This window comes from Roseateles sp. DAIF2, from assembly GCF_015624425.1.
Taxonomy (GTDB): domain Bacteria; phylum Pseudomonadota; class Gammaproteobacteria; order Burkholderiales; family Burkholderiaceae_C; genus Kinneretia.
In genome coordinates this window covers 1562153-2016309 of record NZ_CP049919.1, presented here as the reverse complement: position 1 = coordinate 2016309, position 454157 = coordinate 1562153, and the positions used below count along the sequence as shown (strand labels likewise).

General features: G+C 69.3%; 386 protein-coding genes, 10 tRNA genes, 9 rRNA genes and 2 pseudogenes (2 of these 407 running past the window's edge). 166 read left to right on the top strand and 241 right to left on the bottom strand.

The genetic code is table 11. From position 1 onward, the window contains the following. The 6 genes from G8A07_RS09305 to G8A07_RS09280 form a co-directional block, all read right to left on the bottom strand. Nucleotides 1–422, bottom strand: partial view of an FtsX-like permease family protein gene (locus G8A07_RS09305; protein WP_195796736.1) — the 5' end (the start) only. The gene continues 898 nt to the left of window position 1, outside the view; 422 of the gene's 1320 nt are visible here — the first part of the coding sequence; the start codon lies at nucleotides 420–422; its stop codon lies off the left edge, out of view. Between the two features lie 2 nt (nucleotides 423–424). Further along, the gene (locus tag G8A07_RS09300; protein ID WP_195796735.1) at nucleotides 425–1594 is read right to left on the bottom strand and encodes an ABC transporter permease; all 1170 of its coding nucleotides are present in this window, start codon (nucleotides 1592–1594) and stop codon (nucleotides 425–427) included. Between the two features lie 13 nt (nucleotides 1595–1607). Next, complete coding sequence (locus G8A07_RS09295; RefSeq protein WP_195796734.1) at nucleotides 1608–2297, bottom strand: ABC transporter ATP-binding protein; 690 nt, start codon at nucleotides 2295–2297, stop codon at nucleotides 1608–1610. A gap of 42 nt (nucleotides 2298–2339) precedes the next feature. Further along, complete coding sequence (locus tag G8A07_RS09290) at nucleotides 2340–3560, bottom strand: efflux RND transporter periplasmic adaptor subunit (RefSeq protein ID WP_213086258.1); 1221 nt, start codon at nucleotides 3558–3560, stop codon at nucleotides 2340–2342. Nucleotides 3561–3712: 152 nt separating this feature from the next. Then, the gene (locus G8A07_RS09285; protein ID WP_195796732.1) at nucleotides 3713–4354 is read right to left on the bottom strand and encodes a response regulator transcription factor; all 642 of its coding nucleotides are present in this window, start codon (nucleotides 4352–4354) and stop codon (nucleotides 3713–3715) included. Further along, nucleotides 4351–5490 (bottom strand): histidine kinase, encoded by a 1140-nt coding sequence (locus G8A07_RS09280; protein WP_195796731.1) that lies wholly within the window; start codon nucleotides 5488–5490, stop codon nucleotides 4351–4353. Before G8A07_RS09280 ends, G8A07_RS09285 begins: the two co-directional genes overlap by 4 nt. A 293-nt stretch (nucleotides 5491–5783) precedes the next feature. Between G8A07_RS09280 and G8A07_RS09275 the strand changes: the two genes are divergently transcribed. The 7 genes from G8A07_RS09275 (at nucleotide 5784) to G8A07_RS28155 (ending at nucleotide 15607) form a co-directional block, all read left to right on the top strand. Continuing rightward, nucleotides 5784–6239 (top strand): hypothetical protein, encoded by a 456-nt coding sequence (locus tag G8A07_RS09275; RefSeq protein ID WP_195796730.1) that lies wholly within the window; start codon nucleotides 5784–5786, stop codon nucleotides 6237–6239. 49 nt (nucleotides 6240–6288) lie between these two features. After that, on the top strand, nucleotides 6289–6651 hold the full coding sequence (locus tag G8A07_RS09270) for a response regulator (RefSeq protein WP_195796729.1): 363 nt from the start codon (nucleotides 6289–6291) through the stop codon (nucleotides 6649–6651). A 28-nt stretch (nucleotides 6652–6679) separates the two neighbouring features. Further along, entirely contained in the window at nucleotides 6680–8797 is a 2118-nt protein-coding gene (locus tag G8A07_RS09265; protein WP_195797685.1) for a chemotaxis protein CheA, read from the top strand. Nucleotides 8798–8820: 23 nt separating this feature from the next. Then, on the top strand, nucleotides 8821–10629 hold the full coding sequence (locus G8A07_RS09260) for a methyl-accepting chemotaxis protein (RefSeq protein ID WP_195796728.1): 1809 nt from the start codon (nucleotides 8821–8823) through the stop codon (nucleotides 10627–10629). 53 nt (nucleotides 10630–10682) lie between these two features. After that, a complete protein-coding gene (locus tag G8A07_RS09255; protein WP_195796727.1) occupies nucleotides 10683–11219 on the top strand; it encodes a chemotaxis protein CheW in 537 nt (178 codons plus the stop codon). A gap of 75 nt (nucleotides 11220–11294) precedes the next feature. Next, complete coding sequence (locus G8A07_RS09250; RefSeq protein WP_195796726.1) at nucleotides 11295–13400, top strand: methyl-accepting chemotaxis protein; 2106 nt, start codon at nucleotides 11295–11297, stop codon at nucleotides 13398–13400. A 194-nt stretch (nucleotides 13401–13594) separates the two neighbouring features. After that, on the top strand, nucleotides 13595–15607 hold the full coding sequence (locus G8A07_RS28155) for a methyl-accepting chemotaxis protein (protein WP_195796725.1): 2013 nt from the start codon (nucleotides 13595–13597) through the stop codon (nucleotides 15605–15607). A 116-nt stretch (nucleotides 15608–15723) separates the two neighbouring features. On the opposite strand, the gene G8A07_RS09240 is transcribed toward G8A07_RS28155, so the two are convergent. Next, nucleotides 15724–18273, bottom strand: coding sequence for an ABC transporter permease (locus G8A07_RS09240; RefSeq protein ID WP_195796724.1), 2550 nt, complete (start codon nucleotides 18271–18273; stop codon nucleotides 15724–15726). A 56-nt stretch (nucleotides 18274–18329) separates the two neighbouring features. Here G8A07_RS09240 and G8A07_RS09235 point away from each other — a divergent pair, with 56 nt between their 5' ends. The 5 genes from G8A07_RS09235 (at nucleotide 18330) to G8A07_RS09215 (ending at nucleotide 23249) form a co-directional block, all read left to right on the top strand. Continuing rightward, complete coding sequence (locus tag G8A07_RS09235) at nucleotides 18330–20513, top strand: bifunctional diguanylate cyclase/phosphodiesterase (RefSeq protein WP_195796723.1); 2184 nt, start codon at nucleotides 18330–18332, stop codon at nucleotides 20511–20513. A 40-nt stretch (nucleotides 20514–20553) separates the two neighbouring features. Next, the gene (locus G8A07_RS09230; RefSeq protein WP_195796722.1) at nucleotides 20554–21675 is read left to right on the top strand and encodes a patatin-like phospholipase family protein; all 1122 of its coding nucleotides are present in this window, start codon (nucleotides 20554–20556) and stop codon (nucleotides 21673–21675) included. 22 nt (nucleotides 21676–21697) lie between these two features. Next, nucleotides 21698–21771 (top strand) — tRNA-Gly (locus G8A07_RS09225). 81 nt (nucleotides 21772–21852) lie between these two features. Beyond that, nucleotides 21853–22923, top strand: a complete 1071-nt coding sequence (locus tag G8A07_RS09220) for a DMT family transporter (RefSeq protein ID WP_195796721.1) — start codon at nucleotides 21853–21855, stop codon at nucleotides 22921–22923. Then, nucleotides 22920–23249: a hypothetical protein gene (locus G8A07_RS09215; protein ID WP_195796720.1), complete on the top strand. Its 330-nt coding sequence runs from the start codon at nucleotides 22920–22922 to the stop codon at nucleotides 23247–23249. Before G8A07_RS09220 ends, G8A07_RS09215 begins: the two co-directional genes overlap by 4 nt. Nucleotides 23250–23270: 21 nt before the next feature. Here G8A07_RS09215 and G8A07_RS09210 read toward each other — a convergent pair whose 3' ends face one another. From G8A07_RS09210 to G8A07_RS09200, 3 genes are all read right to left on the bottom strand, one after another. Further along, entirely contained in the window at nucleotides 23271–23960 is a 690-nt protein-coding gene (locus G8A07_RS09210) for a PEP-CTERM sorting domain-containing protein (protein WP_195796719.1), read from the bottom strand. Nucleotides 23961–24035: 75 nt separating this feature from the next. Then, nucleotides 24036–26210 carry a PhoX family phosphatase gene (locus G8A07_RS09205; protein WP_195796718.1) on the bottom strand — a complete coding sequence of 725 codons (2175 nt, stop codon included), beginning with the start codon at nucleotides 26208–26210 and terminating at the stop codon, nucleotides 24036–24038. Nucleotides 26211–26356: 146 nt separating this feature from the next. After that, complete coding sequence (locus G8A07_RS09200) at nucleotides 26357–28156, bottom strand: S8 family serine peptidase (protein WP_195796717.1); 1800 nt, start codon at nucleotides 28154–28156, stop codon at nucleotides 26357–26359. 318 nt (nucleotides 28157–28474) lie between these two features. Here G8A07_RS09200 and G8A07_RS09195 point away from each other — a divergent pair, with 318 nt between their 5' ends. From G8A07_RS09195 to G8A07_RS09130, 14 genes are all read left to right on the top strand, one after another. Then, nucleotides 28475–30112 carry a type II secretion system protein GspD gene (locus tag G8A07_RS09195; RefSeq protein WP_195796716.1) on the top strand — a complete coding sequence of 546 codons (1638 nt, stop codon included), beginning with the start codon at nucleotides 28475–28477 and terminating at the stop codon, nucleotides 30110–30112. Nucleotides 30113–30313: 201 nt separating this feature from the next. Then, a complete protein-coding gene (gene epsA, locus G8A07_RS09190; protein WP_195796715.1) occupies nucleotides 30314–31135 on the top strand; it encodes an XrtB/PEP-CTERM-associated transcriptional regulator EpsA in 822 nt (273 codons plus the stop codon). Nucleotides 31136–31696: 561 nt separating this feature from the next. Then, nucleotides 31697–32434: a PEP-CTERM sorting domain-containing protein gene (locus G8A07_RS09185; RefSeq protein WP_195796714.1), complete on the top strand. Its 738-nt coding sequence runs from the start codon at nucleotides 31697–31699 to the stop codon at nucleotides 32432–32434. A 117-nt stretch (nucleotides 32435–32551) separates the two neighbouring features. Next, complete coding sequence (locus G8A07_RS09180) at nucleotides 32552–33970, top strand: hypothetical protein (RefSeq protein ID WP_195796713.1); 1419 nt, start codon at nucleotides 32552–32554, stop codon at nucleotides 33968–33970. Between the two features lie 160 nt (nucleotides 33971–34130). After that, nucleotides 34131–35333, top strand: coding sequence for a PEP-CTERM sorting domain-containing protein (locus G8A07_RS27820; protein ID WP_249937276.1), 1203 nt, complete (start codon nucleotides 34131–34133; stop codon nucleotides 35331–35333). 243 nt (nucleotides 35334–35576) lie between these two features. Continuing rightward, entirely contained in the window at nucleotides 35577–37091 is a 1515-nt protein-coding gene (locus tag G8A07_RS09170; RefSeq protein ID WP_195796712.1) for a hypothetical protein, read from the top strand. A gap of 107 nt (nucleotides 37092–37198) precedes the next feature. Next, nucleotides 37199–38935, top strand: coding sequence for a ShlB/FhaC/HecB family hemolysin secretion/activation protein (locus G8A07_RS09165; protein ID WP_195796711.1), 1737 nt, complete (start codon nucleotides 37199–37201; stop codon nucleotides 38933–38935). A gap of 49 nt (nucleotides 38936–38984) precedes the next feature. Continuing rightward, nucleotides 38985–49910, top strand: a complete 10926-nt coding sequence (locus tag G8A07_RS09160; RefSeq protein ID WP_195796710.1) for a filamentous hemagglutinin family protein — start codon at nucleotides 38985–38987, stop codon at nucleotides 49908–49910. 43 nt (nucleotides 49911–49953) lie between these two features. Continuing rightward, the gene (locus G8A07_RS09155; protein WP_195796709.1) at nucleotides 49954–51645 is read left to right on the top strand and encodes a DUF2341 domain-containing protein; all 1692 of its coding nucleotides are present in this window, start codon (nucleotides 49954–49956) and stop codon (nucleotides 51643–51645) included. A 2-nt stretch (nucleotides 51646–51647) separates the two neighbouring features. Then, complete coding sequence (locus G8A07_RS09150; RefSeq protein WP_195796708.1) at nucleotides 51648–52058, top strand: biopolymer transporter ExbD; 411 nt, start codon at nucleotides 51648–51650, stop codon at nucleotides 52056–52058. 9 nt (nucleotides 52059–52067) lie between these two features. Next, nucleotides 52068–52469, top strand: a complete 402-nt coding sequence (locus G8A07_RS09145) for a biopolymer transporter ExbD (RefSeq protein ID WP_195796707.1) — start codon at nucleotides 52068–52070, stop codon at nucleotides 52467–52469. An 11-nt stretch (nucleotides 52470–52480) separates the two neighbouring features. Then, nucleotides 52481–53194, top strand: a complete 714-nt coding sequence (locus G8A07_RS09140; protein ID WP_195796706.1) for a TonB C-terminal domain-containing protein — start codon at nucleotides 52481–52483, stop codon at nucleotides 53192–53194. A 32-nt stretch (nucleotides 53195–53226) separates the two neighbouring features. Next, complete coding sequence (locus G8A07_RS09135) at nucleotides 53227–54897, top strand: putative porin (protein ID WP_195796705.1); 1671 nt, start codon at nucleotides 53227–53229, stop codon at nucleotides 54895–54897. A gap of 11 nt (nucleotides 54898–54908) precedes the next feature. Continuing rightward, nucleotides 54909–55541: a hypothetical protein gene (locus G8A07_RS09130; protein WP_195796704.1), complete on the top strand. Its 633-nt coding sequence runs from the start codon at nucleotides 54909–54911 to the stop codon at nucleotides 55539–55541. Nucleotides 55542–55546: 5 nt separating this feature from the next. Here G8A07_RS09130 and G8A07_RS09125 read toward each other — a convergent pair whose 3' ends face one another. The 5 genes and pseudogenes from G8A07_RS09125 to G8A07_RS09105 all read right to left on the bottom strand — a co-directional run bounded on the left by G8A07_RS09125 (nucleotide 55547) and on the right by G8A07_RS09105 (nucleotide 59816). Further along, nucleotides 55547–55759, bottom strand: a complete 213-nt coding sequence (locus G8A07_RS09125; RefSeq protein ID WP_195796703.1) for a hypothetical protein — start codon at nucleotides 55757–55759, stop codon at nucleotides 55547–55549. Beyond that, nucleotides 55756–56244, bottom strand: a complete 489-nt coding sequence (locus G8A07_RS09120) for a hypothetical protein (RefSeq protein ID WP_195796702.1) — start codon at nucleotides 56242–56244, stop codon at nucleotides 55756–55758. Before G8A07_RS09120 ends, G8A07_RS09125 begins: the two co-directional genes overlap by 4 nt. A gap of 88 nt (nucleotides 56245–56332) precedes the next feature. Beyond that, nucleotides 56333–57241: pseudogene (locus G8A07_RS28265) on the bottom strand (methyl-accepting chemotaxis protein); the annotation flags it as partial. Between the two features lie 1281 nt (nucleotides 57242–58522). Next, nucleotides 58523–58771 (bottom strand): hypothetical protein, encoded by a 249-nt coding sequence (locus G8A07_RS09110; RefSeq protein ID WP_195796700.1) that lies wholly within the window; start codon nucleotides 58769–58771, stop codon nucleotides 58523–58525. A gap of 139 nt (nucleotides 58772–58910) precedes the next feature. Beyond that, nucleotides 58911–59816 (bottom strand): LysR family transcriptional regulator, encoded by a 906-nt coding sequence (locus tag G8A07_RS09105; protein ID WP_195796699.1) that lies wholly within the window; start codon nucleotides 59814–59816, stop codon nucleotides 58911–58913. Nucleotides 59817–59938: 122 nt separating this feature from the next. Between G8A07_RS09105 and G8A07_RS09100 the strand changes: the two genes are divergently transcribed. Both G8A07_RS09100 and G8A07_RS09095 read left to right on the top strand, forming a co-directional pair. Beyond that, nucleotides 59939–61192 (top strand): SGNH/GDSL hydrolase family protein, encoded by a 1254-nt coding sequence (locus G8A07_RS09100; protein ID WP_195796698.1) that lies wholly within the window; start codon nucleotides 59939–59941, stop codon nucleotides 61190–61192. Nucleotides 61193–61261: 69 nt separating this feature from the next. After that, nucleotides 61262–63034, top strand: coding sequence for a diguanylate cyclase domain-containing protein (locus G8A07_RS09095; RefSeq protein WP_195796697.1), 1773 nt, complete (start codon nucleotides 61262–61264; stop codon nucleotides 63032–63034). A gap of 9 nt (nucleotides 63035–63043) precedes the next feature. On the opposite strand, the gene G8A07_RS09090 is transcribed toward G8A07_RS09095, so the two are convergent. Further along, complete coding sequence (locus tag G8A07_RS09090) at nucleotides 63044–63991, bottom strand: diguanylate cyclase domain-containing protein (protein WP_195796696.1); 948 nt, start codon at nucleotides 63989–63991, stop codon at nucleotides 63044–63046. Further along, nucleotides 63988–69255: a PAS-domain containing protein gene (locus G8A07_RS09085; RefSeq protein WP_195796695.1), complete on the bottom strand. Its 5268-nt coding sequence runs from the start codon at nucleotides 69253–69255 to the stop codon at nucleotides 63988–63990. Before G8A07_RS09085 ends, G8A07_RS09090 begins: the two co-directional genes overlap by 4 nt. A gap of 167 nt (nucleotides 69256–69422) precedes the next feature. Between G8A07_RS09085 and G8A07_RS09080 the strand changes: the two genes are divergently transcribed. Beyond that, nucleotides 69423–70310, top strand: a complete 888-nt coding sequence (locus G8A07_RS09080) for a GGDEF domain-containing protein (RefSeq protein ID WP_195796694.1) — start codon at nucleotides 69423–69425, stop codon at nucleotides 70308–70310. A 6-nt stretch (nucleotides 70311–70316) separates the two neighbouring features. Here the strand turns inward: G8A07_RS09080 and G8A07_RS09075 are convergent, their stop codons facing one another. Beyond that, nucleotides 70317–71804: an NAD-dependent succinate-semialdehyde dehydrogenase gene (locus tag G8A07_RS09075; protein WP_195796693.1), complete on the bottom strand. Its 1488-nt coding sequence runs from the start codon at nucleotides 71802–71804 to the stop codon at nucleotides 70317–70319. Nucleotides 71805–71921: 117 nt separating this feature from the next. On the opposite strand from G8A07_RS09075, the gene alaS reads away from it, so the two are divergent. Beyond that, nucleotides 71922–74549 carry an alanine--tRNA ligase gene (gene alaS / locus G8A07_RS09070; RefSeq protein ID WP_195796692.1) on the top strand — a complete coding sequence of 876 codons (2628 nt, stop codon included), beginning with the start codon at nucleotides 71922–71924 and terminating at the stop codon, nucleotides 74547–74549. A 64-nt stretch (nucleotides 74550–74613) separates the two neighbouring features. Next, nucleotides 74614–75357, top strand: a complete 744-nt coding sequence (locus tag G8A07_RS09065) for a UPF0149 family protein (RefSeq protein WP_195796691.1) — start codon at nucleotides 74614–74616, stop codon at nucleotides 75355–75357. Here the strand turns inward: G8A07_RS09065 and G8A07_RS09060 are convergent. Further along, on the bottom strand, nucleotides 75354–75842 hold the full coding sequence (locus G8A07_RS09060; RefSeq protein WP_195796690.1) for an SET domain-containing protein: 489 nt from the start codon (nucleotides 75840–75842) through the stop codon (nucleotides 75354–75356). The genes G8A07_RS09065 and G8A07_RS09060 overlap by 4 nt on opposite strands. A gap of 281 nt (nucleotides 75843–76123) precedes the next feature. Here G8A07_RS09060 and G8A07_RS09055 point away from each other — a divergent pair, with 281 nt between their 5' ends. After that, nucleotides 76124–76681, top strand: a complete 558-nt coding sequence (locus tag G8A07_RS09055) for a GNAT family N-acetyltransferase (protein ID WP_195796689.1) — start codon at nucleotides 76124–76126, stop codon at nucleotides 76679–76681. Nucleotides 76682–76694: 13 nt separating this feature from the next. Here G8A07_RS09055 and G8A07_RS09050 read toward each other — a convergent pair whose 3' ends face one another. The 4 genes from G8A07_RS09050 to G8A07_RS09035 all read right to left on the bottom strand — a co-directional run bounded on the left by G8A07_RS09050 (nucleotide 76695) and on the right by G8A07_RS09035 (nucleotide 80071). Further along, nucleotides 76695–76994 (bottom strand): hypothetical protein, encoded by a 300-nt coding sequence (locus tag G8A07_RS09050; protein ID WP_195796688.1) that lies wholly within the window; start codon nucleotides 76992–76994, stop codon nucleotides 76695–76697. A gap of 151 nt (nucleotides 76995–77145) precedes the next feature. After that, entirely contained in the window at nucleotides 77146–78141 is a 996-nt protein-coding gene (locus tag G8A07_RS09045) for a cytochrome d ubiquinol oxidase subunit II (protein ID WP_195796687.1), read from the bottom strand. Then, nucleotides 78138–79493 carry a cytochrome ubiquinol oxidase subunit I gene (locus G8A07_RS09040; RefSeq protein WP_195796686.1) on the bottom strand — a complete coding sequence of 452 codons (1356 nt, stop codon included), beginning with the start codon at nucleotides 79491–79493 and terminating at the stop codon, nucleotides 78138–78140. The genes G8A07_RS09045 and G8A07_RS09040 overlap by 4 nt, the downstream gene beginning before the upstream one ends. Before the next feature lie 5 nt (nucleotides 79494–79498). Further along, nucleotides 79499–80071 (bottom strand): GbsR/MarR family transcriptional regulator, encoded by a 573-nt coding sequence (locus tag G8A07_RS09035; RefSeq protein ID WP_195797683.1) that lies wholly within the window; start codon nucleotides 80069–80071, stop codon nucleotides 79499–79501. Nucleotides 80072–80257: 186 nt separating this feature from the next. On the opposite strand from G8A07_RS09035, the gene G8A07_RS09030 reads away from it, so the two are divergent. The 3 genes from G8A07_RS09030 to G8A07_RS09020 all read left to right on the top strand — a co-directional run bounded on the left by G8A07_RS09030 (nucleotide 80258) and on the right by G8A07_RS09020 (nucleotide 83299). Beyond that, nucleotides 80258–80722 carry a carboxymuconolactone decarboxylase family protein gene (locus G8A07_RS09030; protein ID WP_195796685.1) on the top strand — a complete coding sequence of 155 codons (465 nt, stop codon included), beginning with the start codon at nucleotides 80258–80260 and terminating at the stop codon, nucleotides 80720–80722. A gap of 8 nt (nucleotides 80723–80730) precedes the next feature. Continuing rightward, nucleotides 80731–81309: a GNAT family N-acetyltransferase gene (locus G8A07_RS09025; protein WP_195796684.1), complete on the top strand. Its 579-nt coding sequence runs from the start codon at nucleotides 80731–80733 to the stop codon at nucleotides 81307–81309. Between the two features lie 358 nt (nucleotides 81310–81667). Continuing rightward, nucleotides 81668–83299 (top strand): 2-isopropylmalate synthase, encoded by a 1632-nt coding sequence (locus G8A07_RS09020; RefSeq protein WP_195797682.1) that lies wholly within the window; start codon nucleotides 81668–81670, stop codon nucleotides 83297–83299. Nucleotides 83300–83607: 308 nt separating this feature from the next. Here G8A07_RS09020 and G8A07_RS09015 read toward each other — a convergent pair whose 3' ends face one another. From G8A07_RS09015 to G8A07_RS08980, 8 genes are all read right to left on the bottom strand, one after another. Beyond that, nucleotides 83608–84558: a D-glycerate dehydrogenase gene (locus G8A07_RS09015; RefSeq protein ID WP_195796683.1), complete on the bottom strand. Its 951-nt coding sequence runs from the start codon at nucleotides 84556–84558 to the stop codon at nucleotides 83608–83610. Then, nucleotides 84558–85526: a sugar kinase gene (locus tag G8A07_RS09010; RefSeq protein ID WP_195796682.1), complete on the bottom strand. Its 969-nt coding sequence runs from the start codon at nucleotides 85524–85526 to the stop codon at nucleotides 84558–84560. Before G8A07_RS09010 ends, G8A07_RS09015 begins: the two co-directional genes overlap by 1 nt. After that, nucleotides 85523–86293, bottom strand: coding sequence for a sugar phosphate isomerase/epimerase (locus G8A07_RS09005; RefSeq protein ID WP_249937275.1), 771 nt, complete (start codon nucleotides 86291–86293; stop codon nucleotides 85523–85525). The genes G8A07_RS09010 and G8A07_RS09005 overlap by 4 nt, the downstream gene beginning before the upstream one ends. Further along, the gene (locus tag G8A07_RS09000; protein WP_195796680.1) at nucleotides 86286–87050 is read right to left on the bottom strand and encodes an amino acid ABC transporter ATP-binding protein; all 765 of its coding nucleotides are present in this window, start codon (nucleotides 87048–87050) and stop codon (nucleotides 86286–86288) included. The genes G8A07_RS09005 and G8A07_RS09000 overlap by 8 nt, the downstream gene beginning before the upstream one ends. Before the next feature lie 31 nt (nucleotides 87051–87081). After that, entirely contained in the window at nucleotides 87082–87879 is a 798-nt protein-coding gene (locus tag G8A07_RS08995; RefSeq protein ID WP_195796679.1) for a transporter substrate-binding domain-containing protein, read from the bottom strand. Between the two features lie 44 nt (nucleotides 87880–87923). Continuing rightward, on the bottom strand, nucleotides 87924–88577 hold the full coding sequence (locus G8A07_RS08990) for an amino acid ABC transporter permease (RefSeq protein WP_195796678.1): 654 nt from the start codon (nucleotides 88575–88577) through the stop codon (nucleotides 87924–87926). A 13-nt stretch (nucleotides 88578–88590) separates the two neighbouring features. Continuing rightward, nucleotides 88591–89262 (bottom strand): amino acid ABC transporter permease, encoded by a 672-nt coding sequence (locus G8A07_RS08985; RefSeq protein WP_195796677.1) that lies wholly within the window; start codon nucleotides 89260–89262, stop codon nucleotides 88591–88593. Between the two features lie 123 nt (nucleotides 89263–89385). Continuing rightward, nucleotides 89386–90477, bottom strand: a complete 1092-nt coding sequence (locus G8A07_RS08980) for a LacI family DNA-binding transcriptional regulator (RefSeq protein ID WP_371816439.1) — start codon at nucleotides 90475–90477, stop codon at nucleotides 89386–89388. Between the two features lie 78 nt (nucleotides 90478–90555). On the opposite strand from G8A07_RS08980, the gene G8A07_RS08975 reads away from it, so the two are divergent. Further along, complete coding sequence (locus G8A07_RS08975; protein WP_195796676.1) at nucleotides 90556–91212, top strand: HAD family phosphatase; 657 nt, start codon at nucleotides 90556–90558, stop codon at nucleotides 91210–91212. A 324-nt stretch (nucleotides 91213–91536) separates the two neighbouring features. Here the strand turns inward: G8A07_RS08975 and G8A07_RS08970 are convergent, their stop codons facing one another. After that, nucleotides 91537–92226: a protein-L-isoaspartate(D-aspartate) O-methyltransferase gene (locus tag G8A07_RS08970; RefSeq protein WP_195796675.1), complete on the bottom strand. Its 690-nt coding sequence runs from the start codon at nucleotides 92224–92226 to the stop codon at nucleotides 91537–91539. An 86-nt stretch (nucleotides 92227–92312) separates the two neighbouring features. Here G8A07_RS08970 and G8A07_RS08965 point away from each other — a divergent pair, with 86 nt between their 5' ends. Next, nucleotides 92313–92774 carry a CYTH domain-containing protein gene (locus tag G8A07_RS08965; protein ID WP_195796674.1) on the top strand — a complete coding sequence of 154 codons (462 nt, stop codon included), beginning with the start codon at nucleotides 92313–92315 and terminating at the stop codon, nucleotides 92772–92774. 24 nt (nucleotides 92775–92798) lie between these two features. On the opposite strand, the gene G8A07_RS08960 is transcribed toward G8A07_RS08965, so the two are convergent. From G8A07_RS08960 to pobA, 7 genes are all read right to left on the bottom strand, one after another. Continuing rightward, complete coding sequence (locus tag G8A07_RS08960) at nucleotides 92799–94391, bottom strand: ABC transporter substrate-binding protein (protein ID WP_195796673.1); 1593 nt, start codon at nucleotides 94389–94391, stop codon at nucleotides 92799–92801. A 49-nt stretch (nucleotides 94392–94440) separates the two neighbouring features. Beyond that, complete coding sequence (pbpC, locus tag G8A07_RS08955) at nucleotides 94441–96537, bottom strand: penicillin-binding protein 1C (protein ID WP_249937274.1); 2097 nt, start codon at nucleotides 96535–96537, stop codon at nucleotides 94441–94443. A gap of 259 nt (nucleotides 96538–96796) precedes the next feature. Beyond that, nucleotides 96797–102697 (bottom strand): alpha-2-macroglobulin, encoded by a 5901-nt coding sequence (locus G8A07_RS08950; RefSeq protein WP_195796671.1) that lies wholly within the window; start codon nucleotides 102695–102697, stop codon nucleotides 96797–96799. Between the two features lie 56 nt (nucleotides 102698–102753). After that, nucleotides 102754–103866 (bottom strand): BMP family ABC transporter substrate-binding protein, encoded by a 1113-nt coding sequence (locus G8A07_RS08945; protein ID WP_195796670.1) that lies wholly within the window; start codon nucleotides 103864–103866, stop codon nucleotides 102754–102756. A 99-nt stretch (nucleotides 103867–103965) separates the two neighbouring features. Beyond that, on the bottom strand, nucleotides 103966–104496 hold the full coding sequence (locus G8A07_RS08940; RefSeq protein ID WP_195796669.1) for a protocatechuate 3,4-dioxygenase: 531 nt from the start codon (nucleotides 104494–104496) through the stop codon (nucleotides 103966–103968). Nucleotides 104497–104505: 9 nt separating this feature from the next. After that, entirely contained in the window at nucleotides 104506–105198 is a 693-nt protein-coding gene (pcaH, locus tag G8A07_RS08935; RefSeq protein ID WP_195797680.1) for a protocatechuate 3,4-dioxygenase subunit beta, read from the bottom strand. 25 nt (nucleotides 105199–105223) lie between these two features. Then, complete coding sequence (gene pobA / locus G8A07_RS08930) at nucleotides 105224–106414, bottom strand: 4-hydroxybenzoate 3-monooxygenase (RefSeq protein WP_195796668.1); 1191 nt, start codon at nucleotides 106412–106414, stop codon at nucleotides 105224–105226. A 111-nt stretch (nucleotides 106415–106525) separates the two neighbouring features. Here pobA and G8A07_RS08925 point away from each other — a divergent pair, with 111 nt between their 5' ends. After that, nucleotides 106526–107434 carry a helix-turn-helix domain-containing protein gene (locus tag G8A07_RS08925; RefSeq protein WP_195796667.1) on the top strand — a complete coding sequence of 303 codons (909 nt, stop codon included), beginning with the start codon at nucleotides 106526–106528 and terminating at the stop codon, nucleotides 107432–107434. A 74-nt stretch (nucleotides 107435–107508) separates the two neighbouring features. Here the strand turns inward: G8A07_RS08925 and rrf (G8A07_RS08920) are convergent. From rrf (G8A07_RS08920) to G8A07_RS08765, 32 genes are all read right to left on the bottom strand, one after another. Then, nucleotides 107509–107621: ribosomal RNA gene (gene rrf, locus G8A07_RS08920) — 5S ribosomal RNA — on the bottom strand. 179 nt (nucleotides 107622–107800) lie between these two features. After that, nucleotides 107801–110680, bottom strand: a 23S ribosomal RNA gene (locus tag G8A07_RS08915). Nucleotides 110681–111004: 324 nt separating this feature from the next. Further along, a tRNA-Ala gene (locus G8A07_RS08910) sits at nucleotides 111005–111080 on the bottom strand. A gap of 18 nt (nucleotides 111081–111098) precedes the next feature. Next, a tRNA-Ile gene (locus G8A07_RS08905) sits at nucleotides 111099–111175 on the bottom strand. A 181-nt stretch (nucleotides 111176–111356) separates the two neighbouring features. Continuing rightward, a 16S ribosomal RNA gene (locus G8A07_RS08900) occupies nucleotides 111357–112885 on the bottom strand. Between the two features lie 401 nt (nucleotides 112886–113286). After that, a 5S ribosomal RNA gene (gene rrf, locus G8A07_RS08895) occupies nucleotides 113287–113399 on the bottom strand. A gap of 179 nt (nucleotides 113400–113578) precedes the next feature. Beyond that, nucleotides 113579–116458, bottom strand: a 23S ribosomal RNA gene (locus G8A07_RS08890). Between the two features lie 324 nt (nucleotides 116459–116782). Next, nucleotides 116783–116858, bottom strand: a tRNA-Ala gene (locus G8A07_RS08885). An 18-nt stretch (nucleotides 116859–116876) separates the two neighbouring features. Next, nucleotides 116877–116953, bottom strand: a tRNA-Ile gene (locus tag G8A07_RS08880). Nucleotides 116954–117134: 181 nt separating this feature from the next. Beyond that, nucleotides 117135–118663 (bottom strand): 16S ribosomal RNA (locus G8A07_RS08875). Nucleotides 118664–119064: 401 nt separating this feature from the next. Next, nucleotides 119065–119177 (bottom strand): 5S ribosomal RNA (rrf, locus tag G8A07_RS08870). Between the two features lie 179 nt (nucleotides 119178–119356). Beyond that, nucleotides 119357–122236 (bottom strand): 23S ribosomal RNA (locus tag G8A07_RS08865). 324 nt (nucleotides 122237–122560) lie between these two features. Continuing rightward, a tRNA-Ala gene (locus G8A07_RS08860) sits at nucleotides 122561–122636 on the bottom strand. Nucleotides 122637–122654: 18 nt separating this feature from the next. Then, nucleotides 122655–122731 (bottom strand) — tRNA-Ile (locus tag G8A07_RS08855). Nucleotides 122732–122912: 181 nt separating this feature from the next. After that, nucleotides 122913–124441: ribosomal RNA gene (locus G8A07_RS08850) — 16S ribosomal RNA — on the bottom strand. The 16S, 23S and 5S rRNA genes sit together here with 6 tRNA genes alongside, the layout of an rRNA operon. A gap of 439 nt (nucleotides 124442–124880) precedes the next feature. Beyond that, on the bottom strand, nucleotides 124881–126038 hold the full coding sequence (locus tag G8A07_RS08845; protein ID WP_195796666.1) for an ABC transporter substrate-binding protein: 1158 nt from the start codon (nucleotides 126036–126038) through the stop codon (nucleotides 124881–124883). 23 nt (nucleotides 126039–126061) lie between these two features. Next, complete coding sequence (locus tag G8A07_RS08840) at nucleotides 126062–127942, bottom strand: long-chain fatty acid--CoA ligase (protein WP_195796665.1); 1881 nt, start codon at nucleotides 127940–127942, stop codon at nucleotides 126062–126064. Beyond that, nucleotides 127939–128724, bottom strand: coding sequence for an ABC transporter ATP-binding protein (locus G8A07_RS08835; protein WP_195796664.1), 786 nt, complete (start codon nucleotides 128722–128724; stop codon nucleotides 127939–127941). Before G8A07_RS08835 ends, G8A07_RS08840 begins: the two co-directional genes overlap by 4 nt. Beyond that, nucleotides 128721–129524, bottom strand: a complete 804-nt coding sequence (locus tag G8A07_RS08830) for an ABC transporter ATP-binding protein (RefSeq protein ID WP_195796663.1) — start codon at nucleotides 129522–129524, stop codon at nucleotides 128721–128723. The genes G8A07_RS08835 and G8A07_RS08830 overlap by 4 nt, the downstream gene beginning before the upstream one ends. Continuing rightward, on the bottom strand, nucleotides 129521–130597 hold the full coding sequence (locus G8A07_RS08825) for a branched-chain amino acid ABC transporter permease (RefSeq protein WP_195796662.1): 1077 nt from the start codon (nucleotides 130595–130597) through the stop codon (nucleotides 129521–129523). The genes G8A07_RS08830 and G8A07_RS08825 overlap by 4 nt, the downstream gene beginning before the upstream one ends. A 16-nt stretch (nucleotides 130598–130613) precedes the next feature. After that, nucleotides 130614–131489, bottom strand: a complete 876-nt coding sequence (locus tag G8A07_RS08820; protein WP_195796661.1) for a branched-chain amino acid ABC transporter permease — start codon at nucleotides 131487–131489, stop codon at nucleotides 130614–130616. 144 nt (nucleotides 131490–131633) lie between these two features. After that, nucleotides 131634–132251: an SH3 domain-containing protein gene (locus tag G8A07_RS08815; protein WP_195796660.1), complete on the bottom strand. Its 618-nt coding sequence runs from the start codon at nucleotides 132249–132251 to the stop codon at nucleotides 131634–131636. A gap of 97 nt (nucleotides 132252–132348) precedes the next feature. After that, nucleotides 132349–133296: a hypothetical protein gene (locus G8A07_RS08810; protein WP_195796659.1), complete on the bottom strand. Its 948-nt coding sequence runs from the start codon at nucleotides 133294–133296 to the stop codon at nucleotides 132349–132351. Between the two features lie 300 nt (nucleotides 133297–133596). Further along, a complete protein-coding gene (locus tag G8A07_RS08805; RefSeq protein WP_195796658.1) occupies nucleotides 133597–135105 on the bottom strand; it encodes a tripartite tricarboxylate transporter permease in 1509 nt (502 codons plus the stop codon). 14 nt (nucleotides 135106–135119) lie between these two features. Beyond that, entirely contained in the window at nucleotides 135120–135584 is a 465-nt protein-coding gene (locus G8A07_RS08800) for a tripartite tricarboxylate transporter TctB family protein (RefSeq protein WP_195796657.1), read from the bottom strand. 173 nt (nucleotides 135585–135757) lie between these two features. Next, nucleotides 135758–137569, bottom strand: coding sequence for a GspE/PulE family protein (locus G8A07_RS08795; RefSeq protein ID WP_195796656.1), 1812 nt, complete (start codon nucleotides 137567–137569; stop codon nucleotides 135758–135760). Beyond that, the gene (locus tag G8A07_RS08790) at nucleotides 137566–138369 is read right to left on the bottom strand and encodes a spermidine synthase (protein ID WP_195796655.1); all 804 of its coding nucleotides are present in this window, start codon (nucleotides 138367–138369) and stop codon (nucleotides 137566–137568) included. Before G8A07_RS08790 ends, G8A07_RS08795 begins: the two co-directional genes overlap by 4 nt. Then, nucleotides 138366–138890: a DNA-deoxyinosine glycosylase gene (locus G8A07_RS08785; protein WP_195796654.1), complete on the bottom strand. Its 525-nt coding sequence runs from the start codon at nucleotides 138888–138890 to the stop codon at nucleotides 138366–138368. The genes G8A07_RS08790 and G8A07_RS08785 overlap by 4 nt, the downstream gene beginning before the upstream one ends. Then, entirely contained in the window at nucleotides 138883–139695 is an 813-nt protein-coding gene (locus G8A07_RS08780) for a TatD family hydrolase (RefSeq protein ID WP_195796653.1), read from the bottom strand. The genes G8A07_RS08785 and G8A07_RS08780 overlap by 8 nt, the downstream gene beginning before the upstream one ends. Before the next feature lie 6 nt (nucleotides 139696–139701). After that, entirely contained in the window at nucleotides 139702–140565 is an 864-nt protein-coding gene (purU, locus tag G8A07_RS08775) for a formyltetrahydrofolate deformylase (RefSeq protein WP_195796652.1), read from the bottom strand. A 29-nt stretch (nucleotides 140566–140594) separates the two neighbouring features. Then, nucleotides 140595–141332 carry an ABC transporter ATP-binding protein gene (locus G8A07_RS08770; protein ID WP_195796651.1) on the bottom strand — a complete coding sequence of 246 codons (738 nt, stop codon included), beginning with the start codon at nucleotides 141330–141332 and terminating at the stop codon, nucleotides 140595–140597. A 52-nt stretch (nucleotides 141333–141384) separates the two neighbouring features. Beyond that, nucleotides 141385–142644 (bottom strand): lipoprotein-releasing ABC transporter permease subunit, encoded by a 1260-nt coding sequence (locus G8A07_RS08765; RefSeq protein ID WP_195796650.1) that lies wholly within the window; start codon nucleotides 142642–142644, stop codon nucleotides 141385–141387. Nucleotides 142645–142823: 179 nt separating this feature from the next. On the opposite strand from G8A07_RS08765, the gene gbpA reads away from it, so the two are divergent. Continuing rightward, complete coding sequence (gene gbpA, locus G8A07_RS08760) at nucleotides 142824–144278, top strand: N-acetylglucosamine-binding protein GbpA (RefSeq protein ID WP_195796649.1); 1455 nt, start codon at nucleotides 142824–142826, stop codon at nucleotides 144276–144278. Between the two features lie 491 nt (nucleotides 144279–144769). After that, entirely contained in the window at nucleotides 144770–145537 is a 768-nt protein-coding gene (locus tag G8A07_RS08755; protein WP_195796648.1) for an ABC transporter substrate-binding protein, read from the top strand. A 24-nt stretch (nucleotides 145538–145561) separates the two neighbouring features. Here G8A07_RS08755 and polA read toward each other — a convergent pair whose 3' ends face one another. Beyond that, nucleotides 145562–148324 carry a DNA polymerase I gene (polA, locus tag G8A07_RS08750; RefSeq protein ID WP_195796647.1) on the bottom strand — a complete coding sequence of 921 codons (2763 nt, stop codon included), beginning with the start codon at nucleotides 148322–148324 and terminating at the stop codon, nucleotides 145562–145564. A gap of 55 nt (nucleotides 148325–148379) precedes the next feature. Here polA and G8A07_RS08745 point away from each other — a divergent pair, with 55 nt between their 5' ends. From G8A07_RS08745 to G8A07_RS08735, 3 genes are read left to right on the top strand one after another with little or no spacing between them, the layout of a single operon-like run. Beyond that, nucleotides 148380–148688, top strand: coding sequence for a hypothetical protein (locus G8A07_RS08745; RefSeq protein WP_195796646.1), 309 nt, complete (start codon nucleotides 148380–148382; stop codon nucleotides 148686–148688). A gap of 40 nt (nucleotides 148689–148728) precedes the next feature. Further along, on the top strand, nucleotides 148729–149709 hold the full coding sequence (locus G8A07_RS08740; RefSeq protein ID WP_195796645.1) for a homoserine kinase: 981 nt from the start codon (nucleotides 148729–148731) through the stop codon (nucleotides 149707–149709). 37 nt (nucleotides 149710–149746) lie between these two features. Continuing rightward, a complete protein-coding gene (locus tag G8A07_RS08735; RefSeq protein WP_195796644.1) occupies nucleotides 149747–150586 on the top strand; it encodes a BPSS1780 family membrane protein in 840 nt (279 codons plus the stop codon). A gap of 65 nt (nucleotides 150587–150651) precedes the next feature. On the opposite strand, the gene G8A07_RS08730 is transcribed toward G8A07_RS08735, so the two are convergent. After that, nucleotides 150652–152868 (bottom strand): PhoX family phosphatase, encoded by a 2217-nt coding sequence (locus G8A07_RS08730; RefSeq protein WP_195796643.1) that lies wholly within the window; start codon nucleotides 152866–152868, stop codon nucleotides 150652–150654. A 113-nt stretch (nucleotides 152869–152981) separates the two neighbouring features. Continuing rightward, a complete protein-coding gene (locus G8A07_RS08725) occupies nucleotides 152982–153959 on the bottom strand; it encodes a threo-3-hydroxy-L-aspartate ammonia-lyase (protein ID WP_195796642.1) in 978 nt (325 codons plus the stop codon). A gap of 136 nt (nucleotides 153960–154095) precedes the next feature. Here G8A07_RS08725 and G8A07_RS08720 point away from each other — a divergent pair, with 136 nt between their 5' ends. Next, the gene (locus G8A07_RS08720) at nucleotides 154096–156192 is read left to right on the top strand and encodes a S8 family serine peptidase (protein WP_195796641.1); all 2097 of its coding nucleotides are present in this window, start codon (nucleotides 154096–154098) and stop codon (nucleotides 156190–156192) included. Nucleotides 156193–156346: 154 nt separating this feature from the next. Here the strand turns inward: G8A07_RS08720 and G8A07_RS08715 are convergent, their stop codons facing one another. Beyond that, nucleotides 156347–158779 (bottom strand): UvrD-helicase domain-containing protein, encoded by a 2433-nt coding sequence (locus G8A07_RS08715; RefSeq protein WP_371816438.1) that lies wholly within the window; start codon nucleotides 158777–158779, stop codon nucleotides 156347–156349. 71 nt (nucleotides 158780–158850) lie between these two features. Here G8A07_RS08715 and G8A07_RS08710 point away from each other — a divergent pair, with 71 nt between their 5' ends. Both G8A07_RS08710 and G8A07_RS08705 read left to right on the top strand, forming a co-directional pair. Next, nucleotides 158851–159849, top strand: coding sequence for a bifunctional helix-turn-helix transcriptional regulator/GNAT family N-acetyltransferase (locus tag G8A07_RS08710; protein ID WP_195796640.1), 999 nt, complete (start codon nucleotides 158851–158853; stop codon nucleotides 159847–159849). Beyond that, nucleotides 159809–160201 carry a YchJ family protein gene (locus tag G8A07_RS08705; protein ID WP_195796639.1) on the top strand — a complete coding sequence of 131 codons (393 nt, stop codon included), beginning with the start codon at nucleotides 159809–159811 and terminating at the stop codon, nucleotides 160199–160201. The genes G8A07_RS08710 and G8A07_RS08705 overlap by 41 nt, the downstream gene beginning before the upstream one ends. A gap of 8 nt (nucleotides 160202–160209) precedes the next feature. On the opposite strand, the gene G8A07_RS28075 is transcribed toward G8A07_RS08705, so the two are convergent. Beyond that, a complete protein-coding gene (locus tag G8A07_RS28075; protein WP_256441103.1) occupies nucleotides 160210–160332 on the bottom strand; it encodes a hypothetical protein in 123 nt (40 codons plus the stop codon). Between the two features lie 210 nt (nucleotides 160333–160542). Here G8A07_RS28075 and G8A07_RS08700 point away from each other — a divergent pair, with 210 nt between their 5' ends. Beyond that, nucleotides 160543–161256, top strand: a complete 714-nt coding sequence (locus G8A07_RS08700) for a pseudouridine synthase (protein WP_195796638.1) — start codon at nucleotides 160543–160545, stop codon at nucleotides 161254–161256. Here G8A07_RS08700 and G8A07_RS08695 read toward each other — a convergent pair. Continuing rightward, a complete protein-coding gene (locus G8A07_RS08695) occupies nucleotides 161225–162784 on the bottom strand; it encodes an MFS transporter (protein ID WP_213086256.1) in 1560 nt (519 codons plus the stop codon). The genes G8A07_RS08700 and G8A07_RS08695 overlap by 32 nt on opposite strands. Before the next feature lie 116 nt (nucleotides 162785–162900). Here G8A07_RS08695 and G8A07_RS08690 point away from each other — a divergent pair, with 116 nt between their 5' ends. Next, complete coding sequence (locus tag G8A07_RS08690) at nucleotides 162901–163782, top strand: LysR family transcriptional regulator (RefSeq protein ID WP_195796637.1); 882 nt, start codon at nucleotides 162901–162903, stop codon at nucleotides 163780–163782. A gap of 11 nt (nucleotides 163783–163793) precedes the next feature. Here G8A07_RS08690 and G8A07_RS08685 read toward each other — a convergent pair whose 3' ends face one another. Genes G8A07_RS08685 through G8A07_RS08675 form a run of 3 tightly spaced genes read right to left on the bottom strand, consistent with a single transcriptional unit; the run spans nucleotide 163794 to nucleotide 165720 of the window. Beyond that, nucleotides 163794–164369 (bottom strand): GNAT family N-acetyltransferase, encoded by a 576-nt coding sequence (locus G8A07_RS08685; RefSeq protein WP_195796636.1) that lies wholly within the window; start codon nucleotides 164367–164369, stop codon nucleotides 163794–163796. Beyond that, nucleotides 164366–165445, bottom strand: coding sequence for a sialidase family protein (locus tag G8A07_RS08680; protein ID WP_195796635.1), 1080 nt, complete (start codon nucleotides 165443–165445; stop codon nucleotides 164366–164368). The genes G8A07_RS08685 and G8A07_RS08680 overlap by 4 nt, the downstream gene beginning before the upstream one ends. 5 nt (nucleotides 165446–165450) lie before the next feature. Then, on the bottom strand, nucleotides 165451–165720 hold the full coding sequence (locus tag G8A07_RS08675) for a MoaD/ThiS family protein (protein ID WP_195796634.1): 270 nt from the start codon (nucleotides 165718–165720) through the stop codon (nucleotides 165451–165453). Nucleotides 165721–165899: 179 nt separating this feature from the next. Here G8A07_RS08675 and rarD point away from each other — a divergent pair, with 179 nt between their 5' ends. Beyond that, on the top strand, nucleotides 165900–166796 hold the full coding sequence (gene rarD, locus G8A07_RS08670) for an EamA family transporter RarD (protein ID WP_195796633.1): 897 nt from the start codon (nucleotides 165900–165902) through the stop codon (nucleotides 166794–166796). A 131-nt stretch (nucleotides 166797–166927) separates the two neighbouring features. On the opposite strand, the gene G8A07_RS08665 is transcribed toward rarD, so the two are convergent. Further along, on the bottom strand, nucleotides 166928–167515 hold the full coding sequence (locus G8A07_RS08665; RefSeq protein WP_195796632.1) for a TetR/AcrR family transcriptional regulator: 588 nt from the start codon (nucleotides 167513–167515) through the stop codon (nucleotides 166928–166930). A 103-nt stretch (nucleotides 167516–167618) separates the two neighbouring features. On the opposite strand from G8A07_RS08665, the gene G8A07_RS08660 reads away from it, so the two are divergent. Further along, nucleotides 167619–168827, top strand: a complete 1209-nt coding sequence (locus tag G8A07_RS08660) for an MFS transporter (protein ID WP_195796631.1) — start codon at nucleotides 167619–167621, stop codon at nucleotides 168825–168827. Nucleotides 168828–168874: 47 nt separating this feature from the next. Then, nucleotides 168875–170095: an MFS transporter gene (locus tag G8A07_RS08655; protein ID WP_195796630.1), complete on the top strand. Its 1221-nt coding sequence runs from the start codon at nucleotides 168875–168877 to the stop codon at nucleotides 170093–170095. Between the two features lie 140 nt (nucleotides 170096–170235). Here G8A07_RS08655 and ahpF read toward each other — a convergent pair whose 3' ends face one another. The 3 genes from ahpF to lysA form a co-directional block, all read right to left on the bottom strand. Then, nucleotides 170236–171789, bottom strand: coding sequence for an alkyl hydroperoxide reductase subunit F (gene ahpF, locus G8A07_RS08650; RefSeq protein ID WP_195796629.1), 1554 nt, complete (start codon nucleotides 171787–171789; stop codon nucleotides 170236–170238). A 168-nt stretch (nucleotides 171790–171957) separates the two neighbouring features. Next, complete coding sequence (gene ahpC, locus G8A07_RS08645) at nucleotides 171958–172521, bottom strand: alkyl hydroperoxide reductase subunit C (RefSeq protein ID WP_195796628.1); 564 nt, start codon at nucleotides 172519–172521, stop codon at nucleotides 171958–171960. Between the two features lie 141 nt (nucleotides 172522–172662). Next, the gene (gene lysA, locus G8A07_RS08640) at nucleotides 172663–173907 is read right to left on the bottom strand and encodes a diaminopimelate decarboxylase (RefSeq protein WP_195796627.1); all 1245 of its coding nucleotides are present in this window, start codon (nucleotides 173905–173907) and stop codon (nucleotides 172663–172665) included. A gap of 109 nt (nucleotides 173908–174016) precedes the next feature. Between lysA and G8A07_RS08635 the strand changes: the two genes are divergently transcribed. Then, nucleotides 174017–174934 carry a LysR family transcriptional regulator gene (locus G8A07_RS08635; RefSeq protein ID WP_195796626.1) on the top strand — a complete coding sequence of 306 codons (918 nt, stop codon included), beginning with the start codon at nucleotides 174017–174019 and terminating at the stop codon, nucleotides 174932–174934. Nucleotides 174935–174937: 3 nt separating this feature from the next. Here G8A07_RS08635 and dxs read toward each other — a convergent pair whose 3' ends face one another. From dxs to G8A07_RS08620, 3 genes are read right to left on the bottom strand one after another with little or no spacing between them, the layout of a single operon-like run. Continuing rightward, complete coding sequence (gene dxs, locus G8A07_RS08630; protein WP_195796625.1) at nucleotides 174938–176836, bottom strand: 1-deoxy-D-xylulose-5-phosphate synthase; 1899 nt, start codon at nucleotides 176834–176836, stop codon at nucleotides 174938–174940. 26 nt (nucleotides 176837–176862) lie between these two features. Further along, nucleotides 176863–177750, bottom strand: a complete 888-nt coding sequence (locus tag G8A07_RS08625; protein ID WP_371816437.1) for a polyprenyl synthetase family protein — start codon at nucleotides 177748–177750, stop codon at nucleotides 176863–176865. Between the two features lie 2 nt (nucleotides 177751–177752). Beyond that, a complete protein-coding gene (locus G8A07_RS08620) occupies nucleotides 177753–178001 on the bottom strand; it encodes an exodeoxyribonuclease VII small subunit (protein ID WP_195796624.1) in 249 nt (82 codons plus the stop codon). Nucleotides 178002–178287: 286 nt separating this feature from the next. On the opposite strand from G8A07_RS08620, the gene G8A07_RS08615 reads away from it, so the two are divergent. From G8A07_RS08615 to G8A07_RS08600, 4 genes are all read left to right on the top strand, one after another. Then, nucleotides 178288–179403, top strand: coding sequence for an aromatic ring-hydroxylating dioxygenase subunit alpha (locus tag G8A07_RS08615; RefSeq protein ID WP_195796623.1), 1116 nt, complete (start codon nucleotides 178288–178290; stop codon nucleotides 179401–179403). 181 nt (nucleotides 179404–179584) lie between these two features. Continuing rightward, nucleotides 179585–180481, top strand: coding sequence for a DMT family transporter (locus tag G8A07_RS08610; protein ID WP_213086255.1), 897 nt, complete (start codon nucleotides 179585–179587; stop codon nucleotides 180479–180481). Continuing rightward, nucleotides 180481–181335 (top strand): sulfurtransferase, encoded by an 855-nt coding sequence (locus tag G8A07_RS08605; protein ID WP_195797675.1) that lies wholly within the window; start codon nucleotides 180481–180483, stop codon nucleotides 181333–181335. The genes G8A07_RS08610 and G8A07_RS08605 overlap by 1 nt, the downstream gene beginning before the upstream one ends. 85 nt (nucleotides 181336–181420) lie before the next feature. Next, nucleotides 181421–181855 (top strand): universal stress protein, encoded by a 435-nt coding sequence (locus G8A07_RS08600; RefSeq protein WP_195796622.1) that lies wholly within the window; start codon nucleotides 181421–181423, stop codon nucleotides 181853–181855. Nucleotides 181856–181872: 17 nt separating this feature from the next. Here the strand turns inward: G8A07_RS08600 and G8A07_RS08595 are convergent, their stop codons facing one another. Beyond that, nucleotides 181873–182655, bottom strand: a complete 783-nt coding sequence (locus G8A07_RS08595) for a ZIP family metal transporter (protein ID WP_249937272.1) — start codon at nucleotides 182653–182655, stop codon at nucleotides 181873–181875. A gap of 72 nt (nucleotides 182656–182727) precedes the next feature. Next, nucleotides 182728–183603, bottom strand: a complete 876-nt coding sequence (locus G8A07_RS08590; RefSeq protein ID WP_195796621.1) for a dienelactone hydrolase family protein — start codon at nucleotides 183601–183603, stop codon at nucleotides 182728–182730. A 112-nt stretch (nucleotides 183604–183715) separates the two neighbouring features. On the opposite strand from G8A07_RS08590, the gene G8A07_RS08585 reads away from it, so the two are divergent. Further along, on the top strand, nucleotides 183716–185224 hold the full coding sequence (locus G8A07_RS08585; RefSeq protein ID WP_195796620.1) for a Ppx/GppA phosphatase family protein: 1509 nt from the start codon (nucleotides 183716–183718) through the stop codon (nucleotides 185222–185224). A 57-nt stretch (nucleotides 185225–185281) separates the two neighbouring features. On the opposite strand, the gene ppk1 is transcribed toward G8A07_RS08585, so the two are convergent. Further along, nucleotides 185282–187354, bottom strand: coding sequence for a polyphosphate kinase 1 (ppk1, locus tag G8A07_RS08580; protein WP_195796619.1), 2073 nt, complete (start codon nucleotides 187352–187354; stop codon nucleotides 185282–185284). Further along, nucleotides 187351–188226 carry a UDP-2,3-diacylglucosamine diphosphatase gene (locus G8A07_RS08575; RefSeq protein ID WP_195796618.1) on the bottom strand — a complete coding sequence of 292 codons (876 nt, stop codon included), beginning with the start codon at nucleotides 188224–188226 and terminating at the stop codon, nucleotides 187351–187353. The genes ppk1 and G8A07_RS08575 overlap by 4 nt, the downstream gene beginning before the upstream one ends. Before the next feature lie 107 nt (nucleotides 188227–188333). Between G8A07_RS08575 and G8A07_RS08570 the strand changes: the two genes are divergently transcribed. Both G8A07_RS08570 and recJ read left to right on the top strand, forming a co-directional pair. Beyond that, complete coding sequence (locus G8A07_RS08570) at nucleotides 188334–189266, top strand: hypothetical protein (RefSeq protein WP_195796617.1); 933 nt, start codon at nucleotides 188334–188336, stop codon at nucleotides 189264–189266. 5 nt (nucleotides 189267–189271) lie between these two features. Continuing rightward, the gene (recJ, locus tag G8A07_RS08565; protein ID WP_195797673.1) at nucleotides 189272–191080 is read left to right on the top strand and encodes a single-stranded-DNA-specific exonuclease RecJ; all 1809 of its coding nucleotides are present in this window, start codon (nucleotides 189272–189274) and stop codon (nucleotides 191078–191080) included. On the opposite strand, the gene G8A07_RS08560 is transcribed toward recJ, so the two are convergent. Together G8A07_RS08560 and G8A07_RS08555 are read right to left on the bottom strand one after the other, a co-directional pair. Continuing rightward, complete coding sequence (locus tag G8A07_RS08560) at nucleotides 191077–191712, bottom strand: nitroreductase family protein (protein WP_195796616.1); 636 nt, start codon at nucleotides 191710–191712, stop codon at nucleotides 191077–191079. The genes recJ and G8A07_RS08560 overlap by 4 nt on opposite strands. Nucleotides 191713–191757: 45 nt before the next feature. Beyond that, nucleotides 191758–192636 carry an EamA family transporter gene (locus tag G8A07_RS08555; protein ID WP_195796615.1) on the bottom strand — a complete coding sequence of 293 codons (879 nt, stop codon included), beginning with the start codon at nucleotides 192634–192636 and terminating at the stop codon, nucleotides 191758–191760. Nucleotides 192637–192713: 77 nt separating this feature from the next. On the opposite strand from G8A07_RS08555, the gene G8A07_RS08550 reads away from it, so the two are divergent. Beyond that, on the top strand, nucleotides 192714–193232 hold the full coding sequence (locus G8A07_RS08550) for a MarR family winged helix-turn-helix transcriptional regulator (protein WP_195796614.1): 519 nt from the start codon (nucleotides 192714–192716) through the stop codon (nucleotides 193230–193232). A gap of 20 nt (nucleotides 193233–193252) precedes the next feature. Here the strand turns inward: G8A07_RS08550 and G8A07_RS08545 are convergent, their stop codons facing one another. After that, nucleotides 193253–193453 (bottom strand): hypothetical protein, encoded by a 201-nt coding sequence (locus G8A07_RS08545; RefSeq protein ID WP_195796613.1) that lies wholly within the window; start codon nucleotides 193451–193453, stop codon nucleotides 193253–193255. 205 nt (nucleotides 193454–193658) lie between these two features. Between G8A07_RS08545 and G8A07_RS08540 the strand changes: the two genes are divergently transcribed. After that, nucleotides 193659–194552, top strand: coding sequence for a 3',5'-nucleoside bisphosphate phosphatase (locus G8A07_RS08540; RefSeq protein ID WP_249937271.1), 894 nt, complete (start codon nucleotides 193659–193661; stop codon nucleotides 194550–194552). Between the two features lie 14 nt (nucleotides 194553–194566). Further along, entirely contained in the window at nucleotides 194567–195478 is a 912-nt protein-coding gene (locus G8A07_RS08535; protein ID WP_195796612.1) for a DMT family transporter, read from the top strand. A 16-nt stretch (nucleotides 195479–195494) separates the two neighbouring features. Here G8A07_RS08535 and G8A07_RS08530 read toward each other — a convergent pair whose 3' ends face one another. After that, complete coding sequence (locus G8A07_RS08530; protein WP_195796611.1) at nucleotides 195495–196523, bottom strand: NAD(P)-dependent oxidoreductase; 1029 nt, start codon at nucleotides 196521–196523, stop codon at nucleotides 195495–195497. A gap of 145 nt (nucleotides 196524–196668) precedes the next feature. Between G8A07_RS08530 and G8A07_RS08525 the strand changes: the two genes are divergently transcribed. Together G8A07_RS08525 and G8A07_RS08520 are read left to right on the top strand one after the other, a co-directional pair. Then, nucleotides 196669–197322 (top strand): TetR/AcrR family transcriptional regulator, encoded by a 654-nt coding sequence (locus G8A07_RS08525; protein WP_213086253.1) that lies wholly within the window; start codon nucleotides 196669–196671, stop codon nucleotides 197320–197322. A gap of 22 nt (nucleotides 197323–197344) precedes the next feature. Further along, nucleotides 197345–197977, top strand: coding sequence for an L-threonylcarbamoyladenylate synthase (locus G8A07_RS08520; protein WP_195796610.1), 633 nt, complete (start codon nucleotides 197345–197347; stop codon nucleotides 197975–197977). Nucleotides 197978–197988: 11 nt separating this feature from the next. Here the strand turns inward: G8A07_RS08520 and G8A07_RS08515 are convergent, their stop codons facing one another. The 7 genes from G8A07_RS08515 to G8A07_RS08485 all read right to left on the bottom strand — a co-directional run bounded on the left by G8A07_RS08515 (nucleotide 197989) and on the right by G8A07_RS08485 (nucleotide 204475). Next, a complete protein-coding gene (locus G8A07_RS08515; protein WP_195796609.1) occupies nucleotides 197989–198474 on the bottom strand; it encodes a metal-dependent hydrolase in 486 nt (161 codons plus the stop codon). Between the two features lie 61 nt (nucleotides 198475–198535). Further along, nucleotides 198536–199591: a DUF1513 domain-containing protein gene (locus G8A07_RS08510; RefSeq protein ID WP_195796608.1), complete on the bottom strand. Its 1056-nt coding sequence runs from the start codon at nucleotides 199589–199591 to the stop codon at nucleotides 198536–198538. A gap of 1 nt (nucleotide 199592) precedes the next feature. Then, entirely contained in the window at nucleotides 199593–200597 is a 1005-nt protein-coding gene (locus tag G8A07_RS08505; RefSeq protein WP_249937270.1) for an imelysin family protein, read from the bottom strand. Next, entirely contained in the window at nucleotides 200594–202054 is a 1461-nt protein-coding gene (locus G8A07_RS08500; RefSeq protein WP_249937346.1) for a di-heme oxidoredictase family protein, read from the bottom strand. The genes G8A07_RS08505 and G8A07_RS08500 overlap by 4 nt, the downstream gene beginning before the upstream one ends. Before the next feature lie 26 nt (nucleotides 202055–202080). Next, nucleotides 202081–203262: an imelysin family protein gene (locus G8A07_RS08495; protein ID WP_195796606.1), complete on the bottom strand. Its 1182-nt coding sequence runs from the start codon at nucleotides 203260–203262 to the stop codon at nucleotides 202081–202083. A 61-nt stretch (nucleotides 203263–203323) separates the two neighbouring features. Beyond that, on the bottom strand, nucleotides 203324–203689 hold the full coding sequence (locus G8A07_RS08490; RefSeq protein ID WP_195796605.1) for a glutaredoxin family protein: 366 nt from the start codon (nucleotides 203687–203689) through the stop codon (nucleotides 203324–203326). 9 nt (nucleotides 203690–203698) lie between these two features. Then, entirely contained in the window at nucleotides 203699–204475 is a 777-nt protein-coding gene (locus tag G8A07_RS08485; RefSeq protein ID WP_195796604.1) for an MBL fold metallo-hydrolase, read from the bottom strand. Between the two features lie 148 nt (nucleotides 204476–204623). Between G8A07_RS08485 and G8A07_RS08480 the strand changes: the two genes are divergently transcribed. Then, nucleotides 204624–205106: a hypothetical protein gene (locus G8A07_RS08480; protein ID WP_195796603.1), complete on the top strand. Its 483-nt coding sequence runs from the start codon at nucleotides 204624–204626 to the stop codon at nucleotides 205104–205106. Nucleotides 205107–205120: 14 nt separating this feature from the next. Here G8A07_RS08480 and G8A07_RS08475 read toward each other — a convergent pair whose 3' ends face one another. The 9 genes from G8A07_RS08475 to G8A07_RS08435 form a co-directional block, all read right to left on the bottom strand. Beyond that, complete coding sequence (locus tag G8A07_RS08475; protein WP_195796602.1) at nucleotides 205121–205468, bottom strand: RidA family protein; 348 nt, start codon at nucleotides 205466–205468, stop codon at nucleotides 205121–205123. Then, nucleotides 205465–206199, bottom strand: coding sequence for a glycerol-3-phosphate 1-O-acyltransferase PlsY (plsY, locus tag G8A07_RS08470; RefSeq protein WP_195796601.1), 735 nt, complete (start codon nucleotides 206197–206199; stop codon nucleotides 205465–205467). The genes G8A07_RS08475 and plsY overlap by 4 nt, the downstream gene beginning before the upstream one ends. A 60-nt stretch (nucleotides 206200–206259) precedes the next feature. Further along, a complete protein-coding gene (gene ybaK / locus G8A07_RS08465) occupies nucleotides 206260–206766 on the bottom strand; it encodes a Cys-tRNA(Pro) deacylase (RefSeq protein WP_195796600.1) in 507 nt (168 codons plus the stop codon). A gap of 56 nt (nucleotides 206767–206822) precedes the next feature. Then, nucleotides 206823–207311, bottom strand: a complete 489-nt coding sequence (locus tag G8A07_RS08460; RefSeq protein WP_195796599.1) for a GNAT family N-acetyltransferase — start codon at nucleotides 207309–207311, stop codon at nucleotides 206823–206825. Next, complete coding sequence (gene trxC, locus G8A07_RS08455; protein WP_195796598.1) at nucleotides 207311–207742, bottom strand: thioredoxin TrxC; 432 nt, start codon at nucleotides 207740–207742, stop codon at nucleotides 207311–207313. Before trxC ends, G8A07_RS08460 begins: the two co-directional genes overlap by 1 nt. Before the next feature lie 93 nt (nucleotides 207743–207835). Further along, complete coding sequence (locus tag G8A07_RS08450; RefSeq protein WP_195796597.1) at nucleotides 207836–208447, bottom strand: DUF1003 domain-containing protein; 612 nt, start codon at nucleotides 208445–208447, stop codon at nucleotides 207836–207838. Nucleotides 208448–208457: 10 nt separating this feature from the next. After that, nucleotides 208458–209012, bottom strand: a complete 555-nt coding sequence (locus G8A07_RS08445; RefSeq protein WP_195796596.1) for a hypothetical protein — start codon at nucleotides 209010–209012, stop codon at nucleotides 208458–208460. Nucleotides 209013–209065: 53 nt separating this feature from the next. Beyond that, nucleotides 209066–209224 carry a DUF3309 family protein gene (locus G8A07_RS08440; RefSeq protein ID WP_195796595.1) on the bottom strand — a complete coding sequence of 53 codons (159 nt, stop codon included), beginning with the start codon at nucleotides 209222–209224 and terminating at the stop codon, nucleotides 209066–209068. A 309-nt stretch (nucleotides 209225–209533) separates the two neighbouring features. Then, entirely contained in the window at nucleotides 209534–210592 is a 1059-nt protein-coding gene (locus tag G8A07_RS08435; protein WP_195797669.1) for an aldo/keto reductase, read from the bottom strand. Between the two features lie 126 nt (nucleotides 210593–210718). Between G8A07_RS08435 and G8A07_RS08430 the strand changes: the two genes are divergently transcribed. Genes G8A07_RS08430 through G8A07_RS08415 form a run of 4 tightly spaced genes read left to right on the top strand, consistent with a single transcriptional unit; the run spans nucleotide 210719 to nucleotide 212932 of the window. Beyond that, nucleotides 210719–211273 carry a DUF2975 domain-containing protein gene (locus G8A07_RS08430; protein ID WP_195796594.1) on the top strand — a complete coding sequence of 185 codons (555 nt, stop codon included), beginning with the start codon at nucleotides 210719–210721 and terminating at the stop codon, nucleotides 211271–211273. Nucleotides 211274–211329: 56 nt separating this feature from the next. Beyond that, complete coding sequence (locus G8A07_RS08425) at nucleotides 211330–211569, top strand: helix-turn-helix transcriptional regulator (protein WP_195796593.1); 240 nt, start codon at nucleotides 211330–211332, stop codon at nucleotides 211567–211569. Next, a complete protein-coding gene (locus G8A07_RS08420) occupies nucleotides 211566–212138 on the top strand; it encodes a hypothetical protein (RefSeq protein WP_195796592.1) in 573 nt (190 codons plus the stop codon). The genes G8A07_RS08425 and G8A07_RS08420 overlap by 4 nt, the downstream gene beginning before the upstream one ends. A gap of 41 nt (nucleotides 212139–212179) precedes the next feature. Beyond that, entirely contained in the window at nucleotides 212180–212932 is a 753-nt protein-coding gene (locus G8A07_RS08415; protein WP_195796591.1) for a hypothetical protein, read from the top strand. Here the strand turns inward: G8A07_RS08415 and G8A07_RS08410 are convergent. Then, a complete protein-coding gene (locus tag G8A07_RS08410) occupies nucleotides 212929–214641 on the bottom strand; it encodes an acyl-CoA synthetase (RefSeq protein WP_195796590.1) in 1713 nt (570 codons plus the stop codon). The two genes, G8A07_RS08415 and G8A07_RS08410, sit on opposite strands and share 4 nt — an antisense overlap. Before the next feature lie 95 nt (nucleotides 214642–214736). Between G8A07_RS08410 and arsC the strand changes: the two genes are divergently transcribed. Then, complete coding sequence (gene arsC, locus G8A07_RS08405) at nucleotides 214737–215093, top strand: arsenate reductase (glutaredoxin) (protein WP_195796589.1); 357 nt, start codon at nucleotides 214737–214739, stop codon at nucleotides 215091–215093. A gap of 442 nt (nucleotides 215094–215535) precedes the next feature. After that, a pseudogene (locus tag G8A07_RS08400) lies at nucleotides 215536–216287 on the top strand (sulfite exporter TauE/SafE family protein). A gap of 18 nt (nucleotides 216288–216305) precedes the next feature. Here the strand turns inward: G8A07_RS08400 and G8A07_RS08395 are convergent. After that, a complete protein-coding gene (locus G8A07_RS08395) occupies nucleotides 216306–216623 on the bottom strand; it encodes an antibiotic biosynthesis monooxygenase (RefSeq protein WP_195797668.1) in 318 nt (105 codons plus the stop codon). 147 nt (nucleotides 216624–216770) lie between these two features. Between G8A07_RS08395 and G8A07_RS08390 the strand changes: the two genes are divergently transcribed. The 10 genes from G8A07_RS08390 (at nucleotide 216771) to G8A07_RS08350 (ending at nucleotide 226757) form a co-directional block, all read left to right on the top strand. After that, nucleotides 216771–217613, top strand: coding sequence for a hypothetical protein (locus tag G8A07_RS08390; RefSeq protein ID WP_195796588.1), 843 nt, complete (start codon nucleotides 216771–216773; stop codon nucleotides 217611–217613). Between the two features lie 7 nt (nucleotides 217614–217620). After that, nucleotides 217621–219927, top strand: coding sequence for an ATP-dependent DNA helicase (locus tag G8A07_RS08385; RefSeq protein ID WP_195796587.1), 2307 nt, complete (start codon nucleotides 217621–217623; stop codon nucleotides 219925–219927). A gap of 70 nt (nucleotides 219928–219997) precedes the next feature. Continuing rightward, nucleotides 219998–220336 carry a hypothetical protein gene (locus G8A07_RS08380; protein ID WP_195796586.1) on the top strand — a complete coding sequence of 113 codons (339 nt, stop codon included), beginning with the start codon at nucleotides 219998–220000 and terminating at the stop codon, nucleotides 220334–220336. Between the two features lie 157 nt (nucleotides 220337–220493). Continuing rightward, nucleotides 220494–221225 carry a DUF6683 family protein gene (locus G8A07_RS08375; RefSeq protein ID WP_195796585.1) on the top strand — a complete coding sequence of 244 codons (732 nt, stop codon included), beginning with the start codon at nucleotides 220494–220496 and terminating at the stop codon, nucleotides 221223–221225. Nucleotides 221226–221321: 96 nt separating this feature from the next. Continuing rightward, nucleotides 221322–223118 carry a gamma-glutamyltransferase gene (ggt, locus tag G8A07_RS08370; RefSeq protein ID WP_195796584.1) on the top strand — a complete coding sequence of 599 codons (1797 nt, stop codon included), beginning with the start codon at nucleotides 221322–221324 and terminating at the stop codon, nucleotides 223116–223118. A gap of 17 nt (nucleotides 223119–223135) precedes the next feature. Then, on the top strand, nucleotides 223136–224368 hold the full coding sequence (locus G8A07_RS08365; RefSeq protein WP_195796583.1) for a helix-turn-helix domain-containing protein: 1233 nt from the start codon (nucleotides 223136–223138) through the stop codon (nucleotides 224366–224368). Between the two features lie 45 nt (nucleotides 224369–224413). Then, complete coding sequence (locus G8A07_RS08360) at nucleotides 224414–225085, top strand: glutaminyl-peptide cyclotransferase (RefSeq protein WP_195796582.1); 672 nt, start codon at nucleotides 224414–224416, stop codon at nucleotides 225083–225085. Between the two features lie 71 nt (nucleotides 225086–225156). Beyond that, the gene (locus G8A07_RS27815; protein ID WP_249937269.1) at nucleotides 225157–225258 is read left to right on the top strand and encodes a DUF899 domain-containing protein; all 102 of its coding nucleotides are present in this window, start codon (nucleotides 225157–225159) and stop codon (nucleotides 225256–225258) included. Between the two features lie 153 nt (nucleotides 225259–225411). Further along, entirely contained in the window at nucleotides 225412–226194 is a 783-nt protein-coding gene (locus tag G8A07_RS08355) for a thioredoxin family protein (RefSeq protein WP_195796581.1), read from the top strand. A 14-nt stretch (nucleotides 226195–226208) separates the two neighbouring features. Further along, a complete protein-coding gene (locus G8A07_RS08350) occupies nucleotides 226209–226757 on the top strand; it encodes a hypothetical protein (RefSeq protein ID WP_195796580.1) in 549 nt (182 codons plus the stop codon). On the opposite strand, the gene G8A07_RS08345 is transcribed toward G8A07_RS08350, so the two are convergent. Continuing rightward, on the bottom strand, nucleotides 226749–228167 hold the full coding sequence (locus G8A07_RS08345) for a PLP-dependent aminotransferase family protein (RefSeq protein WP_195796579.1): 1419 nt from the start codon (nucleotides 228165–228167) through the stop codon (nucleotides 226749–226751). The two genes, G8A07_RS08350 and G8A07_RS08345, sit on opposite strands and share 9 nt — an antisense overlap. A 216-nt stretch (nucleotides 228168–228383) precedes the next feature. Here G8A07_RS08345 and G8A07_RS08340 point away from each other — a divergent pair, with 216 nt between their 5' ends. Both G8A07_RS08340 and G8A07_RS08335 read left to right on the top strand, forming a co-directional pair. Then, nucleotides 228384–229790, top strand: a complete 1407-nt coding sequence (locus G8A07_RS08340; RefSeq protein ID WP_195796578.1) for an MFS transporter — start codon at nucleotides 228384–228386, stop codon at nucleotides 229788–229790. Between the two features lie 99 nt (nucleotides 229791–229889). After that, nucleotides 229890–231830: a hypothetical protein gene (locus tag G8A07_RS08335; RefSeq protein WP_195796577.1), complete on the top strand. Its 1941-nt coding sequence runs from the start codon at nucleotides 229890–229892 to the stop codon at nucleotides 231828–231830. A 32-nt stretch (nucleotides 231831–231862) separates the two neighbouring features. Here the strand turns inward: G8A07_RS08335 and G8A07_RS08330 are convergent, their stop codons facing one another. Beyond that, nucleotides 231863–232360: a GNAT family N-acetyltransferase gene (locus tag G8A07_RS08330; RefSeq protein WP_195796576.1), complete on the bottom strand. Its 498-nt coding sequence runs from the start codon at nucleotides 232358–232360 to the stop codon at nucleotides 231863–231865. Between the two features lie 76 nt (nucleotides 232361–232436). On the opposite strand from G8A07_RS08330, the gene G8A07_RS08325 reads away from it, so the two are divergent. The 4 genes from G8A07_RS08325 (at nucleotide 232437) to G8A07_RS08310 (ending at nucleotide 235541) form a co-directional block, all read left to right on the top strand. Next, a complete protein-coding gene (locus G8A07_RS08325) occupies nucleotides 232437–233378 on the top strand; it encodes an alpha/beta fold hydrolase (protein WP_195796575.1) in 942 nt (313 codons plus the stop codon). 92 nt (nucleotides 233379–233470) lie between these two features. After that, the gene (locus tag G8A07_RS08320; RefSeq protein ID WP_195796574.1) at nucleotides 233471–233965 is read left to right on the top strand and encodes a hypothetical protein; all 495 of its coding nucleotides are present in this window, start codon (nucleotides 233471–233473) and stop codon (nucleotides 233963–233965) included. Beyond that, nucleotides 233962–234594 carry a CopG family transcriptional regulator gene (locus tag G8A07_RS08315; protein ID WP_195796573.1) on the top strand — a complete coding sequence of 211 codons (633 nt, stop codon included), beginning with the start codon at nucleotides 233962–233964 and terminating at the stop codon, nucleotides 234592–234594. Before G8A07_RS08320 ends, G8A07_RS08315 begins: the two co-directional genes overlap by 4 nt. A gap of 95 nt (nucleotides 234595–234689) precedes the next feature. After that, nucleotides 234690–235541 (top strand): plasmid replication/partition related protein, encoded by an 852-nt coding sequence (locus G8A07_RS08310; RefSeq protein ID WP_195796572.1) that lies wholly within the window; start codon nucleotides 234690–234692, stop codon nucleotides 235539–235541. Nucleotides 235542–235557: 16 nt separating this feature from the next. Here the strand turns inward: G8A07_RS08310 and G8A07_RS08305 are convergent, their stop codons facing one another. Together G8A07_RS08305 and G8A07_RS08300 are read right to left on the bottom strand one after the other, a co-directional pair. Further along, on the bottom strand, nucleotides 235558–235812 hold the full coding sequence (locus tag G8A07_RS08305) for a DUF4212 domain-containing protein (protein ID WP_195796571.1): 255 nt from the start codon (nucleotides 235810–235812) through the stop codon (nucleotides 235558–235560). Beyond that, on the bottom strand, nucleotides 235803–236099 hold the full coding sequence (locus G8A07_RS08300; RefSeq protein ID WP_195796570.1) for a YggT family protein: 297 nt from the start codon (nucleotides 236097–236099) through the stop codon (nucleotides 235803–235805). The genes G8A07_RS08305 and G8A07_RS08300 overlap by 10 nt, the downstream gene beginning before the upstream one ends. A gap of 92 nt (nucleotides 236100–236191) precedes the next feature. Here G8A07_RS08300 and prfB point away from each other — a divergent pair. The 3 genes from prfB to G8A07_RS08285 all read left to right on the top strand — a co-directional run bounded on the left by prfB (nucleotide 236192) and on the right by G8A07_RS08285 (nucleotide 241114). Beyond that, nucleotides 236192–237296 (top strand): peptide chain release factor 2 gene (prfB, locus tag G8A07_RS08295; RefSeq protein WP_195796569.1). Its coding sequence is split into 2 segments (ribosomal slippage): nucleotides 236192–236272 and nucleotides 236274–237296, totalling 1104 coding nucleotides; the frame shifts between segments, so codons are not numbered across the junction. A gap of 68 nt (nucleotides 237297–237364) precedes the next feature. Next, complete coding sequence (pepN, locus tag G8A07_RS08290) at nucleotides 237365–240055, top strand: aminopeptidase N (RefSeq protein WP_195797667.1); 2691 nt, start codon at nucleotides 237365–237367, stop codon at nucleotides 240053–240055. Nucleotides 240056–240100: 45 nt separating this feature from the next. Next, a complete protein-coding gene (locus tag G8A07_RS08285; protein WP_195796568.1) occupies nucleotides 240101–241114 on the top strand; it encodes a class 1 fructose-bisphosphatase in 1014 nt (337 codons plus the stop codon). A gap of 89 nt (nucleotides 241115–241203) precedes the next feature. Here the strand turns inward: G8A07_RS08285 and G8A07_RS08280 are convergent, their stop codons facing one another. After that, complete coding sequence (locus tag G8A07_RS08280; protein ID WP_195796567.1) at nucleotides 241204–242220, bottom strand: porin; 1017 nt, start codon at nucleotides 242218–242220, stop codon at nucleotides 241204–241206. A 496-nt stretch (nucleotides 242221–242716) separates the two neighbouring features. Between G8A07_RS08280 and G8A07_RS08275 the strand changes: the two genes are divergently transcribed. Further along, nucleotides 242717–242792 (top strand) — tRNA-Thr (locus G8A07_RS08275). Nucleotides 242793–242858: 66 nt separating this feature from the next. On the opposite strand, the gene G8A07_RS08270 is transcribed toward G8A07_RS08275, so the two are convergent. Together G8A07_RS08270 and G8A07_RS08265 are read right to left on the bottom strand one after the other, a co-directional pair. Continuing rightward, a complete protein-coding gene (locus G8A07_RS08270; protein WP_195796566.1) occupies nucleotides 242859–243935 on the bottom strand; it encodes a dipeptidase in 1077 nt (358 codons plus the stop codon). A gap of 52 nt (nucleotides 243936–243987) precedes the next feature. Beyond that, a complete protein-coding gene (locus G8A07_RS08265) occupies nucleotides 243988–244311 on the bottom strand; it encodes a DUF2917 domain-containing protein (protein ID WP_195796565.1) in 324 nt (107 codons plus the stop codon). Between the two features lie 181 nt (nucleotides 244312–244492). Here G8A07_RS08265 and G8A07_RS08260 point away from each other — a divergent pair, with 181 nt between their 5' ends. The 3 genes from G8A07_RS08260 to G8A07_RS08250 all read left to right on the top strand — a co-directional run bounded on the left by G8A07_RS08260 (nucleotide 244493) and on the right by G8A07_RS08250 (nucleotide 248925). Then, on the top strand, nucleotides 244493–245986 hold the full coding sequence (locus tag G8A07_RS08260) for a PLP-dependent aminotransferase family protein (RefSeq protein ID WP_195796564.1): 1494 nt from the start codon (nucleotides 244493–244495) through the stop codon (nucleotides 245984–245986). A 298-nt stretch (nucleotides 245987–246284) separates the two neighbouring features. Then, on the top strand, nucleotides 246285–248486 hold the full coding sequence (locus G8A07_RS08255) for a TonB-dependent receptor (RefSeq protein WP_249937267.1): 2202 nt from the start codon (nucleotides 246285–246287) through the stop codon (nucleotides 248484–248486). A gap of 43 nt (nucleotides 248487–248529) precedes the next feature. Continuing rightward, complete coding sequence (locus tag G8A07_RS08250; protein ID WP_195796563.1) at nucleotides 248530–248925, top strand: VanZ family protein; 396 nt, start codon at nucleotides 248530–248532, stop codon at nucleotides 248923–248925. Here the strand turns inward: G8A07_RS08250 and G8A07_RS08245 are convergent. From G8A07_RS08245 to G8A07_RS08225, 5 genes are all read right to left on the bottom strand, one after another. Further along, nucleotides 248912–249820, bottom strand: coding sequence for a TIGR02285 family protein (locus tag G8A07_RS08245; RefSeq protein ID WP_195796562.1), 909 nt, complete (start codon nucleotides 249818–249820; stop codon nucleotides 248912–248914). The genes G8A07_RS08250 and G8A07_RS08245 overlap by 14 nt on opposite strands. Before the next feature lie 152 nt (nucleotides 249821–249972). Next, nucleotides 249973–250767, bottom strand: coding sequence for a helix-turn-helix transcriptional regulator (locus G8A07_RS08240; RefSeq protein ID WP_195796561.1), 795 nt, complete (start codon nucleotides 250765–250767; stop codon nucleotides 249973–249975). A gap of 31 nt (nucleotides 250768–250798) precedes the next feature. Then, complete coding sequence (locus G8A07_RS08235; RefSeq protein ID WP_195796560.1) at nucleotides 250799–252121, bottom strand: TRAP transporter large permease; 1323 nt, start codon at nucleotides 252119–252121, stop codon at nucleotides 250799–250801. Further along, the gene (locus G8A07_RS08230) at nucleotides 252118–252597 is read right to left on the bottom strand and encodes a TRAP transporter small permease (protein ID WP_195796559.1); all 480 of its coding nucleotides are present in this window, start codon (nucleotides 252595–252597) and stop codon (nucleotides 252118–252120) included. The genes G8A07_RS08235 and G8A07_RS08230 overlap by 4 nt, the downstream gene beginning before the upstream one ends. Beyond that, nucleotides 252594–253598 (bottom strand): TRAP transporter substrate-binding protein, encoded by a 1005-nt coding sequence (locus tag G8A07_RS08225; protein ID WP_195797665.1) that lies wholly within the window; start codon nucleotides 253596–253598, stop codon nucleotides 252594–252596. The genes G8A07_RS08230 and G8A07_RS08225 overlap by 4 nt, the downstream gene beginning before the upstream one ends. A 286-nt stretch (nucleotides 253599–253884) precedes the next feature. On the opposite strand from G8A07_RS08225, the gene egtB reads away from it, so the two are divergent. Genes egtB through G8A07_RS08210 form a run of 3 tightly spaced genes read left to right on the top strand, consistent with a single transcriptional unit; the run spans nucleotide 253885 to nucleotide 256425 of the window. Then, entirely contained in the window at nucleotides 253885–255132 is a 1248-nt protein-coding gene (gene egtB, locus G8A07_RS08220) for an ergothioneine biosynthesis protein EgtB (RefSeq protein WP_195796558.1), read from the top strand. Continuing rightward, the gene (egtD, locus tag G8A07_RS08215) at nucleotides 255129–256112 is read left to right on the top strand and encodes an L-histidine N(alpha)-methyltransferase (protein WP_195796557.1); all 984 of its coding nucleotides are present in this window, start codon (nucleotides 255129–255131) and stop codon (nucleotides 256110–256112) included. Before egtB ends, egtD begins: the two co-directional genes overlap by 4 nt. Before the next feature lie 31 nt (nucleotides 256113–256143). Further along, nucleotides 256144–256425 carry a DUF427 domain-containing protein gene (locus G8A07_RS08210; RefSeq protein ID WP_195796556.1) on the top strand — a complete coding sequence of 94 codons (282 nt, stop codon included), beginning with the start codon at nucleotides 256144–256146 and terminating at the stop codon, nucleotides 256423–256425. Nucleotides 256426–256427: 2 nt separating this feature from the next. On the opposite strand, the gene G8A07_RS08205 is transcribed toward G8A07_RS08210, so the two are convergent. From G8A07_RS08205 to G8A07_RS08160, 10 genes are all read right to left on the bottom strand, one after another. After that, the gene (locus tag G8A07_RS08205) at nucleotides 256428–257387 is read right to left on the bottom strand and encodes a succinylglutamate desuccinylase/aspartoacylase family protein (RefSeq protein ID WP_195796555.1); all 960 of its coding nucleotides are present in this window, start codon (nucleotides 257385–257387) and stop codon (nucleotides 256428–256430) included. Between the two features lie 128 nt (nucleotides 257388–257515). Then, entirely contained in the window at nucleotides 257516–258496 is a 981-nt protein-coding gene (locus tag G8A07_RS08200; RefSeq protein ID WP_371816455.1) for a Bug family tripartite tricarboxylate transporter substrate binding protein, read from the bottom strand. Between the two features lie 113 nt (nucleotides 258497–258609). Then, the gene (locus G8A07_RS08195; protein ID WP_195796553.1) at nucleotides 258610–259485 is read right to left on the bottom strand and encodes a LysR family transcriptional regulator; all 876 of its coding nucleotides are present in this window, start codon (nucleotides 259483–259485) and stop codon (nucleotides 258610–258612) included. A gap of 8 nt (nucleotides 259486–259493) precedes the next feature. Continuing rightward, nucleotides 259494–260819 carry a fumarylacetoacetase gene (gene fahA, locus G8A07_RS08190; RefSeq protein WP_195796552.1) on the bottom strand — a complete coding sequence of 442 codons (1326 nt, stop codon included), beginning with the start codon at nucleotides 260817–260819 and terminating at the stop codon, nucleotides 259494–259496. Next, nucleotides 260816–262117, bottom strand: coding sequence for a homogentisate 1,2-dioxygenase (hmgA, locus tag G8A07_RS08185; RefSeq protein ID WP_195796551.1), 1302 nt, complete (start codon nucleotides 262115–262117; stop codon nucleotides 260816–260818). Before hmgA ends, fahA begins: the two co-directional genes overlap by 4 nt. A gap of 7 nt (nucleotides 262118–262124) precedes the next feature. Continuing rightward, complete coding sequence (locus G8A07_RS08180) at nucleotides 262125–263099, bottom strand: tripartite tricarboxylate transporter substrate binding protein (RefSeq protein WP_195796550.1); 975 nt, start codon at nucleotides 263097–263099, stop codon at nucleotides 262125–262127. A gap of 15 nt (nucleotides 263100–263114) precedes the next feature. Continuing rightward, nucleotides 263115–263357 carry a DUF2783 domain-containing protein gene (locus tag G8A07_RS08175; protein ID WP_195796549.1) on the bottom strand — a complete coding sequence of 81 codons (243 nt, stop codon included), beginning with the start codon at nucleotides 263355–263357 and terminating at the stop codon, nucleotides 263115–263117. Between the two features lie 5 nt (nucleotides 263358–263362). Next, on the bottom strand, nucleotides 263363–264964 hold the full coding sequence (locus G8A07_RS08170) for an FAD-dependent oxidoreductase (RefSeq protein WP_195796548.1): 1602 nt from the start codon (nucleotides 264962–264964) through the stop codon (nucleotides 263363–263365). Between the two features lie 9 nt (nucleotides 264965–264973). After that, entirely contained in the window at nucleotides 264974–265519 is a 546-nt protein-coding gene (locus G8A07_RS08165) for a VOC family protein (protein WP_195796547.1), read from the bottom strand. Between the two features lie 22 nt (nucleotides 265520–265541). Beyond that, on the bottom strand, nucleotides 265542–266519 hold the full coding sequence (locus G8A07_RS08160; RefSeq protein ID WP_195796546.1) for an MBL fold metallo-hydrolase: 978 nt from the start codon (nucleotides 266517–266519) through the stop codon (nucleotides 265542–265544). A 129-nt stretch (nucleotides 266520–266648) separates the two neighbouring features. On the opposite strand from G8A07_RS08160, the gene G8A07_RS08155 reads away from it, so the two are divergent. Together G8A07_RS08155 and G8A07_RS08150 are read left to right on the top strand one after the other, a co-directional pair. Then, a complete protein-coding gene (locus tag G8A07_RS08155) occupies nucleotides 266649–267443 on the top strand; it encodes an IclR family transcriptional regulator (protein ID WP_195796545.1) in 795 nt (264 codons plus the stop codon). After that, nucleotides 267440–268033, top strand: a complete 594-nt coding sequence (locus G8A07_RS08150; protein ID WP_195796544.1) for a nucleotidyltransferase family protein — start codon at nucleotides 267440–267442, stop codon at nucleotides 268031–268033. Before G8A07_RS08155 ends, G8A07_RS08150 begins: the two co-directional genes overlap by 4 nt. Nucleotides 268034–268048: 15 nt before the next feature. On the opposite strand, the gene G8A07_RS08145 is transcribed toward G8A07_RS08150, so the two are convergent. The 7 genes from G8A07_RS08145 to G8A07_RS08115 all read right to left on the bottom strand — a co-directional run bounded on the left by G8A07_RS08145 (nucleotide 268049) and on the right by G8A07_RS08115 (nucleotide 275370). Then, the gene (locus G8A07_RS08145; RefSeq protein ID WP_195796543.1) at nucleotides 268049–268807 is read right to left on the bottom strand and encodes a long-chain N-acyl amino acid synthase; all 759 of its coding nucleotides are present in this window, start codon (nucleotides 268805–268807) and stop codon (nucleotides 268049–268051) included. Nucleotides 268808–269159: 352 nt separating this feature from the next. Then, a complete protein-coding gene (locus G8A07_RS08140) occupies nucleotides 269160–269936 on the bottom strand; it encodes an ABC transporter ATP-binding protein (RefSeq protein ID WP_195796542.1) in 777 nt (258 codons plus the stop codon). An 18-nt stretch (nucleotides 269937–269954) separates the two neighbouring features. Beyond that, nucleotides 269955–270992, bottom strand: coding sequence for an iron chelate uptake ABC transporter family permease subunit (locus tag G8A07_RS08135; protein WP_195796541.1), 1038 nt, complete (start codon nucleotides 270990–270992; stop codon nucleotides 269955–269957). Then, nucleotides 270989–272008, bottom strand: a complete 1020-nt coding sequence (locus G8A07_RS08130) for an iron ABC transporter permease (RefSeq protein ID WP_195796540.1) — start codon at nucleotides 272006–272008, stop codon at nucleotides 270989–270991. The genes G8A07_RS08135 and G8A07_RS08130 overlap by 4 nt, the downstream gene beginning before the upstream one ends. A 1-nt stretch (nucleotide 272009) precedes the next feature. Then, nucleotides 272010–272957 (bottom strand): iron-siderophore ABC transporter substrate-binding protein, encoded by a 948-nt coding sequence (locus G8A07_RS08125; RefSeq protein WP_195796539.1) that lies wholly within the window; start codon nucleotides 272955–272957, stop codon nucleotides 272010–272012. A gap of 25 nt (nucleotides 272958–272982) precedes the next feature. Beyond that, entirely contained in the window at nucleotides 272983–273285 is a 303-nt protein-coding gene (locus G8A07_RS08120; protein ID WP_195796538.1) for a DUF2218 domain-containing protein, read from the bottom strand. Nucleotides 273286–273312: 27 nt separating this feature from the next. Beyond that, nucleotides 273313–275370, bottom strand: coding sequence for a TonB-dependent receptor domain-containing protein (locus G8A07_RS08115; protein WP_195796537.1), 2058 nt, complete (start codon nucleotides 275368–275370; stop codon nucleotides 273313–273315). A 139-nt stretch (nucleotides 275371–275509) separates the two neighbouring features. On the opposite strand from G8A07_RS08115, the gene G8A07_RS08110 reads away from it, so the two are divergent. Together G8A07_RS08110 and G8A07_RS08105 are read left to right on the top strand one after the other, a co-directional pair. After that, nucleotides 275510–276349: an AraC family transcriptional regulator gene (locus G8A07_RS08110; RefSeq protein ID WP_195796536.1), complete on the top strand. Its 840-nt coding sequence runs from the start codon at nucleotides 275510–275512 to the stop codon at nucleotides 276347–276349. A 157-nt stretch (nucleotides 276350–276506) separates the two neighbouring features. After that, the gene (locus tag G8A07_RS08105) at nucleotides 276507–276755 is read left to right on the top strand and encodes a heavy-metal-associated domain-containing protein (RefSeq protein WP_249937266.1); all 249 of its coding nucleotides are present in this window, start codon (nucleotides 276507–276509) and stop codon (nucleotides 276753–276755) included. Here G8A07_RS08105 and G8A07_RS08100 read toward each other — a convergent pair. After that, entirely contained in the window at nucleotides 276735–277673 is a 939-nt protein-coding gene (locus G8A07_RS08100; protein WP_195796535.1) for a LysR substrate-binding domain-containing protein, read from the bottom strand. The genes G8A07_RS08105 and G8A07_RS08100 overlap by 21 nt on opposite strands. 147 nt (nucleotides 277674–277820) lie before the next feature. On the opposite strand from G8A07_RS08100, the gene G8A07_RS08095 reads away from it, so the two are divergent. Together G8A07_RS08095 and G8A07_RS08090 are read left to right on the top strand one after the other, a co-directional pair. After that, a complete protein-coding gene (locus G8A07_RS08095) occupies nucleotides 277821–278657 on the top strand; it encodes an MBL fold metallo-hydrolase (RefSeq protein ID WP_195796534.1) in 837 nt (278 codons plus the stop codon). Then, nucleotides 278654–279526 carry an MBL fold metallo-hydrolase gene (locus G8A07_RS08090; RefSeq protein ID WP_195796533.1) on the top strand — a complete coding sequence of 291 codons (873 nt, stop codon included), beginning with the start codon at nucleotides 278654–278656 and terminating at the stop codon, nucleotides 279524–279526. The genes G8A07_RS08095 and G8A07_RS08090 overlap by 4 nt, the downstream gene beginning before the upstream one ends. On the opposite strand, the gene G8A07_RS08085 is transcribed toward G8A07_RS08090, so the two are convergent. From G8A07_RS08085 to G8A07_RS08060, 6 genes are all read right to left on the bottom strand, one after another. Then, nucleotides 279523–280218, bottom strand: coding sequence for an ABC transporter ATP-binding protein (locus tag G8A07_RS08085; RefSeq protein WP_195797663.1), 696 nt, complete (start codon nucleotides 280216–280218; stop codon nucleotides 279523–279525). The genes G8A07_RS08090 and G8A07_RS08085 overlap by 4 nt on opposite strands. A gap of 20 nt (nucleotides 280219–280238) precedes the next feature. After that, nucleotides 280239–281009, bottom strand: coding sequence for an ABC transporter ATP-binding protein (locus G8A07_RS08080; RefSeq protein ID WP_195796532.1), 771 nt, complete (start codon nucleotides 281007–281009; stop codon nucleotides 280239–280241). Further along, a complete protein-coding gene (locus G8A07_RS08075) occupies nucleotides 281006–282319 on the bottom strand; it encodes a branched-chain amino acid ABC transporter permease (RefSeq protein ID WP_195796531.1) in 1314 nt (437 codons plus the stop codon). The genes G8A07_RS08080 and G8A07_RS08075 overlap by 4 nt, the downstream gene beginning before the upstream one ends. After that, on the bottom strand, nucleotides 282312–283256 hold the full coding sequence (locus G8A07_RS08070; protein WP_249937345.1) for a branched-chain amino acid ABC transporter permease: 945 nt from the start codon (nucleotides 283254–283256) through the stop codon (nucleotides 282312–282314). The genes G8A07_RS08075 and G8A07_RS08070 overlap by 8 nt, the downstream gene beginning before the upstream one ends. 160 nt (nucleotides 283257–283416) lie before the next feature. Continuing rightward, complete coding sequence (locus tag G8A07_RS08065; protein ID WP_195796529.1) at nucleotides 283417–284637, bottom strand: branched-chain amino acid ABC transporter substrate-binding protein; 1221 nt, start codon at nucleotides 284635–284637, stop codon at nucleotides 283417–283419. Between the two features lie 118 nt (nucleotides 284638–284755). Beyond that, a complete protein-coding gene (locus tag G8A07_RS08060) occupies nucleotides 284756–286402 on the bottom strand; it encodes a 3-(methylthio)propionyl-CoA ligase (RefSeq protein ID WP_195796528.1) in 1647 nt (548 codons plus the stop codon). Between the two features lie 212 nt (nucleotides 286403–286614). Between G8A07_RS08060 and G8A07_RS08055 the strand changes: the two genes are divergently transcribed. From G8A07_RS08055 to G8A07_RS08030, 6 genes are all read left to right on the top strand, one after another. Continuing rightward, on the top strand, nucleotides 286615–288123 hold the full coding sequence (locus G8A07_RS08055; RefSeq protein WP_195796527.1) for a YdiU family protein: 1509 nt from the start codon (nucleotides 286615–286617) through the stop codon (nucleotides 288121–288123). Beyond that, nucleotides 288120–288533, top strand: coding sequence for a peptide-methionine (R)-S-oxide reductase MsrB (gene msrB, locus G8A07_RS08050; RefSeq protein ID WP_195796526.1), 414 nt, complete (start codon nucleotides 288120–288122; stop codon nucleotides 288531–288533). Before G8A07_RS08055 ends, msrB begins: the two co-directional genes overlap by 4 nt. 96 nt (nucleotides 288534–288629) lie before the next feature. Next, nucleotides 288630–289265: a septation protein A gene (locus G8A07_RS08045; RefSeq protein WP_195796525.1), complete on the top strand. Its 636-nt coding sequence runs from the start codon at nucleotides 288630–288632 to the stop codon at nucleotides 289263–289265. Then, nucleotides 289262–289525 (top strand): BolA family transcriptional regulator, encoded by a 264-nt coding sequence (locus G8A07_RS08040; protein WP_195796524.1) that lies wholly within the window; start codon nucleotides 289262–289264, stop codon nucleotides 289523–289525. Before G8A07_RS08045 ends, G8A07_RS08040 begins: the two co-directional genes overlap by 4 nt. A gap of 56 nt (nucleotides 289526–289581) precedes the next feature. After that, nucleotides 289582–290385, top strand: a complete 804-nt coding sequence (locus G8A07_RS08035; protein ID WP_195796523.1) for a peptidylprolyl isomerase — start codon at nucleotides 289582–289584, stop codon at nucleotides 290383–290385. Between the two features lie 85 nt (nucleotides 290386–290470). Beyond that, the gene (locus G8A07_RS08030; RefSeq protein ID WP_195796522.1) at nucleotides 290471–291046 is read left to right on the top strand and encodes a DUF2062 domain-containing protein; all 576 of its coding nucleotides are present in this window, start codon (nucleotides 290471–290473) and stop codon (nucleotides 291044–291046) included. On the opposite strand, the gene G8A07_RS08025 is transcribed toward G8A07_RS08030, so the two are convergent. Then, nucleotides 291037–291714 (bottom strand): ABC transporter ATP-binding protein, encoded by a 678-nt coding sequence (locus G8A07_RS08025; protein WP_195796521.1) that lies wholly within the window; start codon nucleotides 291712–291714, stop codon nucleotides 291037–291039. The two genes, G8A07_RS08030 and G8A07_RS08025, sit on opposite strands and share 10 nt — an antisense overlap. A gap of 49 nt (nucleotides 291715–291763) precedes the next feature. On the opposite strand from G8A07_RS08025, the gene G8A07_RS08020 reads away from it, so the two are divergent. Then, nucleotides 291764–292396, top strand: coding sequence for an arylesterase (locus G8A07_RS08020; protein WP_249937265.1), 633 nt, complete (start codon nucleotides 291764–291766; stop codon nucleotides 292394–292396). A gap of 13 nt (nucleotides 292397–292409) precedes the next feature. Here the strand turns inward: G8A07_RS08020 and G8A07_RS08015 are convergent, their stop codons facing one another. Together G8A07_RS08015 and def are read right to left on the bottom strand one after the other, a co-directional pair. Beyond that, nucleotides 292410–294287, bottom strand: a complete 1878-nt coding sequence (locus G8A07_RS08015; RefSeq protein ID WP_195796519.1) for a DUF6600 domain-containing protein — start codon at nucleotides 294285–294287, stop codon at nucleotides 292410–292412. 96 nt (nucleotides 294288–294383) lie between these two features. Continuing rightward, complete coding sequence (gene def / locus G8A07_RS08010; protein WP_195796518.1) at nucleotides 294384–294920, bottom strand: peptide deformylase; 537 nt, start codon at nucleotides 294918–294920, stop codon at nucleotides 294384–294386. Between the two features lie 50 nt (nucleotides 294921–294970). Between def and G8A07_RS08005 the strand changes: the two genes are divergently transcribed. After that, nucleotides 294971–295930: an MBL fold metallo-hydrolase gene (locus G8A07_RS08005; RefSeq protein ID WP_195796517.1), complete on the top strand. Its 960-nt coding sequence runs from the start codon at nucleotides 294971–294973 to the stop codon at nucleotides 295928–295930. A 100-nt stretch (nucleotides 295931–296030) separates the two neighbouring features. Further along, nucleotides 296031–296939: a M48 family metalloprotease gene (locus G8A07_RS08000; protein WP_213086252.1), complete on the top strand. Its 909-nt coding sequence runs from the start codon at nucleotides 296031–296033 to the stop codon at nucleotides 296937–296939. Nucleotides 296940–296952: 13 nt separating this feature from the next. Here the strand turns inward: G8A07_RS08000 and ntrC are convergent, their stop codons facing one another. The 10 genes from ntrC to G8A07_RS07950 form a co-directional block, all read right to left on the bottom strand. Continuing rightward, nucleotides 296953–298428 carry a nitrogen regulation protein NR(I) gene (ntrC, locus tag G8A07_RS07995; protein WP_195796516.1) on the bottom strand — a complete coding sequence of 492 codons (1476 nt, stop codon included), beginning with the start codon at nucleotides 298426–298428 and terminating at the stop codon, nucleotides 296953–296955. 36 nt (nucleotides 298429–298464) lie between these two features. Then, entirely contained in the window at nucleotides 298465–299550 is a 1086-nt protein-coding gene (glnL, locus tag G8A07_RS07990) for a nitrogen regulation protein NR(II) (RefSeq protein ID WP_195796515.1), read from the bottom strand. Nucleotides 299551–299610: 60 nt separating this feature from the next. Next, a complete protein-coding gene (locus tag G8A07_RS07985) occupies nucleotides 299611–300108 on the bottom strand; it encodes a hypothetical protein (RefSeq protein WP_195796514.1) in 498 nt (165 codons plus the stop codon). A 114-nt stretch (nucleotides 300109–300222) separates the two neighbouring features. Next, a complete protein-coding gene (gene glnA / locus G8A07_RS07980) occupies nucleotides 300223–301638 on the bottom strand; it encodes a type I glutamate--ammonia ligase (RefSeq protein ID WP_195796513.1) in 1416 nt (471 codons plus the stop codon). Nucleotides 301639–301876: 238 nt separating this feature from the next. Then, nucleotides 301877–302692: a molybdopterin-binding protein gene (locus tag G8A07_RS07975; RefSeq protein WP_195796512.1), complete on the bottom strand. Its 816-nt coding sequence runs from the start codon at nucleotides 302690–302692 to the stop codon at nucleotides 301877–301879. Nucleotides 302693–302701: 9 nt separating this feature from the next. Continuing rightward, on the bottom strand, nucleotides 302702–303589 hold the full coding sequence (locus G8A07_RS07970) for an EI24 domain-containing protein (RefSeq protein ID WP_249937264.1): 888 nt from the start codon (nucleotides 303587–303589) through the stop codon (nucleotides 302702–302704). 49 nt (nucleotides 303590–303638) lie between these two features. Beyond that, nucleotides 303639–304616: a sterol desaturase family protein gene (locus G8A07_RS07965; RefSeq protein ID WP_195796511.1), complete on the bottom strand. Its 978-nt coding sequence runs from the start codon at nucleotides 304614–304616 to the stop codon at nucleotides 303639–303641. 4 nt (nucleotides 304617–304620) lie between these two features. Next, nucleotides 304621–305424: a polysaccharide deacetylase family protein gene (locus tag G8A07_RS07960; RefSeq protein ID WP_195796510.1), complete on the bottom strand. Its 804-nt coding sequence runs from the start codon at nucleotides 305422–305424 to the stop codon at nucleotides 304621–304623. Continuing rightward, entirely contained in the window at nucleotides 305421–306416 is a 996-nt protein-coding gene (locus tag G8A07_RS07955) for a YncE family protein (RefSeq protein ID WP_371816454.1), read from the bottom strand. The genes G8A07_RS07960 and G8A07_RS07955 overlap by 4 nt, the downstream gene beginning before the upstream one ends. Before the next feature lie 158 nt (nucleotides 306417–306574). Continuing rightward, the gene (locus tag G8A07_RS07950) at nucleotides 306575–307390 is read right to left on the bottom strand and encodes a TIGR00266 family protein (protein ID WP_195797659.1); all 816 of its coding nucleotides are present in this window, start codon (nucleotides 307388–307390) and stop codon (nucleotides 306575–306577) included. Nucleotides 307391–307469: 79 nt separating this feature from the next. On the opposite strand from G8A07_RS07950, the gene G8A07_RS07945 reads away from it, so the two are divergent. Then, the gene (locus G8A07_RS07945; protein WP_195796509.1) at nucleotides 307470–308285 is read left to right on the top strand and encodes an IclR family transcriptional regulator C-terminal domain-containing protein; all 816 of its coding nucleotides are present in this window, start codon (nucleotides 307470–307472) and stop codon (nucleotides 308283–308285) included. A gap of 136 nt (nucleotides 308286–308421) precedes the next feature. On the opposite strand, the gene phbB is transcribed toward G8A07_RS07945, so the two are convergent. The 3 genes from phbB to phaC all read right to left on the bottom strand — a co-directional run bounded on the left by phbB (nucleotide 308422) and on the right by phaC (nucleotide 312160). Continuing rightward, complete coding sequence (gene phbB, locus G8A07_RS07940) at nucleotides 308422–309162, bottom strand: acetoacetyl-CoA reductase (protein WP_195796508.1); 741 nt, start codon at nucleotides 309160–309162, stop codon at nucleotides 308422–308424. 189 nt (nucleotides 309163–309351) lie between these two features. Beyond that, a complete protein-coding gene (locus G8A07_RS07935) occupies nucleotides 309352–310533 on the bottom strand; it encodes an acetyl-CoA C-acetyltransferase (RefSeq protein WP_195796507.1) in 1182 nt (393 codons plus the stop codon). Nucleotides 310534–310555: 22 nt separating this feature from the next. After that, complete coding sequence (phaC, locus tag G8A07_RS07930) at nucleotides 310556–312160, bottom strand: class I poly(R)-hydroxyalkanoic acid synthase (protein ID WP_249937344.1); 1605 nt, start codon at nucleotides 312158–312160, stop codon at nucleotides 310556–310558. 218 nt (nucleotides 312161–312378) lie between these two features. On the opposite strand from phaC, the gene G8A07_RS07925 reads away from it, so the two are divergent. Next, nucleotides 312379–312678 (top strand): hypothetical protein, encoded by a 300-nt coding sequence (locus G8A07_RS07925; protein ID WP_195796505.1) that lies wholly within the window; start codon nucleotides 312379–312381, stop codon nucleotides 312676–312678. On the opposite strand, the gene pgeF is transcribed toward G8A07_RS07925, so the two are convergent. After that, nucleotides 312598–313365: a peptidoglycan editing factor PgeF gene (gene pgeF / locus G8A07_RS07920; protein WP_195796504.1), complete on the bottom strand. Its 768-nt coding sequence runs from the start codon at nucleotides 313363–313365 to the stop codon at nucleotides 312598–312600. The two genes, G8A07_RS07925 and pgeF, sit on opposite strands and share 81 nt — an antisense overlap. Next, entirely contained in the window at nucleotides 313362–313997 is a 636-nt protein-coding gene (maiA, locus tag G8A07_RS07915; protein ID WP_195796503.1) for a maleylacetoacetate isomerase, read from the bottom strand. The genes pgeF and maiA overlap by 4 nt, the downstream gene beginning before the upstream one ends. A gap of 91 nt (nucleotides 313998–314088) precedes the next feature. On the opposite strand from maiA, the gene G8A07_RS07910 reads away from it, so the two are divergent. Continuing rightward, the gene (locus G8A07_RS07910) at nucleotides 314089–314649 is read left to right on the top strand and encodes an NUDIX hydrolase (RefSeq protein WP_195796502.1); all 561 of its coding nucleotides are present in this window, start codon (nucleotides 314089–314091) and stop codon (nucleotides 314647–314649) included. A 6-nt stretch (nucleotides 314650–314655) separates the two neighbouring features. On the opposite strand, the gene G8A07_RS07905 is transcribed toward G8A07_RS07910, so the two are convergent. Then, entirely contained in the window at nucleotides 314656–316575 is a 1920-nt protein-coding gene (locus G8A07_RS07905; protein WP_195796501.1) for a LapD/MoxY N-terminal periplasmic domain-containing protein, read from the bottom strand. Between the two features lie 25 nt (nucleotides 316576–316600). Continuing rightward, nucleotides 316601–317254 (bottom strand): transglutaminase-like cysteine peptidase, encoded by a 654-nt coding sequence (locus G8A07_RS07900; protein WP_249937263.1) that lies wholly within the window; start codon nucleotides 317252–317254, stop codon nucleotides 316601–316603. Nucleotides 317255–317430: 176 nt separating this feature from the next. On the opposite strand from G8A07_RS07900, the gene G8A07_RS07895 reads away from it, so the two are divergent. After that, nucleotides 317431–318336: an HDOD domain-containing protein gene (locus G8A07_RS07895; protein WP_195796499.1), complete on the top strand. Its 906-nt coding sequence runs from the start codon at nucleotides 317431–317433 to the stop codon at nucleotides 318334–318336. Here the strand turns inward: G8A07_RS07895 and G8A07_RS07890 are convergent. Further along, the gene (locus G8A07_RS07890) at nucleotides 318311–319492 is read right to left on the bottom strand and encodes an MFS transporter (protein ID WP_195796498.1); all 1182 of its coding nucleotides are present in this window, start codon (nucleotides 319490–319492) and stop codon (nucleotides 318311–318313) included. The genes G8A07_RS07895 and G8A07_RS07890 overlap by 26 nt on opposite strands. Further along, complete coding sequence (gene wrbA, locus G8A07_RS07885; RefSeq protein ID WP_195796497.1) at nucleotides 319489–320118, bottom strand: NAD(P)H:quinone oxidoreductase; 630 nt, start codon at nucleotides 320116–320118, stop codon at nucleotides 319489–319491. The genes G8A07_RS07890 and wrbA overlap by 4 nt, the downstream gene beginning before the upstream one ends. A 106-nt stretch (nucleotides 320119–320224) precedes the next feature. Between wrbA and G8A07_RS07880 the strand changes: the two genes are divergently transcribed. Then, complete coding sequence (locus G8A07_RS07880; RefSeq protein ID WP_195796496.1) at nucleotides 320225–321175, top strand: LysR family transcriptional regulator; 951 nt, start codon at nucleotides 320225–320227, stop codon at nucleotides 321173–321175. Here G8A07_RS07880 and G8A07_RS07875 read toward each other — a convergent pair. Genes G8A07_RS07875 through G8A07_RS07860 form a run of 4 tightly spaced genes read right to left on the bottom strand, consistent with a single transcriptional unit; the run spans nucleotide 321156 to nucleotide 323841 of the window. Then, a complete protein-coding gene (locus tag G8A07_RS07875; protein ID WP_195796495.1) occupies nucleotides 321156–321623 on the bottom strand; it encodes a DUF6152 family protein in 468 nt (155 codons plus the stop codon). The genes G8A07_RS07880 and G8A07_RS07875 overlap by 20 nt on opposite strands. Before the next feature lie 30 nt (nucleotides 321624–321653). Next, nucleotides 321654–322073, bottom strand: a complete 420-nt coding sequence (locus G8A07_RS07870) for a hypothetical protein (protein WP_195796494.1) — start codon at nucleotides 322071–322073, stop codon at nucleotides 321654–321656. Further along, nucleotides 322070–322954, bottom strand: a complete 885-nt coding sequence (locus tag G8A07_RS07865; protein ID WP_195796493.1) for a delta(1)-pyrroline-2-carboxylate reductase family protein — start codon at nucleotides 322952–322954, stop codon at nucleotides 322070–322072. The genes G8A07_RS07870 and G8A07_RS07865 overlap by 4 nt, the downstream gene beginning before the upstream one ends. A 23-nt stretch (nucleotides 322955–322977) precedes the next feature. Beyond that, complete coding sequence (locus G8A07_RS07860) at nucleotides 322978–323841, bottom strand: DUF3667 domain-containing protein (RefSeq protein WP_213086251.1); 864 nt, start codon at nucleotides 323839–323841, stop codon at nucleotides 322978–322980. Between the two features lie 89 nt (nucleotides 323842–323930). Here G8A07_RS07860 and G8A07_RS07855 point away from each other — a divergent pair, with 89 nt between their 5' ends. Further along, on the top strand, nucleotides 323931–324470 hold the full coding sequence (locus G8A07_RS07855; protein ID WP_195796491.1) for a hypothetical protein: 540 nt from the start codon (nucleotides 323931–323933) through the stop codon (nucleotides 324468–324470). Nucleotides 324471–324857: 387 nt separating this feature from the next. On the opposite strand, the gene G8A07_RS07850 is transcribed toward G8A07_RS07855, so the two are convergent. Then, a complete protein-coding gene (locus G8A07_RS07850; protein ID WP_195796490.1) occupies nucleotides 324858–325766 on the bottom strand; it encodes a LysR family transcriptional regulator in 909 nt (302 codons plus the stop codon). A 94-nt stretch (nucleotides 325767–325860) separates the two neighbouring features. Between G8A07_RS07850 and G8A07_RS07845 the strand changes: the two genes are divergently transcribed. After that, nucleotides 325861–326499 carry an FMN-binding negative transcriptional regulator gene (locus G8A07_RS07845; RefSeq protein ID WP_195796489.1) on the top strand — a complete coding sequence of 213 codons (639 nt, stop codon included), beginning with the start codon at nucleotides 325861–325863 and terminating at the stop codon, nucleotides 326497–326499. A 458-nt stretch (nucleotides 326500–326957) separates the two neighbouring features. Here G8A07_RS07845 and G8A07_RS07840 read toward each other — a convergent pair whose 3' ends face one another. The 4 genes from G8A07_RS07840 to aceE all read right to left on the bottom strand — a co-directional run bounded on the left by G8A07_RS07840 (nucleotide 326958) and on the right by aceE (nucleotide 334291). Further along, a complete protein-coding gene (locus G8A07_RS07840; protein ID WP_195796488.1) occupies nucleotides 326958–327917 on the bottom strand; it encodes an IS1595 family transposase in 960 nt (319 codons plus the stop codon). Between the two features lie 160 nt (nucleotides 327918–328077). Further along, nucleotides 328078–329880 (bottom strand): dihydrolipoyl dehydrogenase, encoded by a 1803-nt coding sequence (gene lpdA, locus G8A07_RS07835; protein ID WP_195796487.1) that lies wholly within the window; start codon nucleotides 329878–329880, stop codon nucleotides 328078–328080. Between the two features lie 18 nt (nucleotides 329881–329898). Then, entirely contained in the window at nucleotides 329899–331554 is a 1656-nt protein-coding gene (gene aceF / locus G8A07_RS07830; protein ID WP_195796486.1) for a dihydrolipoyllysine-residue acetyltransferase, read from the bottom strand. Nucleotides 331555–331579: 25 nt separating this feature from the next. Beyond that, nucleotides 331580–334291, bottom strand: a complete 2712-nt coding sequence (aceE, locus tag G8A07_RS07825) for a pyruvate dehydrogenase (acetyl-transferring), homodimeric type (protein ID WP_195796485.1) — start codon at nucleotides 334289–334291, stop codon at nucleotides 331580–331582. A 218-nt stretch (nucleotides 334292–334509) separates the two neighbouring features. On the opposite strand from aceE, the gene G8A07_RS07820 reads away from it, so the two are divergent. From G8A07_RS07820 to G8A07_RS07780, 9 genes are all read left to right on the top strand, one after another. Continuing rightward, nucleotides 334510–337074 carry a PAS domain-containing sensor histidine kinase gene (locus G8A07_RS07820; RefSeq protein WP_195796484.1) on the top strand — a complete coding sequence of 855 codons (2565 nt, stop codon included), beginning with the start codon at nucleotides 334510–334512 and terminating at the stop codon, nucleotides 337072–337074. Further along, entirely contained in the window at nucleotides 337071–337694 is a 624-nt protein-coding gene (locus tag G8A07_RS07815; protein ID WP_195796483.1) for a response regulator transcription factor, read from the top strand. Before G8A07_RS07820 ends, G8A07_RS07815 begins: the two co-directional genes overlap by 4 nt. Nucleotides 337695–337811: 117 nt before the next feature. Then, the gene (gene folD / locus G8A07_RS07810; RefSeq protein WP_195796482.1) at nucleotides 337812–338672 is read left to right on the top strand and encodes a bifunctional methylenetetrahydrofolate dehydrogenase/methenyltetrahydrofolate cyclohydrolase FolD; all 861 of its coding nucleotides are present in this window, start codon (nucleotides 337812–337814) and stop codon (nucleotides 338670–338672) included. Further along, entirely contained in the window at nucleotides 338672–339721 is a 1050-nt protein-coding gene (locus G8A07_RS07805) for a S66 peptidase family protein (protein WP_195796481.1), read from the top strand. The genes folD and G8A07_RS07805 overlap by 1 nt, the downstream gene beginning before the upstream one ends. A gap of 34 nt (nucleotides 339722–339755) precedes the next feature. After that, a complete protein-coding gene (locus tag G8A07_RS07800) occupies nucleotides 339756–341786 on the top strand; it encodes a M3 family metallopeptidase (protein WP_195796480.1) in 2031 nt (676 codons plus the stop codon). Between the two features lie 57 nt (nucleotides 341787–341843). Further along, on the top strand, nucleotides 341844–342890 hold the full coding sequence (locus G8A07_RS07795; protein ID WP_213086250.1) for a type 1 glutamine amidotransferase domain-containing protein: 1047 nt from the start codon (nucleotides 341844–341846) through the stop codon (nucleotides 342888–342890). An 8-nt stretch (nucleotides 342891–342898) separates the two neighbouring features. Beyond that, complete coding sequence (locus tag G8A07_RS07790; protein ID WP_195796479.1) at nucleotides 342899–343597, top strand: response regulator transcription factor; 699 nt, start codon at nucleotides 342899–342901, stop codon at nucleotides 343595–343597. Next, nucleotides 343594–344889, top strand: coding sequence for a HAMP domain-containing sensor histidine kinase (locus G8A07_RS07785; RefSeq protein WP_195796478.1), 1296 nt, complete (start codon nucleotides 343594–343596; stop codon nucleotides 344887–344889). Before G8A07_RS07790 ends, G8A07_RS07785 begins: the two co-directional genes overlap by 4 nt. A gap of 88 nt (nucleotides 344890–344977) precedes the next feature. Beyond that, nucleotides 344978–345883, top strand: coding sequence for a dienelactone hydrolase family protein (locus G8A07_RS07780; protein ID WP_213086249.1), 906 nt, complete (start codon nucleotides 344978–344980; stop codon nucleotides 345881–345883). Between the two features lie 47 nt (nucleotides 345884–345930). Here the strand turns inward: G8A07_RS07780 and G8A07_RS07775 are convergent, their stop codons facing one another. Both G8A07_RS07775 and G8A07_RS07770 read right to left on the bottom strand, forming a co-directional pair. Beyond that, on the bottom strand, nucleotides 345931–347106 hold the full coding sequence (locus tag G8A07_RS07775; protein ID WP_195796476.1) for an MFS transporter: 1176 nt from the start codon (nucleotides 347104–347106) through the stop codon (nucleotides 345931–345933). Beyond that, nucleotides 347106–348521, bottom strand: coding sequence for a DNA recombination protein RmuC (locus G8A07_RS07770; protein ID WP_195796475.1), 1416 nt, complete (start codon nucleotides 348519–348521; stop codon nucleotides 347106–347108). The genes G8A07_RS07775 and G8A07_RS07770 overlap by 1 nt, the downstream gene beginning before the upstream one ends. 38 nt (nucleotides 348522–348559) lie before the next feature. Between G8A07_RS07770 and G8A07_RS07765 the strand changes: the two genes are divergently transcribed. Continuing rightward, a complete protein-coding gene (locus G8A07_RS07765) occupies nucleotides 348560–348991 on the top strand; it encodes a GNAT family N-acetyltransferase (RefSeq protein ID WP_195796474.1) in 432 nt (143 codons plus the stop codon). 12 nt (nucleotides 348992–349003) lie between these two features. On the opposite strand, the gene G8A07_RS07760 is transcribed toward G8A07_RS07765, so the two are convergent. From G8A07_RS07760 to G8A07_RS07740, 5 genes are read right to left on the bottom strand one after another with little or no spacing between them, the layout of a single operon-like run. Beyond that, entirely contained in the window at nucleotides 349004–349999 is a 996-nt protein-coding gene (locus tag G8A07_RS07760; protein WP_195796473.1) for a D-glycerate dehydrogenase, read from the bottom strand. A 13-nt stretch (nucleotides 350000–350012) separates the two neighbouring features. Further along, nucleotides 350013–351413 (bottom strand): sodium:proton antiporter, encoded by a 1401-nt coding sequence (locus tag G8A07_RS07755; RefSeq protein ID WP_195796472.1) that lies wholly within the window; start codon nucleotides 351411–351413, stop codon nucleotides 350013–350015. Continuing rightward, entirely contained in the window at nucleotides 351410–352129 is a 720-nt protein-coding gene (locus tag G8A07_RS07750; RefSeq protein ID WP_256441101.1) for a nitroreductase, read from the bottom strand. Before G8A07_RS07750 ends, G8A07_RS07755 begins: the two co-directional genes overlap by 4 nt. Further along, nucleotides 352126–352572, bottom strand: a complete 447-nt coding sequence (locus tag G8A07_RS07745; protein WP_249937262.1) for a thioesterase family protein — start codon at nucleotides 352570–352572, stop codon at nucleotides 352126–352128. The genes G8A07_RS07750 and G8A07_RS07745 overlap by 4 nt, the downstream gene beginning before the upstream one ends. 14 nt (nucleotides 352573–352586) lie before the next feature. Continuing rightward, nucleotides 352587–353519, bottom strand: a complete 933-nt coding sequence (locus G8A07_RS07740) for a histone deacetylase (RefSeq protein ID WP_195796470.1) — start codon at nucleotides 353517–353519, stop codon at nucleotides 352587–352589. A 235-nt stretch (nucleotides 353520–353754) separates the two neighbouring features. On the opposite strand from G8A07_RS07740, the gene G8A07_RS07735 reads away from it, so the two are divergent. Beyond that, nucleotides 353755–354309, top strand: coding sequence for a phasin family protein (locus G8A07_RS07735; RefSeq protein WP_195796469.1), 555 nt, complete (start codon nucleotides 353755–353757; stop codon nucleotides 354307–354309). 449 nt (nucleotides 354310–354758) lie between these two features. Here the strand turns inward: G8A07_RS07735 and G8A07_RS07730 are convergent, their stop codons facing one another. Next, nucleotides 354759–355436 (bottom strand): TetR/AcrR family transcriptional regulator, encoded by a 678-nt coding sequence (locus G8A07_RS07730; protein WP_195796468.1) that lies wholly within the window; start codon nucleotides 355434–355436, stop codon nucleotides 354759–354761. A gap of 189 nt (nucleotides 355437–355625) precedes the next feature. Here G8A07_RS07730 and G8A07_RS07725 point away from each other — a divergent pair, with 189 nt between their 5' ends. Further along, nucleotides 355626–357170 carry a methyl-accepting chemotaxis protein gene (locus G8A07_RS07725; protein ID WP_195796467.1) on the top strand — a complete coding sequence of 515 codons (1545 nt, stop codon included), beginning with the start codon at nucleotides 355626–355628 and terminating at the stop codon, nucleotides 357168–357170. A 13-nt stretch (nucleotides 357171–357183) separates the two neighbouring features. On the opposite strand, the gene G8A07_RS07720 is transcribed toward G8A07_RS07725, so the two are convergent. After that, entirely contained in the window at nucleotides 357184–357804 is a 621-nt protein-coding gene (locus tag G8A07_RS07720) for an LON peptidase substrate-binding domain-containing protein (protein WP_195796466.1), read from the bottom strand. 123 nt (nucleotides 357805–357927) lie between these two features. On the opposite strand from G8A07_RS07720, the gene G8A07_RS07715 reads away from it, so the two are divergent. Next, nucleotides 357928–358716: an ABC transporter substrate-binding protein gene (locus tag G8A07_RS07715; protein WP_195796465.1), complete on the top strand. Its 789-nt coding sequence runs from the start codon at nucleotides 357928–357930 to the stop codon at nucleotides 358714–358716. 17 nt (nucleotides 358717–358733) lie between these two features. Here G8A07_RS07715 and G8A07_RS07710 read toward each other — a convergent pair whose 3' ends face one another. Then, nucleotides 358734–359645 (bottom strand): patatin-like phospholipase family protein, encoded by a 912-nt coding sequence (locus G8A07_RS07710; RefSeq protein ID WP_195796464.1) that lies wholly within the window; start codon nucleotides 359643–359645, stop codon nucleotides 358734–358736. A gap of 80 nt (nucleotides 359646–359725) precedes the next feature. Here G8A07_RS07710 and G8A07_RS07705 point away from each other — a divergent pair, with 80 nt between their 5' ends. After that, nucleotides 359726–360055: a cupin gene (locus G8A07_RS07705; RefSeq protein WP_195796463.1), complete on the top strand. Its 330-nt coding sequence runs from the start codon at nucleotides 359726–359728 to the stop codon at nucleotides 360053–360055. Between the two features lie 86 nt (nucleotides 360056–360141). Further along, nucleotides 360142–361026 (top strand): DUF4399 domain-containing protein, encoded by an 885-nt coding sequence (locus G8A07_RS07700; protein WP_195796462.1) that lies wholly within the window; start codon nucleotides 360142–360144, stop codon nucleotides 361024–361026. Here the strand turns inward: G8A07_RS07700 and G8A07_RS07695 are convergent. Continuing rightward, the gene (locus tag G8A07_RS07695; RefSeq protein WP_195796461.1) at nucleotides 361014–363956 is read right to left on the bottom strand and encodes an HD domain-containing phosphohydrolase; all 2943 of its coding nucleotides are present in this window, start codon (nucleotides 363954–363956) and stop codon (nucleotides 361014–361016) included. The genes G8A07_RS07700 and G8A07_RS07695 overlap by 13 nt on opposite strands. Before the next feature lie 104 nt (nucleotides 363957–364060). Here G8A07_RS07695 and ybiB point away from each other — a divergent pair, with 104 nt between their 5' ends. The 14 genes from ybiB (at nucleotide 364061) to G8A07_RS07625 (ending at nucleotide 376710) form a co-directional block, all read left to right on the top strand. After that, a complete protein-coding gene (gene ybiB, locus G8A07_RS07690) occupies nucleotides 364061–364987 on the top strand; it encodes a DNA-binding protein YbiB (RefSeq protein WP_195796460.1) in 927 nt (308 codons plus the stop codon). 162 nt (nucleotides 364988–365149) lie between these two features. Further along, on the top strand, nucleotides 365150–365917 hold the full coding sequence (locus G8A07_RS07685; RefSeq protein WP_195797656.1) for a sulfite exporter TauE/SafE family protein: 768 nt from the start codon (nucleotides 365150–365152) through the stop codon (nucleotides 365915–365917). Nucleotides 365918–365929: 12 nt separating this feature from the next. Beyond that, nucleotides 365930–367621, top strand: coding sequence for a nitrite/sulfite reductase (locus tag G8A07_RS07680; RefSeq protein WP_195796459.1), 1692 nt, complete (start codon nucleotides 365930–365932; stop codon nucleotides 367619–367621). Nucleotides 367622–367634: 13 nt separating this feature from the next. Further along, a complete protein-coding gene (locus G8A07_RS07675; RefSeq protein WP_195796458.1) occupies nucleotides 367635–368126 on the top strand; it encodes a DUF934 domain-containing protein in 492 nt (163 codons plus the stop codon). 15 nt (nucleotides 368127–368141) lie between these two features. After that, nucleotides 368142–368942: a phosphoadenylyl-sulfate reductase gene (locus G8A07_RS07670; RefSeq protein WP_195796457.1), complete on the top strand. Its 801-nt coding sequence runs from the start codon at nucleotides 368142–368144 to the stop codon at nucleotides 368940–368942. Next, nucleotides 368939–369910, top strand: a complete 972-nt coding sequence (cysD, locus tag G8A07_RS07665; RefSeq protein WP_195796456.1) for a sulfate adenylyltransferase subunit CysD — start codon at nucleotides 368939–368941, stop codon at nucleotides 369908–369910. Before G8A07_RS07670 ends, cysD begins: the two co-directional genes overlap by 4 nt. A 2-nt stretch (nucleotides 369911–369912) precedes the next feature. After that, nucleotides 369913–371220, top strand: a complete 1308-nt coding sequence (locus tag G8A07_RS07660) for a sulfate adenylyltransferase subunit 1 (RefSeq protein ID WP_195796455.1) — start codon at nucleotides 369913–369915, stop codon at nucleotides 371218–371220. 22 nt (nucleotides 371221–371242) lie between these two features. Beyond that, nucleotides 371243–372022 (top strand): uroporphyrinogen-III C-methyltransferase, encoded by a 780-nt coding sequence (cobA, locus tag G8A07_RS07655; RefSeq protein WP_195796454.1) that lies wholly within the window; start codon nucleotides 371243–371245, stop codon nucleotides 372020–372022. A 71-nt stretch (nucleotides 372023–372093) separates the two neighbouring features. Beyond that, nucleotides 372094–372417, top strand: coding sequence for a ferredoxin FdxA (gene fdxA, locus G8A07_RS07650; protein WP_195796453.1), 324 nt, complete (start codon nucleotides 372094–372096; stop codon nucleotides 372415–372417). A gap of 16 nt (nucleotides 372418–372433) precedes the next feature. Continuing rightward, the gene (locus tag G8A07_RS07645) at nucleotides 372434–373531 is read left to right on the top strand and encodes an NAD(P)/FAD-dependent oxidoreductase (protein ID WP_195796452.1); all 1098 of its coding nucleotides are present in this window, start codon (nucleotides 372434–372436) and stop codon (nucleotides 373529–373531) included. Between the two features lie 349 nt (nucleotides 373532–373880). Then, nucleotides 373881–376043: a TonB-dependent siderophore receptor gene (locus tag G8A07_RS07640; protein WP_195796451.1), complete on the top strand. Its 2163-nt coding sequence runs from the start codon at nucleotides 373881–373883 to the stop codon at nucleotides 376041–376043. Nucleotides 376044–376079: 36 nt separating this feature from the next. Then, a tRNA-Asn gene (locus G8A07_RS07635) sits at nucleotides 376080–376155 on the top strand. Nucleotides 376156–376218: 63 nt separating this feature from the next. Next, nucleotides 376219–376294, top strand: a tRNA-Asn gene (locus G8A07_RS07630). 62 nt (nucleotides 376295–376356) lie between these two features. Continuing rightward, nucleotides 376357–376710 (top strand): zinc ribbon domain-containing protein YjdM, encoded by a 354-nt coding sequence (locus tag G8A07_RS07625; protein ID WP_195796450.1) that lies wholly within the window; start codon nucleotides 376357–376359, stop codon nucleotides 376708–376710. 312 nt (nucleotides 376711–377022) lie between these two features. Here G8A07_RS07625 and G8A07_RS07620 read toward each other — a convergent pair whose 3' ends face one another. Beyond that, nucleotides 377023–378507, bottom strand: a complete 1485-nt coding sequence (locus G8A07_RS07620) for an amidase family protein (RefSeq protein WP_213086248.1) — start codon at nucleotides 378505–378507, stop codon at nucleotides 377023–377025. A 76-nt stretch (nucleotides 378508–378583) separates the two neighbouring features. Here G8A07_RS07620 and G8A07_RS27715 point away from each other — a divergent pair, with 76 nt between their 5' ends. After that, nucleotides 378584–379471: a helix-turn-helix domain-containing protein gene (locus tag G8A07_RS27715; protein ID WP_213086247.1), complete on the top strand. Its 888-nt coding sequence runs from the start codon at nucleotides 378584–378586 to the stop codon at nucleotides 379469–379471. A gap of 11 nt (nucleotides 379472–379482) precedes the next feature. Here G8A07_RS27715 and G8A07_RS07610 read toward each other — a convergent pair whose 3' ends face one another. Genes G8A07_RS07610 through G8A07_RS07600 form a run of 3 tightly spaced genes read right to left on the bottom strand, consistent with a single transcriptional unit; the run spans nucleotide 379483 to nucleotide 384081 of the window. Beyond that, nucleotides 379483–381432 carry a MacB family efflux pump subunit gene (locus G8A07_RS07610; protein WP_195796449.1) on the bottom strand — a complete coding sequence of 650 codons (1950 nt, stop codon included), beginning with the start codon at nucleotides 381430–381432 and terminating at the stop codon, nucleotides 379483–379485. Nucleotides 381433–381434: 2 nt separating this feature from the next. Next, nucleotides 381435–382700 carry an efflux RND transporter periplasmic adaptor subunit gene (locus tag G8A07_RS07605; RefSeq protein ID WP_249937261.1) on the bottom strand — a complete coding sequence of 422 codons (1266 nt, stop codon included), beginning with the start codon at nucleotides 382698–382700 and terminating at the stop codon, nucleotides 381435–381437. Nucleotides 382701–382713: 13 nt separating this feature from the next. After that, nucleotides 382714–384081 carry an efflux transporter outer membrane subunit gene (locus tag G8A07_RS07600; RefSeq protein WP_195796448.1) on the bottom strand — a complete coding sequence of 456 codons (1368 nt, stop codon included), beginning with the start codon at nucleotides 384079–384081 and terminating at the stop codon, nucleotides 382714–382716. A gap of 330 nt (nucleotides 384082–384411) precedes the next feature. On the opposite strand from G8A07_RS07600, the gene G8A07_RS28260 reads away from it, so the two are divergent. The 5 genes from G8A07_RS28260 to G8A07_RS07575 all read left to right on the top strand — a co-directional run bounded on the left by G8A07_RS28260 (nucleotide 384412) and on the right by G8A07_RS07575 (nucleotide 393106). After that, nucleotides 384412–385776, top strand: a complete 1365-nt coding sequence (locus G8A07_RS28260; protein WP_213086246.1) for an EAL domain-containing protein — start codon at nucleotides 384412–384414, stop codon at nucleotides 385774–385776. A 500-nt stretch (nucleotides 385777–386276) separates the two neighbouring features. Then, nucleotides 386277–387374, top strand: a complete 1098-nt coding sequence (gene rsgA, locus G8A07_RS07590; RefSeq protein WP_195796447.1) for a ribosome small subunit-dependent GTPase A — start codon at nucleotides 386277–386279, stop codon at nucleotides 387372–387374. Nucleotides 387375–387472: 98 nt separating this feature from the next. Continuing rightward, on the top strand, nucleotides 387473–389056 hold the full coding sequence (locus G8A07_RS07585) for a serine hydrolase (RefSeq protein ID WP_195796446.1): 1584 nt from the start codon (nucleotides 387473–387475) through the stop codon (nucleotides 389054–389056). 203 nt (nucleotides 389057–389259) lie between these two features. Further along, nucleotides 389260–391632 carry a TonB-dependent siderophore receptor gene (locus tag G8A07_RS07580; RefSeq protein WP_195796445.1) on the top strand — a complete coding sequence of 791 codons (2373 nt, stop codon included), beginning with the start codon at nucleotides 389260–389262 and terminating at the stop codon, nucleotides 391630–391632. A 133-nt stretch (nucleotides 391633–391765) separates the two neighbouring features. Beyond that, nucleotides 391766–393106: a S9 family peptidase gene (locus G8A07_RS07575; RefSeq protein ID WP_213086245.1), complete on the top strand. Its 1341-nt coding sequence runs from the start codon at nucleotides 391766–391768 to the stop codon at nucleotides 393104–393106. Nucleotides 393107–393112: 6 nt separating this feature from the next. Here the strand turns inward: G8A07_RS07575 and G8A07_RS07570 are convergent, their stop codons facing one another. From G8A07_RS07570 to G8A07_RS07530, 9 genes are all read right to left on the bottom strand, one after another. Continuing rightward, nucleotides 393113–394090, bottom strand: a complete 978-nt coding sequence (locus tag G8A07_RS07570; protein ID WP_195796444.1) for a GyrI-like domain-containing protein — start codon at nucleotides 394088–394090, stop codon at nucleotides 393113–393115. Further along, on the bottom strand, nucleotides 394090–396039 hold the full coding sequence (locus G8A07_RS07565) for a S9 family peptidase (RefSeq protein ID WP_195796443.1): 1950 nt from the start codon (nucleotides 396037–396039) through the stop codon (nucleotides 394090–394092). The genes G8A07_RS07570 and G8A07_RS07565 overlap by 1 nt, the downstream gene beginning before the upstream one ends. A gap of 201 nt (nucleotides 396040–396240) precedes the next feature. Then, nucleotides 396241–397035 carry an MYXO-CTERM sorting domain-containing protein gene (locus tag G8A07_RS07560; RefSeq protein WP_195796442.1) on the bottom strand — a complete coding sequence of 265 codons (795 nt, stop codon included), beginning with the start codon at nucleotides 397033–397035 and terminating at the stop codon, nucleotides 396241–396243. 281 nt (nucleotides 397036–397316) lie between these two features. Next, on the bottom strand, nucleotides 397317–398480 hold the full coding sequence (locus G8A07_RS07555; protein WP_195796441.1) for a BMP family ABC transporter substrate-binding protein: 1164 nt from the start codon (nucleotides 398478–398480) through the stop codon (nucleotides 397317–397319). Nucleotides 398481–398524: 44 nt separating this feature from the next. After that, entirely contained in the window at nucleotides 398525–399445 is a 921-nt protein-coding gene (locus tag G8A07_RS07550; protein WP_195796440.1) for an ABC transporter permease, read from the bottom strand. A gap of 4 nt (nucleotides 399446–399449) precedes the next feature. Further along, nucleotides 399450–400523 carry an ABC transporter permease gene (locus G8A07_RS07545; RefSeq protein ID WP_195797650.1) on the bottom strand — a complete coding sequence of 358 codons (1074 nt, stop codon included), beginning with the start codon at nucleotides 400521–400523 and terminating at the stop codon, nucleotides 399450–399452. Next, on the bottom strand, nucleotides 400510–402054 hold the full coding sequence (locus G8A07_RS07540; protein ID WP_195796439.1) for an ABC transporter ATP-binding protein: 1545 nt from the start codon (nucleotides 402052–402054) through the stop codon (nucleotides 400510–400512). The genes G8A07_RS07545 and G8A07_RS07540 overlap by 14 nt, the downstream gene beginning before the upstream one ends. Further along, on the bottom strand, nucleotides 402051–403364 hold the full coding sequence (gene guaD / locus G8A07_RS07535) for a guanine deaminase (protein WP_195796438.1): 1314 nt from the start codon (nucleotides 403362–403364) through the stop codon (nucleotides 402051–402053). Before guaD ends, G8A07_RS07540 begins: the two co-directional genes overlap by 4 nt. A gap of 28 nt (nucleotides 403365–403392) precedes the next feature. Beyond that, nucleotides 403393–404376 (bottom strand): LysR family transcriptional regulator, encoded by a 984-nt coding sequence (locus G8A07_RS07530; protein ID WP_195796437.1) that lies wholly within the window; start codon nucleotides 404374–404376, stop codon nucleotides 403393–403395. A gap of 89 nt (nucleotides 404377–404465) precedes the next feature. On the opposite strand from G8A07_RS07530, the gene xdhA reads away from it, so the two are divergent. Continuing rightward, nucleotides 404466–406010 carry a xanthine dehydrogenase small subunit gene (gene xdhA, locus G8A07_RS07525; protein WP_195796436.1) on the top strand — a complete coding sequence of 515 codons (1545 nt, stop codon included), beginning with the start codon at nucleotides 404466–404468 and terminating at the stop codon, nucleotides 406008–406010. Further along, on the top strand, nucleotides 406007–408343 hold the full coding sequence (gene xdhB / locus G8A07_RS07520) for a xanthine dehydrogenase molybdopterin binding subunit (RefSeq protein ID WP_195796435.1): 2337 nt from the start codon (nucleotides 406007–406009) through the stop codon (nucleotides 408341–408343). The genes xdhA and xdhB overlap by 4 nt, the downstream gene beginning before the upstream one ends. Before the next feature lie 53 nt (nucleotides 408344–408396). Here the strand turns inward: xdhB and G8A07_RS07515 are convergent, their stop codons facing one another. Beyond that, the gene (locus tag G8A07_RS07515; RefSeq protein ID WP_195796434.1) at nucleotides 408397–409497 is read right to left on the bottom strand and encodes a serine protease; all 1101 of its coding nucleotides are present in this window, start codon (nucleotides 409495–409497) and stop codon (nucleotides 408397–408399) included. Between the two features lie 137 nt (nucleotides 409498–409634). Then, the gene (locus G8A07_RS07510) at nucleotides 409635–410090 is read right to left on the bottom strand and encodes a helix-turn-helix domain-containing protein (protein WP_195796433.1); all 456 of its coding nucleotides are present in this window, start codon (nucleotides 410088–410090) and stop codon (nucleotides 409635–409637) included. A 60-nt stretch (nucleotides 410091–410150) separates the two neighbouring features. Between G8A07_RS07510 and G8A07_RS07505 the strand changes: the two genes are divergently transcribed. Then, on the top strand, nucleotides 410151–411017 hold the full coding sequence (locus G8A07_RS07505; protein ID WP_195796432.1) for a class I SAM-dependent methyltransferase: 867 nt from the start codon (nucleotides 410151–410153) through the stop codon (nucleotides 411015–411017). Continuing rightward, complete coding sequence (locus tag G8A07_RS07500) at nucleotides 411010–411510, top strand: DUF2938 domain-containing protein (protein WP_195796431.1); 501 nt, start codon at nucleotides 411010–411012, stop codon at nucleotides 411508–411510. The genes G8A07_RS07505 and G8A07_RS07500 overlap by 8 nt, the downstream gene beginning before the upstream one ends. A gap of 3 nt (nucleotides 411511–411513) precedes the next feature. Here G8A07_RS07500 and G8A07_RS07495 read toward each other — a convergent pair whose 3' ends face one another. Next, the gene (locus G8A07_RS07495) at nucleotides 411514–413391 is read right to left on the bottom strand and encodes a M48 family metallopeptidase (RefSeq protein WP_195796430.1); all 1878 of its coding nucleotides are present in this window, start codon (nucleotides 413389–413391) and stop codon (nucleotides 411514–411516) included. A gap of 59 nt (nucleotides 413392–413450) precedes the next feature. On the opposite strand from G8A07_RS07495, the gene G8A07_RS07490 reads away from it, so the two are divergent. Next, entirely contained in the window at nucleotides 413451–414095 is a 645-nt protein-coding gene (locus G8A07_RS07490) for a peptidoglycan recognition family protein (RefSeq protein ID WP_195796429.1), read from the top strand. Between the two features lie 13 nt (nucleotides 414096–414108). Here the strand turns inward: G8A07_RS07490 and G8A07_RS07485 are convergent, their stop codons facing one another. Both G8A07_RS07485 and G8A07_RS07480 read right to left on the bottom strand, forming a co-directional pair. Beyond that, complete coding sequence (locus G8A07_RS07485) at nucleotides 414109–414939, bottom strand: HDOD domain-containing protein (RefSeq protein WP_195796428.1); 831 nt, start codon at nucleotides 414937–414939, stop codon at nucleotides 414109–414111. A 98-nt stretch (nucleotides 414940–415037) separates the two neighbouring features. Further along, nucleotides 415038–415793: a Crp/Fnr family transcriptional regulator gene (locus G8A07_RS07480; RefSeq protein WP_195796427.1), complete on the bottom strand. Its 756-nt coding sequence runs from the start codon at nucleotides 415791–415793 to the stop codon at nucleotides 415038–415040. Nucleotides 415794–415935: 142 nt separating this feature from the next. Here G8A07_RS07480 and G8A07_RS07475 point away from each other — a divergent pair, with 142 nt between their 5' ends. Beyond that, a complete protein-coding gene (locus tag G8A07_RS07475; RefSeq protein ID WP_195796426.1) occupies nucleotides 415936–416508 on the top strand; it encodes a hemerythrin domain-containing protein in 573 nt (190 codons plus the stop codon). Here G8A07_RS07475 and G8A07_RS07470 read toward each other — a convergent pair. From G8A07_RS07470 to G8A07_RS07445, 6 genes are all read right to left on the bottom strand, one after another. Further along, entirely contained in the window at nucleotides 416477–417757 is a 1281-nt protein-coding gene (locus tag G8A07_RS07470) for a glycerate kinase (RefSeq protein ID WP_195796425.1), read from the bottom strand. The two genes, G8A07_RS07475 and G8A07_RS07470, sit on opposite strands and share 32 nt — an antisense overlap. Before the next feature lie 7 nt (nucleotides 417758–417764). Beyond that, on the bottom strand, nucleotides 417765–418673 hold the full coding sequence (locus tag G8A07_RS07465) for a 2-hydroxy-3-oxopropionate reductase (protein ID WP_195796424.1): 909 nt from the start codon (nucleotides 418671–418673) through the stop codon (nucleotides 417765–417767). Between the two features lie 18 nt (nucleotides 418674–418691). Beyond that, on the bottom strand, nucleotides 418692–419474 hold the full coding sequence (gene garL, locus G8A07_RS07460; RefSeq protein ID WP_195796423.1) for a 2-dehydro-3-deoxyglucarate aldolase: 783 nt from the start codon (nucleotides 419472–419474) through the stop codon (nucleotides 418692–418694). Between the two features lie 34 nt (nucleotides 419475–419508). Then, the gene (locus G8A07_RS07455) at nucleotides 419509–420417 is read right to left on the bottom strand and encodes a tripartite tricarboxylate transporter substrate binding protein (RefSeq protein ID WP_195797649.1); all 909 of its coding nucleotides are present in this window, start codon (nucleotides 420415–420417) and stop codon (nucleotides 419509–419511) included. Between the two features lie 77 nt (nucleotides 420418–420494). Next, on the bottom strand, nucleotides 420495–421823 hold the full coding sequence (locus G8A07_RS07450) for an enolase C-terminal domain-like protein (RefSeq protein WP_195796422.1): 1329 nt from the start codon (nucleotides 421821–421823) through the stop codon (nucleotides 420495–420497). Nucleotides 421824–421832: 9 nt separating this feature from the next. Then, nucleotides 421833–422825, bottom strand: a complete 993-nt coding sequence (locus G8A07_RS07445) for a tripartite tricarboxylate transporter substrate binding protein (protein WP_195796421.1) — start codon at nucleotides 422823–422825, stop codon at nucleotides 421833–421835. Between the two features lie 182 nt (nucleotides 422826–423007). Here G8A07_RS07445 and G8A07_RS07440 point away from each other — a divergent pair, with 182 nt between their 5' ends. After that, nucleotides 423008–423667: a DUF4124 domain-containing protein gene (locus tag G8A07_RS07440; protein ID WP_195796420.1), complete on the top strand. Its 660-nt coding sequence runs from the start codon at nucleotides 423008–423010 to the stop codon at nucleotides 423665–423667. Nucleotides 423668–423674: 7 nt separating this feature from the next. Here G8A07_RS07440 and G8A07_RS07435 read toward each other — a convergent pair whose 3' ends face one another. Further along, nucleotides 423675–424604 carry a LysR family transcriptional regulator gene (locus tag G8A07_RS07435; RefSeq protein ID WP_195796419.1) on the bottom strand — a complete coding sequence of 310 codons (930 nt, stop codon included), beginning with the start codon at nucleotides 424602–424604 and terminating at the stop codon, nucleotides 423675–423677. A gap of 92 nt (nucleotides 424605–424696) precedes the next feature. Here G8A07_RS07435 and G8A07_RS07430 point away from each other — a divergent pair, with 92 nt between their 5' ends. The 3 genes from G8A07_RS07430 to G8A07_RS07420 all read left to right on the top strand — a co-directional run bounded on the left by G8A07_RS07430 (nucleotide 424697) and on the right by G8A07_RS07420 (nucleotide 427963). Continuing rightward, nucleotides 424697–425782: a 4-oxalomesaconate tautomerase gene (locus G8A07_RS07430; protein WP_195796418.1), complete on the top strand. Its 1086-nt coding sequence runs from the start codon at nucleotides 424697–424699 to the stop codon at nucleotides 425780–425782. 76 nt (nucleotides 425783–425858) lie between these two features. Then, complete coding sequence (locus G8A07_RS07425) at nucleotides 425859–426836, top strand: tripartite tricarboxylate transporter substrate binding protein (protein ID WP_195796417.1); 978 nt, start codon at nucleotides 425859–425861, stop codon at nucleotides 426834–426836. A 26-nt stretch (nucleotides 426837–426862) separates the two neighbouring features. Further along, complete coding sequence (locus G8A07_RS07420) at nucleotides 426863–427963, top strand: porin (RefSeq protein ID WP_195796416.1); 1101 nt, start codon at nucleotides 426863–426865, stop codon at nucleotides 427961–427963. Nucleotides 427964–427978: 15 nt separating this feature from the next. Here G8A07_RS07420 and G8A07_RS07415 read toward each other — a convergent pair whose 3' ends face one another. Continuing rightward, nucleotides 427979–428884: a LysR family transcriptional regulator gene (locus tag G8A07_RS07415; RefSeq protein ID WP_249937260.1), complete on the bottom strand. Its 906-nt coding sequence runs from the start codon at nucleotides 428882–428884 to the stop codon at nucleotides 427979–427981. Nucleotides 428885–429044: 160 nt separating this feature from the next. Here G8A07_RS07415 and G8A07_RS07410 point away from each other — a divergent pair, with 160 nt between their 5' ends. Further along, complete coding sequence (locus G8A07_RS07410; protein ID WP_195796415.1) at nucleotides 429045–429797, top strand: glutathione S-transferase family protein; 753 nt, start codon at nucleotides 429045–429047, stop codon at nucleotides 429795–429797. Here the strand turns inward: G8A07_RS07410 and G8A07_RS07405 are convergent, their stop codons facing one another. From G8A07_RS07405 to G8A07_RS27805, 6 genes are all read right to left on the bottom strand, one after another. Next, complete coding sequence (locus tag G8A07_RS07405; RefSeq protein ID WP_249937259.1) at nucleotides 429798–430544, bottom strand: FadR/GntR family transcriptional regulator; 747 nt, start codon at nucleotides 430542–430544, stop codon at nucleotides 429798–429800. A gap of 4 nt (nucleotides 430545–430548) precedes the next feature. Continuing rightward, nucleotides 430549–431397 (bottom strand): DNA-binding transcriptional regulator KdgR, encoded by an 849-nt coding sequence (kdgR, locus tag G8A07_RS07400; protein ID WP_195796414.1) that lies wholly within the window; start codon nucleotides 431395–431397, stop codon nucleotides 430549–430551. A gap of 146 nt (nucleotides 431398–431543) precedes the next feature. After that, on the bottom strand, nucleotides 431544–432539 hold the full coding sequence (locus G8A07_RS07395; RefSeq protein WP_195796413.1) for a S49 family peptidase: 996 nt from the start codon (nucleotides 432537–432539) through the stop codon (nucleotides 431544–431546). A 35-nt stretch (nucleotides 432540–432574) separates the two neighbouring features. Further along, nucleotides 432575–432961, bottom strand: coding sequence for a Rieske 2Fe-2S domain-containing protein (locus tag G8A07_RS07390; protein ID WP_195796412.1), 387 nt, complete (start codon nucleotides 432959–432961; stop codon nucleotides 432575–432577). Beyond that, nucleotides 432961–433629, bottom strand: coding sequence for an HAD family hydrolase (locus tag G8A07_RS07385; RefSeq protein WP_195796411.1), 669 nt, complete (start codon nucleotides 433627–433629; stop codon nucleotides 432961–432963). Before G8A07_RS07385 ends, G8A07_RS07390 begins: the two co-directional genes overlap by 1 nt. Then, nucleotides 433626–434564 carry an RluA family pseudouridine synthase gene (locus G8A07_RS27805; protein WP_249937258.1) on the bottom strand — a complete coding sequence of 313 codons (939 nt, stop codon included), beginning with the start codon at nucleotides 434562–434564 and terminating at the stop codon, nucleotides 433626–433628. Before G8A07_RS27805 ends, G8A07_RS07385 begins: the two co-directional genes overlap by 4 nt. 867 nt (nucleotides 434565–435431) lie before the next feature. Here G8A07_RS27805 and G8A07_RS07375 point away from each other — a divergent pair. Then, nucleotides 435432–438353: an Rne/Rng family ribonuclease gene (locus tag G8A07_RS07375; RefSeq protein WP_195796409.1), complete on the top strand. Its 2922-nt coding sequence runs from the start codon at nucleotides 435432–435434 to the stop codon at nucleotides 438351–438353. A 119-nt stretch (nucleotides 438354–438472) separates the two neighbouring features. Here G8A07_RS07375 and nagZ read toward each other — a convergent pair whose 3' ends face one another. The 18 genes from nagZ to G8A07_RS07285 all read right to left on the bottom strand — a co-directional run. Then, nucleotides 438473–439540, bottom strand: coding sequence for a beta-N-acetylhexosaminidase (gene nagZ, locus G8A07_RS07370; protein WP_195796408.1), 1068 nt, complete (start codon nucleotides 439538–439540; stop codon nucleotides 438473–438475). A gap of 14 nt (nucleotides 439541–439554) precedes the next feature. Further along, on the bottom strand, nucleotides 439555–439953 hold the full coding sequence (gene acpS, locus G8A07_RS07365; protein ID WP_195796407.1) for a holo-ACP synthase: 399 nt from the start codon (nucleotides 439951–439953) through the stop codon (nucleotides 439555–439557). Next, nucleotides 439950–440738, bottom strand: coding sequence for a pyridoxine 5'-phosphate synthase (locus G8A07_RS07360; protein ID WP_195796406.1), 789 nt, complete (start codon nucleotides 440736–440738; stop codon nucleotides 439950–439952). Before G8A07_RS07360 ends, acpS begins: the two co-directional genes overlap by 4 nt. 1 nt (nucleotide 440739) lies before the next feature. Beyond that, on the bottom strand, nucleotides 440740–441501 hold the full coding sequence (recO, locus tag G8A07_RS07355) for a DNA repair protein RecO (RefSeq protein ID WP_371816453.1): 762 nt from the start codon (nucleotides 441499–441501) through the stop codon (nucleotides 440740–440742). 99 nt (nucleotides 441502–441600) lie between these two features. Continuing rightward, entirely contained in the window at nucleotides 441601–442521 is a 921-nt protein-coding gene (gene era / locus G8A07_RS07350) for a GTPase Era (protein ID WP_195796404.1), read from the bottom strand. A gap of 120 nt (nucleotides 442522–442641) precedes the next feature. Beyond that, the gene (gene rnc / locus G8A07_RS07345) at nucleotides 442642–443346 is read right to left on the bottom strand and encodes a ribonuclease III (RefSeq protein ID WP_195796403.1); all 705 of its coding nucleotides are present in this window, start codon (nucleotides 443344–443346) and stop codon (nucleotides 442642–442644) included. A gap of 37 nt (nucleotides 443347–443383) precedes the next feature. Beyond that, nucleotides 443384–443758, bottom strand: a complete 375-nt coding sequence (locus tag G8A07_RS07340; RefSeq protein ID WP_195796402.1) for a DUF4845 domain-containing protein — start codon at nucleotides 443756–443758, stop codon at nucleotides 443384–443386. 36 nt (nucleotides 443759–443794) lie between these two features. Continuing rightward, nucleotides 443795–444769, bottom strand: coding sequence for a signal peptidase I (gene lepB / locus G8A07_RS07335; protein WP_195796401.1), 975 nt, complete (start codon nucleotides 444767–444769; stop codon nucleotides 443795–443797). Between the two features lie 16 nt (nucleotides 444770–444785). Further along, nucleotides 444786–446594, bottom strand: coding sequence for a translation elongation factor 4 (gene lepA / locus G8A07_RS07330; RefSeq protein WP_195796400.1), 1809 nt, complete (start codon nucleotides 446592–446594; stop codon nucleotides 444786–444788). A 502-nt stretch (nucleotides 446595–447096) separates the two neighbouring features. Continuing rightward, nucleotides 447097–448557, bottom strand: a complete 1461-nt coding sequence (locus tag G8A07_RS07325; protein WP_195796399.1) for a DegQ family serine endoprotease — start codon at nucleotides 448555–448557, stop codon at nucleotides 447097–447099. Nucleotides 448558–448654: 97 nt separating this feature from the next. After that, the gene (locus G8A07_RS07320) at nucleotides 448655–449200 is read right to left on the bottom strand and encodes a sigma-E factor negative regulatory protein (protein ID WP_195796398.1); all 546 of its coding nucleotides are present in this window, start codon (nucleotides 449198–449200) and stop codon (nucleotides 448655–448657) included. Nucleotides 449201–449228: 28 nt separating this feature from the next. Beyond that, nucleotides 449229–449837, bottom strand: coding sequence for an RNA polymerase sigma factor RpoE (rpoE, locus tag G8A07_RS07315; protein WP_195797646.1), 609 nt, complete (start codon nucleotides 449835–449837; stop codon nucleotides 449229–449231). Further along, complete coding sequence (locus G8A07_RS07310; protein ID WP_195796397.1) at nucleotides 449830–450324, bottom strand: hypothetical protein; 495 nt, start codon at nucleotides 450322–450324, stop codon at nucleotides 449830–449832. Before G8A07_RS07310 ends, rpoE begins: the two co-directional genes overlap by 8 nt. Nucleotides 450325–450334: 10 nt before the next feature. Then, nucleotides 450335–451579 carry a beta-ketoacyl-ACP synthase II gene (fabF, locus tag G8A07_RS07305; RefSeq protein WP_195796396.1) on the bottom strand — a complete coding sequence of 415 codons (1245 nt, stop codon included), beginning with the start codon at nucleotides 451577–451579 and terminating at the stop codon, nucleotides 450335–450337. 52 nt (nucleotides 451580–451631) lie between these two features. After that, complete coding sequence (gene acpP / locus G8A07_RS07300; RefSeq protein ID WP_195796395.1) at nucleotides 451632–451871, bottom strand: acyl carrier protein; 240 nt, start codon at nucleotides 451869–451871, stop codon at nucleotides 451632–451634. A gap of 146 nt (nucleotides 451872–452017) precedes the next feature. Then, nucleotides 452018–452755 carry a 3-oxoacyl-ACP reductase FabG gene (fabG, locus tag G8A07_RS07295; RefSeq protein ID WP_195796394.1) on the bottom strand — a complete coding sequence of 246 codons (738 nt, stop codon included), beginning with the start codon at nucleotides 452753–452755 and terminating at the stop codon, nucleotides 452018–452020. A gap of 8 nt (nucleotides 452756–452763) precedes the next feature. After that, the gene (gene fabD, locus G8A07_RS07290) at nucleotides 452764–453705 is read right to left on the bottom strand and encodes an ACP S-malonyltransferase (protein WP_195796393.1); all 942 of its coding nucleotides are present in this window, start codon (nucleotides 453703–453705) and stop codon (nucleotides 452764–452766) included. A 22-nt stretch (nucleotides 453706–453727) separates the two neighbouring features. After that, nucleotides 453728–454157, bottom strand: partial view of a beta-ketoacyl-ACP synthase III gene (locus G8A07_RS07285; protein ID WP_195796392.1) — the end only. 563 nt of this gene lie beyond the right edge of the window; only the last 430 of its 993 coding nucleotides appear in the window; its start codon lies beyond the right edge, outside the window; the stop codon is at nucleotides 453728–453730.

Genomic DNA, 454157 nt, shown 5'->3' with positions numbered 1-454157 from the left:
GGCTCGCCCTTGGCATTGCGGGCCACGCCCACGGCCTGGGCGATCTGGGTGATGTCCTCGCGGCTCATCACCGAGGCCACCTCGGCCGCCGAGGCGCCGCGCAGCACGATCGCGGTGTCCTCGCTGCCGGACTTGCGCAGGGTCTCGGCATAGCCCTCGGCCATCGCCAGCAGCGCCACCAGCACGCCGACCACGCCGGCGATGCCGACCACGATCACCGCCGAGGACCCCAGCCGCTGCGGCAGGGTGCTGATGCCGACGCCGGCCACCGAGCGGGCCTGCCCGCCGCGCCGGCTCAGCAGCAGCCACAGCGCCAGCAGCGCAGCCAGCGCCAGCGCGCCGACCCAGGGCAGCATCACCCAGGCCACCAGCACGAGGACCAGGAACAGGAACAGGCCGATCTTCTTCAGTGCGTTCTTCATGCTCAGGCCCTCCCGGCCAAGGCATCGGTGATGTTGAGCCGCATCGCGTTCAGCGCCGGCAGCGCGCCGACGATCAGGCCGAACAGCAGCATCAGCCCCAGGCCGCTGGCCCAGCTGGCCAGGCCCGCGGCGGGCAGGTTCAGCGCCCCACCGCTGCCGGCACCGACGGCCGGCCCGATCACGCTGGCCAGGCCCAGGCCGATCACGCCGCCCAGCACCAAGAGCAGCACCGATTCGGCCAGCACCATCGCCAGCACGCTGCGGCCGGAGAAGCCGATGGTCTTCAGCACCGCGATCTCGCCGGTGCGCTCGCGCACCGCCTGCATCATCGTGTTGCCGGTCAGCAGCAGCAGGGTGAAGAACACCGCGCCCATGATGGAGCCGACGATCAGGCCGATGTCCGCCACCTGCTTCATCCAGGAGGCCATCGCCGCCTGCTCGGTCTGGGTGCGGGTCTCATGGTCGGAGTTGCCCGACAGCGCATCGATCGCCTTGGCCACGCGGTCCGCCTGGTTGGCGTCGGTGACGCGGGTCACGTACCAGCCGACCTGGCCTTGGTTGTAGGGCGTGGTGTCGTCGAAGTACTTCCAGTTCAGCAGGAACATCTGGTCGTAGAAGCCGCCGGACTTCTTGTCCTTCGCATGGATCAGGCCGACGATCTCGAACTGCCAGTTCTTGCTGCCGCTGCGGTCCGGGAAGATGGTGGACTGCAGCGGCACCTTGTCGCCGACCTTCCAGTTGAAGCGCTTGGCCAGGCCCTCGCCGACCAGCGCGCCGATGCGGGTGGCGGCGAAGGCCTGGCGGGCCTGGGCGCTGACCTCCATCTCCGGATAGATGTCCAGGTAGTTGGGCGCGACCGCGAAGCTGAAGACCTGGTTGTGCGGGTCCTGGTAGGCGCCACCGAACCAGTTCGCATAGGTGACCGACTTGACGCCGTCCACCTGCGCGATGCGGTTCGTCAGCGCCATCGGCAGGGTCTGGATGAAGGACAGGCGCGAGCCGGTCTGCAGCCGCGAGGCGCCGTTGGCGCTCTGGCCGGCCTGGTCGAAGGAGGTGCGCACCGCGTCCAGCAGGCCGAACAGCAGGAAGGCGGTGATGATGGACACCAGGGTCAGCAGGGTGCGCCCCTTGCGCCGGAACAGCGCCGCCCAGATCAGATGCAGGTATTTCATGCCGGCCTCCCGCTCAGGCGCTGACCAGCTGCTCGACCAGGCTGCCCTTGTCCAGGTGCAGGGTCTGGCGCGCGCGCTCGGCGGCCTTGGGGTCGTGGGTGACCATCACGATGGTCTTGCCATGCTCGCGGTTCAGCGCCTGCAGCAGGGCCAGCACATCCTCGGCCGACTGGCGGTCCAGGTCGCCGGTGGGTTCGTCGCAGACCAGCAGGGTCGGGTCGGAGACGATGGCGCGGGCGATCGAGACGCGCTGCTGCTGGCCACCCGAGAGCTCGGTGGGCTTGTGGCTGGCGCGGTCCGCCAGGCCGACCAGCTGCAGCGCGATCGCGGCGCGCTTCTTGCGCTCGGCGGCCGAGAGCTTGGTCAGCAGCAGCGGCAGCTCGACATTGCGCTGCGCCGACAGCATCGGCATCAGGTTGTAGAACTGGAACACGAAGCCGACCTTGGCGGCGCGCCACTTGGCCAGCTCGGAGGCGCCGAGCTGGTCGATGCGCTGGCCGTCGATCGTGATGCTGCCGCCGCTGGGCAGGTCCAGCCCGCCGATCAGGTTCAGCAGGGTGGTCTTGCCCGAACCGGAGGGGCCCATCAGCGCCAGGAAGTCGCCGGCGGCGACGTCCAGGTCGATGTGGTGCAGCACCTCCACCTTCTGCTTGCCGCGCGTGTAGACCTTGGAGAGGTCGCGGATCTGGATCAGCTGGCTCATGTCGTCTCCTCCGGAAGTCGGACTTTGGGATGCGGTTCGGGATCAGGGGGTGGCGAGGCGCACCGCGGCGCCGTCGCGCAAGGATTCGGGCGGCGCGAGCACCAGCTTCTCGCCGGCCTTCACGCCCTCCAGGATCACGGCCTGCTCGCCCAGCGGCGTGCCGGTCCTGATCTCGCGCTGGGCCACGCGCTCGCCGTCCAGCACGAACACCACGCTGGCGCCGCCGCGCTGGGCCAGCGCCGCCTTCGGTACCAGCACGCCGGGCGCCGGGGCCGCGGCCTGGCTCGCGTCCGGCTTGCCGGACAGGAAGGACACGCGCACGCCCATGTCGGGCACGACACGGCCGTCCTTCTGCTGCAGCGCGACCCGCACCTTGACCGTGGCCTTGCCGCGATCGGCCGAGGGCACGACCGCGATCACATGGGCCGGGATCTTCCAGTCCGGGTAGGCATCCAGCACGGCCTCGGCCGGCATCTCGGCGCGGACCTGGCCGATATAGGCCTCGTTGACGTCGACGCCGACCTCCAGCGAGTCCATGTCGACGATGGTGCCGACGCCGGTACGGGTGAAACCGCCACCGGCCGACAGCGGCGAGACGATCTCGCCGACCTGGGCCGCCTTGGCCGTGACCACGCCGGCAAAGGGCGCGCGCACCACCGTGTAGTCGAAGTTCACTTGCGCCTGGGCCACCTGGGACTGCGCGGCCTCGGCCTCGCGGCGGCGCGCCTCCAGCTGGGCGGCCAGGCTGCTGACCGCGGTGCGGGCCTGCTCCTGCAGCTGGCGCGGGCTCATGCCGCTGGCGGCCAGCTCGTCCTGGCGCCGCAGGTCGGACTGGGCCTGGGCCAGCTGGGCCTGGGCCGCGACGACCTGGGCCTGGGCACTCTTGGCGCTGGCCTGGGCGGTGCCCAGCGCCGCGCGCAGCGCCTTGTCCTCCAGGCGCGCCAGCACCTGGCCCTTGGCGATGCGGTCGCCCTCCTCGAACAGCACCTCGGTCAGGGTGCCGGTGATCTGGGTCGAGACGGTGGCGGAGCGCCGCGCCGTCACATAACCGGTGGCCTGCAGCACCGCGGCGCTGGCGCCGCCGCTGCCGCGCGCCTGGGCCGCGGCCACCTGCACCTCGGGCGTGGCGCTGCGCTGCCACCACCACCAGCCGGCGCCGGCCAGCAGGGACAGGGCGAGCAGGCTCGCCAGCAGGCCCCAGACCCAGCGCGGCATGCCGCCATGGTCCTCGCGCTGCTGGCCGTCGATACGCAACTCTTTCAACAGGGCGGTGTCGATGACAGACCTCTCTCTTTCACTATGGTGGGTGACGCGGGGCCGCATTGTGGGCGGCGCCCGGTTTCACGCCAGCCACCGTGCGATGAACGGCGGCTGGCGATCGTGAGTGGCAGGCAGCGGGGGACGGATAGCGGGGGTCAGCTCTCCACCAGGCCGTTGCGGATGGCGTAGACCGTCAGCTCGGAATTGTTGGACAGGCTCAGCTTCTCCAGCACGCGGGCGCGATAGACGCTGACGGTCTTGGGGCTCAGGGTCAGTTCCTCGGCGATGTCGGACAGACGCTTGCCGGAGGCGATCATCACCAGGGTCTGCAGCTCACGGTCCGAGAGCTTCTGGTGCGCCTGCTCGGTGGCCGGCGCGGTCAGGCTCTCGACCAGCATCTGCGCGATCTCGGGCGTCACATATTTGCGGCCCTGGGCCACCGTGCGCACCGCGGTGACCAGCAGCTGCGGGTCGCCGCCCTTGTTGACATAGCCGAAGGCGCCCGCCTTCAGCGCGCGGATCGCGTACTGGTCCTCCGGGTACATCGAGACGATCAGCACCTTGGTGGCCGCGCCCTCGTCCTTCAGCACATGCAGCACGTCCAGGCCGCTGCGGCCGGGCATGTTGATGTCCAGCACCAGCACGTCGCAGTCCTTGCCCGGCTGGCGCATCAGGCTGCGCAGCTCGCCATAGTCGCCGGCCTCGCCGATCACCTCGATGTCGGGCGCATCCGACAGCGTGTCGCGGATGCCACGCCGTATCAGCGCGTGGTCGTCGCAGAGAATCACTTTAATCATGCACTGCCCCAGGCAGAAGGATCATGGGTCGCGGGTCCGTCCTCACCGTCGTCGGGCGCGCCGCCGGCCTCCAGCGGGACCGACAGGATCAGGCTGGTGCCGCGGCTGCTGCTGGACAGGTCCACCCATCCGCCCACGGTGGCGGCCCGCTCGTGCAGGCCGCGGATGCCGAAGGAGCGCGCCTTGGCCAGATCGCCCGGCGACAGCCCGCCGCCATTGTCGCTGACCTCCAGGGTCAGCACGCCCGAGTCCACGCTCAGTTCGATATCAACCTTGCTGGCATTCGCGTGCTTGGAAACATTGGTAAGCGCCTCCTGCGCAGTGCGGTACGCGACCAGCGGCACGCCGGGCGGCAGCTGGATCTGCTCATGGCTGGTGCGCATGCTGGTGGCGATGCCGGTGCGGCGCTCGAAGCGCATGCTCATCCATTGCACCGCGGCCACCAGGCCCTGCTCCAGGATGGCCGGGCGCAGGTTGTGCATGATGCGCTGGCTGGCCTCGATCGCCTGGCTGACCGTCTCCAGCGCCGACTGCACGCGCTGGCGCACCGCATCGTCCTGCGCATGGCGGGCGATCCAGGCCAGGTCGAACTTGATCGCGGTCAAGGAACCGCCGACATCGTCGTGGATCTCGCGCGCGATCGCCGCCCGCTCCATCTCGACGCTGGTCTGCAGATGGCCGGCCAGCTCATGCAGGCGCTGCTTGGACTTCAGCAGCTCGCGATCCGCCTCCGCGCGCGCGCGCTGGGTCTCGCTGGCCTCGATCGCATGCAGCAGCGCCGGCGCCAGCCGCGCCAGGTTGTTCTTCAGCAGATAGTCGGAGGCGCCGGTGCGCATCGCCGCCACCGCGGTGTCCTCGCCGATCTCGCCGGAGACCAGCACGAAGGGAATCACCCGCCGGCTGTCCTTCAGCATGTCCAGCACCACCAGCCCGGAAAACCCCGGCAGGTTGTAGTCGGAAATGATGGCGTCCCAGGGTTCGGTCAGCGCGCGCGCCACCTCGGCCAGGGTATCGACCCGCTCGACCTCGAGCTCCAGGCCGGCGCGCCGCAATTGGGCCAGTATCAGCTGGTGGTCGAGTTCCGAATCCTCGACATGCAATACGCGCAATCGGCGATCAGCGCTTGAAATCGTCATGGGGCCGGAGTATGCCAAGAATGTGCAACAACTCACGGCACCCCGTCCGCCACGGATTGCCGGTCGGGCGGGAAACCCCACAATGAGGGGTTAACCCCTTATGAATGCGCTGGATTCGGGTCCGCGCCGCCAAATACCCGAGAAAAAGGCCTGCTTCGGGCCGTTTGTCCAGTCGACATGCTTGCAAGAAATGCCGAAGATTCCACCCACGCATGGTTATGTCCCGGCCGACAGGCCGGCCCGCGCCATGCGCGCCAGGTGAGGACATAAAAAAGCATGGAGCGACGATCGCAATGAACGAAGACCCCACCTCCCCTGCCGAGCCGGGCATGCTCCCCCTGCTGGCCGCCGCCGAGCTGCAGGATCACCTGATGACGGTGACCAACGACCTGGAGCGTCTGCAGCGCCTGCTGGACGATGCCGGCGAGGCGCTCTCGGCCCATTTCTACAGCGCCTCGACGCAGATCCAGACCCTGCTGCGCCAGGCCGCCGAAAGCGGCGGCGACAGCACCATCCTGCACGCGGTGATGGAGAACATCGCCGGGGCGATCACCGCGCTGCAGTTCCAGGACATGGCCACGCAGCTGATCGCCCATACCAGCCAGCGCCTGCGCAACTGCTCGGACCAGCTGGCGCGCGACACCTTCGGCGACGACGAGGACGGCGAGGCCGTCGTCGAGATCGCGCCGCTGCGACCCAATCCCGTGACGCAGGACGAGATGGACGCAGGGTCCATCGAACTGTTCTAAAGAAAACTCAAGATCAACCGATATCAGCTTGTTATCCGGAGAGAGAGCGATGCATTCAATTCTTGCTGTGGACGATTCGGCCTCGATGCGCCAGATGGTCTCCTTCACCCTCAAGAACGCCGGGTTCAATGTGGTGGAGGCCGTGGACGGGCAGGACGCCTGGGAGAAGGCCGGCACACGCGATTTCGACCTGGTGCTGACGGATCAGAACATGCCGCGCATGGACGGCATCAGCCTGACCAAGAAGCTGCGCGACAACCCCAAATTCAAGACCACCCCGATCCTGATCCTGACCACCGAGTCCAGCGATCAGATGAAGCAGGCAGGCCGTGCCGCAGGCGCCACCGGCTGGCTGGTCAAACCCTTCGATCCGGCCAAGCTGATCGAGGTCATCGGCAAAGTGATCCGCTAAGTCCCGCGCCGCAACGAGGAGTGAAATGATGGGAGAAATGACCTCCGAAGGCGCCAGCCTCAGTGCCGGCATCGACCTGAGCCAGTTTTACCAAGTCTTCTTCGAGGAGGCGAACGAGAACCTCGACAACATGGAGCAGCTGCTGCTGAACGTGAATGTCGAGGCCGCCGACGACGAGGAGCTGAACGCGATCTTCCGCTGCGCCCACTCGATCAAGGGCGGCGCCGCCACCTTCGGCTTCTCCGACGTGGCCGAGCTGACGCACCAGATGGAGACGCTGCTGGACAAGCTGCGCCGCCACGAGCTGCAGCCGACCTCGGCGATGGTGGACGTGCTGCTGCAGTCCGGCGACGCGCTGCGCGCCCAGTTGGGCCGCCACCAGGGCTCGGGCGCCGATCCCATCGACACCAGCGACCTGCTGAACAGCATCCGCGGCCTGGTCGAGGGCAAGGAAGTCGTGGCCGCCGCGCCGGCCGCGCCCAAGCCGGCCCCGGCCGCACCGGCCCCCGTGCTGAAGACCGGCGCGCGCCTGCTGGAGCTGCAGGTCGGCCCGCTGACCGACCTGAGCCTGGCCGACAACCTGGTCGAGCTGTTCAAGGAAATCACCGACCTCGGCACCATCGAGCCGCTGGACGCCGGCCAATCGGCCGACGGCATGCGCCGCTTCAAGGTGCTGACCAGCAGCACCGACAACGATCTGCTGGACCTGTTCACCTTCCACGTCGCGCGCGAGCAGGTCAAGCTGCTGCCGCTGGGCCCGGGCTTCGGCTTCCACGAGGGCGCGCCCGGCGCGCCGCCGGCCGAGCCCGAGGACAAGGATCCCGGCTACGGCTTCTTCGACGACGCCCCCGGCATCCCGAGCGCCACCAGCACCGAGCTGAAGGCCCAGGCCGCCGAGGCGCCGAAGCCCGGCGCGGTCGCGACCACGGCCGCCAAGCCGGTCGCCGCCAAGGCCGATGCCAAGCCGGCCGCCGCCGGCATGGACCAGTCCACCCTGCGCGTCTCGGTCGAGAAGGTCGATCAGCTGATCAACCTGGTCGGCGAACTCGTGATCACCCAGGCGATGCTGGCGCAAAACAGCCGCAACCTGGATCCGGGCCTGTATCAGCAGCTGGCCTCCGGCCTGGCCGATCTGGAGCGCAACACGCGGGACCTGCAGGAATCGGTGATGTCGATCCGCATGATCCCGATGTCGGTGGTGTTCAACCGCTTCCCGCGCATGCTGCGCGACCTGGCCGCCAAGCTGGGCAAGAAGGTCGAGCTGGTCACCCAGGGCGAGGCCACCGAGCTGGACAAGGGCCTGGTCGAGAAGATCACCGACCCGCTGACCCACCTGGTGCGCAACAGCTGCGACCATGGCATCGAGCTGCCCGCCGACCGCGTCGCCCGCGGCAAGCCCGAGCAGGGCACGATCACCCTGGTGGCCAGCCACCAGGGCGGCTCGATCGTGATCGAGGTGCGCGACGATGGCCGCGGCCTGAACCGCGAGAAGCTGATCAAGAAGGCGCGCGAGAAAGGTATCGACGCGCCCGACAGCATGACCGACCAGGAGGTCTGGGGCCTGATCTTCGCGCCCGGCTTCTCCACCGCCGACCAGGTGACCGACGTGTCGGGCCGCGGCGTCGGCATGGACGTGGTGAAGAAGAACATCACCTCGCTGGGCGGCACGGTGGAGATCGACTCCGCCGAGGGCTACGGCATGAAGGTCTCGGTGCGTCTGCCACTGACCCTGGCCATCATGGACGGCATGAGCGTGGGCGTCGGCGAGGAGGTCTACATCCTGCCGCTGAGCTCGGTGGTCGAGTCCTTCCAGGTCCAGGCCGGCACCATCAAGACCGTCGCCGGCACCGGCCGGGTGGTCGAGGTGCGCGACGAATACATGCCGGTCGTGGAATTGGAGCAGGTTTTCAATGTTCCGCGTTTCGATTTCGAGCATGTCAGCTCCATCATGGTGGTGGTGGAAGCCGAGGGCGGCCGCGTCGCGATGCTGGTGGACGAATTGCTCGGCCAGCAGCAGGTGGTGGTGAAGAACCTGGAGGCCAACTACCGCAAGGTGACCGATGTGTCGGGCGCCACCATCATGGGCGACGGCCGCGTCGCCCTGATCCTCGACGTGGGCAGCCTGGTACGCCGCTCGCGTCACTGAAGAAGTACGAAGAGGGAATCACAATGAATATGAGCGCCTTGCTCCGCCGCTTCAGCATCCGCACGCGCATGATCGGCGCGATCGCGATGGTGCTGACGCTGCTGCTGGCCGTGGGCAGCGTCGGTCTGCTGGGCATGAACTCGATGCGCGACCAGACCAAGCAGTTCGCCGAAGGTTCGGTCGTCGAAGCCAACCAGGTCACCCGCCTGGTGCACGCCATGGGCGAGATGCGGCGCTTCGAGAAGGACATGATCATCAACTACGAGAAGCCCGAGGTGGTCAAGGAAGTGCATGCCAAGTGGGACGGCACGCGCAAGACCATCGCCGACATCGCGAAGAAGATGCGCGGTGGCGAGAGCGAGGGCGACAAGAACCTGATGACCAAGGCCCTGGCCCTGCTGGACGGCTATGCCGCCAAGGCCCAGCCGGTGCTGGCCCAGCTGGAGGCCGGCGGCTATGACAACGCCGCGGTGGCCGACAAGCTGCTGACGCGCGCCAAGGACGATGTCGCCGGCGCCGAGAAGCTGATCGAGGAGCTGCGCGCCGCGCTGGAAGCCGAGGGCGGCGCCGCGCAGCAGCGTGCAGAGGCCACCCAGGGCCGCGTGCTGAGCGCCTTCATCGTCGTGCTGGTGCTGGCCGCGGCCGTCGTGGTGCCGCTGACCCTGCTGAACATGCACAGCATCTGCGCCCCGCTGGCCGATGCCGAGGTGCTGGCCGAGGCCATCGCCAAGGGCGACCTGACCCTGCCGGCCAAGGTGGTCGAAGGCCAGGACGAGGCCTCGCACCTGATGCGCTCGCTGCAGAACATGCAGAGCTCGCTGCAGAGCCTGGTCGGCCAGCTGCGCACCTCGGCCGACAGCATCCGCACCGCCTCGGTCGAGATCGCCACCGGCAACCAGGACCTGTCCAGCCGCACCGAGCAGACCGCTGGCAATCTGCAGCAGACCGCCTCCTCGATGGTGCAGCTGACCGGTACGGTCAAGCAGACCGCCGACTCGGCCCGCACCGCCAACCAGCTGGCCTCCAGCGCCTTCTCGGCCGCGGCCAAGGGCGGTGAGGTGGTCAGCCAGGTGGTCTCGACCATGGACGAGATCAACACCAGCTCGAAGAAGATCAGCGACATCATCGGCACCATCGACGGCATCGCCTTCCAGACCAACATCCTGGCGCTGAACGCGGCGGTCGAGGCCGCGCGCGCCGGCGAGCAGGGCCGCGGCTTCGCGGTGGTGGCCGGCGAGGTGCGCTCGCTGGCCCAGCGCTCGGCCGAGGCCGCGCGCGAGATCAAGACCCTGATCGGCGCCAGCGTCGAGCGTGTCGAGACCGGCGCCCGTCTGGTGCAGGAGGCCGGCACCTCGATGACCGACATCGTCGCCAGCGTGCAGCGCGTGACCGACATCATCGGCGAGATCACCGCTGCCGCCAGCGAGCAGAGCGACGGCATCGGCCAGGTCAACCAGTCGGTCACCCAGCTCGACCAGATGACCCAGCAGAACGCCGCGCTGGTGGAGGAATCCGCCGCCGCCGCCGAAAGCCTGAAGGACCAGGCCGAGCGCCTGGCCCTGGCGGTCGACAAGTTCCGCATCAGCAGCCATCGCGGCGACACCCTGCCCGCGGTGGCCGCGGCTCCGGCCCCGCGGCCGGCCGCGCTCGCCGCCTCGGCCTCCGCCGCCGCGGCCAAGAAGTCCACGACCGCCGCCCCCCGCCCGGTCGCCAGCAAGTCCGCGGGCCTCACCACGAAGCCGGCCGCCAAGCCGGTCAGCCCGCCCGCCCTCGCGAAACCATCGCCCGTGCTGGCCAGTACCGCCAACGACGGCGACTGGGAGACCTTCTGAGGTCCACCCCAACCGATCGATCACATAGTTCCACCCCAAGAACGAGGTAAGCCATGGAAACCATCAGCGAAGCGACCCAGTTGGTGCGCCGTGACCCCAGCGCCGGCGCATTGGCCGTGCAGAGCCAAGGGCCTGCCAGCGGCGAGTACCTGACCTTCCGTCTCGGCAGCGAGGAATACGGCATCGACATCCTGAAGGTGCAGGAGATCCGTTCCTACGAGCCGCCCACCCGCATCGCCAACGCGCCCGAGTTCATCAAGGGCGTCGTCAACCTGCGCGGCGTGATCGTGCCGATCGTAGACCTGCGCCTGAAGCTGGGCTGCCCCAGCGCCGAGTACAACGGCTTCACCGTCGTGATCGTGCTGAACGTGCGCAACCGCGTCGTCGGCGCGGTGGTCGACTCGGTGTCCGACGTGCTGGAGCTGAACCGCGACGTGATCCGTCCCGCACCGGAGCTGAACGCCAGCGCGGTGGACACCAGCTTCATCACCGGCATCGGTGCCGTCGGCGAACGCATGCTGATCCTGATGGACATCGAAGGCCTGATGAGCAGCGCCGACATGGGCCTGATGGATTCCGTGATCGGCTGACAGACCTCCCCGAAGCCCGCCCTGGTCCGGCGGGCTTTTTTTTACCCATTTGCCAAAAAATCCACAGATCGCACGATGGCAACAGGTAACGCACAATCGATCGCCCGCCGTGTCTCCCTGATCGGCGTGCTCTCCCTCTCCCTCGCGCTGCTGTTCATCAGCGGCGCCGTCAGCGTGCTGCTGACCCGCGTCGCGCATGAACGTGTGCTCAGCTGGGTCGGCGACAAAACGCAAGCCCTCGTCGACGCGATGAACGCGATGGACGACACCTCGCGCACCCTGGTGCAGCGCAGCTTCGGCAGCTTCCGCCAGGAGTTCGGCCCGTCCTTCACCCTGGACGAGACGAGCGGCGAGCTGCGCGACTGGGGCCCCAAGCTGAACGACAACTTCACCCAGGTGGACAAGTTCGCCGGCACCACCGGCGGCGTGGCCACGGTGTTCGCCGCCAAGGGCGACGACTTCCTGCGCATCACCACCTCGCTGAAGAACGACAAGGGCGAGCGCGCGATGGGCACCCTGCTGGGCAAGCAGCATCCGGCCTACGCCTCGGTCTCCGCCGGCCAGTCCTACGCGGGCCGCGCGGTGCTGTTCGGCCGCGCCTACATGACCTATTACGAGCCGATCAAGAACGATGCCGGCAAGCTGGTCGGCCTGCTCTTCATCGGCTTCGACCTCGACGCCTTCGAGGGCGCGATCGGCAAGATGGCGGCCGAGTCCAAGTTCTTCGACAGCGGCGGCATCTACCTGCTCAATGTCGGCAAGGACCTGAGCCAGGCCCGTTTCGCCGCCCATCCCAGCGCCAAGGGCAAGCTGCTCAGCGAGGTCTCGCCGGAGTTCGCCAAGCAGCTGGCCGAGCTCGGCGAGGACGGCTACCTCGGCAGCGCGCCCGACCTGCTGGGCAATGGCCGCGGCGACAACTTCGCGGTGGTGCGCAAGAACCCCAAGACCGGCCATTGGGTCGTGGCCCAGGTCTCGCGCGGCGAGGCGATGGCCTCGCATTGGGCCACCCTGGTGCCCTTCTGGCTGCTGCTGGGCGGCGCCACCGTCGCGCTCGGCTTCGGCCTGGCCTGGCTGCTGCGCAACTGGGTCGCGAAACCGCTGGCCACCTTGAGCGATGGCGTGCGCGCCATCGCCCAGGGCGACCTCAGCACCGCGATGCACAGCAGCCGCAACGACGAGATCGGCGCCCTGACCCGCGATGCCGAGGCGATGCGCACCCGGCTGGCCGACATGATCGGCACCGTGCGCCACTCGGTCGATTCGATCGGCACCGCCAGCACCGAGATCGCCACCGGCAACCAGGACCTGAGCCAGCGCACCGAGCAGACCGCGTCCAACCTGCAGATCGCCGCCTCCTCGATGGAACAGCTGACCAGCACGGTCAAGCAGACCGCCGACTCGGCCCGCACCGCCAACCAGCTGGTCTCCAGCGCCTCCAGCGCCGCCGCCAAGGGCGGCACCGTGGTCGGCCAGGTGGTCGCGACGATGGACGAGATCAACACCAGCTCGAAGAAGATCAACGACATCATCGGCGTGATCGACGGCATCGCCTTCCAAACCAACATCCTGGCGCTGAATGCCGCGGTGGAAGCCGCGCGCGCCGGCGAGCAGGGCCGCGGCTTCGCGGTCGTGGCCTCCGAGGTGCGCAGCCTGGCGCAGCGCAGCGCCGAGGCGGCCAAGGAGATCAAGACCCTGATCGGTGCCAGTGTCGACAAGGTCGAGACCGGCTCGCGCCTGGTGCAGGAGGCCGGCAGCTCGATGGACGAGATCGTCTCCAGCGTGCAGCGGGTCTCGGACATCATCGGCGAGATCACCGCCGCCGCCGCCGAGCAGAGCGACGGCATCGGCCAGGTCAACCAGTCGGTGCTGCAGCTGGACCAGATGACGCAGCAGAACGCCGCGCTGGTGGAGGAATCCGCCGCCGCGGCCGAGAGCCTGCGCGACCAGGCCCAGCGCCTGGTCGAGGCGGTGGCGGTGTTCCGCCTGGCCGCCGGCCAGAACGCGGCGCCGGCCCCGCGCGCCGCCGCGCCGCTGGCCAAAGCCCCGACACCCGCGTCCAAACCCGCACCGGCCGCCGCGCGGCCGCCCGCCGCCAAGAACAGCCCGCCGGTCGCCCGCAAGGCGCCAGCAGCAGCACCGCCGCCGCCCGCGCAGGACGACGGAGCCTGGGAGACCTTCTGACGAACGAGTGATTTCAAGCTGACAACAGCGGCCGACGCCACCAGAGCCGGGACCACCCGGCCGGCGCGGCCCAGGACAAGGGCCGGATGCGGCCCGATCAACAAGGAGCGCCGCAGCCGCGGCGCCGGACGAGACGAGGGGGATGGGTCGACAAGGGCCCTGCCCCCTTTTTTGCTTTTCTTCAGGAGCGGACCATGTTCGATTCGATCAAGACGCGTTTGATTGCCTTCTGCGTCGGGGCGGTGGTGGTGGCCCTGGCCGTGGTCACGGTGGCCGACTACATGATCGTGCGCAAGCACACCCAGGCCCAAGTGCAGTCCAGCCTGGACGCCCTGGCCTCCGCCCATGCCGGCGCGATCGCCCAATGGGTGCGCGGCCAGCGCGACATCGTCGGCGCGCTGACCCCGGTGGCCAAGGTCGCCGAGGCGGCCCCGATGCTGCTGCAGGCGGCCAAGTCCGGCCGCCTCGACACCGCCTATGTCGCCCATGCCGACAAGCGCATCACCTTCTCGACGCCGCAGAACCTGCCGCCGGGCTATGACCCGACTTCCCGCCCCTGGTACCAGCAGGCCGCCGGAGCCAGCAACGCGATCATCACCGAGCCCTATGCCGACGCGGCCACCAAGCGCCTGGTCGTGACCTTCGCGCTGGGCGTCAAAGAGGGCGGCAGCAATGTCGCGGTGGTCGCCACCGACGTGTTCCTGGACGGCGTGGTCGAGACGGTCAAGGCCATCAAGCCGACCCCGGCCGGCTGGGCCTTCCTGGTCACCAAGCAGGGCAAGATCCTGGCGCACCCGAACGCCGCGCTGGCGATGAAGCCCAGCACCGAGCTCAGCGCGCAGTTCGACGCCAAGGCGCTGGAGGAAAGCATGAAGGCCGGCGGCAGCTGGGTCGAGGCCAAGGTCGGCGAGCAGGCCGTGCTGATGCGCGCCGCCGCGATCGCCGACACCGACTGGGTGCTGGTCACCGCGGCCGACAAGGGCGAGGCCCTGGCCTCGCTGACCAGCCTGGTCAACACCTCGCTGGTGGCCCTGGTCATCGTCGCGGCACTGGCCGGCCTGCTGGTCGCCGGCCTGGTGACCGCGATGCTGCGCGGCCTGGACAAGGTGCGCGCCGCGCTGGACGAGATCAGCGCCGGCGGCGGCGACCTGACGCAGCGCCTGCCGGTCGCCGGCCAGGACGAGATTTCGCGCATCGCCCGCTCCTTCAACACCTTCGCCGAGAAGATCCAGCACATCATGCTGGACGTGCGCAGCGCCACCGGCTCGATCACCACCGCCTCCAGCGAGATCGCGATCGGCGCGCAGGACCTCTCGCAGCGCACCGAGCAGACGGCATCCAATCTGCAGCAGGCCGCCTCCTCGATGGAGCAGCTGACCGGCACCGTGCGCCAGACCGCCGACGCCGCGCAGACCGCCAACCAGCTGGCCTCCAGCGCCTCCAGCGCCGCCGCCAAGGGTGGTACCGTGGTCGGCCAGGTGGTGGCGACGATGGACGAGATCAACGCCAGCTCGAAGAAGATCAGCGACATCATCGGCACCATCGACGGCATCGCCTTCCAGACCAACATCCTGGCGCTGAACGCCGCGGTGGAAGCCGCGCGCGCCGGCGAACAGGGCCGCGGTTTCGCGGTCGTCGCCTCCGAGGTGCGCAGCCTGGCGCAGCGCAGCGCCGAGGCGGCCAAGGAGATCAAGACCCTGATCGGTGCCAGCGTCGACAAGGTCGAGACCGGCTCGCGTCTGGTGCAGGAGGCCGGCACCTCGATGGACGAGATCGTCTCCAGCGTGCAGCGCGTGACCGACATCATCGGCGAGATCACCGCCGCCGCCGCCGAGCAGAGCGACGGCATCGGCCAGGTCAACGGCGCCGTGGTGCAGCTGGACCAGATGACGCAGCAGAACGCCGCGCTGGTCGAGGAGTCGGCCGCCGCCGCCGAAAGCCTAAAGGACCAGGCCCACAAGCTCAACGAGGTCGTCTCGGTGTTCCGCCTGGGCCAGGAGACGCCGCGCGCCTCCGCACCGGCCCTGGCACCGCGGCCCGCCGGCACGGCGGCGCACAAGCCCGCGGCGGCATCGGCGCCCAAGGCCGCAGCGGCCGCCCCGCGCCCGGCCGCGGCACCGAAGCCCGCCGCCGCGGCACCGGCACCGCGCGCTCCGGCACCCGCCCCGCGCGCGGCGGCCGCCGAGGGCGACTGGGAGACCTTCTAACACCCCCTACCGGCTTCGCCGGCCCCTCAAGGGGGCGAGCCCGAGCGACCGGCCAAGCCGGATCGCCGGGCTCCGCTGGAGGTGTCGCGCCGCCGGCGCTCCCGGTCTTGCAGGACTCAGTTGTTGTCGGCTTCTCTCAGCGTAGCCACGACGGGGCGCTGCAGCACCCCGCGCAGGCTCCACCAGCCCGCGGCCTGCGCCAGCAGCGCGCCGGCCACGGCGCTGGCCAGCGGCACCCAGGGGCTGCCGCCCCATTCGAAGTCGAACACCTGCTTGGCCAACACACTGGAGATCACCAGCGCCACGCCGCCGGCCAGCAGGCCGGCCAGCGCGCCGACGCCCAGCAGCTCGGCGCGCTGCACCTGGGCCAGCAGACCACGGCCGGCGCCCAGCGCGCGCATCAGGCCGAACTCGCGCGTGCGCGCCTCGCGGGTGCTGCTGACCGCGCTGAGCAGCACCACCAGGCCGGTCGCCAGGGTGAAGGCGAACAGGAACTGCACCGCCTGGATGACCTGGTCCAGCACCTTCTGCACCTGTTCGATCTGCGCCGACACATCGACATTGGTGATGTTCGGATACTCATGGCTCAGGCGCTTGTCCAGCGCGGCCGCGCCGGCCGCCGGCGCGCGGAAGGCCGAGATATAGGTGGCCGGCAACTCGGGCATCGCGGCCTGCGGGAACAGCACGAAGAAGTTGACCCGCATCGAGCTCCAGTCCACCTTGCGCAGGCTGGTGATGCGCGCCTCCACCGGCGTGCCGGCGATGTCGAAGCGCAGCCGATCGCCCAGCTTCAGGCCCAGCTGCTTGGCCAGGCCCTCCTCGACGCTCATGCCCTCGCGCTCGTTGGCGACCCAGTTGCCGCCGACCAGCTGGTTGTGGCCGGGCAGCTCGGCGCTGTGGCTCAGGTTGAACTCGCGCTCCACCAGGCGCTGCGAGCGCTCCTCGGCGAACTGCTTGGGCGAGACCGCCTGGCCATTGATCGCCAGCAGGCGGCCGCGGATCATCGGGTACCAGTCATAGCGCTGCACGCCGGCCTGGTCCAGCTCGCGGCGGAAGCCCTCGCCCTGCTCGGGCTGGATGTTGATCACGAAGCGGTTCGGCGCATCGGCCGGGCTGGCCGCGCGCCAGCTGGCGATCAGGTCGGTGCGCAGCAGCACCAAGAGGGTCAGCGCCAGCAGGCCCACCGCCAGCGAGGCCACCTGCACCACCGCGAACACCGGCCGCGCCGCCACCTGGCGCGTCGCCAGCAAGAGCCAGCGCGGCGCGGCGACCGTGCCGTTGACGGACAGCGGCACCAGCCGGCGCAGCAGCAGCACCGCGCCATAGGCCAGCAGCGCGAACAGCGCCAGCGCCGCGCCGAAGCCGCCGGCCGCGATCAGGCCCAGCTTGGGGTCGCTGGACAGCGCCACCAGGATCGCCGCGAAGCCCAGCACGCCGGCCGCCAGCACCGAGATCGAGCCGGCCTTCAGGGTGCCCAGATCGCGCCGGATCACGCGCAGCGCCGGCACGCTGGCCAGCTGCAGCACCGGCGGCAGACCGAAGCCCAGCAGCAGACACATGCCCAGACCCACGCCCAGGCCCAGCGGCCACAGGCTGGGCGCCGGCAGCGCCACCTCGATCAGCCCGGCCAGCAGCGCGACGAAGCCGTAATGCAGCGCATAGCCGATCGCCACGCCGGCCAGGCTGGCCAGCAGGCCGACAAAGCCGAACTCCAGACCATAGGCCCAGGCGATGCGGCGCTGCGGCTGGCCCAGCACGCGCAGCATCGCGCAGTCGTCCAGATGGCGCGCCGCGAAATCGCGCGCCGCCAGCGCCACCGCCACCGCGGCCAGCAGGGCCGACAGCATCGCCACCAGGTTCAGGAACTTGCCGGCTCGGTCCAGGGTCTGGCGCATCTCCGGCCGGCCGCCCTCCAGCGACTCCAGCCGCACGCCGCGAAACGCCCCGCCGTCGATCTGCGCCTGCGCCTGCTCGGTGAACTCGCGCAGCGCGCGGCCCTGCTGGGCCGCGCCGGCCACCGCCAGCCGGTAATTGAGCCGGCTGGCCGGCTGCACCAGGCCGGTGGCGGCCAGGTCGGCCTCGGCCAGCATCACGCGCGGCGCGAAGGCCAGGAAGCCGGCGCCGCGGTCCGGCTCGTTGCGGATCACGCCGGCGATCTTCAGTCGGCTGTCGCCCAAGAGCAGCGCGTCGCCCGGCACCAGGTTCAACGCGTCCAGCACGCCCGGATCCAGCCAGACCTCGCCGCGCGCCGGCGCGCCGACCTGGCGGCCGTCGCTCAGCTCGACCCGGCCGCGCAGCGGATAGGCCGCGCCGACCGCCTTCACCGCCACCAGCCGGCTCGCGCCGCCCTTCTCGTCCGGCGCGCGCGCCATGCTGGGGAAGCTGACCGTGGTGACGCTGGCCAGGCCCTGCTTGCGCACCAGCGCCACCAGCGGCGCCGGCGTGGCCTGGTCGCTGGCGATCACCGCGTCCCCGCCCAGCAGCTGGGCCGCGTCGCGCCTCAGGCCCTGCTCCAGCCGGTCCGACAGGAAACCCACCGCGCACAGCGCCGCCACCGCCAGCGCCACCGCCAGCACCAAGAGGCGCAGCTCGCCGGCACGCCAGTCGCGCCACAGCTGGCGCCAGGCCAACAACAGCACCGAGGGAGGGTTTTCTTGCTTGCTCATGGGCCGACTGTAAGACACTCGCTCAAGAACCCCAGCCCCGCGCCGATACAAACCGAATGCCCTACCTGAACCCCAGCTACGACCTCTGGATCGTGGCCGCCTCCGTGCTGATCGCCGGCTTCGCGTCCTATGTGACCCTCGATCTCACGAAACGGGTGCGCAGCCACGAACGCTCGGCCGCGCGCGCCTGGTGGATCGGCGGCTCGCTGGCGATGGGCTCGGGCATCTGGTCGATGCATTTCGTCGGCATGCTGGCCTACAGCCTGCCGACCCTGGCCCTGGGCTATACCGCCGGGCTGACCCTGCTGTCCTGGGTCGCCGCGGTGGCCGTCTCGGCCCTGGCCCTGCATATCGCGGCCGGCGGCACCCTGGGCCCGGCCCGGCTGGCCGGCGGCGCGCTGGCGATGGGCGCGGGCATCTGCGCGATGCACTACATCGGCATGGCGGCGATCGAGCTGCAGCCGGGCATCGTCTGGAACTGGACCTGGGTCGCGCTCTCGGCGCTGATCGCGGTCGGCGCCTCGGCCGCGGCGCTGCTGATCTTCTTCTGGCTGCGCCGCGTCGACGCGCGCCGCGCCATCCCCTGCCAGGCCGTGGCGGCGCTGGTGATGGGGCTGGCGATCAGCGGCATGCATTACGCCGGCATGGCCGCGGCCAACGTGCCGGGCGGCAGCCTGTGCCTCAGCGCCGATCAGCTGGGCGGCGCGCAGCTGGGCCAGTTCGTGATGCTGGCCACCTTCGCGCTGCTGGGCATGACCCTGCTGACCTCGATCCTGGACGCGCGGCTGCAGACCCGCACCGCGCTGCTGGCCGCCTCGCTGCAGAACGCCAACCAGGAGCTGCAGCGCCGCGCCTTCCTGGACCCGCTGACCGAGCTGCCGAACCGCCTGCTGCTGGAGGACCGGCTCGAGCATGCGCTGGCGCGCGCCGGCCGCGTCGAGGAGAACTTCCCCTCGCGCAGCGAACGCGGCAGCGAGGGCAAGGGCCGGCGGGTCGCACTGCTGTTCGTCGACCTGGACGGCTTCAAGCCGGTCAACGATTCGCTGGGCCATGCGGCCGGCGACCTGGTGCTGAAGGAGGTGGCCCGGCGCCTGCTGGCCCTGGTGCGCGACAGCGACACGGTGGCGCGCCTGGGCGGCGACGAGTTCGTGCTGCTGCTGGAGGATGTGGTCGACGTGGCCGCCTGCGCCGCGCTGGCGCACCGCCTGGTGCTGGCGCTGGCCCAGCCGATCCTCATCGACGACAAGCCCCAGCATGTCAGCGCCTCGGTCGGTATCGCGGTCTATCCCGAGCATGGCCCGGCCGAGCGCCTGATGGGCAACGCCGACGCGGCGATGTATGCGGCCAAGCGCACCGGCGGCAACACCTATGTGGTGTTCCAGAGCCATATGGACGCCGGCGCCGGCGAGCAGCTGAGCCTGCAGAACGATCTGCGCCAGGCGCTGCAGCTCGGCCAGCTGGCGCTGCATTACCAGCCCAAGTTCGACAGCCGGCGCGGCCAGCTGCGCGGCGTCGAGGCGCTGCTGCGCTGGCAGCATCCGCGCCTGGGCGAGGTGGCGCCGGCCGTGTTCATCCCGGTGGCCGAGCGCTTCGGCCTGATCAACGCGCTGGGCGGCTGGGTCATCGAGGAGGCCTGCCGCCAGATGCGTGCCTGGTTCGACCAGGGCCTGCGCATGCGCGTCGCGATCAATCTCTCGGTGCACCAGCTGCGCCAGCCCGACCTGGCCCAGCGGGTCGAATCGGCGCTGAACCGCAACCGCATCGACGCCTCGATGCTGCTGTGCGAGATCACCGAATCGGTGGCGATGGAGGACATCGGCGCCACCCAGCGCGCCTTCGACGAGCTCTCGCGCATCGGCGTCTATCTGTCGATCGACGACTTCGGCACCGGCTACTCGAGCCTCGCCTATCTGCGCCAGCTGCCGGCACGCCAGCTGAAGATCGACCGCAGCTTCATCCAGGACCTGGAGAGCAACCAGGACGCCCGCGCGGTGGTCGACGCGGTGATCAAGCTGGCCCATGCGCTGGACCTGTCGGTGGTGGCCGAGGGCGTCGAGACCGCCGGCCAGCGCGACATCCTGCAGGCGCTGGACTGCGACGAGCTGCAGGGCTTCCTGTTCGCCAAGGCGATGCCGGCGCAGCAGCTGCAGGCCTGGGCCGATGGCCAGAAGCCGGCCGGCGTGCCGGCCGACGCGCCCGAATTCTCGGCCTCGATGTTCATCGACGGCCCGCCGCCCTGAAGGGATTGAAGCGGCCGGCCAGCGGGTAAGCTCCGCCCCCATGGCCACCACCGCATCGAACCACCCCTCATCCACCCCGCCCGGGCAGCGCGTGCTGGTGCTGCAGGGCGGCGGCGCGCTGGGCGCCTACCAGCTGGGCGTCTATGAGGCGCTGCACGAGGCCGGCCTGGAGCCGGACTGGGTGGTCGGCACCTCGATCGGCGCGATCAACGGCGCGCTGATCGCCGGCAATGCGCCGGAACACCGGCTCGAGCGCCTGTGCGCCTTCTGGGACCTGATCGCCCAGGACGGCCCGGCCAACCCCTGGGGTCAGGTCTTGAGCAACTGGGGCACCCTGACGCGCGGCATCGCCGGCTTCTTCGAGCCCGGCCCGGCCAGCCTGCTCGGCCCCTATGCGCCGCTGGGCCCGGAGCGCGCCGCCTGGTACGACACCGCGCCGCTGCGCGCCAGCCTGGAGCGCCTGCTCGACTTCGAGCGCCTGGCCGGCGGTGACAACACCACGCCGCGCCTGACGGTCGGCTGCGTCAGCGCCAGCCGCGGCGAGATGGTCTATTTCGACAGCCGCGACGGCGCCCTGCTGCCCGAGCACATCCTGGCCTCCGGCGCGCTGCCGCCGGCCTTCCCAGCGGTGCGCATCGACGGCGAGCCCTATTGGGACGGCGGCATCTACTCGAACACGCCGCTGGAATGCGTGCTGGACGACCAGCCGCGGCGCGACTCGACCATCTTCTCGGTGCACCTGTGGAACCCGGTCGGCCCCGAGCCGCAAAGCGTCTGGGAGGTCGGCAACCGGCAGAAGGACATCCAGTACGCCAGCCGCGTCGACAGCCATCTAGCGCGCCAGCAGCAGATCCACCAGTTGCGCCACATCATCCGCGAGCTCGGCCGCCGCCTCGGCCCCGAGCAGCGCCGCAGCCCCGAGGTGCGCGCGCTGACCGCCTGGGGCTGCGGCACCCAGATGCATGTGCTGCGCCTGATGGCGCCGCGCCTGGCGGGCGAGGACCAGACCAAGGACATGGACTTCCGCCGCGCCAGCATCGAGCAGCGCCGCCAGGCCGGACTGGCCGACACCCGCGCCGCCCTCGCCGCCCAACCCTGGACCGCGCCGCAGGACCCGACCGAGGGCATCCATGTGCATGACTGCGAGCGGCACGCGGGGTGATAAGGCTAGAATGCGCCGCGATGCGGGTGTAGTTCAATGGTAGAACTTCAGCTTCCCAAGCTGACTACGTGGGTTCGATTCCCATCACCCGCTCCATCTCCCCTGTGAAGCGATCGCCGCGCCCCGGAACGCATCCGGCCCCTGCTCGCGGCGCGCCACTCGTCTGCCGAGGCATCGATGGCTAGCAGCAGCGACCAACACAACGCCTCCCACTTTCCCGCGCTCAAGGGCGGCCTGCTGGCCCTGCTGGCGGCCGCGTTGTTCGGCATCAGCACGCCGCTGGTCCAGCGGCTGGGCGTGGCGCTGGGCCCGTTCAGCACCGCCGCCCTGCTGTATGCCGGCGCCGCGCTGGTCGGCGGCCTGCTGCGCCGGCCGGCGGAGCGGGAGGCGCGGCTGCTGCGCTCGGACCTGCCGCGGCTGCTGGCCGTGGCCGGCTTCGGCGCGGTCATCGCCCCGGTCGCGATGGCCTGGGGCCTGCAGCGCAGCAGCGCCACCGGCGCCTCGCTGATGCTGACCCTGGAGGCGCTGTTCACCGCGCTGCTGGCCTGGAAGCTCTACGGCGAGACCATGGACCGCCGGGTCTGGGGCGCGGTGCTCTTGCTGCTGGCCGGCGGCATCACCCTGCTGCTGGATCTGGGCCAGGCCGGCGGCGGCCAGCTCTGGGGCCTGCTGGCGGTGATGCTGGCCACCGCCGCCTGGGGCATGGACAACACCCTGTCGCGGGCGCTGGCCGAGCGCGACCCGGCCCAGGTCGTGCTGGCCAAAGCCCTGCTGGGCGTGTCGGCGACGGCCGGCCTGGCCCTGCTGAGCGGCGAGCCGCTGCCGGGAGCGGGTGCCGCGCTCGGCCTCGTGGCGGTCGGCGCCACCGGCTACGGCCTGAGCCTGCGCTTTTATCTGCTGGCCCAGCGCGCCTTCGGTGCGGCCCGCACCGGCTCGGTGTTCGCGTTCGCGCCCTTCATCGGCGCGGCGCTGGCCTTCGCGCTGGGGGACCGTTCCGGCGGTTGGGGATTGGTCGTGGGCGGCGCGCTGATGTTGGTCGGCGTGCTGGTCCATCTGGCCGAGTCGCACGAGCATGAACATGAGCACCATGAGCTGATGCATGAGCATGCCCATTCCCACGACGACGGGCACCACGACCATGTGCATGACCCGATGCCGGCCGGCCCGCACAGCCATCCGCATCGGCACCGGGCGATCCGGCATTCGCATGCGCATGTGCCGGACGCGCACCATACGCACGAGCATTGATGCGCCGCAAGCACCACCACAACGTCTACGTCGTACTGCTGTCCGACCAGGTGTGGAACGAGCCCGCGTTCCGCAAGGCCAATCCCGGGCATGACATCACGCGGCCCTGCGTCTATGTGGGCATGACCGGGCTCGATCCCGATCTGCGCTTCGACCGGCACAAGGCCGGCATCCAGGCGAACCGCTTCGTGCAGCGCTACGGCCTGCGCCTGCTGCCGGAGCTTTACGAGGTCTACAACCCCATGCCCTACGACGGCGCGCGGGACATGGAGGTCGAGCTGGCGATCGGCCTGCGCGAACAGGGCTGGGGCGTCTGGCAGGCCTGAAACCCCAGCCCTATCAAGGCCTCAGGCCTTCTGCTGCAGACGGCGGCGGCTCAGCAGGCCCAGCACGCCCAGACCGGCCAGCAGCAGCGCATAGCTCTCGGGCTCCGGCACGGCCAGGGTCAGGTTGTCCAGCACGATGTTGTTGCCGGCCACGCCGAAGCCGTAGATGTCGGCGCTGGCGCGGCTGAAGCCCAGGAACTTGCCCTCGTCGTAGCCGTCCCAGCCGGTCTTGATCGAGTAGCTGAAGCTCTCCAGCGTGTTGCCGTACTGGTCGTAGGCCAGCAGGGTCAGGCTGTTGTTGACGCCGGCGATGCGGAACTGGTTCAGGTAGGCGCCGACGCTGCTGACGCCGGTCGTGAAGCTGAAGCCCAGCTCGCCGCGCTTGGCCGTGAAGCTGCTGGCCAGGAAATGGCCTTCCACCGCCGGGCCGCTGCCGAAGCCGGTCCAGGCGCCGTTCTCGCCCAGGTCGCGGTTGTTGGCGCCGATCTCGGCATAGGGACCAGCGGTGAGCTTCACCTCGACGCCGATCTCGGCCGTGCCCACGTCCACCTCGCCGGTGGTCAGCAGGCCGTCGTAGCCGTTGAAGGTGATCACCTTGCTGGGGCCGAAGCCGCTGTTGTCATGCACCGCGGCGGCCTGCGCGGCGGTAGCGGCGCCCAGCGCCAGCAGGGCCGCGGCCCCCAGGGTCTTGCTGATCATGCTGCGATTCATCGATTCACTCCTAGAAAAAGCGGGCCGCGGCGCGGCCCGGTCTTGCGATTGCGTTGCGGCGACCGGCGTGCTGCCTCAGCTGCCGATCACGCCGCCGTCGTTCTTCGTGACCACCACGACGGCGGAGCGCGGGCGGCCGAAGGGCAGCGCGGTGACGCCATCCGAGGCGGTGCCCCATTGCGAGGCCGGCCAGCGCGAGAACTGCTCGGGGTTGTGCGGCGGTGCACCCTCGCCCGGATGCTGGATGCCGACGAACAGCGCGCGGCCGTCCGGGCTCATCGTGATGCCGGTCACCTCGGCGTTCGGCGGTGCGGTCAGGAAGCGGCGCGTCGTGCCGCTGTTCGGGTCGACGCAGACCATGCTGTTGGCGCCGATGTTCTTCCAGTCGCCGCTGGCATCGCCGGCCTGGTCGGTCTGCACCCAGAGGCGGCCGAAGGGATCGAACCACAGGCCGTCCGGCGCGCCGTAGTCGGCCTCGCCATCGGGCGCGTCGACGATGTTGCCCTTGTAGTCGTTGCTGGGCTTGGGCGCCTTCGCGGTGCGGGTGTCGCCGGCCTGCACGAACAGATCCCAGCCGAAGCCGGTGGCGCGTACCGAGTCGCCGTCCTCGCGCCAGCGGATGATGTGGCCGTAGATGTTGTCGGCGCGCGGGTTCGCGGCGTCGACCGCGGGGCGGGCGCTGGCGGCGGTGGTGCTGCCGTCGGCCTTGTTGGCGCTGGCCGGGGTGGCGCTGCCGCGGCGGTTGTTGTTGGTCAGCGTGCAGTAGATCTCGATCTTCTTGAAGCCGCCGATGCGCGGGCGCGCGCCGGTCCACTCCGGGCGGTCCATCATCGTCGCGCCGACCGCATCGCCCGCCATGCGGGCCTTGATCAGGATCTTGGCCAGCACCTCGGCATCGTTCGCACCGGCGAAGTTCGGGTTGTCGCGCAGCGCGACACCATCGACGCCCAGGGTGCCGGGCAGCAGCGCGATCCAGCGGCCGCGCAGGTCGGCGCCGAACTGCGCAACATACAGCGTGCCGCTGTCCAGCAGCTCGCGGTTGGCGGCGCGGTTGCCGGGGTTGAACTTGGCGGCGCTGACGAATTTGTAGATGTATTCGTTGCGCTCGTCGTCGCCCATGTAGACGGCCAGATAGCCCTCGTCGTCGACCACGTACTGGGCGCTCTCATGCTTGAAGCGGCCCAGCGCGGTGCGCTTGACCGGCACGCTCTTCGGATCGAAGGGATCGATCTCGACCACCCAGCCGAACAGGTTGGCTTCGTTCGGGTTGGTGGCCAGGTCGAAGCGCGGATCCACCTCGTGCCAGCGGTAGCCGAAGCCGGCGGCCACGACGCCGTAGCGGTTGTAGAGCTTGCCGGCCTCGTTGGCGCCGGTCGCGGGCAACGCGGCGCTGGCGCCGAAGTTACCGTTCCAGTTCTCCTCGCAGGTCAGATAGGTGCCCCAGGGCGTGATGCCGTTGGCGCAGTTGTTGACGGTGCCATAGGCGGTGAAGCCGTCGCTGCTGCGGCCGGTCGCGAAGCTGCCCTGCTCGCCGATCTGGAACTCGACCGTCTTCAGCAGCGCATGGCCGGCGGCCGGGCCGGAGACGCGCATGCGGGTGTTGGCGGTGATGCGGCGGCCGTAGGGCGAGTTGCGCACCACGCTCCACTTGCCGTCGCGGCGGCGCGCTTCCAGCACCGACACGCCATGGGCGGCCTGCGACTTGCGGGCCTTGGCGATGCTGAAGTTGGCCTGGCCGTCGGCGTGCAGGATTTCCTCGTGGGTGTACTCGTTGTTGGCGCACAGCAGGCCGCGTTCGGCGCTGGGCTTGCCATCGGTGCCGGTGAAGGGGATGAAGGCCATGCCGTCGGTATGCGCGCCGTACTGGCGGGCCTGCTCGGCGGCGCTGTTGCTGGCGTCGGGCGCGAAGGCCGTGCCGCCGGCCACGATCGGGTCGCCCCAGGCGACGAACAGCTCGGCGGTATAGCCGGCCGGCACGCGCACGCGGTCGGCCACCGGCGCCAGCGAGGCCGGCACGTTCTCGAAGCCGATGCCCGGGAAACCCAGCGACGCCGGCACCGGCGCGGCCTCGACGGTGGCGCTCAGGCCGGACAGGGTCAGGCCGCCGGCGGCGGCGAGCGCGGAGGCGCTGGCCGAGCCCTTGACGAACAGGCGGCGGCTGTCGTCGACGGCATCGATGACCGTATGGATGGATACATTGCCCGACGGATTGAGCGTCTGGTCATTGCGCGGATGTTTGATGCCCTTCATGCAAAGCTCCTGCCTGGTGATGGTGGGGATGTCGGGCCGCCCAACACGGCCTGAAGCAGCTCACTATGCGAGGCACGGGCGACGCGGCCATGACGCGGCAGAGCCATTCGGCTCATGCGCCGCACCCCGACTTGAAGGGCATCGGCTCAGGACTTCGACACGGCGTCTTCTTCCTTGCGCCGCAGGCCCGCCATGCTCAGGGCCAGCGCCAGCAGCCACAGCGGCGAACCGGCTCCGCCCCCACCACCGCCACCACCGGTTTCGGGGGTGGGTGTCGGCGTCGGAGTCGGGGTTGGCGTCGGCGTGGGGGTTGGAGTCGGGGTCGGTGTGGGCGTCGGCGTTGGCAGCGGCTTGCTGCCCTGCAACGATCCGCAGCTGTCCAGCGCGCTGCCGCTCAGGCTGGCCGGGCTGCGGGTCGGTGCGGTGTAGCTGGTCGGCGCCTGGGCATAGCGCAGGGCCTGCTCAGCATCGAGCAGGCCGGCTCCGCAGCTGCTGGTGCTGCAGCTGCAGCGGCTGGGGTTGGCGGCGCTGCAAGCGCCCAACGCCGCGGCCACCGCATGTGGGCGCGCGCTGATCTGCAGCCCCGCCTCGACCTGGGCCAGGGTCAGCGCCGGATTGGCCGCCCACATCAGCGCGGCCGTACCGGCCACCTGCGGCGCGGCGAAGCTGCTGCCGCTGACGGCGCCATAGCCCCAGCCGCTGGCCTGCGGCGCGGCCGCCCCCTTGTTGGTGGTCGAGACGACACCGCCATCGGCCAGCAGGCTGTCGCAGGTCTTGCCACTATCGGCATCGCCGCCGGTGGCGGCCAGTTTCACCTCGCTGCCGAAATTCGAATAGAAGGCCTTGAAGCCCTGGCGGTTGACCGCAGCCACGCCGAACACGCCGGCACAGCTGGCCGGCCGACCGACCGCGCTGCGCAGATTGCCGGCCGCCGCGACGATCATCACACCGCGGCCACGCAGCTCGGTGATGGTGTCGCCATAGAGCCGGGCCGCCGCAGCCACATCGGCATTGGCGTCGTTGACATTGCAGGAGTAGAGCCCGGCGAAGCCGATCACGAGAATCTTGGCCGGGTTCGGGTTGGCCGGCACGCCTGCCACCGGCAGGCCTGCGGCCCAACGCATGCCGTCCACCATGTCGGCGACCGCCGCACCGCATTTGCCCGACACCCGCACCGGCAGGACACGGGCATTCCAGTTGATGCCGGACACGCCCGCGGCGTTGTTGGTGACCGCGCCGAGCTGGCCGGCCACCAGGGTGCCGTGCCAGCTGCTCTTCGCGTTGACGACGCAGCCATCCCATAGCGCCGGGTTGGCATCGAACTCGGCCTGGGTCAACGCGTCACCCGGATCGTCGGCGCTATTGCTGCGGCCCACGCCGTTATTGGCGTACTCGGGTTTGCTGACGAAGTTGTAGCCCGGCAGCATGTTGGCCTGCAGGTCCGGATGGGCGGTCAGGCCCGAGTCCAGCACCGCGATCACCGGGTTGGTGCTGCCCTTGCTCAGGTCCCAGGCCTTGGTGAAGCCGGCCAGACCGGCACTGCCGGTCGCAGCCGGATCGCCCAGCCACCATTGCTCGCTGGCGAACAGCGTGTCGTTGGGCACCGCCGCGCGCTGCTCGCGTGCCTGGCCCAGCACGGCCTCGACCCCGGGCGCTGCGCGCAGCGCAGCCGACAAACGCTCCAGCTGCGACGCATCGAGCGCGTCCCGACTGGCCAGTACCCACCAGCCCGAGCCCAGCGGCCGCACCTCGCGCAGGCCCTGCTCGCGCAGCAAGGCCGCAGTCGGCTGTGGCGTGCCCAGCTTGACGACCAGCTCCCGCACCAAGGCCGCCGACGCCGCAGGCGCCTGCGTTGCGCGCGGCGGCGCGGAGGAGGCTCCGCAGAGCAGCGCCGCGCTGGCCGCGGCGATCAGGGTGGGAGCGAGTCGGGGGGCGATGGAGCGCATGGCAGTTGGAAGGTGTCGGGTCAGCATGGGCGACACCCTATTGCGCCGTCGTGAACAGCGCATGACAGCCGGCGGTCAGGGGACCAAAAGCCCCGCTCGCGTCATCGCGTGGTCACCGACCGCCTCCAAGATGGCCCGTTTCGGCGAAGCGCTCCTCCTCTCTCGACCTATCCATCCCTCAGCCCGCCCGTGCCCTCCAGACTTCTCGTGCTGCCCCGCGGCATCCGCCGGGCTCTACAGCTTCTCGCGGTCTCGTCGGCGCTGCTGCTGATGTCCGGCTCTATCGGGGCCACTTCCAGCCAGCCAGCATCCAGGGGCTTGGCGCTGGACTTCCGCGACACCCGGCTGAGCACCGCGTTCGAAACCCTGTCCCGTCACAGTGGCCTGAACTTCGCCTTCGATCGCGACGTCCGCACCGACAGCCGGCTGACCCTGTCGCTGCGCCACGCCAATGTCGACGAGGCACTGCGACTGCTGCTGGAGCTGCAGCAGCTCGAGCGCAAATGGCTGACACCCAACACCCTGTTGATCTACCCGGCCACCCCGGCCAAGAAACGCGAACACCAGGACCTGCAGACCCGCAGCTTCTATCTGAACAGCGCCGACCCGAAGCAGGTCCAGACCCTGCTGCGCGACATGCTCAAGACCCGCGACCTGGCGATCGATGAGCGCCTCAACCTGGTGGTGATGCGCGACACGCCCGAGGCCGTGGACCTGGCCGAACGCCTGGTCGCCGGGGTGGACCGCCCCGATGCCGAGCTGACGGTCGAGCTGGAGCTGATCGAGGTGTCGAGCGACTTCGGCAGCGAACTGGGCATCGACTGGCCGGCCTCGATCCAGCGCGGCCTGCCCGGCGGCGCCACCCAGATGCCCTGGGGATCGGGGCGCGAACTGATCAGCAGCGTCGCGAACCCGGCGCTGGCGGCCCATCTGCGCAGCGATCGCCGGTACGCGACCCTGCTCGCGAATCCGCGCCTGCGCCTGCGCAACCGCGACAAGTCCAGCCTTGTGCTGGGCAGCAAGCTGCCGGTGTTCAGCAGCATCGCCGGCCCCAACATCGGCCTGACAACCAGCATCAGCTACCAGGATGTCGGCTTGAAACTGGCGTTGCAGGCGCAGGTCCTGCCCGATGGCGAGATCGTGATCTCGCTCGACATGGATCTCAAGCATCTGCTGGGCGAGGTTCGCTCCGCCGGCGATCCACCGGCCACGGCCTACCGCATCGGCCAGCGCAGCACCAGCACCGTGGTGCGTCTGCGCGATGGCGAGACCCAGTTGCTGGTCGGCATGATCGGCGAGGACGAGCGCGCACAGGCGCGCGGCCTGCCCGGCCTGTCCCGCCTGCCGCTGCTGGGGCGCCTGTTCGGCGTCGCAGAGGACACACGCAACCGCGGCGACATCGTGCTGCTGCTCACCCCCCGGCTGCAGCGGGCCGCGCCCTTGCCCGATGCCGCGCTGCTGACGCTGCACAGCGGGCGCGACGCCGATCCGGCGGCGACCAGCCTGCGCCTACGGCGCGGCGTTGTCGCGGCCTCGACCGCAGCAGCGGCAGCGGAGGCGGCCGATCCGGCGGCGCCAGCGCCCGAAGCGGCCGACGGCGAGTACGGCGCCGACGCGGAGCCGAGCGTCGAGATCCAGACCGGCGGCAGCGCCAAGATCGGTGAAGCCCTGTCGGTGTCGTTGCACAACAAGTCCAAGCATCTGCTGCGCGGCGAACTGCGCTACGACCTGAGCCTGTTCGCGCCGGACGAGGCTGGCAACGCACCGAATACCGGCAGCCTCCCCTTCGAGCTGCCGCCGCTGGGCCAGGTCTCGCTGCCGCTGCGCGTACGCTCGGGCGCGGCCGGTGTGGTCTCGATGCTCGAGGTCGTCAATCTACAGGGCAAGAACGCCGCCGGCGAGGCGCTGTCGGTGCAGCTGGAAGGCAGCGGCGAGGTCACGATCCGCGCCGAATGAGGCATCCGGCGCAGGCGGGCCGCGCCCCATGAGCCGAACGGTCCATGACCCGCAAATTCCTTCAACGCAGGGTCATCCACGCGCTTTACATTGCGCAACGTTCGCAGCGGCGGCCGGCAACATGGCTTGGTTGCCGGCCCGCTCTGCCCTGTTCTCAACCGCATCCATGTTTTCATGAGCAATCCTGACCCGAGCGGCATCTTGACGACAAAAGGAAGTCTGGAGGCCGAGGCCCTGATGCGGGCGGCGGACTCGGCGCTGGAGGTGCGGCGGCGCTACCAGTTCTTCGTCTGGATGCAGAGCCATCTGCAGCCGCTGCTGCCGCATCAGCTGGCCATCTGCGGCGCCTACAAGCGCGCGGCGCGCGAGCTGGTGTTCGATGTCTTCAACACCGTACCGCTGCCCGATGCCTTGCTGTCGGCGCTGAGCCGCAACACCAGCCCCCTGATGCAGCGGCTGCAGCTGGTCTGGCTGCAGGCGCGCTGCCGGCCGGTCAGCACCGGCATCATGGCGCCCGACGACGGCGTCTCGCCGGACACCCAGGTGCTCATCGACGCCGGTGTCGGCGACATGCTGGTGCACGGCTTGTCGCGGCCCCAGCGCCCCAGCGAGATCGAGGGCTTCTACGTGTTCGCGCGCGTCGGCGCTCAAGCCACGCCGGCGCAATGCCGCCATCTGGAGCTGTTGCTGCCGCATATCCATGCGACCTGGCAGCGCGTGCAGAACTTCGAGCATGAGCTCAGCCCCATGCCGTCGATGCAGCCGCAGCGGGGCGCGCATCCCACCGGCATCACCGAACGCGAACGCCAGATCCTGGCCTGGCTGCGCGAAGGCAAGAGCAACCAGCAGATCGGCGAGGGTCTGGGCATCAGCGCGCTGACGGTGAAGAACCATGTGCAGAAGATCCTGCGCAAGCTCCGGGCCAGCAACCGCGCCCAGGCCGTGGCCTGCGCGATGACGCTCAACTTGCTGGACCACCACCAGTTGCCGGGCCTGGCGCTGTTCGAGGCGCCTAAACGCTGAGGGTCACCCTAGATCCGGCAGTTGGGCGAGCCCGAGGGGCTGGCGAGGCGGGTCGCGGGCTAGGCGCGACGACGAAGTGGGCTCCTGCCCACGAGGAGAAGCAACACCGCCAGCGGCCCGAAGCGCCAGACCAGCGGGTTCGCAGTGTTCATTCATCACCGAAGTGGTGAACAACATATCCAAAGACACCAAGACACTGACTTGCCAAGACCGTCGAGGAGGGGCAAACGGTCAACTGCTGGACCTAGGGTCATAGTCCGAAAGGGCTGCAAAGCCCTTCACGGCGCCTCCAACGCCTGTCACCGTCGACTGCGAAAGTCCTCCTGTCGAAATGACAACAGTCGTTCTTTAGAGCCGGGGGCGCTGCCCAGCACTCGCCCCCGACGCCCAAGCCCGCCTCCAGTCGCAGCATTCACCGCTGCGCCCTGGCAGCGGCCGCCCAGGCGGTGAAGCGAGGGATAGATGAGGGAGGGAGTTCGCTGCGGGCTTCGTTCGACTATCTATCAATCAAGCAACAAGCAATTAGTCATCCCAGCCAAGTTCATAGATCGGAGATCACATATGCAATTCAAGACCATCGCCCTGGCCGCCCTGCTGGCCACCACCGGCTCGGCCTTCGCCGAGATCAAGACCGGCCAGAACGGCGTGTTCGGCGAGTCCGAGCTGGTGTTCATCGCCAGCAACGCCAAGGGCTCCTTCATCAAGGACCTGGGCATCACCGCTTCCGCCTTCCAGGCCAACGGCAACTTCAACATCTCGGTGCAAGGCGCCGAGTGGAACAAGTTCCTGGCCTTCGGTGGCAGCGACACCAAGTGGAGCGTGATCGCCGCCAACCCGATCGGCTTCGGCTTCGAACCCGGTGAGATCAACGCCTTCACCACCGTGGCCGCCAACCAACCCGTCAACGGCGTCACCAACCAGGCATTCAACGACGCCGTCGGCAACTTCGCCAACATCTTCGCCGTCAGCGACATCGCCGCCGGCACCGGCGCTGCCAACATCGAGCTGGCCCAGGCCGCCGGCACCGAGGGTTATCTGGGCAGCTATGTCGACTTCGCCGGCTACTACAAGCAGCAAGGCTCGATCGGCAGCAGCCTGAAGATGGCCTACCTGACCTCGTCCAGCGCCGACATCAACGAGCTGGTCCTGGCCTCCTCCTTCGCCAACGCCAGCACCACGGTCACCTTCGACAGCAACAACATCATCGCTGCCAGCACCGTGCCCGAGCCCAGCACCTATGCGCTGCTGCTGGCCGGCCTGTGCGCCGTCGGCTTCATGGCGCGCCGCCGCCAGGCCTGATCAAGACGACCGACTGATCCCAAGGTCCCTCTCCCCGGCGCCCTCTTGACGAGCGCCGCGGGCGGAGCCTTGTCCGGAATCAACCTCTGCATCATCTTTCTTGAAAGCACCATCATCATGAAGATCCGCAACACCGTCATCGCCCTGGCCTCGCTGGCCGCCCTGGGCTCGGCGCAAGCCCTGACCCCCGCCGAAGTCGTCGCCGAGCGCAATGCCGGCAACCTGAAGGAAGTTCGCATCGCCGGCGCCTCGGCCCTGCGCCTGGCTCTGGGTGGCTATCTGCAGGAAGTCGCCAACCCGACCACCCTGGACGTGTACTTCAACGACGCCGCCGGCGCCAACCACCGCGCCTACGCCTTCCGCCTGGCCGTGCAGGTCGGCAACTGGCCCGCCGGCACCGCCGTGCTGGTGACCAAGCGCGACGCCGGCGGCTCCGGCCAGGGCGTCGGCCCGATCATCACCGCCGATGCGACCCAGGCCCATATGGTGGTTGACGCTTCCTGCGTCGCGACCGCCAACGCCTCGCCGGCCACCGACATCCAGAAGCCCACCTTCACCTGCGCCGGCACCGCCGGTGCCTTGGCCGACGCCGGCCTGTCCGACGTCGAGCCGGCCCTGCTGGAAGCCCCGATCAACGCCGGTGCCAACCGCGCGGTCGACAACCTCGACGCCGCCGGTTTCGTGCAGAACGTGTTCGGCGTGGCCGTCAACAAGAAGCTCTACCTGGCCCTGCAGAAGGCCCAGGGCCTGGTCAGCGGCAACGACATCGACGAGGACGCAGCCAAGCAGCCCAGCATCCCCGCCACCTTCGTGCGCGGCGCGCTGACCGGCCAGCTGCTGGGCAGCAACGCCCAGAAGAAGGGTTGGAACCTGCTGATCCCGACCTCGGTCGACGCCGCCGTCAACAGCAAGAAGGTCAACGTCTGCCGCCGCACCGCAGGCTCGGGCACCCAGGCCGCCTCCAACGCCTACTTCGCCAACAACCCCTGCGGCGGCGCTAGCGCCTACATCCCGTCGAACGCCGGCGGTGGCGCGATCTCCGCAACCGGCGCGTTGACCATCGTGGCCGGCGCCAGCACCGGCAACGTCGAGGACTGCCTGGGCAAGACGGCGCAGGATGCTGCCGGCGATGCCTACGCCCTGGGCGTGATCGGCCGCGAGAACAACCCGCGCGCCAACGGTGGCGACAAGGGCTATCGCTTCGTCAAGCTCAGCGGCGTCGCCCCGGAACGCGCAAACGTGATCAACGGCAGCTACGAGTTCGTCACCGAGTCGACGATGCAATGGGCCAAGAGCGGCGCCAACGCCCCGACCGGCGACAAGCTGGAGTTCCTGAAGACCCTGCGCGCCAATATCGGCAAGGCCTCCGTGCTGGCCCAGCTGGACCCGGACCTGCAGGCCGGCCTGGTCGCCACGCCCGCCACCATCCCGGCCGGCACCGCCTGGGACGACCTGGCGCCCGAGGTCAAGGCCTTCACCTCGCACACCGCCCGCGCCGCCGCGAAGAGCTGCACCCCGGTGCGCATGGCCAAGTAAGTAAACAGCAGGTCATTCAGCGCGGCTGTTAAGGATTAGAGCCGCAGCCGGCCCAGGGGTCATCGCACCCCTGGGCTCTTTTTACCTGCTCTTGCAAGAAGGCGATCCGCGGCCGCCGAAACTTGAACCGAACCGATTTGATTTGAGGATCGAACCCACCATGAAGCCCTTGTCGCCTGTCCCCCGTCTCACGCCGAGGCTCCTGCGCCGAAGAACCGCCGTGGCCGCCGCGGCCCTGCTCATCGGTGGCACGGCCGGGGCCGCGATTCGCTCCGGCTCCAGCGCGGTCAATCCCGAAGCCGCATCGTTCCCCGAGCTGTTCCTCGTCATCTACGATCCGGTCGCCAAGGTCCAGTACACCAAGGACCTGGGCCTGACGGCCAAGCCCTATATCGAGGGCGAGGATCAGAAGGACAATTTCTTTACCTATGCCCAGCAGGACGCGGGCTACCAGAAGTTCTTCGACCCGCTGAATAGCGACCCCAATTTCCAGACTTTTTCGTCGGTCTCGACCGAGAAGGCCAACCAGCGCTGGGGGATCTACGGAGTGGGCGGAATCGGCTTCGGGTTCGAGCCCCATGAGAAATTTGCGTTCACCACCTTGCGGCATGAGACGGCTGCAGGCACCGTCAATCCCAACTGGGCCCTGCTCAAGGGAGGCGGGACCTTCAAGAACCAAGAGTTCAACGACGCCGTGGACAATTTCGCAGGCGTCACCGGCCTACGTGGAATAAATTGGGCGGTCGGCCCCGGGGGCTCTAATGGCACCAATCCAAACAACAGCCACTACAGGCCGGGTGTTACCGACTTTACGAACCTGACCGAAGCCGACTTCCAGGTCAATGGCTCCAGCGTCGAGTTCGAGAACTTCCCAGGCTTCTTCGGCGGCGACTCCGTTCTCAAGGATGGCACGTGGAAGGGAGGTGGCCCCGACTCGATGAACCGCATCGGCAACTCGTCCTGGTTCTACTACGCGACATCGAGCAATGGGGACATGTACGGACCGCTCCTCGTCGACGAGTTCGACAACGCCGGCCATGACGGCTATTGGGGCCTGGCCGTCAATGCCAAGGGCGAGTACATCCTGAGCTACACGCAGGAAACGGCCGTCACCAAGGTCAGTACGGCATTGGGCCTGCAGCGCCGCGCTCGCACCGACTTCGCCGCCGGTGTCATCGGCAACAACAGCACCCGCTTCATCGCCGCCCCGGCCGGCGAGTTCGCCGGCTGGACGCCCAATGGCGGCGCCACGGTCTCGGCTGTGCCCGAGCCATCGAGCTGGCTGATGCTGGGCCTGGGCCTGGCCGGCCTGGCCGCGCTGCAGGCGCGCCGGCGCCATCTTCACCGCGAAGACCTGGTCTAGAGAACAAGGCGGCGCTTGCCCGCCGAGCTGCCCCGCTGCCGCTGCCGCTGCAGATCAGCCGCAAAAATGAGAAAGAAGTGAATGAGCGAAGCCACCACCGGTCAAGGCCGGTGGTGGCGGCTGTGGCGCGGGCGGACGGGCAAGTAGATGGATGGATTGATGGGTGGATGAACAGGCAAAGACCTGTAGCCACCAGACCCAGTTTCGTCACCACCAACCACACATCCAGGGAGGATGTCATTCATGAGCACGTCAGCACCCACGGTCATCGTCAAACCGTCCGCGACTCACAGGCCGCCCCGCTTCCTCAAGACCACGCTCACCCTGGCCGCAGTGGCGGCCGCCTTGTTCGCCGCCCCGGCCGCCCGAGCCCTGAGCCCGGCCGAGGTGAGCGCCGAGCGTGCCGCCGGGCGCCTGCAGGAGATCCGCCTGAGCGGCGCCTCCTCGCTGCGCCTGCTGATCGGTGGGCATCTGCAGCAACTGGCCCAGCCGGGCAGTTTTTCCGTCTACTTCTTCAACGACGCCCGGGGCCATCAGCACCGTGCCTATGCGCTGCGCCTGAACACCACGATGGGCGACTGGGGCCCGGGCACGCCGCTGCTGCTCAGCAAGCGCGACCTCGGCGACGCCCAGCAGGGCGTGGCGCCGCTGCTCACCGCCGATGCGAACCAGCAGCACCTCAGGGTCGATGCCGCCGGCTGCCGGCCTAGCGGCCTGGCGCCGCAGCCGGGAGGCCAACAGCAGGATGTGCGCCGGCCCGACTACCTCTGCACGACGACCCAGCCGGCCCTCGCCGATGCGGGCTTCTCCGACGTGGAGCCATCGCTGATGGAAGCGTCGATCAACTATGGCGCGGGTCGCAACACCGAGAACCTGGAAACCCACGAACTGGTGCAGACCCTCTATGGCGTCGCGGTCAACAAGCGCCTGTACCTGGCGCTGCAGAAGGCCCAGGGCTTGGTCGACACCGCGGCCGCCGAGATTGACGAGACGCCCGAGGCCATGCCCAGCCTGCCCGAGGGTTTCATGCGCGGCGCGCTGACCGCCCAGCTGCTGGGCAGCCTCGCCCAGAAGAAGGGCTGGAACCTGCTGATACCACCCAGCGTCGATGCGGCCATCCACAGCAAGAAGCTCAATATCTGCCGCTACAAGGCCGGCAACGGCACCCAGGCGGTCAGCAATGTGCATTTTGCGAGCAATCCCTGCAATGGCACATCGGCCTACATCCCATCCAACCAGGGCGGCGGAGCCTTCGGCGCCACCGGCATGCTGAGCATCCGCGCGGTCGACAGCGCGGGCGAGCTGGAAAGCTGCCTGGGCGAGGGCGTCGAGGGGCTGGAAGGGGCCTATGGCCTGGGCATCCTGGCGCGCGAGAACGCGCCGCGCTCCTGGGTCAACGGCCAATGGCTGGATCAGGGCTACCGCTTCGTCAAGCTCAGCCAGGCCGCGCCACGCCGCCAGGCGGCGGCCGAGGGCGAATACCCGCTGTTCTACGCGACCACCATGCTGTGGGCCAAGACCGGCGCCAATGCGCCGACGGGCGCCAAGCTAGCCTTCTTGCGGGACCTGCGCGCCAGCCTGGGCGCGCCGGCCACCCTGGCCGCGCGGCATCCGGAGCTGCAGGAGGGGCATCTGGCGCACCCCTCTTTCAGTTCAGGCATGGCCTGGGAAGACCTGGACCCGGTGACGCGCAGCTTTGTCTCGGCCACCGCACGTGGCGCGCTCAAGAGCTGCACGCCACTGCGGCGTTACAAGTAAGTGAAGTGAAGCCAAACGGCGCGGCCGCGTCGCGCCACCCACCGCCATGAGCCATTCGACCCATGGCGGTTCACCGCCGTTTCACCGGCGGCCGCCACACTGAAACCATGGAAAAATTCACGTTCCGCGCCCGCGGCGAGCGGGTGCGGCCCCTGCTTTTTTTGTCGCCGCCGCCTGCGCGTCCCGCCGCAGCCGCCCTGCTGCTGCTGTCGGCCGCGTTGAGCCTGCCCGCGCTGGCCCAGCCGGGTGCGCCACAGGCCGCGGCCGCCACCGATGCAGCCGCCGCAGCCCCGCGCTTTGACATCCTCGAGTTCCAGATCGAGGGCAACACCCGGCTCTCCGAGCTGCAGATCGAGGCGGCGGTGCTGCCCTTCCTGGGCGAGGGCCGCAGCATCGCCGACGTCGACGCGGCGCGTGCCGCGCTCGAGAAGGCCTACCAGGGCGCAGGCTACCTGACCGTGTTCGTCGACGTGCCCGAGCAACGCGTCGAAGGTGGCGTGGTGCGGCTGGCGGTGCTGGAGGGGCGGGTCGAGCGCCTGGCGGTGACCGGTTCGCGCTACTACGCCCAGGGCCGCATCCGCGCGGCGGTCGGCGAACTGGCGGCCGGCCAGGTGCCCAACTTCAATCTCGTCCAGCAGCAGCTGGCGGCGCTCAGCCGCGGCGAGGAGCGGCGCGTGCAGCCGGTGCTGCGGCCGGGCCGCCAGCCCGGCACGGTGGAGGCCGAGCTGAAGGTGGAGGACAAGCTGCCGCTGTCCGGCAGCATCGAGTTCAGCAATGCCGCCTCGGCCGACACCGATCCGCTGCGCGCCGCGCTGCATCTGCGCTACGACAACCTGCTGCAGCGCGACCATGCGATCGCGCTGACCCTGATGGGCGCGCCGATGCACAGCCGCGAGTCGCGCATCGTGGTGCTGAACTACACCGTGCCGCTGACCGATGGCGACGCCCTGACCTTCACCGCGGTCAATTCCAGCAGTGATGTCGACAGCCTGGGCGGCGTCAATGTGCTGGGCAAGGGCGTGACCCTGGGCCTGCGCTACAGCCTGTCGCGCGCGCTGGCGGAATCGGTGCACAGCCTCAGCCTGGGGCTGGACTTCAAGGACCTGAAGGAGAACGTCAGCCTGGGTCGCGGCGCGGGCGCCGCCGCGCTGAGCGCCAACCCGCTGCGCTACATGCCGCTGCAGGCGGCCTATAACGGCACCTGGTTCGGCCCGACCTCGCAGCACAACCTCGGCCTCACCGCGACGATAGGCCTGCGCCGCCTGCTCTACCGCGAGATCGACTGCCAGCTGGCCGACGGCACGGTGGTGCGCGACGACCAGTTCGCCTGCAAGAACCGCGGCGCCGATGGCGGCTTCTCGACCCTGAAGCTGGACTGGCGCGGCCAGCAGCGCCTGGGGCCGGTGGAGCTCGCCGCGCGCTTCGGCGCGCAGCTGGCCACCCAGTCGCTGCCCAGTTCGGAGCGCTTCTCGCTGGGTGGCGCCGACACGGTGCGCGGCTACTACGAGGGCGTGGCGGCCGGCGACTTCGGCTGGCTGGGCTCGCTGGAGCTGCGCAGCCGCAACTACGCACCGGCCCTGCTGCGCGCCTTCGAGGGCGCGAACCTGCCGCCCTTCAGCGAGCTGGGCCTGCATCTGTTCGCCGATGCCGCTTCCGCCAGCCTGTTCGACCCCGAACCGGGCCAGCAACGCCGCGTGCCGCTGCTGTCCGGCGGCGTCGGCCTGCGGCTGGCGCTGAGCACCGGCCTGTCCCTCAACCTCGACTGGGGCCGCCGCCACCGCGACCTGCCGAATCGCCGCGCGCCGCAGGACCACCTGCATCTGCGCGCCGCGCTGCGCTTCTGAGCCGCAGCCCTTTCGCCCGAACGATCGCCCGACCGAAGAAGTCCACGCCATGTCATCGCTCCACAGCCTCGCCGCCGCCCGCCGCCCGAACGCCCACCACAGCCGCCGCTGGCTGCTGCATCCGCTGGTGGCGGCCCTGGCCATGGCGATGCCGCTGAGCTCGCCGGCGCAGACGCGGGTGTCGGTGCCGCCCGCCGTGAACGCCGTGCCCAAGCCGGCGGCAGGCTGGCGGGTCTATGGGCAGGGGCCGCGCAATGCGCCGCAAACCACGGCGAACGCGCGCGGCGGCCAGGACATGCGCATCCAGCAGGACAGCGCGCGCGCCATCTACAACTGGGCCAGCTTCGACATCGGCGCCGAGAGTTCGGTGACCTTCGACATGGCTCAGGCCGGCGCCAGCGCGCTGAACCGGGTCGACGGCACGGCCCCCAGCCAGATCTTCGGCAAGCTCAGCGCCACCAAGGGCGGCGAGGTGCTGATCTACAACCGCAACGGCATCCTGTTCGGCCGCGGCGCCAGCGTCGATGTCGGCAACCTGGTCGCCACCGCGCTCAAGCCCAGGGAAGAGGACTACCGAAACGGCTTCGTCGCCAACATCACCGGCGCCGCTCCGGCCTTCCGCTTCGATGGTGCCGCCGGCGATTTCATCAATAGCAAGAATTTCGTTCACGTCGACGCGGGCGCCGAGATCAAGACCGCCGAGGGCGGCCGCATCTTCCTGTTCGCGCGCGATGTCCAGAACGCCGGCACGCTCAGCGCGCCGGGCGGCCAGGTGGTGCTGGGTGCCGGCGCCGAGGTCTACTACAAGCTGCCCACCGCCGAGCCGCTCTACGCCGCCGAGAGCAACCCGGCGGTGCCGGCGCTGCGCGGCCTACTGGTCGAGGTGGGCCGCGACAAGCTGGGCAGCGCGGGCGACGGCCGGGTCGCCAACGAGGCCGGCGGCCTGATCCACACCCCGCGCGGCAACACCACACTGGTGGGCATGGCGGTCAACCAGTCGGGCCGCATCAGCGCCAGCACCAGCGTCGCGCAGAACGGCTCGGTGCTGCTGCTGGCCCAGGGGGGAGTGGTCGAGGCCTTCGAGACCAAAGACATTTTCTACAAGCGCGCGCGAGTCAGCGGCGAGTTGCGGCTGGGCGCCGGCAGCAGCATCAGGATCGACGCGGCCGACCAGGGCGCAGACGGCAAGGCCCTGAGCACGGACGACAACGCCGGCTTCATCAGCTCGCGCCTGGACCTGGCCGGCAGCAACATCATCCTGGAGCGCGGAGCCAGCATCGTTGCACCGGCCGCCCAGGCCAGCCTGCGCGCCCTGAGCAAGCCCGACTACCGCGCCGGCCTGTTGGAGAAGGAGGCGCTCGCCCCCGGGGGTGGCCGCATCCTGATCGATGCCGGCGCCAGCATCGACCTGTCGGGCACCCGCAATGCCGAACTCAGCGTGGCGCGCCATTTCGTCACGACCGAGCTGCTGGGCAGCAACGACCTGAAGGATGCGCCGCTGCAGAAGGAAGGCCTGCTCTACCGCAACAAGGTAACCCTGGACACGCGCCAGGACTCGCTGATCCTGGGCAGCCTGGACAACTACCGCCGCGCCCAGCAGCGCAGCGCCAGCGAGCGCATGGCCCAGGGCGGCAGCCTGAAGCTGCTGGCCGGCGAGGCGGTGCTGTCCCATGCCGAATCGCGCCTCGCGGTCGACGGTGGCCTGCTGCGCTACCTGGATGCCGAGGTGCGCCCGACCCAGCTGTTCAGCACCAGCGGCAAGAGCTACAACCTGAACAACGCGCCCAGCGACCTGCTCTACACCGCGATCAGCAACGCCGGCACCAACAAGGCCAGATTCGACCGCTGGGGCCCGATCGTCAGCTACGGCACGGTGATGCCGGCACGCCAGGAGGCCGGCTATACCGAAGGCGCGCGCGGCGGCAGCCTGGCCGTGGTGGCGCCGCTGGTGCGGCTTGACGGCGCGCTGTCGGGCCAGAGCACCCTGGGCCGGCGCCAGCGCATCGGCCTGGATGCGCTGCCGGCCGGGGCCAGCCTGAACCTCGGCGCCAGCCGCCACCACGCGGATTTCGGCGCGAACGCCTATGCCGGCGCCGTGCTGCGGAACTTCCGCATCGGCGGCAGCGAGCTCGCGCCGCTGGACGCGGCGCAATGGCAGCAGTTGCTACGGGGCGACGAGCCCCAGGCCGCGTTGCCGGGCGATTCGGGCCTGGCCGCCACCAGGCTGCTGAGCGCCGGCTTCCAGAACATCACGATCGCCGCCGAAGGCAACATCGCCAGCCAGGCGGCGCTGAACCTGCCGGCACGCGGCAGCCTGCAGCTGCTGTCCGAGCGGGGCCGCATCGGCGTCGATGCCGATATCCGCGGCGCCTCCGGCAGCCTGGTGCTGAACAGCCTGCAGGGCAAGGTCGAGCTCAAGTCCGGCGCCAAGCTGGATGTGGCCGGCCAATGGAGCAATGCCGCGCTGGACCCGGAGGCTGGCGCGCTGACGTTGAAGGGCGGCACGCTGTTGATCTCCGGTGGCACCGGCGTGAGCCTGGGCGCGGCCAGCCGGCTCGATGTCTCGGGCGGCGCATTGCTGGCCGGCGCCAACGGCCTGGCCGGCTGCGCGGCCGGACAGATCTGCGGCGGCGCCGCCGGATCGATCACGCTGAGCACCGGCAGCAGCACCTTCACCGACGATGCCGCGGCGCGCCGGCTCGAGCTGGGCGGCGAGCTGCGCGGCTTCTCGATGACCCAGGGCGGCCACCTGAGCCTGACGGCGCCCGGCCTGCGCATCGGCGGCAGCGCAGCGGCGCCGGCCGCCCCGGGCATCCTGGTACTGGGCACCGAATTCTTCAGCCAGGGCGGCTTCGGCCGCTTCACGCTGGATGGCCGCCGGGCGCTGGAGCTGACGGCCGGCACCCGGCTGGCGCCAACCCAGCAGCTGTGGCATGCCGAGGCGGTGGCACGCAGCCGTCCCAGCGGCAGCCCGATCGACGAGCTGATGACCCTGGCCGCACCACGCCAGGGCCTGCCCAAGGCGATCGAGCTGAGCCTGGCCTCCAGCGGCCTGGGCGGCAGCCGGCCCGAGGGCCGGCTGAGCGTGGCCGAGGGGGCCGGCATCGCGCTGGAGCCGGGTGCCAAACTCTCGCTGTCGGCCGCCACCGCGCTGGCGATGGATGGCGAGCTGCTGGCGCCCGGCGGCCAGATCAGCCTGGCCGTCAAGGCCGCCGACGCCGACAAGATTCCGCATTACCTGTGGCTGGGTGCCAAGAGCCGCATCGATGTGGCCGGCCGGCGCCAGCTGCAGCCGGGCACCGAGGGTCAGCCCCTGGGCCGGGTGCTGGGGGGGGGCTCCGTCAGCCTGAGCGCCAGCGGCGACAACACCCATGGCACCAGCCTGGTCTGGCAGCGCGGCGCGGTGATCGACATCAGCGGCGCCAGCGGCGCGTTGCTGGTCAAGGAGCAGGGCCCGGGCGGCTCGACGCAGCGGCTGCGCCAGTTGGCCAGCAGCGCCGGCACGCTCAGCATCAGTGCCAACCAGGATTTGGTGCTGGAAGGCAGCTTGCGGGCCCATGCAGGCGGTGCGGGCCAGGGCGGCGGCACGCTGTCGGTCCGCCTGGTGCCTGGCTTCGTGACCAAGAACGTCGAAGGGCTGCCGGCGCTGCGCCAGCTGGAGCTGGTCGGCACCGAGGAGCACCGCAGCGATACGCTGCGCGCCGATCTGCTGCCGGCACCGACCGGCCTGAGCGGCCGCGCCTCGCTGTCGACCGCGCTGCTGCGAGGCAGCGGCGTGGCCGAGCTGAGCCTGGCCGCCCAGGAGGGCATCGCGATCGCCGATGGCGTGAATCTCGATCTGGCCCGCGGCCTCAAGCTCGACACGCCGGTCTTGCAGCTGCAGGGCCAGGCCCAGGCGCGGCTGGCGGCGCCGCTGCTGGAGTGGCAGAACGGCTGGACGCCCGTCACCCCGGCCAGCGGTGGCGGCGCGGCACGCCCCCTGCCCCAGGCCCAGGCGGGCCGTGCCGCGCTGACGCTGGACGCCGGCGAGTTCATGGTGCTGGGCGGCCCCCTGGTGACCCAGGGTCTGCAAGACCTGACCCTGAGAAGCGGCGGCGACCTGCGCCTGCAGGGCGTGGCCACGGCCAGCGGCTACCAGGGCGGCCTGGCGAGCGCGGCCGACACCCGGCTGACGGCACGCCAGATCTTCCCCGCCAGCGACACGGTCTTCGGCATCGACGCCGGCGAACGCCGGCTCGATATCGCCGCGGCGGACGGCGCGGCACCGGCCCTGCCCTGGAGCGCCGGCGGCAGCCTGAAGCTGAAGGCCGCCAGCATCGTGCAGGGCGGGCGGCTGCGCGCGCCGGCCGGCAGCATCGAGTTCCAGGCCAGCGGCACGCTGAGCCTGCTGGCGGGCAGCGAGACCTCGGTCAGCGCGGCCGGCCGCGAATTCCTGTTCGGCACCTGGGCGGGCGAACGCTGGGTCACACCCGGCACCAACGCCGGTGCGGTGCTGGACGCGGCGCCGACCAAGGCGATCGCGCTCAATGCGGCGGCGGTCGATGTGGCGCCGGGCGCGCTGCTGGACCTGCGCGGCGGCGGCAAGCTCAGCGCCTGGCAGTTCGTGCCGGGCCCGGGCGGCTCGCGCGATGTGTTCACCGGCCTGGACGGCGCCTATGCCATCGTGCCGGGCGTGCAGAGCTCGGGCACGCAGGCCCGGGCCGACGAGGGCGCACCGGCATTGGGGCGCCAGATCACGATCGGCGAGGGCGCACCGGTTCCCGCCGGCACCTACACCCTGCTGCCGGCCCGCTATGCGATGCTGGACGGTGCCTGGCTGCTGCGGCCGGCCGGCCCCGGCGCGATGCCGTTGGCCCTGGGCACCAGCTTCCGGCGCGACGACGGCAGCCTGCTGCTGGGCGCCCGACTGGGCCTGATCGGCAGCGGCGAACAAGAGGCCCTGACCAGCACCTGGCAGCTGCTCAGCGCCGCCCAGGCGCGCAAGTCCAGCGAGATCCGGCTGGCCGACGCCGACCAATTCTTCCCGGCCCTGGCGGCCGGCCGGGACCTCACCCGGCCGGCGCTGCTGCGCGATGCCGGCAGCCTGGTGGTCGCCACCCAGCAGGCTCAGATTCGCGGCCTGGCCCGTTTCGACGCGGGCCAGGGTGCCAAGGGCGAGCAGGGCCAGGCCGGCAGCGCCTACTTCGGTGCGGAACATATCCAGATCGGCGGCCCGGCCCGCGCCGGCACCCTGCATCTGGACCCGGGCCAGCTGTCGGCGCTGGGCGCCCAGCATCTGGTGATCGGAGCGACGCCGAAGAAACTGGCCACACCCGAGCTGCTGGAACTGCGTGCCAGCACCGTGGAGCTGGCGCCCGAGACCGCGGCATTGCAGGCCCAGACCCTGCTGCTGGCGGCTCGGGACCGGCTCACCCTGGGCCAGGGAAGCAAGCTCGAGGCGCTGGCGACCGACACCAAGACCGCCGGCCGCAACTGGCAGCTGGAGGGCGATGGCGCGGCCCTGCTGGTCTCAGGCCATCGCGAGACCGGACTGACGCGCAGCGGCGCCGAGCGCAAGCGCGGCGATCTGCAAATCGGCGCGGGCAGCACGCTGAGCGCGGCCGGCGGCAGCCTGCTGCTGGACGCCACCGGCCGCAGCACGCTGGCCGGCGACGCACGGCTGCAGGCGGCCAATGTCGGCCTGGGCGTGGCACGGCTGCAGATCGGCGGCAATGCGCCGCTGCAGGACGACAGCACCCTGCTGGGGGCCGGCCTGCTGGCCCAGCTGGGCGGGGCCGAGCGCCTGCTGCTGCGCAGCTATGCGGGCTTCGATTTCCTGGCCGGTGCCAGCCTGGGGGGACCGGGCCTGGCGTGGCTGAGCCTGGATGCACCGGGCCTGCGGGTGCTGGGCGATGGCCTGGCGACGGTGCATGCGAGCCGCATCGATCTCGGCAACAGCACCGGAGCGGGCACCACCGCCGGCGCGGCCAACACCGCCGGAGGCCGGCTGCTGCTGGCCGCCAGCGGCCAGGGTGCCCGCCAGGGTGAGCTGCATCTGCTGGACGGCAGCCAGCACTGGCAATTGAGCAGCGCCGAGCTTCGCGCCGAGCAAGCCCTGCTGTTCAGTGGCCGCAGCGAGCTGACCCTGGAGCGAGCCGATCTGCAGGTCTACACGCCGGTGCTGAAGGCCGCACGCCCCGAAGGCGTCGGCCCGGTGCGGGCCGCCGAGCTGGACTGGCGCATCGGCGGGACATTGAACCTGCAGACCCCGGCCGCGCAGCCGGCGGCGACGGGTGCGGCCGATGCGGTCGCGGCGGCGCGCCTGTCGCTGCGCACGCAGCGCCTGAACCTCGACACCACCCTGGACCTGCCGGCCGCCCAGCTGGAGCTGCGCGCCAGCGGCGCCAACGCCGATCTGGTGTTCGGCAGTCGGGCCCGCGTCAGCGTGGCCGGCCGCAGCGAAAGCATCGGCGACACGCTGCGCGCCGACATCGCCGCCGGCAGCCTGCGCGCCATCAGCGAGCATGGCGATCTGCGCCTGCTGGCCGGCAGCCGGCTCGATGTCTCGGCCGCCGGCGACGGCGATGCCGGCCGCCTCAACCTGGCCGCGCCCGAAGGGGCGCTGCGCCTGGACGGCCAGCTGCTGGCCGCGGCGGCCTCGTTCGAGCGCGGCGCCAGCCTGCAGCTGGACAGCCGCGCCGCACTGGATCTGGCCCACGTTGCGGCCCTGGTCGCACAGGCCGGCCCGCAGGCCTTCACGCAAGCCATCGAGGTACGCAACCGCCAGGGCGATCAGCATCTGGCGGCCGGCACGACCTTGCGCGCCGCCTCGCTGACCCTGAGCAGCGATGCCGGTCGCCTCAGTGTGGCCGGGCGACTCGACGCGTCGACCGCCCAGGGCGGCCAGATCCGCCTGAACGCCCGCGATGATCTGCTGCTGGCAGATGGTGCCCAGTTGCTGGCACGCCACCAGCAGCAGGCCGACGGGGCCGGCAGTGTCTGGCTCAACAGCGAACAGGGCCAACTGGCACTGCAGGCGGGCAGCCTGATCGACCTGTCCGGCCCCGGTGCGACACCGGCCGCCGGCCTGGTGCAGCTACGCGCCGCACGCACCGCGGGCCAGGATGTGCGCATCGCGCCGATCGCCGGCGAGCTGCGCGGCGTAGCCCGCCTCGATGTCGAAGCGGTGCGGGTCTACACCGGCGTCAATGACCTGGTCGATGGCATGACGCCGGTACCGACGCCGCCCACACCGACACCGCCGCCGGCAGGCAAGCCCCTGGGCCTGGAGCGCGTGCTGGCCGACAACGCCGAATTCATGGGCGAACGCCAGCAGACGGCCGAAGCCATCGCGGCCCGCCTGGCGTCCGGTGGCCAAGCCGGCCTGCAGGCCCTGCTGCGCGTGCGCGCCGGAGTCGAGGTGCGCGCCGATGGCGACCTGAGCCTGAGCAAGAGCTGGCAACTGCCGGTGCTGAGCAAGGCGCAGGCCGGACGCGCCCCGCATGCGGCCGAGACCGCGCTGACCCTGCGCGCGGCCGGCAATCTGCTGCTCAAGAGCAGCCTCGCCACCGGTTTCCGACCCTCGCCGAACGACCCGGAACGGCTGATCGGCACCTCCGCATTGGCCGGCGACATCCGCCTGGTGGCCGGCGCCGACCTGGCCGGCGCCGACCCGCGCGCCTTGCTGGGGCTGGAGCGCCTGGCCGAGGACAAGGGCTCGGTGCTGATCGGCGCGGCCGCCCGGCCCGGCCAACCGGCGCCCGAGGTCGCGGTGCGCAGCACCGTCGGGCAGATCGAGGTGATGGCCGGCCGCGACATCCGCCTGCTCAACAGCAGCGCCAAGCTCTACACGACCGGCACGCCGGTGGGCCAGGTGGCCGATCCCGAACCGCCGAGCGATGGTGGTGCTGGAGATGTTTCGACCGAGGCCTGGAGCCTCTCAAACGTGCGGCGGCAGGCCTTGCTGGTGCAGGCAACCGCCAGCGCCGAACGGCCCTCGCCCGGCAACGGCGACAACAGCACCGGCACCACGCCGCCACCGGGCTCGCCAACCAAGCCCGGCGAGAAACCGCCGACGCCGACACCTCCTCCGACTCCGACGCCCACCCCGACACCGACCCCGGAGCCGGAAGAACCCGGAGACCCCGATCCGGTACCGACCACCATCCACGCGCCGGTGCTGGAGTCGCTGGCGACCGAGCTGGACGGCAGCGGCATGAGCCCCTTCACCACCGGCGGCGGCCGCATCACCTTGAAGGCCGGCCGCGATGTGGCGGGCGTGGCCAACGGCACGGAGCAGCGCTCGGTCAGCGACTGGCTGTGGCGCGCTTCCTCGAACGAGGTGGCCATCGCCTGGTTCGCCCGCAGCGACCTCTTTGCGCAGGGCATCGCCAGCTTCGGCGGCGGCGACATCACGGTGCAGGCCGGCCGGGACCTGCATCAGCTGCATGCGGCCGCGGCCGGCAGCGGGTTGGCGATGGCGCCAAGCACGCAGGCGGTGGCGGCCACCGCCACGGCGAACAACGGCACGGGACTCGCTCGCTTCGGTGGCGGCGCGCTGCGTGCCAGCGCCGGACGCAACCTGGTCAGCGGCCAGCTGCTGGCCACCCGAGGCCTGCTCGATGTGCGCGCCGGCGGCGCGATCCGCAACGATGCCGGCGTCGACGCCACCCTCGAACCGGGCTTGCAATTGGTGTTCCAGGATGCGGCCGTGCGGGTACAGGCCGGCCAGGATTTGCGCCTGGCCAGTGTGCGCAACATGGCTCATGCCTATGCGGCTACGGCCAACAGCATGGGTAAAAACCTCTCATTGCCTGGCCTGGATACGCGCGCCAGCCTGCTGCTGCAGAGCGCGGCCGGCAGCATCGCCTACGCGGGAGCCCAGCAGTCCTTGCGTTCGGGTGAAGAAATCAATGGCGACCCGATGGGCGCCGTGCTGCCCATCGATCTGCGCCTGCTCGCGCCGCAGGGCTCGATCCAGGCCAACAACATCCGGCAATGGAGCGACAGCGCCGATCCGGCCGGTGCACGCACCTGGCTGGGCGCCGGCGAATCGCTGACCCTGTCCAACATCGACCTGCCGGCGCTGGGCAATGCGCCGCTGCCCTTCGGCTTCCGTCCCGATGAGGCTTTCATGAAGGCTCAGCGCCTGGGCGTGCTGGATGCGGCCGGCCAGTTGCGGCCGGACCAGAGCACGCGCGAGCCGGCCCGCTTCGTGGCCCAGCGTGGCGACCTGCTGATCGAAAGCACATCGCTGTATTCCGCACGGCCGCTGGAGCTGCGCGCCGGCCGCGACCTGCGCGTGAGCGACAGTCTGACGGTCCAGCACCAGAGCCCTGCCGAAGGTCGGCCGCAGGAACAGACCCTGCTGCGCGCCGGCCGCGACATCCGCTTCGGCGGCCTCGCCTCTGGCGTTGACCTGGCCGGTCCTGGCCAACTGCTGCTGCTGGCCGGCCGTGACGTGGACCTGGGCCCCGGCAAGGGGCTGGTGGCGCGAGGCAATCTGTCCAACAGCGTGCTGCTGCCCGAACAGGGCGCCGGCATCACCGTGGTGGCCGGCCTGGCCGATGGCGGCGAGGACTATGCGCAAGCGGTACGCCAGGGCTTCCATGTGCTGGGCGTGTCCGGCTGGCAAGGCCAGTTGGGCCGTGCCTTCGGCCTGCTCGGTGGCGTCCGGCCGGGCTTCGAGCGCCTGACACCGGTGGCGCAGATCGAGGCGCTGCGCGAACTGTTCGGTGGCGCGCGGGTCGACGGCTGGCTGGCCGCCCATCTGCGCGGACTGCCGGCGCGCCCCGAGGCGGCCGAGCAGCGGCTGCGCGTGGCCGCCCTGCTGGGCAAGCCGCCCGGCGACGCAGCGGTGGACGCGGCGCTGAAGAGCTATGCGGACCTGCGACAGCCGGCCTGGTCGGCGCTGACGCCCGAGCAGGCCCTGCCGCTGCTGGCGCAACTGGGCGCCGAGCAACAGGGCCTGGCGGTGCTGCGGATGATGCTGGCGGGCCTGGCGACACAGCCCGCGGCGACGCGCGCAGTCAGCCTGGCAGCGCTGTCCGATGCCAAGCAGCTGGAGGCGCTGGCCGCCTATGTGCAGAGCGCCGGTGGCACGCCGGTGCGCCCCGAGCAGGCGGCCGCGGCCTTCGAGGCGTTGAGCATCGAGCGCCAGATTCCCTGGCTGAACCGCCAGCTGGTCGGCGAGCTGCGCAAGAGCGGCCGCGCGGCCTCGCAGCTGGATGGCGCCGAGCGCTGGGCCGGCTACGGCAGCGGTTATCTGGCGATCGACCTGCTGTTCCCCGGCGAGCGCCCGGCCGGCCAGCTGCGCATGCCGAACAGCCAGATCAAGACCCTGCAGGCGGCCGACATCACAGTGCTGGTCCCCGGCGGTGGCGCCAATGCCGGCGACATCGTCGGCAGCACGGCCAAGAGCCCGTCGGATCTGGGCATCGTCACCGTCAGCGGCGGTCATGTCAGTACCGTCGTGCGCGATGACTTCGAGGTCAACGCCTCGCGCGTCTTCACGCTCGGCCGTGGCGATCTGCTGATGTGGTCCTCGCGAGGCAATATCGATGCCGGCCGCGGCGCCAAGACCGTCACCGGGGCCCCGCCGCCGGTGCTGCGCCTGCTCGACAACGGCGGCCTGGTGCTGGATGCCTCGGGCTCCTTCAGCGGCAGCGGCATTGCGGTGCTGGGCAGCGGCAGCGACCTGGACCTGTATGCGCCGACCGGCGAGATCAATGCCGGCGAGGCCGGCATCCGCGCCAAGGGCAATGCCTTCCTCGGGGCCGAACGCCTGGTCAACGCCAACGACATCAACGTCGCCGGCAACCGCAGCGGCACGGTGGCCGAGACGCCGGTGAACACGCCGATCGCGGTACCGACCAATGACGCGCTGACCCAGGCCACGGCCAGCGGCACCGAGTCCGCCCGCGACGACGACGAACGCAAACGCCGCCGCACGCGCCGCAATCTGTTGCTCGAGTTCCTCGGCTTCGGCAACAGCTGACCCTTTCCCAAAAACCTTAGACCGTTTCCGGACCAAGATCATCATGCGCAACGCACTCATCGCCCTTGCCTTCGCCGCCGCCTCGCTGCCCGGCGCCGCCCATGCCTGGTGGAGCGAGGATTGGAGCCAACGCACCCGGGTCACGCTCGACACCAGCGCCAAGGGCCTGGAGACCCAGCAGGCCGCCAGCGCTGTCAGCGTCGCGCTGCGCCTGCATTCGGGCAACTTCGACTTCGTCGCGGCCAAGGAGGATGGCTCCGACCTGCGCGTGCTGGCCGGCGACGACAAGACGCCGCTGAAGTTCAGCGTCGAGCGCTTCGACAGCGTCAATGAGCTGGCCCTGCTGTGGGTGCAGCTGCCCAGCGTGATGCCGGGCAGCGACAAGAACGTCTTCCATGTCTACGCCGGCAATGCCAAGGCCACGGTGGAGTCCAGCCGCGCGGCGGGTTTCGACGCCTCGACCCTGGCGGCCCTGCATTTCGACAATGCCGATGGCAGCGACCATCTGGGCCGCATCAAGGCCGAGGCCCCGCTGACGCTGGAGGCCAACGGCCTGCTGGGCAGCAGCGTGCGACTGGACGGTCGGCCCCTGCGCTGGGCGCTGGACGACGGCCTGGTCAAGGGTATCGCCGGCGGCGCGCTGACCCTGTCGCTGTGGGTCAAGCTCGACGATGTCGCCGGCGCGCGCCTGCTGCAATGGGGAGGCTTGAGCCTGGGCTTGCAGGACGGCAAGCTGCAGGCCCGCCTGGGCCCGACCGAGCTGGCCGGCGGCGCCGTGGCGGCCGGCCGCTGGACCCATCTGGCGTTGCGTCTGGACCAGGGCCAGGCCGCGCTGTTCGTCGGCGGTGCCGAGGTGGCCAAGGGCCAGGCGGCGGCGCCGACGCTCGGTGGCGCGCTGCAACTGGGCGAAGGCGCACGCGGCCTGGCCGACGAGCTGCAGATCGCGACCACGGCGCGCAGCGATGCCTGGCTGGCGCTGGCGGTCGCGGCCCAGGGTGGCGAAGGCAAGCTGCTGAGCAGCCAGCGCGAGAGCGCCGGCGATGCGGCCGGCGGAGGCGAGGAGCATGGCTACATCGGCGTGCTGGTCAAGAACCTGACGGTCGACGCCTGGGTGGTCATCATCATCCTGGGCGTGATGTTCGTCGTCGCGGCCTGGGTGATGGTCGACAAGAGCCTGCTGGTGGGTCGCGCCGACAAGGACAACCGCCAGTTCCTGCAGCGTTTCCGCGCCGCCAACGAGGATCTGCTGAAGCTGGATACCGGGGCTATCCATCCGAACTCGCCGCTGTACCGCCTCTACCAGGCCGGCGTGCGCGAACTGGCCAAGCGCCGCGTCGGCCAGGCCGATGCGCCGCCGCTGAGCGGTGCCTCGCTGGATGCGGTGAAGGCCGCAGTGGACGCCGATTTCGTGCGCGAGAGCCACAAGCTCAATGCCAAGATGGTGCTGCTGACGATCGCGATCTCGGGCGGCCCCTTCCTGGGCCTGCTGGGTACGGTGGTGGGCGTGATGATCACCTTCGCGGCGATCGCCGCGGCCGGCGATGTCAACGTCAACGCGATCGCCCCCGGCATCGCCGCGGCCCTGCTCGCCACGGTGGCCGGCCTGGGCGTCGCGATCCCGGCGCTGTTCGGCTACAACTACCTGGCCGCGCGCATCAAGAACCTGTCCTCGGACATGCAGATCTTCGTGGACGAGTTCATCACCCGCGTGGCTGAACTCTACGGCGCGCGCTGAGCATGTCGGCCGATATCAAGGCTGACAACCAGCCCTACGACGACATCAACATCACGCCGATGTTGGACCTGGCCTATGTGCTGCTGGTGACCTTCATCATCCTGACCACCGCTTCGGTGCAGGGCGTCAAGGTCAACAGCCCGCAGACCCTGGCGGCCAACAACCTGGCCAAGCCGCAGACCCGGGCGGTGACCATCACCGCCGACGGCGCGGTCTATCTCGATGCCTATCCGGTCGGCATGGATCAGTTGCGTGACACATTGGCCCAGTACAAATCCGCCAATCCGGCGCTGCCGGTGGTGCTGAAGGCCGATGCGGCCGCCCAGTACGAGAAGGTGATGCAGGTGCTGGAAGTCGCCAAGCAGCTGGACATCACCGAGATCGGCCTGGTCACCAAGCGCGCCGCGCCCTGAGGAGCTGCGATGCAAGTCAATACCGATGCCAAACCCTACGACACGATCAATGTCACGCCGATGCTGGACCTGGCCTATGTGCTGCTGGTGGTCTTCATCCTGATGACCACCGCCTCGGTGCAGGGCCTGTCGATCAGCATGCCCAAGCCCTCCAACAAGCCCAGCACCGAGAAGCATGAACTGCTGATCGTGCAGGTCATGCCCGATGGCGCGGTGCTGCTGAACGGCGCAGGGCTGAGCCTGACGGAGCTGGAAGGCCGGCTTGACCAGGCCAAGGCGCGCGACCCGCAGATGTCCGTCGCGATCAAGGGAGATGCCCGCACCCAGTACGCCAACGTGGTGGCCATCGTGGACCTGTGCAACAAGCTGCAGGTCAATATGGGGCTGATCACGGCCCGCATCGGCAGTTGAGGACGGCCAGCATGAGTGGATTGGCCGAAGACCATCTGAACGACAAGCCGGGCCGTACCTGGGCACTGCGCGCCGCCGCGGCCCTGGGCCTGCTGCTGGTGGCGGCCGGCGTTTACTGGCTGGCGAACAACCTGCAGGGCGGCCCGGAGAAGCCGCGCCGCCAGGTCGCCAAGATCTCGATCCTGCCCGACACGCCGCCGCCTCCGCCGCCCCCGCCCAAGGAGGAGAAGAAGCCCGATCCGCCCAAGGAGGAGCCCAAGCAGGCCATGCGCGAGGAAACGCCCAAGCCGCAGGACGCCCCCAAGCCGGCCGACGCGCCGCTGAAGATGGAGGGCGCGGCCGGCGATGGTCCCAGCGCCTTCGCCGCCGGCAATGTCAGCCGCGAGTACCAGGGCGGCCCGACCGGTGGCGGGCCTGCCGGCGGTGGCACGGTGGCCGACCGCGCCCAGGAGCGCTTCTACGCCAATGCCGCGCGGCAGTTGCTGCGTGACGAGATCGAGCGCCATCTGCGCAGCGAGGCCGATCAGCTCCACGCCAGCTTCGCGATCTGGCTCAAGCCCGATGGCGTGATCGAGCGCTTCGAGCTGCAGCCCAGTGGCGACGCCGGCGCCGATGCGGCCCTGCAGGCCGCGCTGACCGAGACCTCGCGCGCCATCAAGTTGCCGCCGCCGCCGGCCTTGCGTCAGCCGATGCGCTTCCGGCTCAGCGTCAAACCCCAGGCCTGAGGGCCTGGTCAAGATTCACTTTCCTTCCAGTCATGAAGCTCAATATCCTCACCACCGCCCTGGCCGCAGCCGCCCTGATCGCGCAGCCCGCCCAGGCCCAGTCGGCCGTCGACGAAAAGCAGGAGTTGGCCCAGCTGCGCGCCACCACGCTGGCCCTGATCGAGGCCCTGGTTGGCCAGGGCCTGCTGTCGCGCGAGCGCGCCGACACCATCGTGCGCCAGGCCCAGCAGGCCGGCGCCCAGGCCGCGGCACCCGCTGTGGCCGGCGGCACACCGGCGCCCAAGGTCGTGCGCGTCCCCTATGTGCCGGAGACCGTGCGCCAGCAGCTGCGCGAGGAGATCAAGACCGAGGTGCTGGCCCAGGCGCGCAGCGAGCGTTGGGGCGAGCCCGGCGCGCTGCCCGAATGGCTCGGCCGGATCAGCATCGAGGGCGATGTGCGGGTGCGCAGCCAGACCGAGATGCTCGACGATGGCAATGTGCCGGCCCATGTGTTCCGCAGCCAGACCGAGTCGCCGGCCTGGGCGCCCGACCTGAGCAACACCACGCAGAACCGCGACCGTCTGACCCTGCGCGCCCGGCTGGGCGTCAACGCGCTGCTGACGGAACAGGTCAGCGCCGGCCTGCGCCTGTCGACCGGCACCACCAGCGGGCCAACCTCCAGCTCGCAGACCCTGGGCACCAGTTTCAACAAGGCCAGCCTGGTGCTGGACCGCGCGTGGCTGCGCTGGAATGCGGCACTGGGCTGGCGGCCGCTGAGCCTGGAGGCCGGCCGCATGGCCAACCCCTTCTACAGCACCGATCTGGCCTGGGCCGACGACCTGTCCTTCGACGGCGCGGCGCTGAAGCTGAACCACGAGACCGCCGGCCGCCAGCGTTACTTCGCGACCGCCGGCGCATTCCCCCTGGAGGAGCTGAGCCAGAGCGGCCGCGACAAATGGCTGCTGGGCGCCCAGCTCGGCGCCGAGCTGCCGCTGGCCGAGGGCGTCAGCGCCAAGCTGGGCCTGGCCGCCTACGAGTTCCGCCATGTGGCCGGCGTGCGCGAGAACGAGCCGCCTCCGACCGGCCCGCTGGCCGGCACCAAGCCCTATCAGAGCAGCCAGTACCCCAGCTCGTTGCGCCTCAAGGGCAACACCCTGATCAACCTGAACGACCCCACCAGCGCCGCCGCGCCGACCTGGGGCCTGGCCTCGCGCTTCCGGCCGGTGAACCTCACCGGGTCGGTCAGCTTCAGCCAGCTGGCGCCGGTGCTGGTGGACCTGAGCCTGGACTGGATCAAGAACACCGGCTTCGACCTGGCCGACATCCGCGCCCGCGCCCAGGCGGGCACAGCCCTGGACAATCTACGCGAAATGACCACCGCCTGGCAGGGCCGCATCGGCCTGGGCCGCCGCGCGCTGGAACGGCGCGGTGACTGGCAGGCCTATATGGCCTACCGCAAGGTCGAGCGCGACGCCTGGATCGATGGCTTCACCGACACCACCTGGCATCTGGGCGGCACCAACTACAAGGGCTGGTCGCTGGGCGGCAGCTATGCGCTGGACAAGCGCTTCGCCCTGGGTCTGCGCTGGACCAGCACGCGCAATCTCGACGACGGCCTGCGCTTCCTCGCGGTCCCCGGCGATCCGAGTTCGCTCAGTGGCACGCTCAGCAGCGCGCCGATGCGCATCGATGTGTTCCAGCTCGACCTGAGCGGACGTTTCTGAGGAGTTTCATCATGAGACAGACGACCGTCATCACCGGCCTGCTGCTGAGCCTGCTGGCCTCCTCCGGCTGGGCCCAGGAGACCGGTTCACGCGAACGCGAAGCCTTGCGCCGCGCCCAGAACGCCTTGCGCGATGCGCAGCGCCAGCAAGGTGCGCTGCAGGCGGAGAAGGAGGCGCTGGAGCGCGAGCGCGCCCAGCTGGCAACGGCAGCCGAAGCTGCGGCGGCCAAGCAGCGCGGCAGCGCCGGTCGGTTGGCGGCCAGCGAGCAGGAGCTCGGCGCGCTGCGCGGCGAACTGGCCGCGTTGCGCCAGCGCCTGCAGCAGGCCGAGCAAGCGGCCCAGACGCGCGAGCAGGGCCTGCAGCAGGAGCTGCTGGAGCAGCGCCGGCAACTGGCCGAGCGCGGCCAGACCGTGCAGGCGCTGAGCCAGCTGCTGGAACGCAGCACCTCGGCCCTGGTCGACTCCGAGGCCAAGAATCGCCGGTTGCATGCGATCGGCGAGGATCTGGTGCAGCGCTATCTGAGCCGCTCCCCCACCGACGTGGCGACGCTTGACGACCCCATCCTCGGCCTCACGGCGATCCGCTTCGAGAACGTGGCCGAGGAGTTGCGGGCCCAGATGGCCCAGCATCGCGTCGTGCGCTGACGCGGCTACCGCGCGAACATCCAGTTCACCCCCGCCGTCCACCACCCCTGCCCCGCCCCCTGCGGGCGGGCATGGCTGAAGTCCAGCGACCAGGCCTCGCTGGCGATGAAGCGCAGACCGAGGCGGCGGTGGCCGCGTTCGCCATCGTCGAACCATTCGGCCACGCCCTGCCATTGCGGCGCGACGAGCCATTCCAGCGCGGCGCCGCGGCGCGTCACATCGGGGCCTGGCGGCGGAAGTCGCGGCCCAGATTCAGGTGCAGAGCCAGGCTCGGCGTGGCCTGCCAGCTCAGGGGCAGCAGCAGGGACTGCGCGCCCAGGCGCGGCCGCTGATGGGGGCGCAGGGTGGCGCCCCAGACCAGGCCGATGCTCAGGTCGGGATGCAGGAAGCCGCTCGTCGCCCATTTCGCCTGCGGGCCCCAGCTGCGCTCGGTGTCGCCGCCTTCGCCACCGCCTGCACTGCGGCTGCGGTCCAGGTTCAGGCTCCATTCCAGCGCGCCGAGCCGGCATGTCGGCCCCAGGTGCTGCAGGCGATGGCCGTTGCCGCGGCCACGCTCCTGCCAGAGTTCCAGCTGGCATTGACCCGGCTCCAGCAGTGCCGCATCGTCGACGCCATGGTGGCCCCCGGCCGCGCGCGGTGCCGCGCTGGCGACCATCAGGCCGAGGAACAGGGTGAGTTTGGTGAGGAGGCTGGCGGAGCGCATGCGAAGGACTGCTGCAGCGGGGCTGGCGGAACAACAAGCCCCACATCATCCGCCAAAGCGCGGCCCGCGGCGCGGCGCCGGCCGTGGCTTATTGCTCGGCCTGCAGCCGGAATTCGCCGGCCAGGTCCGACATCTGGCGCGCCTGTCGGTTCATCGACAGCGCCGCGGCGGCCGACTGCTCGACCAGCGCCGCGTTCTGCTGGGTCATCTGGTCGATCTGCGCGATCGCCTCGCTGAGCGCATGCATGCGCGTCGACTCCTGCTTGGCATCGTCGGCGATGCGGCGGATCATCTGGTCGACCTGGCCGACGCCCTGGGCGATGCCCAGCATCGCCTGGTGCGCCTCGCCGATCTGGCGCGAGCCCTGCTCGATGCGCTCCACCGAGCCGCCGATCAGGCCCTTGATCTCGCGCGCGGCGGCGGCGCTGCGCTGGGCCAGCGCCCGCACCTCGGCCGCCACCACCGCGAAGCCGCGGCCCTGTTCGCCGGCGCGCGCGGCCTCGACAGCCGCGTTCAGCGCCAGGATATTGGTCTGGAAGGCGATGCCGTCGATCACGCCGGTGATCTCGGCGATGCGCTGCGAGCCGTCGCTGATCGCGTTCATCGTGCCGAGGAACTGGCCCACCACCGTGCGGCCATGGTCGGCCGCGGCGGCGGCCGAGCCCGCCAGACGACTGGCCTCGTCGGCGGCGTCCGCGGTCTGCGCCACGGTGCGGCTGAGCAGCTCGACATTGCCGGCCGCCTGCTGCATGCGCGCGGCGGACTGCTCGCTGCGCTGGTTCAGGTCCTGGTTGCCGGCCGCGATCTCGTCGGCCGCGCGATGGATGCGGCCCGAGGCCTCCTGCAGCTGCTGCACCAGGCCGCGCAGGCGGCGCTGCATGGCGTCGATCGCCTGCAGCACCCGGCCCATCTCGTCGCGCCGCGAGCTCGTCGGCGCCACCGCGCCGCTGAGGTCGCCGCCGGCGATGCGCTCGGTCAGCGCGATGGTCTGCAGCACCGGCCGCAGGGTGCCGACGATGCAGCGCCACAGCAGCCAGCCGATCGCCAGCAGGCCCGCCAGCACCGCCGTGAGGGTCAGGCCGGTGCCATGCCTCAGCGCCCGGGCGCGCTCGGCCAGGCGCTGATCCACCGTGCGCAGCACCTGCTGCGCCAGGGCCTGCTGCAGGCTGGCCGCCTGCGCGAAGGATTCGCTCATGCGCTCCAGCGGATAGGCCGGATCGCGCGCCGAGGCGGCCAGGGTCTCGTTGACCATGGCCTGCTGGCGCGCCGCCGCCTCGCCGGCCTGCTCGTAATCGGCGGCGCGCTGCGGGTCGCGCTCGCGCGCCTGCGCCAGGTTCAGCTGCAGGCGGTGGCTGGCCTCGTTGTAGCGCGCGGCCGCGGCGGCCACGCTGGCCACATCGTCCACCGCCGCCGCCGCCGCGATCGCGCTCAGCTCGGACAGCGCATCGCCGATCTGCGGTGCCAGCTGCAGCCCGGCAATGATCGAGAAATGCGCGGCCGCCTCGGGCTCCAGCAGCAGGCCGTTGTCGGCATTGAGCCGGTCCAGCGCGTCGAACATCTGCCGGCTCAGCCGGCGATGCCGCTCCAGCGAGGCCGCGGCATCCAGCTCGCGCCGCTGCAGCGCGCCATCGAGAGCGGTGGCCTGCTCGGCCAGGGCCCTCAGCTCGCCGCGCCGCGCCTCGCCGGCCGGGGCCAGCGCGTCCTGCAGCGCGGCCAGGCTCTGCGCCAGCGCGGCCGCGGCCTGGCGGCGCTGCGCCTCATGCTCGGGCTGCGGCGGCTTCGCGGCCGCGAGACGGTGCGCGCCGAGCGCGCGCAGGCTCAGCTGCCAGGCCTCGTTCATCGGCAGGCCGGCGCGCTCGGTCGCGAGCTGGTCCAGCTCGGTCAGCATGCGCCGCGCCAGCTGGCCGGTCGGCAGCAGGCTCAGGGCCAGGCACAACAGCGCGACCAGGCCGAGACGCTGGCGCAGGCTCAGGCGCTCGAGCCAGCCGGCGCTGACGCCTTGTTGATAGGGAGAAGGAGAAGATGGAGATTCGGAACGGCTCATGGACGGGTGGGACAACATCAGGCGCGGGCAGTCTGCGCAAACCTGATGTCGCGACGACGACGTTCGTCAACACCCTTGGCGCGGGGCCGGTTGAGCCGCATGTTTCATAGCCCCGTCATGCGGCCATGCTGGTGATTGCTGTCGGCCAGCCGATGCGCCGCAGCAGGAGTTTCCCCCTGCGGCCGCGCATCGGCTGGCTGGTTGGCTCGGACATTTTTTAGCATCGGCCGGCCCTCAGAGGCTGCGGGTCGCGGGCTTGATAGCGGCGGCGGCGTTCTGCGCCAGGCGGGTCGTGGCGGCGATGCTGCGGCCCTCGATCACGACGCGCGGCAGCTGCTGCACGACGGCCATCTGCTGCGTGGCCTTGCCGGTGATCACGACTCGCGGCAGCTGTTCGATCTTCTGCGGGGCGGCCTGGGCCAGCAGCGGGGTGGCGGCGGCGCAGATCAGGGCGGCGGCGGCTTGGATCAGGGTCAGGTTCATGGCGGGCTCCTTGTGTGTCAGTGGCTGTTCGATGGAGTCAGTATCGGAGCCGCCCCATCGCCTCACCAGCGCGCCGCGACGAACTGCAGCCCGGCCGGAATGAACTGTTTTTTCGCGCGCCAGGCCGGAAGGGCCCAGCTCAGCCCTCCGCGCCGGGCAGCGCGGCCAGGCGCTCGGCCAGGAAGTCCACCAGCACCCGCACGCGCAGCGGCAGCTGGCGGCGCGGCGCATACAGCAGATGCCCCAGCTGCGCCGGCCCGGTATGGCGCGGCAACACGCGCCGCAGCGCGCCGCTGCCCAGCGCCTGGGCCACCATCCAGCTCGGCTGCAGCGCGATGCCGGCGCCGGCCAGCACGGCGTCGCGCAGCGCCACCGCGCTGTTGACCCGGTAGCGGCTGCGCACCGGCACCGCCACCGCGGCGCCGCCCGGCCCCTGCAGCGGCAGCCCGTCCTCGCCGGCCGCATAGCGCAGATAGTCGTGCTGCAGCAGGTCCTGCGGCCGCTTGGGCGCGCCGCGCGCGGCCAGATAGGCCGGCGCCGCGACCAGGAGGCGCGGCCAGCGCCCGACCGCCCGCGCCACCAGATCCGCCGGCAGCCGCGCGCCGTCGCTCAGGCGCAGCGCCAGGTCGATGCGCTCCTCCAGCGGATCGACGAAGCGGTCGTCCAGCAGCAGGTCCAGCTCGATCTCCGGATAGCGGGCCAGGAACTCCAGCATCAGGCCGTTCAGCACCGTCTGGCCCAGCGCCAGCGGCGCGCTCAGGCGCAGCCGGCCGCGCGGCCGCTCCACGCCGGCCTGCAGCTCTCCGACGGCCTCCTCATAGTCCTCCAGCAGGCGCTTGGCCCGCTCGTAGAAGCGCTGCCCCTCCTCGGTCGGACTCAGGTGGGCGCTGCCGCGGCGCAGCAGGCGCGCACCCAGCGAGCGCTCCAGCGCCGCCACCCCCTTGCTGATGCTGGGCTGGGTGGTCTGCAGCGCCCGCGCGGCGCCGGACAGGCTGCCCAGCTCCACGCTGAGCACCAGGGCCTTGAGGGCGCGAAGCTGGTCCATTGATCTATTCGAATCTGGAATGGTGGTCATGGCATTTTGCAGCCTTCTCAAGCTTCAAGGCATGGACGACATTGCCCCTCGTCGTCGTCTTCTTTCTTCACCGCCTTTGAGGTTTTCGCACCATGTCCCTGTTTAGACACCACGCCCGCATCGCCCTGGCCGCCCTGGCCCTGCTCACCACCGCCCTGCCCGGCCTGGCCGAGGGCCATTGGAGCCCGAGCTGGGCCGCCAGCCCGCAGCCGCTCTGGGGGCCCGACTTCGTGCTGCCGACCGGCCTGCCGGAGCGCTTCGAGCCCGAGATCACCCTGCGCCAGGCCGCGCGCTTGAGCATCGGCGGGCGCCGGCTGCGGGTCGTGATCAGCAATGAATATGGCCGCGAGCCGCTCATGATCGGCGCGGCCAGCCTGGGTCTCGATGCCGGCGGCTCGGCGGTGGCGCCGCAGAGCCTGCGGCCGCTGAGCTTCGGCGGCCGCCGCGAGCTGCGGCTGGCGCCGGGTGAGCGCATCGCCAGCGATCCGGTCGCGCTGGCCTTGCCGGCGCTGGCGCGGGTCAGCGTGTCGCTGTACCTGCCGCGGGCCAGCCGGCCGGCGGGCTTTCACTTCGACGCCCGCGAGACCGTCTACCTGGCCGCCGGCGACCACAGCGCCGCGCCGGCCCTGCCGGCCCAGGCGCAACGCCTGAGCGCGCGCGCCTATCTCAGCGAGCTGCAGGTCGAAACCGAGGCGCCGGCGCGCAGCGTGATCACCCTGGGCGACTCGCTGACCGACGGCAACGGCGCGACGCCGGGCGCCGACACGCGCTGGCCCGACGCGCTGGCCGAGCGCCTGGCCGGCCGCGGCGTCGCGGTGCTGAATGCCGGCATCTCCGGCAACCGCCTGCTGCGCGACGGCATGGGCGACAGCGGCCTCACCCGCGCGGCGCGCGAGGTGTTCGCGCGGCCGGGGCGGCGCAGCCTGGTCGTGCTGCTGGGCGTCAACGACCTGGGCTGGCCGGGCGGCGCCTTCGCGCCCGCCGAGCCGCAAGTCGAAGCCGAGACCCTGATCGACGGCTACCGCCGCCTGATCGCCGCGGCGCGCGCCCAGGGCGTGCACATCGTCGGCGCCACCATCCCGCCGCTGGAACGGGCGCTGGCCGGCACGCCGCTGGAGGGCCACCATTCACCCGACAAGGAGCGCCGCCGCCAGCAGGTCAACGCCTGGATCCGCAGCGCCGGCGCCTTCGACGCGGTGCTGGACTTCGACGCCGCGCTGCGCGACCCGGCGCGCCCGCAGCGCCTGCTGCCGGCCTATGACTCCGGCGACCATCTGCACCCGGGCGATGCCGGCTACCGCGCGATGGCGGCGGCGGTCGACCTGGACACCCTGTTGCCGGATTGAGCCCCCGCGGCCCGGCGCGATGCCCTACCATCGACCGCATCGCAGGACCCAGCCCGGAGGCGCGCGCCGATGAACCATCCCCTGCCACCGCATGAGGCCGCCCGGCTGCAGGAGCTGCACGCACTGGGCCTGCTGGACACGCCGCGCGAGGCCGCCTTCGACGAGCTGACCCGGCTGGCGGCCGAGCTCTGCGAGGTGCCGATCGCGGCGGTCAGCCTGGTCGATGCGCAGCGCCAATGGTTCAAGGCCCAATGCGGGCTCGGCGACACCCGCCAGACGCCGCGCGACCAGTCCTTCTGCGCCCATGCGATCCTGCGGCCCGACGAGCTGCTGGAGGTGCCGGACGCGCAGCAGGATCCGCGCTTCGTCGCCAACCCGCTGGTCACCGGCGATCCCTTCATCCGCTTCTATGCCGGTGCGCCGCTGCTCAGCACGCGCGGCCAGGCGCTCGGCGCGCTGTGCGTGATCGACCGCCGCCCGCGCGCGCTCAGCGAGGCACAGCGCCGCGCGCTGCAGGTGCTGGCGCGCCAGGTCGGCCAGCTGATCGAACTGCGCCGCAAGCGCCTGCAGCTGGAGCAGCAGGAGGGCTTTCTGCTGGCGGTAATCGAGTCGCTGCACGAGGGCGTGGTGATACGCGACGGTGCGCGCCGCCTGATGCTGGCCAATGCCAGCGCCGCCGCGTTGCTGGGCCAGCCGCTGCAGGACGATATCGGCCGGGTGCCGGGGCCGGACCCCAACAGCTGGCGCGGCGAGGACGGCCGGCCGCTGCGGCCCGAGGAGCATCCGGCCGAGCGCTGCCTGCGCAGCGGCCGCGAGCTCGACGGCGTGATCACCCGGCTGCAGCGCCGCGACGGCCGCGAGCTGCTGCTGGAGCACAACGCGCGGCCGCTGCGCCGCAATGGCCAGGTCGACGGCGTGGTGCTGTCCTTTCGCGATGTCAGCGAGCAGCGCGCGACCCTGCAGCGCCTGCGCGACAACGAGAAGCGCCTGCGCGGCATCACCGACAACGTGCCGGCCCTGATCGCCTATGTCGACCGGGGTCAGCTCTTGCGCTTCGCCAACCGCACTCTGCTGGACTGGGCCGGCCAGGAAGAGGCCCAGGTGCTGGACCGGCCGGTGGCGGAGCTGCTAGGGCCGGACGAGCATGCGGTGCACCGCGACCATATCCTGGCCGCGCTGGCCGGCGAGCGGCGCGAATTCGGGCTCTGGACCGCGATGCCGGGCGCGCCGCGCTTCATCCAGTTCAGCTATGTGCCGGAGCGCTGCGACAACGGTCAGGTGCAGGGCTTCTTCGTGCTGGCGAGCGACCTGACGGCGATGAAGAACCTGGAGATCCAGCTCGCCACCGAGGCGCGCTTCGATGCGCTGACCGGCCTGCCCAACCGCAAGCATTTCCATGAGCTGCTGGACCAGGGCCTGCGTCGCATGCAGCGCCATGCGGGCCGGCTGGCGCTGGGCTTCCTGGACCTGGACGGCTTCAAGCAGATCAACGACCGGCATGGCCATGCGGTCGGCGATCTGGTGCTGCAGGAGGTGGGTCGGCGCCTGCAGGCTGCGCTGCGCCGCACCGATGCGGTGGCACGCCTGGCCGGCGACGAGTTCACCCTGCTGCTGGAGGACCTGCAGCAGGCCCATGAGCTGGAACCGCTGGCGCGCAAGCTGCTCGCCGCCCTGCACGAGACCCCGTTCGAGCTGCCGGGCCTGCGCCTGCCGGTGCGCGCCAGCCTGGGCCTGGCGCTGGCCGAGAGCGCCGAATCGGCCGAGGAGCTGCTCAAGCGCGCGGATGGCGCGATGTACCGCGCCAAGCAGGCCGCCGAAACGCGCTTCGCGATCGCTGAATAGAGAGCCGGATCAGGCAGGCACGATCACCGCCCGCGCCCGCCCCTGGGCCTTGGCCACGTAGAGCTGGCGGTCGGCCGCATCGAGCAGGGCCGTGCCGCTGTGCTGCGCGCCGGGCAGGCAAGCCACGCCGCCCTGGCTGATGCTCAGCAGACCATCGTCGCAGCCCAGCTCATGCGGGATCTGCAACAGGCCCACGGCGTCCTGCAGCGCCAGCGCGACGCGCTGCGCGCCCTCCAGGTCGGTATCGGGCAGCAGCACGACGAACTCCTCGCCGCCGAAGCGCGCCAGCAGGTCGCCCGGGCGCTTCAGCGCGCTGCGCATCGCCAGCGCGACGCCGCGCAGCGCATCGTCGCCGGCCAGATGGCCGTAATGGTCGTTGTAGCGCTTGAAAAAATCGACATCGGCCAGCAGCAGGGCCAGCGGGCTGCCGGCACGGCGCGCGCGCTGCAGCTCGGCGTCGAAGCGCTCGTCAAAATGGCGCCGGTTGTACAGGCCGGTCAGGCCGTCGATGAAGGCCAGCTGGCGCAGCAGGTCGGACTGCAGCTTCAGGGTCAGGTGGGTGCGCACCCGCGCGCGCACCACCGCCGGGTTGAAGGGCTTGCTGAGGAAGTCGACCGCGCCACCGGCCAGCGCGCGGGTCTCGGACTCGGTGTCCTGACGCGCGGTGACAAAGATCACCGGGATATGGGCCAGCTGGGCCTCGGCCTTCATGCGGCGGCAGACCTCGAAGCCGTCGATCCCCGGCATCTGCACATCCAGCAGCATCAGGTCGGGCTGCTGCTCGCGCGCCAGCGCCAGCGCGGTCTCGCCAGCGGTGGCCATCAGCACCTGGCAATCGGCAGCGAACACCTGATGCAAGGCCTGGATGTTCAGCGGCTGATCGTCCACCACCAGGAGGCGGGGTGGGCGGCCCAGCAGGCCATCCAGGCCGAAGGCGTTGTGGTTCTCGTCGCTCATCGAGACAGCTCTCCCAGCAGTTGTTCGCAGTATTGCAGAGCCGCGGGAAAATCGAGCCGCGCCATCGCCTCGTCCAGGCCCTGCAGCGGCGCCTCGGCCAGCGCCACGCCCTGGCCGGCGCGCAGGCTCTCCAGCGCGTCCAGCGCCGCCATGTCGGACCCACGCAGCAGGGCCATCAGGCGCTCCAGCCCAACACGCGCGGCCGCGCCGTCGACGACGGCCGCCTGCGGTGACGGCGCGGGCGCATCCGCATCCAGCGCCGCGGCCAGTTCGACCAGGGTAGCCGAGCCCTGCGCGATCGCGCCGGCCAGGCCCTCGATCCAGATCGGATCGAGCGGCCGGCCCTCCTCCTTCAGCTGCCGCTCGCCCTGGCTTGCCAGCTCTGCCAGGCGGTCGGCGCCCAGGGTCGCGGCCAGGCCCTTGAAGGCATGCAGCTCGTCGGCCGCGCCGCGCAGCTCACCCACCGCCTGGCGCTCGCGCAGCGCCGCCGGCAGGCCCGCGGCCTGGGCCGCGAAGGAGCGGCTCATGCGCGCGAACAGCGCGGTCTTGCCCATCAATCGATGCAGCGCGCCGCGCAGGTCCAGGCCCGCGCCGGCGGCGCGGCGCTGCAGCGGCTCGGGCAACGCCGCCTCGGCCGGCGGTGCGATGGCCGCCACCGCGTCGACAGGGCGCCCGACCAGGCCGGCGATCACCGCGACCAGATGGTCGAGCTCGAAGGGCTTGCCCACATGTTCGTTCATGCCGGCAGCGCGGCAGGCCTCCAGGTCGGCGGCCATCGCATTGGCGGTCATCGCGATCACCGGCAGGCCGGCCCAGTCCGGCCGCGCGCGGATCGCGCGGGTCGCGGTATAGCCATCCATCACCGGCATCTGCACGTCCATCAGCACCGCATCGAAACGCTCGCCGGCCTCCAGCCGGTCCAGCGCCTGCTGGCCGTCGCCGGCCAGCTCGACCTCGGCGCCCTCGTCCTGCAGCAGCTCCTGCGCCACCTGCTGGTTGTTCGGGTTGTCCTCGACCACCAGCAGGCGCAGCCCGGCCAGGCGCTGGCGCCCCGTGCCGCCGCGCTGCGCGACCGGTTCGGCCGGCGGATCGGCCAGCGGCAGCTCCAGCGCGAAGAAGAAGCGGCTGCCCTGCCCCGGTGCGCTGTCCAGCCGTAGCTCGCCGCCCATCATCCGCACCAGGCGCTGGCTGATCGCCAGGCCCAGGCCGGTGCCGCCGTAGCGGCGAGTGGTCGAGGCCTCGGCCTGGGTGAAGCCCGCGAAGATCTTCGCCTGGTGCTCGGGCGCGATGCCGATGCCGGTATCGCTGATGCGGAACTCGAGCCGCGCCCGCTCATCCGCCACCGGCGCCAGCAGGTGCAGGCCCAGCGTGACCGCGCCCTCGTCGGTGAACTTCAGCGCGTTGCCGCCCAGGTTGATCAGCACCTGCTGCAAGCGCGGCGCATCGCCCAGCAGGCCCGCGGGCAGGGCCGGGTCGAGCTCGAAGCGCAGCGCCAGCGGGCGTGCGCCCAGGTTCGCCTGCAGGATCACCTGCACCGCTTCCAGCAGCCGCGCCGGCGCGAAGGGCTGCGGATCCAGTTCCATCTTACCGGCCTCGATCTTGGAGAAGTCCAGGATGTCGTTGAGCAGCAGCAGCAGCGAGCGCGCCGCGCCCTTGGTCTTGCGCACATAGTCCTGCTGGCGAGAGTCCAGCGGCGTGCGCGACAGCAGCTGCAGCATGCCGAGAATCGCGTTCATCGGCGTGCGGATCTCGTGGCTCATATTGGCCAGGAACTGGCTCTTGGCCGCGCTGGCCTGCTCTGCCACCGCCTTGGCCTCGCGCAGCGAGGCCTCGGACTCCTTCTGCCGCGTGATGTCGTAGGCCACACCCAGATAGCCATAGAGGCCGCCGTCGGCATCGCGCATCTCGGTGACGACACGCAGCGCCGGGAACAGGCTGCCGTCGCGCCGCACATAGTGGCATTCGCGCTCGCGGTCCAGCTGACTCGCATGCACCATCGCGGCGAAGCCGCCGATCGGCCGCCCCAGTTCGGCCGAGACCTCGCGGCCCAGCGCCTCCAGCTCGCCGGGCGCGTGCAGCATCTCGGTGCTGCGCCGGCCGACCACCTCCTCGGCGCGGTAGCCCAGCATCAGCTCGGCGCCGCGGTTGAACACGCTGATCAGACGCTGACGATCGGTCGCGATGATCGCGACCTTGCTGGCCGCGTCTAGCACCGCCTTCAGCACCGACAGGGTCTGGGCCAGCTCGGCCGCGGCGCGGCGCTGCTCGCTGACATCGGTATAGGTGGTGACGAAGCCACCGCCCGGCAGCGGCGCGCTGCGCATCTCCAGCACCAGGCCGCCGGGGCGGATGCGCTCCCAGAAATGCGGCGCGCGCATCGCGTCGCGGGCGCGGGTGAAGGCCGCCGCCAACGCCTCGCGCGTATCGATCTCGCCATACTCGCGCCGGCGCTGCATCAGCAGCGCCACCTTCTCGACCGTCACCGGCGCGTCGGCGAAGAACTCCTCGTCCAGCTCGTACATGCGCGCATAGCGGCTGTTGTGCAGCATCAGCCGCATCTGCGCGTCGAACATCGTCAGGCCGCAGGGCAGGTTCTCCAGCATCACCTGCATCAGCTCGGCATTGCGCTGGCGCTCGGCCTCCATCCGCTTGCGCTCGCTGATGTCGATGTAGGTGGTGACGAAACCGCCGCCGGGCATCGGCGCGCCGCGCACCTCCAGCGCCGCGCCGTTCGGCCGCACCCGCTCGAACTGGTGCAGGCTCGGATGGCGCGCGCGTTCGATGATCAGCTCCACCATCGCCTCGACATCCTCGGCCTCGCCATATTCGCCGCGCCGCGCGTTGTAGCGGATGATCTCCTCGAACAGCACCGGCTCGCCGCGCGACTCGGGTTCGAACAGCGCGTCGGGAAAGTCCAGCAGGCTGCGGAACTGCTGGTTGTGCGCGACCAGGCGCAGCTCGGCATCGAACACGCTGAGCGCGCAGGGCAGGTTGTCCAGCACGCTGCGCAGCACCTCGTTGGAGCGCCGCATCGAGTCCTCCAGCAGGCGGCGTTCGGTGATGTCCTGCAGGGTGCCGTTGATGCGCACGACCCGGCCGCCGTCGAACTCGGGCTCGGCCACCGCGCGCACCCAGATTTCGCGGCCCAGCGCGGTGGTCAGGCGCAGCTCCAGGTCGGCGCCCTCCTTGTCGCGGAAGGCGCGCCGCACCGCGGCCTTGATCGCAAGCCGGCCCGGCAGGTCGAAGTACTCCAGCGCCTCCTCCAGATTGGGCTGGCGCAGCGGCGCCAGCTCGTGGATGCGAAAGGTCTGGGCGGTCCAGTGCAGCTCCATGCTGGGCAGCTCGATCTGCCAGCCGCCGATGCCAGCGATGCGGCCGGCGCGCTCCAGCACCGCCTCGCTGTCGCGCAGTTCCTCCTCCATGCGCTTGCGCTCGGTGATGTCCAGATGGGTGCCGGCCACCCACAGGGGCTCGCCGGTCGGCGTGTAGGCATACAGGCGCCCGCGCGACAGCACCCAGACCCAATGGCCCTCCTTGTGGCGCACCCGCACCTCGGCCTCGTAGCCGGGCGTTTCGCCGCGCAGATGGCGCTGCAGCGCGCGCTCCGAGGCCGCCAGATCCTCCGGATGGGCCAGCCCGGTCCAGGAGTGGTACCCGAGCGGCGCCAGCTCCTCCAGCGTGTAGCCCAGCATGCCGGCCCAGCGCTCGTTGAAGCGCACCTCGCCGCTTTGCACATTCCATTCCCAGGTGCCGGCACCGGTGCCTTCGATGATATTGGCCAGGCGTTCGCGCTCCTGCCACAGCTGCTCGGCCGCGGCCTTGCGCTCGGTGATGTCCAGCGCGATCTCGATGAAGCCGGCCAGGCGGCCGCGTTCGTCGTGCAGCGGCTGCAACTCGGTCTCGACCCAGTTCAGCTGGCCATCCTTGCGCCGGTTCAGGATCTCGACGCGGCAGACCTGCCCGCTCGCCGCCGCGGCCTCCAGGGTCTGCAGCGTCTCCGGGCTGGCCTGCTTGCTGCCCAGCAGTTCGCCGGGCGTGCGGCCCAGCGCCTCGGCCGCGCTGTAGCCGGTGACGCGGGTGAAGCCCTCATTCACCCAGTTGATGCGCAGCGCGGCATCGGTGCTGAACACCGCATTGGTCGTGCCCTGCGCGACCCTCGCCAGGCGCTGCAGGTCCGCGGTCATCGCACGCGCCAGCGCCTCGGCGCGCGCCCGCCCCGAGGCCAGCAGCCAGACCGCGAAGGCCAGCGACAGGCTCAGCAGCGCGCCGGCGGTGCCCAGCCAGCGCGTGCCCTGGCCGAGCAGGCGCTGCTCGAAGGCCGGCAGGCTGGCGGTACGCAGCAGCAGCGTGGTGCCGCCGAAGCGAAAGGCATGGTCGCTCGTCAGCAGCGGCCTCGCCTTGGCCTGGTCCGGATGCGAGACGAACATTGCGCCCTGCGGGTCGTCCGGCCCCATGTGCAGCTCCAGCTCCAGCATGCCCTCGGCCACATCGGCCAGCCCGTGCAGCACCTCGCGCGCAATCATCGGCGTATAGACCAGCCCCACCAGAGCCTGCCAGCGCTGGGCCGGGGTCTGCGGATCGCTGCCCGGCCGGTAGATCGGCACGAACAGCAACAGTCCCGGCGAACGCTGCTGATCCTGCCGCAACACCACGCGCCCGCTGAGCGTCGCCTGGCCGCTCAGCACCGCGCGCGTCACCGCCTCGCGCCGCACCGGTTCGCTGCCCATGTCCACGCCCCAGGCGGGCAGGTTCGCGGCCAGCGGCTCGATGTACTTGATGATCAGCAAATCCTCCGCCGGCGCGGCATCGGTCAGCGGCGGCTGCAGCTGAAAATCGGCCGAATGATCGTCGCGCATGCCGGCCAGGAAGCGCGGCAGCTCCGGCCGCAGCACGCGCTCGACGAAACCGAAGCCGCGGATGCCGGGGAACTCCCGCTCCAGGTCGCGCGAATCGACATAGGCGCGGAACTCGTGGCGCCGCACCTCGCGGCTGGCCGCATACAGGCCGCGCGCGCCGTTCAGGCCGTAGACCGGCAGCTGCAGCCGGCGCAGCAGCTCGCGCTCGATGCGCTCGGACAGGCGCTGGAACTGCTCCTCGGCCTCCTGCCGCTCGCGCTGGCTCAACCACAGGCAGGCCGCCAGGGTCAGGGCCAGGCCCAGCACCAGCACCAGCCCCGCCGCGGCCAGCGGCGGCCAGGCGCGCCGACGCCGCACCTGCCTCGCTGGCGGCCGCTGCGCCGCCGCCATGTCCTCGATGCCCTGCATGCCCTCTCCCTGAGCCGACCGCCGAAGGCCCGGCCAAGGTCAGTCTACGGCAAGCCCGCGCGCCGGCAACAGCAGCGCTTCCCGTGAAATCCCCAGCAGCCGCCCCGCAGCCCTTGGCGTGTAATGGTCGCAAACATGTGGCGGCCGCAAGGCCGGGGAGACGGCCCTTGAACCAGCCCCTGCAGGTGCTGTGGGTGGACGAATTCAGTCCGCCCATCTTGCCGGCGGAATTGATGTCGCCCGAATGGGGACGCTTCACCCTGGAGCGCTGCGCAAGCCTGGACGGTGCCGCACGCCGGCTCGGCGAACGCGGCTACGACGCGCTGCTGGCCGCCCTGCCCAGCGAGCGCGCGGCCGGCCTGTCGGCCTGGGGCGCCCTGAGCCATGCGGTGATGGAATCGGCGGTGCTGGTGCTGACCCCGGCCTGCCCGCAGGCCGCCGCGCTGGAGCTGCTGCAGCGCGGCGTGCAGGACGTGGTGCAGCAGACCCAATGGGCCCAGCATGGCCTGGCGCGCAGCCTGCGCTGGGCGATCGAGCGGCACCGGCTGGACCGCGCCACGCGCCGCGCCCATGCGCTGGACCTGGATACCGGCCTGCCGCACCGCGGCCAGCTGCTGGAGCACATCAACCACCTGATCGCGCTGCGCCAGCGCGAACCCTCGCCGATGGCGCTGCTGGTGCTGCGCCTGCCGGGCCTGGCCCTGCTGCGCGAACGCCTGGGCCGCGAGATGCTGGCCGGGCTGCGACGCCGGCTGGCGCAACGCCTGCGCGCCGGGGTGCGCGCCAGCGATGTGGTGGCGGCCCTGGATTTCGATGCCTTCGGCGTGCTGCTGGCCTCGACCGAGCAGCCGGAGGATGCCGGCGCGGTCGCGCGCAAGCTGCAGCTCGCGCTGCAGAAGCCGCTGGCCGCCTCCGGCCAGGAGCTGAGCCTGCATGCGCGCAGCGGCCTGGCCCTGTACCCGACCGCGGCGCAGGAGGGCGCCACCCTGCTGCGCCTGGCGATCGCTGCGGCGCATGGCGAGGCCCCGAGTTCGCGATCCGAGGCGAACGACTGAGGGTCTTTACTTCAGGATGTCGCCCAGGCAGAGGTATTTGATCTCGACATAGTCGTCGATGCCATGGTGCGAGCCCTCGCGGCCCTGGCCGCTCTGCTTGACGCCGCCGAAGGGCACCTCGGCCACCGAGATCAGGCCGGTGTTGATGCCCACCATGCCGTACTCCAACGCCTCGCCGACGCGGAAGATGCGGCCGATGTCGCGGCTGTAGAAATAGCTGGCCAGGCCGAACTCGGTGTTGTTGGCAAGCTGGATCGCCTCGGCCTCGGTCTTGAAGCGGAACACCGGCGCCACCGGGCCAAAGGTCTCCTCGCGCGAGCACAGCATCTCCTGCGTCGCATCGGCCAGCAGGGTCGGCTCGAAGAAGCGCTCGCCCAGCTCGGGTCGACGCTTACCTCCCACCAGCAGGCGCGCGCCCAGCGCCAGCGCATCGGCCACATGGGTCTCGACCTTGGCCAGGGCCGCGTCGTCGATCAGCGGCCCTTGGGTCACGCCGGGCTCGAAGCCATTGCCGAGCTTGATCGCGCCGACCTTGGCGGCCAACTTCTCGACGAAGGCGTCGTAGACGCTCTCCTGCACATAGAGGCGGTTCGCGCAGACGCAGGTCTGGCCGGCGTTGCGGTACTTGCTGGCCAGCGCGCCCTCGACGGCGCTGTCCAGGTCGGCGTCCTCGAAGACGATGAAGGGGGCATTGCCGCCCAGCTCCAGCGAGAGCTTCTTCACCGTCGGTGCGCATTGTTTCATCAGGATACGACCGACCTCGGTGGAGCCGGTGAAGGACAGATGCCGCACGATGTCGCTGTCGCATAGCAGCTGGCCGATCGCGATCGAGGCCTCGCCGTCGCCGGTCAGCACGTTCAGCACGCCGGCCGGCATGCCGGCGCGCTGCGCCAGCTCGGCCACCGCCAGGGCCGACAGCGGCGTCGCCTCGGCCGGCTTGATCAGCACGGTGCAGCCAGCGGCCAGGGCCGGCGCGACCTTGCGGGTGATCATCGCGATCGGGAAATTCCAGGGCGTGATCGCCGCGCAGACGCCGATCGGCTGCTTCAGCACCAGGTAGCGCTTGTTGTTGTCGGTGGTCGGGATCGTCTCGCCATAGATGCGCTTGCCCTCCTCGGCGAACCAGTCCAGGAAGCTGGCGCCGTAGATCACCTCGCCGCGCGCCTCGGCCAGCGGCTTGCCCTGCTCGGCGGTCATGATGCGGGCCAGGTCGTCCGCATGCCTGACCAGCAACTGCTGCCAGCGCATCAGCACCGCGGCGCGCTCCTTGGCGGTCTTGTTGCGCCAGACGGCAAAGGCGTTGTTGGCGGCGGCGATCGCGGCCTCGACCTCGGCCTGGCCCAGATTGGCCACCTCGGCCAGCTTCGCGCCGGTGGCGGGGTCGTGGACGGCGAAGCCGCCCTTGCCGCTCACCCATTCGCCATTGATCAGGGCCTGGGTCTTCAGCAGGCTGGCGTCTTCCAGGGCGGCCAGCGGGCCGGATTTGTCGTCCATCTCGTGATCTCCACTCGGTCTTGGCTTGCCACTCTAACCCGGCCCCGCAAGGGCCTCGCCTCTATAATGCAACGCCCTGAAAAATCAAGCATTTAGCGCGCCAGCGGAAAGCCAGGAATGAAAGCAGCAGAGATTCGCCAGACTTTTTTGAAGTTCTTCGAGTCCAAGGGACACCAGATCGTGGCGTCCAGCCCGGTCGTGCCCGGCGATGATCCGACCCTGCTGTTCACCAACGCGGGCATGAACCAGTTCAAGGACGTGTTCCTGGGCTTCGACAAGCGCGCCTACAGCCGCGCCACGACCAGCCAGAAATGCATCCGCGCCGGCGGCAAGCACAACGACCTGGACAACGTCGGCTACACCGCGCGCCACCACACCTTCTTCGAGATGCTGGGCAACTTCAGCTTCGGGGACTATTTCAAGCATGACGCGATCCAGTACGCCTGGGAGCTGCTGACCACCCAGTTCATGCTGCCGGCCGAGAAGCTGTGGGTCACGGTCTATGCCGAGGACGACGAGGCTTACGAGATCTGGAACAAGGTGGTGGGCGTGCCCGCCGAGCGCATCGTGCGCATCGGCGACAACAAGGGCGGCCGCTACATGTCCGACAACTTCTGGATGATGGGCGACACCGGCCCCTGCGGCCCCTGCACCGAGATCTTCTACGACCATGGCCCGGACGTGGCCGGCGGCCCCCCGGGCAGCGCCAACGAGGACGGCGACCGCTACATCGAGATCTGGAACAACGTCTTCATGCAGTTCAACCGGACCGAAGACGGCGTGATGCATCGCCTTCCGAAGCCCAGCGTCGACACCGGCATGGGCCTGGAGCGCCTGGCGGCGGTGCTGCAGCATGTGCATTCGAACTACGAGATCGACACCTTCGTCGGCCTGCTGGCCGCGGCCAAGACGGCCGTCGACGCGGCCGGCGCCGGTGACTGCGACAAGGACAGCGCCTCGCTGAAGGTGATCGCCGACCATATCCGCGCCTGCTCGTTCACGATCGTCGACGGCGTGATCCCCGGCAACGAGGGCCGTGGCTATGTGCTGCGCCGCATCGCCCGCCGCGCGATCCGCCATGGCTACAAGCTGGGCGCGCGCACCCCCTTCTTCCACAGAATCGTCGCCGAGCTGGTGAACCAGATGGGCGATGCCTACCCCGAGCTGCGCCAGGCACAAGCCCGCGTCACCGAGGTGCTGAAGCAGGAAGAAGAGCGCTTCTTCCAGACCATTGCCAACGGCATGGAGATCCTGGAAGCCGCACTCGCCAAGGGCGAAACCGTGTTCGACGGCGAGACCGCCTTCAAGCTGCACGACACCTACGGCTTCCCGGTCGACCTGACCGCCGACGTCTGCCGCGAGCGCGGCGTCACGGTGGATCAGGCCGGCTTCGAGGCCGCGATGAACCGCCAGCGCGAGCAGGCCCGCGCGGCCGGCAAGTTCAAGATGGCCGCCGGCCTGGAATACAAGGGCGCGGCCACCGCCTTCCACGGCTATGAGCATCTGGTCACCGAGGGCGCCAAGGTCACGGCCGTCTATGTGGACGGCGCCCTGGTCGCCGAGGCCAAGGCCGGCGACGATGCCGTCGTCGTGCTGGACAACACGCCCTTCTACGCCGAGAGCGGCGGCCAGGTCGGCGACGCCGGCGAGCTGCGCAACAACACCAGCCGCTTCGTCGTCGAAGACACGCTGAAGATCCAGGCCGATGTGTTCGGCCACCATGGCCGCGTGCTGGAAGGCTCGATCAAGGCCGGCGATGTGTTCGCCGCCAAGGTCAACGCCGAGGCCCGCGCCAAGACCGTGCGCAACCACAGCGCCACCCACCTGATGCACAAGGCCCTGCGCGAGGTGCTGGGCGCCCATGTGCAGCAGAAGGGTTCGCTGGTCAATGCCGAGCGCACCCGCTTCGACTTCGCGCACAACGCGCCGATGTCGGCCGAGCAGATCAAGAAGGTGGAGGCCATCGTCAATGCCGAGATCCTGGCCAATGCCGGGGCCAAGGCCGAGGTGATGGCGCTGGACGATGCGCAGAAGAGCGGCGCGATGATGCTGTTCGGCGAGAAGTACGGCGAGACGGTGCGCGTGCTGTCGATCGGCTCCTCCAAGGAACTCTGCGGCGGCACCCATGTCAAGGCGACCGGCGACATCGGCCTGTTCAAGATCGTGGCCGAGGGCGGCGTGGCCGCCGGCGTGCGCCGCGTCGAGGCGGTCACCGGCGACAACGCCCTGGCCTATCTGCAGCAGCTGGAAGACACGGTGCAGGCCGTGGCCGACACGCTGAAGGCCGCGCCGACCGAGCTGGAGCCGCGCGTGCATGCGGTGCTGGACCAGGTCAAGGCGCTGGAGAAGGAACTGGCCGCCGCCAAGAGCAAGCTGGCCTCGGCCCAGGGCGACGAGCTGCTGTCGCAGGCCGTCGACGTCAAGGGCATCAAGGTGCTGGCCGCGACCCTGGTCGGCGCCGATGCCAAGACCCTGCGCGAGACCATGGACAAGCTGAAGGACAAGCTGAAGACCGCCGCCATCGTGCTGGCCGCGGTGGACGGCGACAAGGTCCAGATCGCCGCCGGCGTCACGGCAGACAGCGTGGGCAAGCTCAAGGCCGGCGAGCTGGTCAACTTCGTCGCCCAACAGGTCGGCGGCAAGGGCGGCGGCAAGCCCGACATGGCGATGGCCGGCGGCACCGATGCCAAGGCCCTGCCCGCGGCCCTGCACAGCGTGCAGGCCTGGGTCGGCGAGCGCCTCTGAGCTTTTTCATACCGACACACAGCGAGGGCCCACGCGGGCCCTTGTTTTTTGGAGCAAGACCATCATGACGAACGAGAGCAACGACACCCCGCAGCACGAGCTGGACCATGAGAACGCCGAGCGCCTGGCCGCCCTGCTGCATGTGCTGGCCGCCGCGGCCGAGGAGGACGCGCCCGCAGTGACGATCGACACCCTGGACGGCTATCTGCACGCGCTGCTGGCCGGCCCCGCCGAGGCCGCGCCGGCCGATGCGATGGACGCGCTGTTCGGCGAGGACTGGCCCGCGCCGCTGGCCGAGCAGGAGCAGCTGGACGCCTTCATGGACGCGCTGCACCTGCGCTGGAACGAGATCGGTGACAGCCTGGCCCCCGAGGCCCTGCTGCAGGATCCCGAGGCGATGCAGCTGGTGCCGCTGATCACCGAGTTCGACGAGACGATGAAGGCCGAACTGCTGTCGCAAGGCGTGCTGAAGCCCGAACTGCTGGAGCGCCTGCCGGCCGCCGGCCAGATGTGGGTTGAGGGCTTCATGCAGGCGGTGCAGGACCATCAGGCCGACTGGTATGCCTTCGAGGCCGAGAGCGAGGCCGGCCAGATGCTGGACGCGATGCTGATGTCGGTCGCCGCGGTCGCCCTGCCCGAGGGCGAGCAGCGCCAAGCCTATATCGCCGAGGCCTATGACGCGGACGTGACGGTCGACCAGCATGTGCTGATCGACGACGCGCTGTTCTCGGTGCAGGACCTGCGCCTGTTCTGGCTGCAGCAGGCGGCCGCCAACGACGACGACGGCGCTGACGAAGCCTCTTCTTAAAGCTTCCCTGAGCAGTTCGGCGCGCCGCAGCGGCAGCGCAGCCGCCCCTCGTGGTGGCTGTCGCCGTAATGGCAGGTGATCTCCTCGCCGGTCTCGATGTCGCGCAGCGCGTAGAACTCCACCCGCCCCTGGCGGATGCGCAGCACCGCATTGGGCGCGCAGCTGTGGTTGATGTTGCGCATCGGCTCGGGAGAGTCGGTCGCATCGACCGCGCGGGTCTCCGAGACCTCGACGATATGCACCCGCGCCCGCCCCTTGGCGCGCCGGCGCGCCTCACGCACCGAGATCGAGACGCCGCGCATCTCGCCGATCTTGCGCCGCGCGGGAATCGCCTCCTCGGCGAACACGCCCAGCCCGTCGATCGCGCTGGGGCCGGCGCGCAGCGCGTAGCGCATCGCCGGCTGCGGCGTGCCGCGCGGGCGTGCGGGCTCGGCGACCTCGGGGGCGGGTGAAGATGGGGACGGCAGGGAACTCAGGCGTGGCATGCCCCGATTGTCGCGCCGCTTGACACTCGTCGTCGGCCCCGCCCATACTGGGGTCATGTCTTGCATGCGTCCCGCCACCCCGATTGCAGCCGCCACCTGCCTGCTAGCGATGCAGGCCTGCGTTTTTGCGCAGATGCATCAGGGGATGTTCGGCAAGGGGCGATGCGGCGGCAGCCCCTGAGGACCGCAGACAGTTCCGACACCCCGACACCCGAAGCCCGCTGCCCCCAGCGGGCTTTTTTTATGTTTTTCCGCCACCCCAGCCACCAGGAGAGACGACGATGGAGAAGAACGACGATAAGCGCCCCCGCCCGACTATCGAGCTGCGCCGCAGCGAGCTCGGCGACGCCGCCGCGCTGGCTCGCATCCTGAGCCACCCCGAGGTGCTGCCGGGCCTGCTGCAGATGCCCTATACCGGCGAGGAGCAGTGGAAGCAGCGTCTGACGGACAACCTGGGGCCGGGGCGCGCGAACGACCTGCATCTGGTGGCCCTGATCGGCGGCGAGCTGGTCGGCTCCGCCGGCCTGCATGGCAGCGGCCCCTCGCCGCGGCGGCGCCATGTGATGAACATCGGCATGGCGGTCGCGCCCGAGGCGCAGGGCCGCGGCGTCGGCCGGGCGCTGATGGCGGCGCTGGTCGACTATGCCGACAACTGGGGTCAGGTCTTGCGGCTGGAGCTGGGGGTCTTCGTCGACAACGAGCGCGCGATCCGGCTCTACAAGAGCTTCGGCTTCGAGGTCGAGGGACATCAGCGCGGCTATGCGCTGCGCGATGGCCGGTATGTGGATTGCTACGCGATGGCGCGGCTGCACCCGAATCCGCCGCGCTGGGGCGGATGAGCGCGAGGAAGGATCAGAGCGCCTTCGGGAACTGACGGCGCTGGAAGGCGTATTGCACGCCGTCCTCGCTGCGCCGGCCCTCGATCAGCACCGGGGGCAGGCGTTCGATCTTGACCCCGGCCTTCTGGCCGGCCTCGGCCAGATGCCGGTCCGGCGCCGCGGCGGGGTCGCTGCGCTGGCCGGTGATCACCAGGCGCGCCAGCTTGACCACCTCGCTGGCCTGGGCCGGCAGGGCCGGGGCCAGCAGGGCCAGGCCTAGCAGGGCGGCGGGGATCAGCGTCGGGCGGTGGCGGTAACGGCTGTTGTTCTGCATCTCGTACTCCCTCTGGATCGATTGACGGCGTCGATTCGATGGCAGGAGTATCGAAAGTCAGGGCCCGGCCGGCCAGATGCGCGCGACGAACTGCGGCCTGGCCGGCATGACTTGCGCCTGCCGCGGATGAATCCGACCGGCGCCGGCCGACTCAGCCGTAGTGCAGCTCGGCCGCCTTGCCCCAGAACACCCGGTAGGCGAACACGGTATAGGCCAGGATCACCGGCACCGTGATCGCGCAGCCGACCAGGATGAAGGCCAGGGACTTGGGCGCGGCCGCCGCCTGCCAGACCGTCATGCGGTCGATCATCACATAGGGATAGAGGCTGTAGGCCAGGCCGAAGAAGCCCAGCACCATCACCGCTACCGTCAGCACGAAGGGCAGCCAGCACAGCTTGCCCAGCACCCGGCTGGAGTTCAGCTGGGCGCGCAGCACCAGCAGGGCCAGGCCCGTCATCAGCGGGATCGGCAGCAGCGCGATCAGGGCCGGCATCTGGAACCAGCGCTCGCGCACCGTCGGGCTGAGCCAGGGCGTGGCCAGCGAGATCAGCGCCAGGCCCAGCACCACCGCCGGCCAGACCTTCTTGGCGCGCACCAGCGCCAGGCGCTGCAGTTCACCCTCGGCCTTCATCAAGAGCCAGCCGGCGCCCAGCAGCGCATAGGCGGCGGCCAGCGCCAGCGCAATCGCGGCGGAGAACAGGGTGAAGGCCCAGCCGGACTCGAAGCCGGTGATGTAGCGCCCCAGCATCCAGCCCTGGGCCAGCGCCGCCAGCAGCGAGCCGCCCATGAAGGCGCGGTTCCACAGCGGTTTCCACTGCGCATCGGCCTTGACGCGGAAGTCGAAGGCCACGCCGCGCAGGATCAGGCCCAGCAGCATGACGGCCACCGGCAGGTACATCGCATTGAGGATCAGGCCATGCGCCTTCGGGAAGGCGATCAGCAGCACGCCGACGCCCAGCACCAGCCAGGTCTCGTTGGCGTCCCAGAAGGGGCCGATCGAGGCCACCATGCGGTCCTTGTGCGCATCGCTGGCGCCGACCATCAACATGCCGACGCCCAGGTCGAAACCGTCCAGCACCACATAGATCAGCATCGCCAGGCCCATCAGGCCCAGGAAGACCAGGGGCATCCAGTAGTCGGGGCTCATGTCGTGGCTCCTTGGGTCGCGGTGAGTGGGCTGCCGCCCGGCGGCCGCAGGCTGTCGGCCGGTTTCTCGGCCATGCGCTTGATCACCGCGACATAGGCGATCAGCAGCGAGGAGTAGACGATCACATAGCCGGCGAAGGTCAGCGCGATCATCGGCGCGGGCGTCGTCGAGGCCACGTCGGCGGTGCGCAGCAGGCCGTAGACGACGAAGGGCTGGCGGCCGATCTCGGTCACATACCAGCCGGCCACCGTGGCCGTCCAGCCGGAGAAGCTCATCAGCGCCAGGCCCCACAGCAGCGGCCGCGGCAGCCCGTTCCAGCCGGAACGGCGGAACAGCCACAGGCCCAGCCAGCTGAACCCCAGCATCAGCATGCCCACGCCCACCATGATGCGAAAGCCGAAGAACAGCGGCGCCACCGGCGGGTGCTCGCCCTTGAACTCGTCCAGGCCGCGGATCTCGCCATCCAGCTCATGCGTCAGGATCAGGCTGGCACCCTTGGGCACGCCGATCGCGTAGTCGTTGCTGCGCGTCTTCTCGTTGGGCCAGGCGAACAGCAGCAGCGGCGCGCCCTGCTCGGTCTGCCAGACCCCCTCCATCGCCGCGATCTTGGCCGGCTGATGCTTCAGGGTGTTCAGGCCATGCAGGTCACCGACGAAGATCTGCAGCGGGATCAGCAGCGCGCCCAGGGTCAGGCCGACGCGCAGCACCGGCCGGGTCTGCGGCTGCAGCTTGCCCTTCAGCAGCTGCCAGGCGCTGACCCCGGCCAGCAGGAAGGCCACGGTCAGGCCCGAGGCCAGCAGCTTGTGCGCCAGGCGGTAGGGGAAGGAGGGGTTGAAGATCACCGCCGCCCAGCTCAGCGCATGGAACTCGCCGTTGATGATCTCGTGGCCCTGCGGCGTCTGCATCCAGGAGTTCAGGCTCAGGATCCAGAAGGCGCTCAGCGTGGTGCCGAAGGCGACCAGGAAGGTGGCCCACAGGTGCACGCGCTCGCTGACCCGGCCATGGCCGAACAGCATCACGCCCAGGAAGCCGGCCTCCAGGAAGAAGGCGGTCAGCACCTCGTAGCCGAGCAGCGGCCCGGCGATATTGCCGGCGCGCTCCATGAAGCCGGGCCAGTTGGTGCCGAACTGGAAGCTCATCGTGATGCCGCTGACCACGCCCAGCGCGAAGGTCAGCGCGAACACCTTGGTCCAGAAGCGGTAGGCCAGCAGCCAGGACTCGGCGCCGCTCTTCAGCCAGCGCCAGCGGAAGAACAGCAGCACCCAGCCCATCGCGATGCTGATGGTCGGGAACAGGATGTGAAAGGTGATATTGGCCGCGAACTGCATGCGGGCCAGCAGGATGGCATCCATGGGGTTCACTCCTTCCCACCGGCAAGGCTCTTGCCGCCGGTCACGAGTTTGACGCCACGGCCAGTGAACTCCAAGAGCTTCTGCACCTTGGCGCCCATCTTCATCAGCTGGGCCAGGGTCTGCGAGTCCAGGCGCTGCACCTCGTCGAACCAGGTCGTCATCAGCTCGATCAGGTCGTGCATGCTCTTCATGCGCTGCTGGGCGATGCGGTCCTCCTCGGTGGCCGGCGTCTCCATCAGCGCATTGCGCAGCATCGACAGGGTCGGCTCGATCTCGCGCCGGCGCCGCTCCTCGGCCAGGGTGCGGAAGATCTCCCAGGCATCGGTGGGCGCCTCGAAATACTCGCGCCGGTCGCCCGGCTGGTGGCGCAGCCTCACCAGGCGCCAGGCCTGCAGCTCCTTCAGCCCCATCGAGACGTTGGAGCGGCTGAACTCCAGCGCCTCGGCCATCTCGTCGGCGTTCAGCGCGCGCGGGGAGACATAGATCAACGCATAGATCTGCCCCACCGTGCGATTGATGCCCCAACGGCTGCCCATCTCGCCGAAATGCGCGACGAAACTGCGCACCAACGGGCTCATGCTTGCTTGCACGTACAACTCCTTGCGGCCGCGCAAACCGGCGGAAATGCTGGCTTGCGCTAGCTCAATGTTTTGCGAATTTTCAGATATTTCTGAAAATTCAGCATCGGACAAATTGACCCAGCCCTGCTCCACCGGAGCGCGCCGCCCATAATCGGCCCATCTTTTTTCCATCCTCCCGCTGTCATGACCGCACCCCGTATCGACCGTCCCGAGTTCGCCGCCCTGACGCCCGGCGTCAGCGAGGCCCTGCTGGCCCTGGGCAAGGCGATCAAGGCCTCCGGCCTGCCCGAGGACCTGCTGGAGCTGGTCAAGCTGCGCGCCTCGCAGCTCAACGGCTGCGCCTTCTGCCTGCAGTTCCACCTGAACGTCGCGCGCCAGCTCAAGGTCGAGACGCCCAAGATCGACCTGCTGGCCGCCTGGCGCGAGGCGCCGGTCTACAGCGCGCGCGAGCGCATCGCGCTGGCCTGGACCGAGGCCCTGACCCTGGCCCCGCAGGGCGGCGCCGACGATGCCCTCTATGCCGCGGCCCTGGCCGAGTTCGGTGCCGCGCCGCTGGCCTTCCTGACCGCCGCGATCGCCAACATCAACGCCTGGAACCGTATCGCGATGGGCCTGCGTTTCGCGCCGCCGCTGCCGGCCGCCGCCTGAGCGATCCCATGCCCGCCCCCCAGCTGCTGCAGACCGAGCGACTGCTGCTGCGCGCGCCCTCGGTCGCGCTGACCGCCGCGGTCTGCGACTACCAGCGCCGCAACGCCGCCCACCTCTCGCCCTGGGACCCGCCCTACCCCGCCGACCATCATGAGCCGGCGGCCGTGGCCCTGCGCCTGCAGCAGGGCGAGCAGGCCTTCGAGGCCGGCAGCGCGCTGCGCTACTGGTTCAGCCGGCGCGAGGATCCGGCGCGCCTGATCGGCCAGGCCCAGCTGTCGCAGATCGCGCGCGGCCCCTTCCAGAACGCGATGCTGGGCTACAGCCTGGACCATCAGGCCCAGGGCGGCGGCCTGATGCATGAGGCGCTGGGCACGATCATCGCCACCCTGTTCGGCCCGGCGCTGCGCCTGCACCGCATTCAGGCCGCGGTGCGGCCGGACAACCTGCGCAGCCGCAAGGTGCTGCAGGCCCTGGGCTTTGCTCAGGAGGGCCTGGCGCGGCGCTATCTGTTCATCGATGGCGTCTGGCGCGACCATGAGGTCTGGGCCCTGCTGAACCCGCAATGGCCGGACGAGTTGCCGCCCTGATACGCCGTGGTGGTAACGACATCAAGGCCGCGCGCCTGAAGCCATGCGACAAGACCTGGCCGTGCGACACGCCAGGCGCACGCAAGACTTGACACCACGGGGCCGGCCCTCTTAAGGTCCGCCCATGTCTCTCGCGCTGCCGCAGACCCACAAGCCTCTAAGCCTAGCCCTAGTGCTGGGCCGGGGTCTGCCCGCACGCATCCGTCGCGACCTGGCCTGAGCGCCGTCCCGACCTCCCTCTCTCCCCCTGACCCCGGCCCCCACAACAGCCTCCCGCGCGGAGGGCTGCAGGGGTTTGCGCGTGCCTGTCGTTCCTTTTCTTCGTTCCATCCGTCTTTCACGCCAGACCCCAGCCATGATGCTTGACCATCCCGCCACCAAGTACCGCCCCTTCCCCACCATCGACCTGCCCGCGCGCCGCTGGCCGGCGCGCCGCATCGAGACCGCGCCGATCTGGCTCTCGACCGATCTGCGCGACGGCAACCAGGCCCTGTTCGAGCCGATGAACCGCGCGCGCAAGCTGCGCCTGCTCGACACCCTGCTGCGCTGCGGCTTCAAGGAGATCGAGCTGGGCTTCCCGGCCGCCTCGCAGACCGACTTCGACATCGTGCGCGAGCTGATCGAGCAGGACCGCATCCCGGCCGATGTCACGCCGATGGTGATGACCCAGGCGCGCGAGGATCTGATCCGCCGGACCTTCGAGGCGCTGCGCGGCGCGCGCCGCGCGATCGTGCATCTCTACAACGCCACCGCGCCGGCCTGGCGCGAGCTGGTGTTCGGCATGACGGTGCCGGAGATGCTGGCCCTGGTCGAGACCCATGTGAGCCTGGTCCGCCGCCTGGCCGAGGCCCAGCCCGAGACCGAATGGGTGCTGCAGTACTCGCCCGAGACCTTCTGCATGACCGAGCTGGAGGTCTCGCTGGCCGCCTGCAACACCGCGATCCGCGCCTGGGATGCCGGCCCCGGCCGGCCGATGATCATCAACCTGCCGACCACGGTCGAGGTGGCGACGCCGAATGTGTTCGCCGACCAGGTCGAATGGATGCACGAGCGGCTGGAGCGGCGCGAGCACCTGGTGTTGTCGGTGCATCCGCACAACGACCGCGGCACCGGCGTGGCCTGCGCCGAGCTGGCCCTCTTGGCCGGCGCGCAGCGCGTCGAGGGCTGCCTGTTCGGCAATGGCGAGCGCAGCGGCAATGTGGACCTGGTCACGCTGGCGCTGAACCTCTATACCCAGGGCCTGCATCCGGGGCTGGACTTCTCCGACCTGCCCGGCGTGGCCCGCGAGGCCGAGGCCTGCACCGCGCTGCCCATCCATCCGCGCCACCCCTATGCCGGCGACCTGGTGTTCACCGCCTTCTCCGGCTCGCACCAGGACGCGATCAAGAAGGGCTTCGCGGCGCAGCGCCCCGATGCGCCCTGGCGCGTGCCCTATCTGCCGATCGACCCGCAGGACATCGGCCGCGGCTACGAGGGCATCGTGCGGGTCAACAGCCAGTCCGGCAAGGGCGGCATCGCCTTCCTGCTGGAGCGCGAGCAAGGCCTGACCCTGCCGCGGCGCATGCAGGTGGAGTTCGGCGCGGTGGTGCAGAAGCAGGCCGATGCCAGCGAGGTCGAGATCAGCGCCGCCACCCTGTGGGTGCTGTTCGAACGCCACTACCTGGCGCCGGCACGCGGCTACCGCGGCCACCGCTTCGAGGCCGCGGCCGAGGGCGGCTGGTCGGTCGCGCTGGAGTTGGCCGACGAGGCGCAGGCGCGACAGGGTCATGGCATGAGCCAGGCCGCCGCGGTGCTGGCGGCGCTGGGCCTGGTCGAGGCGCGGCTCGACGAGCAGCAGCTGCAGCGCCATGGCGAGCAGCATTGGGCCTTGATCGAGCTGGCCCTGCCCGGCCGCGGCGCCTGCTTTGGTGCGGCGCGCGCGCACGACGCGGAGCAGGCCCTGGTGCAGGCCCTGCTCAGTGCCGCGGTTCGACTGGGCGCTCCGACCTAGGCCAGACGATCGTTGCAGACCCGGCCCCGCCAGCTGCCGGGCGACTAGGCGGGGTCGAGGAGCGCAGCGGCGCGGGGCGCGCGCGTCAGCGCGCTTCAAGGGCTGAATGGGCGCGACTGTTTGACCGCAGCGAGCCGCAGGCGAGCGTAGGGAGTTGAGCGCCCGCCCCGCGATGCGAGCACCGCAGGGCAGTCTTGCCGGCCGTGAGGCCGGCAAGACCCCCGCATCGGAGCCCGGCGGCTGGCGGGGCCGGGTCTGCTTGCACCGCTGCGGCCTGCGAGGAGGTCTTGCTTAATCGGCTGTTCAGCCTAGAGCGGATAGGCCGCCGGCGGGGTCTGCCCCGCCAGCGCGGCCAGCAGGTTGTCGGAGGCCAGCACCGCCATGCGGTAGCGGGTCTCGTGGGTGGCCGAGCCGATATGCGGCAGCGGCGTCACCTGGGGATGGGTGCGCAGCGGCGAATCCAGCGGCAGCGGTTCGGTCGCGAACACGTCCAGGCCGGCGGCGCGCAGATGGCCGCTGTCCAGCGCGGCCAGCAGCGCGTCCTCCTGCACGATCGCGCCGCGCGCGCCGTTGACGAAGATTGCGCCGGGCTTCATCAGCGCGAACTCGCGCGCGCCCATCAGGCCGCGGGTCTGATCCGACAGCGGCAGGGTCAGCGCGACGATGTCGCTGCCGGCCAGCACCTCCTCGAAGCCGCCATGGCTGGCGCGCCCCTCAAGACCTGGCACCTCGACCGGTCGGCGCGCGTAGTAGCGCACCGGCATGTTGAAACCCAGCGCGGCGCGGCGCGCCAGGGCCTGGCCGATGCGGCCGTAGCCGAGGATGCCCAGGGTCTTGCCCTGCACATCCCAGCCGAACAGATCGGGACCGATGTTCTTGTGCCAGCGGCCCTCGCGCACCAGATTGGCCAGCTCGACCAGGCGGCGGCTGGAAGCCATGATCAGCGCGAAGATGGTGTCGGCCGTGGTCTCGGTCAGTACGCCGGGCGTGTGGCACAGGACGATGCCGCGCGCCTTCAGGTCGGCCAGGTCGTAGTTGTCGACGCCGACCGAGATGCTGGAGATGGCCCGCAGCTTGGGCGCCAGCGCCGCGTCGATCCTGACGCTGGCGCCGATCAGGCCCTCGGCCTCGCGCAGCGCCGCGTCGAAGGCGGCGCGCTGTGCCGGCTGGCGCGGATCGGCCACCAGCACCTGATGCGCGGCCTGCAGCCGTGCCAGCTGGTCGGGCGGCAGCTCGCGGAACACCAGCACCCGGGCCATCAGGGCAGCCCCGCTTCCCGCAGCTGGGCGCGCGTCGGCAGGCCCTCGGTATCGCCCAGCACCTGCACCGCGCGCGCGCCGATCCAGCAGCCGCGGCGCACCGCGTCCGCGACCGGCAGCCCCTCCAGCAGCGCACTGATCACGCCGGCCGCGAAGCCGTCGCCGGCGCCGACCGTATCGACCACCTGCGCCACCGGGAAGCCGGGCACATGGCCGGTACCGGCCGTGTCGCTGTCGTAGTAGGCGCCCTCGGCGCCCAGCTTGACGACCACCAGGCGTGCGCCCAGGCCGCGGTAAAAGCGCGCGATCGCGGCCGGGTCTTCGGAGCCCATCAGGATCTTGCCCTCCTCGACGCCGGGCAGCACCCAGTCGGCCTTGGCGGCCAGCGCATTGATGCCCTCGACCATGCGCTCGCGGCTGGGCCAGAGGCTGGGCCGCAGATTCGGGTCGAAGGAGATCGTGCGGCCGGCCGCGCGCATCAGGTCCATGCTGCGTTCGGCCGCCGCATAGGTGCCCTCGTTGAGCGCCGGGAACACGCCGGTGGCGTGCAGATGGCGCGCGGCGGCGAGCCAGGGCGCATCGATATCCTCGGCACGCAGCTGGCTGGCGGCCGAGCCTTTGCGGTGGTACTCGATCGGCGGGTCGCTGCCGTCCAGCACCTTGCCCTTGAACAGGAAGCCGGTGCGCTGCGCGGGGTCGCAGACCACATGCGAGCAGTCGATGCCTTCGGCCTGCATCGCGCCGAGCAGGAAGCGCGCCAGCGAATCGGTGCCCAGGCGCGAGACCCAGGCGACCCTAAAGCCCAGGCGCGCCAGGCCGATCGCGGCATTGGTCTCGGCGCCGGCGGTGCGCTTGATGAAGCGTTCGACCTGCTCCAGCGGGCCGGGCTGTTCGGCCACCAGCATCATCATCGCCTCGCCGAAGGTGACGACGTCCAGCGGCTTGTCCTGACTATTTGACTCGCTCATCCGATCTCCCTTGTCTCGTTCAGCAGGGCCAGCTCGGCGCGGGTCACCGCGACCAGATCCTCGCCCTGCAACGGATATTCGATCGCCCAGGGCTGGCCCTGCGGCAGGGCACGCAGCACCGCGCGCCAGGGCGCGGCCGATTCGGCCAGCGGCACCGCGACCCAGCGGTCCGGGCGGCGGAACACGCCCTTGGCATGGATGTAGCGCACGCGCGCGCCGATCGCTTCGGCGGCGCGCAGCGGGCATTCGCCCAGCCAATGCCAGTTGCCCATGTCGAACACCAGGCCCAGGTCCAGGCCCGCGGTCTCGGCCTCGGCGCTGAAGCGCTGCAGCGCGCGCAGGGTGCCGGCGCGCAGGGTCTGGTCGTTCTCGATCACCAGCTCGACCCGCGGCTCGCCGGCCAGGCGGCGGCGCAGCTCATGCAGGCTGTCGCGCGAGCGCTCGGCATCGAAGCCGCCGATCGACATCTTCAGCCGGCGCGCGCCCAGCCAGGCCGCGCGCGCCAGGCCCTGCTCCAGCGCGGCCAGGTTCAGGCCGCCATCGTCCGCGCGCCACAACGGCGCGGGATCGGAATAGACCGCGACCAGGCCGGTGGCGGCCAGCGCGGGCAGCTCGGCCTCGGCATCGCGCAGCAGCTCGGCACGCAGCTCCACGCCATCGGCCCCGGCCTCGCGCGCCAGCCGGGTGTAGTGCAGCTGGCCCTGCTTCAGCACCGCGCTGGCGCCAAAGGCCGCCAGCGAGATCAGGAGCGGCGCGCGCTCAGCCACGGTGCTGCTGGGCCGAGCTGAGGATCTGGCCGAGGAACTGCCGGGTCTTCTCATGCCGCGGCGCGGCGAAGAACTCGGCGGGCGGCGCCTGCTCGATGATCCGGCCCTCGGCCATGAAGATCACGCGGTCCGCGACGCTGCGCGCAAAGCCCATCTCATGGGTCACGCACAGCATGGTCATGCCGTCCTCGGCCAGGCCGATCATCGTGTCCAGCACCTCCTTGACCATCTCAGGGTCCAGCGCCGAGGTGGGCTCGTCGAACAGCATGATCTTGGGCGTCATGCACAGCGCACGCGCGATCGCGACACGCTGCTGCTGGCCGCCGGACAGCTGGCTCGGGTACTTGTGCGCCTGCTCGGGGATGCGCACGCGCGTCAGGTAGGTCATCGCGCGTTCCTCGGCCTCGGCCTGCGAGAGGCCGCGCGAGCGCATCGGCGCCAGGGTGCAGTTCTGCAGCACGGTCAGGTGCGGAAACAGGTTGAACTGCTGGAACACCATGCCCACTTCCTGGCGCACCGCGTCGACCTGCTTGCCGCCCGCGGTCAGCTCGATGCCGTCCACCTCGATGCGGCCCTGCTGCACCACCTCCAGGCGGTTGATGCAACGGATCAGGGTGGACTTGCCCGAGCCCGAGGGCCCGCAGACGACGATGCGCTCGCCGGGTGCGACGTCCAGGTTGATGTCGGTCAGGACCTGGAACTGGCCGTACCACTTGTTGACGCCCGCGATGCGGATGATGGGCTTGTCTGCTTCCATGCTGCTCGTCGCCTTGCTTGCTGCGGGATGCTCAGTTCTGCATCTGCGGGAAATCGGTGCCGAGCCACTTCTTGTAGTAGGCGTTCAGCTCGCTGGCACGGTGCTTGTCGATGAAGGCGTCGACCGTCTTCAGCAGCTCCTCCTGGCCCGGGCGCATCGCGACGGCCATCTGCTGCTGGCGCAGCACGAACTTGTTCTCGAAGGCATTGCCGGCGCGCTGCGCGATCTGCGCGGCCACCGTGGTCGAGCAGCCGATCGCGTCGACCTGACCCGACATCAGGGCCTGCATCGCCGAGGCGTCGTCGTCGAAGCGGCGGATCTCGGTACCGGCCGGCGCGGCGGCGGTCAGCGCGACGTCCTGGGTGGAGGCGCGGGCCACGCCGACCTTGAAGTTCTTCAGGTCGGCCGGGGCCTTGATCGCGGCCTTGCTGCTGCCGTACAGCACGATGGTGGCGGCGGCATAGGGCTTGGAGAACTGCACCTGCTTGGCGCGCTCCGGCGTCACCGCCAGCGAGGCGACCAGCAGGTCCACCTTGTTGGTCAGCAGGAAGGGAATGCGGTTCGGGCCGGTGACCGGCACGATGTTGACCTTCAGGCCCAGCTCCTTTGCCAGCAGCTTGGCCACGTCGGCGTCATAGCCGTCGGGCTGGTTGGCGCTGTTCAGGGTGCCGTAGGGCGGGAAGTCCACCAGCATGCCCACGGTCAGCTCGCCCTTCTTCTTCAGGTCGGCGACGGTCTGGGCGCTCGCGCTCAGCGCGGCGCCGCCCAGGCTCAGGGCGGCCAGGGCCGAGACCAGCAGGCGGCGGGTATGGGAGGTGGTGGTCTTCATCGTCGTTGTCTCCGTGGATGGAAGGGGAAGAAGAGAGAAAAGGTTCAGCGCGCCAGCGCCGCGGCGCGGCGCCGCTCCATGCGCGCGGCCAGCAGCGACAGCGGCCAGCACAGCGCGAAGTAGATCGCCGCGACCACGCTGAACACCAGCAGCGGCTGGAAGGTGGCGTTGTTGATGATCTGGCCGGCACGGGTGATCTCGGTGAAGCCGATGATGGCGGCCAGCGAGGTGCCCTTGATGATCTGCACCAGGTAGCCGACGGTGGGCGGCAGCGCGATGCGCCAGGCTTGCGGCAGGATCACGTCGCGCATGCGCGCCACGTAGGACAGGCTCAGCGCCTCGGCCGCCTCCCATTGCCCGCGCGGGATGGCCTGGATGCAGCCGCGCCAGATCTCGCCCAGGAAGGCGCCGCTGTTCAGCACCAGCGCGATGCCGGCCGCCACCCAGGGATTGATGTCGAAGCCCAGCACCGGCGCGCCGAAGAAGATCAGGAACAGCTGCAGCAGCAGCGGCGTGCCCTGGAAGATCTGGATGAAGGCGCCGGCCGTATGCCGTGCCGTGCCGTTCTCCGAGACGCGGGCCAGCGCCAGCGCCAGGCCGACGATCGCGCCGCCGATGAAGGCGATCAGCGACAGCGCCACCGTCCATTTGGCGGCCTCGAGGATGAACAGGAATTCGGGGAATCCGAAGGTGCGCATGGTCCGGGTTTCCTCAGCGACGGTCGGGATAGTTCAGGGCGCGCGCGTAGATCAGGCGGAACAACGCCGAGAAGCCCAGGGCCAGCAGCAGGTAGATCACCGCGACGACGATGTAGATCTCGAAGCTGCGGAAGGTCTGCGACTGCAGGTTCGCGGCCACCGAGGTCAGGTCGTCGGCCGAGATCACCGAGACCACCGCCGAGCTGAGCATCAGCAGGATGAACTGGCTGGTCAGCGCCGGGTAGATCGCTTTCAGCGCCGGCTTCAGGATCACGAAGCGGAAGATCTCGTGGCGCTTCAGGTTCAGCGCCAGGCCAGCCTCGATCTGGCCCTTGGGGATGGCCTCGATGCCGGCACGGATGATCTCGGTCGCATAGGCACCCAGGTTCACCACCATCGCGATCAGCGCCGCGGTATGCGCGCTCCAGCGCAGGCCGATCGCGGGCAAGGCGAAGAAAAAGAAGAACAGCTGGACCAGGAAGGGCGTGTTGCGGATCAGCTCGATGTACGTGTTGATCGCGAAGCGCAGCGGCGCCGGCCCCGCGGTCTTGCCCCAGGCGCACAGGATCGCCACGACCAGGCCGATGACCATCGCCAGGAAGGACAACTCGATGGTGGTCCAGGTGCCCTTGAGCAGCAGCGGCCAGGCCGCGAACACGGCACCGAACTGAAAGTCGTAGTTCACAACGCTTGTCTTCCGTTCTCGGGCCTGCGGGCCCGCCAGGTGGTTTCGTGCGGTTTCACACCACCCTTGCGACCAGTTTATGAAACCGGTTTCAAACACAAAACAAGGGTTTACCCTTGAAATTCAGGCTTTGTGCGAAGAGGAGGAGGAAGAGCCGCGCACGATCAGCCGGCCCGGCAGCAGGATCTGGCGCGGCGGCAAGTCCTGACCCTCCAGGCGCTCCAGCAGGCAGCGCGCCGCCAGCCGGCCGAGGTCGCTGGTCGGCTGGGCGATCGCGCTCAGGCCCGGGCCCACATAGGGCGCCCATTCGGTCTCGTCGAAACCGACGAAGTCGATCTGCTCGCCGAAGCGCCAGTTCAGGCGCTCCAGCGCCGCCGCCACGCGCAGGGTCACCACCGCATTGCTGGCCAGCACGCCGACGCGCTTGCGGCTGCCCGCGCGCTTGCGCGCCTGCTGCAGCGCGGCCGCCAGGGCCTCCACCTCGGCCTCGCCGGCGCTCTCGAACACCCGGCCCGCGACCGCGTCCGCATGGGCGGCGAGGAAATGGCCGAAGGCCTGCGAGCGCTCGATGCGCGAGCTGACCCCGGCGCTGGGCTCGCTGATGAACAGCAGCTCGCGGCAGCCGCCGTCCAGCAGATGCTCCCCCGCCATCTGCACCGCGCCGGCGTTGTCCAGCGAGACGAAGTCGGCCGGCATGCCGGCATGGCGCCGGTCGATCAGCACCACCGGCTTGGCCAGCCGCGCCGCGGCCGCCAGCGCGGCCGGATCGCTGCCCAGCGTGTTCAGGATGAAGCCCTCGACCTGGTAGGACGACAGCGCCTCGATCGCCTCGCGCTCGCGCGTGCCATCGTTGCCCAGGTTGAACAGCATCACCAGGTAGCCGGCCTCCTGGCAGGCGCGCTCCGCGCCGCGCAGCACCGCCACCGAGAAGGGGTTGGTGACATCGGCCACCACCAGACCGATCAGGCGCGAGCGCCCGCGCTTCAAGGCCTGCGCCATCGGGCTGGGGCTGTAGCCCAGCTCGGCGATCGCGGCCTCGACCTTGGCGGCGATGTCCTTGGTCAGCAGCTCGCCGCGGTTCAGGAAGCGCGAGACCGTGGCCTTGGAGACGCCGGCGGCCTTGGCCACGTCGGCGATCGTGGTGCGGCTGCCGGCCGCGGCCGGTGCGATGTTCGACGACGCCATCGAGGGCGGGCGGCGGGAGCTGGAGGGCATCGGGTACAGTCGGCCAGGCTCGCGACCTGAAACCAGTTTCAGTTGTTTCAGGCGAATATAGCCGCTCCGGAGGAAGACTTGAAGTTCGATGCCCTGCTGTTCGACTGCGATGGCGTGCTGGTGGACAGCGAGCACATCACCACCGCGGTGCTGCGCCAGCTGCTGGCCGAGGCCGGCTGGGAGATGAGCCAGCAGGAATGCCTGGACACCTTCCTGGGCAAGGCGATCCTGGACCAGGCGCCGCTGATCGAGTCCCGCATCGGCCGCCCGGTGACGCCGCAGTGGATGGCCGAGTTCCGCCGCCGCCGCGACGAGCGCCTGGCCGCCGAGGTCGCGCCGGTGCCGGGCATCGCCGCGGCGCTCGACCGGCTGCAGACGCGCTACGGCCGGCACCTGGCCTGCGCCTCCGGCGCCGACCGCGGCAAGATCGAGCTGCAGCTGACGCGCACCGGCCTGGCGCCCTTCTTCTTGCCGGGCCGCATCTTCAGCGGCTACGAGCAGGCGCACAACAAGCCGGCACCCGATGTCTACCTGGCCGCAGCGCGCGCGCTGGGCGTGGACGCCGCGCGCTGCGCGGTGATCGAGGATTCGCCGACCGGCGTGCGCGCCGGCGCCGCGGCCGGCGCCACCGTGTTCGGCTTCGCACCGCAGGGCGACGGCTCCGCGCTGCGGCAAGCCGGCGCCGCGCAGCTGTTCGCGCGCATGGACGAGTTGCCGGCGCTGCTGCTGGGCTAGGCTGCGTCGACCGGCGTTGCGCAGACCCGGCCCCGCCAGCCGCCGGGCTCCGATGCGGGGGCCGCGTCGGCCTGACGGCCGGCACGGCTGCCCTGTGGTGCTCGCGCCGCGGGGCGGGCGACCAACTCGCTTTGCTCGCTGCGCTCGCGCCGCTCAGACAAGGGTCGCCCAGTCAGACCTTGAAGCGCGCTGACGCGCGCGCCCCGCGCCGCTGCGCTCCTCGGCCCCGCAAAGTCGCCCGGCAACTGGCGGGGCCGGGTCCGCAAGCACCGTTGCGGTCTGCGAAGAGGTCCTGCGGGTGCATCGAGTATCCGCTGCTGCGCGTTACTCGCCTTCCAACAGAGAGAACCGCACCGGCAGCACCACGCGCCAGCTGAGCGCGCCGACCACGCCCTGCGCATCGCGGCCGATGCCCTTGATGCCCAGCACCAGCTGCTGCGCGTCCGGCGGCCCCAGTGGCATCACCAGGCGCCCGCCGGGCCGCAGTTGCCCGACCAGCGCCGGCGGCACCTGCTCGGCCGCCGCGGTGGCGATGATGGCGTCGAAGGGCGCCTGCTCGGGCCAGCCCAGGCGGCCGTCGCCGATGCGCAACTCGACCCGGTCCTCGTAGCCCAGGGCCTCCAGCCGCTCGGCCGCGCCGCGCGACAGCGCCGGGATGCGCTCGACGCTGCAGACCTCGCAGCCCAGCTCGGCCAGCACCGCGGTCTGGTAGCCCATGCCGGTGCCGATCTCCAGCACCCGATCGCCCGGCTGCAGGCCCAGCAGATCGCTCATCAGCGCGACGATCAGCGGCTGGGACACGGTCTTGCCGCAGTCGGCCGGCAGCGCGGTGTCGGCATAGGCCAGCGCGCGCAGCTCGGGCGGCAGGAACTCGTGCCGCGGCACCCTCTCCAGCGCCCGCAGCACCCGGCCATCCAGCGCCGCTTTGCCCAGGCGCAGGGTCAGGCAGACCGCCTGGGTGACGATATGGGCCAGCATGCGCTGGCGTTCGACCGCAAAGTCCAAGGTGGGCATCGCAAGCACCTCCGGCACAGGTGGTGAATCGATGGGGGTATGGGTCGATGCTACGCCCGCAGGGCGGGTAGAGCTAGCATCGCGACATGGGTATCGAAATCGAACGCAAATTCCTGGTGGCCACCGGCGAGGGCTGGCGCCGCCCCGACGCGCTGGTCTTCAGCCAGGGCTATCTGAACCGCGCCGCCGAGCGCACGGTGCGGGTGCGCATCGCCGGAGCGCGCGCCTTCCTGACGATCAAGGGCAAGAGCCGGGGGGCCAGCCGCGCCGAGTTCGAATACGAGATCCCGGTGGCCGATGCGCGCGAGCTGCTGGCGCTGTGCGAAGGCCCGCTGATCGAGAAGACCCGCCACACGCTGGAGGTCGAGGGCACACGCTGGGAGGTCGACGAGTTCCATGGCGCCAACGCCGGCCTGGTGCTGGCCGAGGTGGAGCTCGCGCATGAGGACCAGCCCTTTGCCCGCCCGGCCTGGCTGGGCGCCGAGGTCACCGGCGACGAGCGCTACTACAACAGCCGGCTCAGCGAGCATCCGTTCTCGGCCTGGTAGAGCAGCGGCGCCCCCTCCGTCCCCTCACTCCAGCCGCACCCAGCGCAGCTCCAGCACGCCGCTGGGCCATTGCACCGCCTGCACCCGCGGCTTCATCACCCAGCTGTGCTTGATGCGGTACAGCGGCAGCAGGGGCAGGTCTTGCTGCATCAGGCGCAGCGCCTCGCCGACGCGCTGGCGCCGCTGCGCCAGGTCGGGCTCGGTGGCGATGCCGTCGATCAGCTCGTCCAGCCGCGGGTTGCTGTAGCGCCCGGCATTGAAGGCGCCGCCGGTCTTGCCGTCATGCGTGCGCACCAGCGAGTTCAGCGCGTTCCAGGCATCGGTGCTGGGGAACCAGCCGTATTCGATCAGGCTGCCGGTGGCCTGGGTCAGCTTGGGGAAGAATACGCTGCTGGGCGAGGCGACGAAGTTCGCGCTGATGCCCACCTTCTTCAGCATCGCGGTGATCGCCTGGCAGCTGGCCTGGCGGTGCGAGACATTGACGCAGTCGAAGTTGACCGAGAAGCCCTGCGGGTAGCCCGCCTCGGCCAGCAGGCGGCGCGCCAGCGCCGGGTCGTGTGGCAGGCGCGGCTCCAGCGCCGGCAGCGCCCCGTCGACCAGCGCGGACAGATGCGCCCCGGTCGGCAGGGCCTGGCCGCGCAGCACCTGGCGCGCGATCAGGTCCATGTCGATCGCGTGATAGATGGCGCGGCGCACGCGCAGGTCCTTGAAGGGGTTGCGGCCCTTGACGTCGCTGCCCGGCAGCTCGGCGCGATGCTGGTCGAAGGCCAGGTACTGGGTGCCGATGTCGCTGGTCTCCAGCAGCTTCAGGCCCGGATCCTGGCGCAGCCGGCCCACGTCCTGGAAGGGCGGGTCGATCACGAAGTCGACCTGGCCCGAACGCAGCGCGGCCAGCCGCGTCGCGTCGGACTGGATCACCTGGTACTGCACCTCGTCGAGATTGCCGCGGTGCGTCGCGCGCCCCCACCAGTCGGGATGGGCGACCAGCTGGGTGCTGACGTCCGACTCGTAGCGCTTGAGCATGAAGGGCCCGGTGCCCATCGCCTGGCGCACCGCATGGGTCTCCTGCTTGGCGTTGTAGTCCTGCGGCCGGGTGACGCCATGCTTCTCGCACCAGGCCTTGCTCATCATCGCGATCAGGTAGAACCTCTCCGGCAGCACCGCATCCGGCTCGGCCAGCGCGATGTCCACCGTCAGCGCATCGATCTTCTTCGCGCCCAGCACGCCGCGCAGCTGGGTGGCGCGCTGCGATTCGCGCTGCAGCACCCGCTCGACCGAGAACACCACATCGTCGGCGCCGAAAGCGCTGCCGTCGTGGAACTTGACGCCTGGGCGCAGCTTGAAGCGCCAGGTCCTCGCGTCCAGCGCCTGCCAGGACAGGGCCAGCGAGGGTGCCAGGCGGAACTGCTCGTCGCGGTTCACCAGGCCCTCGTAGACCTGGGTGATGATGCGCGTGTGATACAGCAGCGCGATCGCGTGCGGATCCATGGTCTGCGGATCGAAGGCGCTGGCATAGCGCAGCACGCGCTGGGCCTGGGCCTGGGCCATATGGGGCGGCCCCAGCAGCGGCACGGAGATCATCATCAACAGCGTCAGCCCATAGCCCAGACCTCGCATCGCTCGCCCCTCCCTGGATGAGAAGCCGCAGTATGCGCCGCGCGCCGGCTCAGCGGCCCTGCTTCAAACCCGCACCGCGCACCTCGAAGCGCAGTTTCTGCAAGACCTGACCCCGGCCGTCCAGCAGCGCCAGCTCATGCCGCCCGGGCCAGGGCGCCCAGCTCAGGCGCGCGCCCTGCCCCAGGCGCTTGCCGTTCAGCAGCCAGGTGCCCGGCCGGCCTTCGAACGTCAGGCGCTGCGCGGCCGGCGGGATGTCCGGGTCCAGCGCGAAGATCGCGCCGTCCACCGGGTTGCTGATGCCGGCCAGCGCGCGGGCCCGTCCATCGCCGGCGCCGCTGCGCTGCATGCGCGCCTGCTCGGTGCCGCGCAGAAACCATTCCTGGCGCGCCGGCTCCGCGCCGGCGTCGAAGGCCACGCGCTGCTGCACCAGCCCCGCCGGCGCGCGCGGCGGCCGGGCGGGCTTGCCCTCGTGCAGCGCGCGCATCAGCGCCTGCCAGACCGGCGCCGCGCCGCTGATGCCGCTGACCCCATGCATCGGCGCGCCGCTGGCGTTGCCGACCCAGACACCCACCGTGTAGCGGTCCGAGAAGCCCAGGCACCAGTTGTCGCGCAGGTCCTTGCTGGTGCCGGTCTTGACCGCCGCCCAGCTGCGCGTGGCCAGCTCGCTGTCCAGGCCGAAGGTCAGCGCGCGCGCGCTGTTGTCGGCCAGCATGTCGGCGACGACGAAGCTACTGGCCGCATCAGCCACGCGCCGTGCCGGCGCCGCCGCGCCGATCGGCCGCAGCTGGCCGCCGTTGGCCAGCGCGCGGTAGGCATTGGTCAGCGCGGCCAGGCTGATGTCGGGGCTGCCCAGCGCCAGCGAGTCGCCGTAGTAGCCGCCGCTTTCTGGCAGCTGCAGGCCCCAGGCGTTGAGCCGCTCGAACAGCGCGTCGGCGCCCAGCATCGCACCGGTGCGCACCGCCGGCACATTGAGGCTGTTGCCCAGGGCCGCGCGCACGCTGATCCAGCCGCGGAAGTCGCGGTCGTAGTTCTGCGGCAGGTACAGGCCATGGCCGGTCGCGATCTGCGCCGGCGAATCATCCAGCAGGCTGGCCGCGGTCAGCAGTCGTTTCTCCAGCGCCAGCTGATAGACGAAGGGTTTCAGGGTCGAGCCCGGCTGGCGGCGCGACAGCACGCCGTCCACCTGTGCGGCGCTGGAGAGCTCGCCGCCGCTGCTGCCGACCCAGGCCAGCACCGCGCCGCTGGCGTTGTCCAGCACCAGCACCGCGCCGTCCTCGACATTGCGGCCCGAGAGCTCGCCGAGCTGGCGCTTCAGACTCGTCACCGCCAGGCGCTGCAGGCGGCCGTCGAGGCTGCTGCGCTGCGCGGCCGGCCCGTCGGCGCGCAGGACCTGGCGCGCATAGTGCGGCGCCAGCTGCTCACCCAGCGGCATGCCGGCGCGCCGCGCCAGCGCGGCCGACAGCTGACCCTCGGCACCCGCGCAGGGCAGGCGCTGCTCCGCCAGCACCGCGCAGGCGCGCTGCGCCACCTGGGCCGGCTTCGCGTTCGGCGCGCGCAGCAGCGCCGCGGCCAGCGCCGCCTCCTGCGCGTCCAGCCCCGCCGGCGCCTTGCCGAACAGCGCCTGCGACAGCGCCTGGATGCCCACCAGCTCGCCGCGAAAGGGCACGCGGTTCAGATAGGCCTCGAGGATCTGCGCCTTGCTCCAGCGCGACTCCAGCTGCTTGGCCACCACCACCTGGCCCAGCTTCTGTGCCACGCTGCGCCCGCCGCCGGGGCGCGCCAGGTCCTCGTCGATCAGGCCAGCCAACTGCATCGTCAAGGTGGAGGCGCCACGCGTGCGCTGGTTCCACAGATTGCCCCAGGCGCTGGCCGCCACCGCGCCCCAGTCGACGCCGCTGTGGTCGTAGAAGCGCCGATCCTCGCTCAGCAACAGCGCATGCAGCAGGGCCGGCGACATCTCGGCCAGCGGCACCCAGGCCAGGGTGCGATGCGTCTTGTCCAGCCGCAGGGTCTGCAGCGGCTCGCCGCGGCGATCCAGCAAGGTGAAATCGGACACGCGGTGGGCGGCGCGGACCTCGGAAAAACTGGGCAGCGCGCCGGCAGCGCTTGCCGCCAGCAACAAGCCCGCGCAAAGCACTCGTCGCAAACCTCGCGGCAGCGATAGCCAAGAGTAGGGGGCGGGGGGCGCAGCGAAGTCAAGGGGGAGAAGCGGGCGCAGCCCGGTCCGGAGGAGCGAACCCGGACACAAGTAGTCCGGTGGACTACTTGTGCCTGGTGAGCGCTTCAGGCGCAAGCCTGAAGCATGAGCGAAGCTCCCCGCCCCCTGCTCTTGGCGCAAAGCCCTCAGCCGGCGAAACATGGGGCGACGGAGCAGGCCGCCATTGGCGTCCTGCGTCGAAGTGCTGTCACGGCTGAACCTCCAGCGCCGAATTCGGCAGCTCCCCGAAGCTATCCGGTGCATACATCGCCTCGGCGCGCGTCGGCGGCAGCTGGAAGCGGCCCGGGTTGTTCAGGCGCAGCGTGTACTCGATCACATGCTTGCCGCGCGGCAGGTACTGGTAATAGCCGCGCCAGGCCTCGAAGGCGCGCTCCTCATAGGCCAGCCAGGCGCTGCCCTCGCGCTGCTCGGCCTGGGTCGCGATCGCCGAGTCGCCGCCCAGGCCCGAGCCCAGGATGGTGGCGCCGCCCGGCACCGGATCGGACAGCACAACCCAGCTCATATCGGCCTGCGCCTCCAGCTCCAGACGCACGCGCACCACGTCGCCGCGGCTCCAGCGCTCCTTCACCTTCTGCTCGATCGGCTGCAGGCTCTTGCTGACGCGGTAGCCGGAGACCAGCGGCGCCTTCAGCGGCAGCGCGGCCAGGCTCTGCACCGTGACCCAGGGCTTGCCCGCGCCCTGCTGCTCCACCGCCAAGCTGCCGGCCTGCGCCGGCCAGGGCAGCAGCAGCGCGCCGCCCTTGGGCTCGCGCGCCCAGTCGAAGCTCTGGCTCTTGTCGCCCAGGCTCGCAACGCTGCGGCCGGCCGGCTTGACCGACTCGTAGCGCGCCGCGAACTTCTGCAGCGCCAGCACGCCCCAGAGGTTGGCCGTGGTCGTGCCCCAGGAACCTTGCTTCTGGCGGCCCAGCGCGCCGGTCACCAGGCGCGGCAGCTCGTCCTTCCAGCCCGGCGACTCGAGCACCGCGAGGATCAGGCGCGCGGCATTGGCATCGGCGCTGTCCATCAGCCACCACCAGGCATCGCCCTCCTCGTTGCTGAACTTCAGCGTCGTGCCGGCATAGTTCAGGCGGCTGCGCAACTGCGACTCGGCCTCGGCGATGCGCTTGTCGCGCTCCGGCGCGCCCGCGACGCGGCGATGGATCTGCAGCCAGTCGATCAGCGCGGCGGTCGGCCAGGTGCCGATATTGCGCGCCTCCACCGTCGCCAGCAGGCGCGCGCTGGCGCGCCCGTAGCGCGACAGCGCCTCCAGCGCGGCGATGCGCCGCACCTCGGCGTCTGGCTTGGGCGACCAGAAGCGCCGCTGCACGCGGCCCTCGACGAAGGCCGAGAGCCCATCCAGCATCGCATCGCGCGCACCGTCCGGCAGAGCCTGGCCGGCCTCGTGCGAGGCCGCCAGCAGGTAGGCGGTCAGGCGGTCGCTGCCCTGCGGCGCCTGGTCGCCGCGCGGCGGGAAGTAGTTGGCCAGGCCGTCGCTGTCGAGGTAGGTCGGCAACCGGCCCATCAGCGCCTGCCACTGCTTCGCATCGCCGAGACCCAGCGCCTTGGAGCTCAGCTGCTCCAGGCAGCTGTAGGGATAGGTCTCGAAGAAGCGCCGCAGCCCCGGCAGCGCACCCGACAGGCTGGGCTGCAGCGCCACGTTGATGCCGCCGCGGCCCGGCAGCGCATCGGCCGGCGCGGCGATCGGCAGGCTCAAACGCCCATCCAGCTGCGTCAGGCTGGCCTGCAGCACGCGCACCGGCACCGCCGGCTGCACCAGCTGCGTGGTCTTCATGCGGTCGCGCGCACCACCGCCGCCCTGCTCCGCCACCTCGGCCTCCCAGGCCAGGCTGACCGCGCCCGGCGGCACGGTGACGGTCCATTGCAGCTCGCGCGCGGCGCCGGCGGCCAGGGTCAGGTCTTGCGCCGGCAGGTTCAGTGGCTCGCGCCGCAGCTCCGGCCCGGCCTCCGAGCCGATGTTGGCGCTGCCGCTCAGGCCGGCGCGCAGCTTCATCTCCCGGCCGGTGGTGTTGCGCAGGGTCAGCAGCGCCTGGAACTGGTCGCCCTCGCGCACCAGCGGCGGCAGGCCCGACAGCAGCTGCAGGTCCTGCGTGACGCGGATCGTCGTCTGCGCGCTGCCGAAGGCCTGGGCGCCGGCATCGGCCACCGCCACCAGGCGGAAGCCCGTCAGCGAATCGTTCAGCGGCACCTCGACCAGGGCCTCGCCCTTGGCATCCAGTTTCACACGCGGCTGCCACAGCAGCAGGGTGTCGAACAGCTCGCGCGTCGCGCCGCGCCCGCCGCCGCCGCCCGCGGCCACCGCCTTGCGGCCGTAATGGCGCCGGCCGATGATCTCGCTCTGCGCGCTGGCGGTCTCGACGCCCCAGGCTCGCGCGCGCAGCATCGCGTCGAGCAGGTCCCAGCTCTGGTTCGGACGCAACGCCAGCAGGCCCTCGTCGACCGCGGCGAAGGCCAGCTCGGCGCCGGCGGCCGGCTGGCCGTCGGCGCCCTGCACCTTGATGCGGGCCAGCGCCTTCTGGCGCACGCCGTACTGCGGCTTGTCGGGCGTCACCGTCACCTGCAGCCGGTGCCGCGCCAGCCCCACCTGCAACGCCGCGACGCCCAGCTTGAACGAGGGCTTGGCCAGGTCCACCATCGCGGTGGGCGCCTGGTAGTCGCGGCCGGCGCGCCAGTCGCGCCACCAGTCGCGCGGCGCGCGCCAGCCCCAGGTGAAGAAGCTGTACCAGGGCACATGGTGCACCCGGCCGCGCAGCGCCAGCACCGAGACATAGACATTGGGCGACCAGTCGCGCTCGATCTTCAGCTCGATGGTCGGGTCGTCGCCGCGCACCGTGACGACCCGGCTGTCGATGATGCCCTCGCGCTCGATCGCGACCAGCGCGGTCGCCTCGCGGTAGGGCATGCGCAGCTGCAGCCGCGCGGTCTCGCCGGGCTCATAGCTGCGCTTTTCCGGCAGCAGGTCGATGCGGTCGTCGTTGTCCTGGGCGAACCAGAGCTCGCCCTGGCGCGTGATCCAGACACTGGTGGCGGCCTCGACCAGGCGGCCGTCGGCATCCTTGGCCGCGGCGATCAGTTCCACCTGGCCCGCGGCATCGAGCTGAGCCTCGCAGGCCAGCAGGCCCTGCGCATCGCTCTTGCCCTCGCAGACCGCGCCCAGCTCCTTGACCTCGACCCGGTTGTCGTAGGCATAGAAGCCGCCGACCATGCGCTTGCGGGTCGACAGGGTCTGGGTGACCCGGGCGCGCACCGCGACCGCCTGGCCCGCCAGCGGCTTGCCGTTCAGGTCCAGCGCCACCGCCTTGAAGGCGACCTTGCCGCGGTTGCTGGCCCAGGACGCGGCGCGCAAGCCCAGCGCCAGCTTGGCCGACCACAGCGGCAGCAGCAGCGCGCGGGTCTGGCGCTCGCCGTTCGGATCGTTGAAGCTCACCTCGGCCAGCAGCTCGCTGGGTTCGCTCAGCTTGGGCAGGCCCTTCAGCACGATGGTGGCCGCGCCCTGGCGGTCGGTGCTCAGGGCCAGCTTGTCGGCCACCAACTTGGCGTTGCGCTGCGGCGCGTCCTCGCCGCCCTCCTCCGTTGCGTCCGCTTGCTGCGACTGCGGATCGCGCGGCGGCTGGAACTGGAAATCCTCATAGCCGGCGAAGTTGAGGCCGCGCGGGCGCAAGAGGGCCGAGACCGACAGCGACACCTGGGCCATGCCGCCGCCCGACAGATAGTTCAGCTGCGCCGGGATCTTCAGCTCACCGGGCGCGACCAGCGGGCCCTTGGGCGGGGTCAGCCGCGCCTCCACCAGCGGCACGCGGAACTCCTCGACGCGGAAGTCGCCGCTGGGCCAGCTGCGCTTGGCTGCCCCCTCGCCGCGCTCCAGGCTGACCTGGTAGACGCCCAGCTTGGCGGCCGGCGGGATCGCCCATTGGCTCAGGGCGCTGCGCTGCCCCTCCCAGGCCAGCGGCTCGGGCAGCAGGAACTCCTGGCCGCTGCCCTCATGGGTCAGGCGCACGCGGGTCGGCAGCTGATCGGGCTTGGGCAGGGTCAGGCCTTGCCCGGTTTCGAAGCGGAAATAGTGCTTCATCGACACCGTCTCGCCGGCGCGCAGCAGGCTGCGGTCCAGCACGGTGTGGGCGCGCGCATCGGGCGCAGCACCGCGCGCGGTTGGGTGGTTGAAGCGCCAGGACTCGATGCCGCGGTTCCAGCCGCTGAACACGAAGGCCATGTCCTGCACGCCCAGCGGGCTCTTGCTGCGGGCGGTGACGAAGAAGCCGTACTCGCCCTCACAGCGCTCGTCGGAACTGCCGCGCGGCAGCTCCAGCGCCTGCGGCACCGCGGCGCGGCCCTGCGCATCGGTCCGGCCGGCCCACAGGCGCTTGCCGCGGCAATCGCTGACCGCCACCTCGGCGCCGGCCACCGGCCGGCCGCGGTCCAGGCTGGTGACCCAGACCAGGCTGTTCTCGCGCCCCCATTTGAAATGCACGCCCAGGTTCGTGACCAGCACGCCGGTGCGCACATACATCGCCTGCGCCTTGTCCAAGAGTGCCTGGCCCAGGCGGGGCGAGGCGATCTCGACCAGGTGATAGCCGGGCTTGGCGATCGGCAGGCCGACGACCTCGAAGGGCCGCGCCTCCTTGCCCTCGGCCTGCAGCGCCGGCAGGGTCAGCTGTTGCGCGGCCGGGTCCCTGGCGTCCAGCAGCGGCACCTCGCGGGTCGCGACATAGCGGGTCACCTGGCGCGAGATGGTGCGGCCCTGCGCGTTGGTGTCCTCCACCGTCTCGGTCCATTGCGAGCGGGGCAGGCCGAGCTCGCGCGCCGGCAGCTGGGTCTCATGCCAGCGCTTGAGCTTCAGGTAGGCGGCCAGCACCTCGGCGTCGGTCTCCAGGCGCTTGATGCGCACCGCGCCGGCCGCCATGTCCGGCTGCGTGTGGCGCAGGGTGATCGGCAGCAGCGCGGGGCTGCCGGCCTCGCGCTCGGTCGGCAGCTCGACGATGCCGAAGGGCGCGGCCGCGAACTTGGCGATCGGCGGCGCGCCGCCGGTGGTGACCTTCAGCGGGAAGCTGGCGGCGTTGGCCAGCGGCCGGCCGCTGGCGTCCTTGATCGAGGCGGGCAGCTCGAGCGTGAAGGCCGCGTTCTCGGCCAGCGGCGTCGGGAAGCGGATCTCGGACAGCTCGGGCGACTTGTCGTCCTTGTCGATCAGCGGCGCGATGGCAGCACCGCTGGCGGGTTTCAGCCGCACGGCCAGCGCCGCCTCGCGCGGCACCGGATCGGAGAAGCGCAGCGCCAGCGGCCGGATCGGCAGGCAGGGTGCGCCGGCACGCTCGCGCTCGCAGCTGAACTCGGCCGTCAGCGGCTCGCGCACCTGGTAGTCGAAGCGCTGTTCGGCGCGCGTCAGCAGCTGCGGGTTCAGCGCCGAGGCAAGACCCGGCCCCCAGACCAGGCGCACGCGCGCCTTGGGCGGCAGCGGGCGCTGGCAGCTCAGGAGCAGGTAGCGCTCCTGCAGCCGGGCGGCGATGCGCTTGCTCTTCAGCAGCGCCTCGCGCTCGGGCCCGATGATCGCGCGCACCGGCAGGCGTTCGCCGATGCCCTCCGCCTCGCACCAGGCGCCGCGCGCCAGGCTCTCGGGCTTGATCGCGCCGGTCAGCTGCAGCAGGAAGGCCTGGCCCTCCTCGATCCGGCTGTCCGGCCAGGGCTCGACCTGCACGACGCTGGGCGCGCCGGTGTTGAACGTGAACTCGCGCGGGCCGCTCAGCTCGCCCTGCAGCGGCTTGAACTCGGCGCGCAGCGCGATGCGGCAGCGTGCGCCGGCCGGCAGCGGCTCGTTCAGATCGAACAGCCATTCGTTGGCACCGGACCAGCGGCCGTTGCCCTTGGGCGCAGGCAGGCCATCGCAGGACAGCGCGGCCGGATCCGGCAGGCGCGGATCGCCCTGCGGCACCACCGCTTCGGAAAAGCGCAGGCGCAGCTGGCGCGCCTGCGCCACCTCGCCCTGCGGGCTGACCTGGACGACGCTGGCGGCCTGGACGGCCGTGGCGTTGAGTAACAGCAGCAGGAACGCAGCCAGCAGGCCGCGCGTGGTCGTTCTTGTTGTGGTGGCAGACCTCATGGCCCCTCCCAGGCATTGATGCTGCCCGGGAGTCTAGGCGCTGCCGCCGCCGCTCGTCAGCGGGGACTTGTAACGCCGCCCTGCACGCCCTGCACGAACCAGTTCATCGTCGCGATCGCCGTGTCGTCGAGCTGGCCCTTGGCCAGGCGCTCCTGCCCCTGGGCATCGACCAGGCGGCCCGAGAAGGGCGCGAAGCGGCCGGCGACGATGTCCTTGCGGCGTTGTTCGATCAGCGCCCGCGTCGCCTTGGGCACCTCGGCATTCAGCGCCGACAGCTCGATCATGCCGCTCTTCAACCCGCCCCAGGTGGGCTGCGGCTTCCACTGGCCGGACTGCAGCGCCTGAATGCGCTGCGCGTAGTACGGCCCCCAGTGGTGCGTGACCGCCGCGAGCTGCGCCTTGGGCGCAAAACGGCTCATGTCGCTGGTGTAGGCGATCAGCTTGACGCCCTTTTCCTCGGCCGTCTGCGGCACCGCGGGCGAGCCGCTGTGGTTGGTCAGCACATCGGCGCCCTGGTGGATCAGGGTCAGCGCGGCCTCGCGCTCGCGCGGCGGGTCGTACCAGGCGTTGAGCCAGATCACCTTCACCTGCGCCTTCGGATTGACCGCCTGCATGCCCAGCGCGAAGGCGTTGATGCCCTGCACCACCTCGGGCAGCGGGAAGCCCGCCACATAGCCGGCGATGCCGCTCTTGCTGCTCTTGGCGGCCAGCAGGCCCGCGAGGTAGCGGCCCTCGTAGAAGCGGGCGTTGTAGGTGTTCAAGTTCGGCGCGGTCTTGTAGCCGCCGGCATGCTCGATCCGCACCTGCGGGAACTCGGCCGCGACGCGCAGCGCCGGTTCCAGATAGCCGAAGCTGGTGGCGAAGATCAGCTGGTGGCCCTGCTGGACCAGGTCGCGCATCACGCGCTCCGAATCGGGGCCCTCGGCCACGTTCTCGACCATCGTCGACTGCAAGCCAGGCAGGGCCTTCTCGGCGGCGCGGCGGCCCTGCTCATGCTGGTAGGTCCAACCGGCATCGCCGACCGGGCTCATGTAGACAAAGGCGGTCTTGGGCAGCGGCGCGGCAGCGGGTGCGGCGTTCGCAGACAGCGCGATGGCGACGGCGCTCAGGCCGACGGACAGCAGGGCCCTGGCGGACCATGCGCGTATTTTAGAAGTGACGCTCTTCATAAGACTCCGGATCGACAAAAAGGCGGCGGGCTCATGGCCCGCCTGGCGGCTATTGTCGCCGCTGTTCGCACAATCTGCCTGAAGAGCCCGGCGCGGGGCTCAGACGTAGTCGAAGAACACCGTCTCGCTGCCGGCATCGCCCTGCAGGCGGATGTCCCAGCGGTAGCCGGGCCCGCCCTCGCCCGGGGTCAGGACTTGCGCGATCAGGCTGTGGCGGCGGGACTCGGGTACCTGGGCCAGCAGGGCCGAACCGGCGAGGCCGGGATCGTCGGCCAGGAACAGGGCGCAATGCTGATGCTTCAGCAGGCCGCGGGCGAACACCGTGATATGGGCCGCCGGCTCACCGGGCCGGCCGGTCGGCGTCAGCCAGAGCATGAAGGCGCCGGCCTCGTCGGTGGCGACGCGGCGAAAGCCGGGCATGGCCGCCCCCTGCTCCCGCTCGAGCACGGCCGGGCTCCAGGCCTCGATCCAGCCATCGTTGATCGCCTGGCCCTGCCCATCGAGCAGGCGGCCGCGGATGCACAGGGTGGCCGAGGCCGGGCGCTCCGCCATGGCTGCCCAGGCCCAGGCCTCGTGCGGAAAGGGACCGATGGTCTGGGAACTGGTCAGGGCGCAGCGGTGATCGTCCATATCGCGTCCTCAGAGGCCGAAGGGCGTGGCTGCGCGGCCGCGCAGCACGATGTCGAACACATAGCCCAGCATCTCGCCGCCCACCGTCTCGTCCATCGAGAAACGCGCGACCAGGCGCTGGCGCGCGGCGGCGTCGGGGATGCCCTGGAAGATCGGATCGAAATCGAACAGCGGATCGGCGGGGAAATACATTTGCGTCACCAGGCGCTGCGCATGTACGTTGCCGAACAGCGAGAAATGGATATGGGCCGGGCGCCAGGCCTTGTCGTGGTTGCCCCAGGGATAGGGGCCGGGTTTGATCGTGATGAAACGATAGCGACCGGCCGCATCGGTCAGCAGCTTGCCCAGGCCGAAGAAGTTCGGGTCCAGCGGCGCGGCATGCTGGTCCTTCTTGTGCCAGTAGCGGCCGGCGGCATTGCATTGCCAGACCTCGATCAGCGAGTCGCGCACCGGGCGGCCGTCCTCGTCCAGCACCCGGCCGGTGACGACGATCTTCTCGCCCAGCGGCTCGGCGCTGCCCTGGCGGGTCAGGTCGGCATCAAAGGGCCGCAGCAGCGCGCGCGCAAAGCCCGGCCCCGGCTGTGCCGCCACCGGCGCCTGCAGGCGCAGCGGCGCCTGGCTGGGGCCGCGCGCCTGGGTCGATTTGTAGGGCGGATAGATCAGCCGCGGGTAGACGCCATCGGGCACCGGGTCGAAACGCATCATGGTCCTCATCCCTTTCCTTCGTTCAGAGCGGCAGGCCCACATAGTTCTCCGCGATCATGCCGCGCCCATGAGCGGAGGACAGCAGATAGGCCAACTCGGCCTCCTGCAGGCGCTGGTCGAAGGCCGCGTCGCCCTGAGATGGAAAGCGGTGCAGCAGCGAGGTCATCCACCAGGAGAAGCGTTCCGCCTTCCAGATCCGCTGCAGGCAGCGCTGCGAGTAGGCGTCGAGCCCGGCGCTGCTGCCCCGGCGGTAGAAATCGCCTAGCCCCTGCCGGAGATAGGCCACGTCGGAAGCGGCGAGATTCAAGCCCTTGGCGCCGGTGGGCGGCACGATATGGGCCGCATCGCCGGCCAGGAACAGGCGGCCATGGCGCATCGGCTCGGTGACGAAGCTGCGCAGCGGGGCAATACTCTTCTCGATCGCCGGCCCCTCATGCAGCGCGGCCGCCACCGCGCTCGGCAGCCGGCGGCGCAGTTCGGCCCAGAAGACGCTGTCGGGCCAGGCCTCGAGCGCCGCGCCGGCCGGCACCTGCAGGTAGTAGCGGCTGCGCGTCGGGCTGCGCTGGCTGCACAGCGCGAAGCCGCGCTCGTGCCGCACATAGATCAGCTCCGGCGCCACCGGCGGCACATCGGCCAGCAGGCCCAGCCAGCCAAAGGGATAGACCTTCTCGTAAGTGCGCAACCGCTCGGCCGGGATGCTGGCGCGGCAGACGCCATGGAAGCCATCGCAGCCGGCGATGAAGTCGCAGCGGATCTCGCGGCGCTGGCCGGCATGGACGAAGGCGACCCGCGGCTCGGTGCCCTCGATCTCCAGCGGCCTGACATCGTCGACCTCGTAGAGGGTGCTCAGGCCCGCGGCGGCGCGCGCCTCCATCAGGTCGCGCGTCAGCTCGGTCTGGCCGTAGACCGTCACCTGCTGGCCAACGAGGGCCTGCAGGTCGATACGGTGCAGGGCGCCATCGACGCAGATCTCGAAGCCGCCATGGCGCAATCCCTCGCGATGCAGGCGCGCCGCGACGCCGGCCTCCTCGAGCAGGGCCACGGTGCCCGGCTCCAGCACGCCGGCGCGGATGCGCGACAGCACATGGGCGGCGCTGCGCAGCTCAAGGATCACGTTGTCGATGCCGGCGCGCGCCAGCAGCTGGCCCAGCAGCAGCCCCGCCGGGCCGGCGCCGACGATCAGGACCTGGGTGCGGACCGGGCTGTCGCTCATAGGCTTCAAGCCTAGGTCCGGCCGGGCTTGCCCTCAATGGACGGATGCGCCCCGGATTTGCACAATTCGAACACTCGCGGGCGATCCGCAACAAGCAACCGGGCCGCATCGATGGAGTCTCCGCTACCGACCTATTCCCTGTACGGCGAGCAGGCGCAGGGCGGCGCCTTCGGCGTCGACTGGCTGCATTGCGAGTCGATCGCCGAGCGCAGCCGCCTGCACCATTGGAAGATCCGGGCGCACCGCCACCCGCTGCTGTTCCAGCTGTTCTGGATCGAGCGCGGCGGCTGCGAGGCCAGCATCGACGGCCGCACCTCGGCCATCCAGGGCCCCGGCCTGCTGCTGCTGCCGCCGGCGGTGATGCATGGCTTTGTGTTCGAGCCCCAGGTCGAGGGGCTGGTCATCACGGTGCAGGCCCAGCATCTGCGCAAGCTGCTCAGTGAAGAACCGGCGCTGGAGCAGCGCTTGATGGCGCCCGGCGCGTTTGCGCTGGCGGTCGGCATGACGGAGGTCGAGCAGCTGGCGCAGGCGGCCCACCATCTGCGACGGGTCTTTCTGGAGGCGGACCGCCGCTGGCGCTCGCTCGAGATCGATGGCGCCCTGCTGCAGCTGCTGGTGGCCTGCGCGCGCCGGCTGCCGCCAACCGACGCCGATGTTCTCACCGGCACAACACCGCAGATCGGCACTCGCGCGACGGAGCATGTGCGACGCTACCGCGCCCTGATCGAGCGGGACTACCGCCGCCAGCCCGCCCTGGCCCATTGCGCGGAGCGGCTGGGCATCACGAGCACGCAGCTGAACCGCGTCTGCCAGCAGGTGCTGGGCTGCTCGGCCCTGGCTCTGTTGCAGGCCAGGCTGCTGCTGGAGGCGCAGCGCGAACTGGCCTACACCACGCTGAGCATCAAGCAGATCGCTCATGGGCTGGGTTTCTGCGATCAGGCCTATTTCACGCGCTTCTATCAGCGGCAGGTGGGTATTTCGCCAAGCACCTGGCGCAACCGCTCGGCGAAGCTGGAATAGCTCCGAAGTTATTTACGCCGCCAAAAGCAAAACCCCTCTCAGAGGAACTCTGAGAGGGGTTTTGGGGGTAAATAGCCTGACGATGACCTACTTTCACACGGGAATCCGCACTATCATCGGCGCTGACTCGTTTCACTGTCCTGTTCGGGATGGGAAGGAGTGGGACCAAGTCGCTATGGTCATCAGGCTTGACTGGTTGGTCTGCTGTTGCTGGAACAGCAAACCCAATTCGTAGAGTTGCATTATAGCGATGGCTATAGTGCGTGAATCAGCTTTGATTTGATTGCGTCTTCAGTTTGAAGAACGACGTAACTTGTAATCCTGGTCTTTGAGCAGATGCCAGATGGTCTGGACTGTCAAAGTTATAGGGTCAAGCCTCACGAGCAATTAGTACTGGTCAGCTTAACGCATTACTGCGCTTCCACACCCAGCCTATCAACGTCCTGGTCTCGAACGACTCTTCAGGGGGCTCAAGGCCCCGGCAAGACTCATCTTGAGACGAGTTTCCCGCTTAGATGCTTTCAGCGGTTATCTCTTCCGCACTTAGCTACCCGGCAATGCCACTGGCGTGACAACCGGTACACCAGAGGTGCGTCCACTCCGGTCCTCTCGTACTAGGAGCAGGCTCTCTCAATCTTGCAGCGCCCACGGAAGATAGGGACCAAACTGTCTCACGACGTTTTAAACCCAGCTCACGTACCTCTTTAAATGGCGAACAGCCATACCCTTGGGACCGGCTACAGCCCCAGGATGAGATGAGCCGACATCGAGGTGCCAAACACCGCCGTCGATATGAACTCTTGGGCGGTATCAGCCTGTTATCCCCAGAGTACCTTTTATCCGTTGAGCGATGGCCCTTCCATACAGAACCACCGGATCACTTTGTCCTACTTTCGTACCTGCTCGACTTGTCAGTCTCGCAGTCAAGCACGCTTATGCCAATGCACTATCAGCACGATTTCCGACCGTGCCTAGCGTACCTTCGAACTCCTCCGTTACACTTTGGGAGGAGACCGCCCCAGTCAAACTGCCCACCATACACTGTCCCCATCCCGGATAACGGGACAAGGTTAGAACCTCAAACACACCAGGGTGGTATTTCAACGTTGGCTCCATGAGAACTAGCGTCCTCACTTCAAAGCCTCCCACCTATCCTACACAGATCTGTTCAAAGTCCAATGTAAAGCTACAGTAAAGGTTCATGGGGTCTTTCCGTCTTTCCGCGGGGAGATTGCATCATCACAAACATTTCAACTTCGCTGAGTCTCTGGAGGAGACAGTGTGGCCATCGTTACGCCATTCGTGCAGGTCGGAACTTACCCGACAAGGAATTTCGCTACCTTAGGACCGTTATAGTTACGGCCGCCGTTTACTGGGACTTCAGTCAAGAGCTTGCACCCCATCATTTAATCTTCCAGCACCGGGCAGGCGTCACACCCTATACGTCGACTTTCGTCTTTGCAGAGTGCTGTGTTTTTAATAAACAGTCGCAGCCACCGATTCTCTGCGGCCTCATTGGGCTCCCCAAGTAAATGGTTCACCTACTAAAGGCACACCTTCTTCCGAAGTTACGGTGTCAATTTGCCGAGTTCCTTCTCCAGAGTTCTCTCAAGCGCCTGAGAATACTCATCACGCGCACCAGTGTCGGTTTGCGGTACGGTCGTCAATAGCTGAAGCTTAGTGGCTTTTCCTGGAAGCAGGGTATCACTCACTTCGTCTGCAAGCAGACTCGTTATCACCCCTCATCTAAGCCCGGCGGATTTGCCTACCGAGCACGACTACAGGCTTGAACCGGGACATCCAACACCCGGCTGAGCTAACCTTCTCCGTCCCCACATCGCACTATTGATCGGTACAGGAATATTGACCTGTTTCCCATCAGCTACGCATCTCTGCCTCGCCTTAGGGGCCGACTCACCCTACGCCGATGAACGTTGCGTAGGAAACCTTGCGCTTACGGCGAGGGGGCTTTTCACCCCCTTTAACGCTACTCATGTCAGCATTCGCACTTCTGATACCTCCAGCAGGCTTCACAACCCACCTTCACAGGCTTACAGAACGCTCTCCTACCACGTGCAATAAATTGCACATCCGCAGCTTCGGTAACTGGCTTAGCCCCGTTACATCTTCCGCGCAGGACGACTCGATCAGTGAGCTATTACGCTTTCTTTAAATGATGGCTGCTTCTAAGCCAACATCCTGACTGTTTTAGCCTTCCCACTTCGTTTCCCACTTAGCCAATTTTGGGGACCTTAGCTGGCGGTCTGGGTTGTTTCCCTCTTGAGTCCGGACGTTAGCACCCGGTGCTCTGTCTCCCAAGCTGTACTCATCGGTATTCGGAGTTTGCAATGGTTTGGTAAGTCGCCATGACCCCCTAGCCATAACAGTGCTCTACCCCCGATGGTAATACTTGAGGCACTACCTAAATAGTTTTCGGAGAGAACCAGCTATTTCCAAGTTTGTTTAGCCTTTCACCCCTATCCACAGCTCATCCGCTAGTTTTGCAACACTAGTCGGTTCGGACCTCCAGCACCTGTTACGGTGCCTTCATCCTGGCCATGGATAGATCACTTGGTTTCGGGTCTACACCCAGCGACTGAATCGCCCTATTCGGACTCGGTTTCCCTGCGCCTTCCCTATTCGGTTAAGCTCGCCACTGAATGTAAGTCGCTGACCCATTATACAAAAGGTACGCAGTCACCCTTGCGGGCTCCTACTTTTTGTATGCATGCGGTTTCAGGATCTATTTCACTCCCCTCCCGGGGTTCTTTTCGCCTTTCCCTCACGGTACTGGTTCACTATCGGTCGATTACGAGTATTTAGCCTTGGAGGATGGTCCCCCCATATTCAGACAGGATTTCACGTGTCCCGCCCTACTCTATTCGTGCCTAGTTCCACAATCAACATTTCTCATACGGGGCTATCACCCGCTATGGCCGGACTTTCCATTCCGTTCTGATATGCCAACTGCTAAAACACGAGGGCTACTCCGATTTCGCTCGCCACTACTTTCGGAATCTCGGTTGATGTCTTTTCCTCGAGCTACTGAGATGTTTCAGTTCACCCGGTTCGCCTCGCATACCTATGTATTCAGTATGCGATACCTCTTGCGAGGTGGGTTTCCCCATTCGGAAATCTCCGGATCAAAGCTAATTTGCCAGCTCCCCGAAGCTTATCGCAGGCTATCACGTCCTTCGTCGCCTGTAATCGCCAAGGCATCCACCACATGCACTTAGTCACTTGACCCTATAACTCTGACAGCGCTGACTGCACTGTCGTCAAGGACTCAGTCCGATCTTGTATTCATCGGACTGTTTTGAGTATTACGCGTTATGCCGTTCTTCAATCTTTTCTCTGCCATTTGCAGAGTTGAAGTCTGGTGACGCAATCAAATGCTACTAGCGGCACGGTACGATCTAACCCTTTACGATTAGTCGCTTTCCGCTAGCAGCGCTGATTCGACTCTACGAATTGTTAAAGAACAACAGCCAACTTCTTTCGAAGTCAAAGACTGGCAAACCTCAACGACCGTCTCTTGTCGCTAAGGTTTGCCACCCTTGATGAGTGAATTGGTGGAGGATGACGGGATCGAACCGACGACCCCCTGCTTGCAAAGCAGGTGCTCTCCCAGCTGAGCTAATCCCCCGGGATCTTTTCAAATCCGTGGTGGGTCTGGCTGGATTCGAACCAGCGACCCCCGCCTTATCAAGACGGTGCTCTAACCGACTGAGCTACAGACCCACGTGTTTTTCACATGATCCTGCTCTCAGCTTCGCGGCCCTGGAGGCCAGCTCGGCAGGCTCACGTATTTTCACTCACTGTTGTGTTACAGCCGATAAGTGTGAGCGCTTGAGGAAAGAGTGCATTGGATCTTGCTGGTCCATCACTGCACGCAGTGAAGAACTGCTCGACCATTTTCTAGAAAGGAGGTGATCCAGCCGCACCTTCCGATACGGCTACCTTGTTACGACTTCACCCCAGTCACGAACCCTGCCGTGGTAATCGCCCTCCTTGCGGTTAGGCTAACTACTTCTGGCAGAACCCGCTCCCATGGTGTGACGGGCGGTGTGTACAAGACCCGGGAACGTATTCACCGCGGCAAGCTGATCCGCGATTACTAGCGATTCCGACTTCACGCAGTCGAGTTGCAGACTACGATCCGGACTACGACCGGTTTTCTGGGATTAGCTCCCCCTCGCGGGTTGGCAGCCCTCTGTACCGGCCATTGTATGACGTGTGTAGCCCTACCCATAAGGGCCATGATGACCTGACGTCATCCCCACCTTCCTCCGGTTTGTCACCGGCAGTCTCATTAGAGTGCCCTTTCGTAGCAACTAATGACAAGGGTTGCGCTCGTTGCGGGACTTAACCCAACATCTCACGACACGAGCTGACGACGGCCATGCAGCACCTGTGTCCAGGTTCTCTTTCGAGCACTCCCACATCTCTGCAGGATTCCTGGCATGTCAAGGGTAGGTAAGGTTTTTCGCGTTGCATCGAATTAAACCACATCATCCACCGCTTGTGCGGGTCCCCGTCAATTCCTTTGAGTTTCAACCTTGCGGCCGTACTCCCCAGGCGGTCAACTTCACGCGTTAGCTACGTTACTGAGAAGAAACCCTCCCAACAACCAGTTGACATCGTTTAGGGCGTGGACTACCAGGGTATCTAATCCTGTTTGCTCCCCACGCTTTCGTGCATGAGCGTCAGTACAGGTCCAGGGGATTGCCTTCGCCATCGGTGTTCCTCCGCATATCTACGCATTTCACTGCTACACGCGGAATTCCATCCCCCTCTACCGTACTCTAGCCATGCAGTCACAAATGCAGTTCCCAGGTTGAGCCCGGGGATTTCACATCTGTCTTGCATAACCGCCTGCGCACGCTTTACGCCCAGTAATTCCGATTAACGCTTGCACCCTACGTATTACCGCGGCTGCTGGCACGTAGTTAGCCGGTGCTTATTCTTCAGGTACCGTCATGAGGCAACTGTATTAGAGTCGCCCTTTTCTTCCCTGACAAAAGCGGTTTACAACCCGAAGGCCTTCTTCCCGCACGCGGCATGGCTGGATCAGACTTGCGTCCATTGTCCAAAATTCCCCACTGCTGCCTCCCGTAGGAGTCTGGGCCGTGTCTCAGTCCCAGTGTGGCTGGTCGTCCTCTCAGACCAGCTACAGATCGTTGGCTTGGTGGGCCTTTACCCCACCAACTACCTAATCTGATATCGGCCGCTCCAATTGCGCGAGGTCTTGCGATCCCCCGCTTTCACCCTCAGGTCGTATGCGGTATTAGCTGCTCTTTCGAGCAGTTATCCCCCACAACTGGGCACGTTCCGATACATTACTCACCCGTTCGCCACTCGTCGCCAGGTTGCCCCGCGTTACCGTTCGACTTGCATGTGTAAGGCATGCCGCCAGCGTTCAATCTGAGCCAGGATCAAACTCTACAGTTCGATCTTGATTACTCAACGGAATCGAACAAAGACTATTTGCATAGCTTCATTCTTCTTTCCGTGAGCGTTTAAAGTCCGAAGGACTTGATGAACATCACTGCTCATCAGCACTCCGCCTCAAACGCCCACGCTTATCGGCTGTGAATTCTTAAAGAACATCGCTCCACTCACCCAACTCGCTTTCGCGAGCTGCTTCGTTTCGCGTCGCTGATCAGTCATCAGCACAGAAGCGGGATTATTGACTGCTTTCGCACTAGTGTCAACACCTATTTGCTTCCGATCTGCAAGCCATCGATCTTCATCGATGTCCGGCACATACAAGCACTGAGCTCGCCTCAACGCTTGTATCTGCTGGCACAGATAGAAACGCCCGGTCTTGCGACCGGGCGTCTCGAATAATAGCCTGACGATGACCTACTTTCACACGGGAATCCGCACTATCATCGGCGCTGACTCGTTTCACTGTCCTGTTCGGGATGGGAAGGAGTGGGACCAAGTCGCTATGGTCATCAGGCTTGACTGGTTGGTCTGCTGTTGCTGGAACAGCAAACCCAATTCGTAGAGTTGCATTATAGCGATGGCTATAGTGCGTGAATCAGCTTTGATTTGATTGCGTCTTCAGTTTGAAGAACGACGTAACTTGTAATCCTGGTCTTTGAGCAGATGCCAGATGGTCTGGACTGTCAAAGTTATAGGGTCAAGCCTCACGAGCAATTAGTACTGGTCAGCTTAACGCATTACTGCGCTTCCACACCCAGCCTATCAACGTCCTGGTCTCGAACGACTCTTCAGGGGGCTCAAGGCCCCGGCAAGACTCATCTTGAGACGAGTTTCCCGCTTAGATGCTTTCAGCGGTTATCTCTTCCGCACTTAGCTACCCGGCAATGCCACTGGCGTGACAACCGGTACACCAGAGGTGCGTCCACTCCGGTCCTCTCGTACTAGGAGCAGGCTCTCTCAATCTTGCAGCGCCCACGGAAGATAGGGACCAAACTGTCTCACGACGTTTTAAACCCAGCTCACGTACCTCTTTAAATGGCGAACAGCCATACCCTTGGGACCGGCTACAGCCCCAGGATGAGATGAGCCGACATCGAGGTGCCAAACACCGCCGTCGATATGAACTCTTGGGCGGTATCAGCCTGTTATCCCCAGAGTACCTTTTATCCGTTGAGCGATGGCCCTTCCATACAGAACCACCGGATCACTTTGTCCTACTTTCGTACCTGCTCGACTTGTCAGTCTCGCAGTCAAGCACGCTTATGCCAATGCACTATCAGCACGATTTCCGACCGTGCCTAGCGTACCTTCGAACTCCTCCGTTACACTTTGGGAGGAGACCGCCCCAGTCAAACTGCCCACCATACACTGTCCCCATCCCGGATAACGGGACAAGGTTAGAACCTCAAACACACCAGGGTGGTATTTCAACGTTGGCTCCATGAGAACTAGCGTCCTCACTTCAAAGCCTCCCACCTATCCTACACAGATCTGTTCAAAGTCCAATGTAAAGCTACAGTAAAGGTTCATGGGGTCTTTCCGTCTTTCCGCGGGGAGATTGCATCATCACAAACATTTCAACTTCGCTGAGTCTCTGGAGGAGACAGTGTGGCCATCGTTACGCCATTCGTGCAGGTCGGAACTTACCCGACAAGGAATTTCGCTACCTTAGGACCGTTATAGTTACGGCCGCCGTTTACTGGGACTTCAGTCAAGAGCTTGCACCCCATCATTTAATCTTCCAGCACCGGGCAGGCGTCACACCCTATACGTCGACTTTCGTCTTTGCAGAGTGCTGTGTTTTTAATAAACAGTCGCAGCCACCGATTCTCTGCGGCCTCATTGGGCTCCCCAAGTAAATGGTTCACCTACTAAAGGCACACCTTCTTCCGAAGTTACGGTGTCAATTTGCCGAGTTCCTTCTCCAGAGTTCTCTCAAGCGCCTGAGAATACTCATCACGCGCACCAGTGTCGGTTTGCGGTACGGTCGTCAATAGCTGAAGCTTAGTGGCTTTTCCTGGAAGCAGGGTATCACTCACTTCGTCTGCAAGCAGACTCGTTATCACCCCTCATCTAAGCCCGGCGGATTTGCCTACCGAGCACGACTACAGGCTTGAACCGGGACATCCAACACCCGGCTGAGCTAACCTTCTCCGTCCCCACATCGCACTATTGATCGGTACAGGAATATTGACCTGTTTCCCATCAGCTACGCATCTCTGCCTCGCCTTAGGGGCCGACTCACCCTACGCCGATGAACGTTGCGTAGGAAACCTTGCGCTTACGGCGAGGGGGCTTTTCACCCCCTTTAACGCTACTCATGTCAGCATTCGCACTTCTGATACCTCCAGCAGGCTTCACAACCCACCTTCACAGGCTTACAGAACGCTCTCCTACCACGTGCAATAAATTGCACATCCGCAGCTTCGGTAACTGGCTTAGCCCCGTTACATCTTCCGCGCAGGACGACTCGATCAGTGAGCTATTACGCTTTCTTTAAATGATGGCTGCTTCTAAGCCAACATCCTGACTGTTTTAGCCTTCCCACTTCGTTTCCCACTTAGCCAATTTTGGGGACCTTAGCTGGCGGTCTGGGTTGTTTCCCTCTTGAGTCCGGACGTTAGCACCCGGTGCTCTGTCTCCCAAGCTGTACTCATCGGTATTCGGAGTTTGCAATGGTTTGGTAAGTCGCCATGACCCCCTAGCCATAACAGTGCTCTACCCCCGATGGTAATACTTGAGGCACTACCTAAATAGTTTTCGGAGAGAACCAGCTATTTCCAAGTTTGTTTAGCCTTTCACCCCTATCCACAGCTCATCCGCTAGTTTTGCAACACTAGTCGGTTCGGACCTCCAGCACCTGTTACGGTGCCTTCATCCTGGCCATGGATAGATCACTTGGTTTCGGGTCTACACCCAGCGACTGAATCGCCCTATTCGGACTCGGTTTCCCTGCGCCTTCCCTATTCGGTTAAGCTCGCCACTGAATGTAAGTCGCTGACCCATTATACAAAAGGTACGCAGTCACCCTTGCGGGCTCCTACTTTTTGTATGCATGCGGTTTCAGGATCTATTTCACTCCCCTCCCGGGGTTCTTTTCGCCTTTCCCTCACGGTACTGGTTCACTATCGGTCGATTACGAGTATTTAGCCTTGGAGGATGGTCCCCCCATATTCAGACAGGATTTCACGTGTCCCGCCCTACTCTATTCGTGCCTAGTTCCACAATCAACATTTCTCATACGGGGCTATCACCCGCTATGGCCGGACTTTCCATTCCGTTCTGATATGCCAACTGCTAAAACACGAGGGCTACTCCGATTTCGCTCGCCACTACTTTCGGAATCTCGGTTGATGTCTTTTCCTCGAGCTACTGAGATGTTTCAGTTCACCCGGTTCGCCTCGCATACCTATGTATTCAGTATGCGATACCTCTTGCGAGGTGGGTTTCCCCATTCGGAAATCTCCGGATCAAAGCTAATTTGCCAGCTCCCCGAAGCTTATCGCAGGCTATCACGTCCTTCGTCGCCTGTAATCGCCAAGGCATCCACCACATGCACTTAGTCACTTGACCCTATAACTCTGACAGCGCTGACTGCACTGTCGTCAAGGACTCAGTCCGATCTTGTATTCATCGGACTGTTTTGAGTATTACGCGTTATGCCGTTCTTCAATCTTTTCTCTGCCATTTGCAGAGTTGAAGTCTGGTGACGCAATCAAATGCTACTAGCGGCACGGTACGATCTAACCCTTTACGATTAGTCGCTTTCCGCTAGCAGCGCTGATTCGACTCTACGAATTGTTAAAGAACAACAGCCAACTTCTTTCGAAGTCAAAGACTGGCAAACCTCAACGACCGTCTCTTGTCGCTAAGGTTTGCCACCCTTGATGAGTGAATTGGTGGAGGATGACGGGATCGAACCGACGACCCCCTGCTTGCAAAGCAGGTGCTCTCCCAGCTGAGCTAATCCCCCGGGATCTTTTCAAATCCGTGGTGGGTCTGGCTGGATTCGAACCAGCGACCCCCGCCTTATCAAGACGGTGCTCTAACCGACTGAGCTACAGACCCACGTGTTTTTCACATGATCCTGCTCTCAGCTTCGCGGCCCTGGAGGCCAGCTCGGCAGGCTCACGTATTTTCACTCACTGTTGTGTTACAGCCGATAAGTGTGAGCGCTTGAGGAAAGAGTGCATTGGATCTTGCTGGTCCATCACTGCACGCAGTGAAGAACTGCTCGACCATTTTCTAGAAAGGAGGTGATCCAGCCGCACCTTCCGATACGGCTACCTTGTTACGACTTCACCCCAGTCACGAACCCTGCCGTGGTAATCGCCCTCCTTGCGGTTAGGCTAACTACTTCTGGCAGAACCCGCTCCCATGGTGTGACGGGCGGTGTGTACAAGACCCGGGAACGTATTCACCGCGGCAAGCTGATCCGCGATTACTAGCGATTCCGACTTCACGCAGTCGAGTTGCAGACTACGATCCGGACTACGACCGGTTTTCTGGGATTAGCTCCCCCTCGCGGGTTGGCAGCCCTCTGTACCGGCCATTGTATGACGTGTGTAGCCCTACCCATAAGGGCCATGATGACCTGACGTCATCCCCACCTTCCTCCGGTTTGTCACCGGCAGTCTCATTAGAGTGCCCTTTCGTAGCAACTAATGACAAGGGTTGCGCTCGTTGCGGGACTTAACCCAACATCTCACGACACGAGCTGACGACGGCCATGCAGCACCTGTGTCCAGGTTCTCTTTCGAGCACTCCCACATCTCTGCAGGATTCCTGGCATGTCAAGGGTAGGTAAGGTTTTTCGCGTTGCATCGAATTAAACCACATCATCCACCGCTTGTGCGGGTCCCCGTCAATTCCTTTGAGTTTCAACCTTGCGGCCGTACTCCCCAGGCGGTCAACTTCACGCGTTAGCTACGTTACTGAGAAGAAACCCTCCCAACAACCAGTTGACATCGTTTAGGGCGTGGACTACCAGGGTATCTAATCCTGTTTGCTCCCCACGCTTTCGTGCATGAGCGTCAGTACAGGTCCAGGGGATTGCCTTCGCCATCGGTGTTCCTCCGCATATCTACGCATTTCACTGCTACACGCGGAATTCCATCCCCCTCTACCGTACTCTAGCCATGCAGTCACAAATGCAGTTCCCAGGTTGAGCCCGGGGATTTCACATCTGTCTTGCATAACCGCCTGCGCACGCTTTACGCCCAGTAATTCCGATTAACGCTTGCACCCTACGTATTACCGCGGCTGCTGGCACGTAGTTAGCCGGTGCTTATTCTTCAGGTACCGTCATGAGGCAACTGTATTAGAGTCGCCCTTTTCTTCCCTGACAAAAGCGGTTTACAACCCGAAGGCCTTCTTCCCGCACGCGGCATGGCTGGATCAGACTTGCGTCCATTGTCCAAAATTCCCCACTGCTGCCTCCCGTAGGAGTCTGGGCCGTGTCTCAGTCCCAGTGTGGCTGGTCGTCCTCTCAGACCAGCTACAGATCGTTGGCTTGGTGGGCCTTTACCCCACCAACTACCTAATCTGATATCGGCCGCTCCAATTGCGCGAGGTCTTGCGATCCCCCGCTTTCACCCTCAGGTCGTATGCGGTATTAGCTGCTCTTTCGAGCAGTTATCCCCCACAACTGGGCACGTTCCGATACATTACTCACCCGTTCGCCACTCGTCGCCAGGTTGCCCCGCGTTACCGTTCGACTTGCATGTGTAAGGCATGCCGCCAGCGTTCAATCTGAGCCAGGATCAAACTCTACAGTTCGATCTTGATTACTCAACGGAATCGAACAAAGACTATTTGCATAGCTTCATTCTTCTTTCCGTGAGCGTTTAAAGTCCGAAGGACTTGATGAACATCACTGCTCATCAGCACTCCGCCTCAAACGCCCACGCTTATCGGCTGTGAATTCTTAAAGAACATCGCTCCACTCACCCAACTCGCTTTCGCGAGCTGCTTCGTTTCGCGTCGCTGATCAGTCATCAGCACAGAAGCGGGATTATTGACTGCTTTCGCACTAGTGTCAACACCTATTTGCTTCCGATCTGCAAGCCATCGATCTTCATCGATGTCCGGCACATACAAGCACTGAGCTCGCCTCAACGCTTGTATCTGCTGGCACAGATAGAAACGCCCGGTCTTGCGACCGGGCGTCTCGAATAATAGCCTGACGATGACCTACTTTCACACGGGAATCCGCACTATCATCGGCGCTGACTCGTTTCACTGTCCTGTTCGGGATGGGAAGGAGTGGGACCAAGTCGCTATGGTCATCAGGCTTGACTGGTTGGTCTGCTGTTGCTGGAACAGCAAACCCAATTCGTAGAGTTGCATTATAGCGATGGCTATAGTGCGTGAATCAGCTTTGATTTGATTGCGTCTTCAGTTTGAAGAACGACGTAACTTGTAATCCTGGTCTTTGAGCAGATGCCAGATGGTCTGGACTGTCAAAGTTATAGGGTCAAGCCTCACGAGCAATTAGTACTGGTCAGCTTAACGCATTACTGCGCTTCCACACCCAGCCTATCAACGTCCTGGTCTCGAACGACTCTTCAGGGGGCTCAAGGCCCCGGCAAGACTCATCTTGAGACGAGTTTCCCGCTTAGATGCTTTCAGCGGTTATCTCTTCCGCACTTAGCTACCCGGCAATGCCACTGGCGTGACAACCGGTACACCAGAGGTGCGTCCACTCCGGTCCTCTCGTACTAGGAGCAGGCTCTCTCAATCTTGCAGCGCCCACGGAAGATAGGGACCAAACTGTCTCACGACGTTTTAAACCCAGCTCACGTACCTCTTTAAATGGCGAACAGCCATACCCTTGGGACCGGCTACAGCCCCAGGATGAGATGAGCCGACATCGAGGTGCCAAACACCGCCGTCGATATGAACTCTTGGGCGGTATCAGCCTGTTATCCCCAGAGTACCTTTTATCCGTTGAGCGATGGCCCTTCCATACAGAACCACCGGATCACTTTGTCCTACTTTCGTACCTGCTCGACTTGTCAGTCTCGCAGTCAAGCACGCTTATGCCAATGCACTATCAGCACGATTTCCGACCGTGCCTAGCGTACCTTCGAACTCCTCCGTTACACTTTGGGAGGAGACCGCCCCAGTCAAACTGCCCACCATACACTGTCCCCATCCCGGATAACGGGACAAGGTTAGAACCTCAAACACACCAGGGTGGTATTTCAACGTTGGCTCCATGAGAACTAGCGTCCTCACTTCAAAGCCTCCCACCTATCCTACACAGATCTGTTCAAAGTCCAATGTAAAGCTACAGTAAAGGTTCATGGGGTCTTTCCGTCTTTCCGCGGGGAGATTGCATCATCACAAACATTTCAACTTCGCTGAGTCTCTGGAGGAGACAGTGTGGCCATCGTTACGCCATTCGTGCAGGTCGGAACTTACCCGACAAGGAATTTCGCTACCTTAGGACCGTTATAGTTACGGCCGCCGTTTACTGGGACTTCAGTCAAGAGCTTGCACCCCATCATTTAATCTTCCAGCACCGGGCAGGCGTCACACCCTATACGTCGACTTTCGTCTTTGCAGAGTGCTGTGTTTTTAATAAACAGTCGCAGCCACCGATTCTCTGCGGCCTCATTGGGCTCCCCAAGTAAATGGTTCACCTACTAAAGGCACACCTTCTTCCGAAGTTACGGTGTCAATTTGCCGAGTTCCTTCTCCAGAGTTCTCTCAAGCGCCTGAGAATACTCATCACGCGCACCAGTGTCGGTTTGCGGTACGGTCGTCAATAGCTGAAGCTTAGTGGCTTTTCCTGGAAGCAGGGTATCACTCACTTCGTCTGCAAGCAGACTCGTTATCACCCCTCATCTAAGCCCGGCGGATTTGCCTACCGAGCACGACTACAGGCTTGAACCGGGACATCCAACACCCGGCTGAGCTAACCTTCTCCGTCCCCACATCGCACTATTGATCGGTACAGGAATATTGACCTGTTTCCCATCAGCTACGCATCTCTGCCTCGCCTTAGGGGCCGACTCACCCTACGCCGATGAACGTTGCGTAGGAAACCTTGCGCTTACGGCGAGGGGGCTTTTCACCCCCTTTAACGCTACTCATGTCAGCATTCGCACTTCTGATACCTCCAGCAGGCTTCACAACCCACCTTCACAGGCTTACAGAACGCTCTCCTACCACGTGCAATAAATTGCACATCCGCAGCTTCGGTAACTGGCTTAGCCCCGTTACATCTTCCGCGCAGGACGACTCGATCAGTGAGCTATTACGCTTTCTTTAAATGATGGCTGCTTCTAAGCCAACATCCTGACTGTTTTAGCCTTCCCACTTCGTTTCCCACTTAGCCAATTTTGGGGACCTTAGCTGGCGGTCTGGGTTGTTTCCCTCTTGAGTCCGGACGTTAGCACCCGGTGCTCTGTCTCCCAAGCTGTACTCATCGGTATTCGGAGTTTGCAATGGTTTGGTAAGTCGCCATGACCCCCTAGCCATAACAGTGCTCTACCCCCGATGGTAATACTTGAGGCACTACCTAAATAGTTTTCGGAGAGAACCAGCTATTTCCAAGTTTGTTTAGCCTTTCACCCCTATCCACAGCTCATCCGCTAGTTTTGCAACACTAGTCGGTTCGGACCTCCAGCACCTGTTACGGTGCCTTCATCCTGGCCATGGATAGATCACTTGGTTTCGGGTCTACACCCAGCGACTGAATCGCCCTATTCGGACTCGGTTTCCCTGCGCCTTCCCTATTCGGTTAAGCTCGCCACTGAATGTAAGTCGCTGACCCATTATACAAAAGGTACGCAGTCACCCTTGCGGGCTCCTACTTTTTGTATGCATGCGGTTTCAGGATCTATTTCACTCCCCTCCCGGGGTTCTTTTCGCCTTTCCCTCACGGTACTGGTTCACTATCGGTCGATTACGAGTATTTAGCCTTGGAGGATGGTCCCCCCATATTCAGACAGGATTTCACGTGTCCCGCCCTACTCTATTCGTGCCTAGTTCCACAATCAACATTTCTCATACGGGGCTATCACCCGCTATGGCCGGACTTTCCATTCCGTTCTGATATGCCAACTGCTAAAACACGAGGGCTACTCCGATTTCGCTCGCCACTACTTTCGGAATCTCGGTTGATGTCTTTTCCTCGAGCTACTGAGATGTTTCAGTTCACCCGGTTCGCCTCGCATACCTATGTATTCAGTATGCGATACCTCTTGCGAGGTGGGTTTCCCCATTCGGAAATCTCCGGATCAAAGCTAATTTGCCAGCTCCCCGAAGCTTATCGCAGGCTATCACGTCCTTCGTCGCCTGTAATCGCCAAGGCATCCACCACATGCACTTAGTCACTTGACCCTATAACTCTGACAGCGCTGACTGCACTGTCGTCAAGGACTCAGTCCGATCTTGTATTCATCGGACTGTTTTGAGTATTACGCGTTATGCCGTTCTTCAATCTTTTCTCTGCCATTTGCAGAGTTGAAGTCTGGTGACGCAATCAAATGCTACTAGCGGCACGGTACGATCTAACCCTTTACGATTAGTCGCTTTCCGCTAGCAGCGCTGATTCGACTCTACGAATTGTTAAAGAACAACAGCCAACTTCTTTCGAAGTCAAAGACTGGCAAACCTCAACGACCGTCTCTTGTCGCTAAGGTTTGCCACCCTTGATGAGTGAATTGGTGGAGGATGACGGGATCGAACCGACGACCCCCTGCTTGCAAAGCAGGTGCTCTCCCAGCTGAGCTAATCCCCCGGGATCTTTTCAAATCCGTGGTGGGTCTGGCTGGATTCGAACCAGCGACCCCCGCCTTATCAAGACGGTGCTCTAACCGACTGAGCTACAGACCCACGTGTTTTTCACATGATCCTGCTCTCAGCTTCGCGGCCCTGGAGGCCAGCTCGGCAGGCTCACGTATTTTCACTCACTGTTGTGTTACAGCCGATAAGTGTGAGCGCTTGAGGAAAGAGTGCATTGGATCTTGCTGGTCCATCACTGCACGCAGTGAAGAACTGCTCGACCATTTTCTAGAAAGGAGGTGATCCAGCCGCACCTTCCGATACGGCTACCTTGTTACGACTTCACCCCAGTCACGAACCCTGCCGTGGTAATCGCCCTCCTTGCGGTTAGGCTAACTACTTCTGGCAGAACCCGCTCCCATGGTGTGACGGGCGGTGTGTACAAGACCCGGGAACGTATTCACCGCGGCAAGCTGATCCGCGATTACTAGCGATTCCGACTTCACGCAGTCGAGTTGCAGACTACGATCCGGACTACGACCGGTTTTCTGGGATTAGCTCCCCCTCGCGGGTTGGCAGCCCTCTGTACCGGCCATTGTATGACGTGTGTAGCCCTACCCATAAGGGCCATGATGACCTGACGTCATCCCCACCTTCCTCCGGTTTGTCACCGGCAGTCTCATTAGAGTGCCCTTTCGTAGCAACTAATGACAAGGGTTGCGCTCGTTGCGGGACTTAACCCAACATCTCACGACACGAGCTGACGACGGCCATGCAGCACCTGTGTCCAGGTTCTCTTTCGAGCACTCCCACATCTCTGCAGGATTCCTGGCATGTCAAGGGTAGGTAAGGTTTTTCGCGTTGCATCGAATTAAACCACATCATCCACCGCTTGTGCGGGTCCCCGTCAATTCCTTTGAGTTTCAACCTTGCGGCCGTACTCCCCAGGCGGTCAACTTCACGCGTTAGCTACGTTACTGAGAAGAAACCCTCCCAACAACCAGTTGACATCGTTTAGGGCGTGGACTACCAGGGTATCTAATCCTGTTTGCTCCCCACGCTTTCGTGCATGAGCGTCAGTACAGGTCCAGGGGATTGCCTTCGCCATCGGTGTTCCTCCGCATATCTACGCATTTCACTGCTACACGCGGAATTCCATCCCCCTCTACCGTACTCTAGCCATGCAGTCACAAATGCAGTTCCCAGGTTGAGCCCGGGGATTTCACATCTGTCTTGCATAACCGCCTGCGCACGCTTTACGCCCAGTAATTCCGATTAACGCTTGCACCCTACGTATTACCGCGGCTGCTGGCACGTAGTTAGCCGGTGCTTATTCTTCAGGTACCGTCATGAGGCAACTGTATTAGAGTCGCCCTTTTCTTCCCTGACAAAAGCGGTTTACAACCCGAAGGCCTTCTTCCCGCACGCGGCATGGCTGGATCAGACTTGCGTCCATTGTCCAAAATTCCCCACTGCTGCCTCCCGTAGGAGTCTGGGCCGTGTCTCAGTCCCAGTGTGGCTGGTCGTCCTCTCAGACCAGCTACAGATCGTTGGCTTGGTGGGCCTTTACCCCACCAACTACCTAATCTGATATCGGCCGCTCCAATTGCGCGAGGTCTTGCGATCCCCCGCTTTCACCCTCAGGTCGTATGCGGTATTAGCTGCTCTTTCGAGCAGTTATCCCCCACAACTGGGCACGTTCCGATACATTACTCACCCGTTCGCCACTCGTCGCCAGGTTGCCCCGCGTTACCGTTCGACTTGCATGTGTAAGGCATGCCGCCAGCGTTCAATCTGAGCCAGGATCAAACTCTACAGTTCGATCTTGATTACTCAACGGAATCGAACAAAGACTATTTGCATAGCTTCATTCTTCTTTCCGTGAGCGTTTAAAGTCCGAAGGACTTGATGAACATCACTGCTCATCAGCACTCCGCCTCAAACGCCCACGCTTATCGGCTGTGAATTCTTAAAGAACATCGCTCCACTCACCCAACTCGCTTTCGCGAGCTGCTTCGTTTCGCGTCGCTGATCAGTCATCAGCACAGAAGCGGGATTATGACTTGTTTTTCTCAAACCCGTCAAGCGTTTTAAACATTTCGTTTTCAACGCCGCTCTTGCTTCCTTCACCCACCACCACTGCCGCTTTCGCAGCCCGCTGTGATCAGCGAAGCCCGCAACTGTAGCACAAGGTTTTCAGCGCGCAAACAAGAAACGCAAAACTTCTTTCACCCCCTCGCCTGCGGCCGCGATCAGCGCCTTACTGAACGATGTAGTCCGACACCACCTTCCAGCGCCCATCCTGGATTTGCGACAGGCGCGAGGCGTTGCTTCCGAGACGCTTGCTGGCGCTGTACGAGGCCTCGGCGCTGCCGAAGATGTCCGGAGGGAAGCTCATGCCGTCCATGGCCTTGATGAAGGCGTCGGTCGTCAGGTTCGGCCCGACCTTCTGCGTGACGCGGATGAAGCCGTCGATGATCGAGTAGCCATAGGCCGAGAACACCGTCGGATCCTCGTTGAACTTGGTCTTGTACTTGGTGGCCCAGAAGCGGATCGGCTGCGAGGCCTCATCCAGATAGGGATGCTGGGTGGCCATCGCCGCATAGAAGCCGTCCATCGACTTGCCGCCCAGCTTGTGGATCAGGTCGGTATAGGCCGCGCTGGAGCCGAGGAAGATCGGGTTGAAGCCGGTCTTGCGCGCCTCGCCGATGCTGCCGATGGTCTCGCGGATGATGGTGCCCAGCACTACCAGATCGCAATTCGCCGCCTTCAGCCGCGCGACCTGCGAGGAGAACTCGGTGGCGCCGCGCTTGAAACTGGTCTTCTCGGCCAGCTCCATCTGGATGCCCTTCAGCCCCGCCTCGGCGCCCTTCAGCACCTCGAGCCCGAAGTCGTCGTCCTGGTAATGGGCGCAGACCTTCCTGGCGCCCTTCTCCTTCACCAGCCGCGGCAGCATCACGCGGATCTGCTCGTAATAGGGCACGGCGAAGGAGTACTTCAGCTTATGGAAGGGCTCGTACATCTCGCGCGCGGCGGTCAGCGGCCAGAAGTTGATCACGTTCTTCTCGAACTGCACCGGCATCGCCGCCAGGTTCTGCGCAGTGCCGATATGGCCGGCCATGATGAAGATCTTGTCCTGGTTCACCAGCTTCTGCGCCGCCAGCACCGCGCGCTTGGGGTCGTAGCCGGAATCCTCGAACTTCAGCGTGATGCGCCGGCCGTGCACGCCGCCCTGCTCGTTCAGCTCGTCGACGCGCAGCTGCATGCCGAAACGCACCTGCTTGCCGTAGCCCGCCAGCGGGCCGGAGAAGTCCTGGATCGAACCGACCACGATCTCGGTCTTGCTCACGCCCTGGGCGGTCTGGGCAGATGCGCCCAGGGCCGCCAACAAGGCCAATGCAACGAGGCAATGCTTCATGGTTGTCTCCTTGGTTGCCCGGTTCAGCCACCGGTGCTGTACATGGACTCGATCAACTCGGCATATTTCTTCTGCACGAAGGAGCGCTTGAGCTTCATCGTCGGCGTCAACTCCTCATCTTCCGCCCCCAGCTGGGTCTGCAGCAAGCGGAACTGCTTGATCTGCTCGACGCGGGCGAACTTTTTGTTGACCCGCTCGATCTCGGCGCCGATCAGCTCCTGCACCTCGCGTGCGCGGGTCAGGCTGGCGTAGTTGGAGAATGGCACCTCATGGTCCTGTGCGAACTTCTCGACGTTCTCCTGGTCGATCATCACCAGCGCGCTCAGGTACGGCCGCCGGTCGCCGATCACCACCGCGTCGGTGATGTAGGGCGAGAACTTCAGCTCGTTCTCCAGCTCGCTGGGCGTGATGTTCTTGCCGCCGGCCGTGATGATGATGTCCTTCATCCGGTCGGTGATGCGGAAATAGCCGTCCGCATCGACCGTGCCCACATCGCCGGTATGCAGCCAGCCCTCGCGCGACACCGTCTCGGCGGTCCGCTCCGGCTGGTTCAGGTAGCCCATGAACACATGGGGGCCGCGCATCAGCAGTTCGCCGGTCGCCGGATCGACCTTGACCTCGACGCCCTCCGCCGCCACGCCGATCGTGCCCGGCCGCATCGCATCGGCGCGCATGATGGTGCCGAGCGCGCAGCTCTCGGTCTGGGCCCAACCCTCCAGCATCGGCACGCCCAGCGACAGGTACCAGCGGATCAGCTCCGGCGAGATCGGCGCCGCGCCGGTCAACAGCGCGCGGCAGCGGTCGATGCCGATCAGCTTGCGCACATTGCCCAGCGCCAGCCAGCGCGCCAGATGGAAGCGCAGCTTCAGGCCCGCCGGCACCGCCTCGCGCGCCAGCACCTTGTCCGCCACCTCGCCGCCGACACCTAGGGCCCAGCGATAGACGAACCGCTGCAGGGCCGAGGCCTCCTGCACCGCGATCGTCACCGCCGAGTAGAACTTCTCCCAGACCCGCGGCACGGCAAAGAAGATCGTCGGCGATATCTCGCGCACGTTCTCGGCCACCGTGTCGGGGTTCTCAACGAAGTTCAGCACCGCGCCCGCGTAGAGCGATGCATAGGCGCCCAGCATGCGCTCGGCGATATGGCACAGCGGCAGGAAGCACATGCGCTCATCCGCCTCGTCCTGCGGCAGCCCGCGCACCACATGACGCATGCTGTAGACCAGCCCGGCATGGCTGTGCATCGCGCCCTTCGGCCGGCCGGTCGTGCCCGAGGTGTAGACCAGGATAGCCAGATCTTCCGGCCGGCGGCTGGCGACGCGCTGCTCGAACAGGCCCGGCTGCGCCGCGTCGAAGGCCCGCCCGCGCTCGCGCAGCGCCGCCAGGCTCAGCACCATCGGGTCGGCAAAACGCTGCAGGCCCGCCATGTCGAACACGACGATATGCCGCAACAGCGGCAGCGCCGCGCGCACCTCCAGCGCCTTGTCCAGCTGCTCCTCGTCCTCGACGAACAGCAGCCGGGTCGACGAATCCGCGCTCAGGTATTGCAGCTGCTCGGACGCGTCGGTCGGGTAGACGCCGTTGGTCACGCCGCCGGCGCTGAGGATGGCCAGGTCCGCCAGCAGCCATTCCAGCCGCGTGTTCGACAGGATGGATGCGCGGTCGCCCGGCGCCAACCCCAGCGCGGCCAGCCCCATCGCGATCTCGCGCACCGCGCCGCCGGTCTCGCGCCAGCTCCAGCCGCGCCACAGGCCCAGTTTCTTCTCGCGCAGGAAGGTCTTGTCGCCGCGCCGCTCGCAGGCCTGCCAGAACACCGCGGGCAGGGTCTCGCCCGGGATGTCCGTCGGGTTCGGCGGCAAGGCGCGGCTCGCGTCCCACAAATTGCGGCTGCGGCTGTTGCTCATCGCCAGGTCTTCTTCCGTTTCCAACGCCGCTCGCCGCGCGCGCCGACCGCCTGCAGCCCCAAATAGAACTCCCGGATGTCCTCCTTCTCGCGCAGGCGCTCGCAGGCATCCTCCATCACGATGCGGCCGTTCTCCAGCACATAACCGTAGTCCGCCGCGTTCAGCGCCATCTGGGCGTTCTGCTCCACCAGCAGGATGGTCGTGCCACGCTCGCGGTTGATGCGCACGACGATCTCGAAGATTTCCTGGGTCAGCTTCGGACTCAGGCCCAGGCTGGGCTCGTCCAGCAGCATCAGCACCGGCGCCGCCATCAGCGCGCGGGAGATCGCCAGCATCTGCTGCTGCCCGCCGGACAGCAGCCCCGCCGGCTGCGCCGCGCGCTCGCGCAGGATCGGGAAATAGGCATAGACCTGCTCGATGTCCTGCGCCACGCCGTCGCGGTCCGCGCGCGTGTAGGCGCCCATCAGCAGGTTCTCGCGCACGCTCAGGAGCGGGAACACCTCGCGCCCCTCGGGCACATGGGACAGGCCCTTCCTGACGATCAGCGCCGGGTCGCGCGCGGTGATGTCCTCGCCGCGGAACTCCACCGTGCCGCGGCGCGGGTCGAGGATGCCGGAGATGGTCTTCAGGATGGTCGTCTTGCCGGCGCCGTTGGAGCCGAGCACGGTCGCGATCTCGCCGCGGCGCACCCGCAGGCTGACGCCGCGGATCGCCTTGATCGGCCCATAGGCGCTCTCGACATTGCTGAGCCTCAGCAGGATGGCGTCGTCGTGTTCGCTCATGCCGCGCGCGCCCTCCGCAGCGAGGAGGCGTCGTCCGCGCTGCCCAGATAGGCCTCGATCACGCCCGGATGCGCCTGCACCTCGGCCGGCGTTCCCAGCGCCAGCACCTGGCCCTGGTTCATCGCCAGCACGCGGTCCGAGACCTTGCTGACCAGGCTCATGTCATGCTCGACCATCAGCACCGTGATGCCCAGATCGTCGCGGATGTCCTGGATCCAGAAGGCCATATCGCCGGTCTCCTCGACGTTCAGGCCCGACGAGGGCTCGTCCAGCAGCAGCAGCTTCGGCTGCATCGCCAGCGCCCGCGCCAGCTCCACCACCTTGCGCACGCCATAGGGCAGGCCGGCCACCAGGGTGTCGCGGTAATGCTGCAGGTCCAGGAAGTCGATCACGGCCTCCACCTGGCGCCGCGTCTCGCGCTCGGCCGCGCGCACCGCGGGCAGGAAGGCCAGCTCGGCCAGCAGCCGGCGCGGGTGGCGGATATGCCGGCCGATCAAGAGGTTCTGCAGCACCGTCGCATGCTCGAACAGCTCGATGTTCTGGAAGGTGCGCGCGATGCCCAGGCTCGCGACGCGATGCGGCGGCACCGCGCTCAAGGCCTGACCCTCGTAGAAAAGGCCGCCGCTGCTCGGCGCGTAGAGGCGGCTGATCAGGTTGAACACCGTGGTCTTGCCGGCGCCGTTCGGGCCGATCAGGGTGAACACCTCGCCGCGCCGCACATCGAACGAGACCCGGTTGACCGCCAGCACGCCGCCGAAGCGCACGCTGAGATCCCGCGCGGACAGCAGCACCGCGCTCATTTCAGGCGGTCCGACTTTTGAAAGGCCTTCTGCCGCTTGAACAGGCCGCGGCGGTAGAAGGGAAACAGCTGCAGCCAGGTGCGCGCCTTCAGCCAGCGGCCGTACAGGCCCAGCGGCTCGAACAGCACGAAGCCGATCAGCACCAGGCCATAGACGGCCCCCTGCAGCCCCGGCGCCTGGCCGATCGCCGGCGGCAGGCCGTCCTTCACCAGCGCGATCAGCTGCGGCATCGTGATCAGGAAGGCCGCACCGAGAAAGGCGCCATGCACCGAGCCGAGTCCGCCGATCACCACCATCAAGAGCAGGTCGATGCTCTGCAGGATGCCGAACTGGTCCGGCGACAGAAAGCGGATCTTGTGCGCATAGAGCGCGCCGCCGATGCCGGCCAGCGCCGCCGAGATCGCGAAGCTCAGGGTCTTGTAGTAGGCCAGGTGGATGCCCATGCTCTGCGCCGAAATCTCCGAATCGCGGATCGCGACAAAGGCCCGGCCGGTCGGCGCGCGCAGCAGGTTCAACACCGCCAGCGTGCAGCCCACCGTGATCACCAGGCAGACGAAGTAGAAGCCCGCGGCGCTGTCCACCGTCCATCCGAAGGCCTGCAGCGGCCCCACCATCTTGCCGGCATTGCCGCCGGTCACGCTCTCCCAGCGCGCCAGCCCCTCCTCGACGATGAAGCCGAAGGACAGGGTGGCGATGCCCAGATAGATGCCCTTGACCCGCAGCGCCGGCAGCCCCACCACCGCGCCGACCGCGGCCGACAGCAGCGCCGCCGCCGCAATCGAGGCCGGGAAGGGCCAGCCCTGCCCCGCCAGCACCGCCTGTGCGTACGCGCCGACGCCGAGAAAGGCCGCATGGCCGATCGAGAACAGGCCGGTGAAGCCGGCCAGCAGCATCAGGCCCAGCCCGACGACGCCATAGATCAGCACGAAGTTCAGCTGCGCCAGCCAGTATTCGTCCAGCAGCCAGGGCGCAGCCAGTAGGAACGCCAGCAGCAGGCCATACCAGAAGCGCTGGCCGCCATGCTTGGCCAGGGCTATGTCCTGGTCGTAGCTAGTCTTGAAGATGAAGCGCATGGCGGTGATGTCCCCATCAGACTTTCTTGCGCAGCTGCTCGCCGAACAGGCCGTTCGGCCGCAGCATCAGCATCAGCAGCACCGCCAGATAGGGCATCACATCCTTGAAGCCCTCGGGCAGATAGAAGCCCGCCAGCGCCTCCACCACGCCGATCAGCACCCCGCCGACGATCGCGCCCGGCAGGCTGCCGAAGCCGCCCACCACCGCGGCCGGAAAGGCCTTCAGCCCGATCAGGCCCATGTTCGCGTGCACAAAGGTGATCGGCGCCAGCAGCAGGCCGGCGATCGCTGCCACCGCCGCGGCCAGGCCCCAGACCAGGCCGTTGAGCTTGCTGACCGGGATGCCCATGTAATAGGCCGCCAGCTGGTTCTGCGAGCAGGCCTGCATCGCGAGGCCCACCTTGGAATAGCGAAACAGCAGGTAGAGCAGCGCACACAGCAACGCCGTCACCGCGATCACCACCAGCTGCTCCAGCGCCAGCACCAGGCCGCCCAGGGTCAGCAGCGCGCCGCGGTACGGCACCTCCAGCGCATGGGTCTCGGTGCCGATGCCGGGGATCATCGTGATCACGCCGCGCGCGACATAGCCGATGCCGATCGTCAGCATCACGATCGCGAAGGCCGGCTGACCCAGGATCGGGCGGATCACCAGGCGCTCCAGCCCGATGCCGAAGGCCGCCATCGCCAGGATCACGCAGGGAACCGTCAGCCAGAACGGCAGGCCGGCGGCCGAGAGCAGCGCCAGGCCGAGGAAGGCGCCCAGCATCATCAGGTCGCCCTGCGCGAAGCTCACCGTCTCGGTGGCCTTGTAGATCAGCACGAAGCCCAAGGCGATCAGGCCGTAGATACAGCCTTGGGCCACACCGCCAACCAGGACCTGCAGTACCTGCATCGCGCGAAGTCTCCGCCCGGCGTCATCTTGTGCGGCGCCGTGATGCGGTGTTTGTACACAAAGCGCACGCGGGGCGCATGCCCGTGGAAACCCGAGCGGGGGATGAGCCGACGTCGGTTCAGGAAGGCCGGCGCCCTGCGGCCTTCAGGGTGCAGGTTCGGGTGCACCGAGGCTCGGGCAGCTCGTCTCCTGGATGGCGCACAGGCGGTCGACCCAGGCACGGAAGCGGCCGGGACGCAGTCCCGTGCGGGCGGCGGGCTCGACCCTCAGCGCGGCACGCATGCTTGCGGGGATTCGCTGCTCGGTGAACTCCACCTGGGCCCAGCGGCCCTTGCAGTCGACCAGGCGTGCGGCTTCGACGACGCCATCGCTGTCGAACATCTCGTCGTCGCCGATGCGCAGCACCGCCGCCGCATCGGGGCTGGCCGAGGCGCGGCCGACATCCGCCTGCGACTTCACGGTGAGCTTGCCGCCGCTGACCCAGCCCTCACCGCTATACATGCGGCGAGGTGGTTTGTCCGTCAGGGCCTCGTTGTCCTGCGCATTGCGGATCAGGAACCAGCCGTCGCGTGCGCCGATGACCTCGACCTCGACACGGACACCGTAGCCCGCTGAGGGCTCGACAAAGGTCGGCGGCAACTTTCCCAGGACCTTGGCTGAGGCGCTGGGCGCGGCGCGGACATTGAGGCCGGCAGGATCGGTTTCTGCGACGAAGGCGCCGAAGCTGCAGCGTGAGACAGGCTCGGCAGCAGCTTGCGTCAAGACAGCGGCCTCGACCGGCTTGGTCGTGGTGGCGCAGCTAGCCAGCGATGCGTAACCGGCTGTGGCGAGTAGCAGAGCGATGTGGCGCCAGGGGTGATCAGTAGCCATCGACGAGAACGTAATGAAATGACGACAGCTGGCCCAGCGAGGCCAGGAACCGAGGGTACAAGTCATCGGGGATCGTCTGGCATCCGGCTGACCAGGTGTTGCCGGAGGCTTGCGCGCCGCCGCGATGGAAGTACATCGTAGTCCCGACCCTTTTGGCGTCAATGCGGGAAGGATCCTGCATATTGAAACGACCATCGCCATTGCTGTCACGCTCGGCAGTCTGGGGTCGGGTGGCTTGGAAGGCGCGCCGCTTGAGATGACCATTCGGCTTCTCGCCGAAGAAATAGGTTCCGGCCTGCAGGCGGCCGATCTCGGCAATGCCGTCGCCGTCCATGTCAAAGCCTTCGGCGTGCTTGTAGACGACGTTGTCGTACCGGGCGTCGAGCCGCCCTTGGCCGACCCGCTTGGCTCTCTCGGCATACTGGGCGCCCGGTTCGGTGCAAGCAGGGAACACGCGCGCCGTGCGGAGACCTTCGCCACCGTTGAGCACAACGATGTGATCGTCATAGACGCCTCGGCCTCGGTTTGAGAGCGTCGAGGTTTCGCGGCGCAGGCCAACAAGAATCATGCGGCCCTGGTCCAACGCCCTCACTGCAGCGGCGCTGCCGCGTTGCAGCACGATACCGGCGCAGTAGGCGTAGGTCTGCCGACGAGTGAGCAGCGGCAAAAGCGGAACATAGGGCGCGCGCAGCCTGTCAGACGCCCACTGGGTGAGAAGCGCCGAGCCTTCGTGCTCGCCAGAAAGCGCGGCCCTGGCTCGCCAGTCGAGTCGGCTCGCAGCATGCCGGCCGCAGGTGGCACGCTGAATGTGCGTGAGCCCGGTCGTACGAACTCGCCATTGACCCAGGGCTTCGCTAGGTGTATCGGCGGCGCGAGCTACGAAATCGCGGGCAATGGACTCGATGTCGGGATCGATCGGGCTGGTGATTGCGGTCATGAGGCTCCCCTTGGCTCGCGACCCACGGTGCGGCGGGGCGAGCGGTAGGGTCGATTCTGCGCAGCCGGGCGAGGGAAAGCGTGGACAAAAGTCATGCACGCTGGGCCGGATGGGAGTCTCAGCGGCGAAGCACAAGAGGGCCGAGGGTGCCGGTTTGATCAGAAATGACAAAGCCCGCGGCCTTTGGGGGCGGCGGGCTTTGGGGTGAGGCGTCGGTCCCTGCTCAGCCGGACCATGCGGGACATGGTCCGGCCTTCACGCGGCGTCGGCCGGTCCGCAGGGACCGGCCTCGGACCCAACTCAGTCCTCGTCCTTGAAGGCTTCTTCGCGCTTGTTCTTGATCGAGGGCAGCATCACGATCACGACCATCAGGGCGGCGGCGATCAGCAGGCCGGCCGACAGCGGGCGGGTCATGAAGGTGCCCCAGTCGCCGCGCGACAGCAGCAGCGCGCGGCGCAGGTTCTCTTCCATCATCGGGCCGAGGATGAAGCCCAGCAGCAGCGGTGCCGGTTCGCAGCTCAGCTTGTAGAACAGGTAGCCGATGATCGCGAAGGCGGCCGTCATGTAGACGTCGAAGCTGTTGTTGTTCAGCGTGTAGGTGCCGATGCAGCAGAACACCACGATCGCCGGGAACAGGAAGCGGTAGGGCACGGTCAGCAGCTTGATCCAGATGCCGATCAGCGGCAGGTTCAGCACCACCAGCATCAGGTTGCCGATCCACATCGATGCGATCAGACCCCAGAACAGTTCGGGGTTGCTGGTCATCACCTGCGGGCCGGGCTGGATGCCCTTGATCGTCATCGCGCCCACCATCAGCGCCATCACCGCGTTCGGCGGGATGCCCAGGGTCAGCATCGGGATGAAGGAGGTCTGCGCGCCGGCGTTGTTGGCCGACTCGGGACCGGCCACGCCCTGGATCGCGCCCTTGCCGAACTGGCTCGGGTCCTTGGCGATCTTCTTCTCCAAGGTGTAGGCCGCGAAGGAGGACAGCAGCGCGCCGCCGCCGGGCAGCACGCCCAGGATCGAACCCAGCGAGGTGCCGCGCAGCACCGCCGGCCAGGCATCCTTGAAGTCCTGCTTGGTCGGCCACAGGCCCTTCACGTCCTTGGTGAAGACCTCGCGGTGCTCGGCCGGCTTGCCCAGGTTGGCGATGATCTCGCCGAAGCCGAACACACCCATCGCGATCACCACGAAGTTGATGCCGTCGGTCAGCTCGGGGATGTCGAAGGAGTAGCGCGGCGTGCCGGAGATCACGTCGGTGTTGATCTGGCCGAGCAGCAGGCCCAGCAGGATCATCGAGATCGCCTTGACCAGCGAGCCCGAGGCCAGCACCACGGCGCCGATCAGGCCCAGCACCATCAGCGAGAAATACTCGGCCGGGCCGAACTTGAAGGCCAGCTCGGTCAGCGGCGGCGCGAAGGCCGCGATCACGATGGTGCCGACGCAGCCGGCGAAGAAGGAGCCCAGGCCCGCCGCGGCGAGCGCGGCCCCCGCGCGGCCTTTGCGGGCCATCTGGTAGCCGTCGATCGCGGTCACGACCGAGCTCGATTCGCCCGGCACGTTGATCAGGATCGCGGTGGTCGAGCCGCCGTACTGCGCGCCGTAGTAGATGCCGGCCAGCATGATCAGCGCGGGCGTCGCGTCCAGCGCATAGATCGAGGGCAGCAGCATCGCGATCGTCGCGACCGGGCCCAGGCCCGGCAGCACGCCGATCAGGGTGCCCAGCACCGCGCCGCCGAAGGCGTACAGCAGGTTCGTCAGGGTCAGCGCGGTACTGAAGCCCAGCGCCAGGTTATTCAACAGATCCATGATGTCGGCGCTCCTCAGCTACCCAGGAAGGAAGGCCACAGCGGAATCACCAGATTCAGGCCCCAGACGAAGATGGCCCAGCTGCCGACGGTCAGCACCGCCGCGGTCAGCAGCGCCTCGTGCCACTTGAACTCGTCGCCGGCCAGCGCCGCCACCACCACCAGGATCGGCAGGGCGATCACCATGCCCAGGTGCGGCAGGGCCCAGCCGAACGCGACGATCGCGCCGACGATCACCAGCAGCGGCCGCCAGGCGATCGCGCCGATCGGATCGCCGCCCTCGGACTCGATGGTCAGGGCCTTGAACAGCACGATGCCGCCCAGGACCGCCAGCAGGATGCCCAGGCCGAAGGGGAAGTAGCCGGGACCCGGTCGGGCGGATGAGCCGAAGCTGTATTCCGTCGCGCCCCAGGCAAAGCCCAGACCCACGACCAGAAACATCAACCCCGACCAGAAGTCTCGTTGACTCTTGATCTTCATATGAGGAACCCTCAAATCTCTATGGACCGGCTGCATTCTAGGCAGGCCCCTCGAGGGCCACTGTGTGGTTTCCACGTAAGCATGGACCACAGCTCACCCTCGCGACACCCATGTTCCGGGGCCGCTCGCAGCGCCAGCTTAAGACACCCGTAAGCCGCCGAGCGATGGCAGGCTCAGGACTCCCACTGCGGCGTGCTGCGCAGCACCTCGTCCAGCGTGGTCAGGCCCGCGGCCACCTTCATCGCGCCGGCCAGGCGCAGCGGGCGCAGCCCTTCCTGCATCGCCTGGCGGCGCAGCGCGCTGATGTCCGGCGTCGGATGGATCGCGCCCTTGGCCGCCTCGCTGACGGTCAGCAGCTCGAACAGGCCGGCGCGGCCGCGGTAGCCGGTATTGCGGCAGTCCAGGCAGCCGACCGGTTTGTAGGGCTTGACTCCGCCGCTCATGCGCCAGGGCTTGAACATCTCGTTCAGCCCCTCGCGCGTCAGCTCCGGGTCGGGCTGCTTGCAGGCCGGGCACAGGGTGCGCACCAGGCGCTGCGCCAGCACGCCGATCACGGTGGCGGTGATCAGGTAGGGCGGCACGCCCAGGTCGGTCAGGCGCGTGATCGCCGAGGCCGCGTCGTTGGTGTGCAGGGTGCTGAACACCAGGTGGCCGGTCAGCGCCGCCTGGATCGCCATCTCGGCGGTCTCCAGGTCGCGGATCTCGCCGACCATGATGATGTCCGGATCCTGGCGCATCAGCGCACGCAGGCCTTCGGCGAAGCCCAGGTCCAGCGCCGCCTGCACCTGGGTCTGGTTGAAGGCCGGCTCGATCATCTCGATCGGGTCCTCGATCGTCGTGACGTTGACCTCCTCGGTCGCCAGGCGCTTCAGGGTCGAATAGAGCGTCGAGGTCTTGCCGCTGCCGGTCGGGCCGGTCACCAGGATGATGCCGTGCGCCTGCGCGGTCAGCTTGGTCCAGCGCTCCGCGTCATGGCCGGAGAAGCCCAGCTGGTCCAGATTCTTCACCGCGGTGTCCGGATCGAAGATCCGCATCACCATCTTCTCGCCGAAGGCGGTGGGCAGGGTCGAGAGGCGCATTTCCACCTCCTCGCCGGCCGGGTTGCGGGTCTTGATGCGGCCGTCCAGCGGGCGGCGGCGCTCCACCACGTCCATGCGGCCCAAGAGCTTGATGCGCGAGGTCATCGCGCTCATCACCGAAGGCGGCAGCTGGTAGACGGTGTGCAGCACGCCGTCGATGCGAAAGCGGATCACGCCCATGTCGCGGCGCGGCTCCAGATGGATGTCGCTGGCGCGCTGATCGAAGGCGTATTGCCACAGCCAGTCCACCACCTGCACCACGCCCTGGTCGTTGGCATCGAGCTGCTTGTTGCTCTTGCCCAGCTCGACCAGCTGCTCGAAGCTGGCGATCTGCGTCACCTCGCCGGCCTTGGCCGCGGCGCGCACCGAGCGGGCCAGGGTGAAGAACTCGGTGGTGAAGCGCGCGATCTCCAGCGGGTTCGCCACCACCAGCTTGATCGGCTTGCGCGCATGCGACGCGATCTGCGCCACCCAGCTCGTGTCGAAGGGCTCGGAGGTCGCGATCGTCACCTCGGTCAGCCCCACCTGCACCGGCAGGCAACGCTTGGCCTCGGCATAGCCGACCGACATGATGTCCGAGACCCGGCCCACGTCGACCTTCAGCGGATCGATGCGCAGATAGGGCAGCTTGGCGCGGGCCGCCAGCCATTCGCTGAGCTGGTCCACGTCCAGCGGCTTGCCGTTGTCGGCGCGGCTCAGGCCGGCGCGCCCCAGGCGCACCAGCGGGTGCAGCGAGGAATCGCCGGCCGCGAAGCGGGCCTCCATCGCCTTGGCCTGCTCGGCGTCGATCAGGCCGTCCTCCTGCATCCAGCGCAGCAGGCCGCGCCACTCCAGCCGCCCCTCCGGCCTGGCCGGTGCCGCCGCGGGGTGGTGGCTGGTCTTGTGGTGGCTGCTGCTGGCGCTCATGTCTGCGACTCGCTGTGAAGCTGGTTGATGATGCTCATCGGCAGCGGCCGCACCAGGCGCAGCCATTTGCGTGCCGGCAATTGATACTGCGACTCGATGTTAGCCGCACGCCGCTCGAGCTCCTCGCGCTCCGGCACCGCGACGCCGCGCGCCGCGACGACGATGGTGTTGCCCTCCTTGGTCGGCGCCAGGCTCCAGACCTGGTCGCTGCCGAACACGCGGGCGATGCGGGTGGCGCTGCGCGCGAAGCTGGCCGCACGGCCGAACAGGTTGACGGTCATCAAGCCGCCCTCCTCCAGCGCGCCGCGGCAGGCGGCGTAGAAGGCCTCGTCGTCCAGCACCGGCGAGGCGGCGTCATGGTCGTAGAGGTCGACATTCAGCACCGCCAGGCTCTGCAGCCGCTGCGGGTCGGCGATCCAGGCGCCGGCATCGGCATTGACCACGCTCAGGCGCGCGTCGTCCTCCGGCAGGTGGAACCAGCTGCGGCAGGCGGCAATCACGGTCGGGTTGATCTCCACCGCCGTGGTGTGCGGCATGCGCAGCACCTTGTGGCTGAAGCGGGTCAGCGCCGCCGCGCCCAGGCCCAGCTGCGCCACATGGCCCTCGCGCAGCGCGGCCGTGTCGCGCCACAGCAGCCAGGCCATCATGCGCTGCACATATTCCAGCTCCAGCTGCTGGGGCTTCCTGATGCGCATCGCGCCCTGCACCCAGATCGAGTCCAGGTGCAGGAAGCGCACGCCGTCGTATTCGCTCAGGGTCGCGGGAATCCAGTCGGGTTTCTTGTTCTGCTTCTTGCTCATGGCGCGAGTAGACCATGGCGCGCGAACACCTCCCGCCAGGCCGCCAGCTTGCGCTCGAAGGACCAGCTGGCATTGGCCGGGCTGCTGGACGGCAGGCGGTACACCGGCAGACCCAGGGTCTGCGTCACCCTGATATTGCGCGCCGACTCGCCGCCGTTGTGCGCCACCGCCTGCAGCCCCGGCATCTGCGCGGCCAGGCCCAGCAGATCGTTCGGCTCGGCGGCGCGGATCGCGCTGTCCAGGCTGCCCTCGCGCTCGCAGGCCGCGTAGACATCCCAGATCGCCAGCCCGCGCGAACGCGCAAAGGCCAATCGCTCCTCGTAGCCCAGCGCGCGCAAGTCCTGACCCCAGAGCGCCGAGAGCAGCGGCCAGAACTGGTTGCGCGGATGGCCGTAATACTGCTGCGAGGCCAAGGAGGCGACGCTGGGGAAGCTGCCCAGCAGCAGCAGGCGTGCGTCCGGCGCCCAGATTGGCGCCAGGCCTTGCTGCCGCGCCGTGGCCAAGCCGACCGGTTCAGACATGAGCCAGCCGCGGCAGCGCCGCCCGCGCGTTGGCGCCGGTGATGGCCGCCGCCTGCGCCAGCGTCCAGCCGCGCAGCGCGGCCAGGCTGGCGGCGATGCGCGGCAGCTCGGCCGGCTCGTTGCGGCCCTGGGTCCGGCCGGCTTCGCGCTCGGCGGCGGTCGCGTAGAGCCAATGCGGCGGAATGTCCGGCGCGTCGGTCTCCAGCACCAGCGCGCTCTCGGGCAGCTCCGCCGCCAGGCGGCGGATCTGCAGCGAGCGCTCGTAGGTGAGCGTGCCGCCGAAGCCCAGCTTGAAGCCCATCGCGACGAAGGCCTCGGCCTGCTGCCGGCTGCCGTTGAAGGCGTGGGCGATGCCGCCGGCCACCTCGACACGGCGCAGGCCGCGCAGCAGCTGGTCCGCGCTCTTGCGCACATGCAGGATCACCGGCAGCCCGAAGCGGCGCGCCAGCTTCAGCTGCTCCATGTAGAAGAACTCCTGGCGCGCCGCGTCCAGGCCGGGCACGAAGAAGTCCAGACCGATCTCGCCGATCGCGACCAGGCGCGGATCCTCGCGGTGCTGCTCCAGCAGGCCGGCCAGGGTCTGGAGGTCTGCCTCGCTGGCCCGCATCACATAGAGCGGATGGATGCCCAGCGCGTAGGCAAAGCCATGCTCGTGCGCCAGGCTGCGCGCGGCCTCGAAGTCGAAGGCGCCGACCGAGGGGATCACGATCTGCGTCACGCCCGCGGCGCGGGCGCGCGCCACCACCTCGCTCCGGTCCGCGTCGAACTCCGGCGCGTCCAGGTGGCAGTGGCTGTCGATCCACATGGCCCGCTAGCGGAACACCACCGTGCGGTGGCCGTTCAGCAGCACGCGGTGCTCGGCATGCCACTGGATCGCGCGCGCCAGGGTCACGCATTCGACATCGCGGCCGATCGCCACCAGCTGCTCCGGCGACAGGCTGTGGTCGATGCGCGCCACCTCCTGCTCGATGATCGGGCCCTCGTCCAGATGCGAGGTCACGTAATGCGCAGTGGCGCCGATCAGCTTGACGCCGCGCTCATAGGCCTGGTGGTAGGGCTTGGCGCCCTTGAAGCTGGGCAGGAAGCTGTGGTGGATGTTGATCGCGCGGCCCGACAGGTAGTCGCAGAGCTCGGGGCTCAGGATCTGCATATAGCGCGCCAGCACCACCAGGTCGATGCGGTTCTCCTCCACCACCTCGCGGATCTTGCGTTCCTGCGCGGCCTTCTGCTCCTCGGTGCTGTTCAGCAGCGGGAAATGGTGGAAGGGAATGTTGTGCGAGGCGGCCAGCTGGTAGAAGTCGCGGTGGTTGCTGACGATGGCCGGGATCTCGATCGGCAGATGGCCGGTCTGGACCCGGAACAGCAGGTCGTTCAGGCAATGGCCCAGCTTGGAGACCAGCAGCAGCACGCGGGTCTTGGCCGCGCCGGCCACCAGCTCCCAGTCCATCCGCATCTGCTCGCCCAGCGGCGCGAAGGCCTGGCGCAGCCCCTCGGCCTGGCCCGGCGCCTCGAACTCGATGCGCATGAAGAAGCGCTGATGGTCCGCATCGCCATGCTGGTGCGAGGTGACGATATTGCCGCCCTGCTCCAGCAGGAAGCCGGTCACGGCATGCACGATGCCCGCGCGGTCGGGGCAGCTGAGCTTGAGGATGAAGCGGGAGGTGGTGATGCTCATACGGCAAGAATCCTTCGGGGCCCGAGATACTACTGCAGCGCGCCGCCGACCAGGCGCAGCTGCGCCTCGCAGCGGGCCGCCAGGCCCTGGTCATGGGTCACCAGCACGAAGGCCGTGCCCTGCTCGCGCGCGGTCTCCAGCATCAGCGCGAACACCGCGTCGGCGGTGTCGCGGTCCAGGTTGCCGGTCGGCTCGTCGGCCAGCACGCAGGCCGGCTTGGTGACCAGCGCGCGCGCGATCGCGACGCGCTGGCGCTCGCCGCCCGAGAGCTCGGCCGGCCGGTGCGCCAGGCGCGCGCCCAGGCCCAGCTTGGCCAGCATCGCGGCCGCCTGCTCGCGCGCCTCGGGCACGGCCAGGCGCCGCACCCGCAGCGGCATCGCCACGTTGTCCAGCGCGCTGAACTCCGGCAGCAGGTGGTGGAACTGGTAGACGAAACCCAGGTGCTGGTTGCGCCAGCGGCCCAACGCCGGTTCGCCCAGGCCCGCCAGGTCCTGCCCCATCAGGGTGACCTTGCCGGACGAGGGCCGGTCCAGCCCGCCCAGCAGATGCAGCAGCGTGCTCTTGCCCGAGCCCGAGGCCCCCAGCACCGCGCAGGTCTGGCCGCGCTGCACGCGGATGTCCACGCCCTTCAGCACCTGCACATCGAGGCCGCCCTCGGCAAAGCGGCGCGTCAGGCCGAAGCCTTCGAGAATGACATCCGGTCGTCCGCCGGGCCGCCCCAAGGACGACTGGAGCCGATCCGCCTGGGGGGCAGCCCCCCCAGGCATCGGCGTCCCCTCGGGGGACCGGCCAGGCAAGGACTGGACGAGGGGTTCTTGTTTACTCATAACGCAGGGCCTCGGCCGGTTGCACACGGCTGGCCCGCCAGCTGGGGTAAAGGGTGGCCAGGAAGGCCAGGATCAGCGAGGTGATTGCGATCGGGACGATGTCGGCGCTCTGCGGGTCGCTGGGCATGCGGCTGATCAGGTAGATGCTGCCCGGCAGGAAGCTGACGTTCAGCAGCCGCTCGATCGCCGGCACGATCACATCGATGTTGAAGGCCACCAGCAGGCCCAGGCCGACGCCGGAGATCGTGCCGATCACGCCCGAGGCCGCGCCCTGCACCATGAAGATGCCCATGATCGAGCGCGGGCTCGCGCCCAGGGTGCGCAGGATCGCGATGTCGGACTGCTTGTCGGTCACCGTCATCACCAGGGTCGAGACCAGGTTGAAGGCCGCGACCGCGACGATCAGGGTCAGGATGATGCTCATCAGGCGCTTCTCGATCTGCACCGCGTCGTACCAGTTGGCGTTGGTGCGGGTCCAGTCGCGCACCCGGATCTCCGGGCCCAGGCTCTGCGCCAGCTGCTCGCCGACGCGGCGCGCCTGCTGCACATCGGCCAGCTTCAGCTGCACGCCGCTCGGGCCGGCGACGCGGAACAGCCGCGCCGCATCGTCCAGGTGGATCAGCACCAGGCCGCTGTCGTACTCATAGTGGCCGGCATGGAAGATCCCGACCACGTTGAAGCTCTTCAGGCGCGGCGCGGTGCCGGCCGGCGTCACCTGGCCGCCCGGCGTCACCAGGGTCAGCTTGTCGCCCTCGCGCACGCCCAGCTGGCGCGCCAGCTCGCCACCGATCACCATGCCCCATTCGCCGCTCTTGAGCCGGGTCGAGACGCCCTCCTTCAGCAGCTGGGCCGCCAGCGGCGTCACCTCGGCCTCCTGCTGCGGGTCGATGCCGCGCACCACGGTGCCGCGCATGTCCTCGCCGCGCGCAATCAGCGCCTGCGCCGCGACAAAGGGCGCGGCCCCGGCCACCGCCGGGTTCTCCTTGGCGCGCGCCGCGGTGGCCTGCCAGTCCGGCAGGGCCTGGCCGTCGTAGCTCATCAGCTCGACATGGGCGATCACGCTGAGCATGCGGTCGCGCACCTCCTTCTGGAAGCCGTTCATCACCGACAGCACGATGATCAGGGCCGCCACGCCCAGCGCGATGCCCAGCATCGAGACGCCGGAAATGAAGGAAATGAAGCGGTTGCGCCGCCCGCCGCGGCCCGCGCGCGTGTAGCGCCAGCCGATCTGCAGTTCATAGGGCCAGTTCATGGGCCGGGATGCTAACCGAGGCGTAACTTCCGCAGCCCCGGTAAGTGGGGCGTAGCAGCGGTAAGTCTTTGCGTTCGCCGCCCCGAAACCGCGATGCGCTGCCGAGAATCCCGCCCCAGCCACGCCGCGAGGCGCAGCCACCCCACCGACCAAGAACGACGCACAAGGAGAGGATCAGCATGTCTACGACGAAGACGAACCAACCGAGAAAACTCGGCCGCGCCCTGGCGCTGGCGCTGCTCGGGCAAGGCCTGGCCCTCGGGGCCGCCGCCCATGGCTACCTGACCCAGCCCGAAGCCCGCGGCTTCCTGTGTCGCGGCGGCACGAACAGCCAATGCGGCCCCATCCAATGGGAGCCGCAGAGCCTGGAGGGCTATTCAGGCTACCCGGACCGCGGCCCGTCCGACGGCCAGATCGCCAGCGCCGGCCTGACCCAGTTCGGCGCGCTGGATGAGCAGAGCGCGGTGCGCTGGACCAAGCGGCCGCTCAGCGCCGGCCTGCAGAACTTCAGCTGGACCTTCACCGCCAACCATGTCACGCGCAACTTCCGCTACTACATCACCCGCCAGGACTGGAACCCGAACCTGCGCCTGAGCCGCTCGTCCTTCGAGGCCCAGCCCTTCTGCAGCCATGACGGCGGCATGCGCCAGCCGCCCAAGCAGCTGACCCATGCCTGCCAGGTGCCGGCACGCCAGGGCTACCAGGTGATCCTGGCGGTCTGGGAGGTGGGCGACACGCCGATGAGCTTCTACAACGTCGCCGACGTGGTGTTCCAGAACGGCGGCGGCACCACGACGCCGCTGCCCGGCTGGGAGTCGCGTGGCGTGCTGCACCCCTCGGCCGACCTGGGCGTCGGCGACCAGGTGATGACCCGCGTGTTCGACGCCCGCGGCGAGCGCCGCGAGCTGCAGACCCGGCTGCGCATCGTCAACAGCGCCGACGGTCTGCGCGACAGCTGGCCCTATCTGCTGGCCCAGCGCATCAACGCCGAGCAGCCGCGCCTGCTGCAGGCCGGCATGCGCGCCGCCGACGGCCGCATCGCGCCGGCCCCGGGCCGCAACGAGGTGTTCGCCCAGCCGGCCAGCGGCATCGAGCGGGTCGAGCTGCAGATCGAGAAGGCGCCGGCGCCGGCCGCCGACCTGCTGATCAACGGCCTGAACAGCAGCCCGAGCATCGTCAACGGCCAGCTGAGCCTGGCCTTCGCGCTGACCGCGGTCGGCGAGATGGACATCACCGCCACCGTGCTGGACCATTCCGGCCGCACCAAGGGCACCCTGAGCCTGGCGCTGAACAACAGCGGTCAGTCGGTCCAGCTGCCGCTGCAGCAGCCGCAGCCCGGCCATCACCAGTTGGTGCTGCGCGGCGTGGTCAAGGGCAGCGGCGCCCTGGTGCAGAAGACCCTGGACCTGATGATCGGCGGCGGCACCAGCCAACCCGGCCCGGCCCAGTACCGCTTCCCCGAGGGCCTGCGCGACTACAAGCCCGGCACCCTGGTGCAGCAACCCAAGGACGGCCGCGTCTACGAATGCCGCGCCTGGCCGAACAGCGGCTATTGCACCCAGTGGACCGCCAACGCGCCGCAGTTCGAGCCGGGCATCGGCTCGCACTGGCGCGATGCGTGGATCCAGCGCTGAGCCCTCAGTAGTCCGCGAAACATGACCAACGCCCCGGCCCACCGGGGCGTTTTTCTTTGGCTTTTGTTCATTGATTCGCGACGTCTCGGCCTGGCCTTGATGCCTCCTGCGCAGATCGGGTGGCGCCGCGACGCGGGCATGCGCAATTGCTCCGTGTCCCCCGGGCCGCTTTGCGCGGCCCTCCTCCTTGACCTGCGCAATTGCGCATGCCCGCATCCCGGCTTCTCCATCGCAAGGTTTTCGCGAAGAAAGCAAACGCTGCGCCAAGCAGGAGGGTGGGTGGGCCTGATGCGGAGGTCAAGGAGGAGGCCGCGAAGCGGCCGGGGGACACGCAGCAGCAGGCCTGCCCGCCCTCCTGCGCTCAGACCTTCTTGCCTTCGCTGCATCACCAATCAACGCACAAAGCGCTTTTCCGTGTGCCGCTGGCCGTAAGCCTGCCGCAGGCTCGCCCGCCTAAGCTGGCGAGGCCCCTCCAACTTCCCTGCCCTGCGATGAACTCCATCACGCGCCGCCGCCTGCTGTACGCAGCGGCGCTCTCCAGTACCGGCGTCGCGGCCAAGCCGTCATCGGCCGGAACGCCACTGCGCCTGGCCTACTACGACAACTTCGCGCCCTTCTCGCGCCTGCGGGACGGCCGGGTCGGCGGCATCTTCGTCGACATCATGGAGGAGCTGCTGGTGCGGCGCCTGGGCCTGCGCGTGCAGCATGAGGCCTTCCCCTGGGCGCGGGCGCAGCAGCGGGTGCGGCTGGGTGAGGCCGACGGCTTCATCACCGTGCCGACGCCGGAGCGCCTGGTCTATGCGGTGGCCGGCGAGGCCTGGGTGACCCAGGGCCGGCTGGCAATGTTCGTGCGCGCCGAGGCGAGCGCGCTGCGCCAGCGCCTGCAGGGACTGAAGAGCCCGGACGAGCTGGCCGGGCTGCGGCTGGGCGCCTATCTGGGCAACGGCTGGGTCAAGGCGCGCTTCGCGGGACAGGAGGTGCATTACAGCCCGAGCCGCCAGCATGCGCTGCGCATGCTGCTGGCGGACCGCTTCGATGTGCTGCTGGACTCGGCCAATGCCACCCAGGCCGCGCTGCGCGCCGCCGGGCTGGAGCGCGAGGTGGTGGAGCTGGCGCCGGCGCTGGACAGCAATGAGACCCGGCTGATGCTGGGCCGCCATTCGCCCCATCTGTCGCGCCTGCCTCAGATCGATGCCGAGCTGCGCCGCATGCAGCGCGATGGCGCGCTGGCCCGGCTGAGCCAGCTGCCGCCGGACTGAGCGCCACCCGGCGGCGGGGCGGCCTCAGTGCGCCTCGTCCCAGTTCGGCCCAACGCCCACCTCGGCCAGCAGCGGCACCTGCAGCTGGGCCACGCCGGCCATCAGCTTGGGCACCTCGGCCTTGACCCAGGCCAGCTCGGCATCCGGCACCTCGAACACCAGTTCGTCGTGCACCTGCATGATGATCCGGGTAGAGAGGCCCTGGGCGTCCAGCGCCTGCTGCACCGCGACCATCGCCAGCTTGATCAGGTCGGCCGCCGTGCCCTGCATCGGCGCGTTGATCGCCTGGCGCTCGGCGCCGCTGCGGCGCGGGCCGTTGCCGGAGTTGATCTCGGGCAGCCACAGGCGCCGGCCGAACACGGTCTCGACATAGCCCTTGGCCTTGGCCTCCTCGCGGGTGCGGTCCATATAGGCCTTCACGCCGGCGAAGCGGGTGAAGTAGCGGTCGATGTAGTCCTTGGCCGCCTTGGTCTCGATGCCCAGGCTCTGCGCCAGGCCGAAGGCGCCCATGCCGTAGATCAGGCCGAAGTTGATGGTCTTGGCATAGCGGCGCTGCTCGCTCGTGACCTCGTCCAGGCCGACGCCGAACACCTCGGAGGCGGTCGCGCGGTGCACATCCTGGCCCTCCTGGAAGGCGCGCAGCAGGCCCGGATCCTCGCTGATATGGGCCATGATGCGCAGCTCGATCTGCGAGTAGTCGGCGCTGACCAGATGATGGCCCGGCGGCGCGATGAAGGCCTCCCGCACCTTGCGCCCTTCCGCGGTGCGGATCGGGATGTTCTGCAGGTTCGGGTCGTTGCTGGCCAGGCGGCCGGTCACCGCCACCGCCTGGGCATAGGTGGTGTGCACCCGGCCGGTGACCGGATTCACCATCAGCGGCAGCTTGTCGGTGTAGGTGCTCTTCAACTTGGCCAGGCCGCGGTACTCGAGGATCTTGGCCGGCAGCGGATAGTCCTGCGCCAGCTTGTCCAGCACCTCCTCGTCGGTGGAGGGCGCGCCGGTGGCGGTCTTCTTGACGACCGGCAGGCCCAGCTTGTTGAACAGGATCTCGCCGATCTGCTTGGGGCTGCCCATATTGAAGGGCTGGCCGGCGATCTCGTAGGCCTGCTGCTCGATCGCGACCAGGCGCTGCGCCAGCTCATGGCTCTGCGCCTGCAGCCGCGCGGCATCGATCAGCACGCCGTTGCGCTCGATGCGCGCCAGGGTGTGCGAGGTCGGCAGCTCGATCTGCTGGTAGACGAAGTTGAGGCCGGCGTCCTCCTCGATGCGCGGCAGCAGCAGCTCGTGCAGCTGCACGCACATCTCGGAATCCTCGCCCGAATACTCGGCGGCGCGCGCCACGTCCACCTGCGCGAACGGGATCTGGTGCACGCCCTTGCCGCACAGGTCCTCGTAGGCGATGCCGGCGCGGCCCAGGTGGCGCTCGCCCAGGGCGCCGAGGCCATGGGTCTTGTGCGCCTCCAGCACATAGCTCTGCAGCATGGTGTCGTGCGCATAGCCGGCGACCGCGATGCCATGGTTCAGGAACACATGGCAGTCGTACTTGATGTTCTGGCCCAGCTTCCTCTTCGAGGCATCCTCCAGCCAGGGCTTCATTCGCAACAGCACCTCGTCCAGCGGCAGCTGCTCGGGCGCGTCCGGCCCGCTGTGGCGCAGCGGGATGTAGGCCGCCTTGCCCGGCTCCACCGCGAAGGAGATGCCGACGATGCGCGCCACCATGCCGTCCAGCGAATCGGTCTCGGTGTCCAGCGCGGTCAGCGGCGCGGCGTCGATCTTCGCCAGCCAGGCGTCCAGCTGTTCCCAGCTCAGCAGCGTCTCGTAGTGACGCTCCAGCGGCAGGGCCGCGACGGCGGGCGCGGCCGCCTCGTCCGATGTTGCGGCAGCCGCGGCCGCCTTCGACTTGGCCGGCGCCGGCACTTCGCCGCTCAGCTCCTTCAGCCAGGTCTTGAAGCCGTTGCGGGTGTAGAAGCCGATCAGGCCTGGCTCGTCCACCGCCTTGAGCTGCAGCGCCTCCAGCGCCGGCCAGCCGGCCACATGGCCGGCCAGGTCGCAGTCGCTCTTGATCGTCACCAGCCGGCGGCCCATCGGCAGCCAATCCAGCGCCTTGCGCAGGTTCTCGCCGGCCACGCCCTTGACCTTGTCGGCGCTGGCGATCACGCCGTCCAGCGAGCCGTATTCGGCGATCCACTTGGCCGCGGTTTTCGGGCCGACCTTCTCGACGCCGGGCACGTTGTCGACCGTGTCGCCCGTCAGGGTCAGGTAGTCGACGATGCGCTCGGGCGGCACGCCGTACTTGGCCGCGACGCCGGCGGCGTCCAGCGCCTCGTTGCTCATCGTGTTGATCAGGGTCACGTCTTGCGTGACCAGCTGGGCCATGTCCTTGTCGCCGGTGGAGATCACCACCTGGTAGCCGGCGCGCTCGCCAAAGGCCGCCAGGGTGCCGATCGCGTCGTCCGCCTCGATGCCGGGCACCTCCAGGATCGGCCAGCCGAGCAGGCGCACGACCTCGTGGATCGGCTCGATCTGCTCGCGCAAGGGCTCCGGCATCGGGGCGCGCTGGGCCTTGTATTCCGGATACCACTCGTCGCGGAAGGTCGGGCCCTTGGCGTCGAACACGCAGGCCGCATGGGCGGCGCCGATCTGCTCGCGCAGCTTCTTCATCATCGCGACCATGCCGTGCAGGGCCCCGGTGGGCTGGCCCTCGGGACCGCGCAGGTCGGGCAGGGCATGGTAGGCGCGGTAGAGGTAGCTGGAGCCGTCGACCAGCAGCAGAATCGGTTTGCTCATGGGGGGCGATTGTCGTGCAAGCTTCGCGCGCCGCCCCGCATAGAATGGCAGCATCATGCTGAAGCGCCCGCTCCTCCCCCTGCTGCTCGCCGCCTCGTTCGCATCCGCCCTGCTGGCCCCCGCGGCCCAGGCCCTGGATGTGCCCGAACCGCAGGTCAAGCAGACCGTGGTGGAGGACGACCATACCCGTGTCGAGGAATTGCGCGTGCGCGGCCAGACCCAGAAGGTCACGGTCCAACCCAAGAACAGCAAGGCCCCCGCCTACGAGATCATCATGGGCGATGGCAGCCGTGACCTCGCCGCCGGCCCCGGCTCCAGCCGTGGCGCCGCCGGCCAGCGCGTCTGGCGCCTGCTGGATTTCTGAACCCACGGGGCGCCGCCCCGGGATTCCGTCCCTCTTCCTCATGGCCGTCTTCACCGAAGTTTCCCTGGCCCAGGCTCAAGCCCTGGCCGAGCGCCTGAACCTGGGCGCCGTGCGCGAGCTGCGCGGCATCAAGGCCGGCATCGAGAACACCAACTATTTCCTGACCACCGAACGCGGCGCCTATGTGCTGACCCTGTTCGAGCGCCTGAGCTTCCAGCAGCTGCCCTTCTACCTGCGCCTGATGCAGCATCTGGCGCGGCGCGGCGTCGCGGTGCCGGAGCCGCATGCCGACGCGGCGGGCGAGATCCTGTTCGAGCTGGCCGGCAAGCCGGCCGCGGTGGTGGACAAGCTGGCCGGCGGCCATCAGCTGGCGCCGGACGCCTTCCATTGCGAGCAGGTCGGCGCCCAGCTGGCGCGCCTGCACCTGGCCGGTCAGGACTTCCCCCTGAGCCAGCCGAACCTGCGCGGCCTGCCCTGGTGGACCGAGACGGTGCCGGTGGTGCTGCCGCATCTGGCGCCGGCACAAGGCCAGTTGATCACGACCGAGCTGGCCTTCCAGCAGCAGCTGGCAGCCTCGCAGACCTATGCCGAACTGCCGCGCGGGCCGATCCATGCCGATCTGTTCCGCGACAACGTGATGTTCGCGCCGGTCGAGGGCCAGCCCGGGCGCGAGCGCCTGACCGGCTTCTTCGACTTCTATTTCGCCGGCGTCGACACCTGGCTGTTCGACCTGGCCGTGTGCCTGAACGACTGGTGCATCGACCTGGACAGCGGCCGGCTCGACGAGACGCGCGCCCAGGCCTTTGTCGAGGCCTACGAGAGCGTGCGGCCGCTGAGCGGCGCCGAGCACCGGCTGCTGCCGGCGCTGCTGCGCGCCGCCGCGCTGCGCTTCTGGATCTCGCGGCTGTGGGACTATCACCTGCCGCGCGACGCCGCCCTGCTCAAACCCCATGACCCCGGCCATTTCGAGCGGGTGCTGCGCGAACGCGTGGCCGCGCCATGGCATGCCTTGAAAGACTGAAACCTTGTCGTCGTCGTCGTCATCGTCGTCCTCCTCGATGCCCCTGCACCTGCAGACCGTGCCGGCCCGCCATGGCGTGCTGTGGGTGCGGCATGGCTTCAAGGTGTTCCAGCGCCGGCCGATGGCGATCACCGGCCTGTTCGCGCTGTTCCTGCTGACCGGCTTCCTGCTGCTGCTGGTGCCGGTGCTCGGCTCGGTGCTGCTGCTGATGTCGCTGCCGCTGCTGAGCCTGGGCTTCATGCTGGCCACCCATCTGGTGCTGCAGAACCAGACGCCGACCGCCGCGGTCTTCCTCGCGCCGCTGAAGCTGACCGCCAAGCGCCGCAACAGCCAGCTGGCGCTGTGCGGCGCCTATGCGCTGGCGACGGTGCTGGTGATGGTGCTGAGCAACTGGGTCGACGGCGGCGCCTTCGAGGCCTTCCAGGCCCTGCTGGCCAAGCCCGAGGCCGACAACCCGAGCTACGACGCCGCGGTGCAGGCCGCGCTGGCCGAACCGCGCCTGGTGTGGGGCATGATCTGCCGCTTCGGCCTGGCGGCCCTGCTGTCGGTGCCCTTCTGGCATGCGCCGGCCCTCGTGCACTGGGGCGGCCAGGGCGCGCTACAGGCGCTGTTCTCCAGCACCCTGGGCGTCTGGCGCAACCGCGCCGCCTTCGTGCTGAACGGCCTGCTCTGGGTCGCCCTGCTGGTCGGCATGTCGCTGGTGCTGAGCCTCTTGATGAGCGTGCTGGGCCTGGTGCAGCTGCTGCCGATGCTGGCCCTGCCGCTGGGCCTGCTGCTGTCCAGCGTGTTCTACGCCTCGCTGTATTTCACCTTCGTCGATTGCTTCATGTTCGGTGCACCGAAGGAGTTGCCCGGCGAGACGCCGCCCCAGGCTTGAAAAGATCTTGCCCATGAAAAAACCCCGCCAAGGCGGGGTTTGCTTTTTGTGGACGCTGCGCCGGATCAGCTGCCGATCACGCCGCCATCGTTCTTGGTGATCACGATGGTGGCCGAGCGCGGGCGGGCGTTCGGGCCGCCGGCGCCGTAGCCGGCGTTGCCGGGCCAGTGGCTCAGGTACTTGCTCGGGTCGGCGACGGTGGCCGAGGTGATGGTCTCGCCCGGGTGCTGGATGTTGATGAACAGGGCCTTGCCATCGGGCGTCTCGGCGCAGCCGGTGATCTCGCAGTCCACCGGGCCGACCAGGAAGCGCTTCAGCGTGTCGGCAGTCGGGGCCTTGCCGACATAGGTGTCGACGTTCTTGCCGCCGGTGTAAGCCAGCGTCTTCTTGCCGCCATCACCCACCGTGCCGGGAATGCCGGCCAGCATCATGCAGTTGGTCTTGTCGGTGTAGGCGCCATCGTCGGTCTGGATCCAGCACAGGCCGGTCGCACGGCTGAACCACAGGCCGTCGGGGCTGGACATGTCCTGGTCTTCCGTCAGCGAGGACAGGTTGACCAGACCCTTGTCCGCGCCGGCTTCGGCGCCGAACAGGTAGACGTCCCACTTGAAGGCGGTACCGGCCGCGTCGGCGGTTTCGGCCAGGCGGATGATGTGGCCGTTGACGTTGCCGCTCTGCTTGGTCGACGCGCCCTTGGTGTCGTCGTAGGCGCGCGGGTTGGCGGCATCCACCGTGGCCAGGGTGCGGTTGCTGTTGTTGGTCAGCGTGAAGTAGACCTCGCCGGTGACCGGATGGCTGGCGCACCATTCGGGGCGGTCCATCTTGGTCGCGCCCACCGCATCGGCGGCCAGGCGGGCGTTGACCACCACATCGGCCTGGTCGGCAAAGGCGTAGAGCGTGCTGGCCTTGATCGTCGCGTTGTTGATCGACAGCTCGATCCAGGTGCCGGTGCCGTCGGCATTGAACTTGGCGACATAGAGCTTGCCGCTGTCCAGGTACTTGTCGCCGGTGGCGATGCGGTCGGCCGGGTTGGCATCGGCGGCGGCCCAGTTGGCGGCCGAGACGAACTTGTAGATGTACTCGCCGCGCGAATCGTCACCCATGTAGACGGCCAGCGGCTTGCCCTCAACCAGCTTGCTGAAGGCCGCGCTCTCATGCGCGAAGCGGCCCAGCGTGGTGCGCTTCTTGATGGCACTGGTCTTGCTGTAGGGATCGATCTCGACCAGGTAGCCGAAGGTGTTCAGTTCGTTGCGGTAGTCATCGCTGCCGTCGGCCGAGGCGCCCTTCTTCGAGATGTCCCAGCGCGCGTACTTGTCGTCGGCGCCGCCGGTCTCCCAGCCGTGGCGGCTGGCCGCGCCCTGGTTGCGGCCATAGCGCTTCAGCGAGGCGACGCTCTTGTCGTTGGCGCGCGCCGCATCGTCGGCCGCGCCGCGGGTGAAGTAGCCGGACCAGTTCTCTTCGCCGGTCAGGGTGGTGCCCCAGGGGGTGGAGCCGGTGCCGCAGTTGTTCAGCGTGCCGCGGGCGTTCTTGCCGTCGGCCGAGAACTTGGTCTTCATCAGGCCCGAGCCGGCGGCCGCGCCGGACAGCAGCACCGGGGTCAGCGGGGTGATGCGGCGGTTGAAGGCGGAGTCCTTCACATAGCCGAACAGCGCACCGTTCTTCTTCACCTCGACCACCGAGACGCCGTGCAGCGGCACCTCACGGTCGACCTCGGCGGCCGGGCGCGGCAGGGTGTTGGTGCCGCCGTTGACATGCACGAAGGCGGAGGCGCGCTCGCTGCCGCTGTGGCTGGTGGCTTCGTGGTTCATCACCAGCAGGCCGCGGACCGAGCCCTTGGCATCGGGCTTGCCGTCGGCCGACAGGCCGTAGTACTCCATGCCGTCATGGTGGTCGCCGGCGCGGTTCTCGAAATCGCCGTCGCTGCCGTCGTTCTTGTAGGCGCCGGTGGTGGCGTTCAGCGGATCGCCCAGCGCATAGATGATGCTGGCGGTATAGCCGGCGGGCACGACCACGGCGTCGGCCAGGCTCTTGGCCACGGCCGCGAAGCCCAGCTTGTCGAGCGGCTTCGGCGGTGCGACCACCGCACCGTCGTTGTCATCATCGCCGCCGCCGCAGGCCGACAGGCCCACGCTGCCGAACACGGCCGCCGCGGCGCTGCCGATCGCGCCGCGCAGCAGGGAGCGGCGTGCCAGGCGGGCCTGCAGCACGCTCTGGAAGGTCTCGTTCTGGCTGTTGTTGTAGTCGATGTCGTCGGGGTCGATGGTGCGGATGTCTTGGGACATGGAGGACTGCCTCTAGCGGTTGCTCGAAGCGGCGCAGTCTGCGCATGGGCCGTGAAACACCCGTGACGCACACATGACCAAATCATGACAATCGCACGCCCTTCAGACCAGCCTCAGCCCGCCACCAGCTCACAGAAGCGCCGCAGATCCACATTGCCGCCGCTCAGCAGCACGCCGACGCGCTGGCCGCGCAGGGTTTCCTTGAGCCCCTGCGCGCCGGCGAAGCCGAGGCAGCCGGTCGGTTCCACCAGCAGCTTCATGCGCGCGGCGAAGAAGCGCATCGCCTCGACCAGCTGCGCGTCGCTGGCGGTCAGGATGTCGCTGACCGCATGGCGGATGATCGCGAAGTTGCGCTCGCCGATATGCGGGGTCTGCGCGCCGTCGGCGATGGTGCGCGGCACGTCGATCCAGACCACATGGCCGGCGCGCAGCGACTGCTGGCCGTCGTTGCCGGCCTCGGGCTCGACGCCGTAGAGCCGGCATTGCGGCGCCAGCGCGCCCAGCACCAAGGCCGAGCCGGCCAGCAGGCCGCCGCCGCCCAGCGGCATGAACAGCGCGTCGAGCGGGCCGACCTCCTCGATCAGCTCCAGCGCCGCGGTGCCCTGCCCCGCGATCACGTCCGTATGGTCGAAGGGCGACACCAGGGTCAGGCCTTGCTCCTCGGCCAGGCGGCGGCCGATCTGTTCGCGGTCCTCGGTGAAGCGGTCAAACAGCACGACGCGGGCGCCATAGCCCTCGGTGGCCGCCACCTTGGCGGGCGGCGCGTCCTTGGGCATCACGACGGTGGCCGGCATGCCCAGCAGCCGCGCCGACAGCGCGATCGCCTGGCCATGGTTGCCGGAGGAAAAGGCCACCACGCCGGCGCGCCGCTGCGCGGCATCGAAGCGCGACAGCGCATTGAAGGCGCCGCGGAACTTGAAGGCGCCGGCGCGCTGCAGGTTCTCGCACTTGAAGAACAGCTGCGCGCCGAAGGCCTCGTCGGCCTGGCGCGAGCGCATCACCGGCGTGCGGTGGGCATGGCCCTTGATGCGCCCGGCGGCGGCGAGCACGGCGTCGAAATCGGGGATCTGCGGGTCCTGTTGCGGCGTCATCGTCTGTCTACTCCCTGTGGATGCGGGCCTGATCCGGCCGACTGTACCCGCGCGTCCCTCGCGTTGAGGATGGCCGCCGCACGCCGGCGCGGCATCGTGCCCCCACCGAGCACATCACCTCAGGGAGTCCCGCATCATGGCTGACGACACGACAAGCTACTTCTGGCAGGGCGGCCGCAAGATCCCGATCCGCAAGGACGCCGCGACGATCACGATCCAGGCCAGCAGCGAGAGCGCCGCGCTGGAGGCCGCCGGCCGCGCCGGCGTGCAGGTCGACGCCCTGCACAGCGCTACGCCCGCGCTGGTGCGCCTGACCCTGCCGCGCGCCGAGACCGAGACCTCGGTGAACCGGCTGCGCGCGCAGCGCGAGGTGGTGCACCATGTCTACCGCGCAGCCCCGCAGGGTTCGACCCAGCCGGAGAGCGAACCGGCCGACGAGGGCGGTGACGAGTACCTGATCACCGAGAGCTTCTTCCTGAAGTTCAAGCCCGGCACCGCGCCGCAGCGCATCCAGGACCATCTGCGCGGCCAGCATCTGGTGGTGGAGCGCGAGCTGGGGGACCTGACCTTCCTGGTGCGCGTCACCGATGCGACCGGCAAGAACCCGATCCGGGCCGCCAACGAGGCGCAGGCCAGCGACGTGGTCGAGTATGCCGAACCGAATCTGGTGCGGCCGCTGACCCGCTTCTTCATCCCCTCGGACCCGCTGTTCGCGAGCCAATGGCATCTGCATGCGCCGAGCGCGGGCACCGATCTGGTGGCCGGCGCCGGCATCTTCGCCGCCGAGGCCTGGGACCTGACGCGCGGCCGGCGCGACGTGGTGATCGCGGTGGCCGACGACGGCTTCGACATGACGCATCCGGACTTCCAGGGCGAGGGCAAGGTGGTGGCCCGACTCAACGCCACCCTGCGCGGCGAGGGCGCCGATGCGCCCAGCATCGAATGGGACGCGGATGTGCAGCCCCGCGCCGGCGACTACCACGGCACGCCCTGCCTGGGCGTCGCGGCGGCCGAGGGCAATGGCGGCGGCGTGATCGGCGTGGCGCCGGGCTGCGGCATCGTCGCGCTGCGCTTCCCGCTGGCCGCGATGACCGATGCCAACTTCATCGCGATGTTCCGCAAGCTCTCGCCGCTGGCCGACGTGGTGTCCTGCTCCTGGGGCGTCGGGCCGGCCAATGCGCCGATGAGCCGCGCGCTCGCCGATGCGATCACCGCGCTGGCGCAGAGCGGCGGCCGGCGCGGCAAGGGCATGGTCTTCTGCATCGCCGCCGGCAACAACAACTGCCCGGTGCAGGATCTGCAGAACACCCGCCGCTACGAGTACCTGGACCGCTTCGGCATCCGGCGCGGCTATGCCGGGCCGATCGACCGCTGGGTGGCGGCGCACCCGGCGGCCCTGATCGTCAGCGCCAGCACCTCGCTGAAGACGCGCTCCGCCTATTCCTCCTGGGGCCGGCAGATCAGCGTCTGCGCGCCCTCGGACAATTGGGATGATCTGCGCGCGCAGCAAGTGCCCGGGCGCGGCATCGTGACCACCGACAACGAGGGCGCCGGTCCGCGCTCGGACTTCACGCCCAACTCGCGCTTCACCGACCGCTTCGGCGGCACCTCCAGCGCCACGCCGACGGTGGCCGGCGTGTGCGCGCTGGTGCTGTCGGCGAATCCGGCGCTGAGCGCGCAGCAGGTGCGCGAGATCATCTGCAAGAGCGCCGACAAGGACCTGTCGCTGCAGACCCATACCCCCGTCAACGAGCCCGGCGGCTTCGACGCACAGGGCTTCAGCCTCTGGTTCGGCCATGGCAAGGTGAACGCCTTCAAGGCGGTCAAGGCCGCGACGGCCGGCACGCTGGAGCAGCGCACGATCGACCGCAGCCTGGCGCCGGGCCTGGCGATCCCCGACGCGGGCGCGCCCATCGTCAGCGCGCTCGAGATCGGCGACGAGGGTCGGATCGAGGACCTGCGCATCCAGGTCGAGATCGCCCACAGCTATGTCGGCGACCTGCGCGTCGACCTGCTGGCGCCCGACGGCACCGCGGTCGCGCTGCACAACCATGGCGGCGGCAGCGCCGACGATCTGCGGCGTACCTACTCGGTGGCCAACCACCCGGCGCTGCGCGGCCTGCTGGGCCGCGCGATCACCGGCCGCTGGCAGCTGCGCGTGGCCGACAGCGTGCGGCTCGATGCCGGCCGGCTGGAACGCTGGCGGCTGTTCGCGCGGGTTTCGATCGCCTGAGGGGCGAGCTCAGAGGCTGAGAGGTTTTCGTCGCGAGCCAACGTCAGGCTAGGCGGACGGCGCACAGGAACCGGAACGTACTCCCTGTACGTGAGGATTCCGAGCACCGGCCAACGACGCATGGCGATGGCGCAGTAGAAAAACTCTCAGCCTCTCAGTCGATCGGTGTCAGCTTCGCGACGCTGAGCGCCAGCCACTTCATGCCGTGGCGTCCGAAGTTGACCTGCGCGCGCGCGTCGGCGCCGCTGCCCTCCAGGGTGACCAGCACGCCCTCGCCGAACTTGGTGTGGAACACGCCCTTGCCGACGCGCAGCCCGCCATGTTCCTCGTCGACCTTCTTGACCATCGAAGGCGGCACCGGCGCGCTGACCCAGGCAGCCTTCTCGCTGCTCTGCGCCCGGCTGCCGGCGCCGACCATGGACTTCAGCCCCGAGCCGCGCGACCAGGCCTCCTGGTACTCCTTCGCGAAGCCCGAGCCGAAGCCCTGGTTCTTCGGCGTCAGCCATTTCAGTGCGGCCTCGGGCAGTTCGTCGAAGAAGCGGCTCTTGATGTTGTAGCGCGTCTGGCCGTGCAGCATGCGGGTCTGGCAGAAGCTGATGTACAGGCGCTGGCGCGCCCGCGTGATCGCCACATACATCAGGCGCCGTTCCTCCTCGAGCCCGTCGTTGTCGGAGAGCGAGTTCTCGTGCGGGAACAGGCCCTCTTCCAGACCGGTGATGAAGACCGCGTCGAACTCCAGGCCCTTGGCCGAGTGCACGGTCATCAGCTGCACCGCGTCCTGGCCGGCCTGGGCCTGGTTGTCGCCGGCCTCCAGCGAGGCATGGGTCAGGAAAGCGGCCAGCGGCGACATGATCTCGCCGGTCTCGGCATCCGGCGTGATCGCCGCGGCGGCCACCGCCTGCGGCAGGCCCTCGGCGATCGTGCCTGGCGCGGTCTCGTCGACCGGCAGCGCGATCGCATCCTTGCCGAAGCCCTCCTGGGTGACGAAGGCCTCGGCCGCGTTGACCAGTTCGGCCAGATTCTCCAGCCGCTCGGCGCCTTCCTTCTCGGTGCGGTAGAAGTCCGCCAGACCCGAGGTCTCGACCACCTGCTCGATGATCTCGCGCAGGGTCAGGCCTTGCGTCAGGTTGCGCATCGAATCGACCAGATTGACGAAGGCGGCCAGGTTGCTGCCGCCCTTGCCGGCCACCGCACCGACGCTCTGGTAGAGGCTGCGCCCGCTCTGGCGCGCCGCGTCCTGCAGCTGCTCGATGGTGCGTGCGCCGATGCCGCGGGTCGGGAAGTTGACGACGCGCAGGAAGCTGGTGTCGTCGTTGGCGTTCTCGATCAGGCGCAGATAGGCCAGCGCATGCTTGACCTCGGCGCGCTCGAAGAAGCGCAGGCCGCCGTAGACGCGATAGGGAATGCCGGCATTGAACAGCGCCGATTCGATCACCCGCGACTGCGCGTTGCTGCGATACAGCACCGCGATCTCTTGGCGAGCAAGACCAGCCCGATGCAGGGCCTGGGCCTCCTCGATCAGCCACTGCGCCTCATTGAAGTCGCTGGCAGCCTCCTGCACGCGGATCGGCTCGCCGGGGCCGGCCTCGGTGCGCAGGTTCTTGCCCAGACGCCGGCTGTTGTTGCTGATCAGGGTATTGGCCGCATCGAGGATGTTGCCGAAGCTGCGGTAGTTCTGCTCCAGCTTGACGACGTTCTTGACGCGATACTCGCGCTCGAAGTCGGACATATTGCCGACCCGCGCGCCGCGGAAGGCGTAGATGCTCTGGTCGTCGTCGCCGACCGCGAACACGGCCTGGCCACGGCCCGCGTTGGCCGGCGGCGCGAACATCTTCAGCCAGGCGTACTGCAGCTTGTTGGTGTCCTGGAACTCGTCGACCAGCAGATGCTGGAAGCGGTGCTGGTAATGCGCGCGCACCGCGGCGTTGTCGCGCATCAGCTCGTAGGAGCGCAGCATCAGCTCGGCAAAGTCGACCACGCCCTCGCGCGTGCATTGGTCCTCGTAGGCCTGGTAGATCTCGACCAGCTTCTTGGTCTGCTCGTCGCGCTGCTCGATGTCCTTGGGGCGCAGCCCGTCCTCCTTGGCGCCGGCGATGAACCAGCCGACCTGCTTGGGCACGAAGCGCTCCTCGTCGAGCTTCATCGCCTTGATCACGCGCTTGATCGCCGAGACCGTGTCGCCCGAGTCCAGGATCTGGAAGCCCTGCGGCAGACCCGCCAGCTTCCAATGCGCGCGCAGGAAGCGGTTGCACAGGCCGTGGAAGGTGCCGATCCACATGCCCCGCACATTGACCGGCAGCATCGTGGTCAGCCGGGTCAGCATCTCCTTGGCCGCCTTGTTGGTGAAGGTCACCGCCATGATCGCGCCCGGCGAGGCCTGGCCGGTCTGCAGCAGCCAGGCGATGCGGGTGGTCAGCACCCGGGTCTTGCCCGAGCCGGCGCCGGCCAGGATCAGGCTCGGCTCGGCCGGCGCGGTGACGGCCGCGTATTGCTCGGGGTTCAGGTTCTTCAGCAGGCCGCCGCTGGCGGCGGGTGCGGGCGGCGCCACCGGCGCGGCGAACATGTCTTCTTGGGGGGGCAGACTCATGCGCGCATTCTAGAGTTCGCCTCTTCACAAAATACTTGCCAAAAGCAAGCATCAAGATTGATGATGGCGCCATGCCCGACCTCGACCCGATCGCCGCCGTCCGCGCCTTCAACCGCTTCTACACCCGCCGCATCGGTGCGCTGGACGAGGGCCTGTCCCATACCGAGTTCAGCCTGGCCGAGGCGCGGGTGCTGTGGGAGCTCGCCCATGCCGCCGCGCCGGTCGGCGCCAGCCAGCTATCGCGCGAGCTGCGGCTGGACCTGGGCTACCTGAGCCGGCTGCTGAAGGGCCTGCGCGAGCGCGGCCTGGTGCGCTCGCGCGCCAACCCGGCCGATGCGCGCCAGAGCCTGCTGAGCCTGACGGCCGCCGGCAAGCGCGCCTTCGCGCCGCTGGACCAGGGCAGCCAGGCCCAGGTCGGCGAGATGCTGGCCCGCCTGGATGCGCCGCGACGCGAGGAACTGCTCGGCGCGCTGGCGCGGGTGCAGCACCTGCTGGGCGACGAGGTGCCGGCACCGGCCGCCGCGGTGCGGCTGCGTCCGCTGCGCAGCGGCGACCTCGGCTGGGTGATCGCCCGCCATGGCGCGCTCTACGCCCAGCAGTTCGGTTTCGACCTGCGCTTCGAGGCGCTGGTCGCGCGCATCGCGGCCGGCTTCGTCGAGCGCTTCGACCCGGCGCGCGAGGCCGGCTGGATCGCCGAGCGGGAGGCGGATGGCGAACGGCTCGGCTGCGTCTTCCTGGTCCAGGCCCGCGACGAACAGACCGGGGAACCCGATCCCGGCTGGGCGCAGCTGCGCATGCTGCTGCTGGAACCGCAGGCGCGCGGCCTGGGCCTGGGCAAGCGCCTGGTCGCGGGCTGCAACGCCTTCGCGCGCCAGGCCGGCTGCTACCGCGGCATCCGGCTCTGGACCAACAGCCTGCTGTCCGCCGCGCGCGGCATCTACCAGGCCGAAGGCTACCGCCTGATCGCGACCGAGGCACACCACAGCTTCGGGCATGATCTGGTCGGAGAGACCTGGGAACTGAGATTCGATGACGACACCCTGCCCCTGCGGCCGCCCGCAGCCCTATGAACAATGCTGTGGCCGCTGGCATGCCGCCTTCGCCGCCGGCCAGGGCCTGCAGGCGCCGGACGCCGAGCAGCTGATGCGCTCGCGCTACAGCGCCTTCGTGCGCGACGAGCTGGCCTATCTGCTGGCCAGCTGGCATGCCAGCACCCGGCCGGCGAGCCTGGAGCCCAACGAGGCGGGCCTGAAATGGTTGGGGCTGGAGCTCAAGTCACACCGCCAGCAGGACGCCACGCATGCGACGGTGAGCTTTGTCGCGCGCAGCAAGCTGGGCGGGCGCGCCCATCGGCTGGCGGAGACCAGCCGCTTCGTCCGCGAGGACGGCGTCTGGTATTACCTGGACGGGGATGTGGGCTGAAGGCCGGATCAGCCGATCCGGCGCCGCGGCGGCCAGGCCTGCTGCGAATGCGAGCGGCCCAGCAGATTCAGTAGCCATGCCTGGACCGTGGCGATGAGCGGGCGGTGTCCGACGGAATAGGTCTTGGGCATGTTGTACTCCAGGGAGCTGGCTGGCTAGCGAGCAAGCGGCTGCTACGGGTTCAATGATGGGCGTGGCGGATGACAAGATTCTTTCGACCGGGCCTGGCCCTGTCACTCCCCCCTTCTGGGGCTAACCCTGTAATGCGACCGCTTTTCGCCCGAATCGAAACGCCACGCCCCTGAAGCCGGGGACAGGCGCCAACTCCGTCACGCGCTGCGATGTTGTTAAAAGTCCTCTATGCCGACGAGCATCTCGTCGCGATCGACAAACCCGCCGGCCTGCTGGTGCATCGCAGCCAGCTCGATGCGCAGGAGGAGGTCTTCGCGCTGCAGCTGCTGCGCGACCAGCTGGGCCGGCCGGTCTGGCCCGCGCATCGCCTGGACAAGGGCACCTCGGGCCTGCTGCTGTTCGCGCTCTCGGCCGAGGTGGCCTCGGCATTGGGCCAGGCCTTTGAGTCCGGCGCGATGAGGAAGCGCTACCTGGCCCTGGTGCGAGGCTGGACGGCCGAGCCCGAGGGCCTGATCGACCATGCGCTGGCGCGCGACCCGGAGCGGCCTTCGGCCGGCCAGCAGCTGCTGCCGGCGCGCACCAGCTGGACGCGGCTGGCGCGGGTCGAGTGGCCGCTGGCCAGCGACGCTCGGTTCCCGACCACCCGCGGCGCGCTGCTGGAATGCCGGCCCGAGAGCGGCCGGCGCCACCAGATCCGCCGCCATCTGAAGCACATCGCCCATCCGATCATCGGCGACGCCACCCATGGCAAGGGCGCGCTGAACCGGGCGCTGGCCGCCCACCTGGGCCGGCAGCGCCTGTGGCTGCATGGGCTGGAGCTGGCGCTGAGCCATCCGGTCAGCGGCGCGGCGCTGCGCCTCACGGCGCCGCTGGGGCCGGAGTGGCAGGCACTCAGGAGCCTAGGCGACTGGCAGAACGGCTGACGCCCGCAGCCGGCTTCACGGCGCCGAGCACGACCCAGCTCGCCGCCGCCGTCAGCCAGGCGCTCAGGCCGCCATACAGCATGACCCAGCCGAAACCCTGCGTCACCGCGCCATGCACCACCGCCGCGGCGCTCTGCGGATCGGCGATCGCGGCGATCAGCTGCCGGCCGCCGGCCGCATCGCCGCCGGCCAGGCGCTCGGCCAGGACGCGCAGCTGACCCTGCTCGACGGCGGCGCCCAGCGCGGCCTGCAGCCCCGCGCCGATGCCAGCGACCAGCAGCAGCCCCATCACCGCGATGTTCAGCGCCAAGGTGATCAGCCGCGCGCTCACGTCCATGCCGGAGGCCATGCCGGCGCGATGGGCCGGCACGGCCGAGGTCGTCATGCTGGTGGCCGGCGTGGTCGTCAGGCCCAGGCCGATGCCCGCCACCAGCGCGCCGGGCAGCACCGCCCAATGCGCCAGGTGGACCAGCCGGCTGCCCAGCAGCATCAGCAAAAAACCCAGGCCGATCGCGAACAGCCCGGCCGGGATCACATAGCGCGCCTCGTAGCGCAGCAGCAGCCATTGCGCGATCGGCGGCATCAGCAGGAAGGGCACGGTGTAGGCCAGCAGGGCCAGGCCGGTGCTGGCGACGTCGTAGCCCAGCCCGGCGGAGAAGTACAGCGGCAGGTAGATCATGAACGGCCAGTAGCTGCAGTTCATGCCAACGCAGCCCAGGATCGCGCCGGAGAAATCGCGGATGCGGAACACCGTGAAGTCAAACATCGGATGCGGATGCGAGCGCTCCGCGACGACGAAGCCGATCAGGCCAACCAAGGTCGCCGCCAGCAGGCCCAGGGCGGCGGGGCTGGTCCAGCCGAGGGCGGCCCCCTGCGTGATCAGCGCGCTCAGGCCCAGCACCGCGACGGTCAGCGCGAGGATGCCGCCGATGTCCAGCGGCTGCTGGCGGGCCTGCGGATCGCTGGACTCCTCGACGCCAACCCCGATCAGCGCCAAGCCCAGCAGGGCCAGCGGCGCATGCACGGCGAACACCCAGTGCCAGCTCGTCAGCGCGACGATCGCGCCGCCGATCACCGGCCCGAAGCCCAGGCCGATGCCGGCCACCACGCCCCAGATCGCGAAGGCGCGGGCGCGCCGGCTACCCTCGGGAAACTGGTGCGACAGGATCGCGATCGAGCAGATGAACATCGCGCCGCCCGCCATGCCCTGCAGGAAGCGCGCGGCGATCAGCGCCGGCGTGCCGGGCGCGATCCCGCACAGCAGCGAGGCGATGCCGAAGGCCAGCACCGTGATCGCGAACACCCGGCGCCGGCCATAGCGGTCGGCCAGGGTGCCGGTGGACATCAGCACGCTGGTGCAGGCGATGGTGTAGGCGTTCATGATCCATTGCATGTTCTGGAAGTCGGCCCGCAGCCGCGCCTCCAGCACCGGCAGGATGATCGGCACGCTGGAGATTTCAAGGCCGAACATCAGGGCCGCCAGACAGACGGCGGCCAGCGCGAGCAGAGGGGAGCGGGCGGGAGACATGAGGATTCCTGGATGGCGTCGCGGGGACGATGGCGGCCATTCTTATGAGCCACGCCTCATGAGGCAAATGATTAAACTTGGCGCGATTAACCCATCCAATTCATCAATCCGCCGCCATGAGCTACGACACCAGCCTGCTGCAGGCCTTTCTCGCGGTGCATCAGGCCAATGGCTTCACCCGCGCGGCCGAGCGCCTGCACCTCTCCCAGTCGGCGATCAGCCACCAGATCCGGCGGCTGGAGGAGCTGGTCGGCCGGCCGCTGTTCCACCGCACCACCCGGCGCCTGAACCTGACCGCCGACGGCGAGGATTTCCTGCGCCTGGCGCAGCGCATCCTGCAGGCGCAGGACGCGCTGACCCAGCATTTCCGGCGCTCGCCGATCGAGGGCACGGTGCGCTTCGGCGTGCCCGAGGCCTTCATGCGCGAGGGCCTGCCGCGCCTGCTGACCCAGTTCTCGCGCGGCTGCCCGAATGTGCGGCTGGAGGTCAGCGTCGGGCTGACCCTGGACCTCGCGACCATGGTGCGCGAGCGCGAGCTGGATCTGGCCGTCGTGGTGTCGGTCGCGGGCGAGGGCCGGGGCGAACTGCTGCAGCGCCTGCCGATGGTCTGGGCCGCGAGCGCGGATTTCGACCTGGCCGGCCACGCCTCGCTGCCGCTCGCCTACTCGCCGCCGCCCTGCGTCTGCCACCAGGTCAGCATCGACGCGCTGAACCGCGCCGGGATCGCCTGGCATGGCGCCTTCAGCTCGCACAGCCTGCAGGACCTGCGCACGGTCGCGCTCAGCGGCCTGGCGGTGACCACCTTCACGCGGGATCATCTGCGGCCGGGCATGGCCGAGCTCGGCGAACGCGAGGGCCTGCCGCCGCTGCCGGCGCTGGACTTCCGGCTCGACCGCGGTGATGACGACATCGAGGCCCGCAACCCGGCCGCGGCCGAGCTGGGACGGCTGATCTCGCAGACCTGGCGCGACGAGCCCCGGCCCGCCCTGCCCGGCTAAGTGGCGCGGGGTCAGGCCTTGCCGCGCTGCTCCCGCGCCAGCAGCGCGTGCATCTCCAGATCCTGGTGCCGGCCGCCCCAGAAGGCGACCTCGCGCAGCAGGCCCTCGCGGCGAAAGCCCAGGCCCTCGACCAGGCGCAGCGAGGGCTGGTTCTCCGGATGGATCATCGCCTCGATGCGGTTCAGGCCCATGCCCTCCGGCGCGAAGCCCCAGGCCAGCACCCGGCGCAGCGCCTCGGCCATCAGGCCCCGGCCCTGGGCCTCGCGCGCCAGTTCATAGCCCAGGGTGCAGCGACGCCAGGCGCGGTTCCAGTTGAACAGGCCGCAGCTGCCGACCAGGGCACCGTCCGACAGCCGCTCCAGCCCCCAGCGCGTGCCGGGGTTGGGCTGGCGGCGCCAGCCGGCAAACACCTCGACCAGGCGCTCGGCCTCGGCCAGGCTGGTCAGCGGGTCGCTGCCGAACCAGCGCATCGCCTGTGCGTCGCCATGGATGGCGAACAGGGCCGGCGCATCGGCCGGCAGCAGCTCACGCAGGCGCAGGCGTTCGGTCTGCAGGATCGGGAAGCTGGCGGCATCGGCAAGGTTCATGCGCCGAAGCGTAAGGCATAGATCGGCGGCAGCCCGCGCGAGACCTCCGTCCAGTGGTCGCCACCATCGTCGCTGGACCAGAGCCCGCCGGTGGTGCTGCCCATCAGCAGGCGCTCGCCGCTGCCGTCAACCGCCAGGCCATGGCGGTAGATCAGGTCGTAGCAATGGGTCTGCGGCAGGCCGACGCGCAGCACCTCGAAGCTCTTGCCGCCGTCACGGGTGCGGGTCACGCACAGCGCGGCATCGACCGGCACGCGCTTCTCGTCCTTGACCGCCGGCGCGAACCAGGCGGTGTCCGGGTCGCCCGGATGCGCGGCGACCGCGAAGCCGAAGCTGGAGGGCTGGGCCCGCAGCTCCTGCCAGCTTGCGCCGTTGTCGGCCGAGCGCCAGATGCCGCAATGGTGCTGGGTCCACAGCACCTCGGGCGCGCCGGCGCAGCGCACGACGCGGTGCGGGTCCTGGATGTTCTGATCCTCCGCGCGCTCCGGCGGCATGAAGTCGGCCCGCATGCCGGCCGCGCGCTGCGCCCAATTGGCACCGCCATCGGTCGAGCGCCAGGCGCCGCCGCAGGAGATGCCCAGCAGCAGTTCGTCCGGCCGGCCCGGATAGGGGCAGATCGAATGGATGCCCGGCGCGTCGTAGCCACCGCCGAACCATTCCAGCCGCTCCGGGCGCTGCCACAGGCTGTCGACCAGCTGCCAGCTGGCGCCCTCGTCCACGCTCCTGAACAGGCCACCAGGAATGGTGCCGGCCCACAGGGTGCCGCCGACGCGCTCCAGCGCCCAGATCTGCTGCAGCTTCCAGGCCGGCCCCTCGGCGCCCTCGGGCTGCTCGGGATAGGTCGGCACGGCCAGCTCGGTCCAGGTCTTGCCGCCGTCGTCCGAACCCTGCAGCTTGGTGCCGAAATGGCCCAGGTTCAGCGCGGCGAACATGCGCCCGCCGCCGGCCGGCGCGGGCAGCAGCATCGACAGCGGCTCGGCCAGGAAGCTGACCCCGGCGATGTCCCAGCCGCCGCCGGGCCGGTGCTTCAACTCGAACAGGCCCTTGCGGGTGGCCACCCAGGCGGTATCGCTCATCTGATTCATCCTCCGGACAAGGCTTGCAGCACATGGACCTGGCTCGCGGGCGCCAGCGGATCGTCGAGACGGCGGCCGTCGCGCAGCCGGCGCCCGTCGATGAAGATCGTCACATTGGCGCGCAGATGGCCCTGGTCGTCCAGCACATAGCCGCGCAGGCGCGGGTTCTGCGCGAAGGCCGCCTCTAGGCCGGCACGCAGCGTGCCCGCCGCGGTCTCGATCTCGGGCACTTCGACAAAGCGGCGCAGCTGGGGCGTGAAGACGATGCGGGCCATGCCGCGATGCTGCCGCACCGGCGGCCGGCGCAACAGAGGGAAGATCGGGAGCCGGCGCCTGTCGATTCCGGCCGGCGCCGAACGTCGGGGGCCATTCGCGCACAAGCCCCGGCCGCAGCGAGGGTCGGGCCGCGGCGGCAGAATCGCGCCCTCGCCCACCCGACCGGAGCCCGATCCCGATGAACTGGGGCATCGCCTATGCCGCCCTCGCCTATCTGTGCTGGGGCCTGTTTCCGCTCTACTTCAAGCAGCTCAGCGAGGTACCGGCGCTGGAGGTGGTGGCGCATCGCACCCTGTGGTCGCTGGCCTTCGTCGCGCTGCTGCTGACCCTGCTGCGGCGCTGGACCTGGGCCGGCCCGGTGCTGCGCCAGCCGCGGGTGCTGGGCCTGTTCCTGCTGTCGGCCGCGCTGCTGGTGGCGAACTCGCTGTCCTATGTCTGGGCGGTCCAGCATGGCCATGTGCTGGAGGCCAGCCTGGGCTACTTCATCAACCCGCTGATCAATGTGGCGCTGGGTTTTGCCTTCCTGCGCGAGCGGCCGCGGCCGGTGCAATGGCTGGCGGTCGCCCTGGCGGGCTTCGGCGTCCTGTGGCTGACCCTGCAGACCGGCAGCCTGCCCTGGATCGCGCTGGTGCTGGCGCTGAGCTTCGGCTTCTACGGCCTGGTGCGCAAGATCGCGCCGCTGGGGGCGATGGAGGGCCTGGCGCTCGAGACCCTGCTGATCGCGCCGCTGGCCGCCGCGGCGCTGGGCCTGTGGACCGTGCAGGGCCACAGCGCCTTCGCGCAGGGCGACACACGCCAGCTCGCCTGGCTGCTGATGGCCGGGCCGCTGACCGCCGTGCCCCTGCTGCTGTTCGCGGCCGGCGCGCGGCGCATCCCGCTGACCACCCTGGGCCTGGTGCAGTACATCTCGCCCTCGATGCAGTTCTTCCTGGGCGTCTGGCTGTTCAAGGAGCCGCTGGCCCCGGCGCGCCTGGTGGCTTTTGCTTGCATCTGGGCCGCGCTGGCGATCTATAGCGTGGAGGGGCTGTGGGTTGGGAGGCGGGCGGCGGCGGCCAAGGGGCTAAGGTCTTGTTGAGGTGGAGCCGAGTTGGCGGTGGCTGGCGGCTTTCGACCCATAGCGGTCTATGACTGGTGAGCAGGGCAGACGCTCATTCCCGGATGGAGTCGAGCCTCAAAGCAGCGCCGGTTTGAGTCAACAGTCGCCGCTCAGCGACTGCGCCGCACGCCGCGCAACAGGAGTTCCAGCGTTGCAAGACCTTGGGCTAGCCGCGCGTCTCCGCCCCCCTCTTCAGCGATCCAGCACGCTGCTTCAGCGAGGCTGCCATAAACCATCGTCGCCAACGCCTGGGCGTTGGCCTCCGCGATCAGGCCTTGCTGCATGAGATTTTCGATCAGCCCTTGCATCGACGCCACGCAATGCCGCTGCGCCTCTGGAGAGGAGCCACCCAGGACGGCTCTGGAGTCGCGTAGCACGATGCGCTGGATCTCGGGCTCCATGGCCATCTCCAGATAGGCCCTGCATCGGCGACGAAACCCCTCCCATGGATCGTCTGCCGCATTCGAGATTGCTTGCAGGCGCTCGTCCGTCTCGGCGTCGATCTGCCGCACGACCGCCGCCAGCAAACCCCTCTTGTCGCCGAAGTGGTGGTACAGCGCCCCGCGGGTGAAGCCCGCTTGTGCGGTCAGATCGTCCATCGAGGTGCTGGCATAGCCCTGCGTGGCGAAGACCTTGCGCGCCGTTGCCAGCAGGGCCGCACGCGTTTCTTCCATCTCGGCACGGGTGCGACGAACCATGACCCTGTCCTTCCATACGGGTTGAAGTGGTTTTACAAACAGGGCGTATGTATACGGGTATGATTTATTCATACGCCATGTATGTATTGTCTCAGGAGAACGAGTGGCCAACGCTTATGGAGAACTTTTCGCTGCGCCTGGAAGCAAGGGATTTGTCCTTGCAGGCTTGGTGGCGCGCACGCCGCTGCCGATGACCGGTATCGGCATCATCACCATGCTGTCCCAGTTGCGCGGCAGCTATGCGCTGGCAGGCGCTGTGTCGGCGGCCTTCGTCCTGACGTATGCGTTGGTGTCACCGCAGGTCTCTCGTCAGGTCGATCGGCACGGGCAGCGCCGGGTGCTACCGGTGGCCACCGCGATCAGCGTGGCGGGCATGCTGCTTCTGCTGGCGGGGACCTGGTGGAACGGCCCCGACTGGATCCTGTTCATTGGCGCCATCCTCACCGGCTGCATGCCGAGCATGTCGGCCATGGTGCGGGCACGCTGGACGACCCTCTTTCGGGGCCAGCCGCGCCTGCAGACCGCCCATGCGCTGGAAACGGTGTTGGATGAAGTGAGCTTCATTGCCGGGCCGCCACTGTCGGTCGGACTGTCCGTGCTGCTGTTTCCCCAGGCTGGGCCGCTGGCAGCAGCGTTGCTGCTGGTTCTTGGCGTCGCGGGCCTGGTGGTGCAACGCGGCACCGAACCACCGGCACAGGGGCTGACGGCCGGGATGGTGCGCTCCCAGTCCCTGCTGCGCTTTCCGGGAGTCCGCCTGCTTGCGCTGTTGATGGCTGCAATGGGCGTCATCGTTGGCACCGTGGACATCGTCAGCGTCGCCTTTGCCGAGCAACGCGGACAAGCGGTTGCGGCCAGTCTGGTGCTGTCCGCTTACGCGATCGGATCCTGCCTCGCCGGCCTGCTGTTCGGCATGCTTGAGCTGAAGGCTCCGTTGAACCGCCTGCTGCTGCTGGGCGGCATGGCGACCGCTGCAACGACGCTGCCATTGGTGTTCGTCGACAGCGTCGCTGCACTGATGGCGGCGGTGCTGGTGGCCGGCTTGTTCTTTGCGCCGACCATGATCGTGGCGATGTCCCTGCTGGAACGGCTCGTGCCCGAGCACCGCACGACCGAAGGGATGACCTGGCTGCTTGCCGGCCTGAATGTCGGGGTGGCCTTGGGCGCCGCACTCGCCGGCCATCTGGTGGACCAAGGCGGTACACGAAGCGGATTCGGGGTTGCGCTCTGCGCGGGCGCCCTGGTCCTGCTGGCGACGCTGTCGGGCGCCCGGCTCGCGCCGCCGCGCGGCGCGGCCACGACAGTCACGGCGTGACAGCAGCCTCCTCTCCTCCCCTCCATTCAAGAACAAGGATTCCAGCCATGAACATGGCCTCATCGACGTTGACGAGAACCCCTGCCGGAGCCTCCTGGTGGGCCGTGGTCGCCGTTGGCCTTGCCACCTTCTCAGTCGTCACCACGGAGATGCTGCCGGTCGGAGTGCTGGACGCGATGGCCGGAACGCTTGGCACATCAACCGGAGCGGCCGGCCTGACCATGTCGCTGCCAGCGTTGTTGGCCGCGTTGTTCGCCCCCCTCGTGGTGATTGCAGCAGGCGGCATGGACAGGCGCAGCCTTCTGTGCGGATTGCTGGGGCTGCTGTTGATCGCCAACCTGGCGTCGGCTCTGGCACCGAGTTTGCCCTGGCTTTTGGCTGCGCGCATTCTTGTCGGCGTTTGCATCGGCGGGATCTGGGCCGTCGCCGGGGGGCTCGCAGCCCGACTCGTGCCAACGCATGCCGTGGGCCTCGCCACGTCCATCGTCTTCGGTGGGGTCGCAGCGGCTTCCGTGCTGGGCGTTCCACTCGGCGCATTGATCGGCGAACTGGGTGGATGGCGCTGGGCTTTCGGCAGCATGGCACTGCTCAGTGGGCTCGTTCTGGTTCTTTTGCTCGCCGTACTTCCCAGTCTGCCCGTGAGCAGCGCCGTCAGCCTGCGCCAGTTCGGCACGCAGCTTGGCAACCGCAAGCTGCAAGCAGGACTCCTGCTGACGCTTTTCCTGGTTGGCAGCCATTTCATGGCGTTTACCTTCGTGCGGCCTTTGCTCTTGTGGGTGGGCGGCTTCGACGTGCGATGGATTCCAGGCGGACTCCTCGCCTACGGTATCGCGGGAATTGTCGGCAACTTTCTCGTGGGAATCGTCGCCGCCCGTCGTACCAAGCTGACTTTGATGGCGATAGCGCTCGGGCTGCTGCTGACGCAGATCCTGTTTCTCACTATCGGAAGTTCGCCAGTGGGCAGCGGCGCAGCCTTGCTCGTCTGGGGCTTGGCCTACGGTGGCGTTTCGGTAGGTCTGATGACGTGGATGATGAAGGCCGTGCCGGACGCGGTCGAGATTGCCACCGCGCTTTATGTGGGAGTGTTCAACATCGGCATTGCGGTCGGGGCTTGGTCAGGCGGACATGCTGTCGATGGATTGGGGCTACACACTGCCCTGTGGCTCGCGGGTGGCACTGCTGGTATGGCTTTCCTGATCGCGGTTAACGCTGGCCTGGAAAAGCAAGCCCTATGCGCCCGTGGAGGGTTGGAGCAGTTGAAGTCCTAGATGACAACAAGCTTGGATGACTGCTTCTGGCCGCAAGCCGACAGAACGCGCCACCACCGCCCGCAGCAGCCAAGCAAAGCAAAGGCCGGTCAACAATGATTGACCGGCCTTTTCTACAACAGCCCTCTGGGCCGCCCGCTTCAGTTGCGGATGATGTGGTCGAACGCAGCCAACGCCGCCTTCGCGCCCTCGCCGGCGGCGATGATGATCTGCTTGAACGGCGTCGTCGTCGCATCGCCGGCGGCGAACACGCCCGGCACCGAGGTCTGGCCCCTGGCGTCGACGATGATCTCGCCATGCTTGGAGAGCTCCACCGTGCCCTTCAGCCATTCGGTGTTGGGCACCAGGCCGATCTGCACGAACACGCCTTCCAGCTCGACGCGCCTGGCCTCGCCGGTGGCGCGGTCGGTGTAGTTCAGGCCGCTGAGCTTGCCGCCCGCGCCGGTGAACTCGGTGGTCTGGGCCTGCTTGATGATGCTGACGTTGGCCAGGCTCTCCAGCTTCTTGACCAGCACCGCGTCGGCACGGAGCTGCTCGCCGAACTCCAGCAGGGTCACATGCGAGACGATGCCGGCCAGGTCGATCGCGGCCTCGACGCCGGAGTTGCCGCCGCCGATCACCGCGACGCGCTTGCCCTTGAACAGCGGGCCGTCGCAATGCGGGCAGTAGGCCACGCCCTTGTTCTTGTACTCCTGCTCGCCGGGCACGTTGACGTTTCTCCAGCGCGCGCCGGTGGAGAGGATCACGGTCTTGGCTCTAAGCACGCCGCCGTTTTCCAGCTGCACCTCGACCAGGCCGCCGGGCTGGCTTGCGGGCACCAGACCGGTGGCGCGCTGCAGGTTCATCGTGTCGACGCCGTAATGCTTGACATGCTGTTCCAGCGCGGTCGCGAACTTCGGACCATCGGTCTCCAGCACCGAGATGTAGTTCTCGATCGCCATCGTGTCATTGACCTGGCCGCCGAAGCGCTCGGCGGCGATGCCGGTGCGGATGCCCTTGCGGGCGGCATAGACAGCCGCCGCGGCGCCGGCCGGGCCACCGCCGACGATCAGCACGTCGAAGGCTTCCTTGGCGCTGAGCTTCTCGGCGTCCTTGGCGGCCGCGCCACTGTCCAGCTTGGCGACGATCTCTTCCACCGTCATGCGGCCCGAGCCGAAGGGCGCGCCGTTCAACCAGACCGCCGGCACGGCCATGATCTCGCGGCCATTGACCTCGTCCTGGAACAGGGCACCGTCGACCACGACGGACTTGACCTTGGGGTTCAGCACCGACATCAGCGACAGGGCCTGCACCACGTCCGGGCAGTTGTGGCAGGACAGGGACATGTAGACCTCGAAGGCATAGTCGCCGTCCAGGCCCTTGATGCGCTCGATGGTGTCTTGCTCGACCTTGGGCGGATGGCCGCCGGTCCACAGCAAGGCCAGCACGAGGGAGGTGAACTCATGGCCCAGCGGGATGGCGGCAAAGCGCAGGCTCTGCTCGGTGCCGGTGCGCTTGAGGCTGAAGGAAGGACGGCGGGCGTCCTGGCCATCGGTGCGCAGGGTGATCTTGTCGGACATCGCGGCGATGTCCTGCAGCAGTTGCTGCAGCTCGCGGGAGCTCTCAGAGTCGCTCAGGGAAGCCTCGATCTCGAACGGCAGGGTGACGCGCCCCAGGTATGCCTTGAGCTGGGCCTTCAGGGTGTCGTCCAACATGGTGGTGCTTCCTTCCTATTCGAATTCGATCAATCAAGCGACTTTGAGAGCTGGCCTCCTTTCACGCGAACGGGCGGCCAGGGGCATCCCGGCGGCGCCAAGGCCGCCGGAAATGCTGCAAGCGGTGATGAGGACGGACCTCAACACGGGTGGGAGGGGCAGATCTATTTAGATCTTGCCGACCAGGTCCAGCGAGGGGGCGATGGTCTTGGCGCCTTCGTTCCACTTGGCCGGGCAGACCTGGCCGGGGTTCTTGGCGGTGTACTGGGCAGCCTTCAGCTTGCGCAGGGTTTCCTTGACGTCGCGGGCGATCTCGTTGGAGTGCACTTCAGCCGTCTTGATCACGCCTTCCGGGTTGATCACGAAGGTGCCGCGCAGGGCCAGGCCTTCTTCCGGGATGTGCACGCCGAATGCATTGGTCAGGGCGTGGGTCGGGTCACCGACCAGGGGGAACTTGGCCTTGCCGACGGCCGGGCTGGTTTCGTGCCACACCTTGTGCGAGAAATGCGTGTCGGTGGTGACGATGTAGACCTCGGTCTCGGCCTTCTGGAATTCGGCGTAATGCTCGGCGGCGTCTTCCACTTCGGTCGGGCAGTTGAAGGTGAAGGCGGCCGGCATGAAGATCAGCACGGACCACTTGCCCTTCAGCGAGGCTTCGGTGACTTCGATGAACTTGCCGTTGTGGAAGGCTTGGGCCTTGAAGGGCTGGACTTGGGTGTTGATCAGGGACATCGAGAAAACTCCGCTGTGGGTTGATGGAATGGAACGAATCATATCGATCCCCACCAACCCTTAGGTTTGTTTAATCAAATCGCCCCCATTGGCTCCACCTATTGATGCAGTCTATTGCTCAAAATTTGTGCGATAGCAATATCAAAGTTCCAGTGCCAGCAGCTCCTCGACCGTCTGGCGGCGCCGGATCAGGCGCGCCGAGGCCGGGTCCGAGCCGTCGACCAGCACCTCGGCGATCAGCGGCCGGCTGTTGTAGTTGCTGGACATGGAGGCGCCATAGGCACCGGTGTCGTGGATCACCAGCAGGTCGCCCACCTCGGCGCGGGCCAGCTCGCGCGGCACGACCACGCCGCCGTCCTCCTGCGTGAACACATCGCCCGACTCACACAGCGGGCCGGCCACCACGGTGGGCCGCGACTCGCGCGTGCCGCCGTCCCTGGCCAGCACCTCCATCGCATGGAAGGCGCCGTACATGGCCGGGCGCATCAGCTCGTTGAAGCCGGCGTCGACCAGCACGAAATGGTTCGCGCCGGCATTCTTGGTGGCGCGCACCTCGGCCAGCAGCAGGCCGGACTCGGCCACCAGGTAGCGGCCCGGTTCGATCTCCAGATGCAGCTGGTGGCCGACCAGGGCCTCGGCCTGCCGCCGCGCCGCGTCCCAGAGGCCGAAGTAATGCGCGGTGTCGATCACCGCCCCGCCCTCGCGATAGGGGATCGAGAGCCCGCCGCCGGCCGAGATCGCGGCCAGGTCATGGCCGGCCTCGCGGGCCTGGCGCACCAGATCGACCATCGCGCCGCAGACCTGGGCCAGATGGCCGTAGTCGACGCCGGAGCCGATATGCATGTGCAGGCCGACCAGCTTCAAGCCATGCCTGGAAACGGCCGCCAGCGCCGCGCCCAGTTCGCTGTGCCAGATGCCATGCTTGCTGTGCTCGCCGCCGGTATTGGTCTTGTTGCTGTGGCCATGGCCGAAGCCGGGGTTGATGCGCAGCCAGACCGGATGGCCGGGCGAGGCCGCGCCCAGCTGGCCCAGCATGTCGATCGAGCCGGCATTGACCGGCACCCGGTGCTCGGCGACCGTGGCCAGGGTCTCGCGGTCCAGCAGATCGGCGGTGAAGACGATCTCGCCGTCCGGCCCGGCCCGGTAGCCGGCCGCCAGCGCGCGCAGGATCTCGCCGCGGGAGACCGCGTCCACATGAACGCCCTGCTCGCGCATCAGCTTGAGGATATGGGTGTTCGAGCAGGCCTTCTGCGCGAAGCGGATCGTGTCGAAGGCGCGCAGCGCCGCCACGCGCGCGCGGATCACCGCCGCGTCGTAGACCCACAGCGGGGTGCCGAAGCGTTCGGCCAGGTTCCAGAGCAGGGGCGCGGACAGCGGACGGGGCATGGCAAAGGCTCGCTAGGGAAATTCAGAATGCGCGCAGCATGCCAGCCGCCATTCATTCATTCAAATGCTTTGATTTTCTTCAATCATTCAATACTGATATGGTTGGCGGATGATCAGCCATCGCCATATCGAGGTGTTCCGCGCCGTGATGACCGCCGGCAGCGTCACCGGCGCCGCCGCCCTGCTGCACAGCAGCCAGCCCACCGTGAGCCGGGAGCTGGCGCGCCTGGAACAGCTGCTGGGCTATGCCCTGTTCGAACGCCAAGCCGGGCGCTTGCGCGCGAACGCGCGGGCGCTGGCCCTGTTCGAGGAGGTGCAGCGCAGCTACCAGGGCCTGGCCCGGGTGGCGGAACGCGCGGCGCAGCTGGGCCGCGCCGAGGACGAGGCCAGGCTCTCGGTGCTGTGCCTGCCGGCGCTCGCCCATGCCCTGCTGCCCGAGGCCTGCGCCGGCTTCTTGCGCCAGCACTCCGGTGCGCAGCTGTCGATCACGCCGCAGGAGTCGCCGCTGCTGGAGGAATGGATGGGGGCCCAGCGCTTCGACCTGGGTCTGTCGGAATCCGGCCAGCCGGCCCCGGGCACGCGGCTGGAGCCGCTGCTGCAGCTGGACGAGGTCTGCGTGCTGCCGGCCGGGCACCGGCTGCTGGCCAGGCCGGTGCTGGAGCCGGCCGATTTCGCCGGTGAGGATTTCGTCAGCCTCTCGCCGGAGGATCCCTACCGGCGCCAATTCGATGCGCTGTTCGCCGAGGCCGGGGTCGAGCGCCGGCTGCGGCTGGAGACGCACAGCGCGGCGGCGGTCTGCGCGCTGGTGCAGCAGGGCCTGGGCCTGGCGATCGTGAATCCGCTGACGGCCCTAGCCGTCGCTGGCCCGGGGCTGGCACTGCGGCGCTTCTCGGTTTCGGTGCCCTTCCGGGTCAATGCGCTGCTGCCCGAGTTCAGGCCTGCGCAGCCGCTGGTGCGGGCCCTGCTGGAGCAGCTGCGCGCGGCGGCCGGGGCCATGCCCGGCCGGCTCGCCACACTTCTTTGCTGATCTTTACTGGTTGGCGGCGCGTGCCACCAGGGTCGGCCGGGCGCCGAAGCGCTTCAGGATGCTCTGCTCGATGCCGGCGGCATCCAGGCCGCATTGCGCCATCAGCTTGGCCGCATCGCCATGCTCGATGAACTCGTCGGGCAGGCCCAGCTGCAGCACCGGCAGGGCCAAGCCGGCGGCCTGCAGCGCCTCCAGCACCGCGGAGCCGGCGCCGCCCATCACGCAGCCGTCCTCGACCGTGACGATGGCCTCATGGGTGCGCGCCAGCTCGGCCACCAGCTCGGTGTCCAGCGGCTTGACGAAGCGCATGTTCGCGACCGTCGCATCCAGGCTCTCGGCCGCCTTCAGGGCCGGGTACAGCAGGGTGCCGAAGGCCAGGATCGCGATGCGCGAGCCCTTGCGGCGCAGCTCGCCCTTGCCCCAGGGCAGGACCTGCATGTCCTTCTGCACCGCGATGCCGGCGCCGGCGCCGCGCGGGTAGCGCACCGCGGTCGGGCCGTCATGGCTGAAGCCGGTGAACAGGGCCTGGCGGCACTCGTTCTCGTCGGCCGGCGTCAGGATCGCCATGTTCGGGATGCAGCGGGTGAAGGCGATGTCGTAGTTGCCGGCATGGGTCGCGCCATCGGCACCGACCAGGCCGGCGCGGTCCAGCGCGAACAGCACCGGCAGGTTCTGGATCGCGACGTCATGCACCAGCTGGTCGTAGGCGCGCTGCAGGAAGGTCGAGTAGATCGCCACCACCGGCTTCAGGCCCTCGCAGGCCATGCCGGCGGCGAAGGTCACCGAATGCTGCTCGGCGATGCCGACGTCGTGATAGCGGGTCGGGAAGCGCTTGTGGAAGTCCACCATGCCCGAACCCTCGCGCATCGCCGGCGTGATGCCGACCAGGCGCTTGTCCTGCTCGGCCATGTCGCACAGCCATTCGCCGAACACCTGGGTGAAGGTGGTCTTGGCCGGCGTCGCCGGCTTGACGAAGCCGACCGCGGGGTCGAACTTGCCGGAGGCCGCGTGGTACTTGACCGGGTCGGCCTCGGCCAGCTTGTAGCCCGCGCCCTTCTTGGTCACCACATGCAGGAACTGCGGGCCGCTCTTGCCGCGCAGGTTTTCCAGGGTGGGGATCAGCGATTCCAGGTCATGGCCATCAATCGGGCCGACATAGTTGAAGCCGAATTCCTCGAAGATCGTGCCGGGCACGACCATGCCCTTGGTGTGCTCCTCGAAGCGGCGCGCGAACTCGTACAGCGGCGTGTTCTTCAGCACCGACTTCGCGCCCTCGCGCGCAGCGGCGTAGAACTTGCCGCTCATCAGGCGCGCCAGGTATTTGTTCAGCGCGCCGACCGGCGGGCTGATCGACATGTCGTTGTCGTTCAGGATCACCAGCACATCGCCGAGCAGCCCGCCATGCGAGACGCCAGCGTTGTTCAGCGCCTCGAAGGCCATGCCGGCGGTCATCGCGCCGTCGCCGATGATGGCCACGGTCTTGCGGTCCTCGCCCTTGAGCTTGGCGGCCATCGCCATGCCATGGGCGGCCGAGATCGAGGTGCTGGAATGGCCGGTGCCGAAGGTGTCGTACTCGCTCTCGTCGCGGCGCGGAAAGCCGCTCATGCCGCCCGCTTGGCGCAGGGTGGCCATGGCCTCGCGGCGGCCGGTCAGCACCTTGTGCGGATAGGTCTGGTGGCCCACGTCCCAGACCAGGCGGTCATGCGGCGTGTTGAACACATAGTGCAGGGCCACGGTCAGCTCGACCGTGCCGAGATTGGAGCCCAGGTGGCCGTTGCCGACCTTGGCCACGCTGTCCAGCACATAGGCGCGCAGCTCGTCGGACAGTTTCTTCAGATCCGTGCGCGGCAGGCGGCGCAGATCGGAGGGGCTGTTGACCGTCTTCAGCAGGGCATAGTTCATGATCGACTCTACTTCCGGCTTGAACATCAATTGTCGCGCTCGACCACCTTGTCGGCCAGCAGGCTCAGCCAGGCGGTATGGGCCAGGCCGCTGCGCGCCAGCGCCTGATGCGCCTCGTCGCGCAGTCGGTCGGCATAGGCACGCGCCGCGTCCAGGCCCAGCACCGAGACGTAGGTCGGCTTGTTGGCATCCTGATCCTTGCCGGCGGTCTTGCCCAGCACCTCGGAATCCTGGGTCACGTCCAGGATATCGTCGACCACCTGGAAGGCCAGGCCGATCGCGGCGCCATAGTCGGCCAGCGCGTCCCAGGCCTTGGCTTCGGTCGCGCCGCAGGCCGCGCCCATCAGCACGCTGGCCTGCAGCAGCACGCCGGTCTTGCGGCGGTGCATGTCGCGCAGCGCGGTCTCGTCCAGCGGCTTGCCGATGCTAGCCAGATCGATCGCCTGGCCGCCGGCCATGCCGGCATGGCCGGAGGCGCGCGCCAGCAGCGCGCACAGGCGCGCCTGCAGGGCCGGCGCCACACCGGCATCGGGCGTCAACACCTCGAAGGCCAGGGCCTGCATCGCGTCGCCGGCCAGCATCGCCTGCGCCTCGCCATAGGCGACATGCACCGTCGGCTTGCCGCGGCGCAGCACGTCGTTGTCCATGCAGGGCATGTCGTCATGCACCAGCGAATAGGCGTGGATCAGCTCCACCGCACAGGCCGCGCGCATCGCGGCCTCGGCCTCGCCCTGCACCGCCTCGCAGGCGGCCAGCACCAGCAGCGGGCGCAGCCGCTTGCCGCCGCCGAGCACCGCATAGCGCATCGCCTCGCCCAGACCGGCCGGCGCAGAGGCCGGCACCCAGGCGTCGAGCGCCACTTCATAGGTGCCCAGGCAACGCTGCACCCATTGTTCAAAAACCCCAGCATCCACGCTTAAGAGTCCTCCCAAGACTTCAACTCCCCGCCCTCCAGTACCTTGACCTGTTGTTCTACGGCCTGCAGGCGCTCGCGACAGAAACCGAGCAGCTCGGCCCCCCGCCGGTAGCTGTCCAGCAGCTGATCCAGCGGCAGCTGACCGCCCTCCATGGTCGCCACCAGACGCTCCAGTTCCTCGAGCGCTTGCTCGTAACTGGGCGAAACTGCGTCCTTGGACGCATTCTTGGCGGCGGAGGCTTTGGTCATTTCAGAACGCGAAACCTGTAATTGTAGTGGGGCCAACCCCTAGCTGTTCGTCGCCCCCTTGGGTGGCTGTCAGGCCGGCGCCACAGACAAGGTAAAGAGGCTTGCGCCGCCGGGCTTGCGCCGCCTCAAAACCATTCCTGTGGACCTGGGTACAATCCCGCCCTCGCCCAGCGCTCCCGAGCGCGCGCGTGACCTCTATTCCCCGTATTGACACAAACCCGGTACCTGGCCCCGAGCCAAGGCCGCCGGGGGGTTGACATTGGTTTCTTGGAGACCCTCTTGGATCATGTCCGACCTGAGCCTCACTCTCTCAGCGCTTGAACGCAGCTACAAAACCCAGCTGCCCGTCACTTCCTACTTCGACGAGGACCTGTTCCGTAGGGAACAGGAACTGATCTTCCAGCATGGACCGCGCTACCTCGGCCACGCGCTCAGCGTGCCCGAGGTCGGCGACCATTACGCCCTGCCCCAGGAGGGCGAGGGCCGGGCCCTGGTGCGCACCGCGGGCGGCATCGAGCTGCTGTCCAATGTCTGCCGGCATCGCCAGGCGGTGATGCTGAAGGGCCGCGGCAATACCGGCAAGCATGTGGTCTGCCCGCTGCACCGCTGGACCTACGACCTGAAGGGCCAGCTGGTCGGCGCGCCGCACTTCGAGCAGGATCCCTGCCTGAACCTGAATCGCTACAAGCTGCGCGAATGGAACGGCCTGCTGTTCGAGGACAACGGCCATGACGTCGCGGCCCAGCTGGCCAAGATGGGCCCGGCCGCGGAGCTGGACTTCAGCGGCTATGTGCTGGACAAGGTCCATGTGCACGAGTGCGACTACAACTGGAAGACCTTCATCGAGGTCTATCTGGAGGACTACCACGTCGGGCCCTTCCATCCGGGCCTGGGCCAGTTCGTCACCTGCGAGGACCTGGCCTGGGAGTTCGGCCGCCACCATTCGGTGCAGACCGTCGGCATCAACAAGGCCCTGAGCAAGCCCGGCTCGGCCACCTATGCCAAGTGGCACGAGCAGGTGCTGCAGTTCGGCGGCGGCGTGCCGCCCAAGCAGGGCGCGATCTGGCTGACCTACTACCCGCACATCATGGTCGAGTGGTACCCGCATGTGCTGGTCGTCTCGACCCTGCACCCCAAGGGCCCGCAGAAGACCACCAACATCGTCGAGTTCTACTACCCCGAGGAGATCGCCGCCTTCGAGCGCGACTTCGTCGAGGCCAACCAGGCCGCCTATATGGAGACCTGCATCGAGGACGACGAGATCGCGCTGCGCATGGACCAGGGCCGGCGCGCGCTGATGGAACGCGGCGACAACGAGGTCGGCCCCTACCAGAGCCCGATGGAGGACGGCATGCAGCATTTCCACGAGTGGTACCGCCGCGAGATGAAATTCGGCGCCTGAGATCGGCCCACCCCCTACGCGCTGCGCGCGCCCCCTCAAGGAGGCGAGTCCGGCGGACCGGCGGAGCCGGATCCGCGGACTCCGCTGGGTAATACGGCAACGTCGACAACAACATCGCCAAACGCCCCGCGCAGCCTGCTGCCGGGGCGCTCTTGCATGGTGCCGGGCCACAATGCCGGCCATGCCCGCCTCCCTGATGATGATCGCCGCCACCTTCCTGTTCGCCACGATGGGGGTCTGCGTCAAGCTGGCGTCGGAGTTCTATGACGCCGGCGAGATCGTGATGTACCGCGGCCTGGTGGGCGTCACGATGATGGCGCTGCTATCGCGCTGGCAGGGCCTGAGCCTGAAGACCGCCGTGCCGGCGATGCATTTCTGGCGCAGCCTGTCCGGCGTGCTGGCCCTGTCGCTGTGGTTCTACTCGATCGGCAAGCTGCCGCTGGCCACCGCGATGACCTTGAACTACATGTCCTCGGTCTGGATGGCCCTGTTCCTGATCGGCGGCGCGGTGATGCTGGGCAGCGCGCGGGTGGACGGCCGCCTGGTCGGCGCGGTGCTGCTGGGCTTCGTCGGCGTGGCCCTGATCCTGCGTCCGACGATCGACCAGCAGCAGGCCTGGCATGGCCTGGCCGGCCTGCTGTCGGGCATGCTCTCGGCCCTGGCCTATCTGCAGGTCACCTCCCTCGGTCGCGCCGGCGAGCCGGAGATCCGCATCGTCTTCTACTTCTCGCTGGGCGGCGTCGTCGCCGGCGCGCTGACGACCGCCTCCACTGGCGGCTGGCATGGACACCCGAGCCTGCTGGGCATCGCCCTGCTGCTGGCCGTAGGCCTGCTGGCCACCGCCGCCCAGCTGCTGATGACGCGCGCCTACGGCACCGGCAAGACCCTGGTCAACGCCAGCCTGCAATACCTGGGCATCGTGTTCTCCTTCATATATGGTGTGGCCCTGTTCAAGGACGCGATCACCTGGAGCGCGCTGCTGGGCATGGCGCTGATCATCGGCGCCGGCCTGGCCGCCACCCTGCTGCGCGCGCGCAGCACCCCGCCCGACAGCCAACATTCCGTCACCGAATCATGATGAGCCCTGCCGACCACCGAACCCTGATCTCCGTCGCCGAGCTGCGGGCCCTGCAGGCCGCCGGCCGCCCGCTGCTGATCCTCGACCTCGGCTTCGACCTGGCCGACACCGCCGCCGGCGAGCGCGCCCATGGCCAGGGCCATATCCCGGGTGCCGTCTACCTGCACCTGGACCGCGACCTCAGCGCGACCAAGACCGGCAGCAACGGCCGCCATCCGCTGCCCGAGCGCGAGGCCTTCGCCGCGCGCATGGCCGCCCTGGGGCTGACGGCCGAGACCCAGGTGGTCTGCTACGACGCCCAGGGCGGCATGTATGCGGCGCGCGCCTGGTGGATGCTGCGCTGGTTGGGCCACACGGCGGCCGCGGTGCTGGACGGCGGTCTGGCCGCCTGGAACGCGGCCGGCGGCGCGCTGACGCAGGAGGCCACACCCACGCCGCCGCGCAGCGACTTCCGCGCCGGCGCCAGCCTGGTCGAGGCCCTGGACGCCGATGCGCTGCAGACGCAGCTGGGCCGGGTGCGCCTGATCGATGCGCGCGCGCCGGAGCGCTTTCGCGGCGAGGTCGAACCGCTGGACAAACAAGCGGGCCACATCCCCGGTGCCAGCAACCGCCTGTTCAAGCTGAACCTGGCCGAGGACGGCCGCTTCAAGAGCGCCGAGCAGCTGCGCCGCGAGTTCGAGCCCCTGGTGGCGCCGCAGGGCGCGGCCGGCGTGGTGCATCAATGCGGCTCGGGGGTCACCGCCTGTCACAACCTGCTGGCCATGGAACATGCCGGGCTGCTAGGCTCAAAGCTCTATCCGGGCTCCTGGAGCGAGTGGTCGGCCGATCCGCGCCGTCCGATAGCGCGGGCTTGACGCAGAGCAAGACAAGACCGCCTCTGCGAGGCAATATCTCCTCAGGGCCCGGCCCGGGCCTGCCATCAGCAGAAGGAGGTTTGCCATGTTCAAGCGCATCGTCATCCCCACCGACGGTTCCGACATCACCGCCAAGGCGGTCGACACCGCGATCGCCCTGGCCAAGTTCCATGGCGCCAAGCTCTACGCGGTCAGCGTCAAGGAACCCTTCCCCTACAGCGCCGTCTCCGAGATGCAGCCGACGCCGCCGCAGGAGTTCTTCGACGCCCAGGAGCGCATCGCCAGTGGCCGGGTCAAGGCCGTGGTCGCCGCGGCCGAGGCGGCCGGCGTGCCCTGCGAGGGCCACACGATCGAGGCCCTGCATGCCTGGGAGGCCATCATCGAGCATGCCGACCGCAACCAGGCCGACCTGGTCGTGATGGCCTCGCATGGCCGGCGCGGCTTCCAGGCCCTGCTGCTGGGCAGCGAGACGCAGAAGGTGCTGACCCACTGCACCGTGCCGGTGCTGGTGGTCCGCTAAACCCAGTGGGCTAAGGCCTAGTGGGAATGGGCGCCGCCTGAGACGACCAGCACCAGGCCCAGGCCGGCCGCCAGCCAGGCCAGTTGCGCCGCCGTGTCCCGCCAGGGCAGGCGGCGCTGCAACTGCGGGATCAGGTCGGCCACCGCCACATAGATGAAGCTGCTCGAAGCCACCACCAGCAGGTAGGGGAACAGCGGCTCCCAGGCGCCGACCACGAAGTAGCCCAGCACCCCGCCCAGCACCGCCGCCAGGCCCGAGATCGCGTTGTAGACCAGGGCGCGGGCGCGCGTGAAGCCGGCGTTCAGCAACACGATGTAGTCGCCCACCTCCTGCGGGATCTCGTGGGCGATGATGGCCAGCGAGGTGGCCACGCCCAGGCGCGTGTCGGCCAGGAAGGCCGCGGCGATGATGATGCCGTCGCAGAAGTTGTGGATCGAATCGCCCACCAGCACCGACAGGCCGCCACGCCCCGCCTGCTCATGGTCGAAATGGTGATGGTGGTGATGCCCGTCGCCCTCGTGGTGATGGGTGTGGCGGTACAGCTCGGCCTTCTCCAGCAGGAAGAAGAACATCAGGCCGCCCAGCAGGGTCAGGAACAGCTCATGCGGGCTGGCCTGGCCCTCGAAGGCCTCCGGCAGCACATGCAGCAGCGCCGTGCCCAGCAGCACGCCGGTCGACAGGCTGACCAGATGCTTGACCACGCGGCCCAGCAGGCCCACGGTCAGGCTGGCGGCGATCAGCACCGACAGCAGCCCGCCGACCAGGGTCGCGAGCACGATGTAGAAAAGGGTCATGGACATCTAGGTCAGACATAAAAACAAACCGCGCCTCAGGGACTCGGGCGCGGTTTGCTGGCGAATCGGATTCCGGCGTCAGGCCACGCCGTTGGCCTTGAACCAGGCCAGGCAGCGTTGCCATCCGTCCTCGGCCGCTTCCTTGCGATAGCTGGGGCGGTAGTCGGCATGGAAGGCATGCGGCGCGTCCGGGTAGACGTGGAACTCGCTGCGCTTCGAGGCCGCCGAACCTTGGGCCAGGGCAGCCTTCATCTTATCAACCGTGTCAAGCGGGATGCCGCCGTCCTGTCCGCCATAGAGGCCCAGCACCGGTCCCTGCAGCTGGCCGGCCAGCTCCAGCGGGTGCCGCGGCTGCAGCGGGACGCTGTTGCCGACCAGGCGCCCGTACCAGGCCACGCCGGCCTTCAGGCCCGGGTTGTGGGCCGCGTAAAGCCAGGTGATGCGGCCGCCCCAGCAAAAGCCGGTGATGCCCAGCTTCGCGGTATTGCCGCCCTGCCCCTTGGCCCAGGCCACCGCGGCGTCCAGGTCGCGCATCACCTGCTCGTCCGGCACCTTCAGGATCACCTCGGCCTGCAGCTTGGCGACCTCGCCATAACTGCCGGCGTCGCCCTGGCGCACGAACAGCTCCGGCGCGATCGCCAGATAGCCCTGCTTGGCGAAGCGCCGTGCCACGTCGGCGATATGCTCGTGCACACCGAAGATCTCGCTGACCACCAGCAGCACCGGCGGGTTTTTCGCGCCGGCCGGCTGGGCGCGGTAGGCCGGCATCTTGAAGTCGCCGACCGGAATCGTCACCTCGCCGACCTCCAGGCCCTGCGCATCGGTCTTGACCACGGTCTGCGCCGTCACCGGCAGCACCGCGGCGGCGAAGCCGCTGCCGACCGTGGTACGCACGAAGTCGCGCCGGTTGAAATCGCGGCCGGGGGCCAGGCTGTCCACATCGTTCTTCAGCATCGTCGCAGCTCCTGTCGAGGGGGTGAACCAGGGAAGGCTGGCGAATTCTAGGCAGGACCGCCGAGCTCTGCAGCGGAACCGTCACGGGTTTGCCACGACAATCGCGCACATCATGACCTTGCCCCAGAGCACCGCTTCCGCCGCCCTTGCCGCCATCGACATGGGCTCCAACAGCTTCCGACTGGAGATCGCCCAGCTGCAGCGCGGCCGCTACCGCCGCCTCGCCTACCTGAAGGAGACCGTGCGCCTGGGGGCAGGTCTTGACGATGAAGGCATGCTGACCGAGGCCGCGATGCAGCGCGGCCTGGACTGCCTGGCCCGCTTCGCCGTCGAGCTGCAGGGCTTTGCGCCCGGCCGGGTGCGCGCGGTCGCGACCCAGACCCTGCGCGAGGCCAAGAACCGCGACGCCTTCCTGCGCCGCGCCGAGGGCGCTCTGGGCTTCCCGATCGAGGTGATCTCGGGCCGCGAGGAGGCGCGCCTGATCTATGCCGGCGTCGCGCGGCTGCAGACCTCCAGCGAACCGCGCCTGGTGATCGACATCGGCGGCCGCTCCACCGAGATGATCCTGGGCCAGGGCACGACGCCGCGTACCGCCGAGAGTTTCCAGGTCGGCAGCGTCAGCCTGTCGCTGCGCTTCTTCCCCGACGGCCGCTTCACGCCCGAGGCCTTCCGCGCCGCCCAGGTGGCGGCCGGCGCCGAGCTGGAGGAGGCGCGCGCCCTGTTCGACCGCAAGCTCTGGCGCGAGGCGCTGGGCAGCTCCGGTACGGTCGGCGCGGTGGCCCAGCTGCTGGCCGGCAGCGGCATCACCGACGGCCGCATCACGCCGGACGCGCTGCGCTGGTGCATGGCCCAATGCCTGGAGGCCGGCCATGTGGACCGGCTGAAGCTGCCCGGCCTGAAGGACGACCGCCGCGCGGTGGTCGGTGGCGGCCTGTGCATCCTCTACACCCTGCTGACCCAGTTCGGCATCGACAGCCTGCAGCCCACCAAGGGCGCGCTGCGCCAGGGCGTGATCTTCGACCTGGCCGAGCGCCTGGAGGCGCAGCGCCCCGGCGGCGCGCACGACATGCGCGACCAGTCGGTGGTCGCGCTGCAGCAGCGCTTCGGCGTCGACGCCAGCCAGGCCGAGCGCGTCGGCAAGCTGGCCCAGGCTCTGTACAAGCAGCTGCAGCCCGAGGCCACGCGCGAGCAGCAGCGCGAGCTGGGCTGGGCCGCGGCCCTGCACGAGATCGGCATGATGGTCTCGCACCACGACCACCACCGTCACAGCGCCTACCTGCTGGCCCATGTGGACGCGCCCGGCTTCTCGCAGAACCAGCTGCGCCGCCTGGCCGACCTGGCGCTGGGCCAGCGCGGCGGCCTGCGCAAGCTGGAGGCCCAGTTCGCGGCCGAGCCGGCCCTGGTCTGGCAGGTGCTGGCGCTGCGCCTGGCGGTGCTGGCCTGCCACGGCCGCAGCCCGGTCAGCGCGCAGGCCCTGGGCCTGGCGCGCGAGCGCCAGCAGGTGCGCCTCGCGCCGGCCAAACGCTGGGCCGCCGATCAGCCGCGCGCCCTGTTCCTCCTGCGCGAGGAGGCCGAGGCCTGGTCGCGCGGCGAGCAGCTCAAACTCTCGGTTGAACCCTGAACCCAGCAAAAAGGCCGATCGATGATCGGCCTTTTTGCTTTCGTGCCCTACCCGGTTTCAGTCCGGTGTGAAGCGCCGCATCAGCGCCTGCTGGGCGCTGTCGCCTTCCGCCGCGACGCGCTGCGAGGTGCCATCCGGCCCCAGCTGCCAGGCGTCCAGGCTGTCGTGCAGATAGGGCATCAGCGCCTCGTCGATCACGCGCTGGCGCAGCGAGGCCGACAGCACCGGCCAGGCCACCTCGATGCGGCGCAGCATGTTGCGGCTCATCCAGTCGGCGCTGGACAGGTACAGGGCCTCCTGCTCCTCGCCATCGCCCCAGCGGAAATAGCTGATGCGCGAATGCTCGAGGAAGCGGCCCACCACCGAGCGCACCAGGATGTTGTCGCTGACACCGGGCAGGCCCGGCGGCAGCATGCAGGCGCCACGCACGATCAGGTCGATGCGCGCGCCGGCCTGGCCGGCCAACAGCAGGCCCTGGATCAGCTCGGCATCGGTCAGCGAATTGACCTTCAGCACCACCCGCGCAGGATAGCCGGCGCGCGCCGCCTCGGCCACCTGGGCCAACAGCTCCAGCATGCGGCTGTGCAGATTGAACGGCGCCAGCAGCAGGCGCCGCGGCGCCTTGAACTTGGACAGCGAGGCGAGTTGGCGGAACACCAGGTCCACATCGGCCGCCAGGTCCGGATCGGCGCTCAGATAGCCCAGGTCGGTGTAGAGCCGCGCGGTCTTGGGGTTGTAGTTGCCGGTCGACAGATGGGCATAGCGGCGCAGCACCGGCTTGCCGCCATGCTGCTCGCGGCGCGTCACCAAGAGCAGCTTGGCATGCGTCTTCAAGCCCACCATGCCGTAGACCACCTGGGCGCCGACGGCCTCCAGCCGCTCGGCCCAGTTGATATTGGCCTCCTCGTCGAAGCGCGCCTTCAGCTCGACGACGACCAGCACCTCCTTGCCGCGCCGCGCCGCCTCGATCAGCAGGTCCATCAGCTCGGACTTGCTGCCGGTGCGGTAGACCGTCTGCTTGATCGCCAGCACCTCGGGATCCTGCACCGCCTCGCGCAGCAGCTGCACCACCGGCTCGAAGCTCTCGAAAGGATGGTGCAGCAGCACATCGCCCTTCTTCAGGCGCTCGAACATCGACTTGCCGCGCGGCAGCCGGCCCTGCGGCCAGGCCGGCTCGTAGGGCAGGAAGCGCAGCTCGTCGGCGTCGGTCTGGTCGATCAGCTCGTTCAGGCGCACCAGGTTGACCGGGCCGTTGACGCGGTACAGCGCCGCCGGCGGCAGCTGGAACTGCTCCAGCAGGAAGCTGGCCAGCTCCTCCGGGCAGGTGTTCACCACCTCGATCCGCACCGCGCGGCCGAAATGGCGCGTCGTCAGGCCGGAGCGCAGCGCATGACGCAGATTGGCGATCTCCTCCTCGTCGACCTCCAGGTCGGAGTCGCGCGTGACGCGGAACTGCGAGAAGGCCTCGACATGGCGGCCGGGGAACAGCTCCTCCAGATGCGCGCGGATCACGCTGGTCAGCAGCACGAAGGCCTGGCGGCCCTCGCTCAGCGCGGCCGGCAGCTTGATCACGCGCGGCAGCACGCGCGGCACCTTGACGATGGCGATGCGGCTGTCGCGGCCCAGCGCGTCCTTGCCGGTCAGACGGGCGACGAAATGCAGGGACTTGTTGGCCACCTGCGGGAAGGGGTGCGCCGGGTCCAGGCCCACCGGCACCAGCAGCGGCCGCACCTCGCGCTCGAAGAAACGGCTGACCCAGGCGCGCTGCGCCTCGTTGCGGTCGGCATGGTTGAGCACCAGGATGCTGCGCGCCTTCAGCGCCGGCATCACCTGCTCGTTGAAGATGTCGTACTGCTGGTCGATCAGCTCATGGGCGGCCCGCGCCACCCGCTCGACATCGCGGGAGCTGACGCTGCCGGCCGGATCGCGCGCGACGTCCAGCATGTCGGCGAAGCGCACCTCGAAGAACTCGTCCAGGTTGGAGGAGACGATGCAGATGTAGCGCAGCCGCTCCAGGAGCGGCACATCGTCGCGCTGCGCCTGCGCCAGCACGCGGCGGTTGAATTCGAGGATCGCCTGCTCGCGGTTGAGCAGGGTCAGCGAGGGCGGGACCACGGGAAGCTTGGTCATCGGATGATTCTATGAAGGCTTGGTGACAGTTCCGTGACGGACGATGACGTTTTGTTGGCGGCGGCCGCGCGCTGCTGCGGCGTCTGGGCCAGCGCGCTCCAGTCCAGGATCTCGAGCCGGCCGTCTGCATGCTCGACCAGGGCGGTCAGGCTCTCGACCCAGTCGCCGTCGTTGGCATACAGCACGCCCTCGATCTCGCGCAGCTCGGCATGGTGGATATGGCCGCAGACCACGCCGTCGGCGCCGCGCTTCTTGGCCTCGCGCGCCAGCGCGGTCTCGAAGTCAGAGACATAGCTGACCGCGCGCTTGACCTTCAGCTTCAGGTACTTGGACAGGCTCCAGTAGGGCAGCCCCAGGCGCGCGCGCGCCGAATTGAGCCAGCGGTTCAGCTTCAGGGTGAACTCGTAGGCCTGGTCGCCCAGCAGGGCCAACCAGCGCGCGCATTGCACGACGCCGTCGAACAGGTCGCCATGGGTGATCCACAGGCGCCGGCCGTCGGCCGTCACATGCAGCCAGTCCTCGGCCACCTCGATGCCGCCGAAGCTGTGGTCCAGGTAGCGGCGCGCGAACTCGTCGTGGTTGCCCGGGATGAAGATCACCCGGCAGCCCTTGCGCGCCTTGCGCAGCAGCTTCTGCACCACATCGTTGTGCGCCTGCGGCCAATACCAGCTGCGCCGCAGCTGCCAGCCGTCGATGATGTCGCCGACCAGGAACAGCTGCTCGCATTCGACCTGGCGCAGGAATTCCAGCAGCGCCTGGGCCTGGCAGCCCGGCGTGCCCAGATGCAGGTCCGAGATCCAGACCGTGCGCACCTGCAGCGCGCCGCGCTCCTCCGGCGCCTCGGGCGGGCTGGGGTCCATGGCGGCACGCATGGGGTAGGCGGCGGGTTTCATGGACCGCCAGCTTCGCGCCGGGCCATGTCGGCGCCATGGCAGGCGGATGAAGATTGGGTGACGGCCCGGCCCGGGATAATCGCGCCATGCATCTGATGATTTCCCATGCCAGCACCCTGGGCGAGGCCTGCGCCCAGGCCCAGCAGACGCTGGCCCTGCCCCGGCTGGCGGCCCTGCTGGGCCTGCTGGCCCCGGCCGGACAGCAGGGCAGCGACGAATACGCGCTGCAAACGCCGCAGGAGCAGGCCCAGGCCGCGCTGTGGGGCTGGCCCGCCGAGAGCGCGGCGCTGCCGCTGGCCGCCGCCCAGGCCGAGGCCGACGGCATCGCCACCGAAGGCCGCTGCTGGGCCCTGCTGAGCCCGCTGCATATGTCGGTCGGCAGCGACCAGGTCACCGCGCTGAACCCCGATGCCCTGGCGCTGGACGAGGCCGAATCGCGCGACTTCTTCGAGTCGCTGGCCTGGCTGTTCCCGGCCGACGAGGGCTGGCACCGCGCCTGGGGTGCGCCGACGCGCTGGTATGTCGCCCACGAGGACCTGGCCGGCCTGGCCTGCGCCAGCCTGGAGCGGGTGATCAACCGCAATGTCGATCCCTGGATGCCCGAGGCGCGGCGCCTGCGCACCCTGCAAAACGAGCTGCAGATGGCCCTGCACCGCCATCCGCTGGGCGAGGCCCGCGAGGCGCGCGGCGCGCTGGCGCTGAACTCGGTCTGGATCAGCGGCGCCGGCCGCGCGTTGCCGCGCGCCGTCACACCGGAACTGCGGCTCGACGAACGCCTGCGCGAACCGCTGCTGGCCGAGGACTGGACCGCCTGGGCCGAGGCCTGGGTGGCGCTGGATGCCGGCCCAGTGGCCGAACTGCTGGCCCGCGCGCAGGCCGGCGAGGATGTCGGCCTGACCCTGTGCGGCGAGCGCCTGGCGCGCCGCTACCGCCCGCGCCCGGCGGGCGGCCTGACCCGGCTGTGGCAGCGCATCGCCGCGCCGCGCGCCGACGTGCACAAGACCCTGGAGAGCCTGTGAGCCACATCACCCCGCAGATCCTGACCCGCGACGTGCCGCCGCGTGCCAGCTGGGCGCTGGAGCAGGCCGGCATCCCGCCGCTGCTGGCACGCCTGTTCGCCGCGCGCGGCGTGCGCAGTGCCGAGGAGCTGGACGACGGCCTGGCCCTTCTGATCCCGCCCGAGGGCCTGAAGGGCATGGCCGAGGCCGCCGCGCTGCTGGCCGACGCGATCCAGCAGGGCTCGCGCATCTGCATCGTCGCCGACTACGACTGCGACGGCGCCACCGCCTGCAGCGTCGCGTTGCGCGGCCTGGGCCTGCTGGGGGCAAGACCCGGCACCCTGCACTATGTGGTGCCGGACCGCGCGGTGCATGGCTACGGCCTGACCCCGGCGATCGTCGAGCTGGCCCTGCCGCTGAAGCCGGACCTGCTGATGACGGTGGACAACGGCATCGCCAGCCTGGCCGGCGTGGCCCATGCCCAGGCCCTGGGACTGAAGGTGCTGGTGACCGACCACCACCTGCCGGCCGTGGTCGACGGCGCCGAGGTCGTGCCCGCGGCCGATGCGATCGTCAACCCGAACCAGCCGGGCTGTACCTTCGAGAGCAAGAACCTGGCCGGCGTCGGCGTGGCCTTCTACACCCTGCTGGCGCTGCGCGGCGAGCTGCGCCGGCGCGGGGTCTTCGATGCCGAGGCCGCGCCGGGCCGCTCCCAAGCGGCCTCGCCCCCCTTGGGGGGTGGGGGGCCCCGTCCTCAACCGCGGCTGGACACCTTGCTGGACCTGGTTGCGCTGGGCACGGTGGCCGACGTGGTGCGGCTCGATCCCAACAACCGCCGCCTGGTGGCCCAGGGCCTGCGCCGCATGCGCGCCGGCCGCATGCAGCCGGGCGTGGCCGCGCTGTTCTCGGCCGCCGGCCGCGACGCGGCGCGCGCCAACAGCTTCGACCTCGGCTTCGCGCTGGGGCCGCGCATCAACGCGGCCGGCCGGCTCTCGGACATGACCCTGGGCATCGAATGCCTGACGACCGACGATCCGGCACGCGCGCTGGAGCTGGCACGCCAGCTCGATGCGATCAACCGCGAGCGCCGCGAGATCGAGGCCGGCATGCGCGAGCTGGCCGAGCTGAAGCTCGACGAGCTGATGCAGGACCCGGCCCTGCAGGGCGAGGCGCCGCCGGCGCTGTGCCTGTACGAGCCGGAGTTCCACGAGGGCGTGGTGGGCATCGTCGCGGGCCGAGTCAAGGACCGGCTGCACCGCCCCACCTTCGTGTTCGCGCTGGGCGCCGACGGGCAGGTCAAGGGCTCGGGCCGCTCGATCCCGGGCTTTCATCTGCGTGACGCGCTGGACCTGGTCTCCAAGCGCGAACCCAGCTTGCTGAAGAAGTTCGGCGGCCATGCGATGGCGGCCGGCTGCACCCTGACCGCCGAGGATCCCGAGAGCGCCGAGGCCTGCGTGCGGGCCTTCGGCGCCGCGCTGCAGCAGGTGGCGCGCGAATGGCTGGACGCCGCCGCGCTGACTCGCACGCTGAAGACAGATGGCCCGCTGCCGGCCGAGGCCTTCACGCCGGACATCGTGCTGCAGCTGGAGGCCCAGGTCTGGGGCCAGGCCTTCGAGGCACCGCTGTTCTGCGACGAGGTGCAGGTGGTGTCACAGCGCATCGTCGGCGAACGCCATCTGAAGCTGCGCGTCAAACAGGCCGGGCAGCTGCGCGACGCGATCTGGTTCGGCCATGTCGACCCGGTACCCGAGCAGGGTCGGCTGGCCTACCGGCTGGCGCTGGACGAATACCAGGGCCAGCAGCGGGTGCAGATGATCGTCGAGGCGATGAGTTAGGCGAAGGCCAGCACTTCCTGCAGCGGCTTGCGCGGCTTCTGCGACCAGTTGCCGTCGCGCGCATGGCCGAGGGTCACCAGCATCACCGGCACGTCCTGCGCCTCCAGGCCGAACTCCTGGATCACCTGTTGCGCATCGAAGCCACCCATCGCGCCGGTGGCCAGGCCCATGCCCTGCGCGGCCAGCATCAGGGTCATCGCGGCCAGCGAGGCGGAGCGCACCGCCTCGTCGCGCTGCAGCTGCGGGTCGCCGGGATGGGCCTCGTTGGCCGCCGCCACCCAGCGCTCGATCACCGCGGCCGGCATCACGCCGCGCTCCAGCGCCGGCTGCAGCGCCCGCGGCAGCTGCTCATGCGCCGCCAGACGGCCCACGACGATGAAGGTGGCCGCTGCCTCCTGCACCTGCGGCTGGCCATAGGCCGCGGCCATCAGGCGCGCCTTGGCCTCGGCGCTGCGCACCGCGACAAACTTCCAGTTCTGCAGGTGGTAGGCCGAGGGCGCCAGGGTCGCCAGCCGCACCAGCTCGGCCAGGGTGGCGTCGGATACGCCGCGGCTCGGGTCGTAGCGGGTCACGGAGTTGCGGGACTCGATCAGTTCAAGGATGGAGGAAGAAGAGGAGCTCATGTTTCGCATTCGAGGTTCGGAAATAGGGAGAGAAGGGATGAGGAACACCTGATCTCAGGCGGCGTTGCTGGCGCGCGGGCTCATCGCCCATTGCACCGCCAGCACGCTGCCCAGCACCACCAGCAGGCCCAGCAGCGACAGGCCGGCCAGGGTCTGGCCCAGCAGGGCCCAGCCCAGCAGCACCGCGGTCACCGGGCTCAGGAGGCCCAGCGAGGACACCGCCACCGGCGACAGCCGCGCGATGCCGCGGAACCACAGCGCATAGGACAGCAGCGCCCCGGCCAGCGAGAGATAGGTATAGGCTGCCCATTGCGAGGCGGCCAGGCGCGGCAGCGGCGCGTCCAGCCAGCCGGCCAGCGGCAGCAGCATCAGCCCGGCGGCCAGCAGTTGCCAGCCGGTGAAGGCCAGCACCGGCATCGCCGGCTTCCAGCGCCGCGCCAGATAGGTGCCGGCGGCCATGCTGGTCGCGCCGGCCAGGGCCGCGGCGATGCCCAGGGTGTCCCAGCGCGCCTGCGGCGACAGCAGCAGCGCGGCCATGCCGGCCACGCCCAGCAGGCCGGCCCCCAGCGCCAGCCAGGGCGGGCGGCGTGCATCGACGCCCCAGGCCAGGCCCATCACCAGCAGCGGCTGGATCGCGCCGACCACCGCTGCGACGCCGCCCGGCAGCCGGTAGGCCGCGACGAACAGCAGGGCCTGGAACACCGCCAGGTTCAGCGCCGCCAGCACCAGCAGCCGCCCCCACTCGCCGCGCTGGGGCAGATGGCGGGTCCACAGCACCAGCAGCAGCCCGGCCGGCAGGGTGCGCAGCAGCGCCGCGGTGAAGGGCCGGTCCGGCGGCAGCCATTCGGTCGTGACGATATAGGTCGAGCCCCAGATCACCGGCGCCAGCGCCGTCAGCAGGGCATCAAGGGGGCTCTTTTGGGAGGAGTTCATCAGCACACCATTTATCTTGATTTCGAGATAATTCATCGTAGCCGATAATCTTGAAATCAAGACAATTGGATGTCTCAATGAAAGCGATAGCCCGCCCCGCCGACGCCGTCGACCGCATCCTGGATCAATGGCGGCGCGAGCGCCCCGATCTGGAGCTGGCGCCGATGGCGACGATCGGCCGCGTCAATCGCTGCGCCGCGCTGCTGCAGCGTCGGCTCGATGAGACCTTCGCCGAGTTCGGGCTGAACGGCTGGGAGTTCGATGTGCTGGCCACCCTGCGCCGCGCCGGCGAGCCGCATTGCCTGGCGCCGACCGCGCTGTTCTCCAGCCTGATGGTCAGCTCGGGCACGATGACGCACCGCCTGCAGCGCCTGGAAGCCGCCGGCTGGGTGTCGCGCGAGCCGAACCCCTGCGACGCGCGCAGCCTGCTGGTCCGGCTGACGCCGCCGGGCTTGGCGCTGATCGACCGGGCGGTGACCGCCCATATGGCCAACGAGCACCGCATCCTGGCGCCGCTGAAGGCCGCCGAGCTGGCCGCGCTGGACGCGCGGCTGATCGCGCTGCTGGCGATCCTAGAGCCGCAGCCCCGGGATTGAGGAGAGGGGAGGAGAAAAGTTCAGCGCTTCAGCCAGGTCGATGCCGTGCGCACCGCCTGCTGATTGCTCTGCACGCCGACCGACTGCGCGATCGAGCGCAGCACCGACGCGCAGCGGTCGACATGGTCCTTGTCCGGATGCCAGGGCCCGGCGCAGAAACCATCGCTGCTGAGATTGGCCTTGCGGGAATACACCACGCGCCACAGAAGTACGTTGTCCATCGTGCTGCTCCCTGCTGCTACTGCTGCTGCTATCGCGGCCGCGACCCGACTGCTGTCCGACCGTGCTGCCAGTATTCGCAAGCGCGCCCGGGCCTGCCAGTCGCGGATAACGCAAATCGCTGTGAGCAATCCACCTACAAGGCTCCTGCGCCGCGCCCAAGCCCCCGCGCCGGCGCTGTCATGGCGGCGCTTCTAAAATGCCGGCGTGGATCCGACACCCTTCTTGATCAACGCCGACCTGCACTGCCATTCCAAGGTCTCCGACGGCACGCTGGAGCCCGAGGCCCTGGCCGCGCGGGCCAAGGCCCATGGCGTGGAGCTGTGGGCGCTGACCGATCATGACGAGATCGGCGGCCAGCAGCGCGCGCTCGACGCGGCGCTGGCACTGGACCTGCCCTACCTGACCGGCACCGAAATCTCGGTCAGCTTCGCCGGCCGCGTGGTGCATATCGTCGGACTGGGCTTCGACCATCGCGACGCCGCGCTGACCGAGGGCCTGCGCGCCACGCGCGGCGGCCGCGGCGCGCGCGCGCGGGAGATGGCCGCGGGCCTGGCCCAGGTCGGCATCAAGGACGCCTACGAGGGCGCGCTGCGCTATGTCGGCAACCCCGAGCTGATCTCGCGCACGCATTTCGCGCGCTTCCTGGTCGAGGCCGGCCATTGCGGCGACATCCCCGAGGTGTTCCGCCGCTTCCTCACCGAGGGCAAGCCCGGCTATGTCGAGCACAAATGGGCCCGCCTGGGTGACGCGGTGCGCTGGGTGCGCGAGGCCGGCGGCGAGGCGGTGATCGCCCACCCGGGCCGCTACCCCTTCACGCCCACCGAGGAATACGCCCTCTTCACCGAGTTCATCGCCCATGGCGGACGCGGGGTCGAGGTGGTGACCGGCAGCCATACCGCGGCCGACGCGGTCAAGTACACCGAGACCGCGCTGGAGTTCGGCCTCTATGCCTCGCGCGGCTCCGACTTCCACAGCCCCGAGGAAAGCCGCACCGACCTCGGCCGGCTGGACACCCATCTGTCGGGCCGGCTGACGCCGATCTGGCAGTTGCTGGAGCCGCGCATCCATCGCCCGACGACCCCGGTGCGCGCCTCGTGAGGCCGCGGCGCCCGATGCTGGGCATCGCACTGATCGTGCTGATGGCCACCTGCTTCGCGTCGATGGACAGCACGATCCGCTACCTCGGCGCCTTCCTGCCGGTGCTGCTGATCCTCTGGCTGCGCTACAGCTTCCAGGCCGTCGTGATGCTGGTCTGGCTGCTGGTGGCGCGCTGGCGCGGCCGGCGCGATGCCTTCCGCGCCGCGCATCCGCGCTTCCAGGCGGTGCGCGGCCTGCTGCTGCTGTGCACCAGCGCGATGAGCTTCTATGGCGTGCAGCACATGCCGGTGGCCGAGTTCACCGCGATCAATATGCTGACCCCGGTGCTGGTCACCCTGCTGGCCGCCACCGTGCTGCACGAGCCGGTCTCGCGCCTGCGCTGGGCCCTGGTGGTTGGCGGCTTCGCCGGCGCGCTGATCGTGATCCGGCCCGGCAGCGGCCTGTTCGGCTGGGCCGTGCTGTTCCCGCTGGCCGGCGCGCTGAGCTATGCCAGCTTCCAGGTGCTGACCGCCAAGCTCTCCGCGCTGGAGAGCCCCTACACCACGCATTTCTACACCGGCCTGACCGGCATGCTGGCGCTGAGCCCGCTGCTGGCCCTGCTGCCCTCGCTGGATATCGTCGGCACCCTGCAAGCCGCCACACCGGGCCAGCTCGGGCTGCTGGCCCTGGTCGGCCTGCTCGGCACGGTCGGCCATCTGCTGCTGATCCTGGCGCTGGGCCTGGCGCCGACCGGCACCCTGATGCCTTTTGTCTATGTGCAGATCGCGGTGGCCGCCGCGATCGGCTGGCTGGCCTTCGACCATGCGCCCGACGGCTATGCCTGGCTGGGCATGGGCGTGCTCTCGGCCTGCGGCGCGGCCTCCGCCTGGCTCAATGTGCGCCGGCAGCGGCCCGCACCGGTGGTCGTCGACACGATCGCTGACTGACTGATTGATTGACGCCTCAGGCGGGCTCGAAGCGCGCGCCGAACTCGCGCATCTGCGCAACGAAGCGGTCCACGTCCAGCAGATGCTCGGGCAGGTACAGGCCCGGCGCCACCGGCGCGCCGCCGGCCAGGCCCAGCAGCCGCTCCAGCCCCAACGCCACGCCCAGCGCGGTCAGCGGCGCCTGGCCCTGCGGATGCACGATCTGGTGGCGGCTGCTGTGCGGCCGCCCCGCGGCGTCCAGCCCCTCCAGCTCCAGCACGATCTCGGTCGAGAAAGGCTCGCCGCGGCGCCGGCTGGCCGATTCGGCATAGGCCAGGTCGAGCCGGATGTCGCGCGCCTGCGTCGCCGCGGCCAGCGCCATCACGTCAAAGGGCGAGTAGGCCTGGGCCGGCAGCTCGACGCCATCCACGCTGCGGTAGCGGGTCTGCGCCTCGGCGCCGCTGATCCAGCGCATGCGCCCGTCCTGCAGGGTCAGGGCCGCCGGCGCGACGCCGGTCAGGCGCTCGTAGTCGGCCAGCGCCGCGGGCCCGCCCATGTCCTGCTCGTCCAGCAGCACGCCGATGCGGATCTTGTCCAGGCGCTGGAAGCTGCGCGCCAGCTGCAAGGTCGGGAACAGCGCCGCGCCCGCCAGCCAATGGCTGGCCAGCAGCACCGCCGAGCGCTGCGGCGCATGCAGATGCTGCGCCACCTCGGGGCCGATCTCGAAGCTGCCGCTGGAGAGGCTCAGGAAGGGGATGCCCCGGCGCTGCGCAAAGCGCAGCGCATGCTGCCATTCGTCCTTGACGAAGAGCACGACCGCGCCGAAGGCCGCGTCCGCCGGCAGACCCAGGTCCGGCCGCGACAGATCCACCCGCCAGCCCTCCGCATGGCCCAGGCCCCGCGCCACCTGCTGCGCCTTGGCCAGGTCGCGCCCGGCGATGGCCAGCGGCAGGCCGGGCTGCAGGCGGCGCAGCAGGGTCGCGGCCTGCGCGCCGACGACGCCCGAGCCGCCGATGATCAGCGCCGGGCGTTGGGAAGAAGAAACAGGGGTCGAGGTGGTGGACATGGAACAGGCTCCGGAATGAGTTAGGCTTGATATGACTTACCAATCGAAACTTACCCAATGTAAGTTACTTATAGTAGATTTTATTCCGGACGCACTGTCAAGCGGCATGGCGCCCGCGAACCCCTCCCCGCCAGGAGCCGATGCGGTGAACGAAAAGAACAGCGAAGCACAGAGCAAGCCGAAGAAGCTGCCCAAGGAGGCACGCCGCGCCCAGCTGCTGGAGACGGCCAAGGGCGTCCTGCGCGAGCGCGGCGCGGATGCGCTGACCCTGGCCCTGGTGGCCGAATGCGCCGGCGTCACCAAGCCGGTCGCTTATGAACATTTCGGCACCCGCGAGGGCCTGCTGATCGAGCTCTACCGCGAGATCGACGGCCATCACCTGGACGCGCTGCGCCAGGCGCTGCAGGCCGCCGCGCCGCCGCGCCTGGCCGCGGTGGTGGCGGCGGTCTGCGAGAGCTATCTGGACTGCGCGCGCGACAACGGCGCCGAATGGCAGGCGATCGCCGCAGCGCTGCGCGGCAGCGAAGCGATGGCCGCCGTGCAGCAGGAGCTGACCGAGGCCTATGTGCGCGAGCTGCAGCGCGCCTTCGCGCCCTTCTCCGCGCTGCCGGCCGCGGCGCTGCGGCTGCGCTGCATCGGCGTGGCCGGTGCGGCCGAGAACATCAGCCGCGAGCTGATCCGCGGCCAGGCCAGCGAGAGCGCGGTCGCCGCCGCGCTGCGCGGCCTGATGACGGAGCTGTTCGATGCCGACCGCCCTGCCGCGGCCGGCCACAAGACCAGCAAGGCGCCGCGGCGCTAACAATCCCAACGGAGCCTCCACGATGGCGCAACTCTTCGAAGTGCATCCCGATAACCCGCAACCGCGCTTCCTGCGCCAGGCCGCGCAGATCCTCGGCCAAGGCGGCATCGCGGCGATCCCGACCGACTCCAGCTACGCCCTGGTCTGCCATCTGGACGACAAGGCCGCGGCCGAGAACCTGCGGCGCATCCGCGGCGTCGATGACAAGCATCACCTGACCCTCCTGTGCCGCGACCTCAGCGAGCTGGCCAACTACGCGCGTGTCGACAACCGCCAGTACCGCCTGATCAAGAACGCCACGCCCGGCCCCTTCACCTTCATCCTGCAGGCCACCAAGGAGGTGCCGCGCCGCGTCTCGCATCCCTCGCGCCGCACCATCGGCCTGCGCGTGCCCGACCATCGCGTGACCCAGGAGCTGCTGGCCATCTTCGGCCAGCCGCTGCTGGCCACCACCCTGATCCCGCCCGGCGAGCAGGAGCCGCTGAACGACCCGCAGGAGATCAGCGCGCGCTACGACAAGCTGCTCCAAGCCATCGTCGATGCCGGCGCCTGCACGATGCAGCCGACCACCGTGGTCGACATGAGCGATGACGACGCGCCGCCGGTACTGGTGCGCCGCGGCTGCGGCGATCCGGCCTGCCTCGGGCTGGATTGACCCTCCTCGCCTCAGCGCGGGCGCAGCAGACGACGCGCCGCAATCAGCAGCAGGCCCAGTGCGCCGAGACCCAGGCACCACAGGTGCAACTGCCTCAGCGACAGTACGCCCAGCAAGCCGTTGTGCTGGCTGAAGGGCCAGAGCGGCCGCATGTCGGCGTGCATGATGCTGTCGAGCACGATATGCGAATAGGCCCCGAGCGCGGCGCCCAGTGTCACCGCCCCCGCCTTCAGATCGCGCCAGCCCAGCAGATTGGGCAGGCGCGTCGCCCAGCGGCGCAGCAGCAGGAACAACAGCAGGGTCGCGAGCACCACCAGGGTGGCGCCGAGATAGCTGTGCAGGAAGGCATGCACCGGATGGCGCTGCCGTAGCAGCTTGTGCAGCGATTCCAGGTCGATCAGCACGCTCGCCACGCAGAAGGCCCGGAAGCTGACCCGCCGCGGCGCCGCGCCATGCAGGGCGGCGCCAAGACCGAAGTGGAACGGGGTGATGGGCATAGCGCGGCAGCATGCCATGCCCGGCCCCGTGCCGACGATCGTCACCCGAACGGGTGATCGATCAGATCCGGATCCAATGGTTGTCCAGCTCCAGCGCGCTCGCCAGCCGCTTGCCGCGGCCCTCCGGCAGATGCAGCACCCGGCCGCGGCCGCCGGCCCACAGGCCCTCGCGCGGGTCGCGGCCCTCGGCCAGCGCGCAGGCCTCGGGCAGCGGGGTCAGGCCTTGCCAGCGACCCTCGGCATCGAAGCGCGCCACGCCGCCGCTGCGCGGGCAGCCGATCGCGAAGCCCTCGGTGCTGGCGGCGATATCGCCGCCATAGCCGGCCAGCGCGGGCTGGCCCTCGGCCAGGCGCAGCGCGCGGCCGTCGAAGACCGCCAGGATGGGGGCGTCCCGCTTCGCCGCCGGATCCTCATGCTCGGCCTGGATCGCGATGCCCAGGCGGCCGTCGGGTCGCCAGGCCAGATGCCGCAGCGACAGGCGCGGATCGGCCAGCCGCCATTGCCCGCGCAGCGCGCCGCTCTGCGCATCCAGCCGCACCAGCGAAGAATTCATCGCCGGCAGGTTCAGCTTCTGGCGCCCGGTCTCGGGCAGGGTCTGGATGCCGCCATTGGCGACCCACAGATCGCCCGCGCCGCGCGGCGACAGCTCATGCACATCGACGCCATGGCTGGGCCATTCGTCCAGCTTCTCCAGGCTCCGCGCATCGCGCACGCCGATCAGGCCGGCGCCGCTCTCCAGATCGGTCTCGCCGCAGAACAGGCGCCGGCCGTCGGCGCTGTGCGCCAGATGGCCGGTGAAGGCGCGGTCCGGCTCGATCCAGGCCCATTGCAGCTCGCGGCCCTCGCGCGAGAAGCGCAGCAGCCAGTCGCCCGGCCGGCGCGCCACCGCCAGCAGGCTGCCGCCGGGCTCGGCCAGCAGGCCATGGGCGCGGGTCGGCACCTCGATGCTGGCGCGCAGCGCCAGGGCATCGCCGGCCAGCGCCAGGCGGCCGACGCGGTAGCTGGGCGCCTCGTCGCGCCAGGCCGCGGCCAGCTCCAGCGGCGCCGCGGCGCGCGAGGCCCAGGCCGGCAGCGCCAGCCCCGCGGCGGCAAGGGTCAGGACTTGCCTGCGCTGCATCTCAATCGCCATCGGCGTCCGAGAAGCCCAGGCTCAGATCGAGCGCCGGCGCCACCTGGTCCTGCACCAGGCGCTTCAGCGCCTCCAGCGCCTTCGCGGCGGCCAGCACCGGCTGCGGCTTGGCCGGGCTCAGGCCCTGCAGCTTGGCGTCGGCGGCCAGCACGGTATTGCGCAGCGCATCGGCCACGGCGTTGCGGCCGCGGCCGCGCAGATAGGTCTCCAGCGGCACCAGGCCGGCGCCCGGCGCCGGGGCCTGCCGGCCCTCGAACAGGGCCAGGCCGCGCAGGCTCTGCCATTCGGCGGCCCAGGCCGCGGCGGTCAGGCCGCTGGTCGCGCGCGGCAGCGCGTCCTTGCTGCCGGAGCGCAGCGGTTTTTCCATCTGCGCCCAGCGCAGGCGCTCGACGCCGCCCACCCATTGGTTCAGCAGCTCCGAGGTGCCGGCCAGCGCGTCCTCTTCGCTCCAGTCCTCGGCCTCGCGCGCGGCCAGCGCGGCAAAGCCGGCCTGCAGCGCGCGGGCCTCGTTCAACAGTTCCTCGGCCAGCAGCTGCGCATAGCGGCGCTCGGCCTCGCTGAGCGGGCGCTGCTGCCACAGCAGTTGCTCCAGCGCCGGCAGGCCCTTGGCGGGGGTGCCGATGCGCTCCAGCGCCGCCAGTTCGCGCGGCGCGGCCTGCACCGCGCGCGCGATCAGGGCCGGGCGGCTGGGCGCGAAGTCGATCTGGCGCAGCGAGCGCCGCGCCACGACGGGCCCCAGCGCCGGCATCGCCAGCCGCTCCCACAGCAGCATCGCCTCGCCCCAACTCGGGCGGTCCAGGCGCTCGACCAGGCGCTGCGCCGCGGCCAGGAAGGCCTCGGCGCGCGGCAGGGTCCAGTGCTTGTGCAGGCCCAGCACCAGGTGCAGCGGCGTGTAGGCCGGCACGGCCTCGCGGGTCCAGTCGGTCTGGGCCAGGGCCGCGCCGCTGGCGCAGCTCGCCACACCCGCCAGGAAAAGACGGCGATCGATCCTCACAGCGACTCCACGAACTTGACCAGGGCCTCGCGCTCCGCACGCGTCATGCCCAACACCTTCTGCTTGGCCTCCTCGGCCTCGCCGCCATGCCACAGCACGGCCTCCAGCACGCCGCGGGCGCGCCCGTCGTGCAGCAGCCGGGTATGGCCGTTGACATCCTTGATCAGGCCGATGCCCCACAGCGGCGGGGTCTTCCACTGCCGGCCGTTGGCCTGGAAGTCAGGGCGGCCGTCGGCCAGGCCCGCGCCCATGTCGTGCAGCAGCAGATCGGTATAGGGCCAGATCTTCTGGCCGTTCAGCGCCTTGCTGCTGAGGCTGGGGAAGGGGCCCTCGGTCGTCGTGTAGCTGGGCCGGTGGCAGCTGGCGCATTGGACCTGGGCAAACAGGGCCTGGCCGCGCAGGACCTGCTGATCGTCGACCCGGCGGCGTGCCGGCGGCGCCAGGGTGGCCTGGTAGAAGATCACATCGGCCAGGGTCTTGTCGTCGATCTCGACGCCTTGACCCTTGGCACCGCGCGGCGCGGCCAGGCAGTCGGTCTGGCCCGGCGTGCAGGCCTCGGCGGCGAAATGGGTCGAGGTGATGCCCATGTCGCCGAGGAAGGCACCGGCGGTCTGGTGCGCGACGGTCGCGACATTGGCCTTCCAGCCGAAGCGGCCCGGCATGGCCTTTCCCGCGAAGGCGTCCCAGACCTGGTTCACCTGGCCCTTGATCGGCCCCGGCGCCGCCGCCTGCTCGGCCGCGTTGCGCAGGATCTCGGCCGCGGGAATCGCCTCCAGCAGACCCACGCCGATCAGCTGCGGCGCGATGCGCGGGCTGACCATCACGTCCGTCGCCATCGGGCCGTAGCCCAGGTCCTTGAAGCCGTAATGGGGCTTCAGCAGGCTATAGGGCGTGCCGTCCTTGAAGCGGCCGCGCAGGGTCTCGTAGCGCAGCGTGACCTGACCCTCGGGCTTGACGCCCTCGACGGCCGCGTTGTCGAGCTGGTCGCCATAGACCGGGTCATGTTTGGGGCCGCCATGGGCGTCCTGCCCCGGCACCGACAGGCGCATCAGCAGCGCCACCGGCTGCTCGTGCATGTCGGCCCCCACGGCGCTGAGCGACTGGCCCCCGAGGGGGTGATCGCCCGGCTTGGGGCGGCCCGGCGCCGGGCTCAGGCCCTTGCGGAAGTCCGGCGGCGCGCCGCGGCCATCCTGCACATGGCAGCCGCCGCAGCTGCGCGCGATGAAATGCGGGCCCAGCCCGTCGCGCGCGGTGGTCGAGGCCGGCGCCTCGACCCAGTTGCGGCGGAAGAAGCTGTTGCCGATCGCGAAGCGGGTGCGCTCCTCGTCGCTCAGGTTCGCAGCCGGGAAGGAGAAGGCGTTGCGGCCGTCGGCATAGACCGTGGTCGCGCCGCCGGTCTTCTCGTCCTCGCGGCTGGTGGCGGCGACGACCAGGCCCAGGGCCGCCAGGCTGCACAGGCTGGCGATGGCTAGCTGGCGCAGCTTCACGGCTGGACCAGGGTCAGCTTGGTGATGCCGATCGCGGTGGCCGCCTCGACCAGCTGCTTGCTCTGCTCGGTCAGGCTGTTGATCGTGGTCTGGATGCGCTGGCGGCCCGGGGCCTCCTTGCCGCCCAGGATCTCCTGGTCGAACGGCGCCTGGATCTTCTCGGCCGCAGCCACCGAGGCGGCCAGCTGCTGGGTCAGGCGCGCGGCCAGCGCCGCATCCTTGGCGGCCACCAGGTCGCGCAGCGAGGCGCCCTGCAGCAGGCTGCCGTCGGCGCGCTTGTAGCGGCCCAGCCAGACGTTCTCGATGCCCAGCGCGTTGGTCACCGCGTCGCGGTGCGTGTTGTCGGAGAAGCAGGAATGCTCGTCCTCCTGGTCCTGGCTGGCCAGCGCCACCTCCAGGCGTTCGCCCGCCAGCTCGCCGCGCGACAGCGAGCCCAGGCCCACCAGCATCTTGCGCAGCGATTCCTGACCGCCCTTCTCGAAGCGGGCGCGGTAGTTGTTCTTGACGCCGGGCGCCCAGGACTTGGCCAGGAAGTTCAGGTCGTCGATCAGCAGCTCGGTCACCACCACCAGATACTGGCGGCGGCGATCCGCGTTCGGCGCCTTGCCGTCGACGAAGTCCTCGAAGCTGCGTTCGCCCGGGCCGGTCGGGGACAGGTCTTGCCCCCAGAGCAGGAACTCGATCGCATGCCAGCCGGTGGCGACGTTCTCCTCGCCGCCGCGCTCGTTCTGCGCCGACAGCGCGGCCTTGCTGATCTTGAAGCTGCGCTTGTTGATCAGGCCGCTGGCCTTCTTGCCCTCGACGCGATCGACATAGCTCTCATCCATCGGCCAGGCGTTCAGGCGCCCCTCCGGGCCCTTGTCGTCATCGATCGGGCCGCCGTAGAAGCGGAAGGCCTCGGTCTGGCCGTAGAACTCGCGCGCCGCCAGCCAGGCCTTGCGCGCCGCCGCCAGGCTTTCGGCCGAGGGCTGGGCCACGAAGGCCTTGATCGCCTGCTGCAGAGCCTGCGCGCCGGCCACGCTGTCGGCATAGTTCGCATGCACCAGCACGGCGTAATGCCGCGCCACCGCCGCCGGCGTCAGCGCCGCCTCGGCCTGCGCCGCGGGCTGGGCCAGCAGCAGGGGGGAGAACGCTGCGGCGCCGGCCGCCAGCCCCAGGGACAGGACGAGAGATTTCATGGGTGCTACAGGCTCCGTAGATGAGAGTGCTTCGCATTCTCTCATCCGTTCGCGCAGCGGCTCAAGCCGGCGGTCGCAAGATCGCACGCATGCGCTGCGGATCGAAGCCCAGCAGGGTCTGGCCGCGCACGACGAAGGTCGGCGTGCCGCGCGCGCCGCGGGCCTGGTATTCGGCCAGGCAGGCCGCGTCGCGCTCGATGAAGCATTCGCGGTGCGGCACCTGCTGCTCGACCAGCCAGGCACTGGCGCGCTTGCAGAACACGCAGGTGGTGGACGACAGCATCAGGATGTCGCCCGGCCGCGCCAGCTCGCGCAAGACCTGGCCCTCGCTGGCGGCCTGGCGGCCGCCGATCCACTGCGCGCCGCCCCAGAACAGCGCCACCAGGCCGGCCAGCACGGCCAGCTCCTTCCAACGAGATCGGTTCATGGGGCGATCCTACGTGGGAACGCGATACTGCGCCGGCCCCATCAGGTCGATGCCGCAGGCCAACTGCTCGGCCCAGGCGATGAACTCGGGCACCGCAGCGCCGGCCATCGGCGCGCCATGCTGCGGCACGATCATCGCGATGTCGAGCTCGCGCACCATGCTCGCCCACAGCCGCATCACCTTGTTGCTGACCATGTAGCGGCGATGAAAGCCCTCCATGCGGCCGATATGGGCGATGTCCAGGCGCTGGATCACCCGCCCCGGCTCGGCGCCCAGCGAGGCGCCTAGGTCGCCGGAGAACAGGATGCGGCTGACCGGGTCGTAGAACTGGAAATTGCCCTCGGCATGCAGGAAATGCGCCGGCAGCGCCCAGAGCTCGAAGAGGTCGGCGCCCTGCCCCAGGCGCAGCCGCGCGCCGGCATCGGGCAGGCCGATGATGCGGCCCTGTGTCTTGCCCGGCTTGCAGAAATGCGGCACGAAGCGTTCCCAGACGCGCGAAATGTAGACCGGCGCCTGGGTCGCGGTCATCCAGCGGTCCAGCGAGGCGATGATGTCCGGGTCGGCATGCGAGGCCAGGATGGCCGACAGCTTGGGCGGCGCCAGGTGCTGGGTCAGGCCCAGGTAGAGCGCGTTGTAGGCCACGTTGCCGCCGGGATCGAGGATGGCGCCGGCCGCGCCATGCAGCAGCAGGAACTGGTTCGACTGCACGGCTTCGCCGTCTTCCTGGTGGAAGTCGGCGAACATCAGGCAGCGGTGCGCCCCCTGGTGGAACAATTCGATCGGCATGCCTGAAAAATCCCCTGTGCTGGCGGCGCGCGGCCACTGTAGGGGGTCGGGTCTTGCCCCGGCTTGAGCTGGATCAAGCGCCGGCGGCCTGTACAGTTGCCGCCAGCCGGTGCCACCACCGGACCTTCTTCACGAGCAGTACCACCGCATGAATCCGCAGCAGCATCCCCGACCTGGCCGTCCGGCCGCCGCCCTCCTGATCGCCGGCGCCTTGCTGGCCGGCCTGGCGGGCCCCGCCATGGCGCAGCCGGCCGCCACGCCCACGCCAGCGGCGGCCACTGCAAACGCGGCCGAGCAACGCCTGCAGGTCCTGATGCGCGCCCGCCTGCCCAACGGGGTCTGGCGCGAGCAGCAGGCCGAGCTGCTGCTGCGCCGCAGCGCGACGGCCAGCGAGACCATGCTGCGGCTGCGCCCCGAGGTGCTGGATGCGGGCTGGTTCGTCGAGCTCAGCGCCTTCCAGTTCGAGGACGGCGAGCTGCGCTACGAGGGCCGCCTGCTGGCGGGCCGCGGCGACGAATCGCTCGCGCCGCCGCAGGCGCTGCGGCCCGATGGCCGGGCCGTGGTGCTCGAGGGCGCCGCGCCGGGCGGCGCGGGCCTGTTGCGGGTCGAGCTGAGCCTACTGCCCCGCTAGGCCCGCAGGGGAGATCAGATCGCCGCGGTGACGACGATCTCCACCTTCCACTCGGCGCGGGCCAGCTTGGCCTCGACGGTGGCGCGCGGGGGCGCATTGTCCTTCGCAACCCAGGCGTCCCAGGCGGCGTTCATGCCGGGGAAGTCGGCCAGGTCCTTGATGTAGACCTGGGCCATCAGGATCTTGCTCTTGTCGGTGCCGGCGCGGGCCAGCAGCTTGTCGATCGCGGCCAGCACCTGGGCCGTCTGGCCGGTGATGTCCTGGGTGGCGTCCTCAGGCACCTGGCCGGCCAGATAGGCCACGCCGTTGTACACGGCCATTTCGGAGATGCGGGCGCCGACGTCGAAGCGTTGCAGGGTCATCGTTTGCTTTCCTTGGACTTGCTAGGGTGGTGATGGTGATGGGAATGGCCGGGCGCCTTCGGGCCCGTGCCATGCGGATGCTTGTGGCTGGCGCCGGTCGGCGCGGCGGCGGCGGCCGGGGCCTTCTGGCCGAGCTTGCTCTCGGTGCCGTTCAGCAGCTTCTTGATATTGGCCTCGTGGCGCCAGATCAGCAGCAGGCCCATCAGGCCAGCGGTCAGCACGATCGGGCCCATGCCCCAGATCAGCATCTGGTAGAAGGGCGCGAATACCGAGGCCACCAGCGCGGCCAGCGAGGAATAGCGGCTGAAGTAGGCAATGATCAGCCAGGTCACCAGGGTGGCCGCGCCCAGCAGCGGGTTCAGCGCCAGCAGCACGCCGGCCGCGGTGGCCACGCCCTTGCCGCCCTTGAAGCCGAAGAACACCGGCCACAGATGGCCCAGGAAGGCCGTCAGGCCGACCAGCGCCGCCGTGCCCTCGCCCAGGCCGAAGCGCTCGCCATACAGCAGCACCAGCAGCACCGGCACATAGCCCTTCAGCGCATCGAAGGCCAGGGTCAGGATCGCGGCCTTCTTGTTGCCCGAGCGCAGCACATTGGTGGCGCCCGGGTTGCCCGAACCGTAGCTGCGCGGGTCCGACAGGCCCATCAGGCGGCTGACGATCACCGCGAAGGACAGCGAGCCGATCAGGTAGGCGGCCAGCCCGGCCAGCAGGGGAAGGAGGGTGTCTTGCATGGGCCGTTATTGTGGCCGCAATACGGGCCGTTTTCCGGCGCCCTCCCCCGGGGCTTGCCCTCAGGGCTGCAGCGCGCAATCGACCGCGCGGGCCTGCAGCAGCTCCGGCAGCAGGCGCGGCTCCAGGCTGATCAGGTAGCCGCGCTTGCCGCCGTTGATGCAGATGCGCGGCAGCGCCAGGATGCTGCGCTCCACATAGACCGGCATGGCCTTGCGCGTGCCGAAGGGCGAGGTGCCGCCGACCAGATAGCCGCTGTGGCGCTGCGCCACCTCGGGCTTGCAGGGCTCGACCTTCTTGCAGGGGATCTGGCGCGCCAGCTCCTTCAGGCTGACCTGGCGGTCGCCATGCATCAGCACGATCAGCGGATCGCCCTTCTCGTCCTGCATCACCAGGGTCTTGACCACCGCATGCTCGTCCACGCCCAGCTGGCGCGAACTCTCGGCGGTGCCGCCATGCTCGACATAGTCGTAGACATGCTCGCCGAAGGCGATCTGCTGGCGGCGCAGGAACTGCGTCGCGGGGGTTTCGCTGACATGGGCACTGCTGCCGGACGACTTCTTGCTCATGGCACCGATTGTCGGGCCGCGGCCCGCGACCTGGCTTGTACCGGATTGCGGTGCCCTTACAGAGCCTTCTCGAAGATCGACAAGACCTGTCCCTCGTGGTCGAAGGGCTGACGCAGCGACCAGCCGGCGCGCCGCAAGAGGCTGGCCGAGCTGGCCGTGCCGCAGAAGATGGTGCGAAAGCCCTGGGCTCGCGCCGCGTCCTCCAGGCCCGCCAGCAGCAGCCGGCCGATGCCGCGGCCGCGCAGCTCGGCCGGCACCAGGCCGGCCGCGGCCCAGGGCCCCGGCAGGTCCAGCCCGGCGAAGCCGCCGGCGCGCTTCAGCGCCGCCAGGCCCACCGGCTCGCCCGCGCGCAAGGCCAGCAGGCCCAGCGGCAACCCCTCGGCGCGCGCGAAGTCGGCCAGGTCGGCGCGCGCATCGCCGCGCCCGCCGGGGCCGTACCAGCCCGGCCATTCGGCTTCCATCCAGGCCTGCAGCCGTGACAGCAGCGCGGGATGGCGGACCAGGGGCTCGATGCGGATGTCGGCCAGCGCGTGCGGCATCGCCATCAGCCGCGCGCCAGCAACTGCTGCTGCAGCCAGCGCTGCAGATCGGCCGCGCCCATCGCGCCGCTGACGCGCGCGGTCTCGCGCCCGCCCTGGAACAGGATCAGGGTCGGGATGCTGCGGATGTTGTAGGCCGCGGCCGTCTGTCGCGCGGCCTCCGTATCCAGCTTGGCGAAGCGGATCAGCGGTTGCTGCGCCGCGGCCTGTGCGAACTGCGGCGCCATCATCTTGCAGGGGCCGCACCAGTCGGCCCAGAAATCGACCAGCACCGGCAGCTCGGTGCGGCCGACGAAGGCGGCGAAGTTGGCGTCGTTCAGCTCGACGGGCTGGGGCGCCATCAGCTCGCTGCCGCAGCGGCCGCAGACCGGCTGGTCCTGCAGCTTTTCCTCGGGCACGCGGTTGGTGGCGGCGCAGGCGGGGCAGACCAGATGCATGGGAACTTCCTCCGGCGGGTTCGGCAGGCCAACCCATCAGGCCTGCGGCCGCGGATTCTCGCGCGAATCTTGCCGACCGCGCATGCCACGGGTTCAGGCCGGGTCGCAGGCTCGGCCGCGCAGCTCGGCCAGCAGTTGCAGTTGGGTGCGCTGCAGCGCCAGCAGTTCCTGCCACTGCTTCTCGCGCAGCAGGTCAAGCTTGTCGTGCAAGAGCAGGATCTCCAGCTCGGCCTTCAGATTGACCTCGTAGTCATGCTCGGCACCGATGCGATCCTTCTGCGCCTGGCGATTCTGCGACATCAGGATGATGGGCGCCTGGATGGCCGCCAGCATCGAAAGAAAGAGATTGAGCAGGATGTAGGGATAGGGGTCGAAGGTCGAACCCCGGCGCAGCAGCAGCCAGGCGTTCAGTCCCACCCACAGCAGCATCGCCGCGGCGAACAGGCCGACAAAGATCCAGGAGCCGCCGAAGGAGGCCACCGCATCGGCCGCGCGCTGGCCGCAGCTGGGATGGGCGTCGACATCCTGCGCGGTGTTGCGCGCGATCGGGGTGCGTGCCGCGACATGCTGGGCCGCCTTGCGGGCCCTGTCGTCCAGGGCCTCGTAGGACTTTCCCAGCAGGCGGGCGGCGATATCGCCCGCTTCTTGAGATGGCGCCGGCGCCGTGCCAGCGGTCGGTCCGGATCGGAGGCCGGCGGCCTTCATCGCGCCGCGCTCAGCTCTTGCCGAACCGGGCCTTGGCCTGTGCAATGCAGGCCGACTTGGCATCCCCCGCCTGGCTCTCGCATTTCTCGGTCGCAAGCTTGTAGCCGGCATCGTTCTTGTCGCTGGCGGCGTCGGAGCGGGCCGCTTCGATGCGCTTGTTCATCCGGGCCTCCGCCAGGGCCTTGGTCTCGACGGCCTTGGCCTCCTCGACGCAGACGTCCTTGGCCTGGCCCGCCTTGTCGTCGCAGCGTTCCTTGGCCACCGCGTAGGCCGACTCCGCCTTGGCGACCTGCAGGCGGGTCCAGTCCCGCGCCTTGCCACTGTAGCTATGTTGCAGTTCGGCATGCGCCACCGTCCGCCTGGCCTTGGCCTCCTGCAGGCAGATGTCCTTGGCATTGCCGGACTGAGCCTTGCAGCCCGCTTCGTCGGCTTTGTAGTCGGCCGTGATGCGCGCATCGGAACGCTTGTGCTCGGCCGCGCTCATGCGGGCGGCCTGGGCGACGCCCAGCGGCAGCAGCAGGGCTAGCAGGCCGATCGACGTCTTGCAAAGAGAGTACTTGTTCATGGCAGTCCTTGTGGCAGAGAGGAACGGGGCACCGGCATGCGGGCCGGGCGGCCTCACAACCGCCCCGTCAGCAGCAGCACGAGCAGGATCAGCACCAGAACGCCAAGCGCACCGCTGGGCATATAGCCCCAGTTGCGGCTATGGGGCCAGGTCGGCATCGCGCCGACCAGCATCAGTAGCAACAGGATCAGGAGAATGGTGAACAGGCTCATGGTGTGCTCCTTGGCAACACGGGCCGGTGGGTACGGGCACCATCGGTTCCAGCGCCCATGCCTCGGCCTGCGTTTCAGCCTAGGCGCCCCGCCGCCACAACTCGGTGCGCTGGCGAACATGGCGCGCCGATTCTGGGCAAGCCGACAAGGCGGGCCAGCTTCACTGCGACGGCGGCAGTTCGCGATCGACCCGGCAACCGGCACGGCGGAGCTTGAGGCCGTCGCCCACGACCCGTGCCACCGGCGCGGACACAGCGGCCCTTGCCGCCGGTCGTGCGGGCCCGGTACCGTTTCCCCGGGGTTTGGGGCTTACTGCGCCGGGTCGCGGATCTCCCAGCGGATGCGGTCGATCTCGGCCAGCAGCTCGGGCGCCAGAGTTACGCCCCAGGCGTCGATGTTCTCGTCCAGCTGGGCGATGCTGGTCACGCCGATGATGGTGCTGGCGGTCTGCCAGCGGCCGTAGCACCAGGCCAGCGCCAGCGCCGCCGGCGTCAGCCCATGCTCGCGCGCCAGTGCGTTGTAGCGCCGCGCGGCGGCCAGGGTCTCGGGCCGCGCCCAGCGCTGCTTGCGCATGCCCTCGAAGATCGCCAGGCGGCCCGGCCGCTCCGGGTCCTCGAAGCCGGCGGCGTCGTACTTGCCGGTCAGGCTGCCGAAGCCCAGCGGCGAGTAGGCCAGCAGGCCGACCTGGTGCCGGTACAGCACCTCGTCCAGGCCGTTCTCGAGCACGCGGTTCACCAGCGCATAGGGGTTCTGCACGCTGGCGATGCGCGGCAGGCCATGGCGTTCGGCCAAGTGCACGAACTCCGCGACGCCATAGGGCGTCTCGTTGGACAGGCCGATCTGGCGTACCTTGCCGGCCTGCACCAGGCGCTGCAGCGCCTCCAGCTGCTCCTGGATGCTGCTGACCGGCCGGTCCTTGGCCGGCTCGAAAAACAGGCCACCGAACATCGGCACATGGCGCACCGGCCAGTGGATCTGGTAGAGGTCGATATGGTCGGTCTGCAGGCGCCGCAGGCTGTCCTCGCAGGCCGCGACGATGTCGGCCGCGCGCAGGTCCTGCGCACCGTTGCGGATCCATTCATAGCCGCGCGAGGGGCCGCTGACCTTGGTCGCCAGCACCAACCGCTCGCGCAGGCCCGGCCGCGCCTGCAGCCAGCGGCCGATCAGGCGCTCGGTGTCGGCGAAGGTGGCCGCACGCGCCGGCACCGGGTACATCTCGGCGCTGTCGATGAAGTTGATGCCGCGCGCGACCGCATGGTCCAGGATGGCGTGCGTGCCCGTCTCGTCGACCTGCTCGCCGAAGGTCATCGTGCCCAGGCAGATGCGGCTGACCTGCAGGTCCGATCGACCCAGCGTGACGAATTCCATGGGGCCCATGAGGCACTGCTCCCGAAAAGACAAGGCCGGCAGTGTGCCGCAAGCCGGAAGGCCTCGCAGGCAAACCCAATCAGTTTCTTCTTTACAGCTATTTTTTATTGTTTTACAGTAATTTTCATGAATTCTGCTCCCACCCTGCCGTCCGACGGCCTGCGCCGCATCCGTCGCCTCGCCCATAGCGTGCGCGCGCTGAGCGTGGCCGGCGCGGTCACGGTCCTGAGCCTGGCGCTGCTGTTCTGGACCCATCCGGAAAGGGTGGCCCGCCATGCCACCGGCGATTGGGGGCTGAAGGCCGTGCAGCTGGACCCGGCCTCGCTGGCCGGCGGCTTCGCGGCCTCGATGCTGCCGGGCGGCGTGGCGCTGTGGGCGCTGTGGCAGCTCTGGTCGCTGTTCGGCTGCTATGCCCATGGCGAGTTGCTGACGCCGCGGCCCGCGGCCTATCTGCGCCGCCTGGGCCTGGCGCTGATCGCGCTGGCCGCCGCGATGCCGCTGGGCCATACCCTGACCGTGCTGGCCCTGACCTGGGGCAACCCGCCGGGTCAGCGCGTGTTTTGGTTCGGCCTGTCCTCGCAGCATTACCTGAGCCTGATGTTCGGCCTGATGCTGCTGGCCCTGGCCACCGTGCTGGCCGAGGCCGCGCGGGTGGCGCGCGAGAACGCCGAGTTCGTCTGAGCCGATGACCGGCCCTCTCGTCCATGTCGTTCGCTGCCCCCCGGAGGGGTGCTGAGATGCCGATCGTCGTCACCCTCGACCTGATGCTGGCCAAACGCAAGATGCGCTCGCGCGAGCTGGCCGAGCGCATCGGCATCACCGAGGCCAATCTCTCGCTGCTGAAGTCCGGCAAGGTGCGCGGCGTGCGCTTCGACACCCTGGCGCGCATCTGCGCGGTGCTGGAATGCCAGCCGGGCGAGCTGCTGGCCTATGAGCCCGGCCCCGAGGGCGATGATGAAGAAGGGGCCGACGCATGAAGAACAGTGCCCCGGCACGGCGGCAGGGTCTGCTGCTGGCACTGGTGCTGCTGGCCCATGCCCTGCTGCTGTTCGGCCTGTTCGCACAGCGCCAGACGCCGCGTCGACCGGATCCGGCGACGACGACGCGCGTCACGATCCCGCTGCGCCTGATCGCGGCCAGGCCGGCGCCGCCACCGGCCCGGATCACGCCACCGACGCGGCAGGCCCCGGCCGCAGCGGTGCGCACGGCCCGCCCCGCGCCCGCGCCCGCACCCGCCAGCGCCCCGGTCGAGCAGACCGCGGCGATCACGCCCGCCCAGCCGGCCAGCGCAGCGGCCTCCGGGCCGACGCAGCCCCTGCTGCTGGACAGCGAGGCCACGCGCCGCGCGATCCGCCAGGCCGCGCGCGAGGCGGCGCCGCTGACCGCCGCACCGCCCGGCGAGACCGAGCAGCAGCGCCTGGCCCGCAGGATCGACCAGAGCGGCCACGGCGACTGCCTGAAGGGCGAGTTCATCGGCGGCGGCATGGGCCTGCTGAGCGCGCCTTTCTGGCTGCTGGCAGAGGCGCGCGGCAAATGCAAGCGCTGAACTTTTCACGTTTCACTTTTCATGTCCCACCGAAGGAAGCCATGAAGCATTCGCTACGCCCGATCGCCCTGCTGCTCGCCGCGCTGCCGGCCCTGGCCGAGGAGCCCACCCGGCAGCTCGAGACCGTGCAGGTCGAGATGGTCAAGGATCCGGCCGCGATGCCTTATGGGCGCATGAACGGCATCCTGCAGGACCTGAAGAAGCATGGCCAGGGCCTGGTCACACTGGACTTCAAGCTCACGCGCAAGGACGGCCAGCCGACCGACAAGGTCAAGATCGCCCTGGTGCAGGACGAGGCCTACACCCCGATCCCGCGCGACGCGGCGGGCCGCTTCGAGCTGCCGGTGCTGCCGCCCGAGCAGGCCAAGACTGCCGAACTGGCCAGCACCCTGCCGCGCGGCCAGGCGCAGCTGCATGGCCGGATCAAGCTCACGCTCAAGCCGGAGCAGCTGACGATGGCCCAGGTGCGCCGCATCATGGAAGTCGGGCGCACCGTGCGCGGCGAGCTGCTGCCCTGGTACGCGCGCTGGCTGTTCCCGCAGGTCGGCGGCGTGCGCATCTGCAGCGAGCAGCCGCGCTGGGAACTCGAATGGCGCGACGAGCGCGGCCAGCTGCTGGGCCTGCCGCTGCCCACCGAGCCGGGCGGCCGCGACCCCGATGCGCCGAAGGACAGCAAGCGCGCCTGCACCGTGCTGACCGGCGAGGAGCCTTGGCCCGCCAGCGCGCGCCTGCTGGCGCCGGCCGATGCGACGCTGAGCGTGCGGATGGGCACGAAGGATCGTGGCGCGCTCTAAGCCCCCGCCACCGCCCGCTCGCGCTCCAACTCGCGCAGCACGCGCCGCTGCAGCTTACCGGTGGTGGTCATCGGCAGGGCCTCGATGAACTCGATCTCCTTCGGGTACTCGTAGGGCGCGAGCCGGCCCTTCACATGGGCCTGCAGCTCGGCCACCAGCGCGGCCGAGCCCTGGTGACCCGGCGCCAGCACAACGAAGGCCTTGACCAGCGCGCCACGCTCGGCATCGGGCTTGGGCACGACCGCGGCGTTCGCGACCGCCGCATGCTTGACCAGGCAGTTCTCGATCTCGCTGGGGCCGATGCGGTAGCCGGCGGCCTTGAACACATCGTCGCTGCGGCCCTGGTACCAGAGGTAGCCGTCCTCGTCCTGCAGCGCCATATCGCCGGTGCGGCACCAGCTGTCGTCCGGATCGCCGCTGAACTTGGCGCGCGTCGCCGCCTCGTTGTTCCAGTAGCCGAGGAAGAAGATCGGGTCCGGCTCGCCATGCACATCGCGGCGGTGCACCGCCACGTCGCCGGCCACGCCCGGGGGACAGGTCTTGCCCGCCTCGTCGATCACCGCGACCCGGTGCCCCGGGTAGGCTCGGCCCATGCTGCCGGGCTTGGCCGGCCAGAGCCGGCTGCAGTTGCCGACCACATAGTTGATCTCGGTCTGGCCGAACATCTCGTTGATCGTCAGGCCGAGCTGCTCGCGGCCATAGGCGAACACCGCGTCGCCGACCGCCTCGCCGGCGCTCATCACCGCCTCCAGGCGCAGGCCCGGATAGCTGGCGCGCGGCCGCGGCACCGCCTTCATCATCGCCTTCAGCGCGGTGGGGAACAGGAAGGTGTGGGTGACGCCATGCGCGGCCATCAGCTCGAAGGCCTTGTCCGGCGCGAAGCGGCCCTGATAGGCCAGGATCGGCCGGCCGAAGTAGAGCGTCGGCAGCAGCGCATCCATCAGCCCGCCGGTCCAGGCCCAGTCGGCCGGGCTCCAGAACACGGCCCGGGTCGGCCGCGTCGCATCGTCGGGATCGAAGCCGAACCAGTTCTGGCTCGCGATGAAGCCGCTCAGATTGCCGATCAGCGCACGCTGCGGCAGCAGCGCGCCCTTGGGCTGGCCGGTGGTGCCGCTGGTGTAGATCAGCACCGCGGCGTCCTCGGCCCGCATGCGCTCGGCCGTGAAGCGCGCATCCTCGGCCTGCAGCGCCCCCATCCAGCCGATCTCGTCCGGCCCGGCCGGGCATTCGCCGACCACGATCAGGTGCTTCAGCGCCGGGCAGTTCGCGCGCACGCCGCGCAGCGCCGGCAGCGCCGCGCATTCGGCCAGGGCCAGCACCGCGCCGCTGTCCTGCAGCCGGTACTCCAGCGCCTCCGGGCCGAACAGCATCGACAGCGGCATCGCGATCGCGCCGAGCTGGTTGATCGCGATATGCGCGACCGCGGTCTCGAAGCGCTGCGGCAGCACGATCGCGACCCGGTCGCCGCGCGCGACGCCCAGGCGCTTCAGCACATTCGAGAGGCGGTTCGCGGCGCGCTGCAGCTGGCCGTAGCTGTATTGCGCACGGCAACCGCTGTCGCTTTCGAACAGGATGGCCGTGGCCTCCGGCGTCTCGCGAGCCCAGCGGCCGCAGCAGGCCTCGGCGAGGCTGAACTGCTCGGGCACCTGCCAGCGGAAGCCCTGATGCAGGGTCCGATAGGCATCGGTCTTGTCTTTCCTCGCGGCCATCCGGCCTCCTCGTGCGCGGCGGCGTCTTGCGACTCCGGGACCGCGGAGGGTACTGAGGGGCAGGCTCGACCAGCGCTATGGTTTACCCTGGGGCCATGGCACAGAAGCTCATTCGCATTTTTCATAACCCGCGCTGCTCGAAGTCGCGCGAGGCCCTGGCCCTGCTGCAGGCGCGCGGGCTTGATCCCGAAGTGGTCGATTACCTGCAGAACCCGCCGCAGCCGGGCGAGCTGCGCAGCCTGCTTGCGCAGCTGGGCCTGCCTGCACGCGAGCTGCTGCGCAGCGGCGAGGAGGAATACGCCAGCCTGGGTCTGGCCGACGCCTCCCTGAGCGATGAGGCCGTGCTGCAGGCCATCGCCGCGCATCCGAAGCTGCTGCAGCGCCCCATCGTCGTGCATGGCGAGCGCGCCGTGATCGCGCGGCCGCCGGAGCTGCTGCTGCAGCTGCTCTAGTTCGGACGCATTGCCCCACCCAGCGACGTCCGAGGATCCGGCTTTGCCGGTCCTACGGACGTGCCAAGGCCAGAGTCCTTGGCCCTCGGCAGACACAAACAGTCCTCAGGACTGTTTGTGTCCGGCCTCGGCCCCCTTGAGGGGGCGGCCGCAGGCCGTAGGGGGTGGGCTGAGTGGGTCAGAACCAATACCAGATGCTCAGCAGCCAGCGCGGCAGGCGCAGCGCGGGGGCGGGTTGATAGGTCTGGCGGTAGGCGGACGGGTGGTGCATGATCGGGCCTCGCTCGGCGGATTGAATACTGTATATACATACAGCATACCCAGCTTCCCCCGGCTTGCCAAGCGCCACGTCGCGTCGCGCCCACATCCGCCCGCCGCTCCGGCCGCCCCTCCTGGGGTCAGGTCTTGAGCCACGGCCATCGCCGCCTCTCCCCGCATCGCCATGGATTCCACATTCGCCCTGGTCGCCGTCGGCGCCATCGCCGCCGGCTTCGTGCAGGGCCTGTCGGGCTTCGGCTTCGGCATGACCGCGATGTCCTTCTGGGCCTGGTCGCTGGATCCGCGCCTGGCCGCCGCGCTGGCGGTGTTCGGCGCGCTGACCGGCCAGATCATCGCGGCGCTGACGGTGCGGCGCGGTTTCAGCTGGCGGGCCTTGGCGCCCTTCCTGGCCGGCGGCTCGCGGGCATCCCGGTCGGGGTCGCGATCCTGCCGCGGCTGGACCTGCCGCTGTTCCAGGCCGGCCTGGGCCTGCTGCTGGCCGTCTGGTGCCCGCTGATGCTCGCGGCGGGCCGCCTGCCGCGCATCCGCCGCGGTGGCCGCCTGGCCGACGCGGTGGCCGGCGCCTGCGGCGGCCTGATGGGCGGGCTGGGCGGCTTCACCGGCGTGATCCCGACCCTGTGGTGCACCCTGCGCGGCTGGCCCAAGGACGAGCAGCGCGCGGTGATCCAGAACTTCAACCTCGCGGCGCTGAGCGTCACGATGATCGTCTACCTCACGCAGGGCCTGGTCACCCGCGCGATGCTGCCGCTGTTCGCGATCGTCGCGCCGGCGATGCTGCTGCCCACCCTGCTGGGCGCGCGCCTGTACAGCGGCATCTCGGAGGCGCGCTTTCGCCAGATCGTGCTGGGCCTGCTGACCCTGTCGGGCCTGGCGCTGCTGGCCGGCTCGCTGCCGCGGCTGCTGGCGCGCTTCTGAGCGCCGCCGCCGCCGGGCTCAATCCCTGGGCAACAGGCCCAGCGCCGGATCGCCATATTCGCGCAGCACCTGCGCGACCACGACCTTGTAGCCGTCCAGCCAGCGCCCCTGCGCGGCCTTGGCCTGCCGATGCCGCGGATCGGCCATCAGCTGCTGCAGCGCCTCCAGCGAGTCCCAGTAATAGACATTGCTGAACAGGCCGGTGCTCGGGTTCTCCCAGCTCTCCTCGCCGCGGTAGCCCGGAATCGCGCGGGCCACCCGCGCGATCTCCGCGTCGAGCGCATGGAACTCGTCATCGAACTGTTTCTTGCCGAAGATGAAGGTCGAGGAATACAACATCGCTGCTGGGGCCCAGGTGGCGGCCGAACCGGAACGGCCGAGCGCGGACTGTAAGGCCAGCCCCCAGCAAGACCCGGCCCCGGCCGCAAAATCGTCAAATACTGTATTTATAATCAGTATTCATTTCGACCCGCTCCCGCTCCCATGTCGGCACCTCAACTGACCCGCTTCCATCGTGCGCGCCTGCTGCAGATCTGGCGCTCGGCCGGCTGGCCCTGCAAGGATGGCCTGGAGATCGATCTGCTGGCCGCCGGCCTGTTGCGCCAGCAGGCCGACGACGCCGGCCGCGAGACCCTGAAGCTGACCGAGGCCGGCATCGAGCTGCTGGCCGAGTCGCGCCAGCGCGGCCTGCGCTCGGCCAGCGCGCACGACCGACTGGCCCAGCGCTTCGCCAGCCATCTGATGGACATGGGCCGCATCGTCTGGCGCGAGCTCTCCCTGCGCGCCCAGGTCGAGGACGAGGACGCCGCGGCGGAAGCCCCGCCCCCGCCGCCCGAGCCGCCGGATGCCGCGCTGTGGCAGGACGAGGCACCGCCGCCGGCCGCGGTGAAGCGCGTCTGGCGCATGGCGCGGCCCGACCTGTTCTCGGTGCGCAACACCTCGGTGGAGAGCTATCTGCAGCCGATGGTGCACGAGATCAAGTTCAGCCGCGCCGACCTGCTCTCGGATCTGCGCCATGCGGCCAAGCGCCAGGCCTACCAATGGCTGTGCAGCGAGGTCTATTACGTGTTCCCGGCCGCGGTCGCCAAGCCCAACGAGATCCCGATGCAGTTCGGCGTCTGGGTGCTGCATGGCGACCTGGACGAGGGCCAGTTCGAGCTGCTGCGCCCGGCGCGCCACCAGCCCTGCAAGCTGCCCTTCGCGGTCTGGCTGGCGCTGGCCAAGGCCACGCCGCTGCAGGCCGAGCATGACCCGGCCCAGACGGCGCTGGGCCCGCTCGGCCAAATGGGTGACGATCCAGATCGCCCGCCCGCCCAACTGTCCTGAGCGCGCGATGCCCGCAGCCTACACGGTGGCCGTGCGCGAGCTGTGCGAGTTCACGGCCAAGAGTGGCGACCTGGACCTGCGCTTCACACCCGCGCCGACCGCGCAGGAGGGCGTCGCCGGCCATGCCGCGGTGGCGCAGGGCCGCGGCGCCGGCTACCAGACCGAGCTGAGCCTGGCCGGCGAATACCAGGGCCGCGACTGCGTGCTGCGCGTGCGCGGCCGCGCCGACGGCTACCGGCCGCAACAGCAGCGGCTGGAGGAGATCAAGACCTTCAAGGGCCGGCTCGAATCCCAGCCCGCCTCGCACCGCGCGCTGCACTGGGCGCAGCTGAAGATCTACGGCTGGCTGCTGTGCCAGCAGGAGTCGCTGGACGAGCTGGAGCTGGCCCTGGTCTATTACGACATCGGCAAGCAGCGCGAGACGGTGTTCACCGAGCGCCTGGGCGCGGTACAGCTGCAGGCCTTCTTCGAGCAGCACTGCCATGCCTTCCTGGCCTGGGCCGAGCGGCAGCTGGCGCATCGCGCGGCGCGCGACGCGGCCCTGAGCGCGCTGAGCTTTCCCTTCGGCGAGTTCCGCGCCGGCCAGCGCGCGCTGGCCGAGGGCGTGTTCAAGACCGCGCGCGCCGGCCGCTGCCTGCTGGCCCAGGCGCCCACCGGCATCGGCAAGACCCTGGGCACCCTGTTCCCGCTGCTGAAGGCCGCCCCCGGCGGCGCGCTGGACAAGCTGTTCTTCCTGGCCGCCAAGACCTCGGGCCGGCAGCTGGCGCTGGACGCGCTGGCGCGGCTGCCGGCTCGGCCGCTGCGGGTGCTGGAGCTGGTCGCGCGCGACAAGGCCTGCGAGCACCCGGACAAGGCCTGCCATGGCGAGTCCTGCCCGCTGGCCGCCGGCTTCTACGACCGGCTGCCGGCCGCGCGCGCCGCGGCCTGCGCGCAAGACCTGACCCTGGATCAGGGCCGGGTGCGCGAGATCGCACGCGAACACGCGGTCTGCCCCTACTACCTGAGCCAGGAGCTGGTGCGCTGGGCCGATGTGGTGGTCGGCGACTACAACTACTACTTCGACGTCAGCGCGCTGCTGCATGGCATGACCCAGGCCAACGGCTGGCAGATCGGCCTGCTGGTCGACGAGGCGCACAACCTGGTGGACCGCGGCCGCAAGATGTACACGGCCGAGCTGCAGGGCGACAGCCTGGAGGCCGCGCGCCACGGTCCCAGCGCGCAGTTGCACGCGCCGGTCAAGAAGGCGCTGGACAAGCTCCGGCACGCCTGGAGCCAGCTGGACAAGTCCGCACCGCCGGAGGCCGGGCCCTACCGCGTCTTCGAGGCCTTCCCCGAGGCGCTGCTGCAGGCCCTGCAGCAATGCGGCAGCGCGCTGACCGAGCATTTCACCGAGCACCCGGCCGAGCCGGACCCGGCGCTGCAGGCCTTCTACTTCGAGGCCCAGCACATGGTGCGCATGGCCGAGCTGCTGGACGCGCATTCGATCGTCGATGCCAGCCGCGCCGAACCGCCGGGGCGTCTGATGAAGAAGAAGGCCGGCCTGTCCACCCTGACCCTGCGCAACCTCGTCCCCGCGCCCTTCCTGAAGCCACGGCTGGAGGCGGCGCATACCAGCAGCCTGTTCTCCGCGACCCTGCAGCCGATGGACTATTACGCCGACCTGCTGGGCCTGCCCGAGGACCTGCTGCGCCTGGAGGTGGAATCGCCCTTCGAGGCCGCGCAGCTGCAGGTGAAGATCGCCGGCCGCATCTCGACCCGCTACCCGGACCGCCAGGCCTCGCTGGCGCCGATCGTCGCGCTGATGGCCGAGCAATACGCCGAACGCCCCGGCAACTACCTGGCCTTCTTCAGCAGCTATGACTATCTGCAGCAGGCCTTCGAGCTGCTGCAGCGCACGCACCCGGATCTGCCCTGCTGGGCCCAGTCGCGCCGCATGGGCGAGGCCGAGCAACGCGAGTTCCTGGCCCGCTTCAGCGATGCGGACGACAGCCGCGGCATCGGCTTCGCGGTGCTGGGCGGCGCCTTCTCCGAGGGCATCGACCTGCCGGGCCGGCGCCTGATCGGCGCCTTCGTCGCCACCCTGGGCCTGCCGCAGCTGAACCCGGTCAACGAGCAGATCCGCGCACGCATGCAGCAGCTCTTCGGCGCCGGCTACGACTACACCTACCTCTACCCCGGCCTGCAAAAGGTCGTGCAGGCCGCCGGCCGCGTGATCCGAACCACCGAGGACCGCGGCGTCGTGCACCTGATAGACGACCGCTATGCGCGGCGCGAGGTGCGGGCGCTGCTGCCGGGGTGGTGGGGGCTGGGCTAGGGGGACCGCGCCACGCGATCCGGAGCTATCGTGCGCACCGTCCTGTTCCGACCATGGAGAGACCACAACGATGGGAGCCGATGCCTTTTTCGCCTTTTACGGCGTCAAGTTTGCGCTGGATCCGGAGGATGAGGCAGGTCTCGACGCCTGCGGTGACGAGAGCGACCCGCGCTGCCTCGCCGCCAAGCGGTGTGGCCTGCAAACCCATAGCGGACGCATGACGGACGGCGAGGATTATTTTCTCTACATCGGCCAGCGCCTCGGCTGGCTCGGGCTCGAGCATGATGCCCATGCTCACATCCCATCCGGGCTGCTCGCCCAGACCATGGCACAGGTCGACGCGAAGCTGGCCCAGGCCGGGTTCGGGCAGCCGGCCGCGCTGCATCTGCAGCTTGAGGCTCAGTACTAGCGGAAGCCCTTTGCGCGGCTCCGCTGAGCCGGCCGGCCCTGCGACCGGTTCACCCTAGGGATGCCGCGAGCGCCCGCTTCGCCGTCCAATCGCGGGCCGTACCGCCGCCCCTTTCAACACAGGCCCCATCGACGCGGGCGTTCCCAGGGAGTTCAGGATGAAACTGCTGCCGTCTTGGCGACGTCATGCGCCGCTGCTTGGCACCGCGCTCTGGATCGCCACCACGCCCGCGCTTGCCTTCGATATTCCGCCCCCGCCTCCGCCGCTCTACCAGGGCCTGATCCTGCCGCTGTTTCCCAATGGCACGACCATCCCCTTCTCCGGCCAGTCGGGCTCGTTGAGCACAACCGACAAGCGACGTGCCGAGCCGCCTGGCGCAACCCTGGCCAACGGCCAGGCCCAGCCCGAGACCCATGCGCGCGAACTGGCGCAGCTCGTGCCGCCGGCGCATCGCGAGCAGATGGCTCAGGCCTATCTGCAAGCCTTCAACGGCTATCGTCAGCTGGAGCGCAAGCTGGGCCTGGAAAACAATGACCTGGCGGGCTCCATCGCCGCCTTCATTGCCGGCAACTACATGGCCCTCAACAACGTGGACCTGCCCGACCCGCATTTCCAGAAACTCGCGGCGCAGTTGCGCCAGTCCCTGCCCCGCAACCCGGGCTATACCCAGCTCTCCGTGGCCAGCAAGCGCAAGCTCTATGAGCAAACGGCCATGGTGGGCACCTTCATGGCGGTGGCGCGCCTGTCCTTCCAGCAGAAGCCCAATCCGGCGGCCGAGCGTCACTATCGCGAGTCGGCACGCGCTAATCTGGAGCTGGTCCTGCAGACACCCGCCGAGCAGGTGCGCATCGACGCGCAAGGGCTTCATCTGGGGCCGCAAGGCCGCTGAGGCCGCCTCGCCCTACACTGCCCCTGCCGCTTTAGGCATCCACCCATCAGCCCCCCGCCCGCGCGCTGAGCGCGGGCCTGATCCAGGAGCGCCCCGATGAACAAAGTCCCGAACCTGCCTGGCCACCAGACGGACCCGGCATTCCATCCCCGCCGCCCATTCCTGCTGCTGAGCCTCGCCACCGCTTGCCTGCTTGCCTGGTCCGGCGGCACCCTGTTGGCACCACCGGCCCATGCCGCCTCGATCGCGCCGGCCGCGGCCGAGAACGGCATGGTGGTGACGGCCCAGCATCTGGCGACCCGGGTCGGCGTCGATGTGCTGAAGGACGGCGGCAACGCGGTCGATGCCGCGGTGGCGGTGGGCTATGCGCTGGCCGTGGTCTACCCGGCGGCCGGCAATCTGGGCGGCGGCGGCTTCATGACGATCCAGCTGGCCGACGGCCGCAAGACCTTCCTGGACTTCCGCGAGAAGGCGCCGCTTGCCACCACCGCGAACATGTACCTCGACAAGGAGGGCAATGTCGTCAAGGGCCTGAGCACCCGCGGCCATCTGGCGGTGGGCGTGCCGGGCAGCGTCTCCGGCCTGGAGTTCGCGCGCGAGAAGTACGGCACGATGAAGCGCCCCACCCTGCTGGCGCCGGCGATCGCGCTGGCCGACAAGGGCTTCGCGCTGGACCAGGGCGACATCGACATGTTCCGCACCGCCACCGAGGACTTCCGCAAGGACCCGGCCTCGGCCGCGATCTTTTTGAAGAAGGACGGCGCGCCCTTCGAGGTCGGCGACAAGCTGGTGCAGAAGGACCTGGCCAGGACGCTCAAGGCGGTCAGCGATCAGGGCCCGGCCGGCTTCTACAAGGGCAAGGTGGCCGCGGCGCTGGTCAAGAGCAGCCAGGCCGGCGGCGGCATCATCACCCAGGCCGACCTGGACCAGTACGCGACGCGCGAGCTGGCGCCGATCGAATGCGACTACCGCGGCTACCGCGTCGTCTCGGCTCCGCCGCCCAGCTCCGGCGGCGTGATCATCTGCGAGATGCTCAACATCCTGGAGGGCTACCCGCTGAAGGACTGGGGTTATCGCTCCGCGCAGGCGGTGCACCACCAGATCGAGGCGATGCGCCACGCCTATGTGGACCGCAACAGCTATCTGGGCGACCCCGACTTCGTCAAGAACCCGATCGCGCGCCTGACCGACAAGGCCTATGCCGCGCAGATCCGCGCGGTGATCGATCCCAACAAGGCCGGCGTGTCCAAGGACATCAAGCCCGGTGTCGCGCCGCACGAGGGCAGCAACACCACGCATTACTCGATCGCCGACCGCTGGGGCAATGCGGTCTCGGTGACCTACACGCTGAACGATTGGTTCGGCGCCAAGGTCACCGCGGCCGACACCGGCGTGCTCTTGAACAACGAGATGGACGACTTCACCGTCAAGATCGGCGTGCCCAATATCTACGGCCTGGTGCAGGGCGAGGCGAACTCGATCGCCCCGGGCAAGCGCCCGCTCTCCTCGATGAGCCCGACCATCGTCAGCAAGGACGGCCAGCCGGTGATGGTGGTCGGCACGCCCGGCGGCAGCCGCATCATCACCGCGGTGCTGCACACCATCCTGAACGTGGTCGACTACGGCATGAATGTGCAGGAGGCCGTCGACGCGCCGCGCTTCCACCAGCAATGGCTGCCCGATCTGACCAATGTCGAGACCTTCGCGATCTCGCCCGACACGCGCGCGCTGCTGGAGGCCAAGGGCCACAAGCTCGGCGCGCCGCAGCCGGCCAACCATATGGCGGCGATCCTGATCGGTGCGCCCGCGCTGGCCGGCAAGCCGGTCGGCAAGAACCGCTTCTACGGCGCCAACGACCCGCGCCGCAACAGCGGCCTCGCGCTGGGCTACTGACCGGCGAGCCGGCCGGCTTGGACTCGCTGATCGCCGCGGCCGCGCGGGCGCTGGCCGGCGGCGACGCGCTGGCCGCGCTGCAGCGCGTGGCGTTGCGCGAGGACCCGCCGGCGCTGGCGCTGCGCGGCATCGCGATGGCCCAGCTGGGCGAGTTCCCGCGCGCCCGCGAGCTGCTGCGCCGCGCCGCGCGCGGCTTCGGCGCCCGGGAGCCGGTGGCGCGCGCCCGCTGCATCGTCGCCGAGGCCGAGGTGGCGCTGGCCCTGCGCGAGCTGGGCGGCAGCTCGCGCAACCTAGACGCGGCGGCGGCACTGCTCGAGGCGCAGGGCGATATCGCCAATGCCCGGCTGGCGCAGCTGATCGCGCTGCGGCGCTGGCTGCTGCTGGGCCGGCTGGAGACGGCGGCCGCGCTGCTGCCCCAGCTCGAGCCCCTGCAGACACTGCCGCCGGCGCTGCAGGCGGTGGCCCGGCTGGCCGCCGCCGAGCTGGCGCTGCGCGCGCTCGACATCGCGCCGGCCCGCGCGGCGCTGGAGCAGGCCAGCCTCGCCGCCGAGCGCGCGCAAGTGCCCGCGCTGCAGGCCGAGGTGGCCGAGGCCCTGGCCCTGCTGGAACGGCCCGCGGCACGCTGCCGCGACGGGGACGGGATTGAGCGGCCGCTGCGGCTGCACGAGGTCGAGGCCCTGCGGCGTGCGCCGGACCTGCTGCTGCTGGACGCCTGCCGGCATGGCCTGCGCCGCGGCGACGGCCGCTGGCTGCGGCTGGCGCGCCGGCCGGTGCTGTTCGCGCTGGCCGAGGCGCTGGCCGAGGCCTGGCCCGGCGACGCCGCGCGCGAGGCCCTGATCGAGCGGGCCTTCCGCACCCACGATCCGGACGAGACGCATCGCGCGCGGCTGCGGGTGGAGATCGGCCGGCTGCGCGCGCTGATCGCGCCGCTGGCGCGCGTCGAGGCCAGCACGCGCGGCTTCGCGCTGCTGCCGCGGGACGGGCGCCGCGTCGCGCTGCTGCGCCCGCCGCTGGCCGGCGAGTCGGCCGCGCTGCAGGCCCTGCTGGCCGATGGCGCCGCCTGGTCCAGCTCGGCGCTGGCGCTGGCCCTGGGCAGCAGCCAGCGCCAGGTGCAGCGCGAGCTGGCCGAGCTGCAGGCGGCGGACCGGGTGCGCGCCATCGGCCGCGGCCGCACGCAGCGCTGGCTGGCGCCATCGCTGACGGGATTCACGACGATCTTGTTACTCCCCGCCGCCCTGCCATCCGGGTAGATTGGGCTCCATCGCGCCACCCGGCAGCACCCACCAGGAGATCCCATGACCAGCCTCGACATCACCAGCACCACGGCCCCGCAGACCCGCACGCAGGCCGCCGAGATCGTGCGCGAGTACGGCCCCTATCCCGACGCGCCGATCGTCCATGGTGTCACCCATGACGGGCAGCATGTCTGGGCCGCGGTCGGCGAACGGCTGCTGGCGATCGATCCCGCCAGCGGTGCGGTGGCGCGCAGCCTGCCGCGCCATGGCGACGCCGGCACCGCCTTCGACGGCACCCATCTCTACCAGCTCGCCGAGGCCCGCATCGACAAGATCGACCCGGCCACCGGCGAGGTGATCGCCTCCATCCCCGCGCCCGGCCAGGGCCGCGATTCCGGCATGGCCTGGGCCGAGGGCAGCCTCTGGGTCGGCCAATTCCGCGAGCGCAAGATCCTGCAGATCGACCCGCAAAGCGGCCGGGTGCTGCGCAGCATCGAATCGAACCGCTTCGTCACCGGCGTCAGCTGGGTCGACGGCGAGCTGTGGCATGGCACCTGGGAGAACGAGCAGAGCGACATCCGCCGCATCGATCCCGCCAGCGGCGCGGTGCTGCAGCGCCTGGAAATGCCGGCCGGCATCGGCGTCAGCGGCCTGGAGTCCGACGGCGCCGAGCTGTTCTATGCCGGCGGTGGCGCGTCCGGCAAGTTGCGCGCGGTGCGTCGCCCCCGCTAGCCCTCCCCTTCTCTCTTCTTCCATCCCGGTCCCTCAATCAACGGCTCGCCGAGCCGAGGAGTCGTCACGCCATGTCCACAAGCACCATCACCCCGCATCCCGTCGTCACCCGCGACCGCTGGCTGGCCGAGCGCAAGCAGCTGCTGGCCCGCGAGAAGGACCGGGCCTGTTGACCCTGAGGCAGCAGGTCGCGTTGTGACCAGAAAGGCCGCAGGCAAGGCGCAAACCGCAGCCGGGTTGGACACCCGGCGAGGATTTGCAACGCCGCATGCGGTCTTTCTGGTCACAACCCTTCGGGAAGGTCCGCCCCCAGGGGCCACTCGTCGTTGCAATGCTTGCCCGCACGCGAGTGCGGGCGGCGCACCGCGCCTAGATTGGTCCCTGGGGCGGGCCTTCGCGGCCTACTGCCTCAGGGTCAACAGGCCCTAACCCGGCAGAGCGACCAGCTCGCCCGCGAGCGTCGTGCCCTGCCCTGGGTGCGGATCGACAAGCCCTACCGCTTCGACACGCCGGCCGGCCCGCGCACACTGGCCGAGCTGTTCGAGGGCCGCAGCCAGCTGCTGGTCCAGCATTTCATGCTGGGCCCGGGCTGGGAGGCCGGCTGCCCCAGCTGCTCCTTCATGGCCGACCATGCCGACGGCATGCTGGACCATCTGGCGCAGCGCAACGTCACCCTGCTCGCGGTCTCGCGCGCGCCGCTGGCCGAGATCGAGCGCTTTAAGCACCGCATGGGCTGGCGCTTCGGCTGGGCGTCCTCGGCCGGCAGCGATTTCAACTACGACTTCTGCGTCTCCTTCACACCCGAGCAATGCGCGCAGGGCGAGGTCTACTACAACTACGGCCTCGAGCCCTCGACCCAGCAGGAGCTGCCCGGCATCAGCGCCTTCTACCGCGACGCCGAGGGTCAGGTCTATCACAGCTACTCGACCTACGGCCGCGGCGTCGAGGCGATGATCGGCACCTACCGGCTGCTGGACCTCGCGCCGCGCGGCCGCGACGAGGACGCCCTGCCCTATGGCATGGCCTGGGTGCGCCACCACGACCGCTACGGCGCGCCGGCAACAAGCAGCTCGTCGAGCTGCGGCTGCGCCGCTGCCGCGCAGGGCTGAACCCGGAGCGGGCCATGCCGGCAAGCGAGCTCTGGTCTTGGCTGGCGCTGGCCGGGTTCGGCGCGCTGCATGGGCTACATCCGGCCAGCGGCTGGCTGCCCGCGGCCTGGGCGCTGCGCGACGGGCGGCCGCTGCGCACGCTGCTGCCCCTGCTGCTGGCGCTCACGGCCGGCCATCTGACCGCGCTGCTGCTGCTCGGGTTGGCCCTCGCGCGCGGCCTGCTCGCGAACGGCCTGGCGCTGCAGCTGGGCGCCGGCGCGCTGTGGCTTGGGCTGTTGCTCCTGCATCGATGCCGGCGACAGCGCGCGCCAAGCCCCGCCGGACCTCTGGCGCTGTGGGCCTTCATCGGCTCGGCCGGCCATGGCGCCGGGCTGATGCTGGTGCCGGCGCTCGCGCCGCTGTGCCTGCCCGGCCGCGCCTTCGACGGCACCGCGCTGCTGCCGGCGCTGGCCGCGGTCGGCGTGCATGGCGCGGCGATGCTGCTGGTCAGCGGCGCGCTGGCGGCCGGGGCCGGCCGGCTAGGCGCCGCGCTGCTGCGTGGACGTCGCCAGCCTTCAGCCTAGCAGCTGCCGCGCCAGCTCTCCCAGAACTCGCAGCCCCTCGGCCCGCGGCGCATCCAGCGGATGGCCGGCCGTCAGGCGCAGGCAATGGTCGAACTGCCGGCCCAGGCCGAACACCGCGCCGGGCACGAAGTTGTAGCCACGCCGGCGCGCGCGCTCCAGCAGCAGACAGGCGTCCAGGCCCTGCGGCAACTCCAGCCACAGGGCATGGCCGCTGACGCCGGCCGTGACCCGCGTGCCGAGCGGAAAGGCGGCCAGCACCGCGGCCCGGTACTCCTCCAGCTGGCGCGCCAGGCGCCGGCGCAGGCGGCGCAGATGGGCCTCGAAGCCCGCCTCGTCGGCCAGCAGATCGGCCAGCACCCGCTCCTGTAGGCCGGGGATCAGCTCGCCATGCACGGCCCGCGCGGCGCGCAGCTGCAGCCGGTGGCGCGCGCTGACCACATAGCCGATGCTGAAGCCCACGCCGGTGACGCAGGCCAGGCTGCCACAGTACAGCACGCGGTCCTCGGTATCGAAGGCCTTCAGCGGCGCGGGGCGGCGCGTGCCGCGGTATAGCTCGCCCAGCAGCTCGCATTCGATCAGCGGCAGCTCGTGCCGGTTCAGCAGGGCCAGCAGCGCCCGCTTCGCTGCATCGTCGGGCGCGGCGCCGCCGCTGCGGTCGAAGCCGGGCTCGGCGATGCAGACCGCGATCGGCTGCGCCTCTAGGGCCGCGGCCAGCGCCGGCAGCGACAGCCCGCCCCGCTCGTCCGCCGGAATCTCCACCGCCCGACGGCCCAGGCTGGTGATCAGCTCCAGCGCGCGCAGCGGCGCCGGGCTGCCGATGGCCACGCGGTCGCCCGGCGCGCTCAGCAGCGACAGGCACAGCTGCAGCGATTCGCCCTCGCCCTGCGTCACGACAATGTCCTCGGCGTCGAAGCGGCAGCCCATGCGCGCCCCGCGTCGCGCCAGCTGGCCCCGCAGCGCTTCACCGCCGAACACCGAGCCAGTGGACAGGGCCGCGAGATCACCCTGCAGCCGCTGCCGCATCAGGCGCTTCAGCGCCGGCAGCGGCAGCAGCTCGGCGGCCAGGCCCAGATGGCCCAGCGAGAGGCAATCGGCCTGGCTCGCGGCCAGGGCCATCAGGCGCCGGCGCCGCCCGGCCAGGGCCAACGCCTCGACCGGTTCGGCCGCGGCAAGGGCCGGCAACGCCACGTCCGCGCTGACGAAGAAACCGCGGCGCGGCCGCGCCTCGATCAGGCCCGCATCCTCCAGCTCATGCAGCGCATGGGTGACGGTGGCCAGGCTGACGCCATGGGCCGCGCAGAGCTGGCGCACCGAGGGCAGCCGGCCGCCGCTGGGGTACTGGCCCACGCGCAGGGCCGCGGCCAGGGTCTCGGCCAGGCTGCGGTAGCGAAAGGGGCTGGAGGAGCTCACGGGCGGGATCGGAAGGGCGGCAAGGGCTCGCACGATACGCGAAACGGCCACGCGCGGATCGTTACAGCGACATGACGGCGGGATCGATACAGCGGCAGCCCTGTCTTCCTTTTCTGCTTCGGCTGTATCGATCGCCGCATGCGCTCGCTGGGTCTTATCGACCCTCGGCCCGCTTCCTAGACTGCGCCCGCCCTCACCACTTCAGGAATCATCACGATGCCGCGCTTCTGGACCCGCCTGTGCCATGCCCCGCGACCCCTGCGCCTGCTGCTGCTCGGCGAGATGCTGGGCCTGCTGGCCGGCGCGCTGGGCCAGGTCGGCGTGGCCTGGTGGATCGCGCGCATCGGCGGCGCCGCCGACCTGAGCCGCTATGGCGCGCTGCTGGCGCTGGGCTCGCTGCTGGCCCTGCCGCTGCTGTCGCCGCTGGGCGACCGCTGGCCCAAGCTGCGCCTGATCCGGATGGGCCGGCTCTGCCTGCTGCTGGAGGCGCTGGCCCTGGCGCTGCTGGCGGCGCGCGATGCGTCCTTCTACTCACTGCCGCTGCTGTGCGCCTGCGGCCTGCTGGCCGTGCTGGCCCAGGCGGTGCTGCTGCCGGCCCAGGCCGCCCTGCTGCCGGAGCTGGTCGAGACCGAACAGCTGCCGCAGGCGATCCGGCTGCGGCGCGGCGCGCAGGCCCTGGGCAGCCTGCTGGGACCGGGCCTGGGCGGCGTCGCGCTGGCGCTGGGCGACCTGCTGCTGGCGATGAGCCTGAACCTGGCGATGTTCGCGCTGGCCGCGCTGGCCGCCTTCCGGCTGGAAGCGCCACCGCCGCCGGCCCGGCGCGCAACCGGAGGGTGGCTTGGGGACCTGCGGGCTGGTCTGCGCGCCAAATGGGGCGTGCCGCTGGACCGCTGGTGGAGCCTCAGCGGCGCGCTGATGATGGTGTTCTTCCTGCCCGCCACCGGCCTGCTGCTGCCGCTGCGCCTGCAGTCGCTGGGCCTGTCGGCCGGCTGGTTTGGGGCCTGCGGCACGGCGCTGTCGATCGGCCTGCTGGCGGGCGTGTTGGGCCTGGCGGACCGGCTGATCGCCAGGCTGGACCGGGTGCGCGCGATCGGCGTGGCGCTGCTGCTGTGCGGCCTGGCGGTCGGCGCGGCAGGGCTGTGCAATTGGGCACCCGGCCTGGTTCTGCTGTTCGGCCTGATCGGCCTGTGCATGTCGGTGACCCAGCTGGTCGGCCAGACGCACCGCCTGCTGGCCACGCCCGCGGACTTCCGCGCCCGCATGGCGGCCGGCCAGCTGGCGCTCGCCCACCTCGCCGCTGCATTGGCCCCTGCGCTGGCCGGCGCGCTGCTGACGCGTTGGCCGGTGGCCACCGTCTACCCGCTGCTGGCCGGCGGCTTCCTGCTCAGCAGCCTGCTGCTGCTGGCCGTGCCGGGCCTGCGCCCCTTTCTGCGCCTGGGGCACGAGGAGGTGCGGGACTGGTACCTGCACCAGCATCCGCGGGCCTTTGCGCCGGCTCAGCCGAGCGGCAACTCGGTCATCGACAGCACCTGCTTGAGCAACTGCTCGGCAAGCAGGCGGTTACAGCTCTCCTTGTCCTGGGTGCGCAGACACAACAAGCGGGACATTCCATGGCGGCGATGACGCGCTCGAAGGGGCAATGACATTAGCTCAGCTCGATTGGGGATGCCTCCAGACCATCCGCCCTCTACAAGCATGCTGCCACGAAGGCAGGAGAACCTCATGTCGATGCAACAGACGCTCGTTGTCGCCATTCGGGGCTGGACGAACACCGGCGACCGGCTGCTATGGGGAGCGCCCGGCGGTGAATTCCCCGAGGCTTCGCTGGATGTGCTGCGGGCCGATTTGCCGGACGCCGAGGTCTGGGCTCCCGAGCTTGATCTGACCATGTTCAGCATGCGCGATCCCGAGGATGTGGCGCAGGAGTTGTTCAACCTGATCGATGCCAAGGTTCTGGCCATGCCGGGCTTGGCATCCATCATCCTGGTGGGCTACAGCGCGGGTTCGCTGCTGGCGCGTCGGGTGTTCTGCATGGCTCACGGTGCTGGACCGGATGCGCGCCTGGATGCGGCACACGCCGCCCCCTGGGCCGGCCGCATCCAGCGCCTGGTTGTCCTGGCCGGGATCACTCGAGGCTGGCAGCTGTCCACCGCATCCCCGGATTCGGTGCGCTTTCTCTCTCCGATCCTGTTCGGCCTGGCTCGCTTCGTCGGCTGGTGCAAGAGTCTGAGCTTCATCTCGCAGGGTCGACTCCCCTTCATCTGGCAACTCAAACGCGGCGCCCCGTTTGTCATCTCGACTCGCATTCAGTATGTGGAGGTCATGCGGCAACTACGCCTTCAGCGCGTCGCCGCGACGCACTCACTGATGGCCCGGGGCGTACCCAGCACCATTTTCTTGCTCGGCGCCAAGGACGAGTACATCTCACCGGCCGACTGCACCGAACTGGGCCCGCGCGCCGAGTTCGCCTACATCGAGCTGCCCGGCAGCAACCACGCCAAGGTGCTGAAGCTGATCGACAACGCCGCGGAGGACGCGGCCGAGTGCCTCGCTACCCACCGCCGCAGGGCCCGACTTGTCGCCGCACTGAGCACACCCTTCGATGAGCTGCTGGAGCAGCCCTGGGCTCTTCCGCCGGGCGACATCGACGATTACCTGGATCCCATGGACTTGTCCGAGTTCGGCGTGGCCGGCGCTGGGGATGGCGATCAGGTTCAGCACGCGGTGATGGTCGTGCACGGCATCCGTGACAACGGCTTCTGGACCAAGCGCGTCGCGCGCGAGATCAAGACCCAGGGTAGAACAGCTCATATCAAGGTAAGAGCCCCCAGCCCAAGCTATGGCTTCTTCTCGATGTGGGACTTTGTCAGGCCCGGCGGCCGGAAAAACGCCACCTACTGGTTCATGGAGCGCTACGCCGACGTACGCAGTCATTTCCCGAATGCCGCGATCAGCTTCGTCGGCCATAGCAATGGCACCTACCTTGCGGCCCATGCGATGACACTGTGCCCGGCCTTGCGCTTCGAGCGCATCGTCTTTGCCGGGAGCGTGGTGCGCCAGGACTATCCATGGAGTCAGCGCACGACACAGGTCGGCGGCGTTCTGAACTATGTGGGCAACGCCGATGGCGTCGTCGCGTTCATGCCCGCCGTGTTCGAGTTCCTGGGGCTGCGCTGGCTGGATGTCGGCGGTGCCGGCGCCTTTGGCTTCAAGGAGGCCGGCAGTCCACCGGCCATCCGCCAAAGAGTCGGCGGCCTGCAGGATGGCCAGCTTGAGCTCACCGAGCTGCGCTACGTGTCCGGCGGGCATGGCGCGGCCATTGACGAGCAGTTCTGGCCCGAGATCGCCGCATTCGTGCTCAAGGACGAGATTCCGTCACGATTCCCGGTGCCGCGCTCGCCGCGCACCCGGGCCCTGTTTGCCTTTGCCCCGGCGCTAACCACCCTGGGGTTGAGCTTGGCGATGACCGTACTGCTGCTGCCCGTGCTGACCATCGCCGGGATCGCCCTGGCTGCAACAAACATCCCTGGTTCCCGCACGGGCGAAGGCATCACCCAATTGATTGTTGAGTATCCGCTGCTGTGGCTGCTGGTCGCCCTGCTCAGCGTGGGCCTGACCATCGGTATTTCATGGCTGGCGCGCCGCGTCCTGCGGGCCTGGTAGCCCGCTTTCTTGACCCATACGCTGTTCGCGCCTCAAGCGCCCTGGGTGCTGAACTTCTTCAGCGCCTCGCCCGTCATGCGGCAGATGCGCCATTCCGGCAGCACGCTGGCGCCCATGGTCTCGTAGAAGCGGATCGCGTCCTCGTTCCAGTCCAGCACGGTCCACTCGAAGCGGCCGTAGCCGCGCGCCACCGCGAGCTGCGCCAGGCGGTTCAGCAGCGCCTTGCCCAGGCCGCTGCGGCGGTGCGCGGGCCGCACATAGAGGTCCTCCAGGTACAGGCCCGGCTTGGACAGGAAGGTGCTGAAGTTGGTGAAGAACAGCGCGAAGCCGACCGGCTCGCCGTCGATCTCGCCGACCAGGGCCTCCACCACCGGCTTCTCGCCGAACAGATGCGGGCGCAGCTTCTCCTCGGTGGTCTCGACCAGATGGGTCAGGTTCTCGAAGGCGGCCAGTTCCTGGATCAGGCCGACGATGGCCGCCACATCGCGCGGTTCGGCGGGACGGATGGTGTGGGAAGGCTTGGTGCTCATGACCCCATTCTGCATGCGCAGCGGGACTGTCGCGACGCCGACAGCCGCGCCAGCGCGGATCGCCTAGAGTCGGCCCATGGATGACGCCCTCGCCCCCACCTATCAACCGCACCGCGTGCATCGCAGCAGCTTCCTGCAGCTGCGCGGCCTGCGCTACCACCTGCTGAGCTGGGGCGATCCCGCGCTGGCCACGCCGCAGCGCCCGAGCCTGCTGCTGCTGCACGGCTGGATGGATGTCGGCGCCTCGTTCCAGTTCGTCGTCGACGCGCTGCGCGAGGAGCGCCATGTGATGGCGCTGGACTGGCGCGGCTTCGGCCTCAGCGACAGCGCGCCCGGCGATTGCTACTGGTTCCCCGACTACCTGGGCGACCTGGACGTGGCGCTGGACCAGCTCGCGCCCGGCCGCCCCGTCGACCTGCTGGGCCACAGCATGGGCGGCAATGTGGTGATGAGCTATGCCGGCGTGCGGCCGGAGCGCATCCGCCGCCTGGTCAATCTGGAGGGCTTCGGTCTGCCCGAGACCATCCCCGAGCTGGCGCCGACGCGGCTGGCCGAATGGCTGGACGACCTGAAGACGCCGCAGTCGTTGAAGACCTATGACAGCCTGGACGGCGTGGCCGCGCGGCTGATGAAGACCAATCCGCGCCTTTCCCCCGACAAGGCCGCCTGGCTGGCGCCGCATTGGTCGCGCGCGGTCGAGGGCCCTGCGGGCAAGACCTGGCACATCCTGGGCGATCCGGCCCACAAGCGCAGCAACCCCATCCTCTACCGCAAGGCCGAGATCCTGGCCGGCTGGCGCCGCATCGCGGCCCCCACACTGTGGGTCGAAGGCAGCGAGACCGACATGAGCCAATGGTGGGGCAATCGCTATCCACGCGCCGACTTCGAGGCCCGCCTGGCCGAGGTGCCGCGGCTGGAGCGCGCCACCCTGCAGGGCGCCGGCCATATGCTGCACCATGACCGGCCCGAGGCGCTGGCGGCGGTGCTGGAGGGTTTCCTCGGGGCATCTGCAACTTGAGCCGATAGGGCAAGCTGCCCGAAAGACTCGTCAGGATTGCGGCGCCCGGCCAGGCCGGTTACAACAGCGCTCTGGTCGCCGGGAGCTGTTGCATGGACGAAGCCTCGCTCAAGAAACTGTCAGCGGACTGGAGCCTGATCCGGCAGGCCACCCGGCCGACTGCGGGCCAGGACGCCTGGGCGCACACCGACGTCGGTTCGGTGCTGGTCCTGCTGGCGGATCAGCGCGATCTTTGGCAGGCCTTGCTGGGGACGGTCGGCTTCGCCCGCTCCCTGGGCCGATCGCCGGCCAGCCTGGCCGAAGACCTGTGGCAGGACATCGAGGAGCCGCTGGAGCCGGGCCTGACCCAGGACTACATCGACTATGGCGCCGCCACCTTCGGCCTGAGCGCAGAGCGCTTGCTGCCGGCCGCGCGCCTGATGTTCTCGGTGGCGCCGCCGCGCCTGCTGGTGGCCGCGGTGAACATGGCCGGGCGGGTGCAGCTCTGCAAGAACCTGTGCGGCACCGACCAGCGCTGCCTGCGCGAATGCCTGCTCAAGCAGGACTGGGATCAGGTCTACGACGATCCCGATGGCGCCACCCTATGAGCGCCCCGGCTCCGGCGACGCCGAAGAATCCGACGCTGGCCGGTGAACTGGGGGAGGCCCTGCTGGGGCATTGGCCCAGCAGCACCCTGATCCTTTTGCTCACCCTGCTGGCCTGCCTGCCCATCGGCGTGCCGCCAGCCGGCCTGAGCGGCCTGACGTCCGCGGTATTCCAGGTGGCCGGCACCATGGTGGCGCTGGCCCTGCCGGCGGCCCAGCTGGCCCACACCATGGTGGGCGATGTCGAGAAGCAGCTGCTCCATCTGCTGGACGAGGAGGCGGCCAGGCTGGCCACTCCGGCGCGGCGCATCGAGGTTTCCCGCCGCATGACCAGCGAGCTGCAAAGGCATATGTACCCGGCCTGGCGTTCGGCGGCCTATGCCCTGCTCAGCCTGCTGCTGTCGGGCCTCGCCCTGCTGCTGGCGCCGACCGGCTGGCATTGGCAGCCCTGCGGTCCCGTCATCTCCTTCGATGCCCTGCTGCCGGGTGCCGCCCTGGCCTGCCTGCTGTGCGCGGCCTTGTGGCTCTACCCCACGGTTCACTATCTCTTCCGGCTGCGCTCGCTGGACGAGCTGCAGCGCACCCTCGACGAACTGCTGGCCGACGAAACGGCAGCACCCGCACCGAACTGAGGCACGTCGGCCCCTGCACATAGAATCGCCCGCCCGGCGCGGTCCCCTGTTTCTTTTTCTCCCCTCGCGCGCCGTTTCTGCGATTGCTGTGCCTCATGAACATCACCGTCCTCGATGAACTGCGCGTCTACATCGACCCCCTGACCCCCGACGAATATGCCGCGCTGGAGCGCAGCATCCTGGCCGAAGGCTGCCGCGACGCGCTGGTGCTGTGGGGCGAGGTCCTGGTGGACGGACACAACCGCTACAGCATCTGCAGCAAGCATGGCCTGCCCTTCCAGACCATGCAGAACACGCGCTTCCAGTCGATGGAGGACGTGCACCTGTGGATGATCGACCAGCATCTGGGCCGGCGCAGCGTCTCCGATTTCCAGCGCGGCGTGCTCGCGCTGCGCAAGAAGGAGATCCTGGACAAGCGCCCGAAGCCGCTGCCCAGCACCTTGCCGCCCGCCGAGGCGGCGGCCGAGGGCGTGCCGGGGGCGCCGGAGCCCGAGGCGCGCCTGGTCAGCCGCGAATCGATCGCCAAGGCCGCGCGCATCAGCAGCGCCACCGTGGCCCAGATCGAGAAGATCCAGAAGGCCGCGGCACCGGAGCTGGTGGAGGCGGTCAAGACCGGCACGGTCTCGATCAGCGCGGCCGCGACCATCGCCGCGCTGCCGGCCGAGGAGCAGCAGGCCGCGGTGGCCGGCGGCAAGAAGGAGCTGCGCGAGGCCGCCAAGCGGGTGCGCGAGAGCAAGGGTTCGTCCGGCCGCAGCAAGAAGGGGGCCGAGGCCGAAACAGATTCGCCGGCCGAGGCGCCCAGCACCGGCCCCGGCGCGATGGTGGACGTGTCGGACCCGACGGTGCTGCTGCAGATGCAGGTGGAAGCCTTGCAGGACGAGAACGCGCGCCTGAAGCAGCAGGTGGCGGAGTTGCAGACCCAACTACTGGCCGCGCGCGCAGGCTGACGAACGGACGGAGGGCTCAGGCGGGATCGTCCGCCTCCGCCTCGCGATCCAGCCGGTTCATCGCCCAGGCGTAGTACCAGACGATCGCGGCGTAGACGATCAGCGCGCCCTGCGAGGCGACCCAGAAGCTGAACGGCCAGCCGAAGAAGCTGAAGCTCAGCTCGCGCGCGAAGAAGCTGACGCCGAAGGTGACGCCGAACCACAGCACCAGCAGCAGCCCGGTCAGGCGCAGGTTGCGGCGCCAATAGCTGTTGTTCGGCTTCAGCGGCATTGCTGCACCCCGATCTGCAGGCACAGCGAGACCTTGGCCAGGGTGGCCGCCAGCCAGCAGACCAGCAGCAGCGCGAAGGCGGCCAGCGGCACATGACGGTCCAGCACCACCCGCGGGCTGAGGCGTCGGGTCAGGCGCAGCAGCGGGCCGGTCAGCACCTGCAGCAGACGGTAGAAGACATTGTGTTCGCGCCGCGCACCGATCATCAGGCCCAGCAGCCATTGGCCGGCCAAGGCCAGCAGCGCGATCTCGGCCAGGAGTTTCAGGGAGGAGCTCAGCCACAACATGCCCCCGAGTGTCGCGCCGGGCGCTCATGTAAAAATAGCGGGCTTGCACGCATTGCGTGCCCCGCCCCGGGGCCGCTGCTGATACCGACACCATGGACATCGAACGCATCAACGCGATCGGTTCTACCCTCGCCGATCTGACAGCGCGTACCGACGCGCTAAGGGGGTATCTTTGACTACGATCGCAAATCGCTGCGACTGAACGAAGTCAACGCCGCGCTGGAGAACCCCAGCGTCTGGAACGACCCCAAGCGCGCCCAGGAGCTGGGCAAGGAAAAGCGCACGCTGGAGACCGTGGTCCAGACCATCGACCACCTGACCAGCAACCTGGCGGACAACACCGAGCTCTATGAGATGAGCAAGGCCGACGAGGACTTCGACGGCCTGGAGGCCATCGAGGCCGACGCCGCCAAGCTGGCCGAGACCGTCGAGCAGCTGGAATTCCGCCGCATGTTCAACAACCCGGCCGACCCCAGCAACTGCTTCATCGACATCCAGGCCGGTGCCGGCGGCACCGAGGCCAACGACTGGGCCGGCATGCTGCTGCGCCAGTACCTGAAGTACTGCGAGCGCAAGGGCTTCAAGGCCACCCTGGAAGACGAATCGCCGGGCGATGTGGCCGGCATCAAGAGCGCGACCATCAAGGTCGAGGGCGAGTACGCCTTCGGCCTGCTGCGCACCGAGACCGGCGTGCACCGCCTGGTGCGCAAGAGCCCCTTCGACAGCTCGGGCGGCCGCCACACCAGCTTCGCCTCGCTGTTCGTCTACCCCGAGGTCGACGACTCGATCGAGATCGAGATCAACCCGGCCGATGTGCGCACCGACACCTACCGCGCCAGCGGCGCCGGCGGCCAGCACATCAACAAGACCGACTCGGCGGTGCGCCTGACCCACATCCCGACCGGCATCGTCGTGCAGTGCCAGGACGGCCGCAGCCAGCACAGCAACCGCGACGTCGCCTGGAAGCGCCTGCGCTCGCGCCTGTACGACCATGAGATGCGCAAGCGCATGGAGGAGCAGCAGAAGCTGGAGGACACCAAGACCGATGTCGGCTGGGGCCACCAGATCCGCAGCTATGTGCTGGACCAGAGCCGCATCAAGGACCTGCGCACCAACTACGAGACCTCGGCCACCCAGAAGGTGCTGGACGGCGATCTCGATCAGTTCATCACCGCCAGTCTGAAACAAGGCGTCTAAACGCCTGCGAGACATCCCGGGGCAGTCACAGCCCCGGGCTACAACATCAAACCTAGGAAGCCGCCATGATGCGCGAAGGCACCGCCCCCCTGATCCGCCGCGAGGACTATCTCCAGCCGGCCTTCTGGATCCGCACCGTCGACCTGACCTTCGACCTGGATCCGGCCAAGACCCTGGTCACCAGCAAGATGCAGGTCGAGCGCAACACCGCGGTGGCCCATGGCCCGCTGGTGCTGCATGGCGAGGAGCTGAACCTGCTGCGCGTGCTGATCGACGGCGAGAGCGTGTCCTTCCGCCAGGACGGCAATCTGCTGATCATCGAGGGCGCGCCGGACGCCGATTTCGCGCTGGAGATCCGCAACACCTGCGCGCCGGAGAAGAACACCGCGCTGTCGGGCCTCTACACCTCGGGCGGCGGCTTCTTCACGCAGTGCGAGGCCGAGGGCTTCCGCCGTATCACCTATTTCCTGGACCGCCCCGATGTGATGGCGGTCTACAGCGTGCTGCTGCGCGCCGACAAGGCCAAGTACCCGGTGCTGCTGTCCAACGGCAATCTGCTGGAGACCGGCGAGCTCGATGAACCTGGGAACAAGGGCCGCCACTTCGCCAAGTGGCACGACCCCTTCCCCAAGCCCAGCTATCTGTTCGCGCTGGTCGCGGCCGACCTGGTGGCGCGCGAGCAGCGCGTGCGCACCCGCGCCGGCAAGGACCATCTGCTGCAGGTCTATGTGCGCCGCGGCGACCTGGAGAAGACCGAGCATGCGATGAACTCGCTGATCGCCTCCCTGGTCTGGGACGAGGCGCGCTTCGGCCTGCCGCTGGACCTGGAGCGCTTCATGGTGGTCGGCGTGTCCGACTTCAACATGGGCGCGATGGAGAACAAGGGCCTGAACATCTTCAACACCAGCGCCCTGCTCGCTTCCCCGGCCACCGCCACCGACATGGATTTCGCGCGCATCGAGTCGATCGTCGCGCATGAGTATTTCCACAACTGGACCGGCAACCGCGTCACCTGCCGCGACTGGTTCCAGCTCTCGCTGAAGGAAGGCCTGACCGTGTTCCGCGATCAGGAGTTCTCGATGGACATGGCCGGCACGCCCAGCGCGCGCGCGGTCTGCCGCATCCAGGACGTGCGCGGCCTGCGCGCGATGCAGTTCCCCGAGGACGGCGGCGCGATGGCGCATCCGGTGCGTCCCGACAGCTATGTCGAGATCAACAACTTCTACACCGCCACGGTCTACGAAAAGGGCTCCGAGGTGGTGCGCATGTACCAGACCTTGGTCGGCCGTGCCGGCTTCGAGGCTGGCATGAAGCTCTACTTCGAGCGACATGACGGCCAGGCCGTGACCTGCGACGACTTCGCGCAAGCCATCGCCGACGCCAACCCCGGCTCGGCGCTCGCCACCCGCCTGGACGCCTTCAAGCGCTGGTACAGCCAGGCCGGCACGCCACGCCTGTCCGCCCGCGGCGCCTACGACGCCGAAGCGAAGACCTACACCCTGAGCCTGCAGCAGGCCAACCCGCCCAGCCCCGGCCAGGACAACAAGCTGCCCCAGGTGATCCCGGTGGCGATGGGCCTGCTGAGCACCGATGGCCGCGCGCTGCCGCTGCAGCTGCAGGGCGAAGACGCCGCGGTGGGCACGGAGCGCGTGCTGGTGCTGGACGGCGCCGAGCAGCGCTTCGTCTTCGTCAATGTCGACAGCGCCCCGGTGCCTTCGCTGCTGCGCGGCTTCTCGGCCCCGGTGCTGCTGGACGACGGCCTGTCGGATGCCGAGCTGCTGGTGCTGCTGCAGCATGACGCCGATGCCTTCAACCGCTGGGAAGCCAGCCAGCGCCTGGCGCTGAACCGCATCCTGGCCGCGGTGCGGGCCGGCCAGCCGCTGGTGCTGGACGAGGCCTATCTCGGCGCGATGCGCAGCGTGCTGCGCCATCCGGAGCTGGACGCGGCCTTCAAGGAGCTGGCCCTGACCCTGCCGGGCGAGGCCTATATCGCCGAGCAGCTGGACGTGGTGGACCCGCAGGCCATCCATGCCGCGGTCGAGGCCGCCCAGACCCAGCTGGCAGGCGCGCTGCGCGAGGACTGGATCGCCGCCTTCGAGGCCAATCAGGTCGGCGGCGGCTACCAGCCCGACCCGGTCTCGAGTGGCAAGCGCGCCCTGGCCAATCTGGCGCTGGCGATGCTGGTGCTGGACGCACCGCGCAGCGGCGACACCGTCTGGCCCGGCCGCGCCTATCAGCGCTTCAAGGACGCCACCAACATGACCGACCGCATGGGCGCGCTGGCAGCCCTGGTCAACGCCCATGCCGAACTGGCCGAACCCGCGCTGGCGCGCTTCCACGCCCAGTTCAAGGGCGAAGCGCTGGTGATCGACAAGTGGTTCTCGCTGCAGGCCCGCGCGCCGGAGCGCGAGGGCAAGAGCTTCGCCAAGGTCAAGCAGCTGCTCAAGCACCCGGACTTCAGTCTGAAGAACCCGAACCGCGCACGCAGCCTGATCTTCTCGCTGGGCCTGTTCAACCCGGCCGCCTTCCACCGCGCCGATGCCGCCGGTTATGTGTTCTGGGCCGACCAGGTGCTGACGCTGGATGCGATCAACCCGCAGGTGGCGGGCCGCCTGGCGCGCGCGCTGGACCGCTGGACCACGCTGGCCGAGCCCTACCGAGCCGGTGCGCGCGAGGCGATCGCCCGCGTCGCGGCCAAGGCCGAGCTCAGCAACGACGTGCGCGAGATCATCGAGCGCCAGCTGGCCTCGGGCGGCTGAGACGCCGGCGCGCAGCAAGGATTCCAAACTCGAAGGAGCGCCTGCATGGCAAACCGCATCAGTCTGACCCAGTACCTCGTTGAGCAGCAACGCGAGCATGGCCATATCCCGGCCCAGCTGCGCCTGCTGATCGAGGTGGTGGCCCGCGCCTGCAAGCGCATCGCGATTCAAGTCAACAAGGGCGCGCTCGGCGATGTGCTGGGCAGCGCCGGCTCCGAGAACGTGCAGGGCGAGGTGCAGAAGAAGCTGGACATCATCGCCAACGAGGTGCTGATCGAGGCCAATGAATGGGGCGGCCACCTCGCCGCGATGGGCAGCGAGGAGATGGACAGCATCCACGTGGTGCCGAACCGCTATCCGCAGGGCGAATACCTGCTGCTGTTCGATCCGCTCGACGGCTCGTCCAATATCGACGTCAATGTCTCGATCGGCACCATCTTCTCGGTGCTGCGCAAGGTCAACAACCAGCGCGGCATCAGCGAGGAGGATTTCCTGCAGCCCGGCAAGCAGCAGGCCGCGGCCGGCTATTGCATCTACGGCCCGCAGACCACCCTGGTGCTGACCGTCGGCGACGGCGTCGCGATGTTCACGCTGGACCGCGAACAGGGCTCCTGGGTGCTGACCCAGGAACATCTGCAGATCCCGGCCGACACCAAGGAGTTCGCGATCAATATGTCGAACATGCGCCACTGGGACGCCCCGGTGAAGCGCTATATCGACGAATGCCTGGCCGGCAAGGAAGGCCCTAGGGCTAAGGACTTCAATATGCGCTGGATCGCCTCGATGGTGGCCGACGTGCATCGCATCCTGACCCGCGGCGGCGTCTTCATGTACCCCTGGGACAAGCGCGAGCCCGAGAAGGCCGGCAAGCTGCGCCTGATGTACGAGGCGAATCCGATGGGCTTCATCGTCGAGCAGGCCGGCGGCCTGGCCACCAACGGCCGCCAGCGCATCCTGGACCTGCAGCCGAGCAAGCTGCATGAGCGTGTCGCGGTGGTGCTGGGCTCGAAGAACGAGGTCGAGCGGGTCACCGCCTACCACCTCGATCCCGAGGCCTGAACGCTTCCAAGGCCCCATGAGAAAAGCCCGCCGATCGGCGGGCTTTTTGTTGGCCGCCCCGGCCGGAACCGGGGCGAGACCTTGTCGGCTTAGAAGCTGTGGCGGATGCCCACGTCCACGCCGCCCGAACGGCCGCCCTTGGCAGCCAGCACGGCGTTGCTGGCCACGCGGAAGTTGGTGTTCACGCCGTTGTCGATGTACGACGCGGTCGTGTACAGCGCGGTGCGCTTGGACAGGTTGTGCTCGTAGCCCAGCGAGTACATCTTGGCGTCGCCGCCGACCGACTTGTCCACGGCCGCGTTGCCGCTGGCCTTGCTGAACTGGGCCAGGACTTGACCGGCGGCGCCCACCGGCACCACGGCGCCGATCGTGAAGATGCTCTGCTTCAGGGCGCCGAACTTGGCCTGGCTCAGCAGCACATTGGCCTTGGCGATGCCGAAGTCGTAGCTGGCGCCCAGGCTGCCCAGCTTGTACTTCGACGACTTGACGTCGGTGGTCTGGTAAGCGCCGGCCACATGCAGCGGGCCGGCCTTGTAACCCAGACGGCCACCGATCGACTTCTTGCCGTCGGCGCCTTCGCCAGCAGCGGCTTCCACCGAGCCGTACACGCCATTCAGCTTGCCGGGCAGGAAGTACTGCACCTGGTTGTCCGAACGGTTCACGCTGTCAACGGTGTTGCCCAGCGAGCTGTACAGGCGGTAGATGCCACCCAGGCCGGTCGTGGTGTGCACGTCGAAGTCGTCGACGACCAGACGGTGCGAGGTCTTGCCGCGGCCCAGACGCACTTCACCGAACTCGCCCATCAGGCTGACGGTGGCGCGACGATCCCAGAAGCGGCCTTCGTTGCCGGCGGCGCCGGTGTCGGCAGCCAGCGGGCTTTCCAGCCAGAAACCGGCCTTCAGGCCGCCGCCGAGGTCTTCCTCGCCGCGGATACCGAAGCGGCTGGAGGACTTGCCATCATTGGCCAGCTGCTTGTTGTTCTGGCCATTGGCCTTGGTGTAGCGGGCGGCCAGATCGACCACGCCGAACAGCGTGACCGACGATTGGGCCGAGGCGACGCCGGCGAAGGAGGCCAGAGCAGCCAGTGCAACCAGTGATTTCTTCATTCTCAATACTCCAAAAAACTTCTCGGCAGCAAGGCGGGGATGAAACTACCCCCGGCATCCAGCCCCTCCGGTGGACGGAGGTCGAGCGGGCCTATTGCAGCAGAGCCCCAAGACGCAATCCAGCAAAGCCCAGGGGCAAACACCAATTACGTCTCGCATCAACAACGGATAAGAAATTCATTCATCCGCAAAATTTCGCCATAACCCCGATGAACACGGGCCTCCCGGCCAAAACACCCGCGAAAAATGAGCGTGCGCTGGGCGCCCGATGAAAATTTCATGAAGACGTCAAACAGGCCGGGATGGGCTTTTCGAGCCAGCCCGGGCCCTTGTTTCGGGTGTTCGCGTTGCGTCCCGGCATCAAATCCCATGCCGGCGACAAGCCACGCGGCTTCGACCGCGTTCAGGCCTGGAGCGGACGGGATCCTTGCGAAAGCGCCCCAAACACGCTATAGTCTTAGGCTCTGTTCGTTCACCGTCACGGCGAACCAGCAGCGCCGGTGTAGCTCAGTTGGTAGAGCAGCTCATTCGTAATGAGAAGGTCGGGGGTTCGACTCCTCTCTCCGGCACCAAGATCACAAAAGCCGCAACGCCCTCGGGCGCTGCGGCTTTTTTCTTGCCGGCAGGCGCTCTCGACCTCAGCCGGTCGCCAGCGCCGCCCGCAGTACTCGCGCGTAGTTGCCATGGGCCACCTTGGCCAGCGCCTCGGCACTTAGGCCGGCCGCCTGCAGCGCCTCGATCACCTGGCGCACCTCGCCATAGCTGTTGACCGAGCCCGACTCGCCGACACCCGCCAGGTCCGTGCCCAGCGCCACATGGTCCGACCCCAGCCGCTCGACCAGGGCCCGCAGCGCGCGGGCATAGCCCTTGGGATCGTTGCGGCCGACCGGCCAGGCGCCGGTCGGTCGGCTCAGGCCAAGACCCCAGAGCCCGACCACGCCACCGGCAGCCGCGATCGCCCGCGCGTTGGCCAGCGAGAGCCGGCGCCGCAGCCAGCCCAGCCGGTCGTCGAAGGAGCCCGGCCCGTCGTCGACCCAGCCATGCGACCAGACCATCGGCCGGCGCGAGACCTCCAGCGCCTGCCGCACCGCGGTCTCGCTGCAATGGGCCAGGTCGACCAGCAGGCCCCTGGCCTGCGCCCGGCGAAGCAGCTCGCGGCCGAACTCGCTCAGGCCGCCATGCTGCGGCGACGCGGTCTGGATGTCGGCCACCGCGTTGCGGCTGTAATGCACCAGCTGCAGATGCCGCAGGCCGCCCTCGTAGGCCTCGTCCAGCAGGGCCATGCGCCCCTGCATGAAATCCGCCCCCTCGGCCGCCAGCACCACGCTGGGCCGGCCCGCCAGCGCGCGGTCGACATCCGCCGCCGTCAGCACCAGGCCGAGCCCGTTCTCCTCGGCATAACGGCGGCTGAAGCGCAGCTCCTCGCGCATGCCCTGCGCGATGCGCGCCGGGTTCGGTTCGGCCACCTGGTGGATACCGTCCGGCATGCGCTTGATCCAATGCCGGTCCGACGAGTAGGCCCAGGCCGCCAGCAGCACCCGGTTGGCCTTCATTTCCGCGGCCAGGTCCAGGCTCGAGCCCGCGCTGGTGCGGCGCCCCAGATGGGTATGCATATCGGCCAGTGCCGGCGGTGTCGCCTGGGCCGAGGCGCCGCGCGTCAGGCCGGCCGCGGTAATCGCGAGCAGGGCCTGGCGCCGGTTGATGGGGAAAGACATCGGGGCGGCTCCTTGTCGAGGACGAGCCGCAGCGTACGCGAACTTCCGAGGCTCAGGCCGGCGCCGGCCCCAGCGCCGCCTGAAGGCCGTCGCGCAGCCGGCGGCCCCAGCCCGGTGCCGGCGGCCGAGCGGGCCGCGGCGTGGGTTCGACCAGCGGCGCCAGCCGCACCCGCGCCGCGCCCTCGGCGCCCAGCAGCGCCAGGCTGCCCGGCTCCAGGCGCAGGCTGCCGCCCGGGCCGATGAAATGGTCCTGCGGGTCCTCGGCCCGCGTGACCCAGACCCGCCCCTCCAGCACCGTCAGCCAGATCGCGTCGAGCGCATGCAGATCGCCGTCCTGCAGCTGCAGGACCGCGGCGTGGTTCAGGCTCAATGACATGGCGGACTCCTTGACGACGACGGATAGAGCCTCAGTGTCGGCAAGTGCCGCCCGGCGCGACAGACCCAGCGCCGGCCAATCGCAGGCAGAACAGATGCGCACAGGGCACGTCTGTCATGGCACCAGAAGACCACATCTGTACTGGTACGGAATCGAGCCGCCTCGTCACAATGGCTTCATCATGAATGACGAGCAAGCCGCGCCCCAGCCGCTGTACCAGCGCCTCGCGAGCCAGATCGAGAAGGCGATCGCCAGCGGCGCGATGCGCGCCGGCGACCGCCTGCCCTCGGTGCGCGCGCTGAGCCAGCAGCACAAGGTCAGCCTCAGCACCGCGCTGCAGACCTACCGCTGGCTGGAGAACCGCGGCGTGGTGCAGGCGCGCCCCAAGTCCGGCTACTTCGTCGCCGAGCAGCGCCAGCTGCTGCCCGAGCCGCAGCTGGACCTGCGCATGGAGGGCGCCTCCTTCGTCAACATGGACCAGGTGCTGCAGGAGTTCCTCTACATCGTCGACGACCCGCTGGCGATGCCGCGCTTTCATGCCGCGCCGTCGCGCGCCCTGCTGCCCGAGGCCAAGCTGCAGCAGCTGACCGCCAGCGTGAACCGGCGCCATCCGGAATACGCCTCCGGCTACCACATGACCGGCAGCGCCGCGCTGCGCCAGGAGATCGCGCGCCGCGCGGTCAGCTCCGGCGTGCAGCTGCGGCCCGACGAGATCGTGATCACCAACGGCGGGCTGGAGGCGGTCTATCTGGCGCTGCGCTCGGTGGCCGCCTCGGGCGACACCATCGTGCTGGAGTCGCCCACCTACTTCCACCTGCTGCAGGTCAACGAGAGTCTGGGCATGAAGGTGCTCGAGATCCCCAGCCACCCGCGCACCGGCCTGTCGCTGGAAGCATTGGACTTCGCGACGCAAAAGCCCGGCGCGGTCAAGGCCTGCATCCTGCTGCCCAACTTCCCGAACCCGACCGGCAGCCTGATGCCGATCGAGCACAAGCGCCGCCTGGTCGCGATGCTGGCCGAGCGCGGCGTCACCATCATCGAGAGCGACATCTACGGCGAGATGCATTTCGGCGAGCAGCGCCCGCCCACGCTCAAGAGCTTCGACCGCGACGGCAATGTGATGCTCTGCTCGGCCTTCACCAAGACCGTCGCGCCGGGCTACCGCATCGGCTGGATCGCGCCGGGCCGGCATTTCCTGAAGACCCAGGCGCTGAAGATGCGCACCTCGGTGGCCTGCCCGATGCTGCAGCAGGAGGTGCTGGCCCAGTTCATGCGCGACGGCGGCTACGACCACCATCTGCGCCGGCTGCGCGCCGCGTTGCGCTCGCAGGCCCAGCACATGGCCGAGGCGGTGGCGCGCTACTTCCCGATGGGCTGCCGGCTCTCGATGCCGCAGGGCGGCCTGCTGATGTGGATCGAGCTGCCGCGCCATGTCGACTCGCGAGAGGTGTTCGCGCTGGCGCGGCTGGAGCATATCGGCGTCGCGCCGGGCGCCGCCTTCAGCACCAGCCGGCGCTTCGACCATTTCATCCGCCTGCAGTACGGCGACCCCTGGACGCCGAAGATGGACGCCGCGATCCGCCGCCTCGGCCAGATCGTCGCAAGGCTGGCCGAGCGCGCGCCCGTGCCGCAGGACGGCGGGGCTGAGCGGCCGACCCGGCTCGCACCGGCCTGAGCCGGGCTCGTGATTTGGGCTTGCGCGGGCCGCACCACCTGTCGCGCCCTGGCCTCGCTGCGCCCCGCGATCCTCATTGTTGAGAATGATTCTCACTAGAATGCGCAACCTACCTGCCCGTCCGACCCTCTCGCGTCGGGTGCGGCGGCAGATCTTCATCGCCAGCCGCCACAGCCAGCCCCTCCGTCCAGCCTGCCTTCGGGCCTTGTTGCGACGCCGCTGGTGACATTGGGCTGGGCCTGATGAGCCTCCTCGGCGTCGCCGGGCTGCTCACTCTCGCCATCGACCTTCAGTCACCGTGACCCAATTCGCTCCCTCCAGGCGCCCGCGCCGCGCCGCGCGCTCCCGTCGCCCCCTGCCCTGTGCCACCCTGGGCCTGGCCACCCTGCTGACGGCCGGCATGGCCGGCGCGCAAAACGAGCCCGCTGCCTCGTCCACAGCCCTCGAAGCCGCCGACGCCACCTCCAAGGACGCGCTGGAGCGCGTGGTGGTGACGGCCACGCGCGGCGCCAAGGCGGTGGAGAAGATTCCGGGGGCGATCAGCATCATTGCGCGCGATGAGATCGAGCGCCAGACCTTGGTCAGCGAGGACCCCAGCCAGCTGCTGTCCCTGGCGGTGCCGGGCTATTCGCCGTCGCGCCAGAAGCTGAGCAGTTTTGGCGAGAGCCTGCGCGGGCGCAGCGCCCTGCTGCTGCTGGACGGCATCCCGCAGACCAACCCCTTGCGCGCCGGTGGCCGCGAGGGCTACTTCGCCGACCCCATGATCGTGGAACGCATCGAGGTGGTCAGCGGTGCCTCGGCCGTGCAGGGCATGGGTGCGACCGGCGGCATCATCAACACCATCACCCGCAGCCCCAAGCAGGTCGGCACCCGCCACAGCCTGCAGCTGAAGTTCGGCACCCAGGGGCATGAGGACACGCAAAGCTGGAAGGCCGGCTATATGCTGAGCCACAAGAGCGAGGGCGCCGACGGCTTCGATGCCTTGGCCTATCTGGGCACACGCCGGCAAGGCATCGGCGTGGATGGCGACGGCCGCCCGCTGGGCGCCGAGTCGCTGCACAAGTCGGCCGATGTGTTCCTCAAGCTGGGCAAGGATTTCGGTGCCCAGCGCGTGCAGCTGATGGTCAACCAATACCAGGCCGACGGCTTCAGCGACTGGAGCGACGTGCCGGGTGATCGTTTGACCGGCCGCCCCACCAGCGCCAAACGCGTCCACCGCAACTTCGGCGCACCGCGCAACCAGGTGCGCTCGGCCAGCCTGGAGTGGACCCATGCCGATCTGGGCGGGGGCCATGCCAGCCTGCAGCTGTTCAAGCAGGACTTCAAGGCCAGCCTGACCGGCACCATCTTCAATGTCTTCCAGGACGCAGCCATCGCGCCGGTCGGCACCCTGGTGGACCGCAGCGAGCTGCGGGCGGACAAATGGGGCCTGCGCAGCAGCTGGGTGCGGCCCGACCTGGGTCTGCTGGGCCTGGAGCTGAGCGTGGGCGTGGATGTGCTGAACGACATCTCGTCCCAGCCCCTGCTGATGACCGAGCGTTTCTGGATGCCGCCGCTCAAGTACCGCAGCATCGCGCCCTTCACCCAGCTGGAGTACGAGCTGGGCAACCTGACCCTGCGTGGCGGCCTGCGCGACGAGCGCAGCCGCCTGCGCGTGGACACCTTCAAGACCCTGGCCTTCTACGGCCACCGCGAGGTGACCGGCGGGGAGCGCGAGGCCGACAAGCTGGTCAAGAGCCTGGGCGGGGTCTGGCGCTTCGGCAAGAGCGGCTGGTCCGCCTTCGCCTCCTACAACGAGGGCTTCGGCCCCACCGATGTGGGCGTGGTGCTGCGGGCGGTGCGGGCCGCCGGGCAGTCGGTCAACAAGCTGGTCGACCTGCAGGCGGTGGTGACCGACAACCGCGAGCTGGGCCTGGCCTGGCGCGGCAAGACGGCGGCCTTCTCCACCTCGGTCTATCGTTCGCATTCCGAGCTGGGCACCCAGACCATCGTCAGCAACGGCCTGGGCGTGGTGCAGCGCGTGCCGATCACGGTGAACGGTTTCGAGTTCAGCGGCGAATGGCAGGCCCTGCGCGATCTGCGCCTCAACGCCATCTACTCGCAGACCCGCGGCCGCACCGCCGCCGGCCCCAAGCTGCCGATGGACCTGGACCTGGGCGCGCGCGCGCAAGGCCCGGACAAGCTGGTGCTGGCCGGCCAGTGGCAGTTCGCCCCGGCCATGAGCGCCCAGTTGACGGCCCAGCATTTCCGGCCGCGCGACGCCAATGTGGGCAAGCGCGCGGGCGCGGTCAAGCTGGACGAGCATTTCAAGGGCTACACCCTGCTGGACCTGTCGGCGCGCTGGGCCTCGCCCTGGGGCGAGCTGAGCCTGGGCGTGGAGAACCTGCTGGATCGCCAGTACATCACCTACTACAGCGAGGCCAACTACGCCGGCACCAACGAGGACTACTACGCCGGCCGCGGGCGCAGCCTGAGCCTGAGCTGGCGGCGCGACTTCTGAGGCATCCCGGGGGCGTCTTATCATCGGCGCCCCCGGAGATCGCATGAAGAAGCACCTGCTCGAGACACTGCTGCAGCATCGCCGCGCCTGGCGCGGCCTGCTGCTGATCCTGCTGCTGGCCATCAGCTATCTGGCCCTGTCGCCGGCACCACCCAAGACCCTGGACAGCGGCTGGGACAAGCTCAACCATCTGCTGGCCTTCGGCGCGCTGGCCTTCAGCGCCTTCTTCGCCTGGCCCGCGGCGCGCGCGCGCTGGCTGTGGTCGCCGCTGGGCCTTGTGGGCTATGGCGTGCTGATCGAGCTGGCGCAATCCCAGCTGCCGCCGCGCAGCGCCGATGCGCGAGATGTGCTGGCCGACGCCCTGGGCATCGCACTGGGGCTGGCGCTGGCGACCCTGTGCGCCGCCTGGGCCCGCTCGCGGCCCGCTATTCGATCCTGACCCCGCCGCGCGCCCGCGCGGCAAAGAAGCGCTCGAAGCGCTGGCGCTCGCTGGCCGCCAGCTCGGGCGCCAGCCAGCGCTGGTAGATCTGCGCCGCCTCGGGCAGCGCCGCCACCTCGCGCAGCGCCCGGTCCAGGTCGGCGATCACCGCCTTGCCCCAGGCATTGCGGTTGCAGGAGAAATAGCCGATGGGCGGCTCGCCGGCCTCCTCGATCGGCAGGCTCACCAGGGTCGGCTGGCGCCCGGGCCGCTGCTGCGCCTGGTGATGCGCGACCACCATCGGATATTCCAGCGTGTAGTCCATGCGCCCGGCCTCCAGCATCGCCAGCAGGTTGGCGGCCTTGGGCGCGACGATCGCGCGCACGCCACGCTCCGGCTGCAGCCAGGGCTCCAGCTCCGGGCCGTAATGGCGCTTGTTCAGGATCACGCCCTCCAGATCGCCGCGCCGCGCCAGCTCGCGCAGCGACGCACGGCGGCCGTTCACCAGCTGCGCGGCCCGCTCGCGCTGCATCACCAGCTGCAGCTGCACGGTCGGCAGGGCCGGCGTGAAGTAGCGGTCCTTCAGCCGCTCGGGCGTGCGCATCGAGCTGGGGGAGCACAGGCCCAGGCCCGCCTTGCGCTCGACCTCGGCGCGCGGCGCGTTCAGCACCACGAAGCGGTGCCGGTACTGCGGCAGGCGCTGCAGCACCAGGCGCAGGAAGCCGTCGATCGCACCCTCGCCCAGTTCCTCCGGCGTGGCCGGCGGCTGGCCGTCCTTCAGCAGATAAAAGGGCGGCCAGTCGACCAGGTTCCAGGTGATCTGATGGCGCTGGCCGTCCTCGCTGGCGTGGGCGGGACCCATCGCCAGCGCGGCGAGCAGCAGCAGAAAAAAGCCGCGGCGCAGGCGCGCGCTCATGCGGTGAAACGGGCGATGTGGGAACAAGCGGCCGATCTGCAGCCGTGACGCGATAAGGCAACAGGCATTCGAGAAACCTCCCTGGGGTGGCACCGGCGTCATGGCGCGCCGGTATCCGGTGGGGCAAGTCTACGCTGCCGCGCGGCGGGGGATCAGAACCCTTCGCCCGAGGACAGCCGCGGCAGGCCCTGCGCGCGCGCCACCGCATGGGCGCGGTTGCTGGCGCCGAGCTTGCGCAGGATGCGCTGCACATGGTTCTTCACCGTCAGCGCGCTGATCGCCAGATCGGCGGCGATCTGCTGATTGCTCAGGCCCTCGCGCAGACCGTGCAGCACCTGGTGCTCGCGCTCGGTCAGGCCGGTCGGCAGCGCCGATGATGCATGCCGCTCCGGCGCGCGGGCCGGGGCGACGCCGCCCTGCGCACGCAGCCAGCCGCTGTGCAGATGCGGCGTCAGCAGCTCCAGCAGCACGCCCTGGCGCGGCCCGTAGACCGGCTCGGCATGGGCCAACAGGAAGAAGCTCTCGATCTCGCTGGGCCGCTGCGGGCGCGACACGCCGTGCATCAGCAGCTGCGCAAAGCCCGGCAGTCCCAGGCCCTCGGCCGGCAACAGCAGCGGCCGGCCCTGCCCCAGCGCCAGCCAGTCCGACTGCAGCCGCCGCAGCAGGGCCGAGCCGGGGCCGCACAGGGCCTCGGCCAGGCCGGGCGGCAGCGGTGCGTTGTTGAACAACTCGAAGCGCAGCTCGCGGCTGCTGCGCTGGTAGGCGCCGCACAGTAGCAGCTGGTGCGGCAGCAGCTGCTGCAGGCTGCCCTGGGTCCAGACGAAGAACTGCGCGCTGTGGCGCAGCGCCAGCGCGCCCTCGACGGTGCGCACCAGCGCGCGCACCTGCTGCAGGCTCAGCAGGGTGGAGCCGTACAGGTCCTCATGATCGGAATGGGCGGCGGACATGCCAGCAGCCTAGGGCCGCGCCATGACACGGCTATGTCAGCAGCCGCACGAAGGCCAGACTTAACGAAGGTACGAACAGCAGCAGCAGCAGGCGCAACGCGTCCCAGGCCAGGAAGGGGAACACGCCCTTGTAGGTCTCGCTCATCGGCACCTCGCGCGCCAGGCTGTTGACCACATAGACATTGAGCCCCACCGGCGGCGCCAGCAGGCCGATGCCCACTGTGGTCAGCACCAAGATACCGAACCAGATCGCCTTGTGCTCCGGCGTCAGGCCCCACAGGTCCAGGCTCATGATGGTCGGGAAGATCACCGGAATGGTCAGCAGCAGCATCGACAACTCGTCCATCACGCAGCCCAGCAGCACGTAGAAGGCCAGCACGCCGGCGACGATCAAGAGCGGCGGCACCTGCTGGTGCCCCACCCATTCGGCCAGATGGGCCGGCATCTGGGTCAGCGCCAGCGCCGCGTTCATCATGTCGGCGCCCAGGAAGATCATGAACACCATCGCCGAGGTCTCGGCCGTGCCCAGGAAGCTGCGCTTGATGCCGCCCCAGCCCAGCTCGCGCCGCGCCAGGCCCAGCACGAAGGTGGACAGGGCACCGACCGCCGCGCCCTCGGTCGGCGAGAACAGGCCGCCGTAGATGCCGCCGAACACCAGCACGAAGATCAGCACGATTGGCCAGACGCCCAGCAGCGCGCGCCAGCGCTGGGCCCAGGGCTGCGCCGCCGCGGGCGTGGCCAGTTCGGGGCGCAGCCGGCAGTAGATCCAGATCACGACGATATAGCCCAGCGCCGCCAGGATGCCCGGCAGCATCGCCGCGGCGAACAGCTTGGCGATGTTCTGCTCGGTCAGGATCGCGTAGACCACCAGCGGCACCGAGGGCGGGATCAGGATGCCCAGGGTGCCGCCGGTGGCCAGGGTCGCCGTGGAGAGCCGGCCGGCGTAGCCATGGACCTTCATCTCGCCATAGGCCACCTGGGTGATCGTCGCCGAGGTGGCGACGCCCGAGCCGCAGACCGCGCCGAAGGCCGCCGAGGCCAGGATCGCCGCCATGCCCAAGCCGCCACGCACATGGCCGACGAAGGCCGCCGCGGCCTTGAACAGCGCACGGCTCAGGCCGCCCTGGGTCGCGAACTGGCCCATCAGCAGGAACAGCGGGATCACCGACAGGTCGTAGACCGAGAGCCGCGCCACCGCGCTGCCCTTCATCGTGTTCAGCAGCGCCATGTCGCTGGTCATCAGCCAGTAGCCGACCGCGCCGGGGATGAACATCGCCGCCGCGATCGGCACGCGCAGCGCCATCAGCAGCAGCATCGCCGCGAAGATGGCGCCGCCGATACCCGCGCCGCTCATGCGGCCGGCTCCCCGCGCAGATGGGGCAGCACCTGGGCCAGCGCGATCAGCGCGGTCAGGGCAAGACCCGGCCCCAGCGCCGCATAGCTGATCCACATCGGCAGGTCCAGGATCATCGTCGCCTCGCCGGCCTCGCGCACCGACAGCGCGCCCACCATGGTGCGCCAGGCCAGGAGACCCACCATCAGCGCCAGCAGCAGCGCGCCGACCGCGTCCAGCAGGCCGCGCGGACGCGGCGCCATCTTCTGGGTGAAGAAGTCGACGATGATGTTGGCGCGCTGCAGCTGGCACCAGGGCAGGCACAGCGCGATGCAAAGCGCGATGCCGAACTGGCTCAGCTCCACATCGCCCGGGATCGGACGCGACCACAGCGAGCGGCCGGCGATGCTGGCCACCGTCAGCAGCGCCACCAGACAGGCGCAGGCGCAGCCGGCCAGCGCGCTGATCAGCGCCAGCCGGCGCAGCAGGCCGCTCACTTGCGGTACTTGACCAGCAGGTCCTGGGCGTCCTTCAGCATCTGCTTGCCGGGCAGGCCGCGCTTGTCCATGTCGGCCACCCAGTCGTCATAGAGCGGATGGCTGGCCTTGATCCACAGATCCACCTCGGCCGCCGGCAGGGTGTAGAAGCTGTTGCCGCGGTCCGTCGCGGGCTTGCGGCCGACCGCCTGGCTCTCGTCCCAGGTCTTGCCGGCCTGCTGCGACAGGCCCGCGCCGCTGTTGCGGTCGATCACCGCCTTCAGCTCGGCCGGCAGGCCGTCGTACCGGGCCTGATTCATCGCCAGGATGAAGAGCGCCGAGTACAGCGCCGGGCGCGAGAGATCGGTCTCGGTGTGGAACTTCACCATCTCGTGCAGCTTGACCGAGGGGATCACCTCCCAGGGCAGCGCGAAGCCGTCGATCGTGCCCTTGCTCACCGCATCGGCCACCGCCGGCAGCGGCATGCCCACCGGCGTGGCGCCCAGCGAGGCCAGCAGCTTGTTGGTCTGGCGGGTCGGCGCGCGCAGCTTCAGGCCCTTCAGGTCGGCCATGGTCCTGATCTGCTTGTCGCGCGTGTGCAGATAGCCCTCGTCATGGATGCTGAACAGCAGCGGCTTGATGCCGGGGAATTCCTTGACCCCGTATTTGCCGTAGAAATCCCAGGCGGCGCGCGCGCCGGCCTCGGCCGAGTTGTTCATGAAGGGCAGCTCGAACACCTCCATGATCGGGAAGCGCCCGGCGGTATAGCCCGGCAGGGTGAACACGATGTCGACCACGCCGTCCTTGGCCTGGTCGATCAGCTGCGCCGGCGTGCCGCCCAGCTGCATCGCCGGGAAGATCTGGCATTTCAGCTTGTTGCCGGAGTCGGCCGCGATCCTGTCACACCAGGGCTGCAGGATCTTGGTCGGCGGCATCGCGCCGGGCGGCCAGAAGTGGTGCACCTTGAGGGTCACGTCTTGCGCGATCGCGAACGAGGCGCCCCACAGGCCACCGGCGAGCATCGCCAGGTGGCGCCATCCGATCTTCGGCCGCTTGCTGCTGCTGATCATCTTGTCTCCATCGTGATCGCCAATGTTCGAATAGAGACCATATCGTATGTATGGCGAACTATCCGCCTATCGAGGTTTGCCCTGTAGGAATTGCGGGCGGCGCCTATCATGCCTGCGAAGCCCGGACGCCGCGATGACGATGGCGGAGCCCGGACGCGCGGGCCCCGCTGCTGCCATGTTTGGACAGGGGCCTGCGCTACCCTGCAGCGAGCCATCATTCAGGGGAGCCGACCGCATCATGTCCGCATCCGATTCGCAGGCGCAGCGCGCGGCCATGGCGGCCCGCTACCAGGCGCTGCGCGCCCATACCTTGGCGCTGGCCGCGCCGCTCAGTGCCGAGGACCAGGCGCTGCAGTCGATGCCCGACGCCAGCCCGGCCAAATGGCACCAGGCCCACACCAGCTGGTTCTTCGAGGCCCTGCTGCTGCGCCCGCACCGGCCCGGCTATCGCGCCTTCGACGAGCGCTTCTTCTACCTGTTCAACTCCTATTACGAGGCGCTGGGCCCGCGCCATCCGCGCCCGCAGCGCGGCCTGCTGAGCCGGCCCTCGCTGGACGCGGTGCGCGCCTACCGCGCCCATGTCGACGCGGCGATGTGGGAGCTGATCGAGCAATGCGACGCCGACACCTGGGCACGCGCCTTGCCGGTGCTGGAGCTGGGGCTGCAGCATGAGCAGCAGCACCAGGAGCTGCTGTTGACCGACATCCTGCACGCCTTCTCCTGCAACCCGCTGCTGCCGGCCTACGATGCCGACACCTCGCTGCGCGCGGCCCGCGCGAGCGGCCCGCTGCGTTGGCTGCGTCACGCCGGCGGGCGGCTCGAGCTGGGGCATGACGGCCAGGGTTTCGCCTTCGACAACGAGGGGCCGCGCCACGAGGTGCTGCTGGCCCCGTTCGAGATCGCACACCGCCTGGTCAGCTGCGGCGACTATGCGGAGTTCATTGCCGACGGCGGCTACCGACGGCCCGAGTTCTGGCTCTCCGACGGCTGGGCCCAGGTGCAGGCTCAGGGCTGGCAGGCGCCGGCCTACTGGCTGGAACCCGGCGACCCGCGCGCGCCGGCGCGCGACTGGCAGGTGTTCGGACTGGCCGGCGTGCGGCCGCTGGACCCGGACGCGCCGGTGCTGGGCCTGAGCTTCTTCGAGGCCGCCGCCTATGCCGATTGGGCCGGCGCGCGCCTGCCCAGCGAGTTCGAATGGGAGGCCGCGGCCACCGGCCTTGCCGGCCTGGCCCAGCTCTACGACGCCGCCTGGCAATGGACCCGCTCGGCCTACCACCCCTACCCGGGCTTTCGCCCGCTGGCCGGCCCGGCCGCCGAATACAACGGCAAGTTCATGGTGGGCCAGCTGGTGCTGCGCGGCGCCAGCCTGGCGACGCCGCCCGGCCATGCACGGCCGAGCTACCGCAATTTCTTCCCGCCGGCCGCGCGCTGGCAGTTCAGTGGCCTGCGCCTGGCGCGCGACATCGAGGAAGGCAGCAAGACATGACCCCGCCCGCCCTGCACCCCCAAGCCCATCCGCATCTGCAGCTGGTCCCCGCCGACGGCGGCTTCGCGCAGGACCTGCACCAGGCGCTGCGCCAGCGCCCGCGTGCGATCTCGCCCAAATATTTCTACGACGCGGCCGGCTCGGCGCTGTTCGAGCGCATCTGCGAGCTGCCCGAGTACTACCCGACCCGCACCGAGCTGGCCCTGCTGCGCCGCCACGCACCCGAGATCGCCGCGCTGACCGGCCCCGGCGCGCAGCTGGTCGAATATGGCGCCGGCTCGCTGCGCAAGGTGCGGCTGCTGCTGGAGCGCCTGGAGGTCGCGCACAGCTTCGTGCCGGTGGACATCTCGGGCGAGCATCTGCTGGCCGCCTGCGCCGCGCTGCAGGCCGAGCAGCCGGCGCTGGCGATCCGCCCGGTGGTGGCCGACTTCACCCGTCCGCACGACCTGCCGGCGCGGCCGGCGCAGGGCCGGCGCATCGGCTTCTTCCCCGGCTCCAGCATCGGCAACTTCGCGCCCGCGGAAGCGCTGGACTTCCTGCGCATGGCGGCGCATGAGCTGCGCGGCGGCGCGCTGCTGATCGGGGTGGACCTGGTCAAGGACCCGGCGGTGCTGCATGCGGCTTACAACGATGCCCAGGGCGTCACCGCGGCCTTCAACCTGAACATCCTGGAGCGCGCGCGCCGCGAGCTGGGCGCGCAGTTCGACCCGGCGGGCTTCGTGCACAGCGCCTTCTACAACGCGCCGCTGCAGCGCATCGAGATGCATCTGCAGAGTACGCGCCGCCAGACCCTGCAGCTGGAGCACCGCAGCTACGAGTTCGAGGCCGGCGAGACCCTGCACACCGAGAATTCGCACAAGTTCAGCGTCGAGGGCTTCCAGGCCCTGGCGGCGCGCGCCGGCTTCACGGCCGGCCCGGTGTGGAGCGACGAGCGCGACTGGTTCGCCCTGCTCTGGCTGCAGGCACCGAGCGCCGCATAATCGCCGCCAACCCGCAACAAGGCCCCCGCGCATGAAAGCCATCTGGAACAACACCGTGATCGCCGAGAGCGACGACACCGTCGTCGTCGAAGGCAACCATTACTTCCCCGCGACCGCGCTGAAGCGCGAGTTCACGGCCTTCAGCAACCACAAGAGCAGCTGCCCCTGGAAGGGACAGGCCAGCTATCTGTCGCTGCTGGTCAAGGGCGAGATGAACCCCGACGCGGTCTGGTTCTATGCCGAGCCCCGCTCCGGGGCCGAGGCGGTGAAGGACCGCGTCGCGTTCTGGAAGGGCGTGCAGGTCGTCGAATAGGCTCAGACCAGCTCGGCGAAGCGCACCACCGTGACCCCGGCGCGCGCCTGGCGCGTCGAGGGCATCACCAGCACGCAATCGTCGAAGGGCGTGACGACCGGCTCGCCGTCGTTGTCGCCGATCACCGTGCCGGCGCCGGCGATGCGCTCCAGCCCCGTGAAAGGCTGGTTGAAGCGGAAGCGCTCGCTGCGCGCCACCACCGCGCCGCGCACGCGCAGCGCCGGTGCCGCCCGCGCCGCATCGCGCCGCAGCCAGCCGGGCAGCAGCGCGGCCACATCGTCCTCGTCCACCACGCCGGCCGCCAGCAGCAGGCGGGCGCAATAGTCCTCGGCCACGCCGCGGCTGCCGGGGTCCAGGTGGTAGCCGCATTCCAGCAGCAGCGAGCGGGTCTCGGGCGCGGCCTCGTCGGAGGAGCCGAAGCGGCCGAAGTCGCGCATGCGCACGCCGTCCGCATGGCCGGCATCGATCACGATCGCGGCCTCGCCCTGCAGCGCACGCGCCAGCACCAGGTTGCGCGGCTGCACGCCGGTCAGCAGCAGCGGCGCCGAAGGCTCGTGCATCGAATGCAGGTCCAGCAGCCAGTCGGCCGCCTCGACGAAGGGACGCAGGGTCGCGGCGCGGCGGCGCTCCGCGCTGCTCGGCGCGGCCAGGCGCTCGGCCGACCATTGGCGGTTCAGGTCCTCGTCGACGAAGCGTGCCGCATCATGATGTGCGGGATCGAAGCGGTCGAAGGCCGCCAGATTGCAAAAGGCCAGGCTCAGGCGGCCACGCCGCGGCCGCAGGCCGCGCTCCAGCAGGCCCAAGAGCGCCCAGGCACCGCACAGCTCGTTGCCGTGCACCAGGGCCGAGATCATCAGGTGCCGGCCGGGCTTGCCGCTGTCGAAGGACCAGACGCCCTCGGTGCCGGTATTGCCCTCGCGCCACAGGCCCAGCTCGGGCTTTTGCAGTACTTCTTCAGTCATTACGTATCTCTTCCAGCATCACATACCGCACCCCACCGACCCACCGCGCGGAGCCCGAGGATCCGGCTCCGCCGGTCCTGCGGGCTCGCCCCCTTGAGGGGGCGCGCAGCGCGTAGGGGGTGGGCCTGTTACTCGGTCTCGATCTTGGCGAACTCGACGATCTTGGCGAAGCGGTCGATCTCGCTGCGCACGAACTTGCGGCCGTCCAGGTCCGGCGTCAGGGTCACACCCGCGGCCTGCAGCTTGGCGATCACCTCGGGCTGGCGCAGCACCTCACGCAGCTCCTTCTGCAGCTGTGCCTGGATGGGCGCCGGGGTCTTGGCCGGCGCGAACAGGCCGAACCAGACGCCGATGTCGACGCCTGCAAAGGCCTTGGTCTCGGCCAGGGCCGGGATGTTGGGCGCGGCCGGCGAGCGCTTGGCGGTGGTGACGCCGATCGCCTGCATGCGGCCCTCCTGGATATGCGGCAGCGCGCTGGACAGCACGAACACCGCGAAGTCCACCTGGCCGCCCAGCAGGTCGGTCACCATCGGCGCGGCGCCCCGGTAGGGGATGTGCAGCATGAACAGCTGGCCGTCGCGCTTGACCAGCTCGCCGGCCAGATGCAGCGGCGTGCCGATGCCGGAGCTGGCATAGCTCAGCTTGCCGGGCCGCGCGGCTACATGCTCGCGGAAGGCGGCGGCATTGGCGAACTTGCTCGTGCCGACCAGCACCAGCGGCTGGTTGCCGATCATGCCCACCGGGGCCAGGTCGGTCAGCGCGTTGTAGCGCGGCTTCTTCGCGGTCAGCGCATTGATGCCCACCTCGCTGGTGGAGCCCAGCAGCAGGGTGTAGCCATCGGCCGGGGCGTTGACCACCTTCAGCGCACCCAGCGTGCCGCCGGCGCCGGCGGCGTTCTCGACGATGACCTGTTGGCCCAGGCGCTTGGCCAGCTCGGGCGCGACGGTGCGCGCCACCAGGTCCACGCTGCCGCCGGCGGCATAGCCGACGACCAGGGAGACCGGTTTCTTCGCCGGGTAGCCCTCGCTCTGGGCCTGGGCGGCCGGGCCCAGCAGGGCCAGCGAGGCCACGGCCAGGAGGGACAGCAGGGAATTTCTCTTCGTCATCATCATGGCGCTCGGCTGGGATGGGGTGGATGATGAAGCGGCATCTTGCGAGCCCCGACCCCCACCCCGATTGCCGATTCGGCAATCCCACTTGCCGGCACGGCAATGCGCCGACCTCAGCCGCGCCGGCTGTGCGCCAGCAGCGCCTCCCAGACCTGGGCCACCGCCGCGCTGGGCGGCTTCTTGCGGCGGAACAGCCGCGTCTCGAAGGGGATCTGCCAGGCCGGCTCGCCCCACAGGCTCAGGGTGCCGGCGCGCAGATCGGCCGCCACCATCGACAGCGGCAGCCAGGCCAGGCCCATGCCGCGCATCGCGTATTCGCGCAGCGAATCGACGGAATCGCAGCGCATGCCCAGGGCCAGCGGCGGCAGGCCGCGCAGATGGGCCAGATGGTCGTCCAAGAGTCGGCCCAGGGCCTGGCCGGGGTCGTAGGCCAGGAGGCGCGGCAGCGCCTTGCCGGCGTGGCCGTGCAGCACCGGCACCAGCCGGTCGTCCGCGCCGCGCGCCTGCAGATAGCGGCGGCCGTCCAGCCGCAGCGCCAGCACCGGGTGGTGGTAGCTCAGCAGGATGTCGACCTCGCCGCGCTCCAGCATCTCGCTGGCCTCGTTCATCAGCCGCGTCATCACCTGCACCAGCGGCGCGTCCTTGCGGCGCATCAGCGGCGCCAGCGCGTCGGCGACGACGCTATGCGCCAGGGTGCGGCCGGTGACCAGGCGCACGAGCTGCTCGCCCTGGCCGGCCATGCCCAGCTCCTGGCGCAGCAGCTCCAGCTCGCGCGTGGTGGCGCGGCCCTGCTCGCACAGGCGCTGGCCGGCGGCGCTCAGGCGCGGCGGCTGGCTGCCGGGCTCGAACAAGGGCACGCCGGCCCATTGCTCCAGCGCCTTGAGCCGGCGCCCGAAGGCCGGCGCGGTGACATGGCGCAGCTCGGCGGCGGCCTTGAAGCTGCCGCCGTCGACGACGGCCTGCAGATCGGCCAGCCACTTGAGCTGCATCGCCTAGGTCAGGCGCTCTTGGCCGGCAGCACGGTGGCGGCGCAGTCGCCGAAGCCGATGCGGCGCGCGCCGTCCTTGACGGCATAGCCGCGCAGGATCACGGTGTCGCCATCCTGCAGGAAGCTGCGCGTCTCGCCATTGGGCAGGGTCAGCGACTGCTTGCCGCCCAGCGACAGCTCCAGCAGCGAACCGCCCTCCTCGGCAAAAGCGCCGCTCTGCGTGCCGGTGCCCAGCAGGTCGCCCGGCTGCAGATTGCAACCGTTGCTGGCATGGTGGGTCAGCATCTGGGCCAGGGTCCAGTAGGCCGAGCGGCCGAAGTTGCTGCGCATCAGGCGCGTCGGTTCGGCGCCGGCCGCACGCATCTGCGCGGTCTGCAGCCAGACCTCCAGCTCGATCTCGTAGCCGCCGGCGGCGCGGTTCTTCGCCGAGTCCAGATAGGGCAGCGGCTGCGGGTCCTCGGCCGGATGGGCGAAGGCGCAGCGGAAGGGCTCCAGCGCCTCCATCGTGACGATCCAGGGCGAGATCGTGGTCGCGAAGTTCTTGGCCAGGAAGGGGCCCAGCGGCTGGTATTCCCAGGCCTGCACATCGCGCGCCGACCAGTCGTTCAGCAGGGTGACGCCGAACAGATGCTCGTCGGCCGCCTCCATCGGGATGGTGTCGCCCAGCGCATTGCCGCCGGCGACGAACACGCCCAGCTCCAGCTCATAGTCCAGGCGCTTGGCCGGCGCGCGCTCCGGCGCCGCGGCGCCCGGCGGCATCAGCTGGCCCAGCGGGCGGCGCACCTGCTGGCCCGAGACGCCGATCGATGACGAGCGGCCGTGATAGCCGATCGGCACCCATTTGTAGTTGGGCAGCAGCGGGTTGTCCGGGCGGAACAGCTTGCCGACCGTGGTGGCATGGTGGATGCCGGTATAGAAGTCGGTGTAGTCGCCGATGCGGCAGGGCACCAGCATCTCGGCCTCGTCCTGCGGCAGCAGGCAAGCCTGCAGCGCTGCCTCCTGCTTGCTGCCGGCCAGCAGCGCGTCGAACAGGGCCTGACGCAGCGCGCGGCGCTGGGCCGACGGCAGGGCCATGAAGGCGTTCAGGTCGCCGCGGGCCAGCGGCTGCAGCGCCACATGCTCGGCGCTGCTCCAGCGGCCGGCGCTGGCGGCGCGGTTCAGATCGAGGATCTGCGCGCCGATCGCGACGCCGACGCGCGGGCTGTCGTTGCTGCCGGCGCGGCGGAACAGGCCATAGGGCAGGTTCTGGATCGGAAAGTCGGCGTCGGCGGCATTGGCCGAGGCCACCCAGCTCTGCGCGGCCGGGTCATGGGTGTGGTCGAGGATTGCGCTCATGGTGTCGGTTGGAAATTGTCTTGCAGATCGCGCCAGCAGTCGGCATAGCCCTTGTCGAGCGCGCCGCTGCCGCGCAGCGCGAACTCGGTGGGCAGCAGGCGCCAGCGGGTCTCGAACATGAAGGCCAGGGTGTGGTCCAGCTTGTGCGGTTTCAGCTCCGCGCCGCTGGCCTTGGCGAAGGCCTCGGTGTCGGGGCCATGCGGCACCATCGCGTTGTGCAGGCTGGAGCCGCCGGGCTTGAAGCCCTCCGGCTTGGCATCGTACTGGCCCAGCACCAGGCCCATGAATTCGCTCATCACATTGCGGTGGTACCAGGGCGGGCGGAAGGTGTCCTCGGCCACCATCCAGCGCGGCGGGAAGATCACGAAGTCCACATTGGCCCAGCCCGGCGTGTCCGAGGGGCTGGTCAGCACCGTGAAGATGCTGGGGTCCGGATGGTCGAAGCTGATCGAGCCGATCGTCATGAAATGCGCCGTGTCGTACTTGTAGGGCGCGAGGTTGCCGTGCCAGGCGACGACGTTGAAGGGCGTGTGCGCCTGCTGCGCGGTCCAGAGCCGGCCACCGAATTTCTTGACGATCTCGTAGGCGCCCTCCTCCGCTTCAAACGCGGCAACCGGCGCCAGGAAGTCGCGCGGATTGGCCAGGCCGTTGGAGCCGATCGGCCCCAGTTCCGGCAGGCGCAGCGCCGCGCCGTAGTTCTCGCAGACATAGCCGCGCGCGCTGCCGTCGGGCAGCGCCACCTTGAAGGCCAGGCCGCGCGGGATCAGCACGATCTCGCCGGGTTTGACATCGAGCCGGCCCAGCTCGGTCGTGATCGCCAGTCGTCCCTGCTGCGGCACGATCAGCAGTTCGCCATCGGCATTGACGAAGGCGCGGCGCGCCATCGAGCGGTTCGCCAGATAGGCATGGGCGGCCATGCCGACCTGGGCATCGGGGTCGCCGTTGACGGCCATGCTGCGCAGGCCCTCGACGAAATCGGTCGGCGCCTCGGGCAGCGGCAGCGGCGCCCAGCGCAGCGGGTCCGGCGGCACCGCGGCCGCGCCCTCGCGCGCGCCGGTCTTCAGGAAGGGCTGGGCCAGCGGCGCATAGCCGCCAACCACCACCGAGGGCTGGCGGCGGTACATCCAGCTGCGCAGGTTCTCGGCGCGCGGCGCGGTGAAGGCCGTGCCCGAGATCAGCTCGGCGTAGAGGCCATGCGCCACCCGCTGCGGGCTGTTGCGGCCGACGGGCAGGCTGCCGGGCACGGCCTCGCTGGCATGCTCGTTGCCGAAGCCCGATTGGTAGTTGAGTTCGCTCATCGATGCATCAATCCAGCTTGATGTTGGCGGCCTTGATGACCTGGCCCCACTTGGCCAGCTCCTGCTTCCAGTAGGCGCGCATCTGCTCCGGCGTACCGCCCAGGGTCTCCAGGCCCAGCACCTGGAAGCGGGCCTTCACCGTGGTGCTGTTCAGCGCCTCCTGCAGCGCCTTGTTCAGGGTCGCGATCACCGGCGCCGGCGTGTTGGCCGGCACGGTCAGGCCCTGCCAGGCATAGGCCTCGAAGCCGGGCAGGCCCTGCTCGGCGAAGGTCGGCACCTCGGCGAAGGTCTTGATGCGGGCCGGGCTGGCCACCGCGATCGCGCGCAGCTTGCCGGAGATGATGTGCGGATAGCCGGCCGCGGTGTCGACGAACATGAAGGGCACCTGGCCGCCGATCACGTCCTGCACCGCCGGGGCCGCGCCGCGGTAGGGGATATGGCTCAGCTTCAGCTGCGGCACCTTCTCGCGCAGCAGCTCGGTGGCCAGGTGGTGCGGGCTGCCGGCACCGGGGCTGGCGTAGTTGACGCCGCCGTCCTGCTTGGCGGCCCAGGCCAGGAACTCCTTGTAGGTCTTGACCGGCACATTGGCATTGACGACCAGCAGCATCGGGAAGCGCGCCATCAGGCCGACCGGGGCCAGGTCTTGCTCGGCCTTGTAGGGCAGCTTGCCGTAGAGCCAGGGGTTGGCGGCCAGGGTCGCGGTGTCGGCGGTCAGGATCACCAGGCCGTCCGGCTTGGACTTGGCCGCGTAGTCGGCACCGATATTGGTGGCGGCGCCGGGCTTGTTGTTGATGATCACGGTCTGGCCCAGGGTCTTGCCCATGGCCTCGGCCAGGCTGCGGGCCACCACGTCGGCGCCGCCACCGGCCGGATAGGGCACGACCCATTCGACCGGTTTGTCGGGATAGGCGGCCAGCACGGGCGTGGTGGCGACGACGGCAAGGCTCACAAGGGCCAGCAGGGAACGGCGAAGAGTTTGCATGATGGAACTGCGGTCTCAGGAAGAGGAAGAGGAAGAGGAAGAGGAAGAAGAGGAGGAAGAAGAAGCCAGCGTGTTGGCGCGGGCCAGGGCCAACGCCTCGTCGAGCAGGGCGCGATCGCCCACCTGGTTGGCGAGGATCAGCACCAGCTTGGCGAGCAGCAGGTCGGCCTGCGCGTCGGAGAGGCCGCGCTGGGCGGCGATCAGGGCCTCGTAGAAGCCGTCGGGATCGGGGATGTTGGGGGTACGGATCAGCGGCATGGGACTCACTCGCTCCGGCCGAGACTGCGCGCCAGCGCCGCGGCCAGCTTGGCCGGGTCGAAGGCGCGCCAGCGCGCGGCCACATGCTGGTCGGGGCGGATCAGGTAGACAGTGCCCGGGCGGCCGTCATAGCGCTCGCGCAGCAGGCCCTCGGGGTCGGCGATATCGCGCCCGACCACCAGGCCCGGGGCCAGGTCTTGCGCCGGCAGCTCGCCGAAGCTCAGCAAGGTGAAGCCGCGGCCCAGCCGGTCCAGCAGCCAGCCGCCCTCGCCCAGCGGCGCGTCCAGGCAGGGGCTGCCCGGCGCCATCGCGCTGACGAAATGGTCCTCGTCGGGCGTGTTCAGCGGCGAGTCGGCGTAATGGGTCGGCATCGACAGCCGGCCGCTGTTGACCAGCGGGCGCGCGAAGGGCTCGGTCTTGGCCAGCTCCAGCACCGCATCGCGCAGGCGCAGGGAGGCGCGGCTCTTGGGGCTGATGAAATCGGTGGCGCGGGTCGAGTTCAGGATGTTCTCGTCGGCCGCGGCGGCGCGCTCCAAGTGATAGCTGTCCAGCAGCGCATCGGGGGCCGCGCCGTCCAGCACGGCCTTGAGCTTCCAGCCCAGATTGTCGGCATCCTGCACGCCGCTGTTGGCGCCGCGCGCGCCGAAGGGCGAGACCTGGTGCGCCGAATCGCCAACGAAGAACACGCGGCCATGGCGGAACTGCTGCAGGCGCCGGCAGGCGAACTGGTAGACCGAGACCCATTCCAGCTCGAACTCGACCTCCGGGCCCAGCATGGCCTGGATGCGCGGGATCACCTTCTCGGGCTTCTTCTCCTCGGCCGGGTCGGCATCGCGGCCCAGCTGGAAGTCGATGCGCCAGACGCCGTCGCATTGCTTGTGCAGCAGCACCGACTGGCCGCGGTGGAAGGGCGGATCGAACCAGAACCACCTTTCGGTCGGGAAATCCGCTTGTTTCATGATCACGTCGGCGATCAGGAAACGGTCCTGGAAGACCTGACCCTCGAAGTCCAGGCCCAGCATGCGGCGGGTGTCGCTGCCGGCGCCATCGCAGGCGAGCAGGTAGTCGGCCTCGATCGCGAGGCGGCCATCGGGCGTCTCGACCTGCAGCGCGACGCCGTCGGCGCGCGACTCCAGCGCGACCAGCCGGTGCTTCCAGTTCAGCGAGATCAGCGGCTCGGCCTCGCAGGCCCGCACCAGCGCCTCCTCCAGGTGGTACTGCTGCAGATTGATCATCGCCGGCATGCGGTGCCGGGCCTGGGGCAGCAGGTCGAACTGGTAGGCCAGGTCGTCGCGGAAGAAGACCTTGCCGACCTGCCAGCGCACGCCCTGCTCCGCCAGGCCTTGCCCCAGCTGCGAGCCCCCGCCCAGGCGCTGCCAGATCTCCAGCGAGCGCTTGGCGTAGCAGACCGCGCGCGAGCCCTGGCTGACGCTGTTGTTGTCGTCCAGCAGCACGACGGCCAGGCCGCGCGAGGCACAGTCCAGCGCGGCCGACAGCCCCACCGGGCCGGCGCCGATGATCACCACCGGATGGCGCTCGACGCGACCCTCGCGCTGCGCGTCGCGCCGGTGGTAGGCGTACTCGGGGAAGGTATAGGTCTTCAGCATCGCCCGACCTCAGGCGGTGTGGGGGTCGAATTCCTGCTCGTGCATCCAGGCCGCATGCTTGGGCGCGCGCTTGGTGCGGCTCCACTCCTCCAACATCTCCCACTTGCAGGCGTCGAGCCTGGCGTACATCTCGGGCGTGCCGACATCGGCGGCCAGCTCGATGCGATGGCCGTTCGGGTCGAAGAAGTAGATGCTCTTGAAGATCGTGTGGTCGGTGACGCCGATCACCTCGATGCCGGCGGCCTGCAGCTCGGCCTTCTTGGCCTCCAGCTCGGCGACGCTGCCGACCTTGAAGGCGATGTGCTGCACCCAGTTCGGCGTGTTCTCGTCGCGGCCCATAGGCCTGGCGGTAGGCAGCTCGAAGAAGGCCAGCACATTGCCCTGGCCCGCATCGAGGAACAGGTGCATATAGGGATCGTCGGCCTTGGTCGAGGGCACCTTGTCCTCGGCGATCGCGAGCACGAAGTCCATGCCCAGGTGCTTCTGGTACCACTCGACCGTGGTCTTGGCGTCCAGGCAGCGGTAGGCCACATGGTGGATGCGTTCGATCTTCATCTGCGGGCTCCTCCTCTATTCCTTACTTGACGTCTTCCAGCGCGCGCCACATCTCGATGTCGCGCTCGGCGGTCCAGATGCGGGGATCGGGGTACTGCGTCGCCTCGTCGTAGGCGCGGGTCACGTCGAAGGGCATGCAGTGGGCGAAGATGACCCATTGGCCGTACTTGGGCGCCAGCGCGTCATAGGTCTCGCGGTAGACGGTCTTCAGGTCGCGCCCGGCCGAGGCACCGGCCTTGACCGCGGCATACAGCTCGGAGACGAAGGCGCGCGTGCCGCTCAACCCGGCGGCCACCTCGGCCGGGGTCTGCAGCGCGCGGCCGCGGCCGGGCACCAGCTTCTCGGGATTCAGCGCGGCGATGTTGTCCAAGGTCTGCGGCCAATCCTGGAAATAGGCGTCGCCGGCATAGGGCGTGGCATCGAACTCGACCAGGTCGCCGCTGAACAGCACCTTGTCTTGGGGCAGCCAGACCACCGTGTCACCCTTGGTATGGCCGCGGCCCAGCTGCAGGATCTGCACCTCCAGCTTGCCCAGCCACAGGGTCATCCTGCCGGTGAAGGTGATCGTCGGCCAGGTCAGGCCCGGCGGCACGGATTCGACATTGCGGAACAGGCGCGGGAAGCGGCCGATCTCGCTGGCCTTGTCCTGCTCACCGCGCTCGACGATCAGATCAAATGTGTCCTGGCTGGCGATGATGTGCTCGGGCCGATAGGCGCTGGCGCCCAGCACGCGCACCGCGTGGTAATGGCTCAGCAGCACATACTTGATCGGCTTGTCGGTCACCTCGCGGATGCGGCGGATCACGTCGGCGGCCATCACCGGCGTGGCCTGGGTGTCGATCACCATCACCGCGTCGTCGCCGATCACGATGCCGGTGTTCGGGTCGCCCTCGGCGGTGTAGGCCCAGGCATGGGCCGAGAGCTGGTCGAAGCTGACCTGTTTTTCCTCGACATCGGCATGGGAGGCGAAGGTCTTGCTAGTGCTGGCGGCGGTACTCATGGCGGCGGCTATCTCCGGCTATGTTTAACCTTAAGCAAATCAATTTGCCTAAGACGAATTCATGACTTGATCTTAGTCATCGCGTTTGTTAATGTCTAATCGATTGTTTTAAGTAGAAACCCTAGATCGATGACGGACCAGGACAGCAGCAACAGCGCAGGCAGCCCGCCCGAGCGGGGGGGACCGCGCGGCATCCAGAGCATCGAGGTGGGCGGCCAGCTGCTGATCGCGCTGGCCCACCAGGGCCGGCCGCTGGCGCTGAAGGACCTGGCGCGCGAGGCCGGCATGCCGCCGGCCAAGGCCCACCCCTATCTGGTCAGCTTCATCAAGCTGGGCCTGGTGGAGCAGGAGGCCGGTGGCGGCCGCTACGGCCTGGGCCCGCTGGCGCTGCAGCTGGGCCTGATCAGCCTGCAGCAGTACGACCCGGTGCGTCTGGCCACGCCGCGCATCGAGGAGCTGGCCCAGGCGCTGGGCCACACGGTGGCGATCGCCGTCTGGGGCAACCGCGGGCCGACCATCGTGCGCGTCGCCGAGGCCGCCAGCCCGGTGCATATCAGCATGCGCCATGGCACGGTGATGAGCCTGACCGGCACCGCCTCGGGCCGGCTGTTCGCCGCCCATCTGCCGCGCGAGCCGGTGCTGGCCGCGCTGCGGCACGAGGGCCAGGCCGCGCTGCCGGCCGAGCTGGCCGAGCATCTGGCCCAGGCCCGGAAGCTGGGCATCGCCGCCTCGCAGGACGGGGTGGTGGCCGGGGTCAGCGCGCTGGCCGCGCCGGTGTTCGACGACCAGGGCCGCATGGTGCTGAGCCTGACCGCGATCGGCGCCAGCGGCAGCTTCGACGCGCGCCTGGACGGCCCGCTGGCCCAGGGGCTCCGGCGCGTCGGCCAGGAACTGTCGCGCCAGCTGGGCTGGCGCGCGGCATGACGGACAGCAGCGAGTCGATCGACCGCCTGCGCGCCATCGCGGCGGACAGTCCCTGGTTCATGCGGGCGCTGCGCGCGGCCCGCACCTGCCTGCCGCCGGCGCTGCCCTGGTGCATCGGCGCCGGCGCGGTGCGCAACCTGGTCTGGGATGCCCTGCATGGCCAGGCCCAACCCTCGGCCCTGGCCGACATCGATTTGGCCTTCTTCGATCCGCGGGACCTGGGCCCGGCGCGCGATGCCGCGCTGCAGGCCGAGCTGGTGCGCCATGCGCCGGAGCTGCCCTGGGAGCTCACCAACCAGGCCGGCGTGCATCTCTGGTTCGAGGCCTGCTTCGGCCATGCGGTCGAGCCGCTGGATTCGCTGGAAGCCGCCATCGCCAGCTGGCCCGAATACGCGACCGCGGTGGGCCTGAGGCTGGAGGTGGACGACTCGCTGACCGTGATCGCGCCGCTGGGACTGGACGATCTGTTCGGGATGGTGGTGCGGCGCAATCCGCGCCGGGTCAGCCCGGCGACCTACCGCCAGCGCGTGGCGCAGAAGAACTATCCGGGCCGCTGGCCGCGGGTGCGCATCGTCCCGCCAACGGACTGACGAGACGGCCCCGCGTCAGGCCGCGGCGGCCATCAGCGCTTGCTGATCGTAAGGATGCTGCTGCTGCTCGGAGCCCTGGCTCAGCGCGGCCAGCAACTCGGCCTCCTCGCTGGCGGAGAAGGCATAGGGATACAGGGTGCGCTGCTCGCTGGCGCGCTCCGGGCGGCCGCCATGCAGCGCGATCTGCCGCTCGACATGGGCCAGATCCAGGCACAGCAGCACGGCCGGCGCCTGCACGCGCGGATTCATGCGCGTCTCGCTATAGACCTGGAAGCCCAGCATGCGGCGGTAATAGGCCACATGGCGCGGGTTCACCTCGACCACCAGGGTGCGGATGCCACGCAGCTTGTAGGCGTGTAGATAGGCGGTATGAAACAGCGCGGCCAGCACGCGCTTGGACGCTACGTCGGCATCCAGCGCCAGCTGGGTGAATTCGCACAGGCGGTGGCCGTCGGCACGCAGCGCCCGCATCTCGGCCGGGAACACCGCATCGGCATTCAGGCCCAGCGCGGAATCGAAACGCACGCCCAGGGTACCCAGCGGCCCCTCGGCACCGGTGGCGCTGAACACCAGCAGATGCGGCTCGGTGGGTGCCGCGGTGGAGGCCTCCGGCGCGTGCTGGCTACGGCGATAGCCGCGCTGCAGATAACGCTGATGCACCAGCTGGCTCGCCGCCCAGCGGTGGTGCGCGGTGCTGGCGGCGTGGATGGCAAAGCCCGCCGAACGGTGGCTGCGAATGCCGGCGGTGGCATGCACACCGGCATTCGTACCCATCGCTGAACTGGCTTCTTGCATGATTTGTGAGGACCCCTAACTTGGCGTCGGAGTCTAGCCTGCGATTCTGGCGATACCGGGTCGGCCCCTGTCGCCAAAACAATTGACACAAATAACTTACACCTTCAAGCCCCCGGTCCTGGGGGTGCATCGACCGCCATCGGTGAGCGCCCGTTACACCCGGCACGATCTGGGTCCATGCAGCGTATATCGGCGCTCTACGCCGGGAAATTAGGGCTTCCCGGGCCGTCGAGGGTCTATCCGCGGCGGCGCAAACATGGCAGCACCGTTGCGGGGACGCCGCTGACGGCGATGCAGTTTTCTTACTTTGTTACACGGGCAGCGGTGCGCCTCACGCCAGGGCCGGCACGACCAGCGGCGCCCCATCGTCCGGTGCCGCCAGCACATGGGCCGCGACGCCATAGAGCCGCTGCACCAGCGCCGGCGTCACCACCTCGCGCGGCGCGCCCAGGCTCAAGACCTGACCCTCGTGCAGGGCCAGCAGTTCATCGGCGTAGCGCGCGGCGGCGGCCAGGTCGTGCAGCACCATCACGACGCCGCGGCCGGCCTGGTGGGCCAGGCGCCGCACCAGGCCCAGCAGCTCGACCTGATGCCCCAGGTCCAGCATGCTGGTCGGCTCGTCCAGCAGCAGCCAGGGCGTTTCCTGGGCCAGCACCATCGCCAGCCAGGCGCGCTGGCGCTGCCCGCCGGACAGGCGCTCGACCGGCCGCGCGACCAGCGCCTGCAGATCGGTCTCGGCCAGCGCGCGCGCCACCGCGGCCTCGTCCTCGACCGACCATTGGCGCAGCAAACCCTGATAGGGACGGCGGCCGAAGGCCACCAGCTGCGCCACCGTGATGCCGGCTGGCGCCTGCGTGTGCTGCGGCAGCAGGCCGACACGGCGCGCCATCGCGGCGGGCTTCAGGCGCCAGACCTCCTCGCCGCCCAGCAGCACGCGGCCGCCGCTGGGCCGGTGCAGGCGCGCGATGCAACGCAGCAGGGTGGACTTGCCGCAGCCGTTGGGCCCGACGATGGCCAGCACCCGGCCCGGCCGCAGCGCGAAGTCCAGGCCCTGCAGCACGGCCTTCTCACGGTAGTCGGCGCGCAGGCCCTCGATCCTCAGTTCCATCGCTTCCTCGTTCCTCATTCACTCGCCCTGCGGCCGGCGCAGCAGCACCCACAGCAGGAAGGGCCCGCCCAGCATGCCGGTGATCACGCCGGCCGGCAGCTCCACCGGCGCCAGCCAGACCCGACCCAGGGTGTCGGCCGCCAGCACCAGGCTCGCGCCCATCGCCATCGCCGCCGCCATCGGCAGGCCCAGGCCGCCGAACAGCGCGCGCGTCAGGATCGGCGCGGCGATCGCGACAAAGCCCAGCGGCCCGGCCACGCTGACGCCAATGCCGGCCAGCGCCGCCGCGATCAGCAGCACCGCCAGCCGCAGCGCGCCGCTGCGCAGGCCCAGCACCCGCGCCATGTCCTCGCCCAGCGCCAGCAGGCCCAGGCCGCGCGACAGCGGTACCAGCACCAGCAGCAGCAAGCCCAGCGCCGCCCCGGCCGGCAGCGCCACCGCATAGCCGCGGCCCAGCAGGCTGCCGACGCTGAAGCTGTAAATCGCCGCGCTGTGCATCACCGGCAGGGTCGCCAGCACCAGGTCGAACAGCGCGCGCAGCAGGCTCGCCAGGCCCAGGCCAATGATCAGCACCCGGTAGCCCTGGCGCCCCACCCCGCCAGCCGCGGCCAGGATCACGCCGACCGAGACCAGCGCGCCCAGCAGCGCCTGCCACCAGGGCCCCAGCATCGCCTCGGCCGACCACAAGAGGGACAAGCCCATCGCCAGGATCGCGCCATCGCTGATGCCCAGCAGGTCCGGGCTGGCCAGGCGGTTGCGCGCCAGGGTCTGCAGCAGCAGGCCCGAGCCGCCCAGCGCCGCGCCGACCAGGGCCCCGGCCGCGACGCGCGGCAGGCGCAGCTCCTGCACCAGGAAGGCCAGCATCGGATCCGCCCCCGTCAGGCCGGACCACAGCTCGGCCGGCGACAGCCGCGTATCACCCAGCAGCAGCGCCAGCAGCGTGGCCGCCAGGGCCAGCGCCAGGCAGGCCAGATGCAGGCCCAGGCGGCGCGGCTGCAGGCGCAGCGACAGGGCGCGATGGCGCCAGACCCAGACGGCATTGCTCATGCTCGTCATTCGCGCGTCTCCAGCCCCAGCGTCGGCTCGCGCCGCACCATCCACACCAGCACCGGCGCGCCCAGCAGCGCCACCACCGCGCTGACCGGCGCCTCGAAGGGCTGCACGATCAGGCGCGCCAGCAGGTCCGCCGCGATCAGCAGCGCCGCGCCGATCAGCATCGCGCGCCGCAGCTGCCGGCCCAGCTCATGGCCGCCGCCCAGGCCGCGCGCCAGATAGGGCGCGACAAAGCCCAGGAAGGCGATCGGCCCGACCAGCGCCACCGCGCCGCCGGCCATCAACGCCACCGCCAGCACCGCGGCCCAGCGCAGCAGGCCGGGCCGCCCCCCCAGGCTGGCTGCCAGCTCGTCGCCCAGCGCCAGCAGACCCAGCGGACGCGCCAGCAGCAGCGCCAGCAGCAGGCCCGCCAGCAGCGGGGCAAGACCCGGCCCCAGCAGCTCCGGCGTGACCCGCGCCAGCGAGCCCAGCACCCAGAAGCGGAACTGGTCCAGCCCCTGCTGGCTGGACAGCAGCAAGAAGGCCATGAAGCCGCGCGCGCTGGCCGCCACCGCCAGCCCGGCCAGCACCAGGCGCAGCGGCGACATGCGGGCATCGCCCGCGCGCGCCAGCAGCAGCACCAGCGCGCTGCCGGCCAGCGCGCCGAGCAGGGCCCAGCCCAGCAGGCCCAGGGCGCCCAGGCTGCCCTGCAGCACCAGGCCCGCAGCGATCGCCAGGGTGGCGCCGGCGTTCACGCCCAGCAGGCCCGGCTCGGCCAGCGGGTTGCGCGTCACCGCCTGCAGCAGCACGCCGGCGGCGCCCAGCGCCGCGCCGACCAGCAGGGCCGCCAGCAGACGCGGCGCGCGCAGCTGGGTCAGCACCATGCCGACATGCTCGGCATCATCGACCGCAGCGCCGCTCAGCCAGGCCCAGCCCGCGGCCGGCCCGACCCGGCCCGGCCCCAGCAGCAGGGCCGCCAGGCTCAACAGCGCCAGCAGCGCGGCCAGGGCCGCGCCGGTTCTCCAGTCCGCGAGCTTCACGTCAGCGCGAGCCGAGCAGCACGCGCTCCGTCTCGTCCAGCACCGCCAGCGCGGCCAGCGGGCCGCCGGTGACGGTCCACAGCGAGGCGTCAACCTCGCGCACCTGGCCGGCCTTGGCCGCGCGCAGCTCGCGGAACTCGGGCTGGCGCATCAGTGCGGCCAGCGCCTCCGGATCATGGGCGCGGCCGCTCTTGAACATGCCGAGAAAGAGCCAGTCGCCATCGATCTTGGCCAGGGCCTCGCGCGACAGCGGGCCCGAGTGGCCGGCGCCCGGCTCCTGCTGAGCGGCCGGGCGCGTCAGCCCCAGGTCGGCCAGCACCTGGCCGGCGAAGGCATCGGCCTTCATATAGACCGGGCCCTGCGGGGTCCAGCGCACGATGCTGGCGCTCTTGCCGGCCAGCGCGCCGACCTTGCCGCGCAGCGTCGTGGCGCGCGCCTGGTATTGCGCGATGAAGGCCTTGGCCTCGCCGCCGCGGCCCAGCAGATCGCCGACGCGCAGGGTCGTGTCCTGCCAGCGCTCCAGCGCCGGGTAGCTGATGAAGGTCGGCGCGATCTTCGAGAGCTGGGCCAGCAGCTGCGGATCGGAGAAACCGCCAGCCAGGATCAGGTCCGGGCGCAGCGCCAGCACCCGGTCCATGCTGGGCTGGGCGAAGGCGCCGACATTGGGCAGGTTGCCGGCCTGGTTCATCAGATAGGCCGGCAGGCTCAGCTGGCCGCGGCCCAGCGTGCTGCCGACCGGCTTGACGCCCAGGGCCAGCGCCACGTCCAGGTCCTTCTCCGACAGCACCAGCACGCGCTGCGGCTGAGCCGGCACGGTCAGTTTGCGGCCGCTGGCATCGCTGATCTCGCGGGTCGGGGCGGCGGCCGGCTGGGCCAGCGCCGGCAGCGCGGCCAGCAGCAGGGTCGGCAGGGCCAGCAGCAGGCTTCGCCGTTTGTTGATCGTCGTCATGGTGGTGTTCCTTCTTCCTTCTTGGTCAGGACTCGAGCGCGCGCCACACCGGACGCAGCGGCTCGCGCCGGGTCAGCAGTTCGAGATGGGCGTCCAGCACCCAGTGCAGGCGCTGCTGGGTCGCGGCATCGGGGGTCTCGCAGTCGAACACCAGGGCGAGGGACTCGCCCTCCCCGGCGATCGACATGCGGCAGTCGCCGAACTCGAAGCGCAGCTGCGCCTGATGCGACTCCTGCTGCACCGGGATCTTCTTGGCGAAATGCTTGGCGAGCTTGAACAGGAACTGTTCGGCCATCGGCGTGGCCACGCTGGCTTGGGACTTGAGCATGATGTGGGGGCTGGATTCCTCGCGGGGTCAGAACTTGGCGTTCAGGCCCAGCCAGACGCGGCGGCCCTCGTCCAGCATCCAGTTGCCGTTCAGGCCCTCGTTGCGGCTGCGGGTGTCGACCGCGACCTGCTGGTCCGCGATGTTCAGCAGCGCCGCCGACAGGGTCAGGTGGGCATTGAGCTTGTAGGCGCCGCCCAGGTCCACCGTGTTCAGGCCGCTGCGCTCGCGCACATTGCGCGCGCCGTTGCGGAAGGCGGCCCAGTACTGCCTGCCCTCGGCATTGAGCCGCGCATAGGCCGACAGCGCCTGGCCCTGCGCCCAGTCGACGCGCAGCGAGGCCTTGTGCTCGGGCGTCTTGTCCAGCGGCCGGCCGCTCAGCGAGCTGCCGTCGAAGCTGGGTTCGCCACCGCCCTCGCGGCGCGAGCGGGTGTAGGTGTAGTTGCCGGAGACGGCCCAGTCCTGCGCCAGTGGCCAGGCGCCGGCCAGTTCGAGGCCACTCAGCTTGACGCGGTCGACGTTGTCGTAGACATAGATGTCCAGCGCTGGGTTGATCGGGTCGACCTTGCCGGTCGAGTAGCTGACCACCTTGTTGCGGAACTTGTTCATGAACAGCGCGGCCGACCAGCTGCGCCCCTTCTCACCGTCGAAGCGCAGGCCCAGCTCGGCGCTGCTGCTCTCCTCCGGCTTCAGCTTCGGGTTGCCGCACAGCGAGCCGCGGCGCGGCGAGTTGCCGCCGGTGCTCATGCAGTAGCCCGGCTCGGTCTGGCGCAGGGTCGGCGACTTGAAGCCCTTGGCGAAGCCGCCGCGCAGGGTGTAGCGCTCGTCGAGCTTGTAGACGCCGTAGACGCGCGGGCTCCAATGCGAGCCGTAGCGCTGCACATCGTCCAGGCGCAGGCCGGTAGTCAGCGCGAAGGCCTCGCTGATCTGCCATTCGTCCTCGGCGAACAGCGCATGGGCACGGTCGCGGGTGCTGTTCGGATTGGCCGGGTGGCCGGCGGCCGGCGCCTCGCCGGCGATGCCGCTCAGGCGGTTGCGGCTGATCTGGCCGCCGATGTTCAGGGTGTGGCTGTCGAGATTCAGGGTCGCCAGCGTATCGAACACGGTGTTGACGATCTCCGGGCGCGAGGCGCTGCGGGCGCCATTGGTCCAGACCGTCTGCTGGCCGCTTTCCTGGTACAGCGCGACGCGCGAGCTGCCCCAATCCCATTGGCCGCGATGGCTCAGCGCCCAATGATCGCGCGCCTGCTCGGTCTCGGAGCGCGCGGCGGTCGCAGCCGCGCTCTTGCCGGGCGAGAGCTCCCATTTCACCGCGCCGCTGCCGGCCTCCAGCCAGAAGGACTGGCCGGCCATCGGCGTCAGGCTCAGCTTGGCCACCGCCTGGCGGTTCTTGGTGCCGTAGGCGCCCGTCGTGCCGTTGGCCGGGATGTAGTAGCGATCCTCGTCGCGCTGGCTGCTGGTGCCATAGACCTGCAGGCCCAGCAGATCGGTCTTCAGCGGGCCGCCCAGCCAAAAGTCGAGCTGGCGCGCATCGCCCTGGATGTCGCCGCTGGGCTTGGTGAAGCTCAGGCCCGCCGAGCCCATCCAGCGCGTGATGTTCTTGCGCGTGATGATGTTGATCACGCCGCCCATCGCATCGGCGCCATAGAGCGCCGACATCGGGCCACGCACCACCTCGATGCGCTCGATCGCCTCCAGCGGCGGCGTCATCCAGGCCATCACGCCGCTGGTGCCGCGGTTCATCGTCTCGCGGGTGTTCTGACGCCGGCCGTCGACCAGGATCAGGGTGTACTCGCCCGGCAGGCCGCGGATCATGATGTCGCGCTCGCTGGGGCCGGGGCCGACGACGCTGACGCCCTCGACATGGCGCACCGCGTCCTCCAGATTCGCATAGGGCTGATTGGCCAGCTGCTCGCGGGTGATCACGGTGACGCTGGCCGGCGCCTCCTTGACCTTCTGCTCATGGCCGGAGGCCGACTCGACGACCACCCGGTCCAGGCTGGCCGTGCCGGCCTGGACCGTTGCAGCAGCGGCGGCGGCCAGCAGGGCAAGAACAAGGGGACGGGCGCGGAAGGGGGCGAACAACATGGCCATGGTGGAAGAGGAGGCGTGAGTTTACAAATCAAATAGGAATGATTTGCATTAACATGGAGCCAAGATTTTTCCATCGCCCCTGCGGATGCGCCTTTGCGCGCACCACCCGGGCCTTTGCGCGCCACAACCCACGATGCAAGAAAGAAGCCCCGAGTCCTCCTCCCTCTGCCAGGCGATCCGGCTGCGGCCGGGCCTGGAGCTGCGCTGCAGCGACCGGCGCCATGCCCATCGCGGCGACGGCACGGGCCAGGCCTCGGCGGGGCTGTACCTGGTGCTGGTGCTGGCCGGCGAGGTGCAGGTGGCCTATGGCGGACGGCGCCTGCGGCTGGCGCCGCAGGACGGCGCTGGCGCCGCCGGTGCGCTGGTGGCGCTGCGCGAGAACGACAGCTTCGAGCGCGCCGATTGCGGCGAAGGGCCCGAGCGCAAGCTGAGCCTGTGGGTCGGCCATGACTGGCTGGAACAGGCCGGGCTCAACACCGGCCGCCGCCATCTGGAGATGCGCTGCTGGCGCGCCAGCCGGCGCCTGGCCGGCCTGGCGGACAGCCTGATCCGCACGCCCGCCGAAGGCGGCGGCCTGCCCCATCTGCAGGCCGAATGCCGCGCGATCGAGCTGCTCGGCGAGGCCCTGGCCGGCGAGGCCCCGGCCGCCGCCCGGCCTGGCCGCATGCAGGCCGCGCGCGAGCTGCTGGACAGCGGCGCGGCCGACGGCTGGAGCCTGGCCGACATCGCGCTGGAGCTGGGCCTGCATGCCAACACCCTGCAACGGCGCTTTCGCGAGGCGCATGGCTGCTCGGTGTTCGACTATCTGCGCCGGCGCCGCCTGCTGGAGGCGCGCCGCGCGCTGCAGCTCGACGGCATCACCGTCACCGAGGCCGCGCTGGCCGCCGGCTACAACAGCCCCGCCAATTTCGCGACCGCCTTCCGGCGCCAGTTCGGGATGGCGCCGAGCCGGCTGAAAGCGGCGATGAGCTGAGCGCGGCGGCACATCCTGCTGCTGCTTGCGCCCATGGCAAGGTCAAGCGGCCCGCGCCGACGGCCCTGCCCCGATGTCGAGCAAGCCCGCCGGGCTTGACCCTGCCATGGCGGGAAGCCACACGATGGCTCACCCAACTTGCCATCAGGAGCCGACGATGCCCATGACCTGCCCCTTGACCTTCCATGTCGACGACATGACCTGCGGCCATTGCGCCAGCACCATCGCCCGCGCCGTGCGGGCCGCCGATGCCCATGCCGGGCTGGAGATCGACATGCAGGGCCGGCGGGTCCGCATCCGGCCGACCGAGGCCAACGAGGCGGAGTTGCTGGCCGCGATCGCCGAGGTGGGCTACCACCCGGTTCCGGTCGCCGATGGGGCGGCCTCAGGCGGCCGGTGTCGATGAGGGCGAGGCCGCCGCCTCGCTACGCAGCCAGCGGCAGAAGGTCTCGATCGCCGCATCGCGGGGGCCGCTGCGGCCGTCCCGGCGCAGGATCCAGAACGCGTAGGCGTTGTCGAGCGCCAGCTCGAAAGGTCTGACCAGGCGGCCGCGCTGCAGGTCCTCCTCGACCAGCGGCGCCAGCCCGAGCGCGACGCCGTGGCCGGCGACCGCGGCCTCCTGGGCCAGATAGATGCTGGCGAACACCGGGCCGGGCCCGGCCTCGACGGAACCGACCCGCGCGGCCGCCAGCCAGGCCGGCCAGTCCGGGACGCCGGGGCGCCCGGTCGCGCTCTCGTCGTGCAGCAGCATGTGGCGGGACAGATCGCGCGGCGCCGCCAGCGGGCGCGCGGCATCGGCCAGCAGCGCGGGCGCGCAGACCGGGAACACCGGCGCCGCCATCAGCCGCTCGGCGCCCGAATAGCCGCCGGGGCCGTAGCGGATCGCGACATCGATGCCGTCGCGCGCGAAGTCGGCATGGGCGTTGCCGGTCTCGATGCGCAGCCTGAGCTCGGGGCATTCGCGGTGGAAGCGGTGCAGCCGCGGCGCCAGCCATTTCGCGGCAAAGGACTCGATGGTGCTGACGCGCAGGCTCGCGACCCGCGGCGCGGTGGCGCGGTCCAGCACCAGGTCCAGCTGCCCGAACAACTCGCCCAGCGAGGCGGCCAGCGCCGCGCCCTCCTCGGTCAGCGCTATCGAACGGTGGCCGCGCTGGAACAGCCGGGTGCCCAGGTATTCCTCCAGGCGCTTGACCTGATGGCTCAGCGCCGCCGGCGTGACGAACAGCTGCGCGGCCGCGGCCTGGAAGCTCAGGCCGCGTGCGACCGCCTCGAAGGCACGCAGGGCGTTCAGCGGAGCGGGCTGGCGGGGCTTGTGGGTCGTCATCGAGGCAGCCGAGGAAGGGCGAGGCGCATCCTATCAATCAACTTAGTTTTTCTCAGGCGTGCGGAAAAACATCTCGTTTGTCGGCCGCGCCGGCGCCGCCCATGATGCGCCCCGTCCCCATGACGCAAGGCGGCACCGATGCTGACGATGATGAAACCCACCAGCCTGGCACCCGAGGTGCTGATGTTTGTCGGCGCGGCCCAGCAATCGGTCGCCACCGCCTTCCTGCATCGCGACGAGGTGCTGCTGGTCGATGCGCTCGGCAGCGCGGAGGATGCGCGGGCGTTGCGCGAGGTCCTGTGCGAAGAGATGGGCAAGATGGTGCGCCTGATCGTCTCGACCCATTTCATGAGCGACCACATCGCGGGCCTGGCGTTGTTTCCCGAGGCGCTGACGATCGCGCACCGGCACCATCGCGCGACCTTCCTGTCTCAGCAGCAGCGGCAACCACATGACGATGCGCAGTACCGCGAACCGCAGCTGCAGTTCGATGGCGAGCTGCAGCTGCGCTGGGGCACGCATGAGCTGCGGCTGCAGCACCGCCCCGGCAAGACCCTGGACCATCTCTGCGTGGATGTGCCGAGCGCCGATCTGGCCTGTGTCGGCGACGCCATCGTCGGCCATATCGTCTATCTCTCGAAGGCCGATCCGGCGCTGATCCGCGACGCGCTCGTCCGGATCCGGCGGCTGGGCCGGCGCAGCATCGTCGGCGGTCATATCGGCAGCTTCCCCGCCGCGGTGCTGGACCATGCGCTGCATTACCTGGACCGGCTGCGGCAGATCGTCATGGCGCTGCGCGCCGAGCATGGCGCGGCGGCGGTCGCACCGCACATCGCCCGCATCGCGATCGAGGACTGCCTGGCCCCGGGCGTCGCGGCCTGCGCCTTCGAGCGCGAATGGCATCGCCACAACCTGCGGGTCATCGCCGAGCAGGCGATCTTTTCCCTCGATGCGGCCATCGCGGCGCGGGAGCTCGCGGCATGAGGCAGCAGCGCAACGCCCATCGATCCGGCACCGCCGGCCTCGATCGACGTCACTTCCTGGCCGGATGCGCGGCGGGCCTGGCGGCCTGGCCGCTGGCGCGCGCCGCGGCGGAGGGCCTGCGCGTCCAGCGCCTGGCCTGGGCGGGCATCCGCCTGCAGCTGCCGCGCGCCACCTTGTTCATCGACCCGCTGACCAATCCGGACACCTGGGGCTCCGCGCTGCCGGATGCGCTGATCCCGGTCGACGATGCCGTCGGCGACAGCCATGTGCTGCTGACCCATCTGCACTCGGACCATTTCGATGCCAAGGCCGTCGCCGCGGTGCTGGCCCGGGGTGGCAGCCTGCTGCACCCGGCCGGCACCCAGCCCCAGCCGGTGCCGCCGCGCGCACGCCCCCGCGCCAGCGCGCTGTGGGAGCCGCAGCTGCTGGGCGACGACTTTACCGTCACCGCGGTCCCGGCCGCCGACGGCTACGGCGATCTGCAGGTCTCCTGGGTGGTGCTGGCCGGCGGCCGCCGCCTCTTCCACGGCGGCGACACGTTGTGGCATGGCCACTGGTGGCGCATCGCGCGGCAGTTCGGCCCCTTCGATGCGGCCTTCCTGCCGATCAACGGCGCGCGCTTCGGTTTCCGCCAACCGGTCAGCGGCCAGCCCGGCGTGCTGACGCCGGAACAGGCGCTCGCGGCCGCGCGCATCCTCGGCGCCCGCCGCCTGGTCCCGATCCACTACGGCGTCGGCGGCATGGGCCGCTATGTCGAGGTCGCCGATCCGATCGCCCGGCTGCGCGAGGCGGCGCGCGGCACGGCCATCGAGATCCAGCCGCTGGCACCCGGGGCCTGGCTCGACTGGGGCGACGGCCGCTCGAGCTAAACCTCCAGCCACTCCTTGCGGATGTAGCTGTTCGCCCGCAGCTCGGCCGGCGTGCCCTCGAACACGATGCGGCCATGGCCCATCACATAGCAGCGCTCCGAGATCTCCAGCGCGATCGCCAGCTTCTGCTCGACCAGCAGCACCGCGATGCCACGCCGGCGCAGCTCCTTCAGGTACTCGGCCACCAGCTCGACGATCTTCGGCGCCAGGCCCTCGGTGGGCTCGTCGATCATGATCAGGTCCGGATCGCCCATCAGGGTGCGGCACAGGGTCAGCATCTGCTGCTCGCCGCCGGAGAGCACGCCGGCCTCGGTGTGCTGGCGCTCCTTCAGGCGCGGGAACATCCGATACATATCGTCGAAGCTCCAGCGCGTGTTCTTCGCGCCCGACTTCTGGCCCAGCATCAGGTTCTGGTGCACGCTCAGCTTGGGGAAGATGTCGCGGTTCTCCGGCACATAGCCAATGCCCTGATGCGCGATCTCATACGCCTTGCGGCCCAGCAGCTCCTGCTCGCCGAAGCGCACCGAGCCGTTGCCGTCGACCTGGCCCATGATGGTCTTGACCGTGGTCGAGCGGCCCGAGCCGTTGCGGCCCAAGAGGCTGACGATCTCGCCGGGACGCAGCTCCATGCTGACGCCATGCAGCACATGGCTCTTGCCGTAGAAGGCGTGGACATTGTCCAGCTTGAGCACTCGCGTGGTGTCCGCCGCCATCAATGCGCCTCCGCCAGCACCGAACCCAGATAGGCCTCCTGCACGCGCGCGTTGGCGCGCACCGCATCGGGCGTGTCGAAGGCGATCACCTCACCATAGACCAGCACCGCGATCTTGTCCGCCAGGCCGAACACCACGCCCATGTCGTGCTCCACGGTCAACAGGGTCTTGCCCTCGGTGACCTCGCGGATCAGCTGGATGAAGCGCCGGGTCTCGCTCTTGCTCATGCCGGCGGTCGGTTCGTCCAGCAGGATCACGCTGGAGCCGCCGGCGATCGTGATGCCGATCTCCAGCGCGCGCGCCTCGGCATAGGTCAGGTTCATCGCCAGCACGTCGCGCTTCTTGTCGAGCTTGATCATCTCCAGCACGGCTTCGGCACGCTCGTTGGCGTCGTCCAATTCGGCCAGGAACTTCCAGAAGGCATAGCGGTAGCCCATGCTCCACAGCACCGCGCAGCGGATGTTCTCGAACACCGACAGGCGCGTGAACAGGTTCGAGACCTGGAAGCTGCGCGATAGGCCGCGGCGGTTGATCTCGTAGGGCTTGTGGCCGTCGATGCGCTGGCCATGCAGGCGGATCTCGCCGCTGCTGGGCGCGAAGCGGCCGCTGATCAGGTTGAACAGGGTGCTCTTGCCCGCGCCGTTCGGCCCGATGATCGCGACCCGCTCGCCGGGTTTCACCCGCAGCTGCGCGCCGCGGATGATCTCGCTCTTGCCGAAGCTCTTGCGCACATCCAGCAGCTCCAAGGCGTACTCGCTGCTCGTGCTCATCCGAGCGCCTCCCGACGTTTGATCTCTTTCTCGATCTCCTCCTGCGTGAGATCCCACTCGCGCTTGAACTGGCGCCGCGCCAGCTCGAACATCGCCGCGCCGACCAGCAGCACCAGGGCCGAGCCCAGCCAGGCGTCGACACCATGGGCATTGATGGTCGTGCCCATGAAGTTCAGCTGCGGGCCCAGGGCCTCGTTGAGCTGCAGGTGGTAGAGCATCTCGATCATCGCGCCGGCGCCGCCCAGCAGGGTCAGCGCGCTGCCGCCCAGCGCCAGGTAGGCGGTCCAGATGCGACCCAGCTTGCCGAAGGCCACGACGCGCAGGTTCATCATGATCAGGCTGGCGATGCCGCCCGGCGCATAGGCCACCATGAACAGGAAGATCAGGCCCAGGTAGAGCAGCCAGGCCTTGGTCAGCTCCGACAGCAGCACGCCGGCGATCACCATCAGCACCGCGCCGATGATGGGGCCGAAGAAGAAGGTGGCGCCGCCCAGGAAGGTGAACAGCAGGTAGGCACCGGAGCGCGCCGCGCCCACCACCTCGGCGGTGACGATCTCGGTGTTGATCGCGCCCAGGCCGCCGGCGATGCCGGCGAAGAAGCCCGAGAGCATGAAGGCCAGGTAGCGCACCCATTGCGTGTCGTAGCCGATGAACTCGACCCGCTCGGGGTTGTCGCGCACCGCGTTGAGCATGCGGCCCAGCGGCGTGCGCGTCAGCGCGAACATCGCCGCGGTGCAGACGAAGCAGTAGAGCGCGATCAGGTAGTAGACCTGGATCTGCGGCCCGAAGCTGATGCCCAGCAGGGGTTTGCCGACCACGCGATTACCCGAGATGCCGCCCTCGCCGCCGAAGAACTCCGGCAGCATCAGCGACATCGACCAGATCAGCTCGCCGATGCCCAGGGTGATCATCGCGAAGGGCGTGCCGGCCTTCTTGGTCGACACATAGCCGAACAGCGCCGCGAAGCCCAGGCCCGCCAGCCCGCCGACCAGCGGCACCAGGCTGACCGGCAGCGCCAGCGCGCCGGCCGAGACCTGGTTCAGGGTATGGATCGCCAGGAAGGCGCCCAGGCCGCTGTAGACCGCATGGCCGAAGCTGAGCATGCCGCCTTGCCCCAGCAGCATGTTGTAGGCCAGGCAGGCGATGATGCCGATGCCCATCTGGCTCAGCATGGTCTGCGACAGGCTGCTGGTCCAGATCAGCGGCGCGACCAGCAGGGCGATGGCGAACAGGCCCCAGACCAGCCAGCGGCCGACGTTGTGGGGCTTGAAGTGGTAGTGGGTGTTGTGGGCGCCCATGCGGCTATTCATCTCTTGTGCCGAGCAGGCCCTTGGGCCGGAAGATCAGGATCAGCACCATCAGCAGATAGGGCAGGATCGGCGCCACCTGGGCCAGGGTCAGCTTCAGGATCGGATAGCCGAAGGTCTCGGGGCCCAGCTTGAACAGCGAGGCCAGCGAGCCGTCCACCGTCAGCGGCAGGGTCTGCAGCAGGCCAATCAGGATCGAGCCGACGAAGGCCCCGGCCAGCGAGCCGACGCCGCCGACGACGATCACGACGAAGATGATGGAGCCGATCAGCGCCGCCATCGTCGGCTCGGTGACGAAGGTGATGCCGCCGATCACGCCGGCCAGCGCCGCCAGCGCGCAGCCGCTGCCGAACACCAGCATGAACACGCGCGGCACGTTGTGGCCCAGCGCCTCGACCATCTCCGGATGCGTCAGCGCCGCCTGGATCACCAGGCCGATGCGGGTGCGCGTCAGCAGCAGCCACAGGCCCAGCAGCATCAGCAGGGCCACGCCCATCATGAACAGCCGGGTCAACGGGAAGTTGGAGCACAGGGCGGCGGCGCAGACCGAGGCCGGCGCGCCGCCCAGCACCAGGGACAGGCCCTCGACCGGATGCTGCACGATCGAGAAGGCCGGCCCCTGCAGCGCCGCGGGCGGCGCGAAGGGCACGGCGGTGCGCCCCCAGATCAGCTGCACCAGCTCCAGCAGCACATAGCTGAGGCCGAAGGTGATCAGGAGCTCGGGCACATGGCCGAACTTGTGCACCCGGCGCAGCGCCAGGCGCTCGAAGGCCGCGCCCACCAGCCCCACCAGCAGCGGCGCGACCAGCAGCGCCGGCCAGAAGCCGAGCAGCTTGGCCAGGCTGTAGGCCACATAGGCGCCCAGCATGTAGAAGCTGGCATGGGCGAAGTTCAGCACGCCCATCATGCTGAAGATCAGCGTCAGGCCCGAGCTGAGCATGAACAGCAGCAGCCCGGAGGACAGGCCGTTCAGCAGGTTGATCAGGAGTTGGTCCACGGCGGCTCGTAAGACGGGGCAATGTCGGATGCGCGAAGCGAGGGGGCGCATTGTGGCCCGTGGCCGCCCTCGGGCGACCACGGGGCCGGGCCGGCAGACTCGCTCAGGGGCGTTTCATTTGGCAGGACGTCGGCGTGCTGGAGACGTAGGACTCGTAGGTCTTGACCGGCGCGAAGTTGTAGCCGGTGTTCTCGACGTTGTAGGGATTCTTGGCGTCGGTCTTCTGCCAGACCGAGATGTAGAGCGCCTGCTGCAGCTGGTGGTCGGTCTTGCGCACCTCGACATTGCCGTTGAAGCTCTTCAGCTGCAGGCCCTCCAGCGCCGCGGCCACCTTGACCGGGTCGGTGCTCTTGGCCTTGGCCATCGCCGCCGACAGCGCAGTGTAGATGTGGATCACGCTGCCGGTGTAGAAGTCGTCGTTGAACTTCTTCTTGAACTCGTCGGCCCATTGGCCCATCTGGCCGCCCATGCTGTTGTGGTTGTAGGCCACCTGGTAGACGCGGCCGGCGCCGCTGGCGCCGATCGCGGTGGGCGTGCCGGTGACGCCGGCGTAGTAGGTGTAGAACTTGCCCTGGAAGCCGGCCTCGTTGGCCGCCTTCACCAGCAGGGCCAGATCCGAGCCCCAGTTGCCGGTGATCACGGTGTCGGCGCCGCTGGCCTTGATCTTGGCCACATAGGGCGCGAAGTCGCGCACCTGGGCCAGCGGATGCAGGTCCTCGCCGACCACCTGCACGTCCGGGCGCTTGCGCGCCAGCATCTCCTTGGCGTACTTGGCGACCTGGTGGCCATGCGCGTAGTTCTGGTTCAGCAGGAACACCTTCTTGACGTCGGCCTGGTCCTTCAGGAAAGTAGTGATGGCCTCCATCTTCATCGAGGTGTCGGCGTCGAAGCGGAAATGCCAGTAGCTGCACTTGCTGTTGGTCAGGTCGGGGTCGACCGCCGAGTGGTTCAGGTACAGCACCTCCTTGCCGGGGTTGCGCTCGTTGTGCTTGTTGACCGCGTCGATGATGGCCAGCGCCGCGCCCGAGCCATTGCCCTGGGTGACGTAGCGCACGCCCTGGTCGAGCGCGGACTTCAGCGCGTTCAGGCTCTCGGCCGGGCTCAGCTTGTTGTCGATCGGGATGATCTCGAACTTCACGCCCGCCGGGTTGCTGGCGTTGAACTTCTCGGCGAAGAACTGGAAGCTCTTCACCTGGTTCTGGCCCACCGGCGCCATCAGGCCGGAGAGCGGATCGATCCAGGCGATCTTCACCACCTCGCCCTTCTGCTGCGCATGGGCGACGGCGCCGCTGGCGACGAGGAGCGCCGCCAGGCCGGCTTTCATCCGGACAGGCTTGTGACTGCGTTGGCTATACATCGTTGTCTCCTTTGGTTTATTCAAGGCGAGTAAAGCGTCAAGCATGCGCGGTCGGGCGGCCGCGCTTCGGCCCGAACCCCGCGGCTCAGGCTCCGGGCAAGCGGTAGCCCTTGAACTGCTCGCGCAGCTTGAGCTTTTGGATCTTGCCGGTGGCGGTGTGAGGAATCTCCGCGACGAAGGCCACGTCGTCCGGGATCTGCCACTTGGCGATCTTGCCCTCGTAGAAGGCCAGCATCTCCTCGCGGCCGATCTCGGCCCCGGGCTTCTTGACGACCACCAGCAGCGGCCGTTCGTCCCATTTCGGATGCAGCGCGGCGATCACCGCGGCCTCGTGCACGGCCGGGTGGGCCATCGCGATGTTCTCCAGCTCGATCGAGCTGATCCATTCGCCGCCGGACTTGATCACGTCCTTGCTGCGGTCGGTGATCTGCATGAAACCGTCGGCGTCGATGGTCGCGACATCGCCGGTCGGGAACCAGCCCGGCTGGCCGTCCACCGTCACCAGCGGCGAAGCGGCCTGGCGGAAATAGCTGCCGATCACCCAATGGCCGCGCACCACCAGATTGCCCGAGCTCCGGCCGTCCCAGGGCAAGGCCCGACCCTCGTCGTCGATCACCGCCATGTCGATGCCGTAGATCACCTTGCCCTGCTTCTCCAGGATGCGGCGCTGCTGCTCCGGCGGCAGCTCCAGCTGCTTGGAGTTCAGCTTGGACAGGGTGCCCAGCGGCGACAGCTCGGTCATGCCCCAGGCATGGATCACCTCGACGCCATAGTCGTCCATCAGGGTGGCCAGCATCGCCGGCGGGCAGGCCGAGCCGCCGATCACGGTGCGCTTGAAGGTGCTGAAGCGCAGGTTGTTGGACTTCACATAGGTCAGCAGGCCCAGCCAGACCGTCGGCACGCCGGCGCTGAAGGTCACGCCCTCGTTCTCGAACAGCTCGTAGAGCGACTTGCCGTCCAGATGCGGCCCGGGAAACACCACCTTGGCGCCGACGATGGCCATGCTGTAGGGCAGGCCCCAGGCGTTGACATGGAACATCGGCACCACCGGCAGGATCACGTCCTTGGCCGAGCAGTCCATCGCGTCCGGCAGCGCCGCGCCATAGGCATGCAGCACGCTGGAGCGGTGGCTGTAGACGGCACCCTTGGGGTTGCCGGTCGTGCCCGAGGTGTAGCAGATGCTGGAGGCGGTGTTCTCGTCGAACTGCGGCCAGACGTAATCGCCGTCCTCGGCCGCCAGCAGCTCCTCGTAGCACAGCAGGTTCGGGATCGCGCTGGCCGCCGGCATATGGGCGCGGTCGCTCATCAGCACGAAATGCCGCACCGTCGTCAGCAGCGGCGCCAGCTTCTCGACCAGGGGCAGAAAGGTGAGGTCGAAGCACAGCACCCGGTCCTCGGCATCGCCGACGATCCAGGCGATCTGCTCGGGGAAGAGGCGCGGGTTGATCGTGTGGCAGACCAGGGCCGAGCCGGAGGCGCCGTAGTAGATCTCCAGGTGGCGGTGCCCGTTCCAGGCCAGGGTGCCGACCCGCTCGCCGCTCTCGCAGCCCAGCCGCGCCAGCGCCTGGGCCAGCCGGCGCGAGCGCAACTCGGCGTCGCGCCAGGTGTAGCGGTGCAGGTCGCCTTCGCAACGCTTGCTGACGATCTCGGTATCACCCGAGTGCCGGGCCGCATGCTGGATCAGCGAAGAAATCAGCAGGGGCATGGACATCATCTGGCCCGGCAACGCCATCGGCAGTCTCCTGTTATCTATCTAGTCTGGTCATGGCCCGGCGGGCCGGTTCGGTCCAGTTTAAACCTGGGTTTCCGGACCCCAGAGTCACTCTCGTTACACAGGCGGGCGCCGCGGCCTAGGGGTATTCACTGCGATCCGCGTATGTCAACGGTGCGCTCGATTAAGCCCCGCCTAAGCGGGCCCCGGGGCGGCTGGCTACACTGGCCGCGATGACTGCTTTTGAACCCCTGCCGAGCGTGGCCGGCGGCCCCGCCGGCTCCTGGCCGAATCGCTTCGCCGGCCTGGGCGGCGATTTCTTCACCGAACTGCCCGCACGCGGCCTGCCCTACCCGCATTGGGTCGCGACCAGCCCGGCCTGCGCCGCCCTGCTCGGCTGGCCCGCCGACTGGGCCAATGACGCGGCGCTGCAGGTGCTGTCCGGCAACGCGGTCTGGCCCGGCATGCGGCCGCTGGCCTCGGTCTACAGCGGCCACCAGTTCGGCGTCTGGGCCGGCCAGCTGGGCGATGGCCGCGCGCTGCTGCTCGGCGAGGTCGACACGCCCGCCGGCCCGCAGGAGCTGCAGCTCAAGGGCGCCGGCCTGACGCCCTATTCCCGCATGGGCGACGGCCGCGCGGTGCTGCGCTCCTCGATCCGCGAGTTCCTCTGCTCCGAGGCGATGCATGCGCTAGGCATCCCGAGCACGCGCGCGCTGGCGATCACCGGATCCGCCTTGCCGGTGCGGCGCGAGACGATGGAGACCGCCGCGGTCGTGACCCGCGTCGCGCCCAGCTTCATCCGCTTCGGTCATTTCGAGCATTTCGCCCACCATGGCCTGCATGAGCCGTTGGGCCGACTGGCCGAGTTCTTCATCGCGCAGTACGCGCCGGAATGCCTGGACGCGCCGCTGCCGGTGGCCGCGCTGCTGGAGAAGGTGGTGCGCCAGACCGCCGAGCTGGTCGCGCAATGGCAGGCCGTCGGCTTCTGCCATGGCGTGATGAATACCGACAATATGTCGATGCTGGGCCTGACGATCGATTACGGCCCCTTCGGCTTCCTGGACGGCTTCGACCCCGGCCATGTCTGCAACCACAGCGACCACCAGGGCCGCTATGCCTACGCGCGCCAGCCCAATGTGGCGTTCTGGAACCTGCATGCGCTGGCCCAGGCCCTGCTGCCGCTGCTGCCCGGTGAGGGCGAAGGCGCCGGCGAACCGCTGCTGGCGGCGCTGGAGGTCTATCGCAGCGCCTTCCCGGCCGCGCTGATGCGGCGCCTGCGCGCCAAGCTGGGCCTGCTGGCCGAGCGCGAGGAGGACCAGGCGCTGAGCGACGACCTCCTGCGCCTGCTGGCCGCGCACCGGATCGACTTCACGATCGCCTTCCGGCGCCTGAGCGCCATTTCGACAGATCCGGCGCAGGACGGCACCAACGAGGCGCTGCGCGACCTGTTCCTGGACCGCGAGGCCTTCGACGCCTGGGCCGGCCGCTACCGCGCCCGCCTGGCCGCCGAGCAGAGCCGGGACGCCGAGCGCCAGGCCCGCATGCGCGCCACCAACCCGGCGGTGGTGCTGCGCAACCACCTGGCCGAGGGCGCGATCCGCCAGGCCCAGGCCGGCGATTTTGGAGAGGTCACCCGACTGCTGAAAGTTCTGCAGCGCCCGTTCGACGAACCGGTGTCGGCGGCCGACGCCGACTTCCCGCCCGACTGGGCTCAACATCTGGAAGTGTCCTGTTCATCATGAGCCACGATTCCCACGACGACTACCCCGTCCAGAAGAGCGACGCCGAATGGCGCGCCCAGCTCGACCCGATGCAGTACCAGGTGGCGCGCCATGCCGCCACCGAGCGCGCCTTCACCGGCAAGTACTGGGACCATTGGGATGCCGGCCGTTACAACTGCATCGGCTGCGGCACGCCGCTGTTCGCGGCCGAGACCAAGTTCGACGCCGGCTGCGGCTGGCCCAGCTACTACGAGCCGGTCAATGCCGAGGTGATCGAGCGCGTGGTCGACCGCAGCCATGGCATGGTGCGGGTCGAGGTGCGCTGCAACAACTGCGGCTCGCACCTGGGCCATGTCTTCCCGGACGGCCCCGAGCCGACCGGCGAGCGCTTCTGCATCAACTCCGCCGCGATAGACTTCAGCCCTAAATAGACCACCCCCTACCGGCTTTGCCGGCCCCCTCAAGGGGGCGGCGCCGGCCGCCCGGCAAAGCCGGATCGGCGGCACCCGCCCGGGAATGCATCCCCTATGAAACTTCTGCTCGACTTCTTGCCGCTGATCCTGTTCTTCGGCACCTTCAAATATGCCGAGGGCCATGCGGCCGCCGCGGCGGCCTTCGCGACCGAGCATTTCGGCTTCCTGGTCTCCGGCGGCCAGGTCGGGCCCAACGAGGCGCCGGTGCTGCTGGCCACCCTGGTGGTGATGGCGGCCACCCTGCTGCAGGCCCTGATCCTGAAGCTGCGCGGCAAGAAGATCGACCTGATGCTGTGGATCAGCCTAGCCCTGGTGGTCGTGCTGGGCGGCGCTACCGTCTGGTTCCACAACGAGACCTTCATCAAGTGGAAGCCCAGCGGCCTGTACTGGGCGATGGCGCTGGTGTTCTTCGCCTCGCAGACCTTCTTCGGCAAGAACCTGCTGCAGGCCATGCTGGGCAAGGAACTGGAGCTGCCGGCCGAGGTCTGGAAGCGCCTGAACTGGGCCTGGGTCGCCTTCTTCCTCGTGATGGGCGTGCTGAACCTCTATGTGGCCTACAACTTCAGCACCTCGGCCTGGGCCAACTTCAAGGTCTTCGGCGCCACCGGCCTGATGCTGATCTTCACGCTGGCCCAGGGTATCTACATGAGCAAGTACCTCAGCGACGAGACCAAGGACCCGAAGCCATGAGCCTCGTCCCGCAGATCGAGGCGCGCCTGCGCCAGGCCCTGACCCCCACCGAGCTGGTGCTGCGCGACGACAGCGCGCTGCACGCCGGCCATGCCGGCGCCCGCGAGGGCGGCCATTACCATGCGCTGATCGTCAGCGAGCGCTTCAGGGATCTACCCCGGGTGGCGCGCCATCGGCTCGTATATGATGCCCTGGCTGAGCTGATGCAGCAGGGTATCCATGCGCTGGCGATCGACGCCCGCGTTCCGGACGAGCGCTGAAACAGCGCCCGTTTATCGCGCCGACCGGCGCATTTTTTTCATTCGCTCATATTCCCATGAAGAAGTTTGTGCTCGCCGCGTCCGTCGTGGCCCTGTCCGCTGCGCTCCTGCCCGTGTCGGCCAGTGCGCAAAACGTCGCCACCGTCAATGGCAAGCCGGTGCCCAAGGCCCGCGTCGACCAGCTGATCGGCCAGGTCACCAAGGGTGGCCAGCAGCAGCGCTCGCCCGAGCTGGAAGCCCAGGTGAAGGATGAGGTGGTGCTGCGCGAGATCTTCATGCAGGAGGCCGAGAAGCGCGGCATCCCCGCCAGCGCCGACTACAAGGCCCAGATGGAGCTGGCCAAGCAGAGCATCCTGATCCGCGAGCTGTTCGCCGACTTCGGCAAGAAGAACCCGGTCACCGACGCCGAGGCCGAGGCCGAGTACAACAAGTTCAAGGCCCAGAACAGCGGCACCGAATACCGCGCCCGCCACATCCTGGTCGAGAAGGAAGAAGAGGCCAAGGCCCTGATCGCCCAGCTCAAGGGCGGCGCCAAGTTCGAGGACCTGGCCAGCAAGAACTCCAAGGACCCCGGCTCCGCGGCCAATGGCGGCGACCTGGACTTCGCCAACCCCGGCAACTTCGTGCCCGAGTTCAGCAAGGCCATGACCGAGCTGAAGAAGGGTGAGATGACCCAGGAGCCGGTGAAGAGCCAGTTCGGCTATCACATCATCAAGCTGGAAGACACCCGCGAGGCTCAGTTCCCCGCCTTCGCCGACGTCAAGCCGCAGATCCTGCAGCGCCTGACCCAGCAGAAGCTGGCCGCCTTCCAGGCCGAACTGAAGAGCAAGGCCAAGACGGACTACAAGTTCGCCAACTGATCGGCGTCGCTCGCCTCGACCCGCGGCCACGCCTTCCCGGCGCCCGCGGGTTTTTTATTGCTGTTGCCGCCGATCTGCCCCGCCGATGCCCGCTTCCCGTCTCGCCCGCCGCCTGCTGCCGCACCCCGACACCCTGTCGCAGACGCCGGGGCTGCGCTGGCTGGGCCATTACCTGGCGCCGCGCCCCTGGCTGTGGGTGGCGCACCGGCGCCGCGTCGCGCTGGGCGTCGCGCTGGGCCTGGCGGTCGGCGTGATCCCGCTGCCGACCCAGATGCTGATGGCGGCCGTGGTGGCCATCGTCTGCCGCGCCAATGTCGCGGCCGCGGTGGCCGGCACCTGGCTGACCAACCCCTTCACCCTGCTGCCGATCTGGACCCTGGCGATCGGCCTGGGTCGTCTGGTGGTGGGCAACGGCGAACCGATCGCGACGCCGACCATGCTGGAGTTCGACTGGGCGGCCCCGATGAGCTGGGGGCCGTCGCTATGGGCCTGGCTGCAGACCCTGGGCAAGCCGCTGCTGGTAGGCCTGCCGCTGGCCGGCGCGCTCTTGGGCCTGCTGGCCTATCTGGCGGTCTACCTGGGCTGGTGGGCGGTGATCCGCGGCGAGCGCTGGCGCCGCCTGCGGCAGCGCCAGCGCCGCGCCTCTTCTGCTCAGCGCTGATCGACCAGATGCCCGGCGTCGATGCGCAGCTGCCGGTGGCAGCGCGCGGCGATGCCCTGGTCATGCGTGACCAGCACTAGGGTCGTGCCGGCCTCGCGGTTCATCTCGAACATCAGATCCATCACCGCGGCGCCGGTCGCGAAGTCCAGGCTGCCGGTCGGCTCGTCGGCCAGCAGCAGCGCCGGCTTCAGCACGAAGGCGCGCGCCAGCGCGACGCGCTGCTGCTCGCCGCCCGACAGCACGCGCGGGTAATGCGACAGGCGCTGCCCCAGCCCGACCCGCTCCAGCATCTGCGCCGCCTGGGCCCGCGCATCGCGCTCGCCGCGCAGCTCCAGCGGCAGCATCACGTTCTCCAGCGCGGTCAGGTTGGCCAGCAGCTGGAAGCTCTGGAACACGAAGCCCAGGTGGCGCGCGCGCAGCGCGGCGCGCTGGTCCTCGTCCAGCACGAACAGGTTCTGCCCGGCCAGGCGCACGGTGCCGCCGCTGGGCTTGTCCAGGCCCGCCAGGATGGCCAGCAGGGTGCTCTTGCCCGAGCCCGAGGCGCCGACGATGGCCACCGACTCGCGCGCGGCCAGGGTGAAGGAGATGTCGTGCAGAATCGTGAGCAGGCCACTGGCGTCCTGCACCTGCTTGCTGACGCCCTGGACTTCGATGATGGCTTCGGACATGAATGCGGCGGAATCTGTGATGGTGACGATGGTGAATCGACGGCGATGGATGCTGGACTGTAGCCTGCTCGGCCTGGCGGCGACGGTGCCAGGTCTTGCGTCGGCGCAGGCCGGCGGCGGCGCCCGGCCGCGGCGCGTGCTGGTGCTGGGCGACAGCCTGTCGGCCGAGTATGGCATTGCGCGCGGCAGCGGCTGGGTGGCGCTGCTGCAGCAGCGCCTGCAGGGCGCGAAGCCGGCCTATGAGGTGGTCAACGCCAGCATCAGCGGCGACACCACCTCGGGCGGGCGCTCGCGCCTGCCGGCCCTGCTCACCCAGCACCGACCCAGCCATGTGGTGGTCGAACTGGGCGGTAACGACGCGCTGCGCGGCCTGCCGCTGAGCATGACGCGCGAGAACCTGCAGGCGATGCTGCGCGCCGCGCGCGACAGCGGCGCCAAGGTGCTGCTGGTCGGCATGCAGGTGCCGCCCAACTATGGCGGCGCCTATGCGCGCGATTTCGCGGCGCTGTTCGAGACCGTGGCCAAGGCCGAGAAGAGCGCGCTGACGCCCTTCCTGCTGAAGGGCGTGGCCGACCGGCCCGATGCCCAGGACTGGTTCCAGAGCGACCGCATCCACCCGTTGGCCAAGGCCCATCCGCTGATGCTGGAGCAGGTCTGGCTCGCGTTGAAGCCGCTGCTCTAGGCCCCGTCGTCGCTCACTGCGCCGCCTGCGGGCGGCCGTTCCATTCGCCGCGGCCGCGCTGCGGCCCGCGCTCGCGGTCATGACCGCGCGGCTCCTCGGGCCGGTTCATCTGCGGCGGCGGGCGCTGCGGACCGTCGTTCGAGTCGCGCGTGCGCGGCGGCGGCGGCGGCATCGGCGCCGGCATCACCGGCTGCTGCGGCTGGACGCGCGGCAGGCCCGGCGCCTCGGGCGGACGCTCGGCACCACCGGGCCGGCGCGGCTCGCCCCAGGAGGGTCGCTCCGGCCCGCGATCGCGTGGGCGCTGTGGCTGCTGTTGTGGATGATGATCCTGCGCACGCTCCGGCCAGGGCAGGCGGTCGCGCGGGCGCGGCGGCTGCACCTCGTCGACCGGCCGCGCCGGCAGGTCGGGACGCTCGCGCCAGGCCGGGCGCTCGGGCCGGTCCGGCCGCTCGATCGCCTGCGGCGGGCGTTGCTGCGGCAGGTTCGCGTCGCCGCGCCCCTCGCGTCGATCGCGCCAGCGCTGCGACGGCCCCTCGCCACCGGGCCGCGTCTCGCGCGGCGGCAGCACCAGGTCGCCACGGCCCGGTCCCTGCACCAGGGGCTGCAGCGGCTGCTGCGCATCGCCGGGGCGCAGCGGCATCGGCCGGCCGCCCTGCACCGGCAGCGCGCTGACCGCACCCGCCACCTCCAGGTTGCGATGCGGCCGCGGCGGGCCGACGCGGCGGTCCTCCGGTGGACGCCGCACCGTGATCGGGTCCTGCTCGCGGTTCAGGCGCTGCCAGTAGCGATGGCTGTGGCGGTAGGACGGCACATAGACCTCGCGCGGCGCCAGCGGCACCCAGCCGTAGCGCGGCGGTGGCGGACGACGGCCACCACCGATCTGGACGCCGACGCGCAGCGCCGAGCCGCCGACCCAGCCCACCAGGGCCGGCGCGTAGACCGGCCGCGCCACATAAGGCCCCGGAGCCCAGCACCAGCGGCCGCCCCAATGCACCCAGCGGCCGTAATGGAAGGGCGCGAAGCCCCAGGGCGCGTCATCCACCCAGGTCCAGCCCCAGCGCACCGACCAGGCCCAGCGGCCGTAGCGGTAGGGCGCCCAGTCGACCGCCACCACGCTGGGAATCCACAGCGGGCCGTAGTCGGAATTCGGCTCCCAGCGCCCATGGCGGTCCAGCTCATCGGCCCCGGTCATCTCGGGCGAGACATAGCGGTAGGCCAGATGCTGGCCCTCGGCCTCGCGCTGCGCCAGCAGCCAGTCGGTGAACTCGTCGCGCTGCAGGGCCTGGCGCTCGGTGCGCGGGCCGCCGGCCCACCAGAGCTCGGCCTGCTCGCCGGTGTTGATCCAGACCGGCTCGGCCTGGCCGGAGCGCGCGTCGAAGCGCAGGCTGCCCTCCCAGACCAGGCCGCGGCTGCCGCGCTCCAGCTGGTCGATGCGGTACAGGCCCTCGCGCTCGGCGCCGAAGCGGCCCTCGCGGGTGCGCAGTTGGTAGTCGTTGACCTCCTCGCGGCTGCGCAGGCGCAGCGCCAGCGAGCCTCGGTCCAGGTCGAGCAGCACCCGGCCATCGTCCAGCTGCTCGAACTCGAGCTCGGAATCCTCGTCCAGCCACAGGCTGGTGGAGCCGATGCGCAGGCTGACCCGGGCACCGGCCTCGGTGCGCAGCCGGTCGCCCTCGCCCAGGGTCTGGTTGCGCTCCAGCCGGGTCCATTCGCGTGCCTCGGCGTCGAACAGCCAGGCCTCGCCGCTGATCGCCGCGACCCGGCCGGCGCGCGCCGGCGGATCCTCGCGCTCGTCCTCGGCCAGGCTCCAGGCCGGGGCCAACAGCAGCGCCAAGCTGGCCAGCAGGCCCAGCAGCCAGGCGGTGGGGGACGGCGGGGCGGCGCGCAGGCTCATCGGGGGATCTCCTCGTGACCCCGGTATAACGCGCCCGGCCGGTGGCGGGCCGACCGGCTTACAAAATTTTGCCCTGTTGCTGGGCCGGCCCGCGGCTCAGTCGTCGGCGTTCGGATCCAGTTCGGGGAACAGCACCGAGGTAAAGCCGAAGCGGCCGAAGTCGCGCACCCGCATCGGGTACAGCAGACCCTGCAGATGGTCGCATTCATGCTGGACCACGCGGGCGTGGAAGCCCTCGGCCTCACGCTCGATCGGGCGGCCGTCCGGATCCTGGCCGCTGTAGCGGATGCGCGCCCAGCGCGGCACCACGCCGCGCAGGCCCGGCACCGACAGGCAGCCCTCCCAGCCCTCCTCCTCTGACTCCGACAGCGGCGTGATCACCGGGTTCAGCAGCACCGTCATCGGCACCGGCGGCGCCTCCGGATAGCGCTCGTTGCGCTCGAAGCCGAAGATCACCAGTTGCAGGTCCACGCCGATCTGCGGCGCGGCCAGACCGGCGCCGTTGGCTGCCTTCATGGTGTCCATCATGTCGGCCACCAGCTCGCGCAGCGCCGGCGTGCCGAACTCGCGCACCGGCTGCGCGACCCGCAGCAGCCGCGGATCGCCCATCTTCAGAATCTCTCGCACCGCCATCTCGGCCCTCTTCGGCTATGGTTGGGCGACCGATTCTAAGGAGACATCAGATGCCCGAGTACCTGCAGGACCTGGGCGATGGCGTGTACGCCGTCGACACCGGTTTCCAGCGCGACCATTTCGATGCCGCCTACCTGATCGTCGAGGACGGCCGCGCCGCCTTCGTCGACACCGGCACCAACCATGCGGTGCCGCGCCTGCTGGGCGCGCTGGCGGCCCTGGGCCTGAGCCCGGCCGCGGTCGACTGGGTGATCCCGACCCATGTGCACCTGGACCATGCCGGCGGCGCCGGCCTGCTGATGCGCTCGCTGCCCGATGCCCGGCTGCTGGTGCATCTGCGCGGCGCCCGGCACCTGATCGACCCGACCGCGCTCTACCAGGGCGCGCTGGCGGTCTACGGTGCCGCCGAGATGGAGCGCTCCTACGGCCAACTGGTCGGCGTACCGGCCGAACGCGTCGTGCAAAGCAGCGACGGCATGACGGTGCAGCTGGCCGGTCGCCCCCTGCTGCTGCTGGATACGCCGGGCCATGCACGGCACCACCATTGCGTCTGGGACGAAAAGAGCCGCGGCTGGTTCACCGGCGACACCTTCGGCCTGTCCTACCGCGAGTTCGACACGCCGCCCAATGGCGCCTGGATCATGCCGACCAGCACGCCGGTGCAGTTCGAGCCCGAGGCGCTCTATGCCTCGGTCGAGCGGCTGCTGAGCTACGCGCCGCGGCAGATGTTCCTGACCCATTACGGCCGCATCGGCGGCAGCGAGGCCGAGGTACGGCGCCTGGCCGCGCTGCTGCTGCGCCAGGCCCGCGCGATGGTCGAGATCGCCCAGGCGCAGCGCGGCAGCCCGGAGCGGCATGCGGCGCTGACGCGCGAGCTGGAGGCGCTCTATCTGCGCGAACTGGCCCTGCATGGCTGCACGCTGGCGCCCGAGCGTCAGCGCGAGCTGCTGGCGATGGACGTGGAGTTGAACGCCCAGGGGCTGGGCGTGTGGTTGGACAAGCAGGGCTGACGGGCCGCGCACCTTCCCCATCAAATCAGCATTCGTCTGATAGCGCCGCCGCTGTGGCATGCCGACAATGGCGCGAGATGCAGGAGATGGGAGGACAGCAATGCGCGATCAGGTCCGGAGCCCCAAGCAGCCCGGAGCCAAGCCGGCCACCCGGCATGTTCCCGGCCCAGGCGCCGGGCAAGTGGCACATCCCGCACATCACGCGCAGCAGCTCATCGACGCCAGCCCGCGGATCGCGGCCCAGCGACAGGCCATCCGGTCGATGCATCCGATACAACGGGTTCCTTACACCGGCGCGGAACTGAATCAGCTGAACCAGATCGCCATTCAAATGGGCGTCAACCCGGCCGACGTCGAGTTCCATGAGGCCACGGGCTCGAACCATGCCGACGGCAACAAGATCTATATCCAGCGGGCCCTGCTTGGGAATCAGGCCGAGCTCGAGTTCACGACCGGTCATGAGCTATCCCACTATCTGACCGGGGACACGAGCAGATCCGGCGTCGGCAACCTGCTCCATGGCAGCGTGCTGGCCGGTGCCCTGGGTACGGCCACTGGCGGTCTCTACCCCGCGCTGATCGGCGGCACCCTGGGCGCGCTGACGGAATACGCGGGCGGCGGTGGTCTGATCAATTCAGCGATCACGGGCCTGTCCGTGGCCGGCGCCGCGGGCCTGGGTCCGATGGGCACCCTGCTCGGCTCCTCGCTTGGCGGCCTGCTGGGCCCCGGCGGTGCGATGCTCGGCGGTATGGCCGGAGGCCTGGTCGGTGGAAGCCTGGGCGCCCTGGCCTCGATACCGGTGGTCAGCAAGCTCTTCGAGGTCAAGAGCGATATCCATTCGGCCAGCCGGATGGGGACGGCCGGCGGCATCTCGCGTTTCAACGCTCAGCACCAAAAAAATGTGCGGGACGCCAACTACGATCCTCTGGCCGGCATCGACCCCCTGCACCCTCCCCTGCCGATGCGCAGCGGCTACCTCGGCGTGCTGAACAACTGGCTGGGCTGGTAGCGGCCTGCGCCGTTCACGCGTCCAGCCCCAGCTCCTGGATCTTGCGCGTGATCGTGTTGCGGCCGATGCCCAGCTTCTGGGCGGCCTCGATGCGGCGGCCGCGGGTGACGTCCAGCGCGGTCAGGATCAGGCTGGCCTCGAAACGGCGGGTCAGCGCGTCCCAGACCTCGGGCTCGCCGCTGGCCAGCAGGCGACGCGCCTCGCGGGCCATCTCGGCGACCCAGACATCGGGGCCGCTGGCCAGCGGCAGCGCCGGGCCGGCCGGCAGGGCCGCCAGCGCCTCGACCTGGCCGGTGGCGGCAACCGGGGCCGCCGACACGGCCGGCGGCTGCGCGGTCTGCAGCAGCTCCTGCGGCAGGTCCTTGGGCTCGACCACCTGGCTCGGCGCCATCACGCTGAGCCAATGGCAGACGTTCTCCAGCTGGCGCACATTGCCCGGGAAGTCGAAGCCGACCAGCTTGGCGAGCGCCGCGTCCGACAGGCGTTTGGGCTCGACGCCCAGCTCGGTGGCGCTGCGCTGCAGGAAGTAGCGTGCCAGCACCGGGATGTCCTCGCGGCGCTCGCGCAGCGCGGGCAGGCGCAGACGGATCACGTTCAGGCGGTGGAACAGATCCTCGCGGAAGGCGCCCTGGCGCACCCGTTCCTCCAGGTTCTGGTGCGTGGCGGCGATCACGCGCACATTGCTGCGCAGCGGGCTGTGGCCGCCGACGCGGTAGAACTGGCCGTCGGACAGCACGCGCAAGAGGCGGGTCTGCAGGTCCAGTGGCATGTCGCCGATCTCGTCCAGGAACAGGGTGCCGCCATCGGCCTGTTCAAAACGTCCCCTGCGGGTCGCCTGCGCGCCGGTGAAGGCGCCGCGTTCATGGCCGAACAGCTCGCTCTCCAGCAGGTCCTTCGGGATCGCCGCGGTGTTGATCGCGACGAAGGGGCCCTCGGCGCGCGGGCTGTGCTTGTGCAGCGCGCGCGCCACCAGCTCCTTGCCGGAGCCGGACTCGCCGGTGATCAGCACCGTCACATGGCTCTGGCTGAGCCGGCCGATGGCGCGGAACACGTCCTGCATCGCCGGCGCCTGGCCCAGCATCTCGGGCACCTGGGCCGCGCCCTCCTCGGCCACCGCCTCGCGCTGGCTTTCCTCCTGCGCGCGGCGGATCAGCTCGACCGCGCGACTCAGGTCGAAGGGCTTGGGCAGGTACTCGAACGCGCCGCCCTGGAAGGCCGAGACCGCGCTGTCCAGGTCCGAGTAGGCGGTCATGATGATGACCGGCAGGCCCGGCAGTCGCTCCTTCACCTTGGCCAGCAGGTCCAGGCCGGAGCCGCCGGGCATGCGGATGTCGGACACCAGCACCTGGGGGCTGTCACCCGCGTCGAGGGCCGCCAGCAGGTCGCGCGCGTTGCTGAAGCTGCGCACCGGCAGGCCCTCGCGGCCGAGCGCCTTCTCCAGCACAAAACGGATCGAATGGTCGTCGTCGCAAATCCAGATGGACTTCATGCCTTGCTCCCCTTTGCCACCCAGGCGCTTTGCGCTTCAGGGCAAAGGCAGGGTAATTCGAAAATCGGTCCGGCCCGGTTCGCTGTCGCAGTCGATCATGCCCTGATGCTGCTGGGCGATGGTCTGTGACAGCGTCAGACCCAGACCGGTCCCTCCGTCCCGGCCCGAAACCAGGGGATAGAAGATGCGGTCGCGGATCTCCGCCGGCACGCCCGGGCCGTTGTCCTGCACATGCAATTCCAATGCCAAGCGCCAGCGCTGCTTGCCGATCGTGACCTGGCGCGCGACCCGGGTCTGCAAGGTGATCTGCGCATCGCCGGCCGCGATGCGCGCATGCAGGGCCTGGGCGGCGTTCTGCACGATGTTCAGCACCGCCTGGATCAGTTGCTCGCGGTCGCCACGGAAGTCGGGCAGCGAGGTGTCGTAGTCGCGCAGCACCGCGAGGCCGCGCGGGAACTCGGCCAGGATCACCGAGCGCACCCGCTCGCAGACCTCGTGGATGTTGACGTCGCCGACCACCTGGGCACGGCGGTGCGGCGCCAGCAGGCGGTCGACCAGGGACTGCAGCCGGTCCGCCTCGTGCACGATCACCTGGGTGTATTCGTTGAGCTCCGGCTCAGTCAGTTCCATGGCCAGCAGCTGGGCCGCGCCGCGGATGCCGCCCAGCGGGTTCTTGATCTCATGCGCCAGATTGCGGATCAGCTCCTTGGTGGCCTGCACCTGGTCCAGGGTACGCTCCTCGCGGTCCTGGCGCGCTTGCTGCGCGTTCTCGATCAGCTCGACCAGCACCCGCTCCGGGCTGTCGGTCTGGCTGACCAGCACCTGCACCGGCAGCAGGTCCTCATGCGGGCGCGGGCCGCGGCGCAGCAGCGCGTCGAAGCGGCTGCTGGAGAAGGCGTTGCGCGCCACCGATTCGACCGTCTCGGCCAGGCGCGCGGCATCGGCGAACCAGTCGAACAGGTTGACGCCCTGCACGGTGCGGCGCGACAGCCGCATCACGTTCTCGAAGGCGGCGTTGGCGAACAGGCATTCGCCGTCGGGCCGGATCACGGCCACCATCGTGGCCAGCATGTCGAAGGCCTCGAAGCCTGATGGGGATTCGTGCTGCTGCTGCTCGTTCATGGTCGGGGGGCCCCGGCGCGGAATCCAAGGCCATGCAGCGGCGCGCCTAGGGCGGCACCGTCAGGGCAGCTTGCTGATCTCGCGCTTGAGGGCCTGGATGTCGGCCTCCTGGCGGGTGATGCTGGCCTTGAGCTCGGCCACCCGGTCCAGGTACTTCTGGAAATTGCGTTCGTCGCCGCGGCGCTCGGGCTGGCCGCCCTGGTACTCGCGCTGCAGCTCGGCCAGGCGCTGCTCGCCCTCGCGCAGCTCGCCCTCCAGCACGCGGCGGCGCTCGTCATCGCGCACCTTCTGCTGGGCCGGCTCGACGCGGCCGTCATTGCCGGTCCTCTGCACCGGTGCGCCGGCGGTCGCCCCCGAGGCCGCGGGCCGCGGCTTGGGCGACTGCAGGATCGTGATCGGCGTGCCCTCGATCGAGCGGCAGCCCTTCTCCTGCGCCTCCTTCGCGCTGAGCGCGTCGGTGTAGAGCACCGGCGGTCCCGGGCAGCGGTAGACCTGCTGGGCCTGCACGCCGGAGGCGGCAAGCAGGAGCAGCGGCAACAGGGCGAGGCGATGAGGCATGGCGTGATTGTGGCGCAAGCGAGCGTCCGCAAAAGAAAAGGGACGGCCAAAGCCGTCCCTTGCGCGCCGGCCCGGGCGGCGTGGCGTGGGCATCACGCTCGCCGCCCATGGGCATCACAGCGTGTAGTACATGTCGAACTCCACCGGGTGGGTGGTCATGCGGAAGCGCTGCACTTCCTGCATCTTCAGCTCGATGTAGGCGTCGATGTAAGCGTCGGTGAACACGCCGCCCTTCGTGAGGAATGCACGGTCCTTGTCCAGGTACTCCAGGGCCTGGTCCAGGCTGTGGCAGACGGTCGGGATCTTCGCGTCTTCTTCCGGCGGCAGGTGGTACAGATCCTTGGTGGCGGCCTCGCCCGGATGGATCTTGTTCTCGACGCCGTCCAGACCCGCCATCAGCAGCGCGGCGAAGCACAGGTAGGGGTTGGCGGAAGGATCGGGGAAGCGCGCCTCGACGCGGCGGCCCTTGGGGTTCGCCACATAGGGGATGCGGATCGAGGCCGAGCGGTTCTTGGCCGAGTAGGCCAGCTTCACCGGGGCTTCGAAGCCGGGCACCAGGCGCTTGTACGAGTTCGTGCCGGGGTTGGTGATCGCGTTCAGCGCGCGGGCATGCTTGATGATGCCGCCGATGTAGTACAGCGCGAATTCACTCAGGCCGGCATAGCCGTCACCGGCGAACAGGTTCTTGCCGTCCTTCCAGACCGACTGGTGCACATGCATGCCGCTGCCGTTGTCGCCGACGATGGGCTTGGGCATGAAGGTGGCGGTCTTGCCGTAGGCATGGGCCACGTTCTGGATCACGTATTTCTGCAGCTGGGTCCAGTCGGCGCGCTGCACCAGGGAGCTGAACTTGGTGCCGATTTCCATCTGGCCGGCGTTGGCCACCTCGTGGTGGTGCACCTCGACCGGGATGCCCAGCTGTTCGAGGATCAGGCACATTTCCGAGCGCATATCCTGGCCGCTGTCGACCGGGGGCACCGGGAAGTAGCCGCCCTTCACGGTGGGGCGGTAGCCATGGTTGCCGTGCTCGTATTCCTTGCCGGTGTTCCAGGCGGCTTCCTCGGACTCGATCTTGACGAAGCAGCCGGACATGTCGACGTTCCAGCGCACCGAGTCGAAGATGAAGAACTCGGGCTCGGGACCGAAGTAGGCGGTGTCGCCCAGGCCGGAGGACTTCAGGTAGGCCTCGGCGCGCTTGGCCAGCGAGCGGGGATCGCGTTCATAGGCCTTGCCGTCGGCCGGGTCGATCACGTCGCAGGACAGGATCAGGGTCGGCTCTTCGAAGAAGGGGTCGATGTTGGCGGTGTTCGGGTCCGGCATCAGCAGCATGTCGGAGGCCTCGATGCCCTTCCAGCCGGCGATGGAGGAACCGTCGAACGCATGGCCCGACGCGAACTTGTCCTCGTCGAAGTGGGACACAGGCACGGACACGTGCTGCTCTTTGCCACGGGTGTCGGTGAAGCGGAAATCAACGAACTTGACTTCGTTGTCTTTCACCATTTGCATCACGTCGGCGACGGTCTTGGCCATCAATAGCTCCTAAGCGGATTGGGACGGGGTGTGAATACGTCGAAAAAGATGAATTCGGCGAGCGCCCGAGGGCGTCTTCGCTAGAGAAAGCAGTTTGCGTGCCAGCCGCTGCGCCATTTCCCGCCGCCCGGCGCCAGCACGGTGCATGCTTGTAGCACCGCGATGTTGCCGGCGTTTGATGCGCTGTTCGCCCGGTACGCGACAGCTCGGGCGGCTCGAAGCACCACAGCGGTGCATCCTAGCGCACCAATTCGGTTCTTATCAATGCACCAAACTGGGATAGGCCGGATTTCAGCGCGGCATAGGCTTCACGCAGGGCCTCGGGCGGCAGTTCCGGGCCGGCCTTGACGCCCAGCTCGATATGGCGCCCCCATTCCGGATGGTCGACGCTGGGCAGGCTGAACACCTTGACGCCGGCGAACTCCGCCTCGATGTGCTCCATCAGCGGGGTCAGGGTGGCCTCCATCGCGCCGGCCACGATCAGCGACAGCTCGCGCACGCCGCTGGCACGGTGCAGCTCGGCATGGCGCTCGTCCAGCACCCATTCCATCATCGGGTGCGCCATCACCGGAAAGCCCGGCACGAAGTAGACGCTGCCGACGAAGAAGCCCGGGATCTGGTTGTAGGGATTCGGGATCAGCTCGGCGCCGGCCGGGAAGCGCCCCATCTCGAAGCGGCGCTGGCTGTCCGGATGCGCGGCGTCGGCCGCCTGGCCCTGCTCCGCCGCCAGCTGCTGGATGCGCTGCCAGATCAGCTCGCGCGCGTCCGGATGGATCAGCAGCTCGCGCTCCAGCGCGGCGGCCGCGGCCTGGCGCGTGTGGTCGTCCGGCGTGGCACCGATGCCGCCGCAGCTGAGCACCAGGTCGCCGCTGGCGAAGGCGCGCCTGAGCGCCGCGGTGAGGCGCTCGCGATCGTCGCCGACATATTCGGCCCAGGCCAGCGAGAGGCCGCGCGCGGCCAGCAGCTCGATGAATTTCGCCAAATGCTTGTCCTGGCGCTTGCCGGACAGGATCTCGTCGCCCACGACGATCAGGCCGATGTTCCTTGTCGTCATCGCTCGCGCTCAGGGCATCTGGTAGGGCGGCAGCTGGGGCGGCGTCGCCTCGGGTGGCGGCACCTGCTCGACGGGCGGCACCACCGCCGGCTCGGCCGCGCGCAGCGCGGCCAGCGCGGCCAGCGCGTAATGCGCGAACCACAGGGTCGAGAAGGCGAACACCAGGGTGTAGAGCCAGACCGTCAGCACCACCAGCACCGGCGCGAACACCACGGTCAGCATGCTGAAGGCCCAGATCAGCGAGGGCGCGGCGCCCAGATAGCCGGTGATCACGCCCATGCCCAGCAGCGGCAGGCGATGCTCGCGCATCAGGCGCTTGCGCTCCGCGGCCGAGGCATGCTCGGCCAGCACGTCGAAGGCAAAGACACGGTAGGACAGCCAGCCCCAGATCAGCGGCGGCAGCACCAGCACCAGCGGCGGGATCAGCCAGAAGGGCATGCTGAGGAACAGCGCCAGCAGCGCGCCGACCGAGCACAGCAGCGACCAGGCCAGGCCCTGCCACCAGCTGGCGCCGCGCTTGCGCTCGAGCTGCGGGAAGCGGCGCTCGGCCACCAGCGCCACCACCGAGGGCGTCATCAAGAGCGCCACCAGCACCAGGCTCAGCACCAGCACCACCGGCACGGCCATCGCGATCACCAGGGCCGGCGCGATCACGCTGCGAAAGCCCTCCCCGCCCATGCTGGCCAGCCAGCGCAGCAGGCTCTCGACCAGCAGCCAGGATTCCAGGGTGGCGCGCACGCCATCGACCGCCGCCTCCCAGAAGAAATAGGCCAGGCCGACCGTCAGCCCGGCCGCGATCAGCAGCGGCAGCAGCGACAGCCCGATCACACGCGGATGCAGGCAATAGGCGGCGGCGCGCCAGCAGGCATCGGCCAGGCGGCCCATGGTGTTCACCATCGTCGGGGTCTTTCTTCTTGCAAGGCGTGAAAGCCTGCAAGCATACCCGTCAGCGCCGCGGCAGCAGCCGACCCGCCAACCGCGTCAGGCCCAGCCATTGCTGGGCCCAGAAGCCGCGGCCATAGTCGCGGCCGCCTTCTTCCGGCAGCTGGTCGCGGATGCCGGTCGGGTCATAGCGCAGCTGCCAGTCGGCGGTGCCGAACAGCTGGTCCCAGATCGGGAACAGCACCGCGAAGTTGCAGCCGCCCAGGGTGCCGCGGCCCGCGGCCGACTCATGGCCGATGCCGATCGAATGGTGGCGGCGATGAAAGCGCGGGCTCACCAGCACCCGCTCCAGCAGCGGGCCGAACCACAGCCGCGTGTTCGCGTGCGACAGGCTCTCCAGCAGCTGCGACAGCGCCACCAGCAGCACGAACTGGCCCGGCTCGACGCCGATGAAGCGCGCCAGCAGCACGATGGCCGCATCCATCAGCACATCGTCGAGCAGGTGGTTGCGGTTGTCGCTCCACAGGGTCATCTGGCGCTGGCTGTGGTGCAGCGCATGCAGCTGCCACCACCAGTGGAACTGGTGCTGGGCGCGGTGCAGCCAGTAGTTGACGAAGTCGAACACCAGCAGGTAGAGCAGGAAGCTGACCCAAGCGATGTCGGTCACGCCGGGCCACAGCGCATCGAGCTGGAAGCTGGGCACGCCGGCCAGACGCAGCTCGCCCGACAGCGCGTCCCACAGCGGATCGATCGCGAAGAACATCGCGACGCGGAACAGGCCCAGGCGATGGATCAGGGTATAGATCACGTCCACCCGTACCGCCGGCCGGTCCGTCACCGCTTCCACCGGGCGCCAGCGCTCCAGCGCCTTGAACAGGGTCAGCATCACCGCGATCTGGATCAGGCCCACCAGCAGCCAGCCGGTCGCGGCATAGCCGTCCTCCAGCAGATTGCCCAGGCCCAGCGCGAACAGCAGCGGCTGCAGCAGCTGCTCGAACAGCCACTGCTGGGCCAGGTCGAAGTACTCGCTCAGGAGGTCCATCGCATCAGGGATTGGGGCGGCTTGCCGCCATCAGCTTCGCATGACGGGGATGTTCGCGCAGCGGCGCGAAGCACATGCCCTTGGCCTTCAGGCCCTCGATCAGCGGCTCCAGCACCGCCGGCGCCCAGGCCTCCTGGCGCGACCAGATGCCCAGATGCGCCAGCAGGATGTCGCCGGGCCGGATGTCGCGCAGGGCCTTGGCCAGCAGCCGGGCGTTCGGGTAGCGCTCGCTGTTCAGTTCGTCGCCCAGGAAGCCGGCCGGGCTCCAGCCCACATGCTCGAAGCCGCAGGCGCGCGCCGCGTCCAGCAGGGCCTTCGAGGCCTTGCCGCCCGGGGCGCGGAAGATCGGCGCCATCTCGCGCCCGGTCATGGCCTTGAAGCGCTGCGCCGGCTTCTTCAGCTCCTCGCAATACTGCGCGGCGCTCAGCTCGCGAAAACGCGCCGGCTGCTCACCGGCCTGGGTGCGGAAGCGAAAGCGCGGAGACCCGCCAGGGGCCGTCGGCAGGTCGGCGACCCAGATGTCATGTTCCCAGGTGTGCGAGCCGAAGTCATGGCCCTCGGCCGCACGCTCGCGCCACCAGGGCGCCCATTGCTCATCCAGGCTGCTGCCGCCGTTCAGGGTCGGCTCGTCGGCCAGGAAGAAGCTCAGCTTCAGCTGATGTTTCCGGATCATCTCGGCCACCAGCGGCGCAACGCCCATGTGGCCGGTGTCGAACGTGAGGAACACCGGCTTCTCACCGGGCTGACAAGCCGATGCCCCCAGGTGCGCCACCGCCAGCAGCGCGGCGGCCCAGGCCCGCAGGCTCATCGGGGCGCGTGGTCCAGGGTCCAGACGCCGTGGGGCGACTTGCCGACCTTGACCTTGCGCAGCACCTGGCGCTTGTCGATGTCCACCATCGTGAGCTTGCCGCTCCAGCGCGAGGTGACCAGCAGGGTCTTGCCGTCGGCCAGCACGTCCATGTCGTCCGGGCCGCCGGGGCCGGGCAGTTCGGCCACGACCGTGAAGTCGGACAGCTGGATCTTGCTGATCGTGTTGGCCGCGCGGTTGCTGACGAAGACATGGCGCTTGTCGCCCAGGGCGCGGAAGGAATGCGCGCCCTTGCCGGTCGGCAGGCGCTTGACCAGGCGCGGCTGCGCGCCGGAGACGTCATAGACCTCGACCACCGAATCGCCGGTCAGCGCCACCAGCAGATGCTTGTCGTCCGGCGTCAGGTAGACGTCGGCCGGCATCTTGCCGACCTTGATCTTCCAGCGCGGCGCCTGGTCGGCCAGGCCGATCGCCATCAGCTCGTCGCTGTCCTGCAGCGAGACATAGAGCACCGTGCTCTTGCTGTCGATGAAGAGATGGCTGGGCGTCTTCGGCGCCTCGACCCGCTTGACCAGTTGCAGCGGCTTGGCCGCGTCGCCCGGCACCCAGCGGTAGAAGGCCACATGGTCCAGCCGGTTCGCCGCGGTGACGAACCATTTCATGTCCGGCGAGAAGCGCAGATGGTAGGGATCGCTGATGCCCTGCAGCACGCGCTGCACCTGGGCCGTGCGCGGATCGATGAAGGTCAGCGAATCGCCCAGCGCATTCGCCACCACCAGCGACTTCTCGTCCGGCGTCAGGTAGAGGTGGTGCGGCTCCTTGCCGGTGGGGATGCGCTTGGTCTGCGTGAAGCTGACCGGGTCGACCACGCTGATGTCGGCGTCCAGCGAGTTCAGCACGAAGATCGGGCTGCTCGCCCGCGCCGCCGTCGTCGCCGCGCACAGGGAAGCGCCCAGCAGCGCCAGGGCCGCGAGGCGCGGCCGGGAAGTCAGGAAGGTCAACAAGCTAATTCTTTCCTCGGATTCGGGCCGCCCGCACCCCAAAACAAAAGGGCAGCGCCAACGGCACTGCCCCGAAGTGTAGGCGCCGGCGGCTTGCCGGCGTCTTAAGCCGCATCAATCCGGTCGGACGCGACCGAAGATGTTTTTCCTTATTCCTCGTCGTCGCCGCCCAGCACCGAGCCGAGCAGGCCGCCGGCCGCGAAGCCGCCCAGCACCGAGCCCTCCTCGCGGCGGCCGCCGTTCTGCGGCGCGGCCGCGAAGATGCGCGAGGCCAGGCGCGAGAACGGCAGGCTCTGCAGCCAGACCTCGCCGGGGCCGGTCAGCTTGGCCAGGAACAGGCCCTCGCCGCCGAACAGCGCGGTCTTGATCTTGCCGACATACTGGATCTCGAAATCGACGCTGGGCGTGTAGGCCACGACACAGCCGGTGTCCACCAGCAAGGTCTGGCCCGGCTGCAGGGTGCGGCGCACGACGGTGCCGCCGGCATGCACGAAGGCCAGGCCGTCGCCGTCCAGCTTCTGCATGATGAAACCCTCGCCGCCGAAGAAACCGGTGCTGAGCTTCTGCTGCAGCGCGATGCCCAGCGAGACGCCGCGGGCCGCGCACAGGAAGGCGTCCTTCTGGCAGATCAGGGTGCCGCCCAGCTGGCGCAGGTCCATCGGCAGGATCTTGCCGGGATAGGGGGCGGCGAAGGCCACGCGCTGCTTGGCGCCGGCGTTGTTGGTGTAGATGGTCGTGAACAGCGACTCGCCGGTGATCAGGCGCTTGCCGGCGCCCAGCAGCTTGCCGAAGAAGCCGCCTTGGCTGGCCGAGCCGTCGCCGAACACCGTGTCCATCGAGATGCCGGCGTCCATGAACATCATGCTGCCGGCCTCGCCGATCGCCGCCTCGCCGGGGTCGAGTTCGACCTCGACGTACTGCATCTCGCTGCCCTTGATCTCGTAGTCCACCACGTCCATCGCCATATCGCTCATCTCCCGGCCGAAGCCCAACATCAAAACGGTCGCGATGGTAACCAATCTTGGCTGCCTATACTGGCTCCCCATGAACGAAGCGAGCAGCAGCAGCCCCGTCTCCGCCCTGCCGGACCTGAAGCCGGGGGACAGTTATGTGCAGTCGTTCGCCCGCGGCCTGGCGGTGATCCGCGCCTTCAGCGCCGAGGCGCCGCGCCAGACCCTGACCGAGGTGGCCAAGCGCTGCGGCCTGACCCGCGCCGGCGCGCGCCGCATCCTGCTGACCCTGGAGACGCTGGGCTATGTGAGGAGCGACGGCCGGCTGTTCTATCTGACGCCGAAGATCCTGGACCTGGGCTTCGCCTACCTGTCCTCGCAGCCGCTGTGGCAGTTCGCCGAGCCGGTGATGCAGACCCTGGTGGCCGACCTGAAGGAGAGCTGCTCGGCCGCGGTGCTGGAGGGCGGCGACATCGTCTATGTGCTGCGCGTGCCGGCCCGCAAGATCATGAGCATCAACCTGGGCCTGGGCAGCCGGCTGCCGGCCTGGTGCACCTCGATGGGCCGGGTGCTGCTGGCGGCGCTGCCGCCCGAAGAGCTGGAGGCGCATCTGCGCCTGGTGCAGCTGCAGGCCCATACCGCGCGCACCGTCGCCAACCTGGACGAGCTGCGCCTGCGCATCGCGGCGGCGCGCGAGCAGGGCTGGTGCCTGGTCAATCAGGAACTGGAGGAAGGCCTGGTCTCGCTGGCCGCGCCGATCGTCGACCGCCATGGCCGCACCATCGCGGCGCTGAACGTCAGCGCCCAGGTCAACCGCAACCCGCCCGAAAGCCTGCTGGCCCAGCATCTGCCGCGGCTGCTGGAGGCGGCGCAGAACATTTCGCGGCTGTTGCAGATACGAGCCGTCTGACCAGGAAAGTAAAACCCGGCCAAGCCGGGTAGCACGCACGGTATTCACCCCCACGGAGCCCGAGGATCCGGCTTTGCCGGTCCTGCGGGCTCGCCCCCTTGAGGGGGGCGCGCGAAGCGCGTAGGGGGTGGTCCGTTCACCCCATGTGCAGCCCGCCGTTGCAGGAAAAGTCGGCACCGGTGGTGAAGCCGGAATCGTCGCCGGCCAGCCAGGCGACGATGGCCGCGATCTCCTCGGGCGTGCCCAGGCGCTTGATGGGAATGGTCGCGACGATCTTGTCCAGCACGTCCTGGCGGATCGCCTTGACCATGTCGGTCGCGATATAGCCGGGGCTGACGGTGTTGACCGTCACGCCCTTGGCCGCCACCTCCTGCGCCAGCGCCATCGTGAAACCATGCATGCCGGCCTTGGCAGCGGAGTAGTTGGTCTGGCCGAACTGGCCCTTCTCGCCGTTGACCGAGGAGATGTTGATGACGCGGCCCCAGCCCTGGTCGAGCATGCCGTCGATCACCTGCTTGGTGACGTTGAACATGCTGTCGAGATTGGTCGACATCACCGCCTGCCAATCGGCCAGGCTCATCTTGCGGAACTGCCCGTCGCGGGTGATGCCGGCGTTGTTGACCAGCACGCTGATCACGCCATGCTCGGCCTTGACCTTGTCGAAGGCGGCGACGGTGGAGTCCCAGTCGGCCACATTGCCGACCGAGGCATGGAAGGTGTAGCCCAGCGCGGCCTGCTCGCTGAGCCATTTGTCGTAGTCGCGGCTCGGCCCGCAGCCGGCGATGACCTTGAAGCCCTCTTTGTGCAGACGCTGGCACATCGCGGTGCCGATGCCGCCCATGCCGCCGGTCACATAGGCGATTTTCTGTTGGCTCATAACTAACTCCTTTGCCTCCACGGCTTGCTATGTAAGGAGCGCCGGCAGCCGCAAGCCGGCGTCTCCACTACACCCAGGCTCCCGCAGCCCCGGCAGCTGGTCAAGCGGGTTGGCCCTGAGTGCACTCCCAGAAAACCAGGGCCATTCTTTTGGCCCGAGCCGACGCCCTCGAGAGCGTCCGCCCGACGATCAGCGCTCGACGGTCAGGGCCACGCCCATGCCGCCGCCGATGCACAGCGAGGCGATGCCCTTCTTGGCGTCGCGCTTGACCATCTCGTGCAGCAGGGTGACCAGGATGCGCGCGCCGGAGGCACCGATCGGATGGCCCAGCGCGATCGCGCCGCCGTTGACGTTGACCTTGCTCAGGTCCCAGCCCATCTCCTGGTGCACCGCGCAGGCCTGGGCCGCGAAGGCCTCGTTGATCTCCAGCAGGTCCAGATCCTGCGGCTTCCAGCCGGCGCGCTCCAGCGCCTTCTTCGCGGCCGGCACCGGGCCCATGCCCATGAGGGCCGGATCCAGGCCCGCCGAGGCATAGGAGGCTATGCGCGCCAGCGGCGTCAGGCCGAGGCTGGCCGCCTTCTTGGCGCTCATCACGACCAGGCCGGCGGCGCCGTCGTTCAGGCCCGATGCATTGCCCGCGGTCACGCTGCCGGCCTTGTCGAAGGCCGGGCGCAGGCCCGCGAGCGCCTCGGCATTTGTCTTGCGGTTGATGAACTCGTCCTTGTCGAAGACGATGGGATCGCCCTTCTTCTGCGCGATGCTGAAGGGCACGATCTCGTCGTTGAAGCGGCCGGCGTCCTGCGCGGCGGCGGCCTTGAGCTGCGAGGCCAGCGCCAGCGCGTCCTGCGCCTCGCGGCTGACGCCATGCTTCTTGGCCACGTTCTCGGCCGTGATGCCCATGTGGTACTGGTTGTAGACGTCCCACAGGCCGTCGACGATCATCGTGTCCACCAGCTTCCAGTCGCCCATGCGCTGGCCGTCGCGCGAGCCCGGCAGCACATGCGGCGCCAGGCTCATGCTCTCCTGGCCGCCGGCGATGATGATCTCGCTGTCGCCGTCGCGGATCGCCTGCGCGGCCAGCATCACGGCCTTCAGGCCCGAGCCGCAGACCTTGTTGATCGTCATCGCCGGGATGGTGTTGGGCAGGCCCGACTTGATGACGGTCTGGCGCGCCGGGTTCTGGCCGGTGCCGGCCTGCAGCACCTGGCCCAAGATCAGCTCGCCGACCTGGCCGCCTTCCAGCTGGGCGCGGCGCAGCAGGTCCTGCACCACCGCGGCACCCAGCTCGCTGGCGGGGGTCTTGGCGAGCGTGCCGCCGAACTTGCCGATGGCGGTACGGGCCGCCGCGACGATCACGATGTCGGTAGTCATTGTCTTCTCCGGTGGTGAGCCCTCAGGCTCTGGTCTTCACATAGCGGCCGGGCGCCGGCTCGATGGCCTTGTGCGTGCGGTTGCCGGGTGTCTTGGGGGCGGGCTTGTGCGCGCCGGCATGGCCGGCCAGCCAGGCGGCCCAGTCGGGCCACCAGCTGCCGGCATGCTCGGTCGCGCCGTCCAGCCAGGCATTGGCATCGGGCGGCAGCGCCGCTCCCTTGCCGATCCAGTGGCTGCGCTTCTTCTTGGCCGGAGGGTTGATCACGCCGGCGATATGGCCGGAGGCACCCAGCACGAAACGCTTCTTGCCGCTGAACACCTGGGTCGAGCGGTAGGCGCTGTCCCAGGGCACGATGTGATCCTCGCGCGAACCGTAGATATAGACCGGCGCCTTGATCTGGCCCAAGTCGATCGCCTCGCCGCAGACCGTCAGCCGGCCCGGGATCTTCAATTCGTTCTGCAGATAGGTGTGGCGCAAATACCAGCAATACATCGGGCCCGGAAGATTGGTCGAATCACCGTTCCAGTAGAGCAGATCGAAAGCCGGCGGGGCCTCCCCTTTCAGGTAGTTGCCAACGACATAGTTCCACACCAGATCATTCGGGCGCAGGAAGCTGAAGGTGGTGGCCAGCTCCTGGCCATGCAGCAGACCCGGGCCCTTCGGGCTCTGCGCGCCGATCGTCATCTCGCGCAGCTGCACCGAGGCCTCGTCGACGAACAGGTCCAGCACGCCGTTGCTGCTGAAGTCGATCAGCGTCGTCAGCAGGGTCACGCTCTCGGCCGGCTGCTGGCCGCGCGCGGCCAGCACCGCCAGCGCGGTCGCCAGGATGGTGCCGCCGACACAGAAACCCAGGGTGTTGATGGTCTGGGTGCCGGCGATCTCGCGCACGGTCTCGATTGCGGTGATCGCCGCCCGCTCGATATAGTCGTCCCAGGTCCAGCTCTTGCAGCTCTCGTCCGGATTGCGCCAGCTCACCACGAAGGTGCGATGGCCCTGCTCCACCGCATAGCGGATCAGCGAGTTCTCCGGCTGCAGGTCGAGGATGTAGTACTTGTTGATGCAGGGTGGCACCAGCAGCAGCGGCCGCTCATGCACCTGGGCCGTCAGCGGCTTGTATTCGAGCAGTTGGAACAGCTCGTTCTCGAACACCACATGGCCCTCGCTGGTCGCGACATTGCGCCCCACCTCGAAGGCGCTCTCGTCGGTCTGCGACAGATGGCCGCGCTGCATGTCGGCCCACAGCAGCTGCAGGCCCTTGGCGATGCTCTCGCCCTGGCTGTCCAGCGCCAGGCGCTGCGCCTCGGGGTTCAGCGCCAGGTAGTTGCTCGGCGCGGCCGCGTCGACGAACTGCTGCACCGCGAAGCGCAGGCGCGCGCGGGTCTTCTCGTCGCCCTCGACCTGCTCGGCCATGCTCTGCAGGGTCCTGGCGTTCAGCAGATAGAGCTGGGCCATGAAGGCGCTGGCCGGGTTCGCCTGCCAGGCCGCGCCGGCGAAGCGCCGGTCGGCGCTGGCGCCGGTCTCGCCCTGCAGGGCCCTATTCCACAGCTCGGAGGCCTGTTTCAGGTAGTCGGCCTGCAGATGGCTCCAGGCACTCACCGGCACCTGCAGGCCGGCCAGGTTCTTCATCAGCTGTTCGGCCGCGGTCTGCGGCGTCTCGGGATGGGCGGCAGCGGCTGCCGCCCCGGCTTGGGACTTACGCTTCATGTGTCTCCTCGGACCCGGCACCGGCCTGCACCCCATGGTTCGACCGGTTCACCATCGTCAACTCAGCACAGGCAAGAAGCTTGCCACAGCCGGGCCCGCCCATGTTGTACGCTCGCCAAACTATCTTCTGATGACAACGCATGTATCTGGTCGCAATCGGCTGGCTCTATGTGGCGCTGATGATGGCGCTGGCCGAGGCGGTCAGCAGCCAGGGGTCGGTGCTCGGAGCGATCGTCACCTTCCTGTTCTACGGCCTGCTGCCGGTGGCCATCGTGATGTACCTGCTCGGCACGCCGGCGCGGCGCGCCGCACGGCGCCGCGCCGAGGCCGCCGAGCAGCAGCAGGCATCGGCCTCAAGCTCAGCGCAGCCGGATGGCGGCGACCATGCGGCCGCTGGGCTGGCCGTCGACGCGCTCGCGCCGGAACGAAAAGAACCGTGAAGCCTCGCTGAAGGTGCACCAGCCGCCGCCGCCGATGCGGGTCAGCCCGGCCGCGGCCAGGCGCGCGCGCGCCAGCCCGGCCAGGTCGGCGCGCCAGCGCGCTTCGCCCTGGGCATTGGCTCGGTAGACGTAATACGAGGGGTCGCCGCCGCAGGCCGTCAGCACCTCCTCGCCGACCTCGAAGGCCTCGGCCCCGATGCAGGCGCCCAGCCAGGCCTGGACCTGGTCGGCACGGCAGCCGGTGGCCGCGCGCAGCGCCGCCACCGTGTTCTCCAGCACCCCGCCGGCCAGGCCGCGCCAGCCGGCATGGGCCCCGCCGACCGCACCCGGCGCCGCGAACAGCACCGGCAGGCAGTCGGCCACCTGGATCGCGACCGCCAGTTCCGCGTTGGTGCTGATCGCCGCATCGGCCGACGGCGCCTCATCGGCCAGATGCTCGCGCCGCAAGTGCAGCACCTCGGCGCCATGCACCTGGCGCAGGAACACCGGCGTCGCGCCCAGCGCCCGCGCGACGCGCGCGCGGTTCTCGGCCACCGCGGCCGGATCGTCGGCCACCGCGCGGCCGACATTCATGCTCGCGTAGGCGCCGCCGCTGACGCCGCCGGCGCGCGTGGTCATGAAGGCCAGGCTCTGCGGCGCGTCCCAGTCGGGGCGCAGCCAGTCGGGATGCGGAACGGCCTGGTTCATTCCGCGTCCGGGCAGGCCGATGGCTGGGCCTGCTGGAAGGCCTCGTGCTGCATGCAGTTGGCGAAGATGCGCATCACCTCGGGCACATGGTCCAGCCTGCAGCCGAAGCGCTGGGCATTGAAGATCTGCGGCACCAGCACGCAATCGGCCAGGGTCGGGCTGTCGCCATGGCAGAAGCGGCCGCTGCCGCCATCGGCCAGGCGGCGCTCGACGATGGCCAGGCCCTCCTCGACCCAATGGCGGTACCAGGCGTTCTTCGCCTCCTCGCCGACGCCCAGCTCGCGCACCAGGTAGCGCAGCACGCGCAGGTTGTTGATCGGATGGATCTCGCAGGCGATGTCCTGCGCCAGCGAGCGCACGCGGGCGCGCCCGAGCGCGTCGGCCGGCAGCAGCGGCGGCTCGGGATGCGTCTCGTCCAGGTACTCGATGATGGCCAGCGACTGGGTCAGCACCGCGTCGCCGTCCTTCAGCAGCGGCACCAGCTTGGCCACCGACAGGCTGGCATAGGGTTCGGCCAGCTGCTCGTTCTTGACCAGATGCACCGGCCGGTAGTCGTAGTCCAGGCCCTTCAGCGCCAGCGCGATGCGCACGCGGAAGGAGGCCGAGGAGCGGAAGTAGTTGAAGAGTTCCATGTCTTGGGGTGCCGGGATCGCGCGGGGTCGGCGCGAGGCTTGGGGTTGTCGTGCCCGGATCATGCCACCGGGGCCGGCTACACTGCGGCGCATGTGGCTCACGCGTCGCTTCAAACATTGCCCCAGCTGCGGCGCCGCCGTCGAATACCGCGTGCCCGCCGACGACAACCGCGAGCGCGCGACCTGCACCGCCTGCGGCAGCATCCATTACGAGAACCCGATCAATGTGGTCGGCACCCTGCCCGTCTGGGGCGAGGGGCCCGACGCGAAGGTGCTGCTGTGCAAGCGCGCGATCGAGCCGCGCTACGGCCTGTGGACCCTGCCGGCCGGCTTCCTGGAACTGGGCGAGACCGCGGCCGAGGGCGCACTGCGCGAGACCGACGAGGAGGCCGGTGCACGCATCGAGCTGCTGCCGCTGTACGGCCTGATGAACGTGGTCAAGGTCGGGCAGATCCATCTGTTCTACCGCGCCCGGCTGCTCTCCACCGAGTTCAACCCCGGCCCCGAGACCCTGGAGGCCCGCCTCTTCGGCGAGCATGAGGTGCCCTGGGACGAGCTGGCCTTCCGCACCGTGCGCGAGACCCTGCAGCGCTTCTTCGAGGACCGGCGCCTGGGCCGGCCCTTCGCGCTGCACAGCGCCGACATCATCTAGCGGGGCTCAGTTCCTTGTTTGAGTTGTCGCCCAGGGCCCGGTGATGCCATCCAGCTCGCAGTCCCACAGGGCCTGCACATCCATCGTGTCGGCCACGCCCTCGGCATAGACCTTCAGCGCCAGGCTGCGCAGCATGATCACCATGCCGCGCACGAAGGCCGCGCGCGCCGCGTCGCCCGAGACGCCGACCACCACCGCCGCGTCCAGCTTCACATAGTCCAGCCCGGCCTGGTAGAGCCGGTCCACCTGCGACAGCGCCGGGCCGGCATGCTCCAGGCCCAGCTTGACGCCCAGCGGCCGCAGCTGCCGCCCCATCTCCTGCAGCAGCTCGAAATGCTGGACCGCCGCGCCCTCGCCCAGCTCCAGGCCCAGCTTGCGCGCCGCCTGCGGCGACTGGAACACCAGCTCGCGCAGCCGCGCGACGAAGCCGCCGTCCAGCAGCGAGGCCGGCGCCACATTGACGCAGCGCGGCCGGCCGTCCAGCGCGATCGCCTCCAGCGCCAGCGCGGTGGCATGCACGTCCACATCGGCGGTCAGCCGGCTGCGCTGCGCCAGTGGCAGCCAGCGCGCCGCGCGCACGAACTCGCCGTCGGCCTCCAGCTGCAGCTGCAGCGGGCATTCCAGATGCAAGACCTGACCCTGCTTGTCGAGCAGCGGGTATTCCTGCAGGCGGCCGCGCCGCGTGTTCAGCGCCTCGGCGATCTGGGCGCGCCAGGCGCGCTCGCCCTGGATCGTCGATTCGCCGGCCGGCATCAGCGCCTCGACGACGAAGCCGCCGCCGCGCGCCTCGGCGCGCGCCAGCGCCGCATCGGCCGACCCGAACCAGTCGCTCAGCGGGCGCTCGCGCGCCAGCTCCACCGCGCCCAGCGCCACCTGGATGCCGGCGCCGAAGCCCGGCAGGCTGGCCTGCAGCGCATCGGCCAGGGCCTGGGCGGTGTCGCGCGCCACGTCCGGCGCGGGCAACCAGAGCGCGAAATCGGCGCCATTCAGGCGCCCGGCCAGGCAGCCCTTGACCCGCTCCGGATAGACCTTGACCGCATGTCCCATCGCCCCCAGCACCTGGTCCACCGCGCTGCGGCCCAGGCTCTGGTTCAGCTGCTCCAGTTCGCGCAGGCGCAGCAGCACCAGGCCACCGCGCGCCGGGCCGTCGTCGCGCGTCAGCGCCGATTCCAGCTCGGCCAGGAAATGCTTGCGGTGGCTCAGCCCGGTCAGCATGTCGCAATGGGCCTGGCGGCGCAGCACCTCGAGCTGCTCGGCCTGGGCCTCGAACATCTGGCGCACCCGCGCCACCATGCTGTTCATCGCCTGCGCCAGCCGCGCCAGCTCCGGCACCTTGGGTTCGTCGACCGTCGTGTAATGGCCCTGCACCAGGTCCTGGGCCTGGGCCACCGCGGCGTCCAGCGGGCGGCGGATGCGCTTGAGCGCCAGATGCGCCACGCCGCCGGCCAGCAGGCCCAGGGCCAGCAGCAGGGCCGCCATGCGCAGGGTCGCGGTCCACAGCTCGTCATGCGCATAAGCGGTCTGGCTCAGCACCTCGACCGAGCCGATCGCCTGCCAGCCATTGGAGAGCTTGGCGGTGCCGGGCGGCGCCTCGATCGGCACCAGCGCGACGAACCAGGCCGGCGCCGTGCTGGCGCGCGCCGGCGCGCGGCGCTCGAACACCAGCTTGCCGTCGGCGCCGCGCCAGAGCAGGCTCTGGTAGAAGCCGGTGTCGAACTGGGCCGAGACCAGCAACTCCATCAGCTGCGCATCGCCGCCCTGCTGCGACATCGCCAGCGCCAGCGCGCCGGCGTTGTCGCTGTTCTTGACCTGCAGCTGGGTCTGCAGCAGCTGGCGCATCGACAAGGTCGAGACCGCCGCGCTGCCGAGCAGCGCGGCCAGCACCACCGCCAGCAGCAGGAACCAGACTTGACGTATCAGCGACATGGCCGCCTTTCCCTTGTGGTTTGCATTAGAACCCCTCCGCCCGGATCTTCGCCAAGGCGTCCCTCCAGATCGACAGCCGCGCCACCGCGCTGCCCGTGCTGCTGCCCCCGGTGCCCTGCCACAGGCCCTCGCTGTTGAAGCTGAACACCGGCGCCAGGTCGGGTCGGGCCGAGGCCGGGCGCACTTCCGGCTGCAGATTGTCCAGAATCAGCGGCTCGGCATTCGGCTGCGCATAGTAGGCCAGCACCATATGGGCCTGCGGCCGGCCATCCAGCATCGCGCGCACATAGACCAGGCGCAGCCGGGCCTCGGGCATGCCGGTGGCCAGCAGGCTGAAGTACTTGGCGATCGCATAGTCCTCGCAATCGCCCTGGCCGCGGTCCAGGGTCTCGAGCGGGCTGGCCCAATAGTCGGGCCGGCCCCAGGTCTCGTTGTCGTCGCGAAAGGCGATGCGCTGGTTGAAGAAGTCGTTGATCGCCTTCAGCCGCGCGGCCTCGTCCTGCGCGCCCTGGCGCTCGACCAGCTGCAGCAGCTGGCGCGCGGCGGCCTGGGTGCGCGGGCCAAAGCGGCCCGCGGCCTCCAGCACCCGCTCGCCGTCCAGCGCCGCAGCAGGCGGCGGTGCGAGCAGCGCCCCCAGCGCCAGGGCCGCGGACAGCGCCAGGCCTGCAAGTGCCGCCAAGCGGTATTCCTGCATGGGAGTTCGCCGGCGGTGACAGAGAGAGGGCTTGGCCTGCGCCATACTTTGCCGCACTTTACAGCGCGCCCGCGTCCCGCCACGGGCCGCAGGCATACTCGAGCCCGGCCATTCGCGGCATATTGCTCGGGGCGGCGAGCGCTGCCTCCCGTCCCCCGCCCATGAACAGCAACACCGTCCTTCAAGTGAAACCTCAGGCCAAGACCCAGGCCGTCATCCGCCAGGAGCTGGAGCAGTCGCGCCGCAACGGCTCACTGCGCCAGATCCAGATTCCACCCTGCCCTGAACTGCTGGCGCGGCTGCAGGCCGCGATGGCCCATGCCGAGCCCGACCTGAACGAGGTGGCGCGCATCGCAGCCAGCGATGTGGCGATGTCCGCCACCCTGCTGCGCACCGCCAACAGCCCGGTCTACAAGGATCCGCAGGGCCTGCCCTGCACCACCGTGGGCCAGGCGATGAACCGCATCGGCCTGGACGAGACCGCCGCGATCATGACCGGCTTCCTGCTGCGCAACACCATCCCGGTCAACAGCCCGCATCTGCTGCGCTTCTGGGAGCGCTCGACCAAGCGCGCGCTGGCCTGCGCCTTCATCGCGCGCCAGCTGCCGGGCCTGTCGCCCGACCTGGCCCATACCTACGGCCTGTTCTGCCATGTCGGCATGCCGGTGCTGCTGCAGAGCGTGCGCGGCTACGGCTCGACCATGGTGGAGGCCGCGGCCCGCATCGACCGCCCCTATATCGCCACCGAGAACGCCAACCACCGCACCGACCATGCGGTGGTCGGTGCGCTGCTGATCCGCGCCTGGAACATGGCACCGGAGCTGATGAGCGCGATCCGCCTGCACCACGATTTCGAATCGCTGGGCGATGCGGCGATCGAACCCGAGGTCCACACCCTGGTCGCGGCCGGCCTGGTGGCCGAGCACCTGATGCGCCGCCACGAGGGCCTGCCCGAGGACCTGGACTGGGCCGCCAACCGCGCCGCCGCGCTGGACTGGCTGCAGATCGGCCCGGACGAGCTGGAGGTCTGGGACGAGCAGCTCAGGTCGGTGCTGGACGAGGCCTGAGCCAGCCGGTCGCCACCACGCTGGCCGCCGCCAGGCCGGCCACCAGCAGCGACACCGCCCACCAGCCCAGCCGCGCCACCAGGGCACCGGCCACCAGCGGGCCAAGCAACAGGCCCAGGTTGTTGCCCTGCATCAGCCAGCCCTGCATCGTGCCCATGCGCTCGCGTGCATGCTGGGCCGCCAGGGTGAACAGGGCCGGCGGGATCAGGCCGCCGAGCGCCGAGAACAGCACCGCCAGCGCGAAGGCCGCACCTGGCGGGAGCGCCCCGGCGAAGATGCCGGCGCCGCTCAGGCCCAGGCCCGCGAAGGCCAGCGCCAGCAGGCGCGGCGCCGCCAGGCCGCGCGCCAGCAGCGCACCCGCCGCCAGATTGCCCGCCGCGCCGACCGCCACCGCCAGCCCGGTCAGCGCGCCGGTGGCCGAGACGCCCAGCCCCCAGCGCGCCCCCAGCAGGGTTGGCAGAAAGCCGAACACCGCGAAGTAGCAGGCGCAGAAGGCCGCGAACAGCAGGCCCAGCAGCCAGGGCATCGCGCTCTTCAGCAGCGCGCCCAACTCGCCGCCCTCAGATCGCGCCGCCACCGGCATCGCCAGGCCGCGGCTACGCAGCGCCAGCGCGCCGGCATAGACCAGCAGGGCCAGCGCGTTCAGCCCCCAGAAGCCGCGCCAGCCCGAGGCCTCCAGCAGCGGCCCGCCCAGCGAGACCAGGGTGATGCCGGCCGGCATGAAGGTGGCCCAGACCGCGAAGGCCGGCCCCGGCTCGCGCCCGGCCAGCACCGCATGGATCAGCGCCGGCGCCGCCACCACCACCGCGACAAAGCCCAGCCCCTCCAGCAATCGGCTCGCCAGCAGCAGCGGGAAACCGCCGTCCAGCGCCGCGGCGGCGCCGGCCAGGCCCTGCACCAAGAGCCCGGCCAGCACCAGCCGGCGCGGCCCCAGGCGGTCCACCACCAGGCCGGCCGCGATGCCGAACAGGGCCCCGACCAGCGCGATGCCCGACAGCAGCCAGGACAGGTCCGACAGCGCCAGCCCCAGCGCGTCGCGCAGCACTGGCAGCGCCAGCGGCACCTTGCCGACCTGACAGGCCGAGACGATGCCCGCGCCCGCCACCCAGCCGACCAGGGCCCAGGGGTAGCCACCCGCGGCGGCGGCCGGCCTCATGCCGACTCCAGGGCCTGGCGCCCCAGCACCAGCTGGCGCGCCAGCGTCGCGACATGGCGGCCCTGGAAGCGCGCGCCGGCCAGCTCGTTGGCGCTCGGCGCGCGGTCGCCGCCCGCACCGTCGTCGGCCAGGGTCGAGGCGCCATAGGGCGTGCCGCCGCTGACCTCGTCCATGCGGTTCAGGCCCTTGAACGCATAGGGCAGGCCGACCAGGAGCATGCCCAGGTGCAGCAGCGGCACCTGGCTGCTCAGCAGGGTGGCCTCCTGGCCGCCATGCTGGCTGCCGGTGGAGGTGAACACGCTGCCCAGCTTGCCGACCAGCGCGTCCTCGGCCCACAGCCCGCCGAGCCGGTCCAGGAAGTTCTTCATCTGCGCGGCCATCAGGCCGAAGCGGGTCGGCGTGCCGATCAGGATCGCGTCGACCTCGCGCAGTTCCTCCACCCGGGCCAGCGGCGCGGCCTGCTCGAGCCGGTAGCCGGCCCGGCGCGCCACGTCCTCCGGCACCAGCTCGGGCACGCGCCGCAGCCACACCTCGGCGCCCGCCGCGCGCGCGCCGGCGGCCACGGCCTCGGCCAGCTGTTCGACATGCCCATAGGACGAGTAGTAGAGAACGAGAACCTTGGCCATCACCGGCACTCCAGAAAACAGATTGAGGCGCGCAATGTCGCCCGCCCGACCGATCTTGAGAACTGCCAGAATTTCGCTAGAACCCATCAACTCAATAGATCAGACCATGCTGGACGCCTTGACCCTGGGCCAGATCCGCACCTTCGTGACCATCGCCGAGGCGGGCAGCTTCCGCGCGGCCGGCACGCGGCTGCGGCGCGCGCAATCGGCCGTCAGCCATGCGGTGGCGGCGCTGGAGGCGGAGCTGGGCGTGACCCTGTTCGAGCGCAGCAGCCGCCGGCCCAGCCTGACGGCCGAGGGTCGGGTCTTGCTTGAGGACGCGCGCGCGGTGCTGCTGAAGCTGGACACCCTGCGCGCCCGCGCCCATGGCTTAGGCGCCGGCGTCGAGCTGGAGCTGGCCCTGGTGGTCGACAGCCTGTTCCCGCTGCCGCTGCTGGGCCGGGTGCTGCGCGCCTGGCGCGCCGAGCTGCCCGAGGTGGGGCTGCGGCTGCGCGTCGAGCCGCTGGGCGCGCCACTGGCGGCGCTGCAGCGCGGCGACTGCGATCTGGCGATCCTGGTCGGGCAGAGCTTCCAGGACCCGCGCGTCGAGCGCGAGGCGCTGATGGAGCTGGCGTTCGTCGCGGTGGCCGCCGCCGACCATGCGCTGGCGCGGCGCGGCGACGATGGCGACGCACTGCCGCTGGGCAGCGCAGTGCTGGCCGACCATCTGCAGATCGTGCAGACCGATCCCTCGCCGCTGTCCGAGGGGCAGGACTTCGGCGTGCTGTCGCCGCGCACCTGGCGGGTCGGCGGCCAGGATGCCAAGCTCGCGCTGATCAGGGCCGGCATCGGCTGGGGACGCATGCCGCTGTGGGCGGTCGAGCAGGAGCTGGCCGCCGGCACGCTGCGGCGCCTGCGCGTGCCGGCGCTGGGGGTGGATGGCGGCAGCCCGACCACGGCCAGCCTGGCGCACCGGATCGACCGGCCGCTGGGGCCGGCGGGCCGCGCACTGCGCGCGGCGCTGCTGCGCCAGATCGGCCCGCGGGCCGACTCCGAACTCAGGCCGGGCTCGACCTGAGGCCGTAGACCTGGGCGCCGACGAACAGGTATTCGGCGCGCAGCACCGCGTCGCCTTTCTCGCCCTCATGGGCGAAGCCCAGTACCGCGATCGCATCGCCGGCCTTGATCTCGGCGACGCCCCAGGCCTGCATGCGCGTCAGCGGCGCCAGCTCGACATGCCAGAGCCGGTCCGAGCGGCGCGGCAGCTGGGCCGCGGCCAAGAGCGCCGGGCCGTCGACCGCGGCGCTCTGTGCCGGCAGGCGGCGCTGCTTCAGGTCGGCCGGCAGCAGGGGCTTGTCGGGCTGCTGCAGGTCCAGCTCGGCGTGGGGATTGCGCCACCAGACCTTGGCGGCGCGGCCCTCCAGCCACAGCGGACGCTGCTGGTCGAAACCGCTCCAGCCGTGGTGGGCGCGGGCCGCCGCCAGCGGCAGCGCGGCCGCGGCGATAAGGAACAGACGTCGGTCCATGGCAAGCCGCCTTTCAGCAAGGAAAAGGAGTCAGACGTACGCGATCCAACGACCGCAGATGATGACAGCGAGCCAAAACCCCAACGACAGCAGGCCCTGGGCGCGCGCCAGCGCATCCGCCGGCTCGACGCGCAGCGCGCCGCGCCAATGGAACCAGGCCGCGTTGAGCCCGGCCGCGGCGATCAGCAGCAGCTTGAGCCGAAAGGCGGCGTTGGCCAGCAGCTCGTCCGGCTGGCTCAGGAACATCGCCAGCCCGGTCAGCGCGCACAGGCCGAAGCCGGCGAGCGCCAGCGGCAGCACCAGCCGCGCCAGCGCGCGCAGCGGCAGCGCCCGCGCCAGGCCCAGCAGCCGCGCCTCGAACACCACCAGGCCGCCGAACAGCAGCGCGATGCCCATCACATGCAGGGACTCCAGCGCCGGGTAGGCCCAGGCCGGTCCCTGCCAGCTCATGATGCCCGCACCGCCACCCGCGCCGCCGCCAGGTCCCAGCGCGCGCAGCCGACGCTCTTGAACACGCGCGTGCGCCCATCGTCGTCCGGGCGCAGGCCCAGCACCAGGTCCTCCAGCGCGGCCTGCGGCTCGAACAGGCCGGCGGCCAGCAGATCGCCGGCCTCGACCTGGGCGCCCGGCGGGTCGTCGACATAGACCTGGGCGCTGCGCAGCAGCTCGGGCGGCAGCTCCACCATGTCATGGCGGAAGGCGCCGACACCGATCACCAGCGTGCCCTCGCCGACGCCGGGGCGCAGCACCGGCACGCGGCTGGTGGTGGCACAGATGATCAGGTCCCAGTCCTGCGTGGCCTGGGCCTCGGCGGCCAGCGGCCGCAGGCCCAGTTCGGCCGCGAAGGCCGGCACCTCCTGATGGCCCTGCACATAGACATCGGCCAGCGGATGCAGCGCGCGCAGGCCCTCGGCATGGGCCCTCGCCTGCACGCCGCCGCCGACGATCAGCACCCGCCGCAGCGGGCCGCGGCCCAGATGCCGCAACGCCAGCAGGCTGACCGCCGCGGTACGCCGCGCGGTCAGCGCCGGGCCGTCGAGCAGGGCCAGGCGTTGCCCGGTGGCGCTGTCCAGCACCACCACCTCGCCGGCGATCGTCGGCAGGCCGCGCGCGGCATTGTGCGGATGCACGGTCACCAGCTTGGTGATGCCGATGCTCTCGCTCAGGCAGGGCATCAGCAGCAGGCTGCCGTCCTCGCTCAGCGGCAGCACGATGCGCGGCGGGCAATGCAGGCGCCCCGCGCGGTGTTCGCGGCAGACCGCCGCGATCTCGTCGAGCAGCGCCTGCCAGGGCAGGGCCGCGGCGGTGGCGGCGGCGTCGAGCGGTTGCATGGGGGCTAAGCCTTCCGGTCCGGTCAGAGGCTGGCCGCGGCGACCAGCAGCATGTAGAGCGCCAGCACCAGCAGCGCCACGCCCAGCAGGGCCACGCAGCGCCAGCCGGCGCTCCAGGGCCCCAGGCCATAGGCGTCGCGCAGCTGCACATAGATATGGCGCGGCGGCCCGAACAGCACAAGCAGCAGGGCCAGGAACTCCCAGCCCAGTGCGCCCAGCACCGCCGCCAGCGACAGCAGCAAGGCCATCGCCGCCAGCGAATAGAGCAGGAACACGGCATGGTCGAACAGGGCCACGCCGCGCCGCCGCGCGAACAGCAGCCACAGGAAGGGCAGCGAGATCGGCACCAGCAGGAAGGCGAACTTGCCGGCGCCGGCCTTCATCTTGTGCAGCATCAGCTCGGGGTTGCGCACCGCCTCCACGATGCGGCGCTCCAGCGCGGGCCGCGCCAGCAGCGGCGAGATCGAAAGCAGCCCCTGGTGCAGCCGCTCCTCGGTGATTGGCGCATCGCTGGTCATCCGCGGCACCGCGGCCGCCTGCTCGCGCGTCGTCTGCGCGTCGCCGCCGGTCAGCGCGAACGTGAAGAACATCAGGAACACCATGAAGAGGAACAGGGCCAGCGGCGAGACATAGCGGGCGCGCTGGCCGTCGATGTAGTCGCGCGTCAGCCGCCCCGGCCGCCACAGCAGCGCCGGCAGGGTGCGCCAGGCCTTGGTCTCGAAATGCAGCAGCCCATGCAAGCTCTCCTCGACCAGATGCGCCAGCGAGCGGTGCACATGGGCCGACTGGCCGCAGCCATGGCAGAACGCGCCCCGCAGCGCGACGCCGCAATTGGCGCAACCGTCCGCTGCGTGCGCCTCAACAATCTTCGCGCCGCTGCTGCTCACAAGCCCTCTGCCTTCATCGTCAGGTCCTCGCCGATGTGTCATACCAGTATCCACGATCACTCTCTTGCATCAGCTAGGACAATCCAGCGATGCCACTGCTGCTACGCCGCCACCGCCTGTTCCTGCTCGCCCTCGTCCTGCTGTCGATCGCGCTGGCCTGGCGCCTGTTCGGCCCCAGCGGCGTGACGGTCGAGGTGACGGCGAAGACCTGGCAGCGCGACATCGAGATCGAGCGCCTGGGCCTGGAGCTCGGCTCGGCCTGGTGCGACGAGCTGCCCGCGCAGGCACAGGACATCGTCCGCCGCCCGCTGCAGGATCCCGAGGGCCGGCGCGGCCTGGCCGAGCATTGCCGTTACCAGGCGCCGCAATGGCGGGCGCGCCGCAGCGAGCGCGCCGAAGGGCAAGACCCGACCCCGCCGCGCTGGCCCGCCGAACCGCGGCTCACCCAAGGCCTGGAACGCAGCGGCGTGCGCCACGAACGCTACGCGCTGCAACTGCGCAGCGCCGACGACGGCCGGCCCTGGACCTGCGAGCTGCCGCAGCCACGCTGGCAGCAGTTCCACACCGGCCAGCGGCTGCGGCTGCAGGTAGATCGGCATGGGGTGGCGGACTGCGGCAGCCTTCGTTAGGCTGAATCGATATTCCGCCAGGCTTGGGCGACCGGCGTGGTGCAGCCCCGGCCCCACCAGCCGCCGGGCTCCGATGCGGGGGTCTTGCCGGCCTGAGGGCCGGCAAGACTGCCCTGTGGTGCTCGCATCGCGGGGCGGGCGCTCAACTCCCTACGCTCGCCTGCGGCTCGCTGCGGTCAGACAGTAGCGCCCAAGTCAGTCCTTGAAGCGCGCGGACGCGCGCGCCCCGCGCCGCTGCGCTCCTCGGCCCCGCAAAGTCGCCCGGCAACTGGCGAGGCCGGGTCTGCAAGCACCATTGTGGTTTGCGAAGAAGTCCTGCGCATCCAGGCTGCCGCAGCCGCCGGCCCGCAACGCTTATCCCGCTCTGCGCGGGCTAACTCGTTCAAGCTAGGGCTGCGGCCGCATCCCCTCCAGCAGTGGCACCCAGTCCCGCGTGCCCTCGTAGAGGTGATCGAACAGCGCCTTGATGCGCGGCACCGGGCGCAGCTCGACGCGGGTCAGCAGCCACAGCTCGCTGCGCCAGTCGCGCGGCGGGTCGAACACGCGGCGCAGGCCCGGGTCGGCATCGCCCAGATAGCAGGGCAAGGCGCCGAGGCCGACGCCGGCGCGCACCAGTTGCAGCACATGGACCAGCGAGTTGCTGCGCATCGCGACGCGGCTCGCCAGCCCCTCGCGCTCCAGCCAGCGGGCCGAAGCCAGATGGGACAGCTGCTCGTCGACGCCGACCCAGGGCTGATCGGCGAGCCGGTCCGCGCGCACGCCGCCAAGCTTGCGCGAGCAGTAGACGGTCGCCTCGACCCGCGCGAGCCGGCGCCCGACCAGCGGCTCGGGCGGTTTGCCGCCGGAGCGCAGCGCGACATCGACCGCCCCCTGCAGCACATCGTCCATCGCATTGCCACTGCGAAAACCGAGCTGGACCTGGTGGCGCGTCTGGTAGCTCGCCAGCAACGGCGGCAGCAGCCCCTGCATCCAGGTATCGGCCGCGCTGAGCCGCACCAGCCCGCCGGGCCAGGACTCGCGCCCGCGCAGACCCGCGGTGACGGCCTGCAGCTCGCCGTCCATGCGCCGCGCGAACTCGATCAGCTCGGCGCCGGCGCGCGTCGGCTCGTAGCCGGCGCGCAGGCGCTCGAACAGGCGCATGCCGAGCCGCGCCTCCAGCGCGCGCAGGCGCCGGAACAAGGTCGCATGGCTCAGCGGCCCGGCCTCGGCGGCGGCGGCCAGGCGCCCATGGCGGGCGATCTGCAGCAGGATGCGCAGGTCATCCCAGTCGAGGCCGGAGGGTATCGATACGGTCATTCCTGCAATGCTAGCGTGCATCGACGCCCATCTACGCCGGACCCGGCTTGCCTAGACTGCAGCCATCGCAACCGCCGCCGCTCGCCTCCCTGCCATGTCGATGTACGAAAGCCTGCCCTTCCAGCCCGCATCCGAAGATGAGATCGAGCGCTTGGTCGCGGCCCACCCGCTCGCCACCCTGGTCAGCAGCGAGGCCTCGGGTCGCCTGCTCGCGACGCCGCTGCCGCTGATCCTGCAGCGCGACGCGGACGGCGGCCGCGTACTGATCGGCCATCTGGCGCGCCGCAACCCGCAGCACGAGATGCTCAAGCGCAACCCGCGGGCGCTCGCCACCTTCACCGGCGCGCAAGGCTATATCGCCAGCAGCTGGCTGCGCAACCGCCGCTATGCGCCGACCTGGAACTACGAGTTCCTGCAGTTCGATCTCGAGGTGGCGATCATCGACACGCCCGAAGAAACGCTGTTCGCGCTCGACACGCTGAGCGCCCATGTCGAGGCCCCCTACCCGAACCCCTGGCACAGCGCCGAGATGGGGCCGCGGCGCGAGCAGCTCGCCCAGTACATCGTGCCCTTCCGCGCCCGCGTGCTCGAGACGCGCGCGCAGTTCAAGCTCGGCCAGGGCGACCCGGCCGACGTGACCGAGGACACCCATGCGGCGCTGGCGCGCTACGGCCGATTCGAGCTGGCCGAGGCGATGCGCCGGCATGAGCGGCTGAGCGCGGCGGGACGTTGAAGGAAAGAAAGGCCCTTTGTCCATTGACTTGTGATATTCCCGGCGAGGTCTTGATGGCCCCTGCAACGAGCCGGGTTGCGCCGGGACGCGGGCATGCGCAATTGCTCCGTGTCCCCCGGGCCGCTTTGCGCGGCCCTCCTCCTTGACCTGCGCAATTGCGCATACCCGCATCCCGGCTCCTCCATCGCAAGTTGCTCGCGGAGAAAGTCAGACGCAACGCAAAGCAGGAGGGTGGGTGGGCCTGATGCGGAGGTCAAGGAGGAGGCCGCGAAGCGGCCGGGGGATTGAGCCCGGACACCAGAAGTCGGGTGGACTTCTGGTGCCTGGCGAAAGCCAAGGCCGCAAGGCCCTGGCACGTAGCAGCAGATCTGCCCGCCCTCCTGCGCCCAGATCTTCGCCATCACGGCATCATCAACCAACGCGCAAAGAGCCAAAGAAAAAGGCTCATTTCGCGTTACCTATGGATGACGCGGAGAGCCGATAGCCAGAGCGAGCCAGGACGCGGGCTGCGAGGCAACGAGGCCGAACCGATCCGTTGCTCTGAACCAGCCTAGGTAGCTGGCCAAGTATTTGGTCGCTACGCCGTGGAACCTGTGCAGCCATGCCTTGAGTCGTCCGTGATACGCGTTGACGGTCTGGATGTGCCAAGGCCCCTGGGTTCTCGTTCCAGAGCTCATGTTCAGCGCGTGGTGCTCCACCCCGATCTGGCGCGCTGCCGCGGCCATGGCGGAACTCCCATCGGTACACAGAACAACGTCTGGCGCCAGCAGCGGCCCGAGGGCCGCCGTAAGTTCGGCTTTGCTTGAACGCCCCAGCATGAAGTCCGTGCAGGCGCCCGACCTGTCTTTCGCCACCAGCACCGGGACATGGTCGTCCGAGGTGCCGCGTGTGGAGGACTTGCCGCCGCGTCGGCGCGCCTTGCGCTGAATGGCCCGCTGCCCATTGTTCGAGCGCAAGATGAAGGTCTCATCGGCCTCGGCAATGCCGATCAGGACCTTGGCTTTGACAGTCTGCGCATGAGCCAGGAAACGATGGCGCCAGCGAAACGCCGTGCTGGGTGCCACCTGCAACTTCTTCGCTGCGGCGTGTACGCTCAGACCTTCGTCCAGCACCTGGGCCTGCGCCAGCCACTTGCCCTTGTGACGCAGCCGGGCCATCGCTGTGCCGGTCAAGGCATTGAAGGTCTTGGCGCAGCTCCTGCACTTGTAGCGCTGCAGCCCATCGGCTTGCCCGTTGCGGACCACGCGCTCGCCCTGGCAATGCGGGCACAGCGGCTGATCTGCGATGCGCCTTTCAATGGACTGCACCACCTCGGTCTGCGCACTTTGCCGGAACAACTCGTCACGCACCTTCGCTCTCTGGGCAAACGTCAGTTGGCCCACCAGCGACATCAGCCGCTTCATGTCTCGGTCTCGCATCCCGTTCTCCTGGCTTGCTCGACGCCCATGCGCCGCCAGGTCACTTTGCCCTCCCGATGGCTCACCACGTGAGCCCGTCACGACTTAACGCGAATTGAGCCAAGAAAAAGCCCCGGACAGTTTCCCGTCCGGGGCTTTTCTTTATCAGCGACCTCAGGCTTTACTTCCGCGCCGGCGGCACATCCGTGCAGCTGCCATGCGCCACCTCGGCCGCCAGGCCGATGCTTTCGCCCAGGGTCGGATGCGGGTGGATGGTCTTGCCGATGTCGACCGCGTCTGCGCCCATCTCGATGGCCAGCGCGATCTCGCCGATCATGTCGCCGGCATGGGTGCCGACGATGCCACCGCCGATGATGCGGTGCGTCTCCTCGTCGAACAGCAGCTTGGTGAAGCCCTCGTCGCGGCCGTTGGCGATCGCGCGGCCGGAGGCGCTCCAGGGCAGCAAACCCTTCTTGAACTTGATGCCGCGGGCCTTGGCCTCGTCCTCGGTCACACCGACCCAGGCCACTTCCGGATCGGTGTAGGCCACGCTCGGGATCACGCGGGCGTCGAAGCGCGCCTTGGCCAGCGCCGCGTCGCCCAGCAGTTCGCCGGCGATGACCTCGGCCGCCACATGGCCCTCGTGCACCGCCTTGTGCGCCAGCATCGGCTGGCCCACCAGGTCGCCGATCGCGAACACGTTCGGCACATTGGTGCGCATCTGCACGTCGACCGGCACGAAGCCGCGATCGCTGACGATCACGCCGGCCTTGTCGGCACCGATCTTCTTGCCGTTGGGCGTGCGGCCCACCGCCTGCAGCACCAGGTCGTAGACCTGGGGTTCCTTCGGGGCGCCCTCGCCCTCGAACGTGACCTTGATGCCCTCGGGCGTCGCCTCGGCCGCCACCGTCTTGGTGTTCAGCATGATGTTGTCGAAGCGCGGCGCGTTCATCTTCTGCCAGACCTTGACCAGGTCGCGGTCGGCGCCGGTCATCAGGGTCGGCAGCATTTCCACCACGTCCAGGCGCGCGCCCAGGGTCGAGTAGACCGTGCCCATCTCCAGGCCGATGATGCCGCCGCCGACAATCAGCATGCGCTTGGGCTTGCTGGTCAATTCCAGCGCGCCGGTCGAATCGATCACGCGCGGGTCCTGGGGCATGAAGGGCAGGCGCACCGCCTGCGAGCCCGCGGCCAGGATGATCTTCTTGAACTTCAGCGTCTGGGTCTTGCCGGTCTTCTCCTGACCCTCGCCGCCGGTCTCCTCGACCGACAGGTGGTTGGCGTCCAGCAGGCTGCCGTAGCCGCGCACGACCGTGACCTTGCGCATCTTGGCCATCATCGCCAGGCCGCCGGTCAGCTTGCCGATCACCTTCTGCTTGTGCTTGAGCAGCTTGGGCAGCTCGACGGTGGGTTCGCCGAATTCGACGCCCAGGTCGGCGAAATGCTTGACCTCGTCCATCACCGCCGCGACATGCAGCAGCGCCTTGGACGGGATGCAGCCGACGTTCAGGCAGACGCCGCCCAAGGTGGCGTAGCGCTCGACCAGGGCCACCTTCAGGCCCAGGTCGGCGGCGCGGAAGGCGGCCGAATAGCCGCCGGGGCCGCCGCCCAGCACCACCACGTCGTACTCGCCATCGGCCGCGCCGCTGTAGCTGGCTGCCTGCGGTGCCACCGCCGCCGCAGCGGGGGCGGCGGCAGCAGCGGCAGGCGCCGCCGGGGCGGGGGCCGGCGCTGCGGCCGCGCCGGCCGCGGCTTCCAGCACCAGCACCAGGCTGCCCTGGTTCACCACGTCGCCGACCTTGAGCTTGAGCTCCTTGACGACGCCGGCATGGCTGGACGGGATCTCCATCGAGGCCTTGTCGCTCTCGACCGTGATCAGGCTCTGCTCGACCTTGATCTGGTCGCCGGCCTTCACCAGCACCTCGATCACCGCCACATCCTTGAAGTCGCCGATGTCCGGGACCTTCACTTCAATCGTTGCCATGTCTCGCGCTCCCCTGGCTTACAGCGCGATGCGGCGGAAGTCCGCCAGCAGCGATGCGAAGTAGACATTGAAACGGGCCGCGGCGGCGCCGTCGATCACGCGGTGGTCCCAGCTCAGGGACAGCGGCAGGATCAGGCGCGGCTGGAAGGCCTTGCCGTCCCAGACCGGTTCCGTCGAGCTCTTGCAGACGCCCATGATCGCGACCTCGGGAGCGTTGATGATCGGCGTGAAGTAGGTGCCGCCGATGCCGCCCAGCGAGGAGATGCTGAAGCAGCCGCCGGTCATCTCGGCCGGGCCCAGCTTGCCGTCGCGCGCCTTCTTGGCCAGCTCACCCATCTCCTGGCTGATCTGGAAGATGCCCTTCTTGTCGGCGTCCTTGATCACCGGCACCACCAGGCCATTGGGCGTGTCCGCCGCGAAGCCGATGTGGAAGTAGTTCTTCAGCACCAGGGTCTCGCCGTCCAGCGAGGCATTGAACTCGGGGAACTTCTTCAGCGCGGCGACCGCGGCCTTGATCATGAAGGCCAGCATCGTGACCTTGATGCCCGCCTTCTCGTTCTCCTTGTTCAGGGCGACGCGGAAGGCCTCCAGCTCGGTGATGTCCGCGGTGTCATGGTTGGTGACATGCGGGATCGTGACCCAGTTGCGATGCAGGTTGGCGCCCGAGATCTTCTTGATGCGCGACAGGTCCTTGCGCTCGACCGGGCCGAACTTCTCGAAGTCCACCTTGGGCCAGGGCAGCAGGCCCGGGAAGGCCGCTCCACCACCGGCGGGCGCGGCCGCCTTCTGCGCGGCGGTCTGGGTCGCGCCGGCCATCACGGCCTTGACGAAGCCCTGCACGTCGCTCTCGGTGATGCGGCCCTTGTTGCCGGAACCCTTGACCTCGTCCAGCGGCACGCCCAGCTCGCGCGCCAGCTTGCGGATGCTGGGCGAGGCGTGAGGCAGCTTGCCCTTGGGCGCGGTCGGATCATGGGCGGGCACGGCGGCAGCCGGGGCCGCGGGCGCTGCCGCGGCTGCAGCAGCCACCGGCGCGGGCGCCGGTGCAGCAGCGGCGGCCGGTGCGGCAGCCACGGGAGCCGCCGCGGCCGCGCCACCTTGCGCTTCCACCACGGCGATCAGGCTGCCCTTGGCCACCTTGTCGCCCAGCTTGACCTTCAGTTCCTTCAGCACGCCGGCATGCGAGGACGGGATCTCCATCGAGGCCTTGTCGCTCTCGACCGTGATCAGGCTCTGCTCGACCTTGATCTGGTCGCCCACCTTGACCAGCAGCTCGATCACCGCGACCTCGTCGAAGTCGCCGATATCGGGCACGACGATATTGACCGGGCCGGCCGAAGCGGCGGGCGCGGCCGCGACGGGCGCGGGTGCCGGGGCAGCCACCGGGGCCGGCGCGGCGGCGGCTGCTGCAGCCGGTGCGGGTGCCGGCGCGGCGGCCGCATCGGACTCCAGCACCAACAGCACGCTGCCTTCGTTGACCGTGTCGCCGAGCTTGACCTTCAGCTCCTTCACCACGCCAGCATGCGAGGAGGGGATCTCCATCGAGGCCTTGTCGCTCTCCACCGTGACCAGGCTCTGCTCGGCCTTGACCGTGTCGCCGGGCTTGACCAGCAGCTCGATGACGGCCACATCCTTGACGTCCCCGATGTCGGGCACCTTCACTTCAACCAATGCCATGTTCTTGTCTCCGAGTGCTGCCTTGTCAGGCGTACAGCGGGTTGATCTTGCCGACGTTGATGCCGTACTTCGCAATGGCCTCGGCCACCTTGGCCGCCGGGATCTTGCCCTCGTCGGCCAGGGACTTCAGTGCGGCCACGACCACGTAGTGACGGTTCACCTCGAAATGCTCGCGCAGCTTGGAGCGGAAGTCCGAGCGGCCGAAACCGTCGGTGCCCAGCACCTTGTAGCTGCGGCCGGCCGGCACGAAGGCGCGGATCTGGTCCGCATAGTTCTTCATGTAGTCGGTGGCGGCGATCACCGGGCCGGTGGTGGTGCCGAGCTGCTGCGCGACGAAGGGCACGCGCGGCGTCTCGGTGGGGTGCAGCAGGTTCCAGCGCTCGGCGTCCTGGCCGTCGCGGGCCAGCTCGTTGAAGCTGGGGCAGGACCAGATGTTGGCGTCGACGCCCCATTCGGCCTTCAGCAATTCCTTGGCGGCGATCGACTCGCGCAGGATGGTGCCCGAGCCCAGCAGGTTGACGCTCAGCTTGGCCTTGGGCGCGGCGGCGTCCAGCAGGTACATGCCCTTGATGATCTCGGCCTCGGTGCCGGCCTTCAGGCCCGGCATCGCGTAGTTCTCGTTCAGCAGGGTCAGGTAGAAGAACACGTTCTCCTGGTTCTCGACCATGCGCTTCAAGCCGTTGTGCATGATCACGGCGACTTCATGCGCGAAGGTCGGGTCGTAGGAGATGCAGTTCGGGATCGTGCCGGCCAGGATATGGCTGTGGCCGTCCTCATGCTGCAGGCCCTCGCCATTCAGCGTGGTGCGGCCCGAGGTGCCGCCCAGCAGGAAGCCGCGCGCCTGCATGTCGCCGGCGGCCCAGGCCAGGTCGCCGATGCGCTGGAAGCCGAACATCGAGTAGTAGACGTAGAACGGGATCATCACCCGGTTGTTCGTCGAGTAGCTCGTCGCGGCGGAGATCCAGCTGGCCATGCCGCCGGCCTCGTTGATGCCTTCCTGCAGGATCTGGCCGGCCTTGTCCTCGCGGTAGTACATCACCTGGTCCTTGTCGACCGGGGTGTAGAGCTGACCCTTGGGGTTGTAGATGCCGATCTGGCGGAACAGGCCTTCCATACCGAAGGTGCGCGCCTCGTCGACCAGGATCGGCACGACGCGCGGGCCCAGGGCCTGGTCGCGCAGCAGCTGGGTCAGGAAGCGCACATAGGCCTGGGTCGTCGAGATCTCGCGGCCCTCGGCGGTCGGCTCCAGCACGGCCTTGAAGGTTTCCAGCGAGGGCACGGTGAAGCTCTCGTCGGCCTTGACGCGGCGCTTGGGCAGGTAGCCGCCCAGCGCCTGGCGGCGCTCGTGCAGATAGCGCATCTCGGGCGTGTCGTCCGCCGGCTTGTAGTACGGGATCTTGGGCAGCTCGCTGTCCGGGATCGGGATGCCGAAGCGGTCGCGGATGTACTTGATGTCCTCGTCGGTCAGCTTCTTGGTCTGGTGGACCGTGTTCTTGCCCTCGCCGGCCTTGCCCATGCCGTAGCCCTTGACGGTCTTGACCAGCAGCAGAGTCGGACGCCCCGTGGTGTTGTGGTGCGCCTTGTGGAAGGCGGCGAAGACCTTCTCGGGCTGATGGCCACCGCGGCGCAGCTCGAAGATCTCGTCGTCGCTCATGTGCTCGACGAGCTTGGCGGTCTCGGGGTACTTGCCGAAGAAATGCTTGCGGACATAGGCGCCGTCATTGGCCTTCATGGCCTGGTAGTCGCCGTCGACGGTTTCCATCATCAGCTGCTTGAGCTTGCCGCTCTTGTCGCGCGCCAGCAGCTCGTCCCAGCCCTTGCCCCAGACCAGCTTGATGACGTCCCAGCCGCTGCCGCGGAACTCGCCTTCCAGCTCCTGGATGATCTTGCCGTTGCCGCGCACCGGGCCATCCAGGCGCTGCAGATTGCAGTTGATGACGAAGACCAGGTTGTCCAGGCCCTCGCGCGCGGCCAGGCCGATCGCGCCCAGCGACTCCGGCTCGTCCATCTCGCCGTCGCCCATGAAGGCCCAGACCTTGCGGTTGGCCGTGTCGGCGATGCCGCGGGCATGCAGGTACTTCAGGAAACGAGCCTGGTAGATCGCCATCAAGGGGCCCAGGCCCATCGAGACGGTCGGGAACTGCCAGAAGTCCGGCATCAGCTTGGGGTGCGGGTAGCTGGACAGGCCCTTGCCGTCCACTTCCTGGCGGAAGCTGTCCAGCTGGGCCTCGGAGAGGCGGCCTTCCAGGAAGGCGCGGGCATAGATGCCGGGCGAGCTGTGGCCCTGGATGTAGAGCAGGTCGCCGCCGTGGTTCTCGCTCTCGGCATGCCAGAAATGGTTGAAGCCGGCGCCCAGCATCGAGGCCAGCGAGGCGAATGAGCCGATATGGCCGCCCAGGTCGCCGCCGTCGGCCGGGTTCAGGCGGTTGGCGCGCACCACCATCGCCATCGCGTTCCAGCGCATATAGGCGCGCAGGCGCTTCTCGATCTCGATATTGCCCGGGCAGCGCGCTTCCTGGTCGGCCGGGATGGTGTTCACATAGGCCGTGGTGGCCGAGAACGGCACGTCGATGCCGGCCTGGCGGGCATGGTCGATCAGCTGGTTCAGCAGGAAATGCGCGCGCTCGCCGCCTTCCTCGCCGATGACGGCCGACAGCGCATCCAGCCATTCCTTGGTTTCGAGGGCATCGGTGTCATTGGCGGCGGCACCGAGAAAAGACTGCGGCTGTGCAGACATGCTTGTCTCCTGTTATCGATCGGATCAACCAAGGGAGCCGGCCGCATGCGGATGCGCAGCCCGCCCCGGAATTTAGAGGCATATGCCCAATGGGGTGGCGGGAGTGTCGCACAGCTCTCTTATTTTTTCCAAATAGCGCGACGTCATTTCTTATTGTGAAATTCAAGGGATGACACCGCCCCGCCGCCCCGGGAGAGCCCCCGGATAATCGCCGCATCATGTTTTCCCGCTTCGAACTCAAAAACGCCACACGGCGCGCCTGGCTGCCGGTGCAGCGTCTGGTCTCGACCTGGTGGCGGCGCCAGTCGCCGGCGCGCCAGGACCGGTTCGCCACCCTGGGGCCGCTGATCTCGGTGCTGCTGTTCCTGGCGGCCATCATCCTGGCCTTCTGGTACCTGCGGAACGAGGAGATCGAGCGCGAGGCCGAGGCGGTCAAGCGCGACACCGAGATCGCCCAGCAGCAGATCCGCCTGCGCCTGATCGAGAACCAGGAGCAGCTGGTGCGCATCGCGCGCGAAATCGTCACGCGCCAGATCGATGCCCATGAGTTCAGCGCCCAGGCCAGCACCTTCGCGCGCGAGCGCCCGGAGATCACCCATGTGACCTGGCTGTCGGCCCGGCGCGAGCGGCGCGCCAGCGTCAGCGCCGCCGGCTTCCAGTCCGAGGCCCTGATGTCCGGCGACGGCCGCGACCCCTCGATGCCGGCGGCCGACCAGAGCAACCCGGCCGAGCTGGCCTTCCAGGCCTCGCGCGAGCGCCGCCAGCCGGTCTACTCGACGCCCTTCGGCGACTACAACGGCCTGACCGTGTTCCAGGTCCAGGTGCCGCTGCTGGACCGCACCGGCTTCGCCGGCGTGCTGATCGCCGAATACTCGGTCGAGGCCCTGCTGCGCTACTGGGTGCCGACCGAGGTGGCCTCGCGGCATCCGATCTCGGTGCTCGATTCGCGCGAGCAGCCGGTGGCCAGCACGGTGACGCCGATGCCGGGCCAGCGCCTGCAGCGCGCCTCCATCCTGCACGACGTGCCGCTGGCGCCGGCCCTGAACGGCCTGGTGCTGCGCGGCCAGGGCTACCGGGTCTCGATCGGCCTGATCAGCAACACCCTGTTCTGGATGGTCGTCGCGCTGTCGGTGCTGACGGTCTGGATGCTCCTGGGCACCTGGAAGCACATGCGCCGGCGCCTGCAGGTGCAGAACGCGCTGGCCAGCGAGACCAACTTCCGGCGCGCGATGGAGAACTCCATGCTGACCGGCATGCGCGCGATGGACATGGAGTCGCGCATCTCCTATGTGAACCCGGCCTTCTGCGCGATGACCGGCTTCTCCGAGGCCGAGCTGATCGGCCGCAAGCCGCCCTTCCCCTACTGGCCGCCGGACCGCTACGAGGAGAACCTGCGCCTGCAGCAGCAGGAGGTGCAGGGCCGCAGCCCGGCCGGCGGCGCTGAGGTCAAGGTGATGCGCAAGGACGGCACCATCTTCGACGCGCGCATGTATGTCAGCCCGCTGATCGACCCCAAGGGCAAGCAGAACGGCTGGATGGCCTCGATGACCAACATCACCGAGGCCAAGCGCGTGCGCGACCAGCTCAGCGCCTCGCACGAGCGCTTCACCACCGTGCTGGAAGGCCTGGACGCCGCGGTGTCGGTGCTGTCGGTGCAGCAGGGCGAGCTGCTGTTTGCCAACCGCAGCTACCGCCTGTGGTTCGGCGCCGACCCCAAGGGCCATGCGATGCTGGCCGGCAGTCAGCTGAGCCGCGGCAGCGCCGCGCCGCTCGAGCCGGGCGACATCGACGAGGAGGTGGACGACTACAGCGGCCTGCCCTCGCAGCACCTGACCGAGGTCGGCTCCGATCCGCGCGAGGTCTATATCGACACCCTGGAGATGTGGTTCGACGTGCGCGCCCGCTATCTGCAGTGGACCGACGGCCGCCTGGCCCAGATGCTGATCGCCACCGACATCACCGCACGCCGCCATGCCGAGGTGCTGGCGGCCCAGCAGGCCGAGAAGGCCCAGGTGACGAGCCGGCTGATGACCATGGGCGAGATGGCCTCCAGCGTGGCCCACGAGCTGAACCAGCCGCTGACCGCGATCACCAACTACTGCAACGGCATGGTCTCGCGCGTGCGCGACGACAACATCCGCAAGGAAGACTTGCTCACCGCGCTTGAAAAAACCGCCAAGCAGGCGCAGCGCGCCGGCCAGATCATTCACCGCATCCGCAATTTCGTGAAGCGCAGCGAGCCGCAGCGCCAGTCGGCCTCGGCCCATGCCATCGTCGAGGACGCGGTGGAGCTGGCCGGCATCGAGCTGCGCCGGCGCAATGTCGCGATCCACAGCTATGTGGCGCAGCGCCTGCCGCAGCTGATGGTCGACCCGATCCTGATCGAACAGGTGGTGCTGAACCTCTTGAAGAACGCGGCCGAGGCGATCGACAACGCCAATCTGCCGGTGTCGCGCCGCCACATCGAACTGAGAGTGATCCCTAAACACACGCCCGAGCTGGGCGGTCACATCGAGTTCAGCGTCACCGACATGGGCCCCGGCCTGCCGGAGGAAGTGATCGAGCGCATGTACGAGGCCTTCTTCTCCACCAAGGCCGACGGACTGGGCATCGGCCTAGGGTTATGCCGGTCCATCGTCGAGTCCCACCAGGGTCGGATCCGGGCCGAGAACCTCTACAATGGCGCGTCCATCGTCGGGTGCCGGTTCGCCTTCACCATCCCGGTAGACATCCCGCGCCCCGAGCCCTCGGGGACCGCCATGAACCATGCTGCGACACCATGAGTCTGATTCCGAAGAAGGGTAACGTCTACGTTGTTGATGACGATGAGGCCGTGCGGGATTCCCTGCAATGGCTGCTCGAAGGCAAGGACTACCGGGTCAAGTGTTTCGACTCCGCCGAGAGCTTCCTCTCGCGCTACGACCCGCGCGAGGTCGCCTGCCTGATCGCCGACATCCGCATGGAAGGCATGAGCGGCCTGGAGCTGCAGGACCGCCTGCTGGAACGCAAGAGCCCGCTGCCGGTGGTCTTCATCACCGGCCATGGCGATGTGCCGATGGCGGTGCAGACCATGAAGAAGGGCGCGATGGACTTCATCGAGAAGCCCTTCAAGGAAGACGAGCTGCTGGCCTTGGTCGAGCGCATGCTGGACCAGGCCCGCAACGCCTTCTCGACCCACCAGGAAGCCGCCAGCCGCGACGCCCTGCTGTCGCGCCTGACGACGCGTGAGGCCCAGGTGCTGGAGCGCATCGTCGCCGGCCGCCTGAACAAGCAGATCGCCGACGACCTGGGCATCAGCATCAAGACCGTGGAGGCGCACCGCGCCAACATCATGGAAAAGCTCAACGCCAACACCGTCGCCGACCTACTGAAGATCGCGCTGGGGGCCACGGCCAAGGCCTGATCCACGACCGCTTTCACGAGGCCGCTTCCAGCGGCCTCTTTGCTTTCTGTTTCGGCATCACGTCGCAAGCGACATGAGCCTCATCCAAGCGCAGGACGCGCTTGACGGAGTTTGAAGATGACTGCACAACTGATCGACGGCAACGCCCTTTCCAAGCAACTGCGCGGCGAGGTGGCCGAGCGCGCCGCCGCGCTGACGGCCAAGGGGCTGAAGCCGGGCCTGGCCGTGGTGCTGGTCGGTGACAACCCGGCCAGCCAGGTCTATGTGCGCAACAAGGTCAAGGCTTGTGAGGATGCCGGCCTGCATTCGGTGCTGGAGAAGTACGACGCGTCGATGAGCGAGGCTGAGCTGCTGGCCCGCGTCGAAGCGCTCAACAACGATCCGACCATCCACGGCATTCTGGTCCAGCTGCCCTTGCCCAAGCACATCAACGATCACAAGGTCATCGAGGCGATCTCGCCGGCCAAGGACGTCGATGGCTTCGCCGTCGAAAGTGCCGGCGCGCTGATGGTCGGCGAGCAGGGCTTCAAGGCCTGCACGCCCTATGGCTGTATGAAGATGCTGGAAAGCATCGGCATGAAGGACCTGAAGGGTAAGCACGCGGTCGTGATCGGCCGCAGCAATATCGTCGGCAAGCCAATGGCGATGATGCTGCTGGCCGCCAATGCCACGGTCACCGTCTGCCATAGCGGGACCGCCGACCTGGGCGCGATGACACGCCAGGCCGATGTGGTCGTCGCTGCGGTCGGCAAGCGCAATGTGCTGACGGCCGATATGGTCAAGCCCGGCGCCGTCGTGATCGACGTCGGCATGAACCGCAACGACGAAGGCAAGCTCTGCGGCGACGTCGATTTCGATGGCGTGAAGGAAGTGGCCGGCTGGATCACCCCGGTGCCCGGCGGCGTCGGTCCGATGACGATCACGATGCTGCTGGTCAACACCATCGAGTCGGCCGAGCGCGCCGCCGCGGCCCGCTGATGGCCACCGCCCCGCGCCGCCCCCGACCGCTGCGCGAGGGCGATCTGGTGGCGCTGTGCGCGCCCTCCTCCGGCGTCGAGCCCGCGCTGTTCCCGCGCCTGGAGCGCGCGATCGCTCGGCTGCAGCAGCGGGGCCTGCGCGTGCGCGAGGGTCAGACCTTGCGCCGCGAGCACAAGCAATGCAGCGCACCGGCCGACGAGCGCGCCGCGGAGCTGCAGTCCTTCCTGCTGGACCCCGAGGTCGCCGCCGTCATGCCGCCCTGGGGCGGCGAGCGCGCGATCGAGCTGCTGCCGCTGCTGGACTTCGAGCGTCTGGCCGCGGCCGAGCCGAAATGGTTCAGCGGCTTCTCCGACCTCAGCACCCTGCAGCTGCCGCTGGCCCTGCGCGCCAGCTGGATGAGCCTGCATGGCCCGAATCTGATGGAGCTGGGCGCCGAGGCGCTGGACCCGACCACGGCCGCGCTCTGGCCGACGCTGTTCGACGCCGCCCCGCCCGTGCAGCGCGCGTCCGAGCGCTGGCAGGCCAAGGGCCCCGACTGGCGCGACACGCCCGGCGCCAATCTCAATCTGACCGAGACCACCCGCTGGCGTCGCCTGGATGGTGGCACCGAGCCGCTGCATCTGTGCGGCCGCCTGATCGGCGGCTGCCTGGACACCTTGGGCCGCATCGCCGGCACCGCCTATGGCGATCTGCGCGGCTGGCGCGGCCAGGCGGGCATCGGCCCGCATCTGCTGTTCCTGGAGAACTGCGAGATGGCGCCCTGCGAGCTGCTGCGTGCACTGTGCTCGCTGCGCCTGCATGGCTGGTTCGATGGCGCGGCCGGCCTGCTGATCGGCCGCCATGCGCCGGCGGCGGTCACGGCGCCCGAGCGGCTGAGCCACGAGGAGGCGGTACGCGACGCGCTGGCCGGGCTGGAGGCCCTGCCGGTGCTGATCGACGCCGACATTGGCCATGTGCCGCCGCAACTGTCCCTGATCCAGGGAGAATCGGCCGAGCTGCGCTGGGCGCCCGGCATGCCTGTTGAATTGCATCAAGGCCCCGCCATCTGAGATCACACCCGCCCGCTGACCGGGCCAGATCATCATGACCATGACGACCAATCCGCTGCTGTCCACCGCCCCCCTGCCCGCCTTCGCGAGCATCAAGCCCGAGCACATCCGGCCCGCCGTCGAGGCGCTGCTGGAGCAGGCCCGCGCCGCGCTGGCCACCGCCACCGACGCGGCCACGCCGGCCGACTACGACACCCTGGCCCGCGTGCTCTCGGTCGCGACCGAGCGGCTCTCGCATGCCTGGGGCGCGGTCGGGCATCTGAACGCCGTCGCCAACACGCCCGAACTGCGCGAGGCCTACAACGCGATGCTGCCGGCGGTGACCGAGTTCTACACCGCGCTGGGCGCCGACGAGCGGCTCTATGCCAAGTACAAGGCCATCAATGCCGGAGCCGCCGGCTTGAGCCCGGCGCGCCGCCAGGTGCTGAAGCATTGGATTCGCGACTTCGTGCTCTCGGGTGCCGAGCTGCAGGGCGCGGCCAAGGAGCGCTTCGCCGCGATCCAGGAGCAGAGCGCCGAGCTGGCGCAGAAGTTCTCCGAGCATGTGATGGACGCCACCGACGGCTATGCCTATTACGCGACGGCCGAGGAACTGGCCGGCGTGCCCGAGGACGTGGTCGCCAATGCACGCGCCGCGGCCGAGGCCGAGGGCAAGCCGGGCCACAAGCTGACCTTGCATTTCCCCAGCTACTTCCCGGTCATGCAGTACGCCGCGAACCGCGCGCTGCGCGAGACCCTGTACCGCGCCTATGTCACCCGCGCCAGCGAGTTCGGCGACAAGCCGGAGCTGGACAACAGCCCGCTGATGCAGCAGCTTTTGATGCTGCGCCAGGAGGAGGCGCTGCTGCTGGGCTTCAAGAACTTCGCCGAGGTCTCGCTGGTGGCCAAGATGGCCGAATCGCCGGCCCAGGTGCTGGACTTCCTGCGCGACCTCAGCGCCCGCGCCCGCCCCTTCGCCGAGAAGGACCTGGCCGAGCTGCGCGAGTTCGCCGCCAAGGAACTGGGCCTGGCCGAGCTGCAGGCCTGGGACCAGGCCTATGCCTCCGAGAAGCTGAAGGAGGCCCGCTACGCCTTCAGCGACCAGGAGGTGCGCCAGTACCTGACCGTGCCGCGCGTGCTCTCGGGCCTGTTCGACATCATCCAGCGCCTGTTCGACGTCCGGATCATCGAGAGCCAGGCCGAGGTCTGGCATGAGTCGGTCAAGTTCTACCGCCTGGAGCGCGCCGGCCAACTGGTCGGCCAGTTCTACCTCGACCTCTACGCCCGCCCCGGCAAGCGCCCCGGCGCCTGGATGGACGAGGTGCGCAGCCGCTGGGCCCGCCCGGAGGGTGTGCAGCAGACGCCGGTCGCGCAGCTGGTCTGCAACTTCGCCTCGCCCGCGGGTGACAAGCCGGCGCTCTTGACGCATGACGATGTCACCACCCTGTTCCACGAGTTCGGCCATGGCCTGCACCACCTGCTGACCCAGGTGGACGAGCTGGGCGTCTCCGGCATCTCCGGCGTCGAATGGGATGCGGTCGAACTGCCCAGCCAGTTCATGGAGAACTTCTGCTGGGAATGGGAGGTGCTGCAGCAGCTCTCCAGCCATGTCGAGACCGGCGCGCCGCTGCCGCGCGCGCTGTTCGACAAGATGACCGCGGCCAAGAATTTCCAGAGCGGCCTGCAGACCCTGCGCCAGATCGAGTTCTCGCTGTTCGACATGCGCTTGCACGCCGAACCAGGCCGCGAAGCACAGATCCAGGCCCTGCTGGACGAGGTGCGCTCCGAGGTCTCGGTCAATCCACCGCCGGCCTTCAACCGTTTCCAGCACAGCTTCTCGCATATCTTCGCGGGCGGTTATTCGGCCGGCTACTACAGCTACAAATGGGCCGAGGTGCTCAGCGCCGACGCCTGGAGCGCCTTCGAGGAGGAAGGCGTGTTCAACCCCGCCACCGGCTCGCGCTACCTGCACAGCATCCTGGAAGCCGGCGGCGCGCGCGATGCGATGGACAGCTTCAAGGCCTTCCGCGGCCGCGAGCCCAAGATCGACGCGCTGCTGCGCCACCAGGGCATGGCAACGGCTTGACGTTTTCTTCACGCCGCGCTTCCTAGACTGGGTCCACACCCCATACAGGAGCCCGCCGTGAAGCATCGTCGCCGCCTCAAGACCTTTTTCCTGACCCTGAGCCTGGCCCTGCCCGGGCTCGCCGCCGCGCAGGCGAGTGCCGCCGCGGACAGGGTGCTGATCGTCGTCAGCAGCGAGGGCCGCGATCAGGGCAAGACCCGGCCCGGTTTCGAGATGGACGAGTTCGCCCAGGCCTGGCTGCTGCTGCGCGCCAACGGCCTGGAGATCGATGTCGCCAGCCCGGCCGGCGGCCCGGTGGAGGCCGACCGCTTCGACCCGCAGGCCGACTTCAACGCCCGGCTGCTGGCCGACGCCCAGGCCCAGGCCAGCCTGGCCCGGACCCTGCCCACCGCGGGCCTGCGCGCCGCCGACTACCGGGCCGTGCTGGTGATGGGCGGCAAGGGCGCGATGTTCGACCTGCCCAGGGATGCGGCCCTGCAGCGCCTGATTGCCGCCGTCGACGCGCAGGGCGGCGTGATCGCCGCGGTCTGCCACGGCCCGGCCGCGCTGGCCGAGGTCAGGCGCGCCGATGGCTCGGCCCTGGTGGCCGGCCGCCGCCTGACCGGCTTCACGAATGAAGAGGAAGCGGCCTTCGGCAAGACCTGGGCCGCCCAGTTCCCCTGGCTGCTGGAGGACCAGCTCAAGACCCAGGGCGCGCGCTGGGAGGAGGCCTCGCTGATGCTGCCCAAGGTGGTCGTCGACGGCCGCCTGATCACCGGCCAGAACCCCTTCTCCACCACCGCGATGACCGAGGCGGTGCTGCGCGCGCTGGGCCGCGCGCCCCAGGCCCGAGAGCCCTTCCGCGACGAGGCCACGATGGCGCTGGCGCAGCGCTGGCTGGACGGCGAGCGCGAGCCGGTCCAGGCCCTGCTGGCCGCCAACGCCAAGGCCTACAAGATGGAGCTGATCGCGATGCTGGGCCTGTACCAGTACAAGCAGGCCGGCGACGACGCCAACCGGCGCCAGGGCCTGTCGCTGATGCGGCTGGCCGAGCCGCATTTCAAGCACCCCAAGCTCAGCGAGGCGATCGCCGAGGCGCGCAAGGCGCTCGGCGCATCGAGCTGACCCCGGCCGTGCCAACCACCAGCGCCAAGGTCGCCGCACGCATCCTGGTCGTCGAGGACCATGCCCCGCTGCGCGCCCAGATCGTCACCCTGCTGCAGGGCGCGGGCTGGTCGGTCGAGGAGGCCAGCGACGGGCGCCTCGCGCTGCAGCTGGCGCTGGAGCGGCCGCCCGATGTGCTGCTGCTGGACCTGGGCCTGCCGGGGCTGGACGGCATCGAGCTGTGCCGGCGGCTGCGCGAGCGGGCCGACCGCCATGTGCCGGTGCTGATGCTGACCGCGCGCGACAGCCTGGACGACAAGGGCCAGGGCTTCGCCGCCGGCGCCGATGACTACCTGCTGAAGCCCTTCGCCGGCGAGGAGCTGCTGTGGCGCTGCCAGGCCCTGGCGCGGCGCGGCGAGCTGGGCCGCAGCCCGGTGCTGGAGCGCGGCCCGCTGCGCATCGACCGGCGCAGCACCGAGGTGTGCGGCGCCGAGGGCCAGGTCTTGCCGCTGCCGCCCCAGGCCTACCGCCTGCTGCTGGCCCTGGCCGAGGCCTGGCCGCGCACCGTCACCCGCAGCGAGCTGCAGCAGCAGCTCTGGGCCGACGAGCCGCCCGAATCCGACGCGCTGCGCAGCCATCTCTACACCCTGCGCCAGGCGCTCGGCGCGCAGCAGGCGCTGGTGAAGACCGTGCATGGCGTCGGCCTGCGCCTGGACCTGCCCGGATGAAGTCGGCACCCTACCGTCCGCGCCTGCAGCGCCGGCTGATGCTGGCCTTCGCCGGCTACACCCTGCTGGTGAGCCTGCTGTTCGGCCTGTTCGCGATGACCTTCGTCTACGCGGTGGAGGACGAGTTCTTCGAGAGCGCGCTGAGCCAGGAGCAGCGCCGCCAGCTGGACCACCATGCCGCGCAGGGGCGCTGGACCGAGCCGGCGCAGGACTTCATCCGCCTCTATGCCGCCGGCGCCGCGCTGCCCGCGGATCTGGTGCGCGCACGCGCCGCCGAGCCGCTCTCGCATGAGCTGGCCGGCGAGGACGGTCACCATTACCACCTGCGCCCGCTCGATGAGACAGGCGCCCTGCTGGTGGCCGAGGTCGGCCGCCAGCTGGTGGTGCGGCCGATCCGCGACCGGCTGCTGCTGTGGCTGGGCCTGTGGGGCGCCGGCCTGACCCTGCTGGCCCTGGGCCTGGCCTGGTGGTTGGCGCGCCGCACCGGGGCGCCGCTGGCGCGCCTGGCCGCGCAGGTCGCGCAGAGCCGGCCCGAGCAGCTGCCCATCGGGCTGGCGCGCGACTATGGCGACGACGAGGTCGGCCTCTTGGCCCGGCATCTGGCCGAGCTGAATGCGCGCACCCGCGCGCTGATCGAGCGCGAGCAGGCCTTCGGCCGCGATGCCAGCCATGAGCTGCGCACGCCGCTGGCCGTGCTGAGCATCGCCTGCGAGCGCCTGCTGCCGCGCTGCGCGCCGGACGAGCGGCCGCTGGTGGCCTCGATGCGAGCCAGCATCTGGCAGCTGCAGCAGGCGGTCGAGCTGCTGCTGGCGCTGGCGCGCGACGACGCAGAACCCGCCGGCCCCGCGCCCGCCCTGTCCCTGCTGCCGCAGATCGAGCAGCTGGTGCTGGCCCATGCACCGCTGCTGGACCAGCAGGGCATAGCACTGGAACTCGCGGTCGACGCGCGCCTGACGCGGCCCTGGCCGCCGGCCCTGACCCGGCTGCTGCTGGGCAATCTGCTGGCCAATGCATTGGCGCATCGGCAGTCGGCGCTGATCCGCATCGAGGCCGATGCCGACAGCGTCGCCATCGTCAACGCCAGCGCCGCGCCGCCCGCGGCCCTGCTGGCGGCGGATGCGGCCGGCCGCGAGCCGGGCCTGAAGGGTGAGGCCAGCGCCGGCCTGGGCCTGGGCCTGTCCATCGTGCGCCGCCTGGCCGAGCGCCATGGCCTGCGCCTGCAGCTGAGCCATCGCGAGGGCCTGACCCGCGTCGCCCTGATCCTCACATCCGCTTCACGCCCGCTTTCCTAAGCTGCGCGCCGGTCGACGGCATCGGGCCGCGACGACAAGCCGATCGATCGAGGTTCGGATGCGCATCAGCAAAGGAGTGTTGAAGATCATGGCAAGTCTGTTGGGCCTGGCGGCCCTGATGGGAGCACTCTGGTGGTCGCTGTTCGGGCTCAAGCCCTACGAGATCGACGCGCGGGAACTGCAGCGGCGCTATGCCTACGGCCCGCCGCACGACCTGGCCCTGAAGCTGGCGCCGATCGACCAGGCTCGCCTGACCCAGGACTTCAGCTTCAGCAGCTTTGACGGCGCTACCGTCAATGGCCGCATTCGCTATCCGGCCGACCCGGCCACCGCCGGCGCGCCCTTTCCGCTGCTGATCGCGATGCATGGCATGGGCCGCAGCCATTGGCGCTGGTGGCAGGCCGAGTACAAGGGCGGCAAGACCCGGGAGCACACCCACCAGCTCACCGCACTGGCCCTGCAGCGCGGCCATGCGGTGGTCGCCATCGATGCGCGCCGCCATGGCGAACGCAAAGACCCGAAGGTTAATGTCGAGCAGCTGATGGACGAGCTGCATATCTGGGGCAAGCGCGAGCCCTACGAGGCCATGCTGGTGGACACGGTGCGCGACCACCGGGTGCTGCTGGACTGGGTGACCCGCCTACCCCAGATCGACGCCCGCCGCATCAAGGCCACCGGCTACAGCATGGGCGGGCAGAACGCCCTGTTGCTGGCCGGGGTGGACGAGCGGATCGGTGCCGTGGCCGCCATCGTGCCGATCCTGCTGGACGACAAGCTGGCCGCGGTGGCGGCCAAGAACCTGCTGCCGGGGCTGGCCGACAACCGGGTCTGGCTGCTCACCGCCGACCAGGACGAGTACACCGACAGCGCCCGCTCCCGCGGCTTCTTCGAGGCTCTGCCCGGCGCCGACAAGCAGCATCTGCGCTTCGCCGGCGGCCATCTGCTGCCGGCCGACTATGTGGCGCGGCTGGGCCCCTGGTTCGATCAGCGCTGAGCGGCCAGCGCCTCGATCGCGGCGCGCAGCGCCGCCGGCCGCCGCCATCAAGCCGACGGCGAGCGCTGGCGCGCGATCTGCCGCGCCGGCCATTGCGCCGCCAGCAGCAGCGAGGCCATCAGCCACATCGGCGCGGCGACGAAGGTCGCGGCGGCCAGCACGCCGAAGCCCAGCGGCATCGTCACCGTCGCGCCGTTGGACAGCATCATGCGCAGGCCCAGGGCCTGGCCGTGGTGCTGCTCCGGCGTCACCTGGTGCAGGGTGGCCAGGATCATCGGCTGCACCGAGCCCAGCGCCATGCCCAGGATGGCCGAGCCCAGCAGCAGGCCGGGCGTGCCGGGCAGCCAGGCATAGATGACCAGGACCACGGTGGCCGTGGTCATCGCCAGGCGCAGCGCCTTCAGCTCGTCCAGATGCTGGGCCCAGCGCACGATGGCCAGGCGCACCAGGGTCGCGGCCGCGGCGAAGCTGCCCAGCACCAAGCCGATGCTGGAGGCCGACAGGCCCTTGGCATGGCCCAGCACCGGCACCACGAAGCTGTGCGCGTCCCAGGCCGCCGACAGCACCACATTGAGGATCAGCAGATTGCGCAACGCCGGCTCGCGCAGCAGCTGCCAGGCCGCGCGCGCGGGCCCGGCCGCTGCCTGGGCCGGCACCGGCCGGCGCGGCACATGGCGCACGGCCAGCCAGGCCAGCAGCGGCAGCAGCGCCGAGAAGGCGAAGGCGGCGCGAAAGCCGCTGAAGTCGATCAGCAGGCCGGACAACACCGGCGTCAGCGCATTCGACAGCGCCTGCGACAGCGCCACATAGCCGAACATGCGCTTGAGCTCGGCCGGCGTGTCGGCCATGCGGCCGGCCTCGCGCTGGGTCGCGACGCCGGCCACCGCGGTGGCGCCGCCGTTGAGCAGGCAGCTGAACACGATGGTCGCCAGATTGGGCCAGGCCAGCGCGGCCAGTGCGCCGACCGCAGCCATCACCACCGCCTGGCGCATCGGGCGATGGAAGCCGAAGCGGTCCACCTGGCGGCCGGCCCACAGCGCCAGGAACACCGGCGCCAGCGAGAGCAGGCTCAGCAGCACGCCGACCGTCCATTCGCCATAGCCGCGCTGCAGCGCCCACAGGCTGGCCGCGACCCGGGTGCTGGCCATGCAGGCATGCACCGAGATCATGGTCGCCACCAGCGCCAGCAATGCGCGGCGCTCCCCGGCCTGCGCCGGCGCCATCAGGCCTGCGCCTCGTCGTCGTCCGTGGCCTGGTTCAGCGCCAGCAGCTTGGCCGCCGATTCATCGGGCAGGGCCTCGACGGTCTTGAGCTTGCGCGTCATCGCGCGGGTGCGCACCTCGGCGCTGTCGATCGTGTTGGCGGCCTCTTCCAGCTTCTTCTTGGTCTTGGCCAGCACCTCGCCGAACTTGCCGAACTCGGTCTTGACCGCGCCCAGCACCTCCCAGACCTCGGCCGAGCGCTTCTCCAGCGCCAGGGTGCGGAAGCCCATCTGCAGGCTGGACAGGGTCGCCAGCAGGGTGGTCGGGCCGCACAACATCACCTTGTGCTCGCGCTGCAGCGCTTCCACCAGGCCGGGGCGGCGCAGCGCCTCGGCATACAGGCCCTCGGTCGGCACGAACAGGATCGCGAAATCGGTGGTGTGCGGCGGCGCCACGTATTTCTCGCGGATCGTGCGCGCCTCCAGGCGCAGCCGGCTCTCGATCGCCTTGGCCGCCGCCTCGGCGGCCGGCGCGTCGGCGCGGTCCTGCGCTTCGAGCAGGCGCTCGTAATCCTCACGCGGGAACTTGGCGTCGATCGGCAGCCACAGCGGCTGGCCGTCGTCGCGCTGGCCCGGCAGGCGGATCGCGAACTCGACCCGCTCGCTGCTGCCCGGCAGGGTCGCAACATTGGCCGCGTACTGCTCGGGCGTGAACACCTGCTCCAGGAGGCCGGCCAGCTGCACCTCGCCGAAGATGCCGCGCGTCTTCACATTGCTCAGCACCCGGTTCAGCGAGCCGACGTCGCGCGCCAGATTCTGCATCTCGCCCAGGCCGCGGTAGACCTGCTCCAGGCGCTCGGCCACCTGCTTGAAGCTCTCGCCCAGGCGCTGCTCCAGGGTGGCCTGCAGCTTCTCGTCCACCGTGGCGCGCATCTGCTCCAGCTTCTTCTCGTTGTCCTGCTGGATGGCGGTCAGGCGCTGGTCGACGGCCGCCTGCACCTGGGTCAGACGCTGCTCCTGGCGCTGGCCCAAGAGCTGCAGCTGCTCGCTCAGGGTGCTGGAGAGGCGCGCGCCGGCCGCGTCCTGCGCCTCGCGCGCGGCCAGCGCCTGGCCGCTCAGCGCCTCCTGCAGCTTGGCCAGTTGCACGCGGAAGCTGTCGATCTGTTCGTTCTGGGTGCGCGCCACATCGCCGCCCTGGTGCAGCAGGCTCTGCTGGAACTGCGCCAGGGTCGCCAGCAGCTCCTGGCGGGTGCCGGTAGCGCTGCGCGACAGCTCGTCGCGCAGGCCGCGGTCCAGGCGCTCGCTGGACTGCTGGATCAGCGGCCCCAGCGCTTCCTCGCCCTCCCCGGCCGGCCGGCGCAGACGCGCCCAGACCAGCAGCAGCAACACGAGGATCAGGGTCAGCAGGACCAGCAGCAGGACGTCGACGAGGCTCATGCGAGGCATTGTCTCAGGGCCGTCCTATCATCGTGGCCATGGACCGCACAAGCACGCCGCGCTACACCCGCCACGACGAGGCCCCGCCCGCCGACGCGCAACGGATCGACGCCGAACTGGACGCGTACAACGCGGCCGCGGCCCCGCTGCACGAGGTGCGGGCAATGTCCGTCTTCGCCCGCGACGCCGAGGGCCGGGTGCTGGGCGGCGCGCTCGGCCGCAGCTGGGGCCCCTGCTGCGAGCTGCAGCAGCTCTGGGTCGAGCCCGCGCAGCGCCGCCGCGGCATCGGCGCCGCGCTGGTGCGCGAGTTCGAGGCGCTGGCGCGCGAGCGCGGCTGCCGCATCGCCTATCTGGAGACTTTTAGTTTCCAGGCCCCGGCGCTGTACCGCGAGCTGGGCTATCGCAGCGTGCACGAGCATGCGGTCTATCCGCATGGCATCGTCAAGCACCTGATGCTGCACGAGCTCTGAGCGACGCCGCCCTCAGTGCCGGCGTGCGGACAGCACCTCGGGGTTCAGCGCGGTCGGCGGCGTGCCGCCGGTCAGCGCGGCGATCAGGTTGTCGACCGCCAGATTGCTCATCGCGCGCCGGGTCGGGATCGAGGCGCTGGCGATATGCGGGGTCAGCACCACATTGCGCACCGCCAGCAGGCCCGGGTGCACCGCCGGCTCGCCCTCGAACACGTCCAGGCCCGCGGCCGCGATGCGGTTGGCGGCCAGGGCCTCGGCCAGCGCGGCATCGTCGACCACGCCGCCGCGCGCGATATTGGTCAGGGTCGCGCTGGGCTTCATCAGCGACAGCTCGCGCGCGCCGACCATGTGGTGGGACGAGGGGCTGTAGGGCACGACGATCACCAGATGGTCGGCCTGGCGCAGTAGCTCGTCCTTCTCGACCCAGCGCGCGGCCAGCGGTGCCTCCTGCTCGGGCGCGAGCCGGCTGCGGTTGTGATACAGCACGTTCATGCCGAAGCCCAGGCGGCCGCGCCGCGCGATCGCCTGGCCGATGCGGCCCATGCCGAGGATGCCCAGGGTCGCGCCATGGATGTCGCTGCCGGCGAACATGGTCACCGACCATTGCTTCCATTCCCCCGAGCGCAGGCAATGCTCGCTCTCGGCCAGGCGCCGCGCCGCGGCCATCATCAGCGCGAAGCCGAAGTCGGCGGTGGTCTCGGTCAGCACGTCCGGCGCATTGCTGACCAGCACGCCGCGCAGGGTGCAGGCCGGCACGTCGATGTTGTTGTAGCCCACCGCCATCGTGCAGACCGCCTTCAGCTCCGGGCAGGCCTTCAGCAGCGGCGCGTCGATCTTCTCGGTGCCGGCCACATAGACACCCTGCTTGCCCTGCAGGCGCCGGATCAGCTCCTCCTGCGGCCAGCTCTCCTCGCCCTCGTTGGTCTCGACCTCGAAATGCGCGCGCAGGCGCTCGACGATGTCGGGGAAGGTCTTGCGGGCCACCAGGACCCTGGGCTTGTCGCTCATGAGTTGCTCTCCTTCAACGGAACCAGATGAGGGTCATCAGGATGAACAGCGGCAGCAGCACCGCGCCGGACCAGGCCATATAGCCGAAGAAGCTGGGCATGCGGATGCCGCGCTCCTCGGCGATCGCCTTGACCATGAAGTTGGGCGCGTTGCCGATATAGGTGTTGGCGCCCATGAAGACCGAGCCGGCCGAGATCGCGGCCAGGGTCGGCGCCAGGCCGCTCATCAGCAGCTGCGCATCGCCGCCGGCCAGGTTGAAGAACACCAGATAGGTCGGCGCGTTGTCCAGGAAGGAGGACAGCCCGCCGCTAAACCAGAAATAGGCCCAGGGCAGCGGCTGGCCGTCGGCGCCGGTCACCGCGCGCACCACCGCCGCGAAGGCGCCCTGCTCGCCGGCCTTCAGCATCGCCAGCACCGGCACCATGGTCAGGAAGATGCCGATGAAGAGCTTGGCCACCTCCTGCATCGGCGCCCAGGAGAACTGGTTCTTCGCGCGCAGCGCCTTCGGCGTGATCGCCAGCGACCAGAACACCACCCCCACCAGCAGCACGTCGCGCAGCAGCGCCTGCAGCTCCACCCGGGTGCCTAGCACCTCGAAGCCGATGCCCGGCCGCCACAGCCCGCTCATCAGCACCAGCGCCACCACCGCGGCCAGCGGCAGCAGATTGATGCCGCCCTCGATGCCGAAGCCCGCGGTGTCCGGGGTCGGGTCTTGCTGGGTCACGCCCTCGCGGCGGTAGAACCAGCGGTCGATCGCATAGAAGATCGCCAGCAGTGCGCAGATCAGGAACAGGGTCTCGGGGAAGATATGGCGGGCGGTCCAGAAGAAGTCCACGCCCTTCAGGAAGCCCAGGAACAGCGGTGGATCGCCCAGCGGCGTCAGCGAGCCGCCGGCATTGCTGACGATGAAGATGAAGAACACCAGCACATGGGCGTTGTGGCGGCGGTTGTCGTTGGCGCGGATCAGCGGGCGCACCATCAGCATCGAGGCCCCGGTCGTGCCCATCACGCTGGCCAGCAGCGCGCCGATCGCCATCAGCCCCGCATTCAGCCCCGGGCTGCCGCACAGATTGCCACGCACATAGATGCCGCCGGCGGCGGTGAACAGCGCGCACAGCAGGATGATGAAGGGCAGGTATTCGGCCAGCAGCGCATGGGCCAGCACGCCCGCGGTCGCCGCCGCGCCATGGCCCAGCGCGAAGGGCAGCAGGAAGGCCAGTGCCCAGCCGGCCGCGATCTTGCCGAAATGGTGGTGCCAGAGCTTGGGCGCGGCCAGCGGCAGGATCGCGATCGACAGCAGCATGCCGGCGAAGGGCAGCCCCCACAGCGGGCCGAAGGCGCGCCCGTCCAGCTCCGCGGCCAGCGCCGGAGCGCTCTGGCCCAGCAGCAACAGGGAAAGCAGGCGGCGCTTCACCGGTCGAGGAAGCGCGCGAAGCCGGCCACCGGCTCGCGCTCGGTGATCAGGCCGTTCTCGACCGCGGCGGGGTCCGCGTAGCCGAGCGACATGCCGCAGACCAGCTGCTGGCGCGGCTCCAGACCCAGCTCCTCGGCGATCACGCGGTGGAACTGGGTGAAGGCCGCCTGCGGGCAGGTGTGCAGGCCGCGGCCGCGCGCCGCGACCATGATGTTCTGCAGGAACATGCCGTAGTCCAGCCAGCTGCCCTGCTGCATCACGCGGTCGATCGTGAACATCAGGCCCACCGGCGCGTCGAAGAACTGATAGTTGCGGCCATGCTGGTCGTGCATGCGCGCCTTGTCGCCCTTGGCGATGCCCAGGAGGCCGTAAAGGTCCCAGCCCACCTTGCGGCGCCGGTCGATGAAGGGCGAGACCCATTCGCGCGGGTAGTAGGCGTACTCCTCACCATGCGTGGCCAGCTCCTCCGGGTCGTCGTAGACGGCCATGATGCGTTCGGACAGCCGGGTCTTGGCGGCGCCGGTCAGCACATGGACCTGCCAGGGCTGGGTATTCGTTCCGGAAGGTGCCCGGGAGGCCACCCGCAGGATGTCCTCGATCACCGCGCGCTCGACCGGCGTCGGCAGGAAGGCGCGCATCGAATGGCGGCTCAGGATTGCGGCATCGACCGCGGCGGTGGCCTCGGGCGTCGGCGGGGTGAAGGCGGGATGGGTCACGGCATCAGTCCTTGCAAGGCTTGCAGATAGGGTTCGGGCAGCGCGGCCACCGGGCGGCGGCTATTGCGCTCCACATAGACATGGACAAAGTGGCCGCGGGCCGCGCAAAGCGATGCACCCTCGGCGAACAGGCCGATCTCGTAGCGCACGCTGGAACGGCCGAGCCGGGCCACGCGCAGGCCGGCCTCGATGCGCTGCGGGAAGGCCAGCGAGTCGAAGAAGTTGCAATGGGTCTCGACCACCAGGCCGATCACCGCGCCACCATGGATGTCCAGCGCGCCCTGCTCGATCAGGTATTGGTTCACCGCGGTGTCGAACAGGCTGTAGTAGACGACGTTGTTCAGGTGGCCGTAGATGTCGTTGTCCATCCAGCGCGTGCCCAGGGGCACGAAGCGGGCATAGGCCGCGCGGCCTTCCGCCTGGGGTCGGGTGTCGTCGCTCATGGTTGCGGATTCTTTCATCGCCCGGCCCGCCAGGCGGCCCAGCTGTGCGCGGCCTCCCTCAGGGTATTCACCTGCACCGCCACCGTGGTGTTCAGGTCATGGCCATAGCCGCCGGCCATGCTCAGCGCCAGCGGGATGCGGCGCTCGCGCAGCGCCGCGAAGACGCGCCGGTCGCGTTCCTGCAGGCCTTCGGTCGTCAGCTTCAGCCGGCCCAGCCGGTCGCCCTCATGCGGATCGGCGCCGGCCAGGTAGAAGGCCAGGCCCGGCGCCGGGCAGCGCGCCCAGACCTCGGCCAGCGCCCGCTCCAGCGCCGCCAGGTAGTCGGCATCGCCGCAGCCGTCCGGCAGCTCCACGTCCAGATCGCTCGCCTCCTTGCGGAAGGGGAAGTTCTTCGCGCCATGCATCGAGAAGGTGAACACCGTCGGATCCTGGCGGAAGATTGCCGCGGTGCCGTTGCCCTGGTGCACGTCCAGGTCGATCACCAGCACCGGCAGCGGTGCCCGCGCCTCGCGGTGCCGCTCGGCCTGCATCAGCCGCGCCGCCACCGCGACATCGTTGAACACGCAGTAGCCGGAGCCCTTGTCCGCATAGGCATGGTGGGTGCCGCCGGCCAGGTTGGCGGCCAGGCCCTCGCCGCCCAGCGCGGCGCGCGCGGCCATGATGGTGGCGCCGACCGAGCGGCGCGAGCGCTCGACCATCGAGGGCGACCAGGGGAAGCCGATCTCGCGCTGCTGGGCGGCGGAGAGATGGCCCTGCAGCACCGCATCGACATAGTCCGGCGTATGCACCAGCGCCAGCTCGCCCAGGTCCGCCGCCTCGGCGGGCCGCAGGCGCAGCGGGCCCGGATCGGCCTCCAGGCGCTCGCGCAGCAGGCGGTATTTGTCCTGCGGGAAACGGTGACCGGGCGGCAGGGCCAGGCTGTGGGCGTCGGCATGAAAGGCGTACATCGAACGCCACCATAGCCGCTTTGGCGCGGGGCTGCCGACGCGCACTGCCGGGGGCGTCGGCAGAGCTCCGGCTAGAAAAGCCCCTCTAGTTTGCTGCAGCGCAACAAAAAGAGCTTGCAATCCTGTTCGGCATCCCTATACTTCGGATCATGTTGCGGTGCAGCAATTCGATTGAACGGCACCGATGGTTCCTCCCCAAGGCCCACACCTTTAACCGAACTCAGGAGCTTTTCCTATGCTGACCGCTGAACAAGTTTTCGCCGCCCACAAAGCCAACGTCGAGACCCTCTTTGGCCTCACCAACAAGGCCTTCGAAGGCGTCGAGAAGCTGGTCGAGCTGAATCTGCAAGTGGCCAAGACCGCGCTGGGCGAAGCCGCCGAGACCGCGAATGCCGCGCTGTCCGTCAAGGACGCCCAGGAGCTGCTGGCCCTGCAGGCCGCGCTGCTGCAACCCAGCGCCGAAAAGGCCGCTTCCTACAGCCGCCACCTGTACGACATCGCCGCCAGCACCAATGCCGAAGTGGTGAAGGTCGCCGAGGCGCAGATCGCCGACGCGCAGAAGAAGTTCGCCGCCGTCGTCGACAGCGCCGCCAAGAATGCCCCGGCCGGCACCGAGAACGCCGTCGCCCTGGTGAAGTCGGCCGTGGCCGCCGCCAACAACGCCTTTGAATCGGTGCACAAGGCCGCCAAGCAGGCCGCCGAAGTCGCCGAAGCCAACTTCCAGGCCGCGACCAGCACCGCCGTCAAGGCCACTCAGACGGCCACCCGCGCCGCCAAGCGCGCCGCCTGAGACCTTTCTTCTCGATTGTCTCCTCGGTACCCAAGAAGCAGCGCTTCCCAAGTACCCTTCAAGCCCGGCCTTGCCGGGCTTTTTTTCGGCTTTTTTATTGACTTGTGATGTTCCTGGCGTGGTCTTGATGGCCCCTGCAAGGAGCCGGGTGGCGCCGGGACGCGGGCATGCGCAATTGCTCCGTGTCCCCCGGGCCGCAAGCCGCCCTCCTCCTTGACCTGCGCAATTGCGCACACCCGCATCCCGGCTTCTCCACCGCCAGGTGTTTGCGGAGAAAGCCAAACGCAACGCCACGCAGGAGGGTGGGCAGGCCTGATGCGGAGGTCAAGGAGGAGGCCGCGCAGCGGCCGGGGGACACGTAGCAGCAGGTCTGCCCGCCCTCCTGCGTCGAGACCTTCGCCATCACGGCATCATCAATCAACGCGCAAAGAGCCTTTTCCGTCCTGCGGTCAGCCCAGTCCGGCGACCACGCCGGCGACGATGTCCTGCACCACCCGCTCGCGCAGCGCGTCGCGGTCGCGCAGCGGGTAGCGCGCCACGCCCAGCGCCAGCAGCAGATAGCCCAGCTGCTTGGACACCATCTGCGCCGCCAGCAGGGACAGGGTCTCCTCGCTGGGCTCCGCCGCGCCGCGCGCGCAGGCCGCGACCCGCTCGCGCGTCAGGTGCACCAGTTTCTGGTAGGCCGGCTGCTCGGCCATCGCCACCGCGTCGCCGCCGGCGGTCTGCTGCAGCGACATGTAGATCATGCGGAACTGGTCGGCACGCTCCTCCCAGAAGCCGATCAGGCCGCGCGCATGCGCCTCCAGCACCTTCAGCGGCGCGCGCCGCCCGGCCGAGACCGGCAGCAGCCGCTCCAGCAGCGCCTCGAACACCTCCAGCCACAGCCCCTCCAGCAGCGCCTGCTTGTTCGGGAAATAGCTGTACAGCGCCATCGTCGACAGGCCGAACTCCTGCGCCATGCGGCGCATCGACAGGCCCGCGGCCCCCTCGTCGCGGCAGATCCGGCGCGCGCGCTCCAGCATCTCGCGCTTGAGCGTCGCCATCGCCGCCGGGCTGCGCCGCACCCGCGTGCGCGCGGTGCCCGCCGCCGCGGCGGTCCCGCTCTTCTTCCTGATTCCGCTGCCCATCCCAATCGCAACAAATTGTTATCGTTGGCGTACGTTAACTCATATGCATGACGGCGTTAAATAGTCCCGAACCCTTGGTCCTGATCATGGTTTTCACTAACGTACACGTACAACAATAACGGCCTACGGGCATGCAGGACCGCAGTGCATGTCGGATCCCCTCCCCCATCGTCCGAAAGTCCTCCTTCCATGCAATTGCTCGACCGCATTTCCGTCGGCGCCAAGCTGGGCTTGGCCTTCTTCCTGGTACTCCTGATCACCGCCGTGCTGGGCGTGACCGCCATCGTCCAGCTGGGCCGCGTCAACGACACCGCCAGCCTGATGGCCGAGAACCTGCTGCCTTCCAGCCGCGAGGCCCAGTCCACCGCCCAGCAGATCTCGCGCTACCGCACGCGCGAGTACCGCCTGATGACGACCGATGCCGGCGAGCGCGCGGCCGTGGTCGACTCGCTGCAGGACTCGCGCAAGCAGGTCGAGATCCATCTGGCCGCCTATGCCAAGCTGGCCGATTCGGCCGACGAGCTGGAGAAGGTCAAACACATCCAGAACCTCTGGACCGACTACCTGGACAACAGCCGCGCGATGCAGGAAGCCTCGCGCCAGGGCGACGACGAGAACGCGCTGCGCCTGCTGGCCAAGGTCGGCCTGCCCAAGTACAACGCGCTGGACAAGGCGCTGGACGAGCTGGTCGAGCTGAACACCGCCGACGCCGACAAGGCCAACAAGCTGGGCAACGAGATCTATGCCAACAGCCGCTGGCTGATCGCCGGCATGACCACGCTGGCCGTGCTGCTGGGCGCGGGCCTGGGCTTCGTGATCACCCGCCGCATCACCCGCCCGCTGCACGAATCGGTGCTGCTGGCCGAGGCCGTCGCCGCCGGCGACCTGACGCACAGCCTGCGCGTCCAGGGCCGCGACGAGGTGGCCCAGCTGCAGGGCGCGCTGCTGCGCATGGTGGTGCGGCTGAAGTCGGTCGTCAGCCAGGTGCGCGACGGCGTCGATTCGGTCTCCAGCGCCGCGGCGCAGATCGCCACCGGCAACCAGGACCTGAGCGCCCGCACCGAGCAGACCGCCTCCAACCTGGAGGAGACCGCCTCCAGCATGGAACAGCTGACCGGCGCCGTCGGCCAGTCCGCCGACACCGCGCGCCAGGCGAACCAGCTGGCCCAGACCGCTGCCGAGGCCGCCGAGCGCGGCAGCCAGGCCGGTGCCCAGGTCAGCGAGCGCATGCAGCAGATCAGCGATTCATCGAAGAAGATCGCCGACATCATCGGCACCATCGACGGCATCGCCTTCCAGACCAACATCCTGGCGCTGAACGCCGCGGTGGAAGCCGCCCGCGCCGGCGAGCATGGCAAGGGCTTCGCGGTGGTCGCCTCCGAGGTGCGCTCGCTGGCCCAGCGCAGCGCCGAGGCCGCCAAGGAGATCAAGATCCTGATCACCCGCTCGGTCGAGACGGTCGAGGTCGGCTCGGCCGAGGTCGCCAGCTCCGGCGCCGCGGTCGGCGAGATCCTGCGCGGCGTGCAGCGCGTCACCGACCTGATGGGCGAGATCGCCGCCGCCGCCACCGAGCAGCGCGACGGCATCGGCCAGGTCAATCAGGCCGTCGCCAACCTCGACCAGATGACGCAGCAGAATGCCGCGCTGGTGGAGGAATCGACCGCCGCCTCGGCCTCGCTGCGCGAGCAGGCCGAACGCCTGGCCGAGGTGGTCTCGGTATTCCGGCTCGCCTGAGCGGGCCGCCCGCTCAGGGCTGGCGCAGCCGCTCGAGCTGGTCGCCGATCAGCTCCAGCCGCAGCAGCGGATTGTCCAGCGCCAGCAGGCGCTGTTTTTCATCCGCGGGCAGCGGCAGCAGCTCGCACCAGCGGTTCGCCAGCCAGCCACAGTCGTCCCAGCGATAGGGCGGCTGCACCGGCAGGTCCTCGGCCGCCGCGCCGGTCTCCAGGGTGTGCAGCAGGCCCTGCAGCAGGCGCGCGGTCTGCGCCAGGTCCTCGGGCAGCGGCAGCTCCACCTCCTCCGGTAGCAGCTCGCCCTCGCCCATCCACAGCCCATGCGGCAGGCAGGCGCTGCCGCTCAGGCGAAAGCGCCGCCCGCCCGTGCAACGGATCTGCAAGAGGCCCGGCCGCGGCCGCTCAAGCCGCTCCAGATGGGCCAGCGTGCCCAGCGGCTCGAAGCGCTCCGCCACGAAATCCGCCCCCTCGCCGCGCTGGCGCACCTCGCTGCCGGCGGTCAGCAGCACCACGCCGAAGGGCTCGCCGCTTTTCTCGCAGCGCTGGATCAGGTCGAGGTAACGCGGCTCGAACACCCGCAGCGACAACAGGCCGCCGGGAAACAGGGGAGCCTGGAGCGGAAAAAGCGCAATCTGCATGATGGCCCGAGCATAGCCCGCGCCACCCGTTCGAGGGACAAGGCGGCCGCGCCGGGTTGCCCCGGCTTGCCGCGCCCCCGCCCCTTGCCCACAATGAAAGCGCCTCTTCCCTCCAGGTCCACCATGTCCGCCGCTTTTGCAGTACGGCCGAAGAACCTCCTGCCCTGGCTGTTGCTAGGCCTGTGCCTGCTGCTGGCCGCCGGCGCCGCGCGGGCCCAGCCGCTGATCGCGGTCGAGGACGACTGGCCGCCCTATGCCTGGCAGGGCCCGGACGGCGAACCCAAGGGCTTCGCGGTGCGCCTGGTGCGGGCCGCCTTCGCCGCCCAGGGCGTGGCGGTGCGGTTGCAGGCCATGCCCTTCGCGCGCTGCATGCGCGATGCCAAGGAGGGCCGCGCGGCCGGCTGCTTCAACGCGACGATCACCGCCGAGAACCGCCCGCAGTACCACTGGCACGAGCCGCCGATGTTCGAGGAGGAGCTGGCGATCTTCGGCCCGGCCGACTTCAGCGGCGGCGAGCTGGGCCTGGCCGACCTGCGCGGCCGCAGCGTCGGCTACACCAACGGCTACACCTACCCGACCGAGTTCATGCGCGACCCCTTGATCCGGCGCCATGGCGCCACCTCGGACAAGCTGCTGCTGCGCATGCTGGTGAACCAGCGCGTCGACTTCATCCTGCTCAACACCATGCCCGGCCTGCTGCGCCTCCAGGGCGAGCCGGCGTTGCAGGGCAAGGTGCGGCGCCTGGGCAAGATCTCGCAGGACGGCTTCTGGGTCGCCTTCTCCAAGGCCCACCCGGAGGGCCGGCAGCTGGCCGAGCAGTTCGGCCGCGGCCTCGCCGAGCTGCGCCGCAACGGCGGCTACCAGCAGCTGCAGGGCGAGTTCCGGCGCGAGCTGGGCCTGCCGCCGCGCTGAGGCGCCGGCGCCTTCATTCAGCGCGTCTTCGCCTCGATGCGGTGGCGCAGCGCAGGCAGCATCGCCAGCGCCGCCTCGCGGCCGGCCTGGATGCTGCGCCGGCGCGCCGTGAAGTCCGCGCTGCCGATGCCCAGCAGCTGCGGCCGCAGCACCAGGTCGGCCTCGCGCAGCTCATAGGCATTGATGCTGCGGCTCATGATCGCGAAGGTCTGCAGCAGCATGCGCATCGCGTCGCCCAGCGGCTTGTCGTCCGGCGGCGAACTGATGTCGACCGCGATCACCAGCTCCGCGCCCATCTGGCGCGCCTGGCGCACCGGCACCGGCGCCACCAGGCCGCCGTCCACATATTCGCGCCCGGCGATCTTGACCGGCTGGAACACCGCCGGCACCGCGCTGGAGGCGCGCACCGCGGTGCCGGTGTCGCCGCTGCGGAACAGCACGCCCGAACCGTCGGACAGGTCGGTGGCCAGGATGCCCAGCGGGATCGCCATCTGCTCGATCGGCTTGTGGCCGGTGCGCTCGCGCACGAAGCGCGCCAGCGCCTCGCCGCGGATCAGGCCGCGGCCCGGGAAGGCCCAGTCGGTGATCGCGCCCTCGTCCATACCCTCGGCCAGCGCCGCCAGCTCCTTGCCGTTCTTGCCCGAGGCATAGAGCGCCGCCACCAGCGAGCCGGCCGAGGTGCCCGCCACCAGGTCCACCCCGATGCCGTTTTCCTCCAGCACCTGGATCACGCCGATATGGGCGAAGCCGCGCGCCGCGCCACCGCCCAGGGCCAGGCCGATGCGCGGCGGTTTCGGCGGCGGCTTGGGACCGGGCGGGGTGGCATCGATCGGCGGCGGTGGGGTCGGGCTGCCGACAAGCGGCATCTGGGAGCAGGCGGCCAGCGCCAGGGGGGCCAGCAACAGGCCCCGACGGGAAACGGAAGACATGGCGGGGGATTCTAGAAGCCCGCCCGGCGCGGCCAGGGCCCACAATGGCGGAACCATCCGTGCCGCAAAGGAGCCCGCCCATGGCCCTGACCCACGCCAACCATGGCCAGCTGATCGACCTGAAGCCCCTGGCCGACGGCAGCACCGACAGCCCCAGCACCAGCCTGATCAAGACCGACCAGCTGCAGCTGCTGCATGTGGTGCTGCATGCCGGCCAGCGCCTGCCGGAGCACAAGGTGGCCGGTGAGCTGAGCCTGCAATGCCTGGCCGGGCGGGTGCGGCTGATCATGCCGGGCACCGAGCTGCCGCTGGCGGCCGGCCAGTTGACCGTGCTGCGCGGCGGCGAACCGCATGCGGTGCTGGCCGAGCAGGACAGCTGCCTGCTGCTGACCTTGATCCTCAGACACTAGCCATCCCCCATCCGGACGCCCCGGCGCGACATCGGGCGCGGCCACAATGCGTGGCCGCGCTGTTGTCCGCGGAGGAGTCCCGATTGATGCGCCTGCCGGTCCGCCTGCTACCCCTTGTCCTCTCTGCCGCCCTGCCCGCCTGGGGTCAGACCTTGCCCAGCGATGCGCTGGGGCGCCGCTGCTGGCAGAGCTACAGCGCCGAGCGCAGCGCGCCGGACCTGCGCGAGCCGATCGCCGTCAGCTTCACCAATCTGCGCCACGGCTATGCGCTGCGCTCACCCTTCTGGGTCGACTTCGGCGTGCGCGGCATGGGCGTGATCCCGGCCGGCAACAAGAACGCGCAGGCCGGCCACCACCATATCCTGATCGACACGCCGCTGCCCTCGAACCACCAGGCGCAGATCCCCTTCTCCAACACCCACAGGCATTTCGGCAAGGGCCAGACCGGCGCCGAGCTGGACCTGCCCGACGGCAAGCACACGCTGCGCCTGCTGTTCGCCGACCATGAGCACCGGCCCTATTTCGTCTACAGCCGCGAGATCACGATCGAGGTGGTGGGCCGACGCAGCGCCGCGCCGCTGACGATCGACCCGGCCCGCTTCGCCGCGAGCTGCGCCGCCTGGTACCAGGACCAGCTCGGCGCGCCGCGCGCCGCCACGCGCGAGGTCTATGTGAAGAACCTGCGCAGCGAGGAATCGGTCGGCAGCCCCTTCCTGCTGAGCCTGGGCGTGACCGGGCTGGGCGTCGCGCCGGCCGGCTCGGCGCTCAAGGACAGCGGCCATTTCTCGGTCAATATCAGCCGCGCCGGCGCGCCCGCGCAGCGCCTGGACCTGCGCGACGGCCGCACCGAGACCGTGCTGGACCTGCCACGCGGCGACTACGAGATCGAGGCCCGCTTCCTCGACGGCCAGGGTCAGGTCTTGCTGAAGGCCGCGCCGCTGCGCATCAATGTCGCGCGTCAGGACAGGTAGTCCTCGATCCGCACCGCGTCGACCTGCTCGGGCCGCATGAAGCGCCGCGCATAGTCGAGGCAGACGCCGGCGCGCAGGAACAGCTCGAACAGCTCGCCGTCCAGGTGCTGCTCGCGCGCCATGCGCGCCATGATGGCCAGCGCCTCGGACAGGCGCTTGCCCTTCTTGTAGGGCCGGTCGTCGGCGGTCAGGGCCTCGAAGACATCGGCGATCGCCATCATGCGCGCCTGCGGGCTCATCTGTTCGCGCGTCAGGCCGCGCGGATAGCCGCCGCCGTCCATGCGCTCATGGTGGCCGCCGGCGATCTCGGGCACGCTCTTCAGGTGCGGCGGGAAGGGCAGCTCGGACAGCATCTTGATCGTCTGCACGATGTGCTCGTTGATCTTGTAGCGCTCCTCCTCGGTCAGGGTGCCGCGGCTCACCGACAGGTTGTGCAGCTCGCCGCGGTCGTACAGGTGTTCGGGCACCCGCATCCGGAAGCCCCAGCGGTTGTCGTCGGGGATGAGCTCGCGCGCCGGCCGCCGCAGCCGGTGCTCGGGCTTGTCGGCCAGCAGCGGCTCCTGCACCGGCAGGGCCGGCGCCGGGAAGGCCGCCAGGCGCTCGCGCTCCGCATGGGAGAGGCCCAGGCGGTCGTCCAGGGTGCGCCACCAGCGGCGCTGCGCGATCGCCTGCAGCCGCGCCAGCTTGTCCGGCGAGAGGAACTCGCCGCCCTCGTTGCAGGCCGCGATGAAGGCGAAGTCCTCGTCCAGTGCGGCCTGCGCCGGCGCGGCCGCGGCGCGCAGCGCCGGCAGGTCCTCGTCGCGCTCGCGCAGGCGCTGCTCGCACAGGGCCAGATAGGCTTCCTGCTTCAGCAGCTCGAAGCGCATGCGGATCTCGTGGATGCGGTCGTGGATGGTCTCCAGCTTGGTCGCCTTGTCGACCACATATTCCGGCGTCGTCACCTTGCCGCAGTCGTGCAGCCAGGCGGCGATGTGCAGCGCCTCCCAGTCCTCCTCGTCGAGCCTGAAGTCGCGGTAGGGGCCGCTGTCGGCCGCACAGGCGGCGCGCGCCAGCATCTTGGTCAGCTCCGGCACGCGCTGGCAATGGCCGCCGGTGTAGGGGCTCTTGGCGTCGATCGCGCCGGCCACCAGCTGGATCAGGCTTTCCAGCAGCGCCTTCTGGGTGCGCAGCAGCAGCTGGTTGTCGATCGCCACCGCGGCCGGACCGGCCAGCGCCTGGATGAAGGCGGCGCGCGCCGCCGGCAGCGGGCCGCTGCCCTGTTCGTCGACGAAGGTGAAGGACAGGGTGCCGACCAGTTCGTCGCGCTGGTTGCGCAGCGGCAGCGCCAGCATCCGCAGGCGCGAGGCCTCCAGCCGGCGGAATAGGCCGCCATAGGCCGACAGATGGCTGGCCTCCTCCCAGCGCAGCTCGACATCGACCAGCCGGTTCTCGCGCAGCGCCCGCACCGTCACCGAGGGACTGCCCCGCTCGTCCAGCGCCCAGGTGCTGAGCAGGCCCGGATCGCTGACCACGCCGTCGATCAGCGCCGCCGCCGGCACCAGGCGCTGGCCGTCGTCGCTGACCAGGTGGATCGCGCCGCTGGAGGCCTGCACCACCGAGACCGTCTCGCCGAGCAGGCGCTGCAGCAGCGGCTCGACCCGATGCTCCGCGGCCAGCGCCTCGGAGATCTGCAGGAAGCGCCGCAGCGACTCGCGCATCCGGCCCATCGCCAGCGCCAGCATGTCGACCTCGCGGATATGGCTGCGCGCCGGCTCCGGCCCCTCGAACTCGAAGCGGCTGATCGCCTCCGCCTCGGCCGCCAGCCGCTTCAGCGGCTGCGCCACCAGCTGCGCCGCCCAATGCACCAGGGGCAGGGTCAGCAGCACGATGCCGCTGGCGATCAGCAGCGACACGCTGCGCGCGCGCAGCGCATCGGCCTGCAGCTCGTCGCGCGGCGCCGCGATCGCCAGGCTCAGCCCCGGCGCCCCGGCCAGGGCCTGCAGGCGCAGCACCCATTCGCGCCCCTGCAGGCCGGTGATCGGCTCCAGCGCGGTGCCGGTCTGGGCCCGCTCCCACAGATGCAGGAGCACCGGCGAGCCCAGCTCGCGCACCAGCGGCAGCCGCGCATCGCTGCCGCGCGCCAGCGCCTGCGCGCCCAGGCGCTTGCCCGGTGCGGCCAGCGCCAGCACGCCGCCCTGCGCGTCGACGATCATCAGCTCGCTGCCCGGCGTGATGCGCTGCCGCGCCAGCATCTCGGCCAGGGCCTGCAGGCTGACGTCGACGCCCGCCGCGCCCAGCGTGCCGCCAGCGCTGGCCAGGGTCAGGCCGACCTCGCGGGTGGTGAAGAACAGATAGGGCGAGGTCTGCACCACCGCGCCCGAGTCCCGCGCCGCAACGGCCTGCACGAACCAGGCGCGCTCGCGCGGATCGAAGCGGTAGCCCGGCCGCTCCCGCTCGGCCAGCAGGCGCAGCTCGGCGTCGAAGAAGCGGTAGCTGCCGCGCGGCTCGGCGCCATCGCGGTCCACCGACTGCAGCAGGTAGGCGCTGCCCGGCGGCGCCTCCAGCGCGCCCTCCTGCCGCGGGTCGAGGCGCCGCAGCAGCACGAAGGAGCCGTTGGCCGTGCCGCCGTAGACGGCCGACAGCGAGGGGTTCTGGCGCAGCGCCGCCGCCAGCAGCGGCAGCCGGGCCAGGCGGTCGGCATGGCGGGCGCCCGCCAGCAGCGAGGTCTGCGCCAGCAGCGCCGCGCTGAGCCGCGCCGGGCGCAGCTCGGCTTCGATCGCCGCCGAGGTCTCGCGGCCGATGCGCTCGAAGGTGTCGGCCGCCTGCGCCAGCATGCGCTGCTTGCTGACGCTCAGCTGGTAGCTCGCCAGCGCCGCGTACAGCAGCAGCACGATGCCGATCATCAGCACCGACAAGGTCAGGTAAATCGAGCGCGGCTTCGCAATGCCCATGGACCTTCCTCCCCTGGGGCGCAGCATCCGGCCTGACCCGGGCGGCGTCAAGCGGCCGCGGCCGGGGTCGGGTCTTGCCCCACCGCGACCCCTACACTGACGCCATGGAATTCGCCCCCCTGATCAAGGAAATCGGCCGCGGCACGCGCGGCGCGCGCGACCTGGACGAGGCCCAGGCCGAGGCCCTGTTCGGCGCGATGCTGGACCGCGCGGTGCCGGAGCTGGAGCTGGGCGCGATCCTGCTCTCGATGCGCATCAAGGGCGAGAGCGCGGCCGAGCTGGCCGGCTTCTGGCGCGCGATGCAGGCGCGCACCGCGCGGGTCGAGATAGCGCCGGCCACCGGCCCGCGCTGCGTGCTGCTGCCCACCTTCAACGGTGCACGCAAGCAGGCCAATCTGATGCCCCTGGTGGCGCGGCTGCTGGCGCGCGCGGGCGTGCCGGTGCTGATCTTCGGCCGGCATGATTTCGACAGCCGCATCAGCCCCTTCGAGCTGCTGGCCGCGCTGGGCCTCGCGCCCGCCGCCACGCCCGAGCAGGCGAGCGAACGGCTGGCGCGCGAGCGCCTGGCGATCCTGCCGCTGGCCGCGCTGAACCCGGGGCTGGATGCGCTGATGGCCCTGCGCCCACGCCTGGGCGTGCGCAACAGCGGCCACAGCGTGGCCAAGCTGCTGGATGCGGCGCCGGGGCGCAGCGTGCGCGTCGTCGCGGTGACCCATCCCGAATACCTGGACAGCATGGGCCAGGCCCTGCTGGCGCAAAGCGCGGCCGGCCACCGCGGCCTCCTGATGCGCGCCAGCGAGGGCGAGGCCTACGCGCATCTGCGCCGCAAGGCCCAGCTCTACGGCTTCATCGACGGCCAGCGCCTGGACCTGCACCCGGCCGACACGACGGACCTGGACTGGCCGCTGTCGCCCGACTGCGAGCCGGCGGCCAACGCCCGGCTGATCGAGGCGATGCTGGACGGCCGCGAGCCGCTGCCGCCGCGCATCGCCGAGCAGGTCATGGCCTTGCGCCGTCTGGCCGAGGATTGAGGCCCGGCATTGCAGCCCGCTTCATATGCTTATCTGCGAATAAGCAATCTACGAATTTGTAGTTCCTATATATATAAAGCTTCCATACAGTCCGCCGCCTAGGCCTGGGAATCCCCTTTCCCCTTTCCCGGGCCCCACCATTCGGGAGCGGCGGACTTGTTGTTGGACTGGATTGCGATCGCGAGCGGCTTCGGCGTCGGTCTGATCGTCGGCATCACCGGTGTCGGCGGCGGCTCGCTGATGACCCCGCTGCTGCTGTCCGTCTTCAAGCTGAACCCGGCGGTCGCGATCGGCACCGACCTCTGGTTCGCCGCGCTGACCAAGGTCTCCGGCTCGGTGGCCCATGCGCGCCACGGCCATGTGAAATGGCGCATCACCGGCCTGCTGCTGGCCGGCTCCATCCCCGCCTCGATCGCCACCGTGGCGCTGATGCATCTGACCGGCGTCACCAAGGGCTGGGCCGGCGCGCTGACCTTCTCGCTGGGCATCGCCCTGCTGCTGACCGCCGTGGTGGTCGCCTTCAAGAAGAGCTGGCAGGCCCTGGGCCTGCGGCTGGAGCGCTTCATCCCCGAAGCGCGCAAGCCGGCGCTGACGATCGCCTCCGGCGTGGTGCTGGGCGTGCTGGTTTCGCTGTCCTCGATCGGTGCCGGCGCGATCGGCGCCACCCTGATCCTCCTGATCTACCCGCGCCTGGAGGCGCGCTACATCGTCGGCAGCGACATCGCCCATGCGGTGCCGCTGACCCTGGTCGCCGGCATCGGCCACGCCACCCTGGGCCATGTGAACTGGCTGCTGCTGGTGCCGCTGCTGATCGGCTCGGTGCCCGGCATCTGGCTGGGCGCGCAGCTGACGCGCCGCCTGCCGGACGGCGTGGTGCGCGGCCTGCTGTGCGCCTCGCTGCTGATGGCCGGGTGGAAAGTAATTCATTGAGCTCCTGAAGACATGTACGCCTATACCGACTTCGACCGCCAGTTCGTCCATGCCCGCGCCGCGCAGTTCCGCGACCAGCTGGAGCGCAACCTGGCCGGCACCCTCTCGGACGACGAGTTCCGCCCGCTGCGCCTGCAGAACGGCTGGTATGTGCAGCGCCATGCGCCGATGCTGCGCGTGGCCGTGCCCTACGGCGTGCTGTCCGCCCAGCAACTTCGCCAGCTGGCCCATATCGCACGCAAATGGGATCGCGGCTACGGCCATTTCACGACCCGCCAGAACCTGCAGTACAACTGGATCCCGCTGGTCGATGCCGCCGACGTGATGGACGCGCTGGCCGCGGTCGACATGCACGGCATCCAGACCAGCGGCAACTGCATCCGCAACATCACCGCCGACGGCATGGCCGGCGTGGCGGCCGACGAGATCGTCGACCCACGCCCCTACGCCGAGGTGCTGCGCCAATGGAGCACCCTGCATCCCGAGTTCGCCTTCCTGCCGCGCAAGTTCAAGATCGCGATCTCGGGCGCGCTGGAAGACCGCGCCGCGATCGCCTGGCACGACATCGGCCTGCAGCTGGTGAAGAACGAGGCCGGCGAGGTCGGCTTCAAGGTGCTGGTCGGCGGCGGCATGGGCCGCACCCCGATCACCGGCCAGGTGATCACCGAGTTCCTGCCCTGGAACCAGATCCTGGTCTATATCGAGGCGATCGTGCGCGTCTACAACCGCTACGGCCGTCGCGACAATATGTACAAGGCCCGCATCAAGATCCTGGTCAAGGCCGAGGGCCAGGCCTTTCTCGACGCGGTGAATGCCGAGTTCGCCCATATCCTGGCCGACGATGCCGGCGGCCATGAGCACCTCATCCCGCAGGCAGAGCTGGAGCGCGTCGCGGCCAGCTTCGTGGTGCCGGCCGGCGTCGCCGTGCGGCCCGCGATCGACATCCTCGAGGGTGCGCAGGGGGCCTACAAGCGCTGGCTGGAGCGCAATGTGCATGCGCACAAGCTGAGCGGCCACCGCGGCGTGACCCTGTCGTTGAAGCGCCTGGGCCTGCCGCCCGGCGACGCCACCGATGCGCAGATGGAGGCCGCCGCCGCGCTGGCCGAGCGCTACAGCCATGGCGAGCTGCGCGTCACCCATGACCAGAACCTGCTGCTGCCCTGGGTGCTGGAGAGCGAGCTGCCGGCCCTGTTCGAGGAGGCCAAGGCCAACGGCTTCGCAACGCCCAATATCGGCCTGCTGAGCGACATGATCGCCTGCCCCGGCGGCGACTTCTGCGCGCTGGCCAATGCCCGCTCGATCCCGGTGGCCGAGGCGATCACCGAGCGCTTCCAGGACCTGGACGAGCTCTACGACATCGGCGACATCGACCTGCACATCAGCGGCTGCATCAACAGCTGCGGCCACCACCACAGCGGCCATATCGGCATCCTGGGCGTCGACAAGGACGGCAGTGAGTGGTACCAGATCACCCTGGGCGGCTCGGACGGCTCGACCATTTCCGGCGCCGCCGTGCCCGGCAAGGTGATCGGCCCCAGCTTCGCCGCCGACGAGGTGCCGGACGTGATCGATGCGCTGATCCAGACCTACCGCCAGGAGCGCGCCGCGGCCGAGCGTTTCATCGACACGGTGCGCCGCGTCGGCATCGAGCCCTTCAAGGCACCGGCCAATGCCCAGCGCACCCTCACCGCCGCCGCCCGCTGAAAGAACGAACGCAATGAAGTTCATCGACTCCCATCAAGATCCCTGGCATCGCGTCGTCGGCGAGGACGGCCCCAAGCCCGATCCCGATCCGGCGCCGAACCTGCTGCTGAGCCTGGAGCAATGGCATGCGGTGCGCGACCATTGGCCGGCCGGCCTGGCCACCGCGGTCGAGGTGCCGAACGACTACGACATCGAGGGCCTGGCCACCGACCTACCGCGCCTGGCGCTGGTGGTGCTGCAGTTCCCCAAATGGGTGGACGGCCGCGCCTACAGCCAGGCGCGCATCCTGCGCAGCCGCTACCGCTTCGCCGGCGAGATCCGCGCCACCGGCGAGGTGCTGGTGGACATGGTGCTGCTGGCCGCCCGCACCGGTTTCGACGCGGTGCTGCTGCGCGCCGACCAGGACCTCAACGCAGCCAAGCGCGCGCTGAGCTTCTTCCCCGGCCATTACCAGGGCGACACGCGCGAGCAGCGCCCGCATTTCGCGGCGAACGTCGCGGGCTGAGAAAGGGCAAGCAGCATGAGCGGCGAAGCTTCCACCCTGTCCTGGCTGTCGGCGCCGGCCAGCGCCTCGGCCATTGGTCTGTATGCCCGCCAGACGGCCGGCTTCGAGGAGCGCCTGGCTCGCACGGTCGAGCTGCTGAAGCAGGCCGTGGCCGAGCATGGCGCGGGCCTGATCCAGTCCACCAGCCTCGGCGCCGAGGACATGGTGATCACCGACCTGATCGCCCGCCACGCGCTGCCGATCTGCATCGCCACTCTGGACACCGGCGCGCTGCACGCCGAGACCCTGGCGCTGATCCCGGCCATCGAAGCAAAGTACGCGCTGGAGGTCGAGGTCTTCAGCCCGGTGCAGGAGGCGGTGATCCATTTCGTCAAGAGCAACGGTGAGCGCGCGATGTACGAGAGCCTGGCGCTGCGCAAGGCCTGCTGCGGCCTGCGCAAGCTGGAGCCGCTCTCCCGCATGCTGGCCGGCCGCAGCGCCTGGATCACCGGCCTGCGCCGCGAGCAGAGCGCAAACCGCGCCGAGGTGCCCTTCGCCGAGCCGGACGGCAACGGCCGCACGAAGCTGAATCCGCTGGCCGAATGGAGCTGGGCCGATGTCTGGCATTACATCCAGGCCTTCGACGTGCCCCACAACGCGCTGCATGACCAGTTCATGCCCAGCATCGGCTGTGCGCCCTGCACCCGCGCGATCGCGGTCGGCGAGGACTTCCGCGCCGGCCGCTGGTGGTGGGAGAGTGAAGACGCCAAGGAATGCGGCCTGCACAAGGCCCACACCAACGAAGAACTGACGAAGAGCACAGGAGCCCCGGCATGAACGCCCCGGTCAATCTCGAGAAACTGCTGCCGACGGTCGATCACCGTCATCTGGACCACCTGGAGGAGGAGGCCATCTTCATCCTGCGCGAGGTGGCCGCCGCCTTCGAACGCCCGGGCCTGCTGTTCTCCAGCGGCAAGGACAGCTGCGTGGTGCTGCGCCTGGCCGAGAAGGCCTTCAAGACGCGCGACAAGAGCGATCCCACCGGCAACACCTTCAAGGGAAAACTTCCCTTCCCGCTGGTGCATGTGGACACCGGCCACAACTTCCCCGAGGTGATCGAGTTCCGCGACCGCCGCGTCGCCGAGATGGGCGAGCGCGTCATCGTTGCCCATATGGAGGAATCGATCAAAAAGGGCACGGTGCGCCTGGCCCATCCGCTGGAGTCGCGCAACGGCCACCAGACCGTGACCCTCTTGGAAGCGATCGAGGACAACCGCTTCGACGTGCTGATCGGCGGCGCCCGCCGCGACGAGGAGAAGGCGCGCGCAAAGGAGCGCATCTTCAGCCACCGCGACAGCTTCGGCCAATGGCAGCCCAAGGAGCAGCGCCCCGAGCTGTGGAACCTGTTCAACACCCGCATCCGCCCGGGCGAGCATTTCCGCGCCTTCCCGATCAGCAACTGGACCGAGCTGGACGTCTGGCTCTACATCGCGCGCGAGAACATCCCGCTGCCCAGCCTCTACTTCGCGCACCAGCGCCAGGTCGTGCGCAAGAAGGGCCTCTTGGTGCCAGTCACCGAGGTGACGCCGCCGGAGGCCGGTGATGTGGTCGAGACCGAGACCGTGCGTTTTCGCACCGTCGGCGACATGACCTGCACCTGCCCGGTCGAAAGCCCGGCCGTCTCGGCCCAGGACATCGTCGCCGAGACCCTGACCGTCACGGTCAGCGAGCGCGGCGCCACCCGCATGGATGACCGCACCTCCGAGGCCTCGATGGAGCGTCGCAAGAAGGAAGGGTATTTCTGATCATGAGCGCAGTTCTGAACAACGACAACACCCGGGTCCACGAACAAGACGTGGACACGCAGCACCGCGCGCTGCGCTTTCTGACCGCCGGCAGCGTCGACGACGGCAAGAGCACCCTGATCGGCCGCCTGCTGTACGACAGCCGCGCGATCCTGGCCGACCAGCTGGACACGCTGGAAAAGCGTGCCGCCGGCGCACCGATCGACCTGAGCCTCTTGACCGACGGCCTGGAGGCCGAGCGCGAGCAGGGCATCACGATCGACGTGGCCTACCGCTACTTCGCGACCAAGACCCGCAAGTTCATCATCGCCGACGCGCCGGGCCATGAGCAGTACACCCGCAATATGGTGACGGCCGCGGCCGGCAGCGATGCCGCCGTGGTGCTGGTGGACATCACCAAGCTGGACCTGGACGCCGCCGAGGTGCCGCTGCTGCCGCAGACGCGCCGCCACAGCCTCTTGGCGCATCTGCTGCGCGTGCCCAGCATCGTGTTCGCGATCAACAAGATCGACGCGCTGGCCGACCCGGGCGCCGGCTTCGCCAAGGTCAGCGCCGCGCTGCGGGCCTTCGCCGCGCAGGCGGGCATCGCGGTGACCGCGATCGTGCCGGTCTCGGCGCTGCGCGGCGACAACGTCACCCAGCCGCTGGACGCGGCCTGGTACGACGGTCCCTCGCTGCTGCAGGTGCTGGAAGGCCTGCCGGCGCTGCAGGAGAAGGTCGAGGGCCAGCTGCTGATCCCGGTGCAATATGTCGCTCGCGAGGGTGAGGGCACCGGTCACCAGCCGCGCACCCTGTGGGGCCGCATCGCCCATGGCCAGGTCAAGGCCGGCGACGAGGTGCAGATCCTGCCCAGCGGCCAGACCGCGGTCGTGGCCGAGGTACGCCGCGCCGGCGAGACCGTCGCGCACAGCGTGGCCGGGGAATCGGCCGGCGTCGTGCTGGACCGCCAGCTGGATGTCAGCCGCGGCGACTGGATCGTCACGCCCGGCAGCGCCACGCCGGTGCAGAGCTTCGAGGCCACCCTGGCCTGGCTGGACACCGAGCCGGCTAAAGAAGGCCGCAAGTACTGGGTGCGCCATGGCAACCGCTGGGTGCAGGCACGCATCGCCGCGATCGAGCATCGCCTGGACATCCACACCCTGGCCGAAACCGAGGCACAGGAACTGGCGGTCAACGAGATCGGCCATGTGCGCATCGAGGTGCAGGCCGCGCTGCCGGTGGAGCCCTATGCGGCTAACCGCGTCGGCGGCGCGCTGATCGTCGTCGACCCGACCAGCAACCGCACCTCGGGTGCGCTGCTGGTGCGCTGAACCCTGAGGAAAGTTGGCAGACATGGGCAAGGTCATCTTCGTCAGCGCCGGCCCCGGGGCCGCGGACCTGATCACCCTGCGCGGCGCGCGTGCGCTGCAACGGGCGGACGTGGTGCTGTTCGACGCCCTGACCGACCCGGCCCTGCGCGAATTCGCGCCACAGGCGCAGTGGCTGGACGTCGGCAAGCGCGGCTTCTCGGCCGACGCCACCGCGCAGACCGCGATCGACGCGCTGCTGGTCAAGATGGCTCGGCAGCATGCCCTGGTCGTGCGCCTGAAGGGCGGCGACGCCAGCATCTTCGGCCGCCTGGAGGAGGAGCTGGAGGCGCTGGCCGCCGCCGGCATCCCACCGGACGACATCGAGGTGGTGCCCGGCGTCACTGCGGCGATCGCCGCGGCGGCCCAGACCCAGCGCCCGTTGACCCGCCGCGGCCAGGGCCGCAGCGTCAGCCTCACCACCGCGATGACCCGCGAGGGCGATCTGCAAGGCGGCAAGAGCGCCGACACCGAGGTGTTCTACATGGCCGGCCGCCAGCTGGCGGCGCTGGCGCGCAAGCTGGTCGAGGCCGGCTGGGCGCCGGACGCGCCCTGCAGCGTGGTCTCGCGCGCCGGCTGGCCGGACGCGCTGGCCAGCGAACATCCGGTGTCAGGTCTTGCGGCCGCGGCGCTGCTGCACCGCGGCCGGCCCACCGTCGTCACCGTCGGCGCCGGCGCCCGGGCGGTCAGCGCCCGCCCCCGCAAAACCATCAAGGCCACCGGGCTTGCGCAGGAACAAGCCCGTACCCGCGCCCTCAGCGATTAAAATCCGCCTCTGCCCTGTCCCGGTGCGCCCTGCGCCGGCGCGCACGCCCATAAGAACCGAGTTGCCCCACCATGACCCACGTCGTTACCGAAGCCTGCATCCGCTGCAAGTACACCGATTGCGTCGATGTCTGCCCCGTTGACTGCTTCCGCGAAGGCCCCAACTTCCTGACCATCGATCCGGACGAGTGCATCGACTGTGCGGTCTGCATCCCCGAGTGCCCGGCCAATGCCATCGTGCCGGAGGAGGATGTGCCGGGCAACCAGCAGCACATGATCAAGCTCAATGCCGACCTGGCGAAGGCCTGGCCCAGCATCACCAAGCGCAAGCCGGCCCTGCCGGACGCCGACGAGTGGAAAGACAAGACCGGCAAGCTGGCCGAGCTGATCCGCTGAGGCAAGGCCGCCGCCCATGAGCAGCCCCCTGCCCGCCCCGATCATCGAGACCGACGCCGTGATCGTCGGTGCCGGCCCGGTGGGCCTGTTCCAGGTCTTCGAGCTGGGCCTGCTGGAGATCAAGGCCCATATCATCGACTCGCTGGCCTACCCCGGCGGGCAATGCATCGAGCTCTACCCCGACAAGCCGATCTACGACATCCCGGCCGTGCCCATGTGCACCGGCAAGGAGCTGACCGACAGCCTGCTCAAGCAGATCGAGCCTTTCGGCGCGACCTTCCACCTGGGCCAGGAGGTCACGGTGGTGCAGAAATGCGAGGAAGGGGCTGATTGCGGCGGGCGTTTCTATGTCGAGACGGCCAAGGGCACGCGCTTCCTGACCAAGACCATCTTCATCGCCGGCGGCGTCGGCAGCTTCCAGCCGCGCACCCTGAAGGTCGAGGGCGTCGAGCCCTTCGAGGGCACGCAGGTGCATTACCGCGTGCGCGGGCCCGAGCAGTTCGCCGGCAAGAACCTGCTGGTGGTCGGCGGCGGCGATTCGGCGCTGGACTGGGCGCTGAACTTCTGCGCCGGCAACGAGGACGGCAACCCGCACAAGGCCGAGAGCGTGATCCTGCTGCACCGGCGCGATGGCTTCAAGGCCGCGCCGGCCAACGTCGCGAAGATGCATGCGCTGTGCGAGGCGCATGAGATGCAGTTCCTGGTCGGCCAGGTGACGGGCATCGTCGAGGAAGGCGGCCTGCTGACCGGCGCCAAGGTCACCGGCGCCGACGGCGTCACCCGCATCGTGCCCTGCGACCAGATCCTGGCCTTCTTCGGCCTGAGCCCGAAGCTGGGCCCGATCGCCGAATGGGGCCTGGCGCTGGAGCGCAAGCAGATCGTCGTCGACACCGAGAAGTTCGAGACCAGCGTGCCCGGCATCTTCGCGGTGGGCGACGTCAACACCTACCCGGGCAAGAAGAAGCTGATCCTGTCCGGCTTCCACGAGGCCGCGCTGGCCGCCTTCGGTGCCGCGCCCTATGTGTTCCCGGACAAGCGCGTGCACCTGCAGTACACGACCACCAGCCCGAAGCTGCACAAGGTGCTGGGGGTAGAGTCGCCGGTGTTTGATTGATCGGCCGCTGGCGAGTCACAGGACACAAGGCCCGCCGCGCGCGGGCCTTGTGCTTGTAGGCCCTTACAATCGCACCACTGTCGCGGCTTCGGGCCTCGGCAGTCGCTAGGGGTGCTGGCCCGTCCCACAGGACAGGCCGGCTGAGAAAGTCCCTTTGAACCTGATCGGCGGCTTCGGCCGCGAGGTCAACAGATGCATATCTTGTTGGCCTGAGGTAATCCTCGCGCAGGGAAGCACGCAAGACGCCCAGGTCGACCTGTCCTCCGGTCCTTTCTCGCCGCGGTTCGACATCCATCTGGGCTCGTGAGCCGCCCTGCCATCGCTTGTTGTTGTACTAGCAGTTGATCCGATGGCATCCACCCGCAAACTCTCCACCCTCTTCTCCTCGCTGCTGCTGGCCCTGCCCGCGCTGGCGCAACAGCAGTCGCAACAGCAACAGGCCCTGCCGACCGTCACGGTCAGCGGCCGCAGCGCCGACGCGCCGGTCACGATCGGCGGTTTCGGCGGCGAGACGCCGGTCGCCAAGCTACCGCTGCAGGCCTCGGTGCTGAGTGCCGAGCGGCTGCTCGATGCCGGCATCGATGGGCTCTCGGGCCTGACCAACTTCGATGCCAGCGTCGGCGACGCCTACAACTCGCAGGGCTATGTCTCCTACCTGAAGGTGCGCGGCTTCGACCTCGACAACCGCTTCAACTACCGCCGCGACGGCCTGCCGATCAATGCCGAGACCGCGCTGGCCCTGGGCAACAAGAGCGGCATCGAGCTGCTGAAGGGCACCAGCGGCATCCAGTCCGGCACCAGCGCGCCCGGTGGCCTGGTGAACCTGCTGGTCAAGCGCCCGACCGCGGCACCGCTGACCAACCTCACGCTGGCCCTCAGCGAGCGCGGCACGGCCCAGGCCGCGCTGGACTGGAGCCGCCGCTTCGGCGCGGGTCAGGTCTTCGGCCTGCGCATCAATGCCGCCGCGGCCGAGCTGCGTCCGCTGCTGCGCGACGCCAAGGGCGATCGCCGGCTGCTGGCCCTGGCCGGCGACTGGCGCGCCACGTCCGATACCCTGGTCGAGGCCGAGTTCGAATGGAACCGCCAGAGCCAGCCCAGCCAGCCCGGTTTCAGCCTGCTGGGCAGCAAGCTGCCCTCGGCCAAGGACATCGACCCGCGCATCAACCTGAACAACCAGGCCTGGAGCCAGCCGGTGGTGTTCGACAACACCCATGCCTCGCTGCGCCTGACGCAACGCCTGAACGCCGACTGGAAGGCGCAGGCGCATCTGGGCGTGCAGCGGCTGAAGACGGATGACCGGCTGGCCTACGCCTCCGGCAAGTACGACCCGGTCAGCTATGACTGCGCCCCCTGCGACCGCTTCGCCGCCGACGGCAGCTTCTCGATCTGGGACTTCCGCAGCGAGAACGAGCGTCGCGACAGCGATGCGCTGGATCTGTCGCTGGCCGGCAAGTTCAGGACCGGGCCGCTGCGCCACGAGCTGAGCACCGGCCTGCTGCTGAGCCGCTTCGAAAGCCGCTTCCAGCGCCAGGCCTACAACCTGGTCGGCGTCGGCACGATCGATGGCAAGAGCCGCACGCCGGCCGACCCGAGCCTGACCGACGAGAACACCAACCGCGACGAGCGCAGCACCGAGTTCTATCTGCGCGACAGCGTCGGCCTCGACGCGCTGCTGCCGGGCCTGCAGGGCTGGCTCGGCCTGCGCCACACGCAGCTCAAGCGCGAGAGCGTGCGCACCGACGGCTCGCGCGCGACCAGCTACAAGCAGAACTTCACCACGCCCTGGCTGGGCCTGAGCCAGGCGCTGACGCCGCAGCTGATGGCCTATGCCAGCTGGGGCGAGGGCGTCGAGTCCGAGGTGATCCCGAACCGCGGCCGCTACAACAATCCCGGCCAGGCCCTGCCCGCGCAGAAGAGCCGCCAGCTGGAGATCGGACTGAAGGCCGGCAGCTCGACGGTGGACTGGGGCATCGCCGCCTTCGACATCAAGCGCCCGCAATGGCGCGACATCGGCACCTGCGACGCCAACCTCAGCTGCACCCGCGCGGCCGACGGCACCGCCCGCCATCGCGGCCTCGAGGCCCAGGCCGACCTGAAATGGTCCGGTGGCGGCCTGCTGGCCAGCGCGATGAAGCTCAGGGCGCGCCGCCATGGCAGCGCCGATGCCAGCCTGAACGGCCTGAAGCCCGCCAACGTGGCCGAGACCGCGCTCAAGCTGCAGGGCCGCCAGGACCTCATCGGCGGCCTGCAGCTGCAGGCGGGCCTGGTCTACGAAGGCCCGCGCGCCGTGCTGCCCGACAACAGCCTGAAGATCCCCGGCTGGACCCGCCTCGATGCCGGCCTGCGCTACGAGCAGCAACTCGGCGGCGGCCAGCAACTGACCTGGCGCGCCGGCGTGGACAACCTGGCGAACCGCCGCGCCTGGAAGGAATCGCCCTTCCAGTACGGCCATGCGTACCTGTACCCGCTCGAACCGCGCACCTGGCGCATCAGTTTGGAGACAAGCTTGTAAACCAGGATTTTTTCTGGCTATAATGCAAGGCTCTGTTCCCCGATAGCTCAGTCGGTAGAGCGCCGGACTGTTAATCCGTAGGTCCCTGGTTCGAGCCCAGGTCGGGGAGCCAACAGAACCCATCAAGACGCATGTCGCAACCGATCGACATGCCGACATAGCAGAAGCAAACAATTCCTCGATAGCTCAGTCGGTAGAGCGCCGGACTGTTAATCCGTAGGTCCCTGGTTCGAGCCCAGGTCGAGGAGCCACTTTGAAGCCCTGCACGCGCAAGCGTGTGGGGCTTTTTCATTTCTCCCGGAGATCTCACCACATGAGCAACACCCTGCCCGCCTGCCCCAAATGCACCTCGGTCTACACCTATGAGGATGGGGCCCAGCTCATCTGCCCCGAATGCGGCCATGAATGGTCGGTTCAGGGGCCGGATACCGCTGCGACCGAAGAGGCTCGCGTCATCCTCATCAAGGACGCCGTGGGCAACATCCTGCAGGACGGCGACACGGTCACCGTGATCAAGGACCTGAAAATCAAGGGCTCGTCCCTGGTCGTCAAGGTCGGCACCAAGGTCAAGAACATCCGCTTGACCGAGGGCGACCATGACATCGACTGCAAGATCGATGGGATCGGAGCGATGGGGTTGAAGTCGGAATTTGTGAAGAAGGTCTGAACACCTCCTCTTGCTTCGTGCATTGACGGGCTGTCTTGCCCGATTCCTCCTTGTGTCGTGCACCTCCACCTGCAGCGACTACTCCTGCGCCGCCCGGGTGGCCCGCGGTGGCGCAAAGGGTGGAGAAAATTCGACAAAGAAGAGGAATAGCAGAAGCGGCGCCAACAGTTAGACCAGGGGGTGCTTCCAGTTCAGGGTCGCGGACCTGACCTTGGCGTCTGCCCGCGCAATCTCAAGTCCGAGAAAAGCTCTGGCTTGAAATCTCCCCCTCCGGACGCCCCGTCAGCCCCGACGAGCGTTCCCGCTCGCCGCTCAGCCCTCCTCCCAAGGCTGCGCCGCCTCCAGCTCATACGCCAGCTCGAACAACTTCTGCTCCTGCCCCAGCCGCGCCGCGAACTGCGCGCCGATCGGCAGGCCGGTGGTGGGATCGCGTCCCAGCGGCACCGACATCGCCGGCGTGCCCGCGACGTTGTGCAACGGCGTGTAGCCGACATAGCGCATCAGCCGCTCCCACATCAGCGGCCCCGGTACCGCCGGGCCCAGATAGCCCAGCGGTGGCGGCACATCGGCCAGCACCGGCGTCAGCAGCAGATCGCAGCCCGTGCTCACGAACCATTCGTCCAGCTCGCGCGCGATCTGGGCGAAGTAGGCACGGGCGTGGGTCTGCGCCTCGGCCGGCAGGCCGCGGGCATGGGCCGCCAGATGCAGGGTCCAGGGTTCCAGCACGGCCTCGATCCGCCGGCTCGAGGCCGGATCGGCCTCGGCCTGGCTCAGCAGGCGCTCGGCGCCGCCGCTCCAGACCACCATGAACTGCGCCATGAAGCGCTCGCCATCCACCGGCAGGCGGCGGACCGGCAGCACCCGGTGCCCCAGCGTCCGTTCGCACAGGCGCGCGGCGGCCAGGGTCGCGGCCCGCACCGCGGGCGCGGGCGCACGGCCCTGCAGATCGTCGACGCACAGACCGATGCGCAGCGGCGTCCGGCGTGCGCGCGGCGGTCCCTCCAGCAGCGGGATCGGCGGCAGCGGCGCCGCCGCGTCGCTGCGCTGATTCCAGGCGAACAGCTGCGCGCTGTCGCGCACCGAGCGGCTCAGCGCATGCTCGACGCCGCTGTCCGCGGCGCTCGAGCCGACCATGCGGCCACGGCTGGGCTTGAGACCGAACAGCCCGCAGCAGGAGGCCGGGATACGGATCGAGCCGCCGCCGTCGCTAGCATGGGCCAGCGGCAGCATGCCCGAGGTCACCATCGCCGCCGCGCCGCCCGAGGAGCCGCCGCTGGAGCGCGCGGGATCTAGCGGGTTGCGCACCGGCCCGCCCAGCAGCGGCTCGGTGCTGGCATTGAGCGCGAACTCCGGCGTCGCGGTCTTGGCCAGGATCAGCAGGCCCGCCGCCTCCGTGCGCAGCACCAGCTCGGCGCTCTGCGCCGGCACATGCTCGCGCAGCAGCCGCGAGCCGGAGCTGCGGCGCACGCCCTGCACATCGAGCAGGTCCTTGATCGCATAGGGTACGCCGGGAAACGGCCCCGGCGTCTGCGCCAGCCCCTGCCGGCGTGCCGCCGCGCGGGCCCGCTCGAAGCAGGGCGCAGCGAGCGCATTGAAGCGCGGGTTGAGCCGCTCGATGCGCGCGATCGCCGCATCGACCAGCTCCAGCGGCGACACCGCCCCGGCACGCACCAGCGCCGCCTGCGCCGTCGCATCGAGCCGCCCCAGCGCATCATCATCGCCCTCGGCCATTGCCGCGGCTGCCGCACCGCCCAGCGCGCCGACGGCGCCTTGTTTCAACAGCAAGCGTCGATCCATCGCATCCATCCTTTCTTTCCTTACTCGTTGATCCATCGGGGCCGCCGCGTGCCTGCACATGCCAGAATCGCTCGTCATGGCCCCGTCCTCGCCTTCACCACTGTGCCCAGCCGCGGCGCGGCAGGCTTGTACCGGCGCGCCACATGCGAAGGAAGAAGAAACCGCCGATGGCGGGCCGCAGAGCTATCACCTGCTGCAGGCCGCGGTCGGCCCGCTGGCACTGGAGCCGCGGGCCCTGTTCGCCTGGTGCGTGGACGGCGTCGTCACCGGCCTGCTGCCGCACCGGCGCTATGCGCAGGCCAGCCGTGCCGCGCGCGCCGCCGGTCTGAGCGAGAGCGCGCTGACGCGGCGCCTGGCGACGCTGGCCGCGCTGGATGCCAATCCGGTGGCCGAGCTGATGCGCGGCGACCCCGACGACCGGAGCTTCCAACACCGCTGGAACGGCTACAACCGGCTGGCGCCGCTGGGCGTGCGCACCCGGCTGGCGGACGGAGCATCAGTGCGGCTCGAGGAACGCCGTACCGCACCGGGCATCGCCGATGACGAGTTCCGCCGCATCACGGTGACGGCCTGTGCGGCCAGCCTGCGACGCTTGGGCGATGCTGGCCCAAGCGACGACGGCCTGCGGCGCGCCTGGCGGGCGCTGGGCCTGCGCGGCGGCTGCATCCCCGAGTTGCTGGACGCGCTGCGTCTCGCCCCCGAGGCCGATCTCGCGCGCAGCGCCACCGAGCTGGGCTGCAGCACCCGCACCCTGCAGCGCCAGCTCGGCCGCGCCGGCCTGAGCCACGGTCAGCTGCGCCGGGCGGTACGCCTGAGCCTGGCGGGCTGCGCGCTGCGCGGGGCGGCGTCGCTGACCGAGATCGCCCATGCGGCGGGCTTCTACGACTCCGCGCATTTCGCCCATGCCTGGCACCGGGCCTGCGGCATCACGCCCTCGGACTACCGGGCACTGAGCCTGGCCTGACACCTGACGTTTCAGGGCCGCGCCAGCGCCTCCACGGGGTCAAGTCTTGCCGCGCTGCGCGCCGGCAGGAAGCCGAAGGCCACGCCGATCAGGGTCGAGACGCCAAAGGCGCCGAGGATGGACCAGGCCGAGAACACCATGCGGAAATCGCTGGCGAAGCGGTCGAACAGCAGGCCGCCGCTCAGGGCCAGGCCGACGCCCAGGGCGCCGCCGATCAGGCAGACCAGCACCGCCTCGATCAGGAACTGGCGCAGGATGTCGCTCTGCCGCGCGCCCACCGCCATGCGCACGCCGATCTCCTGCGTGCGCTCCGTCACCGAGACCAGCATGATGTTCATCACGCCGATGCCGCCCACCAGCAGCGAGATCAACGCGATCGAGGAGATCAGCAGGGTGATGGTCTGCGTGGTCTGCTCGATGGTCTGGCGCACGCTGTCGGTATTCATCAGGAAGAAATCCTGCTTGCCATGGCGCTGGCTCAGCAGCTTGCTGATGCCCTGCTCCGCCACCTGGCTGGGCACGCTGTCGCTGACGCGCACGGTCAGGCTGCGCAGATAGTCCTGGCCGGTGATGCGGCTCATCGCGGTGGTGTAGGGGATCCAGATGTTCAGCGCGTCCTCGTTGCCGAAGGGGCTGCTCTTCTTGGCCGTCACGCCGACGATGCGCACCGGCACCGTGCCCAGCAGGATCACCTGGCCCAGCGCGGGCTCGCCGTTCGGGAACAGGCTCTTGCGCGTGTTGTCGTCGATCACCGCCTCCTGCGCGCGCAGGCGCACCGCCTGCAGATCGAAGGCCTGGCCGCGCGCAAACTCGTAGCCACGCACGCGGAAGAACTGCTCGCCGACCCCGGTCACATTGGCCGCCACGTCGACATTGCGGTAGCGCAGCCCGACATTGGCCGAGACCGAGGGCGTCACGCTGTCCACATAGCCGAGCTGGGCCAGCGCGTCCGCGTCGCCGGCGCGCAGGGTGCGCACCGCGCCGGCGCGGCGGTCGCCGAAGCCGCTGCCGGGCAGGATGTCGATCGTGTTGGTGCCCATCGCGCTGATGTCGGCCAGGATGCGCTGGCGCGAGCCCTCGCCCAGGGCGACGACCGAGACCACCGAGGCGATGCCGATGATGATGCCCAGCATCGTCAGCAGGGTGCGCAGCCGGTGGTTCACCATCGCGCGCAGCGCCATGCGCGTGGCCTCGCCGACGCGGCCCAGCACATCGCCGAACAGCTTCGCGACCTTCGGCTCGCTCGCGCGCTGCAGCGCGGCGGGCGGTGGCGCCTCGGGCTTGCGCCGGTCCGCGACGATGCGGCCGTCGCTGATCTCGATCACGCGCTGCGCATGCTCGGCCACCTGCGCGTCATGCGTCACCAGGATGATGGTGTGGCCGTCGGCATGCAGCTCCTCGAGGATCTTCATCACCTCGCGGCCGCTGGCCTGGTCCAGCGCGCCGGTGGGCTCGTCGGCCAGGATCACGTCGCCGCCGTTCATCAGCGCGCGCGCGATCGAGACGCGCTGCTGCTGCCCGCCCGAGAGCTGGCCGGGCCGGTGCCGCAGCCGCTCCGCCAGGCCCAGCCGCGCCAGCAGCTGGCGGCCGCGCTCATGCCGCGCGGCGGCCGGTGCGCCGGCATAGATGGCCGGGATCTCGACATTGCCCAGCGCGCTCAGATCGCCCAGCAGCTGGTAGCGCTGGAAGATGAAGCCGAAATGCTCGCGCCGCAGCCGCGCCAGCGCGTCCGGGTCCATCGCGCCGGTCTCCTGGCCGGCAACCCGGTAGCTGCCGCGCGTCGGTTTATCCAGGCAGCCCAGGATGTTCATCAGGGTGGACTTGCCCGAGCCCGACGGGCCCATGATCGCCACCATCTCGCCGGCCGCGATCGTCAGGTCCACATCGCGCAGCACCGCGACGACGCCCTCCCCGGCCGGGAACTCGCGCGTCAGACCGCGCACCTCCAGCAAGGCGCCCATGGTCAAAACATCCGCACGCCGCCGCGGCGGCCCATCGACGGGCCGGCCCCGGCCACCGCCTCGGTGGTGACCACCTGCTCGCCCTCCGTCAGGCCGTCCAGCACCTCGGCCGTGACCCGGTTGTTCAGGCCCACCCGCACCTTCTTCTCGACGATCTGGCCGTCGCCCTGCAGCACGCGCACGCGGTAGCTGCCGTCGCGCGCGCGCGGCCCCAGCGCCGCGCTGGGCAGGCTCAGCGCCTTCTTGGCGGTGGCCAGCACGATGGTGGTCTGCGCGGTCATGTTGATGCGCAGCCGGCCGTCCGGGTTGGGCACGTCGAAGATGCCGTTGTAGTAGATCGCGCTGGTGCCCGACGCGCTGCTGCCGCCGCTGCCCGAGCTGCTGCTGGAGCCGCTGGCATCAGTAGCGATCGTCGTCGGGCCGGGCTCCACCGCGCGCAGGCTGGCCTCGATGCGGCGGTCCGGCTCGCCCAGCAGGCTGAAGTAGACCGGCATGCCGGCCTTGACGCGCGGCACATCGGCCTCGGAGATCTGCGCCTTCACCGTCATCAGGTCCAGCCGCGCCAGCTTGATGAGAGTGGGCGCCGACTGGTTGGCGTTCACCGTCTGGCCCTGCTCGGTGACGATCGCGACGACCACGCCGTCCATCGGCGCGGTCACCCGGGTGTAGGACAGGTTCAGCTCCGCCGTGCTCTCGGCCACCTTGGCCTGGCGGATCTGCGCCTGCAGCGCCTCGATCTCGGCCTGGGTGGTCGCCAGCGTGGCCTCGGCGCTCTCGAGGTCGGCGCGCGCGCCGGCATCGGCCGCCACCAGCTCGCGCTGGCGCTTCGCCACCAGGCCGGCCTGGGCCAGCGCCGCCTGCTTGGCGCGCAGCTGGGCCTCGGCGCTCTGCACCTGGGCCTGCGCATTGCGCAGCGCGTTCTGCTGCGGCAGCGCGTCGATCTCGGCGATCGGCTGGCCCTGCTTGACCGCGTCGCCCAGCTGCACATGCAGCCGCTTGACCTGGCCGGTCACCTGGGCGCCGACGCTGACCAGCTGGGCCGCGCCGATGGTGCCGGTGGCCAGCACCGTGTCCTCGATGTCGGCGCGCGTCACCGCTGCGGTGGCCACCTGCGGCCGGGGCTCCGCCGTGAACCAGAGCCGCTTGATGCCGAAGGCCGCCAGCGCCAGCAGCAAGGCCGCTGCGCCCCAGCGCAGCGCCGCCCGCTTCTTCGCGCCGCCGCCGCGCTTCCTGTCATTGCCTTGGGTCGCCATGTCGTCGCTCTTCATGCTTGCCTGCCTGTCATGCATCGTTCCAACCGCCGCCCAGCACCTTGTAGAGCGTGATGCGGTTGCCCTGCGCGGTCTGGCGCAGCGCGATCAGGGCCGATTCGGCCGCGTAGAGCGAGCGCTGCGCGTCCAGCAGCTCCAGCTGGCTGCTGCCGCCGGCGCGGTAGGCGGCCTCGGCCAGGCGCAGCTGGCGTTCGGCGCTGGCATACAGGGCTTGCTGGGCCGCCAGGCGCTCCGTCAGGCTGGCGCTGACGGCCAGCGCATCGGCCACCTCGCGGAAGGCGCTCTGCACCGCCTTGTCGTACTGGGCCAGCGCGATGTCGCGGTCCAGCTCGCTGGCACGCACATTGGCGCGGCCCGCGCCGCCGTCGAAGATCGGCAGGGTCAGCGAAGGACCGAAGCTCCAGCTGCCGCGCTCGAACAGCCGGCCCAGCTCGCTGCTGGCGCTGCCCAAGGTGCCGCTCAAGCTGATGCGCGGGAAGCGCGCCGCGCGCGCCGCGCCGATGTCGGCGTTGGCGCCCTGCAGCGCATGCTCGGCCGCCAGCACATCGGGCCGGCGCTGCAGCACGCTCGACGGCACGCCGGCCGGCAGCGCCGGCAGCAGCGCGATCTCGCGGCCCAGGCCTTCGTCGGGCCGCGGCAGCAGCGCCTCGGGCAGGGCCGCGCCGGCCAGCAGCTCCAGCGCATGGCGGTCCTGCGCAGTCTGCGCGGCCTGGCCGGCCAGCTCGGTGCGCGCGCTGTCCAGCGCGCTCTGCGCCTGGGCCAGCGGCAGGCCGCCGACCGCGCCCAGGCGGTAGCGGGTCTGGGTCAGTTCCAGGCTGCGCTGGCGGCTCTCCAGGGTGCGCTGCGCCAGGCGCTGGCGCTCCAGGTCGGCGGCCAGGGTCAGCCAGGCATTGGCGGTCTCGGCCACCAGGCTGATCTGCGCGCTGCGGCGCGCCGCCTCGCTCTTCAGGAAGCCTTGCAGCGCGGCTTCGTTGAGGTTCTTCACCCGGCCGAAGAAATCCAGCTCGAAGGCCGCCAGGCCCAGGTTGGCGGAGAAACGGTTGCCATTGTCCTTGCTGCGGTTGGCATCGGCCGACAGGTTCAGGCCCGGCAGTTCGGCGGCCTGCTGCACCTGGTAGGCCGCGCGGGCGCGCTCGACGCTCAGCGCCGCGACGCGCAGGTCGCGGTTGTTGTGCAGCGCCAGCTCGATCACCTGGCGCAGCCGCGCCTCGATATAGAAGCCGCGCCAGGGCAGCTCGGCGGCATCCTGCGCCGCGGCCTGCCCCTCGGTGGGCACCGCGGGCGGCGGGCGCTGGTAGGCGGGCGCCAGGTTGACGCAGCCGGCCAGCAGCAAGGACGCGAGCGGCAGGATGGCGAAGGGACGGAAAGCGAGCCTCATGCCCCGCATGATGCCCAGGCTTTGTCTCTGTCCGCTGAAGGCTTTGTGAAGTAAAGCAGCGCGGCGCTTCGGGCTCGCAAACCCGCGTCGCCATGCACCCGGGCGCGCCGTTAGCGTACGCCTACGGCAAATGCGTGGCATTGTTCACCGCTGCGCGCCCGGCGGCGCGCCGCAGCAGCGCCAGCGGGACTAGCATCGGGCCTTCGCGTGGAGTGGAAATCAGGACCGCCATGCCGATGAGCCTGCCGCTCGACCGCCGAGCGCCCCGACGCTCGCCTGCGCCCCGTCCGCCTCCGGGCTGGGACCGCCCCTGAACCTCGCCGCCGTCCGATGACTTCCACCAACCCCAGCAGCGCCATTCCCCAGGGAGCGGCCGGCCACCGACATTCCACCCGCGTGCGCCGCGCGCTGCGCGTGGGCAGCGTCGCGCTGGTCCTGGTCAGCCTGGTCTGGGGTGGCTATTTCGCCTGGCAGGGCGATACGCTGCTGGTCGCCGCGAACCTGCTGATGGGCGGCACCGGCGCCTGGTGCGTGCGGCTGGCGCGTCGCGGCGACACGCGCGGCGCCTCGCTGCTGCTGGTCGGCATGCTGCTGCTCGTGCTGTGCCTGATGTGCGTGTTCCTCGACATCCCGAGCCCGCGCGCGCCGCGCGTCACCCATCACTACCTGCTGGCGCTGGGCGCCACCGCGCTGCTGCTGTTCCGCAACGATCGCCCCTGGCTGCGCCATGGCGCGCCGCTGCTGTGCTTCGCGGCCTTCTTCGTGTTCGGCAGCACGCAATGGGGCATCGTCACGCCCCATGCCCTGCCGGACGAGCTGCGCGTGCTCGGTTCCTGGGCCAACAGCGCGATGGCGATGGCGGTGATGTATGCGCTGCTCTATGTGATGCTGTCCGAGGTGGCCGAGCACAAGGCCATGGTGGCCGACCTGCGCCGCGCGCTGCAGGATCCGCAGCAGCAGTTCGCGCTGGTCTACCAGCCCCAGGTCGACACCGCGGGCCGCGTGCGCGGCGCCGAGGCCCTGCTGCGCTGGACTCATCCCGGCCGCGGGCCGGTATCGCCGGCCGAGTTCATCCCGGTGGCGGAGCAAAGCGGCCAGATCCTACCGCTGGGCCATTGGGTACTGGGCCGAGCCTGCGCGCAGCTGGTGGCCTGGGCCGAGCATCCGCAGCTGCGCGAGCTGACGCTCTCGGTCAATGTCAGCGCGCAGCAGTTCCGCCAGCGCGATTTCGTGCCGCAGTTGCTGTCGATCCTGCAGCGCTCCGGCGCGCGGCCGGGCCGGCTCAAGCTGGAGCTGACCGAGAGCATGCTGGTCAACGACCTGGACGACATCGTCGCCAAGATGCGCATCCTGAAGGCCGAAGGCGTGGGCCTGTCGCTGGACGATTTCGGCACCGGCTATTCCTCGCTGTCCTACCTGAAGCAGCTGCCGCTGGACGAGCTGAAGGTCGACAAGTCCTTCGTGCAGGACGTGCTGGAGAACCCGCAGGACGCGGCGATCGCGCGCACCGTCACGACCCTGGGCCTGACGATGGGGCTGAGCGTGATCGCCGAGGGCGTCGAGACTGCCGGCCAGCGCGACTTCCTGGCCGGCATCGGCTGCCGCGCCTTCCAGGGCTATCTCTACAGCAAGCCGCTGCCGGCGGCCGAGTTCGACGCCTATGCCGAGCGCCAGGCGCTGCAGCGGGCCGCCTGAACAAAGCTTGCCGCCCGTCAAATCGCCGTCACAAAGCGGCGGCACAATGCAAAGCACCGAGGCGGAAACCGGCTGCAGATTGGGCAGAGTCCTGGAACCCGTGACCAGCGCCGACGTGAGAGACCCCGTCGCCCTTCTCCGTGGAGGGTGTCCGGTAAGAAAGGGCCAATCCCGCGAGGGGCTGGCCCTTTGCTTTTGTGGCGCGCCTTCGACACCCCGCTTGACCGCCACCGCCCCCGGCGCGCACACTGCGCGCTTCCTCAACCCAACACAGGAGTCCGCCATGGCTGCATTTGATCTTGCCCTGCCGCTGTCGGCCGCATCGACGCCTGCTGCTGGGACGCTGACGAACGCCCGCTGAGACAAATCAGCCGGACCCGTTCCCGCCCTCCTTGCCGCGCGCGAGCCGCGGCCGACGCCACGAAACCCATCGCTCCAGCGACCCGCGCCCTCAGGCGCATCGCCGGCGCATTCCGTTTTCGTCCGTCGACATCATCATCATGCTCGAGATCCTCGATATCGAGGCCCTGCGCACGCTGGGCCTGAACCTTTCCCTGCTTCCCCAACTGGCCGGCCTGGAGTCGGCCCCCGACGAGCGCCTGTGGCGCGTCACCGAAGTCCAGCGCGACCGCCTGAACCTGCAGGCGCCGCACGCGGCCTGCCGCGCGCGGCTGCTGCCGGCGCTGCAGCAGCGCCTGTTCGCCGCCGGCGAGCAGCTGGCGGTCGGCGACTGGGTGCTGGCGCGCACCGACGCCGCCGGCGCGACCTGGGTCGGGCAACGCCTGACCCCGCTCAACCTGCTGAGCCGGCGCGACCCCGAGGGCCAGCGCCAGGCCCTGGTCAGCAATGTGGACACCGCCCTGCTGGTGATGGGCCTGGACCATGACTTCAAGCTGGCACGCCTGGACCGCTACCTGGTGCTGACGCGGGCCGCCGGCGTGGCCACCGTCATCGTGCTCAGCAAGGCCGACCTGTGCCGCGACGTGGAGGCGCGCCTGGCCGACGTGGAGGACCACCTGGCCCACAGCCGACGCCACGACGGCGGCGCGATCAGCGTGCTGGCCGTCGATGGCACGCAGGCGGAGGCGACGCGCGCGCGCCTGGCGCCCTGGCTGGGGCGCGGCCAGACCCTGGTGCTGCTGGGCTCCAGCGGCGCCGGCAAGTCCACCCTGACCAATGCGCTGTGCGGCGCCACGCTGCAGTCCACCGGCGCGGTGCGCGAGGACGACAGCCGCGGCCGCCACACGACCACGGTGCGCACCCTGCACCGCACGCCGGACGGCGCCTGCATCATCGACACGCCGGGCCTGCGCGGCCTGCAGCTGGACGCCAGCAGCGCCGAGCTGGACGCAGCCTTCGACGATGTGGCGACCCTGGCGCGCGCCTGCCGCTTCCGCAACTGCAGCCATAACGAGGAGCCCGGCTGCGCGGTGCGCGCCGCGCTGGCGCCGGCGCGGCTGAAGAGCTACCAGAAGCTGCAGCGCGAGGCCAGGCGCGAGGACATGGGCCTGCTGGAGCGGCGCGCGCAGCTGCAGCAATGGAAGGCGCGCAGCCGCGCGGCGCATGCCCATATCCGCAGCAAACGCAATGAGGCCTGAGCCCCCCTCGTGCGCAGCGCGCGCGGCGCCCTCCATCGCATGGATGCGCGCCGGCGCGACCCCATGCGACACTGGCCGCGCAACGAGGGAGCCCCGCCATGGACCACAGCCTGCACAAACGCATCGATGCCCTGTTCGCCGATCTGAGCGGCCGCGCCGCGCCCGGTTATGCGCTCGGCGTGATGCGCGACGGCGAGCTGCTGCTGGCCAAGGGCTATGGCCAAGCCAGCCTCGAGCAAGGCACGCCGCTGCGCGCCGACAGCCTGCTGCGCATCGCCTCGGTGTCCAAGCAGTTCACCGTCGCCGCGGTGGCACTGCTGGCGCGGCGCGGCCGGCTGAGCCTGGAGGACGACATCCGCCGGCATCTGCCCGAACTGCCCGAGCTGCCGGCCACCGTGCGCATCGGCCACCTGATGCGCAACAGCAGCGGCCTGCCCGACATGCTGGAGCTGTTGCGCCTGGGCGGCGTGCAGCTGGACCAGCGCATCGGCCGCGCGCAGCTGCTGCAGGCGATCGCGCGCTGCCGGCACCTGAACTTCGCGCCCGGCAGCCGCTTTCTCTACAGCAACAGCGGCTTCGCGCTGCTGGGCCTGATCGCCGAGCGCTGCAGCGGCCAGTCGCTGGACGCGCTGCTGCGCGAGGAGTTCTTCGCGCCGCTGAACATGGACGCGACCCGCATGCTGGTCGAGAGCGATCTGCCGCTGGCCGGCCTGGCCACGCCCTATCTGGGCGACGGACGCGGCCAGTGGCGGCGCGCCCAGCATGGCTTCGAGCATGGCGGCGAGGGCGGCATGGTCTCCAGCGTGCAGGACATGCTGCTGTGGGCCGCCCATCTGCTGGAGCCCGCGGCCGGCGTCGCCAACCTGAGCGAGACCCTGATGGCACGCGAGCCGCTGGCCGGCGGCTATGCCTCGCCCTACGCCCATGGGCTGGAGCATGGCGAGCTGGAAGGCCTGGCCACCCTGGGCCATGGCGGGCTGTGGCCGGGTTTCCGCACCGAGTTCCTGCTGCTGCCGGAGGCGAAGTTGGCGATCGTCGCGATCACCAATGACGGCGCGCTGAACCCCTACAAGCGCGCACGCGAGGTCGCGCGCCTGCTGCTGGACAAGCCCGCGCCCCTGCCCCGCCCCGACGCGGCCGCCGCGCTGGCCGGCCTGTGGCTGGATGCGGAGCTGGGTCAGCTGCTGGAACTGAGCCCGCTGAAATCGAGCGGCCAGCTGATGGCGCAGCAATGGGGCGTGCCCTTCGAGCTGCAACAGCAGGCCGACGGGCGCTGGCTGCCGCTGCGCGGCGCCTACGAGTTCGAGATCGCCGCGCCGGCGCTCGATTCCGAGGGCCGGCTGCTGCTGGACATCGGCGCCGGCCGCGTCGCGCATTGCCGCCGCATGGTCGAGCGCACGCCGCTGCCCAGCGGGCTGGACGGCGTCTACACCTGCCCCGATGCCGGCCTGCGCTGGCGCATCGAGGGCGAGCGGCTGCAGGCCGAGGGGCCGCTGATGAAGGTCCCCGAGCCCTGGACCCTGCTGGGCCTGGAGGGCGACTTGATCGAGCTGCGCAGTCAGGGCTACTGGATGCAGAGCAGCCAACTGCTGCGCCTGACGCGCGACGCCGGCGGCGCCGTCACCGGCTTCAGGCTGGACAGCGCGCGCATCAAGGGCCTGCGCTTCGAGCGCGAGCGCTGAGCCGCGGCGCAGCAATTTCCCGACAGGATCTTGAGCAAGCGCAGGGCCGTTCCCGAGCTTGCTCATCCCCCTCGGGGGGCCTGGCGCGGAGCGACAGGTCTAGGGGCATTTTGTAAAGTAGTTAAAACCGCGGCGCCGGTCGGGCCGCGGGCGCTTGGCTCATGCGAAGCTGGCGGCCCCCTGCGTTGTTCCGCAACAGGTCCATGTCGTCCCCTCGTTCCTGCCGTCCCCCCCGCCCCCTGCTGGGCCTGGCCGCCGCCTTGCTGAGCCTTGGGCCGGCCTGGGCCCAGGTGCCGGCGCCGTCCACGCCCCCCACCCCGCCCGAGGACAGCGCCAACAACAAGCCGCCGGTCGCGCCGCCCCGGACCGGCCGGCCCGCGCAGCGCCCGACTATCCAGCGCGCCGATGGCCAGGCCCAGCCCAACGAGCGGCTGGACCGGGTCGAGGTGCAGGGCGGCGCCAGCGACAGCGCGCTGCGCCGCGCCTCGACCGCCTCCAAGATCGTGGTCGGCCGCGAGGAGATCGAGCGCTTCGGCGATGCCAGCGTGGCCGATGTGCTGAAGCGCCTGCCCGGCGTCACCCTGGGCGGCCGCCCGGGGCGCGGCGGCGAGATCCGCATGCGCGGCATGGGCGGCGGCTACACCCAGATCCTGGTCAACGGCGAGCGCATGCCGCCCAGCTTCTCGCTGGACCAGCTGCCGCCGGACCAGATCGAGCGCATCGAGGTGCTGCGCGCACCGACCGCCGAATACGGCGCGCGCGCGGTGGCCGGCACGATCAATATCGTGCTGCGCGAGGCGCTGCAGAAGCGGCTGAACGACCTGCGCCTGGTGCTGGGCGCGGAACGCGGCGACATCAAGCCGCAGTTCTCCTGGACCCGCAACGACAAGCTGGGCGAGCAGCCCGGCAGCGCCTACAACCTGACCGTCACCGCCACCGACAACAAGCGCCGCGACGATGTCGACACCCGCATCACGACGCGCAACTTGGCCAGCGGCGCCGAGAGCTTCCAGCACAACACCGGCGAGAGCCTGGACGAGCGCCGCAACCTGAACGCCAACGGCCGGCTGCAGCTGCGCCTCGCGGGCGGCGACATGCTGACCGTGATGCCCTTCGTCGTGCTGGCGCGCGGCAAGAGCGACAGCGAGTTCCGTCAGAACCCCGGCAAGGAGTTCGACCTGGCCAACACCCATGGCGAATCGGAGTTCAGCATGCTGCGCCTGAACAGCATGTGGAACAAGCGCCTGGGCGAGGACACGCGGCTGGAGCTGCGCGGCGGCCTGGGCCGCGCGCGCCTGGACAACGACAGCCTGCGCCGCGAATGGGTGGGAGGCGGCGACGGCGCGCCGCTGCTGCCGCGCCGCACCCAGCAGGACAAGACCAGCAACCGCGACCGCTCCTGGAACCTGGCCTCCAAGCTCTCGCACCAGCTGGGCCAGATCGACGGTGTCGAACACAGCCTGGTCGGCGGCCTGGAGATCGAAGGCAACCGGCGCGACCAGACCCGCGAGACGCGCAGCGACGGCCTGCGCCTGCTGGCGCTGGAGGACTTCGGCGACGACTTCAACGCCTCCACCCTGCGCGTGGCCGGCTATGTGCAGGATGAGTGGAATCCGAGCAAGCAATGGTCGACCTATGTCGGCCTGCGTTGGGAGGGCATACGCACCGAGAGCTCGGCCGCCAACTATGGCGTCAGCAATACCTCCAAGGTGCTGACGCCGCTGCTGCACGCGGTCTGGAAGCCCGACGAGAAGAGCCGCGATCAGGTCCGCATGAGCCTGACGCGCAGCTACCGCGCGCCCAACACCCAGGACCTGATCGCCCGGCCCAGCGTCAACACGCAGTTCCCCTGCCCGCCGGCCGGGCTCTGCGGCCCCAACGCGGCCAACTACCCGGACCGCATCGGCAACCCGCAGCTCAAGCCCGAGACCGCGCTGGGCATCGACATCGCGCTGGAGCGCTATCTCTCCAAGGGCGGCGTGCTCAGCGCCAGCTTGTTCGCGCGCCGCATCAGCGACCTGATGCGCAATGTCACGACCGAGGAGACGGTGGCCTGGGCCGGCACGCCGCGCTGGGTCTCGCGCCCGACGAACATCGGCAAGGCCCTGACCACCGGCATCGAGCTGGAGGCCAAGTTCCGCCTCGACGAGTTCATCGAGGACGCGCTGCCCGTCTCGCTGCGCAGCAATCTGAGCCTGTTCCATTCCAAGGTGGACGGCATCCCCGGCCCCAACAACAAGCTGGACCAGCAGCCGCGCCACACCGCCAACCTGGGCGCCGACTACCGGCTGCGCAGCCTGCCGCTGTCGCTGGGCGCGAGCCTGAACCTGGTGCCGGCCAACACCGTGCAGCAGACCCTGCTGCAGGAGAGCCACAACGCGCGCAAGCGCGTGTTCGACGCCTTCGCGCTGTGGAACATCAACCGCGACTGGGCGCTGCGCCTGTCGGCCAGCAATCTGGCGCCGCTGGACTACAGCAGCGGCAGCGTGATCGACGCCGGCGACGAGCTGATCACGACCGACAACCACGGCCGCACCTTCGCGGTCTGGCAGCTGCGGCTGGAGATCAAGCTCTGAGTCCCGGCGGGTGCCGTGAATCCGGGCCGGTGACGGCCTGTCCGCCCGCCGCTGCGCTTCGTCGCAAGCGCCTCGCCCGGCCCGGCCGCGCTGCCTAGAGTGCGGCGCTATCGCCATCACCCGGGATCACGCCTTGCACGCAACTCTTCATCCCCTTCGCCGCACGCGGCCCTTCCTGCTGGCGGGCCTGCTGTGCCTGGCCAGCGCCGCCCAGGCCGTCGAGCCGCCCTGTCCGATCGGCGCCTACCGCCTGGCCGATCGCAGCACGCTGGACATCGCACCCTCCGAGGGCAAGACCCTGCGCTGGCGGCACCAGGACGGCCGCAGCGGCGCGCTGACCGAGGGGCCCGACGGGCGCTGGACCAGCACCCTGGGCTGGACCGGGCGCCCCGATGGCCATGTGCTGCGCTTCCCCGCCTGCGGCCAGGGCCGGCTCGAGTTCGACGGCCAGGCCGCGACGCGCCTCGAGCTGCCCAGCCAGGACAGCCGCTTCGAGGGCGATGGCGGCACGCCGCTGGCCGGCCGGCTGGTGCTGCCACCCGGTTCGCAGCCGGTGCCCATCGTCGTGCTGCTGCATGGCGCGGAACGCGACGGCGCGCTGGAGCTGAACTCGCTGCAGCGCCGCCTGCCGGCCCTGGGCATCGGCGCCTTTGTCTACGACAAGCGCGGCACCGGCGCCTCCGGCGGCAAGTACACGCAGGACTTCCCGCTGCTGGCGCGCGACGCGGTGGCCGCGCTGCGCGAGGCGCGGCGCCTGGCCGGCCCGCGCGCCGGACGCATCGGCTACCAGGGCCCCAGCCAGGGCGGCTGGGTCGCGCCGATCGCCGCGCATCTGGCGCCGGTGGACTTCGTCATCGTCGGCTTCGGCCTGGCCGTCTCGGTGCTGGAGGAGGACCGCTCGGCCGTCGTGATGAATCTTGAGGCCAAGGGCCATGGCCGGGCCGCGATCGCGCAAGGCCTGGCCCTGTCGGACGCGGCCGGCGAGCTGGTGCAGAACCCGACGCCCGAGCAGTTCGAGCGCTTCGCCGCGCTGCGCGAGAAGTTCCGCCCGGAGCCCTGGTTCAAGCACGCGCATGGCAACTTCTTGTTCATGCTGATGAACATCTCGGCCGCCGAGTTCGAGGCCGCCAAGTCGATGCTGGAGATGGGCACGCCCTGGCGCTACGACCCGATGCCGACCATTACCGCGCTGAACACGCCGCAGCTGTGGATGCTGGCCCAGGACGATGTCGACGCGCCCAGCGCCGACACCGCGCGCCTGCTGGAGGGCCTGCGCACCCAGGGCCGGCCGGTCTCGGTCGCGATGTTCCCGAAGACCGAGCATGGCGTGTACGAGTACGAGACCGCCCCGGACGGCCGGCGCCTGTCCACCCGCCATCCGGCCGGCTATCTGGACATGATGGCCGACTTCGCCCGCGGCGGCCCGCTGAAGCCGCGCTACGGCGCGGTCAGTCCGAGCCGGCCGCTGCGCTAGGACCGCTCAGCCCTTCACCACCGGGATGCACAGCCAGCAATGGAAGATCCCGGTGCCGGGTTCCTCGGCGCCGTCCGGGTCGTCGTAGAGCTCGAAGCAGGGCCGGCCGTCGCAGCTCATGCCGCTGGCCGGCAGCCATTCGCGGAACAGCTCGGACCAGGCGGTGCCGATCTCGCGGTTGTCGCCACGGAACTTCGCCACCGCATACAGGCCGCCGGGCAGCTCGGTGACGCTGGCCGCGCCGCTGGGCTGGTAGTCGGGGCCCACCGCGATCGCGGCGTCGTAGCGGCAGCGCTCCGGCGGCGTGATGCTGGGGTCGTCGTGGCCGATGCCGTAGCAGGGCCGGCCCGCCAGGCCCTCGGCCTCGATCCAGGGCGTGAACTGCTGGTACCAGAACTCGGTGATGGCCGGGCCATAGGGGCCGATGTAGCGCAGGAAGGCGATGCGCTGCGGCGCCAGGGTCTTGATTTCGACATCCATGATGAACAACTCGCTTGCTTGATGTGGGGGTTCGAAGAAAGAGCCCGCATCATCGTGAGCCGTCGCCCTGCCGTCCTGATCCAGATTGCGGTGTTGTTGCGGTAGCAAGCCCAGCTGGCGCCGCTGTTCGCCCAGATAGGCCGCCCAGCGCGCCGCCGAGCCGGCCCGCCAGGCGCTGGGCGTGCAGCCGAAATGCTGCTTGAAGGCACGCGCGAAGGCCTCGCCGGAGCCGAAGCCCACCGCCAGCGCCAGCTCAAGCACGCTGCGGTCGGGGCTCAGGGTCAGGCCTTGCGCCGCCACCTCCAGGCGGCGGCGCTGCAGATAGGCGCCCAGGGTCTCGCCCATCCAGGCCGCGAACAGGCGGTGGAAATGGAAGGGCGAGAAATGCGCCAGCTCGGCCAGCGCCGCCAGGTCCAGCGGCGCGTCCAGATGCGCGTCGATATGGTCGAGCACGCGGTTCATGCGGCGCGCATATTCGCGCCGGCTCGTGTCGGGAGCGGCCATCAGCCTCCGAGATGCTTGTCGAGGAACTGCACGATGCGCCGGTAGGCCTCGGCCTCGTTCTTTTTCTTGGCAAAGCCATGGCCCTCGTCGTCGAACACCAGGTAGTCGACCGGCACGCCGCGGGCCTTGGCGGCGGCGACGATCTCGTCGCTCTCGGGCTTGATCACGCGCGGGTCGTTGGCGCCCTGGATCACCATCAGCGGCACACGGATGTTCTTGGCATGGAACAGCGGCGAGGTGGCGATCAGGAACTCCTTGTCCTTCACCGGGTCGCCGACCTCCTGGTACAGGGCCTGGCGGAAGCTCTCCCAGTAGGGCGGGATCGATTCCAGGGTACGCAGCCAGTTGGAGACGCCGAAGATGTCGACGCCGACCTTGAAGGCCTCGGGCCGGAAGGTCAGCGCGGCCAGGGTCATGTAGCCGCCGTAGGAGCCGCCCATGATCGCGATGCGGTCCGGGTCGATCACGCCGGTGCTGGCCAGGAAGGTCTTGGCTTCGATGCAGTCCCACAGCGGCTCGCGGCCATGCTTGCCGTCGTCGGCGGTGAAGAAGCTCTTACCGTAGCCGGAGCTGCCGCGGTTGTTGATGCCCAGCACCGCGTAGCCCTGGTTGGCCAGGTACTGCGACAACGCCGAGTAGCCGCGCATGGTCTGCCCGCCCGGGCCGCCATGCACCAGCACCACCGCCGGCACCTTGGCGCCCGGCGCCGCGCCCTTGGGCTGGTAGTAGACCGAGGGGATGGTCAGGCCGTCGAAGGACTTGAAGCGCACGATGCGGCCCTCGACCAGCTGGTTCGGGTCGATCTCCTTGGACAGGCTCTGGGTCAGCTGGCGCAGCTGCTTGCCGGCCAGGTCGTAGACGAACAGATTGCTGGGCGAGCGGTCGCCGTTGACATAGAAGGCCAGCAGCCGGCCGCTGCGCGAGAAGCGCGCGCCGCGGATCTGGCCCTCGGGCAGCTTGGGCAGGGCCACCGGCTTGCCGTCCGGCCCGCTGATCCGCACCTGGATGCTGGCGTCGGCATTGATGCCGGTGACGCGGTAGCGGCCGTCGTGCGAGTAGTCGCTGTAGACGATGTCCCAGTCGGCCTTCTCGAACTCGGTCTTGGCGCCGCTGGCCAGGTCGTGGGCGACGATGCGGCTGAACTCGCTGCCGTCGTTGGAGAGGATCAGCAGGCGCTTGCCGTCCGGCGTGAAGCCCGCCGCCTCATGGCTGGCCACGCCCTGGTGCGGCGTGATGTGGCGGGTTTCCTGGGTCTGGGTGTCGTACAGGTAGAGGTCCGAATCGGCCGTGGTATTGGTCTTGACCAGCGCGATCCAGCGCCCGTCGCGGCTGATCTCGCTGACGCTCAGGCCCTGCTCGTTCTTGTAGACCAGGGTGCGCGCATAGGTCTTCGCGTCATAGCGGTAGAGGTCATGGAAGCGCGCATCGCGCTCATTGGTCGCGACATAGAAGGCGCTGTCGTCATGCGCCCAGGTCGCGAAGATGGCCTTCAGCTTGTCGCCGGGGGTCAGGTCTTTCTCGCTGCCGTCGAGCTCGCGCACATAGAGATGGTTCTGCTCGTTGCCGCCCTGGTCGCGGGTGAACAACACCCGGTCATCCTTCGGGAAGAAGCCGACCGCGTAGTTGCTGTCGGTCGTGGAGCGGGTCAGCGCCTGCGGCTCACCGCCGCCGACCGGCATCGCATAGACATTGAAGATGCCGCTGGCATTGCTGGAGAACAGGATGCGCTTTTCGTCGGCCGAGAAGGAGGCGCCGCTGACGCGCGTCGTCGCCATGAACTGCTCGATCGTGTAGCGCTTGGCGCTGGTGGCCGCCGCGCTGCTGCTGGTCTTGGTCGCGGCGGCGGCCGCCGGCGTCGCGGCGGTAGCCGGCAGGGTCAGCGCGGCCGCCAGCAGGGCGGCGGACACGCCGGCGATGTTTGCTGACTTGTTCTTGCTGTACGTCTTCATCGACAAACTCTCCTCCAAAAAGACCACCGGGCGGTATGCCGGCAGCCTCGGACTATAGGAGCCCGCCCTCGCCCCAGCCAGCCGCCGGGCGACGGGCTGCATGCCGCGCGGCATCAACGACGCCGCGCGGTGACAAACGGATGATGAAGCGGCCGGCTCGTGGCGGCCGCAGGAGGAGAAGGATGAGGAAGCCTGGCGCCCTCAGGCCGTAGCCATGCGCCGGCGCCGCCCCAGCAGCGCGAGCGCGGCCAGGCCGGCGGCGGCCAGCGCGCCGGTGCCGAGTTCCGGCACCGCGCTCACCGCCCGGTAGTCCAGCCGCAGCGTGGTGTTCATGATCCGGCCATCCTCCTGGAAGAAGGTCAGCCGCCCCGTCGACGACAGCTCGGCCAAGGTGGCGGCGTCCAGATCCAGGGTGACGGAGAGCACGCTCTTGGTCCGCATGATCCAGTCCTCCCGGTACCAGGTCTCGTAGCTGTTGCTCAGCTGCAGCATGGAGTTGGTGCCCGGCGGGAAGCTCTGAACGATCCGGGTGCCGTCATCGATGCGGCGGTCCCGCCCCAGCGAAACCTTGTTCGTCGCCGTGCCGAAGTTGTTGTCCGAGCCGGCCGCGCCGCCGATCCTGACACGCATCCAGGAATCGTCGTTGTCGACCAGCAGCTTCGTGTAGTCGCGCGAGTACTGGTTCCAGCCGAAGGTGCAGGAGGCCACCGGATAGTTGTAGCAATACCGGGCCGTGTCGTAGTAGGTGCCGCCATTGCCGGACTGGGTCAGCCGGTACTCGCCGATCTCGAACATCGTGTAGGCGTTGGGATGGACGTCCGCGGTGAAGGTCGCGCGCACGCTGGCGAAGCTGTACTGCTGCCCCGCCGGCAGCAGGCCTCCCAGCTGGAGCACCGTCGCCGGATCATGATGGGTGAACTGGAAGGTCTCGCTGCCGCTCAGCGTGCCGGCGCTCGCTGGCGCGACCAGCGCGAGTGCGAGGCTGGTGGCGGCCATGAGAGGACTGCCACGATGGCGGCGATGGTCGTGGCGGGTGGCGTTCAAGTGAGGCTGGGTTTGATTCATGGGCGGAGGGAGGGCGGAAGCGGTCTGGAGGCGCGAACGCGCGGCTGCCCCTGATGCTCGCCCGGCAGCGTTGAATGGGCGTTGAATCGGCCGCCAAAAGACGGGGCTCGCGGCCCTCGTTCGGGGGGGCGAGCCGGCGCGAAGAGCAAAAGAAAAGCCGTCGCGCGACCGCGCGACGGCTTGATCGTCAGGGGGAAAAACGCGAGCCCGGCTTACTTGCCGCTCGGCACCTTGCCCTCGACGCCCTTGACGTAGAAACTGATGCCGGAGAGGAACTTGTCGTCGGCGACCTCGTCCTTCTTCAGGATCTCCTTGCCGTCCTGGCCGGCGATCGGGCCCTTCCAGATCACGAAGCTGCCGTCCTTCAGGCCGGCCCTGACCTTCTCGACCTGCTCCTTGACCTCGGCCGGCACGATCTCCGGCACCGAGACCATGTCGATCGCCCCTTCCTTGACGCCCCACCAGGCATGCTTGCCGGCGCCGGCGGTCCACTTGCCGTCCAGGGCCTCGCGCACCGAGGCGATGTAGTACGGCGCCCAGTTGATGATGGCCGAGCCCAGGTGGGCCTTGGGGCCATAGGCGGTCATGTCCGAATCCCAGCCGAAGGCGTACTTGCCGTTCTTCTCGGCGGTCTGCAGCACGGCGCTGGAGTCGGTGTTCTGCATCAGCACGTCGGCGCCGCCGTTGATCAGGCTCTGCGCGGCCTCGGTCTCCTTCGGCGGGTCGAACCACTGGTTGACCCAGACGACCTTGACCTTGACCTTCGGGTTGGTGCTTTGCGCGCCCAGGGTGAAGCTGTTGATGTTGCGGATCACCTCGGGGATGGGCACCGAGCCGACCACGCCCAGCGTGTTGCTCTTGGTCATCTTGCCGGCGATCACACCGGCCATGTAGGCGCCCTCGTAGGTGCGCGAGTCGTAGGTGCGCATGTTGTCGGCCTGCTTGTAGCCGGTGGCATGCTCGAACTTGACGTCCTTCAGGTCGGCCGCGGCCTTCAGCATCGGCTCCATATAGCCGAAGGTCGTGCCGAAGATCAGCTTGTTGCCCTGGCCGGCCATGTCGCGGAACACGCGCTCGGCGTCGGCCGCCTCGGGCACCTTCTCGACGAAGCTGGTGGCGATCTTGTCGCCGAATTCCTTCTCGACCGCCTTGCGCGCATTGTCATGCGCGAAGGTCCAGCCGCCGTCGCCGACCGGGCCGATGTAGGCGAAGGCGATCTTCAGCGGCTCGGGCTTGGCGGCCACGGCCGAGGCGGGCGCGGAGGCCGTGGCGGCCGGCGCCGCCTGCTCTTCCTTCTTGCCGCAGCCGGCCAGGGCCGCGATGGCGGCCGTGGCGGCGGCCAGCTTCAGCAGATCGCGCTTGTTCTTGGATGTCATGGGGATAGTCCTCCGGGGATGGGTCGGGTCAGTCAATCGATTGGTCAGGAACCAGGGAAAAACGGCTTGCCCAGCGAGGCCGGCATATTGGCACGGATGAAGCTCGCGTTGCTGGAAATCAGCACCAGCACGACGATGGTGGACAGGTAGGGCAGCATCGAGAGGAACTGGCTCGCGATCTCCACGCCCTGGCCCTGCAGATGGAACTGCAGCATCGTGACGAAGCCGAACAGATAGGCACCCAGCAAGACCCGTGCCGGACGCCAGGTGGCGAAGGTGGTCAGCGCCAGCGCGATCCAGCCCTTGCCGGCGATCATGCCCTCGACCCACAGCGGCGTGTAGATCACCGACACATAGGCGCCGGCCAGGCCGCACAGCGCGCCGCCGGCCACCACCGCGGCGAGGCGGATGCGCCGCACCGGATAGCCCAGCGCATGGGCCGACTCGGGCGACTCGCCCACCGCGCGCAGCACCAGGCCGGCGCGCGAGCGGTACAGGAACCAGGCCAGGAAGGCGGTCAGCGCGATCGCCAGATAGACCATCGGATGGTGGCGGAACAGCGCCGGCCCGATCAGCGGTAGCTCGGCAAGACCCGGCACCGCGAAGCTGGGCCGGGTCGCCAGCTTCTCCTGCACATAGCCAATGCCGACGAAGGCCGAGAAGCCGGCGCCGAACAGGCTCAGCGCCAGGCCGGCCGCGTACTGGTTGGTGTTGAGCCAGATCACCAGCACGCCGAAGGCCGCGGCCAGCAGCGCGCCGGCACCCATGCCGGCGGCGAAGGCCAGCAGGTCGCTGCCGGTGTGCACCGCGGTGGCGAAGCCGGCGATCGCGGCCACCAGCATCATGCCCTCGGCACCGAGGTTGACGATGCCGGCACGTTCGTTGATCAACAGGCCCAGGGCCGCGATCGCCAGCAGGGTGCCGGCGTTCATCGCGGCGGCGACGAGGAGTGCGTAGCTTTCCATCGCGTCAGGCCTTTGCGGGCTTGCTGCCACCGAAGCGCAAGCGGTAATGGATCAGGGTGTCGCAGGCCAGCAGGGTGAACAGCAGCAGGCCCTGGAACACCCCGGTGATCGACTTGGGCAGGCCCAGGCGCGACTGCGCCAGCTCGCCGCCGATATAGAACATGCTCATCAGGATGGCCGAGAACACGATGCCGACCGGATGCAGCCGGCCGACGAACGCGACGATGATGGCCGCGAAGCCGTAGCCGGCCGGCACATGGGGCGTCAGCTGGCCCAGCGGCCCGGCCGCCTCCAGCGCGCCGGCCAGGCCGGCCATGCCGCCCGACAGCAGCAGCGCCGTCCACAGCGCGCGCCTCGACGAGAAGCCCGCATAGCGCGCCGCCGCCGGCGCCAGGCCGCCGACCTGCAGTGCGAAGCCGGCATAGGTGCGGAACAGCAGCAGCCAGAAGCCCAGCACCGAGGCCAGGGCGATCAGCACGCCGATATTGACCCGCCAGCCCTCGACCAGGCGCGGGATCTTGGTCGAGGCCAGGAAGCTGATGGTCTGCGGGAAGTTGTAGCCCTGCGGGTCCTTCCAGGGCCCGTAGACCAGATAGCCCAGCAGCAGGTCCGCCACATAGACCAGCATCAGGCTGACCAGGATCTCGTTGGCATTGAAGCGGTCGCGCAAGAGCGCGGTGAGCGCCGCCCAGGCGGCGCCGCCGGCCATGCCGGCCAGCAGGATCAGCACGACGATGCCGCGCCCGGTGTCAGGTGTTGCCTGCATCGCGACCCAGCCGCCGGCCAGCGCGCCGACGATGAACTGGCCCTCGGCGCCGATGTTCCAGACATTGGAGCGGAAGCACACCGCCAGGCCCAGCGCGATCAGCACCAGCGGCGTGGCCTTGATGCCCAGCTCGCTCCAGGCATAGGCGTTCTTGATCGGCTCCCAGAAGAACATCTGCAGGCCGCGCAGCGGGTCCTTGCCCAGCAGCACGAACAGGCCCAGCCCCAGCACCACGGTCAGGGCCAGCGCCAGCAGCGGCGAGGCCAGCGACATCCATTTCGACGGCTGCGGCCGGACCTCAAGCTTGATCAGCACCGGCGCCCTCCTGTTCTTGTTGCTCGTCCCACAGCCCGCTCATCCAGATCCCGATCTTCTCCACCGTCGCCTCGGCCGCCGGCAGTGCCGGCGACAAGCGCCCCTTGGCCATCACGACCAGCCGGTCGCTGATCTCGAACAACTCGTCCAGCTCCTCGCTGACCACCAGCAGCGCGCAGCCGGCGTCGCGCAGCTTCAGCAGCTCGCCGCGGATCTGCGCCGCCGCGCCGACGTCGACGCCCCAGGTCGGCTGCGCGATCACCAGCACCTTCGGGTTGGCCGCGATCTCGCGCCCGACGATGAACTTCTGCAGATTGCCGCCCGACAGGCTCTTGGCCGCGGCCTCGGCGCCGGCGCCGGCCTTGACGCCGAAGCGCGCGATCAGCTCGGCCGCCATGCGGCGCGCCTGGCCGGTGGCGATGAAACCGCCGGCCTTGACCGGCTCGGTGCGGGTCAGCAGCAGGTTCTGCGCCAGCGACAGGGTCGGCACCGCGCCGCGCCCCAGCCGCTCCTCCGGCACGAAATGCAGGCCCAGGCGGCGCCGGCGGCGCGGCCCGGCGCGGGCGATGTCATGGCCGAACAGCGCGATGCTGCCGGCGCGCGCGCGCGTGTCCTCGCCGGACAGCGCCGCCAGCAGCTCCTGCTGGCCGTTGCCCGAGACCCCGGCCACGCCGAGGATCTCGCCGGCGTTCAGGCGCAGGTTCAGGCCCTGCAGGTCGGTGCCGAAGGGCGAGGCCTTGGCCAGCGACAGGCTCTTGAGCTCCAGCGCCAGCGCACCCGGCGCGCGCGCCGCATGGCGCAGCTGCGGCGGCTCGGCGCCGATCATCAGGCGCGACAGCTCGGCATTGCTCTGGCTGCGCGGGTCCACCTCGCCGGTCACCCGCCCGCCGCGCAGCACCGTGCAGTGGTTGCACAGCGCGCGGATCTCGTCGAGCTTGTGGCTGATGTAGAGGATGGCGCAGCCCTCGGCGGCCAGCTGGCGCAGGATCATGAACAGGCGTTCGACCGCCTGCGGCGTCAGCACCGAGGTCGGCTCGTCCAGGATCAGCAGCTGCGGCCGGGTCAGCAGCGCGCGCACGATCTCGACACGCTGGCGCTCGCCGACCGAGAGGCTGTGCACCGGGCGCTCCGGGTCCACGTCCAGCCCGTAGCTGGCCGCCACCTCGCGGATGCGCGCCTTCACCTCGGCCAGCGAGAGGCTCTTGTCCAGGCCCAGCCAGACGTTCTCGGCCGCGCTCAGGGTGTCGAACAGCGAGAAATGCTGGTAGACCATGCTGATGCCCAGGGCCCGCGCCTCGCGCGGGCTGCGCACCGTGACCGCCTCGCCGTTCCAGCGGATGCTGCCCGCATCGGGCTGCACCGCGCCGTAGATGATCTTCATCAGGGTGGACTTGCCGGCCCCGTTCTCGCCCAGCACCGCATGGATCTGACCCGGCGCGACGCGCAGCGCGATGTCGTCGTTGGCCTTGACGGCGGGGTATTGCTTGCTGATGCCGGCGAGTTCCAGTCGCAATGGAGCGGTCGTCATGGGTGCTGGCGTTGGTAGCAGGGCTGGCCGGCCACATAGCTGGCCACCAGATTGCGGTCGTCCGACAGGGTCAGCCACGCGAACACCCGCTCGTGCAGGCCGCGCACCACCGCGTCGCGCGCCTGGGCGACCGGCCCATGGGCCCAGTCCCAGATGCAGACGTCGGCCAGTGTACCGGCGGCCAAGGAGCCGATTTCCTGCTGCAAACCCAGGCCTTCGGCCGCGCCCAGGGTGGCCGCGTGCAGGGCCGCCCAGGCGGTCAGGCGCCGCCCGCCCAGGGCCTGCACCTTGTAGGCATCGGCCAGGGTGCGCTGCATCGACAAGGACGTGCCGCCGCCGACATCGCTGGCCGCGCTGACCGCATAGCCGGCCTCGCGCGCCGCCACCCAGTCGAACAGGCCGCTGCCCAGGAACAGATTCGACGAGGGGCAATGCGCGACCTGGGCGCCGCTGGCGGCCAGCACGCGGCGGTCCTCGTCATCGAGCCAGATGCCATGGGCCAGCACCGCCTTCGGATGCAGCAGCCCCTCGCGGGCATAGACGTCCAGATAGCTGCGCGCCTGCGGGAACAGCTGCGCCACCCAGTCGACCTCGCTGCGGTTCTCGGCCACATGGGTCTGCATATAGAGCGAGGCATCGGCGCGGCACAGCGCGCCGGCCATCGCCAGCTGCTCCGGCGTGCTGGTCGGCGCGAAGCGCACGGTCACCGCGTAGGCCAGCCTGTCCCGGCCATGGAAGCGCTGGATCAGGTCGATGCAGTCCCGCTCGGCGTGCAGCACGTCGTCGCGCAGCGCGTCCGGCGCATGGCGGTCCATCAGCACCTTGCCGGTGATCAGGCGCATGCCGCGCGCCGCCGCGGCCTCGAACAGCGTCTCGGCCGAGACCTTGTGCACGGTCGGGAACACCACGGCCGAGGTCGTGCCCTGGGCCAGCAGCGCGTCCAGGAAGCGCTCGGCCCCGAACTTGGCGACGGCCGGGTCGGCATAGCGGGTTTCGGCCGGAAAAGTGTAGGTGTTCAGCCAGTCCAGCAGCTCGGCGCCATAGGAGGCGATCACGTCCAGCTGCGGGCAATGCACATGGGTGTCGATGAAGCCGGGCAGGATCAGCTGGCCGCTGTGGTCCCGCTTCGTCCAGGACGCGTCCGGCTCCTCGGCCTGCACGCCGGCGATGCGGCCGTCGGCCTCGATCAGCAGCCAATGGTCGGGCCTGAAGCGCACGGCCGGATCCTCCAGCTGGGCCCAGCCGGGCCGGGCGGTGAAATCCAGCAGGTCGCCGCGCAGGGCGAGTCGGGTCGGGGGGCTTGTCGTCATCGTCATCTTCGTCGGGGCTCGGATTGTCTCAGGCTCGGACCCTGGCGGCGGCCGGCGCCTGGGCGACCAGCGACCGCGCCACCTCCCGCACCTGCTCGCGCAGCCAGCGCTGGGCGGCATTGCCATGGCTCAGCTCATGCCAGAGCTGGTAATAGGCCATCGCCGGGAAGGCCACCGGGCAGCGCACGATGCGCACCGGCAGCTGGTCCAGATAGCGCGAGCAGAACAGGCGCCCGGTGGTCAGCACCAGGCGGCTGCGCGCCACCATCTCGGGCAGCTGGCCGAAATGCGCGCTGCGCACCGCGACCCGGCGCTTCAGGCCCAGGCCGGCCAGATGCTGGTCGATCACGCCGGGCTGGCCGGGCGAGAGCGGCATCGGCGCCAGGTGCTGGCAGTCCAGCCAGCGCTCGACGCTGACCGCGCGGGCGCGCGCCAGCGGGTGGTCCTCGGCGACCAGGCAGACCACCTCGTCGGCCAGCAGTCGGCCCAGGTGCAGCTCGCCGGGCGGCTCCAGCCAGTTGCCGATCACCAGATCCACCTCGCCGCGCGCCAGGCTGGCGCGGTAGTCGTATTCGGCCGACAGCGGCTGCAGATCCAACTGCAGGCCGGGCGCCAGGCGTTGCAGATGCGCCACCAGCTCGGGCAGGAACAGCGGGTCCAGGTAGTCGCTGGCGGCGATCTTCAGGCTCAGCTGGGCGCTGGCCGGGTCGAAGCCGGCGCCGCGGGTGGCGCGCTCGCGCGGGCCGAACAGTGCATCCGCCTCGCGCAGCAGGCGCTCGGCCGGCGCCAGCAGGGCCAGCGCGGTGGCGGTCGGGGTCATGCCGGCATTGCCGCTGCGCACCAGCAACGGATCGCCGGTCAGCGCGCGCAGCCGCCGCAGCTGGGCGCTGACGGCGGGCTGGCTGCTATTCAGGCGCAGCGCGGCGCGGGAAACACTGCGTTCGGCGATCACGGTGTGCAGGACCCGCACGAGTTGAAGCTCGATCTTGTCGAAGTCGGTCCGCTCGGTCATACGATTGGGCTGATGAAGAACATGCGTTGAGCCGTATATTCACTCGAAGCCGACGCGCTAAGGTACGGGATTGTCCCGACAATGCCGCCATGAACGCCAGCAGCCGTCCCATCCGCTTCTTCCACCGCGGCGAGATCCACGCGGTCACCGACCTGCCCACCACGACCACGGTGCTGCAGTACCTGCGCGAACAGGCCCGCTGCACCGGCACCAAGGAGGGCTGCGCCGAGGGCGACTGCGGCGCCTGCACGGTGTTGGTCGGCGAGCTGGGCGCCGACGGCCGGCTGGCGTTGCGCAATGTCAACGCCTGCATCCAGTTCCTGCCGACCCTGGACGGCCAGGCGCTCTTCACCGTCGAGGACCTGGGTGGCGCACAGGCGCTGAACCCGGTGCAGCAGGCCCTGGTCGACTGCCATGGCTCCCAATGCGGCTTCTGCACGCCGGGCTTCGCGATGAGCCTGCAGGCCTGCTATGAACAGCATTGCGAGGCCGGCACCCGGCCGGACCGCCAGCAGCTGGCCGACGCGCTGGCCGGCAACCTCTGCCGCTGTACCGGCTACCGCCCGATCCTGGACGCCGGCCAGCGCATGTTCGAGCTGCCGCGCCAGCGCCTGGGCCTCGGCGCCGCAGCCGCGGCGCTGCAGGCGCTGCGTGCCCAGGATGCCGACCAGCCGCTGCATTACGAAGCCGCCAGCCCGGCCTTCGGCGGCCGCGTCGACCGCTTCGACGCGCCGCGCAGCCTGGAGGCCTTCGCGGCGCTGCGCGAGGCCCAGCCCGAGGCCCGGCTGCAGGCCGGCGCCACCGACATCGGCCTGTGGGTCAACAAGCAGTTCCGCGATGTCGGCGACCTGCTCTACATCGGCGCGGTGGACGAGCTGCGCGAAATCCGCCCCGAGCCGCTGGACGACGGCCGGCCCGGGCTGTGGATCGGCGCGGCCGCCTCGCTGGAAGCGGCCTGGGGCGCGCTGACCGAGGCCGTGCCCACGCTGCGCGAGCTGTGGCTGCGCTTCGCCTCGCCGCCGGTGCGCCAGGCCGGCACCCTGGGCGGCAATATCGCCAACGGCAGCCCGATCGGCGACGGCGCGCCGGCCCTGATCGCGCTGGAGGCGCAGATCGTGCTGCGCCGGGGCGCCGCGCAGCGCCGCCTGCCGCTGCAGGACTTCTACCTGGACTATATGAAGAACGCGCTGCAAGCCGGCGAGTTCGTCGAGGCCCTGCACCTGCCGCTGCCCGCGCCCGCCGTGCAACTGCGCGGCTACAAGATCTCCAAGCGCTATGACAGCGACATCTCGGCCCTCTGCGCGGTGCTGAGCCTGGAGCAGCGTGACGGCCAGGTCGTCGCGGCCCGCTTCGCCTTCGGCGGCATGGCCGCCATCGTCAAACGCGCCGCGGCGGCCGAGGCCGCGGTGCTGGGCCGGCCCTGGAGCGAGGCGACGGCGCGGGCCGCCGCGGCCGCGCTGGCCCAAGACTTCAAACCCATGACGGACCTGCGGGCCAGCGCCGACTACCGGCTGCGGGTGGCGCAGAATCTGTTCACCCGCTTCTGGCTGGAAACCCGACCCGACGCGCCGCTGGCGGCCGCCCAGGCCAGCGTCTGGCAGGCCGCCGCCCATGGGAGCGCCGCCGCATCATGAACAAGCCGCTCGATCTTCCTCTCACCACCGCCCTGCCCCAGGTCGGCGTCAGCCGTGCCCATGAATCCGCCCATCTGCATGTCAGCGGCGAGGCCCATTACACCGACGACATCGCCGAGGCCGAGGGCACCCTGCACGCGGCGCTGGGCCTGTCGCCGCTGGCCCATGGCCGGCTGCTCTCGGTCGATGTCGAGCTGCTGCGGCGCCAGCCCGGCGTCGTCGCGGTGCTGACCGCGGCCGACCTGCCGGGCGAGAACAACTGCGGCCCGCTGGTGCACGACGACCCGATCCTGGCCGCGGGCGAGCTGAAGTACCTGGGCCAGCCGGTGTTCGCGGTGATCGCGACCGAACGCGAGCTGGCACGCCGCGCCTGCGCGCTGGCCAAGCAGGCGATCAAGGCCGAGCCGCTGCCCCCGATCCTGAGCGCGCGCGAGGCCCATGCGGCCGGCCAGTACGTCGTGCCGCCAATGCACCTGACGCGCGGCGAGCCCGCCGCGGCGCTGGCCGCGGCGCCGCACCGGCTGGAGGGCGACTGGGCCGTCGGCGGCCAGGAGCAGTTCTATCTGGAGGGCCAGATCTCCTATGCGTTGCCTCAGGAGAACCAGGGCCTCTTGGTGCATTGCTCGACCCAGCATCCCAGCGAGATGCAGCTGCTGCTGGCCCATGCCCTGGGCTGGAGCGCGCATCAGGTGCAGGTCTCCTGCCGGCGCATGGGCGGCGGCTTCGGCGGCAAGGAATCGCAGTCGGCACTGTTCGCCTGCGTGGCCGCGGTCGCGGCGACCCGGCTGCGCCGCCCGGTCAAGCTGCGCGTGGATCGCGACGACGATTTCCTCGTCACCGGCCGGCGCCATGGCTTCGACTACCGCTGGCAGGTCGGTTACGACGACGCGGGCAGGATCCTCGCCGCCGAGATCGAACTGATCTCCAACTGCGGCCATTCGGCCGACCTGTCGGCCCCGGTGATGGCGCGCGCGCTGTGCCATTTCGACAATGCCTACTGGCTGCCCCATGTCGCGATGCATGGCTATTGCGCCAGGACCAACACCCAGAGCAACACCGCCTTCCGCGGCTTCGGCGGCCCGCAGGGGGCGCTGGCGATCGAGATGATCCTCGACTCGGTGGCGCGCCGCCTGGGGCTGGACCCGCTGCTGGTGCGCCAGCGCAATTTCTACGCTCCCGGGCAAGACCTGACCCCTTACGGCCAGCGGGTCGATGACAACCTGCTGCAGCCGCTGACCGAGCGCCTGATCGAGACCAGTGGCTACCACGCCCGCCGCGCCGAGATCCAGGCCTTCAACGCCACCAGCCCGGTGCTGAAGAAGGGCCTGGCGCTGACACCGGTGAAGTTCGGCATCTCCTTCAATGTGGTGCACCTGAACCAGGCCGGCGCGCTGGTGCATGTCTACACCGACGGCTCGGTGCTGGTGAACCATGGCGGCACCGAGATGGGCCAGGGCCTGAACACCAAGGTGGCCCAGGTGGTCGCGCATGAGCTGGGCATCGGCCTGGCCAAGGTGCGCGCCAGCGCCACCGACACGCACAAGGTGGCCAACACCTCGGCCACCGCCGCCTCCACCGGCTCCGACCTGAACGGCAAGGCCGCGCAGGATGCGGCGCGCAAGATCAAGGCCCGCCTGGCGCCGCTGGCCGCGCGGCTGCTGGACTGCCAGGAGGCCGAGCTGCGCTTCGGCGGCGACCAGGTCAGCGCCAGCCATGGCCGCGCCCTGCCCTTCGCGGAGCTGGTCTCGAAAGCCTATTTCGAGCGCATCCAGCTCTGGAGCGACGGCTTCTACGCCACGCCCGGCCTGCATTGGGACAAGACCAGGCTGCAGGGCCGGCCCTTCTACTACTTCGCCTATGGCGCCGCGGTGGCCGAGGTGCTGGTCGACACCCTGACCGGCGAGAACCGCGTGCTGCGCGCCGATGTGCTGCATGACGTGGGTCAGTCGCTGAACCCGGCGCTGGACATCGGCCAGGTCGAGGGCGCCTTCGTGCAGGGCATGGGCTGGCTGACGATGGAGGAGCTGGTCTGGCATCCGCAGAGCGGCCTGCTGCTGACCCACGCGCCCAGCACCTACAAGATCCCGACCGCCAACGACATGCCGATCGACTTCCGCGTCGCGCTGTTCGATGCGCCGAACCGCGAGGACAGCATCCACCGCAGCAAGGCGGTCGGCGAGCCGCCGCTGCTGCTGCCCTTCTCGGTGCTGCTGGCGATCAAGGACGCGGTGGCCGCCGCCGGCCCGGCGCGCTGCGACCCGCCGCTGGCCGCGCCGGCCACGGCCGAGGCGGTGCTGGACGCGCTGGCGTCGTGCGGCGCCAGTCCTGCGTGACAGCCAAGGTTTCCTGCCGCCGTACTCAAGGCCCGAGGTAACGGCCCCTGGACTCAACGTGAGCTGATTGCCTTGCGGAACTGATCCAGGGTATCCCGGATTACGACGTCTTCGTTGCTGACCACGTTGTCATGCCCTTGGCCTGCGATAAACAGGGGTTCCTGGGTTTCGTAGTCGAAGGCCGCCAGCGCAAACATCCGGAATCGATACCAGAGGTCCCAGATGCTGACGTAGGAGAAACGCACGACCATCTTGTCAACGCGCTCGGAGTCGGGCCCGACCTCTCCTGCCTGGACTTTCACCACCGCCTTGCCTGCCCCTTCCAACCCCGCGCCAGGACCGTACTTAAGGGCAGCAAAAGCAGCGCTATCCGCCTCCTTCAGGAAATCCAAGACCGGGGCGCCTTTGACTGCGAAATTGACGTTCTGCGGCAAGGCGCCGCCGGTACTCTGTGCCACCGCCGCAGGGTTGAGCGTTTGGTTAACCACGCCAATGACGCTCCCGTCTCGATCCAACAACGGACCACCGCTGTTACCCGGCTGAATCTCTGCAGAGACTTGCAGTTGCTTGTCATCGTCTCGCAAACCCGTCGTAGCAGAAAGCAGGCCGCGCGACATGCGAGCGTTGTTGCCAAGAATACGGCTGAGCGGGTAGCCAATGGTGAACACATCTTCACCCATCGCTGGTGGCTTCGTGCCGACGCGGAAACTCAATGCCGTCGCGCCGGCAGGCATCGGATCGCGCAGTTTCAGCAGCGCCAAGTCAACCTTGGCATCAATCTTGAGCACATCGGCGAGCAGGCGCTGCCCATTCAAAGTGATGGTCGCCACTTTCTGTTCCCCCATCACATGGGCGCAGGTCAGCAACCAGCCGTCCATGCTGACGACAAACCCCGTCCCTTGCGATGCCTCAATCGGCTTGGCCGGGTCCATCAAACGGACCTTCAGCCCCATGCCCTCAATCTCCTGAGTCACGCGCGGAATCAGCTTGCGAGGATCCTCTTTGGGAGGGATGAGCAGTACTTCCCGATAAGCCTTGAAGCTCTTGGACTTCAGAGTCTCGGACTGCTTGTCGTTGGTATAGAGCTGACTGGACGACGCGCAGCCGGTGAGCGCGCCGACGAGCAGCAACGCATGCAATGCCCGCATGGACATAAGAGACCTCCCTGCCTACAAACTAATATGCGCAAATCGTAACAGCAGGTAAACAAACTGCCCGCCCAAGCCATACTGGCACACCGCACAACACGGCAACTGCACCGATCAGCGGCTGCGGCGGATCGGTCCAAACCTCAACCAGCTGAACGCGGCACGCGTTTCTTTGACTGCTTCGCCGGCGGGCCGATCGCGCCCGCCGCCGCCAGCCCCAGGATGCGGCGGAACTTCGGGCAGGCCAGGTGGCTGGGCTCGGGGCAGACGGCGGCATGCCGCAGACCGTCGCGCATCGCGCTGAGCTGGCGGATCGTGCGGTCCAGCTCGTCGGCCTTGCCGGCCAGCATCCGGCGGTCGATGCGCGCCCGGCCGTCCGGCGCGAACATCAGCGCGATCTCGTCCAGCGCGAAGCCGGCCGCGCGCCCCAGCGCGATCAGCGCCAGCCGCTCCAGCACCGCCGGCTCGAACAGGCGCTTCAAGCCCTGCCGGCCGATCGAGCGGATCAGGCCCTTGTCCTCGTAAAAGCGCAAGGTCGAGGCGGGCACGCCGGACCGCTGCGACACCTCGGTGATGTCCATCTGGGATGAGCCTCGCATGGGCTTGACTTCAAGTCGACTTGAAGTTGCACAGTCTAGCCATTACGAGGAACCCCACCGATGAACACCCCTTCTCCCTACGACGACCAGGTCAGGCTCTGGAACGGCCTGGCCGGCCAGGCCTGGGTCGACACCCAGGCCATCCTGGACCGGCTGTTCCAGCCGATGGAAGACCTGCTGGTCGCAGCGGTGATGGCCGGCGCCGGGCCCGCGGGCCGGGTGCTGGACATCGGCTGCGGCACCGGCGCCACCACCCTGGCGATCGCGCGGCGCCAGGACGCGCGCGGCGGCTGCACCGGCCTCGACATCTCGGCGCCGATGATCGCCCGCGCGCGCGAACGCGTCGCGCAGGAGGGCTCGGCGGCCCGCTTCGTCTGCGCCGATGCGCAGGACTTCGCCTTCGAGCCCGCCAGCGTCGACATGATCGTCTCGCGCCTGGGCCTGATGTTCTTCGGCGACCCGGTGACCGCCTTCGCCAATCTGCGGCGCGCCGCGCGCCCGGGCGCGGCGCTGCGCTTCATCGCCTGGCGCGGCGCCGCGGAGAACCCCTTCATGACCCTGGCCGAGCAGGTCGCGGCGCCGCTGCTGCCCACCCTGCCGGCGCGCAAGCCGGGCGCGCCCGGCCAGTTCGCCTTCGCCGAGCGCGCGCGGGTGCAGGCCCTGCTGGAGGCCGCGGGCTGGACCGGCGTCGAGATCCGGCCGCTCGACCTGGCCTGCCGCCTGGCCGAGCCGGAGCTGATCCCCTATCTGAGCCGGCTCGGCCCGGTCGGTCTGGCGCTGCCGGCGGCCGATAACGCCACCCGCGCGCGGGTCATCGCCGCGCTGCGTAGCGCCTACGAGCCCTATGTGCAGGGCGAGGAGGTGCGCCTGAACGCGGCCTGCTGGTGGGTCGAGGCCACCGCGCCGCAGGGAGCCGGCCATGCATGAGACGGCCCTGCTGTTCCATGCGCTGCCGATCGGCCTGGGCGCGACCCTGCTGATGGACCTCTGGGTGCTGCTGCGCCGGCGCTTGTTCGGCCTGCCCGCGCTGGACTACGCGCTGGTCGGCCGCTGGCTGCTGTACCTGCCGCGCGGCCGCTTCTGCCACCGCCCGATCACCGCCTCGGCGCCGCTGCCGGGCGAGGGCCTGGTCGGCTGGAGCGCCCATTACGCGATCGGCATTGCCTTCGCGGCCCTGCTGCCGCTGTTCTGGGGTCTCGACTGGATCCGCACGCCAACCCTGGCGCCGGCCCTGATCGTCGGCCTGGGCAGCGTGGCCGCGCCTTTTCTGCTGATGCAGCCCGGCATGGGCGCCGGCCTGTTCGCGCGCCGCCTGCCGCGGCCCTGGGCCGCGCGGCTGCAGAGCCTGCTCACGCACGGCGTGTTCGGCCTCGGGCTCTATGCGGCGGCCTGGCTGCTGAGCCGGGCCTTCGGGCCCTGAGCCTCAGCGCCGCTGCACCAGCGGCAGCAGCTGCGAGGCCTGCTCCAGCTTGTCCTTCTCGACATGCAGGCCCAGCACCACGACGCGGTAGCGGCCGGGCAGCTCCATCGCCTCGTAGATCTGCTGGGCCAGCGCCTCGCCGGCGGCCTGGCCCAGGCCGGGCCGGCATTGCAGCCACAGGGTGTAATGCGGCCGGATCGGCTGCACCGTGATGATGTCCTGGCAGCCCAGCCAGGCGCCGCGCACATCGCGCTCGCGCAGCAGCAGGCCGCGCAGCTCGCGCAGCACCGGTTCGTCCAGCTGCACCGGCAGCGGCCGTTCCCAGCAGGGCGTGGCGGCGAACCGCTCCCAGGATTGCTTCTCGCGCTGCTCGCTGCCGTTCAGGCGCTCGCGCCACAGCCGGCGCAGCTCGGCCGGCGGCACCTGGCCGGCGGCGGTGCAGGCGTCCAGCCATTGCTGGGCCAGGCTGGCGGCGCGCCAGGCATGCTGCGGATGCTGCTGATACAGCTGGTCCAGCCAGGCGCCGACGCGCGCCTCGCCCTGGCCCAGCGGCGCATGCAGGCGGGTCAACCACAGCAGCACCCGCTCATGCTGCGGCGCCTGCTGCAGCGCCAGCTCCAGCAGCGGGCTCGGGTCGGTGTCGCTCAGCGCCTCCATCGCCTCGGCCCAGCGCAGCAACTCCTCGACGCTCAGCTCCTCGCCGACGCTGCTGCGCGCGCGGAACACCTTCAGGTCGGCATGCAGGGCGCGCAGGCGCTCGCCATGCTTGGCCCAGTCCTGCTTGGCACCCTGCCACCATTGAGCGTCGAGCGCGGCACCGATGCGCGAGCGCGCGCTGCCCAGCAGGTTCAGCGAGCTGCTGCCGGAGAGCTCGCCCAGCCCGCTGCTCTGGCCCAGCGCCGCCAGCCGGTCCTTCAGCACCGGATGGGTGTCGTTCAGGTCCGGCAACTGGCGCAGCTCCTGGCGCAGGCCCTGCTGCACCCGCTCCGGCTTGACCACATGCTGCAGCGCATTGGCCATCTGCGCATGCGGCGCCGGGCGACCGTTCTCCAGCCGCGCCAGGCGCCACCACAGACGCCAGAAATCCTCGGCGTAGAGCCGGCCCTTGACCGCCACCTCCTGCAGGGTCTGGCCCGCCACGTCGGCGCCGAACAGGCGCGCCGAGACGCGGTCGGCCTCGTACTCGTCCTGACGCGCCAGCGCGAAGCTGAGCGCGTCGAAGCGCGGGAAATACCAGCGCACGAAACCCGCCAACGCCAGGCTGACGACCGACTCCGATTCGCGGTAGCGCTCGCTGAGCGCGCTCCAGGCGCGCCGGCTGCGGTAGATCCAGGCCGAGAGCTTGCCGTGGTCGCCGCGCAGATGGCCGTATTCATGCGCGATCACCGCATACAGCCGGCGCGGCTCCAGCGCCGCCAGCAGCGGCCAGCCGATGATCAGGTAGTTGCGGTGCGCCAGGCCCAGCCATTGCGGCTGCTGCACGATCGCGGCATTGAAGTCGCCGTTGATGATCACCGCATGCAGGGCCGGCCCCTTGACCTTGCTGCGGATGCGGTCCAGGCCGGCGAACAGCTCCGGCGCATCGCCGGCCGCCAGGCGCTGGCCCTCGGGTTCGGTGAAGGGCACGCGCATGCCGACCAGGGTCGCCCACAGCAGGCCCAGGCTGGCCAGCGCGGGCCAGAACATCCAGCCGCGCAAACGGTCCTGCGCCGCCATCCAGCCGATCCAGGCCAGCACGCCCAGCGCCAGCAGGGCCAGCAGGAAGACGGCCGCATAGCCCAGCAGCGCGAAGCCGAGCACGCGCCGGCGGTAGGCCCGCGGGTCGTCCTGGCTGGCCTGCTCATGCGTGCGCACCAGGTGCACATAGTCGGAATAATCCATCGCTCCCTCTAGCTCCTGCGTTCCGCGGCGATTGTGCCCATGGCGGCACAATGCCCGCCATGACCCCGCCCCTCTCCCCTCTGTTGCGGCGGCTGGCCCTGCTGGCCGCCGCCATCGGACTGGCTGCCTGCGCCGGCCCGCGGCCCGCGCAAGACCTGACCCCACCCGCGATCATCGCCGTCGAGGCCTGGGGCGGCAACGCCCCGGCCGAGCCGCCGGCGCGGCCGCAGCGCATCAGCCACATCACCCTGCACCACCAGGGCGAGACCTGGACCGAGGGCGCCGATGTGGCGGCCTATCTGCGCCGGCTGCAGCAATGGTCGCGCCTGAGCAAGCGCTGGGCCGACATCCCCTATCACTATGTGATCGCGCCGGACGGCCGCATCTACGCGGCGCGGCCCGAGAACCGGGCCGGCGACACCAACACCGGCTACGACCCGACCGGCCATGCGCTGGTCATGGTGCTGGGCAACTTCGAGGAGGTGAAGCCCAATGCCGCGCAGCTGCGCGCCGTGGTCGATCTGATGGCCAGCCTGGCCGCCACCCATGGCCTGGCGCCCGACCGCATCGGCGCGCACAAGGACTACAGCGCCGGGACCGTCTGCCCGGGCGCGAACCTTTATCCCTATGTCCAGAGCGGCTGGCTGCGGCGCGCGGTGGCCGCGCGCCTGGCCGGCAGCCGGGAGCTGCCGCCGCTGCTGTGAACCGCCCGCCACCTCAGTGCAGCATCAGCTCCACCTCGCCGGCCACGTCGCCGGCCGCGGCGAGCCGGGCATCCAGGTAGTCCAGGTCCAGGTGCAGGTGCTCGACCAGCTCCGGCACCGCCTGGCGCAGCGCCTCCGAGGGGCGGTCATGATGGGCGGCCGCATCGGCCAGCACCTCGGCCAGGTGCAGCACCGCGGCCAGCAGCGAGAAGGGGCTGTGCTCCAGCGGCGCAGGGGCGTCCTCGAAGGCGGTCACCAGGGCGGCCGGGAAATGCCAATGCTGGGCCAGCGAGGCGGTGACATCGGCATGGGTGCAGTCAAAGCGGTGCTGCTCCAGCGAGTAGCGGCTGCCGGGCTCCTCGGCATGGGCCTCGACATCGGCCACCACCTCGGGCTGAGCCAGCGCCATCATCAGCTGGCCGGTGCGCAGCATCAGGCCGGCCAGGTAGGCGGTGTCGGCATTCATCTGCAGCACGCGGCTGAGCAGTTGGGCATAGGCGGCGGTGGTCACGCTGTGGCGCCAGAAGCGCGCACGGTCCAGGCCGCGCACCGCCGGAAAGGCGCCGGCCAGGCAGGTGGCCAGCGACAGATTGCGCAGGGTCTCCATGCCCAGGGTCACCGCGGCATCCTGCAGGGTCGCGATCTGGTGCGAGGGGCTGTAGCGCGCCGAGTTGGCCAGGCGCAGCACCTTGGCCGCCAGGCCCGGGTCCTTGCCGATCAGCTCGGCCAGGGTGGCCATGCTGATGTTGTCGTCGTCGAAGCTGCGCAGCAGACGGCTGGCAACCTCCGGCATCGTCGGCAGGGCGTTCGGGCTCTGGAAGAATTTCTCGGCAGCAGCGAGCATGGTGCGGGCCTCCTGGAGGAATGGGCCCGCACAGTCTAGGCAGGGGGCGTTGCTCGCACATGCGGAATTGTGCCGGCTTCCCAACCCTTTAAATCTTGTTACTCGGTCCCGGCCAGCGCCAGCAGCCCGGCCGGGTCCAGCAGCTGCACGGTATAGCCGGCCACCGCGATCAGGCCCTTGGTCTTGAGCTGGCGCATCATGCGCGACAGGGTCTCGGGCGTGATCGCCAGCTGGGCGGCGATGTCGCGCTTGCGCTCGGCCAGGCGCAGCTGCGACTGGCCGCCGGCCTGCTGCAGCAGCCAGGCCACCAGGCGCTTCTCGGCGTCCTTGTGCATCAGGTCATGGGCGGCGGCCGACAGCGCCCGCACCGTCTGCGCCAGCGCCACCAGCAGGCGGTCCTGCATCGCCGGCTGGCGCGCCATCAGCAGGCGCATCGCGCCCAGCGGCAGCTCGGCCAGCTGCGCCGGCCCCAGGGCGCGGGCGTCCTGGCCATGGCCGCCGCCCAGCCAGGCGCTGCCCAGGTCGACCCAGGCCGGCCCGCGCAGGGTGCGCTCCAGGTGGAAGGGCGCGGCCGCCTCGTCGCGCGCCAGTCCCAGGCCCACCGAGCCTTCCAGCACCGCCACCAGGACCAAAGCCGGCTCGCCGCGGCCGAACACGCGCGCGCCGGCCGGCAGGCGGCGCAGCCGCGCCATCGCCTGCAGCGCCGCCAGCTCGCCCGGCTCCAGCCGCGCGCCGCCCAGCAGCGCCTGCCAGACCGCCGGCTCCACCCAGTCCGCGTCGGCCGCGCCGGGCAGCGGCAGCGCCGGGGCGGCATAGGCGGAGGACGGGGCATCGAGATAGGCGCTGCTACTCACGGCGGATCGGGGTTCGCGATGGCGAAACGGCATTGAGGGATCGGATGGCCGCATCCTGCGGCAGGCCGACTCGCCCGGCCTTGCGCTGCGTCAAATGCCCGATGCGCTCGCGGGCCGGCCCCCGCGACACAATGGCGCCACCATGTCGTCGATCCGTTTCTCCCCGCCCCCGACCACCCCGCTCCAGCCCGGCGGCAGCTATGCCGCGCCCTTCGAGCTGCTGGCCGCCTGCCATGAGCGGGTGGTGCGCAGCCTGGACCTGCTGGAGCGGCTGCTGGTGCATCTGGAGCGGCAGGGCGGCGTCGCCGATGCCACCGCGCGCGATGCCGCGGCCGATGTGCGGCGCTATTTCGGCCTCGCCGCGCCGCTGCACCATCAGGACGAGGAGCGGCATCTGTTCCCGGCGTTGGAGGCCGGCGGCGACGCCGCGGCCGCCGCGCTGTGCACGCGGCTGCGCGAGCAGCACCGCGAGATGGCGGAACTGTGGGGGCCTCTCGACGCGGCGCTGGCCGCGCTGGACGATCTGCCGCGGCTGCGCCGGCTGACGGCCCGCTTCCTGGTGCTGCAGCGCGGCCATCTGCGCAGCGAGGACGAGGGCCTGTTCCCCGCCGCCGCCGCGCTGCTGGACGCCCAGGCGCAGCGCGCGATGGGCCTTGAGATGGCCGCACGCCGCGGCCTGGAGCTCACAGGATCAGCAGCGCCCGGAAGTCGTTGACATTGGTGAAGGTCGGCCCGGGCGAAACCAGGTCGCCCAGCGGCGCGAAGAAGCCGTAGGCATTGTTGGCGTCCAGCTCGCGCTGCGCGTTCAGGCCCAGCGCGGCGGCGCGCGCCAGCGTGGTCGGCGTGACGATCGCGCCGGCGTTGTCCTCGATGCCGTCGATGCCGTCGGTGTCGGCCGCCAGCAGATGCACGCCCGGCTCGCCCTGCAGCGCGATCGCGGCGCCGAGCAGGAACTCGGTGGCGCGGCCGCCCCGGCCGCCCTTGGCTTTCACCGTCACGGTGGTCTCGCCACCCGACAGGATCACGCAGGGTTTGCTGAACGGCGCATCGCGGCGCGCCACCGCGCGCGCCAGCGCGGCCTGCACCTTGCCGACCTCGCGCGATTCGCCCTCCATCTCGTCGCTGAGGATATGGGCCTCGATGCCCAGCGCGCGCGCGGCCGCGGCGGCGGCCTCCAGGCTCTGCTGCGGCGTGGCCAGCATCACCAGGCGCTGACCGGCCAGGCGCGGGTCGCCGGGCTTGGGCGTCTCGAAGGCGCCCGACTCCAGGCCGGCCAGCGCCGCCGGCGGCAGCTCGATGCCGTAACGCCGGCAGATCGCCAGCGCGTCGGTGCAACTGCTCGCGTCGGCCACCGTCGGGCCGGAAGCAATCACCGCCGGATCGTCGCCCGGCACGTCGCTGATCAGCAGGGTCAGGACTTGCGCCGGCGCGCAGGCCGCGGCCAGGCGGCCGCCCTTGATCGCCGACAGATGCTTGCGCACGCAGTTCATCTCGCCGATCGCCGCGCCGCTCTTCAAGAGCGCGCGGTTGATCGCCTGCTTGTCCTCCAGCGTCAACCCCGGCGCCGGCAGGCTCAAGAGGGCCGAGCCGCCACCGGAGATCAGGCAGATCACCAGGTCGTCCGCCGTCAGCCCTGCGGTCATCGCCAACATGCGCTCGGCGGCGAGCCGGCCCGCCTCGTCCGGCACCGGATGCGCGGCCTCGACCACCTCCAGCCGCTCGGGGGCGTAACCGGGCGGGTTATGGCCGTAGCGCGTGATGACCAGGCCCGACAGCCGCGCCTCGCGCGGCCAGGCCGCCTCCAGCGCCCGGGCCATCGCACCGCCGGCCTTGCCGGCGCCCAGCACCAGGGTGCGGCCTTTGGGCGGCGGGGGCAGGTGTTGCGCCAGCACCCGGTCGGGCAGCGCGCGGGCCACCGCCACGTCGTAGAGATGGCGCAGCAGCGCGCGAGGGTCTTGCGTCATCGCCCGATTATGCGGACTGTCCCAGCTCGTGATTGCCCAACAGCTCCAGCGCGCGCACCAGGGCCGAATGGTCCAGCTGCTCGTCCCCCCGGGCCGCGCAGGCCTGCATCAGCTGGGCCGCGTTGGCGGTGCCGGGCAGCGCCAGGTTCAGCGCCTTCGCGCTCTGCAGCGCCAGGTTCAGGTCCTTCTGGTGCAGCTGGATGCGAAAGCCCGGCTTGAACGTGCGCTTGATCATGCGCTCGCCATGCACCTCGAGGATGCGGCTGGCCGCGAAGCCGCCCATCAGCGCCTCGCGCACCTTGGCCGGATCGGCGCCGGCCTTGGAGGCAAACACCAGGGCCTCGCCGACCGCCGCGATGTTCAGCGCCACGATGATCTGATTCGCCACCTTGCAGGTCTGGCCGGCCGAAGCGCCGCCCACCAGCGTGATGTTCTTGCCCATCAGCTCGAACAGCAGCTTGATGCGCTCGAACACGGCCTGCCGGCCGCCGACCATGATGGTCAGGGTGCCGGCCTTGGCGCCGACCTCGCCGCCGGAGACCGGCGCGTCCAGCCAGTCGCAGCCCAGCGCCTCGATGCGCGCGGCGAAGTCCTTGGTGGCGAGCGGGGCGATCGAGCTCATGTCGACGACGGTCTTGCCCTTGGCAAGACCCGCCGCGATGCCGCCCTCGCCGAACAGCACCTTCTCGACGTCCGGCGTGTCCGGCAGCATCGTGAAGATCACCTCGGCCTGCCGCGCGACCTCGGTCGCGCTGGCGCAGACGGTGACAAGGCCGGCGGCCTTGACCTCCTCGCGCACCGCGCTGCGCGTGTGCACGAAGAGCGGGTGCCCGCCGGCCGCCAGCCGCGCCGCCATCGGCGCGCCCATGATGCCCAGGCCGATGAAACCGATCTTGTACTTCTTCTCGCTGCTCATTGCTGTTCCTCTCAAGACTCACTTGTATTTGTCGCGCAGGGCCTGCGTGGCGCCGCGGAACACGCCAAGGTCGCTGCCCACCGCCACGAAGCTGGCGCCCATGTCCAGGTAGCGGCGCGCGTCGGCCTCGACCGGAGCGAGGATGCCCACCGCGGTGCCGGCGGCCTTGCAGGCGGCAAAGATCTCGGCCATCGCCGCCTGCACCTCGGGATGCAGCGGGTTGCCCAGCTGGCCGTAGCCGGCGGCCAGGTCGGAGGGGCCGATGAACACGCAGTCGACACCATCGACCGCCGCGATCTCGGCCACCGCGGCGACGCCGGTGCGGCTCTCGATCTGCACGATCACGCTGATCTGCTCGTTGATGCCCTGGAAATAGCCGGGCACCGTGCCGTAGCGGTTGCTACGCTGCGCAACCGAGACGCCGCGCACGCCCTGCGGCGGGTAGCGGGTGGCGGCCACGGCGAGCCGGGCCTCCTCGGCGCTCTCGACAAAGGGGATCAGGAAGTTGTAGAAGCCGGCGTCCAGCAGGCGCTTGATCTCGACCTGGCTGTTGAACGAGGGCCGCACCACCGGCGCGCTGACGCTGTCCTTCAGCGCCATCAGCTGCGGCACGAAGCCGCTGACCTCGTTGGGCGAATGCTCGCCGTCCAGCAGCAGCCAGTCGAAACCGGCCACGCCCAGCACCTCGGTGCTGATCGGATTGGCCAGGGAGCACCAGCACCCGATCAGCGTCTCGCCCGCCAGCAGGCGCTGGCGGAAGCTGTTCGGGAAGGGGCAGTAGGGGGTGGTGGGCGTGGGCATGTGATGGGGATTTCCGTGAGGCTTGTGCGAGGGATCAGTCGAGCTTGATGTTGTTCTTGGCTACCACCGCGGCCCAGTTCCGGCGCTCCTTGTCGAAGAAGGGCGTGAACTCGGTCGGGACCATCGTGGACACCTCGGCGCCCTGGGCCGTCAGGCGGGCACGGATCTCGGGGCTGCGGATGATGCGGATCAGCTCGGCCGAGAGCTTGGCCACCGCGGCCGGTGGCATGGTGGCGGGCACCAGCACGCCCTGCCAGGTGCCGGACTCGAAACCGGTGGCGCCCTGCTCCGCCAGGGTCGGTACGTTGGGCAGCAGCGGCACGCGGCTGGACTTGGAGACGCCCAGCACCTTCAGCTTGCCGGCCTGCACATGCGGCAGGGTCGCGAGCATGCCGTTCATCAGCACCTGGGTCTGGCCGGCGATGGTGTCGGTCACCGCCTGCGAGCCGCCCTTGTAGGGGATGTATTCCCACTTGGCGCCGGTCAGCGAGGCGACGGCCAGGCCGGCCACATGGGGCGCGCTGCCCATCGCGGTGACCGCGAAATCGATCTTGCCGCTCCTGGACAGGGCCACCAGCTCCTTCAGGTTGTTGGCCGGCACAGAAGGGTGCACCACCAGCATATGCGGCGAGTAGGCCAGCATCGCCGCGCCCTTCAGGTCCTTGCTCGGGTCGAAGGGCAGCTTGGTGTAGACCGAGGGGCTGATCGCCAGCGCGGTGACATCGCACAGCAGCATGGTGTGGCCGTCATTGGCCTTGGCGACGAAGTCCGCGCCAAGATTGCCGCTGGCACCGGCCTTGTTCTCGACCACCACGGTCTGCTTCAGCGCATCCGACAGCGGCTGGCTGATCGCGCGGGCGATGATGTCCGAGGTGCCGCCCGGCGTGTAGGGCACGATGATGCGCAGCGGCTTGCTGGGCCAGGCCTGGGCCAGGGCCAGCATGGGCAGGGTGAGCGCGAAGGCCGCGAGGCCGCGTTTGATTTGCACGGTTTGTCTCCCGATGTATGTGATGGGGGTGTTCAGCGCACCAGGGCGGGCTTCTTGGGGTCGAAGCGCCAGCCGGGGATCAGGTACTGCATCGCCATCGCGTCGTTGCGCGCCCCCAGGCCATGCTCGAGATAGAGGCGATGGGCGCGCTCCACCGCGGCCATGTCCAGCGTGACGCCCAGGCCCGGCGCGCTCGGCACCGCCACCTCGCCGCCGACGATCCGCAGCGGCCGCTCGGTCAGGTACTGGCCGTCCTGCCAGATCCAATGCGTGTCGATCGCGGTCAGGCGCCCCGGCGCCGCGGCGGCGGCGTGGGTGAACATCGCCAGCGAGACATCGAAATGGTTGTTGCTGTGCGAGCCCCAGGTCAGGCCATGGTCGCGGCAGGTCTGGGCCACGCGCACCGCGCCGCTGAGGGTCCAGAAATGCGGGTCGGCGAGCGGGATGTCGACCGCCTGCAGCTGGATGGCATGGGCCAGCTGGCGCCAGTCGGTCGCGACCATATTGGTGGCCGTGGATAAGCCGGTGGCGCGGCGGAACTCGGCCATCACCTCGCGGCCGGAGAAGCCCTCCTCGGCACCGCAGGGATCCTCGGCATAGGCGATCACATCGCCCAGGTCGCGCAGCAGGCGGATCGCGTCGCGCAAGAACCAGCCGCCGTTCGGGTCCAGCGTGATGCGAGCCTCGGGGAAGCGTCGCTTCAGGGCCCGCACCGCCTCGACCTCGGCCTCGCCGGCCAGCACGCCACCCTTGAGCTTGAAGTCCGCAAAGCCGTAGCGCGCCTGCGCGGCCTCGGCCTGGGCCACGATGGCCTCGGGCGTCAGCGCCGTCTGGTGACGCTGGTGCTGCCAGCCGCCGGCCTTGTCTTCGCGCACATAGGGCAGATCGGTCTTGCCGGCATCGCCGATGAAGAACAGATAGCCCAGCATCGCGACCTGGTCGCGCTGCTTGCCCTCGCCCAGCAGCTCGCAGATGGGCAGGCCCAGATGCTGGCCCAGCAAGTCCAGCAGCGCGCATTCGACCGCGGTCAGCACATGGATGGTGGTGCGCAGGTCGAAGGTCTGCAGGCCGCGACCGCCGGCGTCCAGGCCCTGGAACCGGTCTCGCACCTGCTGCAGCAGGGCCTGCCAGCGCGCGACGGGCTGGCCGCTCAGCAGCTCGCCGGCCTGCTCCAGGGTCTGGCGGATCGCCTCGCCGCCGGGCACCTCGGCCACGCCGGTGTGGCCGGCACTGTCGGTGAGGACCAGCAGGTTGCGGGTGAAGAAGGGCGCATGCGCGCCGCTCAGGTTCATCAGCATGCCGTCGCGCCCGGCCACCGGGATCACGCGAACGGTCTTGACGATTGGGCTGCTAGGGCTCATGGCGTAGGCTCAGTCGGCGGTGATCTTGCGCGTCTCGATGACGTTCTTCCAGCGCCCGAATTCGCTCCGCTGGAAGCTCTGCGCCTGCTCGGGCGTGTTGGCCACGGTCTCGATGCCGATCTCGGCGTTCTTGGCCTTGAGCGCCGGATCGTTCAGCGCCGCCTGCAGCGCCTGGGCGATCTGCGTGCGCAGCGGCGCGGGCAGACCGGCGGGGGCGGCAATGCCCTGCCAGGAATAGACATCGGCGCCCCGGACGCCCGACTCGGCCAGGGTCGGCACCTGGGGCAGCACCGCCGAACGCCGCTCGCCGGTGACGGCCAGCGCGCGCAGCTTGCCGCCCTGGATATGCTGCAGCACCGCGTTGACGTTCTGGAACGAGGCGTCGACCTGGCCGCCCAGCAGATCGGTGATCGCCGGCGCGCCGCCCTTATAGGGAATGTGCGAGCCCGCGGTGGCGGTCTGCAGCCAGAACAGCTCGGCGGTCAGGTGGTCCGAGGAGCCGTTGCCCGAGGAGGCGAAGGTCATCGTGCCGGGCTTGGCCTTCAGCTGCGCCAGCACGTCGGCGACGTTCTTCAGGGGCGAGGCGGCCGGCACGACCAGCACATTGGGCGCCTGCACCGCGACGGTCAGCAGCTCGATATCCTTCAGCGCGTCGTACTGCACCGCCTTCAGCAGGTGCGGGGCGATCACGAAGGGGCCCAGCGAGGCGACCAGCAGGGTGTGGCCGTCCGGCGCGGCGCGCTTGACCATCGCCGTGCCCAAGGTGCCGGTGGCACCGGGCTTGTTGTCCACCAGCACCGTCTGGCCCCATTTCTCCTGCAGCTTGACCGCCACCGCGCGCGCCAGGGTGTCGGTCGAGCCGCCCGGCGGGAAGGGCACCAGCAGGGTCACCGGCTTGTCCGGGAAGGCCTGGGCGGCCAGGCCTGCCAGCCCCAGCAGGGCGGCCGTCAGGCCGTGCCGGCAGCGGCCCGATCGCCGCCCGAAATTCTTCGTCGTCGTCATCGTCGTCTCACTCCATGGCTTGTCTATCTGTCGATCATCCAAGGCAAAAGCCGTCTGACGCGGCTTGTTGTACGTCATCATACAACTAGTGATGCGGAACGCAAGGTGCACGGATACCCGCGGTCGCGCGTTGCAGCTCCGGTATCGTCGGCATCTGACAAAGAACCTGAGGGAGCAACAAGATGATGAGCATGTGGGTGAAGAACCACCGCCGCGACGCCCGCCGGGTCGCGGCCGGGCTGTTGCTGGCGACGGCCGCGCTGGGCGCGCAGGCCGAGGTCTGGAAATGCCGGGCCGAGGACGGCAGCACCCGCTTCTCCGACCGCCCCTGCCCCGGCAGCGGCCAGCCGATGGACCCGCGCCAGCTGCAGGGCAATGTGATCGACGCACTGCGCGTGCAGCCCAGCGCCGAAGCCGCGCCCGAGGCCGGCAACCGCGCGCCGGTGAACGACTGCCCCGGCGATCAGGAGCTGCGCGACATGGAGGTCCGCGCCAATTCGCGCAGCCTGGGCGACGCCGAGAAGAGCTTCATGCAGGACGAGATCCGCCGCGTGTTCCAGTGCCGCAAGGGCCAGGGCCGCTACACGATGGACGACTGGAAGATCAGCCGCGAGGCGCGCGCCGCGCAGAGCAGTTCCAATGCCGAGAACGCGCGCCGCCGCGCCGAGGCGATGCACAGCGCGGCCGACCCGGTGGAGGGCGACCGCATCGCCCAGCAGCGCCTGGAGGCCGAGCGCCAGGGCCAGATCGCTGCCGCCGCGCGCCAGCGCCGCCTGGCCCAGCAGCCCAAGCCGCCCTGCCCCGCCGGCTCCAGCGTTGCGCCGCAGGGCGGCTGCCACTGAGCACCGCTCAGCGCGCGGCCTTGGCGCGGCCCAGCCGCGCCGGCTGCTGCTTCATCTCCAGGAAGAAGTCGTAGAGCTGCTGCGCCGCCGGCGAGAGCTGGCGGTTGCGGCGCCGGATCAGCCCGACCTGGCGCACCACCGCCGGCTCCACCAGCGGCACGCTGACCAAGAGCGGATGGTCCTTGCCCGGCATCGCCATCGAGGGCACGGCCGCCACACCCAGGCCCGCCTCGACCAGGCCCAAGAGGGTCGTCACATGCTGGGCCTCGTAGACGCTCTCGGGCCGCTGCGCAACACCGGCCAGCGCCTGGTCCAGCAGCAGGCGGTTGCCCGAGGTCTTGGCCACCGAGATGAAGTCGTAGGCGCACAGATCCTTCCAGGTCACCTGGCGCTTCTTCGCCAGCGCATGGTCGCGCCGGCAGGCGGCGACGAAGCGCTCCTCCTGCAGGGACTGGAACTCGATCTCCGGCTCCTGACTGCCGATGAAGTTCAGCCCGAAATCGACCTCGCCGCGCACCACCTGGTTCAGCACCTCGTTGGCGCCGGCATCGAAGACGCGCAGCCGGATCTTCGGGTAGCGCTCGCGATAGCGCATCACGACGCGCGACAGGTAGTAGTAGACCGTCGAGGGCACGCAGGCCACCGTCACCTCGCCCATGCGCGTGGCCGCGACGCCGCGGATGCCCAGCAGCGTGTTGTCCAGCTCATCCAGCATCAGCTGGGTCTTGCGCGCGAATTCGCGGCCCACCGCGGTCAGGCTGACGCGCCGCGTCGTGCGCTCCAGCAGCTTGACGCCCAGCGCCTCTTCGAGCTTGTCGATGCGCCGGCTGAAGGCCGGCTGCGAGATATGCACCGCCTCGGCCGCGCGCCGGAAATTGCCCAGCTCGGCCACCGCACGGAAGGCCTGCAGATCGTTGAGGTCGAAGTTGACGGCCATCGCAGCGTCCTTTTCGATTGATGTTCATTTCGGATCAATCGATCATAACTACGCAATTCACATGCATGAGTCCCTGACCCAAGATCCGGGCCATGTTGCAAACACTGACCCTGCCCTGTGTCCTGATGCGCGCCGGCACCTCGCGCGGCCCCTTCTTCCTGCGCGAGTGGCTGCCCGCGGATGAAGCGCTGCGTGACCGCGCGCTGATCGGCGCGATCGGCGCTGCCGACCAGCTGCAGATCGACGGCATCGGCGGCGGCAGCAGCCTGACCAGCAAGGTCGCGATCGTCTCGCGCTCGCAGCAGCCGGGCTGCGATGTCGACTATCTGTTCGCCCAGGTCGGCGTCGGCCAATGCTCGGTCGACACGCGGCCCAACTGCGGCAACATGCTGTCGGGCGTCGGACCGTTCGCGATCGAACAAGGCCTGGTCGAGGCGCAGGAGGGCGAGACCACCCTGCGCGTCTACAACGTCAACACCCGCTCGCGCATCGACGTGACGGTGCAGACGCCGGGCCGGCGCGTGATCTACGAGGGCGACATCGGCATCGATGGCGTGGCCGGTACCGCGGCGCCGATCCGACTCAACTTCCTCGATGCCTGGGGCGCGGTGACCGGCTCGGTGTTCCCGACCGGCCAGCGCATCGACCTGATCGAAGGCGTTGAGGTCAGCTGCATCGATGCCGCGATGCCCTTGATGCTGGTGCGCGCCGCCGACCTCGGCCTGAGCGGCCGCGAAACGCCCGCCGAGCTGGACGCGAACCGCCCGCTGCTGCTGCGCCTGGAGCGGCTGCGCCTGGCCGCGGGCCGGCAGATGGGGCTGGGCGACGTGTCGAACAGCGTGATTCCCAAGCCGGTGATCGTCGCGCCGGGCGACGACGCCCTCAGCATCCGCTCGCGCTACTTCACGCCCAAGCGCTGCCATGCCTCGCATGCGGTGACCGGTGCGATCGGCGTGGCCACCGCGCTCGCCCTGCCCGGCACCGTCGCCAGCGCCACACAGCCCTTCGCCGAGGGGCGGCATGCGATCGCGGTGCTGCATCCGCAGGGCCGCATCCAGGTAGAAGTGACCTTGAGCGGCCAGGGTGCCGAGGCGCGCATCGAACGCGCCGCGCTGCTGCGCACCGCTCGCAAGATCCTGCAGGGCCATCTGCAGATCCCGCCCTACGCCTTTGCCTGAAGCCGCTCGCGCGCAGGCCGCGCGGCCGGCTTCGTCCGTTCTTTTTTCTCGCTTCACAACAACAGGAGACAAGTCCATGACCACTAACCTTCGCCTGTCGCGCCGCTCGCTGGCGCTGCTGGCCGCCGGCCTCACGCTGGCCGGCCCGGCGCTGGCCAACTACCCGGCCAAGACCATCACCATCGTCGTGCCCACCGCGGCCGGCGGCGGCAACGACGCGATGGCCCGCACCATCGGCCAGAAGCTGCAGAGCATGCTGGGCCAGACCGTGATCATCGAGAACCGCGCCGGCGCCACCGGCTCGATCGCCAGCGAATATGTGGCGCGCGCACCGGCCGACGGCTACACGCTGTTCTTCGGCTACATCGCCACCCATGGCATGAATCCGGCGCTGCAGAAGCTGCGCTACGACCCGGTGGCGGACTTCGAGCCGATCGGCCTGGTCGGCTACTCGCCCACCGTGCTGGTGGCCAGCACCAAGGTGCCGGTGAAGGACGTCAAGGACATGCTGGCCCAGCTGAAGGCCAAGCCGGACGACTACTTCTATGCCTCGGCCGGCAACGGCACCGCGCCGCATTTCGCGGCCGAGCTGTTCAAGCTGAAGACCGGCGCGACGATGGGCGGCGTGCCCTACAAGGGCTCGGCCCCGGCGGTCAACGACACCATCGCCGGCCAGACCCATTTCATGTTCCCCAGCGCCTTCACCGCCTATGCCTCGGTCAAGGCCGGCAAGCTGCGCGCGCTGGCGGTGGCCGGCCCGAAGCGCCTGGCCGAACTGCCCGAGGTGCCGACCCTGAAGGAGGTCGGCATCGACGGCGTCGAGGTGCAGCAGTGGTACGGCTTCTTCGCGCCGGCCAAGACCCCGAAGCCCATCATCGTCCAGCTCAACAAGGCGCTGAACCAGGTGCTGGCCGACAAGGAGATCGTCAAACGCATCGAGGACCATGGCGCCGATGTCGAGACCAGCACGCCCGAGCAGTTCGGCAGCCTGGTGAAGGACGAGCTGCAGCGCTGGAAGCGCGTCGTGCAGCAGGCCAAGCTGACCGCGGACTGAAGCAGAACAACAACGGAGACCTATCCATGCGAGGGATCAAGACCATCATCACCCCGTCGGCCTGCGCACTCGGCGCGCTGGCCCTGCTGGCGGGTTCGGCCTGGGCGCAGAGCGGCAGCCAGGTCACCCTGTCGGGCATCGCCGATGCGGCGGTCCGGCATGTCAAGAACGAGGGCCGCGGCGGCGTCAGCTCGCTGGTCAGCGGCGGCAACTCGACCAGCCGCATCATCATCCGCGGCAGCGAGGACCTGGGCGGCGGCCTCAGCGCCGGCTTCCACCTGGAGCATGGCATCCTGCTGGACAGCGGCACGCAGGCCTCCGGCACGATGTTCTGGGACCGCCGCGCCACCGTCAGCCTGGTCAGCAAGCAGTTCGGCGAGTTGCGCGCCGGGCGCGACTTCGTGCCCAGCTACAGCAACTGGAGCCGCTACGACCCCTTCTCCTATGTCGGCGTCGCGGGCGCCAACATCTTCGTCTCGGCCACGCCGCAGGGCCCGCTGCGCGCGGCCTTCGGCAGCGGCGCCAACAGCACGGTGCGCTCCAGCAACGCGCTGCAATGGCTGCTGCCGGCCGGCCTGGGCGGGATCGAGGGCGGCCTGATGTTGGCCGCCGGTGAGGGCGGCACGGCGGCCAACGGCCAGCACAAGCTGGCCGGTGCGCGCGTAGGCTACGCGAACAAGAGCTTCAACATCGCCGCGGCCTACACCCGCAGCGAGAACAACCTGACCGGCAGCGACGCGCTGGACGACTGGGCCCTGGGTGGCAGCTACAACTTCGGCCCGCTGCGCGCCTCGCTGGCCTGGCGCCAGTTCAAGCTCGGCGCGGCCAAGCAGACCCAGACCTTGCTGGGCGCCTGGGTGCCGCTGGGCCCGGGCCAGCTGAAGCTGTCCTGGAACCGGGTCGACCTGCAGGGCCGCGTCGGCAACACCGCGATCGACCGCAACGACGCCGACCAGCTGGGTCTGGGCTATGTCTACGACCTGTCCAAGCGCAGCGCGCTCTACGCCACGGTGGCACGCGTCGCCAACAAGGGCGGGGCCAGCTACGCGGTGCCGGGCGGGGCCTCGGGCATGGCCGGCGGCGGCGATTCCACCGGCGTCGAGCTGGGCATGCGCCACAACTTCTGAGGCCGGCCGGCGCGCTCAGTCGGGTTCGGCGAGGCTCTCGGCCAGGAACTCGACCACCGCGCGCACGCCCGGCAGCTGGCTGCGGCGTTCGGGCATCAACAGCGTCGTGATGACGCGCCCGGCGCTCCAGTCCGGCAGCACCCGCTCCAGCCGGCCCGCGTCTAGTTCGGCCCGGCACATGCCGGCCGGCAGGCAGGTGATGCCCAGGCCGGCCGCCGCGGCCTGCATCAGCACCACCGACTCGTCGGCCACCAGGCGCGGGCGCGGGCTCACCGGCACCGCCGCGCCTTCGTCCTGCGGCCACAGGGTCCAGGTGAGAGCGCTCGGCGCGGTCAGCAGCGCCTCATGCGCGGCCAGGTCCTCAGGCGCCTCCGGCCGCCCCGCGGCCCGCAGATAGGCCGGTGCGGCCAGCAGCCAGATCGGCTCCACCGCAATGCGCCGTTGCACCAGGCTGGAATCGGGCAGCGGCCCGAAATGGCTGCGCACCGCGATGTCGAAGCCCTCCTGGGCCAGATCGACGAAGCGGTCGGTCACATGCAGCTCCAGGCGCAGCTTCGGATGGCGCAGCGCCAAGGCCGGCACCAGGCCGGCCAGGTAGAACTGCGCCACCGGCACCGAGCAGGTCAGGCGCACCGTGCCGCTCGGCTCGGCCAGGCGCTGGTGGACCACGGCCAGCGCCGCCTCGGCCTCGATCAGCGCGGCGCGCGCATGGCGGTAGAAGTCGCGCCCAACATCGGTCAGCGCCAGGCTGCGCGAGCTGCGGTGCAGCAGGCGCACCCCCAGCGCCGCCTCCAGCTCGCCCAGGCGCTTGCTCAGCGTGGACTTGGGCACGCCCAGCCGGCGCGAGGCCGCGGTGAAGCCCCCCTGCTCCACCACATGGGCAAAGAACTGCAGGTCGTTCAGGTTCATCAGGCTCGTCATGCCCGGATTGTCCACAAATGTGAACCATGAGTCGACAAAACGCCATCTAGTCGCCCAATGTCCACGGAAGTAAATTTCAGTCCATCGAACGGCGGGGCAAAACAACCCACCGCTTCGAGACCCTTCAAACCATCAAGCAACCATCCAGAGAGATTTGTATATGACGACCCAGAACACCACCGCCGCCAACGCCACCGTCACCCCGGCCCCCATCCTGTTCTACGGCGTGCCCGAGGGCTGCTCCTTCGGCTCCATCGTCGCGCTGGAATGGCTGGGCAAGCCCTACCGGCTGAGCCGCATCGAGATGCCCGAGCAGGTCAGCAGCGAGGTCTATCGCCGCCTGAACCCGCTGGGCGAGACGCCGACCCTGATGACCCCCCAGGGCCATCTGATCAGCGAAAGCATGGCGATCCAGAACCACATCGCGGCGCAGGGCATCGACAGCGGCCTGGGCTTTGCCCAGGGCACGCCCGAGTTCGACCGGCTCAACCAGATGCTGGCCTTCCTGAACACCACCTTCTTCGGCGCCTTCTCGCCGCTGTGGTACGCGCTGGAGCACACCGCCGAGGGCAGCGCCGAGCAACAGCTGCTGGTGGCCCATGGCCATGCCAAGGTGGCCCATGCCCATGCCAAGCTGGAACAGCTGATCGGCGACGGCCCCTGGCTGCTGGGCGAGCAGCGCAGCGCCGCGGACGCCTACTTCGCCGGCATCGCCCGCTGGAACGACTTCCACCGCGTGCTCAACCGCAGCGACTACCCGCGCCTGGACGCGCTGTACCGCCGCCTGCAGCAGGACCCCGCGGTGCAGTTCGCCCATGCGATCGAGGCCCAGCAGCCGGCCCAGGGCTCCGGCGCCCTGGTCGACCAGCTGAGCCTGGAGCAGGCGCTGGAACTGCTGCCGGCCGGCCGCTGATCAGCCCGGATCGGCCAGGGCCGCCGCGGCCGCGCGGCGGCGGCGCTCCCGGCTGTTGGCCAGATGGGTGCGCATCGCGGCGCGGGCCGCCTCGGCGTCCTGCGCAGCGATCGCATCCAGGATGTCCCGATGCTCGGCATTGACCCGCTTCAGGTAGGCCAGGCGCTCCGCCGGATCCACCTGCTCCAGGCCCGGCAGGCGCGCGCGCGGGATGCTGGGCGCGCCCAGGGTGCCCATCAGCTGCTCGAAATGCGCATTGCCGGTGGCGCGCGCGATCTCCAGATGGAACTGGAAATCGGCCGCCACCGCGTCGCGCCCGGCCTCGGCCGCCGCGTCGAAGGCGGCCAGGGCCTCGTGCATCAGCGCCAGCTGCGCGGCGCTGCGGCGCTGCGCGGCCAGCGCCGCGGCCTCGGTCTCGACGCCGATGCGCAGCTCCAGCAGCGCGACCACGTCGTTCAGGGTCGCCAGCTGCTGCGGCCCGACGCGAAAGGCCTCGCCCTCGCCCAGGCCGCGCACAAAGCTGCCGATGCCATGGCGCGTCTCGACCAGGCCGGCGGCCTGCAGCTTGGAGATGGCCTCGCGCACCACGGTGCGGCTGACCTCGAACTCGGCCATGATGGCCGCCTCGGTGGGCAGCCGGTCGCCGGTGGCCAGCGCGCCGCTGCGGATGCGCTCGCTGAGCGCCTCCACCAGGCCCAGGGCCAGGGTACGGGGGCGCCGCGGCGTCTTCACCAGGGTCTGCGTCAAGGGCTCAGCTCCCCTCGACCAGCGCCGCCGCCGCGGCCGCGTTCATCGCGGCCTCCAGCGGGAAGCGGCTGCAGCCCAGGCGGGCCGAGATCTCGCGGCTGACGGTCTGCAGCATGCGCACCACCTCGGGCGCCTTGGCCTCGTCATAGCGGAAGTTCGGGAAGCTGACGCTGAGGCCGGCGATCGGCTGCGCCAGACGGTCGAAGATCGGCACGCCCAGGCAGCGGATATGTTCGTCGAACTCCTCGCGGTCCTCGCCGAAGCCCTGGGCCTTGATGCGCTCCAGCTCGGCCGCGAAGGCCTCCGGCTCGACGATGGTCTTGGCGCGAAAGCGCTTGAACTCCGCGCCCTTCAGCACCAGCGCGCGGCGCTCCGGATGCTCCCAGGCCATCAGCACCTTGCCGATCGCGGTGCAGTGCAGCGGCGCGCGGCGGCCGACGCGCGAATACATGCCCAGCATGTGTCGTGAGTCGACCTTGTGCACATAGATGATCTCGCTGTCGATCAGCATGCCCAGGTGCACGGTCTCGCCGGTCTGGTCGGCCAGCATCTGCATAGGGTGCTTGGCCAGGTCGACCAGTTCGGGATACTGCAGCGCCTTGGTGCCGAGCTCGAAGGCCTTCATTGTCAGGCCGTAGCGCTCGCTGTCCGACTCCTGGCGCACGTAGCCCAGGGTCTTCATCGTCTGCAGGAAGCGGTAGACCGTGGCCTTGGGCATGGCCAGGCGCACCGACAGGTCGGAGATGCCCGTGTCGCGCTGTTCGGACAGGGCTTGCAGGATCGCAAACACCTTCAGGACCGCCGCCACCGATTCGGGCTGCCTGCCCCCCTCGTTCAGATCGTCAATATCCATGCCGTGCCTCGCCGAGCCGGGTCTGGCGTTTCAAGTTGGGCCGGATTATTGCATCGGGGCATGGCGCCGATGCGGCCGTTCGACAGAGGGAAAACAAGCAGTAACAGGGGCGCCGCAGCGCCCGGGGGTACTCACTCCAGACCGGCTCAGCGGATCGGTGCCAGCGAGCGCAGCGCCTTCACCGCGCCCTCGCCCATCGCCGCGCCGAAGCGCTTGGCCAGGCGCTCGGCGACGTTGTCGCGCGGCGTGTAGTCGATCACCTCCTCGGCCTTCACCACCTCGCGGGCGACGAAGTCGAGGTTGCCGAAATGGTCGGCCAGGCCCAGCTTGACGGCCTCCTCGCCGTTCCAGAACACGCCGGTGAAGGTCTCCGGGGCTTCCTTCAGGCGCTTGCCGCGGCCCTGCTTGACCACCGTGATGAACTGCTGGTGGATCTGGTCCAGCATCGCCTGGGCATAGGCCTTTTGCTGCGGGTTCTCCGGCGAGAACGGGTCCAGCATGCCCTTGTTGCTGCCCGCGGTCAGCAGGCGGCGCTCGACGCCGACCTTGTCCATCAGGCCGGTGAAGCCGAAGCCGTCCATCAGCACGCCGATCGAGCCGACCACCGAGGCCTTGTCGACATAGATCTCGTCGGCCGCGGCGGCGATGTAGTAGGCGCCGGAGGCGCAGATCTCCTCGACGACCGCGTAGACCTTCTTGTTGTGCTTGGCCTTCAGGCGGCGGATCTCGTCGTTGACGATGCCGGCCTGCACCGGGCTGCCGCCCGGCGAATTGATGCGCAGGATCACCGCCTGCGCGCCCTGGTCCTCGAAGGCGCTCTTCAGCGCCGAGACCATCAGCTCGGCGCTGGCCTCGGTGTCGGCCGCGATTTCGCCGCGCACCTCGACCAGGGCGCTGTGCGGGGTCGACGGCGCCGAGCCCGGATGGCGCTGCGAGAACAGCAGGTACATCAGCACCACAATCAGCGCCAGCCAGGCCAGGCGGAAGAAGCCGCGCCAGCGGCGCTCGCTGCGGCGGTCGCGCAGGTAGTCGCGCGCGAATTGCGCCATCACCGTTTCATAGCTCCCGGCCGCCGGGGCCGGACGGGGTGGCACGCCCAGGGGTTCGCCGATGGGCGGGGGCAGGTCGTCGTTGGAATTCATGATGGGATGGGCGCGGGCGGCGCCTGGGTTCTGGCTCAGTCTTCGAAAGCCGGCTTGGTGTCGCGGCTAGGATACCAATAGACCTGACCCTCGCGTTCCGTCACGGCGATCTTGGTCAGGCCCATGCGGCCGCACATGCCGGTCACGCATTTGCCGGTCAGCGGGTCGTAGACCGCGCCATGGATCGAGCACATGATGTACTGCTTGTCGCGGTCCAGGAACTCGCCCTCCTGCCAGTCCATCTCGGTCGGCACATGGGCGCAGCGGTTCAGATAGGCCACCACCTGGCCGTCGAAGCGCAGCGCGAAGGCACGCGCCGGCTCACGCCATTGCAGCACGTCGAAGGTATGGGCGCGGCCACGCTCCTGCAGCTCGTCGGAGCGGCACAGCGGCAGCGGGTCGGGGGTCGGGTCGGTCGTCATCAGGCGTTCTCGATCAGCCAGGCATGCAGCTCGGGCACCGAATGCGCGATGTGCAGCGGCCGGAATTCGTCGAAGGTCTCGTGGTCATGGGCGCCATAGCCGACGCCGACGCTGGCGGTGCCGGCGTTCAGCGCCAGCAGCAGGTCGTGGCTGGTGTCGCCGATCATCAGGGTGCGCTCGGGCTCGACACCGAACTCGCGCATCAGCTCCTTGAGCATCAGCGGATTGGGCTTGCCGGCGGTCTCGTCGGCGGTGCGGCTGCCGTCGAACAGCGCGCCCAGCTCGGGCGCGATCTTCAGCGCCTCGTCCAGGCCGCGGCGGCTTTTGCCGGTGGCGATCGCCAGCCAATGATGGCGCGCCTTCAGCGCGGCCAGCATCTCCAGGGTGCCATGGAACAGGGTCACCTCATGCTGGGCCGCGAAGTAATGGTGGCGATAGCGCTGGCCCAGCTCCGGGTAGCGCGCCGGGTCCAGGCCCGGCACCGCATGGGCCAGGGCCTCGTGCAGGCCCATGCCGATCACATAGCTGGCCTGCGCGTCGCTGGGGCGCGGCAGGCCCAGGTCCTCGGCGGCGCGCTGGATGCAGCGGGTGATCAGCGCGGTCGAGTCGAACAGGGTGCCGTCCCAGTCGAACACGATCAGGTCGAAGCGTTGGGGACGGGTGCTCATGGGGTCCTCAGGCTGGCCAGCAGCCGTTCGCAGTCGGGCGGCAGCGGCGCCAGCAGCTCGATCTCGGCGCCGCTGGCCGGATGGGCGAACTTCAGGCGCTTGGCATGCAGGAACATGCGGTCGAACTTCAGCGCGCCGCGGGCCATGGCCCGGTTGGCATCGAAGTCGCCATATTTGGGATCGCCGGCGATCGGATGGCCCTCATGGGCCAGGTGGACGCGGATCTGGTGCGTGCGGCCGGTCTTGATCGTGACATCGAGCAGACTGTAGCCGGCCAGGCGCTCGGCCACCCGCACCAGGCTGATCGAGCGCTTGGCCTGTTCGGCCTGCGGATCATGCGAGCTGGTGACCGCCCGCACCCAGCGCTCGCCATCGGCGCCGGTGAACTTCAGCAGGGCTACGTCGACCACCTTCTTGTTCTCGGCCCAGTCGCCGATCACCAGGGCGGCATAGGTCTTGCCCGTCTCGCGTTCGCGGAACTGGTCCTGCAGCGCGGTCAGCGCCGAGCGCTTTTTGGCGATCAGCAAGAGGCCCGAGGTCTCCTTGTCCAGCCGGTGCACCAGCTCCAGGAATTTGGCCTGCGGCCGCGCCTGGCGCAGCTGCTCGATCACGCCGAAGCTGACGCCGGAGCCGCCATGCACCGCGACGCCGGCCGGCTTGTTGACCGCGATCAGGTGCTCGTCCTCATAGACGACCGGGAACTCCTTGGCCGGCACATAGTCCGGCTTGGCCGTCACGCGCTCGGGCAGGCGCACCGGCGGGATGCGTACCTCGTCGCCCAGGGCCAGGCGGCTGTCGGCCTGGGCCCGGCCCTTGTTGATGCGCACCTCGCCGGCGCGGATGACCCGGTAGATATGGGTCTTGGGCACGCCCTTGAGTTCGCGCAGCAGGAAGTTGTCCAGGCGCTGCCCCGCCGAGCCTTCGTCGATCTGCACATGTCGTACGACCGGCGCCGGGACAGACGCCGTTGGGGCTGGAACGGCTGAAGTTGGCGGACGCTTACCGGCTGGCGCGGCAGGCTGGGGCGGCCTGGGGCGGACCCCAGCTTTCGGGCCCGCTTTAGCCCTTATAATGTTCCGAACCACGATTGCGCCGTAAGTATTTGATTTGCCTGATTTTAACCGGGCTCTTACAGATCGGAGACAAACGGCGCAGGCGTGGCGGGTCCGGTGCGCCGGATCCAACCCAGGTGATGCAACGCGTGTTTGAGACGGCGGGCCCTGTCCCCAAGTGACCGGGCGGCCTTCGCGGGCATGCGGCAGCGCAAACGTAGCAAGAACCCTGTCGAGCCCCGCCGGAGCTGCTGAAAAAGCACAGCGGGCGGGGAGCGGCAAAGAATAAGGTTTACATGGCCCGAGGCCTCCGATCCTTGTTCCGCGCAATGGCGCGGGCGAGCGGGACCTCGGACCAGCGTCAATCAGCGTCAGTCCTCGCGGATGAGCCTTCCTCTGACCTCCCCCACCCCTCACCGCTTGCGGATGCAGCCCCGGCCCTGTCCTTATCAGGATCTGGCCGGCGCGGCGCGCATCCCGGGCCGTGGCAGGGCCGCGCAGTTTGCGCGCCGGGAATGGAGGCGTGCGGCACCGCCTGTCGTTGATCTCACGCACGCGCCAACGCTGATGGTCTGATCGACGACCTGTTCTCTCGATCACCACCAGTCCAGGGCGATTCCTTCCTCGGTTCTTCCACGTCTGCACGTGCATCGATGAGTCGCCCTCCGGCCACGGGGCCATGGGCGGCGTGACCGATGTTGCGCGCTTGCCGGCAAACACAGGCCGCCAGCGCGTGAGGAGAAGAACGACATGAAACGCATGCTGATCAATGCGACGCAGCAGGAAGAGCGTCGCCTGGCCATCGTCGATGGCCAGAAGCTGCTGGACTTCGAGACCGAGATCGAAGGCCGCGAACAGCGCAAGGGCAATATCTACAAGGCCGTCGTGACCCGCGTCGAGCCTTCGCTGGAGGCCTGCTTCGTCGACTACGGCGAGGACCGCCACGGCTTCCTGCCCTTCAAGGAAATCTCGCGCCAGTACTTCCGCGAGGGCACCGATGTGCGCTCGGCCAAGATCCAGGACGCGATCAAGGAAGGCCAGGAACTGCTGGTCCAGGTCGAGAAGGAAGAGCGCGGCAACAAGGGCGCGGCCCTGACCACCTTCGTCTCGCTGGCCGGCCGCTACCTGGTGCTGATGCCCAACAACCCGCGCGGCGGCGGCGTCAGCCGTCGCATCGAGGGCGAGGACCGCGAGGAGCTGAAGGAAAACCTCGACCAGCTCGAGTACCCGAAGGGCATGAGCCTGATCGCCCGCACCGCCGGCATCGGCCGTTCCGCCGCCGAGCTGCAGTGGGACCTGAACTACATGCTCAAGCTCTGGACCGCGATCGACGACGCGGCCAAGGGCGGCAAGGGCGCCTACCTGATCTACCAGGAATCCAGCCTGGTGATCCGCGCGATCCGCGACTACTTCACCGCCGATGTCGGCGAGATCCTGATCGACACCGATGACCTGTTCGAGCAGGCGCATCAGTTCATGAACCACGTGATGCCCGACCAGGGCCATCGCGTGAAGCGCTACCGCGACGACGCGCCGCTGTTCAGCCGCTTCCAGATCGAGCACCAGATCGAGACGGCCTTCAGCCGCACCGTGAACCTGCCGTCCGGCGGCGCCATCGTGATCGACCACACCGAGGCCCTGGTCTCGGTGGACGTCAACTCGGCGCGCGCCACCCGCGGTGGCGACATCGAGGAAACCGCCACCCGCACCAATCTGGAAGCCGCCGACGAGATCGCGCGCCAGATGCGACTGCGCGACCTGGGCGGCCTGATCGTGGTCGACTTCATCGACATGGAAGAGTCGAAGAACCGCCGCGACGTCGAGCAGCGCCTGCGCGACGCCCTGCGCCAGGACCGCGCCCGCGTGCAGTTCAGCTCGATCAGCAAGTTCGGCCTGCTGGAACTCAGCCGCCAGCGCCTGCGCCCGGCGCTGAGCGAGGGCAGCCACATCACCTGCCCGCGCTGCAATGGCACCGGCCATATCCGCGACACCGAATCCTCGGCGCTGCAGATCCTGCGCATGGTCCAGGAAGAGTCCATGAAGGACAACACCGCCGCCGTGCATGTGCAGGTGCCGGTGGAGGTCACCAGTTTCCTCCTGAACGAGAAGCGCACCGAGATCACCAAGATCGAGCTGAAGCAGCGCGTCACCGTGCTGCTGGTGCCCAACAAGCATCTCGAGACGCCCAACTACAAGCTGGAGCGCCTGCGCCACGACGATCCGCGCCTGGAGAACCTGCAGGCCAGCTACACGATGATCGAAGAGGCGACCGACGAGGTGGGCATCACCCGTCGCGATGCCGGCGACAAGAAGAACAAGCAGGAACCGGTGATCAAGGGCATCCTGCCCGAGCAGCCGGCCCCGATCGCGCCGCCCAAGCCCGAGCCGGTCGCTAAGGCCGCGGCCCCCGCCGCGCCGGCAGCGCCCGCCCCGGCCGTCGGTGGCGGTTTCTTCGGCTGGATCAAGAACCTGTTCGGCGCCGCTCCCGCCCCCGCCCCGGTCGTCGAGGCCAAACCGACCGAGGGCACCGGCACCGAGCGCAGCGGCAAGGACGGCAGCGGCAAGCGCGGCGACGGACGTCGCGGCGAAGGCCGCGGCAACCGCCGCGATGGCGAACGCAGCGAGCGCGGCGGTGAACGCAAGCGCGAAGGCGGCGCCAACAAGCCGCAGCAGGAAGCCCGCCAGGAGCGCGGCGACCGTGGTGGCGAGCGTGGTGAACGCGGTGAGCGTGGCAATCGCCGCCAGGACCGCGCCGACAAGCCGGAGGCGCAGGACCCCCAGCGCGGTGAGCAGCGCCAGGAGCGCGGCGAACGTGGCGAGCGTGGCGGTGAACGCCGTCCGCGCGGCGAGCAGCGCAGCAAGGAACAGCGTGTCCCGGCCGACGATCAGCAACAACAGCTGAACACGGCCGCGCTGGACCTGAACGCCGCCGCGGCCGCACACGACGCACCGCCGGCCTTCGTCGACAGCCAGGCCGAGGGCCAGGAGGCCGAGGGCTCGAGCGAGGAGCGCCAGGGCCGCCGCCGCCGCCGCCGTGGTGGCCGCGACCGCGCCGGTGCCGAAGGCGCCGAGCAGACCGGCAACCAGGGCGAGCTGGCCATCGGTGAGGGCCAGGCCGCACCGGCGCCCGAAGCCGCGGCCGATGAGGCCGCGACCGAGGGCGAGGACGGCGTCGCGCGCGCCGAGGGCGACGATGCCGGCGAGGGCCATGGCCGCGACGGCCGCCGCCGCCGCAGCCGCGATCGCTATCGCCGCGAGCGCCGCGAGGATCAGGTGCAGGATGGCGCCGCCGAAGGCAATGGCGAGGCCGCGGCCGCGGCCGAGCCGGCCGAAGTGATCGCTGCAGCCCCCGCCGCTGTCGCTGCTGCCGCCGAAACCGCGCCGGCACCGGTCGTGGCCGCACCGGCCCCCGTGGCTCCCCCGGCCGCCGTCGTGCCGGCCTTCGTGCTGCCGCTGGGCGAGCTGCAGGCCGTGGCCGAGGGTGCGGGCCTGCAATGGGTCAACTCCGACGCCGACAAGATCCGCGTCACGCAGGAGGCGATGGCCGCCGAACCCAAGCCGGTCCATGTGCCGCGCGAGCGTCCGCCGGTGGTGGTGCTCGACGAGGGCCCGCTGGTGCTGGTCGAGACCCGCAAGGACCTCTCGCAAATCAAGCTGCCCTTCGAGAGCTGATCCTCATCGGCGCCACGCCGGAGCCTTCGGGCTCCGGTGACGGCAGCGCCAAAACAAACGCCGCCTCGGGCCAAGCCCGGGCGGCGTTTTTCTTTGGGATCGCGAGAAGAGGCCGTCGCCTAGGCCAGCCGCTCCACCGCGGCAAGGTAGCGCGCATTGCGCATCAGCTCGTCCCAGGTCAGCGGCACGGTCTGCGGCAGCAGGTCCAGGCGGCGCGATTCGCTGTCGGGATCGGGCGTCCAGTCGCCGCGCACCTGCGCGGCCGTCAGGCCGTCCAGCACCTCGTCAATCGCCTCGCCCTGTCCCACATGGGACTGGTTGCACAGCAGCGCCAGATCGCAGCCGGCCTGCAGCGCGGCCAGCGCGGCCTCGGTGAAGCCGACCGGCTTCCCTTCGATCACGCGCGCGCCGGCCATGCCCAGGTCGTCGCTGAAGATCGCGCCGCCGAAGCCCAGGCGCTCGCGCAGGATCTCCTGCAGCCAGCGGCGGCTGAAGCCGGCCGGGCGGGCATCGACCTTGGGGTAGATCACATGGGCCGGCATCACCGCCGACAGGCTCAGGCCCAGCCATTCATAGGGCTTGGCATCCTCGGCCAGGATGGCCTTCAGGGCGCGCTTGTCGACCGGGATGTCGACATGGCTGTCCGCCTTCACGAAACCATGGCCGGGGAAATGCTTGCCGCAGCTGCTCATGCCGGCCAGCAGCAGGCCTTGCATCAGGCTCTTGGCCAAGAGGCTGACGACGCGCGGGTCGCGGTGGAAGCTGCGCTCGCCGATCACGCTGCTTTCGCCGTAATCAAGGTCCAGCACCGGCGTGAAGCTGAAGTCAACGCCGCAGGCGCGCAGCTCGGCGGCCAGCACAAAGCCGGTCGCGGTGGCCGCCTCGGTGGCGCGCAGCGCGTCTTGCATCCACAGCTCGCCGAGCGCGCGCATCGGGGCCAGCTGCGTGAAGCCATCGGTGCGGAAGCGTTGCACGCGGCCGCCCTCATGGTCCACCGCGATCAACACATCGGGGCGGATCGACTTGATCTCGACGGTCAGCGAAGTCAGCTGGGCGCGACTCTCGAAATTGCGCGCGAACAGGATCAGGCCGCCGACCAGCGGATGGGCCAGGCGGCGGCGGTCGTTGGCGTCCAGCGCCAGACCGGCGATGTCCAGCACCAGCGGTGCATGCGGGGTGTCGAGCATGTGCTTCTCGGGTATCAGTTGCGGACGGTTTCGACCACCACGAAGGCGGCCGCATATTCGGTCTCGTCGGTGACGGTGACATGGGCGGCCAGGCCCCGGGCCTCGAACCAGGCGGCCAGTTCGCCATGCAGGCGGATCTCGGGCTTGCCGCTCGGCGCCTTGACGATCTCGCAGGCGCGCCAGGTCATCGGCATGCGCATGCCCATGCCGATGGCCTTGGAGAAGGCCTCCTTGGCCGAAAAGCGGGTGGCCAGGTAGGCCACGCCGCGCGCCTCGACCTTGGCACGGCGGGCGCGGAACACCTCGAGCTCATGCGGCCCCAGCACCTTCTCGGCGAAGCGCTCGCCGCGCCGCTCCAGGGTGTCGCGGATGCGGCGGATGTCGCAGATATCGGTGCCGATGCCGTAAATCATGGCGCGTAGGCGTTCTGGATCGCGCGCTGGTATTCGCGCACGGTTTCCGCGTAGCCCAACTCCAGCGCGTCGCCGACCAGCGCATGGCCGATCGACACCTCCAGCACGCCGGGCACGGCGCGCAGGAAATCGGTCAGGTTGTCGCGGTTCAGGTCATGGCCGGCATTGATGCCCAGGCCCACGGCCAGCGCGGCCCGGGCGGTGGCGGCGAAGCCGGCCAGCACCTCGGCCTGGCGCTCGGTGCCCCAGGCGCTGGCATAGGTCTCGGTGTAGAGCTCGATGCGCTCCGCGCCCAGCTCGGCGACGAAGGGCATGGCGGCGGGAATCGGGTCCATGAACAGGCTGACGCGCACGCCCAGGCTCTTGCATTCGGCCACCAGCGGGCGCAGCCGCTCCATGTCGGCCGGCAGGTTCCAGCCATGGTCGGAGGTGAACTGGTCCTCGCTGTCCGGCACGAAGGTGACCTGATGCGGTCGCACCTGGCGCACGAAGTCCATCAGGTTCTGGGTCGGGTTGCCCTCGATGTTGTACTCGGCCCGGGGCCAGTCCTTGCCCAGCAGCGCGGCCAGCTCATGCACGTCGGCCGTGCGGATATGGCGACCGTCGGGCCGCGGGTGCACGGTGATGCCCTGGGCGCCGGCGGCCAGGCACAGCTCGGCCGCCTTGCTGACGCTGGGAATGCCCAGATGGCGCGTGTTGCGCAGCAGGGCCACCTTGTTGACATTGACCGACAGCGCGCAGCGCGCGCCGTCATGGCGGGAATCGGGGGCAACGAGCGGGTTCATGTCACTCCAAGAGCTTTTGCACATCGAGCAGCACCTGGCGGGTGCGCAGGGGCTTGTGGCCCAGATGATATTGAAGCAGGCCGCGCAATGCCTGCCGCAGGGGCGGCAGCTGTGCGCTCTCGCAAGCCTGCCGCAACGCGGCCATGCTGCCATGCAGCAGCGCCGCCTGCAGGCCGACCAGGGCCGCGCCGCTGAAGGCCGGTGCGGCGGCATCGGATCCGGCCACGACGCCAGCCTCGGGCGAAAGCGCATACAGGCGCTGCGCGTCCAGCGGCGCCTGGGTGGTGGTGGAGACGCTCAGGTCGGGCAGCAGCCCGACCTCGGCCAGCAGGCACAGCTCGAAGGCGCGCAGCGCCACCTCATCGAGCCGTGCCAGGGTCTGGGCATAGGCATCGAACAACGCCGGATGCGGGTCCTGGCGGGCCAGGAACTTCAGGAGCAGCTCGTTCAGGTAATAACCGGAGAACAGCGCCGCGCCGGCCGGCAGGGTGTTGCCACCCACCCATTCCGCGCCGCGCAGGGTGACGACCTCGGCGGCGCTTTCACCGCCCTCCCCCCTGACCGGCTTGGACAGGCTGACCTGGATGCGCTGGAAGGGCAGCAGCACCGCGCGCAGCTGCGAATAGGGCCGCTTCGCGCCCTTGGCAACCACCGCCATGCGGCCCTGCTCGCGTGTGAACAGATCCAGCACCAGGCTGGTCTCGCTCCAGTCGTAATGGTGCAGGACGAAGGCCTGCTGGACCGCCGGCGGGCGACGCATCAGGCCCGGCGCCGGGCCGCCCCAAGCCGGGCAGAGCCCAGGGGCTGCGCAGCGGCCCCTTCGGGTCCGCGGGGCAGGAGCTTCGCGACTGGGGGGCTCACGTCATTCGTAGCCGTAGGAACGCAGATGCTCTTCGGTATCGGCCCAGCCCGAGCGGACCTTGACCCACAGCTCCAGGAACACGCGGCCATCCATCAGATGCTCCAGCTCCTGGCGCGACTCGGAGCCGATGCGCTTGAGCAGCTCGCCGCCCTGGCCGATCACCATGCCCTTGTGGGCATCGCGCTCGACGACGATGGAGGCGGAGATGCGGCGCAGGTCTCCCTCGTCCTCCCATTTGTCGATCACGACGGTGGAGGTATAGGGCAGCTCGTCGCCGGTCAGGCGGAACAGTTTCTCGCGGATGATCTCGCTGGCGAGGAACTTCTCGCTGCGGTCGGTCAGCGCGTCCTCGTCGTAGAACCATCCCTGCTCGGGCAGGTAGGGCTTGAGGATCTTGAACAGGCGCGTGACGTCGGCGGCCTTCTTGGCCGACAGCGGCACGAACTCGCTGAAGTTGCGCCGCTCCTGCATGCTCTTCAGCCAGGGCGCCAGCTCGGCGCGGCGGTGCACCGCATCCAGCTTGTTGGCGATCAGCACCACCGGCTTGTCCTCGGGCAGCAGGGACAGCACCTTGGCGTCGTCCAGTCCGAAGCGGCCGGCCTCGACGACGAACAGCACCAGATCCACATCGCCCAGCACGCCATGCACGGTGCGGTTCAGATTGCGGTTCAGCGCGGCGTTGTGCTTGGTCTGGAAGCCCGGCGTGTCGACGAACACGAACTGGGCCTCCTCGACCGTGCGCACGCCGGTGATGCGGTGGCGGGTGGTCTGGGCCTTGGCGGAGGTGATGCTGACCTTCTGGCCCACCAGGGCGTTCAGCAGGGTGGACTTGCCCACGTTCGGGCGGCCCACGATGGCAATCAGGCCGCAGCGTTGCGGCACGGTGGGGTCCACCGGCTTCGAAATAGTCTCGTCAGTCATTTCATTACTCCCCTCTACGCAAGAGGCCATGCGGGCCCAGCGGAGCCCGAGGATCTGGCTTTGCCGGTCCTACGGGCTCGCCCCTCGAGGGGGCGCGCGAAGCGCGTAGGGGGTGGTTCATCAGTCGCGCAAGCCAGATCCGGGCCTGTCGCGGGCAATCAGTTCGTCGAGCAGGCGACGGGCGGCGTCTTGTTCGGCGGCGCGGCGCGAACGCCCCTCGCCCTGCGTGGCGAGGCTCAGGGCCGGTACCGCGCATTCGACGGCAAAGGTCTGGTTGTGGGCCTGCCCGCGCGTCTCGACGATGCGGTAGCTGGGCACGGCCAGTCGGCGTGCCTGCAGCCATTCCTGCAGCGCGGTCTTGGCATCCTTGGCCCAGTTGTCGCTGCCGCTGCTGGTGATGAGCTCGCCCAGCAGGCCGCGCACGATCTCGTGGGCCGCCTCGTAGCCGCCGTCGGTGAAGGCGGCGCCGATCACCGCCTCCAGCGCGTCGGCCAGGATCGAGGGGCGCTGCGCGCCGCCGCCCTTGGCCTCGCCCTCGGAGAGGCGCAGCACCGGCGGCAGGCCCAACTGCAGGGCCAGCTTGTGCAGGCTTTCCTCGCGCACCAGATGGGCACGGATGCGGGTCAGGTCGCCCTCGTCGGAGCCGGCGTAGCGCTCATACAGCAGGCTGGAGACGGCCAGGCTCAGCACCGCGTCGCCGAGGAACTCCAGGCGTTCGTTGTGGTCGGCGCCGAAGCTGCGATGCGTCAGCGCGCGCACCAGCAGGCCCGTCTCGGAGAAACGGTAACCCAGGCGCTGCTGCAGGGATTCGAGGGACGACGACATCGGGCTCATGACGGGAACAATACAACAGAGCCGCGTTTTACTGCGAACGGCCCTGATACTTGAGCAGCAGGAAGGCCGGGCCGAACAGCTCGACCTGGCGCTCGTAGGCGAAGCTGATCTGGACCTTGTCGTTGTCCTTGCTGATCTGCAGGTCGCTGCCGCTGATGCTCTGGATCGAATACTCGACCTGCTTGATGCGCTCGAACTCGGCGCGCGCCGCCGGCACCGTGGCCGGGTTGCCCTTGGCGATGCGGTTCACCACGCTCTGGATCGTGTAGTACTCCATCACGGTGGGGAAGACCCGCGCCGCCACGACGCCGGTGCAGGCCAGGAACACGGCCCAGAACAACAGGCCGATCAGGCTGATACCGCGCTGCCGCTGGTGCAGGCCGCATTGCTGGTGCTGACGCATCGATCCGATCCCTCCGTGTATGGACGTCATGGTTGGTTAGTTGAAGCCGCCAATGCGCTTGAGATTACCGAAATTCATCCAGACAAAGAAGGCCTTGCCGACGATGTTCTCGTCCGGCACAAAGCCCCAGAAGCGCGAGTCGCGCGAGTTGTCGCGGTTGTCGCCCAGCATGAAGTAATGGCCGGCCGGCACCTTGCAGGTCACGCCCTCGGGGCTGTACTTGCAGTGGTCCTGGTAGGGGAAGGGGCCGTCGCGGCGGTCGGCGCGGAATAGCGGCTGGCGCTTCGGGTCGACCAGGATCTGGTGGTCCTTGGCGCCCAGCTTCTCCAGGAAGCGCGGGCGGTAGGCCAGGCTGTCCTCGTCGTAGTAGTCGCCCTGGGGCTGCAGCTCGGCCGGCTTGCCGTTGATGTAGACCTTCTGGTTCAGGTAGGCCACCTCGTCGCCGGGAATGGCGGCGACGCGCTTGATGAAGTCCAGGCTGGTGTCCTCGGGGTAGCGGAACACCATCACGTCACCACGCTGCACCTCGTTGTTGCTGATGATCTTCTTGTTGATCACCGGCAGGCGCACGCCGTAGTGGAACTTGTTCACCAGGATCAGGTCGCCCACCAGCAGGGTCGGCACCATCGAGCCCGAAGGGATCTTGAAGGGCTCGAACAGGAAGCTGCGCAGCAGGAAGACGATCAGGATCACCGGGAACAGGCCGGCGGTCCAGTCCAGCCACCAGGGCTGGCGCAGCACCGATTCGCGGGCCGAGGCCACGTCGCCGTCCACCCGGGCGATGCCCTGGGCCGCCAGCGCGGCGCGGCGCTGGGCGTCAGCCTCGGTCAGGCTGGCCGCGGCGCGCTGGCGCGCCGGCGCAAAATGGAAGCGCTCCGCCAGCCAGTAGGCCAGCGTGACCGCGGTGAGGATGAAGAGCAGCAGCGCGAAATTGCCGCTCCAGTAGCCGGTATACCAGCCGCCCAGGTAGGCGATCAGGGCGGCGTAGAGAATTCCGGTCAGGGCACTCATTGAGTATCGATAGCCTTTAATCTTCAACTTGGAGGATGGCCAGGAAGGCTTCTTGCGGCACCTCGACGGAGCCGATCTGCTTCATGCGCTTCTTGCCCGCCTTCTGCTTTTCCAGCAGCTTGCGCTTGCGGGTGATGTCGCCGCCGTAGCATTTTGCCAGCACGTTCTTGCGCAGCGCCTTGATGTTCTCGCGGGCGATGATGTTGGCGCCGATCGCGGCCTGGATGGCCACGTCGTACATCTGGCGTGGGATGTGCTCGCGCATCTTGGCCGCCACGCCGCGGCCGCGGAACTGGGCCTGCAGGCGGTGGACGATGATGGACAGGGCATCGACGCGGTCGCCGTTGATCAGGATGTCGACCTTCACCACGTCGGAGGCTCGGTACTCCTTGAACTCATAGTCCATCGAGGCATAGCCGCGCGACACGCTCTTGAGCTTGTCGAAGAAGTCCAGCACGATCTCGGCCAGCGGCATCTCGTAGGTCAGCATGACCTGACGCCCGTGGTAGGCCATGTTGATCTGGTTGCCGCGCTTCTGGTTGGCCAGGGTCATCACCGGGCCCACATAGTCCTGCGGCATGTACAGATGCACGGTGACGATGGGCTCGCGGATCTCCTGGATCTGGCCGATCTCGGGCATCTTGGACGGGTTCTCGACCTCGATCACCTCGCCGTCGCCCAGCACCACCTCGTAGACCACGCTGGGCGCGGTGGTGATCAGGTCCTGGTCGAACTCGCGCTCCAGGCGCTCCTGCACGATCTCCATGTGCAGCAGGCCCAGGAAGCCGCAGCGGAAGCCGAAGCCCAGCGCCTGGCTGACCTCGGGCTCGTAGCGCAGCGAGGAGTCATTGAGCTTGAGCTTTTCCAGCGCGTCGCGCAGCTGGTCGTACTCGCTGGCCTCGGTCGGATACAGGCCGGCGAACACCTGGGGCTGGATCTCCTTGAAGCCCGGCAGCGGCGCCTCGGCCGTGCCCAGGTTGTTGGGCAGCTTCTTTTCCAGCGTGATGGTGTCGCCGACCTTGGCGGCCTGCAGCTCCTTGATGCCGGCGATGACGAAGCCCACCTCGCCCGCGTTCAGCTGATCGCGCGACTCCGACTTGGGCGAGAACACGCCCAGGTTGTCGGCCGGGTAGACGGCGTTCGAGGCCATCATGCGGATGCGCTCGCCCTTCTTCAAGGTGCCGTCGACCACGCGCACCAGCATCACCACGCCCACATAGGCGTCGTACCAGGAGTCGATGATCATCGCGCGCAGCGGTGCGTCCACCACGCCCTTGGGCGGCGGCATGCGGGCGATCACCGCCTCCAGGATCTCGTCGATGCCCATGCCGGTCTTGGCGCTGCAGGGGATGGCGTCGTCGGCATCGATGCCGATCACGTCTTCGATTTCGGCCTTGGCGTTGTCGGGATCGGCGTTGGGCAGATCCATCTTGTTCAGCACCGGCACCACCTCGACGCCCAAGTCCAGCGCGGTGTAGCAGTTCGCCACCGTCTGCGCCTCGACGCCCTGCGAGGCATCGACCACCAGCAGCGCACCCTCGCAGGCCGACAGCGAGCGGCTCACCTCATAGGAGAAGTCCACATGCCCGGGCGTGTCGATCAGGTTCAGGTTGTAGACCTTGCCGTCCTTGGCCTTGTACTGCAGCGCCGCGGTCTGGGCCTTGATCGTGATGCCGCGCTCGCGCTCGATGTCCATCGAGTCCAGCACCTGTGCCTCCATCTCCCGGTCCGACAGGCCGCCGCAGCGCTGGATGATCCGGTCGGCGAGCGTGCTCTTGCCGTGGTCGATGTGGGCAATGATGGAGAAATTGCGGATGTGGTTCATGGACTCAATCGCGGTCTGCGCGGCCGCCGATGCAGGGCGAAATCCCGGTTCGGGAGGCTCATGATCGCGCAGCGATGTGAAGGTCCGGCAGGGCCGCGCCGGACATAAAAAAAAGGCACGTCGAAAGAGGTGACGCGCCTTCCAACAAAACTTATGGCAACTGCTTGTTGGGCTTTCATTGTAGCCAAAAGCCCCTGGCAGAAAACCGCGGCGCCCCCGGATTTGCTGCCGTTGCAGGCCTCCAACAGCAAGTTACACACAACTTATCCACAATATGCTGTGAGTAGCCTGGGGATAGTTGGAGCCCCCTCGGCTTTGTATCGCGCCACAAGCGCAAACAGAGCCTGACAGGCCGGGATTCTATCCGACGGACCGCACAATCCCCGGCGGCAAGCCCAAGTTAGCGAGCGCCAACCCAGGAAAATAACCTCACCGAACTCTCATCTGATGAAAAGACCCGCCGCGGCGCTTGGTTTGGCCACCGCGCGGGTCACCCAAGACCTCAGCGGCCGGGACGCACCAGGATGAAGTTCACCGCATTGCCGCGCCGCACCAGCATATTGATCAGCTTGGCCTTTTCCAGCTTGGCGATCATGGTCTGGAACTGCTTGGCGTTGGCGACCTCGTTGTTGTCCACAGACAGGATCAGGTCCCCCTCGCGCAGGCCCGCGCGGGCGGCCGCGCCCTCCACCGCCTCGACCCGCACGCCGCCGCGCAGCTTCAGCTCGCGCTTCTGCGCCTCGCTCAGGTCAACCACGGACAGGCCCAGGGTCGGCGTGGGCTTGGCGGCCGGCTCGGCCGGGCGGCGCGGGTTGTCGTCCTCCAGCTCGGCCACGGTGATGCTCAGATCCTTGTGGGCGCCGCGGCGGAACACCTGCATCGTCACCTTGCTGCCGGGCTTGGTCGCGGCAACGATGCGGCGCAGGTCGGTGGCGCGGTCCACGGTCTTGCCATCGAACTTGGTGATGACGTCACCCCCCTCCAGGCCGGCCTTCTCGGCCGGGCTGTCCTCGACCAGGCGGCGCACCAGCGCGCCGGCCGGCTTGCCCAGGCCGATCGCCTCGGCCACGTCCTTGGTCACGTCGACCGGCTCGACGCCGATGCGGCCGCGGATCACCCGGCCGGAGGCACGCAGCTGGTCGGACACGCGCACCGCCTCGTCGATCGGGATCGCGAAGGAGATGCCCATGAAGCCGCCCGAGCGGCTGTAGATCTGCGAGTTGATACCCACCACCTCGCCGCGCATGTTCAAGAGCGGGCCGCCGGAGTTGCCGGGGTTGATCGCCACATCGGTCTGGATGAAGGGCAGGAAATCGCCGGTGTCGCGCGCCTTGGCGCTGACGATGCCGGCCGTGACCGTGCTGTCGAAGCCGAAGGGCGAGCCGATCGCCAGCACCCATTCGCCGACCTTGAGCCGGCCGACGTCACCAATCTTCACCGCTGGCAGGCCCGCGGCCTCGATCTTCACCACCGCCACATCGGTGCGCGCATCGGTGCCAATCAGCTTGGCCTTGAACTCGCGCTTGTCGGTCAGGGTGACCCAGACCTCCTCGGCGCCGTCCACCACGTGGGCATTGGTCATCACATAGCCGTCGGCGCTCAGAATGAAGCCCGAGCCGACGCCGCGGCGCTGCGGCGCGTCGTCATCCTCACCACCGCCACCGCCACGGGGATTGCGCTGATTCGGCAGCGGGATGCCGAAGCGGCGCAGGAACTCCAGCATCTGCTCGTCCATCTCCGGCGTGGCGCCGGGGCCGGCGCGGCGCACGCGCTCGGCAGTGCGGATGTTCACGACCGCCGGCGCGGTGCGCTCGACCAGCTCGGTGAAGTCGGGCAACTCGCGCGCCGCCTGCGCCTGGGCCGGCTGCAGCACCAGGGTCAGCGCGCACAGGCCGGCCGACAGCAGCGCGGCGGCGGACCAGCGCGACGAGGTGCGACGGGGATGGGAAAGGGCTTTTTGCATGGTCGGGATGATCGGCTGATAAAGGGCCGGCTCGCGGCATTCGCGCAAGCATGGCACAGCTGCGCACTTTACGCGCCGCGGCGCGACGGAACTCTGGTCATGGCAGCGGACGGGAGGCGGCAGCGGCCGCGGGCGGCGCGGCCTCGTCGAAGCCGAGCAGCGGCGCGGCACCCGGTGCCGCGGCGGACTGAGCGAAGGACAGGCCCGACTGGGTCGGCCAGGGCATGGTGGCCGAGACCGGGGCCGGCGGCAGCACGGCCAGGCGCGCATCGGCCGCCGGATCCCGCAGGCTCGTCAGGCTGCTCAGCCCGACCGCCAGGCTCATGAAGCCGGCGGCCACTGCGGCCGGCGCGAACCAGCGCCGCGCGCTCGGCGCGGGCGGACGCAGCGGCACCGGCTCGGCCGCCAGTTGCGGCCGCAGCCGCTCCAGCAGCGCTTGCGTGCGCCGGCCGTCCTGCGCCAGCTCGGTGCTGCGCAGGCTGTCACCGATCAGCTGATAGGCATGCCAGCGGCCGCGCAGGGCCGCCGGCTCGCCCTGGCGCAGCAGCGCGTCGATCTCGGCCGCGCCGGCCTCGCCATCGGCCAGCGCCGACAGGGCGCTGTCGCGCCAGGGGCTCGCCCCGTTCCCGTTCGTCTGACTCATTCGCTTGCTCGATCCTTGTCCTCGTCGCTCACCAGCGCTCGCCGTCACGGGTGCCCAGCAGCGGCCGCAGGCGCGCCGCCACCGCCTCGCGGGCCCGGTAGATGCGCGAACGCACCGTGCCGACCGGGCAGCCCATCAGGCCCGCGATCTCCTCGTAACTCAAGCCCTCGACCTCGCGCAGCAGCAGGGCGCGGCGGAATTCCTCCGCCAGCTCCTCCACCGCCGCGTTCACCGTCTGCGCCACTTCCTTGCTGGCCAGCAGGGCCTCCGGTGTGGCCACATCGCTTGGAGCCTCGTGATCGGGCAAAGGTTCCTCGTCCGAATCCCCCGATTTGAGGGAGGACTCCACGAACACAGGATCCCGGCGCAGCTCGACCAGGGTCTTCTTGGCGGTGTTGACCGCGATGCGGTACAGCCAGGTGTAGAAGGCGCTGTCGCCACGGAAGCCCGGCAGCGCGCGGTAGGCGCGCAGGAAGCTTTCCTGCGCGATGTCGGCCACCAGGTCGACGTCGCGCACCATGCGCGCGATCAGGCGCTCGACCCGGCGCTGGTACTTGATGACCAGCAGCTCGAAGGCGCGGGTGTCGCCGCGCTGCGCGCGCTCGACCAGGGCCAGGTCCGGATCGGGCTCAGACATCGTCATCATCGGCCCCGCGCTGCGGTGCGGTGAACAGGGTGGCGCGCAGGCCCGGCCAGGCGGCCGGATGCGCCGCGCGGGCCAGCGCCAGGTAGCGCGGCGGCCACAGCGGGCCGCGTGCCGCATGCAGGCGCAGCAGCAGCCAGGTGCCAAGGTCGATCGCCACGGTCAGGCGCAGCGGGCGCTCGTCGGCCGCGCCCTCGGGGCTGCGCAGCCACCAGGCCCGGCCGTCCCAGCGCAGGCGCAGCGGCGCATGCCGGGCCAGGCGCCAGCCCAGGCCGGCCGCCAGCGGCGGGCCGAGCAAAGTCAACCCCCACCAGGCGGACGCGGGCAGCCAGGCGGCATCGGCCACCCGGGAATGGGAATTCAGGGCGGCCAGCAGGGCCGCTGCACCGAGCGCCGCCACCAGGGCGGTGGCGCCGCGCATCGCCCGGTCGGGTTCGATGCGCAGCTCGAAGGCGCTCGCGTGGCGCGACAGGGCCGTCATGGCCCCGGCCTCAGACCCGCTTGAAGATCAGCGTGCCGTTGGTTCCGCCGAAGCCGAAGTTGTTCTTGGCGGCGTAGTCGATCTTCATTTCCCGCGCCACGTTGGCGCAGTAGTCCAGGTCGCACTCGGGATCCTGGTTGAAGATGTTGATGGTGGGCGGCGCGATCTGGTTGTGCACGGCCAGGGCCGTGAACACCGATTCGATGCCCCCCGCCCCGCCGAGCAGATGCCCGGTCATGGACTTGGTGGAGCTGATCACCATCTTCTTGGCGTGATCGCCGAAGGCCAGCTTGATCGCGTTGGTCTCGTTGACGTCGCCCAGCGGTGTCGAGGTGCCATGCGCGTTCATGTACTGGATCTGGTCGGCGTTCAGGCCGGCGTTGCGCAGCGCTGCCTTCATGGAACGCTTCGGGCCGTCGACATTGGGCGCGGTCATGTGGTACGCGTCCGCACCCATGCCGAAACCGACCAGCTCGCAGTAGATCTTGGCGCCACGCTTCTTGGCGTGTTCGTATTCTTCCAGCACCAGCACGCCGCCGCCCTCGCCCAGCACGAAGCCGTCGCGGTCCCTGTCCCAGGGCCGCGAGGCGGTCTTGGGATCGTCGTTGCGGGTGGACAGCGCGCGGGCCGCGGCAAAGCCGCCGATGCCCAGCGGCGAGACGGTCGACTCGGCACCGCCGGCGATCATCACGTCGGCGTCGCCGTATTCGATCAGGCGGCCGGCTTCGCCGATGGCGTGCAGGCCGGTCGTGCAGGCGGTGACGATCGCGAGGTTCGGCCCTTGGAAGCCGTAGCGGATCGACACATGGCCCGAGATCATGTTGATGATCGAGGCCGGCACAAAGAAGGGCGAGACGCGGCGCGGGCCGCGGCTCGCGAGTTCGGCGTGGGTCTCCTCGATCATCGGCAGACCGCCGATGCCCGAGCCGACCAGCACGCCGATACGCTCAGATTGCTCTTCCGTCAGCTGATCGTTCGTCGGCAAGCCGGCATCCTGCACCGCCTGGACGGACGCCGCCAATCCGTAATGGATGAAGGTGTCCATCGTGCGCGCTTCCTTGGTGGACAGGTAGGCGCCCACGTCGAAGCCCTTCACCTCGCCGGCGAACTGGCAGGCGAAGCTGCTGGGATCGAAACGGGTGATGGTATCAATGCCGGACTTGCCAGCCAGGATGTTGGCCCAGCCCTCGGCCACCGTGTTGCCCACGGGGCTGATCAGACCAAGTCCGGTGACGACAACGCGACGACGGCTCATGCGGTACGGGATCAGTTAACGGAAGAAAGACCTGTGGCGCGGAAGGCGCCGATCAGGCCTTCTGGTGCTTGACGGCGTAGTCGATCGCCAGCTGCACGGTGGTGATCTTCTCGGCCTCTTCGTCCGGGATCTCGATGCCGAACTCGTCTTCGAGAGCCATCACCAGTTCCACGGTGTCCAGCGAGTCGGCGCCCAGATCGGCCACGAAGGCCTTCTCATTGGTGACGTCGGACTCAGGCACGCCGAGTTGCTCGGCGATGATTTTCTTGACACGTGCTTCGATATCGCTCATGACTCCTCCAGGAGGGGTTTGCTAGGAACAGCCCGGGATTCTAAGGCCTCTAGAGTGGCGAGCCTAAGTCAAGGCAATCCGTCACATCCAAGGCCCTCACCGGCCGGGCGAATCCGGTGGGAGGGGCGGCGCCCCTCCACAATCGATTAATTCATGAACATGCCGCCATTTACGTGCAGTTCGCTGCCGGTGATGTAGCCGGCCTGGCTCGAAGCCAGGAAGGCCACGGCCGCGGCGATCTCCTCCGGCGCGCCCAGGCGGCCCAGCGGGATCTGGCCCAGCAGCGCGGCCTTCTGGGCCTCGGGCAGGACCTCGGTCATGTCGGTGGCGATGAAGCCGGGCGCGACGCAGTTGACCGTGATGCCGCGGCTGCCCAGCTCGCGCGCCAGCGAGCGGGTCATGCCCGCGACGCCGGCCTTGGCGGCCGCATAGTTGGCCTGGCCGGCATTGCCGGACGCGCCCACCACCGAGGTGATGTTGATGATGCGGCCGTGGCGCTGCTTCATCATCGTGCGCATCACCGCGCGGCTCATGCGGAATACGGCCTTCAGATTGGTGTCCAGCACCGCATCCCAATCCTCGTCCTTCATGCGCATCGACAAGGTGTCGCGCGTGATGCCGGCATTGTTGACCAGCACCTGCAGGCCGCCATCGGCCTTGACGATCTCGTCCACCGCCGCGTCGCAGGCGGCGGCGTCGTTGACGTTCAGCACGATGCCGCGGCCGCCCAGGGGGCCCAGCACCTCGCTGATGCCGGCGGCGCCGGATTCGCTGGTGGCGCTGCCGATCACCGTGAAGCCCTGCTGGGCCAGGTGCAGGGCAATGGCCCGGCCGATGCCGCGGCTCGCGCCGGTGACCAGGGCTACTTGTTTGGTATCGCTCATGGAATAGATCAGCTCAGCAGGGTTTTCGCTTCGGCCAGCGAGGCCGGGTCCAGCACCGTGGTGCTCTGCAGTTCGCCATCGATGCGCTTGACCATGCCGGCCAGCACCTTGCCGGGGCCGCATTCGATGATGTGGGTCAGGCCGCGCGCCTTCAAGGCTTGCACCACCTCGACCCAGCGCACCGGGCCGAAGGCCTGGCGGTACAGCGCGTCGCGCAGCGCGTCAGCATTGTCGGTGATGGCCACGTCGATATTGTTGACGACCGGGAAGGCCTGGGCGCCGAAGCTCACCGCGGCCAGCTGCTCGCGCAGGCGTTCGGCAGCCGGCTTCATCAGGCTGCTGTGGAAGGGGGCCGACACCGGCAGCGGCAGCGCGCGCTTCGCGCCGGCCGCCTTCAGGGCCTCGGCGGCCTTCTCGGCACCGGCCTTGCTGCCGGCGATCACGGTCTGCTTGGGGTCGTTGAAGTTGACCGCCTCGATCACCTCGCCGCTGTCGGCGGCCACCTGCAGACAGGCGGCGCGCACGGCCTCGCCGTCTAGGCCCAGGATCGCGTACATCGCGCCGGCGCCGACCGGCACCGCTTCCTGCATCGCCCGGGCGCGGAAGCGCACCAGCGGCAGCGCCTGGGCCAGGCTCAGCGCGCCGCTGGCCACCAGGGCCGTGTACTCGCCCAGCGAATGGCCGGCGGCGGCGGCGGGCACCAGGCCGGTCTCGGCGATCCAGGCGCGGTAGCAGGCGATGCCGGCGGTCAGCATCACCGGCTGGGTGTTGGTGGTCAGGTCCAGCTGTTCCTTCGGGCCGGCCTTGATCAGCGCGCCGATGTCCTCGGACAGCGCCTCGGAGGCCTCGGCCAGGGTGCGCGCCACCTCGGGATGGTCGCCCCAGGCGTCCAGCATGCCGACGGCCTGCGAGCCCTGGCCCGGGAACACGAATGCAAACTTCGCGGTCATTCTCTTGTCTCTTTTCCGTTCGTCAGAAATCCAGCAGCACCGCGCCCCAGGTGAAGCCGCCGCCGACGCCTTCCAGCATCACGGTGTCGCCGCGCTTGACCTTGCCGCTGCGCACCGCGACGTCCAGCGCCAGCGGGATCGAGGCGGCCGAGGTGTTGCCATGCTCGTCGACGGTGACGATCAGCTTGTCCAGCGGCATCTTCAGCTTCTTGGCCGTGCCCTGCATGATGCGGATATTGGCCTGGTGCGGGATCAGCCAGTCGATGTCGGCCTCGCTCTTGCCGGCCTTTTCCAGCACCGAGCGCGCCACCTTCTCCAGCACCGTGACCGCCAGCTTGAACACGCCCTGCCCGTCCATCTTCAGGAAGGGGTGGCCGGTCACCGCGCCGCCGGCCACCTGGCCGGGCACGCAGAGGATGTCGACATGGCGGCCATCGGCATGCAGCTCCGAG

Bases quoted from the DNA above. Each gene is read 5' to 3' on its own strand.
- G8A07_RS07975 (WP_195796512.1), bottom strand. From the start codon at position 302,692: ATGACGACAAGGAACATCGGCCTGATCGTCGTGGGCGACGAGATCCTG.
- G8A07_RS07710 (WP_195796464.1), bottom strand. From the start codon at position 359,645: ATGTCTTCCGTTTCCCGTCGGGGCCTGTTGCTGGCCCCCCTGGCGCTG.
- G8A07_RS09090 (WP_195796696.1), bottom strand. From the start codon at position 63,991: ATGAGCGACGAGAACCACAACGCCTTCGGCCTGGATGGCCTGCTGGGC.
- G8A07_RS08770 (WP_195796651.1), bottom strand. From the start codon at position 141,332: ATGCCTGGGGGGGCTGCCCCCCAGGCGGATCGGCTCCAGTCGTCCTTG.
- G8A07_RS08780 (WP_195796653.1), bottom strand. From the start codon at position 139,695: ATGTGGATCGACAGCCACTGCCACCTGGACGCGCCGGAGTTCGACGCG.
- G8A07_RS08335 (WP_195796577.1), top strand. From the start codon at position 229,890: ATGTCGATGCAACAGACGCTCGTTGTCGCCATTCGGGGCTGGACGAAC.
- wrbA (WP_195796497.1), bottom strand. From the start codon at position 320,118: ATGGCCAAGGTTCTCGTTCTCTACTACTCGTCCTATGGGCATGTCGAA.
- G8A07_RS09210 (WP_195796719.1), bottom strand. From the start codon at position 23,960: ATGAATCGCAGCATGATCAGCAAGACCCTGGGGGCCGCGGCCCTGCTG.
- G8A07_RS09240 (WP_195796724.1), bottom strand. From the start codon at position 18,273: ATGAGCAAGCAAGAAAACCCTCCCTCGGTGCTGTTGTTGGCCTGGCGC.
- G8A07_RS08205 (WP_195796555.1), bottom strand. From the start codon at position 257,387: ATGACTGAAGAAGTACTGCAAAAGCCCGAGCTGGGCCTGTGGCGCGAG.
- G8A07_RS07320 (WP_195796398.1), bottom strand. From the start codon at position 449,200: ATGAGTCAGACGAACGGGAACGGGGCGAGCCCCTGGCGCGACAGCGCC.
- G8A07_RS08025 (WP_195796521.1), bottom strand. From the start codon at position 291,714: ATGTCCGAAGCCATCATCGAAGTCCAGGGCGTCAGCAAGCAGGTGCAG.
- G8A07_RS07880 (WP_195796496.1), top strand. From the start codon at position 320,225: ATGCTGGACGCCTTGACCCTGGGCCAGATCCGCACCTTCGTGACCATC.
- G8A07_RS09110 (WP_195796700.1), bottom strand. From the start codon at position 58,771: ATGAACCTGACCCTGATCCAAGCCGCCGCCGCCCTGATCTGCGCCGCC.
- egtD (WP_195796557.1), top strand. From the start codon at position 255,129: ATGACCCCGCCCGCCCTGCACCCCCAAGCCCATCCGCATCTGCAGCTG.
- glnA (WP_195796513.1), bottom strand. From the start codon at position 301,638: ATGGCCAAGACCGTCGCCGACGTGATGCAAATGGTGAAAGACAACGAA.
- G8A07_RS08995 (WP_195796679.1), bottom strand. From the start codon at position 87,879: ATGAAGACCACCACCTCCCATACCCGCCGCCTGCTGGTCTCGGCCCTG.
- G8A07_RS09200 (WP_195796717.1), bottom strand. From the start codon at position 28,156: ATGCGCTCCATCGCCCCCCGACTCGCTCCCACCCTGATCGCCGCGGCC.
- G8A07_RS07500 (WP_195796431.1), top strand. From the start codon at position 411,010: ATGCATGAGACGGCCCTGCTGTTCCATGCGCTGCCGATCGGCCTGGGC.
- G8A07_RS08785 (WP_195796654.1), bottom strand. From the start codon at position 138,890: ATGTCTGAACCGGTCGGCTTGGCCACGGCGCGGCAGCAAGGCCTGGCG.
- G8A07_RS07640 (WP_195796451.1), top strand. From the start codon at position 373,881: ATGGCATCCACCCGCAAACTCTCCACCCTCTTCTCCTCGCTGCTGCTG.
- G8A07_RS08655 (WP_195796630.1), top strand. From the start codon at position 168,875: ATGAACATGGCCTCATCGACGTTGACGAGAACCCCTGCCGGAGCCTCC.
- G8A07_RS08550 (WP_195796614.1), top strand. From the start codon at position 192,714: ATGAAAGCGATAGCCCGCCCCGCCGACGCCGTCGACCGCATCCTGGAT.
- ahpC (WP_195796628.1), bottom strand. From the start codon at position 172,521: ATGTCCCTGATCAACACCCAAGTCCAGCCCTTCAAGGCCCAAGCCTTC.
- G8A07_RS08100 (WP_195796535.1), bottom strand. From the start codon at position 277,673: ATGACGACCCACAAGCCCCGCCAGCCCGCTCCGCTGAACGCCCTGCGT.
- G8A07_RS09230 (WP_195796722.1), top strand. From the start codon at position 20,554: ATGGCCACCACCGCATCGAACCACCCCTCATCCACCCCGCCCGGGCAG.
- G8A07_RS09130 (WP_195796704.1), top strand. From the start codon at position 54,909: ATGAGACAGACGACCGTCATCACCGGCCTGCTGCTGAGCCTGCTGGCC.
- G8A07_RS07435 (WP_195796419.1), bottom strand. From the start codon at position 424,604: ATGGCCGTCAACTTCGACCTCAACGATCTGCAGGCCTTCCGTGCGGTG.
- G8A07_RS08715 (WP_371816438.1), bottom strand. From the start codon at position 158,779: ATGAGTCTGCCCCCCCAAGAAGACATGTTCGCCGCGCCGGTGGCGCCG.
- G8A07_RS08820 (WP_195796661.1), bottom strand. From the start codon at position 131,489: ATGCAGGTACTGCAGGTCCTGGTTGGCGGTGTGGCCCAAGGCTGTATC.
- G8A07_RS07935 (WP_195796507.1), bottom strand. From the start codon at position 310,533: ATGACTACCGACATCGTGATCGTCGCGGCGGCCCGTACCGCCATCGGC.
- G8A07_RS08310 (WP_195796572.1), top strand. From the start codon at position 234,690: ATGAACATCACCGTCCTCGATGAACTGCGCGTCTACATCGACCCCCTG.
- G8A07_RS07680 (WP_195796459.1), top strand. From the start codon at position 365,930: ATGTACGCCTATACCGACTTCGACCGCCAGTTCGTCCATGCCCGCGCC.
- G8A07_RS08280 (WP_195796567.1), bottom strand. From the start codon at position 242,220: ATGAAGAAATCACTGGTTGCACTGGCTGCTCTGGCCTCCTTCGCCGGC.
- acpP (WP_195796395.1), bottom strand. From the start codon at position 451,871: ATGAGCGATATCGAAGCACGTGTCAAGAAAATCATCGCCGAGCAACTC.
- phbB (WP_195796508.1), bottom strand. From the start codon at position 309,162: ATGAGCCAACAGAAAATCGCCTATGTGACCGGCGGCATGGGCGGCATC.
- fdxA (WP_195796453.1), top strand. From the start codon at position 372,094: ATGACCCACGTCGTTACCGAAGCCTGCATCCGCTGCAAGTACACCGAT.
- G8A07_RS09135 (WP_195796705.1), top strand. From the start codon at position 53,227: ATGAAGCTCAATATCCTCACCACCGCCCTGGCCGCAGCCGCCCTGATC.
- G8A07_RS08560 (WP_195796616.1), bottom strand. From the start codon at position 191,712: ATGCGAAACATGAGCTCCTCTTCTTCCTCCATCCTTGAACTGATCGAG.
- G8A07_RS08555 (WP_195796615.1), bottom strand. From the start codon at position 192,636: ATGAACTCCTCCCAAAAGAGCCCCCTTGATGCCCTGCTGACGGCGCTG.
- G8A07_RS09275 (WP_195796730.1), top strand. From the start codon at position 5,784: ATGAACGAAGACCCCACCTCCCCTGCCGAGCCGGGCATGCTCCCCCTG.
- G8A07_RS07470 (WP_195796425.1), bottom strand. From the start codon at position 417,757: ATGACGCAAGACCCTCGCGCGCTGCTGCGCCATCTCTACGACGTGGCG.
- G8A07_RS08350 (WP_195796580.1), top strand. From the start codon at position 226,209: ATGCCGGCAAGCGAGCTCTGGTCTTGGCTGGCGCTGGCCGGGTTCGGC.
- G8A07_RS07485 (WP_195796428.1), bottom strand. From the start codon at position 414,939: ATGCTCGCTGCTGCCGAGAAATTCTTCCAGAGCCCGAACGCCCTGCCG.
- rarD (WP_195796633.1), top strand. From the start codon at position 165,900: ATGAACTGGGGCATCGCCTATGCCGCCCTCGCCTATCTGTGCTGGGGC.
- pobA (WP_195796668.1), bottom strand. From the start codon at position 106,414: ATGAGCGACAGCCCGGTCCGCACCCAGGTCCTGATCGTCGGCGCCGGC.
- G8A07_RS08835 (WP_195796664.1), bottom strand. From the start codon at position 128,724: ATGAGCGAACACGACGACGCCATCCTGCTGAGGCTCAGCAATGTCGAG.
- G8A07_RS07845 (WP_195796489.1), top strand. From the start codon at position 325,861: ATGTCGATGTACGAAAGCCTGCCCTTCCAGCCCGCATCCGAAGATGAG.
- G8A07_RS07785 (WP_195796478.1), top strand. From the start codon at position 343,594: ATGAAGTCGGCACCCTACCGTCCGCGCCTGCAGCGCCGGCTGATGCTG.
- G8A07_RS08710 (WP_195796640.1), top strand. From the start codon at position 158,851: ATGCCCGACCTCGACCCGATCGCCGCCGTCCGCGCCTTCAACCGCTTC.
- G8A07_RS08475 (WP_195796602.1), bottom strand. From the start codon at position 205,468: ATGACCCTGCAACGCTTCGACGTCGGCGCCCGCATCTCCGAAATGGCC.
- G8A07_RS09150 (WP_195796708.1), top strand. From the start codon at position 51,648: ATGTCGGCCGATATCAAGGCTGACAACCAGCCCTACGACGACATCAAC.
- G8A07_RS08125 (WP_195796539.1), bottom strand. From the start codon at position 272,957: ATGACGACGATCAACAAACGGCGAAGCCTGCTGCTGGCCCTGCCGACC.
- G8A07_RS08665 (WP_195796632.1), bottom strand. From the start codon at position 167,515: ATGGTTCGTCGCACCCGTGCCGAGATGGAAGAAACGCGTGCGGCCCTG.
- aceF (WP_195796486.1), bottom strand. From the start codon at position 331,554: ATGGCATTGGTTGAAGTGAAGGTGCCCGACATCGGGGACGTCAAGGAT.
- G8A07_RS08745 (WP_195796646.1), top strand. From the start codon at position 148,380: ATGCTGAAGCGCCCGCTCCTCCCCCTGCTGCTCGCCGCCTCGTTCGCA.
- G8A07_RS08195 (WP_195796553.1), bottom strand. From the start codon at position 259,485: ATGCAGCTCAAGTGGCTGGCCGATCTGCAGGCCGTCGTCGACGGCGGC.
- G8A07_RS07465 (WP_195796424.1), bottom strand. From the start codon at position 418,673: ATGAGCAGCGAGAAGAAGTACAAGATCGGTTTCATCGGCCTGGGCATC.
- fabG (WP_195796394.1), bottom strand. From the start codon at position 452,755: ATGAGCGATACCAAACAAGTAGCCCTGGTCACCGGCGCGAGCCGCGGC.
- ybiB (WP_195796460.1), top strand. From the start codon at position 364,061: ATGGAATTCGCCCCCCTGATCAAGGAAATCGGCCGCGGCACGCGCGGC.
- G8A07_RS07600 (WP_195796448.1), bottom strand. From the start codon at position 384,081: ATGAGGCTCGCTTTCCGTCCCTTCGCCATCCTGCCGCTCGCGTCCTTG.
- G8A07_RS08090 (WP_195796533.1), top strand. From the start codon at position 278,654: ATGAGGCAGCAGCGCAACGCCCATCGATCCGGCACCGCCGGCCTCGAT.
- G8A07_RS08390 (WP_195796588.1), top strand. From the start codon at position 216,771: ATGTCGGCACCTCAACTGACCCGCTTCCATCGTGCGCGCCTGCTGCAG.
- G8A07_RS07510 (WP_195796433.1), bottom strand. From the start codon at position 410,090: ATGCGAGGCTCATCCCAGATGGACATCACCGAGGTGTCGCAGCGGTCC.
- G8A07_RS08945 (WP_195796670.1), bottom strand. From the start codon at position 103,866: ATGAAGAGCGTCACTTCTAAAATACGCGCATGGTCCGCCAGGGCCCTG.
- G8A07_RS07585 (WP_195796446.1), top strand. From the start codon at position 387,473: ATGGACCACAGCCTGCACAAACGCATCGATGCCCTGTTCGCCGATCTG.
- fabD (WP_195796393.1), bottom strand. From the start codon at position 453,705: ATGACCGCGAAGTTTGCATTCGTGTTCCCGGGCCAGGGCTCGCAGGCC.
- G8A07_RS08695 (WP_213086256.1), bottom strand. From the start codon at position 162,784: ATGTCTCCCGCCCGCTCCCCTCTGCTCGCGCTGGCCGCCGTCTGTCTG.
- G8A07_RS07645 (WP_195796452.1), top strand. From the start codon at position 372,434: ATGAGCAGCCCCCTGCCCGCCCCGATCATCGAGACCGACGCCGTGATC.
- G8A07_RS08415 (WP_195796591.1), top strand. From the start codon at position 212,180: ATGAAGCATTCGCTACGCCCGATCGCCCTGCTGCTCGCCGCGCTGCCG.
- G8A07_RS09180 (WP_195796713.1), top strand. From the start codon at position 32,552: ATGAAGATCCGCAACACCGTCATCGCCCTGGCCTCGCTGGCCGCCCTG.
- G8A07_RS08620 (WP_195796624.1), bottom strand. From the start codon at position 178,001: ATGACCAAAGCCTCCGCCGCCAAGAATGCGTCCAAGGACGCAGTTTCG.
- G8A07_RS08450 (WP_195796597.1), bottom strand. From the start codon at position 208,447: ATGAAGGCCGCCGGCCTCCGATCCGGACCGACCGCTGGCACGGCGCCG.
- G8A07_RS27715 (WP_213086247.1), top strand. From the start codon at position 378,584: ATGGCCCCGTCCTCGCCTTCACCACTGTGCCCAGCCGCGGCGCGGCAG.
- G8A07_RS09300 (WP_195796735.1), bottom strand. From the start codon at position 1,594: ATGAAATACCTGCATCTGATCTGGGCGGCGCTGTTCCGGCGCAAGGGG.
- era (WP_195796404.1), bottom strand. From the start codon at position 442,521: ATGACTGACGAGACTATTTCGAAGCCGGTGGACCCCACCGTGCCGCAA.
- G8A07_RS08830 (WP_195796663.1), bottom strand. From the start codon at position 129,524: ATGAGCGCGGTGCTGCTGTCCGCGCGGGATCTCAGCGTGCGCTTCGGC.
- G8A07_RS08480 (WP_195796603.1), top strand. From the start codon at position 204,624: ATGAATCCGCAGCAGCATCCCCGACCTGGCCGTCCGGCCGCCGCCCTC.
- G8A07_RS08065 (WP_195796529.1), bottom strand. From the start codon at position 284,637: ATGAAAGCCGGCCTGGCGGCGCTCCTCGTCGCCAGCGGCGCCGTCGCC.
- G8A07_RS08360 (WP_195796582.1), top strand. From the start codon at position 224,414: ATGACCAGCCTCGACATCACCAGCACCACGGCCCCGCAGACCCGCACG.
- G8A07_RS07515 (WP_195796434.1), bottom strand. From the start codon at position 409,497: ATGTCCATGCGGGCATTGCATGCGTTGCTGCTCGTCGGCGCGCTCACC.
- G8A07_RS09000 (WP_195796680.1), bottom strand. From the start codon at position 87,050: ATGGAAGCAGACAAGCCCATCATCCGCATCGCGGGCGTCAACAAGTGG.
- G8A07_RS07950 (WP_195797659.1), bottom strand. From the start codon at position 307,390: ATGGCGATGGACGTGGTGGACTACGAGATCAAGGGCAGCGAGATGCAG.
- trxC (WP_195796598.1), bottom strand. From the start codon at position 207,742: ATGCATCTGGTCTGCCCCGCCTGCGCCGCCACCAACCGCGTGCCCGAG.
- G8A07_RS08160 (WP_195796546.1), bottom strand. From the start codon at position 266,519: ATGAGTACCGCCGCCAGCACTAGCAAGACCTTCGCCTCCCATGCCGAT.
- G8A07_RS08840 (WP_195796665.1), bottom strand. From the start codon at position 127,942: ATGAGCAACAGCCGCAGCCGCAATTTGTGGGACGCGAGCCGCGCCTTG.
- G8A07_RS08485 (WP_195796604.1), bottom strand. From the start codon at position 204,475: ATGCCGATCGAATTGTTCCACCAGGGGGCGCACCGCTGCCTGATGTTC.
- G8A07_RS07505 (WP_195796432.1), top strand. From the start codon at position 410,151: ATGAACACCCCTTCTCCCTACGACGACCAGGTCAGGCTCTGGAACGGC.
- G8A07_RS08225 (WP_195797665.1), bottom strand. From the start codon at position 253,598: ATGCTCGCCGGTGGCCTGTGGGGCGCCTCGTTCGCGATCGCGCAAGAC.
- G8A07_RS09050 (WP_195796688.1), bottom strand. From the start codon at position 76,994: ATGCAGAACAACAGCCGTTACCGCCACCGCCCGACGCTGATCCCCGCC.
- ggt (WP_195796584.1), top strand. From the start codon at position 221,322: ATGAACAAAGTCCCGAACCTGCCTGGCCACCAGACGGACCCGGCATTC.
- pepN (WP_195797667.1), top strand. From the start codon at position 237,365: ATGCGCGAAGGCACCGCCCCCCTGATCCGCCGCGAGGACTATCTCCAG.
- G8A07_RS08250 (WP_195796563.1), top strand. From the start codon at position 248,530: ATGAAGAAGCACCTGCTCGAGACACTGCTGCAGCATCGCCGCGCCTGG.
- G8A07_RS09285 (WP_195796732.1), bottom strand. From the start codon at position 4,354: ATGATTAAAGTGATTCTCTGCGACGACCACGCGCTGATACGGCGTGGC.
- G8A07_RS07780 (WP_213086249.1), top strand. From the start codon at position 344,978: ATGGCAAGTCTGTTGGGCCTGGCGGCCCTGATGGGAGCACTCTGGTGG.
- G8A07_RS08845 (WP_195796666.1), bottom strand. From the start codon at position 126,038: ATGAAGCATTGCCTCGTTGCATTGGCCTTGTTGGCGGCCCTGGGCGCA.
- G8A07_RS07800 (WP_195796480.1), top strand. From the start codon at position 339,756: ATGACCATGACGACCAATCCGCTGCTGTCCACCGCCCCCCTGCCCGCC.
- G8A07_RS28155 (WP_195796725.1), top strand. From the start codon at position 13,595: ATGTTCGATTCGATCAAGACGCGTTTGATTGCCTTCTGCGTCGGGGCG.
- G8A07_RS07735 (WP_195796469.1), top strand. From the start codon at position 353,755: ATGCTGACCGCTGAACAAGTTTTCGCCGCCCACAAAGCCAACGTCGAG.
- G8A07_RS07925 (WP_195796505.1), top strand. From the start codon at position 312,379: ATGTATCTGGTCGCAATCGGCTGGCTCTATGTGGCGCTGATGATGGCG.
- G8A07_RS08825 (WP_195796662.1), bottom strand. From the start codon at position 130,597: ATGCGCTTCATCTTCAAGACTAGCTACGACCAGGACATAGCCCTGGCC.
- G8A07_RS08285 (WP_195796568.1), top strand. From the start codon at position 240,101: ATGGCAAACCGCATCAGTCTGACCCAGTACCTCGTTGAGCAGCAACGC.
- G8A07_RS08330 (WP_195796576.1), bottom strand. From the start codon at position 232,360: ATGAGCACCAAGCCTTCCCACACCATCCGTCCCGCCGAACCGCGCGAT.
- G8A07_RS08320 (WP_195796574.1), top strand. From the start codon at position 233,471: ATGGACGAAGCCTCGCTCAAGAAACTGTCAGCGGACTGGAGCCTGATC.
- G8A07_RS08675 (WP_195796634.1), bottom strand. From the start codon at position 165,720: ATGGCCCGCATCGTCTTCACGCCCCAGCTGCGCCGCTTTGTCGAAGTG.
- G8A07_RS07540 (WP_195796439.1), bottom strand. From the start codon at position 402,054: ATGACGACCGCTCCATTGCGACTGGAACTCGCCGGCATCAGCAAGCAA.
- lpdA (WP_195796487.1), bottom strand. From the start codon at position 329,880: ATGGCAACGATTGAAGTGAAGGTCCCGGACATCGGCGACTTCAAGGAT.
- G8A07_RS07945 (WP_195796509.1), top strand. From the start codon at position 307,470: ATGAACGAAGCGAGCAGCAGCAGCCCCGTCTCCGCCCTGCCGGACCTG.
- G8A07_RS08385 (WP_195796587.1), top strand. From the start codon at position 217,621: ATGCCCGCAGCCTACACGGTGGCCGTGCGCGAGCTGTGCGAGTTCACG.
- G8A07_RS09010 (WP_195796682.1), bottom strand. From the start codon at position 85,526: ATGAGCGAGTCAAATAGTCAGGACAAGCCGCTGGACGTCGTCACCTTC.
- G8A07_RS09055 (WP_195796689.1), top strand. From the start codon at position 76,124: ATGGAGAAGAACGACGATAAGCGCCCCCGCCCGACTATCGAGCTGCGC.
- acpS (WP_195796407.1), bottom strand. From the start codon at position 439,953: ATGATTTACGGCATCGGCACCGATATCTGCGACATCCGCCGCATCCGC.
- G8A07_RS08445 (WP_195796596.1), bottom strand. From the start codon at position 209,012: ATGAACAAGTACTCTCTTTGCAAGACGTCGATCGGCCTGCTAGCCCTG.
- G8A07_RS07715 (WP_195796465.1), top strand. From the start codon at position 357,928: ATGTCCGCCGCTTTTGCAGTACGGCCGAAGAACCTCCTGCCCTGGCTG.
- G8A07_RS07620 (WP_213086248.1), bottom strand. From the start codon at position 378,507: ATGGATCGACGCTTGCTGTTGAAACAAGGCGCCGTCGGCGCGCTGGGC.
- kdgR (WP_195796414.1), bottom strand. From the start codon at position 431,397: ATGGATATTGACGATCTGAACGAGGGGGGCAGGCAGCCCGAATCGGTG.
- cobA (WP_195796454.1), top strand. From the start codon at position 371,243: ATGGGCAAGGTCATCTTCGTCAGCGCCGGCCCCGGGGCCGCGGACCTG.
- G8A07_RS08575 (WP_195796618.1), bottom strand. From the start codon at position 188,226: ATGCGTGCCGCCATGGACCCCAGCCCGCCCGAGGCGCCGGAGGAGCGC.
- G8A07_RS08000 (WP_213086252.1), top strand. From the start codon at position 296,031: ATGCGCGATCAGGTCCGGAGCCCCAAGCAGCCCGGAGCCAAGCCGGCC.
- G8A07_RS08140 (WP_195796542.1), bottom strand. From the start codon at position 269,936: ATGGAACTGAGGATCGAGGGCCTGCGCGCCGACTACCGTGAGAAGGCC.
- G8A07_RS08210 (WP_195796556.1), top strand. From the start codon at position 256,144: ATGAAAGCCATCTGGAACAACACCGTGATCGCCGAGAGCGACGACACC.
- G8A07_RS08180 (WP_195796550.1), bottom strand. From the start codon at position 263,099: ATGCAAACTCTTCGCCGTTCCCTGCTGGCCCTTGTGAGCCTTGCCGTC.
- G8A07_RS08315 (WP_195796573.1), top strand. From the start codon at position 233,962: ATGAGCGCCCCGGCTCCGGCGACGCCGAAGAATCCGACGCTGGCCGGT.
- G8A07_RS08165 (WP_195796547.1), bottom strand. From the start codon at position 265,519: ATGAAGATCGAACGCATCCACCATGTGGCCTACCGCTGCCTGGACGCC.
- G8A07_RS07910 (WP_195796502.1), top strand. From the start codon at position 314,089: ATGTGGCTCACGCGTCGCTTCAAACATTGCCCCAGCTGCGGCGCCGCC.
- G8A07_RS08175 (WP_195796549.1), bottom strand. From the start codon at position 263,357: ATGCCGCTGATCCGTACCCCCAACATCCCCGATCCCGACGGCTTCTAC.
- G8A07_RS09260 (WP_195796728.1), top strand. From the start codon at position 8,821: ATGAATATGAGCGCCTTGCTCCGCCGCTTCAGCATCCGCACGCGCATG.
- G8A07_RS09085 (WP_195796695.1), bottom strand. From the start codon at position 69,255: ATGCAGGGCATCGAGGACATGGCGGCGGCGCAGCGGCCGCCAGCGAGG.
- G8A07_RS08795 (WP_195796656.1), bottom strand. From the start codon at position 137,569: ATGAGCGCCAGCAGCAGCCACCACAAGACCAGCCACCACCCCGCGGCG.
- G8A07_RS08805 (WP_195796658.1), bottom strand. From the start codon at position 135,105: ATGGATCTGTTGAATAACCTGGCGCTGGGCTTCAGTACCGCGCTGACC.
- G8A07_RS09105 (WP_195796699.1), bottom strand. From the start codon at position 59,816: ATGGACCAGCTTCGCGCCCTCAAGGCCCTGGTGCTCAGCGTGGAGCTG.
- nagZ (WP_195796408.1), bottom strand. From the start codon at position 439,540: ATGCTCGACACCCCGCATGCACCGCTGGTGCTGGACATCGCCGGTCTG.
- G8A07_RS07820 (WP_195796484.1), top strand. From the start codon at position 334,510: ATGTTTTCCCGCTTCGAACTCAAAAACGCCACACGGCGCGCCTGGCTG.
- G8A07_RS07565 (WP_195796443.1), bottom strand. From the start codon at position 396,039: ATGAAGACGTACAGCAAGAACAAGTCAGCAAACATCGCCGGCGTGTCC.
- G8A07_RS09170 (WP_195796712.1), top strand. From the start codon at position 35,577: ATGAGCACGTCAGCACCCACGGTCATCGTCAAACCGTCCGCGACTCAC.
- G8A07_RS09095 (WP_195796697.1), top strand. From the start codon at position 61,262: ATGAACCATCCCCTGCCACCGCATGAGGCCGCCCGGCTGCAGGAGCTG.
- G8A07_RS08115 (WP_195796537.1), bottom strand. From the start codon at position 275,370: ATGTTGTTCGCCCCCTTCCGCGCCCGTCCCCTTGTTCTTGCCCTGCTG.
- alaS (WP_195796692.1), top strand. From the start codon at position 71,922: ATGAAAGCAGCAGAGATTCGCCAGACTTTTTTGAAGTTCTTCGAGTCC.
- ntrC (WP_195796516.1), bottom strand. From the start codon at position 298,428: ATGAAGTCCATCTGGATTTGCGACGACGACCATTCGATCCGTTTTGTG.
- G8A07_RS09100 (WP_195796698.1), top strand. From the start codon at position 59,939: ATGTCCCTGTTTAGACACCACGCCCGCATCGCCCTGGCCGCCCTGGCC.
- G8A07_RS09015 (WP_195796683.1), bottom strand. From the start codon at position 84,558: ATGGCCCGGGTGCTGGTGTTCCGCGAGCTGCCGCCCGACCAGCTGGCA.
- G8A07_RS07420 (WP_195796416.1), top strand. From the start codon at position 426,863: ATGCGAGGGATCAAGACCATCATCACCCCGTCGGCCTGCGCACTCGGC.
- G8A07_RS07410 (WP_195796415.1), top strand. From the start codon at position 429,045: ATGACGACCCAGAACACCACCGCCGCCAACGCCACCGTCACCCCGGCC.
- G8A07_RS09155 (WP_195796709.1), top strand. From the start codon at position 49,954: ATGCGCAACGCACTCATCGCCCTTGCCTTCGCCGCCGCCTCGCTGCCC.
- G8A07_RS08950 (WP_195796671.1), bottom strand. From the start codon at position 102,697: ATGAGGTCTGCCACCACAACAAGAACGACCACGCGCGGCCTGCTGGCT.
- pcaH (WP_195797680.1), bottom strand. From the start codon at position 105,198: ATGCGTTTCGACCCGGTGCCCGATGGCGTCTACCCGCGGCTGATCTAT.
- G8A07_RS08080 (WP_195796532.1), bottom strand. From the start codon at position 281,009: ATGAGCACGAGCAGCGAGTACGCCTTGGAGCTGCTGGATGTGCGCAAG.
- G8A07_RS07610 (WP_195796449.1), bottom strand. From the start codon at position 381,432: ATGGGCGCCTTGCTGGAGGTGCGCGGTCTGACGCGCGAGTTCCCGGCC.
- G8A07_RS07390 (WP_195796412.1), bottom strand. From the start codon at position 432,961: ATGACGACCGACCCGACCCCCGACCCGCTGCCGCTGTGCCGCTCCGAC.
- hmgA (WP_195796551.1), bottom strand. From the start codon at position 262,117: ATGAGCGAACTCAACTACCAATCGGGCTTCGGCAACGAGCATGCCAGC.
- G8A07_RS08680 (WP_195796635.1), bottom strand. From the start codon at position 165,445: ATGAGCGATACCGCCTGGGTGGCCACCCGCAAGGGCCTGTTCGAGTTG.
- G8A07_RS07445 (WP_195796421.1), bottom strand. From the start codon at position 422,825: ATGACGACGACGAAGAATTTCGGGCGGCGATCGGGCCGCTGCCGGCAC.
- G8A07_RS08515 (WP_195796609.1), bottom strand. From the start codon at position 198,474: ATGCCCATCACCCCGTTCCACTTCGGTCTTGGCGCCGCCCTGCATGGC.
- G8A07_RS08545 (WP_195796613.1), bottom strand. From the start codon at position 193,453: ATGGACAACGTACTTCTGTGGCGCGTGGTGTATTCCCGCAAGGCCAAT.
- G8A07_RS08740 (WP_195796645.1), top strand. From the start codon at position 148,729: ATGGCCGTCTTCACCGAAGTTTCCCTGGCCCAGGCTCAAGCCCTGGCC.
- guaD (WP_195796438.1), bottom strand. From the start codon at position 403,364: ATGACGACAAGCCCCCCGACCCGACTCGCCCTGCGCGGCGACCTGCTG.
- G8A07_RS08105 (WP_249937266.1), top strand. From the start codon at position 276,507: ATGCCCATGACCTGCCCCTTGACCTTCCATGTCGACGACATGACCTGC.
- G8A07_RS07385 (WP_195796411.1), bottom strand. From the start codon at position 433,629: ATGAGCACCCGTCCCCAACGCTTCGACCTGATCGTGTTCGACTGGGAC.
- G8A07_RS08200 (WP_371816455.1), bottom strand. From the start codon at position 258,496: ATGATGACGAAGAGAAATTCCCTGCTGTCCCTCCTGGCCGTGGCCTCG.
- G8A07_RS09020 (WP_195797682.1), top strand. From the start codon at position 81,668: ATGCTTGACCATCCCGCCACCAAGTACCGCCCCTTCCCCACCATCGAC.
- G8A07_RS09045 (WP_195796687.1), bottom strand. From the start codon at position 78,141: ATGAGCCCCGACTACTGGATGCCCCTGGTCTTCCTGGGCCTGATGGGC.
- G8A07_RS07560 (WP_195796442.1), bottom strand. From the start codon at position 397,035: ATGGCCGCCACCAGCCTCGCACTCGCGCTGGTCGCGCCAGCGAGCGCC.
- G8A07_RS09035 (WP_195797683.1), bottom strand. From the start codon at position 80,071: ATGAGCCCGTTGGTGCGCAGTTTCGTCGCGCATTTCGGCGAGATGGGC.
- G8A07_RS09040 (WP_195796686.1), bottom strand. From the start codon at position 79,493: ATGGATGCCATCCTGCTGGCCCGCATGCAGTTCGCGGCCAATATCACC.
- G8A07_RS07415 (WP_249937260.1), bottom strand. From the start codon at position 428,884: ATGACGAGCCTGATGAACCTGAACGACCTGCAGTTCTTTGCCCATGTG.
- G8A07_RS08435 (WP_195797669.1), bottom strand. From the start codon at position 210,592: ATGGAATTCGTCACGCTGGGTCGATCGGACCTGCAGGTCAGCCGCATC.
- G8A07_RS08510 (WP_195796608.1), bottom strand. From the start codon at position 199,591: ATGCAGCGCAGGCAAGTCCTGACCCTTGCCGCCGCGGGGCTGGCGCTG.
- def (WP_195796518.1), bottom strand. From the start codon at position 294,920: ATGGCGGTGCGAGAGATTCTGAAGATGGGCGATCCGCGGCTGCTGCGG.
- G8A07_RS07965 (WP_195796511.1), bottom strand. From the start codon at position 304,616: ATGGACCTCCTGAGCGAGTACTTCGACCTGGCCCAGCAGTGGCTGTTC.
- G8A07_RS07475 (WP_195796426.1), top strand. From the start codon at position 415,936: ATGTCGTCGATCCGTTTCTCCCCGCCCCCGACCACCCCGCTCCAGCCC.
- G8A07_RS07775 (WP_195796476.1), bottom strand. From the start codon at position 347,106: ATGGCGCCGGCGCAGGCCGGGGAGCGCCGCGCATTGCTGGCGCTGGTG.
- G8A07_RS07895 (WP_195796499.1), top strand. From the start codon at position 317,431: ATGAACAGCAACACCGTCCTTCAAGTGAAACCTCAGGCCAAGACCCAG.
- G8A07_RS07675 (WP_195796458.1), top strand. From the start codon at position 367,635: ATGAAGTTCATCGACTCCCATCAAGATCCCTGGCATCGCGTCGTCGGC.
- G8A07_RS09060 (WP_195796690.1), bottom strand. From the start codon at position 75,842: ATGCCACGCCTGAGTTCCCTGCCGTCCCCATCTTCACCCGCCCCCGAG.
- G8A07_RS08615 (WP_195796623.1), top strand. From the start codon at position 178,288: ATGTCCGACCTGAGCCTCACTCTCTCAGCGCTTGAACGCAGCTACAAA.
- G8A07_RS07310 (WP_195796397.1), bottom strand. From the start codon at position 450,324: ATGACGGCCCTGTCGCGCCACGCGAGCGCCTTCGAGCTGCGCATCGAA.
- G8A07_RS08925 (WP_195796667.1), top strand. From the start codon at position 106,526: ATGGAGTCTCCGCTACCGACCTATTCCCTGTACGGCGAGCAGGCGCAG.
- G8A07_RS07805 (WP_195796481.1), top strand. From the start codon at position 338,672: ATGGCCACCGCCCCGCGCCGCCCCCGACCGCTGCGCGAGGGCGATCTG.
- G8A07_RS07695 (WP_195796461.1), bottom strand. From the start codon at position 363,956: ATGGGCATTGCGAAGCCGCGCTCGATTTACCTGACCTTGTCGGTGCTG.
- G8A07_RS08590 (WP_195796621.1), bottom strand. From the start codon at position 183,603: ATGCTGAAGAACGATGTGGACAGCCTGGCCCCCGGCCGCGATTTCAAC.
- G8A07_RS08755 (WP_195796648.1), top strand. From the start codon at position 144,770: ATGAACTCCATCACGCGCCGCCGCCTGCTGTACGCAGCGGCGCTCTCC.
- G8A07_RS07450 (WP_195796422.1), bottom strand. From the start codon at position 421,823: ATGAGCCCTAGCAGCCCAATCGTCAAGACCGTTCGCGTGATCCCGGTG.
- polA (WP_195796647.1), bottom strand. From the start codon at position 148,324: ATGAGCAAACCGATTCTGCTGCTGGTCGACGGCTCCAGCTACCTCTAC.
- fahA (WP_195796552.1), bottom strand. From the start codon at position 260,819: ATGAGCGCAATCCTCGACCACACCCATGACCCGGCCGCGCAGAGCTGG.
- lysA (WP_195796627.1), bottom strand. From the start codon at position 173,907: ATGCCCCGTCCGCTGTCCGCGCCCCTGCTCTGGAACCTGGCCGAACGC.
- G8A07_RS08055 (WP_195796527.1), top strand. From the start codon at position 286,615: ATGACTGCTTTTGAACCCCTGCCGAGCGTGGCCGGCGGCCCCGCCGGC.
- G8A07_RS08070 (WP_249937345.1), bottom strand. From the start codon at position 283,256: ATGCTCAGCTCGGGCCTGACGCTGATCTTCAGCATGATGGGCGTGCTG.
- G8A07_RS08535 (WP_195796612.1), top strand. From the start codon at position 194,567: ATGCTGGGCATCGCACTGATCGTGCTGATGGCCACCTGCTTCGCGTCG.
- G8A07_RS07340 (WP_195796402.1), bottom strand. From the start codon at position 443,758: ATGCGTCAGCACCAGCAATGCGGCCTGCACCAGCGGCAGCGCGGTATC.
- G8A07_RS09220 (WP_195796721.1), top strand. From the start codon at position 21,853: ATGGCTAGCAGCAGCGACCAACACAACGCCTCCCACTTTCCCGCGCTC.
- G8A07_RS27820 (WP_249937276.1), top strand. From the start codon at position 34,131: ATGAAGCCCTTGTCGCCTGTCCCCCGTCTCACGCCGAGGCTCCTGCGC.
- xdhA (WP_195796436.1), top strand. From the start codon at position 404,466: ATGAACGCCAGCAGCCGTCCCATCCGCTTCTTCCACCGCGGCGAGATC.
- G8A07_RS09075 (WP_195796693.1), bottom strand. From the start codon at position 71,804: ATGGACGACAAATCCGGCCCGCTGGCCGCCCTGGAAGACGCCAGCCTG.
- G8A07_RS07745 (WP_249937262.1), bottom strand. From the start codon at position 352,572: ATGAGCGACGACACCCGACCCCAGGCGGAAGGCCGCGCGGCCTATGCC.
- arsC (WP_195796589.1), top strand. From the start codon at position 214,737: ATGGCACAGAAGCTCATTCGCATTTTTCATAACCCGCGCTGCTCGAAG.
- G8A07_RS08690 (WP_195796637.1), top strand. From the start codon at position 162,901: ATGAGCTACGACACCAGCCTGCTGCAGGCCTTTCTCGCGGTGCATCAG.
- G8A07_RS09120 (WP_195796702.1), bottom strand. From the start codon at position 56,244: ATGCGCTCCGCCAGCCTCCTCACCAAACTCACCCTGTTCCTCGGCCTG.
- G8A07_RS07360 (WP_195796406.1), bottom strand. From the start codon at position 440,738: ATGAACCCGCTCGTTGCCCCCGATTCCCGCCATGACGGCGCGCGCTGC.
- folD (WP_195796482.1), top strand. From the start codon at position 337,812: ATGACTGCACAACTGATCGACGGCAACGCCCTTTCCAAGCAACTGCGC.
- G8A07_RS09270 (WP_195796729.1), top strand. From the start codon at position 6,289: ATGCATTCAATTCTTGCTGTGGACGATTCGGCCTCGATGCGCCAGATG.
- ybaK (WP_195796600.1), bottom strand. From the start codon at position 206,766: ATGAGCAAGAAGTCGTCCGGCAGCAGTGCCCATGTCAGCGAAACCCCC.
- G8A07_RS07875 (WP_195796495.1), bottom strand. From the start codon at position 321,623: ATGGACCGACGTCTGTTCCTTATCGCCGCGGCCGCGCTGCCGCTGGCG.
- G8A07_RS08240 (WP_195796561.1), bottom strand. From the start codon at position 250,767: ATGTCCGCCGCCCATTCCGATCATGAGGACCTGTACGGCTCCACCCTG.
- rsgA (WP_195796447.1), top strand. From the start codon at position 386,277: ATGCTCGAGATCCTCGATATCGAGGCCCTGCGCACGCTGGGCCTGAAC.
- G8A07_RS07890 (WP_195796498.1), bottom strand. From the start codon at position 319,492: ATGAGGCCGGCCGCCGCCGCGGGTGGCTACCCCTGGGCCCTGGTCGGC.
- G8A07_RS07395 (WP_195796413.1), bottom strand. From the start codon at position 432,539: ATGAATTCCAACGACGACCTGCCCCCGCCCATCGGCGAACCCCTGGGC.
- G8A07_RS08035 (WP_195796523.1), top strand. From the start codon at position 289,582: ATGAAGAAGTTTGTGCTCGCCGCGTCCGTCGTGGCCCTGTCCGCTGCG.
- G8A07_RS09065 (WP_195796691.1), top strand. From the start codon at position 74,614: ATGACGAACGAGAGCAACGACACCCCGCAGCACGAGCTGGACCATGAG.
- rnc (WP_195796403.1), bottom strand. From the start codon at position 443,346: ATGTCGTCGTCCCTCGAATCCCTGCAGCAGCGCCTGGGTTACCGTTTC.
- G8A07_RS09160 (WP_195796710.1), top strand. From the start codon at position 38,985: ATGTCATCGCTCCACAGCCTCGCCGCCGCCCGCCGCCCGAACGCCCAC.
- ahpF (WP_195796629.1), bottom strand. From the start codon at position 171,789: ATGTTGGACGACACCCTGAAGGCCCAGCTCAAGGCATACCTGGGGCGC.
- G8A07_RS07985 (WP_195796514.1), bottom strand. From the start codon at position 300,108: ATGCCTCATCGCCTCGCCCTGTTGCCGCTGCTCCTGCTTGCCGCCTCC.
- G8A07_RS08150 (WP_195796544.1), top strand. From the start codon at position 267,440: ATGACGGACAGCAGCGAGTCGATCGACCGCCTGCGCGCCATCGCGGCG.
- G8A07_RS08410 (WP_195796590.1), bottom strand. From the start codon at position 214,641: ATGGCCGCGAGGAAAGACAAGACCGATGCCTATCGGACCCTGCATCAG.
- rpoE (WP_195797646.1), bottom strand. From the start codon at position 449,837: ATGTCTGAGCCCGATCCGGACCTGGCCCTGGTCGAGCGCGCGCAGCGC.
- maiA (WP_195796503.1), bottom strand. From the start codon at position 313,997: ATGGAACTCTTCAACTACTTCCGCTCCTCGGCCTCCTTCCGCGTGCGC.
- G8A07_RS07490 (WP_195796429.1), top strand. From the start codon at position 413,451: ATGACCCCGCCCCTCTCCCCTCTGTTGCGGCGGCTGGCCCTGCTGGCC.
- G8A07_RS08430 (WP_195796594.1), top strand. From the start codon at position 210,719: ATGAATTCTGCTCCCACCCTGCCGTCCGACGGCCTGCGCCGCATCCGT.
- G8A07_RS07570 (WP_195796444.1), bottom strand. From the start codon at position 394,090: ATGGCCGCTCCCGACACGAGCCGGCGCGAATATGCGCGCCGCATGAAC.
- G8A07_RS07555 (WP_195796441.1), bottom strand. From the start codon at position 398,480: ATGACATCCAAGAACAAGCGCGATCTGCTGAAGCTGGCCGCCGCCACG.
- G8A07_RS08585 (WP_195796620.1), top strand. From the start codon at position 183,716: ATGACCTTGCCCCAGAGCACCGCTTCCGCCGCCCTTGCCGCCATCGAC.
- glnL (WP_195796515.1), bottom strand. From the start codon at position 299,550: ATGAACGAGCAGCAGCAGCACGAATCCCCATCAGGCTTCGAGGCCTTC.
- G8A07_RS09145 (WP_195796707.1), top strand. From the start codon at position 52,068: ATGCAAGTCAATACCGATGCCAAACCCTACGACACGATCAATGTCACG.
- G8A07_RS08735 (WP_195796644.1), top strand. From the start codon at position 149,747: ATGCCCCTGCACCTGCAGACCGTGCCGGCCCGCCATGGCGTGCTGTGG.
- G8A07_RS08265 (WP_195796565.1), bottom strand. From the start codon at position 244,311: ATGTCATTGAGCCTGAACCACGCCGCGGTCCTGCAGCTGCAGGACGGC.
- G8A07_RS08170 (WP_195796548.1), bottom strand. From the start codon at position 264,964: ATGCTGAAGACCTATACCTTCCCCGAGTACGCCTACCACCGGCGCGAC.
- pgeF (WP_195796504.1), bottom strand. From the start codon at position 313,365: ATGAACCAGGCCGTTCCGCATCCCGACTGGCTGCGCCCCGACTGGGAC.
- G8A07_RS09185 (WP_195796714.1), top strand. From the start codon at position 31,697: ATGCAATTCAAGACCATCGCCCTGGCCGCCCTGCTGGCCACCACCGGC.
- G8A07_RS08980 (WP_371816439.1), bottom strand. From the start codon at position 90,477: ATGCCCTCCAGCTCCCGCCGCCCGCCCTCGATGGCGTCGTCGAACATC.
- G8A07_RS08120 (WP_195796538.1), bottom strand. From the start codon at position 273,285: ATGCTCAAGTCCCAAGCCAGCGTGGCCACGCCGATGGCCGAACAGTTC.
- G8A07_RS08005 (WP_195796517.1), top strand. From the start codon at position 294,971: ATGCCCGAGTACCTGCAGGACCTGGGCGATGGCGTGTACGCCGTCGAC.
- G8A07_RS07670 (WP_195796457.1), top strand. From the start codon at position 368,142: ATGAGCGGCGAAGCTTCCACCCTGTCCTGGCTGTCGGCGCCGGCCAGC.
- G8A07_RS07430 (WP_195796418.1), top strand. From the start codon at position 424,697: ATGTTGCAAACACTGACCCTGCCCTGTGTCCTGATGCGCGCCGGCACC.
- G8A07_RS09255 (WP_195796727.1), top strand. From the start codon at position 10,683: ATGGAAACCATCAGCGAAGCGACCCAGTTGGTGCGCCGTGACCCCAGC.
- G8A07_RS07960 (WP_195796510.1), bottom strand. From the start codon at position 305,424: ATGAGCCTGCGGGCCTGGGCCGCCGCGCTGCTGGCGGTGGCGCACCTG.
- G8A07_RS08635 (WP_195796626.1), top strand. From the start codon at position 174,017: ATGATCAGCCATCGCCATATCGAGGTGTTCCGCGCCGTGATGACCGCC.
- G8A07_RS08520 (WP_195796610.1), top strand. From the start codon at position 197,345: ATGGCGCAACTCTTCGAAGTGCATCCCGATAACCCGCAACCGCGCTTC.
- dxs (WP_195796625.1), bottom strand. From the start codon at position 176,836: ATGAACTATGCCCTGCTGAAGACGGTCAACAGCCCCTCCGATCTGCGC.
- xdhB (WP_195796435.1), top strand. From the start codon at position 406,007: ATGAACAAGCCGCTCGATCTTCCTCTCACCACCGCCCTGCCCCAGGTC.
- lepB (WP_195796401.1), bottom strand. From the start codon at position 444,769: ATGAGTGCCCTGACCGGAATTCTCTACGCCGCCCTGATCGCCTACCTG.
- G8A07_RS07705 (WP_195796463.1), top strand. From the start codon at position 359,726: ATGGCCCTGACCCACGCCAACCATGGCCAGCTGATCGACCTGAAGCCC.
- G8A07_RS08260 (WP_195796564.1), top strand. From the start codon at position 244,493: ATGAATGACGAGCAAGCCGCGCCCCAGCCGCTGTACCAGCGCCTCGCG.
- G8A07_RS07375 (WP_195796409.1), top strand. From the start codon at position 435,432: ATGAAACGCATGCTGATCAATGCGACGCAGCAGGAAGAGCGTCGCCTG.
- G8A07_RS08700 (WP_195796638.1), top strand. From the start codon at position 160,543: ATGTTGTTAAAAGTCCTCTATGCCGACGAGCATCTCGTCGCGATCGAC.
- G8A07_RS07865 (WP_195796493.1), bottom strand. From the start codon at position 322,954: ATGCAACCGCTCGACGCCGCCGCCACCGCCGCGGCCCTGCCCTGGCAG.
- G8A07_RS08790 (WP_195796655.1), bottom strand. From the start codon at position 138,369: ATGAGCAAGAAGCAGAACAAGAAACCCGACTGGATTCCCGCGACCCTG.
- G8A07_RS08030 (WP_195796522.1), top strand. From the start codon at position 290,471: ATGCCCGCTTCCCGTCTCGCCCGCCGCCTGCTGCCGCACCCCGACACC.
- G8A07_RS08375 (WP_195796585.1), top strand. From the start codon at position 220,494: ATGAAACTGCTGCCGTCTTGGCGACGTCATGCGCCGCTGCTTGGCACC.
- G8A07_RS08685 (WP_195796636.1), bottom strand. From the start codon at position 164,369: ATGAACCTTGCCGATGCCGCCAGCTTCCCGATCCTGCAGACCGAACGC.
- G8A07_RS07905 (WP_195796501.1), bottom strand. From the start codon at position 316,575: ATGTCGCTGATACGTCAAGTCTGGTTCCTGCTGCTGGCGGTGGTGCTG.
- G8A07_RS08380 (WP_195796586.1), top strand. From the start codon at position 219,998: ATGGGAGCCGATGCCTTTTTCGCCTTTTACGGCGTCAAGTTTGCGCTG.
- G8A07_RS08040 (WP_195796524.1), top strand. From the start codon at position 289,262: ATGAGCCTCGTCCCGCAGATCGAGGCGCGCCTGCGCCAGGCCCTGACC.
- G8A07_RS08765 (WP_195796650.1), bottom strand. From the start codon at position 142,644: ATGAACTGGCCCTATGAACTGCAGATCGGCTGGCGCTACACGCGCGCG.
- G8A07_RS07765 (WP_195796474.1), top strand. From the start codon at position 348,560: ATGGACCGCACAAGCACGCCGCGCTACACCCGCCACGACGAGGCCCCG.
- lepA (WP_195796400.1), bottom strand. From the start codon at position 446,594: ATGAACCACATCCGCAATTTCTCCATCATTGCCCACATCGACCACGGC.
- G8A07_RS07700 (WP_195796462.1), top strand. From the start codon at position 360,142: ATGCGCCTGCCGGTCCGCCTGCTACCCCTTGTCCTCTCTGCCGCCCTG.
- G8A07_RS07440 (WP_195796420.1), top strand. From the start codon at position 423,008: ATGATGAGCATGTGGGTGAAGAACCACCGCCGCGACGCCCGCCGGGTC.
- G8A07_RS07425 (WP_195796417.1), top strand. From the start codon at position 425,859: ATGACCACTAACCTTCGCCTGTCGCGCCGCTCGCTGGCGCTGCTGGCC.
- G8A07_RS08965 (WP_195796674.1), top strand. From the start codon at position 92,313: ATGGGTATCGAAATCGAACGCAAATTCCTGGTGGCCACCGGCGAGGGC.
- G8A07_RS08020 (WP_249937265.1), top strand. From the start codon at position 291,764: ATGCTGGACTGTAGCCTGCTCGGCCTGGCGGCGACGGTGCCAGGTCTT.
- G8A07_RS07605 (WP_249937261.1), bottom strand. From the start codon at position 382,700: ATGAAGAGCGACGACATGGCGACCCAAGGCAATGACAGGAAGCGCGGC.
- G8A07_RS08570 (WP_195796617.1), top strand. From the start codon at position 188,334: ATGCATCTGATGATTTCCCATGCCAGCACCCTGGGCGAGGCCTGCGCC.
- gbpA (WP_195796649.1), top strand. From the start codon at position 142,824: ATGTCTACGACGAAGACGAACCAACCGAGAAAACTCGGCCGCGCCCTG.
- G8A07_RS08440 (WP_195796595.1), bottom strand. From the start codon at position 209,224: ATGAGCCTGTTCACCATTCTCCTGATCCTGTTGCTACTGATGCTGGTC.
- G8A07_RS08810 (WP_195796659.1), bottom strand. From the start codon at position 133,296: ATGACCGCAATCACCAGCCCGATCGATCCCGACATCGAGTCCATTGCC.
- G8A07_RS08725 (WP_195796642.1), bottom strand. From the start codon at position 153,959: ATGACGCCGCAACAGGACCCGCAGATCCCCGATTTCGACGCCGTGCTC.
- msrB (WP_195796526.1), top strand. From the start codon at position 288,120: ATGAGCCACGATTCCCACGACGACTACCCCGTCCAGAAGAGCGACGCC.
- G8A07_RS08460 (WP_195796599.1), bottom strand. From the start codon at position 207,311: ATGGCGATGCCGCACGCGCTGGCCGACATCCGCATCGAGCCCCTGGTC.
- G8A07_RS08015 (WP_195796519.1), bottom strand. From the start codon at position 294,287: ATGAGCCTGCGCGCCGCCCCGCCGTCCCCCACCGCCTGGCTGCTGGGC.
- garL (WP_195796423.1), bottom strand. From the start codon at position 419,474: ATGCCCACGCCCACCACCCCCTACTGCCCCTTCCCGAACAGCTTCCGC.
- G8A07_RS08325 (WP_195796575.1), top strand. From the start codon at position 232,437: ATGGATGACGCCCTCGCCCCCACCTATCAACCGCACCGCGTGCATCGC.
- G8A07_RS07530 (WP_195796437.1), bottom strand. From the start codon at position 404,376: ATGACCGAGCGGACCGACTTCGACAAGATCGAGCTTCAACTCGTGCGG.
- cysD (WP_195796456.1), top strand. From the start codon at position 368,939: ATGAACGCCCCGGTCAATCTCGAGAAACTGCTGCCGACGGTCGATCAC.
- G8A07_RS07495 (WP_195796430.1), bottom strand. From the start codon at position 413,391: ATGGATTATTCCGACTATGTGCACCTGGTGCGCACGCATGAGCAGGCC.
- G8A07_RS07840 (WP_195796488.1), bottom strand. From the start codon at position 327,917: ATGCGAGACCGAGACATGAAGCGGCTGATGTCGCTGGTGGGCCAACTG.
- G8A07_RS07855 (WP_195796491.1), top strand. From the start codon at position 323,931: ATGCCACTGCTGCTACGCCGCCACCGCCTGTTCCTGCTCGCCCTCGTC.
- G8A07_RS08135 (WP_195796541.1), bottom strand. From the start codon at position 270,992: ATGACGAGCATGAGCAATGCCGTCTGGGTCTGGCGCCATCGCGCCCTG.
- G8A07_RS08145 (WP_195796543.1), bottom strand. From the start codon at position 268,807: ATGGGTACGAATGCCGGTGTGCATGCCACCGCCGGCATTCGCAGCCAC.
- G8A07_RS07730 (WP_195796468.1), bottom strand. From the start codon at position 355,436: ATGGGCAGCGGAATCAGGAAGAAGAGCGGGACCGCCGCGGCGGCGGGC.
- G8A07_RS08495 (WP_195796606.1), bottom strand. From the start codon at position 203,262: ATGAAATCTCTCGTCCTGTCCCTGGGGCTGGCGGCCGGCGCCGCAGCG.
- G8A07_RS08110 (WP_195796536.1), top strand. From the start codon at position 275,510: ATGCAAGAAAGAAGCCCCGAGTCCTCCTCCCTCTGCCAGGCGATCCGG.
- G8A07_RS07660 (WP_195796455.1), top strand. From the start codon at position 369,913: ATGAGCGCAGTTCTGAACAACGACAACACCCGGGTCCACGAACAAGAC.
- phaC (WP_249937344.1), bottom strand. From the start codon at position 312,160: ATGAAGAACCTGGCCGGCCTGCAGGTGCCGGTGAGTGCCTGGAGCCAT.
- G8A07_RS09235 (WP_195796723.1), top strand. From the start codon at position 18,330: ATGCCCTACCTGAACCCCAGCTACGACCTCTGGATCGTGGCCGCCTCC.
- G8A07_RS08340 (WP_195796578.1), top strand. From the start codon at position 228,384: ATGCCGCGCTTCTGGACCCGCCTGTGCCATGCCCCGCGACCCCTGCGC.
- G8A07_RS08270 (WP_195796566.1), bottom strand. From the start codon at position 243,935: ATGTCTTTCCCCATCAACCGGCGCCAGGCCCTGCTCGCGATTACCGCG.
- G8A07_RS09265 (WP_195797685.1), top strand. From the start codon at position 6,680: ATGGGAGAAATGACCTCCGAAGGCGCCAGCCTCAGTGCCGGCATCGAC.
- G8A07_RS08730 (WP_195796643.1), bottom strand. From the start codon at position 152,868: ATGTCCCAAGACATCCGCACCATCGACCCCGACGACATCGACTACAAC.
- G8A07_RS08600 (WP_195796622.1), top strand. From the start codon at position 181,421: ATGTTCAAGCGCATCGTCATCCCCACCGACGGTTCCGACATCACCGCC.
- G8A07_RS08970 (WP_195796675.1), bottom strand. From the start codon at position 92,226: ATGCCCACCTTGGACTTTGCGGTCGAACGCCAGCGCATGCTGGCCCAT.
- G8A07_RS09205 (WP_195796718.1), bottom strand. From the start codon at position 26,210: ATGAAGGGCATCAAACATCCGCGCAATGACCAGACGCTCAATCCGTCG.
- G8A07_RS07325 (WP_195796399.1), bottom strand. From the start codon at position 448,557: ATGCAAAAAGCCCTTTCCCATCCCCGTCGCACCTCGTCGCGCTGGTCC.
- G8A07_RS07970 (WP_249937264.1), bottom strand. From the start codon at position 303,589: ATGGTGAACACCATGGGCCGCCTGGCCGATGCCTGCTGGCGCGCCGCC.
- G8A07_RS07760 (WP_195796473.1), bottom strand. From the start codon at position 349,999: ATGAGCGACAAGCCCAGGGTCCTGGTGGCCCGCAAGACCTTCCCCGAC.
- G8A07_RS08960 (WP_195796673.1), bottom strand. From the start codon at position 94,391: ATGCGAGGTCTGGGCTATGGGCTGACGCTGTTGATGATGATCTCCGTG.
- G8A07_RS07870 (WP_195796494.1), bottom strand. From the start codon at position 322,073: ATGAGCTGGCAGGGACCGGCCTGGGCCTACCCGGCGCTGGAGTCCCTG.
- G8A07_RS08605 (WP_195797675.1), top strand. From the start codon at position 180,481: ATGAGCCCTGCCGACCACCGAACCCTGATCTCCGTCGCCGAGCTGCGG.
- G8A07_RS07740 (WP_195796470.1), bottom strand. From the start codon at position 353,519: ATGTACGCCTTTCATGCCGACGCCCACAGCCTGGCCCTGCCGCCCGGT.
- G8A07_RS08425 (WP_195796593.1), top strand. From the start codon at position 211,330: ATGCCGATCGTCGTCACCCTCGACCTGATGCTGGCCAAACGCAAGATG.
- purU (WP_195796652.1), bottom strand. From the start codon at position 140,565: ATGAGCATCACCACCTCCCGCTTCATCCTCAAGCTCAGCTGCCCCGAC.
- G8A07_RS07550 (WP_195796440.1), bottom strand. From the start codon at position 399,445: ATGGAAAGCTACGCACTCCTCGTCGCCGCCGCGATGAACGCCGGCACC.
- egtB (WP_195796558.1), top strand. From the start codon at position 253,885: ATGTCCGCATCCGATTCGCAGGCGCAGCGCGCGGCCATGGCGGCCCGC.
- G8A07_RS07625 (WP_195796450.1), top strand. From the start codon at position 376,357: ATGAGCAACACCCTGCCCGCCTGCCCCAAATGCACCTCGGTCTACACC.
- G8A07_RS08075 (WP_195796531.1), bottom strand. From the start codon at position 282,319: ATGAATAGCCGCATGGGCGCCCACAACACCCACTACCACTTCAAGCCC.
- plsY (WP_195796601.1), bottom strand. From the start codon at position 206,199: ATGCAAGACACCCTCCTTCCCCTGCTGGCCGGGCTGGCCGCCTACCTG.
- G8A07_RS08705 (WP_195796639.1), top strand. From the start codon at position 159,809: ATGACGACACCCTGCCCCTGCGGCCGCCCGCAGCCCTATGAACAATGC.
- G8A07_RS07815 (WP_195796483.1), top strand. From the start codon at position 337,071: ATGAGTCTGATTCCGAAGAAGGGTAACGTCTACGTTGTTGATGACGAT.
- G8A07_RS08490 (WP_195796605.1), bottom strand. From the start codon at position 203,689: ATGAACCGATCTCGTTGGAAGGAGCTGGCCGTGCTGGCCGGCCTGGTG.
- G8A07_RS28075 (WP_256441103.1), bottom strand. From the start codon at position 160,332: ATGCCCAAGACCTATTCCGTCGGACACCGCCCGCTCATCGCCACGGTC.
- G8A07_RS09165 (WP_195796711.1), top strand. From the start codon at position 37,199: ATGGAAAAATTCACGTTCCGCGCCCGCGGCGAGCGGGTGCGGCCCCTG.
- G8A07_RS08095 (WP_195796534.1), top strand. From the start codon at position 277,821: ATGATGAAACCCACCAGCCTGGCACCCGAGGTGCTGATGTTTGTCGGC.
- G8A07_RS08235 (WP_195796560.1), bottom strand. From the start codon at position 252,121: ATGAGCGGCGCGGGTATCGGCGGCGCCATCTTCGCGGCGATGCTGCTG.
- G8A07_RS07770 (WP_195796475.1), bottom strand. From the start codon at position 348,521: ATGAGCCTCGTCGACGTCCTGCTGCTGGTCCTGCTGACCCTGATCCTC.
- G8A07_RS08990 (WP_195796678.1), bottom strand. From the start codon at position 88,577: ATGCGCACCTTCGGATTCCCCGAATTCCTGTTCATCCTCGAGGCCGCC.
- G8A07_RS07725 (WP_195796467.1), top strand. From the start codon at position 355,626: ATGCAATTGCTCGACCGCATTTCCGTCGGCGCCAAGCTGGGCTTGGCC.
- G8A07_RS09250 (WP_195796726.1), top strand. From the start codon at position 11,295: ATGGCAACAGGTAACGCACAATCGATCGCCCGCCGTGTCTCCCTGATC.
- G8A07_RS08595 (WP_249937272.1), bottom strand. From the start codon at position 182,655: ATGTCCATGACCCTTTTCTACATCGTGCTCGCGACCCTGGTCGGCGGG.
- G8A07_RS08300 (WP_195796570.1), bottom strand. From the start codon at position 236,099: ATGTTGTGGCTGAGCTCCTCCCTGAAACTCCTGGCCGAGATCGCGCTG.
- G8A07_RS27815 (WP_249937269.1), top strand. From the start codon at position 225,157: ATGTCCACAAGCACCATCACCCCGCATCCCGTCGTCACCCGCGACCGC.
- G8A07_RS07580 (WP_195796445.1), top strand. From the start codon at position 389,260: ATGTCGTCCCCTCGTTCCTGCCGTCCCCCCCGCCCCCTGCTGGGCCTG.
- G8A07_RS09280 (WP_195796731.1), bottom strand. From the start codon at position 5,490: ATGACGATTTCAAGCGCTGATCGCCGATTGCGCGTATTGCATGTCGAG.
- G8A07_RS08245 (WP_195796562.1), bottom strand. From the start codon at position 249,820: ATGAGCGCGCGCCTGCGCCGCGGCTTTTTTCTGCTGCTGCTCGCCGCG.
- G8A07_RS09295 (WP_195796734.1), bottom strand. From the start codon at position 2,297: ATGAGCCAGCTGATCCAGATCCGCGACCTCTCCAAGGTCTACACGCGC.
- G8A07_RS08720 (WP_195796641.1), top strand. From the start codon at position 154,096: ATGGCTGACGACACGACAAGCTACTTCTGGCAGGGCGGCCGCAAGATC.
- G8A07_RS09030 (WP_195796685.1), top strand. From the start codon at position 80,258: ATGACCGCACCCCGTATCGACCGTCCCGAGTTCGCCGCCCTGACGCCC.
- G8A07_RS08305 (WP_195796571.1), bottom strand. From the start codon at position 235,812: ATGCCGCTGAAGCCGAACAACAGCTATTGGCGCCGCAACCTGCGCCTG.
- G8A07_RS08610 (WP_213086255.1), top strand. From the start codon at position 179,585: ATGCCCGCCTCCCTGATGATGATCGCCGCCACCTTCCTGTTCGCCACG.
- G8A07_RS28260 (WP_213086246.1), top strand. From the start codon at position 384,412: ATGACTTCCACCAACCCCAGCAGCGCCATTCCCCAGGGAGCGGCCGGC.
- G8A07_RS07455 (WP_195797649.1), bottom strand. From the start codon at position 420,417: ATGCTGGCCCTGGCCCAGGCCTGGCCCAGCAAGCCGCTGCGCATCATC.
- G8A07_RS07720 (WP_195796466.1), bottom strand. From the start codon at position 357,804: ATGCAGATTGCGCTTTTTCCGCTCCAGGCTCCCCTGTTTCCCGGCGGC.
- G8A07_RS08530 (WP_195796611.1), bottom strand. From the start codon at position 196,523: ATGTCCACCACCTCGACCCCTGTTTCTTCTTCCCAACGCCCGGCGCTG.
- ppk1 (WP_195796619.1), bottom strand. From the start codon at position 187,354: ATGACCAAGCTTCCCGTGGTCCCGCCCTCGCTGACCCTGCTCAACCGC.
- G8A07_RS08940 (WP_195796669.1), bottom strand. From the start codon at position 104,496: ATGGACGATCACCGCTGCGCCCTGACCAGTTCCCAGACCATCGGTCCC.
- G8A07_RS08060 (WP_195796528.1), bottom strand. From the start codon at position 286,402: ATGGCGTTGCCGGGCCAGATGATGTCCATGCCCCTGCTGATTTCTTCG.
- G8A07_RS07850 (WP_195796490.1), bottom strand. From the start codon at position 325,766: ATGACCGTATCGATACCCTCCGGCCTCGACTGGGATGACCTGCGCATC.
- fabF (WP_195796396.1), bottom strand. From the start codon at position 451,579: ATGAGCCGTCGTCGCGTTGTCGTCACCGGACTTGGTCTGATCAGCCCC.
- aceE (WP_195796485.1), bottom strand. From the start codon at position 334,291: ATGTCTGCACAGCCGCAGTCTTTTCTCGGTGCCGCCGCCAATGACACC.
- G8A07_RS08420 (WP_195796592.1), top strand. From the start codon at position 211,566: ATGAAGAACAGTGCCCCGGCACGGCGGCAGGGTCTGCTGCTGGCACTG.
- G8A07_RS08045 (WP_195796525.1), top strand. From the start codon at position 288,630: ATGAAACTTCTGCTCGACTTCTTGCCGCTGATCCTGTTCTTCGGCACC.
- G8A07_RS08155 (WP_195796545.1), top strand. From the start codon at position 266,649: ATGACGGACCAGGACAGCAGCAACAGCGCAGGCAGCCCGCCCGAGCGG.
- G8A07_RS09140 (WP_195796706.1), top strand. From the start codon at position 52,481: ATGAGTGGATTGGCCGAAGACCATCTGAACGACAAGCCGGGCCGTACC.
- G8A07_RS08800 (WP_195796657.1), bottom strand. From the start codon at position 135,584: ATGAAGATCAAGAGTCAACGAGACTTCTGGTCGGGGTTGATGTTTCTG.
- G8A07_RS09025 (WP_195796684.1), top strand. From the start codon at position 80,731: ATGCCCGCCCCCCAGCTGCTGCAGACCGAGCGACTGCTGCTGCGCGCG.